This window comes from Azospirillum ramasamyi (assembly GCF_003233655.1).
Lineage (GTDB): Bacteria > Pseudomonadota > Alphaproteobacteria > Azospirillales > Azospirillaceae > Azospirillum > Azospirillum ramasamyi.
This window is the reverse complement of sequence record NZ_CP029829.1, coordinates 215,001-664,611: the sequence shown is the minus strand read 5'-3', so window position 1 is coordinate 664,611 and position 449,611 is coordinate 215,001. Positions and strand designations below refer to the sequence as shown.

Genomic DNA, 449,611 nt, shown 5'->3' with positions numbered 1-449,611 from the left:
ACGCCCCGCGTGATGTCGATGCGCAACTCGGCGCGCGCCTCCTGCGGAGCGGCAACGCCGAGGGAGAGGAGAAGCGCGCCGGTGGCCCCGGCCAGCTTCAGCAGAAGCCTCGTCTTCGTCGTCATGGTCAGAACATGTCCCTCGGGTCGAAATTGAACACGATGTAGCGCCAGCTTTCATAAGTATCCGGCGTGAACTCGCTGGACAGCAGTTCCAGTGGGCTCGACCGCTTGACCGCGCGCACGGCGGCGTCCGCCGACGCGCGGAAGGCGGCGTCCGACTGATAGCGCGACTTGTACTTGTCGTCGATCCAGGCGCGGACCACGCTGTGGTCGCGGCCGACCTCGACGTGGATCTCGATCTGCATCGACGCGGCGTCCTTGCGGCCGCTGTCGAAGTTCCAGTTCTTGCTCAGCTGCCCGCGGATGGCGTCCAGCGCGCGGCCCGACGGCTTGAACGGCCGGTCCGGGCCGGTCGTCGCCTTCGCCGCCCCGGCCGGAGCCGCGGATGCGGTCTTCTGGCTGGGCTTGGCGTCGCTGCTTGCGCTGGCCGATGCCTTGCCGTCCGCCTTCGGGTTGTCCGACGGCTTGATCTTCCCGACGTTCGACAGCAGGTCGGACAGCGGGTCGGTCTTGGCGGACGGCTTCTCCGGCTGCTTGGCCGGAGCTTCCGTCTTCTTCGGATCGGCCTTCGCGACCTCCTTGGGCGGTTCCTTCGGCGGCTCCTGCTTTTTCGGCTCGGCCTTCAGCGGCTCCTGCTTTTTCGGCTCGGCCTTCGGCGGCTCCGGTTTGGACGGCTCCGGCTTCGGGGGCTCGGGCTTCTTCGGCTCCGGCTTCGGGGGCTCAGGCTTCTTCGGTTCGGGCTTGGGAGGTTCGGGCTTGGGCGGCTCGGGCTTCGGCGGCTCGGGCCGCTTGGGAGTCGGCGAGGGAGCCGGATCCGGGGGCGGAGGCGGCGGGGGTGGCGGCGGAGGAGGAGGGGGCGTCGGGGCCGGCTTGGGCGGCGTCGGCTCGCGCGGGGGCGGCGTTACCTGGGCGACCTTCGGCGGCTCCGGCGTCCTGGCGGGCGGCGGGGCGGGCGGCGGGGGCGGCGGAGGGGGTTCGTCCGCCTCGTCCGGCGGCTCGGGCGCCGGCGGCGCCGGCTTGGCGTCGGGCACGGGCGGACGCGGCGCGGCGTTGGCGGCCGGCTGCGGTTCGCCCTTCTCGACGCGGGCGGCCTCGGTGATCTCGCCGATGTCGACGATCTCGATCGGGATCGAGGAGGCGATCTCCAGCTTGCGATCGCTGGGCGGCATGCCGAGCACCATCAGCGCGACCAGCGCGACGTGCAGCACCGCCGAGGCGATCAGGGGCTTGCGCATGGGAGTTCCGCCCGCCTCAACGCGAAGGACCGGAGGCGCCGACCCGCGCGCCGGAGGCGGTCGGGCCGTTCGGCATCTCGGCGACCAGACCGACCTTCTTGAAGCCGGCGGCGCTCATGGTGCCCATCACCTCCAGCATCCTGCCATAGGCGATCTTGGCGTCGCCGCGGACCAGGATGCGGGCTTCGGGGTTGTTGTTCGTCACCGCGATCAGCAGCGGCACCATGTTGGTCAGCTCGACCGCCGTCTCCTGCACGAAGACGCGGCCGTCGGTCTGCACGGTGACGAACAGCGGATCCTTCTGCTGCTCCAGCGGAGCCGCGTTGGTCTTGGGCAGGTCGACCGGCACCCCGACGGTCAGCATCGGGGCGGCCACCATGAAGACGATCAGCAGGACCAGCATGACGTCGATGAAGGGCGTCATGTTGATCTCGGCCATCGCGCGATAGCCCCGGCGCTTGCCGCGCCCGTGGGATTTGCCTGCGAGTTGTCCGGCCATGGTTCAGGCGGCTCCCCGCTCCTCGAGGTGGCGGGACAGGATCGCCGAGAACTCGCCCGAGAAGGTGTCCAGCCGGTCGGCATAGCGGCCGAGGTCGGTGGAGAACTTGTTGTAGGACAGCACCGCCGGGATGGCGGCCAGCAGGCCCATTGCGGTGGCGAACAGCGCCTCGGCGATGCCGGGCGCCACCACGGCGAGGCTGGTGTTGCCCGAACCGGCGATGGAGGTGAAGGAGTTCATGATGCCCCACACCGTGCCGAACAGGCCGATGAAGGGGGCCGTCGACCCGACCGAGGCCAGGAAGGTCATGTAGCGCTCGGCCCGCGCCATCTCACGGCCGATGGTCACCGCCATCACCCGCTCCACCCGCTGCTGCAGCGAGCCCTTCATGGTGCCGGCGATGCCGCGGTCGGCGGCGTGGCGCCACTCGCGCATGCCGGCGGCGAAGGTCGCGGCCATCGGGTCGGCCGGCGACTGGCCGATGCGGTCGTACAGCGCATCCAGCGAGCCGCCGGACCAGAACGCCTCCTCGAAGGCGTCGGCCTGGGCGTTCAGGCGGCGGATGCGCATCAGCTTCTCGATGATGATCGCCCAGCACCAGACCGAGGCGACGATGAGCATCAGCATCACGATCTTGACGACCGCATCGGCCTGCCAGAACAGGCCGAGCATGGTGATCTCATGTGCCGTCGAGGCTGCGGCGTTGCCGGCCAGTTGGGCGGTTTGCAGGGCGTCCATCGCAGTCAGTCTCGCGTTTGCGCTGTTGGCACGGGGAGGTGGAAGAGGTAGGGGGCGACAGGGTCAGGCAGGCGTCGATGAGCTTTGCTTCGCATGCAGCGACTCCATCGCCGCTTTGACCGGATCCGGCAGGCGCACGGCCCGCCCGGCCCGGTTGATCGTCACCAGCTGCAGGTCGGCGCGCGCCAGCACGCGACCGTCGCGGCGGATGACTTGTGCAACTGCGAAGGAGGCCCCGCGGATATCGATGATTCGGGTTTCCACTTCAAGGGTGTCCTCCAGCTTGGCCGGCGCGTCAAAATCGATGGTCAGGCGCCGTACCGCAAATGACACACCTGTGACAACGCTCGAACCCTCCGCCATCTCCCTCTGACGGAAGCCCATCAGGTACAGCATCTCCGTCCGCGCCCGCTCCGCGAAGCGCAGGTAGTTGGCGTGGTAGACGATGCCGCCGGCGTCGGTATCCTCGTAATAGACCCGCAGCGGATAGCGGTGCGTGCCGTCCTCCGCGAACCAACCGGAAAGGGAGGGGCCGGAAAGGGAGGGGCCGGAAAGGGAGGGGCCGAACAGGGAAGGCACGGCGTCACTCATCTCCGTCCTCATCCATCTGGCCTTCCGTCGCGTCCGGGATGCGGTCCAGCAGATCGAGCTGCCGGATCGGCGCATTCGGCGGGTTGAGCCCGAGATAGCGGAACCCCTGGTCGGTCAGCATGCGCCCGCGCGGCGTGCGCTGCAGGAAGCCCTGCTGGATCAGGTAGGGTTCCACCACCTCCTCCAGCACGTCGCGCTGCTCGCCCAGCGCCGCGCCCAGCGTCTCCACGCCCACCGGCCCGCCGCCGTAATTGTTGGCGACCAGCCCCAGGTAACGGCGATCCATGCTGTCCAGCCCCAGCCGGTCGACCTCCAGCCGGGTCAGCGCGGCGTCGGCGACGCGCTTGTCGACCTCCTCCACGCCGGCCACCGCGGCGAAATCACGGACCCGGCGCAGCAACCGGCCCGACACGCGCGGGGTGCCGCGCGCCCGGTTGGCGATCTCGCGCGCGCCCTCAGGCGTGATGCCCATGCCGAGCACCCCGGCGGCGCGGCGCACGATCAGCTCCAGCTCGTCCGGCTCGTAGAACTGCAGGCGCACGGGAATGCCGAAGCGCTCGCGCAACGGGCGGGTGATCAGGCCGCTGCGCGTCGTGGCGCCGACGAGGGTGAAGGGCGGCAGGTCGATCCGGATGGACCGCGCCGACGGGCCTTCGCCGATGATGAGGTCGAGCTGGAAATCCTCCATGGCGGGATAGAGCACCTCTTCCACGGCGGGATTAAGGCGATGAATCTCGTCGATGAAGAGAACGTCGTGCGGTTGCAGGTTGGTCAGCAGCGCCGCCAGATCGCCGGCCCGCGCGATGACCGGCCCGGAGGTGGCGCGGAAGCCGACTCCCAGCTCGCGCGCAACGATCTGCGCCAGCGTGGTCTTGCCCAGTCCAGGCGGGCCGAACAGCAGCACATGGTCCAGCGCCTCGTTGCGGGAGCGGGCGGCCTGGATGAAGATCGACAGGTTCTCGCGCGCCTGGCGCTGGCCGATGAACTCGGCGAGCGACAGCGGCCGGATCGACGCCTCGGCCGAATCGCCGTGGCCCTGGCCCGGCTGGACCAGACGATCGTTGTGGGGGTCGCTCATTGGCTCAGTTCCTTGAGGCCCTGGCGGATCAGATCGGACACGCCGGCGTCATCGCCCAGCACCCGCCCGGCGGCGACGACCGCGCCGAAGGCCTCCGACCGGCCATAGCCGAGATTGACCAGCGCCGACACCGCGTCGGCCAGCGCCGGGGTGGCGCCCGGCACGGCGGCGGGGGCGCCCTTGCCGGCCGGCGCGCCCGCGGTCGCCGCGGGGCCGAGCGCCAGATTGCCGACCTTGTCCTTGAGTTCGTTGAGGATGCGCGCCGCCACCTTCGGCCCGACGCCGTCGGCGCGCACCAGCGCGGTCTTGTCCTGCGAGGCGATGGCGCGGGTCAGCTGGTCGGGGTCGAGCACGCCCAGGATCGACAGCGCCAGCCGGGCGCCGACGCCCTGGATGGTGGTCAGCAGCTTGAACCACTCCCGCTCCGCCTGATCGCCGAAGCCATGCAGGACGATGCGCTCCTCGCGGATGAAGGTCTCCACCACCAGCGACGCCCGTTCCCCCACCGCCATGCGCGACAGCGTGCGGTTGGAGCAGGACAGCAGGTAGCCGACGCCGTTCACGTCGAGCACGACCCAATCGGTGCCGGTGGAATCGACGATGCCGGTCAGCTTGGCGATCATGGATCAGGACTCCGAATCCCTCTCCCGCCCCGGGAGAGGGTGGCCCGCAGGGCCGGGTGAGGGGTTCGCCGCGGCGACCGGCCGCCGCAAGACGGAGGTTTCGTCCAGGCGCGCCTTGATCGTCGTCAGGACACCGTCGAGGTTGTCGCCAACATCCGTATTCCAGAACCGCATGATGCGAAAACCGGCCTGCTCCAGCATCCGGGTGCGCCGTTCGTCATTGACTGCGCGCTGATCGGCATGCTGGCCGCCATCCAACTCGATGATCAACCGGTGGTCGTGCGAAACGAAATCGACGGTGAAGCCGAATATAGGTTCCTGCCGCTGGAACTTCGCCCCCAGCTGGCCGTTCCGCAGCTTCTGCCACAGCATTTTCTCCACCTCGGTGGAATCGCGGCGAAGCACGCGGGCGCGTTCGGTTTCCTGTGGAGTCGGGAGGCGCTTGGCTTGTTTGGCAGGGGGCGAAATGGAAAGCCCCTCACCCTCCCCGACTGCGGCGGGGCCCCTCACCCTCCCGGGGCGGGAGAGGGCGCTTTGCGCCGACGACGAATTGCCCGCCCCCCGCCGCCACATCGTCCAGCTCGCCCGGTGATGCGCGTGGCAGATCGCCACGGCCAGCGCGTCGGCGGCGTCCGGCGTGCCGATCTCGCAGCCCGGCAGCAGCAGGCGCACCATCATCTGGACCTGCGCCTTCTCGGCGCGGCCCTGGCCGACGACCGCCTTCTTGACCATGTTGTTGGCGTATTCCGCCACCGCCAGCCCGGCCTGGGCCGGCACCAGCAGGGCCACGGCGCGGGCCTGCCCCAGCTTCAGCGTCGAGACGGCGTTGCTGTTGACGAAGGTCTCCTCCACCGCCGCCTCGTCGGGGCGGTAGCGCTCCACCACCGCCGACAGGGCGTCATGGAGCTGCAACAGCCGCTCCGCCAGCGGGCAGGAGTCGTCGGAATGCACCGCGCCGTCGGCGACGTGGCTCAGGCGGTTGCCCGCCACGTCGATGATGCCCCAGCCGGTATGGCGCAGGCCGGGGTCGATCCCCAGCAGCCGCACCGGCGAAGGCGCCGTCGCATCCGTTCCCCCTGCCCGTCCTGCCCGCGCAAACACGGCACCCGCACTCCGCCTGCAAGACCAGCGTTCAGCTTACGCGGTCAGCTTCTGCATCAGCTCGTCGGAGATGTCGAAGTTGCCTTCGACCACCTGGACGTCGTCGTTGTCCTCCAGCACGTCCAGCAGCTTCAGCAGGCTGGCCGCGGCCTCTTCGCTGGGGGCGACGGTGTTCAGCGGACGCCAGGTCAGGCGCGCGCTCTCCGCACCGCCGAACTTGGCTTCCAGCGCGTCGCGCACGGCGCCGAAACTCTCGACCGTGCTCGTCACCTCGTGGCCGTTCTCGTCGGACTCGACATTGTCCGCACCGGCCTCCAGAGCCACCTCGAACATGGTGTCGGCATCCGCCGCCGAGGCCGGGTAGTAGATGGCGCCGACGCGGTTGAACATGAAGCTGACCGAATTGGTCTCGCCCAGGCTGCCGCCGTACTTGGTGAAGCTGGAGCGCACTTCCGAAGCGGTGCGGTTGCGGTTGTCGGTCAGCGCCTCGACGATCAGGGCGACGCCGCCGGGGCCGTAGCCCTCGTACCGCACCTCCTCGTAGTTCGCGTCGTCGCCGCCGCCGGGCGTGCCCTGCTTGACGGCGCGGTCGATGCGGTCGCGCGGCATGTTCTGGGCGCGGGCGGCGAGGATCGCGGCGCGCAGGCGCGGATTGGCCGCCGGGTCCGGCAGGCCGCTCTTCGCGGCGACGGTGATCTCGCGGGCGAGCTTGTTGAAGATCTTGGACCGCTTGGCGTCCTGCGCGCCTTTGCGGTGCATGATGTTCTTGAACTGGGAATGACCGGCCATGGGTCGAACGAGCCTCGAAGCGGGATATGGTCAATCGGACGGGGTGAGCGCACGACACATGTAACAGGTCTGCCGCCCCACCGCACCTTTTCGGCGCGGGAGACGACACCCACCGGATTAGAAAGTCAATATGGCGAGATTGCGGCGGCCCGGGTCGGGCGCTGAACGCCCTACTGCATTCGCTCCGGCAAAGTCTGGCTCAGCCGCCCGCCGATGCGCACCGGTTCGATCCGCACCGCCAGCCCGCTGCGGTCGTCGGTCTCGACGTAGCAGCCGCAGACGGTGCCTTCCCCTTCGGCCGGCGACAGCCGCTCGGTCGGCAGCTTGCGCACCATCTTGGCCAACGCCACCTCCTTCTTCATGCCGATGGCGCTGTCGTAATCGCCGCACATGCCGGCGTCCGACTGATAGGCGGTGCCCTTCGGCAGGACCATATGGTCGGCGGTCGGCACATGGCTGTGGGTGCCCACCACCAGCGAGGCGCGGCCGTCGCAGAAGTGGCCCATGATCATCTTCTCGCTGGTCGCCTCGCCATGCATGTCGATCAGCACGGCGTCGACGCCGCCCGGCCCGAGGCGATGCGCCTTCAGCACCCGGTCCACCGCGGCGAAGGGATCGTCCATCGGCTCCATGAACAGGCGGAGCAGCACGTTCACCACCAGCACCTTGCGCCCGCCGCGCGCCTGCAGCAGGACGAAGCCGCGGCCGGGCGTGCCCTCCGGGTAGTTCAGCGGGCGGATGATGCGCGGCTGCTGCTCGATGGTGCCGACCAGTTCCTTCTGGTCCCAGGTATGGTTGCCCAGCGTCACCACGTCGATGCCGGCGGCGAAGAAATCCTCGGCGATCTTGACCGTGACGCCGTAGCCGCCGGCGGAGTTCTCGCCGTTCACCACGGTCAGGTCGGGGTCCAGCCTTTCGCGCAGCATCGGCATGTGCGCCAGCACCGCATCGCGCCCGGCCCGGCCCACCACATCGCCGAAGAACAGAATCCGCATCGCCCCAACCTTCCCGATAATCTCACTTAAGAATGCGGAGCGTTTCCCGCTCCGTCACGATCCAGTCCAGCCGCTCGTCGTGGCCGTCCACCGGCACCGCCGGCATTTCCTGCGCCGCGAAGGCCACGCCGACCGCCAGAACCGCCCCGTCCGCCCGCAGGCCGTCCAGCGTCCGGTCGTAATAGCCGGCGCCATAGCCCAGGCGGTGCCCGCCGCGGTCGAAGGCCAGCAGCGGCACCAGCAGCAGCGACGGGCGCAGGACCGCGCGCCCCTCCCCCGGCTCGTGGATGCCATAGCGGCCAACGGCCATCGGCGCTTCCGGATCCCAGTCGCGGAAGACCAGCGCGGTGCCGCGCGGCCCCGACACCGGCAGGGAAACCGGACGGCCAAGCTGCCTAAGATGGATCAAAGCAGGCCGCGCGTCGAGTTCGGAGCCGAGCGGCCAATACCCGCCGACGGCCCCAGGCGGCAGATGCCCGTCCGCCGCCAGTTCGGCGATGCGGCGGCACACGGCGGCGGAGGCTGCGGGGCGGTCGGAGCCGGCGATGGCGTCGCGCCGGGCGCGCGCCTCGCGTCGGGCGGCGTCCTTGGCTTGCGGGTCGGTCATCGCGGACTGCGTGCGGAGGAAAGAGAAAGGTGGAAGGCGCCGCCTCGGCCGGTGGCCATGTGCCTATCCTCCATGGCCTGCATGAGCAGGTGGGCGCCGTGTACCCGGCCCGATGGGCCGGACAGGGACAGCTCCCTAGAGATCAAGGTTATCGGCCCTGGGGATTATTGCAGCCTGTCGAACCAGGCAGCGGTCCTTCCGTGTACCAATCTAGGCGCGTTCGAGCCGCGCGGCAACCTCTTCGATGCGTTTTGCGACACGATCGAGTTCGCCGACCACCGCGGTCTCGTCCACCGCCGGGGCGATGCCCTTGCCGGACATCACGTCCTGCAGTTCGTCGGCCAGCACCAGGCAGGTCATCAGCATCATCTGCGCCTCCGACCCGCTGCGCCCGCCGCCGGTCAGCCGGCGCAGCCGGTCGTCGACGTAGGCCGCCAGTTCCTGCAGCCGCGCCTCCTGCCCGTCCTCGCACAGCATGCGATAGAACCGGCCGTTCACTTCGATGTCGACCTGGGCCATGGCGTCAGCTCTCCAGCACTTGTTGCAGCCGGGCGATGGCGACCTCCAGCCGCTGGGATACCGCCTCGGCGGTGGCCTGGGCGGTCGCGCGCTCGGCCCGCGCGGTTTCAAGCGCCTGCGACAGGTCATGCTCGCGCCGGACGACCCGCTCCTCGCGCGCCGCGGCGGCATGTTCCAGCCGGTCCACGGCCCGGCCGAGACGGTCGAGGGTGGCTTTCAGGGAATCCATGGACGTCAACCTCGACCTGTGGGCACGTCATGTTCGTGGGGCGGCGAAACCCGGCCAGGGACTGCGCCAAGCCAAGCCGCTGCCATTCGGAGCGCTTAGAGTTGGGCGGGCACTGGGACGGCGTCAACCGTCACGACGGAATGTTTCACCGAAAGTCCTTACGGGATCCCGAAACGTGACGGAAAGCCGCAGCGGATGGGAGCGGCGGCGAATCGGAGACGAACAAGGGCTTACCCCTTCGACCGGGGCCCCTGCCATACCAATTCGCACTCTATTCCCATGTTGACCTGCGGACGGCGGTTCTGCATGGTGCGCCCGTTTCGCGGCGTCTGGAAGGACGACCGCGCAACCATCGTTGCCGACGCCTCACCGCGCCCGATTCCGCAGGAAACGCCAGATGTCCGCTGCCTCCGCCCAGCCCTCCCTCCACACGATGGCCAGCGCGATCCGCGCGCTCTCCATGGACGCGGTCGAGGCCGCGAAGTCCGGCCACCCCGGCATGCCGATGGGCATGGCCGATGTCGCCACGGTCCTGTTCACGCAGTTCCTGAAGTTCGATCCGAAGAACCCGAACTGGCCCGACCGCGACCGCTTCGTGCTGTCGGCCGGCCACGGCTCGATGCTGATCTACTCGCTGGCCTACCTGACCGGCTACGAGCGGATGACCATCGACGAGATCAAGCGCTTCCGCCAGCTGCACAGCCTGACCCCCGGCCACCCGGAAGTCGATCCCAGCCTGGGCATCGAGATGACCACCGGCCCGCTGGGCCAGGGCGTCTCCACCGCCGTCGGCATGGCCCTGGCGGAGCGGATCACCAACGCCCGCTTCGGCGACGAGCTGATCGACCACTACACCTACGTCATCGCCTCGGACGGCGACCTGATGGAGGGCGTCAGCCACGAGGCCTGCTCGCTGGCCGGCCATCTCGGGCTGAACCGCCTGATCGTGCTGTGGGACGACAACCACATCTCCATCGACGGCTCGACCGACCTCAGCTTCACCGACGACACCCAGGCGCGCTTCCGCTCCTACGGCTGGAACACCATCGCCGTCGACGGCCACGACACCGACGCGGTGTCGAAGGCGATCGCCCAGGCCCGGACCTCCACCGACAAGCCGACGCTGATCGCCTGCCGCACCATCATCGGCAAGGGCGCGCCGAACAAGGCCAACACCCACGGCTGCCACGGCTCGCCGCTGGGCGCCGACGAGGTCGCCGCGACCCGCGAGGCCATCGGCTGGACCCATGAGGCCTTCGTCGTTCCCGACGAGGTGCTGGCCGCCTGGCGCGCCGCGGGCACCCGCAGCGCCGACGCCTACGCCGCCTGGACCGGCCGCCGCGCCGGCCTGACCGAGGCAGCCGGCAAGGCCTTCGACGAGGCCTTCGGCCGCGGCGTTCCCTCCGCCCTGACCGACGCCATCGTCGCCTTCAAGGAGAAGGTCAGCGCCGACAAGCCGAGCTGGGCGACCCGCGTCGCCTCCGGCAACACGCTGGAGGTGCTGGTCCCGGCGATCCCGGAGATGATCGGCGGTTCCGCCGACCTGACCCCGTCGAACAACACCAAGGTCAAGAACACCGCCGACGTGAAGGGCAAGGGCGACTTCGCCGGCCGTTACGTCCGCTACGGCGTGCGCGAGCACGGCATGGCGACGCTGATGAACGGCATGGCGCTGCATGGCGGCGTCATCCCCTACGGCGGCACCTTCATGCAGTTCGCCGACTACTGCCGCCCGTCGATCCGTCTGGCCGCGCTGATGAAGCAGCGCTCGATCTTCGTGATGACCCACGATTCGATCGGCCTCGGCGAGGACGGCCCGACGCACCAGCCGGTGGAGCATCTGGCGGCGCTGCGCGCCATTCCGAACCTGCTGGTCCTGCGCCCGGCCGACGCGGTGGAGACCGCCGAATGCTGGCAGATCGCGCTTGAGGCCACCGGCAGCCCGTCGGTCCTGGCGCTGACCCGCCAGAACGTGCCGACTCTGCGCACCGAGCACACGGCCGAGAACCTGTCCGCCCGCGGCGCCTATGTCCTGGCCGAGGCCGAGGGCGAGCGCAAGGCGACGATCCTCGCCACCGGCTCGGAAGTCTCTCTGGCCATGGAAGCCCGCAAGGCCCTGCAGGCCCAGGGCGTCGGCACCGCCGTTGTGTCTATGCCGAGTTGGGAACTGTTCGAGCGCCAGGACGATGCGTACAAGGCGTCGGTGCTCGGCACCGGCGTGCGCGTCGGCGTCGAGGCGGCGATCCGCATGGGCTGGGACCGCTGGCTGGGCGACAAGGGCGCCTTCGTCGGCATGAAGGGTTTCGGCGAATCGGCGCCCTACCAGGAACTGTACAAGCACTTCGGCATCACCGCCGAAGCGGTCGTGGACGCCGTCAAGGCGCGTCTCTGAGAGAAGCCGAAGGGGCGTCCAGCCGAATTCGGGCGCCCCATATCCAACTGGAGGAAGTCATGGCTGTACGGGTAGCGATCAACGGTTTTGGCCGCATCGGCCGTCTGGTTCTGCGCGCCATCTACGAGAGCGGCCGCAAGGACGTGGAGGTCGTGGCGATCAACGACCTGGCCGATCTGAAGGCCAACGCGCACCTGCTGAAGTACGACAGCGTCCACGGCCGCTTCCCCGGCACCATCGAAACCGGCGACGGCGTGCTGATCGTCAACGGCCACTCCATCAAGGTCGTGCAGGAGCGTGACCCGGCCAAGCTGCCGTGGAAGGATCTGGGCGTCCAGATCGCCATGGAATGCTCGGGCATCTTCACCAAGCGCGCCGACGCCGCCAAGCATCTGGAAGCCGGCGCCGAGAAGGTGCTGATCTCCGCCCCGGCCACCGACGAGGACATCACCGTCGTCTACGGCGTCAACCACGACAAGCTGACGGCCGAGCACAGGATCGTCTCGAACGCCTCCTGCACCACCAACTGCCTGGCGCCGGTCGCCCATGTCCTCCACAACCTGGTGGGCATCGAGAAGGGCTTCATGACCACGATCCACTCCTACACGGGTGACCAGCGGATCGTCGACACCAACCACAAGGACCTGCACCGCGCCCGCGCGGCGGCCCTGAACATGATCCCGACCTCCACCGGCGCGGCCAAGGCGGTCGGCAAGGTGCTGCCGGAACTGAAGGGCAAGCTGGACGGCACCGCCATGCGCGTCCCGACCCCGAACGTGTCGGTCGTCGACTTCAAGTTCACGTCCAAGCGCGCCACCTCGGTCGAGGAGATCACCAAGGCGATCTCCGACGCCGCCAACGGCCCGCTGAAGGGCGTGCTGGCCGCCTACACCGAGGATCTGGTTTCGACCGACTTCAACCACGACCCGAACAGCTCGATCTTCGCGCTGAACGAGACGAAGGTCATCGACGGCAACTTCGTCCGCATCATGACCTGGTACGACAACGAGTGGGGCTTCTCCAACCGCATGAGCGACACCGCCGTCGCCATGGCGAACGCCAAGTAAGCCTCGCTTCGACAGGAAAAAGGCGCCTTCCGGAAGGAAGGCGCCTTTTTTGTTGTGCGGGGCCCGAGGCCTCCATCCCGCCTCAAGCCGTCCCCTCAGGCCGTCCTTACCGTCGCCAGGAAGGATCCGACCTGGGCGTTCAGCCCGGCGGCCTCGTCGGACAGCTTGCCCAGCGCCTCCACCAGTTCGCGGGCGGTGCGGCCGCTCTCGTCCGATGCGGCGGTGACGCCGGAAATGCTCGACGACACCTCGCCGGTGCCGGCGGCGGCCTGCTGGACCGAGCGTGATATCTCCGCGGTGGCGGCGTTCTGCTGGTCCACCGCGGCGGAAATCGTCGTGGCGATGGCGCTCAGCCGCTCGATGACCGCAGCCACCTTCTGGATCTCCGTCACCGCCAGGCCGGTCACCGACTGGATGCCGTTCATCTGGCCGCCGATCTCGTCCGTTGCCTTCGCCGTCTGGTTGGCCAGCGCCTTCACCTCGCTGGCGACCACCGCGAAGCCCTTCCCCGCCTCCCCCGCCCGCGCCGCCTCGATGGTGGCGTTGAGCGCCAGCAGGTTGGTCTGGCCGGCGATGGAGTTGATCAGCCCGACCACGGCGCCGATCCGGTCCACCGCCTCGGCCAGGCTGCCGATGCGGCTGGTCGCCTCCTGAGCCATGCCGACGGCCTCGTTGGCGACGCGGCTGGCCTCCGACACCTGCCGGCCGATCTCGACGATGGAGCTGGACAGCTGTTCCGACGCGGCGGCCACGGTCTGCACGTTGGCGGCGGTGCCGTCGCTGGCGCTGGCCACGATCCCGGCGAGCTGGCTGGTCTGCTCGGCCGCCTGCGACATCGCCCGCACCTTCTGCCCCAGGGCATCGGTGGTGGTGGAGACCGAGCGGATCATGCCGCCGACCGTCCCTTCGAATCGGGCCGCCAGCCGGTCCATCGCCTGCCGCTTGTCCTCCTCCGCCCGGCGGGCGGTTTCCGCCTGTTCGGCTTCCAGGCGCCGGCTCGCCTCGGCGTTCAGCTTGAACACCTCCACGGCGCGGCCCATGTCGCCCAGCTCGTCGCTGCTGCCGGTTTCAGGAACCACGGCCGACAGGTTGCCGTCGGCGAGGCTGCGCATGCTGTCGGACAGGCGGCGGATGCGGCGGCTGACCGAATTGCCGACCAGCGCGATCAGCGCCACCACCGGAAGCGCCAGACCGCCGACGATGGCCGCCATGGTCCACAGGCTGCGCATGAAGCGGGCGTCCAGGTCGTCGATGTAGACGCCGGTGCCGATGATCACCTGCCACGGCTCGAACATCTTGACGTAGCTGAGCTTCGGCAGGGCCACGTCGCTGCCGGCCTTGGGATAGCTGTAGGCGACGAAGCCCTCGCCCTTGTTGCGGGCGGTGTCGACCATCTCGCGGGAGAAGAAGACCCCGTTGGCGTCCGTCATGTCGCGCTGGTCCTTGCCGATCACGTCGGGGCGGACCGGGTGGATGACCGCCTGATAGCCGGTGCCGAGGACGAAGATGTAATCCTTGCCGTTGTAGAACATCGTGTGGATGTTCGCCCGAAGCCGCTCGAACGCCTGCTCGCGGGTCAGGCGGCCGGCTATCACCTCGGCGTCGTAGCCGGCGGCGAGTCCGTGGACGGTCTGCACGACGGAGCGCAACGTCTCCTTGCGGTCCTCCAGCATGCTGCGCTGGTTCAGCCACAGCGCCGAGGCGGCGAGCGCGATGCAGATGGCGCCGGCCAGGGCCACCAGAGCCCAGAGCTTCGCCCGCAGGGTCAGTTTCAGTCCGCTCATGGCAAATCCCCCCTTTCGCCTTGGGGAGATATCAGCAAGAGCAATGCCCGCTAGGCAAGAGAAACATACCAGGTAACTTCAACGCGGGCGGGCAATCTCCGCCCCAGTCCTCGCCCTGCCGCCCCGATGCCGGAATGCCGGACGGCCGCACCGGCGCAGACGGCCGGCATCGCACTTCGTGTAACTCAGCCCGCCTTCACCTTGGTCACCCCGGCCGCCCGGCCCAGGCACTCGGCGATCCAGGCGGAAAGGCTCTTGCCCTCTCGCGCGGCGCAGTCGGCGATGGCCCGGTGCAGGATGGGGTTGATACGGATGGCGAGGCGGCCGGAATAGGGCTGCTCCCCCTCCCCGCCCATATCGCAGGACAGATCGAGGTAATCATCCACCGCACGGCGGAAGGACTCGCGCAACTCATCCACAGACCGGCCGGAAAAGCTGATGCCGTCGTGGGTGTTGATGACCTCGCCGACGAAGACGCCCGCGTCGTTGTCGAAGTCGATCTGGGCCTTGTAACCCTTGTATTCCATCATATCGGCATTCCCGGGGATCGAGCTCCATGAAACGGACCCGGCGCGCTGGTGCCCTGTCCCCAGAGATTGGGTCCGTTGTGACCGACCATACTCCGGGACCGCGATCATAGGGTTTGACCTGCCTCAATTCTCTCAACCGCCGGATCACGCCCCGGCCGCGTCTCCGATTCGCCCGTTCCGGCCGCCGCCGGCCGCGGTTAGAGTGCGCCGCCATCCCCTGCCGCCGCGACCTGCCGATGCCCCTGCCTCCGCCCCTCCGCCCCATCCTGATCCGCGGCCTGGACGACGCCCTGGCCGCCGCCGCAGCGGCCGACCCGACCGGGGCGCCTCTCGTGCTGATGGCCCCTGCGGCGGCCGGCGCCCTGTGGCTGCGCGGGGTGGTGGAGCGGGTCCGCAAGGCCCATCCGGGGCTGGAGGTCGCCGGCCTGATCGATTGCGGCGACCGTGCCGGCGAGGCGCAGGGGGCGCTGGCGGCCGGCCTGCCGCTGGTCCTGTTTACCGGCCGGCCCGACATGGCGGACCGGCTGGCCGCAATCGCCGCCGCCCGCGGCGCGGCGCTGCTGACCGATTGCCCGCCCGTTCTCGATCTTGCCGCCCGGATCTCCGCCGCCCAAATCTCCGCAGAAGGACCGGGCCGGCCCCGCGGCCCTTCGCCGGAGGCGCTATGCCGCGACTGGCTGGCCCGCGACCAAGGTTAGAGCGGGACTACCGCTTTTTCGCACATCCTCCCCGCGCGAAGGTGGTGTACGGTCGCGTAAGGATATTTTTGTGACACGCCGCCCTCCCACCGATGCCGGATGACCCGCCCATGAGCATCACCTCGCTGACCACACCGGACTCGACCATCGCGCCACCCCGCCGTCCGGGGCACGCCGCAAGCGACCGGCCGGCGGGCCGAGGCGGTCTGGGAACCGCCGGTCCCGGCGCCGGGCCGGAGAAGATGCGCGGCATCCGCCTGCTGGCGGTGTGGATCGGGCTGACGGCGGGCGCATGGGCGGTGCTGGGCAGTGCCGGCTATGGGTTGTACATCGCGCTGCATACCCTTCTGCCTTAACTCCTTGGTTGGGTGCCGCACCAGCCCTGCGGATTCGGCCCCTCCGCATGCCCTAGGCCATTCAGACGCGGATAATGGCCGCTTTATGCCCCTCCCGCCGTTGCAAAACGGCCGAATACGGGCTAATACGGCGCCATTCCAAGAATGCCCCAGGGAAGAGCCACAATGAAGCTCACGCGCCGCGTCAAAGACATTCTCGCCAACTACGAGAGCGACAACCCCGGCACCAAGGCGAACCTCGCCCGCATCCTGATGGAAGGCAAGCTCGGCGGCACCGGCAAGCTGGTGATCCTGCCGGTCGACCAGGGTTTCGAGCATGGTCCGGCCCGCAGCTTCGGCCCGAACGAGGCCGGCTATGACCCGCACTACCACTACCAGCTGGCCATCGACGCCGGCTGCAACGCATACGCCGCCCCCCTGGGCTCGCTGGAAGCCGGCGCCGGCACCTTCGCCGGTTCGATCCCGCTGATCCTGAAGATGAACAGCGCCAACTCGCTGTCCACCCAGAAGGAAAACGCCGACCAGGCCGTCACCGCCTCGGTCCAGGACGCCCTGCGTCTCGGCTGCTCGGCCATCGGCTTCACCATCTATCCCGGCTCCGACTCCATGTACAACCAGTACGAGGAGTTCCGTGAGCTGTCGAAGGAGGCGAAGTCCTACGGCCTCGCCACCGTCCTGTGGTCCTACCCGCGCGGCGGCGCCATCACCAAGGACGGCGAACTGGCCATCGACGTGATCGGCTATGCCGCCCACATGGCCGCTCTGCTGGGCGCCCACATCATCAAGGTGAAGCTGCCGTCGGCCCATCTGGAGCAGGCGGAAGCCAAGAAGGTCTACGAGTCCAAGAACATCCCGATCGCCACCCAGGCGGAGCGGGTGAAGCACATCATGCAGTGCACCTTCAACGGTCGCCGCATCGTGGTCTTCTCCGGCGGCGCCACCAAGGGCGAGGACGCGGTGTTCGAGGATGCCCGCGCCATCCGTGACGGCGGCGGCAACGGCTCGATCATCGGCCGCAACGCCTTCCAGCGCCCCCGCGAGGATGCGCTGAAGCTGCTCGACCGGATCATGAAGATCTACCAGGGCCGGGAGTAACACTTGGCCAAGGGAAAGCCGGCGCAGGCGGAGCCTTCCGCCTGCCGCCTGTACCTCGTGACGCCGCCGGCCCTGGAGCCGGCGGCGTTCGCGCCGCTTCTGAGGGAAGCATTGGATGCCGGCGACGTCGCCTGCGTTCAGTTGCGCCTCAAGGACTGTTCCGAGGACGACATCCGTCGCGCCTGCGACCTGCTGCGCCCGATCGCGCAGGAACGGGACGTCGCCTTCATCCTGAACGACCATCCGCGCCTCGCGCGGGAGACCGGCTGCGACGGCGTCCATGTCGGGCAGCAGGACACTCCCTATCGCGACGCCCGCAAGATTCTGGGCAACGACGCCATCGTCGGAGTCACCTGCCATGACAGCCGCCATCTCGCCATGATCGCCGGCGAGGAGGGGGCCGACTATGTCGCCTTCGGTGCCTTCTTCCCCACCACCACCAAGACGGCCGAGTTCAAGGCGGAGCCGGAACTACTGAGCTGGTGGTCGGAGATGATGGAGGTGCCTTGCGTGGCGATCGGCGGCATCACCGCCGAGAATTGCGCGCCGCTGGTCACGGCCGGCGCCGATTTCCTGGCGGTCGTCAACGCCGTCTGGGCCCACCCCCAGGGTCCGGGCGCGGGAGTCCGGGCACTGAACGCCGCCATCGAGGCCGCACTCGCCGGCTAAAGCGGATTGCAATCCGCTTTGGACCGCGACGGCGGTCCCGGCCGCTCATGCGGCCGAGGCCCGACCGGCGAATGAGGTCATATGAATCCAGAGCGAATGCAAATTCGCTTTAAGCCGGCCGATTACCCGGCCGGACGCTCGGCCGATCACCTGGACTTCCCCAATATCATGGATCTTCTGACGCCCGAGGCTCTGGGCATCCTGTTCGCCGTCGGCCTGCTGGCCGGCTTCGTCGATTCCATCGCCGGCGGCGGCGGCCTGCTGACCATTCCGGCCCTGCTGGCCGCCGGTCTGTCCCCCGCCGAGGCGCTGGCCACCGGCAAGCTGCAATCCAGCTTCGGTTCGCTGTCCGCCACCATCAAGTTCGTCCGACGCGGCGAGGTCAATCCGGCGTCGATGCGGACGATGATCCTCTGCACCTTCGTCGGCGCCGGCGCCGGCGCCACGCTGGTGCAGATGCTGGATCCCAGCTTCCTGCGCGACGTCATCCCGATCCTGCTGATCGGCATCGCCCTCTACCTGCTGCTGTCGCCCAAGGCCGGCGATGTCGACGCCCAGCAGCGCATCGGCGAGCATGCCTTCGCGCTCAGCATCGGCACCGGTATCGGCTTCTACGACGGTTTCTTCGGGCCGGGCACCGGCACCTTCTTCGCCATCGCCTTCGTCTCGCTGCTCGGCTACAACCTGCGCAAGGCGACCGCCCACACCAAGGTGCTGAACCTGACCAGCAACGTGGCGTCGCTGCTGTTCTTCATCGTTGGCGGCCATGTGCTTTGGACGGTGGGGCTGCTGATGGGGGTCGGCCAATACATCGGCGCCCAGCTCGGCGCCCATATGGTGATCCGCAACGGCGCCCGAGTCGTGCGTCCGATGCTGGTTGTCGCTTCCATCGTCATCACCGTCAAACTGGTGTGGAGCGACGAGAACAACATCCTGCGCGAGATCTTCGCCGCCGCGGTCGCCTTGGCCGCCTGACGCGCCGGGCTTCGCCGGCGCTTTCTACTCACTGAAATCACGGAATAAATTCAACCGCATGCCTGCACCATGGCCGGAGTTCCCACTCCCGCCGGTGGTGCAGCCTTGCGGCTGTTTCCCCTTTCCGGCTTACAGCGCCGATGCAGGGCCGCAACACTGCTTGTGCGTCCAACAAAAAGTGGTGGCCGGCTCTTTACGTAAGCGTCACTTTGTGTATCAATGCGTCAACAACACAATTTGGGGAAGGAACTATGTCTCCGATGACGCTCAGGACACGCCTGATGACCGCCGCTGCCGCCCTTGCGGTGACCGCACCGATCGCGACCGCCTCCACAGCGTTCGCCGCCGGTTTTGCGCTGAAGGAGCAGAGCGTTTCGGGCCAGGGCACCGCCTATGCCGGCGTGACCGCCGGCGGCAACGGCGATGCCAGCTCCATGTATTACAATCCGGCGACGATGGGTCTGGTCTCCGGGATCGAGGCGGTGCAGACCGCCACCGGCATCATCGTGAAGTCCAAGGTCGAAAGCGCCAGCGCCACCCGCGCCCGGCAGCTGGGCGGCACCGCGATCAGCGGCAACGCCTCACCCGGCGACATCGCGCAGGACGCCATCGTCCCGGCCGGCTATTTCGTCTATTCCATCAACGACGACCTGAAGGTCGGCCTGTCCGCCAACGGTCCCTGGGGTCTCGTCACCGATTACGGCGACAGTTGGATCGGCCGCTATCACGGCATCCGTTCCGACCTGCGCACCTATAATTTCGTGCCGACGGTGTCGTACCGGATCAACCCGATGATCACCATCGGCGGCGGCGTGCAGATCCAGTACGCCAAGGCCAAGCTGTCGCAGTCGTCGGACTTCGGCGCCAGCCGTCTCGGCCGTCCGGGCGCGCTCGACGTCAAGAGCGACGTGACCGGCGACGATTGGGGCTGGGGCGTCTCGCTGGGCGCCCTGATCGAGCCGATGAAGGGAACGCGCATCGGCGTCGGCTACCGCTCGGCGGTCAAGCACACGCTGAAAGGCAACATCTCCTTCACCGGGCTGCCGCCGGCGCTGGCCGGCGCCCTGCCCTCGCAGAGCGCCAACGCCGACCTGATCACGCCGGAAATCGCCTCCCTCGGCCTGTACCACGAGGTGAACGACCGCTGGGCGGTGATGGCCGACGTGCAGTGGACCAACTGGTCGCGCTTCAAGGAGCTTCGCGTCAACATCGCCAATCCGGCGCTCACCTCCGTGACCGAGGAGCACTGGAAGGACACCTGGTATTACGCGCTCGGCACATCCTACAAGGTGACCGACAAGCTGACGCTGCGCGGCGGCATCGCCTTCGACAAGGGTGCGGTCGACGTCGAGTTCCGCACGCCCCGTATCCCGGAGCAGAACCGTTACTGGGTGTCGGTCGGCGCCGGCTATCAGGTGACCGACAGCCTGCGGGTCGACGCCGCCTACTCCCACGTCTTCGTGCCGAAGGCCTCGGTCAACCTGACCGACGACCTGACCGGCCCCGAGGCCGGCCGCGGCAACCTGACCGCCGAGTACAAGAACAGCATCGACCTGATCGGCCTGCAGGCGAAGTTCACGTTCTAAGAAACCTCACCCTCTCCCGTCCATTGCGGAAGCCCCTCTCCCCTTGCGGGAGAGGGGTTGGGGTGAGGGGAAGCATACCTATAATTTCCAAAGGCTTTCAGCCGTCTGCACCCCTCAAACCCCCGCCACCGGCAGCCACAGCACCTGTTCGATGCTCTCGGCGCCGCTGCACAGCATCGCCAGCCGGTCGAAGCCCATGGCGATTCCGCTGCTCTGCGGCATGCCATGCTCCAGCGCAGCCAGGAAATCCTCGTCCACCGGGAAGCGCTCGCCGTACAGCCGTTGCTTCAGTTCCATGTCGGCCTCGAAGCGGGCGCGCTGCACCGCCGGGTCGGTCAGCTCGCCGAAGGCGTTCGCCAGTTCCAGGCCGCAGGCATACAGCTCGAACCGTTCGGCCAGCCGCGGATCCTCCGGCTTCGGCCGCGACAGCGCCGCCATGCACAGCGGATAGTCGGTCAGCACGCAGGGCACGCCGTCGCCCAGATGCGGCTCGATCCGGTCGAACATGATGCGGAAGACGATGTCCTCCCAGCGGTCGCCGTGATGCGGCGCGATGCCGATGCGCGTGGCTTCCGCCGCCAGGGCAGCCGGATCGGGGTCGTGGCTGCCGTCATAGGTCGCCATCAGGTCGATGCCGGCATAGTCCCGAAACGCATCCGGTACGGTCAGCACCCGCCACGCTCCAAAGGGATCGCAGGTCATGCCGCGGAACGAGAAGCTCCGCCGCCCGCCCGCTTCCGCCCCGGCGCGCAGCAGGTCCTGGCAATCCTGGATCAGGGTCCGGTAGCCGTCGCCCGCGCGATACCATTCCAGCATCGAGAATTCCGGCGCGTGGGTACCCGACCTTTCGCCGTTGCGGTAGACATGCGCCAACTGCCACAGCCGCGGCACGCCCGCGACCAGCAGCTTCTTCATGGCGAATTCCGGGCTGGTGTGCAGGTAGAGAGGCCGGCGGTCGTCCGGATGGGGGCCCCGCAACTCGGTGGCGAAGGCCTGGAGATGCGGCTCCATGCCCGGCGATACCTGCAGGGCCGGCGTGTCCACCTCGACGAAGGCAAGCTCCTCGAACACGCGGCGGACGGCGTTCAGCACCCGGCCGCGCGCCGCCAGATAGGGCCGGCGCCGGGCCAGCGCCTCGGGATGCCAGGGGGGAAGCTCTGTGGATCGGTTGGCGGGCATGCGGCGCGCTCTTCTGTAAAGTCGAAAGGGGTGCCCGCCCATCAGAACACCCACGGGCGGCGTACTCAAGCCGGCTGGCCATTGGTCACAGCCGACCCTCCCTGCCCGCGGTTTTGCCGGCCCCGCTTACCGCCGGCCGCCGCGCCGTGGTAAGCTCGGCCCGTCGCCGGCCGAAAGGGGCGCGGCCGAGGCGACCAGGGCGATTGGAACAGTGAACAGGGCCGGCGAAAGCGTTTCAAACGTCGCGTTGCTAGAGCTATTCTAAACTGACCGCGCCGATTCGCCGAAGAATCGTCCGTCAATCGCCCGGATCGCGCGCCATTACCGTTCCGCGCCGTTGCCTATGGGCGGTCAAGCTGGTAGGGTCCGCGCCGCCCCGATTCTGGAATTCACGAGTACGCCATGAAGGTCAACGCCAACACGATGCGCCCCGGCCATGTGCTGGAGCACAACGGTAAGCTCTGGGTCATCACCAAAACCGCCATCGTGCAGCCCGGCAAGGGCGGCGCCTTCATCCAGCTGGAAATGAAGGACGTTCGCACCGGCAACAAGTCGACCGAGCGGTTCCGCACCCAGGAGACCGTTGAGCGCGCACGCCTGGACGAGCATGAGATGACCTTCCTCTTCGCCGAAGGTGACAGCTTCACCTTCATGGACAAGGAAAGCTTCGAGCAGGTCACCATCCCGCGCGACATCATCGGCGACCCGGCCGTCTTCCTGCAGGACGGCATGGAAGTCACCGTGCAGAGCCATGAAGGCTCGCCGCTGGGCGTCGAGATCCCCGGCAAGGTCACGCTGACGATCACCGAATCCGACCCGGTGGTGAAGGGGCAGACCGCCTCCTCCTCCTACAAGCCGGCCAAGCTGGAGAACGGCGTGTCGATCCTGGTTCCGCCGCACATCGAGGCCGGGACCCGCGTGGTCGTCGATACCGCCACCGGCGAGTATGTCGAGCGCGCGAAGGACTGATCCTTCCCAGCTGCGTTCTGCCATCACCGGTCTTCGCCAAGCGCGGAGGCCGGTGTATTGTTTTCTGGTTCCTGCATCAAACGGTACACCAACACCCATGGCCACCCGCTCCGCTCTCATCAACGTCATGGTCCGCGCCGCCGAAAAGGCCGCCCGGGGTCTCGTCCGCGACTTCGGCGAGGTCGAACACCTCCAGGTGTCGCGCAAGGGACCGTCCGACTTCGTGTCCGCCGCCGACCTGAAGGCCGAACGCACCCTGCGCGAGGAACTGCAGAAGGCACGTCCCGAATTCGGCTTCCTGATGGAGGAGAGCGGCGCGTCCAAGGGCAGCGACGCCGAGGCGCGCTGGATCGTCGATCCGCTCGACGGCACCACCAACTTCCTGCACGGCCTGCCGCACTGGGCGATCTCCATCGCCGCCGAGCGCAACGGCGAGATCGTCGCCGGCGTCATCTACGCCCCCATCGGCGACCAGCTGTTCTGGGCCGAGAAGGGCGCCGGCGCCTTCGTCAACCACACCCGCCTGCGCGTCTCCGAACGCCGCCGGCTCGAGGACTGCGTCCTGGCCACCGGCATCCCCTTCAAGGGCCGCGGCGACCACGCCACCTTCCTGAAGGAACAGGAAGCGGTGATGAAGGAGGTCGCGGGCATCCGCCGATTCGGCGCCGCCTCGCTCGACCTCGCCTACACCGCCGCCGGCCGATTCGACGCCTATTGGGAACGCGGGCTGGCTCCGTGGGACTGTGCGGCCGGCGTGCTGATGGTCACCGAGGCCGGCGGCTTCGTCGGCGAGATCGAGGGCGGGCGCAACCCGGTCTTCACCGGCAACGTGCTGGCCGCCAACAGCCACCTGCAGGTTCCGGTCGCCCGCCTGCTGAAGTCCGCCAAGGGCTGAGCCCCGCGCCCGCACCGGCCGGGCCGCCCCCCTCCCGCCCCGCACCGGGGCGGGACGGAAGAGCGGTTGTCGCTGGTGCGATCGATGGGCTATGGTTTGCCTGACAAGGGTTTAACGGGACGCATCGTTTTGGGCTGCTGGGTAAACGCCGACCGCAAGCACCGTGCCGTCGCCGCCGCGCTGTGCGCGGCCTGGGCACTGCACCCTGCCGCCCTGTCGGCGGCGGCTCCGGCGGATGCGGCTCCGGCGAACGCGGTGGTCGCCGCCGGACTGACGCTGGAAAACGCGGTTCCGCTGTCCGTGCCGCCGCGCCCCAACCTGCGCACCCCGCCGGCCGTCAAGGCGCCACCGCGCCTCGTCCTGCCGCAGCCGCTCGAAGCGCCTCCCCCGCCTGAACTGACCGAAGGTCCGGCCCAGCCGCCTGCCGGCCAGCCGGCAGAGCCGTCCGCCCCGGCCGTCGCCACCGCGCCGACGCCGGAAACCGAGCCGGCCTCGCCACGGACCGACACCGCGGCCCTGCCCCCTCCCCCGGAAGCGGCACCTCCTGCGGCGGCACTGCCACCTTCGAGCGTTTTGAGCCTTGTGTTCCCGGCCGACGCCACCAATCTGCCGGATAACGCGGAGGCCACGGTCGACCGGATCGTCGAGCGGCTGCGCGCTAGCGACACCGCCCGTCTGCAGCTGCGCTCCTACGCCAGCGGCACCGCGGACACGGCGCGCGAGGCGCGGCAGCGCTCGCTCGCCCGGGCGCTGGCCCTGCGGGAGCGGCTGACCGCCTTCGGCATCCGCAGCAGCCGCGTCGATGTCCGCGCGCTCGGACTCGACGAGGCAGGCGGAACGCCCGACCGGATCGATGTAGTCTTCTTGAACGAGTAGCGCTCCACCCGTGGCCCCATCCCTGGGCAAGGTCTGATCGGAACACCCCTTCGGAGCATCATGACCGCCACAACCCCGACGACCCGACCGCTGGAGGTATCCTCCCTCATGACACGCCCGGAGCGGTTCCTGACCCGGATGATCCTGTTCCTGGTGGTGGTCGGTGCCGTGTGCGGACTGCTGTTCCCGGCCTTGCGCGCCGCCTTTCTCAACAACGCCCCGCTCAACGGCGTCATCCTGGCGACGCTGCTGGCCGGCATCGCCTTCATCTTCCGCCAGGTTCTGATGCTGCGCCCCGAAGTGGCGTGGCTGGAGCAGTACCAGAGCGGCGTCCCCGCCGCCTCGTTGCAGGAGCCGGTGCTGCTGGCGCCGATGGCCCGCATGCTGGGCGAGCGGCGCGGCCGGCTGACCCTGTCGGCGCTGTCGATGCGCTCGCTGCTTGACGGCATCGCCTCGCGCCTGGACGAATCGCGGGAGCTGTCACGCTACCTGATCGGGCTGCTGATCTTCCTCGGCCTGCTCGGCACCTTCTGGGGCCTGCTGCACACCGTGCAGTCGGTGGGCGGCGTCATCGGCAGCCTGTCGGTGCAGGGCGGCGACGTCGGCACCATGTTCTCCCATCTGCAGCAGGGGCTGGAAGCGCCGCTGGTGGGCATGGGAACGGCCTTCTCCTCCTCGCTGTTCGGCCTCGCCGGTTCGCTGGTGCTGGGCTTCCTGGAACTCCAGGCCAGCCAGGCCCACAACCGCTTCTTCCAGGATCTGGAGGACTGGCTGTCCAGCGCCACGCGGCTGTCGAGCGGCGCGGCCGGCGGGCTCGAGTCGGGCGACCACGCGGCCTCGGCCTATCTGACCGCCCTGCTGGAGCAGACCGCGGAGAACCTCGACGCGCTGCAGCGCACCGTCGCTACGGCCGAGGAAGGCCGGCGCGCCGCCAACGCCAACCTGATGGCGCTGACCGAGCGGCTGTCGAGCCTCACCGACCATATGCGGGCCGAGCAGCAACTTCTACTGCGGCTGGGCGAGAACCAACTGGAGGTGAAGAGCCTGCTCGACCGGCTGGCGGAATCCGCGGGCGGCGGCTTCGATGATGCCTCGCGCCAGCATCTGCGCAACATGGACATCTATCTCGCCCGCATCGTCGAGGAATCCTCCAACGGCCGCGTCCAGGCGGTGCAGGAGATCCGCAGCGAGATCAAGCTGCTGGCCCGCACCATCGCCGCTTTGGCCGAAGAAGCCGACCAGCAGCAGCGCTGATACCCGGAACACCCAAGGCCCAACGCCCGGAGCACCCATGGCCAGCATCAGCCGCCGCAACGGCCATCGCGACGCCAGCGCCTGGCCCGGCTGGGTCGACGCCCTGTCTTCCCTGGTGATGGTCGTCATCTTCCTGCTGATGGTCTTCATCGTCACCCAGTTCTACCTCGCCACCGCGCTGACCGGCCGTGACGAGCAGCTGACGACCCTCAACCGCAAGATCGCGGAGATGAACGACCTGCTGGCGATGGAGCGGGAGGCGAATGCCGATCTCCGGGTCAACATCACCCAGCTGTCGACCGAGCTGCAGACTTCCGTCGCCGCCCGCGACGACATGACCCTGTCGCTGAGCCAGTTGCAGGAGGAGCGCGACCGCACCGTCCGCACGCTGGAGGAATTGCAGCGCAGCGTCCGGGTCGACCGCGAGGCGCTGGATCTGAAGCTGAAGGAAATCCTCAGCCTGCAGGCCGATATCAAGGCCCTGCGCGACGCCCGGCAGAAATTGGAAGGCGAACTGGCCGCCGCCGTGGCTGCGACCGAGTTGACAGAGCGGCAGCGTCAGGCCCTGCTGGCCGAGCTCGGCACCACCCGCGACCGGACGAAGGAGCTGGAGACGGAACTGGCCTCGGCCGCCGAGAAGACGATGCTGGCGCAGAAGGAGATCGATCAGCGCGACATCCGTCTGAAATCGCTCGAATCGCAGCTGACCGACAGCCGGACCCAGGCGGAGAAGGATCTGGCGCAGCGCGATCTGCGCATCCGCGACCTCATGGCCTCGCTGACCGGCGAACAGGCCGAGGGCAGCCGAAGCAAGCAGCAGATCGACCTGCTGAACCAGCAGCTTCTGGCCTTGCGCGACCAGCTTGCCCGCATCGGGGCGGCGCTGGAGGCGTCGGAGAAGGCATCGGCCGAGCAGAAGGTGCAGATCGCGGAACTGGGCGCCCGGCTCAATCAGGCGCTCGCCGCCAAGGTCCAGGACCTCGCCCGCTACCGGTCGGAGTTCTTCGGCCGGGTCCGCGAGGCGCTGGGCAGCCGGCCGGACGTGCGGATCGTCGGCGACCGCTTCGTCTTCCAGTCGGAACTGCTGTTCCCGTCGGGCTCGGCGACGCTGGAGGAAGCCGGCAAGCAGCGTCTGGCCGAGCTTGCCCGCACGCTGATCGAGATCGGCAAGGCGATCCCGCCCGACATCAATTGGGTGCTGCGGGTGGACGGCCACACCGACATCAAGCCGGTGCGCTTCCAGTTCGCCTCCAACTGGGAATTGTCGTCGGCGCGTGCGCTGTCGGTGGTGAGATTCCTGATCGACCAGGGCATCCCGGCGGAACGGCTCGCCGCGGCGGCCTTCGGCGAGTTCCAGCCCATCGACTCCGGCACTTCGGACGAGGCGCTGGCGAAGAACCGCCGGATCGAGATCAAGCTGGACCAGCGATAAGGACCCGAGGGCGATAAGGACCGGAGGGGTCAGCCCTTCCATTCCTCGCGCAGGATGGCGTAGAGGACATGGTCGCGCCATGCGCCGTCGATGCGCAGATAGCCGCGGGCATAGCCTTCGTGGGTGAAGCCGACCTTTTCCAGCAGCCCGCGGCTCGGCAGGTTGGTCGGCAGGCAGGCAGCCTCGATCCGGTGCAGGCCGAGCTGACCGAACGCGAATTCCAGAACCAGCCGGGTGGCGGCGGACACATAGCCGTTGCGGGCATAGGGCTGGCCGGCCCAATAGCCGAGCGTCCCCATCTGGGCCACGCCGCGCCGGATGTTGGTGAGGCCGAGCCCGCCGACCAGGGCGTCGGTTCCCCGGTCGAAGATCAGGAAGCTGTAGCCGAGATCGTCCCGCCATTCCTGCGCCTGCCGCCGCAGCCGGCGTGAAAAGGCGGCCCGCGTCAGGGCGTCGGTCGGCCAGGTGGGTTCCCACGGGGTGAGGAAGTCGCGCGAGGCGGCACGGAGATCCGCCCATTCCCGCCAGTCGCGCGGCAGCGGCGGCCGGACATAGCATCGCGGACCGTCGAGCCGGACCGCGGGGGGGCTGATGAGACCGCTGCCGAGAAGGCGGATCATGATTGCGGCCCCTTCCCTCTTCCATCCAAGCGAAGGGGCATTGGCATCCCGGACCATCCACGCGATGCATCCCCCCCGCCCCGACCCTCTCCCCGCGAGGGAGAGGGGGAAAGCTGTGGGGGAAAGGGGGATGCGGCCACCGTCTTCATCGTCAGGCGAGACGCTCCGCGATGCGGTCGTAGCTTTCCAGCTTGGCGATGGGCCCGAGGGCCGCAACGGTCGGACGGCTGGCGCGCAGGCGGCTCGCCGCCTTGACCACGGCGTCGCGGTCCACGCCGTCGATCTTCGCCACGATCTCCTCCACCGGAACCGGGCGGTCGTAGATCAGGATCTGCTGACCCAACTGCTCGCAGCGCGACATGGTGCTTTCCAGCGCCATCAGGGTCCCGGCCTTCAACTGGGCGCGGGCGCGGGCGACCTCGTCCTCGGTGACGTCGGCGCCGACTTTGGCGATCTCGTCGCAGACGACGGGGACCAGTTCCGCCACCTCGTCCTCGCCGGTGCCGGCATAGACGCCGAACAGCCCGCCGTCATGGTAGCCGCCGGTGAAGGTGTAGATGGAGTAGACCAGACCGCGCTTCTCCCGCACCTCCTGGAACAGGCGGGACGACATGCCGCCGCCCAGCAGTGTGGAGAGCACCGAATGGGCGAAGAAGTCGGGATCGTGAACCCCCACCCCGTCGAAGCCGAGCACGAGGTGCATCTGCTCCAGGTCGCGTTCCTCGCGGTAGTCGCCGCCGGCGTAGCGGGCCGGCTCCGGCTTGGCCGGGGCGCCGCTCGGCAGGTCGCCGAACGCCTCGAATGCGAGATCGACCATGCGGTCGTGCTCGATCCGGCCGGCGGCGCTCAGCACCATGCCCGGGGCGCCGTAATGGCCGGCGATGTAGTCGACCAGCGCCTCGCGCGGCAGCGCGCCGACGATCTCGGCCGAGCCCAGCACCGGACGGCCGATGGCCTGGCCCGGATAGGCGGTGGACTGGAAATGGTCGAAGATGATGTCGTCGGGCGTGTCGGCGCTCTGGCCGATCTCCTGCAGAACCACCGTGCGCTCGCGCACCAGCTCCTCGGCGTCCAGCGTGGAGTGCTGGATCATGTCGGACAGGATGTCGAGCGCCAGCGGCGCATCCTCGTGCAGGACCTTGGCGTAATAGGCGGTCTGCTCGCGGGTGGTGTAGGCGTTCAGCTGCCCGCCGACATTCTCGATCTCTTCGGAGATGCGGAAGGCGGACCGGCGGCGGGTGCCCTTGAACAGCATATGCTCGACGAGGTGGGCGACGCCGTTGACGCTCGCCGCCTCGTTGCGGGTGCCAACCCCGACCCAGCAGCCGAGCGAAACGGACTGCACGTCGGGCATTGTGTCGGTCGCGACGCGAAGCCCGTTGGGCAACGTCGTCACACGAATGGAACTCATGCGGCCTCCTGGGCGGCGCGGGCGCGCGCGGTGACGAAGTCCTGGACCGCCGCCAGATCGTTCGGCAGTTCGGACAGGCGCTCCTCGCGTACATAAAGATCGGACAGGCGCGGCGGCAGCTCCGGCCGGCGGCCGGTCGCCTTTTCCACCGCGTCGGGGAACTTGGCGGGATGGGCGGTGGCGAGAACCACCATCGGAACGGACGGATCGACCCGGCCGGCCGCGACCGCCGCCTTGGCCGCGCCGATGCCGACCGCCGTATGCGGATCGAGCAGATAGAGGCTGTCCTTCCAGACCTCGGCGATGGTCGCCATGGTCGCGGCCTCGTCCACCCGGTGGCCGGAGAAGATGGCCAGCGCACGGGCGAGCTGGGCGTCGGTCACCGCGAATTTGCCCTCGGCGCGGAAGCGGTTCAGCGCCTCCGTCACCGCGGCGCCGTCGCGGTCGAGCAGGTCGAACAGCAGCCGTTCGAAGTTGGAGGAGATCTGGATGTCCATGCTGGGAGACAAGGTAGGCACGACCGGCGCCGCGACCATGCTCCCACTGGCGAAAAAGCGCGCCAAAATGTCGTTGCTGTTGGAGCCGACCACCAGCGTCTCCACCGGCAGCCCCATGGCGCGGGCGCCGTAGGCGGCATAGACGTTGCCGAAATTGCCGGTGGGCACGGTGAAGGCGAGCTTGCGGTCGGGAGCGCCCAGCGCCACCGCGGCGGTGAAGTAATAGACGATCTGGGCCATGATGCGCGCCCAGTTGATCGAGTTCACCGCCGACAGCCCCATCCGGTCGCGGAAGTCGCCGTCGTTGAACATCGCCTTCACCAGATCCTGGCAATCGTCGAAGGTGCCGTCCAGCGCGATGTTGTGGACGTTGGACGACAGCACGCTGGTCATCTGCCGGCGCTGCACCTCGGAGGTGCGGCCCTTCGGGTGCAGGATGAAGATGTCGACGTTCTGGCGGTCGCGGCAGGCCTCGATGGCGGCCGAGCCGGTGTCGCCGGAGGTCGCGCCGACGATGGTCACCCGCTGCCCGCGCTTGGCCAGCACATGGTCGAACAGGCGGCCGAGCAGCTGCAGCGCCACGTCCTTGAAGGCCAGCGTCGGGCCGTGGAACAGTTCCAGCACCCAGGTGGTCGGATCGACCTGGACCAGCGGCGTGACCGCGGCATGGTCGAAGCCGACATAGGCGTCGCGGACGATGGCGCGGAACTCGTCCTCGGCGATGGAGCCGCCCAGGAAGGGCAGCATCACGCGGACGGCGATCTCGCTGTAGGGCAGCCCGCGCATCGCGCGGATGTCGTCGGCCGTGAACTGCGGCCAGGTCTCCGGCACATAGAGGCCGCCGTCGCGCGCCAGCCCTGCAAGAAGGACGTCCTCGAAACCCAAGACCGGGGCCGCGCCCCGCGTGCTGACGTACCGCACCGCTTAAACTCCGTCCGATGAAGTGGGCATAGTTAGCGAGGACCCCGCCCGCACGCAAGCGGTGCGGGACGCACGGCGCATATTCCCTTCCGACAGGCCGTCCGGTGAATACGGATGGAACGTTTGGAACAGCATGAAACGGTTTTCCGGGGGGCGTTCAGTGTTCCATTCCGGCCCGGAGCCTCTCAATTCATCGAGCGTAAAGCCTGACCCATCAGGCTTTACGCCCGCCCTCAGACGGCGGGCGCGACCGTCCGGCCGCTTGCCTCCGCAGGCATGGCCCTGCGGGGCCGCAGTCGCGGCCCTTCTTACCGCCGGGCGCAAGTCAGAACTTACGCCCGGCGGTATCACGCCGCCTCTTCCACGTCATCGTCGGCCCCGCGCCGGCGCACCAGGGAGGCCGCGCGTTCCAGCACCTCCGGGCCGGCGCCGGGGCGGTGGGCGTTCTCGGCGATGTGACGGCGGTAGGCACGGGCGCCGGGCAGTCCCTGGAACAGACCCAGCATGTGACGGGTGATGGCCGACAGCGGCGTGCCCAGCGTCCTGCGCGCCTCGATGTAGGGCAGCATGGCCTCGATCACCGCATGGCGGTCGGGGCCGGGCTCTCCCCCCATCAGGCGGCGGTCGGCATCGGCCAGCAGATAGGGCGTCTCGTAGGCGGCGCGGCCGATCATCACGCTGTCGACCTTGGCCAGATGCTCCTCGGCCTCGTCCAGCGTGCGGATGCCGCCGTTGATGGCGATGGTCAGCTGCGGGTATTCAGCCTTCAGCCGGTGGACGAGATCGTAGCGCAGCGGCGGGATGTCCCGGTTCTCCTTGGGGCTGAGACCCTTCAGCCAGGCCTTGCGGGCATGGACGATGAAGTGGCCGCAGCCGGCGGCGGAGACGGTGCGGATGAAATGGTCCAGCGTCGGCCATTCCTCCATCTCGTCGATGGCGATGCGCGACTTGACTGTGACGGGGATCGAGACGGCATCCCGCATGGCGCCGACCAGCCGCGCCACCAGATCGGGCTCCGCCATCAGGCAGGCGCCGAAGCGGCCGGACTGCACGCGGTTGCTGGGGCAGCCGACGTTCAGGTTCACCTCGTCATAGCCCCATTCCTCGGCGATGCGGGCGCAGGCGGCGAGGTCCGCCGGGTCGGAGCCTCCGAGCTGAAGCGCCACCGGATGTTCCGCCGCGTCGAAGCCCAGCAGCCGCTCGCGGTCGCCATGCAGCACGGCGCCGGTGGTCACCATCTCGGTGTAGAGCAGGGTCGAGCGCGACAGCAGACGGTGGAAGTACCGGCAATGCCGGTCGGTCCAGTCCATCATCGGGGCGACGCTGAGGGGGATGGTGGCGGAACTGGTCATGTCAGTTGCGGGCCGGTGCAGATGAACGGAAGGTCGGAAGGCGGCGAACAACCCATCATGGGCTGACAGTCAGGCGAAGTCCGAGGGACTTGATAACTTTCAGGACGGTCGCGAATTCCGGGTTTCCTTCCGATGACAGAGCCTTGTAGAGGCTTTGCCGACCGAGTCCTGCGTTGCGGGCGACCTCCGTCATCCCCTTGGCGCGGGCGATATCACCGAGCGCCGCCAGGATGAGCTGCGGATCGCCGTCCTCCAGCGCCGCGTCCAGATAGGCGGCGATGCGCTCGTCGCTGTTCAGGCTGTCGACGATGTCCCAGGAACGGGTTTCGGTTCTAGCCATGCTCCCCTCCTTCACCAGGGTGTGCGCTCAAAGATCCCGCGCCAGCGCGATGGCGGCGGCGATGTCCCGATCCTGCGACCGCTTGTCTCCGCCGGCCAACAGCACAATCAGCGTGTCGCCACGCTGGATGAAGTAGACGCGGTATCCGGGGCCGTACCGATGTGCAGCTCACTGACGTCCTCGCCCACCGGCTTCGTGTCACCAGGATTGCCAAGCTGAAGGCGACGGATGCGCACTTCGATCCGCATCCGCGCTCGATCGTCCCGCAAGCTCTCTATCCAGGCGGCGAAGCGGTCGGTCTGGCGGAATTCAATCATGAGAGAATGTCTTCCACGGGAGACATCTTGTCAAGACATCGACCTAAAACGACTAAGCCCCGCACAAGGCGGGGCTTAAGTCATCGAACCGAGAGAGTGGCGTCCCCGACGGGAGTCGAACCCGTGTCGCCGCCGTGAAAGGGCGGTGTCCTAGGCCTCTAGACGACGGGGACGTCGTTCGCGGTGACGCGGTTTCTAAAGATCGGAGGCCGTGAGCGCAAGCGCTTTTTTGCATCCTCCGATACTTTTTGCGCCCTTCCCCGCCAACTCTCCGCAAGCCGTTACGCCGAGCGCGCGGGCGCGGCGTCGTCGATCAGCAGTTGGACGCCTTCCGAACCGTTCCAGCGGTCGATGCGCAGCACCCCGGCGAGGTGGAAGGGCGTGCCGCGGCCGGTCAGCAAAGCCTGCCCCATGTCGCTGTCGAGCGCGCGGAAGGCGATGGCCTTCAGCCGGGCGCCGTCGTTGCCCTGCAGGATGCAGCGGACATGGTTTGCCCCCACCACGTCGGCGCGCACCACGCGGGCGTCGGCGATGGCGAAACGGGGCTCCGAATTGCCGGTGCCGTAGGGGCCGAGCTTGTCGAGCATCGTCACCAGCCCGACGCTGGCGCCGCCGACCGACAGGGCGCCGTCCAGTTCCAGCGTCGGCACCAGCGGCGCGGCGGCGACCTGTTCGGAGATGCGGCTGTGCAGGAAATCGCGCAGGGCGTCGATCTTGTCGCCGGCCACGGTGAAGCCCGCCGCCATGCGGTGGCCGCCGCCGGCCAGCAGCAGCCCCTCCTGCCGGGCGGCGATCACCGCCGACCCCAGATCGACGCCGCGGACGGAGCGGCCGGACGCCTTGCCGATGACGGTGCCGTCGGCGGTTTCCTCCAGGGCGACGACACAGGCCGGGCGGCTGTAGCGCTCCTTCAGGCGGGCGGCGACGATGCCGATGACGCCGGGATGCCAGCCGACGCCGGTGACGAAGACCAGATCGGTCTCCCGCCCGGCCTCGGCGGCGACGCGCTCCAGCGCCTCCTCCAGCACGGCCTGCTCGACGGCGCGGCGCTCGGCATTATGGCCCTCCAGGCGCTGGGCGAGTTCCATCGCCTCGACCGGATCGTCGGTGGAGAGCAGGCGGGCGCCGAGGTCGGACGCCCCCACCCGGCCGCCGGCGTTGACGCGGGGGCCGAGGACGTAGCCGGCATGGTAGGCGTCGGGCTTCTCCTTCACCCCCGCCACGTCGGACAGGGCGGCGAGGCCGGGATTGGCGCGCCGCGCCATCACCTTCAGCCCCTGCGCCACCAGCGCGCGGTTCAGCCCGGTCAGCGGCACCACGTCGCACACGGTGCCGAGCGCCACGAGGTCGAGCCATTCCATCAGGTTGGGTTCCGGCCGGTCGCGGTAGAAGCCGGACTGGCGCAGGGCGCGGTTGACGGCGACGATGGCGATGAAGGTGACGCCGGCGGCGCAGAGCGTGCGGTAGGCGCCGTCCTCGTCCAGCCGGTTGGGGTTGACCAGGGCGACGGCGGGCGGCAGGCGCGGCTCGGCGGCGTGGTGGTCGAGGACGACGACCTCCAGACCGGCGTCGGCGGCGGCCTCCAGCGCGGCGAAGGCGGAGATGCCGCAATCGACCGTCACCACCAGACTCACCCCCTCCCCTTTCAGGCGGAGCAGCGCGGCGGCGTTCGGGCCGTAGCCCTCCTTGATGCGGTCGGGGACATAGACGCGGATGTCGGCGCCGAGCGCGCGGAAGAACCGGCGCAGCAGGGCGGAGGAGGTGGCGCCGTCGACGTCGTAGTCGCCGAAGACCGCCACCGGCTCGCCGTCGCGGATGGCGCGGGCGATGCGCTCCGCCGCCGGGTCCATGTCGCGGAAGCGCGACGGGTCCGGCAGCAGCGCCTTCAGCGTGGGGTTGAGGAAGGTTTCGCAGGTTTCGTCGGTGACGCCGCGGGCGGCCAGCACCCGGCCGACGATCTCCGGCAGGCCCCGCCCCTGGGTGAGAGCCTGAGCCTGCCGCTCGTCGCAGGGCCGCGCCTGCCAGCGCTTGCCGGACAGGGAGTTGGCGACGTTGAGGAAGGCGGTAGGCTCGGTCATGGCGGTGCTGCACGGTCGCTGTGGTGGAGGCACAGCCATAGCAGAGATGGACGCGCGGCGCACGGCGGGCGTGGGCAGGGGTGGGATGTGGGGATGGGGAGTTGTCGGTCCGGCTGCCCCCCACCCGAGCCTACGCCGCCCGCATCCACACCGCCGTGTCGTGGAACGCCGCCCCGCCTGCCGGCGGGATCGGTTCGGGCGAGGTCAGGCTGTTGATGCCCATGCCTTCTACGAAGGCGCTGTTGGGCCAGATGCCCTCGACGATCACCACGCCGCGCGGAACGCCGGCGAAGGGCTTGGCATGGACCACCACGCTGCCCTGCGGGTTGCCCAGCCGCACGGCGTCGCCGTCGGCCAGATCCAGCCCGGCCGCGTCGTCGGGGTGGATCAGCGCGGTGGGCCAGCCCTCGCGGCGCTGGGCGGTCAGCGTCTCGGTGAAGGAGGTGTTGAGGAACTGGCGGGCCGGGGCGGTGACGAGGCGGAACGGGTGTTCGGTGTCGGCATCGCGGCCGGGGGGCATGTGGTCGGGCAGCTCCGGCATGCCGCCATAGGGGCCGAGCGCCGCCCAGTCGGGGGCGAAGCGGAACCTTTCGTCGGGATGGGCGAAGCCGTTGAGGAAATGCGAGGTCTCGAAATCCGGCTGGGCGTCGATCCAGCGCCGTCCGGTCAGCGTCGCCGCGTCGCCCAGGCCGGACGTCTTCAGCATGGCGTCGACGATCTCCAGCGCGGTCATGCCGAATCCCGGATGCTCGGCGCCGACGCGGCGGGCGAGTTCGCTGATGACCCAATGGTTCTCGCGCGCCTCGAACTGCGGCTCGATCACCTTGCGGCCGATCAGGATGTGCATCTGGCCGCCGCCGCGGTAGATGTCGTCATGCTCCAGGAAGGTGGTGGCGGGAATGACCAGATCGGCGAGCCTGGCCGTGTCGGTCATGAACTGCTCATGCACCGCGACGAACAGATCCTCGCGCAGGAAGCCCTGGCGGACGCGGTTCGAATCCGGGCAGATCGTCACCGGGTTGGTGTTCTGGATCAGCATCGCCGTCACCGGCGGGCCGCTGGTCAGGTCGCGCGGGTCGCCGGTCAGCACCGCGCCGATGCGCGACTGGTCGAAGCTGCGCACCGACGGGTCCAGCCGGTCCAGCCCTTCCGACAGCGTCTTGTCCAGCTTGTAGATGCCGGACGAGCAGTAGAGCGCGCCGCCGCCCTTGTGCTGCCATGCCCCGGTGACCACCGGCAGGCAGGACACCGCATGGACCTGCGCCGCGCCGTTGTGGGCGCGCGACAGGCCGTAGCCGATGCGCAGGTAGGAGCGCTTCGTCGTGCCGTAGAGCCGGGCGAACTCCTCGATCTCCGCCACGGTCAGGCCGGTGATGGACGAGGCCCATTCCGGGGTGCGGGCGGCGAGATGCGCCTCCAGGCGGTCGGTGCCGGCGGCGAAGCGGGACAGATAGGAGCGGTCGGCGTGACCGTCGCGGAACAGCACATGCATCACCGCGCAGGCCAGCGCCCCGTCTGTGCCCGGCCGCAGCATCAGGTGCAGGTCGGAGACCTCGGCCGTGCCGGTGCGGTAGGGGTCGATGGTGACGAGCTTGGCGCCGCGGCCTTTGCGGGCACGGCTGACATGGGTCATCACGTTGACCTGGGTCGCCACCGGGTTGCCGCCCCAGTTGACGATCAGGTCGCTCTCCGCCATCTCGCGCGGGTCGGCGCCGCGGATGTCGCCATGGCCGGCGAGCCAGCCCATGTTGGCCGGCGTGTCGCACACCGTGCTGGTCTGTCGCGAATAGCCCTTGGCATGGCGCAGGCGCTGGATGCTGCCGCGCTGCACCAGGCCCATGGTGCCGGCGTAGAAATAGGGCCAGACCGCTTCCGGGCCATGGGTGCGCTCGGCGGTCAGGAAGGCGTCGGCGATGCGGTCCAGCGCCTCGTCCCAGCCGATCGGCTTCCACTGGCCGGAGCCCTTGGGGCCGGTGCGCAGAAGCGGGGTCTTCAGCCGGTCGGGCGAATGCACCCGCTCGGCATAGCGGCTGACCTTCGCGCAGATGACGCCGGCGGTGTAGCTGTTCTCCGCCGCGCCGCGCACCTTGCCGATGCGGTCGGGGGCGAGGCGTTCCACCTCCAGCGCGCAGGTGCTGGGGCAGTCGTGCGGACAGGCGGTGGGCAGGAACTGGGCCGACAAGGCTAACCTCTGGTCTGGCTGGCGGCGGGAATGCCGCAAGTTTAGGCCCGGCCGCGCGACCGCTTCAATGCGCAACAATGTATGGGTACAATAAAGAAGGGCCGCGAAGCCCCGTTCCGGACTTCGCGGCCCCAACCGCTCGGGCGAGATGATTCCCGGACGACTTGCGGCTTTACATCACGCCGATCATGCGCGGGAACCACAGCGAGATCGCCGGCACATAGGTGACCAGGCCGAGGAAGAGCAGCATCGTCAGCAGCCACGGCCAAACCGCGACCGTCAGCTCTGTGATGCCCATCTTCGTGATGCCCGATGCCACGTAGAGGTTCAGGCCCACCGGCGGGTGGCACATGCCGACCTCCATGTTCACGATGATCAGGATGCCGAAATGCACCGGGTCGATGCCCAGCGACATCGCCACCGGGAACAGGATCGGCGCCATGATCAGGACGATGGACGACGGCTCCATGAAGTTGCCGGCCATCAGCAGGATGATGTTCACCACCAGCAGGAAGACCCAGACGCTCAGGTTCTGGCCCTGGATCCAGGCCGCCATGTTCTGCGGGATCTGCTCCGACGTCATGACGAAGGAGAAGAGGACCGCGTTGGTGATGATGTAGAGCAGCATCGCCGACATGCTGGCGCTGTCCAGCAGCACCTTCGGCACGCGGCTGAGCGGCATGTCGCGGTAGATGAACACCGCCACGATGAAGGCGTAGACCGCCGCCATCGCCGCCGCCTCGGTCGGGGTGAAGATGCCGGTGTAGATGCCGCCCATCACCACGACGATCAGCAGCAGGCCCCAGAAGCTCTCGCGGAACGCCTGCCAGCGCTGGAGGGCCGACGCCTTGGGCAGGCGGGGATAGCCGAACTTGCGGGCGCGGAACCAGGTGGTGAAGGCGAGGAAGCCCGCCAGCATCAGGCCCGGCACCACGCCGGCCAGGAACATCTGGCCGATGGAGGGCGCCTGCGGATGGCCGGTGGTGGCGACGCAGTACATCACCATCACGATCGACGGCGGGATCAGGATGCCGAGCGCGCCCGAGGTGGTGACGATGCCGGCGCCGAAATTCCGCGGGAAGCCCTGGGCGATCATCGCCGGCAGGATGATGGAGCCGATGGCGACCACCGTCGCCGGGCTGGAGCCCGACACCGCCGCGAACAGGGCGCAGGCAAGAACGCCGGCCATGCCGAGGCCGCCGTGCCAATGCCCGACCATCGAGGTGGCGAAGTTGATCATGCGCCGGGCGACGCCGCCATGGGTCAGGAAGTTGCCGGCCAGGATGAAGAACGGGATCGCCATGATCTCGAACTTCTCGATGCCCGTGAACAGCTTCAGCGCCACCGCGGCGACCGGCACGTCGGTCATCAGGAACAGGAAGGACAGAACCGTCAGGCCGAGCGAGATCGAGATCGGCATGCCGGTGAGCATGAGGGCAATCAGCAGCCCGAAGATAATGAGCGCGTTCACGCCGGGCCTCCCTCTTTGGCGGCTTCGACCGGGTCGATGCCGTCGACCTGGGCATGATCGTGGTGGGGCAGTTCGCCGGTGCGGATGAAGTTCCAGGCGACCTGCAGGAAGCGGAAGCACATCAGGAAGGAACCGAGCGGAACGGCCAGATAGACCAGCCACATCGGCATTTCCAGGTCGGCCGACACCTGTTCGGTCTCGGCGATGTGATAGACGAAATTGGCGCCGAGAGCGCCGACGACGCCGGTGAACAGGGCGCCGGCCATCAGGCCGAAGATGACGAAGCGGCCGCGGATGTCGGGGCGCAGGCGGTTGATCACCACGTCCACGCCCACATGGATGCCGGTGCGCACGCCATAGGCGGCGCCGAACTTGGCCATCCACACGAACATGTAGATGCAGACCTCCTGGGCCCAGGCGAGGTTCCAGTGGATCACGTAGTCCTGAATGGCCGGCACGCCGGACAGGTAGCGGTGCATGACCGCCACGAAGATGACGAGCGTCGCCGCCGCCATGAGGAAGGCGATCAACGTCTCCTCCAGGCGGTCGAGTATTTTCATAAGCATATCGCGGGGATCTCCCGGTCGGCGGAGATGGTGTCGGGTACGCTGGCTTGCCGCGGACAGGCCGCAGCAAGCCGTTCGCCCGTCATCCCCGCGAAAACGGGGTTCCGGACGGCTACCGTATGGAAGGCAGTGGGAAAGCTGGATTCCCGCCTGCGCGGGAATGACGGGCCAACCGAATGGCCGCCGGCTTGTGGAAGCCGGCATGGAGCGGGCGCGTCCCCCAACGGGAAGACGCTGCCCGCCCCCGGTCCGTTACATCTTGAAGCCGGCGGCGGCGGCTTCCTTGTAGATCGCTTCGATCAGGTCCTTGCCGACGCGGGACTCGGCGTCCTTGTGGACCGGCTTCAGGGCCTTGATCCAGGCTTCGCGCTCTTCGTTGGTCTGGGTGTGGAAGGTGGTCTTGCCCGACGCCTTCATCTGGGCCAGCGAGACGTCGTTCTCGTGCTGGGCGATGTCGTTGGCGTAGGCGGTCGCCTCCTTCATCGCACCCTCAAGCCCGGTGCGGACGTCGGCGGGCAGGCCTTCCCAGAACTTCTTGTTCACGATGACCGCATAGCCGAGATAGCCGTGGTCGGTCAGCGTGGCGTGCTTCTGCACCTCGTGCATCTTCTGGGTGTACATGTTGGACGGCGGGTTTTCCGTGCCGTCGACGACGCCGGTCTGCAGCGCCTGGTACACTTCGGAGAAGGCCATCACCTGCGGCAGGGAGCCCAGGGCGCGCATCTGGGCGTCCAGCACCTTGGACGACTGGATGCGCATCTTCAGACCCTTCACGTCCTCCGGCTTGATGACCGGCTTGTTGGCGCTCATGATCTTGAAGCCGTTGTCCCAATAGGCCAGGCCGATGATGCCCTTCGACTCCAGCTTCTGGAACAGCTGCTTGCCGATCTGACCCTCGGTCACGCGGCGCAGCACGTCCTTGTTCGGGAAGATGTAGGGCAGGTCGAAGACCTCGAATTCCTTGGCGCCCAGCGGGCCGAACTTCGCCAGCGACGGGGCGAGCATCTGCACGGCGCCCAGCTGCAGGGCCTCCAGCTCCTCCTTGTCCTTGTAGAGCTGGCTGTTCGGATAGACCTCGACCTTGACCTTGCCGTTGGTCGCCTTCTCGGCGAGCTCCTTGAACTTCTCGGCACCCTTGCCCTTGGGCGTCTCCGGCGCGACGACGTGGCTGAACTTGATGACGATCTGGTCCTGGGCCCAGGCGGTGGACAGGGCCAGCGGCGCCGACATCATGCAGCCGACCGCAGCCGCGCACAGGAGCTTCACGAGTTTCATAGGTGCGTTCCCCTCTGGTGTCGATTATCAGTTGAACGGAATGTTCCGTTATGAACTTATCCCGCATTGTTCATGATCCGGGGAATTGCGGCTATTGTGGATATCCGCAGAGTCGGCCTATCCCACTTTCGTCAGGTTCCACTCTTCCCGGCTCCCACACTTTCGTGTCCATCCCCATGCCGCAGCCCAACCCCACTCCCGGCTCCACCGCCCTGCCCGCCTCCCGGTCGCTCCGGGCGGTGCCGCATGCCATGCCGCTGGTGGCGATGGCGCTGGTCGTCGTCCTGCTGGGCGCCTTCCTGTGGCTGCTGCAGCGCAACGAGCGGGACGAGGAGGCGCTGGCCCTGATCAAGGACGCGCTGTGGATGGAGCAGAACCTGCATTTCCAGCTGGCATCCGACGAGGACAAGCTGGAGAGGCTGGCGGAGACGCTGGGCCGGACGGAGGTGGACCTGCGACAGTTCGCCGCGATGGCCCGGATGATCGTGAACACCAACCCGGCGATCGAACGGGTGCTGTGGCTGGATGCCGATGGGCGCACCCTGCTGGCCGAGCCGCCGCTGCCGCAGGACGGAACGCCGGGCGCCGACGGCCCGCCCGACGACAGCCTGACCCGCAACGACGCGATGCGCATCGCCCGCTCCACCGGCCTCAGGGCCTATGGTCCGCCCTACCGGATCGACCTCAGCGACCGCGGCTTCGACGTCGCCTTCCCGCTGTTCCGCGACGGTGCCTTCGTCGGCGCCCTGATCGGCGTCTTCTCCTTTGAGGCGATGCTGACCCACCATGTCCCCTGGTGGTTCGCCCAGCGCTACCAGCTGGAGGTGATCGACGTCGCCGGGACCGTGCTGGGGGCGAAATCGCGCATGGTGGTGCCGGGCTCCATGGCGGGCGCGGCCCCCGACCCGGCGCGGAGCCACGTCATCCCCTTCGATCCGCCCGGCCATGGGCTGGCCCTGGTCGCCACCGCCTATCCCAGCGAGTCAAACGTCACACGCACCGTCCTGGTGGCGGCGATCTTCGCGCTGACCGGATCGGCGCTTTGGAGCCTGTGGTCGCTGCGCCGCCACATCGCCGGCCGCCTGCGCGCCGAACAGGCCCTGCGCGAGGAGCATGCCTTCCGCAAGGCGATGGAGGACAGCCTGACAGTGGGCATGCGCGCCCGCGATCTGGAAGGCCGCATCACCTACGTCAACCCGGCCTTCTGCCGGATGGTGGGTCTGGAGGCGGAGGATCTGGTCGGCTGCGGTCCGCCGATGCCCTACTGGCTGCCGGAGGAGCTCGAACGGGCGGAGGCCGCGCTGCAGGACGTGCTGGCCGGCCGCGCGCCGGAATCCGGGCTGGAGATGCGGTTCCGGCGGGCGAACGGCGAGCGGTTCGACGCGCTGATCTACGAGGCGCCGCTGATCGACGCCAACGGGCGCCAGACCGGCTGGATGGGCTCCGTCCTCGACATCACCGAACGCAAGCATGCCGAGGAACTGGCCCGCCAGCAGCAGGAACGGCTGCAGCAGACCTCCCGCCTGATCACGATGGGCGAGATGGCCTCCACCCTGGCGCATGAGCTGAACCAGCCGCTGTCGGCCATCGCCAGCTATTGCACCGGCTGCCTGAACCGCCTGCGCTCCGGCCGGTTCGACACCGACGAGGTCGCCGCCGCGCTGGAGAAGCTGGCGGCGCAGTCCAAGCGCGCCGGGCAGGTGGTGCGGCGGATCCACGACTTCGTGCGCAAGCGCGACCCGAACGTCGCCCCATGCTCGCTCGCCCGCGTGCTGGAGGACTGCATCGGGCTGACCGGCGCCGACGCCGCCCGGCTGGGCGTGCGGGTGGAGCTGGATGCCCCGGCCGACCTGCCGCCGGTCACCGGCGACCGTATCCTGCTGCAGCAGGTGGTGCTGAACCTGATGCGCAACGGGATCGAGGCGATGGCCCGCACCCCGCGCGACGACCGCCGCCTGACCGTCACCGTCCGCCGGGAGGCCGCGGCGGCGGACGGGGCCGGCAACGGCGTGCTGCTGACGGAGATCCGCGACCGCGGATGCGGCATCGCGCCCGAGGTGGCGGAGCGCCTGTTTTCCCCTTTCTTCACCACTAAGCGCGAAGGTATGGGGATGGGCCTGAACATCTGCCGCTCCATCGTCGAGCACCACCGCGGCCGGCTGTGGTTCGAACCGGTGGCGGCGGAGGGCGGGACGGACGAGAAATCGGCCGGAACCCGCTTCCTGTTCACCCTGCCGGTGCATGCCCAACCATCGGGCCGAGTTTCAGATCAAAGCGCAGAGGCCGCAGAATGACCACGCTCCACATCGTCGACGATGACGAGGCGATCCGCGACGCTCTCGGCTGGCTGTTCCAGTCGCGCAACGTGCCGGTGGCCGGCTGGCCCTCCGCGGAAGCCTTCCTGGAGGGGTGGAAACCGGACATGGCCGGCTGCCTTCTGCTGGACATCCGCATGGAGGGGATGAGCGGGCTGGAGCTGTTCGACCGCCTGCTGTCCAAGGGATGCCGGATGCCGGTGATCTTCCTGACCGGCCATGGCGACGTCCCCATCGCCGTCGGCGCCCTGAAGAAGGGAGCCCGCGACTTCGTGGAAAAGCCGTTCAACGACAACGAGCTTGTCGACCGGGTGATCGACGCCCTGGCCTTCGACGCCGAACAGCGCGAGCGCGAGGCGGGACAGGCCGGGCTGGCCGCGCGGCTGGCCACCCTGACCCAGCGCGAACGGCAGGTGATGGAGCTGGTCGTCGCCGGCCGCCTCAACAAGGTCATCGCCGACGAGCTGGGCATCAGCATGCGCACGGTGGAGGTCCATCGCAGCCATGTCTTCGAGAAGATGCGCGTCAAGACGGCGGTGGAGCTGACCCGCCTGCTGACCGGCGCGTCCTGATCCGGAGGGTGACCGGGGGCGGCCCCCGCCTGCCCCGCCGACCACGTCCCCATCCATTCCCTGCCACTCCCGTGGCGCCCAAGCAGTGGAGAAACGACGGTTGCGCCTGCGGTTGCCCGGTTCCCTGCTCGCCATCGTTCTGGGGGTGACCACGCCCCTGCTCCTGTTCGGCGCCGTGCTGGTCTGGCAGTTCGACGCCCGCGAGCGCGGGAAGATCGAGGGCGAGATGCAGTCGGTGGCGCAGTCGCTGTCGCTGGCGGTCGACCGTGAACTGGCGAGCCAGCTGCGCCCGCTGGAACTGCTGTCCGCCCTGGCCCAGCCCAATGCCGGCGATCTGCGCGCGCTGTATGACGAAACCACCGCCGCCGCCCATGCCCAGGCCGGCTGGCTGGCGATGGGGCTGATCGACACCGGCACCGGGCGCTTCGCCTTCCACACCCATTACCCGTTGGGCGTCCAGCCGCTGCCGCCGCCGCGGCTGGACGAGGTCACCCGCCGCGTGATCGAAAACCGCCGCGCGGCCATCGGCGGCGTGCTGCCGCCGGGCGGGCCGCCGGGCCGGCCGGCGCTGATCCTGCGCGCGCCGGTCCTGCAATACGATCCGGCCGCCGCTGGCGACCGGGTGCGTTACGTGCTGTCGCTCGCCCTGGGGCTGGAAGGACTCGGCAGCGCCCTGCAGGCCCGCAACACCCCGCCCGAATGGACGGTCACGGTCATCGATCCGACCATGCTGATCGCCGCCCGGTCCCGCGATGCCGCAGCCTATCTGGGCCGGCGCGCCGATACCGCGCTGGAGTCACGCATCCGGTCCGGCAGCAGCGGCATGTTCGCCGGCACGACCAGGGACGGCATCGATGTCCATACCGTCATCCACCGCTCCGCCGAGACCGGATGGTCGGTGGTGCTGGGCGTGCCGTCGGCAATCGTGCAGCAGAGGCTGAACGCCCTGCGCATGACGGTGACCGGCGGCGCCGCCGTGGCCTGCGCCGCGACGCTGGCGCTGGCCCTGCTGGTGTCCCGCGCCTATCGCCGCCGCCGCAGCGCCGAGGAGGAGGTGCGCCGCGCCCGCGAAGCCTTTCTGATCGAGCAGCGCCGGCGGCTGCAATCCGAGAAGGAGCATGCCGAGGCCGCCAACCGGGCCAAGAGCGAGTTCCTGGCCAACATGAGCCACGAGCTGCGCACGCCGCTGAACGCCATCATCGGCTTCGCCGAGGCGCTGACGGCCGGCATCTTCGGCCCGGTTCCGCCCAAGCATGCCGAATACATCTCGGCGATCCACCAGTCCGGCCGGCACCTGCTGGACCTCGTCAACGAATTGCTCGACATGGCGAAGATCGAGGCCGGGCGGCTGGAGCTGTTCCCGGCCCGCGTGGCGGTGGGCGAACTGCTGGACGACTGCATGGGGCTGGTGGAGGCGCTGGCCCTGCGCAAGGGCGTGGCGCTGACCGGCGACGGCATCGACCGGACCCTGCTGGTCACGGCCGACGGGGTCCGCATGCGGCAGGCGGTGCTGAACGTGCTGTCGAACGCCATCAAGTTCACCCCCGCCGGCGGCTCCGTGCGGGTGGAGGCGGCCGCCGGGCCGGACGGCAAGGGGGCGGTCATCGTCATCGCCGACACCGGCGTCGGCATGACGGCCGACGAATTGCAGATCGCGATGGAGCCCTTCCGGCAGGTCCACAATTATCTGACCAAGGCCGAGGCGGGGACCGGGCTGGGCCTGCCGCTGGCCCGCCGCTTCATCGAGGCCCATGGCGGCACGCTGACCCTGGACAGCACCCCCGGCGTCGGAACCACGGTGACGATCCGGTTGCCGTGAGGGGCCGGCTTCCGTGATGGAGCCTGGTGCCTACCCGCGCCGGGGCGGACGGCCCGGAAGCATGGCGCGCTGCAGCTTGGCGCCGGCAAGGTCGGCGCCGTCCAGATCGGCGCTGTCGAGGTTGGCGTCGGACAGGTTGGCCTGGACCAGACAGGTTCCGACCAGCAGGGCGCCGCGCATGTCGGCCCCCATCAGGTTGGCGGCCCAGGAACGGCCGGTCGGGCGCCCCGACGGATCCTTGATCGCCGCGGGGCCCAGCCGCACCCGCGTCAGGTCGGCGTTGGTGAGCACGGCAAAGCTGAGATTGGCGCCGGACAGGTCGGCGCCCATCAGGTTGGCGCCCTCCAGATTGGCGCCGGACAGGTCGGTCATCATCAGTCGGGCGCCGGTCAGCGCCGCCGCCGACAGGTTCGCCCCGCGCAGGGATGCGGCGCTGAGGTTGACGTTGCGCAGATCGGCGCGGCTGAGGTCGGCGCCGTCCAGGTCGGCGCGCTGGCCGCGCTGGCCGACGCTGTCGATCCAGCGTTCATGGTCGAAGATGGCGCGCTGGATCTCCGACCCCATGCTGTCGATCGGCCGGGTCATCTGCGCGGCGGCGATCCGGGTGGAGGACAGGTCGCAGTCGGCCATCCGGGTGCCGACCATGTCGGCCTTGTCGAAGCGGGTGCCGTCGAGCGACGCGCCCGACAGGTTGGCGCCGTTCAGCCGCGCACCGGTCAAATCCGCGCCGTTCAGGACCGCACCCGACAGGTCGGCGTTCTGCAGCACGGCACCGGTCAGCTCGGCATCGGACAGGTTGGCGCCGCGCAGCACCGCGCCGGTCAGGTCGGTGGGAATCCCGCCCTCCGCCGTCGTGCCGTTCTGCAGCCGGGCGAGCGCCGCCTTGTGGAGCTGGCGGGCGCTTTCGGCGTCCTGGCCGTTGGGCGCATCAGGACCGGAGCCGCGTCTGGCGCTGCCACCCGGCTCCAGCGTGCCGGCGCGCAGGTCCGCCCCCCTCAGGTTGGCGTTGGAGAAATCGGCCGCGCGCAGGCGGGCGCCGCGCAGATCGGTCTGCATCAGGTTGGCGCGGCTGATGTCGGCATCGCGCAGGTCGACGCCGAACAGGTCGGCGCCGGCCAGATTGGCGCCGTTCAGCCGGCCGCGCGCCAGCCGCGCGCCGACCAGACGGGCGCCGCGCAGGTCGCGCTGCGACAGGTCCACACCTTCCAGGTCGGCCATCGCGAGGTTGGCGCGGGCACCGCCCGGCTGGCCCTTGATCCAGCGGGCATGCCGGTCCAGCACCTCGGCCAATTGATCGGGCCGAAAGAAGGACACGGTGGAAGCGTTAGGGGCGGATACTTTGGGCACGGGCAGATTGACGCCGTGAAAATGGTTACATCGCAACAATCATGCGATCCATTCCTTACCGAAGGCTGAATGAATCCCCTTTTGCGCTCAATCTTTCGGAGGATGAAAATCGGGAGTGCGCCGCTATGGCGTCCGGCCAGGCGGAGAGGCGCCGGTCGATGTCCGTTATGAAAAACAGAAGCTTGGCCATACGGATGGCTATCCCTTCCTTCCGGTCCGACAAGGCCATTCTACGGTGAAGCTTCCGAGTCGCGCACGTTACGGTTCTGTAATCGAACAGCCGCGAACGGGTCGCGAACGGCGGCGGCCCAGCGTCCGCCCCGGCCCGCGCGGCGTCCGGCGGAAACCCTGGACTCGGCCAGATTCCAGGAACGGTTAAGCAATGGTTTCTTGACAGCAAAGGCCACAGACATCCTAAAAGTGTCCCACCATTCGGACTAACGCACCGCAGCATGCCCTGACCTTGGCCGGGGTGTGGCTTTGGCCGTAACCGGGATGGCGGGCTCCGAAGGACGGGACGTCGCCCCAGAGCGGAAAAACGGGATATGAAGGAAGAATGATGAAGGATGCGGACGCCCGGTCGACCACGACCGCACGCCCGAGCGCTGGCGAGAGCCACGCCACCGAACGCCGTCATCTCGATCGCCGCTCCCTCCTGCGCGCCGGCCTGGGTCTGGCCGCCGCCGCCTCCGCCGGGGGAACCCTGTTCGCCAGCGAGGAGGCGGAGGCCGCGGCGCTCCGCGCCCCGCCCCGGGTGCTGTCCCTGGTGAACCTGCACACCGGCGAGAGGGTCAGCGCCGAATACTGGGCCAAGGGCCGCTATGTGCGCGATGCCGTTCGGGCGATCAACCACCTGCTGCGCGACCACCGCAACAACGCGGTCCATCCCATCGACCCGAAGCTGCTGGATCTGGTCCACAACCTGAGCCGCAAGATCGGCCGCAAGGGTGCGATCGAGATCGTGTCCGGCTACCGGTCGCCGGAATCCAACGCGATGCTGCGCGAGGCCGACCAGCGCGGCGTCGCCCAGAACAGCTATCACACGCGCGGCATGGCCATCGACCTGCGGGTGCCGAAGATGTCCACCCGCCAGCTGCAGCGCGCGGCGCTGAGCCTGCGCGGCGGCGGCGTCGGCTATTACCCCGACAGCAACTTCGTCCACGTCGACGTGGGACCGCTCCGCCACTGGTGAGCGCTTTCCGACACGGAGATCCACGTCAAAGGCCCCGAACACTCATCTGGGGCCTTTGACTTTTCGGGCTCCCCGTCCTGGATCAGGCGACGCGGAAGCCGATCGGCGTGTGGTCGATGACGTCCCAGTCCGTCCAGTCATCGGTCGCGGACGCGGAACGTGCGGAACCGCCGACGCCAGCGAACCAAGCGTAATCGATCACGCGCCCCAGTTTATGGGTTTGAGGCAATGGCTTCGCCGGGTTAAGGGCGCTGCAGGGAGCGCAACGGCTCCATCCCTCAGTATAGACGTTGTCGAATTTGGTCCATTTCTCGATGGCATAATTCATGTCGCCCAACAGAACAGCGCCGCTGCGCTTGTTAGACACCGCCGTTTCACCCAAGTGGTACAGCATGTCCAGGATCTCCTCTTTGGAAGGCTCTCCCTGGGTTGCGATGGCATGACAGGCGCCAATCAGGATCTTGCCGGTGTCAATGAAGATCAACGGCCGCTTGCCGTCGCCGACCGTTTCGGCCTGCACCTTGACGCCCTTGGACAGAACCATGAAAGAACAGGGACTGACGCCGCCGTTCTTGTTGGCAACGGGTACGAAATTGCACCACATTTTCGTGGTCTTCAGCTTCTCCACCAGTGCCGGACCATTCTGTGTCACTTCAGCAAGGACGATGAGATCAAAGCGCGTTGCCATTTCAGCAACCCAGGTGGCCATCAGGCCATAGCGGTCGGCCGCCTTGGGCGTGCTCCAGGAAGACGCACGCTGAATGTTCCAGAACCCGATATCCATGAAACCTTCGCTCTCCCTTGTTTCCCGCCCGCCCCGGGCCGACGCCACGCCGGCGAAACGCGCGAAAGTCATGCGCAACATATGAACTTATCGGGATAACAACGGCAACGCCAACGCGATAATTGCGCAGATTTCTCCCGCAATGCGATGAGAGTCGACAGAAGGACAGGCACGAAAAAAGGCGCCGTCCCCGTGGAGACGGCGCCCTTCCTATTCGTTATGAGCGGAAGAATCCCGCCCTACCCCACCTTCAGCTTGCGGCGCAGCAGCGACAGCGGCGCGCTGTCGTCCAGGCTGGGCTGGAAGGCGACGGTGATCTCCTTCAGCGCGTTGTCCCAGCTCTCCTGGTTGGTGCCTTCCGGCGCCTCGACCGAGGTGAAGCCCGTGCGGACCAGGAACAGGTACTGGTCGGGGATGACATGGCCGACCGCGCGGATCTCGCCGGTGAAGCCGTAGCGCTCCCGCAGTTCGCGCGCGGTGGAGAAGCCGCGGCCGTCGCGGAACTTCGGAAATTCCACGGCCACCAGGGAGAAGCGGTCGAGGTCGGCGGCGATCGCGCCCGCCAGCGTGCCGCTCTTCAGCCGCACGCCCAGCCGGGCATTGCGGCCGTCGAAGCTGTCGCGCTCCGCCTGCCAGCGCTCGAAGCTGATGATGACCGGACGGTCGTTGGGGACCGGCTCGCCGTCGGGGATGAAGCTCCAGGCGTCCTCGCCGATGCGCCCATTCTCAATCAGCGGCATAGATTCTCTCCTTGAACGGGGCATGGCCGACGCGCTTGAGGGTGTCGATGAACCGCTCGCCCTCGTCCGACCGGTTGGCGAGGTAGACGTCGACGATGGCCTCGATGGCGTCCACCGCTTCGGTTTCCGTCACCGCCGGGCCCAGGATGTCGCCGATGGCCGTGGTCAGCGTCGGGTCGCCGCCCACCGTGATCTGGTAGTATTCGGTGCCCTTCTTGTCGACGCCCAGGATGCCGATGGCGGCGACATGGTGGTGGCCGCAGGCGTTGATGCAGCCGCTGATCTTGATCCCCAGCTCGCCGATGGTGCGCTGGCGGACCGGATCGGCGAAGCGGGCAGAGATCGCCTGCGCCAGTGGGATCGAGCGGGCGTTGGCCAGCGCGCAGTAATCCAGCCCCGGACAGGCGATGATGTCGCCGATCAGCCCGGCATTGGCGCTGCCCAGCTCCGCCGCGTCCAGCCGCTTCCACAGGTCGTAGAGGTCGTCCTTCTTCACATGGGCCAGGACGAGGTTCTGGACATGGGTGACGCGCAGCTCGCCGAAGCTGTAACGCTCGGCCAGATCGGCGACGAGGTCCATCTGGTCGCAGGTGGCGTCGCCGGGGATGCCGCCGGCCGGCTTCAGCGAGACGGTGGCGATGGCATAGCCCGGCGCCTTGTGCTCTGCGACATTGACCGCCAGCCAGTTGGCGAAGGCCGGATCGGCGGCCTTCGCCTTCTCCAGCGCGTCGGAATGGTCGGGCAGATCCTCGAAGGGCGGCGGGGCGAAATGCTGGCGGATCGCCTCGACCACCTCCGGGTCCAACCTGTATTTGGGCCCGCGCAGCCGCGCGAACTCCTCCTCGACCTCCTGGGTGAACTTCTCCAACCCCAGCTCGTGGACCAGGATCTTGATGCGGGCCTTGTAGATGTTGTCGCGGCGGCCGTACTGGTTGTAGACGCGCAGGATGGCTTCCAGGTAGGCGACGAAATCCTCCTGCGCCACCCACTCGCGCACCAGCTTGCCGACGAAGGGCGAGCGGCCGAGGCCGCCGCCGACATAGAAGGAGAAGCCGGGCTCGCCCTTGTCGTTGCGCCGCGCCAGCAGGCCGACGTCGTGGATGCGCACCGCCGCGCGGTCGCTCTCGGCGCCGGAGATGGCGATCTTGAACTTGCGCGGCAGATAGGTGAACTCGGGGTGCATCGTCGTCCACTGCCGCAGGATCTCGGCATAGACGCGGCCGTCCACCACCTCGTCCCTGGCGGCGCCGACGAAGGGGTCGGTCGTGACGTTGCGCACGCAATTGCCGCTGGTCTGCAGCGCGTGCATGTCCACCTCGGCCAGCTCATGCAGGATGGCCGGGGTGTCCTCCAGCTTGATCCAGTTGTATTGCAGGTTCTGGCGGGTGGTGAAATGGCCGTAGCCGCGGTCGTACCTGCGCCCGATCTCCGCCAGCTTGCGCAGCTGGGTGGCGGACATCACGCCATAGGGCACGGCGATGCGCAGCATGTAGGCGTGAAGCTGGAGATAGAGGCCGTTCATCAGCCGGATCGGCTTGAACTCCTCCTCCGTCAGCTCGCCGGACAGGCGGCGGTCGACCTGCTTGCGGAACTGCTCGACGCGCTCGGCGACGAACTGCCGGTCGATCTCGTCGTAGTGGTAGATGCCGGCACGGGCGCCGGGCGCGATGTGGTTCATGTCGATAAGCCCTCAGGGCCGCCGGAACGGCCAGCGATCGTTAACTCAGGCGGCCTGTTTTCCAAGATCGAGGCGCACGGTCGGGCCGGCGGTGCGGATGCGCTCGCGCATCGTCGCCGGGACCGGAACGCCGTCCTGCTCCACCACCTCGAAGGCGTAGATGTCGACGCCGAACTGCTCGCGCTCCGCCTTCTCCTTGGCGGCGGCCAGCACCCCGTCGGCCTCGGCGCGCGGGAACAGCGCGGCCTCGGCGAAGGACTCGACCCACACGCCGCCCTCGCCCAGGAACACGACTTCCCCGTCGCGCAGGCGGTTGGCGGTGATGGCTTTCATCGATCCTTCCTTCGATCGATCCTTGGCCGACATCTGGCTCTCCTGGCTGGTCGTTCTCAAACGCTTTTGGTGTCTTACCCGAACCGGTGACGGTCCGGCAGTGAATTCGGCATGGCGGCTTGGGAGGTTCTCACGGCAGCCATCGTTCCCGGTCGATCAGCGCGCGGGTTTCCTGCGCGACCTCGGCCATCGACGCCCCCTCCGCCCGGCGGCGGTTGCGAAAATCGGCGATGCTCCGCAGCCGCTCCGCCCACTCATCCGGGAACAGCGCCTCCAGCCGCTGGCGCAACAGGCTGGCGAGCGTGGGGCTGCGGCCGCCGGTGGAAACCGTCATCACCAGATCTCCGCGCCGCACCACGGAGGGCGAGTGGAAATCGCACAAGGGGATGACGTCCTCGACATTGACCAGAACGCGGCGCGACCGCGCCAGTTCCGCCAGCGCCGTCTCGGCCGCCGCCCCCAGCCCCATGACATACAACACGCCGACCCTGTCCAAATCCCCGGCCGCCGGCAGCGCCCGCACCAGACGGTCGCCGGCCAGCGCGGCCAATTCCCCATCCGGTTCCGGTGAAAACACCGCCGGATCGGCCCCGCCCTCGCGCAGCTGCGTCAGACGGCGGAGCGCGAGCGGGCCGTTGCCGGCCAGTGCGATCGCCACCCGCGACGGGTCGAGCGCCAGCGGAATCATGGCCGTACCGCCGAAGCGGACGACACGGGGCGGCGGAGACCTGTCCCTATGATGGAACTCATGTGCATGGCGGCATTTAGCCCGGACCCGGCGACACAATCAACATATTTCACACAAAGCGCTGCAGCGCAGCACAAACCTATTAAACAAGTAGAGAATGTATTTACGTTGCACGGGTTTTCCGCCGGTGATAATGTGCAAACACGAGACGATTACCCATCAAATGACTAGACTTTATAGGCCACCGCGAAAGGCAGCCGATGATGGACGCGGAATCACGGGTGAATGACCTGACCGAGCGCTACGGCACGCTGGAAGGCGCTCCGCTGCTGGCCGCCATGCATGGGGTGTTCGGCGGGCGCATCGCGCTGCTGTCCTCCTTCGGCGCCGAATCCGCGGTGCTGCTGGCGCTGGCCGCCGAAGCGGCGCCCGATTTCCCGGTTCTGTTTGTGAATACCGGCAAGCTGTTCGGCGAGACCCTGCGCTACCGCGACCAGTTGGTGAAGCTGCTCGGCCTGACCGATGTGCGGGAGATCGGGCCGACCGCCGACGACCTCGCCGCCGGCGACAGGGACGGCCTGCTGTTCAACCGCGATTACGATGCCTGCTGCCGCCTGCGCAAGGCGGTGCCGCTGGACCGCGCGCTGGTCACCGCCGGGCTTGAGGCCTGGGTGACGGGGCGCAAGCGCTTCCAGTCCGCGACCCGCGCCACCCTGCCCCTGTTCGAGGCGGAGGGGGGCCGCGTGAAGGTCAACCCGCTGGCCAACTGGGACAAGGACCGGCTGGAGGAGGAGTTCACCCGGCGCGGACTGCCGCGCCACCCGCTGGAAGCCGACGGGTTCCTGTCGATCGGCTGTTACACCTGCACCGAGCGAGTGGCGCCCGGTGCCGACCCGCGTTCCGGCCGCTGGGCCGGCAGCGCCAAGACCGAATGCGGCATACACACCATGATTGGAACCGCCCGATGAGCGCCGATCTCGACCAGCTCGAAAACCAGAGCATCTATATTCTGCGCGAAGCCTACAACCGCATCGACAAGCTGGCGATGCTCTGGTCGATCGGCAAGGACAGCAACGCGCTGCTCTGGCTCTGCCGCAAGGCGTTCTTCGGCCGCATCCCCTTCCCCGTCGTGCAGCTCGACACCGCCATGGAGCTGCCGGAGGTCTACGAGTTCCGCGACCGCATCACCAGGGAATGGGACCTCGACCTGAAGGTGGAGCAGTGCCCGCCCGAGGAGGAGATGGACCAGACCCTGCCGCCGCTGACGCGCGCCGCCGCCCGCAAGACGGAGGGTCTGAAGAACCTGCTGCGCGACCACGCCTACCAGGGCGTCATGGTCGGCATCCGCCGCGACGAGCAGGCAACCCGCGCCAAGGAGCGCGTCTTCTCGCCGCGCTCGCTGGAAGGCGACTGGGACGTCAAGGACCAGCCGGCGGAGTTCTGGGACCATTACAAGACCCGCTTCCCCGAAGGCGTCCATGTCCGCATCCACCCGCTGCTGGCCTGGACCGAGCTGGACATCTGGCGCTATTCGCAGCGCGAGGGAATTCCCATCGTCCCGCTGTACTTCGCCAGGGACGGCAAGCGCTACCGCTCGCTGGGCGAGAAGAACATCACCTTCCCGGTCGACAGCACCGCGTCCACCATCGACGAGATCATCGCCGAGCTTCAGGTGACCCGCATCCCGGAGCGCGCCGGCCGCGCGATGGACAACGAATCCGAAGACAGCTTCGAGCGCCTGCGCAGCGTGGGGTACATGTAAGATGCCGCATTCTCAACTCCGCATCGTCATCGTCGGCCATGTCGACCATGGCAAGTCCACGCTGATCGGCCGCCTGCTGAACGACACCGGCAGCCTGCCCGACGGCAAGGTGGAGCAGGTCCGCGAGATGAGCCGCAAGCGCGGCATGCCGTTCGAATGGGCCTTCGTCATGGACGCCCTCCAGGCCGAGCGCGACCAGGGCATCACCATCGACACCACGCAGATCCACTTCAAGACCCGGCAGCGCCCCTACGTCATCATCGACGCGCCCGGCCACACCGAGTTCCTGAAGAACATGGTGACGGGCGCCTCCCAGGCCGACGCCGCCCTGCTGGTGATCGACGCCGACGAGGGCGCGCTGGAACAGTCGCGCCGCCACGCCTTCCTGCTGCATCTGCTGGGCGTGCGCCAGGTCGCGGTCGTCGTCAACAAGATGGACAAGGTCGAGTTCTCCAGCCGCCGCTACGAGGCGGTGGCGCAGGAGATCAAGGACTATCTGGCCGAGCTGGGCCTGCAGCCCAGGGCGGTGATCCCGGTGTCCGCCCGCAACGGCGACAACATCGTCACCCGCAGCGAACTGTCGGACTGGTATCTCGGCCCCACGGTGATCGAGCAGCTCGACGCCTTCCGTCCGCAGCAGACCTCGCCGGACCAGCCGCTGCGCCTGCCCCTGCAGGACGTCTACAAGCCGGACGACCGCCGCATCCTGGCCGGCCGCATCGAGAGCGGGCGCCTGCGCGTCGGCGACACCCTGCACTTCTCGCCCACCGGGGCCAGCGCCAAGGTGGTCAGCATCGAGGCGTGGAACCATCCGGAGACGGTGCTGTCGGCCCAGGCCGGGCAGAGCATCGGCATCACGCTGGACAAGCGCATCTTCGCCGAACGCGGCCACATCGCCCACCATCAGGCCGACGCCCCGACCCTGGCCCACCGGCTGAGCGTGCGGCTGTTCTGGCTGGTGTCGGACCCGCTGGTGGTGGGAAAGACCTATACCCTGAAGATCGCCACCGCAGAGCACCGGGTGACGGTGGAGCAGGTGACGGCGGTCATCGACGTGGAGGATCTGTCCAGCACCCCCGGCAAGGCGGTCCGCCGCAACGAGGTGGCGGAGGTGGTGCTGCGCTCCCGCTCGCCGATCGCCCTGGATCTGGCGTCGGACCTGCCGCGCACCGGCCGCGGCGCGCTGATCGACGGCAACGACGTGGTCGGCGGCTGCCTGGTGGTGGAGATCGAGGACGCCGCGGCGGCCAACATCACGGAGGTGTCGCACACCGTCTCGCAGGAGGAGCGCGCCCAGGCCAACGGCCACAAGGGCGGCATCGTCTGGCTGACCGGGCTCTCGGGCGCCGGCAAATCGACGCTGGCGATGGCGCTGGAACGCGCGCTGTTCGACCGCGGCTGGCAGACCTTCGTACTGGACGGCGACAATGTCCGCAACGGCCTGAACGCCGGGCTGGGCTTCTCCGCCGACGACCGGGCGGAGAACATCCGCCGGGTGGCCGAGGCGGCGAAGCTGTTCGCCGACGCCGGCATGGTGGTGATCGCCTCGCTGATCTCGCCGCTGAAGTCCGACCGGGCGCGGGCGCGGGTGATCGGCGGCGAGCGCTTCCACGAGGTGTATGTCGCCGCCGACCTCGCCACCTGCGAGGAGCGCGATCCCAAGGGCTTGTACAAGAAGGCGCGCGCCGGCGAGATCGCCGAGTTCACCGGCATCTCGGCTCCCTACGAGGCGCCGGACCAGCCCGAACTGGTGATCGACACCGCCTCGCTCGGCCGCAGCGAGGCGCTGGCCCGACTGCTCGACTATGTCGACGAAGCCTTGGGCAAGAACAGCCTGAAGTCGGAGAAGGAACTGACCTACGTGATCTGAGGGTCGCGTTTGACAGGGTAATGCCGCCACCCGAAGCCTTTGATCCTGCCCCGTCAGGATCAAAGGCCGGTGGTATAAGACTTCGGGCGCGGGGGAAAGACCGCGCCCGCAGCCGTTTTCACATCGCAGCCCTGGCGGGGCGGTAGAACGCCGGCGCGGCCAGCGCCGCGACCGCCACCGCGAGCGGCAGGAACGAGAGCCACAGCACGCTTTCCCACCCATAGCTGGTCAGCAACCCGCCCGAGGCGAAGGAGCCGAAGGCCATCGTGCCGAAGACGATGAAGTCGTTCAGCGACTGTACCCGCGTCCTCTCCTCCGGCCGGTGGCACTCCAGCACCAGGGCCGAGGCGCCGAGAAAGCCGAAGTTCCAGCCCAACCCCAGCAGGATCAGGCTCACCCAGAAATGGGCGACCTCCAGCCCCATCAGCCCCACGGCGGCGGATGCGGCGATCAGCGCCATGCCGGTGGCCACAAGGCGGGGAGCGCCGAAGCGGGTGATGAGACGGCCGGTGAAGAAGCTGGGGGCGTACATCGCGATCACATGCCATTGCAGGCCGAGATTCGCCGATTCCTGCGACAGGCCGCACAGCCGCATCGCCAGCGGGGCAGCCGTCATGATGAAGTTCATCAGCAGGTAGGACACCACCCCGCAGATCACCGCGGTGATGAAGCGGGGCTGGCGCAGGATGAGGGAAACCGGCCGGCCGCCGGCAACCTCCGCCGCCGTCGGCTTCGGCAGACGGACGCCGAGCAGGACGAGCGCCGACAGGGCGGCCACGGCGGCCTGGGCCAGATAGGTCGCCGCGAACAGATAGGGCGGCCACAGGTCCATCGTGTGGGTGACAAGCTGCGGTCCGACGACGCCGGCGGCCACGCCCCCCACCATGACGGCGGACATGGCCCGCGGACGCCGCTCGGCAGAGGTGCAGTCGGCGGCGGCGAAGCGGAAGGAGAGCACCACCGCGGCATAGGCGCCGCCGGGGATCATCGCCGCGCAGAACAGCCAGAAACTGCCCAGCAGGATGGCGAGCCAGGACAGCAGGCCGACGAGGACGCCGCATCCGGTGCCCGCCAGGAAGGCGGCGCGCCGGCCATACAGGCGGGCGATGGTTCCGGCCGGCAAGGTGCACACCGCCATGCCGACCACGAAGATGGAGAGCGGCAGCGTCGCCAGGGCCGCGCTGGGCGCCAGCGTGTTGCCGACGACGGCGCCGGTGGCATAGACGACCACCGCGTTGGCCCCGGCAAGCGCCTGCGCGATGACCAGCCGCGTGACGTTTCCGAACTCGTGCCGACCGACGGATGCGGAGGCGGGTTCGGTGTCGGCGGCGTGCGTGGCTTCGGCTTGCGGCATGACGGTCCTTTTGGGGGGTGCTCGGGCGGTGAGTCCGACTGTTGCCGGCGCGAACGGTTGAACCAGAAGTAACGGCCGTTCATCGTGAACGGAAATGGTTTGTTCTCATAAATGGATGAGCAGAAGACATGGACGATCTGCCGGGATGATCGACCGGCAGTTGCCTGCGATCCTGCGGAAGGTCAACCGTCCGGGCAGCGCCACCGCCGGGCGGCTGAATGTCAGCCAGTCGGCGCTGAGATGGATCAACAAAGACCATGACCGGAGGAATCCTCCCTTCACCCGGAGTGAACGGCGCCTTCAGAACAAGTCATTGGTCGTGAAGGCCGCCGGGGCGTAGCATCGCCACCGTTGTCGAAGCGATGGAGACGGACATGCCCTCCCACACGGTGTCCCTTGAGCGGCTCGGGCTGCGCTCGCCGGTGATCCAGGCGCCGATGGCGGGGGGCGGCGACACGGCGGCGCTGGTGGCGGCGGTCAACGAGGCCGGCGGTCTCGGCTTCGTCGGATCGGCCTATCTGACCGACACGCAGATCGCCGAACGGGCGCTCGATATCCGCAGCCGCACCGCCCTGCCCTTCGGCATCAACCTGTTCGCGCCGACGCCGCCCCCCGGCCCCGCGCCGATGACGGCCGAGGCGCTGGCCCGGCTCGCCCCCTTCCACGCCGAGCTCGGGCTGGCGGCACCGGAGAGGCCGTCCTATGCCGGCGACGGGTTCGACCGGCAGTTCGCGGCGCTGCTCGACAGCGGGGCGGCCTACTACAGCGTCACCTTCGGTCTGCCGCCGGCCGACAGCGTGGCGGCGGCCAAGGCGCGCGGCATGCGGGTGCTGGGCACCGCGACCACGGTGGCGGAGGCTGTGGCGCTGGAGCGGGCCGGCGTCGATGCGGTGATCGCCCAGGGCAGCGAGGCCGGCGGGCATCGCGGCAGCTTCATCGGCGATCCGGCGGCAAATCTGGTCGGCACCATGGCGCTGGTGCCGCAGGTGGCCGATGCGGTGACCGTGCCGGTGATCGCGTCGGGCGGCATCATGGATGGGCGCGGCATCGCCGCGGCGTTGGCGCTGGGCGCCGCCGCGGTGCAGATGGGCACTGTCTTCCTGACCAGCGACGAGGCCGGCATCCCCGAGGCGCACAAGGCCGCCATCCTGTCGGCGCGCGAGGACCAGACCCGGCTGACCCGCGCCTTTTCCGGCCGGCCCGCGCGCGGCATCGTCAACCGCTTCATGGAGGTGGTGGAGTCCCCGCAGGCGCCCGACGCGGTGCTGCCCTTTCCCTTGCAGAACACGCTGACCCGGCCGCTGCGCACCGCCGCCGGCAAGGCCGGCCGGGCGGAGTTCCTGTCGCTGTGGGCCGGCCAGGGATTGCGGCTGGCGCAACGCCGGCCGGCGGGTGAGCTGGTGGCGGAACTGCTGCTGCGAACCGAGGCGGTGCGGAGGGCGCTGGCCTGAAGCGGATTTGCATTCGCTTTAGAATTACATGACCTCATTCGCCGGTCGGGCTTTGGCCGCGCGGCTCACTCGGTCGCGGCCATCACCCGGTTGCGCCCGCCGCGCTTGGCGGCGTAGAGCGCCTGATCGGCGCGGCGGACCAGCGCCATCGCCTGCTCGCCGGGGCGGAACTGGGTGACGCCGACCGACAGGGCGACGGTGCCGTAATTGGCGTTGCGCGCCTTGTTCACGATCTGCCGGGCGCCGACGAAGGTGCGCACCTGCTCGGCCAGCTTGGTGGCGTTCTCCAGGCTGGTGCGCGGCAGGATGATCGCGAACTCCTCCCCGCCATAGCGGACGGCGGTGTCGCGGCCCTTGATGCATTCGGTCAGCATGCGGGCGACCAGCTTCAGCACATGGTCACCGACCAGATGGCCGTGGGTGTCGTTGAAGGCCTTGAAATGGTCGATGTCGATCATCAGCAGCGACAAGGGCTGCTCGTCGCGCAGCGAGGCCTCCATCGCCTCCTGCAGCATCAGGTCGAAGGCCTTGCGGTTGCCGATGCCGGTCAGCCCGTCGGTCAGCGCCTCGCGCCGCGCGCTGTCCAGGCTGACCCGCATCTCCGCCAGTTGCTGGCTCGATTCCTGAAGCTGGAACTGGAGCGCGGCCTGACGGTCGACGATCTCCTTGGTCTCCGCCGCGATGGCGGCGACCATCGCACGCAACTCCGCCAGGCTGAGCGGCTGGTCCAGTTCGTCCCGGAAGCCGGTCAGGGTGTTGCCGTAACGCTCCGTCTCCGACCCGACATTGCCCAGCTGCTCCAGGATGCGACCAAGCGCGTAGCGAGCCTTGTCGGAGGTCTCCCGGATCGCCTGAGCTTCGGCGTCGAGCGTGAAGAAGCGCTTGTACAGCTCGTCGCACAGCGTCTGCGATGTGGCCAGCCCGTCGCGGCGCGCCAGATCGACGGCGCGGGTCAGGTCCGGCTTTTGGCCGCTGAAGTAGACGTACCAGAGGGTGAAGTTCTCCGGGGTCGGCGGCAGCCGGTCGGACAGCATCCGCTCCATCGCCTTCGCAGCGAGGTCGCCGGAACGCTCGAAATCCTCCGTGATGGCCACGACCGCCGTCCGTAAAAAATCATTAGGTTTCGAACGGTACGCGGCGCAAGCCCCTACCGCAAGCGGGTTTCCGCGATGCGGCGCGTTGCTGCAGCCGCATCAGTTGCATTGCCCGATCGAGCTTTCCGCACAGATATGCTTGCCGTCGGTCCAGCGGGCCCCCGACAGATCGGCATTGCGGAGATCGGTGCCGGAAAGCCTGGCTCCGGTGAAATCGGCCTTCACCAGCGAAGCCCCCACCAACTTGGCGTTGCGCAGGTCGGCCTCGCGGAAACTGGCGCCGGCCAGATCGGCGCGGGTGAAATCGGCCTCGATCAGCCGCGCCCTGTCGAAGACCGCGCCCGGCGCGGTGGAGCTGACGAAGCGGGCGCGGTAGCCGTCGGCATCGGCCAGCTTCGCCTGCTTCAGCGAGGCGCGCTGAAAGGTCGCATCGCGCAGCATGGCGCCGGTGAGATCGACGCCGTTCAGCGACTGCCCGTCCTGCGAGCATCGCCGCCAATTGACGTTCGGCTGCGCCGCCTCGGTACAGTCGGCGAGCGCCGCCCCGACGGGAAAGACGATGAATACCGCGGCGGCGGCCAGTAAGGTTGCGGAGCGGGGCCGTCTGGCGAATGCGTTCTTCATTCCTCGATAGATGGGGGCATCCCCCGCGAACTCAACCTCGGCCCATGCCTGATTGGACAGGATTCAGCCGCGCCACCGCCCGTCCCGCCTGCGGCGGCCAGGGGCCTGCCGCATGGAGCGCCGCCTGTCCGGCCAGAGCCGCCGCGACCGCCGCCGGAAAAGGACAGGTCTTGCGGGTGGCGAGGTCGACATGCAGCAGCATGAACTCCGCCGTCGCCGCCAGCCATCCTTCCTCCGCATGGCGCATCTCGTGGAACAGATGGAGCCGCTTGGCATCGGCGCCGAGCAGCAGCGAGCCGAAGCGCAGCGGCGTCCCCTCCGTCACCTCGCGGGCATAGGTCAGGTGCGCATCGACCACGAAAACCGAGCGGTCCTGCGCCGCGACATAGGCCTTGCCGATGCCGAACCGGTCCAGCACGGCGTCCGTCGCATGGTCGAAGGCCAACAGGTAATAGGCGACGTTCATGTGGCCGTTGTAGTCGATCCACTCCGGACGGACGGTCTCGCGGTGGAGGTCGAGGGGGGTGGCGGAAGTCATGAAGGGGATCCATTCGTGAGGGAGATGGCCGCCGCTATGCTGTCCCGCACGGCTTCGATCTCGTCCAGCCAGCCGCGAACCTCCTCTGCCCGTCGGTTCGTCGGAAACCTCGCCCGACTCGCCTGGATAGCGGTACAGGATGGCATAGGCGGTGAAGCGGCCAAGAGGCAGCAAGCGCTCGCGTATCGGCAGATCACCGGGAACACGGATAACGAGAGCGTCGATATCGCGGGAGCGCGGCACGTCTTGCCCGAGCCAAGCCAACACCGCCTTGACCAGCTTTTCGGCCGCCTGTCGACAGTGGTAAGCAGCAGCGGTGACGATCGGCTCCGGAACGGGCAAGCAGGCGGGACCGGCGCGCAAATCCAGCGATGCCGTCGCCAGCCATGCCTCCGGCCCGACCCCAAGCCCCATAGACCCGCACCCCTTCATGCGAGGCCTTGTAGCTCAGAGTGCCGACCTGATCCTTGTTCGCCTCGAAGAAGGAGCGCCTGCACGGCACGATGTCCGCCGAAATGCCGGTCCCGGCCTTGGCCGCATGGGCGAAGACGGCTGACCGCCGCTCCTTCGGGGCGTCGTCCGGGATGATCACCAGCAGGTCGTAATCGCTGTCCTCGTCGAAATCGCCGCGCGCCCGGCTGCCGAACAGGTAGACGGCTTCCGGCTCCAGGGCCGGAACGATCCGGTCCAGCAGGATTTGCAGCTTCTCGTCGTTCCGTGCGTCGACCGCAGCCATGAGAGTCCTCCGCCGCCCATTCTAACATGGAACGGGCGGCGGAGGGTCAAATCACACCGAGAAGTACTTGGCCCGCGGGTGGTGCAGGACGATGGCCGAAGTGCTCTGCTCGGGATGGAGCTGGTCCTCGTCCGACATCTCGATGCCGATGCGCCCGGCGTCCAGAAGCTTCAGAAGCTGTTCCTGGTCCTTCAGGTTCGGGCAGGCCGGATAGCCGAAGCTGTAGCGGCTGCCGCGATAGGCCTGCTGCAGCAGCTTCTCCTTGTCGCGGCTGTCCTCGGCGCCATAGCCCAGCTCCGCGCGGATGCGGGCGTGGACATATTCCGCCATCGCCTCGGTCATCTCCACCGACAGGCCGTGCAGGTAGAGATAGTCCTGGTAACGGTTCTCGGCGAACCATTCGCGGGCCACCTCGGCGCAATGCTGGCCCATGGTGACGACCTGGAGGCCGATCACGTCACGCTCGGGATCGGTCACGTCGCGCAGGAAATCGGCGATGCACTCGCCATTCTCCTTGGCCTGACGCGGCATGGTGAAGCGGGCGGCCTCGGTGGTGCCGTCCTCCTCGAACAGGATCACGTCGTTGCCGTCGGCCGCCGCCTTCCAATAGCCGTAGACCGCGGTGGGACGCAGGATTTCCTCCTGGGCCGCGATCCGGAGGATGCGGTCGAGCACCGGCCGCAGCTCCTTCTTCGCCCACTCCTTGAACTCCTCGAAGGACTTGCCGTCCTTCCGGTAGCCCCATTGCAGCTGATAGAGCATCCGCTCGTTAAGATAGGTCACCAGCGTCTTCAGCGGCACATGGTCGATCAGCTTCGGCCCCCAGAAGGGCGGGGTCGGCACCGGCACGCCTTCGGCCAGACGGCGGCGGCGGGCGCGGACGGCGTCCTTGTCCACCGGGCCGGTGGCGGCGCTGGTCGCCTGCCCCAGCACACGGCGGCGGTTGGTCGCCTTGCCGGCGCGCTTGGCCTGCTGGATGGCGAGCTGCTGGTCGAAGCTGCCCTCCACCACCTTGTCCATCAGGGTCAGGCCGTCGAAGGCGTCGCCGGCATAGGCGACGCGGCCAGAGCCGTAGGACGCCACGCAGTCGCCCTCGACATAGGCGCGGGTCAGGGCGGCGCCGCCGAGCAGCACCGGCACCTCCAGCCCCTCGCGGGTCATCTCCTCCAGGTTCTCGCGCATCACCACGGTGGACTTCACCAGCAGGCCGGACATGCCGACGGCATCGGCCTTGTGCTCCTTGGCGGCCTGGATGATCGAGGTCACCGGCTGCTTGATGCCGAGGTTGATGACCTTGTAGCCGTTGTTGGTCAGGATGATGTCGACGAGGTTCTTGCCGATGTCGTGGACGTCGCCCTTCACGGTGGCGAGAACCAGCGTGCCCTTCTGCTGGCCCTCGATCTTCTCCATGTGCGGCTCCAGCCACGCCACCGCGGCCTTCATCGTCTCGGCCGACTGGAGGACGAAGGGAAGCTGCATCTTGCCGGCGCCGAACAGTTCGCCGACCACCTTCATGCCGTCGAGCAGATAGGTGTTGATGATCTCCAGCGGCGGATGGGTCTTCATAGCCTCGGCCAGATCGTCCTCCAGCCCGGTGCGGTCGCCGTCGACGATGCGCTCCTTCAGGCGCTCCTCGACGGCTTCGGCGCGGGCCTTCTTCTTGGCGTCCGCCGCCTTGCGGCCCTCGAACAAAGCGATGAACGCCTGGAGCGGGTCATAGCCCTCGGCGCGGCGGTCGAAGATCAGATCCTCGGCGGTCTTGACCTCCTTCTCCGGGATCTGGTGCAGCGGCAGGATCTTGGAGACGTGGACGATGGCGCCCGTCATCCCCTTCTTCACCGCATGGTCGAGGAAGACCGAGTTCAGCACATGGCGCGCCGCGGCGTTCAGGCCGAAGGAGACGTTGGACAGGCCCAGGATGATCTGGCAGCCGGGCATCTCGCGGGCGATCGCCTCGATGCCCTCCAGCGTCCAGATGGCGAGCTTGCGGTCGTCCTCGTTGCCGGTGGCGATGGTGAAGGTCAGCGGGTCGAACAGCAGGTCGGACGGGGCGAGGCCGTATTCGTTCACCGCCAGATCATAGAGCCGCTTGGCGATGGCCAGCTTGCGGTCGGGCGTCTTCGCCATGCCCTCTTCGTCGATGGTCAGGGCGATGACGGCGGCGCCGAACTTCTTGGCCAGTTCCAGACGCTTGCGCGCCGGCTCCTCGCCGTCCTCGAAGTTGATGGAGTTGAGGATCGCCTTGCCGCCATAGAGCGCCAGCGCCTGCTCCAGCACCTTGTACTCGGTGGAATCGATCACCAGCGGGGCGGTGACGGAGCCGGCGAAGCGGGAGATCACCGCGTTCATCTCCGCCACCTCGTCACGGCCGACGAAGGCGGTGCAGACGTCCAGCGAATGGCTGCCTTCCTTCACCTGCTCGCGCGCCATCTCGACGCAGCCGTCCCAGTCGTGCTTCTCCTGCAGTTCGCGCCACTTCTTGGAGCCGTTGGCGTTGCAGCGCTCGCCGATGGCGAAGAAGGCGTTCTCCTGGCGCAGCGTGACCTGGCTGTAGAGCGAGGCCACCGCCGGCACCCAATGGACGGTGCGGCCCTTCGGCGCCGGGCGGTGCGAGCCGGCGGGCGCCAGCTTGCGCAGCATCTCGTTCGCCGCCGCGATGTGCGGGACATTGGTGCCGCAGCAGCCGCCGACGAGGTTCACCCCGTCCTCGGTCACGAAGCGCTCCAGCCAATGGGCGAAATCGTTGGCCAGCAGCGGGTAGTGCGTCTTGCCGTCGACCAGTTCCGGCAGGCCGGCATTGGGCTGGACCGAGATCAGTCCCTGCCAGTTCTGCGACAGCCAGCGCACATGCTCGCTCATCTCCAGCGGGCCGGTGGCGCAGTTCAGGCCCATCAGCGGCACGTCGAGCGCCTGGATGACGGTCGCCGCGGCGGCGATGTCGGTGCCGACCAGCAGCGTGCCGGTGGTCTCCACCGTCACCTGGACGAAGACCGGGGTGTCGGACTTGGCCTCCAGCCGGGCGCGCTTGATGCCGTTGACGGCGGCCTTGATCTGCAGCGGATCCTGGCAGGTCTCGACCAGGATGGCGTCGGCCCCGCCGGCGATCAGCCCGGCGGCCTGGACATAGAAGCTGTCCTCCGCCGGCTGATAGGCGATGTGGCCCAGGCTGGGCAGCTTGGTGCCCGGCCCGATGGAGCCGATGACGAAGCGCGGCAGCCCGTCCTTGAAGCTTTCCGCCGCCTCGCGCGCCAGTTCGACCGCGCGCTGGTTGATCTCGAAGGCCTTTTCGGAGATGCCGAACTCGCCCAGCGTCACCGGCGAGGCGCCGAAGGTGTCGGTTTCCACCATGTCCGCCCCGGCTTCGAAATAGCCGCGGTGGATGTCGCGGACGATGTCGGGGCGCGACAGGGGCAGGATGTCGGTGCAGTTCTCGTGCCCCCAGTAATCCTTCTCGACGTCGAGGTCGAGCGCCTGGATGCGGCTGCCGAACCCGCCGTCGCAAAGCAGAACGCGGTCACGCAGGGTGTCGAGGATGTGGGGCATGGGAATGCGTCTTGTCCGTTATTTTGGCAGGTTCGGGGCAGATTGGCGGGATCAGGCGAGGCCGTGGCGGCTGGCGGGCCACCAGTCGGCATCGAGAAGCTGTTCCAGCGAATAGGGGCGGTCGGCCGGAAGGCCGTTCGGGCGGATGCCGTCACGTTCCAAGCCGAGCGCTGCGATCTTCCGGCCGGTCCTGTAGAGGTCCGCGGTGTCGATCCGGCCGCGGAGGCTGGGACCAGCCGACAGGTCGCGAGCAACGCGGTCGCGATGTTCGAGAACGGAGACCTTCCAATCACCGCGCGGATCGGCCGCCGGGGAGTATTCCAGTTTCAGCAGATGCTGGATCACACGGACCAGCGCGCTTTCGACCGCGCGCAATTCCGACCGGCCCATGCTTTCGATCTCCTCCGCGACATTCTCCCAGTCGATGGGCGTGTCGATGCGCTCGCGCGACGCCTCGCGGAGCAGGCGGGCCTGCTCCTCGGTCCAGGCAAGGAAATCGGTGTCATACCCGATCCGGCTGTCCATGGCGTCAGTCCTCCCGTGACGTTCGCCGCACCAGCGTAGCACGGGGCGGCGTCCGGCGCCCTACCCCGCCACCGGCCCGGCAGCGGGCGCCTTCGCCTTCACGCCCAGCATGCGGCAGATGGCGGTGGTCAGGTCGGAGCGGTTCAGGGTGTAGAAATGGAAATCATGCACGCCCCGCGCCTGCAGTTCCTGGCACTGCTCGGCGGCCACGGTGGCGGCGACGAGATGGCGGGTTTCCGGGTCGTCGTCCAGGCCCTCGAAGGTTTCGGCCAGCTTCGCCGGCATGGAGGCGCCGCATTTTCCGGCGAACTCCACCGCACGGGCGAAGTTGGTGATCGGCAGGATGCCGGGGACGATCGGCACATGGATGCCGGCCGCGGCGCAGCGGTCGAGGAAGCGGAAATAGACGTCGTTGTCGAAGAAGAACTGGGTGATGGCGCGGGTGGCGCCGGCATCGACCTTGCGCTTCAGGTTGTCCAGGTCGAACTGGGCGCTCGGCGCCTCCGGGTGGGATTCCGGATAGGCCGCCACCGAGATCTCGAAGTCGGCGATGCGCTTCATCCCCGCCACCAGATCGGAGGCATAGGCGTAGCCGCCGGGATGCGGCTCGTAGCGGCCGCCGACGCCGCCGGCGGTCTCCGGCGGGTCGCCGCGCAGCGCCACCAGATGGCGGATGCCGGCGTCCCAATAGGTGCGGGCGATGGCGTCGATCTCGTCGCGGGTGGCGCCGACGCAGGTGAAATGGGCGGCGGCCGGGATCCCCGTCTCGGCCTGGATGCGGCAGACGGTGGCGTGGGTGCGCTCGCGGGTCGAGCCGCCGGCGCCGTAGGTCACCGACACGAAGCCGGGCGACAGCGGAGCCAGCCGCCGGATCGACTGCCACAGGCTCTGCTCCATCTTCTCCGACTTGGGCGGGAAGAACTCGAAGCTGACGGACGGCTGGGCAGAGGTGGGCGCGGTCATGACGGGACTCCGCTGAGCGAGTGGGCAGGCTTTTGGGATTGGGCTTGCGGGGAAGAACTGTGGGCGCCGGCCGGAAGACGGGTGGCCGGCCAGATGGAGACGGTGAGCGGATCGCCCGGCAGATGCACCACCGGGCCGCAATCCAGGCCCGACTGGCGGCACCAGCCGGCGACCTCGGCGTCCGCGAAGCCCAGGCGGCGGTGCGCATGCTCCTCGCGCAGGGCTTCCAGATGGTGGGGAGCGAAATCGACGACCAGCAGCAGCCCGCCGGGGCGCAGAACCCGTGCCGCCTCGGCCAGGACGCCGGCCGGCGATTCGGTGTAGTGCAGCACCTGATGGATCACCGCGGCGTCGAAGGAGCCGGAAGGAAAAGGCAGCTGGTACATGTCGGCCTGACGGACATGGCAATGGCGCAGGCCCGCCTCCTCCAGCCGGTTGCGGGCGACGGCCAGCATCTCGCGCGACTGGTCTACCCCGATCGCACGGTGGACGCGCCGGGCGAGCACCTCCAGCATCCGTCCGGTGCCGGTGCCGATATCAAGCAGTTCCTCCACCCCTTCTTTCGGGAAAAGGCGCAGCAGAGCGGCCTCGACCTCGCCTTCCGCAACGTGAAGGGAGCGGATTTCGTGCCAGCGCGCGGCATTCTCGCGGAAATAGGCGGCGGCGGTCTCAGAGCGGGAACGCTTGATCGCCTCCAGCCGCTCCAGATCCAGCGTCAGGGTCGGATCCTCGTCGGGGATGGCGTCGACCAGCACCCGCGCCAACTCGGCCGACCGCCCCTTTTCGGCGAGGCGGTAGAAGGCGAAGGTGCCCTCGCGGAAGCGGTCGAGCAGCCCGGCATCGCACAGAAGCTTCAGGTGGCGCGAAACGCGCGGCTGGCTCTGGCCCAGGATCTGGGTCAGTTCGGTCACCGTCAGCTCGCCATGCGCGCAGAGCGCCAACAGCCTCAGCCGCGTGGTCTCGGCCGCCGCCTTCAGCGTCGCCAGCAGTTCGTCCATCGCCTCATGTCCGATTCGGGCCAGGGAGGGGTGCGGCCGGCCGGTGCACCACGCCCCGACAGCCCGAATACAGATATAAAGATATCTTTATGCGTCGTAAACCGCTTTTCGTGGGTCACCGCCAACGCTGCCGTCACGGCTGAGGCCCGGCCCATGCCCGACCGCCAAGTCCGAGGTCGAAAGCGGCGGCGCGCAAGCTTTCCGGCGCGGCTGCGGCAAAGCCGTCACAATCGCCGCGCCGCCGCGCAGGACGCGGCGGCCCATGCTGGTCAAACCGCAAAGCCTGTGTTAGGTCAGGAAACGGTGGAAATTCTGAGATATCTCACACAATCTTCCGCCCGACCGCGTATCCGACTTGCCAGGGTTGAGGACTTCCGCCATCGGAGTCTTCGGTTGTGGACAGGGCATGCGGCGTTCCGCACCGAGTCGAGCCCACTGATAAAGAGCCGTCGCAAATGAAGCTGGCCAGCCTTTCCCGCTCCCTCCTCCGCACGGCCACCGTCGTGGCCTTCGCCCTGACGGCGACGGCCTGCGCGACCAATCCCGGCGACTCGGGCGCGGCGGACGCCGCCTATCAGGTCAACGACCCGCTGGAAATCCCCAACCGCTTCGTCTTCGCCGCCAACGAGGCGGCCGACGTCCTGGTGATCCGTCCGGCGGCGGAGGTTTATGTCGGTATCGTGCCCGATCCGGTGCGCGACGCGATCCACAACTTCATCGACAACCTGATGTCGCCGATCTACATCGCCAACAACCTGCTGCAGGGCAATGTGGAGGGGGCGTCCCACGCCACCGGGCGCTTCCTGACCAACACCATCCTGGGCGTGGGCGGTCTCGCCGACGTCGCCACCCAGGCCGGCATCCCGAACGCGCCGGAGGATTTCGGCCAGACGCTGGCCGTCTGGGGTGTTGGCGACGGCCCGTACATCGTGCTGCCGCTGCTGGGTCCGTCGAACCTGCGCGACACCGCCGGCTATGCCGTCGACACCGTTGGCGACCCGGTCCGCATTTGGGCCTACGGTACCGACAACAAGGGCTTGCTGGTCGCCCGCTCCACCACCAACGCCGTTGACCGCCGGTCGCAGATCCTCAACGAGGTCGACGACCTGCGCCGCAACTCGCTGGACTTCTACGCCACCGTGCGCAGCTTGCACCAGCAGCAGCGCCGGGCGGAGATCAACAACAACAAGGCGGCGGCCGAGCCGGAATTCCCGGACTATTCGACCCCGCCGAAGCCCTGATCCGAAGCGCATGGCTTCGCCGCCGCCTGCCGGCGCCTTTCCCCGACCGGGAAGCGCACCGGCAGGCCGGCCCGGTGCATATGGATTTCGGATCCCCGAGGTCACAGGACTCCCAAAGGCCAAATGACCGTTGACAATGCCGCGGCAACCGCCACCTTTCGCCCTACCATGCTGACACGCCGCAAGTTTGTCGCGTCCGCTGCCCTGCTCGCGGTGAGCGGTTGGGCCGGGCACCTCCTCATCTCCCCCGCCGCCGCGCAAAGCGCGGACCGGGGAGCCGCTGAGTTCATCCAGAAACTGGGGAACGAAGCAATTGCAACCTTCTCGGACAAGAGCCTGTCGCGCGATCAGGCGATCCAGCGCTTCCGCAAGCTTCTGTACGCCGGCTTCGACGTGCCGTACATCGGCCGCTGGGTGCTGGGCCGCTACTGGAACAGCGCCACCGAAGCGCAGCGGGCCGAGTACCAGAAACTGTTCGAGCAGCTGATCGTCAACACCTATGCCGAGCGTTTCGTCGAGTATTCCGGCGAAACCTTCAAGATCATCGGCACCTCCCCCGCCGGTGAGTCGGATACCATGGTGACGACCCAGATCGTCCGCCCCAACGGTCCTCCGGTGAACGTCAGCTGGCGCGTCCGCAAGGTCGGCTCCGATTTCAAGATCATCGACGTGGTGGTGGAGAATGTCAGCATGGGCGTGACCCAGCGGCAGGAATTCGCCTCCGTCATCGAGCAGAACGGTGGCCGCGTCGAAGGCCTGATCCAGGCCCTGCGCCAGAAGGTCGGCGCGCGCGCCGGCTGATCGTCCGCCCGCCGATCGTCAAAGGCAGCCCGGATTTTCAGGAAGCCCGGCCCCATCGCGGAGCCGGGCTTCGCCGTTTCAGGCCCGGCTTTCGGCCGGGGGATTCAGCTCAGGGCGTTCAGGCCTCCGAAGATGCCTTCGCGACGTTGGCCGGCGCAGCTTCGCTCTCCCCGGCCTCCGCCACGGCGACGCCGCGGGTATCCGGCAGCAGAAGGGCCGCAAGCATCAGGGCAACCCCGGCTGCGGCGGCCAGCATCAGGAAGGCGGCGCTGTACCCCTCCCGCACCACCATCTGGCCGGCGGCGGCGGTGCTGAGCGAAGCGCCGAGCCCCTGGAGAGTGGCGATGGCGCCCTGGCTGACGTTGAAGCGTCCGGTGCCCTCGGTCAGATCGGCGACCACAAGCGGAAAGAGGGCGCCGAGCAGCCCGGCCCCCACCCCGTCCAGCAGTTGCACGCCGACCAGCCAGGCCGAGCTGTCGGACAGGGTGTAGAGAAAGCCGCGCAGCGGCAACACCAGGAAGGCCGCCAGCAGCAGCGGCTTGCGCCCCCAGCGATCCGCCCTGCCCCCCACCAGCATCGCCATCGGCACCATGACCAACTGGGCCGCGACGATGCAGAAGGACATCAGGCTGGTGCCCAGCGCCGGATCCTTCAGCGCCAGCTTCTGGCCGACCAGCGGCAGCATCGCCGCATTGGCGAAGTGGAACAGCGCAACGCAGCCCCCGAACACCAGCAGCGGGCGGCAGCCCAGGATGGCGCGCAGGCCGGAGGGCGCCTCCTCGCGGCTCCCCTCCCGGCTGGAGGCGTGCAGGCCACGGGCGACGGCATGGTCGATGGCATTGGCCGGAATGCCGGCGGTCGCGGCGATGCTGCACAGCGCCATCGCGGTCATCAGCCAGAACACCGCCACCGGCCCGAAAGCGTAGGCCGCCAACCCGGCCAGCGTGGCCGCCACCGCATTGCCGGCATGGTTGAAGGATTCATTGCGTCCGATCCGGCGGACGAAGGCGCGCGGTCCCAGCATCCCCAACGTGATCGCCGCGATGGCCGGGGGAAAGACCGCCCCGGCGGCGCCGACCCCCGATTGCAGGACGGCGACGATGGTGAAATCGTTCAGCCAGGGCAGAGACAGCGACCCGACAGTGACCAGAAGCGCCGCGACGACGACGACCGCGCGTTTGTAGCGCGTGCCGTCCACCAGCGCGCCGGCCGGGATCTGGGCCGCGAGGCCGGCCAGCCCGGCCAGCGTCATGACCAGCCCGATATCCGCTTCGTTCCAATGCTGAACGGAGAGCAGATAGATCGCCAGGTAAGGCCCCAATCCGTCGCGGACGTCGGCCAGAAAGAAATTGAGCAGATCGAGAGAACGGCTCGGTCCCGCCGCGTCGGTCGTCATAAAGGAAATCCTGATCGAGGGAAGCTGCGACGAGAACGGCTGCCGGGCCGATTTGACCCGGCAGTTTCAGAATCAGTGACGGGCAATACCGAACGGGCTATCGTTGCGCCGACGCTCCTGTCTTTCGTCATACGGTGGATCCGGGAAACCCACACCATGGCCGAACGCGATCCCAAAGAGATCGACGAACTCCGGACGATCATCCAGGCGCATCAGACGTGGCTGAAGCGGCCGTCCAGCGGCCGCCGCGCCGACCTCAGCTTCCGCGACCTGTCGCGGCTGAACCTGGAGCGCGTGTCGCTGGCCGGGGCCAAGCTGGCCGGGGCGAATCTCTGCAACACCCGCATGGTGAAGGCCGACCTGTCGCAGGCCGACCTGTTCGGCGCCGACATGGAGGCGGTGAACCTGTCGGGCGCCATCCTGACCGGCGCCGACCTGCGCGGGGCCAACCTGCACCGCGCCGTGCTGACCGACGCCAACCTGCGCGGCGCCGATTTCCGCGCCGGTGAACTGGTGGACAGCGGCGGCCAGGACGGCGGCAGCCCGACGGCCCGCGGCACCGGCACCACCCGGCTGACCGAAGCCAAGATGGAACGCTCGATCCTGGCCGGCGCCAATTTCAGCGGCTGCGACCTGACCGGCGCCGACCTGAACGACGCCGACCTGACGGGGGCGGAACTGACCTCGGCCGTGCTGATGGGCACCGATTTCTGCGGGGCCAACCTCGATGGGGCGGTGTTCGGCAACACGGTGATGGACCATGCCACCCTGACCCGCACCTTCATCCCCTTCGCCCTGCCGCCCGACGCCATCGTCCAGCCCAACTACACCGCGATGCCGGTGGCCGAATTCCTGGAACTGGTGGAACGGCACGAGCGCTGGGTCGACAGCGGCGGGGCCGAGGGGTCGCGGCTCGACCTCGACCTCGTGTCGGTGGCGGGGGCGGACCTGCACGGGCGCACGCTGGCGGCCGCCCGGCTGCGCCGCTGCCGGCTGCCGGGCGCCCGGCTGACCAGGGCCAGCCTGGAAATGGCGGAGTGGTCCTACATCGATCTCGATGAGGCCGACCTGCGCGACGCCGTGCTGCGCGGCGCCACCCTGCGTCGCGCCTATCTGGCGCACACGCTGATGAACGGGGTGGACGCCCGCCCGGTGCCGCTGGCCGGCGGCCGCGACTGGCCCGCCAATTTCGAGGGCGCCGACTTTTCCGACGCCGACCTGCGCGAGTCCGGCATGGGAACGGCCGTGGTCCGCGGCGCGAATTTCCAGAATGCGCTGACCGACGGGTCGGGTATCGACGTGCCCAGCGCCTCCAGCCCCTTCCCCCCGCCGCCGCCGGAGGAACGCCGGCGCCAGAAGCGGTTCGTGCGTCCGGGCATGGTCGTCCACACCGAACATGGCAGCTTCCCCGCCCGCAACTGGTCGGTGGGCGGCCTGTGCCTGCTGGCGGTCAACCAGCCCTATCAGCGCGGCCAGACCTTCCAGGCCCGCGTGGTGCTGGCCGACCGTCAGGAAGTGGCCGCCGTCGCCAACCTCGTGGTGCTGCATCGCGACGAGGAGCGCGGCCAGCTGTCCGTCCGCTTCCACCAGTACGGCGACGATCTGAAGGCGTTGCTGAAGACCGCCTTTCTGGAGCACCAGAAGATGGCCGGTTAAGCCGGCGCTTCGACTTTGCCGGCCACTTTCGTTTGATTTGAAGGATCGTTGATTCCCCGTAACGAATGGCGGAACGATCCAGGAGAGGCCCTGTTTGATGGGAGCATGCCGGATGGGGGCATAACCCGCCGGTCCATCCCCGAAAGGAGGCTCCCATGGCAGACGAACAGAAGCCCAAGAAAGTTGGTGTGTATGACGACTCCGACGGCGGGGCCGCCAGTTCGGGCATGAACTGGATGTGGATCATCATCGGCCTGATCGTGGTCGCGATCGTCCTCTATCTCCTGTTCCGCTGACGAGCGGCACCCGCCACAATGACGGCCGACACCGAATCCCCGCGCGATCCGCCTCGCGAAGAAGGCGACGCGGTCATTCCCCTGCTCGCCGAATCGGTGGCCGTCGGCAAGCAGCGGGTGGAACGAAGCCGCGTCCGCGTGACCACGCGCGTGTCCGAACGCGAAGCGATGGTCCGCGAGGCGCTGGAGCAAGAAGAGGCCACCGTCACCCGCGTTCCCATCGACCGCGAAATCGACGCCCATCCCGGCATCCGCCAGGAAGGCGACGTGACGGTGATCCCGCTGGTCGAGGAGGTTCTGGTGGTGGAACGCCGCCTGATGCTCCGCGAAGAACTGCACATCCGCAAGAACCGGCGAACCGTCGAAGTCGAGCAGCCTGTCACCCTGCGTGCCGAAGAAGCGGTGGTGGAGCGTGTGACGACCCCGCCCTCCCCCGTCCGTTCCCCCAACCAGAATCCGTCTGAGGAGTAAAGTCGATGACCAAAACCATCGTCGCCCTCTACGACCACCGATCCGAGGCCGAAGCCGCATCCCGCGATCTGCAGGCTGCCGGCTTCGACACCGACGCCGTCGAAATCCTGTTCCATGCCGATCTGACCGGCAGCGGAGTCGGCACCGCCACCGGCGATGTCGGCACCACCACCGGCGATGCGTCGATCGGCGCCGCCCGCGGCATGGCCCGCACCGACATGTCCACCGGCTATGTCGCGTCGCCCAACACAGTGCCGGGCAGCGGAATGAGCAGCGGAATGGGGGCGACCACCGGCACGACGGCCGGCGGCATCCTTACCCGCCTGGCGGGCTGGGGCATTCCCAACCAGGATGCGCAGGTCTATGCCGAGGGCGTGCGCCGCGGCAGCTCGCTGCTGAAGCTGCGGCTGGACGAGGAGGACGTCGACCGCGCCATGGAGGTGCTGGAACGCGGCAATGTCGTGGATGTCGAGGAACGCGGCACCGCCTACCGCAAATCCGGCTGGACCGGCTTCGACGAGAGCGCCGCCTATTACGACAAGGCTTCGGCCGAGGAGGAGCGCCTGCGCTATTCGCCCGGCCGCACTCCGATCGACACCACGGCCACAGCCACGGACAAGGCCACGGCGACGGGTACGGGTACGGCCACTGCGACGGGTGCGGCCACGAGTACGGCCACGGGCAGCAGTTCCGGCTTGAGCAGCGCCGCCGCCGCCATGCGCGACGTCAACGCCGAAGGCACGCGCACCTCCACCTCCGAACAGGAGGTGCAGATCCCGGTCGTCGAGGAGCAGATCAACATCGGCAAGCGCAAAGTCGAGCACGGCGGCGTCCGCGTCCGCAGCTATGTGGTCGAGACACCCGTGGACGAACAGGTGCGCCTGCGTGATGAAACCATCATCGTTGAGCACCGCCCCGGCGGTCCGCCCGAAGGCATCGCCGAGGTGCCGGCCGACGCCTTCCGCGAGCGGACCATCGAGGTGACGGAGACCGGTGAGGAAGCGGTGGTCAGCAAGACCGCCCATGTCCGGGAAACGGTGGTGGTCCGCAAGGAAGTGGAGGAGCACGCCGAGAAAATCCACGACACCGTCCGCCACACCGAGGTCGAGATCGAGGACACGCGCGACGAGACGATGCGAGACCATCACACCGACCGGCCCGACGACCTGAAACGTTGAACCGCTGGAAATCGGCGGCGGGACAGGTGAGGAGAATGCGCCTATTGGCCGCATTTTGCTCAACGCACGCAACCAAACTCGGGGTTAAGTGAGCTGTCGGTCAAGCGCAGCAACTGAACCCGCCAATGAAAAGGGCCGCCGATCTGAAAGACCGGCGGCCCTTTTTCTCAGTCGGGAGGGTTTCCCCTCTCTCCGTTAACCGCGCACCAGCGGCTTGTACTTGATGCGGTGCGGCTGGTCGGCGTCGGCGCCCAGGCGGCGCTTCTTGTCGGCCTCGTAATCCTGGAAGTTGCCTTCGAACCATTCGACGTGGCTGTCGCCCTCGAAGGCCAGGATGTGGGTGGCGATGCGGTCGAGGAACCAGCGATCGTGGCTGATGACCACGGCGCAGCCGGCGAAGCTCTGCAGCGCGTCTTCCAGCGCCCGCAGGGTATCGACGTCCAGGTCGTTGGTCGGTTCGTCGAGCAGCAGGACGTTGGCGCCGGACTTCAGCATCTTGGCGAGGTGGACGCGGTTGCGCTCACCGCCCGACAGTTGGCCGACCTTCTTCTGCTGGTCGGGACCGCGGAAGTTGAAGCTGGAGACATAGGCGCGGCTGGGCATGGTCTTCTTGCCGAGCTCCACCAGATCCAGCCCGTCGGAGATTTCCTCCCACACCGTCTTCTTGGCGTCCAGGCTGTCGCGGCTCTGGTCGACATAGCCGAGCTTCACCGTGTCGCCGACGCGGAAGGTGCCGGCATCCGGCCCGTCCTGCCCGGTGATCATGCGGAACAGGGTGGTCTTGCCGGCGCCGTTCGGGCCGATGACGCCGACGATGCCGCCCGGCGGCAGGCGGAAGGACAGGCCGTCGATCAGCAGGCGGTCGCCGAAGCCCTTGGAGATGTTCTCCGCCTCGATGACGACGTTGCCCAGGCGCGGCGGCACCGGGATGACGATCCGGGTCTCGCCGCCCTGCTCCTTGGCGCTTTCGGCCAGCAGCGTCTCGTAGGCGGTGATGCGCGCCTTGCTCTTGGCCTGACGGGCGCGCGGCGACTGCCGGATCCACTCCAGCTCGGTGGCCAGCTGCTTCTGGCGGGCTTCCTCCTGGCGGCCTTCCTGCTCCAGGCGCTTCTGCTTCTGCTCCAGCCAGGACGAGTAGTTGCCTTCCCACGGAATGCCCGACCCGCGGTCGAGTTCGAGGATCCAGCCGGTGACGCTGTCCAGGAAGTAACGGTCGTGGGTGACCAGCACGACGGTGCCCTTGTAGTCCTCCAGGTGCTTCTGCAGCCAGGCGACCGATTCGGCGTCGAGGTGGTTGGTCGGCTCGTCGAGCAGCAGCAGGTCGGGCTTCTCCAGCAGCAGCTTGCACAGCGCGACGCGGCGGCGCTCACCGCCCGACAGCTTGGTCACGTCGGCGTCGCCCGGCGGGCAGCGCAGAGCGTCCATGGCGATCTCGACCGTGCGGTCGATGTCCCAGGCGTCGGCGGCGTCGATCTTCTCCTGCAGCTCGCCCTGTTCGGCCAGCAGCGCGTCGAAATCGGCGTCGGGATCGGCCATCAGGTTCGACACTTCGTTGAAGCGGTCGAGCAGCGCCTTCGTCTCCTTCAGCGCCTCCATGACGTTTTCCTGGACGTTCTTGGTCGGATCCAGCTGCGGCTCCTGCGAGAGGTAGCCGACCTTGGCGCCTTCGGCAGCCCAGGCCTCGCCGGAGTAGTCCTTGTCCAGACCGGCCATGATCTTCATCAAGGTCGACTTACCGGCGCCGTTGACGCCGAGCACGCCGATCTTCACACCCGGCAGGAACGACAGCCAGATGTTGTCGAGAACCTTCTTGCCGCCAGGATAGACCTTGCTCAGGCCCTTCATGACATAGACATACTGGTAGGACGCCATGCGCCGCTCCGACCTTCCGAAAAGATGTGAGAATTGGCGCCGCCCCAGCCTTGCGGTTCCACGGCACCCTGTCGCTAGGGTCCGGTTTTAGCGCATAAGGGCCTTGCATGAAACCTTGTTGAGCCGGCGGGCCGGTATCTGGAGGAAATGGATTGGTCAGTTCCAAAGTCGAGATCTACGTCGATGCCGACGCCTGCCCGGTCAAGGCAGAGATTTACAAGGTCGCCGGCCGCACCGGCTGCAAGGTCTGGCTGGTCGCCAACGCGCCCTTGCGCCTGCCGACGGAGTGCATGGCGGAGCTGGTGGTGGTCAGCGACGGGTTCGACGCCGCCGACAACTGGATCGCCGAACACGCCGGCCCGACCGACGTGGTGGTGACGGCCGATATCCAACTGGCCGACCGCTGCGTGAAGCGGCACGCGGTGGTGATCGGCCCGACCGGACGGCCCTTCACGCCGGACAGCGTCGGCTCGGCGCTCGCCACCCGCGCGCTGATGCAGGATTTGCGCGACATGGGCGTGGTCAGCGGCGGCAACGCCCCGATGAGCCAGCGCGACAAGTCCCAATTCCTGCAGGCGCTGGATCAGGCGGTGCAGGCGCTGAAGGCGGGGCGGCGGCCGAAGTTCCGCTGACGCTGCCTTCAGTCCGTGCCCGGCGCCGCTTTTCCGCTGCCGCAACGCTCATTCGCGTGCCAATGACCCAGCCTTCCCTTATAATAGCATTCCAGATGACATGTTCGCCCGGCATTGCGACGCATGGAGGGCCCGCAAGGAACGACGGGCCACCGCCGTCACGACATTATCAGGGAGTGCTAAACGATGACCTTGCCGACCGTATCCTTTCTCCAAGAATTGAAACGCAAGTGCGACGAGGCCGTCGAAGCGGCCGGCGGCGAACGGCCGACGCTGACCACCATGGACAAGGTTCTCAACTTCTGCAGCCGGAACGGCGGCGAAGTCCTGCAGACCGCTATCGGCAGCGGACTTAAGTCCGGCGTGACCCACATGGCGACGGCGGCGGGGGTATCCAGCGGCGTTGCGATTCCCGGCACTTCGGTCCCGCTGGTGATGACCGGGGGGGTCGTCTTCATGCCGCTGGGGGCGGTGCTGGCGCCCTGGATCGGGGCCGCCACCATCGCCTACAAGGCCGATTCCATCTTCCAACTGCACGACCTGAACGACATGGCCAAGGGCCGGCGCCAGGGACTGTCCTGCACCTGCGGCAATTGCTCGGCCAACATCGAGTATGCCGTGGGCAAGAAGGAAACCGTGGTCGCCCGCACCGCCATCGGCATCTTCACCGCCGGCATCAGCGAACTGGGCTTCCGCACCGCCAGCATCGTGAAGTCCTTCGAGAAGAACCGCCCGAAGGAACGCCATGCCCGCTCGCTCACCGAATCGGGGCGGAATGGCTGCAATGTCGCGTTGGCGACGATCCTCAATCTGGTCGGCGGCGAGGGCAAGAAGGCGATCCGCCAGGCCACCACCGTCCTGGTCTGCGAGGACGGCTGGAGCCGCCTCAAGAAGTACATGTGAAGGCCGACCGGACCGCGATCCTGTCGTGAGGGCGTCTCCGGGAAACGTCCGGGCCTTACGTCATCGAGCATAAAGCCTGATGTCTCAGGCTTTATGCTCGCCCTCAAACGGCGGGCGCGGCCGGCCGCCCGCTTGGCCTCCGCAGGCATGGGCCTGCGGGGCCGCAGTCGCGGCCCTTACCGCCGAGCGTAAGCCGGAACTTACGCTCTGCGCGATTACACCCGCACCACCTTGCCCGGATTCAGCAGGTTGTTGGGATCGAAGGCGCGCTTCAGGTCGCCCATGACGTTGAAGGCTTCGCCGGTCTCCTGCTCCAGGAACGCCATCTTGCCATAGCCGATGCCGTGCTCGCCGGTGCAGGTGCCGCCCATCTCCAGGGCACGGGACACCATCTTGTCGGCAAGGCGCTGGGCCTCGGCCAGTTCCGCCGGGTTTTCGGGATCGAGGACATAGACGAGGTGGAAGTTGCCGTCGCCGACATGGCCGACCATCGGGGCCAGCATGTCGGACTCCGCCAGATCCTTCTTTGTCTCCAGGATGCAGTCGGCCAGCCGCGAGATCGGCACGCAGACGTCGGTCGGCCAGCCCTTCGACCCCGGACGCAGGGCGAGCGCGGCGTAATAGGCGTCATGCCGGGCCTGCCACAGCTTGGACCGGTCCTCCGGCCGGGTCGCCCAGGCGAATTCCATCCCGCCATGTTCCTGGGCGATGGCCGCAACCATCTCCGCCTGCTCCTTCACCCCGGCCTCGGTGCCATGGAACTCGAAGAACAGGGTCGGGGCGACCGCGTAGTCGAGCTTGGAGTACTTGTTCACGGCGTCGATCTGCACCTCGTCCAGCAACTCGATGCGGGCGACGGGAACGCCGACCTGGATGGTCTGGATCACGGTGTCGACCGCGCCCTTGATGGTCGGGAAGGCGCAGACCGCGGACGAAATCGCCTCCGGGATGCCGTAGAGCTTCAGCGTCACCTCGGTGATGATGCCGAGCGTGCCTTCGGAGCCGACGAACAGCCGGGTCAGGTCATAGCCGGCCGCCGACTTGCGCGCCCGCCCGCCGGTCCTGATGACGCGGCCGTCGGCCAGCACCACGGTCAGGCCCAGGACGTTCTCGCGCATGGTGCCGTAGCGCACGGCGTTGGTGCCGCTGGCCCGCGTCGCCGCCATGCCGCCGAGCGAGGCGTTGGCGCCGGGGTCGATGGGGAAGAACAGGCCGGTGTCGCGCAGATGCTCGTTCAGCTGCTTGCGGGTCACGCCGGCCTGGACGGTGACATCCAGATCCTCCGGGCTGACGCGCAGGATCCGCTGCATGCCCGACAGGTCGATGGTGATGCCGCCGGCCAGCGCCGCGATGCCGCCCTCCAGCGAGGTGCCGGTGCCGAAGGGGATGATCGGCAGCTTGTGCTTCGCGCAGATCTTCACGATCGCGCTGACTTCCTCGGTCGAGTTGGCGAAGGCGACGCCGTCCGGCGGGAAGGGCGTGTGGTAGGACTCATCCTTGCCGTGATGCTCGCGCACCGGCAGGGAGGTGGTGAACCGGTCGCCCAGCAGAGCCGACAGCTCGGCCCGAGCCTCCTCGGTCAGGGCCGCGCGCGGCTGGGTGGTGGCGATGACGGTCATGGGTGTTGTCCTCCCGGTCGATGTTTCATTCGTATGACCAAACGAAGCTAAAGCGCCGGGTAAAGACTTGGCAAGACGGGCGATGCGCAGAGGTGGAATGCCGGGGGCGCCACGGGTTGGCTCCGATTCCGTCTGAACCGCCACACCTGTTGCACCGGCGGCGCAACAGTCCATGCAACACCTGTTGCAACGCCCCACCCCGCCGCATCGCTTCAATCGTTGAAAACAAAGAAAATCCGCTGAACTGACCATCTGGCACGGCGGTTGCTCTTACCCCCCTCGAACCGCGCGCCGACCGACTTCGGTCAACGGCGCGCCGCAACGAGGGGAGGCGCAATCTTGGCTCCGGTCGTCGGCATCGTCGCCAATCCGGTTTCCGCCCGCGATATCCGCCGGGTCGTCGCCAACGCCACCAGCCTGCAGATCGCCGACCGGGCGAACATCCTGCTGCGGGTGCTGGCGGCGCTGCATGCCTGCGGTGTCCGCGACGTGCTGATGATGCCGGAGAATGGCGGCATCCGCGCCCATGTCGAACGCGGCATGATGCGCGCCCGGTCGCGCGGCGAGGACATCTACCCTGCCCTCCACCCCGTCTCCATGGCGGTCAGCGGCACCGTCGCCGATACCCACCGCGCCACCGCCGAGATGCGGAGGGCCGGGGTCGCGGCTCTGGTCGTGCTGGGCGGCGACGGCACCCACCGGGCGGTGGCGGCGGAATGCGGGACGGTGCCGATCGCCGGCATCTCCACCGGCACCAACAACGCCTTCCCCGAGCACCGCGAGCCGACCATCACCGGGCTCGCCACCGGGCTGGCGGTGACCGGCCGGGTGCCGCCGCATGTCGCCTTCTCCGCCAACAAGCGCATCGACGTATCGCTGAACCACGGGGCGAACGGCGGCGCCGTCACCGAGATGGCGCTGGTCGACGTGGCGCTGGTGACGGAGCGCTACATCGGCGCCCGCGCCCTGTGGCGGACCGAGAATTTCCGCGAGCTCTACGTCACCTTCGCCGACCCGGAGGTGATCGGCATGTCGGCCATCGCCGGCCTGCTGGAACCCGTCGGCCGCGATGAGAGCGGCGGACTGATGGTGCGCCTGTCGCCCGACGGCGCCGGCCGCAAGGGCGCGACGTCGCTCCACGCTCCCATCGCGCCCGGAATGATGGCGGAGGTCGGCGTCACCGACTGGCGCCGCATGCCCGCCGACGTCGCCTTCGTGCCGGAGGTGACCGCCGGATCGGTCGCGCTGGATGGCGAGCGCGAACTGTCCTTCACCGAGCGCGACCGCCTGTCCCTGACGCTGAGGGACGACGCCTTCCGCACGGTCAACGTCGCCGCGGTCATGCGGCACGCCGGCCAGAACCGGCTGCTGACCGGCACGCCCGTGCCCGTCACCGCCGCCTTCTGAACCTCAAAACACCAACCAGGGAGAAAACACCCCATGGCCCAGAATCCCTTCCCCCTCGGCAAGGACGAGCTGCTGAAGGCCTACCGCACCATGCGGACGATCCGCGAGTTCGAGGAGCGGCTGCACGTCGATTTCGCCAAGGGCGACATCCCCGGCTTCGTCCACCTCTATGCCGGCGAGGAGGCCTGCGCCACCGGCATCATGATGCACCTGAACGACAACGACCGCATCGCCTCCACCCACCGCGGCCACGGCCACTGCATCGCCAAGGGCGTCGATGTCCACGAGATGATGGCGGAGATCTACGGCCGCAGCACCGGCGCCTGCCGGGGCAAGGGCGGGTCGATGCACATCGCCGACCTGTCCAAGGGCATGATGGGCGCCAACGGCATCCTCGGCGCCGGCGCTCCGCTGATCTGCGGCGCGGCGCTGGCGGCCAAGGTGCGCGGCGACCGCGGCGTCGGCATCACCTTCGTCGGCGACGGCGCGTCCAACCAGGGCACCTTCCTGGAAAGCCTGAACCTCGCCGCCGTGTGGAACCTGCCGGTGGTCTTCGTGGTGGAGAACAACGGCTATGCCGAATCCACCGCGATGGAATGGGCGGTGTCCTGCGACAGCTATGTCGACCGCGCCACCGGCTTCGGCATGCCGGGCGTCACGGTGGACGGCACCGACTTCTTCGCGGTGTACGAGGCGGCCGGCGAGATCATCCGCCGTGCCCGCGACGGCGGCGGCCCGGCCCTGCTGGAATGCAACATGGTCCGCTTCTACGGCCATTTCGAAGGCGACGCCCAGACCTACCGCGCCAAGGGCGAGCTTGAGGCGATCCGCACCTCGCGCGACTGCCTGACCATCCTGTCGGAACGGGTGATCGAGGCCGGGGTGATCTCCCGCGACGAACTGCAGGCCATCGACCGCGAGGTCGGCGCGCTGATCGAGGACGCCGTGCGCGCCGCCAGGGCCGCCCCGCTGCCGGCGGCGGAAGACCTGCTGACCGACGTCTACGTCGCCTACTGAGCCCCTTCAAGAAACGCCAAACGCGCGGAGGAAACACATGTCCCGCAAGATCAGCATGAAGCAGGCGATCAACGAGGCCCTGGACCTGGAGATGCGCCGCGACCCGACCGTCATCGTCATGGGCGAGGACATCGTCGGCGGAACCGGCGCCCATGGCGAGGACGACGCCTGGGGCGGCGTGCTGGGCGTCACCAAGGGGCTGTACGCCAAGCATGGCGACCGGCTGATGGACACGCCGCTGTCGGAATCCGCCTATATCGGCGCTGCCGTCGGCGCCGCCGCCTGCGGCCTGCGGCCGGTGGCGGAACTGATGTTCATGGACTTCATGGGCGTCTGCTTCGACCAGATCTTCAACCAGGCCGCCAAGTTCCGCTACATGTTCGGCGGCAAGGCCGAGACGCCGGTGGTGATCCGCGGCATGGTCGGCGCCGGCTTCCGCGCCGCCGCCCAGCATTCGCAGATGCTGACCCCGCTGTTCACCCATATTCCGGGGCTGAAGGTGGTCTGCCCCAGCAACGCCTATGACGCCAAGGGCCTGCTGATCCAGTCGATCCGCGACAACGATCCCGTCATCTTCTGCGAGCACAAGAACCTCTACGGCCTGGAATGCGAGGTTCCGGCGGAGAGCTACGCCATTCCCTTCGGCGAGGCGAATGTCCTGCGCGACGGCGAAGACGTGACCATCGTCAGCTACGGCCTGACCGTCCACCGCGCCATGGAGGCGGCGGCGGCCTTGGCGAAGGACGGCACCGAGGCGGAGGTGATCGACCTGCGCACACTGTCGCCGATCGACTGGGACACCATCGTCGAGAGCGTCGAGCGCACCGGCCGGCTGGTGGTGGTGGACGAGGCGCATCCGCGCTGCAACCTCGCCACCGACATCGCGGCCTTCGTCGGCCAGAACGCCTTCGCTGCGCTGAAGGCCGGCGTGCAGATGGTGACGGCGCCGCACACGCCGGTGCCCTTCGCGCCGTCGCTGGAGGATCTGTACGTCCCCAGCGCCGACAGCATCGCCAGCGCCGTCCGCCGCACCCTGTCGCCCACAGGCGCGTCGCCGCGGATCGCGGCGTGAGGTAAGCGCCGGCTTTTTCCCCCTCCCCGACTCTCCCCCGCCTCGCGGGAGAGGGTTAGGGAGGGGTACCCGCTGCCAATCAAAAAAAATGCATTCCCCAGGAGACCGAGTTCCATGCTGAATGAGCGCATCAAGCCCATCGTCATGCCGAAATGGGGCCTGTCCATGTCGGAGGGCAAGGTCACCGGCTGGCTGAAGCGGCCGGGGTCCACCATCTCCATCGGCGATGAACTGCTGGAGGTCGAGACCGACAAGATCACCAATGTGGTCGAGGCCGGCGAGACAGGCGTGCTGCGCCGGGTGCTGGGCGAACCCGGCACCGTCTATCCGGTCAAGGCGCTGATCGCCGTGCTGGCCGAACCCGACGTGCCGGACGACGACATCGACGCCTTCATCAGCGCCTACGCCGTCCCCATCGGCGAAGGCGACGCCGAGGCGGATGCCGGCCCGCAATACCACACCGCCGACACGCCCGCCGGCACCATCCGCTATGCCAGGCGCGGCGAGGGCGGGCCGGCCGTCCTGCTGATCCACGGCTTCGGCGGCGATCTCGACAACTGGCTGTTCACCATCGACGCGCTGGCGGAGAGCGCCACCGTCTACGCGCTCGACCTGCCCGGCCACGGCCAGTCCACCAAGCAGCTCGCGGAGGCCAGCCTGTCCGGCCTGTCGCAGGCGGTTCTCGGCTTCCTCGACACGGTCGGGGTGGAGCGCGCCCATTTCGTCGGCCATTCGATGGGCGGGGCGGTGTCGATGCGCACCGCGCTCGACGCGCCGGAGCGGGTGGCGTCGCTGTCGCTGATCGCGTCGGCCGGGTTGGGCGAGCAGATCGACCACGGCTACATCCGGGGCTTCGTCGGTGCGACATCGCGCCGCGACCTGAAACCGGTGCTGGAGACGCTGTTCGCCGATCGCGGCCTTGTCAGCCGGCAGATGGTTGACGACCTCTTGAAGTACAAGCGGCTGGACGGCGTCGACGAGGCCCTGCGGGCGCTGTCGGCGTCGCTGTTCGGCGACGGCCGGCAGGCCAGCGTGCTCGCCGCCGGCATCGCCGATGCGAAGGCGCCCCCCCTTCCCACCCTGGTCGTCTGGGGCGAGGAGGACCGCGTCATCCCCGCCGCTCATGCCCAGGCGCTGGCGGACATGGCGCAGGTCGCCGTGATCCCCGGCGCCGGCCACATGGTGCAGATGGAGGCGGCCGGCAAAGTGAACGCGCTGCTGAAGGACCACATCGCCAAGGCAGGCTGAGGCCCGACCGGCCTCCCCTGTCTTCCATCCCGATCCTCTCGCCACCGGCGCGCAGGCTATCCGCCAGCGCGCCGGCAGGAGACCGCTCATGCCTGACCTCATGGACAAGAGCATCGTCGTCACCGGCGCCGGCCGCGGCATCGGCGCCGCCATGGCCAAGGCGCTCGCCGCCGACGGCGCCAAGCTCACCATCGCCGACCGCACCGAGGCCGACGCCCGGCAGGTGGCGGACGCCATCCGCGCGGCCGGCGGCACCGCCATCGCCGTCACCGTCGACGTCCGCGACCGCGCCGCCGTCCGCCGCATGATCGACGAAGCGGTGAAGGCCCATGGCCGGCTCGACGTCATCTTCAACAATGCCGGCATCGCCCAGACCAAGCCCTTCCTCGACATCACCGAGGACGATTGGCACACGGTCCTCGACGTCAATGCGATGGGCGTGCTGATCGGCATGCAGGAGGCGATCAAGACCTTCCGCGCGCAGGGCGGCGGCGGCAAGATCATCAACACCGCCTCAATCGCCGGCAAACAGGGCTACGAGCCGCTGGCCCATTACTCCGCCAGCAAGTTCGCCGTCGTGGCCCTGACCCAGGCCGCCGCCCGCGGCTTCGGCAAGGAGGGCATCACCGCCAACGCCATCTGCCCCGGCGTGGTGGCGACCGAGATGTGGAAGATCATCGACCAGGGATTCCGCGACACCGGCATCACCAAGTCGGAGAACGAAGCCTTCAACATGTTCGCCGCCGGCGCCGTGCTGGGCCGGCCGTCACAAGCGGAGGATCTGATCGGCGTCGCCCGCTTCCTCGCCTCGTCCGACAGCGATTTCATGACCGGCCAGTCCCTGCTGGTCGATGGCGGGATGGTGTTCGCCTGACCGCCCCCGCCGCCCGGCCGACAACGGGAGAACCGGAGGAAACGCCCATGAAGCCCGCCCGCCCGGAGCATCGGGCCGAGAAGCCGGCCTGGCTCCGCGCCCGTGCCCCCGGCGGCGCGGCGTTCGAGGAGACGCAGTCGCTCGTCCGCCGCCACGGCCTGAACACGGTCTGCGAGGAGGCCGCCTGTCCCAACATCGGCGAATGCTGGAGCAAGCGGCATGCGACGGTGATGATCCTGGGCAGCGTGTGCACGCGGGCCTGCGCCTTCTGCAACGTCGCCACCGGCCGGCCGGACGCGCTCGACCCCCACGAGCCGGAGCGGCTGGCCGAGGCGGTGGGCGAACTGGGCCTTGCCCATGTCGTCATCACCTCGGTCGACCGCGACGACCTGCCGGACGGCGGCGCCGCTCATTTCGCCCGCTGCATCGCCCGCATCCGCGACACCTCCCCCGGCACGACGGTGGAGGTGCTGACCCCCGATTTCCGCAACAAGCGGGGTGCGGTGGAGACGGTGGTGGACGCCCGGCCCGACGTCTACAACCACAATCTCGAAACCGTGCCGCGGCTCTATGCCGATGTGCGGCCGGGGGCGCGCTATTACGGCTCGCTGCGGCTGCTGGATCGGGTGAAGGAGCGCGACCCGGGCATCTTCACCAAGTCCGGCATCATGGTCGGCCTGGGCGAGGAGCCGGCGGAGGTGTTGCAGGTGATGGACGACCTGCGGGGGGCGGGCGTCGATTTCCTGACCATCGGCCAGTATCTCCGCCCCACCCCTCGGCACCACCCGGTCGCCCGCCACGTCACGCCCGAGGAGTTCGAGCGATACGGCATCATCGCGCGGGCGAAGGGCTTTCTGATGGTGTCCGCCACCCCGCTGACCCGCTCCTCCCATCACGCCGGCAGCGACTTCGCAGAGCTGCGGCGGCGGGCCGGGGAGAAGACCGGGGAAAAGACTGCGGAGCGGGTGTGAGCGGGGAGATCAGTTCTGTTCGTTCGTGTCCTGCCCGGACGGGAACAGGGCGGAGGTCATGTCGCCGATCAGCGTCCGGAAGGCAGGATCGTCCGGCCCCGTGGGGTGGTTGAGCCAGCCGCTGGCCGTGGTCAGGGCGCCGCCCCCGAGAATGCCGAGGAAACCCTGCTGGCCGATCAGGCCGAGGAAACCGGTGCCGCGGCAGAAGGCTCCCTGCACCGTGATCGGCCCGCCCGGAGGCGCCCCCGGCGGCATGGTCGGGATCGGCTGCCCGGCGCAGAGGGCGCCACTGAGCGTCGTCTCCGCCGGGTTGAAGGCGAACACCACGCTGTAGTCCGGCCGGGCCGACTGGTTCGGCGTGGTGGTGAAATGGGTCCGCACGCCCAAGATCCGGCCCTGCATGTTGTCCGTCACCAGCCGGCCGAAGGCCTGCGGCTCCATGCCGAACGGGTTGCCGAGGACGACCACGCGCATGTCGCGGTCGGACGCGGCGTACACGACCTCGGACGGCGTGTACATGGACGACGGGTTGCCGGCCGTCACGCCCTCGTTCACGCAGCCGGCCAGGACAGCCGAACCCAGAACCGCCAAGACCGTCGGGACCGCGGGACGAAGGCCAATCATCGGGGGCCGCATTTCAGTTTGTCGCCACAGCGGAAAATGGAGCGAAACCGCACCCGCGGCAAGGGCACCGGCCAAGGGCACTGGCCAAGGGCACTGGCAAGGCTGGCTTTCGCCGCCCATCGGGACCGTTGCGCGCACTCCTTTTGCGGCGCATTCCGCGCTCCAGCTCAAGCTTCATGAATCTATAGCAAAGCCAACACGTTACCGACACGCAATCATTGCCATAAGGAGCTCCCGCAACGTCTGATACCCGCAAGTGGAGCCCATACGATGTTTCGTGCGTCCCCCTGGATGGGCGCTGCCCTGATCGCCCTGTCGCTGGCCCCCGCCGCCGCTCAGGCGCAGGAGGCCTTTCCGGCGACTTTGTCCGGCCATGCGATCCTGCCGGCCAAGAGCTTCATCGATGCCCCGGCCGACGCCCCCGCCGACCTGAAGGTGTCCGGCAAGTTCACCACCGGCCGCCGCGTGGACGCCATCGGTACGGTCGAGGGCAAGTCGGCCGACCGCCCGACCGGCGTCTCCGTTCCCTTCGACGGACAGCCGGTGCAAGGTCATTCGGGGATCAAGCGCATGCCCGACGGCAGCTTCTGGCTCCTGACCGACAACGGCTTCGGGGCCAAGGCGAATTCCCCGGACAGCATGCTGTACCTGAACCGCTACAAGGTGGATTTCGCCGGCGGGGCGATGGAGCGGCTGGAAACCATCTTCCTGCACGATCCGGACAAGAAGGTGCCCTTCCGCATCGTCCATGAAGGGACGGAGACGCGCTACCTCACCGGTTCGGACTTCGACACGGAAAGCCTGCAGATCATCGGCGACGCGCTGTGGATCGGCGACGAGTTCGGCCCCTTCCTCATCAAGGCCGATCTGAAGGGCCGCGTTCTGGCCGTGTTCGACACGAAGGTGGACGGCAAGGTCGTGCGCTCGCCCGACAACCCCGCCGTCACCACCCCGGCCAGCCCGGGCGGGGCCGTGGCCTTCCAGGTCCGGCGCTCCAAGGGGTTCGAGGGCATGGCCGCGTCGAAGGATGGCCGGTTCCTCTATGCCCTGCTGGAAGGGCCGCTGTGGAACGCCGATGCGAAGTCTTTCGAGACGACCGCCGAGGGGAAGGAAGCCCTGCGCATCCTCGAGTTCGACGTGGCGAAGGAGGCGTGGACCGGCCGGTCCTGGCAGTACGCGCTGGAGCAGGCCGGCAACGCCATCGGCGACTTCAACATGATCGACGGCACGACCGGCCTGATCATCGAGCGCGACAACGGCGAGGGCACCGCCGACAAGGCCTGCGCCCAGGGCCAGCCGACGACCGGCTGCTTCTCCAGCGTCGCCGCCTTCAAACGGGTCTACAAGGTCGAACTGACCGACGCCAACGCCGGCGGCCCGGTGCGCAAGATCGGCTACATCGACCTGATGCGCATCGCCGACCCGGACAAGAAGGCGCGCAAGCCGCTGAACGGCGGCGTCCTGACCTTCCCGTTCTTCACCATCGAGAATGTGGACGTGGTGGACGACCGCCACATCGTGGTCGGCAACGACAACAACCTTCCCTTCTCCAGCAGCCGCGACCCCAACGTGGCGGACGACAACGAACTCGTCCTGCTGAACGTCGAGGCGCTCCTGAAGGCCCGATAAGGGAAAGCCGGGTCAGGACGTGCCAACGGCGGGGACGTGCGACGCGCCCCCGCCGTTTTCATGAGGTCCGCCCCAGGTATCGGGCGAACGGCGTGTGGGAGGCGAAGGCGCGGCGTCGGCGGGAGGCCCCTCCTTCCGCCGTCACACGGCTGTGACACCGCGCGCCCAGATGCGCCCCGGCCCTAAGTCAAATGCTGCCTTTGCAGGTAGTCCTCGCTCTGCATCTCCATCAGCCGGCTCACCGTCCGCTCGAACTCGAAGGCGTGGGTGCCTTCGGGGTAGAGGCGTTCCGGCGGGCCTTCGGCGGCGATGACGACGTTCACCTTGTGCTCGTACAGTGCGTCGATCAGCGTCATGAAGCGCTTGGCCTCGTTGCGCAGTTCATCCTTCATGGTGGGCACATGGTCGATCAGGACCGTGTGGAAATGGGTGGCGATCGCCAGATAATCGGCGGCCCCCAGCGGCTTGCCGCACAGGTTCCAGAAATCGACCCAGGCCACGCATTTGGCGGCACGGTCGATCTCGACCCGGCGGCCCTGCACCGTCAGGCTGCAGGGCTCGGCCGCCGCGCCGCCGGTCAGGTCGGAGAAGGCCTTGGCGAGCGCCGCGTCCGACGCCGGACCCAGCGGGTGGTGGTAGATCGGCACGCCCTTCAGCCGGTCCAGCCGGTAGTCGGTCGGGCCGTCCAGCGACAGGATGTCCAGCTTCTCCTTCAGCAGCGCGATGAAGGGCAGGAACAGCTCGCGCTGGAGCCCGTCCTTGTACAGCATGTCCGGCGGCCAGTTGGAGGTCGCCACCACCACAACGCCCAGGTCGAACAGGTTGGTGAACAGCCGCCCCAGGATCATCGCGTCGACGATGTTGGTGACGTGGAATTCGTCGAAGCAGAGCAGCCAAGCCTCGTCCGCCAGGGCGCGGGCCAGTTCCGGCAGCGCCTCGTCCGGGCCGTCGCCTTTTCCCCTGCCGGACCGGCGGTGGTCATGGATGCGCTGGTGGATCTCCAGCATGAATTCGTGGAAGTGGACGCGCCGTTTCTTGTCGACCGGAGCCGTCTCGAAGAACAGGTCCATCAGCATCGACTTGCCGCGCCCGACGCTGCCGTAGATGTACAGCCCCTGCGGCGCGGTGGAGGCAATGTCGGGCGGCGGCGGCGCGGCACGGCGGCGGCCAAGCCCGAACCGTTCCAGCCACCCGCCCCCGGCCGGCTTGCCGTCTCCGGCGGGCTGCGGCTGATAGCCCTTCAGCGCCTGATACAGGCTTTGGAACTTCTCCGCCGCCAGTTCCTGGTCGGGATCGGGGCGAAGAGTGCCGCTGCCGCGGCGGGCGCGGTAGAGCGAAAGCGGTCCGTCGGTCATGGGGATATGCGCGATCCGGCTGCCAAGATGCCCCTTACCTAACGGATGGAACCGCTCCCGGCAACCGCCGACCGGCCTGGAGCGTGACCGGCGGCGGCAATGGCAGGGCGGCGCGTGCGGAGGTTGGACGCAGCGGTCCGGCGGACGCCGGCGGCGCGGCATCTAAGCGCAGTGTGGTTGCCACGGTTTCGGTGCGGTTACACTTTCTTTAGGATGTTCGTCCATTCAATGATCCGGCGCGGACCAACCGCCGGCCAGACAGGAAACCGCCGCACCGATGCCTGCCTCCGGGACCGCTTTCCCGATCGATCGTTCCGGCGCCGGTCTGGCGCGGGCGTTGCGCGGCCGTCTGGGATCGGTGCGCTTCCTGATGACCGCCTCCGGCATGGCCTTCATCCTGGTGGTGAACGCGCTGATCGGCTACGGCATCCTCCAGAGCCGGCGGGAAGCCCTGGATGCGGGGGAACGCGCGACCCGCGACCTCGCCCGCATGCTGGAGGCGCAGACCCTGCGCACCGCCTTCTCGGTCGACCGGCTGTTGAGCGATCTGGCCTTCGCGCTCGACACCCATGCCGACGGCGTCCGGCGCGGCAGTGCCGCCATTCACGACCATCTGCGCCGGAGCCGCGATTCCTTCGGCGAACTGGCGGACCTCGTGGTGGTCGGCGCCGACGGCCTTGCCCTGCATCATTCGGCCGACGCGCCGCTGCCGCCCTTCCCGCTGTCCGACCGCACCTATTTCACCAATGCGCGCGACCGCGCCAGCCCCGGCCTGCTGGTGGGCGCCCCCATCGTCAGCCGGGTGAAGCCCGGCACCCGCGCCATTCCATTGAGCCGGCGCTGGACCGACGCGGACGGCCGCTTCCGCGGGGTGCTTGTGGCGCTGGTCGATCCGACTCGGCTGGCGGCGACGCTGGAATCGCAGCGCATCGACCGCAAGGGCAGCGTGATCCTGGCGCTGGAGGACGGGACCGTTCTGCTGGAACGGCCACAGGACCGCATCGGCCTGACCCGGCTGGCGGACTGGCCGGCGGTGCAGCGCGCCCTGGCGGCCCAGGACGAGGCCACGATCCGCGACAGCGCTCCAATGACCGCGCCGGCGGCAGGCTCGGGAGCGGCCACACACGGCAACGGTGCGGGCGACAGCCTGATCAGCGTGCGGCGGGTGCAGGGCTATCCGTTCGTCATCGTGGCGACCCTGCCGGTGCGTGCGGTTTTGGACGACTGGCAGCGCGACACCGCGGCCTGGACCGCCATCGGCACGGTGATGACCCTCGCCATCGCCTTGCTGACCGCCTTCGTCGTCCGGCAGCATGCCCGCCGGGAGAAGGATCAGGCACGGCTCGCGCGGGCCTCCCGCCGCATCCGCGGCATCCTCGATTCCATGCTGGACGCTGTGGTGACCTTCGACGCGGCGGGGCGCATCGTCACCTTCAACCGGTCCGCCGAGGTCATGTTCGGCGTGCCGGAGCGGGAGATGGTCGGACAGCCGATCGAGACGCTGATCCCCGACGCCCGCGGGGGCGCCAACGACCGCGACCTGACCGCTCTGCGCCGCGACGGCAGCGCCTTTCCGGTGGGCTTCACCGTGAGCGACCTGCGGCTGGCCTCAACTCCGGCCCCAACTCCGGCCCCGAGTCCGGCCCCAAGCCCGGCCCCAGGTGCGGCCCCAAGCCCGGCCCCAGGTGCGGCCCCAGGTGCGGCCCCAGGTGCGGAGGAGCCGCGCATCTATGTCGGCGTCATCCGCGACATGACGCGCCGTAAACAGCAGGAGGCGGAGCTGCTCGCCTCCAAGACGCAGGCGGAACTGGCAAACCGCGCCAAGAGCGAGTTCCTGGCCAACATGAGCCATGAGCTGCGCACGCCGCTGAACGCCATCATCGGCTTCGCCGAGGTGCTGGACAGCGAGTTCTTCGGCGCCGTCAACGAGCGGCAGAAATCCTGCATCGCAGACATCCACGACAGCGGCCGGCACCTGCTGGACATCGTCAATGCCGTGCTGGACATGTCGAAGCTGGAATCGGGCCAGTTCGAACTGTGCGAGGAGCCGGTCGAGGTCCACGAGGCGGTGGGCCATTGCCTGATGATGGTGCGCGACCGCGCGGCCTCCGGCGGCGTGGAGTTGAACAACCTCGCGACGGGGTCGGTCGCCACGCTCTGGGTCGATCCGCGCGCGTTCAAGCAGGTGATCCTGAACCTGCTGTCCAACGCGGTGAAGTTCACGCCCGGCGGCGGCAGCGTCACCATCACCGCCGGCCTGGACGAGGAGGGGAACGGGGATGGCGGGTTCCTGCTGTCGGTCGCCGATACCGGCATCGGCATCCCGCCCGAATTCATGGCCGACCTGTTCGAGCCCTTCCGACAGGCCGACAACGCGGCCAACCGCCGGTACGAGGGAACCGGGCTGGGCCTGTCGATCTCGAAGAACTTCATCGACCTGCATGGCGGCAGGCTGACCTGCGACAGCACGCCCGGCGCCGGGACCACCATGACGATCTGGCTGCCGCCCTCGCGGGTTGCGGATCATCCGTCCAAGGTGGCCGAGCAGACCGTCGGCGTGGCCTGACGGCCGGAAAAGGGCCGCCGGTCTTCAGCGCGGGCGGACTACAGGCGAAGCGGACCTCAGCGCAGGCGGGTTGCGGCGAAGCGGCGGGGCGGATCGACGAAATCGTCCTGGGCGGCAACCAGCTGAAGCTCGCGCGTGCCCAGACGCTTGGTCGTCTCGAAGATGGCGAAGATCGCCGCAGCCGCCTTCTCCAGCGCGTCGGCGGGATCGAAGGCCGTCAGATAATGGGCGAGGAACAGCGCCGCCACCGCGTCGCCCGACCCGTTGGGCGGCGGATCGAAGGTCAGGCGAGGCGTCGCCACCAGCCAGGCGCCGTCCGCACCGTCCACCAGCATCTCGATGCTCTCGGGATCGGCGTCGCTGCGGGTCAGGCTGGTGACAAGCACCAGCCGCGGCCCGCGGGCGCGCAACGCCGCGGTCGCCGCCAGCGCGTCGCCCAGCGTCGCTACCTTGCGGTCGGTCAGGTATTCCAGTTCGAACTGGTTGGGCGTCATCAGGTCGGCGGCGGGGACCGCATGGTCGCGGATGAACTCCGGCAGGCCGGGCCGCACGAAAAAGCCGCGGCCGACGTCGCCCATCACCGGATCGCAGCAATAGACCGCCCCCGGATTGGCCGCCTTCACCCGCGCCGCGGTTTCGACGATCACCTGCCCCAGTTCGACGGCGCCCATATAGCCGGACAGCACCGCATCCTGTGCCGGCAGCACGCCGCGGGCGGCGATGCCGTCCACGATGTCGGCGATATGCTCCGCCGTGAAGACCTGCCCGGTCCAGGCGCCATAGCCGGTGTGGTTGGAGAACTGGACGGTGTTCACCGCCGTGGCGTCGATCCCCAGCCGCTGCAGCGGGAACACCGCGGCCCGGTTGCCGACATAGCCATAGGCGACGTGCGATTGGATGGTGAGGACGCTTTTCATGGAGACGAGCGTAAGCGACGGTCCAGCGGGCGTAAAGCCGCCGACTCCGTCGCGATGGCCGGGGGGTGCGGCATGGCTGCCATGCATATGCCCGTTGGCGGCGACGAGTGGGGAGGCATGGCCCATGGACAGGTCGGGAATGGGCGGCTAAAGCTGCCTGCTCCAACCATCCGCAGTACCGGGAAATCGCCATGGCCACGACCGTCCGCCCCCGCCGCAGCGTGCTCTACATGCCGGGCTCGAACGCCCGCGCCCTGGAGAAGGGGCGCAGCCTGCCCGCCGACGGGCTGATCCTGGACCTGGAGGATGCGGTCGCCCCCGACGCCAAGGCCACGGCGCGCGACACCATCGCCCAGGCGCTCGCCACCGGCGGCTATGGCGGACGGGAGCTGATCGTCCGCGTAAATGGGCTGAACACCCCCTGGGGCTATGACGACCTGCGCATGGCGGCGGCCAGCGGTGCGGACGCGGTGCTGCTGCCGAAGGTGGAGAGCGCCGACGCGGTGCGGCAGGCCGAAGCGGTCCTGCGCAGCGCCGGGGCACCGGCCGGCCAGACGATCTGGTGCATGATGGAGACGCCGCTCGGCATCCTGAACGTCAAGGAGATCGCCGGAGCCTCCCCCGCCGTCGGGGCGCTGGTTCTCGGCACGTCGGACCTCGCCAAGGATCTGCATGCCGCCCATACGGCACAGCGGCTGCCGATGATCACCAGTCTGGGGCTCTGCCTGCTGGCGGCGCGCGCCTATGGGCTGGCGGTGCTGGACGGCGTGCATCTGGACCTGAACGACGACGAGGGCTTCGCCGCCTCCTGCCGGCAGGGGCGCGAGCTGGGCTTCGACGGCAAGACGCTGATCCATCCCAAGACGATCGCCGCCTGCAACGCCGCCTTCGCCCCCGATGCCGACGAGATCGCCCAGGCCCACCGCATCATCGCCGCCCATGCGGAGGCCGCGGCGGCCGGCAAGGGCGTGGTGCTGGTCGACGGCAAGCTGGTGGAGAGCCTCCATGTCGAGAACGCCCGGCGGCTGGTGGCGCTGGCCGAGGCGATCGGAAGGCTGGAAACGGCAGGGTGAGTCGGAGCGTTCGGGCGCGTTCGGGCGCGTTCCGGGTTCGGTTCCCCGCCCCCGCCCTGCATTGCTGGCCGCACCGACAGTTCCGGTTGCAGAATTTGTCCGTTATCTGGAACCAACCCACGGCTGTCCGGTTTTCGACTCAGCAATGCACAGTCGGAGGTTGGTTATGGCCTCGAAAGAGAGCAATCGTACGTCGGGCCGCGGCTTCGCGTCGATGGACCCTGATAGGCAACGTCAGATCGCCAGCAAGGGTGGCGAAAGCGTGCCGGCCGACAAACGCAGCTTTTCGAAGAACCCGGAACTCGCCGCCGAAGCCGGGCGCAAGGGTGGGCGTAGCGTGCCCGCGTCCTCGCGCAGCTTTTCCAAGAACCCCTCGCTGGCGGCGGAAGCCGGCCGCAAGGGCGGACAGGCGAGCCATGGCGGACGGTCGTCGGCCGACCGACCTGCCGGGGGCGATTGAAACGCCGCGGTCCGTGCAGACGAAAAAGGCCCCCGTCCTCGCGGACGGGGGCCTTTTTCTTGAAGACCTGACGGTTCCCGAAGGCCAGCCGGCCGATCAGGAGGCCAGCTTGTCCAGCTCGCGCAGGATCGAGTCGCCCATGACGGTGGTCGAGCAGCGCGCCATGCCCGGGGCCATGATGTCAGCCGTGCGCATGCCGCCGCCCAGCACGTTCTGGATGGCCCGCTCGATCAGCTTGGCGTCCTCGTCCAGGTCGAACGAGTAGCGCAGGCACATCGCGAAGGACAGCATGGTGGCGCAGGGGTTGGCCAGATCGCGGCCGGCGATGTCCGGGGCGGAGCCGTGCACCGGCTCGTACAGGGCCTTGCGGTTGCCGTTGGCATCCGGGGCGCCCAGCGAGGCCGACGGCAGCATGCCGAGCGAGCCGGTCATCATCGCCGCCTCGTCCGACAGGATGTCGCCGAACAGGTTGTCGGTGACGATCACGTCGAACTGCTTCGGGTTCTTCAGCAGCTGCATGGCGCCGTTGTCGGCGTACATGTGGCTCAGCTCGACGTCCTGGAATTCCTCCTGGTGCAGCTTGGTCACTTCCTGCCGCCACAGCAGGCCGGATTCCATGACGTTCGCCTTTTCCATCGAGCAGAGCTTGTTGCCGCGCTTGCGGGCCAGCTCGAACGCGACGCGGGCGACGCGGCGGATTTCCGGCGTGGTGTAGACCTGGGTGTTGACGCCGCGGCGCTCGCCGTTGCCGATTTCGGTGATGCCGCGCGGCTCACCGAAATAGACGCCGCCGGTCAGCTCGCGGACGATCAGGATGTCCAGGCCGCGGATGACGTCGGCCTTCAGGGTCGAGGCGTCGACCAGCGCGTCGAACACCACCGCCGGGCGCAGGTTGGCGAACAGGCCCAGTTCCTTGCGCAGGGTCAGCAGGCCGGCTTCCGGGCGCTTGGTGTAGTCGCTGGGGTTGTCCCACTTCGGGCCCCCGACGGCGCCCAGCATCACCGCGTCCACCGCCAGCGCCTCGGCCAGCGTGGCGTCGGACAGCGGAACGCCGTGGGCGTCGATGGCCGCGCCGCCGACCAGGCCTTCGGACACGTCGAAGGTGATCTTGCGCTTGCGGTCCATCCAGTCGATGACCCGGCGAACCTGGCGCATCACCTCCGGGCCGATACCGTCACCGGGGAGGAACAGAAGCTTCTTATTGGCGGCCATGGCGGGCGCACTCCCAAATGTCAGACGTCAAGAAGACAGAAGTTGAAGGGGATCGGGGGAGGACGGGGGCGGTCAGCCCCACATCCACGGCTGGCCGGCGCGCTGCTTGCCCTCGTACCCGTCGATGTGGGCCGATTGCTGCAGCGTCAGGCCGATGTCGTCCAGACCGTTCAGCAGGCAGTGCTTGCGGAACGGGTCCAGTTCGAAGGAGATGGTGCCGCCGTCCGGGCCGGTGATGGTCTGCTTCTCAAGGTCGACCGTGATGACGGCGTTCGACCCGCGCGACGCGTCGTCGAGCAGCAGGTCGACCTGCTCCTTCGGCAACTTGATCGGCAGGATGCCGTTCTTGAAACAGTTGTTGTAGAAGATGTCGGCGAAGCTGGGGGCGATGATGCAGCGGATGCCGAAATCGGCCAGCGCCCACGGCGCATGCTCGCGCGAGGAGCCGCAGCCGAAATTGTCGCCGGACACCAGGATGCTGGCCTTGCGGTAGGCCGGCTTGTTGAGGACGAAGTCCGGGATCTCCTGCCCGTCCGGGGTGTAACGCATCTCGTCGAACAGATGCTTGCCCAGCCCCGTCCGCTTGATGGTCTTCAGGAACTGCTTCGGGATGATCATGTCGGTATCGACGTTGATCATCGGCAGCGGCGCCGCAACGCCGGTGAGAACCGTGAACTTTTCCATCGCCAGAAATCCTGTCGCGCAAGAAGGCGCAAGCGTGCGCATGCAGAGCGTGGTGAATAGCAGACCAAACAAGCCATTGCCAGAGGAAGCTTGCCCTTTTCCCGGCACGCAATGAGCGAACAGGCATGCGCGAATGCACCGGCGCGCATTTTTATTGCGTGATTGCACTCTGTTCGACCCGGTCAGGCCCGGTTGCGGGTGCCGAAACGCAGCGCCAGAACCAGCGCCGCCACCAGCGCGCCCGCCGCCAGAAGGAAGGACAGCCACAGCGCCGCCGCGTCGCCGAACCGCTCGATCACCAGCGCGTAGACCAGCGGGGCGAGGGCCGAGACGAAGAATCCGGGGGTGATCAGGCGCCCGACGGTCTGGCCGTAGCGGGCGGGATCGAACAGGACCAGCGGCAGGGCGCCGCGCACGATGGTGACCAGTCCGTTTCCCGCCCCGAACAGCAGGGCGAAGGCGATGCCGGCGGCGGGGGCCGCGCCGAAGGCCACCGGGAACAGGAAACAGGGCACGGTCAGCCCGGTCGCCAGGATGGCGAGGCCGAAGGCGGACAGCCGCCTGCCGAACCGGATCTCCGCCAGCCGCGCCGCCGACTGTCCGACGCCGCGCAGGGTGGACACCCACACCGCCAGCGCCGGCGCCATTCCCAGCCCCGCCAGCATGCCGATCATATGGGCCGAAAGGCCGGAGTTCAGCATCCCCGTCAGCGCAATGATCAACGCGTAGAGAACCACCGCCAGGGCCGACGGCGGCGGGGCGGCCGGCGCGGCGGACGCCTGAACTGCGGACGCCTGAACTGCGGGAACGGGCTCCGGCACCGGCTCCACGAAGCGGTCGGACGGGATCAGCAGATGCAGCGGCACCGTCGCGAGCGCCAGCAGCGCATAGATGAGGAGCGCGCCGCGCCAGCCCAGCCCCTCCGCCACGGACTGCCCGACCAGCCACATCACGCTGGAGGCAAGCCCGCCGAGCAGCGTGATCTGCGAGATCGGCCTGCGCGCCGCCCGTCCGCCGATGCGGGCCAGCGCGGCGAAGGCCGCGTCGTACAGCGCCATCCGCATGGCGAGGCCGAGCAGCACCCAGGAGGCGTAATAGACGACCAGCCCGTGCGCCAGCGCCAGCCCGACGCAGCCGGCCGCCATCAGGAGGGAGCCGGCGACCATCACCACCCGGCCGCCCCGCCGGTCGATGGCGCGGCCGACGGCGGAGGACACCAGCCCCATCACCACCAGCGCCAGGGTGAAGCCGCCATAGATCGCCGGCAATCCCTGCCCAAGATCGGCGGCCATGGCCTCTCCGAACAGGCCGACGAGGTAGTAGGACACACCCCAGCAGACCAGCTGCGACATGCCCAGCGCCCACACCACCCGCGCCGGCACCGCCGGTCCGCTCTTTCCGTCCACGCCCCGCCACCCCGTTCCCCACATCGGCCGGTACCAGGGTAGCGGCCGGACGGCGCCGGGAAAAATGATTTGTTCGGCGATGATTGTTGAGACAAGTCAACGGATGCCCGTGAGAAAAGTCAACGGCTGCGCAACCGCGCTGAACGTCGATCACACCTCTGTCGCCATCCAGGCGGCGGAGGACGGGCTGGGAATAGCCCTGGTGCCGCTGCTGTTCATCGAACGGCAACTGGCCGAACGTCAGCTGGCCGACCGGCTGCGGCGGCTGGAATTCCCGGCGCAGGCACCCTCGCAGGACTCCTCGAACTTGGCAGGCTGATCCGCCGCGCCCCTTGCGGCGGGCTTGGCGACCGCCTACCAAATCGTTTGGCCCAAATCGTTTGGCCCAAATCGTTTGACCAAGCCGCCATGCTCCGGCCGGATGCCCCCAGCCAGTTGATCGAGATCGAAGAAGGCCGCCCGACCCGATGCCGACCATTGACGACGACCGCCGTGCCCGCCTGACCGGCCGTGCCTTCCTGCTGCTGGCTCCGGTCGCCTACGGGCTGCTGACGCTGGCCTTCGGCATGGACGCAAACTGGGATCTGCGGAACTACCATTGGTACAACGCCTATGCGCTGCTGAACGGGCGGATCGGACGCGACCTGCTGCCGGCGCAGATGCCGACCTTCTACAGCCCCTTCCTGGACGTGCCCTTCTATTGGCTGGCGACCCATCTGCCGGCGCGGGCGGCGGGATTCCTGTGGGGAACGCTGCAGGGGCTCAACCTGTCTCTGCTGTATCTGGTGGCATCGTCCTGCTTCCGGAACGGTCCGGCACTGCAACGAAGCCTGATCGCCATGGCGCTTGCGGTGATGGGGGGGCTGGGCGGCGGGGCGCTGGGGCTGATCGGCACCACCTTCCAGGACAATGTGCTCAGCCTGGGCGTGCTGGGTGCGCTCGCCGTCATCGCCGGCGGCCTGCCCGGCATCCTGGACGGACGGCCGCTGCCGAGCTTCGCACGGGTGGCGGCGGCCGGCCTGCTGGCCGGGGTGGCGATGGGGCTGAAGAACCCGACGGTGATCTATGCGGTCGGGCTGTGCCTGGCTTTCCTCGCCCTGCCCGCCCGGCCGTGGCGGCGCCTGTGGCTTGCCTTCTTCTTCGGCATCGGGGTGCTTGTGGGATTGGTCCTGGGCGGCGGCGTGTGGATGGCCCATCTGTGGCACGATTACGGGAACCCGGTCTTCCCGCACATGAACCACATCTTCAAATCGCCCTTCGCCGCGATATCCGACTACGTCAATGTCAGCTTCTTCCCGCCAGAACCGTGGCAGCGGCTGTTCTTCCCCTTCGTCTTCACCTTCTCCCCCCTGACGGTGGGCGAAGTTCCCTTCTTCGACATGCGGGTTCTGGCGCTGTTCGTTCTGGTGCCGGCGGGAGCCGTCGGCGCGCTGATCGGATGGTCGTTGCACCGGCGCAACGAGTGGCTGACCGAGCGGCCGGTGACGCTCTTCCTGCTGACCGCGTTGAGCGTCACCTATGTTCTGTGGGTGGTGATGTTCTGCATCTACCGCTATCTGGTGCCGCTGGAGATGCTGGCCCCGCTGGGGCTGGTGATGGCGGTCGGCCTGCTGCCGCTGTCCCGCCGCCTGCGCATCGGGCTGGCCGCGGCCCTGCTGGCGCTGGTGCAGCTGACGGTGCAGCCGGCCGACTGGGGGCGCGTCGCCTGGGCCGACAAGTGGGTGACGGCGGAAGTGCCGCCCATCGAGGATCCCGACGGCACCATGGTGCTGATGGCGGGGTATTGGGCCATCTCGCACGTCATTCCGTCCTTCCCGCCCCGCCTCACCTTCGTGCGCATCCAGTCCAACTTCCTGCAGCCGGATTCGGTCGGCAACGGCCATCTCGCCATCCTGAAGGACAAGGTGGCGTCCCACCGCGGCCCCTTCCTGATGCTGAGCACGATCCCCGACACGCCCGGCGCGGCGAAGGCCGCAGCGCTGCTCGGCCTGCGGCTGGACCCGCAGCGCTGCCGGACGGTTCCCAACAATCTCGGCGAGACCCTGAACCTCTGCGCAGTGGACAGGACGCCCTGAATTCGGGAGATAGTGGAATAATCGGCGGGTTTGTGCTGTTTATCGCCAGTAACCGCCCATCCGCCCTTTTCGAGCCATAAAGCCAGCGCCATGACCGTATCAACCATCGACCGCGCCGCTTCCACCGCCGGCACCGCCGGCACCGCCCCTTTGGGAACGGCGCGGGCCGACACGGACGCCGCTCCGGCTCCGACCATCGCGGTGCTGATCCCCTGCTATAACGAAGAGGCGGCGATCGGCAAGGTGGTGCAGGATTTCCGCGCCGCCTTGCCGGAGGCGACGGTCTATGTCTACGACAACAACTCCCAGGACCGGACGGTCGAGGTCGCGCGTGCGGCGGGGGCGGTGGTCCGGCACGAGCCGCTGCAGGGCAAGGGCAACGTCATGCGCCGCATGTTCGCCGACATCGAAGCGGACGTGTATGTGCTGGTCGACGGCGACGACACCTATCACGCCGCCAGCGCGCCGCAGCTGGTCAAGCGACTGTGGGACGACCAGCTGGACATGGTCAACGGCGCGCGGGTGACCGACATCGTCGCCGCCTACCGCCCCGGCCACCGATTCGGCAACCTCGTGCTGACCGGCATGGTCGCCAAGATCTTCGGCAGCCGCATCGGCGACATGCTGTCGGGCTACCGGGTGTTCTCCCGCCGCTTCGTGAAGTCCTTCCCGGCGCTGGCCAGCGGTTTCGAGACCGAAACGGAGCTGACCGTCCATGCGCTGGAGCTGCGCATGCCGATCGCCGAGGTGAAGACCCCCTACAAGGACCGGCCGCCCGGGTCGCACAGCAAGCTGAACACCATCCGCGACGGCATCCGCATCCTGCGCGCCATCATCATGCTGGTGAAGGAGGAGCGGCCGCTGCCCTTCTTCTCCGGGCTGTTCGGCTTGCTGGCCCTGCTGTCGGTGATCCTCGGCGTACCGGTGATCATGACCTATTTCGCGACCGGACTGGTTCCGCGCGTCCCCACCGCGGTGCTGGCGACCGGGCTGATGCTGATGGCCTTCCTCAGCCTGGCCTGCGGGCTGATCCTGGACACCGTCACCCATGGCCGCCGCGAGGCCAAGCGCATGCATTACCTGTCTCTGCGCGCGCCGGGCAACCACCCGCCGCTGGCCGTCGACCGGGCGGAAAGCCGCCGGTGAGCGGGCCGGTCGCCACTCTGCTGGACAACCGGCTGGGACGGCTGGGGGTGCAGTTCGCCAAGTTCGGCGCGGTCGGCGTCATCGGCCTGCTGGTGGACACCGCCGTGCTCTATGGCGGGCTGGCGCTGGGGCTGGAGTTCTTCGCCGCCCGCATTCCGTCCTTCTTCGCCGCGGCGACGGCGACCTGGGCGCTCAACCGCGCCTTCACCTTCCGCGGCGCGGCGGACGAGCCGCTGCATCGCCAATGGGCCAAGTTCATCGCCGCCAACGCCTTCGGCGGCGTGGTGAATTACGCCATGTCGGTCGGGCTGGAATCGGGCGTGCAGACGGTCGCCGAGCTTCCGTTCCTGGCGGTGGCCGCCGGTTCCATCGCCGGCATGTTCTTCAACTTCGCGGCGTCGAAGCATCTGGTGTTCAAGGGGGCGTGACGGGAGGCCCGGCCATTCGACCGAGCCCGCGAATCTGCCTTGCGCGGCGCCTTATGGACTTATTCGCACGGGTCGCCATATAACGGCGGCCATGACCCGCGAATTCCTGAAGATGCACGGCCTCGGCAACGACTTCGTCGTGATCGACGCCCGTTCCGAACCCTACCGCCCCTCGGGCGCGGAGGTGCGCGCCATCGCCGACCGCAAGACCGGCGTGGGCTGCGACCAGTTCATCATCCTGGAGCGGACCGAGGCGCCGGGGGCCGACGCCTTCATGCGGATCCACAACGCCGACGGCAGCGAGGCCGCGGCCTGCGGCAATGCATCGCGCTGCGTCGGCTGGCTGCTGATGGAGGAGAGCGGGCGCGACCGCGCCAGCTTCCAGACCGCCGCCGGGCTGCTGCACGCCTCCCGCGCCGACAACGGCCGCATCACCGTGGACATGGGTCCGCCCCGGCTGGACTGGAGCGCCATTCCGCTGGCCGCCCCCACCGACACGCTGCGGGTCGAATCGGTGGAGCATGGCGGCTTCGCGGGACCGGTCGCGGTCAACATGGGCAACCCGCACGCCGTCTTCTTCGTCGACGATGCCGAAGCGGTGCCGCTGGCCGAGGTCGGTCCGGTGTTCGAGAACCACCCGAGCTTTCCCGAGCGCTCCAACATCGAGTTCGCGCAGGTCCTGTCGCCCACCGCCATCCGCATGCGGGTGTGGGAACGCGGCGCCGGCATCACCCAGGCCTGCGGCACCGGCGCCTGCGCCACGCTGGTGGCGGCGGCCCGCCGCGGCCTGACCGGGCGCAAGGCCGACATCCTGCTGGACGGCGGCACCCTGACCATCGAATGGACCGGGGACGACCGCGTTCTGATGACCGGCCCGGTGGCGGTCGCCTTCAGCGGCCGGCTGACGGCCGAACTGGTTTCGGTATGAGCGATACGACCGACAGCACGACGCAGACCGGCCCCGAGATCGTCACCTTCGGCTGCCGCCTGAACACCTACGAGTCCGAGGTGATGCGCAACCATGTGCGCAGCGCCGGGCTGGACGACGTGGTGATCGTCAACACCTGCGCCGTGACGTCGGAAGCCGAGCGGCAGGCGCGGCAGACCATCCGCAAGCTGCGGCGCGAGAGGCCGGACGCCCGCATCGTCGTCACCGGCTGCGCCGCCCAGATCGACCCGCAGCGCTTCGCCGCGATGCCGGAGGTCGATCAGGTTCTGGGCAACCAGGAAAAGCTGCAGCCGGAAAGCTGGGGCCTGCCGCCGGCCGAGAAGGTGCTGGTCAACGACATCATGTCGGTGAAGGAGACCGCCGGTCATCTGATCGGCGGGTTCGAAGACCGTGCCCGCGCCTTCGTCCAGGTCCAGCAGGGCTGCGACCACCGCTGCACCTTCTGCATCATCCCCTATGGCCGCGGGCCGTCGCGCTCCGTCCCCATCGGCGGCATCGTCGAGCAGGTCCAGGCGCTGGTGAAGGCCGGCTACAACGAGGTGGTGCTGTCCGGCGTCGACATCACCAGCTACGGCCCCGACCTGCCGGGCTCGCCGTCGCTGGGGCAGATGGTGCGCCGGCTGCTGGCACTGGTGCCGGAACTGCCGCGGCTGCGCCTGTCCTCCATCGACTGCATCGAGATGGACGACGACCTCTGGCGCCTGCTCGAAAACGAGCCGCGCCTGATGCCGCACCTGCACCTGTCCCTGCAGGCCGGCGACGACATGGTGCTGAAGCGGATGAAGCGCCGCCATGGCCGCGCCGATTCCATCGCCTTCTGCGAGCGGGTGCGCTCGATCCGGCCCGACGTGGTGTTCGGCGCCGATTTCATCGCCGGTTTCCCGACGGAGACCGAGGAGATGTTCCAGAACACCATGCGGCTGGTGGAGGAATGCGGCCTGACCTGGCTGCATGTCTTCCCCTACAGCCCGCGTCCCGGCACGCCGGCCGCCCGCATGCCGCAGGTCGACGGCGCCGTCCGCAAGGAGCGCGCCGCCCGCCTGCGCGCCGTCGGCGAGGCGGCGGAAGCCCGCACCCTGGCGGGACTCGTCGGCCGCACCGTCACCGTGCTGGTGGAAAAGGACGACCTGGGCCGCACCGAGCATTTCGCCGCGATCCGCCTGGGCCGGCCCTTTCCGCCCGGCTCGCTGGTGCCCGCCGCCGTCACCGGCATCAAGGACGGCGTGCTGACCGGCACCCCGCTCTGACCCCTCTCATAGTGGACACTCCATGATCTTCCGCTGGTTCGGCCGCAAGAAGCCCGAAGAGACCGCGCCCAAGGACGAGGCGGCGAAGGACCAATCGGTCACACAGGAGTCCGCCACCCCCGCGCCGGAACCCGAACCGGAAAGGACGCCGGAGCCGCCGGCCGCTCCGCCGCCTCCCAAGCCGGAGGTCGAGCCGGTGCCCGAACTGGCGCCCGCCCCCCCGAGCGCCGAACCGCCGGGTGCCGAGCCGCAGCCTGCGCCGCCGGCACCCGTCGCGCAGCCTCCCATCGAGCCGGCCCCGGTTCAGCCGGCCCCGGTCGAGCCGCCCCCCGTCACGCCGCCCCCCGTCACGCCGCCCCCGGTCACGCCGCCTGCCCCTGCCGCGCCGGTCGAGCCGCCGGCCCCGGCTTCGGTGGCGCCCGCCCCGGTGGCCCCTGCCCCGATGCCGGAGCCGGAACCCGTTCCGGAACTGCCGACGCCCCCGGCGCCCATGCCGGCTCCCGTCGCTGCGGCGGCGGAAGAGGCGCCGCCGACCAAGAAGGGCTGGTTCGCCAAGCTTAAGGAAGGGCTGTCCAAGTCCTCGTCCAAGCTGACCGACGGCATCACCAGCATCTTCACCAAGCGCAAGCTGGACGACGACGCGCTGGAGGAGTTGGAAGAACTGCTGATCACCGCCGATCTCGGTCCGGCCACCGCGGCGAAGGTGACGGCGGAACTCGCGCGCACCCGCTTCGGCAAGGAGGTCTCGCCGGAGGAGGTCAGGGCGACGCTGGCCGCCGAGGTGTCGAAGATCGTCACCCCCGTCGCCAGGCCCCTGGTTCTCAACCCGGCGCTGAAGCCGCATGTCATCCTGGTCGTCGGCGTCAACGGCACCGGCAAGACCACGACCATCGGCAAGCTGGCCCGCCAGTTCAAGGCGGAGGGCAAGAGCGTGATGCTCGCCGCCGGCGACACCTTCCGTGCCGCCGCGGTCAGCCAGCTGAAGATCTGGGGCGAGCGCACCGGCTGCCCGGTCGTCGCCCGCGACACCGGGGCGGACGCCGCCGGCCTCGCCTTCGACGCGCTGGAGCGGGCGAAGGCCGAGGGTGTCGACGTGCTGCTGATCGACACCGCCGGGCGGCTGCAGAACAAGACCGGCCTGATGGACGAGTTGCGCAAGATCGTCCGCGTCATCAAGAAGCTGGACGAGACGGCGCCGCACACCACCCTGCTGACGCTGGACGCCACCACCGGCCAGAACGCGCACAGCCAGGTGGAGATCTTCCGCGACATGGTCAACGTCAACGGCCTGATCCTGACCAAGCTGGACGGCTCCGCCCGCGGCGGCGTTCTGGTCTCGCTGGCGGAGAAGTTCAAGATTCCGGTCCACGCCATTGGCGTCGGCGAGGGCGTCTACGACCTGCGCCCCTTCGATGCGGATGCCTTCGCCAAGTCGCTGATAGGGCTGAACGCCGACTGACCGGAGGGGGCATATCGTCATCCCCCGAAGGGATAAGTGCTGGGGATTGGCCGAAATTCGGCCTTCCCAGCCGGTCATTCGTACCCCATCTTCGACGACATGACCGATAAAGCCCCGCTCCAGCCCGGGTCGGCCGGGCGCTTCACCGATGCCAAAGCCGCGCTGGCCTGCGTGCGCGACATTTACGAGCGCAACACCGCCTTCCTGCGCGACCGCTTCGCCGCCTACACCCAGGGCGAGGAGGAAGGCGGGCGGAACCGGGCCTGCTACCCCTATGTGCGGATGACCGCCGTATCCGGCGCCGGGGTCGATACCCGGCTGTCCTACGGCTTCGTCGAGGGGGTGGGCGTCCATTCCACCACGGTGACGCGGCCGGACCTGTTCGAACGCTATCTGCTGGAACAGTTCACGCTGCTGCTGCGCAACCACGGCGTTCCGCTGGAGGTCGGCGTCAGCGAGGAACCGATCCCGATCCATTTCGCCTTCCCCCACGGCATGTATGTCGAGGGCGACCTGCCGCCCGACCGGCTGACCAAGCTGCCGGACCTGTTCGACCTGCCCGATCTGGCGCGGATGGACGACACCATCGTCAACGGCACCTTCGACGGCGGGCCGGACGCGGTGAAGCCGCTGGCGCTGTTCACGGCGCCGCGGGTGGATTTCTCGCTGCACCGGCTGCGCCACTATACCGCGACCGCGCCGGAGCATTTCCAGAACTTCGTCCTGTTCACCAACTACCAGTTCTATGTGGACGAGTTCATCCGGCTGTCGCGCGAGATCATGGAGCCGGCCGGCGACGCCGATCTGGCCGCCTACCGCAGCCAGTACGACAGCTTCGTCGAGCCGGGCGACATCGTCACCACCAACCAGAATCTGGGCGGTATCGCTGACGTCCCCGCCCCGCGGCTGATGCGCATGCCGCAGATGCCGGCCTATCACCTGAAGCGGCCGGACGGCAACGGCATCACCCTGGTCAACATCGGCGTCGGGCCGTCGAACGCCAAGACCATCACCGACCACATCGCGGTGCTGCGCCCGCATGCGTGGCTGATGCTGGGCCACTGCGCCGGGCTGCGGCAGACCCAGCGGCTGGGCGACTATGTGCTGGCCCACGGCTATGTCCGCGAGGACCATGTGCTGGACGCCGATTTGCCGCTGTGGGTGCCGGTGCCGGCATTGGCCGAGGTGCAGCGCGCGCTGGAGACGGCGGTGGAGCGGGTGACCGGGCTGTCGGGTTTCGACCTGAAAAGCATCATGCGCACCGGCACGGTCGCCACCATCGACAACCGGAACTGGGAACTGCGCGACCACCGCGAGCCGCTGATGCGCTTCAGCCAGAGCCGCGCCATCGCGCTGGACATGGAAAGCGCGACGATCGCCGCCAACGGCTTCCGCTTCCGCGTGCCGTACGGGACGTTGCTGTGCGTGTCGGACAAGCCGATGCACGGGCAGTTGAAACTGCCGGGCATGGCCGACCGCTTCTACCGCGAGCGGGTCGACCAGCATCTGAAGATCGGCGTGCTGGCGATGGAGTTGCTGCGCGAGCACGGGATGGAAACGCTGCACTCCCGCAAGCTGCGCAGCCTGGCGGAGGTGGCGTTCCAGTAGGAAATGGGGCGGGTGTGGCACCCGCCCCGTCAACCTCAGGCGGCCACCAGCAGCCCTTCGATCTCCTTCGCGGCGCCCGCCAGCGCCTTGTCCTTGGCCTCCGGCCCCATGCTGACACCCTCGGCGCGGATGAAGGTCACGTCGGTGATGCCGAAGAAGCCGAACACCGTGCGCAGGTAGGCTTCCTGGTGGTCGAGGCCGGCCAGCGCCGGGTTGCTCGAATAGACGCCGCCGCGGCCGGACGCCACGATCACGCGCTTGCCGCCGGCCAGACCCTCGGGCCCCTTCTCGGTGTAGCGGAAGGTGCGGCCGGCCTGGGCGAGGCGGTCGATCCAGGCCTTCAGCTGGGTCGGGATGGCAAAGTTGTACATCGGCGCGCCGATCACGACGACGTCGGCAGCCAGGAACTCGTCGAGCAGGGTGTTGGTCAGGGCCAGCTCTTCGCTCTGACGCGGGCTCAGCCCCTCGACGGCGCCGAGCTTGACGACCTGCAGCAACTCGCCGTCCAGATGGGCCGGCGGGTTGGCGGCGACGTCGCGGGTGACGACGGTGGCCGCCGGCTCGGCCTTCACCAGCGCCTCGACAATGGAGGCGGTCAGCTGGCGGGTGACGGAGGCGGTGCCGAGCGGGCTGGAGTCGACGTGCAGGATCGTGGTCATGACGGAAGGAGCCTCTTGGTTGTTGCGGCCGTATGAGACCGGCCGGTTTCTGAGGCCCAAGATGCTCCTTTGTTATCCGGCGGTTAAGCCGGACTCTGCGCGAAAGATCGTCTCCGGGAAAGCAACAATCGGCCCGGATGCGCCCGGCTCAGCGCGTCACCAGCGCCCCGCCGCGGAAGACCGCCATCTGCCCCGGCTGCATCACCGTCCAGGCCTCGTCCCTGGTCAGCGGCCGGGTGGCGATGACGGTGACGACGTCGTTGGGCGTCGTCTCCTTGGAGAAATCGACGCTCATGTCGGCATCGACCAGCGTGGCGGCGCCGAACGGCGCCTTGCGGGTCAGCCAGGCGAGGTTGGTGGCGCAGTGGCACCACAGATACCGCCCGTCGCTGAGCAGCATGTTGAACACGCCCAGCGTGCCCAGATCGGCGGCGAGATGGCGGATCAGCCTCATCAGGCCGGCGGTGGTCTTCGGCGGCTCGGGATACTGCATGCGGATCTGGTCGAGCAGCCAGCAGAAGGCATGTTCGCTGTCGGTGCTGCCGACCGGCTCGTAGAAGGTCAACACACGGTCCTTGATGCCCTTCAGCTGGCCATTGTGGGCGAAGGTCCACACCCGGCCCCAAAGTTCGCGGGTGAAGGGATGGGTGTTCTCCAGCGACACCCGGCCGCGGTTGGCCCGGCGGATGTGGGAGATCACCGTACAGGACTTGATCGAATATTGGCTGACCAGCCGGGCGATCTCCGATTCGGCACTGGGGGCCGGATCGTGGAAGGTGCGGCAGCCCTTGCCTTCGTAGAAGGCGATGCCCCAGCCGTCGCGGTGCGGCCCGGTCTGTCCGCCGCGGCGCATCAGCCCGGCGAAGCTGAAGCAGATGTCCGTGGGCACGTTGGCGCTCATGCCCAGGAGTTCGCACATGATGTCCTCGTCTGCCGCTGGTCGTCGCCTTGGGGGCGACAAGCTACGACAGGAGGCGGGCGAGGTCACGCGTTGACATGGCCCGCGCCCTTCATGCACGTCAGGGTTTGACGGCTCACGGCTTCGGACAGGGCGGCATGTCCGGCCGCAGGCAGCCCTCCATCTTCCCTTCGGTCCCGGCTTCGCCCAGCCCGATCCAGGCATCGACCCGGCCGGTCTCGAATCCGCAGTCGCGGCGGTCGCCGACCTGCATCAGCGGGCGGCGGATCAGCAGCGGCCGTTCGACCATCGCGGCCAACGCAGCGGCCTCGTCCAGCGCCTCCGGCACCACCTCGCCGCTCTTGACCGCGGAGGCGGCACGGTTGAACCAGTCCGCCACCGGGCGGTCGCCGAAGAAGGGACGGAGCGTCTCGGGCGTCCAGGGCTCGCTCAACAGGTCACGGGCGAACACGCGGTGGCCGGCCTGCTCCAGCAGTACCTTCTGGCGGGCGTTGCCGCCGCAGCCGGGTTTTTCGTAGAACACCACATCAGCCATCGCTCATCTCCCCTGGAACAGCGGCGCACGGGCCAGCAGCGCGTCGGTTTGCTGACAAATCTCGTCGTGGACCTTGCGGTCCAGCTTGCGCAGCCAGCGCGGCGGTATCGATTCGACGCCATAGGTCGCGCCGGCCAGCATGCCGGCGATGGCGCCGGTCGTGTCGGCGTCGCCGCCCTGGTTCACCGTCTCCACCACGCAGGATTCGACCGAATCGGTTTGGAAGTAATAGTGGAAGACGGTCTGCACCGTATCGACCACGAACGCCGTCGACAGCCCGCGGTAGGGTTGGAACTTGAACTGCCGGTGCCTGGCGATCAGGGCGTTCGCCTCCTCCCGCGCGGCGAGGACGCCGCCGCCCAGCACCAGCCGCCGCACCATCCGGCCCAGAGCGATCACCGCGGAATCGGACAGCCCGTTGCAATGGGTGATGTGCGACTGTTCCACCGACCAGCGCTCGAACGCCGCGTCGTCGCCCAGCGTCGCCAGCGCCACCGGCAGGTTGCGCATCGCAGCGCCGTTGCCGGCGTGGTACTCCGATTCCGGCTCATCCAGCGTGCCGCGCATGATGAAGCGGCGGATGCCGCGGCGGGTCGTGTCGCCGACATCGACCGGCACCGATTTCAGCCAGAGCGCGAACTCCTCCGCGGCGCGGTGGGCCTCCCACTCCGGGCCCGACAGGATGGCGCGGCCGAGATGCAGCGACATCTCCGTGTCGTCGGTCACCTGCCCGGCCGTCAGCTTCAGCCAGCCGCCGCCCTTGATGTGCTTGTGGACACCATACTGGTGGGCGATCTCGCCCTTGGTCAGGAACTCCACCGTCGCCCCCAGCGCATCGCCGCAGGCGAGGCCGAGATAGGCGCCGAGCGCCCTGGACCGTATTTCGGCCGTCAGAGTCGTAGGATCCGTCATGCCATGGGGCGAAATGCCCGCCCTTTCCTGGTGCGCCCGGTGAACCGGCCGTCAGGCCGCCGCCGGACGTGAGGTTGTCAGAGAAGCGACACACCCACCCGGTAATCCCCGCCGATCACCAGATACTCCCCTTCGCCCTGGAAAGGGTAGCGCGGCAGGATGTCGCGGAAGAAGACGACCTTGGGCAGCGGCACCCAGGCGTCGAGGATGTAGTCGCCGAACTGGCCGGCGATGTCGCGGTCGATGGAAAAGGAACACAGGTTGTTCAGCCGCAGCACCGCCGTGCGCCGGTCCGGCCGCGCGACGATGTGGTGTTCCTCGAAATCGTTGACGCCGCGGTACAGCCGGATGTGCGAAGCCCAGTTGGGCATCGGCGCATCGGGCCAGCCGCGACGGATGGTCCATTGGCAGAACTCGTACAGAAGGTCGAGCTGCAGGTGGATGTTGTTGTTGTGGAAGCGGGTCGACTGCTTCTGCTCGCCATAGGCGGCCCAGGCATCGGAGGTGAAGCGGTGGATCGGTTCGCCGTGGAAGGTCGGCAGCAGACCGAACCGGCTCTCCACCCATCCCTTCATCACCGCGCCTACCGCCCGGTTGCTGTCGAACATCCAGCCCTTCAGCAGGCGCAGGTAGCTGGCACGGAAACGGCGCTTGCCGTCCGGCCCCTCCGCCCCGGAGAAGTCGGGATTCACCCCGAACACCTCGGCCATATGGCGCTGGAAGACGTCCGACGCGGTCAGCGCGTCGGGGCTTTCGTCCAGCGCCTCGAACAATGCCGCGTGCTCGCTGCGGGTGGCGCCGATGCGCAGGCGCCGCGGCTCGTCGTTGTAGGCTTCGCCGCACAGCGTGGCGGCCGGGATGTTGACGAGGTTGGTGCGGTGGACGCGAAGGGCCAGCGGGGAATCGGGGGGCGAATCGGGCTCCGTCTTCCGGCCGGATTCATCCTGTGTCGTCACCCCATCCACCACGCCGGTCCGCCCCATCCGAATATCATTAATTCAAGTATGGATATTGTATAAACGCGCGCGTGCCAAGCCTTGAGCAACGCAACCGCCAGGAGGCCGGCAGAGAGGCGCGGAGGGCTCAACGCCCCATGTCGCAAGATTGTCCGTTTGAAGCCGGACGCTCCGTCCCCATACTCAGTACAGCGACGCTCATGATCCGGCGGCACCCGAATGGCCTTCTGGCCGACCAAGTACGACGACAGTCGGCGCCGGCGCACCCCGCCGGTGGCCACGCCGACGCCTGTCCGGACGCCGCCCTCCCCTCCCCAGCCCGCAGCCGCCGCCCCGGCGGAACCCGACGGTCTCCCGCCGCGCGGCATCGGCGAGGCGCGGACGGTCCTGCGCCTCGCCCAGCTTCTGCGCGGCAACATCACCCCCCTGCGCGGCGACGCGGTGCTGGAGTTGCTGGAGCCGCACCGGCCAAGGCTGGTGCCCAAGCCGATCAATCCGCTGCCGGGACTGGCCGGTCAGCCGCCGGGCCGGCTTCTGGAGGCGCTGCTGCGGCCGATCGGGCAGATCGTCACCGACGTGCTGCTGCCGGGGGTGCGCGACCATCTGATCGACCGGCTGGTGACCGGCCGCACCGCCCATGAGGAAAGCCTGCCCAGCGCCATCGACCTTGCCGAGGCGATGCGGGGGCTGGTCAGCCGGATGCGCGGCGGCGGCAAGGGGCATCTCCAGGCGGTGATCGGCGCCATCGAGAGCGACGCCCGCGCCACCGCCGACGTGCTGACCAGGGACCGCCGCCCCATCGACGTCGGCGGCATCGACCGGCTGGCCCGCGCCCTGCTGCGCTTCGAGGTGCGGCGGATGATGCTGGAGGCGCTGGGCGGCGGCAGTGCGTTGCAGGATGTCGTCTATCAGTCGCGCCGGCTTGCCCGCTACTCCCTGTACCGCGCCACCGAGGCGATCGAAGGGTTCGTCGCCGACCGAGGGCTGAAGGCGCTTCATGCCAGCCTCGCCACCCTTGCCCAGGCCGATGGGCTGATCGTCATCGCGCTTCGCAACCTGGACGACCAGGAGGAGACGAAGGAGGAGTCCGGCCCCTTCGTCGAGCCGGCCGACCGCAAGGCGATGAACGACTGGCTGTCGGCGGCATGGCGGCTTTCCGACACATTGTTCGATCTTGTCGGCAAGGCCGCGGCCGGCGGCGATCTGGACGACCTTCTGTTCGCCGCCCTGCTGCGCCAGCTGCGCAGCCTGCACCATTTCTGCGCCGACCTGACCCATGCCGGCCGCCCTGCCGCCGTGGACACGCTGAAGCAGCGGCTGGTCGACCGCTGCGACGCCCTGGCCCGCCTGACCGGCGAACGGCTGGTCGAGGCGCTGCTGGCCAAGCCCGCCGATCCGGCTTTGGCCCGCCGCCTGATGGCGCGCGGCCGGCTGCTGGCGCAGTTGCTCTACGACATGGACCGCGACGAGGCGGTGGAAGAGCTGGCGCTGCGCATCGTCGTCGCGACGGAGGCTCTGGGCGAACGGCGGTAGGCTTCGGCCTTGGGAAGTGGGAAATCCGCTGTCCGCACCCCGCCGCGCACCCCGCCGCCATAAAGACCTGACAAAATGTCGGGCTTTGTCGTGTGTGTCGGGACCACGACAAAGGACGGCGCGGCGCCCTCCCGGCATTTTATCATTATAAAACAGTAACTTACCTATTCCCTTCGCTCTGGCACGGGTCGTGCACTCCATGAAATCCGAAGCGGCCACGAACCGGCCGCACCGGATCGAAGCAAAGTCCCCACGACCCAAGCACAGGAGCGACCCACATGGCCAAAGCGCCTCTGCGTCAGATCGCCTTTTACGGCAAGGGCGGTATCGGTAAGTCCACCACCTCTCAGAACACGCTGGCCGCGCTGGTCGAGCTCGGTCAGAAGATCCTGATCGTCGGCTGCGACCCGAAGGCCGACTCGACCCGCCTGATCCTGCACGCAAAGGCCCAGGACACCGTGCTGCACCTGGCCGCCGAGGCCGGTTCGGTCGAGGACCTGGAGCTCGAAGACGTCGTCAAGATCGGCTACAAGGGCATCAAGTGCGTCGAGTCCGGCGGCCCGGAGCCGGGGGTCGGCTGCGCCGGCCGCGGCGTCATCACCTCGATCAACTTCCTGGAAGAGAACGGCGCCTATGACGACGTGGACTATGTGTCCTACGACGTGCTGGGCGACGTGGTCTGCGGCGGCTTCGCCATGCCGATCCGCGAGAACAAGGCCCAGGAAATCTACATCGTCATGTCGGGCGAGATGATGGCGCTCTACGCCGCCAACAACATCGCCAAGGGCATCCTGAAATACGCCCACAGCGGCGGCGTGCGCCTCGGCGGCCTGATCTGCAACGAGCGTCAGACCGACAAGGAGATCGATCTGGCCGAAGCCCTGGCCAAGCGCCTGGGCTCCAAGCTGATCCACTTCGTGCCGCGCGACAACATCGTGCAGCATGCCGAGCTGCGCCGCATGACCGTCATCGAGTACGCGCCGGAAAGCAAGCAGGCGGAAGAGTACCGCCAGCTCGCCAGCAAGGTGCACAACAACTCCGGCCAGGGTTGCATCCCGACCCCCATCACCATGGAAGAGCTGGAAGAGATGCTGATGGACTTCGGCATCATGAAGACCGAGGAGCAGCAGCTCGCCGAGCTGGCTGCCAAGGAAGCGGCGAAGGCCGGCGCCTGATCCCAGGCGTAGCGACGGTTGCCTACCGGCCCCCCTGCCCCATCGGCGCGGGGGGGACCGCCTGAACACTGGCCCTTTTCCCCAGCCCCGCACGACGTCGACCCAACGACTGCCCACCGGTTCCGGCCGGGCGACGTCGGCGTGGGAGGGAGGGGCTCGGTCACGCGCTGAAGCGGCGCGGAATATTCAAGCAGGAGGCCGGCTATGAGCCTGTCCGAGAACACCACGGTCGACGTCAAGAACCTCGTCAACGAAGTCCTCGAAGCCTATCCCGAAAAATCCCGCAAGCGCCGCGCCAAGCACCTGAACGTGCTGGAGGCCGAGGCCAAGGACTGCGGCGTCAAGTCGAACGTCAAGTCCATCCCCGGCGTCATGACGATCCGCGGCTGCGCCTATGCCGGTTCCAAGGGCGTGGTGTGGGGTCCGATCAAGGACATGATCCACATCTCCCACGGGCCCGTGGGCTGCGGCTACTACTCCTGGTCCGGCCGCCGCAACTACTACATCGGCGACACCGGCGTGGACAGCTGGGGCACGATGCACTTCACCTCCGACTTCCAGGAGAAGGACATCGTCTTCGGCGGCGACAAGAAGCTGCACAAGGTCATCGAGGAAATCAACGAGCTGTTCCCGCTGGTGAACGGCATCTCGATCCAGTCGGAATGCCCGATCGGCCTGATCGGCGACGACATCGAGGCGGTCGCCCGCGCCAAGTCGGCGGAAATCGGCAAGCCGGTCATCCCCGTGCGCTGCGAAGGCTTCCGCGGCGTGTCCCAGTCGCTGGGCCACCACATCGCCAACGACGCCATCCGCGACTGGGTGTTCGAGAAGACGGAACCCAAGGCCGACTTCGTCTCCACCCCCTATGACGTCACCATCATCGGCGACTACAACATCGGCGGCGACGCCTGGTCCTCGCGCATCCTGCTGGAGGAGATCGGCCTGCGCGTGATCGCCCAGTGGTCGGGCGACGGCACCATGGCCGAGCTGGAGAACACGCCGAAGGCCAAGGTCAACCTGATCCACTGCTACCGCTCGATGAACTACATCGCGCGCCACATGGAAGAGAAGTACAATATTCCTTGGATGGAATACAACTTCTTCGGCCCGAGCCAGATCGCCGAATCCCTGCGCAAGATCGCCGCTCTCTTCGACGACAAGATCAAGGAGAACGCGGAGAAGGTCATCGCCCGCTACCAGCCGATGGTCGATGCGGTCATCGCCAAGTACAAGCCGCGGCTGGACGGCAAGAAGGTCATGATCTATGTCGGCGGCCTGCGTCCCCGCCACGTCGTCGATGCCTACCATGACCTGGGCATGGAGATCATCGGCACCGGTTACGAGTTCGCCCACAACGACGACTATCAGCGCACGCCGCACTACGTGAAGGAAGGCACGCTGATCTACGACGACGTCACCGCGTTCGAACTGGAGAAGTTCGTCGAGGCGATGCGTCCCGACCTCGTCGCGTCGGGCATCAAGGAAAAGTACGTGTTCCAGAAGATGGGCCTGCCGTTCCGCCAGATGCACAGCTGGGATTATTCCGGCCCGTACCACGGCTATGACGGCTTCGCGATCTTCGCCCGCGACATGGACCTGGCCATCAACAACCCCGTCTGGGGCGTGATGAAGGCCCCGTTCTGACCATCGGCCTCTGGAACAGGAGAATTTGAGAATGACCGACAAGCTTTCGCAGAGCGCCGACAAGGTCCTCGACCACTACACCCTCTTCCGGCAGCCCGAATACGCGGCGATGTTCGAGAAGAAGAAGGCCGAGTTCGAATACGGCCATTCGGACGAGGAGGTCGCCCGCGTCTCCGAATGGACCAAGTCCGAGGAATACAAGGCGAAGAACTTCGCCCGTGAAGCGGTCGTCATCAACCCGACCAAGGCCTGCCAGCCGATCGGTGCGATGTTCGCCGCCCAGGGCTTCGAGGGCACCCTGCCCTTCGTCCACGGCAGCCAAGGCTGCGTCGCCTATTACCGCACCCATCTGACCCGCCACTTCAAGGAGCCGAACAGCGCGGTCTCCTCGTCGATGACGGAAGACGCGGCGGTGTTCGGCGGCCTGAACAACATGATCGACGGCCTGGCGAACGCCTATGCGCTCTACAAGCCGAAGATGATCGCGGTGATGACCACCTGCATGGCCGAAGTCATCGGCGACGACCTGCAGGGCTTCATCGCCAACGCGAAGAACAAGGAAAGCGTGCCGGCCGACTTCCCGGTGCCGTTCGCCCACACCCCGGCCTTCGTCGGCAGCCACATCGTCGGCTACGACAACATGATGAAGGGGATCCTGAGCAGCTTCTGGGGCAATTCGGAGAATTTCGACACCCCGAAGACCGAGCAGATCAACCTGATCCCGGGTTTCGACGGTTTCGCCGTCGGCAACAACCGCGAACTGAAGCGCATCGCCGGCGAGTTCGGCCTGAAGCTGCAGATCCTGTCCGACGTGTCCGACAACTTCGACACGCCGATGGATGGCGAGTACCGCATGTATGACGGCGGCACCACCATCGAGGAGACCAAGGCGGCCCTGCACGCCAAGGCCACCCTCTCCATGCAGGAGTACAACACCACCCAGACCCTGCAGTTCTGCAAGGAAAAGGGCCAGGACGTCGCCAAGTTCAACTACCCGATGGGCGTCACCGCCACCGACGAACTGCTGCTGAAGCTGGCGGAACTGTCGGGCAAGCCGGTGCCGGCCAGCCTGAAGCTGGAGCGCGGCCGTCTGGTCGACGCCATCGCCGACAGCCACACCCACCTGCACGGCAAGCGCTTCGCCGTCTACGGCGACCCGGACTTCTGCCTGGGCATGACCAAGTTCCTGCTGGAGCTGGGTGCGGAGCCGGTGCACATCCTGTCCACCTCCGGCTCCAAGAAGTGGGAGAAGCAGGTCCAGAAGGTGCTGGACGGCTCGCCCTTCGGCGCCTCGGGTGCGGCCTATGGCGGCAAGGACCTGTGGCACCTGCGCTCGCTGATCTTCACCGACAAGGTGGACTACATCATCGGCAACAGCTACGGCAAGTATCTGGAACGCGACACCAAGGTTCCGCTGATCCGCCTGACCTACCCGATCTTCGACCGCCACCACCACCACCGCTACCCGACCTGGGGCTACCAGGGCGCGCTGAACGTGCTGGTGCGAATCCTCGACCGGATCTTCGAGGACATCGACGCCAACACCAACATCGTCGGCCAGACCGACTACTCGTTCGACCTGATCCGCTGACCGGCACGCCGGCGGCAACCCAGGCATCGCAACCCAGGCATCGGTTCCAGCCCACCCGTCGGGCCGGGGTCTCCATCCCCCCGCCCCGGCGGCAACCTTCCCAGCCCGGAGAGCGTCGGCGACGGCGCGCTCCGGGCTTTCCTTTTGTGCATCCGGGGCCGTCCCCGCACTGCACGCCGACCTTCCCAAGCCGGCCGATGCGATGTGAGACACCCGACAAGCCCTCCGCCAAGCCGGCCGATTGTCAGCTATCGGACAGGGCAGGAAAACCGGACAATCCTTTCCAATCAACGCCTTATCCTCTGGCACGCCGCCTGCATTTCATCTCCGCAGAGCCATTTCCGGCGCCAGGATGGGAGAGCGGGCATGCTCCAGGACAAGATCCAGGACGTCTTCAACGAACCGGGCTGCGCGACCAACCAAGCCAAGTCGGCCAAGGAGAAGAAGAAGGGCTGCACCAAGTCCCTGAAGCCCGGGGCGGCGGCCGGCGGCTGCGCCTATGACGGCGCGATGATCGTGCTGCAGCCGATCGCCGACGCCGCCCATCTGGTCCATGGCCCCATCGCGTGCCTGGGCAACAGCTGGGACAATCGCGGCACGCAATCCTCGGGTCCGCAGCTCTACCGCACCGGATTCACCACCGACCTGTCGGAACTGGACGTCATCGGCGGCGGCGAGAAGAAGCTCTACCGCGCCATCAAAGAGATCGTTCAGCAATACGATCCGCCGGCCGTCTTCGTCTATCAGACCTGCGTGCCCGCCATGACCGGCGACGACATCGCCGCGGTTTGCAAGTTCGCCACCAGGAAGCTGGGCAAGCCGGTGATCCCGGTGGATGCGCCGGGCTTCGTCGGGTCGAAGAATCTCGGCAACAAGCTGGCCGGCGAAGCCCTGCTGGAGCATGTCATCGGCACGGTGGAGCCGGAATACACCACCCCCACCGATGTCTGCATCATCGGTGAATACAACCTCGCCGGGGAGCTGTGGCTGGTCAAGCCGCTGCTCGACGAGATCGGCATCCGCCTGCTGTCCTGCATTTCCGGCGACGGCCGCTACAAGGAGGTCGCCCAGGCCCACCGCGCCCGCGTCACCATGATGGTGTGCAGCCAGGCGCTGGTGAATGTCGGCCGCAAGATGCAGGAGCGCTACGGCATCCCCTATTTCGAGGGCTCCTTCTACGGCGTCTCCGACATGTCGGACACCCTGCGCACCATGACCCGCATGCTGGTGGAGCGCGGCGCCGACAAGGGCCTGATCGACCGGGCGGAGGGCGTCATCGCCCGCGAGGAAAGCCGCGTCTGGCGCCGGCTGGAGCCTTACAAGCCACGCTTCGAGGGCAAGCGCGTCCTCCTGTTCACCGGCGGGGTCAAGAGCTGGTCGATGGTCAGCGCGCTGGAAGGCGCCGGGCTGACCATCCTCGGCACCTCCACCAAGAAGTCGACCAAGGAGGACAAGGAGCGCATCAGGAAGATGAAGGGCGAGGAGTTCCACCAGTGGGACGACCTGAAGCCGCGCGACATCTACAAGATGCTGACCGACAACCAGGCCGACATCATAATGTCCGGCGGCCGGTCGCAGTTCATCTCGCTGAAGGCCAAGGTTCCCTGGCTCGACATCAACCAGGAACGCCACCACGCCTATGCCGGCTATGACGGCATCGTCAATCTCTGCGAGGAGATCGACAAGACGCTGTCCAATCCGATCTGGGGCCAGGTCCGCCAGCCGGCGCCCTGGGAGTCCGGCCCGTCCTCCACCCTTCTGGCGGCGGAGTAAGGCCGATGTCGCACATCCAGCGCTTCCCCTCCGCCGCCAAGGCCGCCTCGACCAACCCGCTGAAGATGAGCCAGCCGCTGGGCGCCGCCCTGGCCTATCTCGGGGTCGACCGCTGCCTGCCGCTGTTCCACGGGTCGCAGGGCTGCACCGCCTTCGGGCTGGTCCTGCTGGTCCGCCATTTCCGCGAGGCGATCCCGCTGCAGACCACGGCGATGGATCAGGTCTCCACCATCCTCGGCGGCTACGACAATCTGGAACAGGCGATCCGCACCATCGTCGAGCGCAACCAGCCCGCCATGATCGGCGTCGCCACCACCGGCGTCACCGAAACCAAGGGCGAGGACATGGGCGGCCAGTACACGCTGTTCCGCCAGCGCAACCCCGACATGGCCGGCACCGCCCTGGTCTTCGCCAACACCCCCGACTTCGCCGGCGGCTTCGAGGACGGCTTCGCCGCCGCGGTCACCGCGATGGTGGAGAGGCTGGTCGAACCCTCGCCGGTGCGCATCCCGGCCCAGGTCAATGTGCTGGCCGGCAGCCACCTGTCGCCCGGCGACGTCGAGGAGCTGCGCGACATCATCGAGGGCTTCGGCCTGTCGCCGATCCTCCTGCCCGACCTGTCGCTGTCGATGGCGGGGCGCCAGCCGACCGACTTCACCGCCACCTCGCTGGGCGGCGTGACGGTGGAACAGATCCGCGCCATGGGCGCCTCGGCCGCCACCATCGTGGTCGGCGAGCATATGCGGGTCGCCGGCAACGCGCTGGAACTGAAGACCGACGTTCCCAGCCATTTCTTCAGCCGGCTGACCGGGCTGGAGGCGACGGACAAGCTGGTCCGCCTGCTGATGGAACTGTCGGGCAAGCCGGCGCCGGCCCGTCTGCGGCGCCAGCGCGAACCCCTGGTCGACGCCATGCTGGACGGGCATTTCTTCTTCAGCCGCAAGCGCATCGCCGTCGCTCTGGAGCCCGACCTGCTCTACGCCGTCACCGGCTTCCTGGGCGAAATGGGGGCGGAGGTCGTCGCCGCGGTATCGCCGACGCAAAGCCCGGTGCTGGAGCGGCTGAAGGCCGCCACCATCATGGTCGGCGACCACTCCGATGTGGAGACGCTGGCCCGCGACGCCGACCTGATCATCTCCAATTCGCACGGGCGGCAGGGGGCGGCGCGGATCGGCGTGCCGCTGCACCGCATGGGCCTGCCGCTGTTCGATCGGCTGGGGGCGGGGCTGCGCGTCCAAGTCGGCTACCGGGGCACGCGCGAGATGCTGTGCGAGATCGGCAACCTGTTCCTCGCCCGCGAGATGGACCACGAGAATCACGGGAGCGGCCATCACGAAGCGGGCGAACCGCAAGGCTGCGGAGGCGGATCATGCGGATGCAACGCCGCCTGAGCGTGGTGCAGGAGCCACGCCCGACACAAGGAGGATCGATGAAGGTCGCTTTCTGCACCCAGGACATGCTGCACGTCGATGCGCATTTCGGCTGGGCCAAGAACATCGCCGTCTATCAGGTCGACCGTCAGGGCCATGCCTTTCTGGAGACCTTCCAGTTCGGCGGCTCGATGTTCGAGGACGGCAACGAGGACAAGCTGGTGCCCAAGCTGGAGGCGCTGGCCGATGTCGCCATCATCTATCTGTCGGCCATCGGCGCCTCGGCCGCCGCCCGCGTGGTGGCGAAGAAGATCCATCCGGTGAAGGTCGAGGCCACCGAAACCATCCCGGCCCTGCTCGACAAGCTGGTCCAGACGCTGAACGGCAACCCGCCGCCCTGGCTGCGCAAGGCGATGGGCGAGACGCCGCAATTCAATTTCGATGATGAGGAGGTCTGAGCATGGCTGATGTGGCTGAACTGTCGGTCGCCGACCAGTTCGTGAAGACGCTGGTCCTGCTGTTCCGTGCCGAGGACAGCTATGGCGCCTGGGAAGGCAAGCCGGACGAGGCTCTGCTCGCCCCCTTCATCCTCGACAAGGAGGCGCGCGCCGCCATCCCGATCATCGGCGACCCCGACCCCGATACGCTGTGGCGGCTGGAGCTGTTCTACAAGGCGGTCGGCGTCACGGTCGAAAAGCAGACCGGCATGATGGCCTCGCCGATGATGAAGATGAGCCATGAGGGCTTCGGCCGCATGATCCTCACCACCGGCCGGCTGGTGGTGGTGTCGAAGACCCTGCGCGATGTCCACCGCTTCGGCTTCCCCAGCATCGAGAAGATGGCCGCCGACGGCGCCAAGCTGGTCGAGGATGCCGTCGCGCTGATCAGGAAATACCCCGAGGTCGCGAACCTCTGAGAAACGGAAGTGCGACCATGAGCGACATCGACGCCCTCAAGGACGAAATCAGGAAGCTGAACGCCCGCGCCACCCAGAAGAAGATGGACCTGCACGATCTGTCGGAAGAGCTTCCGCAGAACTGGCAGAGCATCCTGACGGTGGCGCAGGAAACCTATGACGCCTTCAAGACCCTGACCGAGAAACGGGCGGCGCTGAAGGCGCTGGAGAAGGCGTGACCTCCACCATTTCCCTAGAAAAGCTTAGGCGCGGCCTTTTCCGAGAGGAGCATTCCCATGGCTGAGTTCCTGACCGGCACCACCCGGGGTGGTCAGAGCTGGACCCCGAAATTCGTCGAGTCCATCGACCAGAAGCAGTGCATCGGCTGCGGCCGCTGCTTCAAGGTCTGCGGGCGCGGCGTGCTGAACATGATCGGCCTGACCGAGGACGGCGATTTCGTCGACGCCTTCGACGACGAGGCCGAGAAGAAGGTGATGACGGTGGAGACGGCGGCCAATTGCATCGGCTGCGAAAGCTGCTCGAAGGTGTGCTCGAAGAGCTGCATCACCCATGTGCCGGTGGCGGCGTGAGCAAAGGCCGTTAGCCCTCCACCCTGCCTCCACCCTGTTAGCCCCCTGCCCCCTCCCCCGCCCAGCGGGGGAGGATCGAGGTGGGGGGCCAACGCCGGCGCAGGAGCGACCGCTCCCCTCAGTACGCATACTCCTTGAACACGGGATCGACGCTGCCGCCCCAGGGGCCGTTGAACTTCTCCAGAAGCTCGTCGGCGGGGCTGCGGCCGGTTTCGGCGATGACCTGCAGGGTGTCGAGGAAATGGGTCTCGTCGTCGCCCCAATTGTCGTTGCGGGCGCGCCGCGCCAGACCGTCGCGGGCGATCGCCACCACCTCCAGAGCCACCTCGCGCACGCTGCGGTCGCGGAAACCGGTACGCAGGCCTGACCGAGGCACCTCGGCGCGCAGATGCGCGCGCTCCTCCGTCGTCCAGTCCTTCACCAGATCCCAGGCCGCATCCAGCGCCGCCTGATCGTAGAGCAGTCCGACCCACAGGGCCGGCAGGGCGCACAGGCTGCGCCACGGGCCGCCATCGGCGCCGCGCATCTCCAGATACTTCTTCAGCCGCACTTCCGGGAAGGCCGTGGTGGTGTGGTCGGCCCAGTCGGTGATCAGCGGCACCTCGCCCGGCAGCGCCGGCAACTTGCCGTCCATGAAGTCGCGGAAGGACTGGCCGGCCGCGTCGATATAGGCGCCGTCGCGGTAGACGAAGTACATCGGCGTGTCGAGCAGATAGTCGACATAGCGCTCGAAACCGAAGCCGTCCTCGAACACGAAGGGGATGTCGCCGGTGCGGTCCGGGTCGGTGTCGGTCCAGATGTGGCTGCGGTAGCTCTGGAAGCCGTTCGGCTTGCCCTCGGTGAAGGGCGAGTTGGCGAACAGCGCGGTCGCGATCGGCTGCAGGGCCAGCGACACCCGGAACTTCTTCACCATGTCGGCTTCGGACGCGAAGTCCAGGTTCACCTGCACGGTACAGGTCCGCGTCATCATGTCGAGGCCGAGAGAGCCGACCTTCGGCATGTAGTCGCGCATGATCTTGTAGCGGCCCTTGGGCATCCAGGGGATGTCGTCGCGCGTCCATTTCGGCTGGAAGCCCAGCCCCATCATGGCGATGCCGAGTTCCGCCCCGACCTCCTTCACCTGGCGCAGGTGGCGGTGCACCTCGGCGCAGGTCTGGTGCAGGGTCTCCAGCGGCGCTCCCGACAGCTCGACCTGCCCGCCCGGCTCCAGCGTGATGTTGGCCATGTCCTGGACCAGGGCGATGATGTTGCCCTTCTCCTCCACCGGCTGCCAGCCGAAGCGGGTCATGCGGGTCAGCAGCTCGCGGATGCCGTCCGGCCCGTCATAGGGCAGCGGCCGCAGGTCGGAGGTGCGGTAGGCGAACTTCTCGTGCTCGGTCCCGATGCGCCAGTCCGGCGCCGGCTTGCTGCCGGATTCGAGATAGGCCACCAGTTGGCGGCGGTCGGTGATGGGTTCGCCGCGCGTGGTCGGGGGTGCGGACATGAAGTCTCTCGCGGGAAGTGGTCGGAGGAACGGCCGGATGGCGGCCGGTTAAGGGGTCGGCGCGCGGAAAGGCGGACGTCGGTCGCTTCCCCCGGCAGTCCAGTCCCCGGCCAAGGACTGCCAGCAGGCCAACGCCGCCACCACAGCCGTATCGGCCCGCAGGATGCGCGGACCCAGTCCCACCGGAACAACAAAGGGGAGTTTGACGAGTTCGTCAAGTTCCGACTGGTCGAAGCCGCCCTCCGGCCCGACCAGCAAGGCCGCGGGTCCGGGCGGCGCGTCGCGCAGCACATCGGCGATGGGACGGGCGGAACCGGCCTCCGCACACAGATAGAGCGCGCGGCCGGCCGGCCAGCCGGCCAGCGCGCGGTCCAGCGGCAGCGCCTCGCCCACCTCCGGCACGCTGAGGCGCTCGCACTGCTCGGCCGCCTCCACCGCATTGGCGCGCAGGCGGTCGATGTTGACGCGGTTGGGATCGGTGCGGCGGGTGAAGACCGGCCAGAGGCGGGAAACCCCCATCTCCGTCGCCTTCTCGGCGACGAAGTCGATGCGGCCCTTCTTCAGCGGGGCGAAGAGCAGCCACAGGTCGGGAGTCGTATCCTGTTCCCGGCGGCGGGTCGCCACGGTCAGCGAGCACCAGCCCTTGCCGAAGCCGTCGATCATCGCCCGCCATTCGCCGTCGCGGCCGTTGAACACCGCGACCGGATCGCCGCGGTCCAGCCGCAGGACATGGCGCAGGAAATGGGCGCGCTCGTGGTCCAGCCCGACCGACTGGCCTTCGGCCAGCGGGCTGTCCACATAGAGGCGGGTCTTGATCTGGTCGGCCATGGTCGTCGTCTCCGCGGGGCGGCGCCGACTATAGCCGGCTGCGGGCGTGCAAGTCAGCACATCAGAGACGACGGAAACGCGCAGGTGCGGTGCGCGGAAAACGGATGGCGGGAATGGGGCGCGGCGTCAGGCCAGCGCGATCAGCGCTTCGATCTGGCGGCGCAGGTCGTTCGGCTGGACGGGCTTGTGCAGGATGCGCAGCTGTTCGGTCTTGGCGGCGGCCATCAGTTCGGCGCCGGTGTCGCCGGTCAGGATGATGGCGGGAACGGCAACACCGCAGGCCTCCCGCACCGCACGCACGGCGGTGATGCCCGACCAGCCGTCGCGCAGCCGGTAATCGGACAGGATCACGTCCGGTGCCGGATGGCCCGGCAGCTTCGCCAGGACGGTTTCAACATCCTCGGCGGCCAGCACCTGATAGCCCCAGGTGTCCAGCATGATCTCCATCCCGGCCAGAATGATCGACTCGTCGTCGATGACGATGGCGAAACGGTCCGGCGTTGCGTTCATATCCATTTAAGATTGCAAACCGCTGAGGTTACGACGAAGAAACAGTATTGGCACGATTTTGGCGCGTACAAGACCCAGACCTTCTATTTGCCACAGCGCCGGCCGGAGCCTTTTGCCGCACCCACCCCGCACCCGGACGAGGCAGCGCACTTGCCGCTGGGGCGGCAGCCCGATACCTTCGCGCTGATTGCCTGTTCAGACATCTCCATAGCACAGCGGAAACGCCGCCGTCATGCCCACCGCCTCCACCGGCCCCACTCTACCCGACTCCGGCTTCACCGACATCCGCCAGGACGGGTGGTTAGCCCGCCGGGTGCCGGCACCCCTGCGCCCATATGTCACGCTGGCGCGGCTGGACCGTCCGATCGGGACATGGCTGCTGCTGTTCCCCTGCTGGTGGAGCGTGGCGCTGGCGATGCCGCAGCCCTTCCGCGACTGGCCGTCGCTGCTCTGGATGATGGCGCTGTTCGGGATCGGCGCCGTTCTGATGCGCGGCGCCGGCTGCACCGTCAACGACATCCTTGACCGCAAGTTCGACGCGATGGTGGAGCGCACCCGCTCACGCCCGATTCCGTCGGGTCAGGTGTCGGTGCGTCAGGCGTTGGTGTTCCTGGTGCTTCAGCTGCTGGTGTCGCTGCTGGTCCTGCTGCAGCTGGGGATGACGGCCATCGGGCTGGGCGTGCTGTCGCTGGCGCTGGTCTTCACCTATCCGCTGATGAAGCGCATCACCTGGTGGCCGCAGGCCTTCCTGGGGTTGACCTTCAACTGGGGCGCCCTGATGGGCTGGGCCGCGGTGCAGAACGACGTCGGCTGGCCGGCGGTGGCGCTCTATGTCACCGGCATCGCCTGGACGCTGGGGTACGACACGATCTACGCCCACCAGGACAAGGAGGACGACGCCCGGATCGGCGTGAAGTCCACAGCGCTGCGCCTGGGCGACCAGAGCAAGATCTGGATCTACGGCTTCTACACCCTGACCTATGTCGGAATCGGCATCGCCGGCCGTCTCGCCGGTTTGGGCGGCCTGTTCCTGCCGGTTCTGTCGCTGGCGGCGCTGCAACTGGCCTGGCAGGTGGCGACATGGTGGCCGGACGATCAGGGCGACTGCCTGGACAAGTTCAAGTCCAACCGCTGGTTCGGCTGGCTGGTTCTGGCCGCGATTCTGGCGGGGAAGATTTAGGGGCGCATTGGTGGGCGGTGTCGGCTGACGATGGCACCTCCCCGATCCTCTCCCTCAAAGGGAGAGAGCGCCTATCGCGGTAGCGGCGGCAGGACGCTCAAACACCCACACAAAGAAAAAGAGCGGAGCAAAGCCCCGCCCTTCCCGAAAACTTGAAAGTCCGAAAGCCCGAACCCGCTCAACGCCCGTTGGTATCCGCCAGCTGGGCGACGGCGTTTCCGGAGCCGGGCTTGCGGCTGGGGGCGACGGTGCGGCGGCTGCCGGGAGTCGCGGCCTCGGCGACGGTGACCGGGGCCGGCGCGGCATTCGAGGCGCCCGGCTTACGGACCGGGAGCACCGCGACATCGCTGCGCTGCGGCTTGGCGTGAGAGGCGACGGCGGTGGCCGGCAGGCTCTGCGGCTTGCGGCCGGGGACCGAGACGCTGTTGCCCTTCTGCGGGGGCAGCGACGCTTCCATCATGCGCGGACCGTTGGCCTTGCTGCGGCCGCGCGGGCTGCTGCTGAAGCCCTGGTCCATGCCGCGGTCGCCGGCATCCAGCATCCGGCCGCCGCGCGGGGAAGCCTCCTCCCCTTCCGGCATGATGAAGCCGTAGGCGGCGTAGACGCGCAGGCCCAGCTGATCGGTCGGCTCGTGCCAGACGCGGACGGCGGACCAGTCGTTGTTGCGGGACACGTCGACCACCCGCATGCCGCGGCGCAGCCCGTCGCCATTGATCCAGCTGTGGTCGACCTCGATGGTGCGGCGGTCGATCACCGCGCTGACCAGCGAGACATGGCCGCGGCGCATATGGCCGGTGCGCTTGAAGACGAGAACGGAGCCGATGGCGGGGCGGTTGTCGCGCTCATACTGGCCGGCGGCGGTGTCCCACCAGGTCCAGGCGTCGCCGCGGATCGTGAAATCGGAGATGGAGCGGACGGTGCGGACGCAATCACCGACTTGTGCGGCAGCCGTCGACACGGTAAGGGGGCTGAGCGCGATCAAAGCCGCAAACGAAAGGCCGATGGCGGTTCCCCTCTGCCGCATGACTCCCCCAGATCCCTCTGTTTTCCCCTGGAGGAAACGGGTAACACGGGTTCGCAGCTGTGTCTACACCGTTTGAAATGTGTAACATTCAAAAGCCATCGACCAGCATACCCCCAACAGCGGAGTCCCTTGGGAAACCCCGTATGAACAACGTCTCTCCGCAAGATTTCGTCAGCGACAACACGACGCTGACGACCACCCCGCTGTTGCCGGAAATCCAGCTTCATCTTGCCACCGAGGTCACGCCCCTCTGGCAGGCGACCGAGGAGACCTTGGCCGCCACGAATTTGCCACCGCCATACTGGGCCTTCGCTTGGCCGGGCGGGCAAGCGGTGGCGCGGCTTGTGCTCGACCGGCCGGAACTGGTGGCCGGCAGGTCGGTGCTCGATTTCGCCGCAGGCACCGGTCTGGTCGGCATCGCCGCGATGAAGGCCGGGGCGGCGCGGGTCCAGTGCTGCGACATCGACCGCTTCTCGCTCGCCGCCATCGCGCTGAACGCCGAGGCCAACGGGGTGGATCTCAAGGCGGTCAGCGCCGATCTGGTCGACCGGCCGCTGCCGGGCATCGACGTCGTGCTGGCCGGCGACGTCTGCTACGAGAAGCCGATGGCCGACCGGGTGACGGCATGGCTGCGCGAGATCGCGGCAACCGGAACGCTGGTCCTGCTGGGCGATCCCGGCCGCGCCTATTTCCCGGCCGGCGGTGTCGAGAGGCTGGCGACCTACACCGTCCCGACCTCGCTGGAACTGGAGGACCGGGAGGCCCGCGAAACGACGATCTGGCGCCTGCTGCCTAACGGTTGAGGCGCGACACGGCCAGCCGCAGGTCGGCCAGGAAGGTCGGCTGCTCCACCAGCTGGCCGCGCAGCAGATAGCTGGGGTGGAAGGTCGGCACCACCTCCACCCCCTCCAGCAGCCGGCAGGGCAGCAGCTTGCCGCGCAGCTGCAGGATGCCGTTCTCCCCGGTCAGCGCCCAGGTCGGCGTGCGGCCGAGCGCCACGATCACCGACGGGCGGTATTCGGCCAGGGCGGCGCGCAGATGCCCGATCTCGCCGGCGAACTCGGCCAGCAGCCGGTCCGACGTGCCAAAGGCGCCCCAGCTCTCGTCGATCTCCCGCCCCTCCTTGCGGGCGCGGGCGCGCGAGGCAAAGAAATGCCCGACCTTGTTGCCCGGCGGCTGATAGCGGAAGACGTTGGCGACCAGGCATTCCGCCCGCTCGATCCCCACGGCGGCCAGCGATTCGTCCAGCAGCTTGCCGCTGCGACCGACGAAGGGGGTGCCCTGCCGGGCCTCCTCCGCCCCCGGCGCCTCGCCGACGATGGCGAGCCGCGGCCCTTCGACCGGCTTGGTCGGGTACTGGTAATCGGCGAAGGGCATATCGGTGCGCAGGTCGGTCATCGGATCGCTTCCAGAAATCTTGCCAAATGGGCGCAGTCGGGGCGCCGGGCTTGCCGAAGCGCAGGCCGGAACCCAAGCTTGTAAGCGGTAAGCTTCTAGCCCAGACCGCCCAAGCTGCAAAACAAGCCAACCCGCCAACAAGCCAATCTTCAAGCAAGCCAATCTTCAAGCAAGGGAGAAACCGGGATGACACCGCAAGCACCGGCGACACAGGAACTGTCCGGCAAGACCTGCGAACCCTGCCGGGGCGGAATACCGCCGATGGACCGCGCGATGGCCGCCTCCTATCTGGTGCAGGTGCCGGGCTGGGTCCTGAAGGAGGATCCCGACCGCATCGAGCGCGACTTCGAATTCCCCGACTTCGCCCAGGCCCAGGCCTTCGCCAATCAGGTGGGCACCCTGTGCGAAACCGAAGGCCACCACGCCGACATCCATTTCGGCTGGGGCCACTGCTGGGTCGCCTTCTGGACCCACAAGATCAAGGGCCTGCACGAAAACGACTTCATCATGGCCGCCAAGGTCAACGGGCTGGCCGACGCGCCCTATGTGCCGGCTTCCATGGGGACTCCGCCGCCGCCCTATGTGCAGAAGGTGTGAGGGATTCGCTTCCGGGTCGGTGAAGGCAGCCTCCACCCCAACGCCCTACCCCCACAACTCCGCCGCCGGCGGCTGCACCACCGCGCCGTCATAGTGCAGCCCCGGCTCGCGGTCGCGGGCCAGCAGCAGCGGGCCGTCGAGATCGACATAGCGCGCGCCCTGCCCGACCAGGACCGCCGGCGCCATGGCCAGCGACGTCGCGACCATGCAGCCGACCATCACCCCGAAGCCCATGGCATGGGCGGCGCGGGTCATCGCCAGCGCCTCGGTCAGGCCGCCGGTCTTGTCCAGCTTGACGTTCACCACCTGATAGAGCCCGCGCAGACGGTCCAGCGACTCCAGCCCGTGGCAGGATTCGTCGGCGCCCAGCGGCACCGGGCAGTCGACGCCGCGCAGGACGTCGTCCTGGCCGGCGGGCAGCGGCTGCTCGATCATCTCGACGCCGAGACCGGCCAGCACCGGGGCGAAGCGGTGCAGCTGGTCCAGCGTCCAGCCCTCGTTGGCGTCCACCACCAGCCGGGCGCCGGGCGCGGCGGCGCGGACGGCACGGACCCGGTCGAGGTCGCCCTCCCCCGTCAGCTTCATCTTCAGCAGCGGATGGCGCGGCGCCCGTTCCCGCGCCGCGGCGGCCATCGCCTCGGGCTCGTCGACGCTCAGCGTGTAGCAGGTGACCAGCGGCCGCGGCGGCTCGGCCAGCCCGGCGAGCTTCCAGGCCGGCACGCCGCTGCGCTTGGCCTGCAGATCCCACAGGGCGCAGTCCAGCGCGTTGCGGGCCGCCCCCGGCGGCATCAGCCGGGACAGCCTGTCGCGGTCGAGCCCGTCGGCGACCGCACCCGCCATCGCCTCCAGCGCGGCGGCGACTCCGTCCACGCTCTCGCCGTAGCGGGCATAAGGCACGCATTCGCCGCGGCCGCGGTGCGGACCGTCGCTCACCTCCGCCACCACCACCGCGGCTTCGGTCTTGGCCCCGCGCGAGATGCGGAAGGATCCCCGGATCGGAAAGCTTTCCCGGCGGACGGTCAGCAGTTGGGCGGACATGAGTGCGAATCCCGAAACGGAACAGGGCCGGGAGTGTATCCCGGCCTCGCCCCAGTCCGCGATAGTGAAGACGACCGGCCCGAAGCGGCCGGCTCACTGCTTCCGGTTCACCGCTCCTGAATGATCACGCCGTACCAGCCGAGCCCCTTGTAGGTCTCATAGCCGGGCGTCAGCGCATAACCGACGATGCGGTTCTTGTTGTCCATGTAGTGGCCCATGGAGCCGGCATTGCGGCGCAGCGGCACCGTCTCGGTCAGCAGGCCACGGCCGTCGGACGAGGCGATCACCCGGTGACGGGCGTCGAGCAGCAGGCAACGCGACCTCTCGCGCTCTCCGGCGTCCAGCCGCACGCCCTCGACCACGGCGGCGGCCTGCGGCTCCCAGTCGAAGAAGATGCCGAGCACGCCGATGGCGTCGCCGTCCGACTCGCCGTCGCGGCGGATGGCGGTGGCATAGGTGGCGACGACGCGGTCGTCCAGGCTGCGGTTGCGGGCAACGTCGCCGACCGTGAACTCGCCGCCGTTGCGGGTGGCCAGCGCCTGGCGGAACCAGGGCTCGTCCGACACGTTGGCGCCGCGGGCGCCGGGATAGCGGTCGGGCCGGCCGTTGGCGATGACCTTGCCGTTGCGGTCGGCGATCCAGAGGTCGAGATAGACGGTGTAGGATTCCAGGATCACGCCCAGCCGGCGCGAGGCATGGCGGCGCGTCTCATCGCTCGGGTCGGCGGCGCAGTCGACCACCGCGCTGTCGGTCGCCCACCAGCGCACATCGCAGGAGCGTTCGTACAGGTTGCGGTCGATGATCTCGATCATGTTCAGCGACAGATCGGCCAGCCGCTTGCCGTGCATCTCCTGCACCATGGCGCTGCCGGTGGTGGTCAGGTGATCGACGCGGGCGACGATCTCCGACCGCAGTTCCTTGGTGATGCTGTTCACCTGTGTCGAGATCTCCGACACCTCGTTGGCGACGACGGCGAAGCCGCGCCCGGCGTCGCCGGCGCGCGCCGCTTCGATAAGGGCGTTCATCGCCAGCATCTTGGTGCGCCGGGTGATGTCCTCGATCAAGGACACCTTCTTCGAGGCAACATCCAGCACGCCCCGCGACAGCTCGAACAGATCGGTGCCCGCCATGCTCATCGTCTTGTCCCCCGTCATGACCGTCCCTGCTTCCCCATCATCAAAAGCCGTGCCAACCGTCGCCGGGTCTTCGCGGGCCGCCCAGCCTCCCCGATTTCCGCGGCACTTGGCCGCGGATGACACGACAGGTCCGGATGTTTCAGGACTGTCGTTCGGTTAAGATGCTGAAACAAAAGGCAGGCTGGCGTGAGGTTGCTCAACCGGCCGTGGCGGCGGCAGTCATATGCCAGCCATGGCGTCGCCAAGTAGCACGATTTCTCGCTAAATCCGCAATAAAAAGTCCGAGCAGCCAGGAAAGAGGCCGGATCAATTCCGCATTGCGGGATTCCATGCATATGCCGTGCACATTCCACGGGCAGTTGATGCGGCGCACACCACCACGCCGCATGAACGCCGTCAGGCGACGCGATGCATCTCGTCGAGGAAGAGTTGCACCTCGCGGGTCAGCCGGTCGGCTTCGGCCGCCATGCGTTCGGACGCAGCGAACACCTCGTGCGCGGTGCCGCTGGTGCGGCCGGCGGCATCGGTGACCTCGCGGATGTCGTCGGACACCGCGCGGGTGCCGGCGGCGGCCTGTTCCATGTTGACGAGGATCTCGCGCACGGCGGAGCCCTGCTGGTCGATCCCGGCGCTGATGCCGCCGGCGATCTCGTTGATCGAGGTGATGGTGCGGCCGATGCCGAGGATGGCGCCCACCGCCTCGTCGGTGGAGGACTGGATGCCGGCGATCTGGGCCGCGATATCGCCGGTGGCCTTGGCGGTCTGGTCGGCCAGCCGCTTCACCTCCTGCGCCACGACGGCGAAGCCCTTGCCGGCCTCCCCCGCCCGTGCCGCCTCGATCGTGGCGTTCAGGGCCAGGAGGTTGGTCTGGCGGGCGATGTCGTTGATCAGGGTGATGACGTCGCCGACCGTGCGCGCCGCCTCGGACAACGTGGCGACCAGCGCGTTCGACCGCTCGGCCTCGCCGGCCGCGGTTTCGGCGACGCGGGCCACCTCGCCGATCTGGCGGGCGATCTCGGCGATGGAGGCGGACAGTTCCTCCGTCGCGGCGGCGACGCTGCCGACATTGCTGCCGGTCTGCGCCGCGGAGGCCGCGACCGACGAGGCCTTGCCACTCGCCTGGGTCGCGTCGGTCTCCATGGTGCGGGCGGAGACCTCCAGCCGGTGGGCGGTGTCGGCCACCTCGCTGCAGACGCTCTGGATCTGCCCCTCGAAGCGCTGGGTGACCCCGGCGAAACCGGCGACCTTCTGCGAAATGCTCTCGGTCGCCGCATTGATGGTGCGGCTGGCGTGCAGGAAGCCGCCCTGCATGCCGCGCAGCACGATCCGGCGGAAATACTTGTGTTCCGACACCGCATGCATGGAGGCCGTCGCCTCGCGCACGAAGGCGTCGGTGCGGTCGATGGCGTCGTTGGTGGCGTGCATCAGCTCGCCCAGCGCTCCACCCTCGCGGATGCCGATGACCCGCGCCTCGAAATCGCCGGCGGCGACGGCTCGGTTGACCTCGGTCAGCTGCCGCACCGCGGCGGCGGTACGGCGCAGGTGCAGGCCGGCCCCGCCCAGCGCGGCGAGCCCGGCCAGCGCCAGGCCGGCGCGCAAGACGGTATCGCCGGCATCCAGCAGCTCGACGACCAGCAGGGCCGCCAGCGCGGCGAAGCCAAGCGCGACCAGCCAGCCGACCCGGGTCAGGGACGAGGCGTTAGAGGGAGAAGACGAATTCGTCATACCCGATTCCCTTTTCGGCCAGCAGGGCGAGGACGGCGGCGAATCCGGCCTCCATTCCCTGCTTGCGGTCGGCATGGCTGTCCTCGATGTCGAGGAGCTGGCGGTAGAGCGGAATAACCTTGTCCAGCGCCGACCGCTCCGGCACCCGGCGGGAGGAATGGTAGCCGATCACCCGACCGTCCGCGTCGAAACTGGGTGTGACATGGGCGAATACCCAATAATGATCACCGTTGCGGGCGCGGTTGACCACATAGGCGAAGATCTCCTGCTCCGCCTCCAGCGTGTCCCACAGCAGCTTGAACACGCAGCGCGGCATGTCGGGATGGCGCACGATGGAATGGGGGGCGCCCATCAGTTCCGCTTCGCTGTAACCGGCGACCTGCTGGAACACCCGGTTCGCGTAGGTGATCCGCCCCTTCAGGTCCGTCTTGGAAACGATGACTTCATCCGGGTCGAAAAAGCGTTCCACCCCCGTCAGGAGAACGTCGCGTCGTGCCATGTGCCTTCCGGTCCCCCGCATATCCGACCCGCCCGGATCACACCGGTAGCGGCATGCTCCTTCATCGCGGCGAAAACCGGCGGCAAGGACGGATTATGTCCGAATCGGAACGCCGCGCGATGCCCCGCACCGCGGGCGCCGCAACGATCCGCACTGTAGTGTGACGGAAGCTTGCAGAAAAGACTCTACCTATTGCGGTGCTGAAATATTTGGCTACGGACGATAGGCCGGAACAGCCGCCTCATTCCGGCGGATAGGGTATGGTCAGCAGCCGGTCGGCCGGCGGGTTGTCCACCGTCACCACGGTGCCGTCGGGCCAGCGCACCTCCACCTGCTCCACCGCATGGAGCGGCCCCAGGCCGAAATGGGCGACCGGTTCGCCCTGGCAGAGATAGCCGGAGCCGGCGCACACCGCCCGGCGCTGGCGGCGTCCGCCGGCGGTCAGGCTGACCACCGCGCCGCGGGCCGGCGCGCCGAAGGGGGTCAGCGGCTGCACGCGCAGCCAGCCATGGTTGTTCGCCTCCGGCCGGAAGACCGACAGCGGCTGCGCACTCACCTCTGCGCCATGGGAGCCGCCATGGGAGGCGCCATGCGCCAGGATCAGTTCCAGACGCCCGTCCCCGTCGATGTCAACAGCGACGGCGCCGGTGCCGAGCCCCTTCGGCTCGGCGGCGTCGCCAAGCTCCAGCTCCTGCCACTGGTCGTCGCGCCAGCCGAACAGGCGGTTCGGCTCGCCATGGGCATGGAAGAACAGCTCCTCATAGCCGTCATTGTCGAAATCGGCGGCGACGACGGTGAAGATGCGGCCGGGCATCGAAAAATCGGCCCCGGCCGTTTCGACGAAGCCGCCGCCCATGCGCTGCTGGAAATAGCGCTGCGCGCCGTCCCAGGTGCCGACCACGAGATCGAACAGCCCATCGCCGTCGGCGTCCAGCGCCACCACCGCGCGGCCGGACGGACGCGAATCGGCGATGCCGCGTTCTTCCGCGATCTCCTCGAAATTGCCGTCGCCGAGGTTGCGGAACAGCTCGTTGGGACCGCCGTCGTTGACCGTCACCACATCCATATGGTCGGAGACGATCGACAGGGCGGTGACGCCGCGTGCCGCGCCGATGGAGTCCAGCCCGGCCTCCTCCGCCCCATCCTCCAGCCGGCCGCGGCGGGTCAGCTCATAGAGGCGCAGGGGACCGCCATCCGTCGCCACCAGGAAGCCGTAGCGGCCATGGCCCCAGCGGTCCATCGCCGCGACAGCGCCGGCCGCGGTGTGGTTGGCGACGCCGGCATTCTCCGCCTGGGCGAACAGGTCGAGCCAATGCTTGCCGAAGCAGGCGAACAGCCGGTCGGCCATGTCCTTGGAACCGGTGGCGCGGTCGCTGTTGACGACGTAAAGCTCCTCCCGCCCGTCGCCGTCGATGTCGGCGGCGGCCAGCCCCAGGGCGGGGCCGGCGGGATCGGCGAGCAGCGGACCCGCGATGTCGACCAGCCGGCCGTCCACCCATTTCAGGGCGAGGTTGGCGGTACGGTAGCCGGCCACGACCAACTCGAAGGCCCCATCGCCGTCGATGTCCGTGACCGCAATTCCGTTCGATGGCCGCGGCGGGTTCTCGGCGATCAGCGACGAGCAATCGACGAACATCGGCACCCTCTTGTCCCGTGGTCGGTCCGCCGCCTCCAGCCCCGGTTCCTGGACCCGTCATAGGCAGGCCTTTGGAGCCATTGGCCTTTCGTGCGGCGTATCCCTGTTGATACCCCGTCCCCGCCCGCCCGTAAACCCGGACGGATGATCAGGGGCGGCCTATGTCCGATGCCGAAGCCCAAGCCAGAGGCTCCGAAAGCAGAATCCCCCCGGCGCGGCTGCACCGGAGGGATCCTTGACATTCGGACGAAACTCCGGCGGCGGCGGAAACAGGTGCCGCCCCCCGGGTCAGATGCGCTTCTTCGCACCGGCATTGCCGGCGGTTGCGCGCTTGGCCGCGGCATCGTCGTTGCCGGCCGGCTTCTCGGCCGCCTTGGCCGCGGCGGCGGCCTTGGCCTGCTCGCGGGCCGGCAGTTCGATGTTGACCTCCAGGGTCGAGCAGTCACCGCCGCGGTCGAGCTTCACCTCGACCTTGTTCTCGTCGATGTTGACGTATTTGGCGATGACCGCCAGCAGTTCCTGCTGGAGCATCGGCAGATAGTCAGGGCCGCTGCGGCCGGCGCGCTCATGCGCCATGACGATCTGCAGACGCTCCTTGGCCTGAACGGCCGACGCGCGCGGTGTCGTGCGGAAGAAGTTGAAGATGCTCATGCGCTCCTCCGCAGGAGCCGGCTGAACAGGCCCTTCTTCTGGGGGGTGACGAAGCGATGCTCGATGTCCTCGCCCAGGAAGCGGCCGACCGCGTCCGAATAGGCCAGCCCGGCATTGGAAACCTCATCGAGGATCACCGGCATGCCGACGTTGGAGGCGCGCAGCACCGCCTGGCTTTCCGGAATGACGCCGAGCAGCGGGATCGCCAGGATCTCCAGCACGTCGTCGACCTTCAGCATCTCGCCCTTCTCGACCCGCTCCGGGTCGTAGCGGGTCAGCAGAAGCTGCTGGGTCACCGGCTCCAGCCCCTGTTCCGCCCGGCGGGAACGCGAGTTCAGCACGCCCAGGATGCGGTCGCTGTCGCGCACCGACGAGACTTCGGGATTGGTGACGATGATCGCGTGGTCGGCGAAATAGAGCGACATCAGAGCGCCGCGCTCGATGCCGGCCGGGCTGTCGCACAGGATGTAGTCGAATTCCTTCGACAGTTCGTTCAGAACCTTCTCCACCCCCTCGCGGGTCAGCGCGTCCTTGTCGCGCGTCTGCGACGTGGGGAGGATGTAGAGGTTGTCGATCCGCTTGTCCTTGATCAGCGCCTGGTTGAGCTTCGCTTCGCCATTGATGACGTTGATGAAGTCGAAGACCACCCGGCGTTCGCAACCCATCACCAGATCCAGGTTGCGCAGGCCGACGTCGAAGTCGATGACGACCGTCTTGAAACCGCGAAGCGCCAGTCCGGTTGCGAAGGCCGCGGACGAGGTCGTCTTGCCGACACCGCCCTTGCCGGAGGTCATGACGATGATCTTGCTCAACGGAGCCTCTCCCATAATCCCAAAGTTGCCGTCACCGATACCATAGTCGATCCGAAGATATCAGCCTTCGGAACAGACCCTATCCTATCGCGTCTCAGCCCGTCTTCAGAAGGTCCATGCTGAGTACGCCGTCGCGCAGGAAAACCTGCACGGCTTTCTTGTAAAAGTCACTGCCGATGTCTTCGCTGATACGATAATTGCCTGCGACCGAAAGAACCTCCGCCTCCAGGCTGTGGCAGAAGATGCGGGCGTTGGTGTCGCCGGAGAAACCGGCCAGCGCCCGGCCGCGCAGCGCGCCGTAGACATGGATGTTGCCGTCGGCCAGCAACTCCGCCCCCGGAGAAACGGAGCTGGTGACGATCAGGTCGGTCTTCTCGGCATAGACCCGCATGCCGGAGCGCACCGGTTCGGTCACCACCACGGTCGGGCGGTGGACGACCTCGATCAGCACCTGCGGAGCGGCGACCGGCGCCTGCTGATCCGGCTGGCGGGGATCGGGGGCCTTCACCACCTCTTCCAGCTTGGCGGCGCGGCCCGACGGCATCGGCGTCAGGCCGACATTCATCGCCGCCTCGCGCACCGCCTGCGGCCCGCCCTGGAATCCGACCGGCAGCAGGTTCAGCGCCTGCACCTGCGCCACGAAGGCGCCCAGGTCGAAGACGATGGACTCCGGCAGGTCGTCGAAATCCAGCACGACCGGCGCGTTGTGGAAGAAGTTGGGCGCCTGGCGCACCTTGACGTTCAGTTGGGTGAAGAAATTCGGCGATGTCGGAGCAAATACCTTCAGCACCATCATGGTGAAGGAATTGCCTCGCAACTGGAACGGCACATCCCGTTCGGCGACCTGACTGGCGCTGCTCACCGTAGCCTTCCCGTTCGTTCCTGCCGTCCCGTGCCGTGCGTCCGGTCCGCCCTGCGTCTGGTTCCGCCCTGCGTCCGGTCCGGAGCCGACCGCCATCGCGCCCGGCACCGGCATCGAGCCGGCCAATCCGCGCCTTCTAGCCGTCCGCAGCGGTCGGATTCAAGAGTTTCCCCGCCCCCACGAGTGACAATCGAATGCCGCGCCCGAGTGCCGGGCCAGCGCCCGGCGGCGGACAAGCCCAAACACCCCCTGGCCATCGCAGACCGCGGCGACCTGGGCGAGAGCTTGGGCCGTGACCGTCCACCTGAGCGGACAGGCCAGGGTTGCGGCATGTCGTTCGATTTCCCCCGTGGCCGCACAGTGTAATGAAAGCGTCCGGCAGCGGCAAAGCCTTTCGGCCGCATCAGCCGGAAGGCCAAGCGGCGGAGGATACGGCTCGGCAGAAAGGATTACCAACCCTGCCCTGCCCCAGCTTTCCCGCGGCACCCACACCATATCTAGTATGAATATTTCGCGTCGACCGCAATTTCTCCTGACGCCATGCGTTTAGACCGGTACAGTCAGGTTGCGTGGCTTCCAACGACGACGAGGTTCTCTTGCACCTTGTTCCGCTCATAGAGCACCTCCCCCGTCGGCCCGCACCGGCATGTCCGGATCCGGCACGACGCCCGGCCGCAACCCCCGGCGAAGCATTCAACAGCGAGCATCCATGCATCCGGTCGAGCCTCCCCCTGCGGGAGGCTTTTTTGTGCCCGGATGCCGTCATGCCCGGCTCCGGCGCCACCCCCACCTATCGAGGAGATGCGACATGGCCAAGCGTTCCAGCAAAGGCATCGCCGCGGCGGACGATTCCACCGTCCACCCGCTTTTCCCCAGCATGAGCAGCCCCGCCGCCACCGGCTGGGATCCGCTCGGTGGGCGCGACGACCGCCGCGACCAGAGCTATCTCCGCAAGGTCAAGCCGCAGAACCCCAACCAGAAGCTCCTGATGGAGGCGATCAAGACCCATAACCTGGTGGTGGCGCTCGGACCGGCGGGCACCGGCAAGACCTACATCGCCATCTCATCGGCGGTGGAGGCCCTGGAATCGGGAAGCGTCGACCGCATCGTCCTGTCCCGCCCGGCGATCGAGGCCGGCGAGAGCATCGGCTATCTCCCCGGCGACATGCACGAGAAGATGGCCCCCTTCCTGCGCCCGCTCTACGACGCGCTGACCGACCGGCTGGGCTCCAAGCGGCTGCGGATGATGATGGCCGACGGCACAATCGAGATCGCGCCGGTGGGCTTCATGCGGGGCCGCACCCTGAACAACGCCTTCGTGGTGATCGACGAGGCGCAGAACTGCACCTACGCCCAGATCAAGATGCTGCTGACACGGCTGGGCTGGCACTCCACCATGGTGCTGACCGGCGATCCCGACCAGACAGACCTGCTGGACAACCTGTCCGGGCTGGCCGACATCGCCCGCCGGCTGGAAGCGGTGGAGGGCATCGCCGTCGCCCGCCTGACCGAGAAGGACATCGTCCGCCATCCGCTGGTCGCCAGCATGCTGACGGTGCTCTGACCGCGGCCGTTCGCCGCAACGTTGTCCGGGAGGCGTCGATACGGCGCCTCCCGCCCCCCTGGTGCCGGCGCCCTCGCCTCTCACACCCCGCTATGGTTGCGTTTATGACATTCAGCTGACCGAAACGTGGGATATACGAGCAATTAGGCTTGACGGCCGAGCCGGCCCCGGCAAATGTCCCCAAAATTTCACAGGACATCGCCAGGGGGCCGCAGCCATGACCGTTGCCGTGTTCGAACGCATCAGCATCCGTGGCAAGATCGCAGCGATCCTGGCGGCGTCCGGTGTCGGGCTGGTTCTGATCGCCGTGGTCAGCCTCATCGGTCTGCGTGCCGAGATGATGACCGATCGCCGCGACAAGACCCGCAGCGTGGTGGAGATCGCCCACGGCCTGATCGCCCATTTCGAGGCGCGCGAGCGGACCGGCGCCCTCTCCCGCGCCGAGGCGCAGGAAGCGGCCAAGGCCGCGCTGAAGGCGCTGCGCCATGACGGTGACGAGTATTTCTTCGTCACCGACCTCCACCCGCGCATGGTCATGCACCCGATCAGGCCGGAACTCGACGGCACCGACGTGTCGCGCAACGCCGACCCCAACGGCAAGCTGCTGTTCCAGGATTTCGTGCGCGTGGTGAAGGCCGAGGGCGCCGGATTCGTCGATTACCTCTGGCCGCAGCCCGGCTCGGCGGAACCGGTGGCGAAGCTGTCCTACGTCAAGGGATTCGCCCCGTGGGGCTGGCTGGTCGGGTCGGGCATCTACATCGACGACGTCGACGACGCCTTCAGCCGCGCCGCGTGGCGGCTGGCCGGCACCGGGCTGCTGATCGCGCTGACCGCCGGGCTTCTGGCGCTGCTGGTCAGCCGGGCCATCGTCCGGCCGCTCGGCGACCTGGGCAGGGTCATGCAGGAGCTGGCCGGCGGCAACAGCGCGGTCGCCGTACCCGGCCTCGGCCGCGGCGACGAGATCGGCGCCATGGCCCGCACGGTCGAGGTCTTCCGCGTCCAGCAGATCGATCTTGCCGGCCATTGGGAGCGGCAGAAGATCGAGCATCGCGTGGGCGAGCAGCGCGCCCAGGCGCTGAAGCGGCTGACCGACCGCTTCGACGCCACCATCGCGGAAACCATCCGCACCGTCGGCGCCGCCGTCGGCACGCTGGAGACCACCGCCCGCGCCCTGTCCGCCACCGCGGACCGCAACCGGCGCGAGGCGACCTCCGTCGCCGGCGCCTCGCAGCAGGCCTCCTCCAGCGTGCAGACCGTCGCCTCGGCGGCGGAGCAGCTGACCGGCTCCATCGCGGCGATCGGGCATCAGGTGGTGACCTCGTCGGCCATCTCCACCCAGGCGGTGGAGGCCTCGCACAAGGCGGGCGAGCGGATCGACGGGCTGGGCCAGGCCGCCCGGAAGATCGGCGAGGTCGCCGACATGATCGCCGGAATCGCGAGCCAGACCAATCTCCTGGCTCTGAACGCCACCATCGAGGCGGCGCGGGCCGGCGAGATGGGCAAGGGCTTCGCCGTGGTGGCCGGCGAGGTGAAGACCCTGGCCAACCAGACCGCCAATGCCACCGAGGAGATCGCCCGGCACATCGCCGAGGTGCAGGAGGCCACGCGGACCGCCGTCGCCGCCATCCGCGAGATCGGCACCATCGTCGCCCGCAGCGACGAGATCGGCACCTCCATCGCCGCCGCCGTCCAGCAACAGGGTGCGGCGACCGGCGAGATCGCCCGCAGCGCCGGAGAGGCGGCGGAGGGCACCCGGCAGGTCTCCACCAGCGTCGACGCCGTGTCGGACGCGGCGCTGGAGACCGAACGGTCGGCCGGCGCGCTGCTGGACGCCGCCGGCGGGCTGTCGCGGCAGGCGGAGGGGCTGCGCGCGATGGTCGACGCCTTCCTGGTCAATGTCGAGGCGATCAACGCGGCGCCGCTCGCAGCGCTCCACGACACCCCGCCGGCCGGGTCGGAAGCCTTCATGCCCTGGACCGACAGCCTGGCGGTCGGCGAGGAGGAAATCGACACCGACCACATGATCCTGATCGCGCTGATGAACGAGGCGGCCTCCCTCGCGCGCCGGGCGAAGGCCTCCACGGGAGGCGGCGAGCGCCGGGCCCTGGGCGAGGCGATCGGCCGCCTGCTGGCCTACACCGTCCTGCATTTCGAGCAGGAGGAGCGGCTGATGGACCGGTGCGGCTATCCCGACGCCAAGGCCCACAAGGCCCAGCACGAAGCGCTGCTCACCCGGGCCGGCGATCTGCGCCGCCGCCTGAATGCCGGCGACTCCGTGGCCGACGAATTGCTGGCCCTCATCCGCGAATGGCTGTTCGAACACATCCAGCGCGCCGACAAGCGGATCGGCGAGCATCTCGCCGCCGAAACAGCCGCCCGATCCGGGGGCAGACGGGCGGCGTAACGGGCATATGGCCGAAGAACCGACACCCCCCGCCTCTTGACCTGGGCGGCAAGCGGCCCCATTCCTGACGTACCATGAAGGCACGATTCATCCGCATAGCCGCCGCATCCGTCCTCGCCATCGCCGTGTCCGCCGGCATCGCGTGGTGGCAGGTGCGCAACGCAGAAACCACCGTGGAAAGCGGGGTGAAGACCGCCGTGCCGATCGGCGGCCCCTTCACGCTGACCGACAACCACGGCCGCACCGTCACCGACGCCGATTTCCGCGGCAAATACATGCTGATTTACTTCGGCTATACTTATTGCCCGGATGTCTGCCCGACCGAGTTGGGGGTGATGACCCAGGTGGTGGACCAGCTGGGTCCGAAGGCGGAACGGATCCAGCCGGTCTTCATCACGGTCGATCCGGACCGCGACACTGTGGCGCACATCAACGATTATGTCGGGCTGTTCCATCCCCGGCTCGTCGGGCTGACCGGCACGGAGGAACAGGTGCGCGAGGCCGCCCGCGCCTACCGCGTCTATTACGCCAAGGCGCCGATGAAGGACGGGAAGCCCGAGGATTACCTGATGGACCATTCGAGCTTCATCTACCTGATGGGGCCGGACGGAAAATTCGTCGGCGTGTATCCCGGCGGCACCGCGGCCGACAAGATCGTGCAGGATCTGTCCGGCCGGATCGACGGCTGATCCGGGCGGCGGGGGTGAAAAGCCCCCGAAACCCCGGAAAGCCGGTCATACCACCGGGTTTTTTCGCATGCTGGAGCGGGACAACGCGCCGCAGCGCGGCAAAATCCGTGATATTTCCTTTCTTTCCCAATCATTTCAAAGACTTAGACCGCAGGTTTTGCGACTTGACAGGGTAGCGCCCCGCCCGTATGGTCTCGCCGCTTTCGCATGGCTGCGAGCCAACGAGTGCCAAGGGTGATTGAGAGGCGGTATGGACAACAAAACGCCCCCCGATCCTTTGGGTGACCTCGAGGCCCGGTTGCGTAAGGCGCGCGAGGGACAACGCGGCTGGTCTGGCGGACCCGGTAGCAAATACCACCGTCCGCCGCAGGGCGCCCTCGCCACCGCCTGGCGTATCGGGACGGAGCTTGTTGCTGCCATGATCGTCGGCGTCGGCGGCGGGCTTCTGCTCGACCGTTGGCTCGGCACCGCGCCCTGGGGACTGATCGTCATGTTCTTCCTGGGGGCCGCGGCGGGAGTCCTGAACGTCTACCGGGCCGTCAACGGCTTAGGCATCGCCGCCGGCTACCGCCGGCCCACTGGGGACGACAACGAGCGCCAAGACGGCGACGCACACTGAGCGAGGACGACCTTGGATCCGCTGCACCAGTTCCAAATCAACCCGTTGTTCCAGATCGTGCTCGGCGGCTACGACGTGTCCTTCACGAACTCGGCCTTCTTCATGGTCGTGGCCGTGGCGGCGATCTACGCCCTGCTGGTCATGGGCATGGCGAACAAGTCGATGGTTCCCGGCCGCCTGCAGGCGCTGGCCGAGATGTTCTACGAGTTCGTCGCGAACCTGGTGCGCGACAACGCCGGCCACGACGCCAAGCCCTATTTCCCGTTCGTGTTCTCGATCTTCATGTTCGTGCTGTTCGGCAACATGCTCGGCATGATCCCCTACACCTTCACCTTCACCAGCCACATCATCGTCACCTTCGCCCTGGCTGCCACGGTGTTCGTGTTCGTGACGCTGCTGGCGCTGATGAAGCACGGCCTGCATTTCTTCACGTTCTTCATGCCGCACGGCGCTCCCAAGGCCCTCGCCCCGATCCTGATCCCGATCGAGGTGATCTCCTTCGTGATGCGCCCCGTCAGCCTCTCGATCCGACTGTTCGCCAACATGATGGCCGGTCACACGATGCTGAAGGTCTTTGCCGGCTTCACGGTCATGATGATCAGCGGCTTCGGCGCGCTGGGCTTCGTCACCGGCCTCGTCCCGCTGGCGATCAACGTCGCGCTGATCGGTTTCGAGTTCCTGGTGGCGTTCCTGCAAGCCTACGTCTTCTCGGTCCTGACCTGCCTCTACATCCGCGACGCGCTGGAACTGCACTAAGCTCCGGCGTCGACACGGAACACAGTTCGTCCTTTTCAACCAGTTCACCCTTACCTAGAGGAATGAGTAACATGGAAGCTGAAGCCGCCAAGTACGTCGGAGCCGGTCTGGCCGTCACATTCGCCCTCGCTGGTGTCGGCCTGGGTATCGGCAACATCTTCTCGACCCTGATCGGCTCGATCGCCCGCAACCCGGCCGTTCAGCCCAAGGTCTTCCCGATCGGCATTCTGGGCTTCGCGCTGACGGAAGCCGTCGCGCTGTTCGCTCTGCTGATCGCCTTCCTGATCCTGTTCGCCTAAGGCCAGAGCGGCTTCTCAGAAAATCAGCTCTGACGCGGCGCCGGGCTTCTTAAGCGAAGTTTCGGCGCCGCTCCTTTGCCTAGGGGGACCGATCATGCCGAACCTGTTGGCCAAAGGCCGGCTGGCCCGCTGGTCGGGAGTGGCGGGCGCCTCGCTCGTCACCCTCACCACGATGGCCAGCACCGTCCTGGCGGCCGCGGCGGAGCACGCTCCGAACGCGGCGCAAGGCGGCGAGCACGCTTCCGGCGGCCTGCCGCAGCTCAATCCCGCCAATTTCCCGACCCAGATCTTCTGGCTGGCTCTGACCTTCGGCGTTCTCTATTACCTCATGTCCAAGAAGGCGCTTCCGCGCGTGGCAGAGGTTATTGAAGCGCGGCAGGAGCGCATCTCGCGCGATCTCGCCAAGGCGGCCCAGTTGAAGGAAGAGGCCGAGGCCATTCTGGCCCAGGTCGAGAAGTCCCTCGCCGGCGCCCGCAGCGAGGCCCAGGGCGTCATCGCCCAGGCCAGCGCCGATATCGAGGCGAACAACCAGGCCCGCCAGGCCCAGCTGACCGCCGACATCGCGGAGCGTCTGCACAGCGCCGAGGCGGCCATCGCCACGGCGAAGGACCAGGCTCTGGCCAACATCCGCGCCGAATCCACCGGGATCGTCCGCGATATCGCCGACCGTCTGGCCGGTGTCGATGTCGATCAGGCCCAGGCGGACGCCGCTGTCGCGGCCGTGCTTGAGGAGCGCCGGGGATGAACACAGCTGAATTTTGGGTCCTGGCTGCCTTCGTCATCTTCGTGGCCCTGGTCTGGAAGAAGGCGTCGGCTGCCATCGGCACCGCTCTCGACGGCCGCGCCGAGCGTGTCCGTGCCGAACTGGACGAAGCCGAGCGTCTGCACAAGGACGCCCAGGCTCTGCTGAACGGCTACCAGCGCCGTCTGGCCGACGCCCAGAAGGAAGCGGAGGCCGTTCTGGCCTACGCCCGCGAGGAGGCCGCCCGCCTGCGGGCCCAGGCCGGCACCGAGCTGGAAGCGTCGCTGAAGCGTCGCGAGGCCCAGGCCATGGACCGCATCGCCCAGGCGGAAGCCTCGGCGCTGGCCGAGGTCCGCAACCTGACGGTCGACATCGCCATCGGCGCCAGCAAGCGCGTCCTGTCCGGCGGCCTGCCGCCGATGCAGGCCGACAAGCTGATCGAGCAGTCGATCAGCGAGTTGCCGAAGCACCTGCACTGATCGGTCCCCACCGATTGGAGTAACCGGGTTCCGCAGCGGCAAGGGTTTTCCTGACCATTGTTGCGGTGTGAACAACGGAGTTTCGAAAAACCCCGGCCTAGGCGCCGGGGTTTTTCTTTGCTGGAATGGGACCGTCGCCGCCCTCCCCCATTGCCCGGCCGGAGTTCCGTTCGTCCATGCCCTCTCTCGCCCAGTCCTCCCTTGCCCAGTCCTCCTTTGCCCAACCCTCCGCCGCCCTGTTCCCGTCGGTCTTCGTCTCCCACGGCGCCCCCACGCTGATCCTGGAGACCAGCGCCGGCCGCGACTTCCTGGCCGGGCTCGGTCGCAGGCTCGGCCGGCCGAGCGCCATCCTCGCGGTTTCCGCCCACTGGACGACCCGCGACGCCGCGGTCAGCGGCGCCGAGGCGCCGGAAACCATCCACGACTTCCAAGGCTTTCCCGACGCGCTTTACCGCATGCGCTATCCCGCCCCCGGCGCTCCGGCGCTGGCGGAGCGGGTCGCCGAATTGACCGGCGCGGCCATCGACCCGGCGCAAGGCCTGGACCATGGCGCCTGGGTGCCGCTGATGCTGATGTATCCGAAGGCCGATATCCCGGTGGCCCAGCTGTCGGTGATGCCCCGCCGCAGCGCCGCCGACCACATCGCGCTGGGGCGGCGGCTGGAATCGCTGCGGCGGGACGGGGTGCTGATCCTGGCCAGCGGCGGCGCGGTCCACAATCTGCGGGAATTCCGTTTCGGCGGGACCAGCACCGCGGCCTGGGCGACCGGCTTCGCCGGCTGGTTGGACCGGACGCTGGAGGCCGGGGACAGCCAGGCCCTCGGCGATTGGTTGACCGCAAGCCCGGATTCCCGCCACGCCCATCCCAGCGACGAGCATTTCCTGCCGCTGCCGGTGGCGTTCGGCGCCGCCGGCCCAAAGCCGCGGACCGAGCGGCTGCATGCCGGATTCGAGCATGGCAGCCTGGGCATGCACGCCTATGCCTTCACCTCCGGAGATATTTCCTGATCATTGGCGGTACTCCGTCGCGCACTTGTCTGTTTGCCTGCGGGGATCACCAAGCTACAATCCGCGCCGCGCGGGAGCCGGCCGACAGGGTGTGGCCGCCCCTGCGAATCGTCAGGCACAGCGCAAGCGGGAGTCGGTGTGAAGCGGAACGGCATTCTGTCCCGGAGCGGCCGCCGGACCCGATTCCGCGACATGACCGTGTCGGCCCGGGTCAGCACGGGCTTCGGTATCGCGCTCGGGCTCGTGGTCCTGCTGGCGCTGGTCGGCTTCGGCTGGTTTTATGCGGCCCAGCGCGACATCGGCGCCTTCTCCGGCCGCGCCGACCTGTCTCAGGCGGCGGCGGACGCCGATGTCAGCCTGCGCGACCTTGAGGTCGCCGTGCGCGACCATCTGACCTACGGCGACGACCAGAGCCTGCTCGACGCCTCCTGGCGGCACGATACGCTGCGCGAGCGGCTCGACACCTTGTCCAAGGGTGCGGTGGAGATCGCGGACCGGCAGGGCGTCGACAAGGCCAAGTCGGCGTTCGACGATTATTGGGCCGCAGTGCAGACGGTGATCGCCCTGCGCGGCGAGCGCAGCGACCAGATCGCCGGCGTGCTTGAACCGATGGTCGCCCAGACCCGCCGGAAGCTGGACCAGCTCAAGGGTGCGGGCGGCGTCGATTCGACCGCTTTGGCCAGCGACGCCGCCATCGCCGTGCTGCTGATGCAGGACCACCTGACCCGCTACATCGACCGCCGCGATCCGCAGGATGCGGAGGCGATGCGCGCCCAACTCGCCGTCGCCCGCGACCGGCTGGCCGAGATGAACCGCTACCTGTGGGTTCCCGGCACCAAGCAGGCGATCGACGAGGTTACGGCGTTGCTGTCCAAGGCCGGCGGCGTGCTGACCGCGATCGAAACGGCCGTCGCCGAAGAGGACACCCTGCGCGCCGAGGCGATGGCCGCCAACGCCGCCGGCATCGCCGCCAATCTGGGCGAGATCCGCCGCCGGGCGGAGGCGCGGACCCAGGCCCTGCGCGGCACGCTGGCCGACGGGCTGTCGGGCTACACCACAGTCGCGCTGTGGATCGGCGGTGCGATCCTGCTGGCCGGGCTGCTGGCGCTCTGGCTGGTCCAGCGCAGCGTGGCCGCGCCGATGAAGACCATGGCGACGGCGGTAACGGCGCTGGCCGCCGGCCGCACCGACGTGACGCTGCCGGCGCTGTCCGGTCAGGACGAGATCGCTGCCATGGCCCGCGCGGTCGAAACGCTGCGCGCCACCGCCGAGGAAACCGAACGCGAACGCCGGGAGGCGGAGGTGGAGCACACCCGCCTTCAGCGCGAGAAGGCGATGGCCGAGGCCGCAAGCCAGGCCAAGAGCGATTTCCTGGTCAATATGGGACAGGAACTGCATGGACCGCTGACCGAGATCGTCAACGCCAGCCAGTCGCTGATGACCGACCTGCACCGGCTGGGCGTCGACGAACTGGCGACCGACGTCGAGCATATCCAATGGACCGGGGAACAGCTGACCACCCTGGTCGATGCGCTGCTGGACTACGCGAAGATCGAAGCCGGGGCGATGGACGTCTGCCTGCAGGACTTCGACATCAACCGGCTGCTGACCGAAGCGCGCGAGCGGTCGATGCCCGCCGCCGACCTCTACGGCAACGCGCTGGAACTGTCCGCCCCCGCCGGGCTCGGGCAGATGCATTCCGACTTCACCAAGGTGCGGCAGACCCTGCTGAACCTGCTCGACAACGCGTGCAAGTTCACGCAGGAGGGCACCGTCACCCTGTCGGCGGAGAAGGTGGAGCGCAACGGCGCCAGCTGGTATCGCTTCATCGTGGCGGATACCGGCCGCGGATTTCCCAGCGCGCAGACCGGCCGGCTGTTCCAGCCCTTCGTCCAGGCGACCGGCACCGGCGCGGTGGCCACCCGTGGGCAGGGCAAGCCGCGCGGCGCCGGGCTCGGCCTGACCCTGGTCGGCCATTACACCGCGATGCTGGGCGGGGACATCGAAGTGGCGAGCGAGCCCGGCCAGGGAACCCGCATCACCATCGCCCTCCCCGCCGTCTATGAGGCTCCGGCCGAAGAACGTGCGCTGCAGGTCGAGGCGGTCGGAAACGCCAAGCCCCTGCTGCGGGTCGCGTCGCTGAAGCCGGCGGGACATCTCGCCGGCACCTCCCTGATGACCCAGATCGGGCCGTAACCCGACGCCCGACCGTCAGCGGCGCGGGCGCGCGGTATCCTCCGGTGCATCGTTGTCGTCGACCGGTTGGCCGTACTTCATCCGCCGCATCTTCTCCGCCACCCGCGCGATCTCGTCGGGCGGCAGGATCCTGGGCTCGCCCAGTTGCTGGGCATAGAGATACTGCCGGGCCAGAGTCTCGATCTCCACGCCCAGGGACAGGGCGGCCTGAACGCTCGCCCCCAGCACGATCATGCCGTGGTTGGCGAGAAGACAGGCGAGCCGTCCCTCCAGCGCCGTCAGCGCGTGGTCCGACAACTCCTGTGTGCCGAAGGTGGCGTAAGGGGCGCAGCGGACCGAATCGCCGCCGGCCAGCGCCACCATGTAATGGAAGGACGGGATGCCGCGGCCATGCACCGCCAGCGCGGTGGCGAAGGTCGGATGGGCATGCAGCACGACCATCACGTCCGGCCGCGCCCGCAGGATGTCGCGATGGATCCGCCATTCCGACGATGGGCGGCGATTGCCCAGATAGGTGCCGTCGAAGCCCATCTCGACGATGTCGTCCGGGGTCATGGCGTCGTAGGCCATGCTGGTCGGCGTGACCAGGAATCCGCCTTCGACCCGATGCGACAGGTTGCCCGACATCCCCTGGTTGATGCCCAGCCGGTTCATGGCGAGGCAGCCGTCGATCACGGACCGGCGTTCGGGGAGATGGGAAATCATGGCGGGCGCGTCCGAGATTGGGGAGCGCCAAAGGGGCCATGGAGTCCGGTGGAGGTCAAGGGGGTTGACCTTGCAACGCATTGCCCCCGCCCCAACCCTCCCCCGCAAAGCGGGAGAGGATCAAGGCGGGGGCATTCGTTGTCGCCTAAACCTTACTCAGCCGGCCTGCCGTGGTGGTGACCGTGGTGCACCTTCTCGCCGGTCACTTCCTCGACCCACAGCGAATGGTGCTCGCGCGCCCATTGCAGTTCGACTTGACCGTCGCCCATGGCGTCGAAGGCGCCTTCCATGCCGACGGAGCCGATGTAGATGTGCGCCAGGATGATGGCGATCATGATGATCGCGATGGCGGCGTGGAGCAGCTGATAGAGCTGCAGTTCCTCGAGCGTTGCGAAGCTGAAGGGGAAGATCAGCTGCACGCCGGTGAAGCCCAGCGCCGCACCGCCGACCACGGTGGACCAGAAGATGATCTTCTGACCGCCGTTGAACTTGTGCGCCGGCGGGTGGACGCCCTTGGAGAACAGGCCGCCCGCCTTCAGGAACCAGGTCAGGTCATGACGGGACGGGATGTTGTGCCGGGCCCACATGACAAGGATCAGCGCCACGCCCAGGATGAAGGCGAAGCCCAGGAAATTGTGCGCCAGCTTGCCGTAATGGGTGATGGCGGCGAAAGGCTCCGGCCCGATCAGCGGCAGCAGCGTGTAGCGGCCGTACAGCACGTTCAGGCCGGAAATGGCGAGCACGACGAAGCTGCTGGCGGTCAGCCAGTGGACGCCGCGCTCGAAGGCATTGAAGCGCTCGATGGTGCGGCCGGTCTTCTCACCGTCGATGCGGATGCGCCCGCGGACCAGGAAGAACAGAACCAGCAGGGCGACGATGCCGGCGAGCACCCAGGTGCCGTACTCGGTAAGCGGTCCGTTGCGCACCGCGCGCCAGGCCTCGCCTTCCGACTGGATCAGAACGCCGGCCTGCTTGTTGGGGATCGAGACGGTGCCCTGCTCGCCCAGGCGGATGCCGTGCCAGGTTTCCGCTATGCTCTTCCCCGGAACCTGGGACGGCACCGGCGGCGCATCGCGGTCGATCTGCTGGCTGTTGACCGGCTGATCGACCGGACCGCCGACACGGACGCTGGACTGCGCCGCGACGGGCGATGCCGCGCCGCAGGCAAGGCCGAACCCGAGCAGCAGAGCGGCGGCAGCCGCCTTCATGCGATGACCTTCCATCGGACGCTCCCTATCGCACACCCTGATATGCGGCGCGCTCTTGCAGCGCCCGCACCTCGTCCGCGGTGCGCGGCGTGTCGGCCGTGCCCCGGTAGACACCCTTGTCCAGATGGATCGGACGCGGTGCCGCGTCCTCCTGGCACCCGGCCAGAAGGAGCGCGGCGCCGAACGCCAACAGGACGGTGCGCGTCCCCACCATCGTCACTGTCACAGCCCCTGCTTCTGCACAGGAGTCCCGCCGGCCGCACCGCCGGTGCCCTGGAACAGCGAGCCGCCGGGCTGGCCGCGCTCCTGACCGGACTTGGTCTCGTAGGCGGTGCCCCAGCCCCAGGCGCCGGAACCGAAGCCGCGGGCGGTGACGCGCTCGCGGTAGATGTCCGACACCTTGTCGGCGTCACCGGCCAGCAGCGCCTTGGTCGAGCACATCTCGGCACAGAGCGGCAGCTTGCCTTCGGCCAGACGGTTGCGGCCGTACTTCTTGTACTCCGCCTCCGAATTGTCGGCCTCGGGACCACCCGAGCAGAAGGTGCACTTGTCCATCTTGCCGCGGGTGCCGAAGTTGCCGGCCTGCGGGTACTGCGGCGCACCGAACGGGCAGGCGTAGAAGCAGTAGCCGCAGCCGATGCACAGATCCTTGTTGTGCAGGACCACGCCTTCGGCGGTCTGGTAGAAGCAGTCGACCGGGCAGACCGCCATGCAGGGCGCGTCGGAGCAATGCATGCAGGCGACCGAGATCGTCCGCTCCCCCGGCTTGCCGTCGTTGATGGTGACGACACGGCGGCGGTTGATGCCCCAAGGCACCTCATGCTCGTTCTTGCAGGCGGTGACGCAGGCGTTGCACTCGATGCAGCGCTCGGCGTCGCACAGGAATTTCATCCGGGCCATGGTTCAAACTCCCGCGCGTCAGGCCGCCTGGATGCGGCAAAGGGTGGTCTTGGTTTCCTGCATCTGGGTCACCGAATCGTAGCCGTAGGTGGTCGCCGTGTTGGCGGCCTCGCCCAGCACGATCGGGTCGGCCCCGGCCGGGTACTTGGAGCGCAGATCCTGCCCCTGGAACACGCCGCCGAAATGGAAAGGCATGAAGGCGACGCCGCGGCCGACACGCTCGGTGATCATGGCCTTGACCTTCACCTTGCCCTTTTCCGGGCCTTCCACCCAGACCAGCTGGCCGTTCTTGATGCCGGCGTTGTTGGCGTCGAACGGGTTGATCTCGACGAACATGTCCTGCTGCAGCTCGGCCAGCCAGGGGTTGGAACGGGTCTCGTCGCCGCCGCCCTCATACTCGACCAGACGGCCAGAGGTGAGGATGATCGGGTATTCCTTCGAGACGTCGCGGTCCTGGATGGACTTGTACAGGGTCGGCACGCGCCAGGACTTGGTGTCCGCGTAGGTCGGATAGCTGGCGACCAGATCACGGCGCGGCGTGTAGAGCGGCTCGCGGTGGATCGGAACCGGGTCCGGGAAGTTCCAGGCGATGCAGCGCGCCTTGGCGTTGCCCGGCGGATTCAGGCCGTGCTTGATCGCCACGCGCTGGATGCCGCCCGACAGGTCGGTGGTCCAGGACACGGCGCCGATCTTGTCTCCGCCGATCTTCTGGATGACCGCCAGTTCCTCCGGCGTCAGATCCTTGTCGAAGCCCAGCTTCTGGAGCATCGCCATGGTGACTTCCGGATAGCCGTCCTTGATCTCCGACCCTACCGGATAGGAGCCCTCGGCCAGCAGCGTCACGCCGTTGCGCTCCACGCCGAAGCGGGCGCGGAAGGCGCCGCCGCCCTCGGCCACCGGCAGCGAGGTGTCGTACAGGTTGGCCGTGCCCGGATGCTTCATCTCCGGCGTGCCCCAGCAGGGCCACGGCAGGCCGAAGTAATCGCCGTCGCACGGGCCGCCGACGGCGCGCAGCGTCGTCTTGTCGAAGGTGTGCTGATTTTCCATGTGCAGCTTCAGCCGCTCCGGCGACTGACCGGTGTAGCCGACCGACCACATGCCGCGGTTCCATTCCCGGGTGATGTCCTCGATCACCGGGATGGTGCCCTCGACCTTGATGTTCTTGAACAGCGGCTCGGCGAAACCGAACTTCTTCGCGAACAGGTACATGATCTCATGGTCCACCTTCGATTCGAAGAGCGGCTCCATGATCTTGTCGGACCACTGGACGGAACGGTTGGACGCGGTGCGCGACCCGACGGTCTCGAACTGGGTGGCGGCCGGCAGCAGGTAGAAGTTGTCCTTGCGGTCGGGCAGAACGGCGGTCATCGTCGGGAACGGATCGACGACGACCAGCAGTTCCAGCTTCTCCATCGCCTTCTTCATGTCGGGCAGACGGACCTGGCTGTTCGGCGCGTGGCCCCAGAAGACCATGCCCTTGACCGGGTTCGGCTGGTCCAGGTTCTCCTTGGCTTCCAGGACGCCGTCGAACCAACGGGACACCGGGATGCCGGTGGCCTCCATCAGCTTCTTGTCCTTGAAGCGGGCCAGCACGTCGTCGTACGGCACGTCCCAGACGCGCGCCCAGTGGCGCCACGCGCCCTCGGCCAAGCCGTAGTAGCCGGGCAGGCTGTCGGAGGTCACGCCGAAATCGGTCGCGCCCTGCACGTTGTCGTGGCCGCGGAAGATGTTGGTGCCGCCGCCGGCCACGCCGACATTGCCCAGCGCCAGCTGCAGCACGCAATAGGCGCGGGTGTTGTTGTTGCCGATGTGGTGCTGGGTGCCGCCCATGCACCAGACCAGGGTGCCCGGACGGTTGAAGGCCAGCGTGCGGGCCACGCGCTGAAGCTGCGAACCCGGAACGCCGGCGACGCGCTCGACCTCTTCCGGCGTCCACTTGGCGACTTCGGCGCGGATGTCGTCGAAGCCGTAGACGCGCTTGGCGATGTAGTCCTTGTCCTCCCAGCCGTTCTGCAGAATGTGCCAGAGGATGCCCCAGACCAGCGCCACGTCGGTGCCCGGACGGAAGCGGATATACTCGTCGGCCTTGGCGGCGGTACGGGTGAAGCGCGGATCGGCGACGATCAGCGGCGCGTTGTTCTGCTCCTTCGCCTTCAGCACATGCAGCATGGAGACGGGGTGCGCCTCGGCGGCGTTGGAGCCGATGAAGAACAGCGCGCGCGACTTCTGGATGTCGTTGTAGCTGTTCGTCATGGCGCCGTAGCCCCAGACGTTCGCCACGCCGGCGACGGTGGTGGAGTGGCAGATGCGCGCCTGGTGGTCGACGTTGTTGGTGCCCCAGAACGCCGCGAACTTGCGGAACAGATAGGCCTGCTCGTTGCTGTGCTTGGCGGAACCGAGCCAGAACACCGAATCCGGGCCGGACTGCTCGCGGATCGACAGCAGCTTGGAGCCGACCTCCTCGATCGCCTGGTCCCAGCTGATCCGGGTCCACTTGCCGTCGACCAACTTCATCGGATAGCGCAGGCGGCGGTCGCCGTGGGCGTGCTCGCGCACGGACGCGCCCTTGGCGCAGTGCGCGCCGAGATTGATCGGGCTGTCGAAGCCGGGCTCCTGCCCGATCCAGACGCCGTTCTGCACTTCGGCCACCACGGTGCAGCCGACCGAGCAGTGGGTGCAGACCGACTTGACCTGCTTGACGGGCGCGCCGGCGACGGCCGCCGCAGTGGCGGCGTCGGCCTTCTTCACCATGCCGAACGGCATCGTGGAGGCGAGCGCGGCGCCGCCGGCGGCGATGCCGGAGGTGCGCAGGAAGGCGCGGCGGTCGACGGTGACGCCGGTGGCGGACGCCAGCGTCTGGGTCAGCGTGCGGGCAAGGTGACGGCCGCCCGAGGTGGCCGAGCTTTTCTTGATGAGCATCGGGGCGTTCCTCTTAGAAGCGGCTCAGTTCGTAGACCCGCCGGACATGGTCGGTCTCACGGTAGCCGGTGGAGACGGTTTCCGCCGGGGCGGCTTCCGCGGTCCCGCTGGTCGCGGTCACCCCGGCGGCGACGGCGCCCAGCGCACCGACACCCAGGCCGGCGACGCGGAACAGGTCGCGACGGGCCAGCGTCTTGTCCGTGTTCTGCATGTTCCTGTTCTGCTTTGCAGCTTCTTCTTTGGCTTTGACCGCTTCCCGCGTCATGGCTTCGCTCCTCACCTTTACGCCGCAAGGTCGAAGGCACGCGCCTCGACCGCCAGAAAACCACGTCCGACCGCACCGACCGCCCGGTAGAAACGGGCCGACGGCGAGGTCTCCAAATCCGCGAAGAACCGCCCGGCCCAGGAGCCGACATGGCGGTCGAAGAATGCCCGCTGCGCTTCGAGATCGACCGTGCCGCCGTCCTCCGGCGCGAATTCGCCGCCGATCAGGCCGGCCATCATCTCGCACAGCGCTGCGATGTGATCCTCGGGTTCCGTCACGCCGTCCGCGCGGGCGATGCCCAGCCGCGCCATGTCGACGCGCAGCTCCGCCAGCGGCTTCTCGTTCAGGAATCCGGTCAGGTAGTAGGAGCCATAGGGAGTGCGCTCGCTGCCGCCGACGCCGATGAAGAGGGTCGTGAACTCCTCCTCGACCGCCGCGGGATCGCTGTCGCGCGCCGCTTCGGCCAACTGGTTCAGCGCCGCGCCGAATTCGCCGCCCTCCCCCGCCACGCCGGACAGCGCGCTCAGGAAGTCCGCGTCGGGTGCGCGCGACAGCAGGCGCGCCAGCAGGGTGTAGACCTGCGCGCGCAGCAGCTCCTCCTCCGCGACCGCGGGGGGAACGGTATGATCGACGGCCCTGGACACGTGCCGCAAACTCCTCCCGGACACACAGACGGGGGTGCCGGCGTCCGCGGCCGTGCCGCGCGCCGTTCGATGACCCCGTCACCAACCTCTTTTGATGCACTTGCGAAAAGCCGTTGCCTTACAACGGCTTAGCATTGCGCAGCCAGATAATAGAAGGACTGAACCTATCCATTTGTCAACCAAGGACGCGCCCGGAAGAGGGGACAAATGAATCTTTGTCGCGGCGCTATGCCCACACGAGCAGAGCGCCCCGCGGTTTTGAAGGGGTCCAATCTGGTGCGTCAATCGGTCGCAATTCGGGAAGGAAATTGCGAGGGAGGCGCGCAGTGTGTGGAGGAGACATTCTGGGTAGCGCGCGGGGTGATGAAGGTCCGCCGCGCGCTCCCTCCCCTACCCCTCTCCCCGCTGCCGGGGGACCGAAGCTTTGTCTGCCGCGTCGGTGCAAACCTCGTTTGCGTGTGGACCGGGCGGCGAGGGGATCGCAGGTTGAGAGGTGGGAGTGTCGTCCCCGGCAACGGCCTCGGCATCCGCCGACGGCAAGGCGTCGGGACCGCCCTCCGCCTTCTCGTCCAGCATGTTCAGGAACCCTTCACCGACGCGGTAGAGGGTCTTCACCGGGACATTGCCGGTGAACAGGCTGGCATAATCGTCGGCATAGTCCTTCAATCCGTCGTCATTGGCGTAGATCGGATCGGAGGTCCACAGCTTACGCAATGCCTGACGGTGCACATCCTCCGGCACCTCGGCGCGCAGGAAGGGGGTGTAGTCGGACTCGCCGGTCAACTCCTCGACCGGCGGCAGATCCTTCAGCGGGTCGTCGGTTTCGCCATCCGCGTCCTCCGTGGCGCTGGTCAAAGCGTCCGGCAGGGCGGAATCGGCCGGCACTTCCTCGGCGACCGCGACCGGATGCGGCACCGCCTCGACGGGCGGCGCAACGTCGACGGCCTCCGGTTCCGGCTTGACGGCGGTGCGTTTCAGGCGCGACCAGCGCGACAGGAAGGCTTCATCGCTCATCGCCGCCGCTCCTCCTTCTCGAAGTGGCGCTTGCGTTCGCGCTTGTGGAAGGGGACGTCGACATGGTGCTGCTCGACGAAATCGCGGACCAGCGCGATCACTTCCGCCGGCATCGGCACGGTTTCCACCACGTCGCTGCCGACCTGATAGCCCTCCCCTTCATGGGCCGACGCGGTGACGATGAAGGGCACCAGCTCCTCGCCATCCGCACCGGGGCGCATCACCACCCACAGGCGCGGCGGGTCCTGCGACAGGTTCAGGCGGTAGCCCTCGGTGTCGGTGCGGAACAGCTCCAGCGTCAGGGTGACGGCATGGCTTTGGCTCCAGCCCTCGCCCTCCATCAGGAGGCGGCCGGGCGGATCGACCGGGCCGGCGCCGGGGATGACCGACACCGGGCGCCAGCTCCAGTCGGCCCAGGCGGTGACGCCGCGGCGGCGCTCCACCACGATGCCCAGCGGCATGGTCTCGATGCGCTCAAGCGATTGGGGAGCAAGCTGTTCAGTCATCACACATGTCCCGACGCCAGCAGGCGTTCCGCCTCGGCCAGATCCTCCGGCCGGTTGGTGTTGAAGAAGGGATCGACCGGCCCGACGTCGAAGTCGGCGACGGCCAGCCGGTAGCGGGCGGTCCAGGCATCGACCTTGCGGATGCCCTCATCCACCATCGCCCGGCGCAGATCGCCGGCCAGGCGGATCGGCCACAGACCGAAGACGGGATGCTCCTGACCGGCGGACCGGGCGCAGGCGAGATCGGCGCCCTCGCGCTCCAGCGCCGCCGCCATGCGGGAAACGAGGTCGCGCGGGATGAAGGGCGCGTCGGTGGCGAAGCTGGCGACCCAGGCGACGCCGGGGGCGGTGCCGCGCATCCACTCCATGCCGGTCAGCACGCCGGCGAGCGGGCCGGCATAGCCCTCCACCACATCCGCCGCGACCGGCAGATGGAGATGGGCGAAGCGGGCCGGGTCGCCGTTGGCGTTCAGCACCAGCGGGCCGACCTGCGGCCGGACGGTGGCGACGATCCGCTCCAGGATGGTCCGGCCGCCCAGTGGACGCAGGCACTTGTCGCCGCCGCCCATCCGGCGCGACAGGCCCCCGGCCAGCAGGACGCCGCCAATATCCCGGTGTGCTGTCTCAGTCATCATCGCGGCTTCCCTTGCGTGCATGCCGGCGGTCCTCGTCGGCTGCACCGGAGGCATCGGCCAGGGCTCCATCGGTGTCGAAGACCAGCCGGTCGGTGCCGGCCAGCGCGATGAAGCGCTTGCCCTTGGCCCGGCCGACCAGCGTCAGGTTGGCCTGCCGCGCCAGCTGCACGCCCCAGGCGGTGAAGCCGGAGCGCGAGATCAGGATCGGAATGCCCATCTGCACCGTCTTGATGACCATCTCAGAGGTCAGGCGCCCGGTGGTGTAGAAAATCTTGTCCCCGGCCGGAATGCCGTTCAGATGCATGTAGCCGGCGACCTTGTCCACCGCATTGTGGCGGCCGACGTCCTCCATGTAGACCAGCGGCCGGTCCTCCTGACACAGCACGCAACCATGGATGGCGCCAGCCTCCAGATACAGGCTGGGCTGCAGGTTGATCTGCCTGGACAGCGCGTAGATCCACGAGGTGCGGAGCCGCACGTCGGCGGGCAGGCTGACGGACTCGAAGGTTTCCATCACGTCGCCGAAGGCGGTGCCCTGGGCGCAGCCGGAGGTCAGCGTCTTCTTCTTCAGCTTGGCTTCATAGTCGGTCGCGCGCTCGGTGCGGACGACGACGGTGTCGGTTTCCTCGTCCACGTCAATGCCGGTGATGCGGTCGTCGCGCCGCAGCATGTTCTGGTTCAGCAGATAGCCGACGGCCAGACAATCGGGATAGTCGCCGATCGTCATCATCGTGACGATTTCCTGCCCGTTCAGGTACAGGGTCAGCGGCCTTTCCACCGTGACGGCGGTTTCGATCTCGCGGCCGTCCTGATCCAGACCGCGCACGCGCTCCGTCAACTTGGGGTCCGCCGGGTCCGGCGCTATGGTGAAGGTCTTAAGACTCATGATAGGGCTCATGCGCACGAGTGTGGGCGAGGGCCGGTCTTGGGACAAGCCCCCGGCCCATGCAATTCCATTTTTTGATCTGGACACCATGCAAGATTTTTCCCAGGCCATGACGTTGGCCATATCCATGATCACAACGCTGGACGAGGCGCTGCTGCAGATCGTCGGACTGTCGTTGCGGGTCAGCCTGACCGCCGTCGCCGCCGCCACGCTGATCGGGCTGCCGCTCGGCGCCGCGGTCGCCGCGCTGAAATTTCCCGGGCGGCGCGCCGTCGCCGTCGTGCTGAACACGATGATGGGGCTGCCGCCGGTGGTGGTCGGGCTGCTGGTCTACCTGCTGCTGTCGCGCTCCGGCCCGTTCGGCGTGCTGGGGCTGCTGTTCACGCCCACGGCCATGATCGTCGCCCAGACGGTGATGATCGTGCCGATCATCGCCTCCCTCTCCCGCCAGACGGTGGAGGATCTGCTGTTCGAGTATGACGACGTTCTGCGCGTGACCGGCGCCGGGCCGTTCCGGCGGATGGCGACCCTGCTGGCGGAGGCGCGCTGGAGCCTCGTCACCACCGTGCTCGCCGGGTTCGGCCGCGCGTCGGCGGAGGTCGGGGCGGTGATGATCGTCGGCGGCAACATCGAGCATGTCACCCGCGTCATGACCACGGCCATCGCGCTGGAAACCAGCAAGGGCGACCTGCCGATGGCGCTGGCGCTCGGCCTCGTCCTGATGACCCTGTCGCTGGCCGTCAACCTCACCGCGTCCATGCTGAAGGAAACGGGAGCGCGGGTCTGATCCGGGCCGGTTATTCCGGCAGGCGGTAAAAATGACGGAAGCTTGGCAAGCCTTTGCATCGGCGGCCGGTCTGCGCTATGCCTTCCCGGCAACAACGCCAGTCGGAGGAGTTAAGTGATGCTGCGCCGTTCGTTCGTGCTGGGAGCCGCCGCCGCCGCGGCCATGACCGGCCTGATCCAGGCTGCCGCCCCGTCGGCCGCGTCGGCCGCGTCGGCCGCCGACCGTTTCATCACGGTGGCCTCCACCACCTCGACCGAGGATTCCGGCCTGTTCGGCTCCATCCTGCCGAAATTCACCGCCAAGACGGGCATCGAGGTGCGGGTCGTCGCCAAGGGCACCGGCCAGGCCATCGACCTCGCCAAGCGCGGCGATGCCGACGTGCTGTTCGTCCACCACAAGCCGTCGGAAGAGAAGTTCGTCGCCGAAGGCTTCTCCACCGAGCGCAAGCCGGTGATGTACAACGACTTCGTCATCGTCGGCCCGGCCGCCGACCCGGCCGGCATCAAGGGCGGCAAGGACGTCTCCGCCGCCCTGGCGAAGATCGCCGCCGCCAAGGCCCCCTTCGTGTCGCGCGGCGACGACAGCGGCACGCACAAGGCCGAACTCGCGCTGTGGAAGACCGCCAACCTCGACCCGGCCAAGGCGGAGCCCAAGGAGAGCTGGTACCGCTCCATCGGCCAGGGCATGGGTCCGACGCTGAACACCGCCGCCGCGATGAACGGCTATGCCCTGGCCGACCGCGGCACCTGGCTGAACTTCAAGAACCGCGGCCCGCTGACGGTGCTGGTGGAGGGCGACAAGCGCCTGTTCAACCAGTATGGCGCGATGGTGGTCAACCCGGCCAAGTTCGCCCACGTCAAGGCGGCCGACGGGCAGGCCTTCGTCGACTGGCTGGTCTCGCCCGAGGGCCAGAAGGCCATCGCCGAATACGCCATCAACGGCGAACAGCTGTTCTTCCCCAACGCCAACGAGCCGGGGGCGTAAGGAAGACGGGTTTCCTGCGGCCCTGCCGATCCGGGAGGGCCGCAGGAACGCGCCGGTCAACGCGCCGGTCAACGCGCCAGTCAGTGTTCATCCGGATCGATCACGATAAGATTCCCGTTCCCATCGCGAGGCATTCCCCCATATGAGTGTCGGAAGGCCAGGGGCGTCAGCCCCAAGCGACAGGAGTTTTTGGGACGATGAAGATCGGCGATCGGACGGTGCTCGTCTGCGACTGCGCGCACAGCATCGCGCTGGACGGGACGGCTCTGGGCAAGGCATGCGGCGACGGCAGCGCCGTCACCGTGCATACCCAGCTGTGCCGGGCGCAGCTCGACCGCTTCGAGAAGGCGGTTGCCAACGGCCAGCCGCTGCTGGTCGCCTGCACGCAGGAAGCACCGCTTTTCAGTGAAATCGCGGAGGAAGTGGCGCCGGACACGTCGGTGACCTTCACCAACATCCGCGAGCGCGCCGGCTGGTCGGACGAGGGCGCCCAGGCGCTGCCGAAGATCGCGGCGCTGCTGGCCGAGGCCGCCCTGCCGATCCCGCCCACCGGCGCCCTGACCCTGACCTCCCAGGGCACCTGCCTGGTCTACGGCGCCGACGAGCGCGCCATCGAGGCCGGGCGCCAGCTGGCGAAGCATCTGGACGTCACCGTCCTGCTGACCAACCCCAAGGACATCGCGCCGCCGCAGGTGATGGACGTCGCGATCTTCCGCGGGCGCATCCGCAGCGGACGCGGCTGGGTCGGCGCCTTCGAGATCGTGGTGGACGACTATGCCCCGGCATTGCCCTCCTCGCGCGGGACGCTGGGGTTCGAGCCGGTGCGGCAAGGGGCGTCGGCCCGCTGCGACCTGATCCTCGACCTGACCGGCGGCACGCCGCTGTTCCCCGACCACAAGCGCCGCGACGGCTACCTCCGCCCCGACCCCGACAGCCCGGTCGAGGTGGCGAAGGCCCTGATGGAGATGGCCGATCTGGTCGGCGAGTTCGAGAAGCCGCGCTTCGTCGACTTCAAGGCCGATCTCTGCGCCCATTCCCGCAGCCGCAAGACCGGCTGCACCCGCTGCCTCGACGTCTGCCCGACCGGCGCGGTCACGCCCAACGGCGACCATGTGGCCATCGACCCGCATGTCTGCGCCGGCTGCGGATCCTGCGCCGCGGTCTGCCCGACCGGCGCCGCCACCTATGCCCTGCCGCCCGCCGCCACGGTGTATGAGCGGCTGCGCACGCTGCTGACCACCTACCGCAAGGCCGGCGGCGCCGCCCCCGCCCTGCTGATCCACGATCCGCGCCACGGCGACGAACTGGTCGGCATGATGTCCCGGCACGGCCGCGGCCTGCCGGCCCGCGTGCTGCCCTTCGCCCTGCACGAGGTGACGCAGGTCGGCTTCGACCTGTTCGCGCTGGCGCTCGCCTATGGCTGCACCCATGTCCGCGTGCTGACCGGGCCGGAGAACGAGGGGGAGACCGCCGGGCTGGCCTCGCAGGTCGGGCTGGCGGAGGCCGCCTTCAGCGGGCTCGGCTACGGGTCCGGCCGGGTGGCGGTGATCGACGCCGCCGATCCCGACGCGGTGGCGGACGAGCTGTGGGCGCTCCCCGCCGACACGGTGGAGGCCGGCATGTTCCTGCCGATGGGGCCGAAGCGCACCGTCACCATGCTGGCCCTGCGCCACCTGCACAAGGCCGCCCCCGCCCCCGTGGATGTCCTGCCGCTGCCGCCGGGCGCCCCCTTCGGCCGGGTGTCGGTGGATGTGGCGGGCTGCACGCTCTGCCTGTCCTGCGTCGGCGCCTGCCCCACGGGCGCGCTGCTCGACAATCCCGACAAGCCGATGCTGTCCTTCTCCCAGGATGCCTGCGTGCAGTGCGGCCTGTGCAAGACCACCTGCCCCGAGAAGGTCATCTCGCTGGTGCCGGAGATCGATTTCCGTGACCAGGCGCGCGGCGCGACGGTTATCAAGGAGGAGGAGCCCTTCTGCTGCGTGTCCTGCGGCAAGCCCTTCGCTGCCAAGTCGGCGATCGAGAAGATCGTGACGACGCTGGCGGGCAAGCACGCGATGTTCGCGACGCCGGAGGCCGCCAACCGCATCCGCATGTGCGAGGATTGCCGCGTCCGCGACCAGTTCGAGCGCGGCAACGATCCCTTCGCCATGGGCCGCCCGCCGCTGCCCCGCACCACCGAAGACGACCTGCGCGAACGCGAGGAGGCCCAGAGGGAAGCACAACTGGCGGCGGTGCGGCAGAAGCTGATATGAAGCGACGAACTCTTGATCGCCGTCAAAGCCGGCATACCGTGATGTGGAATACGCTCCCGCGATCGTTGCACATCGTATGTGTAGCGAACATATACTGTGGCGGCCCGCCAGCGGCCGCCCGTGGAGTCCACCGATGACCGATTCAGTGTCCGAAGCCAAATCGCCAGCCGCCACCGCTCCGCTGATCGACCCGTTCGGCCGGAAGGTGGAGTATCTGCGCGTGTCGGTGACCGACCGCTGCGACCTTCGCTGCGTCTACTGCATGGCGGAGGACATGAGCTTCCTGCCCAAGGCGGAGGTTCTGACGCTGGAGGAGCTGGACCGGCTGTGCAGCGCCTTCGTGAAGCTGGGCACCCGCAAGCTGCGCCTGACCGGCGGCGAGCCGCTGGTGCGGCGCGACGTGATGCGGCTGATCCGCTCGCTCGGCCGCCACATCGAATCGGGCGACCTGGACGAGCTGACGCTGACCACCAACGGCACCATGCTGTTCAAGCATGCGGCCGGGCTCTACGAGGCCGGGGTGCGGCGGATCAACGTCTCGCTCGACACGCTGGACCCGCACAAGTTCCAGGCCATCACCCGCTGGGGCAAGCTGGACAAGATCCTGGGCGGCATCCAGGCGGCCAAGGACGCCGGGCTGAAGATCAAGATCAACACGGTGGCGCTGAAGGGCGTCAACGACGATGAAGTCCACCGCATGGTGGCGTGGTGCGGCGAGCAGGGCTTCGACCTGACCTTCATCGAGGTCATGCCGATGGGCGACATCGGCGAGGGCGCCCGCATGGACCAGTATTGGCCGCTGACCATGCTGAAGGCCGAGCTGCAGAAGCGCTGGACCCTGACCGAGAGCGACCACCGCACCGGCGGCCCCGCCCGCTATGTGCGGGTGGAGGAGACCGGCCAGCGCGTCGGCTTCATCACGCCGCTGACCCACAATTTCTGCGAAAGCTGCAACCGCGTGCGGCTGACCTGCACCGGCACGCTGTACATGTGCCTGGGCCAGGAGGACGCCGCCGACCTGCGCACGCCGCTGCGCGTCAGCGACGAGGACGGCCCGCTGATCGACGCGGTGCGCGAAGCCATCACCCGCAAGCCCAAGGGCCACGACTTCATCATCGACCGCCGGCACCAGGGCCCGGCCGTCGGGCGGCACATGAGCGTTACGGGTGGGTGAGATTTCTTAGACTGCGTCACCCCCCGGAACGCCAGCCGAAGGTCAAGCAACCAAGAGCGAGCACCGCCATGCCCCTGCCCTTCCTGACCGGACTGCGCGTCATCGACCTCGGCCAGTACCTGCCGGGACCGCATGCGGCCCAGTTGCTGGGCGATCTGGGCGCCACGGTGGTGAAGGTGGAGCCTCCGGCGGGCGATCCGCTGCGCCGGCTGGGCCCCGCCGACAGCGACGGCACCACCGCCGCCTACAAGCTGCTGAACGCCGGCAAGACCGTCATCCGCCTCGACCTGAAGTCGGCGGAGGGGCGCAAGGCTCTGGAAGACCTGTTGGCGAAGGCCGATGCGCTGATCGAGAGCTACCGGCCGGGCGTGATGGACAAGCTGGGGCTGGGGCGCGAGCGGCTGCGGCAGATCAATCCGCGGCTGGTGCATGCCAGCCTGTCGGGCTGGGGCTATGACGGCCCCTACGCCACGCGGGCCGGGCACGACCTGAACTACATGGCGGTCGGCGGCGGGCTCGACGCCTCCGGGCTGCCGGACCGCCCGGTCATCAGCTATCTGCCGGTGGCGGATTTCGCCTCGGCCCAGCAGACGGCGCTGGCGGTGGCCGGCGCGCTGTTCGGGCGGGAACGGTCGGGACAAGGCTGTTTCCTCGATCTGTCGATCATGGAATCGGTGTTGGGCTGGCAGGGCTTGAACCTGACGGCGGCGGCGCGCGGCACCATGCCGAAGCGCGCCGAGGCGCTGCTGTCGGGCGGCGCCGCCTGCTATCGCATCTATCGCACCGCCGATGGCCGCTTCGCCACCCTGTCGGCGCTGGAGGCCAAGTTCTGGCAAGGCTTCTGCGAAGCGGTCGGCCGCCCCGACTGGATCGCCCGGCAGGACGACCCGCTGCCCCAGACCGCCCTGACCGCGGAGTTGGAGGCGCTGTTCGCGACGCGGACGCTGGCGGAGTGGAAGGCCCTGCTCGATCCCGTCGACTGCTGTTTCGAGGCGTTGCCCGAACTGGCCGAGGTGCCCACCCACCCGCATGTCGCCGCGCGCGGCCAGATCCGCGTCACGGCCGGGCCGGAACCGCTGGTGGAAACGCTGATGGGCCTGCGCGTCGACGGCGCCCCGCCGCCGGAACGCGCGCCCTTGCGGGAAAGCGATGCCGCCGCGGTGCTGGCCGGCTGGGTTTAAAGCGGATTGCAATCCGCTGTGGACCGCGACGGCGGTTCCGGCCGCTCACGCGGCCGAAGCCCGACCGGCGAATGAGGTCATGTGAATCCAAAGCGAATGCAAATTCGCTTTGGCCCTAGCCCTCCCGCCGGTAGGGCGACAGTTCGTCGCCCAGCGCCTCGATCTCCGCCGCCACCGCCGGGCGTTCCTGCGCCAGATAGCGGTCCACTGCGCGGCGGAAACCGGGGTCGGCGATCCAATGGGCGCTGTAGGTCGGCACCGGCATGTAGCCGCGCTGGATCTTGTGTTCGCCCTGCGCGCCCGCTTCGACGCGCGCCAGCCCGCGTTCAATGGCGAAATCCAGCGCGCGGTAATAGCAGGCCTCGAAATGCAGAAAGCGGTAGCTCCCATCCGAGCCCCAGTTGCGGCCGTACAGCGCATCGTCGCCCAGCAGGTTCAGCGCCCCCGCCACCCACTCCCCGCCATCCTCGCACATCACCAGAACCACCCGGTCGGCCATCGTCTCGCCCAGCAGGTCGAAGAAGCGGCGGTTGAGATAGCCGCCGCCCCATTTGCGGTCGGCCGTGTCCAGGTAGAAGCGGTGGAAGGCGTCCCAATGCTGCGGCTTCAGTTCGTCGCCGGTCAGGGTGTGCAGGCGGACGCTGCTGTCGGCGACTTCGCGCCTTTCCTTGCGGATCGCCTTGCGCTTGCGGGAGTTCAGCGCCTCCAGGAATTCGTCGAAGCTGCCATAGCCGCGGTTGTGCCAATGATACTGCACGCCGGTCCGCTGCAGCCAGCCGGCCTGCCCCAGCCGGTCCCAGTCCGCACGCTCCGGGAAGGTGACATGGGCGGAAGAGACGCCGTAGCGTTCCGCGACCTGCTCCAGCGCCGAAATCAAAGCATCGGCGACGGCATCCGCCCGCGGTCCCGGCGCCGCCAGCAGGCGCGGCCCAGGCACCGGCGTGAAGGGCACCGCTACCTGCAGCTTGGGGTAATAGCTGCCGCCCGCCCGCTCATAGGCGTTGGCCCAGGCATGGTCGAAGACATATTCGCCGTAGGAATGGCTTTTCAGATAGGCGGGCACCGCGCCCACCATCCGGCCGGAACCGTCATAGGCGGCGAGATGGCTGGGACGCCAGCCCGACTTGCGGTTCGCCGAGCCCGACTCCTCCAGCGCCAGGAGAAAGGCGTGGGACAGGAACGGGTTGCCGGGACCGGCGCAGGCGTCCCAGCCCTGCTGGTCCGCCTCGCCGATCCCGGTCAGAACTTTGACGGTGATCGCGTCGTTGCCGTCGGGCATGCATGCGTCTCCTTGAACGATGGCAAGGAGGTAAGCCTCATGCCGCTTTGCGGCAAGACGCCCGCACCGCCGTGACGCGGGTCAGGCCACTTCCAGGATGGCGTCGACCTCGACCGCGACGTTGCCGGGCAGCGATGGGGCGCCGACCGCGGCGCGGGCATGCTGGCCGGCTTCGCCGAATACGTCGCGCATCAGTTCCGACGCGCCGTTGATCACCAGCGGATGATCGTGGAAGTCCGGGCCGGAGTTGACGAAGCCGCCCAGCCGCAGCACGCGGGTGACGCGGTCCAGGTCGCCGCCCAGTGCGGCCTTGGCCTGGGCCAGGATGTTCAGCGCGCAAAGGCGCGCCGCTTCCTTGCCCTGCTCCACCGTGAAGTCCTGGCCGACCTTGCCGACGAACTTGCGCTCGCCGTTCCAGACCGTGACCTGGCCCGAGATGTAAAGGGTGTTGCCCGAACGGGTGTAGGGCACATAGGCCGCCACCGGGGCCGCGGCCTGCGGCAGCTCGATTCCCAGTTCCGCCAGGCGCGCGTCGATCCGACCGGTCATGATGCTTCTCCCTTCCCTGGTGCGGCCCGCGTCGGGGCCATGCGTTCGATACTCATGCGTTCGATACTTGGGACGCGGTTTGGAGGCAGACCATAGCCGCGCCGGCAAGGCGGTGGGAAGATTCTTACCGCCGGCCACCTCGGCAGAACCGTCCGTCACCGGCAAAAGATTCCGGGAAACTTTTTCGGACCGCCCGCCGGCCGGGGCCGCCCCAACCCTGCCCTTTTTGCCGACCCTTTTTTATTCCATAGGAAAATCAGCGCCTTATGGCACATCAGCGCAGTTGGCACGGCGCTTGAAACAGTGGTGTCAGGAAAACGCACGTTGCCTCGCCGGTCAAATGACCAAGCGCGGGGACAGCCTCAGAAGGAGACTAGGACCATGGCCGGTAATGTGACCCTGACCGCCTCGATGCGCACGAACCTGCTGCAGCTGCAGAGCACGCAGTCGCAAATCGACAAGAAGCAGAACATCCTGTCGACGGGCAACAAGATCAACTCGGCTCTGGATGGTCCCACCTCCTTCTTCGCCGCCAAGGGCCTGAACCAGCGTGCCGGCGACCTGTCCTCGCTGAAGGACGCGATGGGCCAGTCGATCAGCACCATCCAGGCCGCCGACAAGGGCCTGACCTCGATCGACTCGCTGGTCGACCAGGCCAAGGGCCTGACCACCGCCGCCTACGCCGCGCTGGGCACCGACGCCGCCTCCGTGGCCACCCGCAAGTCGCTGGCCGCCCAGTTCAACACGCTGAAGGACCAGATCGACAAGCTGGCCGCCGACAGCGGTTATCAGGGCAAGAACCTGATCAACGGCAACGGCATGAGCATGGACAGCACCAGCGAGTCCCGCGCCGCCGTCAACACCATCACCGGCGTCGACAACGCCCGCGTCACCAACGTCATCTCCCCCGACACCTATTCGATCCGCATCAAGGGCGACGGTTCGGTTGAGGGCAAGACCGCCGACATCTCCAAGGCCGAGAACAAGCACGGCCTCGTCGGCCTGAAGCTGTCGGGCACGATGTCCAGCACGCTGGGCAGCTTCTCCGACGTCCAGATCGAAGTCCGCGGCGCCAACGGCCGCACCCGCGACTTCATCGTGTCGGACGGCAACGAAAGCCGCACGATCTCCTACTTCGACAACACGCAGACGATGACGACCAATCTGGCGCAGGCCGCCACGGCCGGCAACGCGCAGCAGTCGGGCGTGAACGTCAGCGGCACCATCGAAGAAGGCGACATCTTCAGCATCACCGTCGAAGGCCAGACCTTCAGCTACACCGCCACCTCCGGCGACGTCGCCGTGGGCATGAGCGGAAGCGGCAACGTCGCCGCCCAGCTGGTGGCATCGATCAGCAACGCCATCACCAGCGGCCGCCTGCAGGGCAAGGACGTCGCCACCGCTTCGCTGGGCTCCGGCAACACGATCGTCCTGACCGGTGCGACCACCGCCGGCGTGGTCCGCGACTTCACCGTGACGGCCAGCACGACCAACGCGCTGACCAAGAAGATCTCGGAAAGCTTCGCGTCGGGCACGGTGGTGTCCTTCACCGTCGACCGCAAGCTGCTGGAAGCGGCGAACAACCAGGGCAACGGCATCTCGACCATCGAGAAGAAGGTCGACCTGCAGATCCAGGTGACCAACTCCAGCGGCGCCCAGGTCACCCGCGACGGCATGAACGAACGCGGCGACGGCAAGCTGTCCGGCGGCGAACAGTCCTTCACCTTCGACACCGGCACGGTGCGGCTGGGCATCGACGCCTCGACCATCCAGCAGGCGGCGACGGCCAACTGCTCGGCCAACATCGTCACCAAGCAGATTTCCGACGCCACCACGTCGAACGACATCACGGTTCAGCTGAACGAGCGCAACACCAACTCGATCACCGTGAACGCCGTGAACCTGTCGACCAGCGGCCAGGGCCTGCGGATGGATGGCGCGCAGAACGACTGGATGGACCGCGCCGACATCGACAAGGCGGTGGCCGGCCTGGACAACGCCAAGGCGACGATCCGTTCCGCGTCGCAGTCGCTGTCGACCAACCTGAACATCATCACGACCCGCGAGAGCTTCACCAAGGAGTTCAGCGACGTGCTGACGGAAGGCGCCAGCAAGCTGACGCTGGCCGACCAGAACGAGGAAGGCGCCAGCCTGCTGATGCTGCAGACCCGTCAGCAGCTCGGCACCATCGCCCTCTCGCTGGCCAACCAGTCGCAGCAGTCGATCCTGCGTCTGTTCTAAGCCGGACCAGGGCCGGACCAGGGCCGGATACACGAAAAGGGGGCGCTCCGACCGGGGCGCCCCCTTTTCGATTCCTCTCTCCGGCCTGTTCAGGACGCCATCTCAGGACGGCTTGTGCCCGCCTTCAACCGGCGGGCGCGGCCGGCCGGCGTCGTCAGCGGTTGCGCAGGGCCTCCTCGACCAGGGCGCGGGCATCGGCGGCCAGCGCGGCGCGGCCCTCCGGCCGCGTGTACATCATGTGCCCGCCGGGATGCACCGTCACCGCCACCCGGTCGCGCTCGCCCTCCGGCAACTCCAGCCTGGACGCCACCCAGCGCGAGGCCATGTAGGGGGTGATCAGGTCGGTAAGGCCATGGACGATCCGCACCCGCAGCGCCGGCTGCAGGGTCAGCGCCGTCTGCAGCGCGTCGACGGCGCTCGGCACCGACATCCGCGGCCATTCCCAGTTCCGGTTCACCCGGTTGCTCAGCAGCCGGTAGGGCGCGTCGGTCCGCACCCCCAGAGCATCATGGGCGTATGCGGCGAAGGCTGTCGTGTAGGTCGGCACCGTCCCCTTCAGGAAGGGATCGAATGGAATGCGGGCCGCGCCCGGATCGGGATCGGCCGCGGTGAAGGTGCCGTCATAGATGCTGAGGATGCGCCCCTGGTCGCGCAGAAGCTCGCGCGTGAAGGCGCCCATCGGCACCCGCCCGCGCTGGCGGCGCACGATCTCCACCGGCAGGCCGGTGATGCGCGCGACCTCGGCGAAGAGGTCCTGCGCGGCGTCGAGCCGCCCATAGTCCATCCCGGCAAGTCCGGTCAGGTAGGGGCCGAGCGCGAACCGCTCCGCCGCCTCTGCCGCCTGTTCAGGGGTGCCGGTCCTGCGTCCCAGCGCGGCGGCGGAGGCGGCCATGGACGGCAGCTTCCACGCGGGGCCGAGGATGCCGTCCTCGTCGATGGCGGCGAAATCGACGACGGGCGAGACCAGGATCAGCCCGCTCACCGCAAGCCCGGCCTGATCGATCAGTTCCTCGGCCATCTTGGCGATGCGGAAGCCGCCATAGCTTTCCCCGGCGAGGAAAACAGGAGACGACCAGCGCCCATGGCGGGTCAGCCAGAGCCGGACGACCTCGGCCATCGCCCGCGCGTCGCCGTCCACCGACCAGAAGCGCTTCTCCGTCTCGTCGGGCTTCACGGCCCGGCTGAAGCCCGTCCCGACCGGATCGACGAAGACCAGGTCGGTGAAGGCCAGCCAGCTGTCGGGATTGTCGACGAGCGCGGCGGGCGGCGGCGGCAGGGTGCCGTCGGGCCCGAAGGCGACCACCTTGGGTCCGGCCGCTCCAAGATGCATGTAGGCCGACGCGGCGCCCGGCCCGCCGTTGAAGACGAAGGTGACGGGCCGCGGCCCATCGGCCGGGTTCTTCGGCTCGGCGATGTAGGACACCGTGAAGATGCGGGCCGCCAATTCCTCCTTGGCGCCGTCGCGCAGCGGCAGGAATTCCGCCGTCGCTTCATAGGCCAGCGCCCCGCCGGGAAGCGGCAGGCTGTGCCGGGTCACGCTGCGCTGCGGGTCGAATCCCTGGAGATCGTCACCCCTGCGGTCCTCCCGCCTCCGGTCCTCCGCCCCCGCGCCGGGCTTGGCGGCCTCCGCCCTACCTTGCGCAGCATCCTGCCCAGAGTCCTGAGCGGCCTCCTGTTCAGTGTCCTGGGCGAAAGCGGAACCGGGGGAAAGCGGCGCCAGAAGGGCCGGCAGCAACGCCAGCGCCAGGATGCCGGATGGGAGGCGGAGCCGTCGCGGCGGCCGGGCGGATGGGGGCTGAGGCGGCATCGACGGTCCCAAGGCGCGAACTCCCGGAAAGTTGCAGGCCCGACGCATATTGCGGCACCGCCACCGATCCGCAACCCGCCTTCCTTGCGGCCGCCGCTCCGGTCCCCCTTCCCCCCTGGAACATGTTTTCCCGGCAGGCTTGCCAAGCGCACGCGATGTCACATTTCGATATCACCGAAAGAGCAGAATCTTTCGTATAGGATGAACTCCCCTGCCATCGTCATTATCGACGGGATGCGCCGCAATGTTCCTTTCCCGGCACGCCACCATACGCACGCGGCTGTTTCTCGGCTTCGGCGTGGTGCTTCTTCTCCTGCTGAGCCTGACCGTCACCGGCGTCCGCGAGGTGCGGAAGATCGACTCCGACCTCACCCGGATCAACGAGGTGAACAGCGTCAAGCAGCGCTACGCCATCAACTTCCGTGGCAGCGTGCATGACCGCGCCATCGCGCTGCGCGACGTGGTGCTGGCCACCGATCCGGCGACCCTGTCCGCGGCGCTCGCCGACATCGACCGGTTGGCCGCCTTCTACGAGCAATCCGCCAAGCCTCTCGACGCCATGTTCGCGGGCATGGCCGATGTCGAGCCGGAAGAGCGGTCCCTGCTCGCCGGCATCAAGGAGATCGAGACGAAGGCCCTGCCGACGCTCACGGCGGTCATCGCCGCCCGCAAGGCCAACGACATGGCCGGCGCCCAGAAGGCGCTGATGCAGGACGCCCGTCCGGCCTTCACCGAATGGCTGAAGCGCATCAACGCCTTCATCGACCTGCAGGAGCGCAAGAACCAGCAGATCGCCGCCCGTGCGCGCGCAGTGGCCAGCGGCTTCCAGACGCTGATGCTGTCGCTGTGCGGCGCCGCCCTGCTGCTGGCCGCCGGTTTCGGGCTGTGGACGGTGGCGGCCCTGCGTCCGCTGCGCCGGCTGACCGACGCGATGCTGACGCTGGCGAGAGGCGATCTGACCGTGGCCGTGCCAGCCTCCGGCTCGCGGGACGAGATCGGGCAGATCACCGGCGCCGTCGAGGTGTTCAAGGCCAACGCGGTGGAGGCCGACGCCTTCCGCCGCCGCCAGGCCGAGGCCGAGCACGCCGCCGAGGAGCGCAAGCGTGCCGAGATGGCGGCGCTGGCCAGCCGGTTCGAGCGCGAGGTGAAGGGCGTGGTCGACAGCGTTTCCACCTCCTCGACCGAGGTGCGGGCGCTGGCGCAGTCGCTGACGACCACCGCCGACCATACCGAGACCCAGGCGACCACCGTCGCCGCCGCGTCCGAACAGGCCTCGGTCAATGTCCAGACCGTCGCCGCCGCCGCGGAGGAACTGGCGGCCTCCATCGCCGAGATCGGACGCCAGATCGGCGAGAGCAGCCGCAAGGCCAGACACGCGGCCGATCAGGCGGACGGCACCAACCGCATCGTCGACGGCCTGTCCGCCAAGGCGAACCAGATCGGCGACGTGGTGAACCTGATCAGCTCCATCGCCGGGCAGACCAACCTGCTGGCGCTGAACGCGACCATCGAGGCGGCCCGCGCCGGCGAGGCGGGCAAGGGCTTCGCCGTGGTGGCCAGCGAGGTGAAGAGCCTCGCCAACCAGACCGCCAAGGCCACCGGCGACATCTCGCAGCAGATCCAGGAAATCCAGACGGCGACCGCCGACGCCGTGCAGGCGATCCAGAACATCGCCGCGACGATCGGCGAGGTGAACGCCATCGTCGGCACCATCGCGCAAGCGGTCGACGGCCAGAACGCCGCGACCATGGAGATCGCCCGCAACGTCCAGCAGGCGGCGGCCGGCACCAACGAGGTGTCCTCGTCCATCGGCGGCGTCCTTCAGGCGGCGTCGGAGACCGGAAGCGGGGCCTCGCGCCTTCTCTCCTCCTCCGGCGAGCTGTCGAAGCAGGCGGAGCTGCTGCGCAGTCAGGTGGACCGCTTCCTGGGCAGCGTCCGCGGCGCCGTCTGATACCGGCGGTCATGAAGCGGGGACGCGGCAATAGGTAGCATCGCCGACGCTTGCGGTCGGCGGCCGGGAAGATTTAGGAGACTCCGGCCGCCGCACGTCCTGCGCGCGCCATCCGACGGATGCACCTACCGACCAGCACGGGTTCCGCCATGATCGACAGCTCCATGAGCGACAGCGAAAGCGCCGACACCGTCGATTACGGCCGCCTCGTGTGGAGCGACGACCTGATCCTGGGCATCGCGTCGATCGACGAGCAGCATCGCGAGTGGATCGCCCTGGTCCAGGCCTTCGAGCGCGCCGTCACCGAAGGTCATCCGGCCGAGGAGATGCGCAGGACCCTGGCCGCCGCCGTCGCCTACACCGAGTCGCATTTCACCGACGAACAGCAGGTGATGGAGGAGGCGGGCTATCCCTTCCTCGACGACCACCTCGCCCAGCACCAGCTCGCCCGGGACCGCGTCCATGCTTTCGCCTCCGGCGAGGTGGCGGATGAGGAGGTTCGCAACAGCCTGGCGGAATTCCTGCCGCAATGGCTGATGCTGCACATCAACACCGCCGACCGCCAGTTCGCACGCTGGCTGAAGGGCGCCGCCGACGCCGGCGCTCCGGCGGAACCGGCGGGCCGGGTGTTCGGCGACATCCCGGTCTGAAGCACCAGTCAGAAGCAGGGCTCTGAAACTCTCGTCAGACAGGCCGGCGACGCCCCCCGCCGTTGCGAATCCGCGATCACGCCGCTACACAGGGGGCAACGCGCGAGCCATCCCGTTTTCCGGAGCCTTCCGTCATGTCTACCCTGCCCGATCAGGCCACCATCGCCGCCACCGCGGCCAAGATCCTGCTGGAGATCAAGGCGCTGCATTTCAACGCCGAGACGCCCTTCATCTTCACCTCGGGCTGGGCCAGCCCGGTCTATACCGATTGCCGCCGCATCGTGTCCTTCCCGCGCGCCCGCAAGGCGCTGATGGATTTCGCGGTCGCCACGATCGAGCGCGAGATCGGCTATGAGGCCATCGATGCGGTGGCGGGCGGCGAGACCGCCGGCATTCCCTTCGCCGCCTGGATCGCCGACCGGCTGGAACTGCCGATGCAGTACGTGCGCAAGAAGCCGAAGGGCTTCGGCCGCAACGCCCAGATCGAAGGCCTGCTGACCGAGGGGCAGCGCGTCCTGCTGGTCGAGGATCTGGCGACCGACGGCAAGAGCAAGGAGAACTTCGTCACCGCGCTGCGCAACGGCGGCGCCCAGGTGACCGACACCTTCGTGATCTTCCACTACGGCATCTTCCCGCAGTCGCAGGTCAACATGGACGCCATCGGCGTGCGCCTGCACGCGCTGTGCACCTGGTGGGACGTTCTGAAGGTCGCCCGCGACAACCGCTATTTCGACGAGAACACCCTGTCGGAAGTCGAGAAGTTCCTGAACGACCCGGTCGGCTGGTCGTCCTCCCACGGCGGCAAAGCGAGCATGTGACGCGGGCGGGGAGGCGGCGCCGCGCCGCCTCCCCGCCGGCATCTTCAAAGGTTTCGGCATCTTCAAAGATCCGGTGCCGGCCTCAGCCGTTGCGGGAATCCCGGTGCGCAGCGACGGCCGCTTCCTGGTCCGGGCGCGGATTGTGGTTGAACCGGACGCGGACGATTTCCCACCGTCCCTGCGCTCCTGCGGCGCCTCCGCCGTCGCAGGGGCGCCGGTCCAGCACGTCGAAGGACAGCGTGGACAGCCCGTCGCCGGCCGGGATCTTTCCGCCGGACCAAAGCGTCTGAAACAGACGGCGGTTGACCAGGGAGATGGGCGACGGCGTCGCATCCGGCGTGAAGCCGTCGTTGTCATGGTCGAGCGGCTGGAAGCGCCCCTTGCGCCGGCCGGTGGGAATGCGGCGTGCCCGGATCCGCAGCGAGAAATCGAAATCCTCGTAGCCCCAGCCCCAAAAGACGTTGGAGTAGCCGTCGACCTGCCGCATGACCGTATTCGGCATCAGCAGCACGCCGCCCATCGTGCTTTCCAGGTTGGTCGTTACCGTACGGTCCGACCGTCCCGGCGCGACCGGCCGCTGCTCCGCCCCGTACCACAGGATCGGCGTGGGACAATCGGCCGATGAATAGTCGGCATCGACCGGCAGGTAATCGATGTCGTGCAGGCAGGTGTAGCCGCTCCGTTCCTCACCCAGCAGGAATCCGGCATTCATCAGAGCCCCCCGGTTGAAGGGAAGCCCGGCCTCCTGCTCCACGATGGTGACGCGATAGTCGATCCGCGGCACCAGCCGGTCGAAATAGGCGCTCACCCAGGGGACGAACTGCCGGAGATGGCTTTCGCGGTCCCGGTAAGGGACGACGATGTGGAGCCGCGCCCCTGCGTTGTCGGCGGTCGTCATGTGGCCTCCCCTTCTCCCTGCAAGGCGGATATCGGACCGCCGGTGTCGTCGGCCGCAATCGTGATCGGCCGCGGCGCACCGCCGGCCCGGTGAATTTCCCACATCTCCCGGTATGCCGCCTCGAGATGCCGGGCAAAACGGGGCGTGTCGAACAGGGCACAGACCGGCCGGTTGCGCGCCAGCCGATCCCGCAGGTCGCGAAGCCGTCCGGGCGAGCGGGCGAGCGTCACCGCCGCGGCCTCATAGGCCTCCTGCCCGTCGACGATCAGTTCGGGCAGTCCGGCCGCCCGCAGCAGGCTGGCCGCCACGCGCCCGGCGAATGTCGTCCCGCGCCGTGTCAGCACCGGCAGCCCCGCCCACAGGGCATCGCTGGCCGTGGTGTGGGCGTTGTAGGGAAGTGTGTCGAGGAACAGATCCGCCAGCCGGTGCCGCGCCAGATGCTCGGCATGGGGCATGGGCCTGGCGAAGACGAGCCGGCCGGGGTTCACGCCGCGGGCCTCGCCCTCGCGGCGCAGGTTCGCCGCCACCTGGGGATCCCCGGCATAGAGCCACAACACACTGCCCGGCACCGCCGCCAGGATGCGCGCCCAGCCGTCGAACAGGGCGGGCGTCAGCTTGTAGGGGCTGTTGAAGCAGCAGAATACGAAACCGTCGCCCGGCAACCCGCAGTCCGCACGCGTCGGCGTGGCCTCGGCGATGACGCGCCGGCGGTCGTTGGGCTGATAGCAATCCGGCAGCCGCACCACCTGCTCGGTAAAGAACCCCTCCTCGCCCGGCGCGATCACGATGGGGTCGGCGACGATGTAGTCGACATACTCCGCCCCCAGCGTTCCCGGATAGCCCAGCCAGTTGACCTGCACCGGGGCCGGGCGAGCCGCCAGGATCGAGCTGCGCGAGAAGGTGGTGAAGCCGGTCAGATCGACCAGGATGTCGATGCCGTCCGCCGCGATCGCCCGCGCGGCATCGGCGTCGGTGTGGCGGCGCAGGTCGACGAAGCGCTCGATCCCCCGCTCGAGCCGCCGGCGCAGCGCACTGCCGTCGTCGATGCCTGTCGAATAGGCGGTGACGGCGAAGCGGGAGCGGTCATGCGTTTCCAGCGCATCGACCATCAGGTGGCCCATGGCATGTTCGCGGAAATCCGACGAGAGGTAGCCGATCCGCAGGCGCGCGTCGCGCGCCGCCACAGCCGCCGCCACAGCCTGCGGCCGGGCCGTCGGCACGGCGGCGCGGGCCTTCGCCGCCGCCCAGCGGGCCGCGGCCGCCTGCTGGTCGGCCAGGGTCGAGGCGCAGGACAGGACGTCGAAGGGCGACACGCCCTCCGCCCCCTCCCGCACCCGCCGGAGGAGCCGCGCTTCCAGCCCATCGAGATCGCGCCAGTCGCACAGAAGCCTCTGCCGATGGACGAGCTGGCCCAAGGCCGCGGCATGGTCCGGAACCAGCCGCAGCACCCGCCGGCAGGCGGTCACCGACACCGCGCTCCAGCCGGCCATCGCGGCGGCCATCGCCAGATCGACATGGGCTTCGGGTTCGCCGGGATCGATGGCGACGGCATTGCGCAGGACGGCGACGGCGGCATCGGGGCGCGCGGCCTCCGCCAGCACGCGGCCCAGCCGTCGCCAGGCATCGCCGTTCGCCGGCTGCCGGGCCAGCAGGCCCCTGAGAACCGCCAGCGCGCCGGCCGCATCGCGCAGGCTCGACAGGAGCAGGGCCAGATTGATCTCGGCCAAAGCGAAATCGGGCTGCAGGTCGAGCGCCGCGCGGTACTGGGCCACGGCGTCCTGCGGACGGCCGAGTTCCCGCAAGGCGTTGCCGAGGTTGTTGCGCGCCGCCGGGTCGGACGGCTCCAGCCGGACCGCGGCCGAGGCGGCACGCCATGCCTCCCTCCAGCGCCGCGCCGCATGGGCGGCATTACCGAGCGCCAGCCAGTTCCGCCCGCTGGCCGGATCGAGCGCCACCGCGACACGGCTGGCGGCGAGCGCCTCCGCGGGGCGGCCGGTCGCGTCGAGCAGGCAGGTCAGGTTGTGCCAGTTCTCCGCATCCCCGGGCGCGAAGCCGACCGCCTTGCGGAAGACGGCCTCCGCCTCCGTGCCATGGCCCATGCGATGGAGCGCCACGCCCAGCTTGGACCACGCCCCGGCGTCGGCGGGATCGAGCCGCGCCGCCTCGCGATGAGCGGCGGCGGCCTCCGCGAATCGACCAAGTTCCTGCAGGGCGACGCCGAGATTGTTGTGGACCTCCCCCAGGTGGGAATGGGTCGCCAGCACCTTGCGGTAATGGGGTTCGGCATCCTGCGCGCGGCCTTGCCGGTGCAGGGCCAGCGCAAGCCCGTAATGCGCATCGACCGAAGCGGGAGCGACCCGCAGCGCAGCCGCATAGACCGCCGCCGCCGCATCCCAGCGGGCCATGGCGGCCATCGCGGAACCGAAATCGAGATAGACCTCCAGGTCCTTGGCGATGGCCAGCGACTGCTGGAACAGGATCACCGCCTCACGCGGGCGGCCCAGCCGCAGTTCCACCACGCCCAGCCGGTGCAGGGCGGACGGGTTCTGCGGCTCGGCCTGCAGGACTTCGAGGTAGCGGGCCCTCGCCTCCTCCAGATTGCCGCTGTTTTCCGCCGCCACGGCGCGGGTGAAGCTGGTCATGCGCTGCCGATCGCTGCTGACGGTTGACGGGGACGGGTCCGGCGCTTGTCTGCCATAGCCGACCTCAGCCGCGCCAGCGCGTGTGTTCCAGGATGCGCGGAATCCCGGCCGGACGGCGGCCGTCCCCCCATTGCGAGATGTCGGGAATGGCGGTCACGCCGTGGCGGCGGCCGAGCAGGCTGAGGATGCTCTGGTCGTGGCGATGGTCGCGGAACTCCGGATAGTTCGGCAGGCCGCATTCGTTCGGGGCGTCGGTGATCAGCCGGGCATCCTGGGCATAGCGCAGCCATTGCGAAACGAAGTCCATGCTTTCCGGCCCGCGCTCGCAGACGATGAAACTGGCGAGGATCTGCGGCGCATCTGTGAAGGCCGGCTGGTCCTGCCCCATGAAATGGAAGCAGTCGCGCTTGGTCCAGACGCGGTTGCTGTGCTGGTCCTCCAGCGTGAACAGCAGGACCGGCAGGTCGCGCCGCTGGCGGCAGAGTTCGATCACCGGGTCGACGCTGTGGACGAAATGGGCCCCGCTGTCGCTGTAGAAAAGGATGTCGCCGTCCTGCAGATGCTTGCGCAGCATCAGGTCGATGAAATAGGGCTTCCACAGCCAATAGCCGGCCCCGCGCGGCTGCTCCAGGATATGCCGGTTGCGGGCGGCGAAGGCGGCATCGATGTGGTGCCGCCCCATCATCGCCACCCCGTCGAAGCCGCCGACCTCCAACCCGGTCCTGCCGTTGTGTTTCTGCGCCGTCGTGAAGGCCCCGTCGGCATAGTTCAGCAGCACCCGCTTCATCGCCCACCCTTCCGCCGCGGCAAGGCGGCTCTCTCACCAGCGCCGCTCACAGGCGGCTTTCGATCCATTCGGCCAGGCGGAAGGCATCGAAGTAGAAATCCTCCGTGCCGATGAAGGGCGGCGTGCTGCGGTAGCGGCGATAGGTGTCGTAATCGTCGTCGGCGGCCAGGATGGCGTCGATCGCCTCCTCGTCGGAGGAATAGCGCGACACGTCGATGAAGCTGCCGGCGGCGACGTCCCGCAACACGCCGGCGTCGCCCCAATAGAGCGGCACGGCGCCGGCCTGGAAGGCATCGAGGATCTTCTCGGTCAGATAGCCGGGATACGAGGCATTCTCGAACGCGAAGGCGAAGCGATAGCGCGAGAAGACCCGGATCTTGGGCAGCCAGCCCATCTTCACCACGCTGCCGGTGTTGTTCAGCAGCCAGCCCACCGATTCCACATGGCGGCGGGCGCAGAGCATCTGGAAGAAGTCGTTCCGGCGGGCGCAGTTGGGGTTCTTGTAGAGGAAGGCGCAGAATTTCCGCTTCGCCGCCTCTTCCCGCGTCGGCGGCACCGGCGGCAGGACGGAGTGGCAGAAATGCGGCGTCGCCCCTTCGCGCCTGTGGTCCCAGGCATGCATGACGTAGAGCGGCAGGCGGTAATGCCGGGGGTGGTCGATGCGGTCGAACGACACCGACATGTCGACGCCGTCGAGCGGGGGCCGCACATTCTCGCCGGTGAAGAACAGCGCGCGGGCGGTGCGGGCCTCGCGGTGTCGGGTGCCGAACACCGACACGACGGCGAGGTCGCAGTCGTTCTCGACGACGGAAACGTCGAAGCGGCTCGACAGAATATCCACGAAGAAGTTGTCGGCCGGATTGAACTCCGGCCAGAAGTCGAAAAAGGCGATCTTCAGGCGCGGCCGGGCGCCGCGGCCGCCGCGCTCGGGCCCATACAGGAGGAAACGGTCGAGAACCGCCGGGTCCTTGTTGGCTGAAGCGAGGAATTCGGCCAGGAAGTCTTTTGTCCGTCGATCGATCATGCCCGCCGATGCCCTTTCGCGTGCCGCCTGCCGCGAACACTTCCTGTGCCGACATCCCGGCGGCAACACCCTAGATTTGCAACACTCGCATGACCAGAGGATTTTTCGGACCCTGCCGCGCTCCGGACCGGCATGAGCCGTCCTTGACCGCACCGCACACGCCGCTAATATCCCGCGCCATGGACGTCTCACTGCGGATCCCGACGATGTGCGCCCCGGCGCATCACGCGCGAATTACCGGCCCGGCTCTCTGAGGAGGGCCGGGATAGAGACCTGCTGTGTTCCGGGCGGCGCCACGGCCAGTCCTGCCGGCCGCCGCCCGACGGTGATGCTTTCCCCCAGGGATCCGATATGACCCGCGATTACAAATCGACCGTCTTCCTGCCCCGCACCGATTTCCCCATGCGCGGCGGCCTGCCGACCAAGGAGCCCGAGCTGCTGAAGCGCTGGGCCGAGATGGACCTGTTCGGCAAGCTGCGCGCCGGCGCCAAGGGCCGGAAGAAGTTCGTGCTGCACGACGGCCCTCCCTACGCCAACGGCAACATCCACATCGGCCATGCCGTCAACAAGATCCTGAAGGACGTGATCGTCCGCTTCCGCCAGATGCAGGGCTTCGACGCCGATTACGTCCCCGGCTGGGACTGCCACGGCCTGCCCATCGAGTGGAAGATCGAGGAGAAGTACCGCAAGGCCGGCAAGAACAAGGATGACGTGCCGCTCATCCAGTTCCGCGCCGAGTGCCGCCAGTTCGCCGAGGAGTGGGTGGGCATCCAGGCCGCCGAGTTCCGCCGGCTGGGCGTCGAAGGCGACTGGAAGCACCCCTACGCCACCATGACCTTCCCGGCCGAGGCGCAGATCGTCCGCGAAATCCACAAGTTCGCGCTGAACGGCGGCCTCTACAAGGGCTCCAAGCCGGTGATGTGGTCGGTGGTCGAGAAGACCGCGCTGGCCGACGCCGAGGTGGAATACCACGACCACACCTCCACCACCGTCTTCGCCCGCTTCCCCGTCTGGGGGTCGTCGGCGCCGGAGGTGGACGAGGCCAGCATCGTCATCTGGACGACCACCCCCTGGACCCTGCCGGGCAACCGCGCCATCGCCTATGGCGACGAGATCGAATACGCCACCTTCAAGGTCACGGCGGTCGCCGAGGACAGTAAGGCGGTGGTCGGCGAGCGCCTCGTGCTCGCCACCGCGCTGGCCGAAAGCGTCCTGAAGGAGGCCGGCATCACCGAGTGGAAGCAGCTGCACCGCTTCCCCGGCTCGCGCCTCGCCGGCACCTATTGCCGCCACCCGCTGAACGGCAAGGGCTACGACTTCAAGGTGCCGCTGCTGGCCGGCGATTTCGTGACGACCGACGCCGGCTCGGGCTTCGTCCACATCGCCCCCGGCCATGGCGAGGACGACTTCCGGCTGGGCCAGGCCAACGGCATCGAGGTGCCGCAGACGGTGGGCGAGGACGGGCGCTACTACGCCCACGTTCCGCTCTTCGCCGGCCTGACGGTCTACACCGACCAGGGCAAGCCCGGCCCCGCCAACAAGGCGGTGCTGGAGGCGTTCGGGGAAGCCGGGTCGCTGCTGGCCAGCAACCGCATCAAGCACAGCTATCCGCACAGCTGGCGGTCCAAGGCGCCGCTGATCTTCCGCACCACGCCGCAGTGGTTCATCTCGATGGAGACGAACGACCTGCGCAAGGTGGCGCTGCAGGCGATCTCCGACACCCGCTGGATCCCGTCCCAGGGCGAGAACCGCATCCGCTCGATGATCGAGAGCCGCCCGGACTGGTGCATCAGCCGCCAGCGCGCCTGGGGCGTGCCGATCGCCCTGTTCGTGCGCAAGGCGACCGGCGAGATCCTGCGCGACGAGGCGGTGTTCGCCCGCATCGCCGACATCTTCCAGCAGGAGGGCGCCGACGCCTGGTTCGCCCGCGATCCGCAGGATTTCCTCGGCAACGGCTATGCCGCCGGGGAGTTCGAGCAGGTCCGGGACATCGTCGACGTCTGGTTCGAGTCCGGCTCCTCCCACGCCTTCGTGCTGGAGCAGCGACTGGAGGAGCTGGCATGGCCGGCCGACCTCTATCTGGAAGGCTCCGACCAGCATCGCGGCTGGTTCCATTCCTCGCTGCTGGAAAGCTGCGGCACGCGCGGCCGGGCGCCCTACAACGCGGTGCTGACCCACGGCTTCGTGCTGGACGAGCAGGGCCGCAAGATGTCCAAGTCGCTGGGCAACGTGGTGGCCCCGCAGGAGGTCTGCGACCAGTACGGCGCCGACATCCTGCGCCTGTGGATCATCAACTCCGACTATTCGGAGGATCTCCGCATCGGCAAGGAGATCATCAAGACCCAGGCCGACCTGTACCGCCGCCTGCGCAACACGCTGCGCTACCTGCTGGGCGCGCTGGCCGACTACACCCCGGCCGAGCGGATCGACGCCGCCCAGATGCCGGAGCTGGAGCGCTGGGTCCTGCACCGCCTGTCGGAACTGGACGCCCTGGTGCGCGAGAAGGTCGAGGCCTACGACTTCCACGCCCTGTTCGTGGCCCTGCACAACTTCTGCGCAGTGGAGCTGTCGGCCTTCTACTTCGACGTCCGCAAGGACAGCCTCTATTGCGACGCGGTCGATTCGGTGCGCCGCCGGTCGGTGCGGACGGTGATGGAGCATCTGTTCTCCACCCTGACCGCCTGGCTCGCGCCGATCCTCTGCTTCACCGCGGAAGAGGCGTGGCTGGCCCGGCCGGAAGGCCTGACCGGCGGCCAGGGCTGGACCGACGAGAGCGTGCATCTGCGCGGCTTCCCGGAGGTTCCGGCCGAGTGGCGCGACGACGCCCTCGCCGCCAAGTGGGAGGCGGTGCGCAACGTCCGCCGCGTCGTCACCGGCGCGCTGGAGCTTGAGCGCGCCAACAAGGCCATCGGCTCGTCGCTGCAGGCCGATCCCACCGTCCATGTCGACGCCGCCACCAAGGCGCTGCTGGCCGACGTGGACTTCCAGGACGTCTGCATCACCTCGGCCATCGAGGTGACGGAGGCTGCGGCGCCCGACGGGGCCTTCACCCTGCCCGACGTCCCCGGCATCGCCGTCGCCCCGGGGCTGGCCGAAGGCGAGAAGTGCGAGCGCTGCTGGAAGGTCCTGCCGGAGGTCGGCACCGTCCACGACCATCCGACGCTCTGCGTCCGCTGCTCCGACGCGGTGGCATGAGGCCGGCCGGAACCCGATACCCTCACTCTAACCCTCCCCCGCCGGCCGGGGGAGGGAACTCCGCCGCCCGACGACCAATCCCCCTTCCCCGTTCAACGGGGGAGGGTCGGGGTGGGGGCAGGGGGCGGCAGCTTCCGGAGTTCACATGAACACCTTCGTCGCCAACCAATCCCGCTCCTACTGGCTGTTCGGGCTGATCGTCGCCGCGGTGGTGGCCGTGCTCGACCAGGGCAGCAAATGGTGGATCCTCGAACATGTCATGCAGCCGGTGCCGCATGTCATCGAGGTGACGCCCTTCTTCAACCTCGTGCTGGTGTGGAACTACGGCGTCAGCTTCGGCACCTTCGCCAGCGGCGGGGCGATGATGCCCTATATCCTGAGCGCCATCGCCGCGGTGATCGCCGTCTGCCTCGTCCTCTGGATGCGGCAGGCCGAGAGCCGGCTGGCGGCGCTGGCGCTGGGCTTGATCATCGGCGGCGCGGTGGGCAACGTCGCCGACCGGCTTCTGCATGGCGCGGTGGTCGACTTCCTCGACTTCCATTATGCCGGCTGGCATTTCTGGGCCTTCAACGTGGCCGACAGCGGAATCAGCATCGGCGTGGTCCTGCTGCTGATCGACGGACTGTTCGCGGACCGCGAAAAGTCGTAAGAGTTCCGTCGCCGGTGGCGTTATAACCACCGGCGAGCGCTGACCATGCGGCCTGGACCTTCGGCCCGGGTCGCTACGACGTGACAGACGACGGGATCCTCCGAACGTGACCAGCATCTCCTCCTCCCTCTCCCGGACCCGGCTTCCTCTGCTTGGGCTGGCGCTTGCGGCGTTGACGCTCGCCGGCTGCTCGGATGTTCGCCGCTCCATCGGTCTCGACCGCCAGAGCCCCGACGAGTTCGCCGTCGTTTCCCGCGCTCCGCTGACCCTGCCGCCCAGCATGCAGGATCTGCCCCGGCCGCGCCCCGGCGCCGCCCGTCCGCAGGACAGCACGTCGACCCAGATGGCCGCCGGCGCCGTGTTCGGCGGCTCCTCGCGCGGTAACGCCACGGCGGCGGCCGGCTCCACCGCCGGCGAGAGGTCGCTGATCGCCCAGGCCTCGGCGCGCGACGGCATCGACCCCAATATCCGCGCCAAGGTCGATCAGGAAACCACCCAGCTGATCATCGCCGACAAGAGCTGGATCGATTCGCTGCTGTTCTGGCAGAAGCAGGAGCAGCCCTACTCGCTCGTCGACCCCGCCAAGGAGCAGCAGCGCCTGCGCGAGGCCCAGGCCCAGGGCAAGTCGGTGGACGGCGCCGCCACTCCGGTCATCGAGCGCAAGCGCAAGGCGCCGCTGGAAGGCCTGTTCTAAAGCGAATTTGCATTCGCTTTGGATTTATATGACCTCATTCGCCGGTCGGGCTTCGGCCGCATGGGCGGCCGGCCCCGCCGTCGCGGTCCAAAGCGGATGGCAATCCGCTTTAAGCGGACCCTGTCCGCACCCAGCCCGGCAGCATCCGCATGGCTCAAACCTTGTTCCGGGCACGACATCACACCAACTTCCGGGGGCGCCCTTCACAGCGAAGGGCGCCCTTTCGATTCGGACCTCCTGATCCGGGAGCCCTCATGCTTGCCTACCTTCCAGCCCGCCGCCTCGCCGCGGCCGGTTTCCTGGCCTTGACGATGACGGCCGCCGCCCCCTTCCTGCCGGGGCCGATCGCCGCGCCACCCGCATCCGCCGCGGAAAAGGGGGTGTTCTTCCCCGAGAGCTTCACCCTGTCGAACGGCATGCAGGTGGTGGTCATCCCCAACCACCGCGTTCCCGTCGTGACCCACATGGTCTGGTACAAGGTGGGCGCGGCCGACGAGGACCGCGGCCAGTCCGGCATCGCCCATTTCCTGGAACACCTGATGTTCAAGGGGACGGAACAGATCCCGCCCGGCGAGTTCAGCCGCACCGTCGCCAAGAACGGCGGGCGCGACAACGCCTTCACCAGCTACGACTACACCGCCTATTACCAGAACGTCGCCCGCGACCGCCTGGAGTTGGTGATGCGGATGGAGGCCGACCGCATGGCCAACCTGAAGCTGACCGACGCGCAGGTCTATCCCGAGCGCGACGTCATCGTCGAGGAGCGCCGCCAGCGCGTCGAGAACGAACCGGCCGACCGCATCGGCGAGCAGATCAACGCCACGATGTTCGTCCACCATCCGTACGGCACCCCGGTGATCGGCTGGCCGCAGGAGATTTCGTCGCTGACGCGGGAGATGGCGGAGGACTTCTACAAGACCTGGTACGCCCCCAACAACGCCATCCTGGTGGTCTCCGGCGACATCACCGCGGAAGAGCTTAAGCCGTTGGCCGAACGCTATTACGGCTCCATCCCCGCGCGTCCGGTGCCGGAGCGCAAGCGGGTGAGCGAACCGCCGATGAGTGCCGCAAGACAGGTGGTCCTGCGCGACGAAGAGGTCCGGCAGCCGTCGGTGCGCCGCACCTGGACCGCGCCGTCCTACCGCCTCGATCCCCAGGGCCAGGCCTATGCGCTGCAGGTGCTGGCCGAGATCATGAGCGGCGGCACCACCTCCCGCCTCTACCGCAGCCTGGTGGTGGATCAGAAGCTCGCGACCTCCGCCTGGCTCGGCTACGGCCCCACCGCCTGGGACATGGGCACGCTCAGCGTCGGCGCCAGCCCGGCCGCCGGAGTGCCGATGGAAAAGCTGGAGACGGCCTTGTGGGCCGAGATCGACAAGCTTCTGGAATCCGGCGTGACCGAGGAGGAGGTCGCCACCGCCCGCAAGCGCATGCTCGCCTCCGCCGCCTATGCCCGCGACAGCCTGACCGGCCCGGCCCAGACACTGGGCGCCGCACTGGCGACCGGCCAGAGCATCGACGACGTGGAAAGCTGGCCGGTGCGCATCGACGCCGTAACCGCCGATCAGGTCAACGCCGCCGCCCGCGCCGTTCTGGGTCAGACCAACCATGTCACCGGCCTGCTGCTGCCCCCGACCGGAAAGGACAGTTGAGGATGAGCGTGCGTCACTTTTCCCTGCGGACGGGCGTCGCCGCGTTCCTGTTCACCGTCGTCGCCTTCGTCCTGCCCGCCCAGGCCATGGACATCAAGCGCGTGGTCAGCCCAGGCGGGATCGAGGCCTGGCTGGTCGAAGACCACAAGGTTCCGGTGCTGGCGCTGGAATGGACCTTCGATGGGGCCGGTGGCATCGACCCCAAGGGCAAGGAGGGGTTGGCCAATCTCGCCTCCACCATGCTCGACGAGGGGGCCGGTCCCTATGACTCGCAGGCCTTCCAGGCGCGGCTGCAGGACAAGGCCATCGCTCTCGGCTTCGATGCCGGGCGCGACGGGTTCAGCGGCTCGCTGCGCACCCTGACCGAGAACCGCGACGAGGCGCTGGACCTGACCCGGCTCGCCCTGACCGAACCGCATTTCGCACCCGATGCGCTGGACCGCATGCGTGGCTCGATCATGGCGAGCCTGCGGCGGGATCTGGCCGACCCCAACTATGTCGCGCGCCGCCAGTTCTACGCCACCGCCTTCCCCGACCACCCCTATGGCGGCGAAATGCGCGGCACGCTGGAAACCCTGCCGACCATCACGCCCGACGACCTGCGCCGCTTCGTGAAGGGCCAGTTCGGCCGCGACCGGCTGGTGGTTGCCGCCGCCGGCGACATCACCCCGGAGGAACTCGGCAAGGCGCTGGACCGGGTGTTCGGCACGCTGCCGGCCAAGTCCGAGGCGCCGGGCATCCCCGACGTGACGATGGCCGGGACGGGCGAGACCATCCTGCTGCCGCGCCCGACGGCGCAGACCGTCATGCTGATGGGGCAGCCGGGCGTGAAGCGCGACGATCCCGACTGGTACGCCGCCACGGTGATGAACTATGTGCTGGGCGGCGGCGGCTTCGGTTCCCGTCTGATGGAGGAGGTGCGGGAGAAGCGCGGGCTGAGCTACGGCGTCTACAGCTATCTGATTCCGATGGACCATGCCGCCGTGGTGATGGCCGGCGGTTCCACCGTCAATGCCAAGGCCGGACAGGCGCTGGACATCATCCGCCAGGAATGGGCGCGCATGGCCAAGGACGGGCTGACCGACCAGGAACTGGCCGACGCCAAGACCTATCTGACCGGCTCCTTCCCGCTGCAGCTGGGCTCGACCCAGGCGATCGCCCGCGTCCTGCTGCAGGTGAAGCGGGACAATCTGGGCATCGACTATCTGAACGAGCGCGACCGCTACATCAATGCTGTGACCCAGGAGGACATCAAGCGCGTCGCCCAGCGCCTGCTCGATCCCTCCAAGCTGCTGACCGTGCTGGTGGGCAAGCCGGAAGGCGTGACCTCGACCCGGACGGTCGAAGCGGGCAATTGAAGGGATAGCTGACCGCTTGGTCGGCTCCGAATGCCTTCCCTGCCCCTCCCCCGCTCCAGCGGATCTGCGCTCCGCCGGGAGCGGGGGAGGTCGGGTGGGCGTCCTGCTCTCCCCGGGAAATCACGCCAAATCCGGCTGACTCCCCGGAAAGCGCGGATCGCTCGGATCGACCGGGCTGCCGGGCACCTTGCCCGGGATGATCCCGACCTGATCCGGCCGCGCGGCGTCGTCGCGGTCGCGTTGCTCCTCGCGCTCCTCCAATGGAGGGGTAACGGGCTTGTCCGGCATCGGCTCCTCCGGCATGGCGTCCTCCTGTAGCGGGTCCTGCGATCCTCAACACCCCGGAACCCCACCCGGTTGCACCCCTGGCCGGCACGCATAGGCCGTAAAGCCGCGTCGGATGCCGCGTTTTGGCCCGTGGCCGTTGCCGATCGTCGGTGTTAGGCTCCGCACGCCCCGCAGATGGGCCGCGTCAAAGGACCGCTGACGTCAAGGAGTCCAAAGCATCATGACCGCGCTGACCCGTTCGCCCGCCTGGACCGCTCTCGCCCGGCACCGCCAGGACATGGCCGGCACGCACATGCGTGACCTGTTCGCCGCCGATCCCGGCCGGTTCAAGGCCTTCTCGCTGGAGGCCGCGGGGCTGTTCCTCGATTATTCGAAGAACCGCGTCACGCGGGACACGGTCGGCCTGCTGCTCGACCTCGCCCGCCAGCAGGATGTCGAGGGTGCCCGCGCCCGCATGTTCGGCGGCGAGCCGATCAACCTGACCGAAAAGCGCGCCGTGCTGCACACCGCGCTGCGCAACCGTTCCGACCGCGCCGTGACGGTCGATGGCCGCGACGTGATGCCGGCCGTCCGCGCCGTGCTGGAGCGGATGGACGCCTTCGCCAATTCGGTGCGCGACGGCGAATGGCGCGGCTATACCGGCCAGCCGATCACCGACGTGGTGAACATCGGCATCGGCGGTTCCGACCTCGGGCCGGTGATGGCGACGGAGGCGCTGAAGCCCTTCGCCCATTCCCATGTCGCCCTGCATTTCGTCTCCAACGTCGACGGCACCCACTTGGCCGAACAGCTGAAGTGGCTGGACCCGGAGACCACCCTGTTCATCATCGCGTCCAAGACCTTCACGACGCAGGAGACGCTGACCAACGCCCATTCCGCCCGCCGCTGGTTCCTGGAGACCGCGAAGGACGAGGCGCATGTCGCCAAGCATTTCGTCGCCGTCTCCACCAACGAGGCGGAGGTGCGGAAGTTCGGCATCGACCCGGCCAACATGTTCGGCTTCTGGGACTGGGTCGGCGGCCGCTATTCGCTGTGGTCGGCCATCGGCCTGCCGATCATGATCGCCATCGGGCCGGAACGCTTCGCCGAACTGCTGGCCGGCGCCCACGCGATGGACGAGCATTTCCGCACCGCCCCGCTGGAACGCAACATGCCGGTGCTGATGGGCCTGCTGGGGGTGTGGTACCGCAATTTCTGGGACGCCTCGTCCTACGCGGTGCTGCCCTATGACCAGTACCTGCACCGTTTCCCGGCCTATCTCCAGCAGTTGGACATGGAGAGCAACGGCAAGTCGGTGACCCGCGGCGGCGAGCCGGTGGACTACCAGACCGGCCCGGTGCTGTTCGGCGAGCCCGGCACCAACGGGCAGCACGCCTTCTACCAGCTGATCCACCAGGGCACCTCGCTGATCCCCTGCGACTTCATCGCCGCGGCCACCACCCACAACCCGATCGGGGTTGAGCCCGGCGCCCATCACCGCATCCTGCTGTCCAACGTCTTCGCCCAGGCCGAAGCGCTGATGCGCGGCAAGACCGCCGACGAGGTGCGGGCGGAGATGACCAAGGCAGGAAAGCCGGCGGCGGAGGTGGAGGCCCTGGTCCCCCACCGCGTCTTCCCCGGCAATCGCCCGTCCAACACCATCCTGATCCAAAGCCTGACCCCGGCGACACTGGGCGCCCTGATCGCGCTGTACGAGCACAAGGTCTTCGTCCAGGGCATCGTCTGGGACATCAACAGCTTCGACCAATGGGGCGTGGAGCTTGGCAAGCAGTTGGCCAGCACCATCCTGCCGGAGCTTGAGAACGGCCCGGTCGAGGGGGCGCATGACTGCTCCACCGCCGGACTGATCGCGTGGTGGCGGGCGCACCGGTAAGGATCGCCCCGCTGGCTCGGACCAGGCAATTGTTTGAATACGAACGCTATCGGACCGATGGAACCCGGTCAGATGGCGTTCGGAACATTGCGACTGCGTTCTGGTTGAAGAGGGAAGCGGTCTTTGCACCAACCCACTTCAGCGGAGCAGCCCCATGTCCATGCGCTTACGCCTCGCCATCCTGATCTACGGCATGATCCAGGGTGTGGTCTTCGGCATCGGCACCGTTCTGGTCCTGGCAATCCCCAGCTTTTCCGAGCAGGCGATGACACTGATGCCGACGGTGGTCATCCTCAGCGTCATCCTTGCGGCTCCCATCGCCTGGTTCGTGGCACCGCGGCTGCGCCTGCGCTTCTGGCAGCGGCGGGAGGAACGGCAGCAGGCGCCGCGCCGGGTCACGCTGTCCTGACCGGTCAGCCTGCCGCGTCTTCCGCGACCATGGCGAACAGCCAGTCGCGGAAGGCGCGCATGGTCGGCGTCTCCGGCCGCGATTTCAGCGAGGTCAGCCAATAGGCGCCCTTGCAGACGGTAACGGCGAAGGGCTGCTCGATCAGTCCCAGCGCCAGCGGCCGGCGGAACATCGCCACCGGGGCCAGCGCCACGCCGGCCCCCTGGATCGCCGCCTCCACCATCAGGGAGGAGGAGTCGAAGACCGGACCCTTGATCGAAGGCATCGCCGCCGGCTCCAGCCCGGCGGCGGCGAACCAGCCCGGCCATTCGTCGGACCGGTAGGAGCGCAGCAGGGTCTCCCGCCCGACGTCGGCAGGGTCGCGCAGCCGTCCAGCGATCTCCGGCGCGCACAGCACCGACAGCGGCGCGTCGAACAGCCGGTCCGCGTCGGTGCCGTGCCACGCCCCGTCACCGAAGCGGATGGCGTAGTCCAGCCCCTCCGCCGCGATATCGACGCGGTTGTTGTTGGTGGACAGGCGCAGATCGACGAAGGGATGCGCTTCGCGGAAGCGGCCGAGCCGCGGCAGCAGCCAGCCGACGGCGAAGGTGCCGACGGCGCCCACCGTCAGAACCTCGCGGAACCGTCCGCCCTCGAACTGGTCGAGCAGCCCGCCGATGCGGTCGAACGCCTCCTCCAGCGTCGGCAGCAGCGCCCGCCCCTCGTCCGTCAGGGCAAGGCCGCGCGGCAGCCGGTGGAACAGGCTGACGCCCAGCCGCGCCTCCAACAGCTTGACCTGATGGCTGACGGCGGCCTGGGTCACGCACAGCTCGATGGCGGCGCGGGTGAAGCTGAGATGCCGGGCCGACGCCTCGAAGGCACGCAAGGCGTTCAGCGGCAGATAGGGGCGGACCACGGGTTCCCCGGTCGATGCTTGATGCCGGAGAGGGTGCTAGCACCGAATGGGGGTGGCCTCCAAGGGGATGTGGGCCAAGGGGATGTGGGCCAGGGGGATGTGGGCCAGGGGGATGTGGGGAGGAGCGCATCGTCAGCCGCCCCTCCCCCAAACCCTCACCGCCCCGTCAGCACCCTGCGGGTGTGCAGCGCGATCATCCGTTCCTCGTCGGTCGGGATGACATAGACCGGCAGGCGGCTTCCCGGCGTGGAGATTTTCGTCGCGTTCGCCAGGTTGGCGGCGGCATCGATTTCCACACCCAGCCAAGCCAGCTTGTCGCCGACGCGAGTCCGCACCGGGGCGGAGCGCTCGCCGATGCCGGCGGTGAAGACCAGCGCATCCACCCCGCCCATCGAGGCGGTGAGCGCACCGGTCTCCTTGGCGATACGGAAGCAGAACAGCTCCACCGCCTCCTGCGCATGCGGGTCGCTGCTGTCGAGCAGGGTGCGCATGTCGTTGGAAATGCCGGAGACGCCGAGCAGGCCGGACTTGTTGTACAGCATCTTCTCGATGGCGCCGGCGTCCATGCCCTTGCGCATCAGATAGATCAGCACGCCAGGATCGATGGTGCCGCAACGTGTGCCCATCGGCAGGCCGTCGAGCGCGGTGAAGCCCATGGTGCTGTCGACGCTGCGCCCGCCATGGATGGCGCACATGCTGGCGCCGCTGCCGAGATGGGCGACCACCACCCGCGAGTCGCCCAGTTCCGGGGCGATTTCCGGCAGGCGGCGGGCGATGTACTCGTAGGACAGGCCATGGAAGCCGTAGCGGCGGACGCCCTCCTCCGTCAGCTCCCGCGGGATGGCGAAGGTCTGCGCCTGCCAGGGCTGGTTGCGGTGGAAGGCGGTGTCGAAGCAGGCGACCTGCGGCAGCTCGGGATGCGCCTCGGCCAGCGCGCGGATGGCGGCGAGGTTGTGCGGCTGGTGCAGCGGAGCGAGCGGGACGAGAGCGTCCAGCTCGTCCATCAGGGCCGGCGTCAGCAGCACCGGGGCGGCGTGGCTGACGCCGCCATGGACCACCCGGTGGCCGGCGGCGATCAGCGTCGCCCCCTCCAGCCGCTCCTCGATCCAGTCGAGCAGGTAGGACAGCAGCGCCGTGCGGTCGCCGGCCTCCCCCGCCCCCCAGCTCTTGTCGGCGAGCGGGCGGCGCTGGGCGTCCTTGGCCTCGAACACCGGCTGGGTGCCGATGCCCGAGATCTGGCCGTTGACGGTGACCACCGGATCCCCGTCGCCGTGATCCCGGAACACCGAGAATTTCAGGCTGGAAGAGCCGGCATTGATGACGAGGATCGCGTTGGACATGTCCCCTGCCCTCCTCACTCGGCCGCGGCGGCGGCGCCGCGGCGGCGGGCGGCGGCCGACAGGACGGCCACGGCACAGGACGCCAGACGGGTGCGCACATTGTCGGCGCGGCTGGTCAGGATGATCGGCACGCGGGCGCCCAGAACGATGCCGGCGGCATCGGCATGGGCCAGGAAGGACAGCTGCTTGGCCAGCATGTTGCCGGCCTCGAGGTCGGGGACCAGCAGGATGTCGGCCTGACCGGCCACCTCGGACTTGATGCCCTTGGTGATGGCGGCCTCGCGGCTGATTGCGTTGTCGAAGGCCAGCGGGCCGTCCAGGATGCCGCCGGTGATCTGGCCGCGGTCGGCCATCTTGCACAGCGCGGCGGCCTCCAGCGTCGAGGCGATCTTGGTGTTGATGGTTTCAACCGCCGACAGGATGGCGACGCGCGGAACCTCGGTGCCCAGGACCTTGGCGAGGTCGATCGCGTTCTGCACGATGCTGACCTTGTCCTCCAGCGTCGGATAGATGTTGATCGCCGCATCGGTGATCAGCAGCGGACGCGGGTAGGTCGGGACGTTCATCACGAAGACGTGGCTCAGGCGGCGTCCGGTGCGCAGGCCGGTTTCCTTCCTCACCACCTCGCCCATCAGCTCGTCGGTGTGCAGGCTGCCCTTCATCACCGCCTCGCATTCGCCGGTGCGGGCCAGCCGCACGCCGGTTTCGGCGGAGGCATGGCTGTGGGCGACGTCGACGATGCGGTAACGGGAGATATCCAGACCATGGGCATCGGCGACGGAACGGATCTTGGATTCCGGGCCGACCAGAACCGGGTCGATCAGGTTGGCCTCGGCCGCCTCGACGGCGCCGCGCAGCGAGCTTTCGTCGCAGGGATGGACGACGGCGGTCGGCACCGGCGGCAGCGACTCGCACTTCTTCAGCATCAGCTCGTGGCCGTCATGACGGATCACCTGCACCTGCGGCAGTTCCGCGGCGGCACGGCAGAACTTCTCCGTCGGGGCGATCACCTCGGCGACGCCGGTGGCGACGGTCTTGCCGTCCTGGTTGGCGGCGAGGCAGTCGAAGACAACCGTCTTGCGCGCGGCGTCCTTGGACTTGGCGGTGACCGTCACGGTGACGATGTCGCCCAGCAGGACCGGACGCTCGAACCGCAGATCCTGGCCGACATAGACGGTGCCGGGGCCGGGCAGCAGCGTGCCGAGAACCGCGGAGATCAGCGAGCCGGACCACATGCCGTGCCCGACCACCTTATGGTCGGCGGCATAGGTCTCGTCGACGTGGGACGGGTTGAGGTCGCCCGACACGGTCGCGAACAGTTCGATGTCGGCCATGGTCAGCCGGCGGGACAGGCTGGCCTGCTGGCCGATGCGGATTTCCTCGAACGTGACGTTTTCGATCATGGGGCTGCCGTTCTTACCGGTCGGAACGATGCCGCTGCGACCCGCCGGAACGGCGGAGAGGGCGGCGGTGGCGGTGTCCATCTCAAAGCTCCTCAAAAGGATCGCGGCGCCCGGCCGACGGGCCGCCGGACGGACCAAAGCCCGTCGGCAGGCGAACCCGCAGGCCGAAGACCGCAGCGGATGCCTCTCGAAAGAGGCACCCGTGGCCGCGGAAGGCCGTATCCTCCCGATTCCGGTTCCCGTGCCGCGGCGCCCGCTAGGGGGCGGACCGACGGCGGCGGGCCGGAACCCGTCTTGTTGGATTCCACCGAAGCGGAACCTTCACTCTCCAAGGATTTTCCAAGGAGTGTGCTTGTGCGAAAGAAATAGCCCCCATGGCCAGGGCTCCCAATGACCTACATCAATAAGGTTGCCAAGCTATTGTTGCAGTTGGGTTACTGGGTTCGTTTCGGTGCAGTGTGCGACCGCAGCATAACCGAAACTTGCGCAAGCTCGGACGGGAAATGCGGACATGCTGGAAAAACCGCCGCATTTGCGCATTGCGGCACGACATTACGGTACAAAGGAACGGCTTGCGGGAGCGGGGCGTGGACGTCCGTTCAGTCCGCGGCGACCGCGCAAGGGCAATGCTCCACGACGCGCGGGACGCTGACGGCGAAGACGGTGCCGCGCCCCACCCGCGACCGCACGGTGACGGGATGGTCCAGCATCTCGGCCATGCGGCGGACGATCGACAGCCCCAACCCCAACCCGCGCCCGCTGTCGCGCTGGTCGGTGCCGCAGCGGTAGAAATCCTCGAAGATCGCCGTCATCTCGGCTTCGGCGATGCCGGGGCCGGTGTCCCAGACCTCGATGGACAGGCGGTCGCCGTCCGCGCCGCCGCAGCGGCGGCGGCAGCCCAGCAGGATCCGCCCCTCGGTGGTGTAGCGCAGGGCATTGACCATCAGGTTGCGCACCATCCGCTCCAGCAGGATCGGGTCGCTGCGCACGCGGACCGAACAGGGAACCACCCGCAACTCCAGCCCGCGTTCGGCAGCCTGATCGCCGATCTCGACGGACAGGCGGCCAAGGATATCCTGCACGTCGAAATCGACGATCCGCGGCTTCACGTTGCCGACCTCCAGCGCGGAGGTGTCGAGGAGGGTGGACAGCAGCGTATTACCGGCGCTCAGCGCCTCTCCCAGCTTGTGCGCCACCTCCAGCTGCTGGGGATCGTCCAGCTTGCTCAACAGGATGTGGTGGAACAGGCTCATCGCCTGGAAAGGCTGGCGCAGGTCATGGCTGGCGGCGGCCAGGAAACGGCTCTTTGCCTGGTTGGCGCGCTCCGCCTCGGCATGGGCGTGGGCGAGAGCCTCGCGGATTTCGACGGATTCCGTCATGTCGACCGCGGCGCAGATGATGCCGCAGACCGCCCCGGTGTCGTCGCGCATCGGCTCCACCGACAGGTCCAGCGCGTGGCGGATGCCGTTATAGGTCAGCTCCACTTCGCAGCGGGCGCCGACCCCGCGCTCCATCACCGCCCGCTTCACCGGAGCCAGCCGCTCGGCATCCTGGGGGAACAGTTCGGCATCGGTACGGCCGATCATGCGTTCCGGGCGGAAGTCCGGCTGCGGACAATAAACCCACTGATGCCGCAGGTCGCGGTCCTGGGTGAACAGCGTCACCTTGGAATGGCGCAGGGCCATGCGGAACCGCTCCTCGCTTTCGCGCAGCGCGCGGGCCATGGCGGAGCGGGCGCGCGCCTCGGTGCGCAGCAGACGCTTTGTCCGCGCCTCGCGCAGCACATAGACGACGGCGCCGGCGGTCAGAAGGAGTCCGCCGATCAGCATGGTCCAGGCCAGCCGGTCGTCGGCGCCGAACAGCGGCACAGGGCCCGGCACCACATACAGCCGCCACACCCGCCCGCCATAGGCGATGTCGCGGACGATGGTCCGCGTCGGCGCATCCCCGGTCAGCTGCTCCGCCGTCAGCGGCCGGACCGGAGGATGCGGAAGCTCGCCGGGACGGCTGAGCGCCCCTTCGGCGGCAAGCAGCCGCGGCGCTCCCGCCTTGGGGTCCAGCAGATAGGCGTCGCCGACGGTCAGCCCCACCCGCAGAACGGCATCGCGCAGCAACTGGCCGACGTCGAAGCTTGTCCACAGGAAGCCGGTCAGGACATCGCAGAGCGTACGGGCGGCGGGCCCATCCTCCCCGGCATCGACCTCGCGCGAATAGACCGGCAGGTAGATCAGCGCGGTATCCGGGCCGAACTCCGCCCGCAGCGGCTCGCCCTCGGCCGCGACCACGCGATTGGCGGCACAGGACCGGACCAGCACGTCGCGCTGACCGGGCAGGCTGGCCATGTCCAGACCGATCAGGTTGGCCGCCGATTTTGGTTCGGCCAGCATATTCACGAAGCGGTCGGCGCCGGGTTCAAGTGCCGCGTCCTCGGCGGCATAGCGGACGGCGAAGGTAGTGTGGCCGACCGACCGCATCGTCCGCTCCAACAGCGGCAGGTCGCGTTCGGCCATCCGCCGCGACCAGACGACGGCGCGGAGATTGGAGTAGAGCGGAAGCAGGGGTTCGGCCGCCGAGGAAAAGCTGGCCTCCGTCACCGGCTCCGGCCCGGCCATGGGGCCGCTCAGCGCGCGCAGAAGGACGCTCTGATGGTCGAAGCGGGTCTTGAGTTCATCGTGGAGTTGGATGGCCTGGCGGTCTGCCAATGCCTGTTCGGCATTGCTGGTCGCGGCACGGATCAGAAGGAAAGCGCTGAGGGATAGGAAGAAGCCGGCGAAGACGATGGCTGGAATCGTCGTGCCCGCCCGCGCGTCCCCTCGATATCGCCGGTTCATCCAATCGCCCTCCATCCCGCCATACCCGATCATAGCGAAAGGAAGACATAAAAGGGTATGTGAAAGATCATCCTTAAACGAAAGAGGGATGATTCTCTAACCATCCGGGGTGACGAAACGTTTCTGGAAGGGATCGGCGCAATATATCTGTCGCATTTTGCCGCATTCTTGCGGCCTATGTTTCAGGAAATTCATTGCGATACAGAAACGATTAACATTCCTTTCATCACCCCTTTTCAACCCATGCCGAATCCGCCACAGATTTAGAGTCAATACTATCAGATCGAGTCGTGCCCAAGCAGGCGGATGACGGCGGCACGCAAGGCGAGCGGCGCCACCGGCTTGTGGAGCAGCGTATAGCCGGACAGCCGCGCCTCGCGCAGACGCTTCGGGTCGGTGTCGCCGGTCAGGATCATGCCGGGCACCGGACGGCCGAACAGCTTGGCGATCTGACGGATGGCGACGATGCCATTCGCCGCTCCCTTCAGCCGCAGGTCGGAAATGATGAGGTCGAACCGGTCGGGCGTCGGGCCGATCCGTTCGACGGCGGCGTCATAGGAGTCCGCGCCCACCACGCTGCACCCCCATTGGCTCAGCAGCGCCTCCAATGCCGCCAGCACCATCGGATCGTCCTCGATCACCAGGATGCGGGTCCGGCTGATGTCCGCCGCACCGCTGTCTGGCACGGCCGCCTCAGGCTGCTCCTCTCCGCCGGTGCTTTCCGACGCCTCGACGGAGCGTGGAACGATCACCGCGAAGACGCTGCCGCGCCCCTCCGCCGAACACAGCTCCAGCCCGAAGCCGAGCTTGCGTGCCAGGCCGCGGACCAGCGTCAGGTCCAGCCCCAGCGTGCCGGAGCCCTCCCCGACAGGACGCGCCAGTTCCGACCGCAGCGCCTCCAGCCGCTGCGGGGACAGGCCGCGGCCATTGTCCCACACCTCGATCCGCAGGCAGTCGCCGCGGGTACGGCAACCGACCAGAACCCGGCCATGCCCCGTAACCCGCAGGGCATTGGCGACCAGCCCGTGCAGCAGGCGCTCCAGCAGGGCGGAGTCGGTCTTCACCATGGCCGAACAGGGCATCACGCTGAAGCGCAGCCCGCGGTCGGCGAAGCGCGGCGCCACATCCAGCGCCAGCCGCATCAGAACCCCGTTGACGGCGTGGGTGCGGATGTCGGGCTCGACCAGACCGCTTTCCAGGCGGACCAGATCGAAATGACCGTCGACCATGCTGCGCATGGACTCCACCGCCTGGGCCATCGAGTGCAGCAGGTCGCGCCCCGACCGCTCCACCCCACCCGTGCGGCCCTCCGCCAACCGGCTGTCCAAGGTGCCGATCAGCAGGGACAGGGCCGCCAGGGGCTGGCGCAGGTCATGACTCGCCGCCGCGAACAGGCGCCCCGCCGGGTCGCGCATCGGCTGAACCGTCGGGACCGGGGCCGGGGCCGGGGCGGTGACAGGACTGTCCATGGATGCGACGGACGGGACGGCCTGGGTGGCCGGGGACGTGGAGTTGGCGAGCCGCCACACCGCCCCGCCGCCGGCCAGCGGGACGATCGTGCGCCGCGGCCCGGCCAGTTCCTCCAGCTCAGCGGACGGCATCCCGTCCGCAAGGCGGTCCGCCAGACCCGGCAAGGCTGCGGCCTCAGGAGACCAGTCGGCCAGCCGTTCGTCCGCGCCGAACACCAGTATCGGCGGCGCCGAGCCGTCGGCATCGTCTTGGCTGCCGTTCATGGCCACACCTGCTTCCAAACCATAATGCCCCGGCATTGGTAACGCTGTGCAGCTACCAGAGTATGAAAGCAATCGCCCCCTGCAAAGCCCGCCATTGGGCAGAGCACACGCGAAGATTATAACGCGCTGCACAACCAAACCTTTCGTTGCTTTTTCGGTAAATTCAACGGACATCATATGCAAATGAGGATTTCTGTTGCAATTCGACAAATAATCGCCGTGGCCTCAGGCGCTGCCTTCAGCGTTTATTAGGAATGAACCGCAATGATGATCGGATGGAATGCAACGCGCAGTCTTGTGACGATGCGGAATACGGCCGGACAACGGCCGGAAAAGCCCTGCCCGATGATCTTGTCCTGTCGGCAGTGATGCGGCTGCCGGTCGCGGTCGCCCGTCTCAAGGCCCACCGCGACTGCAGCGGCGCGCTGACCGATCTGGATTGGTGGTCGGCCAACCCGGCGGCGGAACGGCTGCTGGGTGCCGCACCGCTGGCCGGACGCCGGCTGCGCGGCGATGCGACCCATGCCAACTGCCCCGGACTCTTCGCGGTGCTGGCAGACGCCCTGCATGAACCGGTGGAACGGACGGTCGCGGCGCGGCGCGGCGGCATTCCCGTACGCTGGCGGGTGGCGGCGGCCCCGGCGCCCGGCGGCCTCAGCGCGATCCTGACCGACCTGGGCCCGGAGGCACCCTCCGTGGCCGAGGCGCTTGCCGAAAGCCTGGCCGCGGCGCTGGAGCACAGCGGCGAGAGCTTCGCCCTGTTCGACCATGACGACCGCCTCGTCCACGCCAACGGCCGATTGAAGAACGACCTGCCCGCCTTGGCCGACCGGCTGGTCCCCGGCGTGCCCTTCGAGGAGCTGGCCCGCAGCTTCGCCCTGTCCGACCCTCGCCTGACCACGGAGGATGAGCGCGCGAACTGGCTGAGGGTGCGGCTGGAGCGGCATCGCCGGCTGGAGCCGCCGGTGGTCGTGCCGCTGCCCGACGGGCGCTGGCTGCTCAGCCGCGAGCATGCGGTGCCCGGCGGCGTGCTGGTTCACTACACCGACGTCACCACGCTGAAGCTGAACGAGGAACGGATGCGCGTCCGCGAAACGGAGGCGCGTGCCGCCCGCGGCGAGGCGGAAAGCGCCAGCCGCGCCAAGAGCGCCTTCCTGGCGCAGATGAGCCACGAGCTGCGGACACCTCTGAACGCCGTGCTGGGCTTTTCCGAGATGCTGCTGTCGGAGCCGTTCGGGCCGCTGGGCAATCCGCGCTACCGCAGCTATGTCGGCGACATCCGCGATGCCGGGAGCCATCTGCTGGCACTGATCGACGATATCCTGGAGTTGTCGCGCCTGGACGGCACCATGACGATGGCCGAAGAGGGGGTGGATCTGGACCTCCTGTCGCTCAAGATCGCCGCGGCGCTGCAGGAGGTCGCGGCCGAGGGCGAGGTCCGCCTGCGCCGCGACGTGCCGGCCGACCTTCCGCTTCTGCAGGGCGACGCCCAGGCGCTGACCCGGATGCTGACCAATCTGCTGTCCAACGCCGTCACCCACACCCGGCCGGGCGGCGAGGTGGTGCTGACGGCGCAGCTGATGCCGGACGGCGGGATCGGGCTGATGGTGGCCGACACCGGCATCGGCATCCCGACCGCCGAGCTTCCGCGCATCCTTCACCCCTTCGAATTGCAGGATTCCACCATTGCCCGCAACTCCCGCGGGACCGGGCTGGGTCTGCCGATCGTCAAACGGCTGGCCGAAATGCATGGCGGCCGTCTGGAACTGACCAGCGAGCCGGGCGTCGGCACCGCCGCCGTTCTGGTGTTTCCCGCCGGCCGCAGCCTGCCGCGCGACCGTTGCCGGCCCGCTCCCCTGCCCCCGGTCATCATTCCGGGCTGACGCGGCCCAGCTGAGTCGCCCGTGCCGGTTCGGGTCGGAACCGGACCCAGCCCGCCATACTCTTTTTGCCCCTTGGCGCCGCGGGAGTGACGCGGCATTGTGTCCGCATCGTTCCCGAACCGTTCTGTTTTCCAGTGGTGGCGCAGCGCCGATGAGCGACGATCTAGCCGTACCCGTTTCCGATGCCGACTCCGCCCTGTCCGCCGGCGGAGCGCTGCCCATCTTCCGCGGCGTGCGGCGGGCGCTGGCGATGCGCGGCTTTGCCACCCTGACCGAATTCCGGCTGGCGAGCGGGCGAAGGGCCGACGTGCTGGCCATCGACGAGGCCGGCTGCATCCTGATCGTCGAGGTGAAGAGCGGCGTTGCCGATTTCCGCTCCGACCAGAAATGGCAGGAGTATCGCGAATGGTGCGATGCCTTCTATTTCGCCGTCGATGACGGATTCCCGACCGAACTGATCCCGGAGGATTGCGGGCTGATGGTCGCGGACGCCTACGGCGCCGAGATCCTGCGCGAGGCGCCGGTCGACAAGCTGGCCGCCGCCCGCCGCAAGACCCTGCTGCTGCGCGCGGCGATGACCGGCGCCGGGCGCCTGCACCGGATCGAGGATCCGATGTTCACCCAGGCCTCTCCGACCGTGTGACGCCGCCCCAATCCGATGCTGTCTTACGGTGTGGGTGCGCCCTGCCGGGGAACCGGCTAGACTGCGCTCCTCTCATCAACCGGGAAGAGCGGACCGGCATGCCACCCTTGCACATCCTGCTGGCGGAAGACGAGACGGTCACCCGCCTTGCCGCCCGCGCCCTGCTGGAACGTGCCGGCCATCGGGTGGTGGCGGTGGAGGATGGCCCGGCCGCCGTCGCCGCCGCCGCGCAGATCGCCTTCGACCTGATCCTGATGGATTTGGGGCTGCCCGGCCTGCCCGGCGACGAGGCCGTCCGCGCCATCCGCAGCCGGCCGGGCGGCGGCACCGCGCGGATCCTGATGCTGACGGCCAGCTTCACCGCCGATGGCCGCGACCGCTGCGCCGGCTGCGGCGCCGACGGCATGCTGGCGAAACCCCTGCAGCTGGACGCCATGGCCGCCGCGCTGGCCGGCGCGCCGCAAGCGGCCCCGCCGGTGAACGAGCCCGATTTCGACGAGGGCGCCATCGCGACGATGCGGGACCTGCTGCCGCCCGACCGCACCGCCGAATTGATCGGCAAGACGGCGGCGGTGCTGCGCCAGCACGATCGGACGCTCGGCGAAGCCTTGCGGAATGGGGATCCGGCGACGGCCGGGGCGATGGCGCACAAGATCGCCGGCGTGTCCGGCCAGTATGGCTGCCTGGCCCTGCGCCGCGCCGCCCGCGCATTGGAGGCGGCGTTGGAGGACGGCAGCGCCGCCGACCTGCCGCGGCGGCTGGCCGATCTGACCGGTGCAATGGCGCCGGCGCTGGCTTTCCTGGAACGGAGCGCCGCGGCGCGGGGGTGATCCCCCGCCGCGTTCCGCGATGGGTGCCGGTCAGCCGCGCTCGGCGGGCGACACGGCAACGCAATGGTGGCCGTGCTTCGTCAGCACCGCACAGGCCTTGCGCGCATCCTTCTCGTCGAGACCGGTCAGACGGGCGCGATAGATGGTGTCCTTGCCGGCCTTCGCCTCCACCACGCTGGGCTTGGCCGCGCGCAGGATGAAGGGAGCCTGCTTGACCGCCTGGGTGACCGCCTTGTTGCCGGCCGCACGGCTGGAGAAGGCGCCGACCTGGACCCCCCAATGCGAACCGGTTTCGCGGGCGGGCTTGCTCTCACGCGCCGGGGCGGCGGGAATCGCTGCCATCTGCACGGCGGCGCGCACCGGCTTGGCCTTCACGTCGCCCACCTCGCCGGCGACGGCGTCGGAGCGCGTGTCGAGGCTGGCCATCACCGGCCCTTCGTCGCGGCCCTGGCTGGCGCGGCTGAAGGCCTGGTCGAGCAGCGCCGCCATCTTGTTGTCGCGCGATCCCGCGGACTTGCCGCCCATCACCACGCCGACCAGCCGGCGCCCGTCCCGCACCGCCGACGCGGCGAGGTTGAAGCCCGATGCGATGGTGTAGCCGGTCTTGATGCCGTCCATGCCCTCGTAGCGGGACATGAGATTGTTGTGGTTGGCCATCGTGCGACCGCCATAGACGAAATTGCGGCGGCTGAAATAGGGGTAGTATTTGGCGTGGTCGCGCATCAGGGCGCGGGACAGCACGGCATAGTCGCGGGCGGTCGTCACCTGTTCCATGTTCGGCAGGCCCGACGCGTTGCGGTAGACGGTGCGGCGCATGCCCAGTTCGCGCGCCTTGCGCGTCATCATCTCGGCAAAGCGGGCCTCGGTGCCGCCGAGCGCCTCCGCCAGGACGACCGCGGCGTCGTTGGCCGATTTGGTGACGAGGCCGAGGATCGCGGTTTCGACCTTCAGCGTCTGGCCGGCGCGCAGGCCGAGCTTGGTCGGCGACATGCTCTGCGCGAAGGCGGAAACCGGCAACTGCTGGCCGAGGGACAGGCGGCCGTCCTCCAGCGCGTCGAAGGCGAGATACAGCGTCATCATCTTGGTCAGCGACGCCGGATGGACGATGGCGTCGGCGTCCTGGTCGATCAGCACCTGCCCGGTACGGGCATCGACCACGATGGCCGCCGCCTTGGCCGCCAGCGCTTCGGCCGCCGAGAGGCCGGAGCCTACCGCCGCCATGCCAAGCAGCGCGGCCGCCGCGAGCAGATGGCGCCCCACACCCGCCGAACTCCGCCCGCCGGCCGTCTCCGTTGCGCGAAAGGCGAACGGAAACAATCCGTTACGAACGGTGTTGCGCGTTACACTCATGATGGCCCCGCCAACCGCTAGATTCTGGTGCTTGGTTCAATGGTAAATTCGTGAGAAATCAGTGTCTAGCAGGAATTCGTTAATTTCTTGCTTTGGCTTTCGCCGGTGCTTGTGACCAAAATGGCGGGTCCTGGCTGACTGAGGATGACGGGAAGGACTGCGGAGGACGGCACGCAAGCGGAGGGGTTACGGCATGGGGGCAGACGGATTACCGGCGCCCTCCGATCGGCCGGAACCCGGTGATCGGGCTTGCCGCCGCGACCTGCGCTTTCCACCTACCAGGGGCCGCTGACGCGAGGCAAGCGACAATGAGCCGTGGTCATCAAAGAAGCTTCCCGGGCACAAGCGCACCGGGAAAAACCGTTCCGGCCGACGCCCCTCCACCCGGCCGCCTTCGCCGCGCCCTCATCCGCCGCGTACCCTCGGCCCGACTGGCGGCTTCCTTGGCGGCATCCCTGCTGGCGCTCGCCGGCTGCACCTCCGCCGGGCCGACCGACAATCCGGCGGCGCGCAAGCTGACCTGGTTCAGCTATCTCAACGGCGACGACCTGAGGACGAGCTGCGGCAAGGACGGGACCGACCGCTTTCGCCTGATCTTCAACGCCGATTACAACCGTCATGTGCGGACATACGACGTCGTCGGCGACCCCGAGCGCGGCGGTGCGGCGGTCGAGGCGCATGTGATCGAGGCGACGGACCTCGCCCGCATCACCCCGGCCGATCCATTCTCCGCCGCCCGCGGCCGCAAGGCGACGCTGCAGCTGAGCGCCGCGCAGTATGACAGCTTCATCGGCCGCCTGCGCGAGGACGGGGCCTTCGACCCGCCGCCGCACGGGCTGCGGTTGCGGTCGAACGGCTTCTATTGGCTGATCAGCGGGTGCCGGTCCGGGCAGTGGTTCTTCACCGCCTTCCCCTACCCGTCCAACCGCTTCATCGATGCCGGTTTCCCAGACCTGCTGCGCGGAATCGACCCGACGGGCGCCGCCTTCGCCGCCCCGCCGGAGCCGGAGGAGGCGCCGCGCGACCTGCCCTCTTCCGGCCAATCGGCGGATGGCGGCGTGGTCTTCGAGCTCCAGGCCGGACCCCATGGCCTGGCGGGTCGGACCGGCCCCTTCGGGGCGCTTCTGCTGAGCACCCTCCCGGAGAACTGAGCGGAGGTCAGACGGCCTCTTCGGCGGGCCGGAGCGGACGCATCCCTTCCGGCACCAGCGTCTCGACCCACGGGCCGTCCGGCATGCGGCGCGCCAGTTCCGTCAGGTTGCGGTTCCACCACTGGCGCTGTTCGCTGAGGTCGTCGTAGTCGAAGTTCGACTGGCGCCAGCTCCGCGATTCCGCGTGGTAGGACACCATGTCGATGGGAAAGCCGACGTCATTGCTGGAAAAGCGGGTGCTGTCGAAGGACAGGTAGGCCAGCTTCAGCGCCGTCTGCATGTCGGTGCCGTAGGTCAGCGCCCGGTCCAGGATCGGCTTGCCGTAGGCGGTGGCGCCGATCGACAGGTAGGGCGTGCGCTCGTCCACCTCGATCCAGTTGCCTTCCGGATAGACCAGGAACATGTAGGGTTCCCGGTCCTCGGCCAGCTGGCCGCCGATGATGGCGTGCAGGTTGAAGTGGAGCTTCGACGCCTCCAGCGACTCCTTATCCTCCGCGGCGACTTGCCGCAGGCAGGCGGTGAAGGCCGACACGGCGTCCAGCATGGTCGAATAGGATTCACCCCGGCGCTTCTGCATGTCGCGGCGGAGATAGGCCAGCGTCTTGTCCCGCACGCTGCGCAGGCCGGAATTCATGATGAAGAAGCGGTCGCCGCCGCTGCCGATCATCGTCACCTTGCGGGCCGACGAAAGCTGCGACCCGCTGGTGATGCGACCGTCCGACAGACCGATCAGGCCGTCGCGTGTCTTGATGCCAAGGCAATAGGTCATGATCGAAAACGTCCCGAAGATGCGGCCTGGAGTGCGGACGGCCTGGAGTGCGGGGGCCGGGAGCGCCGCGTCCAAGCGCCGCACCTGACCAATGGCCGAGGCGATTCACGCCCACGGCCACGCTACACTTGTCCCATCGCCGGTAAATCCTTCGTTAAGGAGTTGCTTCATCGAGGGGTTGCCGCCGGTTCGGCGACAACGAAACCCGCCGGCAACGTCCGCGATACCGCGCTCATCGGAATTTCGCGCGGTCGGAGCATGATGCGGCGCAACAGCCCATATGGGTACCTACCGAACGGACTGTTGACAGCGCCCCCTGCGTAGCCCATAAAATCCTCATATTGCAGTGCAGCATTTCCGGGGCCGTATCGCGGTTCCGGGGACCGGCCGGGCCGGATGCACAACGTATAAACGCAACGCAAACCGCTGCCGGCAAGCTTCGCGCCCCCGCACCGCGGCGGCAGGGCCCTTCGCCCAAACGTCGGCATCAGCCAGGAAGGAACGCGCGTCATGAACCAGTTCACGCCGAAGTCGCTCGAAACCGTCGCCGCCCAGGCCAAGGAGCAGTATGAGGGTCTGGTGAAGGCCGGCCAGGAGCAGACGGTCAAGCAGTTCGAACAGACCGCGACCGTCGCCAAGGAGCAGTTCGAGAAGACCGCCGCCCAGCTGCTGAAGAGCTACGAGGACCTGCAGGCCACCGGCAAGGCCAATGTCGAGGCGCTGATCGCCAGCAGCACCATCGCCGCCAAGGGCGCCGAGGATCTGGGCCGGGAGGTCGTCGCCTACGGCCAGTCGGCGCTGGACAAGTCGATCACCACCGGCAAGGCCCTGCTGGCCGCCAAGACCCTGCAGGAAGTCGTCGAGCTGCAGAACGATTTCCTGAAGTCGAGCTTCGACGCGATGCTGGCCGAGACCAGCCGGCTGCAGGAGCTGACCACCAAGGTCACCAACGAGGCGCTGGCCCCGCTGAACGCCCGCGTCACCGCGACGGTGGAAACCCTCTCCAAGCCGATCGCCGCCTGATCGGCCCGATCCGACGGCACATGACGGCCGGGGTTCGGCATGGACCCCGGCTTCGCAAAAGGCCCGGCAACCTCCACGCGGTTGCCGGGCCTTTTGCGTATGAAGGGGCCCGGTTTGCACGCCAGGATTTTTGTGCGGTGCACAATAACCATTGACACCACCCCCGGGCTCCCTTACATTCCGCTCATGTTGCAGTGCAGCATATCTCGGGCGCCCGCCCTGACGGGGTCCGAGGGTTTCAACCCACTCCGCACCCGGTCGCCGCATCGTCGGGGCCGCGCGGTTGACCCCTGAGAAAGCGCGAGGAGCATAGCCATGTCCGACCAGATCGCCGCCGTCACCAAGTCCGTCGAAGACGCCATCGCCACCGCCAAGCAGAACCTGGAAGGCCTCGTGAAGGCCCAGCAGGAGCAGATCGAAAAGGCCTCGGCCCAGGTGCTGAAGGGCTATGACGATCTGACCGTGCTGACCAAGCAGAACGTCGATGCCTTCGTGAAGTCCGGCACCGTCGTCGCCAAGGGCGCGGAAGAGGCCGGCAAGCAGGTCACCGCCTTCACCCAGTCCTCGCTGGAGAAGAGCGTGTCGAACGCCAAGGCCCTGCTGGCGGTGAAGACGATCCAGGAACTGGTCGAACTGCAGAACGCCTACGCCAAGGCGAGCATCGACGCGCTGGTGTCGGAAAGCACCAAGATGCAGGAGCTGACCGTCAAGATCGCCAACGAGGCGCTGGCTCCGCTGAGCGCCCGCGTCAACGCCACGGTCGAGGTCCTGTCGAAGAAGCAGGTCGCCGCCTGACCGGCTTGATCGGTGGGCAGCCCCCGCGGGCAGCCCATGCCCACCTGATCGCCCGCATCGCAGCGGCCCGGCACCCCGGACAGGGGTGCCGGGCCGTTTTGCGTTCGCGGCCCACCCCATCCCCGCGGTTCCGGGGTACGCCTCCGGTGAGCGCCGCCTTGGCAAAGCAGGGGGCGACGTCTGAGATTTGCGTGGCGCGTCATTGCGCGGACGCAAACGAGTTGCAAACGTCATGGCTTACCAGCGGGTCGAGGTTCTGACGGGAACGGAGCGGCGGCGGAATTACACGCCGGCGGAGAAGGTCCGAATGGTCGAGGAGGCGTTCCGCCCCGGCGTGGTGGTGACGGAAGCGGCCCGCCGGCTGGGCGTGCACGAAAGTCTGCTATACCGCTGGCGAGGGCTGATGCAGGCGAGCGGGAGCGCGGTGGCCGAACCGTCCAGCTTCGTCGCAGTGACCATCACGCCGGAGCCGACCGTAACAGAACCGCCGGTCTTGGAGCCCCCTGAACCATTGCCGCCTCCAGCGGGTCCGACCACGAGCCCGGCGATCCTCGAGGTCATCCTGCCCGGCGGGGCACGCCTGCGTCTGGAAGGGCCGGTCGATCCGGCTCTGGCGGCGGCCGTCGTCGGTGCCCTGGCATGATCCCGGTGCCGAGTGGCGTGCGGGTGTGGCTGGCCAGCGGACACACCGACATGCGCAAAGGCTGGGCGAGTTTGGCGCTGCTGGTGCAGGAACGCTTCGCCCAAGACCCGCACAGCGGCCATCTCTTCATCTTCCGCGGGCGCCGCGGCGATCTGGTGAAGATCATCTGGTATGACGGCCAGGGCAGTTGCCTGTTCATGAAGAGGCTGGAGCGGGGCCGCTTCATCTGGCCCACGCCGGCGGACGGCGCGGTGTCGATCTCGGTTGGGCAGATGGGCTATCTGCTCGAGGGCATCGACTGGCGCAACCCGCAGAAGACTTGGCGCCCCGAGGCCGCGGGGTGACTGCGACACGGTGAATCGACGCACCGGTTCAGGGGTGATTGTGGCGGCTCAACGGCGCGTTCCCAGGTAAACTGGCGCCATGACCGCCGCCCCGCTCCCCTCCACCTCGGCCGACGACGTCGCCAACTTGCGCGCTGCCTTGGCGCAGGCCGAGGCGCGGGCGGACGCCGCGGAAGCCGACGCGGCCCAGGCCAGGGCAATGGCCTCCAACACCGAGGCGCTGATCGCCGGCCTGAAGCTGGAAATCGAGAAACTCCGGCGCGAGCTCTACGGCACGCGCTCCGAGCGCAAGGCGCGTCTGCTGGACCAGTTGGAGTTCCAGCTCGAAGAGCTGGAAGCGACGGCCAGCGAGGACGAACTGGCGGCCGAGCAGGCCGCTGCCAAAACCACCGCGGTGGCGGCCTTTACCCGCAAACGGCCATCACGCCAACCCTTCCCCGACCACCTGCCGCGCGAGCGCGTCGTTGTGCCGGCACCGGCGAGCTGCCCGTGCTGCGGCTCGGACAAGCTGTGCAAGCTGGGCGAGACGATCACCGAGACGCTGGAGGTGATCCCGCGCCAGTGGAAGGTGATCCAGACGGTGCGGGAACGGTTCTCCTGCCGGGCCTGCGAGACGATCAGCCAGCCGCCGGCGCCGTTCCACGCCACCCCACGGGGCTGGGCCGGCCCCAACCTGCTGGCCACCCTCCTGTTCGAGAAGTTCGGCCAGCATCAGCCGCTGAACCGGCAGGCCGAACGCTTTGCGCGCGAGGGCGTGCCGCTCAGCCTGTCCACCCTGGCCGACCAGGTGGGCGCCGCCGCCGCGGTGCTGAAGCCGCTGCACGACCTGATCGCTTCGCATGTGATGGCGGCGGATCGGCTGCATGGAGACGACACGCCCGTGCCCGTGCTGGCCAAAGGCAAGACCGACACCGGGCGGCTGTGGGTGTATGTGCGTGATGACCGGCCGTTTGCCGGCCAAGCCCCACCGGCAGCGCTGTTCCACTATTCGCGAGACCGCAAGGGCGAGCATCCCGAACGGCACCTGGCCGGCTTCACGGGCTGGCTGCAGGCCGATGCGTTCGCCGGCTATAACCGGCTGTACGAACCTGAGCGCCGACCGGGGCCGATCAGCGCCGCACTGTGCTGGGCGCATGCCCGGCGCGGCTTCTTCAAGCTGGCCGACATCGCCGCGAACACCAGACGCGGCAAGGATGCCCCGCCGATCTCACCGCTGGCGCTGGAGGCCGTGACCCACATCGACGCCCTCTTCGATCTCGAGCGCGCCCTGAACGGCAAGCCCGCGGCCGAGCGGCTGGCGGCCCGCCAGGAGCACGGCGTCGCCCTGGTGGCCACGCTGGAGAACTGGATGCGGACGGAGCGCGCCCGGCTCTCCCGCCATGCCCCCGTGGCCAAGGCGATGGACTACATGCTGACGCGCTGGGACGGCTTCACGCGCTTCCTCGGCGACGGCCGGCTGTGTCTCACGAACAACGCCGCCGAACGCGGCCTGCGCGGGATCGCCCTGGGCAGAAAGGCGTGGCTGTTCTGCGGCTCCGATCGCGGCGGGCAGCGGGCGGCGATCATGTACGGCCTGATCACCACCGCCAAGCTCAACGAAGTTGACCCGCAGGCGTGGCTGGCCGACGTGCTGGCCCGCATCGCCGACCTGCCGCAGAACCGCCTGCCCGAACTGCTGCCCTGGAACTGGAAGGCAATCTGACTGCGGCACTCACCGGATGCGTACGGTCCGGGGACAGGGGGCTAGGGTTTTCCGCCGATTGCGGCCCGGCCGAAAGCGATGTCTCCTATTATGGGGTAGCGCGAGGGCCGGCGGACCAAAGGAGGGTCTGCCAAATGGAGGGTTACTGAAAACGGCCCCTTCCCACCGCGACCGAAATGACCATATCATTCACATAGACAGTGCATCGCGATGACATTCGACTGGGACCATGGCCGACTCTGACAAGCAGGGCAACGACGGCACGAACAGCGGCGTGGTCGTAAAGGCCAAGCCAAAGACCAAAAAGCCGTCGATGTACAAGGTCTTGATGCTGAACGACGATTACACTCCCATGGAGTTCGTCGTTCTCGTTCTCGAACGCTTCTTCAGCAAATCGCGGGAGGAAGCGACACAGATCATGCTGCATGTGCACCGGCGGGGTGTGGGGTTGTGCGGCGTGTTCACCTACGAGGTGGCGGAGACGAAAGTCACGCAGGTGATGGACTTTGCGCGCCAGCACCAGCATCCGCTGCAATGCACGTTAGAAAAGGATTAGACCCACACATGCTGTCGCGTAACCTGGAACAGACGCTGCACCGAGCCCTGGCCCACGCGAACGAGCGCAGGCATGAATACGCGACGCTCGAACATTTGCTTCTCGCGTTGACCGAAGACTCCGATGCTACCGCCGTCTTGCGCGCTTGCGGGATCGACCTCGACCGACTGCGCGCGGAACTGTCGGATTACCTCGACAACGAACTTGCGAACCTTATCACGAACAGGCCCGATGACGCCAAGCCGACGGCTGGATTCCAACGGGTTCTGCAGCGTGCGGCCATCCACGTCCAGTCGTCGGGACGTGAGGAGGTGACGGGAGCAAATGTGCTCGTCGCCTTGTTCTCTGAACGCGAGAGCCACGCGGTCTACTTCCTGCAGGAGCAGGAGATGACCCGGTTCGACGCGGTCAACTACATCTCTCACGGAATCGCGAAGGCTCCGGGCCGCTCGGAAATAAAGCGTGTCTCGGGCGCTGACGACGAGGCGGCGGCGGAGAAGGTCGTGAAAAAAGGCAGCGAAGCGCTCGAGGCTTACTGTGTCAACCTGAACAAGAAGGCGTCCGGCGGGAAGATCGATCCGCTGATCGGCCGGGAGCAGGAGGTCGAACGGACCATCCAGATCCTGTGCCGGCGGTCGAAGAACAATCCGCTGTATGTCGGCGACCCCGGTGTCGGCAAGACCGCCATCGCCGAGGGCCTGGCCCGGCGCATCGTCCAGCAGGAAGTGCCGGAGGTGCTGCGCAACGCCACCATCTTCGCGCTCGACATGGGCTCGCTGCTGGCCGGCACGCGCTACCGCGGCGACTTCGAGGAGCGGCTGAAGGCCGTCGTGTCCGAACTCGAGGCGACGGAGGGGGCCATCCTCTTCATCGACGAGATCCACACGGTGATCGGCGCCGGCGCCACCTCGGGCGGCGCGATGGATGCCTCGAACCTGCTGAAGCCGGCGCTGGCCTCCGGTTCGCTGCGCTGCATCGGCTCGACCACCTACAAGGAATACCGCAGCTACTTCGAGAAGGACCGGGCGCTGGTGCGCCGCTTCCAGAAGATCGACGTCAACGAGCCGTCGGTCGAGGATGCGATCAAGATCCTGCAGGGCCTGAAGCCCTATTACGAGAAGCACCACAAGGTCACCTACACCAACGACGCCATCCGCGTCGCGGTGGAGCTGTCGGCCAAGTACATCGGCGACCGCAAGCTGCCCGACAAAGCCATCGACATCATCGACGAGGTCGGTGCGGCGCAGATGCTGCTGCCGGAGAACAAGCGCCGCAAGAAGATCGGCGTGAAGGACGTGGAGGCGGTGGTCGCCAAGATCGCCCGCATCCCGCCGAAGTCGGTCAGCCGCGACGACAAGGAAACGCTGCTGAACCTGGAGCGCGACCTGAAGACCATGGTCTTCGGCCAGAACAAGGCGATCGACGCGCTGGTCTCCGCCATCAAGCTGGCCCGTGCCGGCCTGCGCGAGCCGGAGAAGCCCATCGGCAACTACCTGTTCACCGGCCCGACCGGTGTCGGCAAGACCGAGGTGGCCCGCCAGCTCGCCATGACGCTGGGCATCGAGCTGACCCGCTTCGACATGTCGGAGTATATGGAGCGGCACACGGTGTCGCGCCTGATCGGCGCCCCTCCGGGCTATGTCGGCTTCGACCAGGGCGGCATGCTGACCGACGCCATCGACCAGCACCCGCACTGCGTCCTGCTGCTGGACGAGATCGAGAAGGCCCACCCGGATCTGTTCAACATCCTGTTGCAGATCATGGACCACGGCAAGCTGACCGACCACAACGGCAAGATCGTCGATTTCCGCAACGTCATCCTGATCATGACCTCGAACGCCGGTGCCGCCGACATGGCCAAGCCCGCCATCGGCTTCGAGCGCGACCGCCGGGTCGGCGAGGATGTCGAGGCGGTGGAACGCACCTTCACGCCGGAGTTCCGCAACCGTCTCGACGCGATCATCCCGTTCGCGCCGCTGACGCAGGAGGTCATCAACCGCGTCGTCGACAAGTTCATCATGCAGATGGAAGCGCAGCTGGAAGACCGCGGCGTGTCCATCGAGCTGAACGAAGAGGCGCGCGAGTGGCTGGGCAAGAAGGGTTATGACCCGCTCTACGGCGCCCGTCCGCTTGGCCGCGTGATCCAGGAGTACATCAAGAAGCCGCTGGCGGAAGAGTTGCTGTTCGGCAAGCTCAGCAAGGGCGGTCTGGTCAAGGTCACCGTGCAGGACGACAAGCCGGCCTTCGAATATGCCGAGGGCAACCGGCCGAAGCGCACCTCCGGCGACGACGACGAGGAAATGGTTTCGGAGATGGTCGAGTAACCCGGCCAATCCGTTCCATATCGTGAAAAAGGGGGGCCGTCCGCGGCCCCCCTTTCCGTTTTTCCCCGGCGGATGCGCTCTTTTGCATCGCCCCGTCTCCGCGCGATACTTTTGCGCGAAGGCCGGACTGCGCTATGGTCGGCGCCATGACCGATCCCGCCGCCATGCAGCCCGCCCTCTTGCAGTCCGCAGATGCGCAGGCGCCCTTGCTGCCCGCGCCCGACGCGCTGCGCATCGCCTTCGCATGCGCCGACACGGAGGAGGCGCGCGCCGCCCGCACGCGGCTGGTTCACCGCTACGGCAACGCGACCTTGGACGAGGCGGACGTGATCGTGGCGCTGGGCGGCGACGGCTTCCTGCTGGAAACGCTGCACCGGGCGCTGACCCGCCATCGCGAACGGCCGACGCCGGTCTATGGCATGAACCGCGGGTCGGTCGGCTTCCTGCTGAACGCCTACCGCGAGGAGGATCTGGCGGAACGCATCGTGGCCTCCCAGCATGTCCGCCTGCACCCGCTTCGCATGACCGCCACCAGGGTGAACGGCGAACGGGTGGAGGCGCTCGGCATCAACGAGGTGTCGCTCCTGCGCGAGACGCGGCAGGCGGCCAAGCTGCGCATCACCATCGACGGTGTGGTCCGGCTGCCGGAACTGATCTGCGACGGCGCCCTGGTGGCGACGCCGGCCGGCAGTACCGCCTATAACCTGTCGGCCCATGGCCCCATCGTGCCGCTGAACGCCGGGGTTCTGGCTCTGACCCCGATCAGCGCCTTCCGCCCGCGGCGCTGGCGCGGCGCCCTGCTGCCCCACGCCGCCCGGATCACCTTCGACGTTCTGGAGGAGTCGAAGCGTCCGGTCAGCGCCGTCGCCGACTTCACCGAGGTGCGCGAGGTTCTGCAGGTGGAGGTTCAGGAATGCCGCGAGATCGGCCTGACCCTGCTGTTCGACCCCGAGCTGAATTTCGAGGAACGCATCCTGAAGGAGCAGTTCGCACCCTGACCCCTGCCCGCCGCCCCTTTCAAGCCCGCCCCATTCATGCCCGTCTCGCGACCCAGACGGCGGTCAGGTCGTCGCGCAGGGGCAGGCGGGCCCGGGCATAGAAGCTGTCCATCATCGGGCCGAGCGGGTGTAGCCGATCCTTGGCCAGCGCGTCGCGGACGAAGTCGGGCACGGCGTCCTGACCCAGCGGACCAAGTTCGTCGCCGCCGCATTCGATCAGCGCATCGCTGTAGAGAAACAGGAAGCCGCCGCGCGGCAGGCGAAAGCTGTGGTCGACATACTGCGCCCGCCGCGAGGCGCCCAGCACGAGCCCGGCCGAATCGAGCAGCCGGATCTCCGGCCCATCGCCCTTCGTGCCGGCCGGGGTGCCCAGAACCGGGTTGGGCGATCCCGCCGCGGCGAAGGTCAGCGTGTCGATGGCAAGGTCGAGGATGCCGAAGAAGGCGGTGGCGAACTGTCCCGTCGGCAGCACGTCCTTCAACGCGGCGTTCAGTTGCGCCAGCCATTGCGACGGCGCCACATGGTGCATGGGAAAGCGGTCGATCAGCGTGTGCAGGCGAAAAGTGTTGATAGCCGCGGTGATGCCGTGCCCGGCGAAATCGACCATCAGAACCCCGAGCCGGCGGTCGCCCAGCGGGTAGAGCCCCCAGAAATCGCCGCCCAGCTCCGAGGATGTCTCGAAATGGGCGTCCAATGTCAGGCCGTAGCGGGCGGCCACATCCGCCAACCGGCGCTTTTCCGGCAGAAGCGAGGTCTGCATGGCGCGGGCGTGCGACAGCTCGCGCTGGACCCGCTCGCGGAAGGCGGCGAGATCGCCGAACAGCTTGCGCTTTTCCAACTGGTGCCGGACGCGGGCGACGCATTCGCCGGGCTTGATCGGCTTGGAGATGAAATCGCTGCCGCCGGCCTCGAAACAGCGCACCTGCTCCTCGTCGCTGTCCAGCGCGGTCTGGAACAGGACCGGCAACTCCTCATGCGTCGCGTTGCGACGCAACGCCTCGCACATCTCCCAGCCGTTCATCACCGGCATGTCGACGTCGAGCAGGACGAGGTCGGGGCGGAAGCGGTCGACGGCCGCCAACCCTTCACGGCCATTCTCGGCGAAGGCGATGTCGGTGATGCCGGCGCGGCGGATCACCAGGGCCAGGGATTTGCGGTTGAACTCGTTGTCGTCGACAATCAGGACACGGCAATCCGACAGCGGCAGGGCGGGAAGCGGCATGAAGGCTCCGTCAGCGGTCGAACTGCAGGACGGTGCAGCGCCCGCCGTCGGTCACCGTCACGCGGGAGGCCAGACTGCGCATGAAGACGAAGCCGCGTCCCGACAGCGCCCTGCTGCCGGCGGTCGTCGGCGCCAGTTCGGTGTCGAAGCCGCCGCCCTGATCCACCACGGCGATGGCGATGCTGCGCTCGTTCCAGCGGCAGAAGATGTCCAGCCGCCGCCGGACCACCGCCGGGTCGCCCAGCCGGTCGCGCATCATTTCGCTGAAGCGGCGATAGCCGCCGGACTCGCCCTTGACCGCGCTCGACAGGCCGAGATTGCCGTGGACGATGGCGTTGGCGACCGCCTCGTGCAGGCAAAGCTCCACATTGGACCGGCGCTGCGGGTCCAGCGCCCCGCGCCGCACCAGCTCGTCGCAGACCAGGACCGGGCATTGCAGGCCATAGGCGCTGCCGGTGGTCAGCGACAGGTAGAATCCCGGCAGTCGCGGATGCTCCGCCGCCGGCGCGCCCGACCAGTCGTCCAGGAGCACGGCGCACTCGTCGGTTCCCTCCCCCAGCTCGACCGTCAGGAAGGGGCTGCGGTCGAAGGCCGCGCGCAGCCGGTCGCGGTCCGCCCGCTCCAGCAACTGGGCCTCCACCGCCGGATGGACGGCCTCCGCGGTGTCGGACAGCCCGTCCGTACCGACGCCGGTGCCGTCGAAGCGGGACAGGATCCGGGCGGCCATGTCCGCCGGCACACAGTCGCGCAGCACGCTGAAGCTACGGAGCGCCGGTTCGGCCGGACCGTCGGAAAGGGCGGCGTCCATGGCGGCAATCTCCCCAGTGAAAGGGACCTGTGCTGCCGGCCGCGGAAGGCCGGCCGCCGGGTGTTCAATATTCGATGGTGATGATCTCGGACAGGCGGGCAAGCTCGATCGACCGCTTCACGTCGCCGCCCGCCCCACGCACGATCAGCTTCTTGTTCAGGGACTCCGCCTCCTCCTGCAGGATCAGCAGCATGCCGAGACCGGCGGAGTCGATGAACTGAAGCTCCGACAGGTCGAGCACGACCCGGCTGTCCGGCAATTGCTCCAACTCGGTCACGATTCTGGGCAAACGGTCATGGTCGGTGAACTCCATCCGTCCCGACAGCCGGATCTCGGCAACCCCATTGGCTCTGATCGTCTTGAATTCCATACTTCCCTCACCCATCCATCGTCGGCCGGCCATGCGCTCCAGACGATCCTCATGCGGATTTGTGCGAAACATCCGGCATTCCCTTACCGACAGTAGCGCAAGCAGTGGACAAGCCTCAAGACAGGACGCCACAACGAAACCAACAATCACCTCTGCGAGACATTTTTCTCCGATCGCCGCCCCGGAATCGGCCCCATGGACGCGCCGTCCGCAACCGGGTAGAACCTCCTTACGGGTGCACGCGCACCGCGTGCCGCACCAACGAACGTCCGGAACGGCAGTGCATGACCAGGATCGCTGAGGCGTGGCGACGCGTGCCGGCGGTATCGGCAAAATTCCTGCTGATCCTGGTCCCAAGCCTGGTGGTCACCGTCTCGCTGTTCTCCGCCCTGTTCTTCCACGACCGCTACCAGGAACTGCAGGCGGCCCTGCGGGACAAGGTGGCGACCATCGCCGACATCAATGCGGCGGTGCTGTCCAACAACCTGTGGACCTTCGACGCCCCGGCGATCCGCAACGTGATCCAGGCCATCGGCGCCAACCGCGAGCTGGTCTGCGTCGAGGTCACCGACGCTCTGGCAGGCGGGCTGTTCGCCTGGCCGGGGCCGGTCTGCCCCCCGGGCGGCGTGAGCGGCGACGCCAGCACCGAACGGCGCGCCATCCGGGTGCAGAACCTGCAGGTCGGCACCATCACCCTGCATTACGACCACAAGGTCGCGCGTGAACAGTTGCGGCAGGAGGTGGTGAACACCGCGGTCCTGCTTCTGCTGATGCTGGCCGGCACCATCGCCGCGGCGCTGGCGGCGCTTCGGCTGACGGTGGGAAGGCCGCTGCGGCGGCTGATCGCCTCCATCCTGGAATCGGAACACGGCGGCGGGCTCCAGCCGGTGGATTGGCGCGCCTCCGACGAACTCGGCCGGGTGATCCAGGCCCACAACGCCATGCTCGCCCGGCTGGGGCAGGAGAAGGCCGCCCTGCGCAAGAGCGAGCAGCGGCTGGCGCTGGCCATCACCGCCACCCGCTCCTCGGTGTGGGATTACGACCTGCGGACCGGGCAGTATTGGTGGTCGAAGGAGTTCCCCGCCCTGCTCGGCTATGGGCCGAACGAGCTGGCGATGACGGCGGAGACCTGGGCCTCGCTGCTGCACCCGGACGAAGCGGACCGGGTGATGGCCGAGTCGCGGCGGCGGCTGCGCGACCGGGCCATGGCCTACACCGCGGTCTACCGCATGCGCCGCCGCGATGGCCGCTGGGCCTGGATCGAGGATCGCGCCACCGCCCAGCGCGACCCCGACGGCCGCGCCCGGCGGCTGACCGGCACCATGTCCGACGTCACCGAACGGGTGCGGGCTGAACTGGATCTGGCGCATGAGCGCAACGTGCTGCAGGTCACGCTGGACAACACCGACCAGGGCATCATCAAGGTCGACGGCGACGGCCGCGTGGTGATGGCGAACAGGCGTGCGGCGGAACTGCTGAACATCCCGCCGGACATGCTGGCCCGCGGCCCGCGCTTCGCCGACATGGTCGCCCTTCAGCGCCGCCGGGGCGAGTTCGGCGAGATGGGCGACGACCCCGACCTGTATCTGAGCTACGGGATCGGCGGGATTGGCGATAGGCTGGGGGACGGACTGGGCAGTGGAATGGGCGGCGGGCTTGGGGAGCCGGCCGGCACCATCGACCAGCCCTTCACCTTCAAGCGCCGCCGCCCCGACGGCCGCATCGTGGAGGTGCGCACTAACCCGCTGCCGGAGGGCGGTTTCGTCCGCACCCTGACCGACGTGACGGTGGAGGCGCGGTCGGCCGAGGAAATCTTCAACGCGATGCAGGAGTTGGAGCGGGCTTATGCCGATTTGAAGGAAACCCAGGCCAATCTGATCCAGGCGGAGAAGATGGCCTCGCTCGCCCTGCTGGTCGCCGGCGTGGCGCACGAGATCAACACGCCCATCGGCATCGCCTTCGGCTGCGCCACCCATTTGTCGGGCCGCACCGGCGCCCTGGCCGAAGCGTTCGAGCGCGGGACGATGAAGAAGTCCGAGCTTGCCGCGTATGTCGCCGCCGCCGGCGAATCCTCGCGCCTGATCGAACAGAACCTGACCCGCGCCGCCGAGCTGATCCAGAGCTTCAAGCGCGTCGCCGTCGACCAGACCAGCGAGGAGCGGCGCCGCTTCGACCTGCTGGCCTATCTGGACGAGGTGGTGACCTCGCTCGGCCCCACCCTGCGCAAGAGCCGCCACCGCGTCGCCATCGCCTGTTCGCCCGGCATCGTGATGGACAGCTTTCCCGGCGCGCTCAGCCAGGTGGTGACCAATCTGGTGATGAATGCGCTGACCCATGCCTTCCCGCCCGACAGCAAGGGGCACATGGTGATCGACGTGGACGAGATGCCGGACGACGAGGTGAGGATCCGCTTCGCCGACGACGGCGTCGGCATTCCGGCGGAAAATCTGCCCAAGGTGTTCGAACCCTTCTTCACCACCCGGCGCGGGGCGGGCGGCAGCGGGCTGGGGCTGCACATCGTCTTCAACCTGGTCACCCAGTCGCTGGGCGGGCGGATCTCGGTTGACAGCGTTGCCGGCGATGGAACTACCTTCACCCTGCGCATCCCACGGACCGCCGCCAACCCGCAGACGGCCCCGCAACCCCTGTCGCAGACGCAACCGCAGCCGCTTCATCTTCCGACGCCCGTCCCGCTGGAGACCGACCCCGCATGAGCACCGGCGCCGCCTTTGACGACGACGAGATCCTGTTCGCCGACGAGGAGGCGGAAGGCGCGGCGGACCGCACCGGCGCCACGGCGGTCCAGCGGGTGCCCGCGCATGACCCGGCCGCCCCGCCCTGGACCATCCTGGTGGTGGACGATGAAGCGGACGTCCATGCCATGACCGGACTGCTGCTGGCCGACGTCGCCTTCCAGCGGCGCCGGCTGGAACTCGTCAGCTGCCTCACCGCGGCGGACGCCCGCGCGGTGCTGGAACTCCGCCGCGACATCGCCGTGATCCTGCTCGACGTGGTGATGGAGGAGGATGACTCCGGCCTGAAGCTGGTCCGCTGGATCAGGGACGATCTGGGGAACCGCGACGTCCGCATCATCCTGCGCACCGGCCAGCCGGGACAGGCGCCGCAGCGCGACGTGATCGTCGATTACGACATCAACGACTACAAGCCGAAGGCCGACCTGTCGGCGGAAAGCCTGTTCACCGCCGTGATCGCGGCGTTGCGCGCCTTCGACCAGATCCAGTCGATCGAGACCCGCGTGGCGGAACGCACGCGCGAACTGCGCGAAAGCCGCGAGCAGGCGGAGGAGGCGACCAGGGCCAAGTCGGCCTTCCTCGCCACCATGAGCCACGAGATCCGCACGCCGATGAACGGGGTGTTGGGCATGCTCGGCCTGCTGGAACGGACCGAGCTGGACGAACACCAGCGCGACACCGTCGCCACCATGCGCGAATCGGCCGGCGCGCTGTTGCGGATCATCGACGACATCCTGGATTTCTCCAAGATCGAAGCCGGGAAGATGGATCTGGAACGGGTGCCGCTGTCGGTCCCGGCATTGGTCGAAGGGGTGGCGGAAACGCTGGCCCCCGCCGCCGGGGCGAAGGGGCTGGTGCTGCTGACCTATGTGGACCCCGCGATTCCGCCGGCCCTGCTGGGCGATCCGGTGCGGCTGCGCCAGATCCTGTTCAACCTCGCCGGCAACGCCATCAAATTCACCGAGGCCGGCCGCGTCGTCCTGCGCGCGGAGTTCGAGCCCGCAGCCGCAAGTGACAATGGGGCGGCTGACAATGAGGATGATGGCGCGGAGCCGCTGCTGCGCATCGCCGTCTGCGACACCGGGATCGGCATCGCCGAATCCACCTGCCGGCGCCTGTTCCAGCCCTTCACCCAGGCGGAAAGCTCGACCACCCGCCGGTTCGGCGGCACCGGGCTGGGATTGTCGATCAGCCGGCGGCTTGCCGCGCTGATGGGGGGAGAGATCGGGGTGGAAAGCCGGCCCGGCGCCGGCTCCACCTTCTGGCTTCGCCTGCCGCTGGACCGCACGGCGGCAGCCGCCCCGGCGAGGGACGGCGGCGACGCCATCGGCCTGGACGGTCTGACGGTGCTGCTGGGCGTGCCCGACGATACCGAGCGCGGGTTCCTCGCCCGCTATCTGGAACAGGCCGGCGCCCGCGTGCTGCCAGCCGCCTCCCCGCCCGAGCTGGCGACCCAGGCCCGCGTCGCGCGGGAGGCCGGATGCGTCGTCGCCGTCGTCACCATCGACGAGGCGCTGCATGTTCCCGCCGCGGCCCGTGCGCCCGACGAGTTCGGCCGCCGCAGCGGCGAGCCCCGGCCGCCGGTGGTCCTGCTCTGCCACGAGACGGGGGGAGAGGCGTCCGCCACCTCCCGTCCCGGCACGCGGGGCGCGGAGCCCGGCACCGTGGTGCTATGCCGCCCGATACGCCGGCAGGTGCTGCTGCGCGCGGTGGCGGTCGCCGCGGGGCGGCTGGTTCCACCGCCCGCCGCCCATGCCTGTCCCCATGCCTTCCCTCATGCCTGCGTCCATGACGCCGCTCTGGACAGCGCTTCCTGCATGCCCGCCGCCGACCGTACCGCCGGCACCACGCAACCGTCCGCGCCCGCCGCGCCCGGCATGGAGGAGGCGATGGCGCAGGGGCGCCTGATCCTGGTGGCGGAAGACAATCCGGTGAACCGCAAGGTTCTGCTGATGCAGTTGCAGGCGCTGGGCTATGCCGCGGAGATGGCCGCGGGCGGGGCGGAGGCACTGTCCGCATTGGATGCCATGCGCCGGGGCGGGCGCCGCTACGCCCTGCTGCTGACCGACGTCCAGATGCCGGAGATCGACGGCTTCGAGCTGACCCGCCGCATCCGCGCCGCCGAATCGGGTAGCGGCGAGCCGGGCATCGGCAGCCGCCTGCCGATCGTCGCGATCACCGCCAACGCCGCCCCCGCCGACATCGAGAGCTACCGCGCCGCCGGCATGGACGATGTGCTGAGCAAGCCGCTGGAGCTGTCGCAACTGGCCGTCGCCCTCGCCCGCTGGATGCCGCCGGCTTCGGCCGATGTGCCGGAGTGCGCTCCGCGGCCATCCGCCCCGCCGGCCGGCGGCGATGCGCTGATCGAACTCGGCAACCTGCGCGCGCTGTGCGGCGGCGATGCGGCGATGGTGGCGGAACTGCTCGACGATTTCGTCACCATCGGCCGTGGGATCGTCGCCGATCTCGACACGGCGCTCGGCAACGGCGACCGCGACTGGATGCGGGCCTGCGCCCATAACCTGAAAGGCTCCTCTCGCAATGCCGGCGCCAAGCCGCTGGCGGAGGCGGCCCGCGTGCTGGAACTGGCCGCCACCGAGGGGGCGCCGCTTTCCCGGCTCGCGGAAGCGGCCGACCGGCTGCGCGGCAGCTTCGCGGCGACCTGCGAGGCCATCGGCACGGAGTTGGCCGAAGCGGAAAGGCCGGCAGGATGAGCGGTCCGTCGATCCACCCCCCCAACCGGCGGGAGGCGCTGGGCCTTCTGCTGGGCGCCGCCGTGGCGACGACGGCATCGCCGTTGCCGGCCCAGAACGCGCCGCCCCCGGATGAATCCGAGGTCGGCGTGCCGCGGCTCGGCGAGGAACTGACGCCCTTCGGGGCGGTGCGCGCCGACAACCGCACGCGGGCGATCCCCGCCTGGACCGGCGGGCTGACGCGGGCGCCGCGCGGCTATGTACCCGGCCGCCCCTCCCCCGATCCCTACATCGAGGATGTCCGCTGGTTCACCGTCGGCGCCGCGGATGTGGAGCGCTACAGGGTGCGGCTGACCGCCGGGCAACAGGCGCTGCTGGAGAAACACCCGGAGAGCTTCGAACTGGCGCTGTTCCCCTGCCGGCGCAGCGCCGCCGCCCCGCAGCGCATCTATGACGCGTCGATGGCGAATGCCGATCGGGCGGCGCTGGGAGCGAACGGACTGATCCTGCGCGACGCCGCGGTCGGCGTGCCCTTCCCCATCCCGGCCAACGGGCTGCAGGCGATGTGGAACCACAAGCTGCGCTGGCGCGGCGAGCGGATGTCGCGCACCAGCCTGACCATCGTCCAGTCCGGCGACGGGTCGCGGTCCCAGACCCGCCTGCGCGAGGATTTCCTCTCTCCCTACGCCGCCGGGGACACGGCGGCCCCGCCGCTGCTCTACCGCCGCGCAATTCTCGAACCGCGGGAACAGGCGGGCAGCAGCCTTGTGGTCCAGTCGACGCTCGACCCCATCGCCGCGCGGACCCGCGCCTGGGCGCGGGAGGGCGAACGCGGCCGGGTGGTGCCGGCGCCCGACTTCTCCTATGACACGCCGGACCCGGTGACGGGCGGCATCTGCACCGCCGATATGCTGGACATGTTCAGCGGCGCGCTCGACCGCTTCGACTTCACGCTGGTGACGCGGCGCGAGATGTACATGCCCTACAACGCCCACCGGCTGACCAACCCCGGCCTGACGGTGCGGGACATCCTGTGGCCGGGGCATCCCAACCCGCAGTTCCTGCGCTACGAGATGCACCGGGTCTGGGTGGTGGATGCCCGGTTGAAGTCGAACTTCCGGCACGCCCTGCCCGACCGCACCTATTATCTGGACGAGGACAGCTGGCAGATCCTGGCGTCGGAGCATTACGACGGCAAGGGCGAGCTGCTGCGCTACGCCGAGGCGCATCCGATCCCGCACTGGCAGGTTCCCGCCCTGGTCCCGACGGTGGAGTTCGCCTTCGACCTGACCGCCGACCGCTATGTCGCCCGCGGCGTGGACAACGGCCTGCCGCCGCCGCAGTTCGACGCGCCGCTCAAGCCGGCGGACTTCACCCCCGAGGCCCTGGTCCGCCGGGGCCGGCGGTAAGGGCCGCGACCGCGGCCCCGCAGGCCCGTGCCTGCGAGGGCAAGCGGCCGGACGGCCGCGCCCGCCGTTCGAGGGCGAGCGTAAAGCCTGATGTGTCAGACTTTACGCTCGATGATATGAGACGCTCCGCCGCCTACATCGACCCGGTCTGCCGCACGTCGTGGACCTCGGCCGGCTGGGTGGCGTGGCGGTTCAGCACCTCCAGCGCGATGCTTTCGCGGGCGGCGTCCCCGACATTGACCCACAGCAGGATGCCGCCCTTGTCGAGATGCTGCAGCATCGGCTCGTTGCGCTTGTCGGTGATCCATTGCGACAGGAAGGAACCGGCGGCCCCGCTGCCCACACCGGCTGCCGCGGCGGCGGCGGCGGCGGCGAGCGCCGTCCCGCCGGTGGCCAGCACGGCGCCGGTGGCGATGATGGCGCCGACATAGGCGGGGAAGCCGACGGCGGCGCCCTGGCCGCTGCCGATGTCCTCCGGCGAGATGTAGGACTGCCGCGGGGCGTCGGGATCGTGGGCGAGGCTGCCGACATCGCCGGGCACGCTGCCCAGCCGGTCGCGGATCGTCTCGTCGTTCGCCAGCAGGCTCAGCTCATGGCGCTGGAAACCGGCCAGCGTCAAATCGTCGATGGCGTTCTGCAGGGATTCGCGGCTGTCGAAGATCGCCACCGCCTCGCGCACCGTGGCGTCCGCGGATCCTCCGGTGTCTCCGGTCCAGGCGCTGGAATCGATTGTGGTCGGGTTCTGGTCGCGGCTCTCGATCATGCCTCCACCCCTTCGCTTCGCAGGATGTCCGTACAATCCGGATCCAACCGCAAAGCGGGGCCAAGGTTCCGCCCATGCTTTTGCCGAGACTTCCGATTAGGCGCCCGCTCAGGTGCGGGCAGCCGCCGCGGGCGGGGGCAGGACGCCGCGCGGTTCCGGCATGGCGCCCAGGAACCACCAGAGGCCGAACCCGATCAGCACGGCCTTCACCAGCAGGAACAGGGCGATGTGGCGGGCGAGCGGGTTGCTCAGCGCGGTACGAAGCAAGGCGGCCCCCTGGACGAATGCGGCGCGCGCACCGAACCGGCAAGGCCGATCTGGCAAAGGCGCCCAACTTTTGGCTAGTATCCGGCACCTCTGCTGTCAAGGAAGGATACCCGCCATGAAGCGGCTCCTGCTCGCCACCCTCCTCGCCGCCGGCCTGTCGGCCGGCTCCGCCGCCCCGGCCCTCGCCCAGATCAGCCTGTTCCAGGACACCGGGCTGATGCAGGCGATCAACGAAGGCGACGTCGCCAAGGTGAAGGGCGCCCTGTTGCGGGGTGAGAATCCGAATCAGGCCGACATCCACGGCAAGACCGCCCTGTTGGCGGCGGTGGACCGGGCCAACCCGGCGATGGCCGGCCTGCTGCTGGACAGCGGCGCCAACGTCAACCGCGCCGACAAGTCCGGCAACACCCCGCTGCTGGCCGCCGCCGAGAACGGCAACCCGGATCTGATCGACCTGCTGCTGAAGAAGGGCGCCAAGGTCGACATGGAGAACCGCGAGGGCATGACCCCGCTGATGGTCGCCGCCCGCGCCGGCCGCGCCGACGTGGTGGAGCGGCTGCTGAAGGCCGGCGCCAAGGTCGACCGCTCCGACTTCACCGGCCGTACCGCGCTGCACTGGGCGCAGGAAAGCCGCAACGCCCGCGTCGGCACCCTGCTGCGCCAGGCCGGCGCCCGCTGACCGGCCCCCGCTGATGCATATCCTCTAGTTGCGGAGACGCCATGTTCGGTTCGGCCTTCGGCGGTCCCGGCCCGCTGCTGCTTCTGCTGCTGGCGCTGGGGATCGACGCGCTGTTCGGCGACTGGCTGGACCGTATCCTCCCCGATCCCGCCGGGCTGGCGCGGCGTTTCTGCAACGCTGCCGACGCCCGGCTGAACCGGGCGGAACGCGGCGCCACGGCGCAGGTGTTCCGAGGGGCGCTGGTGGTGCTGGCGCTGCTGGTGATCGCCGTGGCGGCCGGGCTGGCGGTCGAATGGGTCGGCTCCATCGGGCGCGGCTGGATGCTGGAGTTGCTGGCCCTGCTCTGCGGCCTGCGCGGGCGGGCGGCCTGGACCCGCGTGCGGGCGGTGCGCCGCGCGCTGGAGAGCGGCGGCGTGGTACCCGGCCAGGAGGCGATCCAGTCGCTGACCCGCCGCCACGTCTATGGGCTGGACGAGCACGGCATCGCCCGCGCGGCGGTGGAGGCCGCGGCCCGCGCCTTCGACCGCAAGCTGGTGGCGCCGGTCTTCGGCTATGCCCTGCTCGGCGTGCCGGGCCTGTTCGTCTGGACCGTCATGGACGGCGCCGACGCCGCGCTGGGCAGCCCCGGCGTCCGCCATGGCCGCTTCGGATCGACCGCGGCAACCTTGGACGACGCGCTGAACGCCCTGCCCGCCCGGCTGGCCGGCCTGCTGCTGGCGCTCGCCGCCCCCTTCATCGGCACCGCCAATGCCGGCAGCGCCTTCCGCACGTTGCGGAGCGACGCGCGCAAGCACCCGTCGCTGAACATGGGCTGGCCGATCGCGGCGATGGCCGGCGCGCTGGGCCTCGCGCTGGGCGGTCCGCACCGCGACGGCGGCGTGGTCATCAGCGAAAGCTGGATCGGCGACGGCCGCGCCCGCGTCACCTCCGCCGACATAGGGCGAGCGCTCGCTCTCTCCGCCGTCGCCGCCCTTCTGCTGGTCGGGCTGGTGGCGCTGCTGCTGTGGGGAATGGTGGGGATTTAAACCATGGATAGCTCCTCCCCTGTCGTTTCAAAGCCAGAAGGATGCATGAACGAGATCACGACCCTCTAGCGTGGAAGGGTTGATGTGATATTCTCTATGTGATAAAATTTAAAGGTTGGCGGTGCTTTTTGAACCTTTGTGAGAAACCTCAGCGCATGGATTAGAGCATCGCGCCTGAAATCTGAATCGACAGTTGCGCTTGGGCCGTTGACGTGATTCACCGTTGTTGGAGGTGGATCATGGGGCGCAGCTATTCGTCGGACCTTCGGGTTCGGATTTACGGAGAGGTCGAGAAAGGCGGTTCGCGTCGGGCGGCGGCGCGCCGGTTCGATGTGAGCGCGAGCACGGGCGTGCGGCTTGCTCAGCGCATGGCGGCAACGGGCTCGCTGGACCCGGCCCGGCAGGGGCGCCCACCGGGCGGTGGCAAGCTGGCCCCGCATGCCGAACTTCTGATCGGCTGGGTGGAGAAGCAAGGCGACATCACCATGCCCGAACTGGCGGCCAAGCTGAAGGCCGAGCGCGGGGTCACGGTCCACCCCGCCTCGCTGTCGCGCTTCCTGCTCGCCCGCGGCTTCACTGTCAAAAAAAACGGTGCTGGCGAGCGAGGCCGGTCGCGCTGACGTTGCTGAGGACCGCCGGAGTTGGCGCAGCCACCGTCAGCCCCGGATGCGCGAGGAGCCGGATCGGCTGGTGTTTCTCGACGAGACCGCAACCACCACGAAGATGACCCGACTGCGCGGACGGGCCAAGCGCGGCCAGCGGTTCAAGGCCACGGCGCCGTTTGGCCATTGGGGCACCCAGACCTTCATCGCTGCCCTGCGCTGCGACGGGCTGACCGCCCCGTGGATCATCAAGGGCGCGATGAACCGGACGCTCTTCGAGACCTATGTCGAGACACAACTCGCCCCGACCCTGCGGCCGGGCGATGTCGTCATCCTCGACAACCTATCCAGCCATAAGAGTGAAAAGGCCAAGGCCATCCTCAAGGAACGTGGCGCTTGGTTCCTCTTCCTGCCGCCCTACAGTCCCGACCTCAACCCTATCGAAATGGCGTTCGCCAAGCTCAAAGCTCATCTCCGCCGCATCGGCGCCCGTACCATCGAGGAGTTGTGGAGGGCTGTCGGCTCTATCTGCGACCTCTACACACCAGACGAATGCTGGAACTACCTCAAACATGCAGGATATGCGTCAGATTAAACGCTCGAAACTCTAGTAGAATGACGCATGCACCTTTTACGATTTTACTCGTTGGTCTTGACGCCAATCTAGCCGAGATCGTTTCTTCTTCTTCCAAACTATCAGTTCGGACCCTCGAAGAAAAACTAGCACAATACTCGCAGAATATTAAAGAAATTACTCAGTTCGCAAGCTATAATGATATTAAAATAGAAAAATACATGGATTATATTAGCTCTATAATGAGAAATTATTCAAAACTTGAAGCGTCAATTCTAGAGAGAAGGAATACCACTCTTAACCGCGCCCTCGATATCTTTACCGCAGCTATAAAAACATTCTTCGAAATTGTGAAGAACTACACAAGGCCGCCTGGACCTCCATCGCTCCCCGGCTGGGATCATATATTTAGAATATCTGACCACACAAAAAATGATAAGAAGTAGAGCTCGCTAAATATCTATCGAACTTCAGAACATTAATAGTAAATCAACATCTCCCTCCACGGCCCGACATCCTCCACCATGTAGAACGGCCCGCGCCGGTCGCGCACGACCCGCAGGATGAAGCGGCTGATCCCGCCGGCCTTTATGGTCCACAGGTCGCCGCCGTCATCCAGCGGCCGAAGCTCCAGCTCGTCCGGCACCGGGGCCTCGCCCAGCCGCTTCAGGATGCGGTCGGCACGGGTGCGGTCGATGGCGGGCAGGCTTTCGGCGGCGCGGATGTCGAAACGGTCGCTCTTCACATAGCGGGTGCCGGAGCCCTGGATCGGGCTGGAGGGCCGGCCCGGCTGCAGCCGCGCCCGCGCCGCCATCAGTCGCCAGCGCGCCGTGCCGCAGGCCTCCACCGCCGCGGCATGGATGACGGCGACCCGTTCGATCAGGTCGGGGAACAGCGGCATCAACTCCCGCCGCTTGTAGGCGACGCGGCTCATCAGGTCGTGGATGGAGCGTTCGGCCGTCGCCGCGGCCTCCGGCAACTCCAACGTCTCGGCCGCCAGCAGCCCCGGGATGGCGTCGAGCGCCGCCCCCGTCACCAGCGCGTCGATGCGGGCCAGCGCCGCCGCTCCGGCGGCATCGGTGCGGGCGATGGCGTCGGCCACCACCGGGCGGGCGCGGTCGAGCGCCTCGGCCCGCGGCACCTCGTCTGACAGGGCGGACAGCCAGCCGGCGTCGAACAGGGCGTCGTCGGGGAAAAGAGGAAGTCCGCTCAATCGCTTGAAACCCGCGCTGGAAACCGCTTGGTTGAGGTCAGCCGTCCGCCCGCATACGGGCGACGATGGCCTCCAGCACCTCTTCCGCCCGGTCGTTGTCGACCTGGCAGGTGCCGGCCGCCTGATGGCCGCCGCCGCCATATTGCAGCATCAGCGGGCCGATGTCCGTCTTCGAACTGCGGTTCAGGATCGATTTGCCGCAGGCCAGCACGGTGTTCTGCTGCTTCAGGCCCCACAGCACATGGATCGACACGTTGGTGTCGGGGAACAGCGCGTAGATCATGAAGCGGTTGCCGGCATAGATCGTCTCCTCCCGGCGGAGGTCGAGCACGACGACGTTGCCGCGCACAGTGGCGCAGCGCTTCAACTGGTCGACGAACAGTTCGGCATGCTGGGTGTAGAGATCCACCCGCTCCTTCACGTCGGGCAGTTCCAGGATCTGCTCGATGGAATGGCTGCGGCAGTAATCGATCAGGTCCATCATCAGCTGGTAGTTCGACACCCGGAACTCGCGGAAGCGGCCGAGGCCGGTGCGCGCGTCCATGATGAAGTTCAGCAGGGTCCAGCCGGTGGGGTTGAGGATGTCCTCGCGCTGGTATTGGGCCGAGTCGGCCTGATCGACCGCCGCCATCATCTCCTCGGAGATGGTCGGGAAGCGCTCCTTGCCGCCGTAATAATCATAGACGACGCGGGCGGCGGAGGGCGCCTTGGGATCGATGATGTGGTTCGCCTTCCCGCCGACGCGCATGGTCTCCGACAGGTGATGGTCGAACACCAGATGGGCGCCCTCGACGTAAGGCAGGTTGGTGGTGATGTCGCGGCCGGTGATCTCGATCTTGCCGTCCTGCATGTCCTTGGGATGGACGAACTTGATCTCGTCGAGGATGCCCAGATCCTTCAGCAGGACGGCGCAGACGAGCCCATCGAAATCGGAGCGGGTGACGAGGCGGTATTTCGCGACTTCGGACATGCAAGCTTCCCCTGGCGGCCGTCTTGGTTGAGCGCTGGCCGGAAGGGTAGTCATGCACCCGTCCGGCGCGCAATCCTTTAGCAGCGGCCGCTTCGGAGATCAGCCCCAGGGACCGCGGCGGTTCTGCGGCATGAAGCCGCCCTGGCCGCCCTGCGGCGGTGCGCCCCAGGGCGAGCGGCCGTCGCGCGGCGGGGTCTGGTTGCCCCGGAAGCCGCCACCAAAACCGTTGCCAAAGCCGCCTCCAAACCCAGTGCCGAAGCCGCCGCTCTGGGCCGCCATCGCGCGCAGCCGCGCCACCCGCTCGCCCATGTCGGGGTGGGTGGAGAACAGGCTGGCCATGCTGGCGCCGCTGAGGGGGTTGGCGATGAACAGGTGGGCGGTCGCCGGATGCGCCTCCGCCTGATGGTTGGGAATGTGGCTGGCGCTGTTGTGGATGTTGGTCAGCGCGTCAGCCAGCCAGTTGGGACGGCCGCAGATCTCGGCGCCGATGCGGTCGGCCTCGAACTCGCGGGTGCGGCTGATCGCCATCTGCACCAGCGTGGCGGCGATGGGGGCGAGGATGGCGGCCAGGATGGCTCCGACCATGCCCAGCGGGTTGCCGCCGCGCTCGTCGCTGCTGGAGGCGCCGAAGAACAGGCCGAAATTGGCGAGCATCGACACCGCACCGGCGATGGTCGCGGTGATCGTCATGATCAGCGTGTCGCGGTTCTTCACATGGGCCAGCTCATGCGCCATCACGCCGGCGATCTGCTCCGGCGTCAGGCGGTACAGCAGGCCGGTGGTGGCGGCGACCGCCGCATGTTCCGGATCGCGGCCGGTGGCGAAGGCGTTGGGCTGGTCGTTCTCGATGATGTAGACGCGCGGCATCGGCAGGCCGGCGCGCTCCGCCAGCCGGGCGACGATGCCGTAGAACTCCGGCGCCGAATAGGCGTCGACCTCGCGGGCGCCGTACATCGACAGCACCATGTCGCCGGAATTCCAATAGCTGAACAGGTTCATGCCCAGCGCGACGACGAAGGCGATGATCAGGCCGGTCTTGCCGCCCAGCAGGAAGCCGACCGCCATGAAGATCGCCGTCAGGCCGGCAAGGAGAATGGTGGTCTTCAGATAGCTGGTCATGATCGCCATATCGGTTCAGGATGGGCAGGAGCGGGTCGGCGGGTTGAAACGCCGCGCTCCCGGAATGACCAGGATATGGGTTTTGTCCGGACCCTCGTTCAAGATGCCCGCCGGAATACCCGCATTATCGCGATGGATATGATGACCGAACCGACCAAGCCGCAGAAGGACGCCGCCGAGGCGATCGCCGACACCACCGGCGCGATTGCCGACAACGCCGAGGCCACGGAAACCAAGGGCCCCGAGCAGAAGCCGGGCGAGATCGGCGGCCCGAAGGGGCCGGAGCCGACCCGCTATGGCGACTGGGAATTCAAGGGGCGCTGTTCCGATTTCTGATCGCCGGTTTCCGAGCGCCGGAGTCAGTCGATCCGGCGCCCGGTCACCGCGTCGAACAGGTGCAGGGCGTCGGCCGGCGGGGCGACGGTCAGCCGGTCGCCGATGTGGCAGCTCGGCAGACCGGCCATGCGGACCAGCAGCGTCTCGCCGCCCGGCAATCGGCCATAGACCACCGTGTCGGCCCCCAGCGCCTCGACCAGTTCCACCTCGATGGAGAAGCCTTCCGCCGCGGCGGCCAGATGCTCCGGCCGGATGCCCAGCTTCACCGGCCGGCCGGCGTCGGTCGGGCGCGGCAGCGGCAGCGGAAGACGCAGGGTGCCGGGTTGGCCGCCCCGCAGCAGCACCGCCTCGCCACGGTCGTCGATGCGGCCGTCCAGAACATTCATCGGCGGCGAGCCGATGAAGCCGGCGACGAACAGGCTCGCCGGGCGCTGATAGACCTCCAGCGGCGTGCCGATCTGCTCGGCGACGCCATGGTTCATCACCAGGATGCGGTCGGCCAGCGTCATCGCCTCCACCTGGTCGTGGGTGACGTAGAGGCTGGTGATGCGCAGCCGGTCCTGCAGCCGCTTGATCTCCACCCGCATCTGGGTGCGCAGCTTGGCGTCCAGGTTGGACAGCGGCTCGTCGAACAGGAAGGCGGCGGGCTCGCGCACGATGGCGCGGCCCATGGCGACGCGCTGGCGCTGGCCGCCCGACAGCTGGCTCGGCCGGCGGTCGAGGAAGCGCTCCAGTTCCAGGATCTCCGCCGCCTTGTCGACCCGCGCCCGGATCTCCGCCTGGGGAATGCCGCGGATCTTCAGGCCATAGGCCATGTTGTCGAAGACCGTCATGTGCGGGTAGAGCGCGTAGTTCTGGAACACCATAGCGATGTCGCGGTCCTTGGGTTCCAGATGGTTGACCACGCGCCCGCCGATGGCGATCTCGCCGCCGGTGATGCCCTCCAGCCCGGCGACCATGCGCAGCAGGGTGGACTTGCCGCAGCCGGACGGCCCCAGCAGGACGAGGAACTCGCCGTCCCGGATCGCGATGTCGATGCCCTTGATCGCTTCGACCGGCCCGTAGGATTTGCGGACGTCGCGGATTTCAACGGTTGCCATTGTTCTTCTTTCCTTCGTCCGCGTCTTACTTTTCGCTGTCCACCAGGCCCTTGACGAACCAGCGCTGCATCAGCACCACTACCGCCACCGGCGGCAGCATCGCCAGCACCGTGGTCGCCATGATGAGGTTCCAGTCGTTGGCCGATTCACCGGTGCCGATCATCTTGGTGATGCCGGTCACGATGGTTTCCATGTCGCCGCTGCTGGTGACCAGAAGCGGCCAGAGATACTGGTTCCAGCCATAGATGAAGAGGATGACGAAGAGCGCGGCGATGTTGGTGCGCGACAGCGGCAGGACCACGTCGATGAAGAAGCGCACCGGCCCGGCGCCGTCGATCTTGGCGGCCTCCAGCAACTCGTCCGGAATGGTCAGGAAGAACTGGCGGAACAGAAGCGTCGCCGTGGCCGACGCGATCAGCGGGATGGCCAGACCGGCATAGGTGTTGATCAGGCCGAGATCGGCGACGACCTTGTAGGTCGGGATGATGCGCACCTCGACCGGCAGCATCAGGGTGATGAAGATCAGCCAGAAGAAGGCCATGCGCAGCGGGAAGCGGAAGAAGGCCACCGCATAGGCCGACAGGATCGAGATGGCGATCTTCCCCAGCGCGATGGCCAGCGCCATGACGAGGCTGTTCAGCATCATGGTGCGGACGGGCGTGTATGTGGCGCGTGCGCCCGCCTCGCCGGCCCAGGCCTGGGCGTAGTTGTCCACTCCCTGCCCGCCCGGCCACAGCGGCAGCCCGCCGCGGCCGATGGTGCCGGAATCCCAGGTGGAGCCGATCAGCGTCACATAGATCGGATAGGCGAAGATGAGGACGCCGGCGATCAGGACGATGTGCGGCACGAGGTCGATGAATCGCGTCGGCTTCATGCGTAATGGACCTTGCGCTCGATGTACCGGAACTGCACCGCGGTCAGGGCGATGACGATCACCATCAGGATCACCGACTGGGCCGACGATCCGCCGAGGTCGTTGTTGACCACGCCGTCATGGTAGACGCGGAAGATCAGCGTCTCCGTCGCCTTGCCGGGCCCGCCCTGGGTCAGGGCATGGATGGTGCCGAAGGTCTCGAAGAAGGCGTAGACCATGTCGACCACCAGCAGGAAGAAGGTGGTCGGCGACAGCAGCGGGAAGGTGATGGTCCAGAAACGCCGGACCGGGCCGGCGCCGTCGATGCTGGCCGCCTCGATCACCGAGCGCGGGATCGCCTGCAGGCCGGCCAGGAAGAAGATGAAGTTGTAGGCCACCTGTTTCCAACTGGCGGCCATGATGACCATCCACAGCGCCTGCCCGCCGTTCAGCCGGTAGTCCCAATCATAGCCGAGCGCCCTCAGCGCCCGGCCGAACGACCCGATGTCGGGGTTGAAGATGAACATCCACAGCACCGCCGCGACCGCCGGCGCCAGGGCATAGGGCCAGATCAGCAGCGTCTTGTAGGCGTGCGCCCCCTTGATCCTGGAATCGGCGAGCACAGCCAGCAGCAGCGCCGTGCCCATCGACAGCACGGTGACCGCGACGCTGAAGATCACCGTGACTTTCAGCGTGTCGAGATAGTTCGGATCGGTCAGCACATGCTCGAAATTCTCGAACCAGACGAACTCGCTGCGGATGCCGAAGGCGTCCTGCAGATGCACCGACTGCCAGACGGCCTGGGCCGCCGGCCAGATGAAGAACACCAGCGTCACCACCACCTGAGGCGCAAGCAGCAGGTAGGGCAGCAGCCGGTTGTCGAATGTCACGCGACGCTGCAAAGCTTGGTCTTTCGTGGATTGTGCGGAGCGCTTGGAGGATTTCCCCCTCTCCCCCGGAGGGCGGGAAGAGGGGATCCCGGCGAGGTTACAACCTGCCTCAGCCCTTGTTGGCGCGCTCGAAGTTGCGCAGCACGGCGTTGCCGCGCTTCACCGCGGAGTCCAGCGCCTGGCGGGCGTCCTGCTGGCCCTGGAAGGCCTTCTCCAGCTCTTCCTGGATGATGTTGCGGATTTCCGGCAGGTTGCCCAGCCGCAGGCCCATGCTGTTCTCGGTGGTGGGCGTGCGGGTCAGCTGGGTGGCCGGCACGTCGGCGCCGGGGTTCTTCTCGTAATAGCCCTGGGCCTTGGCCAGTTCGAAGCCCTTCATCGTCACCGGGACATAGCCGGTGTCCATGTGCCACTTCGCATCGACCTCCGGCCGGGCGAGATAGCTGAAGAACTCCGACACCGCCTTGTACTCGGCCGGCGTGCGCTTGGGCGAGGTCATGACCCAGAAGGCGGCGCCGCCGATGATGCTGTTCTTCGGGCCGTCCTTGGCGAATTCCGGCCAATAGGGCAGCGGGGCGGCGCCCCAGGCGAAATTCGCCTCCTTGCTGGTGCGGCTGCGCAGGCCGGACGAGCCGTGGATCATCGCGCATTCGCCCGACGGGAACAGGGCGTCCGGCTTGTTGTCGCGGCCGCCATACTTGAACAGCCCCTCCTTCTGCATGTCGATCAGCGTCTGCACATGCTTGACGAAGAGCGGGGCGTCGATCTTCAGCTCGGCGTTCAGCCCGCCGAAGCCGTTGGACTGGCTGGCGAAGGGGGTGTTGTGGATGGCGCCCAGCTGTTCGAACTGCGCCCACACCGGCCATGAGGTGGTCATCGGGCAGGTGGAGCCCGACGCCTTCAGCTTCTTCGCCGCCTCGATCATCTCCGGCCAGGTCGCCGGCGGCTTGTTCGGGTCGAGGCCGGCCTTCTGGAAGGCGTCCTTGTTGTAGAACATGATGGTGCTGGAGCTGTTGAACGGCAGCGCCATCATCTTGCCGTCCTTGGACGAGTAATAGCCCTTCACCGCCGGGATGTAGGCGTCGGCGTCGAAGGACGCCCCCGTCTCCTGCATCAGCTGGTAGACCGGCTTGATCGCCGGGCCGGCGGCCATCATCGTTGCCGTTCCGACCTCGAACATCTGGACGACATGCGGCGCGTTGCCGGCGCGGAAGGCGGCGATGGCCGCCTGCATCGTCTCGGGATAGGCCCCCTTGTAGGAGGGGTTGACCTGGACCGCCTGCTGGCTGTCGTTGAAGTCCTTGACGACCTGCTCCAACTGGCCGCCCAGCGGCTGCGGCAGGCCGTGCCAGAAATCGATCACCGTCTTCGATTGCGCCAGCGCGGACCCCGGAAGGGCGGCGAGCAGCAGTGCGGTGGTGGTGGCGGCGCCCGTCAGGAGGGCAAGCTTGCGGCGGGTCAACATGCAGTGGGTCTCCCTGTCCCGGTAAGGTGCGCGGTTGTCATGAGGGCAATGGGTTGCCGTCCCGCGACGCTTTCGTGAAGTTTTGGTGGCAGACGCATGCGGCCTTCTGTCCGGCCATCCGTTTGCGCTTTCGAAAAGTGCCGATAACCTGATGATCGCTTTCGAAATTGTTTGGTTGCTCTAAGCGTCACACTGCCCACGCAGGGCTGGCTCTGTCAAGACGCGGCATTACAGTCTTGTGACGTGGAATGGCCGCCGGCCGGGATGTTGCGGAGCGAAAACGCCCAGGCGCGTAAAGGCTAACGCGAACAGGGGATGCCCGACCGCCATGCACCCGCCGGAAGAGCAGCCGCCCCCGCCTGCAGACTGTGACTGAGCAGGCGGCGCAGGGCCACGGGGTCGCAGGGCTTGTGGACCAGCGACAGGCCGCTGCGGTCGACGCTGCGCAGGCGGTCGGGGTCGGTGTCGCCGGTCACGATCACGCCCGGCACGCGCCGGCCGCAACGGGCGCGCACCGCGTGGATGGCGTCGATGCCGGTCTCCAGCCCCGACAGGCGCAGGTCGGACAACACGAGATCCGGGGCGGCGGCGGCGCTGTCCAGCTCGGCGCAGGCCTCGACGATGCCGCGGGCGGGGATGACGGCATAGCCCCAACCGCGCAGCAGCATGCCGATACCCTCCAACTGCATGGCGTCGTCCTCGATCACCAGCACCGTGCCGGCCTTCGCCGGAGCGGCGGAAGCGGGCGTTCCGACCGCCGGCTCGGGTTCGCTGTCGGCGGAATCCTCGCCCGACCGGTCGCCGTCCGGGCCGGCCAGCGGCACCTCCACCGCGAAGACCGAACCCTTGCCGAGCCTGGAGCGCACCGTCACCGGATGCCCCAGCACCTGCCCCAGCCGGCGCACGATGGCCAGCCCCAGCCCCAGCCCCTGCTTGCGGTCGCGGCCGGGATTGCCGAGCTGGTGGAAGTCCTCGAAGATCACGGCATGGTTGGCCGGGTCGATGCCGACGCCGGTGTCCCATACCTCGATGCGCAGGCTGTCGCCGCGCCGCCGCGCCGCCAGCAGGATGCCGCCCTTCAGGGTGTAGCGCAGGGCGTTCGCCAGGATCGGCCGCAGCAGCCGCTCCATCAGCGCAGGGTCGCTGGTGACCTGGGCGTCGAGCGGACGGACGTTGAAGCGCAGCCCCTTGGCCTCCGCCTCCGGCCCGAACTCCTCCAGCATCTTGGCGAGCAGTTCATCGACCGGGAAGGTCTGCGGATTGGCGGTGACCAGCCCGGCCTCCAGCGCCGACACCTCCAGCAGGGCGCGCAGCAGGGTCTCGCCGCCGACGATCGCCTGCTCCAGCTTGTTCGCCAGTTCGATGGAGGCCGGATCGGTGAGCTGGCCCATCAGCAGATGGTGGAACAGGTGCATCGCCTGGAAGGGCTGGCGCAGATCATGGCTCGCCGCCGACAGGAACTTGCCCTTCGCGGTGCGGGCGCGCTCCGCGTCGGCCCGCGCCTGCGCAGCCTCCGCCCGCGCCTCGGCCAGGGCGGCGGCACCGGCATCGGCGATCAGCGCCACCGCGCGGACGGCGCCGCCGGCATCCCGCACCGGGTTCAGCGCCACGGCCTGCCCCGGTCCGGGAAACAGTCCGGTACCGCTCACCGGCATGCCCGTCGCCATCACTTGGCGCCGCAGCCCGTCGATCGCCTCGGCCACCTCCGCCGCCAGCCCGCCCTCCGCCAGGGTCCGCCCCTCCACCGCATCCCGGGCGAGGCCGAGCGCCTCGGCGAAGGCACGGTTCGCCACCAGCACGCGCCCGTCTTCGCCAAGCAACGCATGGGGGGCGTCGTTGGTTGAAATAAGCGCGTCGAACCAGTCCGCGCGGGTCGGCGTCTGTACTTGGATGAGAGGCATCGGCATGTACTCGGCGAATCTGCGGGGAAGACTGACGATACGGGAAACAGGCGCTTTGAAGTCCGGGCGAACGGGAGTCTTGGGACCACCGCGTTACCTCTGCTTTATCTTGTGCTCCGATCGATCGTGTCAAATGCGACCTCAGTCGATTCCATATCCTATGGTTCGTTCAAAGGCACTAATGCTTTAAGCCGAGGCTGCGCCGTAGCCCCTTCGCCGTCAAGGCGGGAGGACGCTTTCGCATGCAGCCGAAGCCGCGCTATAAGACGGCATGGTGCAGCGCCGCCCTTCCCTCCCCGCCCTCTTGCGCAAGCGCAAGCGACCCGCCGCCCGGCCGCCCCAGCCGCCGCGTGCGCTGGAGATTTCCGGCCTGCCGATTCCGCTGGAGCTGCGGGAGAGCGCGCGGGCCACCCGCATGACCCTGCGCGTCGATGCCGGGCGCGGACTGGTGCAGGTTGTCGTGCCGGTCGGCGTGTCGGAAACCGACGCCCGCCAGTTCGTCGGCCGGCATGACGGCTGGCTGCGGGCGCGGCTCGCCGCCATGCCGCCGTCCCTGCCCTTCGCCGACGGCGCCAGCGTGCCTTACCTCGGCGTCGAGCATGTCATCCGCCACGACCCCGCCCTGCGCGGCCCGACCCGGATCGAGGAGGGCGCCCTGCTGGTCGGCGGCCAGCCGGAACATGTGGCCCGCCGCGTCCGCGATTTCCTGACCGCCGAGGCGAAGCGCGAACTGGCGACCCGCGCCCGCGTCAAGGCCGCGTCCATCGGCGCCCGCGTCGCCGCCGTCACCATCCGGGACACCAGGAGCCGCTGGGGCAGTTGCTCGTCCACCGGCCGGCTGTCCTTCTCCTGGCGGCTGATCCTCACGCCGGAACCGGTGCTGGACTATGTCGTCGGGCATGAGGTGGCGCACCTGCGCGAGATGAACCACTCGCCGCGCTTCTGGGCGCTGTGCGCCAGCCTGACCGCCGGGCAGAACGTCGAACTGCCTCGGGCCTGGCTGAAGGCCAACGGAACGCGGCTGCTGCGCTACGGATAATACCGCCGGGCGAAAGTTCCGGCTTGCGCGCGGCGGTAAGGGCCGCGACTGCGGCCCCGCAGGCCCGTGCCTGCGACGGCAAGCGGCCCGCGCCCCCTACTTCACCGTCTCCGCCATCTGCGCCCGCGCGGCTTCGGCATCGCGCCGGACGAAGTCCAGGAAGTCCTCGAAGGGCATGGGACGGCCCAGCAGATAGCCCTGGCACTGGTCGCAGCCCATGGCGGCGAGGCAGTGATACTGCTCCTCCGTCTCCACCCCCTCGGCCAGCGTCTGCATGCGCAGGGACCGCGCCATGCCGATGATCGCCTCCGCAATCGCGCCGCTGTCCGGGTTGCCGGCGCGCAGGCCGCTGACGAAGCTGCGGTCGATCTTCAGCTTGTCCACACGGAAGCGCTTCAGATAGGCCAGCGAGGAATAGCCGGTGCCGAAATCGTCGATGGCGAGCGGCACCCCCATCTCGCGCAGCTGCGAGAAGGTTTCCGACACCACGTCGGAATCGTCCATCAGGACGCTTTCCGTCACCTCAAGTTCCAGTGCCGAGGGCGGAATGCCGTAGGCCGACAGCCAGCCGGCCACCCGCTCCGCCAGCCCGGGGCGGCGCACCTGCACCGCCGACAGGTTGATGGCGATCAGCAGATCCCGGTGCCGCAGCAGTTCCGCCGCGCGGCGGCAGGCCTCCCCCAGCACCCAGTCGCCCAGCGGCAGGATCAGGCCGGTATCCTCGGCCACCGGAATGAACTGGCCGGGCATGATCAGCGTGCCGTCGGGCTGGCGCCAGCGCACCAGCGCCTCCGCCCCGACAAGCCGACGGCCGTCCAGCGAGAACTGCGGTTGGAAATGCAGCTCCAGCTCGTTGTTGGCCAGCGCGCGGCGCAGGTTGTTTTCCGTCCACATCCGGTCCGAGGCGCGCTGGTTCAGTTCCGGCGTGAAGAACTGGTAGGTGGCGCGCCCGGCCTCCTTGGCGGCGTACATCGCCATGTCGGCGCTCTTCAGCAACCCGTCGATGCCGGTGCCGTCGTCTGGATAGACGGCGATGCCGATGGAGGGCGTGACCTGCAGTTCGTGCCCGTCGATCAGATAGGGCTCGGACAGGGCGTGCAGCACCTTGCGCGCCACGATGCCGGCCGCATCGGGGTTGTCCATGTCACTGATCAGGATGATGAACTCGTCGCCGCCCTGGCGGCTGACCGTGTCGCTGGCCCGCACGGTGCCGAGCAGCCGCACCGCCACCTCGCGCAGCAGCCCGTCGCCGACCTGATGGCCCAGGCTGTCGTTGATGGTCTTGAAACGGTCGAGATCGACGAACAGCAGCCCCACCCTGGTGCCGTGCCGCCCGGCGGCCAGCAGGGCGCGCTCCAGCCGGTCGCGCAGCAGGAAGCGGTTGGGCAGGTCGGTCAGGAAATCGAACTGAGCCAGATGGCGGATGCGCTCCTCCTGCGCCCTGGTCGCGGTGATGTCGGTGAAGGCGGCGATGTAATTGACGACCACCCCATTCTCGTTCCGCACCAGCTTGACGCTCAGCCATTCCGGGAACGCCTCGCCGTTCTTGCGGGTGCTCCAGATCTCGCCGGCCCAATGGCCGTTCTCGCGCAGTTGCGTCCACAGCTCCTCGTAGAAGCCCGGCGGGTTGTGGTCGGAGCGCAGGAATTCGGGACCGCGGCCCAGTACCTCCTCCCGGTCATAGCCGGTGATGCGGGAGAAGGCGTCGTTGGCGGCGACGATCTGCTTGTCCTCGTTGGCGACGAACATCCCCTCCGCCGCGTTGTCGAACACCTTGGCCGACAGCCGCAGCTGCCATTCCGACCGCTTGCGCTCGGTGATGTCGCGGGCGATGGCGGAGTAGTAGACGTCGCCTTCATAGGTGATGCGGCTGGCCGTGACCTCCAGGTCCAGCCTGCGGCCGTCCGGGGCGTGGTAGACCGTCTCGTAATGGCTGGCCGCGTCCTCGCCCTCCGCGGCGAAGCGTTTCAGCAGATCGGCCTGCCCCATCGCCAGATCTTCCGGCGTCCCGCCCAGCGCCTTGCAGCCGAAGGGGTTTATGTAGGCGATGCGCAGATCGGCATCGGCCAGGACGACGATCTCCGATACATGGTCGACGAAGAAGTTGGCGAGGTAGAGCTGCCGCGCCCGTTCGCGCAGCATGCTGTCGCTGTGCCGGACCCGCAGCTGGTAGCTGCCGACGATGCGCCGGATCCAGCCGGTGACCAGCCAGGACACGCCGACCGACGCGGCCAGCGCCACGCCCAGCACCGCGACCGTGGTCCAGACCCGCTGGTTGACGCCGCGGCTGATTTCCGCCCGGCGGATCTCCATCTCCTTGCCGACATCATCGATGTAGAAGCCGGCGACCAGGATCCAGCCCCACACCGTGGGGGCGGAGACATAGGCCATCTTCGGCGTCGGCCGCGCGGTAACCGGATGGACCCAGTCGTAACGCACCTCCCCGCCGCCCTGGCGTCCCTGCTCCAGCAGTCGGGTGACGAGATCGCGTTCGGTCTTCCACGGCAGGTCGCGCGCGTTCATTCCCTCCGATGCAGGCGCGGTGGGCGACAGCAGAACCTGCCCGTCCTGGCGCAGCACGCCGATGTAGCCGGTCTCTCCGAAGCGGAAGGCCCGCAGCCGTTCCAGAGATTCGCGCTGAAGCTGCGCCTCCGCCGCCTCCAGCGAATCGCTGGCGCCGATCAGCCAGTCGAAGGGTTCGAAGCGGCGGACGAAGGCCAGCTTCTCCACCATCCGCTCCGGGTCGTCGGGCATGCGCCAGCGGTAGCGGGCGAAACCGCGCAGGTTGGGATCCTGGACCGCCCGCATCAACTCGCGCACCGCCACGGCACCCTGGGGATCGGTGGCCGCGAGGGGCAACGTTCCCTCCCGCGCCGGTTCGATCGGCATCAGCACCGACCGGCCGTCCAGGTCGTTGATGAAGTAGTAGCCGCGCCCGCCGGAGAAGCGCAGCGGCCGCAGCGTCTCCTTGATGGATTCCTTCACCGCCGCGTCGGGCAGGATGTCCTTTTCCCGGTCGTGGATGCTGCGGGCGATGGCATGGGCCTCGGACACCTGGGCGCGCAGATGCTCCCTCAGAAGCGGTTCGACGCGCGAGCGCATGTAGGCCAGATAGGATCGGGCGTTCTCGACCTCCTGCACCAGAGCCTGATGCTGTTCCTGGACATAGCGCGCCTCGCTCTGCTGCAGATCGTGCTCGAGATCGGCCCAATGCTGCCAGACGAAATAGAAGCCGAGCCCGAGGACGAGCGCCGACACCAGCGCCATCGACGCCAGGAATTGCAGGCGGTAGAGCCGGGCCTCGTCCGACGAGCGCGACGGCGCACGGACCAGCTCGGCGACGGGGTCGGACAAGAAGGGCTCCTTTCGGATGGCCTGATCTGATGAAACTCCCGGAAACCGGCTGGGCCCGGCCCCGATGCGCTGTGCAAGTGTTGCTTAATGCTCGCACGGATTCAACCGCAAGCGAAGCGCGCCCACCGGGGCGCGACTCTTTGACTGTTTTCCTCTCCTCCTGATCGCCGTCGCGGCGCAGCGGCAAGTCCATAGGGAAACAGCGGAAACTTCGCCGGCCGGGCCTTAGGCGCGGATTCCCTTAGGCCGGCAACGGTTCGACCGCTAACATTAATGCACCCGAGGACGGCCCGGCCCGGACGGGCACGGCCCGGGGCATCGCGAGGCTTTAAAACGCACCCGGGCACCGCTATGGTCGCGCGCGCGTGCTATGAGACCCGCAAGCCACCCTCAATCCAGCGCCCGCATCCTCCGGAGAGTGCCGATGATCCCCCGCTATACCCGCCCCGAAATGGCCCGCATCTGGGAGCCGGAAAACCGCTTCCGCATCTGGTTCGAGATCGAGGCGCACGCCTGCGACGCGCAGGCCGAGCTGGGCGTGATCCCGAAGGAGGCCGCCAAGGCGGTGTGGGAGCGCGGCAAGTGGGAGATCGACCGCATCGACGAGATCGAGCGGGAGACCCGCCACGACGTCATCGCCTTCCTGACCAACCTCGCCGAATATGTCGGCCCCGAGGCCCGCTTCGTCCACCAGGGCATGACCTCGTCGGACGTGCTCGACACCTGCCTCGCCGTCCAGCTGACCCAGGCCGCCGACCTGCTGCTGGCCGACATGGACGCGCTGCTGGCGGCGCTGAAGCGCCGGGCCTACGAGTACAAGGACACCGTCACCATCGGCCGCAGCCACGGCATCCATGCCGAGCCGACGACCTTCGGCCTGAAGCTGGCCGGCCATTACGCCGCCTTCGCCCGCGGGCGCGAGCGTCTGGTCCAGGCGCGCCACGACATCGCCACCTGCGCCATCTCCGGCGCCGTCGGCACCTTCGCCAACATCGACCCGCGGGTGGAGGAGCATGTCGCCGCCAAGCTGGGCCTGTCGGTGGAGCCGGTGTCGACCCAGGTCATCCCGCGCGACCGCCACGCCTTCTACTTCTCCGTCCTGGGCGTGATCGCGTCGAGCATCGAGAACCTGGCGACGGAAATCCGCCATCTGCAGCGCACCGAAGTGCGCGAGGCCGAGGAGTATTTCCACCCCGGCCAGAAGGGCTCGTCGGCGATGCCGCACAAGCGCAACCCGGTCCTGTCGGAGAACCTGACCGGTCTTGCCCGCATCGTGCGCTCCGCCGTGGTCCCGGCGCTGGAGAACGTGGCGCTTTGGCACGAGCGCGACATCTCCCACAGCTCGGTCGAGCGCATGATCGGCCCCGACGCCACCGTCACGCTGGACTTCGCCCTGGCGCGCCTGACCGGCATGATGGAAAAGCTGGTGGTCTATCCGGAGCGCATGCAGAAGAACCTGGACGATCTGGGCGGTCTGGTCTTCTCGCAGCGCGTCCTGCTGGCGCTGACCCAGGCCGGGATGAGCCGCGAGGACAGCTACAAGGCGGTGCAGCGCAACGCCATGCAGGTGTGGGAGAAGGGCGGCAACTATCTGGATCTGCTGTCGGCCGACCCCGACATCGCCAAGCACATCAGCCGCGACCAGCTGGAGCCGATGTTCGACATGTCCTATCACACCAAGCATGTCGACACGGTGTTCAAGCGCGTTTTCGGCGAGTGACCTTCTGATGGCGCGGGCCGTCCCGGCGTCTTCCGCATTCCGGCAAATATTTGCCGGTGGATGACAAACGGCGCGCCCGCGCCTACTCTATCTTGAAAAGCATGTGCCCGGGCGGGGCAATCCTGAACAGAGCCCTGAACAGAACGAGGATTGGACCCATGGCGATGGAAGCCGCCACGATCGAAAAGCTCATCAAGGAGGGCATCCCGGACGCGGTCGTCGAGATCGCGGATCTGCGGGGCGACGGCGACCACTATGCCGCCCTCGTAACCTCCGCCGCCTTCAAGGGCAAGAGCCGGGTGCAGCAGCACCAGATGGTCTACGCGTCCCTGCAGGGCAAGATGGGCGGCGAACTGCACGCCCTGGCGCTGACCACCGCGGTGCCGGAAGGCGCCTGAGGACGGATGCCGGAAGGCGCCTGAAAGTCAAAGCCGCCCGAAGGCGCCTGAAGACAAGTCGTAACGGACATGGTTCCGGCACAGCCGGACCGAATCGGAAGGGTTATCGAGTCATGGTCGATCAGAACGTCGTCGAGCGCATCGAGCAGGACATCAAGAACAACGATGTCGTGCTGTACATGAAGGGCACCCCGGTGTTCCCGCAGTGCGGCTTCTCCGCCGCCGTCGTCCAGGTGCTGAGCCACACCGGCGTCAAGTTCAAGGGCGTCAACATCCTGGAGGATCCGGGCCTGCGCCAGGGACTGAAGGAATACTCGAACTGGCCGACCTTCCCGCAGCTCTACGTCAAGGGCGAGCTGGTCGGCGGCTGCGACATCGTCCGCGAAATGTACGAGTCGGGCGAACTGCAGACCCTGATGGCCGACAAGGGCGTCGCCACCGCCGCCTGATACGGCCGGGTTCTTCAGGGACCACAGCGAAAAGCCCCGCTTCGGCGGGGTTTTTTGTTGGGGGAAGAGGGCGCGGGGCGGGAGTGATGCCGGTTGCGCAGCCCGGCCATGTTCGTCCGCCCGCTGCCGGACTGCGCAAACAATGTGCTAAACGGACGGTATGGTTCAGACCCCGCCCCCCGCCAAGGCCCCGACCTCCACAACCGCGGCGTTCGTCGCGGCGCTGGCCTCCTACCTGATCTGGGGGCTGGTCAACCCGGTCTTCTTCAAATCGCTGGGCGATGTCGGCGCGGTGGAGATCGTGGCGCACCGCGTGGTGTGGACTGTGGTGCTGGTCGGCATCGGCGTGCTGGCCACCCGCGGGCCGGCGGCGATCGTGGCGGCGGTGGGAAGCTGGCGCCGGCTGGGCGTGTTCCTGGTCACCACGCTGCTGGTGACCACCAACTGGACCGTCTTCATCTGGGCGGTGGTCAACAGCCGCCTGGTCGAGGCCAGCCTGGGATACTTCATCAACCCGCTGGTCAATGTGCTGCTGGGCGTGCTGTTCCTGAACGAACGGCTCAGCCGCGGGCGGATGCTGGCGGTCGTCATCGCCGCGGCCGGTGTCGGCAGCCTCGTCGTCAGCTACGGCGCCGTGCCCTGGGTCGCCCTGTCGCTGGCGCTGTCCTTCGGTTTCTATGCGCTGGTGCGCAAGAAGGCGGCTGTCGATCCGGTGGCCGGCCTGCTCGTGGAAACCGCGCTGCTGCTGCCGGCCGCTCTCGGCTATCTGCTGTGGCTGGGCGAAAGCGGGGCCTTCGGCCATGAATGGGGCGAGAGCGCCCTGCTGGTGCTGGCCGGGCCGATGACCGCGGTGCCGCTGGTGCTGTTCATGATCGGCGCGACCCGGTTGACCATGACCACGCTCGGCCTGCTGCAATATGTCGGGCCGACCGGACAGCTTCTGCTGGGCGTGCTGGTCTATGGCGAGGCCTTCACCCGCAGCCATGCCATCACCTTCGCCTGCATCTGGGTGGCGCTGGCCGTCTTCACCGCCGACGCGGTGTACAGCCACCGAACCGCCGCCCGTACCGCGACCGTCGCGGAGTGACCGTTACCGCGGCGTCAGGCCGTGGGCGATGGTGTGGGCCAGCGTGCCGACCATGGCGCAGATGCCGGCGTCGTCGCGGCCGAACACCACCTGATCGAGGAAGCCCAGCCCGAAGCTGAGCGTCGCGATGCCGGCCGCCACATTGCCGAGGTCGGCGTCGGCGGCGATGGCGCCGCGGTCGCGAAACCCTTCCAGTCGCTTCAGCAGGCAGGGAATGCGGCTCTGCGACAGGGTGCGGGCCATCTCGTCCGCCACCGCCTGGTCGACCAGGGCGCGGGCCAGCACGACGCGGGTGAAGTCACGGCATTCCCAGCTGTGCTTCAACTGCGCGTGCAGGAAGCGGGCAAGGTCGGTCTCCAGATCCTCGTCCGGCGGCGGCAGCTGGCAGCCGCCCGATTCCTCGCGCCAATAGCGTTCCACCACCGCCAGCAGCAGCCCGCTCTTGCCCGAGAAATAGCGCTGGATCAGCTGTTCGTTGACCCCGGCCCGCCCGGCGATCTCGCGCGTCGTCGCCGCGTCGAAGCCGCGTTCGGCGAAAACCAGCTTGGCGGCGTCGAGCAGCGCGCCTTCCGTCGCGGCACGGTCGCGCTTGCGCACCCCGCCCTCGCATGCTGCGTCGGTGGCGCCGTTGCCGGGGCAACAGCCCTCCGCGTCCCTGCTTGCGTCCAAAACCCGTCCCTCTCACCTGCTGCCGTCGGCCCGATAATAAGTATGCGGATACATACTTGACAAGCGGCGGGCTCCGGTTCAAGTATGTACTCACATACATACAAGCCGATTTGCCCAACAGGGGGTAGTCCCGCCATGACGCAAAGCACTGCAAAGCCTGACCTGTTCACCCCGCTCCGCCTCGGCGCGATCGAACTGCCGAACCGCGTCGTCATGGCGCCGATGACCCGCAGCCGCGCCGGCGAGGGCAACTGCCCGACCGCGCTCACCGCCGAATACTATGCGCAGCGCGCCTCCGCCGGGCTGATCATCACCGAGGCGACCCAGGTCTGCGACACCGGCCAGGGCTATCCCAACACGCCGGGCATCCATACCGACGCGCAGACGCTGGGCTGGCGCGCGGTGGCCGAGGCCGTGCACGGCGCCGGCGGGCGGATCGTTGCCCAGCTCTGGCATGTCGGCCGCATCTCCCACCCGCGCTTCCAGCCGAACGGCGCCGCGCCGGTCGCCCCGTCGGCCATCGCGGCGAAGGGCCAGCTCTACACCGGCGCGGGCATGGAGCCCTTCCCGGTGCCGCGCGCCCTGGACACGTCCGAGATCCCCGGCCTGGTCCGCCATTTCGCCGATGCCGCCAAGCGCGCGGTGTTCGATGCCGGCCTGGACGGCGTCGAGATCCATGCGGCCAACGGCTATCTGATCGACCAGTTCCTGCGCGACAGCACCAACACCCGCACCGACCAGTATGGCGGGACGGTGGAGAACCGCTGCCGCTTCCTGCTGGAGATTCTGGAGGCCACGGCCCATGCCGTCGGTGCCGGACGCATCGGTGTCCGCCTGTCGCCGACCGGCGTGTTCAACGACATGAGCGACAGTGACCCGCTGCCGCATTTCCTGGCGATCACCAAGGCGCTGAACCCCTTCAACCTCGCCTATCTGCATGTGATCGAGGGCCGGCCCGGCCACCACATGGCCCCGCCGGACGGGGCGCCGCATGTGGCGTCCGTCCTGCGCGCGGCCTTCAAAGGTCCGTTCATCCTGAATGGCGGCTACAGCCGCAGCGACGCGGACGCCGCGCTCGCCAAGGGCGAGGCCGACGCGGTCAGCTTCGGCGAGGCCTTCATCTCCAACCCGGACCTGCCCGTGCGCTTCCGTGCGGATGCGCCGCTGGCCGAGCCGGACCGCGCCACCTATTACGGCGGCGACGCCAAGGGCTACACCGACTATCCGGCCCTGGAATCCGTCGCGGCCTGACAGGTTTGCGGCCCCGAATTCCCCAAAGGGGCCGCAATTCCTCCCGACGTGAGAGCACGTCGTGAGAGCGTCGCGAGACGCAAATCCCCGCTGCCCCCGGCCCGGTTCCCCCCTGGGCCGGGGGATTTTTTTTGGGGGATGCCGTTACGCCGCCCCGCCCTCTCCGTCCAGCCCGCGGGCGAGGGCCGCGATGGTGCCGTAGCCGACCTGATCGGCCGGGTCGATCTCCGCCATCCTGGCGAGGATCGCCAGCGCCTTGTCCCGGTTGTGGCGGCGCAGTTCGATGAAGGCCAACGCCTTCATGGTGAACAGGAAGAAGCGCGCCGGCCCGGCCGCCGTCCAGTCGGTGGAAACCGCCGTCAGCTGCGACCAGTCGGCGGGAAAGCCGCCCTGGAGTGCGGCGGCATCAAGCCCGATGCGGGCGACCCGCTCCGCCTCACCCAGCTTCTTGCGGTTGAAGTAGAATTTGTAGAGCGCATAGAAGACCGGCAGCACCCGGGGCCCCATGCGATGGGCCTCCCACAACAGCGCCTCGCAGCTGTCCGGCATGTCGCGGGCCTTCACCGCCTCCTGCAACAGTTCGTCGATCCGTTCCGGCACATCACCGAAGGCCATGCGGCCGTTCGACATCCTGAGTTCGATCGGTTCGTCGCCCATCGCTTCCCTCGCCTTTCCGCTGCCTGGATTTTCCGTTGAGAAAATCAACCATCCGACGCACCGACGACACCACATGGTACGCGCGCAGGAGCGGGGAAAGACCATAATATTTTTGTGCGGCGAAGTGTCGCGGCTGTCGCAAAGGCGACACGCGCCAAACCCGACAAAATGGTTCGCTTGCGGAACTTTGTCGGACTTTCGCCACGCCCGCCCAGCCTGACAATCCTTTCATATCAATGCTTTGCCCCATTGGCACACCGCTTGCTTTATTCCCCGTCAGATCGGCCGGCATCCCCGGCAACGCGGCTTGAGGAGGCGGGACATGGTGACTCTGACAGATGCGGCGGTTTCCACCCTGGAACGGGTCCTGGCGAAGTCGGGCGGCGGCGCCGCCGGTTTGCGGATCGCGGTGACCGACGGCGGCTGCGCCGGCCTGAAATACCAGATGGGCCTCGAGGCGGCGGCCGGCGACGACGACGCGGTGCTCAGCTTCGGCCCGGTCACCATCTTCGTCGACGCCAACAGCCAGCCCTTCCTGTCCGGCGTCGTCGTCGATTTCGTCGAGGGCATCGAAGGCTCCGGCTTCAAGTTCGACAACCCGAACGCGACCAGCAACTGCGGCTGCGGCAAGTCCTTCTCGGCCGGTGAAGGCGGAAGCTCCTGTTCCACCTCCTCGTCCGACTGCGGCTCGTCGGCCCCCTATTCGACGCACTGATCCCGCCCCCGGACAGCTCTTCCCCTAGGCGCGCACCCACGGAAAGGCAGCAGCGACATGTGGAACTACACCGACAAGGTCAAGGAACACTTCTTCAACCCGAAGAACTCCGGTGTCCTGGACAGCGCCAACGCGGTCGGCGAGGTCGGCTCCATCACCTGCGGCGACGCGCTGCGTCTGATGCTGAAGGTCGATCCCGACACCCAGATCATCCAGGACGCTAAGTTCCAGACCTTCGGCTGCGGCTCGGCCATCGCCTCCTCCTCGGCGCTGACCGAGATGATCATCGGCAAGACGGTGGACGAGGCGCTGACCCTGACCAACCGCGACATCGCCGAGTATCTCGGCGGCCTGCCGCCGGAGAAGATGCACTGTTCCGTCATGGGCGCCGAGGCGCTGCGCGCCGCCATCGCCAACTACAAGGGCGAAGCGTGGGAAGACGACCACGAGGAAGGCGAACTGGTCTGCAAATGCTTCGGCATCGACGCCGCGATGATCGAGCGCGCGGTGAGCGTCAACGGCCTGACCACGCTTGAGGAAGTCACCCACTACACCAAGGCCGGCGGCTCCTGCCAGACCTGCCACGAGAAGATCGAGGAGGTGCTGGAAGAGGTGCTGGCGAAGACCGGCGCCCTGACGCCCGCCAAGAAGCATGCCCCCGGCACCGTCGGCCTCGACGCCATCAAGCCGCTGGAGCCCAAGGCGGAAACGGCCGCGGCGCCCAAGCTGACGAATGTCCAGCGCATGCAGGCCATCATGAGCGCCATCGAGGAGATGCGCCCGCAAATCCAGCGCGACGGCGGCGACGTGGAACTGGTCGACATCGACGGCAAGGACATCTATGTGCGGCTCTCCGGCGCCTGCTCCGGCTGTTCGCAGTCGGCCGGCACGATGATGGGCGTGCAGATGAAGCTGGTCGAGAGGCTCGGCGAGTTCGTGCGGGTCAAGCCCGCGTCCCTCATGCCGGCCCATGCGGGCTAAGGGGAGCGCCAAGCCATGAGCCGCCAAACCATGAGTCGCCAAACCATGAGTCGCCAAACCATGAGTCAGGGCATCTATCTCGACAACAACGCCACCACCCGCGTCGACCCGGAAGTGCTGCAGGAGATGCTGCCGCTCTTCACCGACCATTTCGGCAACCCGTCCTCGATGCACGGCTTCGGCGCCGCGGTGGGCGGCAAGATCGAATGGGCGCGCTGCCAAGTCCAGGCCCTGCTGGGGGCCGCCCATGACAGCGAGATCGTCTTCACCTCCGGCGGGACGGAAAGCGACAACACCGCCATCCTGTCGGCGCTGGAAGCCTATCCGAAGAAGCGCGAGATCGTCACCAGCGTGGTCGAGCACCCCGGCGTGCTGGCGCTCTGCGAATATCTGGAGAAGAAGCGCGGTTTCACGGTCCACCGCATCCCGGTGGACGGCAAGGGCAACCTCGACATGGAGGCCTACCGCGCCGCCCTGTCCGACCGGGTCGCCATCGTCTCCATGATGTGGGCCAACAACGAGACCGGGACGATCTTCCCGGTGGAGGAACTGGCGCGCATGGCCAAGGAGGTCGGCGCCCTCTTCCACACCGACGCGGTGCAGTCGGTCGGCAAGATCCCGATGAAGCTGGCCGACAGCGCCATCGACATGCTGTCGCTGTCCGGCCACAAGCTGCACGCCCCCAAGGGCATCGGCGCGCTCTACGTCAAGCGCGGCCTGCGCTACCGCCCGATGCTGCGCGGCGGCCATCAGGAACGCTCGCGCCGCGCCGGCACCGAGAACGCGCCCGGCATCGTCGGGCTGGGCGCCGCCGCCCAGCTGGCGCTCCTCCATATGGGCGACGAGAACACGCGGGTGAAGGCGCTGCGCGACAAGCTGGAACAGGCGATCCTGGCCGCGGTGCCGAGCTGCTTCGTCACCGGCAACCCCGACAACCGCCTGCCCAACACCTGCAACATCGCCTTCGAGTATATCGAGGGCGAGGCGATCCTCCTCCTGCTGAACGAGGCGGGAATCGCGGCCTCCTCCGGCTCCGCCTGCACCTCGGGCTCGCTGGAGCCCAGCCACGTCATGCGCGCCATGGGCGTGCCCTACACCGCGGCCCATGGCGCCACCCGCTTCTCGCTGTCACGCGACACGACGGAGGAGGAGATCGACCGGGTCATCGCCGTGGTGCCGGGCATCATCGCCAAGCTGCGCAGCCTGTCGCCCTACTGGCAGCAGGAAGCCGGCAAGCCCAAGGAATTCGCGCCCGTTTATTCGTAACGGCTCAGTTCGTTACACCGGAATCGCAGGCCGGGTCGATGGCCCGTCCCGGCACCCCGCCCGACGACACCCCGTCGGGGCGGATCCCCGGCCCGGCCTGCGACACTTACTTGGGGGGCAATCGCCGCCCCCGCGTGCGAGGTGCCTCCATGCCCACCACCTTCGCCACCATCAACGACACCACGCTGCGCGACGGCGAGCAGACCGCCGGCGTCGCCTTCACGCTCGATGAGAAGATCGCCATCGCCAAGGCGCTCGACGCCGCCGGCGTGCCGGAGCAGGAGATCGGCATCCCCGCCATGGGCGAGGAGGAGCGCGAGGGCATCCGCGCCGTGGCGGCGCTGGGGCTGAAGGGCCGGCTGATGGTGTGGTGCCGCATGCACGACGCCGACCTGAAGGCGGCGCTGTCCTGCAATGTCGGCTTCGTCAACCTGTCGATGCCGGTGTCCGACATCCACATCACGCGGAAGCTGAAGCGCAGCCGCCCCTGGGCGCTGGCCGAGATCGAGCGCCGGGTGAAACAGGCGCGCGACCATGGGCTGGAGGTCAGCGTCGGCGGCGAGGATTCCTCCCGCGCCGACATGGATTTCCTGATCGCCGCCGCCACGGTGGCGCAGGCCGCCGGCGCCCGCCGCTTCCGCTTCGCCGACACGCTGGGCGTGCTCGACCCCTTCCAGACGCGCGCCTGCATCGAACGGCTGCGCCGGGCGACCGACCTAGAGATCGAAATCCACGCCCATGACGACCTCGGCCTCGCCAACGCCAATTCGCTGGCCGCGGTGCTGGGCGGCGCCACCCATGTCAACACCACGGTGAACGGCCTGGGCGAGCGCGCCGGCAACGCCCCGCTGGAGGAGGTGGTGGTGTCGCTCAAGCACCTCTACCACATCGGCACCGGCGTGGAGACGCGGTCGCTCGGCGTCATCAGCGATCTGGTGGAGCGGGCGTCCAACCGGCCGGTGGCGGTCAACAAGTCGATCGTCGGCGCCGCCGTCTTCACCCACGAGGCCGGCATCCATGTCGACGGGCTGCTGCGCGACCGCGCCACCTACCAGAATTTCGACCCGGCCGAGGTCGGGCGCGAGCACCGCATCGTGCTGGGCAAGCATTCGGGAACCGCGGCGGTGAAGCTCGCCTATGAACGGCTCGGCATCGCCTGCGACGACGCCACGGCGCAGGCGGTGCTGCCGCGCGTCCGCGCGCTGGCCACCCGCGCCAAGCGGCCGCCGACCGCCGAGGAACTGCATGCCTTCCTGGAGGCGGCGACATGACCGGGCCAGCAAGCTCTCCGGGCATTCTGGCCCTGCTGCGCGAGGACGTCGCCTGCGTGTTCGACCGCGATCCGGCGGCGCGCAACGTCTTCGACGTGCTGACCTGCTACCCCGGCATCCATGCGCTGGTGATCTACCGCTTCGCCAACGCGGCCTGGCGGCGGGGGCTGCGCTGGCCGGCGCGTTTCCTGTCCTATGTGGCGCGCGCGGTGACCAACATCGACATCCATCCCGGCGCCGCCATCGGCCGCCGCTTCTTCATCGATCACGGCGCCGGCGTGGTGATCGGCGAGACCGCGGAGGTCGGCGACGACGTGACGCTCTATCACGGGGTGACGCTGGGCGGCACCTCCTGGACCAAGGGCAAGCGGCACCCGACGCTGGCGGACGGCGTGCTGATCGGTGCCGGCGCCAAGATCCTGGGGCCGATCACCGTCGGCGCCAACGCGCGGGTCGGCGCCAATTCCGTTGTGACCAAGCCGGTACCGCCGGGAATGACCGTGGTCGGCATCCCCGGCCGGGTGGTGCGGCCGGAAACTCAACGCCATCCGTCCGGCAGCCAGATCCCGGATCACGGCATCGACCTGGAGCATCACCTGATGCCGGACCCGGTCGGCAAAGCCATCGCCTGCCTGATCGACCACATCAACCGCATCGAAGCCCGGCTGGAAGCCCACACCGCAACCGAAACGTCTGAGCTTTCCGCCAGGAATATCCGTCTTTCGGAATTTCGGCTTAGCGATATACGTTTGGACGGTGTGGCCTGCAGCTCTTGTGGCAACATCTGCGACCAAGAGGGGTGCGGCCCCTCCCCTTCCACCCAGCAGCACGCGTGAGGAGCCTTCGACGATGAGCGATTTCACCGACGAACTCGACGATCTGGAAACCGCGGAAGACTTCCTGCGCTTCTTCCACGTCACCTACGACCAGCGCGTGGTCAACGTGAACCGCCTGCATATCCTGCAGCGCTTTCACGACTACCTGTCGGCGGACCATGGGATGGAGGGGCTGGACGACGACGGCATGTCGGCGCGCTACCGCTTCCATCTGGAACGCGCCTACCAGGATTTCCTGGTGTCCAACGCCATCGCGGAGAAGACCTTCAAGGTCCACAAGGAAGAGGCGCGCAAGATGGCCGACCGCTTCGTCCCGCTGGACAGCCTGCTGGGGTCGCCGGCCGGCTGAACCGCCGGCAGCAGCCCGATGATGTGATACCCCCGAGCGTAAGCACTGACTTACGCTCGGGGGCAAGGGCCGCGACTGCGGCTCCGCAGGCCCGTGCCTGCGAAGGCAAGCGGCCGGACGGCCGCGCCCGCCGCTTGAGGGCGAGCCTAAAGTCTGATGCGTCAGACGTTAGGCCCGATAATATGAAACGAGGCGGAATGAAAGGGGGGCGCCGGTCGCGCTCCCTTTGCCGTCAGTGGATCTTGCTCTCGTTGGGGCCGTCATCGCGCCGATAGACATGGACGTGATAGGCGGCCATCGGGTTTTCGTCGATGTAGCGCAGCAGCTCCTGCTCCGTCCGCGGCGTGGCGTCGCGGATCAGGACCTGCCAGGCGGGCTCCATCGTCGCACGCATGGTCTCGTCATGGGGCAGCATGATGAAGCCGGCCCATTCCGGGTCGAAATCCGCCAGATAGCTCTTGGCGTAGTGCTTCATCATCGCCGCGTCGTTGACGTTGACGCTCTCCATGTTCTCGAAACAGACACGCAGGTCCATCGCCGTTCTCCTCATGGAATAATGCGCGGCCCCGCCAATGATCCGCAAGGGACGCGCGCAGGGCCGCGATGTTCGGTCCTGAAAACAGCCATAAGATAGAGATGGTACGCCGACGGGGTGAAAAACAGGGGCATACGGTCCTTCCCCAATCAGCCGCGCCCGAGCTGCGGCCATACCTGTCCATTGCGCCATGCATCGGGCGCAGACCGCACCATTGGTCATAACCCTGCGATTTTTGGGTTCGCCGACTGCGCGGCTCCTGTAGAATTCTTGTGACAGCACCTGCGCGAGCACGATGACAGATCTTACGCCTGCCTCCGACCTTCCCCTCCGCATCCTCGTCGTCGAGGACGAAAGCCTTGCCGCCATGGCTCTGGAAGAGATCCTGGGCATGCTGGGCTTCACCGTCATCGGTATGGAGGACAATGCCGACGCCGCGATCGACGCGGCCGACCGGCTGCGCCCCGACATCGTGATGATGGACATCCGCCTGCTCGGCCCCCGCGATGGGATCGAAGCCGCCACGGCCATTCGCGCCCGCACCGGCATCCGCTGCATCTTCACCTCCGCTTTCGCCGATGCGGAGACCCGGCACCGCGCCGCCGATTGCGAGCCCTTCGGATTCGTCCGCAAGCCCTATTTCCCGGCGGAACTGCAGCGGGCGCTGGACCACGCGGCGGGGGTGTTGCGGGGTACCGTTTAGAACAGTGCCGGCGGGAGATCCCCCGGCAACCGCTCCCCGCCAAAGAAACCGGCCCCCGCACGTCGCCGCGCGGGGGCCATTCGACTTCGGGGGAAGACAGCGGACGCGGGCCGGTCAGCCGAACTTGTAGCTGATGCCGTAACCGCCGCGCGGATAGTCCCAGGCAATGTTGCCCTTGTCCTGGCAGACGACGCGGCAGGTGCCGCATTCCAGGCAGCCGTCGGTCACCAGCGTCACGCCGCCGGTCTCGTTCTTGCTGTAGCAGGCGGCCGGGCAGCAGAAGGTGCAGGCCTGCTTTTCGCAGCTCTTGCAGGCTTCCTCGCTCTTGATCTGGATATGCGGCCGGCTCTCGTCGACGATATAGCGGTTCTGATAGAGCTTCTCTTCGACCTTGACCATCATGTTCATCGCACGGCCCTCACCAGCTTGATTGCGTCACCGACCAGTCCCATCACCGAGCGGCGCTTGATGAAGGACTTCATGATCTGCTTTTCCTTCGACTTCTTGTCGACGCTGTCCACGGTGAACCAGCTGTGGGCCGCCGCGGTGATTTCGTCGGGATAGGCGCCGAAGAACTGCTTGTTGCCATGCATGATGCCGGGCAGATCGCGATACTTCTTCAGGTCCTTCATGATGAAGCTGTCGTCCAGCTTCTTCTTGTAGGCGGCCAGGTTCGACGCGGAATAACCCTTGCCGGCGGCCTTCAGCTCGATCACCGTCTCCGCCGCCATCCGGCCCGAAGCCATGGCGAGGTTGGAGCCCTCGCGGTGGGCGGCGTTGTTGAAGTGGGCGGCGTCGCCGACCACCATCCAGCCGTCCCCGTAGAGCTGCGGAACCGCCTTGTAGCCGCCCTCGGGGATCATGTGGGCGGCATATTCCTTCATCTCCGCCCCTTCGATCAGCGGCTTGATGACGGGGTGGTTCTTCAGGTCCTCCAGCATCCGGTAAGGCGGGCAATCGCCGTTCTTGAAGTCGGAGATCAGGCAGCCGATGCCGATCGTCAGCGATTCCTTGTTGGTGTAGAGGAAGGCGGTGCCGACCATCCCCTTGGTCACCTTGCCCATGATCTCGATGACGACGCCTTCATCCTCCTTGACGCCGAAGCGCTGCTGGATCAGTTCGGGATCGATGAAGAGGATCTCCTTCACCGCCAGCGCCACATTCTCCGGTGCCGCTTCGGTCTGAAGCCCGGCACGCTTGGCCAGAAGGGCATTCACGCCGTCGGCCAGGATGACGACATCGGCATGGATCTCCCCGCCCTCGCGGTCGGTGCGCACGCCGATCACCTTGCCGGACGCATCGCGGATCAGCTCCGTCACCGTCGTCTCGCAGATCTGCAGGCCGCCGACCTTGCGGATCTGCTCGCCCCACCATTTGTCGATGTTGGCGCGGATGATGGTGTAGCGGTTCGGCTTGTCGCTGTTGAAGGACTCCGACCGGTAGTTGGTGCCGAGATAGCTGTCGTCGCCCAGCAGCCAGACGCGCTGTTCGATGATGTGGCGCTCCGTCGGGCAATCGTCCCGGAAGTCCGGGATGATCCTCTCAAGCTCATGGGCGTACATGATGCCGCCCTGGACGTTCTTGGCGCCGGGATATTCGCCGCGCTCGAGCTGGAGCACCTTCAGCCCCTGCTTGGCCAGCGTGTAGGTGGCGGCGTTGCCGGACGGGCCGGCACCGATGACGATGGCGTCGAACTTTTCGACCATGTCGACAGGCTCCTTTCTCGTCCGGCGGTCAGCCGGCCATGCGGTTGACGGACAGGCGGCGGCCGAAGGCATCGGTCAGCGCCGGCAGGATCTTCAGCGCGTCGCCGACCAGCCCCAGATGGGCGAAGTCGAAGATCGTCGCGTTGGGATCGGTGTTGATCGCCAGGATCAGGTCCGACTTCTCCATGCCGACCCGATGCTGGATGGCGCCGGAGATGCCGGCGGCGATGTAGAGCTTCGGCCGCACCGTCTTGCCGGTCTGCCCGACCTGACGGTCATTGCCGGCCCAGCCGGCCTGGACCAGCGGCCGGGTCACGCCGACCTCGGCGCCCAGCACCCGGGCGAGATCGAAGGCCAGCTTCATGTTCTCGACCTTGCCCAACCCCTTGCCGGCCGACACGATGATGTCGGCGAAAGCCAGCTGCGCCTCGTTCTGCTCGCGGTCGGCGATGAAGTTCAGAACCTTGGTGACGATGTCCTCTTCCCGCAGATCGGGCCGGATTTCGACGACGCGGCCGGTGCGGGCATCGTCGCATTCCGGCATCGCCATGACGCGCGGGCGGACGGTGGCCATCTGCGGCCGGTAGGCCAGCGTCTGGATGGTGCAGAGCAGCGTGCCGCCGAAGGTGGGCCGGGTGGCGGCCAGCGAGCGGTTGTCGGCGTAGATGTCCAGCTCGGTGCAGTCGGCGGTCAGGCCGGTCGCCAGCGTGGTGGCGATGGCGCCGGCCAGATCGCGGCCCAGCGTGGTGGCGCCCAGCAGCACGATCTCCGGCTTGTGGGCGTTCACCACGTCGGTCATCACGCGGCAATAGGGATCGGTGCGGTAGTCGGCCAGCGCCGGGTCGGTCACCTTGTAGACGATGTCGGCGCCATAGCTGATGGCTTCGCCGCAGATGCGGTTCAGGTCGGGGCTTTCGGCACCCAGGACCACGGCACCGACCTCCACCCCCAGCTTGTCGGCCAGCTTGCGTGCCTCGCCCAGCAGTTCCAGCGACACGGAATGGACGATGCCGCGCTCCTGCTCCACGATCACCCAGACGTTCTTGTAAACCTTCAGGTGTTCGGGAAGCTGGAACTTGCGGCCCTGGGGCTTGCTCGGTTCGCTCATCGTCGGGTCTCCCGCGGATTGATCGTCAGAGCCCGGCCGCGGCGCGGGCGAGCAGGTCGTCGGCCAGCTTGGGCTGGGCGGCGAAAATGGCGTCGATGGCGGCGGCGGCCATCGCGTCGGGCGTATCGGATGCGGCCTCGATCATCTTGGCCTTCTCGGCGCGCGGCTTCGGCACGAACACCTTCGACACCACGGTCGGCGAGCCCTTCAGGCCGACGCGGCCCTCTTCGGCGCCGGTGTAGTCGCGGCTCCAGGTCTTCAGGTCGTAGCGGGCGGCGCGGAACAGATCGTCCATCTTGCCGAAGCGGATGGTGTTGGTGCCTTCCAGCATGGTGATCATGCAGGGAAGCTTGGTCTTCAGCACCTGCACGCCGCCTTCGGAGCGGCGCTGCACCACGATCTCCTTGGAGGCGATGTTCAGGTCTTCGATCTTGGTGATGTAGGTCAGCTGCTCGAAGCCGAGCCGGGTGGCGATGCCGGGGCCGACCTGGGCGGTGTCGCCGTCGACGGTCTGCTTGCCGCAGAAGACGATGTCGACCGGCTCCTCCTCCGCCAGCTTCTGGATGGCGGAGGTCAGGGCGTAGGAGGTCGCCAGCGTGTCGGAGCCCGCGAATTTGCGGTCGGTCAGCAGCACCGCGTCGTCGGCGCCCAGGGACAGGGCCTTGCGCAGCGAGGTTTCCGCCATCGGCGGCCCCATGGTCAGCACGGTGACGCGGGCGCCCACCTTGTCCTTCAGCCGCAGCGCCTCTTCCAGCGAGAACAGGTCGAAGGGGTTGATGATGGCGGGCACGCCCTGCCGCATGATGGTGTTGGTGACGGGATGGATGCGGATCTGGGCGCTGTCGGGCACCTGTTTGATACAGACGACGATGTGCATCCCGTTCTCCTTGGCTTCCGCTCTCGCTGTGACGCGCATGTGGGTTTTGGGGCCGGCACGGGGCCGGGATACCCCCATGACAGCAAGCGGCGTGCCAGCCGGAGGATACCGGCCAAGCCACGGGAAATGTTCAGAGTTTTCCGAAGCTGCGATGCAACATGACCTTGTCGCAAAGGCGACAAGGGGGCTGCCATGTCGGGTTCGTTACAGCCGGCGCGGTTGGACGATCAGACCGCTTCGATATGGCCGACGACGCGGTCCAGCTCGATGCCGACGCGGGCGACCATGGCGGCGATGCCGTCCAGCCGGCGGTCGATCACCGCCATCTCCACCGCGTCGGCGGCGGCGGCGAGATCGCGGGCGCCGACGGTGCGCGAGGATCCCGCCAGCTTGTGCGCGGCCTGCCGCACCTCGTCCCAGATCTCGCCCGCCAGCGCATCGATGAGCCAACGGTGGGAACTGCGGTTGGAGGTGACGAACTCGCCCAGCAGATGGCGGACGAAGTCGACGTCACCTTCGAACAGCGCGGTCAGCGCCCCCATGTCGAGCGGCGGCAGCAGGTCGGCCGCCTGCTGCGGCGAATCCTCCACGGCCTCCGGCGAAGCTTCGACGGCCTCCGGCGAAGCTTCGACGGCCTCCGGCGGCTGGGCGGACGGCTCGGCGGGCTCCTCCTCCGCCCAGCCTTCCGCGTGACCGTCCGGCGGCAGGAAGCGGTCGAGCACGCGGCGCAGGTCGGCGAGGCTGACCGGTTTGGCCAGCGTGTCGTCCATGCCCGCGAGCAGGCAGAGCTGGGCCTCGTTCTCCGTCGCGTTGGCGGTGATGGCTACGATGGGCAGGCGGGGGCCTCCCCCGGCCGCTTCCGCCGCCCGGATGCTGCGGGCCAGCTCCATGCCGTCCAACTCCGGCATCTGACAGTCGGTCAGCAGCAGGCCATAGCCGCCGGTCCGCCACAATGCGAGCGCCTGGGCGCCGTCCTCCGCGGTTTCCATGACATGGCCCAGCAGGGTCAGCTGACGCTGGATGACCTGCCGGTTGGTCGGGTGATCCTCGGCCACCAGGATCAGGCGGCCCTGCGCCCGCGCCTCCTCCACCGAGGGCAGCCGGCGCCGGCCGGCGGCGGGAGCGGCGGGCTCCGGTTCCGGCTGCAGATCGGCCCGGCCGCCCTCCCCGGCCGGCATGCGTCCGGCGGCGGCCAGGACGGCGCGGATCAGGCTGGTCCGCCGCACCGGCCGGCCGAGCACGACGGTCCCGGCGCCGGCCCCACCCCCCGATGAGGCGAGCGCGGCCGTATCGCCGGCGGTCAGCGCGTCGCCGCCGATCAATACGTGGCCACGCACCCGGCCACGCGGGTCGCCGTCCAGTGCCGCGCCGTCTGTGCCCAAGGTGGAGACCAGCACGTCGCAGGCGGCGGTGGGCAGCAGGCTGCGCAACGCCGCGCCGGCATCGGCGGCCTCAACCACCTGGGCGCCGTCGGCGTTCAGGTAGCGGGCGAGAAAACCGCGCTCCTCCGCATCCGCCGCCAGCAGCAGCACCGTCACGCCCTGCAGCGGCGCCCGCTGAGGGCAGGCGTCATCCTCCGCCGGGACCAGATCGGCCGCGAAAGTGAACCAGAAGATGGAGCCGACATTCGGTTCGCTGGCGACGCCGATGTCGCCGCCCATCAGTTCGGCCAGGCGCCGGCAGATCGACAGCCCAAGCCCGGTGCCGCCGAAGCGGCGGGTGGTCGAAACCTCCGCCTGGGTGAAGGGGCGGAACAGGAGGAGCTGGTTTTCCGGCGAGATGCCGATGCCGGTATCGGTCACCGCCACCCGGATGATGACGCGGTCGCCGTCGAAATGGGCCAGTTCCACCCGCACCGTCACCGAACCGGACTGGGTGAACTTCACCGCGTTGCCGGCGATGTTGAACAGCACCTGCCGGATGCGCACCGGATCGCCCAGCACCGCGGCCGGCAGGTCGGGATCGACATAGGTGATCAACGACAGGCCCTTCGCCCGCGCGCCGGGGGCCAGCGTGTCGGCCACCCCCTCCACCACGCCGGCCAGCGCGACCGGCACCCGCTCCAGGTCCAGCCGCCCGGCCTCGATCTTCGAAAAGTCCAGGATGTCGTTGATGATGGTCAGCAGGGCGCCGGCCGATTCCCGCACCACGGTGACCAGCTCGCGCTGATCGCCGGTCAGGCTGGTGTGCTCCAGCAGTTCCAGCATGCCCTGGATGCCGTTCATCGGCGTGCGGATCTCGTGGCTCATGGTCGCCAGGAACAGCGACTTCGCCTGGTTGGCCGCCTCCGCCTCCGACCGCGCCGCCTCCGCCGCCTCGCGCGCCGCCACGAGGTCGCGCGTGCGCTCGGCCACCTGGCCTTCCAGGCTGCGGTTCAACTCGGTCAGTTCCTCATAGAGGTGGACGTTGTCGAAGCCGATGGCGACCTTGGCGCAGAACACCTCCAGCAGCCGCCGTTCGTCCGCCGTCAGCGCCCGGCCATGGCCGAGATAGACCGCCGTGTCGTGCCGCCCGGTGGCGGAGCGGAAGACCACGACGCTGTGCCCGCGCTCGAACCGGTTGCGGCCGTCGGCCAGCGCCGCCGTCACCGCCTGCACCGCCTCGTTCGGCAGGGCCAGGAACAGCGGCGTTCCCTCCATCCCGACATGGCGGCCGGCGCCGCCCAGCACCAGCGGTTCCGACGTCCGCGGCCCGCCGGACATGCCGTCGCACCGGCGGCTGACCAGCGCCACACCGTCGGCGGGCGGACAGACGCCGACGATCTGCGCCACGGCATGGCGCACGAATTCCGCCATCGTCCGCTTGCCCAGCAGCGTGGAGGAGGCGTCGAGGATGCGCTCCAGCCCCTCGCGGTGGTCCTCGATCGCGGTGATGTCCTGATACCCGCGCAAGGCCGCGACGACGGAGGTGAACAGCTTCTGCGCCGTCAGTTCCGTCTTCGATTTGTAATCGTTGATGTCATAGCTGAGGATGACGTCGCGTTCCGGCGCCTGTCCCGGCTGGCCGGTGCGCAGGATGATGCGGACCCGGCGGTTGCTCAACTCGCTGCGGATGTAGCGGACCAGCCGCAGGCCGGCGTCGTCGGATTCCATCACCACGTCGAGCAGGATCACCGCGATGGCCGGGTTGTCCCGCAGCACCCCGCGGGCCTCCGCCGCGGTGGCGGCCGACAGGAACTGCGCCGGGCGCCCTTCGAAGCTGAAGCCGCGCAGCACCATCTTGGTGGTGGCGTGGATGGCGGGGTCGTCGTCGACGATCAGGATCAGCCAGGGCTCGACCGGTTCGGCGGCCTCGGCCGTCACCTCGACGGCGGGCTCCTCCTCCGCGAACAGGAATTCGTCGCTCATCACGGTCCCCCGGCGAACTTGCCGCGCATTTTCCACCCCGGCGCGCGGGCGACCTTACCATAGCTGCGGGAATAGTCGCCAGTTCGGCCCCGGCCGGCGCCGCGAGGCGGTGCCGTCGGGCGGAAAGGGTGGATTTGGCCGGCCGCAGCCGCCATGGTGGCGCCGTTTTCCATCGCGCATGTGCCGTCATGAACCTGCTTGCCTGCATCCACGACAAGGCCCCGCTGATCGAGGCGCGGGATCCCGACCTGGGCGACCTGTTCCCGCCGGGCTTCCTCGACCTGTACGAGGTGCACAGCTACCGCAACGCGGCCCGCATCCTGGCCTATGCCTGCACGCCCGAGTTCCGCGAGATCACCGAGCGGCTGATGGAGTTCCGCATCCGCACCGAGGACATCGTGGCGTCCGGCGGCAACAAGTCGCAGATCGCCAAGACGATGGAGCGGATGCTGAACCCGCTGGGCTGGAACGAGACGCGCATCCGCGGCGACCTGTTCATCACCAAGATGATCGTGACGCACGAGGAAAAGCGCCGCGTCGCCGGCAAGAACCGCGGCCAGACCGTGACCGAGCAGCGCCAGCGCGAGGAGCTGTACAAGGTCAACGGCTTCATCGACGGTCACAAGATCGACTTCGTGAAGGGGCGGGTATCGTTCGATCTGGAATGGAACAGCAAGGACCAGACCTTCGACCGCGATCTCTACGCCGCCCGCACCTTTTACGAATGCGGCATCATCAACGCCGGCGTGCTGCTGACCCGCAGCGCCGAGCTGATCCCGCTGTTCACCGAGGTGGCGCGGCGCGTGGAGATGAAGAATTTCCAGAACAAGTACGGCGCCAGCACCACCTGGATGAAGAAGCTGCTCTACCGGCTGGACGCCGGCCGCGGCGGCGGCTGCCCGGTGCTGGCTCTCGGCATCCGCCCGGCGGTGGTGTCGGATTTCGAGGAATGGAAGGACAGCCACCCCGTCGTCCGCCAGGCGGCGACCTTCGATGTCGATACCGGGGCGGAGGACGAGGACGATCTTTGGTAAGCGGGGCGGCGAGAGGGACAGCGTGAGGGGCGGCTGCCGCGCCCCTCACGCGAACTTCCGGTCCGTCAGCAGCAGGCGCAGCGCGAAGCCCAGGAACAGCACCCCGGCGATGCCGTCCAGCGCCGCGCGCACCCGCGGGCTGGACAGCACGCGGCGGGCGGCGCCGGCGCTGAGCGCGGCGATGCCGGCCAGATAGATGCCGCCCAGCACCGAGATGATGCTGCCGAGGATGAAGGTCTGCAGCGCCACATGGCCCAGGGCGGGGGCGATGAATTGCGGGACGAAGGCCAGCTGGAACAGGATGACCTTCGGGTTCAGCAGGTTCGTCAGCAGCGCCTGGACGAACACACGGCCGGCGCGGGCGGAGGCCGGCGTCTCCACCGCGGGGGCGGGCTCGGCGCCCCGGCTGGTCCAGACGTTCCACAGCGACCGCAGGCCGATCCACGCCAGATAGGCGCCGCCGGCATAGCGCAGCATGTCGAACAGCGTGGTCGAGGCCGCGATCAGGGCGGAGATGCCGGCGGCGGCCAGCAGCGCATGCACCATGTTGCCGACACAGATGCCCAGCGTCGCCACCACCCCGGCCTGACGGCCGTCGGCGATGCTGCGGGTCAGCACCAGCAGCGAATCCGGCCCCGGCGCCAGGACCAGGACACAGACGGCGATCATGTAGAGTTGCAGCAGATGGGGGTCGAGCGGCAGGGTCATGGCGGCGGGCCTTGGCACGGTAGGGGAGCGGTCAGTCGGGCCAGCGGCGGTGGATCCACAGCCATTGCGCCGGCTTGTCGCGGATCCAATCCTCCAACAGCCGGTTCAGCCGTTCCATCAGAATTCGCGCATCCGCATTGCGGTCGCCGCTGGTCGGGTATTCCTCCGGCGGCAGGACGGTGATGCGGAAATGCGCGCCCTCCAGCCGCTCGGTCCGCGCCGGGCAAAGCGGCAGCTTCATTTTCATGCCGAGGACGGCGGCGGCCGGCGCGGTCATGGCGTCGCGGCCGAAGAAGGGAACCGGGATGCCGTCGTTCATCTTCTGATCGATCAGCATGCCGGCATGGCCGCCTCTGGTCAGGTGGCGCAGCAGAATCCGCGCACCGTCCGGCCCCTTGGGGATCTGCATGCCGGTCGCCGCGCCGCGCAGCTTCACCAGCAACTCGCCGACGATCGGGTTGTTGGGCGCGCGATAGACCAGCCCCAACTCCAGCCCGCGCATCCGGGCGACGACCGACTGCACCTCCCAGTTCGCGAGATGACCGGAGACCATGAGGCCGGCCTTGCCGTCGTCGCGCAGGGCGTCGACATGCTCGACGCCCACCACCTCCACCCGTTCGCGGCCGATCTGCTCCAGATGCGGAAACTCGGCGATGGTGCGGCCAAGATTGTCCCACATATCCCGCAGGATCGCGTCGATCTCCGCCCTGCTCTTCTCGGGGAAGGCGCGGGTCAGGTTGCGGCGGGCGCGGGCATTCTTGGGCAGCAACGGCCCGGCCGTCCGTCCGATCCAGCCGCCGAGCGCCGACGCGCGGTCGAGCGGCAGCGCCCGGAACAATGCGCAGACGCCATGGACCAGCGCCGCCTCCAGCTTGTAGCCGACATTGCGCGTCAGCCATTGCTGCAGCGGGCTACGCGGCTTGGCCATCGGGGCTTCCTTTCAACAGCATAGGGTACAGCAGCGCGGCGAGCGCCCCTTCATCCTCCCAGCGCACCGCGACGGGCAGCACCTCCACCCTGCCCCGAAGCTCCGGCGGCAGGCGCACGGCGTCCTTGGCGGTGGTGACGGGCAAGGCGCCCATCGCCGCGGCGCGTCCGATCAGGGCCGCGACCTCGGCGGGGCGGTAGGGATGGTGGTCGGCGAAGGGCGCACGCTCCATCACGCGGGCGCCGAGCGCCTCCAGCGTGGCGAAGAACTTCTCCGGGCGGCCGATGCCGGCGAAGGCCAGGACGTCGCGGCCGGCGAGCCGGGCGGCGGCATCGGGATCGGGCTCCAGCCACGCCTTCAGCACGGGGCGCCGGCCGGCCAGCGCCGCGACGCCATGGCGGTCCTCCCCCAGGATCACCAGCGCATCGGCACGGGCGAGGCCGTCGGCCACCCGTTCGCGCAGCGGCCCCGCCGGCACCAGCCGCCCGTTGCCGAAGCCGACCGCGCCGTCGGCGACGATCAGCGCCAGATCCTTGTGAAGGGCCGGGTTCTGGAACCCGTCATCCATGACGATGGCCCCTGCCCCGGCGGCGACCGCGCGCTGCGCCCCCGCCACCCGGTCGCGCGCCACCCAGCAGGGAGCGGCGCCGGCCAGCAGCAGCGCCTCGTCACCGACATCGGCCGCGCTGTGGCGGGCGGGATCGACCCGCAGCGGCCCGGCCTCCCGTCCGCCATGGCCGCGGGTCAGCGCATGGGCGGAAATGCCGTGGCCGCGCAAGGCGGCAATCAGCGCCAGCCCGACCGGCGTCTTGCCGGCGCCGCCCGCCACCAGATTGCCGACGCAGACCACCGGCGCCGCGACCCGGCGCGGAACGGTCCCGGCGATGCGCCGCCGTCCGGCCAGCCCATAGAGCGCGCCCAGCGGCGCCAGCAGAGTGGAGGCCAGGCCGGGCGGCCTGTACCAGAAGGCGGGGGTCTTCACGGGCCGATCATCCCCTCAAGCTCATCCCTCAGGCGGCGGTCGGGATGCCGGCGGTGCCCAGCAGCGGGGACAGCGCCGCCATCGCGCGGTCGATGATCCGCCGGTTGTCCGCCGTCACGCGCGCGGCACCCGCGACGATGCGGTCGCGCGCGCGGCCGTCGGTCAGCAGCCGCCGGATCTCGCGGGTCAGCGCCTCGCCGTCCGCGACCGGCAGGGCGCCGCCGGCGGCCTCAAGCATGTGGGTGATCTCGGCGAAATTGAACATGTGCGGGCCATAGAGCACCGCGCATCCCAGCTGCGCCGGCTCCACCGGGTTCTGTCCGCCATGGGGGATGAAGGAGCCGCCCATGCACACCACCGGCGCCGCGCGGTAGAACAGCCCCAGCTCGCCCATCGTGTCCGCGACATAGACGGCATGCTCCGGCCCCGGCAGCAGATGGCGGTCCGTCCGCCGCAGAACCGGCAGCCCGCGCGCCCGCATCAGCTCGGCAACCGCCTCGCCGCGATGGGCATGGCGGGGGACGATGATTGTCAGCAGGCCGGGAAGAGCCGGAGCCAGCGCCGCGTGGACCGCCGCCGCGATCTCCTCCTCCCCCGGATGGGAGCTGGCGAGCAGCCAGACCGGCCGCCCGTCCAGTGCGGCGCGCAGCGGCTCCATCGCATCGGCGGCGGCGGGCGGCGGCTCGGCGGAGAATTTCAGGTTGCCGACGCTGGCGACGCCCGCGGCGCCCAGCCGGCGCAGCCGCTCCGCATCGCCCTCGGTCTGGGCCAGCGTGATCTGGAAGGTCGACAGCAGGCCGCCGACGAAGCCCGGCACGTTGCGCCAGCGGGCGAAGCTGCGCTCCGACATGCGGGCGTTGACCAGGGCGGCGGGGATGGAACGGGCGCGGATGCCGGCCAGCAGGTTCGGCCAGATCTCCGATTCCGTCCACAGCACCGCGTCGGGGCGCCAATGGTCGAGAAAACGGTCGACGGCGCCCGGCAGATCGACCGGCACATACTGGTGGATCGCCCGCTCGGGCAGCCGCCGCGCCATCAGTTCGGCCGAGGTGACGGTGCCGGTGGTCATCAGCACGGTCAGGTCGGGCGCGTCGTCCAGAAGCCGGCCGATCAGGACCAGGACCGAATTCGCCTCGCCCACGCTGGCCGCATGGATCCACACCAGCGGTCCGTCGGGCCGCGGGCGCGAGGGCATGCCGAAGCGCTCCGCCTGACGCACGGGGTCTTCCTTGCCCGCGGCGCGGCGGCGGTCGAGATAGAGGCGCACCGCCGGCCCGGCAACGGTCGTCAGGCCACGGTAAAGAGATTGCAGCATCAAGGCCCGGAACAGGAGGCGGACGACAACGGGCGCGTTGCCGGCCCCCCTGATACGGAATACCGGCAGCGCGCCCGGCGGCACCTTAGCACGCGGTACGCATTCCGTAACAGTGGCCGGTGCGACGGGCGGGCGCGGCGCATCGGTCAGGGCTCGGCGGAACCGTCGGCCGTCAAGGCGAAAGCGTTTCGACACCCAGCGCGAGCCCCGCCTCCGCCTGCGCGACCAGATCGCCGAGATGGGCCTTGGCATCGGCACGCGGGATCATGTTCATGCCTGAACATCCTGACCAGAGGAATGGTCAGATATAGTCCAGCCCGTCAAACTCTCCAATTCCCGTCTCACCGCTCCGCCAGCGCCAGCTTGGCACCCAGCGCGGCGAAGGCGGCGGCGAAGCTGCGGCGCATCCAGGCCATCACCCGCGGGCGGGAGACCACCTGATCGCGCACCGCGGCGGCGAACAGGCCGTAGACGACGAAGATCGCGAAGGTCAGCGCCATGAACACGCCGCTGAGTTCCAGCATGCGGGCGAGCGGCTGCGGATCGGCGTCGCTGACGAATTGCGGCAGGAAGGCCAGGAAGAAGATCGACAGCTTCGGGTTCAGCACATTGACCAGCACCGCCCGCAGGATCATCCGCCCGGCCGGGAGCCGCGCCGTCTCCGCCTGGACGCCGAGCGCCCCCTGCTCCTTCAGCGTCGCCCAGGCCATGTAGAGCAGATAGAGCACGCCCAGGATTTTCAGCCCCTGGAACGCCACGGCGCTGGTGTGCAGCAGTGCCGCCAGCCCAAGCACGGCCGCCGCCATGTGCGGCACGATCCCCAGCGCGCAGCCGAACGCCGTGACCGCACTGGCCCGCGCGCCCTGCGACAGTCCAGCCGCCAGCGTGAGCAGCACCCCGGTGCCGGGCGAAGCGACGACGATCAGGGAGGTGATGAGGAATTCGGGGCTCATGAGCGGAAGCCTCACGCCGATGAAGAGCAGAATGGAAGCATGGAACGGGTCCGCCGCCAAGGGGAAGGTCTCGCAAGACGAAAAGGCGCATCCCGTCGCATTGTCCTGCGCACCGTCCCTCCGCTATCCTGTTCCAAATCCTTCGCCCCGCGGTGCCGCATGCCGGTCTCCTATCTGCGCAAGCTTTCCGAGAACAAGAGAACCAGACGCGCCAACGTCCATCTCGGCGTGTCGCTGGCCTTCGTCGCCGGAGCGATCAACGCGGGCGGGCTTCTGGCGGTGCTGCAATACACCTCGCACATGACCGGCATCATCTCGTCCGTCGCCGACAATCTGGTGCTGGGGCAGCTCGTGGCGGTGGCGGCGGGGATGGCGTCGGTGGCGGCCTTCGTGTCCGGGGCGGCCTATTCGACCATCCTCGTCAGTTGGGGGCGGCACAACCGGATGCACAGCGCCTATGCCTACCCGCTGTTCTGGGAGGCGCTGCTGCTGCTCGGCTTCGGGCTGCTGGGCAACAGCCTGGACGATCACCGGGCGCTGTTCGTGCCGGTGACGGTGCTGCTGCTGTGCTTCATCATGGGGCTGCAGAACGCCATCATCACCAAGATCTCCAATGCGGAGATCCGCACCACCCACATGACCGGCATCGTCACCGACATCGGGATCGAGCTGGGCAAGCTGGTCTACATCAACCTCGGCACCGAATCGGCGCGCTACAAGCCGGTGCGCACCGACTGGCCCCGCCTGGGTCTGCTGGTGTCCCTGCTCGGCGCCTTCTGCCTGGGCGGGGTGGTCGGGGCCGCCGGGTTCAAATATGCGGGCTACGTCACGACGGTGCCGCTGGCCGCATTCCTGGTTCTGTTGGCGATCGTGCCGATGGTGGACGACGCGCGGACGCGGACGCGGCTGCTTCAGCAGCGGCACCGCGGCAGGACCAACGGCGGGGGACGGCACCGGGAAGCGCCGCCCCCGCTGACCTGACGCCTCTACGCGAACGGCCGCAGGTTGGACAGGAACTGTCCGGCCGAGCGGCGCCAGGAATAGCCCAGCGCATGGTCCCGGCACTTTTCTCCGGAATGCAGATTCGCTTTAGCGGGGGAGGGTTAGCGAGGGAGCAAGCCCTTGCCGACCCTTGCCGCCCTCGCCTGCTCCTGCAGCGCCACGTAATGGTGCCAGACCAGACGCGCCGCCAGCGAGCGGTAGGGCCGCCAGGGCTCCGCCACCTCGATCAGCTGTTTCGCCGTCGGCTTGTCGGCCCAGCCTTTCAGACGCTGGACGCCCAGCTGGATCGCCAGATCGCCGACGGGCCAGATGTCCGGCCGGTCGAGCGTGGTCATCAGATAGACCTCGGCGCTCCAGCGGCCGATGCCCTTCAGCGCGACGAGTTGGGCAATCGCCTCCTCGTCCGGCAGGTCGTGAATGATGTCGAAATCGAGCCGTCCGCTCGCCACCGCCTCGGCAAGCCCGCGGGCGTAGCCGATCTTCTGGCGGGAAAATCCGCAGGCGCGCAGGGTTTCATCGTCCAGCGCCAGGATGGCGCCGGGAGTGACCTCGCCGCCCAGCCGGTCCTGCAGCTTGGCCCACAGCGCCAGCGCGACCTTGGTGGAGAGCTGCTGCTCCATCACCATGCGCAGAAGGCCGACGAAGCCGGTCGGCCGGGTGAAGTCGCGGATCACCGGGCCGCCGATGCGCAGGCATTCGGCGAAGATGGGGTCGAGCGCGGCCAGATGTTCAGCGTTCATGATCGACGCCCATCGGCCGCGCTCCGCATCCCGCGAACCGTGGCTCAGGCCACCAGCTCGATGGCGTAGTCCTCGATCACGGTGTTGGCGAGCAGCTTGCCGCACATCGCCTCGACCTCCTTGCGGGCGGTCGCCTCGTCGGTGCTCTTGAGCTGCAGCTCGATCACCTTGCCGGCGCGGACGTCCTCGACGCCGTCGAAGCCCAGCGTGTGCAGCGCGTGCGCAATGGCCTTGCCCTGGGGGTCGAGAACGCCGCGCTTGAGGGTGACGTGAACCTTGGCCTTCATCGGATGTCCGCTCGCTTTACGGTGTTGGTGGAGGGGGGGGTTACTGGAAGCCGGTCATTGGATGCCGGTCACTGGATGGTCTTGGGGCCCTTGACGTCGCTCGGCCCGCCCTCCGGCAGGATGCCGAGGCGCCGCGCGACCTCCTGATAGGCTTCCTCGACACGGCCCAGATCCTGGCGGAACCGGTCCTTGTCCAGTTTCTCGTTGGTCTTGACGTCCCACAGGCGGCAGTTGTCGGGGCTGATCTCGTCCGCCAGGACGATCCGCATCTCCTCGTTCTCCCACAGCCGGCCGAACTCCAGCTTGAAGTCCACCAGCTTGAGCCCGATGCCGAGGAAGAGGCCGGACAGATAGTCGTTCACGCGCAAGGACAGCGCGACCATGTCGTCGAGATCCTGCGGGCCGGCCCAGCCGAAGGCGGTGATGTGCTCTTCCGAGACCATCGGGTCGCCCAGCTCGTCCGACTTGTAATAGTATTCGATGATGGAACGCGGCAGCGGCGTGCCTTCGGGAATCCCGAAGCGGCGCGACAGGCTGCCGGCGGCGACGTTGCGCACCACGACCTCGATCGGGATGATCTCCACCTCGCGCACCAGCTGCTCGCGCATGTTCAGGCGGCGCATGAAGTGCGTGGGCACGCCGATCTCGGACAGACGGCTCATCAGATACTCGGAGATGCGGTTGTTCAGCACCCCCTTGCCGGTGATGATGCCCTTCTTCTGGTTGTTGAAGGCGGTGGCGTCGTCCTTGAAGTACTGCACCAGGGTGCCCGGCTCCGGCCCTTCGAAGAGTACCTTGGCCTTGCCTTCGTAGATGCGCCGGCGTCGTGTCATAGCGTCTTCGTCCAAATACGTAAGGACCGGTCAAGCGAGCTTGCCGGTCCAGGAATGTGCCCCAGTGATATAGCAAGCCGGGTGCACGAACACAACGACGGGGGCCGGAGGGCAGGCTGGAGGAGGGAATTCTGCGGTATCCGGCCGTCCCTCACAGCTCCACCGGCGCATAAGGCACCGCGTGCGGGCGGCCGGGGGCGAAGTGCCAGATGGGATTCAGATCCGGCCGCTCCACCCTGGGCATCGCCAGCAGCGAGCTGGACGAGGTGCCGAAGCCGCTGGGCAGCAGGAAGTCCATGGCGCCGCGCTCGTCCGGCGTGCCCTCCCAGATACGGCTGCCCATCAACTCCGGCCAGCCGCCCCAGGCGAAGGACTCCGCGTCGGGCGCGTCCACTGACGGCGGCGCGGCATGCTCGAACAGCGGACGGTAGAAGGCGATGCGCGGATCCTGCGGATCGTCCAGTTCGAAGGCGGTCAGCATATGAACGCCGGCGGGGATCGACGACACCTCCGGCCGGTGGCGCGGGTTGGCGCCGCGATGCACCACCAGAAAGGCGTCGCGGTTGTCGGCGATCACCAGGTTGAACGGGCGGTAGGCGCGGATGTCGAGATGGGCGAAGCTGCGCGCCGCATCGGCGGCGTCGGCATGGTCGAGCGCATCCAGCACCAGTTCGCCGCGCGACCGCTTGCCGGCCTCCGGACCCAGCGTGCCGAAGCGGTTGAGGATGACCGCCACCACCCCTTCGTCGTTCAGCCCCATCCAGGAACCGCCGGCCAACTCGTCCAGCCCGGCGACCACGTTGGGCCGGTCGGGCCAATGGCGGGCCGGAGGCAGCCACGGCCGCCCCGTCATCTCGTCACGGTTCCCGGCGACGACCAACGGCCAGGTTGCGTCGGGTCGCCGCAGGAGAATCACGCTGCACATGCCTTGCCCTGTCTGCTGTTGCGTCTTGTCGTGGAAGTCCGGGGGGAGTCCGGGGAGTGTCCCGCCGCTCGGCCGCCGCTCGGCCGCCGCTTGTAAGAACCTCTACAAAATATCCGGGGCTGCGGCGCGGGGGAACGGTGACGGGAACAGTTTCCCAGATATATAATCGGTCATCGCCAATGCGGGCGAAACGAATAAAGGAGCGCATGTCATCATGACGACCTTCGACGACCGCGAACAGGCATTCGAGAACAAGTTCCAACACGACGAGGCCCTGCTCTTCCGCATCCGCGCACGGCGCGGCCGGCTGGCCGGTGAATGGGCCGCCGACCTGATGGGCCTGACCGGGGCGGAGGCGACCGCCTATGCCCGCGAGATCGTGGACACCGACATCGCCACCCTTGGACCGCACGATATCCGCAACAGGCTGTGCACCGACCTGCACGCCTGCGGAGTCGACATCTCCGACCACCGGATGGACAAGCAGATGGCCCAGCTCATGGATCTGGCCCGCCAACAGGAAATGCGCGCCTGACCGGGGACCGTCCTCCTGCGCAACCGCCGCCCGAACGGGGAGGACGGCGGGCCGTTTATTCCGCCGCGCGGCGCAGGATGCGCTGGCCGGCATAATCGGCGATTCGGCCGATCAGCAGGTCGATGTCGCCCTTCAGCCGGGTGAAGCCGTCGTGGCGCTCCAGCGTCTCCTCGTTCATGTAGAGGCGCCGGTTGATTTCCAGCTGGATCGAATGTCGGCCGCGTGACGGATCGCCGTAACGCGCCAGCAGTTCCACCCCTTTGTAGGGGTCGTTGATCGCCACGCGGTAGCCGAGACCGCGCAGGGTCTGCGCCACCAGCTGGACGAATCCCGCCTCGCTGGTGGTGCCGTCGCGGTCGCCGATCACGAAATCCACCGCCAGCGGGTCGCGCCCGTCGGGACGCAGCGACGACGGCATGGAATGGCAGTTGACGTGCCAGACCGTGCCGAACCGCTCCGCCAGCCCGTCCAGCGCCTGCCGCATCTGGGCATGGTAGGGACGGTAATAGCGGTCGATGCGGTCGGCCACCGCCGCGGCCGGCAGCTTCCCGTCATAGAGCGGCACGCCCGGCCGCAGCATGCTGCGGATCAGCCCCATGCCCAGCGTGCTGCGCGGGGTCGGGCGGAGCGGCTCCGGCCAGTCGCCGTCGATCAGCCCCGGGTCGATGTCGTCCACCGCGCGGTTCAGATCGATGAAGGTGCGGGGGAACAAGGCGCACAACAGGGTGGCGCCATGGTCGGGAGCCGCCGCGAACAGCTCCTCCACATGGGTGTCCTCGCCCTGGCGCAGCAGGGGAAGCGGGCAGACCACCTGGAAATCGGCGGGGTAGACGCTGCCGCTGTGCGGCGAATCGAACAGGATCGGCAGGCGGTGGCCCACCGGGTCGTTGCGGACAAGAACGTCATCGATCACGAAGCTCATCGACCCGCCCCGACCGGACGCCAGCACAGTGATAACCGCAAGCTCGACCGCCGATTTCATTGATCAGGAGAATCCGATGAAACGGACCCGGCGGATCCTATAACCCATGCGTCAAGCGGCAGTCGACGGCAATCTGTCACGATCCTGCCATGCCGCCGCAGCATCCCGCCATCAGCATCGCGCCACCGGCATCAGCCGAAAAATCCGCGCCTCCGCCCCGCCCCGGACTGGCGCGGAGTCGCATGCTTCGCCATACTGAATGAAGCGCTCCACCGCTGGCGAGCCTGTCGCTTGACCGATCCCCTCTTCGCTCCCGTCGAACTCTCGCCGCCGGACATCGCGCCCTACCGGCGCGGCAACACCGGCATCGACCACGTCACCAGCCTGTCGGCGGAAGAGCCGGGGCCGCATGTGGTGCTGAACGCGCTCGTCCACGGCAACGAGCTGTGCGGCGCCATCGCGCTGGATGCGCTGCTGCGCATGGGCCTGCGGCCACGGCGCGGACGGCTGAGCTTCGTCTTCGCCAACACCGCGGCCTATGCCACCTTCGACCGCCAGAACCCCTACGCTTCGCGTTATCTGGACGAGGATTTCAACCGGCTGTGGTCGCCGGAGCATCTCGACGGCCGGCGCGACAGCGTGGAACTGCGGCGCGCCCGCGTGCTGCGCCCGGTCTACGAGTCGGCGGACCTGCTGCTCGACCTCCATTCCATGACCGCCGACACGGCGCCGCTGACCCTGTGCGGCCGGACCACGCGCGGGCGCGACTTGGCGCTCGGCCTCGGCTATCCGGCCTGGGTGGTGGCGGACGGCGGGCATGCCGAGGGGAAGCGGCTGATCGATTACGGCGGTTTCGCCGAGCCGGAGGGGGCGCGCACCGCGATCCTGGTCGAATGCGGCCAGCACTGGCGGACCGAGACCGCGACGGTCGCGCTGGAAAGCTGCCTGCGCCTGCTGCTCGGCCTGGAGATGATCGATTTGCCGGCGAACGGCCCGCGCCTGCGTCCGCGCACCGACCCGCAGCGGGTGGTCGAGGTCACCGAGGCGATCACCGCGGCCAGCGAGCGCTTCCGCTTCACCGCCCCTTTCCTGGGCATGGAGGTGATCGGCCGCGCCGGCACGGTCATCGGCTGGGACGACGACCGTCCCATCCCGACCCCCTACGACGACTGCGTCCTGATCATGCCAGCCCGCCGGGTGAAGTCCGGCCAGACCGCGGTGCGTCTGGGCCGGATCGTGGGGTGATCCCGGACGGGATTCCTCACTTCGCCGGCGGCTTGCCCTTCGTCCAGGTGGCGTTGGCGCTGAACAGCGGCACGGTCGAGATCGACATCTTGGCGGATGCGTCCTTCACTTGCCGGCTGTACACCACATAAACCAGCGTGTCGTTCGGCCGGTCGTAGATGCGACGGATGGCGATCGACTTGAAAACCAGGCTTTTCCGTTCGGAGAAGACCTCCTCCCCCTTTTGCGACAGATCGATGTCGCCGACGGTGATCGGCCCTGTCTGGCGGCAGGAGATGGAGGCGTTGGACGGATCCTCGAACCAGTTGCCCTTGCTCAGCCGGTCGAGCAGGCTGCGGTCGAAATCGACCAGATGGCAGGTGACGCCCTTCACGCCGGGATCCTCGATCGCCTGCACCTGCAGCCCGTTGCCGGTCCAGTCGTTGGAGAAGCGGCCGACCACCTCGTCCGCCGCCGCGGAGCGGAGCGTGAGCCCTGCTGTCAGCAGGCCCAGAACCAAAAGGCCGGCGGAAACGTTCATAAGGGGAAGCGGGCTGCGCATCGCGACTGGGTCTCCGGCAAGGACGGGGGGACCGCAGGAGGTGCGGCCCGGCAAAACACTCCCCTAGATCGGAGGGTCCGGCGCCGCCGTCAAGCGCCGTCCTCCGGAGGTCCGGCCACCGCGATGACAGACCGCAGCCCGCTCGCCTCGGCTCCCCCTTCGTTTCCCCCCGCGCCCGAGGCGCCGCTTGCCGGAACGCCGGAACCGGTGACGGAGCCCCTGCCGCCGCCCGGCAACCGTCGCGACCCGATGACCATCGCCACCGTCGGCCTGTTCGTGATCGCCGTGCTGTTCGCGCTGTATTTCGGACGCGAAGTCCTGCTGCCGATCATGCTGGCGCTGATCCTCAGCTTCCTGCTGCGGCCGCTGGTCCGCGCGCTCTACCGCATCGGCATTCCCGAAGGGATCGGCGCCGCCATCATGGTCATCTCGCTGTTCGGCAGCGTGCTGCTGGCGGTCTACACCCTGTCGGCCCCGGCGGCCGAATGGGTCAACCGCATGCCGCGCGTCCTGCACGAGCTGGAATTCAAGCTGGGCGACATCCGCGCCGGCATCGAACGGGCCCGCGAGGCCTCCCGCCAGATCGAGCAGATCGCCAAGGAGACCGGCGACGAGGCCGGCCCGGTGCGCGAGGTGGTTCTGCGCGGCCCGTCGCTGATGGAACAGGCGATCAGCCAGGTCGAATCGGTGATCGTCAATGTCGTGATCCTGCAGGTCCTGCTCTATTTCTTCCTGGCGAGAGGCCGCCATTCGCTGGAGGCGCTGATCGGCACCATGCGCAATGTCGACGACCGCGTGCATTACGCCATGGTCGCGGCGACGCTGCAGCAGAACATCGCCGCCTATCTGCTGACCATCACCGTGATCAACGTGGTGCTCGGGGTCGCCACCGGCCTGGTCATGTGGCTGTGGGGGCTGCCCAACCCGGCCCTGTGGGGGGTGCTGGTGGCGGTGGCCAACTACATCCCCTTCATCGGCCCGGCGGTGATGACCGGCGTCCTGTTCCTGGTGTCGGTCCTGACCTTCGACGGACTCGGCAACATCATCCTGCCGCCTCTGTCCTTCGTGGCGCTGACCACCATCGAGGGCAATTTCCTGACGCCGATGATCGTCGGCCGCCGGCTGTCGCTCAACCCCATCGCGGTGTTCGTGTCGATCCTGTTCTGGGGCTGGCTGTGGGGCATCCCCGGCGCGCTGCTGGCGGTGCCGATCCTGGCGATCCTGAAGATCCTGTTCGACGCGCACGAACCGCTGAAGCCGGTGGGAGCGCTGCTGGGGGGCTGAGGGAGCGTTCGCCCCCTCCCTCCCCCCGGCGATGCCCTCAAGCCACCGAGGCCAGCGGCAGGTTCACCAGCAGATTCTGCGGCTTCAGCTTCAGCCGCCGCCCTTCCGTCATCGCCAGCCCGAGATAGACCGGCCGGCCGGCGAGGTCGGGACGCATGGCGGCGGGATCGGCGAAGTCCAGGCGGAACAGGGCGAGGATGCGGGCCAGCCTGTCCTCTCCCACCTCCACCCCGTTGTAGAGGTCGTTGAGGATCGCCGTGGCGGAGCTGTCGAGCCCGACATGCCAGACCCAGCGGTCGTCGCGGATGTTCTGCACCGGCTGGATGCCGACCGTCACGCCCAGGAAATGCGCCACCCAGGCCTCCAGAACGCGGGCCAGCGCGTCCAGCCCGGCGGCGGCGAAGGTGATGTCCAGCACGGTGTCGTGCCGGGCGTCGCGGCCCCAATAGAGCGGGTGGTTCGTCTCGTCCAGGATGTCCAGATCGACGCTGCGGGGGGCGGTTCCGGCCTCCACCACCAGCCGGCCCAGCGAGCCGAAGCCGCCGGACGCCGCCATGGTCTCCACCGTCTCGGCATCGGCGACGCGGACGCGGCCGTCGTCGACCGACACCGTCTGCTCGCGGAAGAACAGTTCGCCGGCACGGGCGCGCAGGCCCGACGGGGTTCCGTCCAGGATGCCGCGCAGGATGGCATGGGCCATCTGGTCGATGAACAGGCCGGGCACGCCGCGCGCGCCCTCGCGGAACAGGCGGATGTAGCAGCCCTCCAGCGTCCCGGCGGCCAGCAGCCGGTCGCGGAAGGCCAGCCAGACCTGGAAATTCTCCCGCGCGTCCGGGTCGGCGATGGCGTCGAGCAGCGGGGCGGGCACCGTCCGCGCCGGATCGTCCAGCAAGGCGGCGTGCAGCGTGCGCTCGGCGTCGCAGGCCTCCTCCGGCGGGCGCATCTCGGGCCGCAGCAGATAGGCGCGGAGGAAATCGGGCGTCACCGCCAGATGGTTGTCGGCGTCGCGGGTCAACAGATGGAAGCCGGACGCCGTCCAGAAATCGGTCATGCTGAGGGGCACCTCTGGTCCTGAAGGCGCCTATCCGACGACAGAGCCGCCGGACGACGCAAGTGTCTTGTGAACGGTCTCGTCATCGAGCGTCCTGTCGAGGAAGTCGTCGATGTCCGCCCACACCCGGTCGCGGATGGCGTCGCATTCCATCAGCAGTTCGTGCTTCGCCCCGGGATACTCGACAAGATGGGCGTTGCCGAGCCGGTCGGCCACCTCGCGGTGAAGCCCCGCCCGGACCACCCGGTCGCCGGGCGCGCTCAGCAGCAGGACCGGCGTGCGCACCCGCTCCAGCGGCAGACCGCCATGGCAGAGCGCATCCTCCGCGTCCAACGCCGCCGCCACCCAGGCGAAGCTGACGCCGCCGACGCGCAGCTCCGGCCGCTCGGCATAGGGGGTGTGGAAGGCGGCATAGCGCCGGGGATCCGCGGTGATCTTGTTGTCCGGCCGGAAGACGCCCTCCGCCGGGTCGTAATCTCCCTGCCACGGCGCATAGCGGGCGCCCCATCCGCGGGCCAGCCCCAGGGAGGCCAGCGCCCGGGCCAGCCGGCGCGGCAGCGGTCCGGTGTGGATGGCGTACATCGGCGCCGACAGCAGCACGGCGGCATAGCGGCCGGGATCGTCGCCGGCATGGCGGACCAGCGCCAGCGTCGCCACGAGGCCGCCCATGGAATGCGCCAGCAGGATCAGCGGCCCGCCGGTTTCCGCCGCGACCGGCGCCGCCACCTGCCGGTACACGCAGTCGAGATCGTCGACCAGCAGCGCGAAATCGGTCAGGTGGTGGATCTGCCGGTTGGTCAGCGGCCGGTCCGACAGGCCCTGGTTGCGCCAGTCGACCGCCACCACGCGGAAGCCGCGGTCCGCCAGCGCGCTCGCGGTTTCCGCATATTTCTCGATGAACTCGGCGCGGCCGGTCAGCACCAGCGCCGTGCCGCGCACCCGCTCCGGCTTCGGCTTCGGCTTCGGCCAGACGGCGACCCGCAGCCGCGCGCCATCGGCCATCGCGACGGACCGCATCTCCACATGGCTCAGGTCCGGCATCGCTCCCGTTACAGTCCAAGCGGAATCGTCGGCCATGTTTTCTCTCCTGAACGTTGCGCAGGCAACCTGAAGAAGGCCCCTGCCGACGTATTATCCGAATTCACCAAGATACTCGAAACCGGAAATAGCAACGATATCTTGATCATGATTCACGGCGGAACTCTTTTCCTTGGATGGTGTTGGTCCGCCGTTGGAGGTGTACCGATGAAGACAATGCGAAACATCGTCCTTGCGCTTGCCGTCACGGCCGTCAGCGGAACCGCCGTCCCGGCGCTTGCGAACGAAAAGGCCAAGGTTCCGCCCGTGCGTGTCGAACAACATGAGGATGGAGAGGGGGTTCTCGTCCACAAGGGAGAGGCCTCCTTCTACAGCCAGAAATTCCACGGCCGCACCACCGCCAGCGGCGAGACGATGAACCAGAACAAGCCGACGGCGGCCTCGCGGGCGCTGCCGCTCGGCACCAAGGCCACGGTCACGAACGAGGAGAACGGCAAGAGCGTCGACGTCATCGTCAACGACCGCGGCCCCTATGTCGACGGCCGGGTGATCGACCTGTCGCGCTCCGCCGCCAGGAAGCTGGACATGATCGAGGACGGAACCGCCCCGGTGAAGGTGGAGGTCAAACCGTCCGAACAGCCGACCGACACCGCCCGCGACAAGGTTGAGGCGAAGGTCGAGCAGCTCACCCCCGACCAGCAGGTCGCGGACCGTGAGAACCGCCGCGGCGGGGGCAGCGGCGATAGCGGCGGCAATAATGGCGGCACCGGCAGCGACACGGTGTCGCACTCCGGATCGGGCAAGTAATGTTGCGGCGCGGCGAAGACGCTTCCCGATTCGCCGCGCCCGCGCCACGCGCTTTCACCGCGCCGCCGAACCGACAGTCACCTGCCGTTCAACCGGTTGAAATGAAATGGACTTCTCCACCAGGGCCCGGCACGGCGCCCGACAGTCTCGCCAAAGCTGGCGCCAAGGGGCGGAAGCCGGCGGGATTTTCCGTTAAGCTGTTGATCGGACGCCGCTTCCGCCGCTTTACCTCAATTGCGAAGTAATCCAGCCGCGCCCTGCGTCCTTCGATTTCCGTGCCGTCTGCCACGGGAGGCGGCCGTTCTGTCCGCGGTCTTGTGCGGAACGTTAGAGATTTTTTTGCATTTTTGGAGGAGACGTGGTGCCATTCCCATCGCTGCGGCGCACATGACGCATCGCAGCGAACGGCGCGGCGCCCCGCGTCAGACGCCGGAACAGGCACCGAGAGAAAGAGGAACTGCTGCGATGGACGACGTTCGTCAGGTCCGCAAGGATACCGAAGGCTACTGCATCGAAGACCTGTCCGTCGGCATGACAGCGAGCTTCGCCAAGACGGTGACGGAAGCCGACATCGTCCTGTTCGCGGGCATTTCCGGCGATACCAACCCGGTCCACATCAACCAGGAATATGCCGCCACCACCATGTTCCAGGGCCGCATCGCCCACGGCATGCTGACGGTCGGCTTCATCTCGGCCGTGCTGGGCACCAAGCTGCCGGGGCCGGGCTGCATCTACATGAGCCAGACGCTGAAGTTCAAGGCGCCGGTCCGCGCCGGCGACACCGTCACCGCCCGCGCCACCATCACCGAACTGATCCCGGAAAAGCGCCGCTGCGTCATCAAGACCGTCTGCACCGTCGGCGAAACCGTGGTCGTGGAAGGCGAGGCGCTGCTGATGGTCCCGTCGCGCGGCTGATTTTTCGACGCCCGACCGTTGTCTCCGGGCGTCAGGACAGCGCCGGCGCGTTTACCCCGCGTCGGCGTCGGTCTATATAGACGCCCGAGCAAGCGGGCCCGCCGGGGTCCGCCCACAGCACCGGGGCGCGCATGCGACTGTACAGACACACCGCCGACCTGCCGGCCGAAGCGCGGGGCGCCGTCGTGGCGCTCGGCAATTTCGACGGCGTTCACCGCGGACATCAGACGGTCATCGGCACCGCCCAGCGCCTGGCGGCCGAGATGGGCGCGCCGTCCGCCGTGGTCACCTTCGAACCGCATCCGCGCAGCGTCTTCCGTCCCGACGACCCGCCCTTCCGCCTGACACCCTTCCGGGTCAAGACCCGGCATATCGAGGCGTTGGGCGTCGATCAGCTGATCGTCTGCCATTTCGACGACAGTTTCCGCCACAAGACCGCGCAGGCCTTCGTCGACGAAATCCTGATCGACGGCCTGGGCGTGCGGCATGTCGTCTGCGGTTATGATTTCCTGTTCGGCCACAAGCGGTCGGGCGACCCGGCCTTCCTGCTGCGCGCCGGCCGCGCCCAGGGCTTCGGCGTGACGGAGGTCGGTCCGGTCTCCGACGCGGAGGGCGGGGTATTCTCCTCCACCCGCGTGCGCGACGCGCTGGTGGCCGGCCGGGCGCGCGAGGCGGCCTATGTGCTGGGCCATCCCTGGGAGATCGAGGGGCGCGTCGCCCATGGCGACCAGCGCGGCCGCACCATCGGCTTTCCCACCGCCAACATCGAACTGGGCGAGTATCTGCGCCCGGCCTTCGGCGTCTATGCGGTGCGCGCCGGCATCGACCGCGGCGGCGAGACCGTCTGGCTGCCCGGCGTCGCCAATCTCGGTGCCCGGCCCACCGTGGACGGCACCGTGGCCCGGCTGGAGGCCCATCTGTTCGACGTCGACCTCGACCTGTACGACCTGCATCTCCGGGTGCAGATGATCGACTTCCTGCGGCCGGAGATGAAGTTCCCCAGCTTCGACGCGCTGAAGGACCAGATCGTCCAGGATGCCGCCGCCGCCCGCGCGGTGCTGGCCGCCGGCTGACGGGAGCGAGCGGGCATGGAGCGGGTGCTGATGCTGCTGTTCATCCTGAACCAGGGCGGCCCGACCACCCTGGAGTTCGCCAGCATGGAACAGTGCAAGGCCGCCGAGCCGGTCATCATCCAGAATTACCGCGAGATGACCGGCAACACGGTGCTGTCCCGCTGCATCCGCATGGAGTTGCCGGCGAAGTGATGCCGCAACCGCTGGCCGGTCGGACTGCGGGTCTGCTGAGCAGCGATGGCGCTGGCGGGGATGGTTTCGTCTGATACAGTGCGGCCCCGTCCTCGCTTCCCCGCCGCGGTGCCCAACTCTGCCATGCCCCGTTCCGATTCCCTGCCGATCCGAATCCTGCTGACCGCCCTGGTCGCCTTCGGCCCGCTGTCCACCGACCTCTATCTGCCGTCGCTGCCGACGCTGGTCCGGGTGTTCGACACCGACGTCGTCACCGTGCAGATGACGCTGTCGATCTTCCTGGTCGGCTTCGCCGTGTCGCAGCTGGTCTATGGCCCGATGTCCGACCGGTTCGGCCGGCGCCCCACCCTGCTGGTCGGGGTGGCCATCTATCTGGCGGCCAGCGCCGTCTGCGCCATGACCACCAGCATCGAGGGGCTGATCGTCGCCCGATTCTTCCAGGCGCTGGGCGCCTGCTGCGGGCCGGTGGTGGCGCGGGCGGTGGTACGCGACGTCTTCGGCCGCGACCGGGCGGTCACGGTGCTGGCCTATATGTCGATGGCGATGGCCTTGGCCCCCGCGGTGGGGCCGATGCTGGGCGGCGTGCTGACGGAGTGGTTCGGCTGGCGCGCCAACTTCGTTCTGCTGACCGTCTTCGCCTGCTGCATCCTGGGGGCGGTGTGGTCGATGCTCGGCGAAACCAACGCCCACCGCGACGAGGAGGCGCTGCGGCCCGGCAGGCTGGCCGCCAATTACCTGCTTCTGATGCGCAGCCGCGGCTTCGTCGGCTATGTGCTGGTGGTCGCCTTTTCCTACAGCGGCATCTTCTCCTTCATCTCCGGCTCGTCCTTCGTGCTGATCGACCGGCTGCACCTGACGCCGGCGCAGTACGGCGCCAGTTTCGGCGCCGTGGTGATGGGCTACATGGTGGGAACCTTCCTGGCCGGACGGCTGACGCCGCGGCTGGGCGGCGCCCGCATGATCCGTATCGGCACGCTGGTGTCGCTCGGCGGCGGGGCGTTGGGCGCGCTGCTGGCGCTGGCCGGGGTGCTGCACCTGCTGGCCATCCTCGTGCCGGTGTTCCTGTTCATCCTGGGCAGCGGGCTGACCCTGCCCAACGCCACCGCCAATGCGGTCGGCCCCTACGCCACCATGGCCGGGCTCGCCTCGTCCCTGCTGGGCTTCACGCAGATGGCGATCGCGGCCGTCGTCGGCATCGTCGTCGGCCATCTGAACGACGGCAGCGCCCTGCCGATGATGGGGGCGATCGGGCTGGGCGCGCTGGGCGCGCTGCTGGCGCACCGGCTTCTGGTCGTCACCGCGACGCAGGACGGGCGATCCGCCTGATCCGGCCCGGCGGACGGGCGGCGCGGCGCCGCTCCCGCGCCTTGCGGTCGTCGTCGGCACCGCGGCCGTCGTCATCCTCCTTGCCGAACTGCGGGAAGCGGTCCATCAGGACGGTGAACAGAATCGTCACCATCAGGCACAGGCCCAGCGCCATCCCCGCCAGCAGGTAGTATCCGGCGCCGCAGGCGATGCCCAGCCCGCCCGCCACCCAGATCACCGCCGCGGTGGTCGCCCCGCGCACGCTGTCGCCGGAACGGAACATCACGCCGGCGCTGATGAAGCCGACCGCCTGGGCCACGCCCTGGATGACGCGCACCGGGTCGCTCGGCCGCTCGTCGCCGCTGGCATGCAGCCCGACATAGAACTCCAGCGCCACCAGAGTCGTCAGGGCGCAGCTGATGGATATCAGCGTATGCGTGCGCAAACCCGCCGCTTTGCCGCGCATTTCGCGGTCAAGCCCAAGCAGCGCGCCGCAAAGGGCTGCGGCCAGCAGCCGCAACCCGATCTCCTCTACCGTCAGAACCGTAGTCAAGCCCATGAAATCGCTCCGGTTTTTTGGCTCCTAAAAAGGTCTGCCACTTTTTTGGGGCACGCGGCATTTTTCACTTTGCAATCGAACGCGTTGGATCTATGTAACGCGAACTCGCAAGCGCACGTGCCGCTGGCCCGCCCCTCGGCGTCTCCGAGATGTGGTTATGCAACGACGTAACGCGTGATCCCCGACCGTCCCTTAAACAAGGCGGCGACTTGGAGGTTACGATGGTTGATGTTGTTGTGGGTGGGCGCGCGCTCACCCGTCTCCGAAAATTGCCGCTCCTGGACCATACGGACAGAACAGGGTTCTGTACGGGGCAATCCAGTATTGGCGGCCTGAGCGCCTGATCAGCTTTTTGAGTTGCTGATCGGCCCGCCCGGCCGCTCCGTTCCCCCCGACTTCACCCATTCCGTTCCATCATCTTGCGTCCCAGGAGACTGAGATGACCCAGAAGATTGCGCGCTTTTTCGAAGAGCAGCGCCCGCAGACCCCTTGCCTCGTCATCGATCTGGATGTGGTCGAGCAGAACTACAACGATCTGCACGACGCCCTGCCCGACGCCCGCATCTTCTATGCGGTGAAGGCGAACCCGGCCGCGGAAATCCTCAGCCTGCTGGCCCGTCTCGGCTCCGCCTTCGACTGCGCCTCGGTTCCGGAAATCCAGATGGCGCTGGCCGCCGGCGCCACCCCGGACCGCATTTCCTTCGGCAACACCATCAAGAAGGAAAGCGACATCCGCCGCGCCTTCGAACTGGGCGTCCGCCTGTTCGCCTTCGACAGCGAGCCGGAACTGGAGAAGATCGAGCGCGCCGCCCCCGGCGCCCGCGTCTTCTGCCGCATCCTGACCTCGGGCGAAGGCGCCGAATGGCCGCTGTCGCGCAAGTTCGGCTGCGACCTGACGATGGCGCGCGAGCTGCTGCTGAAGGCCCGCGACATGGACGTGCAGCCCTATGGCGTGTCCTTCCATGTCGGGTCGCAGCAGAAGGACCTGATGCAGTGGGACCACGCCATCTTCCAGGTGGCGCAGCTGTTCCGTGAGCTCGAGGTTCTCGGCGTCGACCTCGGCATGATCAACCTCGGCGGCGGCTTCCCCACCCGCTACCGCACCGACGTGCCGGAATGCACCGCCTACGGTCAGGCGATCTTCGACTCGCTGCGCAATCACTTCGGCAACCACCTGCCGGAAACCATCGTGGAGCCGGGCCGCGGCATGGTCGGCAGCGCCGGCATCATCGAGAGCGAAGTGGTCCTGGTGTCGCGCAAGTCGGCCGAGGATCCCAAGCGCTGGGTCTATCTGGACATCGGCAAGTTCGGCGGTCTGGCCGAGACGATGGACGAGGCGATCCAGTATCCGATCGAGGTGCTGGGCGATGAGCAGGACCAGCACCGCGAGGCGGTGATCCTGGCCGGTCCGACCTGCGACAGCGCCGACGTGCTGTATGAGCGTGCCGACTACAAGATGCCGATGGGTCTGAAGGCCGGCGACCGCGTGCGCATCCATGCCACCGGCGCCTACACCACGACCTACTCGGCCGTCTGCTTCAACGGCTTCGCGCCGCTGCAGCACTACTGCATCTGAGAAGGAGGCGGGGCGCCGCCCTGCCCTTCCCGGAGTTGCTCCAAGAAAAAGCCCGCCCGCCGGATCATTCCGGTGGCGGGCTTTTCTTTTCCTGCCGGCTGTGGCCCAACCGATCCTGTCGTTGATACAGGCGTTTGTTTGCGAGCAGCCAAGGGCATCCGTGTTCGCCGATCTTGCGGATGCGCGCCTGAACCCCGTCGCGTAAACAGAGCCGGCGGCAGGCCGTGCGTCGAGACCACCACGTGATGCTTGGTACCGGGCTTGCCGCGATCGGGCGGGTTCGGTCCGGTCAACTCACCGCCGTTCCTGGCCCGCATCGAGCAACCATCGATCACGACATCCCATACGGCGGCGCCGGGGCACGAGTGGCCGATCCTCGATCCGGTCGATGATCCCCGCCACCCGCTTCGCGACTGTCGGTTCCATCCTCGCCCCCCTGCGCCAAAGGCCGTAGAAACCGGCGGCGGATCAGCAGGTTTCGGCCCATAGTCATGAGGTGCACATAATTGTAGTGGCAAAGTGATGCCACCCGCAGTCTGTCAGAACATTGAACTTCAAACTTCCAGCACCCCTCCATAATATTCCATTTACATGCAGAATAGATAATGGTAAACGTTGATTATTACCCGCAAAGTTTTTCCGGGCGCGGGTAGCTGGGAGACTTGTGCTCTTGCCTGCTTTAGACAGGAGAGCACATCATGCTCTTGGATAATTCGGAACATATCGAAAAACTGCAACGCCATCAGGAAAGCCTGAATGACTTTGCCCGTGCTGCGTCCGAAACCAACCGGCTCGGGCAACACCTTCATTCGGCGTGTTCGCTCGCAGGGCGCGGCTTGGGCGTCAAGTACACCAAGGTGATGCGGTACCGCCCGACCAAGGGTGATCTGCTGGTGGAAGCCGGGATCGGCTGGGGACCGGGGGTGGTCGGGCAAGCCACTTTGGGGAGCGACGTCGCATCAGGTCCAGGGCGCGTCCTGCAGGCCCGTCAGGCCATGCGCATCGACGACCTGCGCGACAATCCTTGGTTCCGGTATCCGTCCCCACTGCGCGAGCACGGCATCATCTCGACGCTCAACGTGCCGGTTGCGGTTGACGGTGTCGTGTGGGGCGTGCTGGCGGCGGACAGCGAGGTGCAACGCGACTTTACCAACGACGAAGTCGTCTTTCTCAGCGCCATGGCGAACATTTTGGGATTGGCCCTCCAGGGCATGGTGCAACAGAGGCGCACCAAGAAATCCGCTGAGCGGGCACTGCGCGCTGTCGACCGGCAGAAGATGCTGAGGCATGAACTGGGGCACCGGGCCAAGAACGACTTCCAGATGGTCATCGCGATCCTGCTCATCCAGATGGACAAGCAGCAGGACGCGCAACTGGCGACCGTCTTCAAGCACGTCATTGCTCAAATTTCCGCCATCAGCGTGGCGTACGACCAGTTGTTCATGCAGGACGACCAAGCAAACCTCGAGATTGCGACCTACCTGGAAGCCCTGTGCGGGAATTTGCGGCATCGGTGCGAGGGCATTGAAATCGAAACTCATCTGGAGAGCACCGAACTCACGCATGATTGCGCCGTGTCGCTGGGCCTGATCACCAACGAATTGGTGACCAATGCCATCAAGCACGCGTTCCCGGAGGGCAAAGGGACGGTACATGTGGAATTCACAACCGATCGAGACCGTGGTCGAAGCTGCCTGACTGTAACCGACAATGGCATTGGAATGAGTACGCCGCGACCGGGCAGTGCCGGCTTGCGGTTGATCCAGCAGTTTGCTCAGCAGATCGGTGGCTCGGTTGATCACGAACCGGTCGAGCGAGGGACGAGATTCTGCATCTCCTTTTTCCCCAAGCGCAGACCTGTCCATTGAACCGGATTTCGGCACCTGGAAAGCATCCGAACGGCCTGACACAACTATGGGCAGTATGGAAACTGCCGTGTGAGGGCATGCGTAAAGCCTGATGTGCCGGCTTTACGCTCGATGGCATAGCTTTTTGGGCAGGCCATTTCTTGGGCGGGCCGGAATGCGGACAAAGAAAAAGGCCGCTTCCGATCAACGGAAGCGGCCTTTTCCAATGCGTTCGCCGGCCGGCGTGCAGGCGCTCATTCGCGCCAGAACGGCTTCGACATCTCGCGCTCGGCATCCAGGCGGCTGAAGCCGATGTCCTGAAGCATACGCTCGTCCAGATAGCCCAGCTCGCGGCGGGTCACAACGCGCTGGCGCCACAGGCTCAGCATGTTCGAGGCCATTTCGAAGACATGGGCGAAGGCGGAGGAGCTGCGGCCGGTCTCGGCCGAATGCAGAAGAGTTGCCATGATGGAGATTCCTGAGATGTCTTATTATGGAGGGTCCGCCGGTCGGCGATCACGTCCTCCTTGTGTAGAAATATAATTACGCTCTTTTTAGCCATGTTGCCACCCCCGACGGCAACATGCCCGCTTTGCAGGCAGCGAAGAACTCGCCATACAATGTCACCGATCTGTGGCAAAAGCGTCATTGTGGATACTTACGGTTTGGATGGCGGACAATAATGGAACCCTGCACCTTCCCGCCCTGGACAAGGCGACCTGACTTGGACCAAGCTTTGTTTTACTTACGGATCAATCGATCGAACCGGCGGAAAGTCCCATGAGCGGCATCCATACCCCCGGCGGCTGGACCTTCGACACCATCGGGTTCGATGGCGACGACACGCTGTGGCACAACGAATCGCTCTTTTCGATGACGCAGGACCGTTTCCGCGCCCTGCTGGCCCATGCCGCCGACCCGACCGATCTCGACCGCCGCCTGCTGGAGGCGGAGCGGGCGAACCTCCGGGTCTATGGCTACGGCATCAAGGGCTTCGTCCTGTCGATGATCGAGACGGCGATCGCGGTCACCGACGGCAAGGTCGCCGCCCGCGACCTGCAGAGCCTGATCGACTTCGGCAAGGCGATGCTCGACCACCCGGTTGAACTGCTGCCCGGCGTGGCGGAGGTGGTGGAGGCGCTGGCGAACCGCTACCGGCTGGTCCTGATCACCAAGGGCGACCTGTTCGACCAGGAAAGCAAGATCGCCCGCTCCGGCCTGTCGGAGCTGTTCCATGCGGTGGAAATCGTCAGCGAGAAGGATCCGGCGACCTACCGGCGGGTGATGGACCGCCACGGCATCGACCCGGCGCGCTTCCTGATGGTCGGCAATTCGGTGCGGTCGGACATCCTGCCGGTGCTGGCGACCGGCGCCCATGCCGTTCATATCCCCTACGCCATCACCTGGGCCCATGAAGAGGCCGCGGTGCCCGACGACCATTACCGCCGCCTCGACTCGGTCCGCGACCTGCCGGCACTGTTGGCGGCCTGGTGAGGAGCCTTATCGATGACCCTGATTCCGCTGCCCGGCCTGGACGGCATCACCCCCGAAACCGGCGGCCCGGCCGCGGACCGCGTCCTGTCCGGCGCCCCCGGATTCACGACCTGGAACGGCTACGAATCGGCCGACGGCAAGCGGTTCGCCGGCATCTGGCGAACGACTCCGGGTTCCTGGCGCATCATCTATGACGAGTGGGAATATTGCGAAATCCTGGAGGGTGAAAGCGTCGTCGCCCATGACGACGGACGGTCCTGGACCCTGAAGGCCGGCGACCATTTCGTCATTGAGCCCGGATTCCAAGGCAGCTGGACCGTGGTTACGACCACGACCAAGCGTTATGTGGTGATCCTGCCCTGAATCGGCCGGTCAGACGCCTCCGGTCACCCGGTAAGCTCGACCGAGTTCTGTGCGGCGCCGTGGCTGATGATGGTGACCGCCTTGCGCCCGATCTCCACCGCCAGCACGCCGAGCACGAGGACGGAGGCGACAAGCATCAGGCGGGCGACGTCACGGGTCAGCGCGCGTTTGCGGGCGTTGGCCCGGCGATGCTCGCGGAGCACCGTCCGCATGGCGCCATCGGTCAGTCGACGCCCGAACCAGGCATTGGCGGCCATGATGCGCTCCCATCATCCCGATCAGACACAACGGCATTTATATAAAATTTTATCTTATTGGGCAAGAACCGAATCCGGCGGCGTGATGCCGCGGGATTCGGCTGCGGGAAAGGCCAGTCCTGTTCCCGGACCTATTCCTTGAAGGCCGTCTCGCGCTGGCGACGGAAGGACGGCAGCAGGATGAGAGCCAACAGGCCGACAGCCACGGCCATCAGGCCGGCGCTGATCGGGCGGGTGACGAAGACGGTCAGGTCGCCCTGGGACAGCAGCATGGCGCGGCTGAGGTTCTCCTCCAGCAGGGGGCCGAGGACGAAGCCGAGCAGCAGCGGCGCCGGTTCGCAATCCAGCTTCTTCAGCACATAGCCGAACACGCCGAATCCGGCCATCAGCAGCACGTCGAACACGTCGTTCTTCAGGCTGTAGGTACCGATGCAGCAGAAGACCAGGATGGCCGGGAACAGATAGGCATAGGGCACGCGCAGAAGCCGCACCCACAGGCCGATCAGCGGCAGGTTCAGCACCACCAGCATGACGTTGCCGACCAGCATGCTGGCGATCATGCCCCAGAACAGGTCCGGCTGCTTGGTCATGACCTGCGGTCCCGGCGTGATGCCGTGGATCATCATGGCGCCGACCATCAGCGCCATCACCGCGTTCGACGGGATGCCGAGGCTCAGCATCGGAATGAAGCTGGCCTGGGCGCCGGCATTGTTCGCGGCCTCCGGCCCGGCGACGCCCTGGATGGCCCCCTTGCCGAAGGCGGAGGGATCGCGGGCAACCTTCTTTTCCAGCGCGTAGGAGGAAAAGGCGCTGAGCGTCGCCCCGCCGCCCGGCAGGATGCCCAGGAAGGCGCCCAGCGCCGTGCCGCGCACCGCCGCCGGCCAGGCCTCCTTGAAGTCCTGCAGCGACGGCCAGAGCCGGTGGACCGGTGACGGGTTTATGCCACGCCCTTCCGTCTCCTCCAGGTTGATGATGATGTCCGCAAGGCCGAACAGCCCCATCGCCAGCGGCACGAAGTCCAGCCCGTCATAGAGCTGCGGAATGTCGAAGGTGAAGCGCATCTGGCCGGAATTGACGTCGGTCCCGACCATCGACAGCAGCAGCCCGACCAGGATCATCGCCACCGCCTTCACCACCGACCCATGGGCCAGCGTCACCGCGCCGATCAGGCCGACCAGCATCAGCGCCACATATTCCGACGGACCGAAGGCCAGAGCCATCCCGGCCAGCGGCGGACCGGCCAGCGCGATGACCAGGGTGGTGACACAGCCCGCGAACAGCGACGACAGCGCCGCCGTGGCCAGCGCGACGCCGCCGCGGCCCTGGCGCGCCATGGCGTTGCCGTCCAGGCAGGTCATGACGGAGGAGGATTCGCCCGGCAGCTTAACCAGGATGGCCGTGGTCGATCCGCCATACTGGGCGCCGTAGAAGATGCCGGCCAGCATGATCAGCGCCCCCACCGGCGGCAGGTAGAAGGTGATCGGCAGCAGCAGGGCCACCGTCGCCGTCGGTCCCAGCCCGGGCAGCACGCCGATCAGCGTGCCGATCAAGGCGCCGAGGAAGCAATAGACCAGGTTCATCGGCTCGACCGATACGCCCAGCCCGAGCCAGAGATTGGCGAGGATGTCCATCATGGCCAGATCTGGAGCGGCAGGCCCAGTCCCCAGGAAAAGATGGCGATGCAGCTGGTGGCCAGCGTGGCCCACAGGGCGGTGAAGGGGCCGGGGCGCAGCGGGCGCCCGGCCAGACCGCCGATGCCGGTCAGCGCCAGGATGGCGAGCACCAGACCCAGCCTGTCGAGCAGGGCGGCGAAGGCGATCACGGCGACGGTGATGGCGACCGACGGCCGCCACGCCCATCCCAGCGTCGCCGGTCCTTCCGCCGTCAATCCGCGCAGTAGGGTCGCCAGCCCCGCCGCGAGCAGGAGATAGCAGATCAGGCGCGGGAAAAAGCCGGCCTGCATCATGGCCAGCGACCCCGCCTCCCATCCGCGCGCCAGCCACAGCCCGCCAAGGGCGATGGCGCCGAGCAGCAGTCCGGCCGCGAGATCCTGGGGCGATCTCCGCCGGGATGCGGCCGGCCGGGGCGATCTCAGGGTATGTGTCATTGGATGGATGTGTCCGCTTTCTCAGCCATGCGACGGCGGAAAGGCCGGGTGCCGCGCCCGTTCCTTCGGGTCATGCAGCCCGCGTTTCAGGAGATATCGTCCCGGATGCTGGCGGTCCGGCAGCCGGCGTCCCTTCCTGCCGGTTGTATTATCACCGACATATAACTCCCAGTCGAGCGCCTTATCGCCGCAACCTCAAGCAATCGGGATGATCGCCGCCAAGAATTCAAGGTGTTGTTGATCCGATTTGCGGCATGACACCCGCTATGGTATAGCAGTTTCATTAAAAATGCACGCCATGCAAGCGCGTGACTCCGGCGTGACCGCGACCGGAGTCCGAGGGATCGGACAACGAACGATGACAGCAGCGATTCACACCCTGCGAATGGCAGGCGGCCGTGCCGCGTCCTTCCTGACTGCGGCCCTGGCTGCCCTGATGCTCTGGCAGGCGGCCTCTTCCGCGACGGTACAGGCCGCCTATCCCGAGAAGCCGATCACCATGGTGGTCGCTTATGGCGCCGGCGGTTCCACCGACATCACGGCGCGGATGCTGGCCCCCTTCATCGAGCGCTATCTGGGCGGCGCGCGCATCGTCATCCTGAACCGGCCGGGGGCCGGCGGCGAGATCGGCTTCGCCGCCATCGCCGATGCGGCGCCGGACGGCTACACCATCGGCTTCATCAATACGCCCAACCTGATCACCATCCCGATCGAACGGCAGGCGCGCTATGCGCTGGACCGGTTGGACCCCCTGGTGAACATCGTCGACGATCCGGGCGTGATGACCGTGCGTGCCGACAGCCCGTTCCGGTCGGTCGCCGATGTGGTGGAATTCGCGAAGGGGAATCCGGGCGCACTCACCGTCGGCACCACCGGCATCGGCTCCGACGACCATCTCGCCATGCTGTTGCTGGAACGGCAGGCCGGGGTGAAGATGACCCATGTGCCCTTCGCCGGCAGCGCCGAGAATTACCGGGCGATGCTGGGCTCCCACACCAGGATCTGCGACCAGAATCTGGGCGAGGGGCTGCGCGGCGTCACCGGCGGCGATCCCGTGCGCATGCTGGGGGTGATGAGCCTTACGCGCTGGGACATGGCGCCGGACCTGCCGACCTTCCGCGAACAGGGCTATGCCATCGACATGGTGTCCATGCGCGGAATCGGCGCCCCGAAGGGCTTGCCGCCGGACATCCGCAATGCCCTGATCGAGGCGATCACCAAGGCGGCGATGGACCCGGAATTCCAGGCCAAGGCACGCGAGACCTTCCAGCCGCTCCGCATCGTCGGCCCCGAGGGCTTCGCCGCCGAGCTGAAGCAGCTGGACGGCGAGTTCCGCGCCTTGTGGACCGAAATGCCCTGGAAGTAACGCCGAGGAAACGATAGCCGCTTGCGAAACGACCTTACCGGCTACGATGCCGTTCCGGTGGCGTAACGGATCGGATCGGTCGTTCCGGCTTCGGAAAAGCCCTTCAGCCGCAACAGGCAGCTGTCGCAAGCGCCGCAGGACAATCCTTCCGGCGTCGGATCGTAGCAGGAGTGGGTGAGGCTGTAGTCCACGCCAAGCTCCAGCCCGCGGCGGACGATCGCGGCCTTGTCCAGCGTCATCAGCGGTGCGTGGATCCTGAACCGGCTCATTCCCTCCACACCGGCCTTGGTCGCCAGATTGGCCAGGGTTTCGAAGGCCGCGATGTATTCCGGGCGGCAGTCGGGATAGCCGGAATAATCCAGCGCGTTGACGCCGATGAACAGGTCGGAGGCCCCCAGCGTTTCCGCCCAGGCCAGCGCGAAGGACAGGAAGACGGTGTTCCGTGCCGGCACATAGGTGACGGGAATGCCCTGCCCCAGATCGGCCTGCAGATCCGCGGCGCTGCCGTGCTTGGGCACGTCGATGCTGTCGGTGAGAGCGGAGCCGCCGAAGGCGCGCAGATCGATGTCGGCGATCACATGCCGCTCGACCCCCATCGCCGCGACGACGCGCCGGGCCGCCTCCAGCTCCACCGAATGGCGCTGGCCGTAACGGAAGCTGAGGGCGTTGACGCGATAGCCCTCGGCCTTGGCGATGGCGAGCACCGTCGTCGAATCGAGACCGCCGCTGACCAGCACCACGGCCTCCTTCGGCACATCCCTCGTCGTGTCCGTTCCCGCCATCGCACGCCTTCCTTTGCAAAGTCGCCCGTCATCGCGGGCAAGGATGGCGACAGCTTTTGGCACATCCCGGCGCATCGGGCCAGAACGGGCATCACTGTGTGAGGATTCCGCCCCGGTCACCTCATCTTCGCCAGCAACTCCTCGATGGTCATGATGCGCGACGGAGGCAGTCGGACGGTTGCGGTGCAGCCCTGGCCGGGCGCGCTGTCCAGCGCCAGCGTGCCGCCATGCGCCTCCACCAGCCGCAGGGCGAGCGGCAGGCCGAGGCCGACTCCCTCATACTGGCGGGTGATGCTCTGTTCGATCTGAGCGAAGGGCGTCAGGGCGGTCACGATATCGTCGGTCCGCATGCCGATGCCGCGGTCGCATACCGCCAATTCCACCCAGCCGTCCGCGGCCTTCCCCATGGTCAGGGTGACGATGCCCTGGGGATGGCTGAACTTGATGGCGTTGGACAACAGATTGCCCAGCGCCTGGCGCAGACGCCGCGTGTCGCCCCGCATCGGCGGCAGATCGCCGTCGCCGGCCACCTCCACCGTCACGCCCCGGCGGCCGGCCTGGAACTCCATGTCGGCAACCAGTTGCGCGGCGAGCGCCGACAGATCGACAGGCTCCTCGACCAGCGACAGCCCGCCGGCCTCGACCCGCGCCATGTCGAGGATATCGTCGATGATGGCCAGCAGCTGCCCGCCGGCCTGCCCGATGGCGGCGACGCAATCGCGCAGCTGCCCCTGCCCGTCCGTCAGCACCTCCAGCAACTGGGAAAAGCCGATCACCGCGTTCAGCGGGGTGCGCAGTTCATGGTTCATGGTGGCGATGAAGGTCGATTTGGCACGGTCGGCCGCCTCCGCCGCCTCCTTGGCCGCCAGCAATTCGGCCTCCGCCCGGCGCCGTTCGGTCACGTCGCGCAGGATCGCGGTGTAGATCCGGCGCCCCTCCACCTCGTTGGCGCTGACCGACAGCTCCACCGGGAAGCGGGTTCCGTCGGCGCGCTCCGCCTCGGCGGTGCGGTCGCGGGCTACCAAAGCGGTGGTCTGGCCGGGAGCGAACTCCAGCCGGACGCCGCCCTCCTCCCGCAGATGGGCCAGCGGGATCAGCCGGTCGAGGGGCCGCCACAGCAGATCCCCGGCCGGAATGCCGAACATCGCTTCCGCCGCCCGGTTGAAGCCGAGCAGGATGCCGGCCTCGTCCACGGTGAGGATGGCTTCGGCGACCGTGTCGAGGATCGCCTCGTTGCGCGCTTCCGACAGGCGCAAGGCGTTGGCGGTGTGCAGGTATTCGCTGACGTCGGTGATGGTGGCGATGGTGCCGCCGTCCTCCATCGGGATGCGCTGGCACAGCACCCGGCGGTCGGGGCCGGCCCCCTGCGGATCGTGGAAGCGGAAATCGGTCGGCTGCGAATTCCGGCCCGGCTCGCTCCGCCACTCCGCGGCAACCCGCGCCCGGTCGTCGGGATGGACGGCGCCGAGCCAGCCGTCGCCGAGCATTCGCTCGGGCCCGACCCCGGTGATGGCGGCAAGGCGGGTGTTGGCGAAGACCACCTGACCGGCCGCATCGGCCTGAAGAATGCCGATCGGTGCCGCTTCCGCCAGGGTGCGATAGCGCGCCTCGCTGGCGCGCAGCCGTTCCGACAGCGCGATGGCGGCGCTGACATCGCGGACGGTCAGGACCAATCCGCCGATTTGCGGATCGGTCAGTTCGTTGCGAGCGGTCACCTCCAGCCAGCGCCAGCCGCCATCGGCATGGCGGAAGCGGAAGACCGCGCGGCCGCTGCTGCCGGCCGGGGCGGCGGCCCTGATCCGAAGCCGCTGCCGCGCCTCCTCCAGATCCTCGGGATGGATGTGCCGGTCCAACGGGAGGCCGGTGAGCGCCCGGGCAGGGTGGCCCAGCACCTCCGCCGCCGCCTGGTTGATCCGCAGAACGCGGCCGTCCATCGACAGCACCGCGACCGCTCCGTCCGACATGCGGCACGGGGCATCGACCGACCGTTCGCCTGCCTGCAAGATGGCACCTCTGAACCGGCAATGATTGGTTGGGCCGGATCGCCGTCCCTCACGATGCGGGGCGGCGATCCGATCCTGCCGGTCAGAGTAGGCAGTCGACCATTAACCGGTGATGTCAGGGAAACCCAGGTTGAACCCTGATGATTTCCCCGCTGAAACCATCACCCCCGCCGCAAGGACAGGAAAGAGGTCAGCGCGTCCAGCACCGCGTCCGGTGCTTCGGTCATCACCATATGCCCGGTTTGGGGCAGGACGACGACCTGCGAGGACTTCATGCGTGCGGCCAGTGCGCGCCCTGCTTTGGCCGGAGTCATCTTGTCCAGCGCGCCCAGCAGGAACAGGGCGGGACAGGCCGCCGAGGCCGCGGCATCCGCACCCTGCCCGTATTCGTTGCAGGCCGCGAGATCGACCCCCAGCACGCCCGGCCGGACCGATGCCATCAGCCGGCGTCCGCCGGGGATCAACGCGAGGCCGGGCGTCGGACAGCTGCCGCCCCGGGCGCCGCCATGGCCCCGCGGCCCGTGGCCCCAGCCGATCACCATCTCGATGGCGGATTGTTCGCCGGCATGGGCGGCGGACAGCAGGGCCGGATGCACCGGCATGCGTTCCGCCACGCCCAGCAGCGCCACCGCCTCCACCCGCGCGGAATGCCGGGCGGCGGCGTCCAGCGCCACCAGCGCGCCCATCGAATGGCCGATCAGCGCCGCCCTCTCCAGCCCGGCGGCATCCAACAGGGCGATCACCCAGTCGGCGATGGCGGAGATGCTGCCCAGCGGTTCCCCGCCGGAACGGCCATGGCCCGGCAGATCGACCGCCAGGACCGAGCGGCCGTGATGGGCGAGATAGCGGCTTTGCAGGCTCCACACGCTGTGGTCCATGCCGGCGCCGTGGATCAGCACGACGGCGGGGCGCGCGGGGTCGATCTCCCGGCCGCCGGTGTGGACGAAGACGGAGGTTCCGTTGACGGTCAGCTGCATGGCGCGGCCCTCAGCCCTTGGTGGCGGCGCGCAGCGCCTGCTTCAGATCGTCGATCAGGTCTTCGCAATCCTCCAGCCCGATGGACAGGCGGATCATGTCCTCCCCCACCCCGGCGGCGGCGAGCGCCTCCGCATCCAACTGGGCATGGGTGGTGCTGGCGGGATGGATGACCAGCGACTTGGCGTCGCCGACATTGGCGAGGTGCGAGAACAGGGTCAGCGACTCGATGAAGCGGCGTCCCGCCTCGCGGCTGCCGCCCTCCCCGCCGCCGCGGATGCCGAAGGAAATGATGGAGCCGGCACCGTGCGGCAGCAGCCGGGAGGCCAGCGCATGGTCGGGATGGTCGACCAGCTCCGGGTAGGAAATCCAGGCGACGGCACCCTTCTCGGCGTTCAGCTCCCCTTCCAGGAAGCAGACGACCTTGCGGGCGTTGTGGATGTGGCACTTCATCCGCAGCGGCAGCGTTTCCACCCCCTGCAGGATCTGGAAGGCGTTCATCGGGCTCATGCAGGCGCCGAAATCGCGCAGGCCCTCGGCGCGGGCTCGGGCGATGAAGGCGGCCGGGCCGTATTCCTCGGCGAAATCGATGCCGTGATAGCCGGCATAGGGCTCGGTCAGGGTCGGGAACTTGCCCGAGGCCTCCCAATCGAACCGGCCGCCGTCGATCACCACGCCGCCGATGGCTGTGCCGTGCCCGCTCAGCCACTTGGTGCAGGAATGCATGACGATGTCGGCGCCATGCTCGAACGGACGGCAGAGATAGGGGGTGGTGAAGGTCGAATCGATCATCAGCGGGATGCCGGCCTGATGCGCGATGGCCGCGACCTTCGGCACGTCCAGCACCTCCAGTCCCGGATTGCCCAGCACCTCGCCGAAGACCAGCCGGGTTTCCGGACGGATCGCCGCGCGGATGCCGTCGAGATCGCGCGGATGGACGAATGTGGTGGTGATGCCGAATCGCGGCAGCGTGTAGGCCAGCAGGTTGCGGCTGCCGCCATAGATGGAGGAGGAGGCGACGATGTGCCCGTCCGCCCCCATCAGCGTCATGATCGCCAGCGTCATGGCGGCCTGCCCGCTGGCGGTGCAGACGGCGCCCACCCCGCCTTCCAGCGTCGCCAGCCGTTCTTCCAGAACCGCGACGGTGGGGTTGGAGATGCGCGAATAGATGTGGCCCGGCCGTTCCAGGTTGAACAGGGCGGCCGCCTGATCGACGTCGTTGAAGACGTAGGAGGAGGTCAGGTGGATCGGAACCGCCCGCGCCCCGGTCGCCGGATCGGGCCGCTGCCCCGCATGAAGACTCTGCGTATCGAACTTCAGGAACTTGGCGCCCGCCATGCCCCTCCCTCCCCTTGGATTGGAAAGAGGGCCGCCTATGGTTGAGCGGCCCTCTCTGTTTGTCAGCTTTTTATTTGCCAGCCCTGTTCAACCCGCATAGCAGCGGCATCGACAGTGCGGAAGCGTATGGAGACATGACGCGCGCGTCAAGGTGGTTGGAACGAACCGTGCGCCGGGAACGTCTCAAGCGGCCCGTTCGTCCGCCGCGACTCCCACCATGGTTTCCTCCACCAGCCAGTCCACCACCCGGCGCAGCGCCTCGTCCTCGTCGGCGCCGTCGGCGAGCGCCGCCTGGAAGATTTCGATCTGCCGATGGGCGCTGGTGCCGCGGGCCACGATCTCGCGCGCCCGCTCGACCTCGGCGGTGCAGCCGAAATGCTCGGCATCCTCGCGGGTCAGCTCGATGATCTCGTCCAGCAGGTCGGCATAGGGCACGATGCGGCCCTGGCCGAAATCGACCAGCCCGCTGTCCAGGCCATAGCGCTGGGCGCGCCAGCGGTTCTCCTCGATCAGCAGGTTCTTGTAGGGACGCCAGGTGACGTTGCGCAGCTTCAGCCGCCACAGCATGCGCAGCAGGCAGCGGTAGAGCGCCGCCACCGTGACGGCATCGTCCAGCCGGGTGCAGATGTCGGTGATGCGCATCTCCAGCGTCGGAAAGCGCGAGGACGGGCGGATGTCCCACCACAGCTTGCTGGCATCCTCGATCACCCCGGCATTCACCAGGACCGCGACATGGCTCTGGTACTCGCCGTAGCTCTGGAAGCCGGCGGGCATGCCGGTGCGCGGCAGTTCGTGCCACACGCTCAGCCGGTAGGACCGGCGCTCCATGTCGCGTCCGCGCCAGAAGGGCGATGAGGTCGACAGCGCCAGCAGATGCGGCAGGAAATAGCGGACCTGGTTCATCAGGTCGATGCGCAGGTCGTCGTCCTCGACCCCGATATGGACATGCATGCCGCAGATCATCAGCCGCCGGGCCGGCGCGCCCAGGTCGCGCGCCAGCATGTTGTAGCGGTCGCGGTTGGTGTGCTTCTGCGGCTCCCACGCGGCGAATGGATGGGTGGAGGCGGCGATCGGCGCCAGCCCGTAGCGTCCGGCCACCCCGGCCACCGTGGCGCGCAGGGTCGCCAGTTCGGCCCGCGCCTCGGCCAGCGTCTCGCAGACCGGGGTGCCGACCTCGATCTGGCAGCGCAGGAATTCCGGATGGATGCGGCCGGGCGCCTGCTCCTGGCAGGCTTCCAGCATCTCGTCCGGCGGGCTCTGCACGATGTCGCGCGTGCCACGGTCCACCAGCAGGTATTCTTCTTCCAGGCCCAGGGTGAAGGACGGTTCGGTCACGGCGGCTTCCATCTCGTGTTCAGGCCCGCGGATAATGCCGGATGACGGCCAGCGACGGCAGGGCCAGCAGCGGCTCCAGCGCGTCGCCGATCACCTGCGCCCACAAATCGGCCCCCTCCGGCGTCGCGATCAGATCCTGCCGCACCTCCAGCAGGACGTTGGGATAGCCGGCGGGCGTCGCGTGGGTCTCCACCGTGCCGCCCAGGGTGCCGCGACCGGAATAGGGCTGGTTGTCGCCGACGCACCAGCGCCCGTCGGACGTCAGCGCCTCGATCAGCGGCACCGGAAGGCGCGGGTCGTTGTCCCATAGCACGCCGATGTGCCAGGGCCGCGCCACACCGCGCATGGCGGGGGTGAAGCTGTGGACCGACACCATCACCGGCACCTGCCCGCGCCGGCGGATCGCCGACAGCGCCGCCGCCACCGCCGCATGGTAGGGATGGAACAGCGCCTCCACCCGCCTCGCCTGCTCGTCGGCATCCAGGGCGCGGTTGCCGGGGATCACCACGTCGTCGCTGACCACCGGGATGGCGGTCGGATCCTCCAGCGCACGATTCGGGTCGATCACCAGCCGGGAGAAGCCGGACAGCACCGCCGTGGCGCCGAACCGCGCGGCCAGCCGCCGCGTCACCTCCGCCGCGCCGATGTCGTAGGCGATGTGACGGCAAAGCTGCTCCTCCGGCAGGCCCAGGTCGCCCAGCGCCTTGGGGATCGCCCGGGAGGCATGGTCGCAAACCAGCAGCAGCGGCCCGTCCGCATCCGGGTTCAGCGTGGTCGCCGGCGGCGGATCGTCCGGCCCCAGCAGCGGAACGGCGATTCGCGGGGCGGGCGTCGGCGCGGTGACCGGCTGCCGGTGTTCGGACGGACCGTCCTGGGATTGGCCGGCGGGGTGCGGGGTGTCTTGCGGGGTGGAGGCAACCATGCGCCACACTAACGCAACCGCCGCGCCGTGCGGAAGCGCGGCCGATGGTGGTAGCCCGATCGGCAAGCTGTTACGCTGCTCTTCCCTTTCCGCGCGAACCCACCCGGAAGACAGCCCGCATGCTTCGCCTGCTCACCCTCTGCCTTGCCGTGATGGCGCTGCTCAGCGCCTGCGGCCCCGTCTATGAGACCCAGTACAGCCTGATACCGCCCGGTTCGGCAGAGGGGCGGCTGTGCGTCAACCAGTGCCAGCAGAACCGCAACTTCTGTCGCCAGAACTGCAGCCTGACCCAACAGGCCTGCGTGAACGAGGCGAGGTCGCGGGCACTCTACGAGTATCAGGCTTATGTCAACCGGCAGCAGGCGGAAAAGAAGCCGATCAAGAAAACGGTCAGCAACTTCGACCGCTCCTATTCCTGCGGCAACAGCAGCTGCGAGCCGCGGTGCGAGGCCGATTACCGCGACTGCTTCGGCGGAAGCTGCGGCGGCCAGGTGATTGCCCGGAGCGTCTGCACCGCCTTCTGCGACCAGGAGAAACCCGCGCCGGTCGCCGCAGCCGCGCCGCGGCTGAGCCCGATGCCGCCGGGCACGGCCCAATCTCCGGTCCAATCCATGGTCCAGGCCCAACCCCCGGCGGCAGCCATCACCACCGGGCGCTACCCGGCCGGCGCCTCGCTGTGCCAGCCCGGCATGCGGGTGGAAGTGGAATGGAAGGGCGACTGGTATGCCGCCACGGTGAAGGACAAGCCGCGCAAGGACGGCCGCTGCCCGATCCACTATGATGATTTCGGATCGGAAGACGACGAATCGGTGTCGCTGCGCCGCATCCGCCCGCGCTGACCGACACCCCCCCGTGCCGACACCGTAAAGGCGAAAGCAGGACGCGCACGGCAGCCATGCCGCGCATCCTGCTGGCCTGCCAAATCATCGGCGGATATAAGCGATCCCATGCCAGACGCCAGTGCCCTCCCGCTCGACCAAGCATCCCGGACGCAACGCATCGCTCTGATCGCCTTGCTGCTGGGGGCACTCGGCATTGCCTTCGCCCCGATTTTCGTCCGCCTGTCCGATGTCGGTCCGGTCGCCACCGGCTTCTGGCGTATGGCGCTGGCGACCCCGGTGCTGGCGCTGTGGATGATCGGCGAATCGCGTCAGCGCAGCGGCCGAGCCAGCCGGCGCCCGTCCTCGCTCGCCGATTACGGCCGGCTGTCCCTGGCCGGGCTCTTCTTTGCCGGTGATCTGGCGGTCTGGCACACCTCCATCCGCTACACCTCGGTCGCCAACGCCACGCTGCTGGCCAATTTCGCACCGCTGTTCGTGGCGCCGGCCGCCTGGTTCCTGTTCAAGGAGCGCATCACCGGCCGCTTCGTTCTGGGCATGCTGCTGGCACTGGCCGGTGCGATCGTGCTGATGGGGCAGAGCTTCCAACTCAGCGCCGACCACCTGTTCGGCGACGCGCTGGGCCTGCTGACCGCCGTCTTCTATGCCGGCTACATCCTGTCGGTCGGGCATCTGCGTTCCGAGTTCTCCACCGCGACCATCATGACCTGGAGCGGCGTCATCACCGCAGCCGTGCTGCTGCCGCTCGGCCTTTACGACGGCGAGGCGATGCTGCCGGCGACCGCCGCCGGATGGCTGGTGCTGGCCGGGCTGGCCTTGTTCAGCCATGCGGGCGGACAGAGCCTGATCGCCTACGCGCTGGCCCATCTCCCGGCCTCCTTCTCGTCCGTCAGCCTGCTGCTGCAGCCGGCCGCCGCCGCGATCCTCGCCTGGATCCTGCTGGACGAACCGCTGGGAACGCTGCAGGCGGTCGGCGCCGCGGTCATCCTGATGGGCATCCTGATGGCCCGGCGCGGCAGCCGCTGACCCCTGGCGCACAGCCTGAACCGTCATAGGCTTCATCCCACGGCCATGGAGCCGCAGCCGCCTGTCGGCCATTGACCCCGCCCGCCCGGACCGCTACCGGTATTACCAAATGCCGATGAACCGATTTTTGATCAAAGGGGAACCTCCCGTGCCCGGCACCGACGACAGCGCTCACGTCCCCTCCTCCTCACAGCGCATCTCGGAGTGGGTGGCTGAACAGCTTCTCGACCGCATCGCGCGCGGCGAGTTGGTGCCGGGAGAGCGTCTGCCGGGCGAACGCCAGCTTGCCGAACAGTTGCATGTCAGCCGGGTCTCGGTCCGGGCGGCCCTGCAGAAGCTGAAGACCCAGGGATTCCTGACCGCTGTCCAGGGCGGCGGCACCCGCGTGGTGTCCTCCGCCGGGGTGATGGACGGCGCGCTGACCACCATGGTGCGCAGCACCCACCAGAACCTGTGCGACCTCGTCGAGATCCGCATGGCACTGGAAAGCTGGGCGGCGCGCCGTGCCGCCGAACGGGCGACTCAGGAACAGATCGACACCATCGGCCACATCCTGGCCGCGATGAGTGAAACCAACCGCGATGGCGGCCGCGCCGCCGACGACATGGATTTCCATGTCGCCGTCGCCCAGGCATCCGGCAGCCCGGTCTATCTGCACCTGCTCTCCACCATCCGCGACATCCTCGGCAACATGGTCGAGATGAAGCACACCGAGCCCTTCATGGAGAATCACGAGGCGCTGATGATCGAGCATCACCGCGCCATCCATCAAGCCATCGCCCGCCGCGATCCCGATGCCGCCGCCAACGCAGTCACCGCCCATCTCGGCTGGATCCTGGCCCGCTACCGCACCATGACCGAAGACTCCGGCACCCCGGCCGAGGGCGCCCCCTCCGCCGCCGATACGCCTGAACAATAACGGCCCGGCGTCGCCGCGCTGGACCGCCCGAAACGAAAAGGCCGCAGTTCCAACCGGAGACTGCGGCCTCTTCTATTGGACCCGATTCAACCCTCAACCCGCGAGGATCGCCTCGATCTCCTTCGTCACATCGTCGATGTCGGCCATGCCGTCCACCGTCTTCAGCACCCCCCGACCCTGGTAATAGGGCAGAATCGGCGCGGTCTGCTGGTGATACTGGGCCAGGCGGGTCGTCACCGTCTCGGCGTTGTCGTCGGCGCGCCGCTTGAACTCGGTGCTGCCGCAGACGTCGCAGACGCCCTCCACCTTCGGCTTCTCAAAGACGTCGTGATAGCCCTTGCCGCATTTCGCACAGGTGTAGCGGCCGGTGACGCGCTCGACCAGGGCATCGTCGACAACCCGCATCTCGATCACGTGATCGAGCTTGAGGCCCTTCTCCTCCAGCATCTTGTCCAGCGCCTCGGCCTGGGCAACGGTGCGCGGGAAGCCGTCGAGGATGAAGCCGTTCTTGACGTCGGACTTGGAAATGCGTTCGGCGATCATGTCGACCATCAACTCGTCCGGCATCAGCTTGCCGGCGGCCATGATCTCCTTCGCCTGCTGCCCGAGCGGCCCGCCTTCCGCCACCATGGCGCGGAGCATGTCGCCCGTGGACAACTGCACCAGGCCACGCGTGTCTTCCAGACGGCGCGCCTGGGTCCCCTTCCCGGCGCCCGGCGGACCGAGCAGTATGAGGTTCATTACTTTCTCCCCCGAAGCTTCGATTTCTTGATCAATCCCTCATACTGGTGTGCCAGCAGGTGGGAATGAATCTGCGCAACCGTGTCCATCGTGACGGTGACCACGATCAGCAGGCTGGTGCCGCCAAAATAAAACGGAACCGAGTGCTGGGATATCAGGATTTCGGGGAGGAGACAAACCGCCACAAGGTAGGCGGAACCGACGACCGTCAACCGGGTCAGCACATAGTCGATGTGATCGGCGGTGTTCTTGCCGGGACGGATGCCGGGGATGAATCCGCCATACTTCCGCAGATTCTCCGCCGTCTCCGCCGGATTGAAGACGATCGCCGTGTAGAAGAAGCAGAAGAACACGATGAGCGCGGCATAGAGCAGCATGTAGAGCAGCGTGCCGTGCGCCAGATAGCTCGACACCGCCTGCAGCCACTCCGGCCCCCCGCCGCCGGCGAAGCCAACCGCGGTCAGCGGCAGAAGCAGCAGCGACGACGCGAAGATCGGTGGAATGACGCCGGCCGTGTTCAGCTTCAGCGGCAGGTGCGACGCTTCGCCGCCGAACACGCGGTTGCCGACCTGGCGCTTGGGGTACTGCACCAGCAGGCGGCGCTGGGCGCGCTCCATGAAGACGATGAAGAACACCACACCGACGGCCATCACCAGCATCAGGATGATGAAGAGCGTCGACAGAGCGCCCTGGCGGCCGAGTTCCAGCGTATTGACCAGCGCGCGCGGCAATTCGGCGACGATGCCGGCGAAGATGATCAGCGAGATGCCGTTGCCGATGCCGCGGGCGGTGATCTGCTCGCCCAGCCACATCAGGAACATGGTGCCGCCGACAAGCGTGATGACCGTGGCGATGCGGAAGAACAGCCCCGGATCGATCACCGCCGACCCGCTGGCGCCGCTCATCGCCTCAAGGCCGACCGCGAGGCCGTAGGCCTGCACCGTGGCGAGCGCCACCGTGCCGAACCGCGTGTACTGGTTCAGCTTCTTGCGCCCGGACTCGCCTTCCTTCTTCATGGCCTCCATCTGCGGCGACACGGCGGTCAGCAACTGCACGATGATGGACGCCGAGATGTACGGCATGATGTTGAGCGCGAAGATGGTCATGCGGCTGAGCGCGCCACCGGCCAGCATGTCGAACATGCCGAGGATGCCGCCGCCCTGCTGCTTGAAGACGTCGCTGAGAATTGTCGGGTCGATGCCCGGCAGCGGGATGTAGGTGCCCAGCCGGTAGACGATCAGGGCCGCCAAGGTGAACCAAATCCGCTTTTTCAGCTCGGTCGCCTTGGAGAAAGCCCCGAAATTGATGTTGGCGGCAAGCTGCTCGGCCGCTGATGCCATGGTCCAATCCCTGTCCCGTAAGCGCGAACGGGGCGGCACTGCATGACGCAGGCCGCCCCTCGCGACTTCGCTTTTTGTAGTGCCCCGAAAGCCCGCGCGCAAGCACGGGCTTCACGCGGAACCTTACTCGGCGGCTTCGGCGGCGGGCGCGGTCAGCGTAACGCTGCCACCCGCCTTTTCGACGGCCTCGATCGCCGACTTGGACGCGCCGGCGACCGTGAAGGAAACCTTCGAGGTCAGCTCGCCCTTGGCCAGCAGACGGACACCGTCCTTCTTCACCTTGCCGGTGACGCCGGCGGCGTTGAGCGCCGCGGCATCGATGGTCTCGGAGGCATTCAGCTTGCCCAGGTCGATGGCCTTCTGGACCATGCCCAGGTTAACCACCGAATACTCCTTGGCGAAGATGTTCCGGAAACCGCGCTTCGGCAGACGGCGGTGCAGAGGCATCTGCCCGCCTTCGAAGCCGTTGATCGCCACGCCGGTGCGCGAGGTCTGACCCTTCACGCCGCGGCCAGCGGTCTTGCCCTTGCCCGAACCGATACCGCGGCCGACGCGCATGCGCGCCTTCCGGGCACCGGCGTTGTCACGCAGGTCATTAAGCTTGGTCATGATCTCAGCCCTCGTTCTCGACGCGGACCAGGTGCGCGACCTTGGCGATCATGCCCCGCACGGCCGGAGTGTCCTCCAGCTCGCGGGTCCGGTGCAGCTTGTTGAGACCCAGACCGACCAGCGTCTCCCGCTGGTCGTGCTTACGGCCGATCGGGCTGGCGATCTGGGTCACGACGACGGTCTTCTTCTCCGCCATGATCAGGCCTCCTGTCCGGCGCCGGCCTCGCGACGGCCGAGGATGTCGCTGACGCGACGACCGCGACGCGCCGCGACGGAACGCGGGCTGGTGACCTGGGTCAGGGCGTCGAAGGTCGCCTTGATCATGTTGTGCGGGTTCGACGTGCCGATCGACTTGGTCACGACGTCAGCGACGCCGAGAGCCTCGAAGATCGCGCGCATCGGACCACCGGCGATGATGCCGGTACCGGCCGGAGCAGCGCGCAGCACGACCTTGCCGGCACCGAAGTGGCCGTTGGTGTCGTGATGCAGCGTGCGGCCTTCGCGCAGCGGGACCCGGATCATGCCGCGCTTGGCCTGATCGGTTGCCTTGCGAATGGCCTCCGGCACCTCACGGGCCTTGCCCGAACCGACGCCGACGCGGCCCTTGCCGTCGCCGACGACGACCAGAGCGGCGAAGCCGAAGCGACGACCACCCTTGACCACCTTGGCGACGCGGTTGATACCGACGAGCTTTTCGATCAGCTCGCTTTCTTCCCGCTCGCGCGGCTGCCGGTCGCGGTTATCCCGCTCCCCACGTTCACGTGCCATATCCGGGCCTCCTTAGAACGACAGCCCGCCCTCGCGGGCGGCGTCGGCCAGGGCCTTGACCCGGCCATGGTAAATGTACCCACCGCGATCGAAGACGACCTCGGTAATCCCAGCGGCCTTGGCGCGCTCGGCGATCAGACCGCCGATGCGCTTGGCAGCATCGACGTTGCCGCCGTGCTTGAGCTGCTCGCGCAGCTCCTTCTCCAGCGACGAGGCCGACGCGAGCGTCTTGCCGTTTTCGTCGTCGATGATCTGGGCGTAGATGTGCAGATTCGACCGGAAGACCGAGAGGCGAACGCGCCCGCCGGCCTTCTTGGCAATCTGCGCGCGCACGCGCTGCTTGCGGCGCTCGTGGAGTTGCTTTGGCTTCAGCATGGCGGTTACTTCTTCTTACCTTCCTTGCGCAGGACGGTTTCGGTCTCGTACTTGATGCCCTTGCCCTTATAGGGCTCCGGCTTCTTCCAGCCGCGGATCTCGGCAGCCACCTGGCCGACCTTGTGCTTGTCATAGCCGCTGACCGAAATGGCCGTCGGCTTGTCGCACTTGATCGTGATGCCTTCCGGGATCGGGTACTTCACGTCGTGCGAGAAGCCGAGCTGCATGACCAGCTCCTTGCCCTGCACGGCCGCGCGGTAACCGACGCCGTTGATCTCGAGGTTGATCGTGTAGCCCTGGCTGACACCGGTGACCATGTTGTTGATCAGGGTGCGCGAGGTCGCCCACATGGTGCGGGCGCGCTTGCTGTCGTTTGCCGGCTTCACCACCACCTTGCCGTCTTCCAGCGTGGCGATGATGTCGTCGATCAGGGTCAGGCTGAGTTGCCCCAGCTTGCCCTTGGCCGTCACCTGCTGACCGTCGACCTTCACGTCGACGCCAGCCGGGACCGGCACGGGATGCTTGCCAATGCGCGACATCTGCCAATCCCCCTTAGAACACGCGGCAGAGGACTTCACCGCCGACGTTGGCGGCGCGGGCCTCGTTGTCCGACATCACGCCGCGCGGGGTCGAAAGGATCGACAGACCGAGCCCGTTGTAGACACGGGGCAGGTCGGCGATCTTCGAGTAGACGCGACGGCCGGGCTTCGACACACGGGCGATCTGCTTAATGACAGGCTCGCCTTCGTGGTACTTCAGCTCGATCTTCAGGTTCTTGACGCCCGGACGCAGTTCTTCCTCGGACCAGCCGCGGATGAAGCCTTCACGCTTCAGAACTTCCAGGACGTTGACGCGCAGCTTAGACGCCGGGGAAACCACAACGGACATGCGGGCGTGCTGACCGTTACGGATGCGGGTCAGCATATCGCCGAGCGGATCGCTCAAAGACATTCTCGGACCCTCCTTACCAGCTCGACTTCGTCATGCCCGGAATCTGGCCGGTCGAGGCCAGTTCGCGGAGCGTGACGCGGGACAGCTTGAACTTGCGATAGAACGCGCGCGGACGCCCGGTCATTTCGCAGCGGTTCCGGATGCGCACCTTCGAGGAGTTGCGCGGCAGTTCGGCCAGCTTGAGGCGGGCGGCGAATTGCTCTTCCGGCGGGAGGGCCTTGTCGTTCGCGATTGCCTTCAGGCGCGCACGCTTGTTCGCGTACTGCTTGGCCAGCTTGGCGCGACGCTTGTTCTTTTCGATGGCACTGGTCTTAGCCATGGTCGTGCTCCAGCCTCAGCTCACGAACGGCATGTCGAAGCCCTTCAGGAGAGCCTTGGCTTCCTGGTCGGTCTTCGCCGAAGTGACGATGATGATGTCCATGCCGCGGATCTGATCGATCTTGTCGTAATCGATCTCCGGGAAAATGATCTGTTCCTTGACGCCCATGGCGTAGTTGCCACGGCCGTCGAAGCTGTCACCCGGGATGCCACGGAAGTCACGGACGCGCGGCAACGCAATCGTCACCAGGCGATCCAGGAACTCGTACATGCGGTCGCGGCGGAGCGTGACCTTGCAGCCGATCGCCATGCCTTCGCGCAGCTTGAACTGAGCGATCGACTTGCGCGACTTGGTCACCACCGGCTTCTGGCCGGTGATGGCGGCCATCTCGGCCACGGCGAGCTGGATCTTCTTGGAGTCGGCGACAGCCTCGCCGACACCCATGTTGACCACGATCTTCTCGATCCGCGGAACTTCCAGGTCGTTCTTGTAGCCGAATTCCGACTTAAGAGCGGCGCGGATCTTGGAGTCGTAAACTTCTTTCAAACGTGCGGTCATGCCCGGGCCCTCACAGGTCAATGACTTCGCCGGACCGCTTGGCGACACGCACCTTGCGGCCATCCTCAAGGACCTTGAAGCCGACGCGGGTCGGCTTGCCATCCTTGGGGTCGACGTGAGCGAGGTTGGAGACGTTGATCGGCGCCTCCATCTCGATGATGCCACCCTGCGAGCGGGCGCTGGCACGCTGGTGCTTCTTCACCACGTTCACGCCCTGCACAACGGCACGGTTCTCCTTCGGGAAAACCTTCAACACCTCGCCGGTCTTGCCCTTGTCACGGCCGGTCAGGACAATGACCTTGTCCTTGGTCTTGATCTTGGCGGCCATTACAGCACCTCCGGCGCCAGCGAGATGATCTTCATGAACTTCTTGCCGCGAAGCTCACGAGTGACCGGCCCGAAAATACGGGTGCCGATCGGCTCGCCCTGCTTGTTGATCAGCACGGCGGCGTTGCGGTCGAAACGGATCGCCGACCCGTCCTCCCGACGCAGTTCCTTCGCGGTGCGGACGATGACGGCGCGATGCACGTCGCCCTTCTTGACGCGGCCCTTCGGAATGGCCTCCTTGACCGAGACGACGATGACGTCGCCCACGGTCGCGACCTTCCGCTTGGACCCGCCAAGCACCTTGATGCACTGCACCCGGCGCGCCCCGCTGTTATCGGCGACTTCCAGGTTGGTTTGCATCTGGATCATTGTTTACGACCTTTCGTTATCACGCGGCGCCGCTGTCGGCGGCGGACTCCGTCACGACCGTCCAACGCTTGGACTTCGAGATCGGGCGGCACTCGATGATCGAAACGGTATCGCCGACCTTGAACTGGTTGCCCTCGTCGTGGGCGGCGTACTTCTTCGACTGACGAATGAACTTCTTGTACACGGGGTGCATGACACGGCGCTCGACAAGAACCGTAACGGTCTTGTCGCACTTGTCGCTGACCACCGTGCCCTGCAGAACGCGGCGAGGCATGGATGATCCCCCTTACTTGCCGGCGTCGGCGGAGCGGGCACGCTCGCCGATGATGGTCTTGATGCGGGCGATGTCGCGACGCACCGTGTTCACCCGCGCAGTGTTCTCCAGCTGGCCGGAGGCCTTCTGGAAACGCAGGTTGAACTGTTCCTTCTTGAGCTGGAGGAGCTGATCGTTCAGCTCATCCGCGCTCTTCGTACGAATGTCTACGGCCTTCATGCCGCGGTCTCCTCGACACCGCCCAGGCGGGTCACCAGCTTCACCTTGATCGGCAGCTTCGCGGCCGCCAGAGCGAAGGCGGTTTTTGCCACATCTGCCGGCACGCCGTCCAGTTCAAACAGGATGCGGCCGGGCTTCACGCGAGCCGCCCAGTACTCCGGCGAACCCTTACCGGAACCCATGCGGACTTCGGCGGGCTTGGTGGAGACGGGGAGGTCCGGGAAAATGCGGATCCAGACGCGGCCCTGACGCTTCATCGCACGGGTGATCGCGCGGCGGGCCGCTTCGATCTGACGGGCGGTGATGCGCTCCGGCTCCAGGGCCTTCAGGCCGAAGGAGCCGAAATTCAGGGCGGTGCCGCCCTTGGCGTTGCCGTGAATGCGGCCCTTGTGGGCCTTACGGAATTTCGTGCGCTTGGGAGAAAGCATCGCTCGGCCCCTTTACTCGCGTTCGGAGCGCTCGGAGCGCTCGCGACGGTCGCGGCGATCGTGACGATCGCGGCGCGGCTCGCCGTCGGTCGACACCGGCTCGGAACCCATGCGCTTGTCCTGCGCCATCGGGTCGTGAGCCATGACCTCGCCCTTGAACACCCACACCTTGACACCGCAGGTGCCGTAGGTGGTCTTGGCGGTGCCGACACCGTAATCGATGTCGGCGCGCAGGGTGTGCAGCGGAACGCGGCCTTCGCGGTACCACTCCATGCGGGCGATTTCCGCACCGCCGAGACGGCCGGAGCAGTTGATCCGGATGCCCTGGGCGCCCAGACGCATGGCGGACTGCACGGCACGCTTCATGGCGCGACGAAATGCCACGCGGCGCTCGAGCTGGCTGGCGATGTTCTCGGCGATGAGGCGAGCGTCGATTTCCGGCTTGCGGATCTCAACGATGTTCAGGCTCACCTCGCTGCCGGTCATCTTCGACAGCTCCTGACGCAGCTTCTCGATGTCCGCGCCCTTCTTGCCGATCACCACACCCGGACGAGCCGAGTGGATGGTGATGCGGGCCTTCTTGGCCGGACGTTCGATGACCACGCGGGAGCAGCCGGCCTGCTGCAGGCGGCCCTGCAGATAGCCACGCAGCTTCAGGTCCTGGTGCAGCAGATTGGCGTAGTCGCGCTTGGCGAACCAACGGCTGTCCCAAGTCCGGTTGATGCCGAGGCGCAGCCCGATCGGATTGATTTTCTGACCCATTACTCGGCCCCCTCGGCAACGGCGGCGTCACGCTCGCGAACGATGATCGTCAGGTTGCTGAACAGCTTCTCGACCCGGGCGCCGCGACCGCGGGCACGGGCGTGGAAGCGCTTCATCACCAGAGCGCGACCGACCGTCGCCGACGACACGTACAGACGGTCGACGTCGAGCTGGTGGTTGTTCTCTGCGTTCGCGATCGCGGCCTGCAGCACCTTCTTCACCTCGCCGGCGACGCGGCGCTTGGAGAAGGTCAGCTCCGCCACGGCGCGGCTGGCATCCATGTTCCGGATCAGCTGGGCGACGAGGTTGAGCTTCCGCGGGCTGGTGCGGATCATCGGATTGCGGGCCAGAGCCTCGTTCTCCGCGATCCGGCTGGGATTGGCAGACTTGCCCATGGCTTACTTCCTCTTCGCCTTCTTGTCCGCCGCGTGGCCATAGAAGGTCCGCGTCGGAGCGAACTCGCCGAACTTGTGACCGATCATGTGCTCGGTAACCAGAACCGGCAGGAACTTGTGGCCGTTGTAGACGCCGAACGTCAGACCGACGAACTGCGGCAGGATGGTCGAACGACGCGACCAGATCTTGATGATCTCGTTGCGACCCGAAGCCCGGCTCTTGTCCGCCTTCTTCAGCAGATAGCCGTCGACGAACGGGCCCTTCCAAACGGAGCGTGCCATCGTTCGACCTCCTTACTTCGAATGACGGCGGCGCAGGATCAGGCCATCCGTCTTCTTGTTGCTACGAGTCTTCTTGCCCTTGGTCGGCTTGCCCCACGGCGTGACCGGATGACGGCCGCCCGAGGTACGACCCTCACCACCACCGTGCGGGTGATCGATCGGGTTCATGGCGACGCCGCGGACCGACGGACGCTTGCCGAGCCAGCGCTTGCGACCGGCCTTGCCGAGGTTGGTGTTCATCTGGTCCGGGTTGGACACGGCACCGAGGGTGGCCATGCACTCGCCGCGAACCATGCGCAGCTCGCCGGACGGCAGCTTCAGCTGGGCGTAGCCGCCGTCGCGGCCGACCAGCTGCAGGTAGGTGCCGGCGGAACGAGCCACCTGACCACCCTTGCCGGCCTTCAGCTCGACGTTGTGCACGATCGAACCGACGGGGATGTTCTTCAGCGGCATGGCGTTGCCGGGCTTCACGTCGACGCGCTCGCCCGAGATCACCGTGTCGCCCACCTTCAGGCGCTGCGGCGCCAGGATGTAGGACAGAGTCCCATCCTGGTACTTGATCAGCGCGATGAAGGCCGTGCGGTTCGGATCATACTCGAGCCGCTCGACGGTGGCCGGAACGTCGAACTTGCGACGCTTGAAGTCCACCAGACGATAGGTCCGCTTGTGACCGCCACCAATGCGGCGCGCAGTGATGCGGCCGGTGTTGTTGCGGCCACCAGACTTGGTCAGGCCCTCGGTGAGGGTCTTGACCGGCTTGCCCTTCCACAGCTCCGAGCGGTCGACGATGACCAGCTGGCGGAGCGACGGCGTAATCGGGCGGTATTGCTTCAGAGCCATCGGATCACACTCCCGCTCAGATGCCCGTGGTCACGTCGATCTTGTTACCCTCGGCGAGGGTGACGACGGCCTTCTTGAAGTCCGAGCGACGACCGATGATGCCGCGGAACCGCTTGGTCTTGCCCTTGGAAACCAGGGTGTTGACCGCGGTCACCTTGACGTTGAAGAGACCTTCAACGGCGGCCTTGATCTCCGGCTTGGAGGCCGTGAGCGGCACGCGGAACGTGACCTGGTTGTGCTCCGACACCAACGTCGACTTCTCGGTGATGACGGGAGCGAGGATCAGGTCGTACATCCGCTCCTGGCTCACCGCAGGTTTCGACTGCTTGCTCATTTCAGGCGAGCCTCCAGTTGCTCGACCGCGTTGCGGGTCAGGACCAGCGTGTCGCGGCGGAGAATGTCGTAGACGTTGGCGCCCTGCTCCGGCAGCACGTCGATCAGCGGGATGTTGCGCGAAGCCTTGGCGAAGTTCTCGTCCAGGTTCGAGCCATCGATGATCAGCGCGGACGTCAGGCCGAGGGTGGCCAGACGGGCGGCCAGTTCCTTGGTCTTGTGCGTCTCGGCAGCGGCAGCCTCGAGAACGATCAGCTTGCCCTCGGCGGCCTTGGCCGACAGGGCAGTCTTGAGCGCCAGCTTGCGGACCTTCTTGGTCAGGTCGTGGGCGTGCGAACGCACCACCGGCCCGAAGATGGTCGCACCGCCGCGGAACTGCGGCGAACGGATGGAGCCCTGGCGAGCGCGACCGGTGCCCTTCTGCGAGTAGGGCTTCTTGGTCGTGCCGCTGATCTCGCTGATGCCCTTGGTCTTATGGTTGCCGGAGCGGCGCTTGGCCAGCTGCCAGTTCACCATGCGGGCCAGCAGGTCGGTGCGGGTCGGCAGGCCGAACACGGCTTCCGACAGCTCGATCTCGCCGACGGCTTCGTTGTTCAGGTTCTTGATCGTGGCCTTCATGGCGCTCACTCCTGCGTCTCGGCCGGGGCTTCCGCCGCCGGAGCAGACTTGATGCCGGCCGGGAAGGGCAGGCCTTCCGGAGCCTTCTTCTTGACGGCGTCACGGATGCGCAGCCAACCGCCCTCGGCGCCGGGGACGGCACCCTTGAGCATGATCAGACCACGAGCTTCGTCGACGGCGACGACCTGAAGGTTCAGGACCGTAACCCTCTCATCACCGAGATGACCGGCCATCTTCTTGTTCTTGAAGACCTTGCCGGGATCCTGACGGTTACCCGTCGAACCGTGCGAGCGGTGCGACACCGACACGCCGTGCGTGGCGCGCAGACCACCGAAGTTCCAGCGCTTCATCGCACCGGCAAAGCCCTTGCCGATGGAGGTGCCGGTGACGTCGACGTACTGGCCGGCGACGAAGTGGGCGGCCGACAGCTCGGCGCCAACCTCGATCAGGGCATCGGCATCGACGCGGAACTCGACCAGCTTGCGCTTCGGTTCCACACGCGCCTTGGCGAAATGCCCACGCTCAGGCTTGTTGACGTTCTTCACCTTGATGGCGCCCGCGCCGAGCTGGACGGCGGTGTAGCCATCCTTCTCCTCGGTGCGAACGGCGACGACCTGGCAGCTGTCGACTTTCAGCACAGTGACCGGAACATGCTGGCCGTCGTCCGTAAAGACGCGGGTCATGCCGACCTTCTGCGCGATCAAACCGGATCGCATTGTTCTTTATCTCCTGACCAGGGACGTCCGTGAATGGAGAGGTCCCTTACCAACCAAAATCAGAGCTTGATCTCGACGTCGACGCCGGCGGCGAGGTCGAGCTTCATCAGCGCATCCACGGTCTGCGGCGTCGGATCGACGATGTCGAGCAGGCGCTTGTGGGTGCGGATCTCGAACTGCTCACGCGACTTCTTGTCGATGTGCGGCGAGCGGTTCACGGTAAACTTTTCGATGTGCGTCGGCAGGGGGATCGGGCCCCGCACGCGCGCGCCGGTCCGCTTGGCGGTGTTGACGATCTCGCTGGTCGACTGGTCGAGCACGCGATGATCGAACGCCTTCAGACGGATGCGGATGTTCTGGCTGTCCATGTCCAAACGTCCCTTGCACCTTCTAGCGATGACGCGGACGCGTCACCGGAACTCCACGAGCTGCTTTGGGGCTTCGCCGACAGCGCAAGGCCGCGCGCCGAACCACCGAAGCGGGGCCGACGGGCGACACAGTGACCAATGCGACGGGCCGATACGAAAAAGAACATCCCCCGCGGCGGATGCCCGAAGGGGATGTTCCGTTCAGCAGATGGCGCGCCCCGATGAGGCGCGCCGTGCCGTTCGTCTCGGGCTGCGTCTAGGCCGAAGCTGCCTACCACCAACCCAAAATCCAGAGGGCGTAATCTCTAGGCCTTCAGCGCCCGCGTGTCAATCCTGAATCTCCCCCGTTAGGGAGGAAGCCGGATCGACAGGCGGACGGACCCGAATGCCGACGCCCGATGGCTAGAACCGGGCGGGCCGTCCTTCCCGCTTGCGCGGGGAGGACGGCCCGTCTCTTGCAACCGGCAGCGGGTTCGCTCCCGCCGCCCTACCCTTCCCTCCGGCGGACGCCTTACGGCGACTGCCGGACGGTCATCACTCGACGATCTTGGCAACGACGCCGGCGCCGACGGTGCGGCCGCCCTCGCGGATGGCGAAGCGCAGGCCCTCGTCCATGGCGATCGGGGCGATCAGAGCGACGTCCATGGCGACGTTGTCGCCCGGCATCACCATCTCGACGCCTTCCGGCAGCGAGACCATGCCCGTCACGTCCGTCGTACGGAAGTAGAACTGCGGACGGTAGTTGGTGAAGAACGGGGTGTGACGGCCGCCCTCTTCCTTCGTCAGGATGTAGGCTTCGGCCTTGAACTTGGTGTGCGGGGTGATCGAACCCGGCTTGGCCAGAACCTGGCCGCGCTCGACGTCCTCGCGCTTGGTGCCGCGCAGCAGCGCGCCGATGTTGTCGCCGGCCTCACCCGAGTCGAGCAGCTTGCGGAACATCTCGACGCCGGTCACCGTCGTCTTCACCGTGTCCTTCAGCCCGACGATCTCGACTTCGTCACCGACCTTCACGATGCCGCGCTCGACACGGCCGGTCACCACGGTGCCGCGGCCCGAGATCGAGAACACGTCTTCGATCGGCATCAGGAACGGACGGTCCTTCGGACGCTCCGGCTGCGGGATGTACTCGTCCACCGTCTTCATCAGAGCCAGAACGGCGTCGCGGCCGATCTCCGGCTGACGGTCTTCCAGCGCGCACAGGGCCGAACCCTTGGTGATCGGAATGTCGTCGCCCGGGAACTGGTAGGAGGACAGCAGCTCGCGAACTTCCAGCTCGACCAGCTCCAGCAGCTCCGGATCGTCGACCATGTCGACCTTGTTCAGGAACACCACCAGAGCCGGAACGCCGACCTGGCGCGCCAGCAGGATGTGCTCGCGGGTCTGCGGCATCGGGCCGTCGGCGGCCGACACGACCAGGATCGCGCCGTCCATCTGGGCGGCGCCCGTGATCATGTTCTTCACGTAGTCGGCGTGGCCCGGGCAGTCGACGTGCGCGTAGTGGCGGTTGGTCGTCTCGTACTCCACGTGGGCGGTCGAGATCGTGATGCCGCGCGCCTTCTCTTCCGGCGCCTTGTCGATCTGGTCGTAAGCGGTGAAGGTGGCGCCGCCGGACTCCGCCAGCACCTTCGTGATCGCCGCCGTCAGCGACGTCTTGCCGTGGTCGACGTGGCCGATCGTGCCAACGTTGCAGTGCGGCTTGTTCCGCTCGAACTTTGCCTTGGCCATGGGTTGGTCTCTCCGTTTCTCAATCGTTCCAGCGGTCTTCAGGCCACCTTGGCGCGGACGCCGTCCGCGATGGCCTGTGGCACCGGCTCATAATGGTCGAACTGCATGCTGTACTGCGCGCGGCCCTGACTCATGGAGCGCAGGGAGTTCACATAGCCGAACATGGCCGCCAAGGGAACCAGTCCCGTGACGATTCGCGCGTTGCCGCGCTGGTCCATGCCGGTGATCTGTCCACGGCGACCGTTCAGGTCGCCGATGACGTCGCCCATATAGTCGTCCGGCGTGATGATTTCGACCCGCATCAGCGGTTCCAACAAGGCCGGAGCGGCTTTTGTCATCGCCTCTCGGAAGGCGGCCCGCGCCGCCAACTCGAAGGCCAGCGGCGACGAATCGACGTCATGGGTTTCGCCGCCGACAAGGGTCACCTTGACGTCGACGACCGGGTAACCGGCGACGACGCCGCTGCCCTTGGCGGCTTCCAGCCCCCGCTGCACACCGGCGACATAGTCGCGCGGCAGCGCGGCTGCGCGGTTCTCGAAAACGAAGCCGGCGCCGCGGCCCAGGGGCTCCACCTTGAGCGTGACCCACGCGAACTGCGCACGGTCTCCGGTCTGGCGGGCGTGGGTGTGGTCCACCTCGGCCGGACGCAGCACCGTCTCGCGGTAGGCCACCTTGGGCGTGCCGACCGCGGCGTCGACGCGGAATTCACGCCTCATCCGGTCGACGATGATGTCGAGGTGCAGTTCGCCCATGCCGCGGATGACGGTCTGCCCGCTCTCGCGGTCGACGGAAACGCGCATCGACGGGTCTTCATGGCCCAGCCGGTTCAACGCCGCCGCCATCTTCTCCTGGTCGGCCTCTGTCCGCGGCTCGATGACGATCTCGATGACCGGTTCGGGGACGTCCAGGCGTTCCAGCACGATAGGCTTGGCAGGATCGCACAGCGTATCGCCGGTCGCGGTGTGCTCCAGCCCGGCGAAGGCCACGATGTCGCCGGTATGGGCGCGTTCGATGTCTTCGCGGCTGTTGGCGTGCATCAGCAGCATGCGGCCGATCTTCTCGCGCTCCCCCTTCACGGGATTGAGCATCCAATCGCCGACGGTGACTGTGCCGGAATAGATGCGGCAGAAGGTGAGCGTCCCGACATAGGGGTCGTTCATCACCTTGAACGCCAGGCCGGAGAAGGGCGCGCTGTCGTTGGCCGGCCGCTCCTCGTCACGCCCGCCGCCGACCGCGTGGCCCTTGACCGCGCCGATGTCGTTGGGCGCCGGCAGATAATCGACAACGGCGTCCAGCATCGGCTGGATGCCCTTGTTGCGGAAGGCGGAGCCGCAGAGCACCGGCACCACGGCGCCGGCGATCGTGCCCTTGCGGATCAGCTTGCGCAGGGCTTCGGGCGAAGGCTCCTCGCCGCGCTCGAGATAGGCGGCCATCGCCGCCTCATCGAGGTCGAGCACAGCCTCCAGCAGCGCCTGACGGGCGCTAGCTGCCGCTTCTGCCAGATCCTCGGGAATGTCCGTGTGTTCGAATTCCGCGCCGAGCGTCTCGGCCTTCCAGATCGTGGCGCGCATCGCGACCAGATCGACGATCCCGGAAAAGCCGGCTTCAACGCCGACGGGAAGCTGCAGGACCAGCGGCCTTACGCCCAGCCGGTCGGCCATCATGGCGACGCAGTTGGGGAAATCTGCCCCGACGCGGTCCATCTTGTTGACGAAGGCCATGCGCGGCACGCCGTACTTGTCGGCCTGCCGCCACACGGTTTCCGTCTGGGGCTCGACCCCCGCCACCGCGTCGAAGATGGCGACAGCGCCATCCAGGACACGCAAGGACCGCTCGACCTCGATGGTGAAATCCACGTGGCCGGGCGTGTCGATGATGTTGATGCGGTGATCGCGCCAGAAACAGGTCGTCGCCGCCGAAGTAATGGTGATGCCCCGCTCCTGCTCCTGCTCCATCCAGTCCATGACGGCGGTGCCGTCATTGACGTCGCCCATGCGATAGGACTTGCCGGTATAGAACAGGATGCGCTCGGTCGTCGTCGTCTTCCCGGCATCGATGTGAGCCATGATGCCGATGTTGCGGTAACGGTCGAGGGCGTGCGAACGGGGCATGCAAAATCACCAGGACAGGCGTGAACCTTACCAGCGGTAGTGCGAGAACGCCTTGTTGGCTTCCGCCATGCGGTGCGTATCTTCGCGCTTCTTCACGGCGGTGCCGCGCTGGCTGGCGGCGTCGAGCAGCTCACCCGACAGACGCTCGGTCATGGTGTTTTCCGAACGGGCGCGGGCGGCGCTGATCAGCCAACGGATGGCCAGGGCCTGGGCGCGGTCCGAACGGACCTCGACCGGAACCTGATAGGTCGCACCGCCGACGCGGCGGCTGCGCACTTCCAGGTGCGGCTTCACGTTGGCGAGCGCATCATGGAAGACCTGAACGGGATCGTTCTTGGTCTTGACCTCGATACGGCCCAGGGCGCCGTAGACGATACCTTCGGCGGCCGACTTCTTGCCGTCCAGCATCAGGCAGTTCATGAACTTCGTCAGGACGCGGTCGCCATACTTGGCGTCCGGCAGGACTTCACGCTTCTCGGCGCGATGACGACGGGACATCGTGAGTTCTCCTTACTTCGGACGCTTCGCGCCGTACTTCGAACGGCGCTGCTTACGATCCTTGACGCCCTGGGTATCCAGCGTGCCGCGAATGATGTGATAGCGAACGCCGGGAAGATCCTTCACACGACCGCCGCGGATCATGACCACCGAGTGTTCCTGGAGGTTGTGGCCCTCACCAGGGATGTAGCTCGTCACCTCGAAGCCGTTCGTCAGACGAACGCGGGCGACCTTACGGAGCGCCGAGTTCGGCTTCTTCGGGGTGGTGGTGTAGACGCGAGTGCAGACGCCACGCTTCTGCGGGCAAGCCTCCATCGCGGGAACCTTGTTGCGCGCGGCCAACGGCTCGCGCGGCTTACGGATCAACTGGTTGATCGTCGGCATATCTGCCCTTCATCCCTTCAAGATCACTCGGCCGGACGAGCCGGACGAAGCAAAAGCCCGCCTGCGAAACGTTGCCGTTCCGAGCGGGCCGAATGAGCGAAAGCCGATCGGATGGCTCCGACCGGCGGGATCGGTGGATTCAAGCGGACGCACGGAGAGCCCCGGCGTCCTTTGAAGTTCGCGGACTGTAGGGAAAGGCTGCGGGAGAGTCAAGGTCGGTATTTCCGTCCGGCGACGCCGCGCCGGTGCCTTTGCGAGGCCGAAAGAAAAAGGGCGCGTCCCTTGCGGAACGCGCCCCCTCCCCTACTCGATCGGTTCGACAGATCAGGCCGCGGAGCTTTCCTCGCCCGGGGTCGGCAGCGCCGGAGTTTCCTCCGGAGCGCCGGCTTCCAGGGCCGCTTCGCGGTCACGCTCGGCGGCGATCAGCTTCAGGCGGTTCACCACGGAGCCCGTGCCGGCCGGGATCAGACGGCCGACGATGACGTTCTCCTTCAGGCCTTCCAGGTTGTCGACCTTGCCGCCGACGGCCGCTTCCGTAAGGACGCGGGTGGTTTCCTGGAACGACGCGGCCGAGATGAAGGAGCGCGTCTGCAGGCTGGCCTTGGTGATGCCCTGGAGAACCGGATGGCCGTGGGCCGGCTGCAGCCCCTCCGCCACCGTCTTCTCGTTCTCCTCGTCGAACTCCTGACGGTCGACCTGTTCGCCCACCAGGAAGGTGGTCTCGCCGGCGTCGGTGATCTCGACCTTCTGCAGCATCTGGCGAACGATCACCTCGATGTGCTTGTCGTTGATCTTCACGCCCTGCAGTCGATAGACGTCCTGGATTTCGTTGATGAGGTAGTCGGCCAAGGCCTCCACACCCATCACCGCCAGGATGTCGTGCGGCACCGGGTTGCCGTCCATCAGCAGATCGCCGCGCTCGACGTAATCGCCTTCCTGCACGGAGATGTGCTTGCCCTTCGGGATCAGATACTCCTTCTCGTCGCCGGTCTCGTCATTGCGGACGACGATGCGGCGCTTGGTCTTGTAGTCCTTACCGAATTCGACGCGGCCGCTCATCTCCGAGATGATGGCGAAGTCCTTCGGACGACGCGCCTCGAACAGCTCGGCCACGCGCGGCAGACCGCCGGTGATGTCGCGGGTCTTCGACGACTCGCGCGGGATACGCGCCAGCACGTCGCCGGCCCGGACCTCGGCACCGTTCTCCACCGACAGGATGGCGTCCACCGACATGAAGTAGCGGGCCTCCAGGCCGTTCGGCAGTGTGATCAGGTCGCCCCGCTCGTCCACCAGCGCGATGCGCGGCTTCAGATCGGCACCACGCGGCTGCTGGCGCCAGTCGACCACCACCTTAGAGCTGATGCCCGTCGCCTCGTCCATCACCTCGCGCATGGAGATACCTTCCACGAGGTCGATGTAGCGGGCGGTACCGGCGCGCTCCGTGATGATCGGCAGGGTGTACGGATCCCACTCGGCCAGCTTGGCGCCGCGCTCGACCTTCACGCCGTCGTCGGCCAGCAGCTTCGCACCGTAGGGAACGCGGTGACGCGCCCGTTCGCGGCCCTGCTCGTCGAGCAGGATCACTTCGGTGCTGCGGCCCATGACCACCGGGATACCGGACGAGTTCATGACGACGTTGCGGTTGTTGATCCGCACCGTCGCATCGAACGCCGCCTCGATCTGGCTCTGCTCCGCACCGCGCTGGGCCGCGCCGCCGATGTGGAAGGTACGCATCGTCAGCTGGGTGCCCGGCTCGCCGATCGACTGCGCCGCGATGACGCCGACCGCCTCGCCGGTGTTGACCAGCGTGCCGCGGGCCAGATCGCGGCCGTAGCACTTGGCGCAGACGCCGTCACGGGTCTCGCAGGTCAGGACCGAGCGGATCTTGACCGAGTCGATGCCCGACCGCTCGATGCGGTCGACCGTCGGCTCGTCGATCAGGCCGCCGTCCTCGACGATCAACTCGCCGTTCAGCGGATCGATCACCGCGCCGACCACGGTGCGGCCGAGGATGCGGTCGCCCAGCGGAGAGATGACCTCGCCACCATCGATCACCGCCTTGACGGTGATGCCGCGCTCGGTGCCGCAATCATGCTCGACGATGATGGCGTCCTGCGCCACGTCGACCAGGCGGCGGGTGAGGTAACCGGAGTTCGCCGTCTTCAAGGCGGTGTCGGCCAGACCCTTGCGGGCGCCGTGGGTGGAGTTGAAGTACTCCAGCACGGTCAGGCCTTCCTTGAAGTTCGAGATGATCGGCGTCTCGATGATCTCGCCCGACGGCTTGGCCATCAGGCCGCGCATGCCGGCCAGCTGACGGATCTGCGCGGCGGAACCGCGGGCGCCGGAGTGGGCCATCATGTACACCGAGTTGACCGGCTTGCCGGCTTCGGTGGTCGAGATCGCCTTCATCATCTCGGAAGCGACCTTCTCGGTGCATTCCGACCAGACGTCGACGACCTTGTTGTACTTCTCGCCCTGGGTGATGAGGCCGTCGAGATACTGCTGCTCGAACTCCTTCACCCGCTCCTTCGACTCGTTGACCAGCTTCTCCTTGGCGGCGGGGATGACCATGTCGTCCTTGCCGAAGGAGATGCCGGCGCGGCAGGCGTGGCCGAAGCCGAGCTTCATCAGGCGATCGGCGAAGATCACCGTCTCCTTCTGACCGCAATGGCGGTAGACGGCGTCGATGACGTTGCCGACGTCCTTCTTGGTGAGGACGCGGTTGATCAGCGAGAAGGGCACCTTCGGGTGACGCGGCAGCAGCTCCGACAGGAGCATGCGGCCCGGCGTCGTCTCGACGATGCTGGTCTGCTCGTTGCCGTCCTCGTCCACGCCGACGTAGCGCGCCTTGATCTTCGCATGGATCGACAGGACCTTGGCGTTCAGCGCCTGCTCGATCTCCGAGACGTTGGCGAACACCATGCCCTCGCCCTTCTCACCCGGGCGATCCATGGAGATGTAGTAGATGCCGAGGACGATGTCCTGCGACGGCACGATGATCGGCTTGCCGTTGGCGGGCGACAGGATGTTGTTGGTCGACATCATCAGGACGCGCGCTTCCAGCTGGGCCTCGAGGCTCAGCGGGACGTGCACGGCCATCTGGTCGCCGTCGAAGTCGGCGTTGAAGGCGGTGCAGACCAGCGGGTGCAGCTGGATCGCCTTGCCTTCGATCAGCGTCGGCTCGAACGCCTGGATGCCGAGACGGTGCAGTGTCGGCGCACGGTTCAGCATCACCGGATGCTCGCGGATGACCTCTTCCAGGATGTCCCACACCTCGGGACGCTCCTTTTCCACCATCCGCTTGGCCGCCTTGATGGTGGAGGCGAGGCCGTACAGCTCCAGCTTGGCGTAGATGAAGGGCTTGAACAGCTCCAGCGCCATCTTCTTCGGCAGGCCGCACTGGTGCAGCTTCAGCTCCGGGCCGACGACGATGACCGAACGGCCCGAGTAGTCGACGCGCTTGCCGAGCAGGTTCTGACGGAAGCGGCCCTGCTTGCCCTTCAGCATGTCGGACAGCGACTTCAGCGGACGCTTGTTGGCGCCGGTGATGACGCGGCCGCGGCGGCCGTTGTCGAACAGAGCGTCGACGGCCTCCTGCAACATGCGCTTCTCGTTGCGGACGATGATGTCCGGCGCCTTCAGCTCGATCAGCCGCTTCAGACGGTTGTTGCGGTTGATGACGCGGCGGTACAGGTCGTTCAGGTCGGACGTGGCGAAGCGGCCGCCGTCCAGCGGGACCAGCGGACGCAGTTCGGGCGGGATCACCGGAATGACTTCCAGGATCATCCACTCCGGACGCGACTGCGATGCCAGGAAGGCGTCGATCAGCTTCAGGCGCTTGACCAGCTTCTTGCGCTTGGCTTCGGAGTTGGTGTCGCGCAGATCCTCACGGCAACGCTTCTTCTCCTCGTCGAGGTCGAGCGCGGACAGCATGATGCGCAGCGCTTCGGCACCGATCGACGCGGTGAAGGCGTCCTCGCCGTACTCGTCCTGGGCGTTCAGGTACTCTTCCTCGTTCAGCAGCGAATGCAGCTTCAGCGGGGTGAGGCCCGGCTCGATGACGACGTAGTTCTCGAAATAGAGGATGCGCTCCAGATCCTTGAGCGTCATGTCGAGCAGCAGGCCGATGCGGCTCGGCAGCGACTTCAGGAACCAGATATGCGCGACCGGGGACGCCAGCTCGATATGGCCCATGCGCTCGCGCCGGACCTTCGACAGCGTGACCTCGACGCCGCATTTCTCGCAGATGATGCCGCGATACTTCATGCGCTTGTACTTGCCGCACAAGCACTCGTAGTCCTTGATCGGGCCGAAGATGCGGGCGCAGAACAGGCCGTCGCGCTCCGGCTTGAAGGTGCGGTAGTTGATGGTTTCCGGCTTCTTGATCTCGCCGTAGGACCAGGACCGGATCCGCTCGGGGCTCGCGATCTGGATGCGGATCTGATCGAAGCTCTGCGGCCCCTGGACCTGGCCGAAAATGTTCATCAACTCATTCATGACCGTCTCCCGCTGGCATCGCCGCGTTGTCGGTTAAGGGCAGTGCATGACCCCGGATCGGCGCTTGCGCCGTTCCGGGGTTTGGTCACGTCAAATCGGCTCAGTAGGACCGCTGGTTCAATTCGACGTTCAGGCCGAGCGAGCGCAGCTCCTTGACCAGCACGTTGAACGACTCCGGAATGCCGGCCTCGAAGTTGTCGTCGCCGCGGACGATGGCCTCGTAGACCTTGGTGCGGCCGGACACGTCGTCCGACTTCACCGTCAGCATTTCCTGCAGCGTGTAGGCGGCGCCGTAGGCTTCCAGCGCCCAGACCTCCATCTCACCGAAGCGCTGACCGCCGAACTGGGCCTTGCCGCCCAGCGGCTGCTGCGTGACCAGCGAGTAGGGGCCGATCGACCGGGCGTGGATCTTGTCGTCCACGAGGTGGTGCAGCTTCAGCATGTAGATGTAGCCGACGGTGACCTTGCGATCAAACGTCTCGCCGGTGCGGCCGTCGATCAGCGTCGACTGGCCCGACCGGTCGAAGCCGGCGCGTTCCAGATGGACGCAGATGTCCTCCTCGCGGGCGCCGTCGAAGACCGGCGTCGCGAAGGGCACGCCCTTGCGAAGGTTGCCGCCCAGCTCCAGCAGCTCGGCGTCGTTCATGTCGGCGATGTCCTCGTTGTAGGTCACTTCGCCATACGCCGACTTCAGCGTGCTGCGCAGCGCCTCCAGCTGGGGAGCGCCTTCGGCCTTCTGGCGGATCGCCAGACGGTATTGGTCGACCGCACGGCCGATCTGCTTGCCGAGACCCGACGCCGCCCAACCGAGGTGGGTTTCCAGGATCTGACCGACGTTCATGCGCGAAGGCACGCCCAGCGGGTTCAGCACCAGATCGACGGGGGTGCCGTCCTCCAGGTAGGGCATGTCCTCCTGCGGGATGATGCGCGAGACGACACCCTTGTTGCCGTGACGGCCGGCCATCTTGTCGCCCGGCTGCAGCTTGCGCTTCACCGCGACGAAGACCTTGACCATCTTCATGACGCCCGGCGGCAGCTCGTCACCGCGCTGCAGCTTGTCGACCTTGTTCTCGAAGCGGTCCTGCAGGGCCTTGATCGAGTCGTCGAACACCTTGCCCAGGTTCTCGACCGTCTCCATCACCTGCTCGTCGGCGATGGCGATCTGGCGCCACAGGCCCTTCGACAGGCCGGCCAGCACCTCGTCGGTCAGGACCGTGCCGCCCTTCATGCCCTTCGGGCCGGACTGGGCGGTCTGGCCGATCAGCACTTCCTTCAGGCGGGTGTAGAAGCTGCGCTCCAGGATGCCGCGCTCGTCGTCGCGGTCCTTGGCCAGCTTCTCGATCTCGGCACGCTCGATCGCCAGGGCGCGCTCGTCCTTGTCGACGCCGCGGCGGCTGAACACGCGCACCTCGACGATCGTGCCGACCACGCCCGGCGGCAGGCGCAGCGAGGTGTCGCGGACGTCGGAGGCCTTTTCGCCGAAGATGGCGCGCAGCAGCTTCTCTTCCGGCGTCATCGGGCTTTCGCCCTTCGGCGTCACCTTGCCGACCAGAATGTCGCCCGGACGGACTTCGGCGCCGATGTAGACGATGCCGGCCTCGTCGAGGTTCTTCAGAGCTTCCTCACCCACGTTCGGAATGTCGCGGGTGATTTCCTCCTGGCCCAGCTTGGTGTCGCGGGCCATGACCTCGAATTCCTCGATGTGGATCGAGGTGAAGACGTCGTCCTTGACGATGCGCTCGTTGATGAGGATCGAATCCTCGAAGTTGTAGCCGTTCCACGGCATGAACGCGACGAGCACGTTCCGGCCGAGCGCCAGCTCGCCGAGATCGGTCGACGGGCCGTCGGCAACGATGTCGCCGGCCTTCACCCGGTCGCCCACCTTCACCAGCGGGCGCTGGGTGATGCAGGTGTTCTGGTTGGAACGCTGGAACTTCAGCAGGTTGTAGATGTCGACGCCCGGCGCCGTGCTGTCGGAGCTGTCGGTGGCGCGCACGACGATGCGGGTGGCGTCGACCTGGTCGACGATGCCCGAGCGTTTGGCGACGATGGTCACGCCGCTGTCGCGGGCGACGGTCGCCTCCATGCCCGTACCGACCAGCGGCGCGTCCGCCTTCACCAGCGGCACCGCCTGACGCTGCATGTTGGAACCCATCAGCGCGCGGTTCGCGTCGTCGTTCTCCAGGAACGGGATCAGCGCCGCGGCGACGGACACCAGCTGCTTCGGCGACACGTCGATGAGGTCGATCGCCTCGGGCCGGAACATCAGGTACTCGCCGCCCTGGCGGCAGGACACCAGATCGGCGGCGAAGCTGTTGTCGGGGTTCAGCTCGGCGTTCGCCTGGGCGACGACGTAGCGGCCCTCCTCCATCGCCGACAGGTAGACCACCTCGTTGGTGACCTTGCCGTCGATGACCTTGCGGTAGGGGCTCTCGATGAAGCCGTACTGGTTCACGCGGGCATAGGTCGCCAGCGAGTTGATCAGACCGATGTTCGGACCTTCGGGGGTCTCAATCGGGCAGATGCGGCCGTAATGCGTCGGGTGCACGTCGCGCACCTCGAAGCCGGCGCGCTCGCGGGTCAGACCGCCCGGGCCGAGCGCCGAGAGACGACGCTTGTGCGTGATCTCGGACAGCGGGTTGGTCTGGTCCATGAACTGCGACAGCTGCGACGAGCCGAAGAACTCGCGCACTGCGGCGGCCGCCGGCTTGGCGTTGATCAGGTCGTGCGGCATCACCGTGTCGATCTCGACCGAGCTCATGCGCTCGCGGATCGCACGCTCCATGCGCAGCAGGCCGACGCGGTACTGGTTCTCCATCAGCTCGCCGACCGAGCGGACGCGGCGGTTGCCGAGATGGTCGATGTCGTCGATCTCGCCGCGGCCGTCCTTCAGGTTCACCAGAACCTTCAGGATCTCCAGGATGTCCTCCTTGCGGAGAACGCGCATCTGGTCGTCCGTCTGGAAGTTCAGGCGGGCGTTCATCTTGACGCGGCCGACGGCCGACAGGTCGTAGCGCTCGCTGTCGAAGAACAGGCCCGAGAACAGCGCCTCGGCCGATTCCAGGGTCGGCGGCTCGCCCGGACGCATGACGCGGTAGATGTCGATCAGCGCGTCTTCACGGCTGGCGTTGCGGTCGGCCGACATGGTGTTGCGGATGTAGGCGCCGACGTTCAGATGGTCGATCGCCAGCACCGGCAGCTCGTCGACGCCGGTCTTCTCCAGCTTCTCCAGGTCGCTCGCCGACAGCTCGTCACCGGCCTCGAACAGGACCTCGCCCGTGCGCTCGTTGATGATGTCGACGGCGAGATAGCGGCCGGTCAACTCCTCGGTGGAGACCTGCTGCTCGGTCAGGCCGGCCTCGACCAGCTTCTTGATGACGCGCGGGGTCATCTTGGTGCCCGCCTCGGCGACGATGGCGCCGGTGGCGGCATCGACCAGGTCGGACGCCAGCTTGACGCCCTTCATGCGCTCGGCGCTGAACGGGGTCTTCCAGCCGCCGGCGGAGCGGCTGTAGGTGATGGTGTCGTAGAAGTAGTTGAGGATCTCTTCCTTCGACATGCCCTGCGCCTCGTAGGGCAGCAGGTCCTTGCGGTTCGCCTTGCGCTCGGCGCGCAGAGCCACGGTCTCCGCGCTGTCCAGGGCGAACAGCAGCGTGGTGGCCGGCAGCTTGCGGCGGCGGTCGATGCGCACGTAGACGAGATCCTTGGCGTCGAACTCGAAGTCGAGCCAGGAACCGCGGTAGGGGATGACGCGCGCGGCGAACAGATACTTGCCCGACGCGTGGGTCTTGCCCTTGTCATGGTCGAAGAAGACGCCCGGGCTGCGGTGCATCTGGGAGACGATGACGCGCTCGGTGCCGTTGATGATGAAGGTGCCGTTGGCCGTCATCAGGGGCATGTCGCCCATGTAGACGTCCTGCTCCTTGATGTCGCGGATCGAACGGAGGCCGGTGTCCTCCTCGACGTCGAACACGGACAGGCGCAGGGTAACCTTCAGCGGAGCCGCGAAGGTCATGCCGCGCTGCTGGCACTCCTCGACGTCGTATTTCGGCTGCTCAAGCTCGTACTTGACGAAATCCAGCACCGCGCGGTCGGAGAAGTCCTTGATCGGGAAGACCGACTTGAAGACTTCCTGCAGGCCCAGGTTCGCCCGCTTTTCCGGGGCGACGTCCATTTGCAGGAAGTGGTCGTAGGAGCTGCGCTGCACCTCGATGAGGTTGGGCATCTGGGTGACTTCCGGGATGCGCCCGAAGCTCTTCCGAACACGTTTACGACCCGTAAAGGATTTGGCCATGGATGTCCCCAAACGTCTGTACGTGATGCGCGTTATACCGACCGTTCAACCGACCGTAGGATCAAGCCGACTGGTGTCGACCGGTCCCGAGGGCGCCCGCGCGGGCCATCCCCATGATGGGGACGGAAAGAGCCGGGCCGGGCGAGCCCGGTCCGGCGGAAGGCAGAAAACGCCGTGCGGCGGCCGGTCCCCGAGGGGACCGACCGCCGTCCGGCGTGGTACTTTATGATCCGTACGCAACAAGGTCTTACTTAATATCGACCTTGGCGCCGGCTTCTTCAAGCTGCTTCTTGATCTTGGCGGCCTCGTCCTTCGTGGCGCCTTCCTTGACCGGCTTCGGAGCGCCCTCGACCAGGTCCTTGGCTTCCTTCAGGCCCAGGCCGGTGATCGCACGGACTTCCTTAATCACGTTGATCTTCTTGTCGCCGGCATCGGCGAGGATCACGTTGAACTCGGTCTGCTCTTCGGCCGGAGCGGCAGCGGCAGCGGCCGGGCCGGCGGCGGCGACGGCCACCGGAGCGGCGGCGGAGACGCCCCACTTCTCTTCGAGGAGCTTGGACAGCTCGGCGGCTTCCAGGACGGTCAGGGCCGACAGATCGTCGACGAGCTTCTGCAGATCAGCCATTTTACTACTCCAACGACTTGTATTCTGGGTTCAGATAAAACTGTGACAGAGCGGCTCAGGCCGCCTCGTCCTTCTTCGCGTAGGCCGCCAGAACGCGGGCGACCTGGCCGCCCGGAGCCTGGAGGACACCGGCGATACGGGTCGCCGGGGTCTGGATCATGCCCACGAGCTTGGCGCGCAGTTCGTCCAGCGACGGCAGGGTCGCCAGGGCCTTGACGCCTTCGGCGTCGAGAACCTGGTTGCCGAGGCCGGCGCCGATGATCTGGAGCTTGTCGTTCGCCTTCGAGAACTCGGCGACGACCTTGGCGGCCGCAACCGGATCCTTCGAATAGGCGATCGCCGTCGGGCCCTTGAAGAGACCGTCCAGACCCTCGAACTGCGTGCCCTGAAGGGCGCGGCGGGCGAGCCGGTTCTTCGTCACCTTGAAGCCGGCACCCGCGGCCCGCACCTTCGCACGCAGATCGGTGACTTCCTTCACCGTCAGACCCAGGTGATGAGTGACCACCACCAGGCCCGTCTCCGCGAGCTTCGACTGCAGGTCCGCGATCGTCGCTTCTTTTTGTGTACGATCCACGGATCGCCTCCTTGCACAGAGGTGTACATGGACCCCCATCCCCGAAGGGCCGGAGGTCCGGCGAACCTGTCCCAGAAGTTCAAGCCGTTCCTGAACCGGATCGACCGCGGGAACGCGGCGGGCCGGAGGGGTAAACGGTTCAACTCCCGTCTGCGCGGGTGGATTTTAAGCCCTCCCCTTCCCTTGCGGTCGGGTTCGGACACCAGCGGTCTCGGACAGGGGTGGGTGGGTGCCCTCGAGGAAACTTCCCTTTGGGCGGTCCACCCGGTCACCGCCGCTGCCCGAGGGCAGACGGCGGCGAATAGGGTCGTCAGGCGGCGGCCGGAGCCGACACGCTGGCGAGGTCGAGCTTCAGGCCCGGGCCCATGGTCGACGACAGCGACACCTTGAGCACGTACTGGCCCTTGGCACCGGTCGGCTTGGCGCGGGTGATGGCATCGACGAAGGCGCGGATGTTCTGGACCAGCGCCTCTTCCGAGAAGCTGACCTTGCCGACGCCGGCGTGGACGATACCGGTCTTCTCCGCACGGAACTCCACCGCGCCGGCCTTGGCGGCCTTGACGGCGCCGGCCACGTCGGGGGTCACGGTGCCCAGCTTCGGGTTCGGCATCAGGCCGCGCGGGCCGAGAACCTTACCGAGCTTGCCGACCACGCCCATCATGTCGGGCGAGGCGATGCAGCGATCGAAGTTGATGTTGCCGGCCAGGATCTGTTCGGCCAGATCGTCGCCGCCGACCACGTCGGCGCCGGCGGCCAGAGCCTCATCGACCTTGGCGCCACGGGCGAACACCGCCACGCGGACGGTCTTGCCGGTGCCGTTCGGCAGGTTCACGACACCGCGGACCATCTGGTCGGCGTGGCGCGGATCGATGCCGAGGTTCATCGCGATCTCGATGGTCTCGTCGAACTTGGCCTTGGCGGCACCCTTCACCAGGGTGACGGCCTGTTCCAGCGAGTAGAAGGAGTCGCGGTCGACGTTCTTGTAGGCGTCGGTCAGACGCTTGCCCAGCTTCGCCATAGGATCAGCCCTCCACCACTTCGAGGCCCATCGAGCGGGCGGAACCGGCGATCATCGTCGCGGCGGCGTCGACGTCGTGCGCGTTCAGGTCGACCATCTTCTTCTCGGCGATCTCACGGATCTGCGAGGTCGTGACCTGGCCGACGAAACCGCCCTTGCCGGGGGTCGTCGAACCCTTGTCCTTGCCCGACGCCTTCTTGAGGAAGTAGCTAACCGGCGGGGTCTTGGTCACGAAGGTGAAGGTGCGGTCGCCGTAGGCGGTGATGACCACGGGAATCGGCATGCCGACTTCCAGGTCCGCCGTCTTGGCGTTGAACGCCTTGCAGAACTCCATGATGTTCAGGCCGCGCTGACCGAGCGCCGGACCGATCGGCGGCGACGGGTTGGCCTTTCCGGCCGGAACCTGAAGCTTGATGTAACCGACGATTTTCTTCGCCATCTCACAACCTCCTGGGACGACGCGTCACGCTCTCGACCGGATGGTCCGGCGCGGCGTCGCGGGGTTTTGCGGTGCGGCCATGGCGAGCCTCCCGCAACAGAATGGAGCCACCGATGCGAACACCGGCAGCTCCGACACGAAACACTTTGGAACCCTGCGCTTAGATCTTTTCGACCTGCGTGTATTCCAACTCGACCGGCGTGGAGCGACCGAAGATCGAAACCGCCACCTTGAGGCGGGACTTCTCTTCGTCGACTTCCTCGACGACGCCATTGAACGAGGTGAAGGGGCCGTCGCTCACTCGAACCTGCTCGCCCACCTCGAAGGTGATCGAGGGCTTGGGGCGCTCAAAGCCTTCCTGCACCTGATGGATGATCCGCTCGGCCTCGCGCTGGGAGATCGGCTGCGGCTTGCCGCCGCCACCCAGGAAGTCCGTAACCTTCGGCGTGTTCTTCACCAGCGACCAGGATTCGTCGGTCAGGTCCATCTTGACGAGGACATAGCCGGGGAAGAACTTGCGTTCCGTGTTGATCTTGGAACCCCGGCGCACTTCGACCACTTCTTCGGTCGGGACCAGGATTTCCTCGAACTTGTCTTCCAGACCCTTCTGAGCCGCCTTTTCGCGGATGGCCTGGGCGACCTTCTTTTCGAAACCGGAATAGACGTGAACGACGTACCAGCGCGCGGCCATGCCTCAGCCTCCCAGCCCAAGGATCAAGCGGATGGCGAAGGCCAGCACCTGATCGACGACGAGGAAGAACAGGGCGGCCAGAACGACCATGATGAAGACCATGGCGGTGGTGACGCCGGTTTCCTTGCGGGTGGGCCAAGTAACCCTGGCTACCTCGCGGCGGACCTCGCGTGCGAATTCTGCGGGATTGACTTTAGCCATCGTGCGAACCGTGCGAGCTCCGAAGCGACTGTGGAGGGGCGCCGCTTTTTACCCTAACCGTCGCCGAGACGGCCTTTATTGGGACGGGATGGCAGGAGTGGAGGGGCTCGAACCCCCAACCCCCGGTTTTGGAGACCGGTGCTCTACCAATTGAGCTACACTCCTATCTCCGTCCGGCCACACCCTTCGGCGTGGGAGGCCGCTTAAAGCATTCTTTCGGCGGCGGTGTCAAGGCCTTTTGGCCCGACTTTCGAAAGAACTTTCCAGAACGGCTTCACCGAAGCCCAACCTTACTCTTTACGCAGATAAAACTCCCCCGCCGAACCGGAACTCGGCGGGGGAGGCAGGCTTATAGCATCACTCGACGATCTTGGCAACGACGCCGGCGCCGACGGTGCGGCCGCCCTCGCGGATGGCGAAGCGCAGGCCCTCGTCCATGGCGATCGGGGCGATCAGAGCGACGTCCATGGCGACGTTGTCGCCCGGCATCACCATCTCGACGCCTTCCGGCAGCGAGACCATGCCCGTCACGTCCGTCGTACGGAAGTAGAACTGCGGACGGTAGTTGGTGAAGAACGGGGTGTGACGGCCGCCCTCTTCCTTCGTCAGGATGTAGGCTTCGGCCTTGAACTTGGTGTGCGGGGTGATCGAACCCGGCTTGGCCAGAACCTGGCCGCGCTCGACGTCCTCGCGCTTGGTGCCGCGCAGCAGCGCGCCGATGTTGTCGCCGGCCTCACCCGAGTCGAGCAGCTTGCGGAACATCTCGACGCCGGTCACCGTCGTCTTCACCGTGTCCTTCAGCCCGACGATCTCGACTTCGTCACCGACCTTCACGATGCCGCGCTCGACACGGCCGGTCACCACGGTGCCGCGGCCCGAGATCGAGAACACGTCTTCGATCGGCATCAGGAACGGACGGTCCTTCGGACGCTCCGGCTGCGGGATGTACTCGTCCACCGTCTTCATCAGAGCCAGAACGGCGTCGCGGCCGATCTCCGGCTGACGGTCTTCCAGCGCGCACAGGGCCGAACCCTTGGTGATCGGAATGTCGTCGCCCGGGAACTGGTAGGAGGACAGCAGCTCGCGAACTTCCAGCTCGACCAGCTCCAGCAGCTCCGGATCGTCGACCATGTCGACCTTGTTCAGGAACACCACCAGAGCCGGAACGCCGACCTGGCGCGCCAGCAGGATGTGCTCGCGGGTCTGCGGCATCGGGCCGTCGGCGGCCGACACGACCAGGATCGCGCCGTCCATCTGGGCGGCGCCCGTGATCATGTTCTTCACGTAGTCGGCGTGGCCCGGGCAGTCGACGTGCGCGTAGTGGCGGTTGGTCGTCTCGTACTCCACGTGGGCGGTCGAGATCGTGATGCCGCGCGCCTTCTCTTCCGGCGCCTTGTCGATCTGGTCGTAAGCGGTGAAGGTGGCGCCGCCGGACTCCGCCAGCACCTTCGTGATCGCCGCCGTCAGCGACGTCTTGCCGTGGTCGACGTGGCCGATCGTGCCAACGTTGCAGTGCGGCTTGTTCCGCTCAAACTTTGCCTTCGCCATCGCTTTGGTCTTTCGTTCCCGACGTTCCGGACGCACACAATGGCCCGGCCGAGATCGGTTGTCCGTGGCGCACGCGGGATTGGAGCGGGTGAGGGGAATCGAACCCCCGTCGTAAGCTTGGAAGGCTTCTGCTCTACCATTGAGCTACACCCGCCTAAGCATCCCGCCGGCGCGACCGTCCGGGGCAAACGCGATCACGGACAAGCCGTGGAAAGTAATGGTGGAAGGGGCTGGATTCGAACCAGCGTACGCTATGCGGGCAGATTTACAGTCTGCTGCCTTTAACCACTCGGCCACCCTTCCAATCCGCAGCCTGGCAGTGCCCGCCGCGGAGTTCGGCAATATGCGAATTTTTCAGACCTTGTCAACAAGGGTTAAGCGGTTCACACCAGAAAAAAATTCCGCCGCCGTTTCAGGCGGCCCCCTCCCCTCCTTCGTGGATACCATGACGCGCTCAAAACATCCCGGCTCCGGCCGCCCGTCCGACAAGCATTCCGTCCACGCCGCGGGCAACCCGCGGGCAGCCGCGCCGCGGCAGGATCAGGCGGACGAGGGCACGCGCACCCGCCGCGGCGGGCCTAAGGGCAACCGTCCGCCGCCGGCACGCGGAGTTCTTCTGTACGGCCTGCATCCGGTTGCCGCAGCCTGGTCCAACCCCGAGCGGCGCATTCACCGGCTTCTGGCGACCGAATCCGGCCGCTCCGCTCTGGAGCCCGCCTTCGCCGCGGCGCGCGCCCAGGGGCTGCAGCGGCCCGAGGCGTCGATCGTCGACCGGACGGAGCTGGAGCGCATGCTGCCGGCCGGCGCCGTCCACCAGGGCATGGTGATCGACGCCTCCCCGTTGCCGGAGCTGGGGATCGAGGATCTGTGCAACGAGTTGGCGGAAGTCCCTTCGGCGGTGATCGTCGCGCTGGATCAGGTGACCGACCCGCACAATGTCGGTGCCATCCTGCGGTCCGCCGCCGCATTTGGCGCCCGCGCGGTGGTGGTGACCGAACGCCACGCGCCGGAGACCACGGGCGTGCTGGCGAAAAGCGCGTCGGGCGCGCTGGAGGCGGTACCGCTCGTCCGCGTCACCAACCTGGCCCGCGCGCTGACCGATCTGCAGCAGAACGGCTTTTGGGCCGTGGGTCTCGCCGAGTCGGGCGAGTCGACGCTGGCGAAGCTGGACCTCACCGGCAAGACGGTGCTGGTGATGGGGGCGGAGGGCAGCGGACTGCGCCGCCTGACCATGGACCGCTGCGACACCATCGCCCGGCTGCCCACGGGCGGCCCGGTCGGCAGCCTGAACGTGTCCAACGCCGCCGCTGTGGCGCTGTATGAGGTCGTCCGCCTGCGCGAGTGACCGGCCTCGCGATCGCCGGCATGGGCAAGTGCTTGTTAACGCGGAAAAGGGACGCTAAGGTGTGCGTCCCGCAAGCATCGGGCGCGCCGGATTAGCTCAGCTGGTAGAGCAGCTGATTTGTAATCAGAAGGTCACGGGTTCGATTCCTGTATCCGGCACCAGTTTTTTCATCGACTCGGCGGCATAGGCGCCTGGGTCCGTTGACATTCAAGGGACGATAAGGGGACTCGCACCGTTCCCGCGAGCCCCTTCAAGGTCGCCGCAGTGGAGGCGGCCTTGTATCGGATGAAGCCGGTCGGCGGGTTCCGCCTCCCACTGCGACTCCCGCCCGCTCAGGGGTTCCATCAAGCTGGATGAAACCCATACCCGGTGGCGGGTTTCAGTCCGGTTGCCGCATCTCCAGAGATGCTGACATTTTTTGTCAGCATCAGGCTGCTTGCAGAGATCCCTGACCGGATGGGGCCGCGTTCCTGCTGCGTGGCCTGACCTGCACTCCTCCTCATAAACACCTGAAATGTCGCAATTTTCTGTTTTGCCAGGGTATGGCATACGGTTTGGTGGACCACCAGGCGGCGATCCTTTTGAGATGATTGAGCGTTTTGACAACGTCATCATGCACGCTTAGCACGACAATCGTGCTGCACTTAGACACGCACAAATCTTATGCATAGTGAATATCGCCGATAACTTGACGGTTAGAGGCTCCCCCCACGCCTGTAGGGATGGCCCCGGTCAAGCGGACCGCGCGCGTTGCCCGCGAGTGCCTCCCCTACACCCGCAGGGATGCTGGCGGCCGCTCCCGTGAGGCCGGTTGCGGGGTGGGGATCGCGGCACCGAGGAACCTCGGCCGATCGCAGCGGTTTGTGTGGGCATCCGACCCACCTCACAGCAGCTTGTGTGAAAGGCCGATCATGACAAAGCCCCAGCGTCCCGAGTCGGGCCGTGACACGCCCACCACTCCCAGCGCGGAGGCCAACCGGATGCGCGCGGACATCGACCGCGGGCTGACCGGCGACAAGGTTCCGGCCACCGATCCTGCGGCGGCACCGCTCGGCACCGACGACGAGGCCGCCGGTACCACCCCGCCGCATGGCATCTCCCGCGATCGGGTGGTTCCGCCGAACCAGCGCATGCCGCCGGGACAAAAGAAGGGCGGCGATACGCTGGACACCTGATCGCCGCCGCCGGCACTCACCCCATGACGAAAAGCCCGGCCGGGACATTCTCCCGGCCGGGCTTTCCGCTGCTGGCTTCGGCGATGCCCGCCCGGGCTCCGAAAACCTTCCCGACCGCTCCGGGCTCAGAAATAGCGTTCCGGCACGCGGACCACGTCATCCGGCATCACCGAGGTGGTGATCGGCGCCCGGCGGATTTCCTTCTTGGGATCGGCGCCGCGGGTGATGAGGACGTAATCCTCCTTGGCGCGATAGGTGTAGCCGCCGGCCATCGCCACCGCCGACAGGGCGGTCATGCCGTTGACATACTGGTACTGGCCGGGATTGCGCACTTCACCCAGGATGAAGAAGGGACGGTGGTTCAGCACCTCCACGCTGACCTTGGGATCCTTCACATAGCCGGCGGCCAGACGGGTGGAGATCTCCTTCTCCAGATCGCGGGTGCTGCGATCCTTGGCCGAAACCTCGCCGATCAGCGGCATGGCGACCTTGCCGGTGCCGTCGACGCGGAACTCGCCGGACAGTTGCTCCTCACCGAAGACGATCACGCGCAGCGCATCGCCGGCACCCAGACGGTATTCGCTGATCTGGGTGGCGTTGGCGGTTTCCAACGGAGCGTCGTTGCCGGCGCAGCCGACCATGGCGACGGCCAGCGCGGTCAATCCGATCCCCTGGCCCAGCGCACGGATCACATGACGTCGATTCATCCCTAAACCCTTTCCCTGGCTGGTGGATGCCTGCCGCTGCGCCCGGTTCGGCCCGATGGAGCGGCTGTGGGGGCCCGCTCCATTCACCGGTCGTTTCTGCGGCGGCGCCCCTTGGTCACGCACCTTGAATTCGGGTGGAGACTAGCAACTCGCAAGCGCTTGGGAAAAAGTGGAGAGGAATTACCGCCTTCGGATCTCTCCAGTACATCGCCCCGGATAGTAAAAATTGGCATAAGAAAAGGGCGCCCGTCATAGAACGGACGCCCTGCACTGTTCAGCGGAACCTTTAGGCCCTTTGGCTGGACTTCCCCGATCGGCGGAGCCAGGGCCGCCGGATTACATCTGTGCGCCGACCCGCAGGAAGATCAGGTTGTCGCTGTATTCGACGGCGCTGACGTTGGAATTGCGCTTCTCGTAGGTGTAGCCGCCGGTCAAGAACAGGTAGCGGTTCATCTGGTAGGTGCCGCCGACGCCGGCCGTATAGACCTTGTCGTCGCGGTTGATGCCGTTGAACTTGTCCTGGCGGTACTGCAGCCGCCCGTTCAGGACCAGGGTGCGCAGCAGTTCGTGATCGACGCCGAGGGCGAAGACGGTGCGGGTATAGCTGGACGCGGTGCCGAAGCCCGGGCTGGCCGTGGTTTCACGCACCTGCCGGCTGCTGGTGGCGGTGATGGAGGTCAGCTGCGTGACCGCCCAGTTCAGGCGTCCGCCGAAGGACAGGCCGCTGAAGTCCGACAGCTGCGAATCCTTGTAGTTGCGGACCAGATAGCCGGCGAAGACCTCGCCGGTGATCAGGCCGGTCAGATCGGTGGCGAGGCCGCCGACCACCTCGTAGCCGTTCGAATCGCGGTCGATGCCGAAGGTGTCGCGGTCGTTCTTGTGGCGGGTCCAGGAATAGGTGCCCTGGACGAAGGCCTCGTAGCCCTCGATGAACTCGTAGCCGACACGGCCGACCGTGGCGTATTCCCAGCGGTCGCGGTCCTCCTGGTTGGCGATCCCGCCGCCGGTCAGGTCGACGTCGTTATAGGAGTTGTACTGGGCGGAACCCGACAGGCGGGCGCGCAGGCGGTTGAAGCGCTGGTTGTAACCGACCTCGCCGCCGCTGGTGTAGTAGACCACCGGCTCCGCATAGCCCGACAGGGTGTTGATGTCGCCGCGGCCTTCATGGTTGCGGCGGTGGAACAGCTGGCCGTCGAGCGCGCCGCCCTTGTTCACGTCGTAGCGGCCGGACGCCAGCAGGGCATAGTCGGTGTAGTTCTCGCTGGAATATTCCTGGTAGCGGCCGGCGTCGGCCGAAGCCGAGAAGTTCAGGGCATGGGTCGCGAAGTCGGACCGGATGTCGACCCGCGGGCGGACGGTCCAGATGACGTCGTCCTTGTGGTCGTCGCGGGTGGCGAAGACGTTGGTGTCGTAGGTGGCGCCCGCTTCCACCCGCGGCAGGAACAGGAAGGAGCCCGCGCGCAGGCCGAGCTGCTCGACCTCCGGCCGGCGGCGCTCCAGCACGGTTTCCCCACGCTGCAGGTCATCCTGGGCGGCGGCGGGAAGCGACGTCAGCCCGGTCGACGCGAGAGCGAGGGCGAGAATGGAAAAGGTGCTGGTCTTCATGGAGTCACCGCGCTTGGCTGGGTTCGGTCGGCTCACTGGGCCGGGATTCCGGCTCCTTGGTGGGAATGCCCGCCGGCCCCCGTCGGGACCGGATGCGGACACATCCTCGGCAAAGACACAACAAGGCGTGCTTGCCATGCAACAGTGAAGCCCGCGTCGCCCCGCTTTTGCGCCGTCCTGTGGTGTGGCCGCAACAAAAGCCCGCAGTCGACAGAGAACAATCACTGCAAAGACCCGATTGATTCCGCCGCTTTTTCAAATGGTTCTAAGATAAAGGTCATAGATCGCGGCGGCTGGACTGACCATACCCTGATGTGCCGTTTGGAACCGGCCGGCCGGCACCGGGTTGTTCATGGCGATTCCTGATCAGGAAAGGTGCCTCATGACACGCCGACTCGATACCCCGCCGCCGCCGCGCTCCACCAAGCGCCCGCCAGACGCCACCACCCCGCCCTACACGCCGGGCGGCGTGACGCCCCCGACGGGCGAGGGCGCGGAAAGCCCCGACGAGAAGACCGCTCCGCCCGACAGCTATCCGCCCAAGCGGAAACCCTGAGAAAGAGAAACCTCACGAAGACGAGCGCCCGACAAGGACAGCCCGCCGGCACGGACGGCCCCGGCGACGATCTGTTCCGGCATCGCAATCACCGTTCCTTGGGGCGTCATCAAGGCATGGCGTCCTTACCGGACCCTTTGGGCCTTCTTTTGCTGCCCGCAGCATGGCGGGGGCATCGCTGTGGCTCTATGACGCATCTGCGAATGTTGCCCTGTGGCCATTGCCTTCCCTACGCTTTCCATGAGGAACGCATAATGGACGCATCGGATGGCGACAGGCGGCAAACGCCGCGCCATCCCTGCCCACGCAGCCGGGAGCGGCGGTCCGTGCCCGCCCCAGCCTTCGCCCCGGATCGAAGGCGGGCGCGAACCACGGGCCCGCTGCCATGGACGACTTCGGACGACCGCCTCCCGACGACTACCAGTTGGCCGGCCAGGTTCACCACCGCCTCCGACGTGCGTACCAACGCGCCTCGGCCATCTTCATCGACCTGATCGGCGATTCGCTGCTGACCCCCACCCAATGGGCTGCGCTGGCCACCCTGTATGCCGAAGGCGCGCTGTCGCAGAACCAGCTCGGCCGGCTGACCTACATGGATCCGGCGACCACCCAGGGCGTGATCCTGCGGCTGGTGGAGCGCAATCTGGTCGAACGCCACCCCGACCCGCAGGACCGCCGCCGCACCAGCGTCAGCCTGACGCGGATCGGGCAGGCGCTGGTCATCGACCTGATGGCGAATGCCGCCGCCGCCCATGAACGGACGCTGGAACCCCTGTCGGAGGCGGAACGGGCGCAGTTCCTGGCGCTGCTGGCCCGGCTGATGTGACACGGGGCGGCGTCCGCCGGAACGCAAATCGGGCATGGACGCGGGAAAACACCCGATCAGGCGGTGACTTTTGCGCGGGGTTTGCTATGAACGCGGTGTGTTGCGTCGCACCGCGACCCGGACACGCCGCTGGTCTCTCAATGAACCGGGGTCCCCGCAGGATGAAGCACCGCCGCCCGACCGCCTCGCCGCTGGCGAAGCCCCTCTTCCCGGCCGCTCTGTTCGCCGCCGTGTCATTCGCAACCGTCACCGCCACGCTGGCGGGCATCGGCATGACGGCCGCCCCCGCGGCGGCGCAGTCGGCGAAAGAGCCGGCGACCTTCTCCGGCGCACCGGTGCGGGTGGGCGAGATCAACAGCTATACCGGCCTGCCCGCCTTCACCGTCCCCTACCGCCAGGGCTGGCAGCTGGCGCTGGAGGAGATCAACGCCCAAGGCGGCGTGATCGGCTGCTGCGAATTGCAGGTCGTCTCCCGCGACGACGCCGGCAAGCCCGACGATGCGGTGCGCGTCGCCCAGGAACTGGTGACGAACGAGGCGGTCGATGTACTGGCCGGCACCTATTTCTCGCATATCGGGCTGGCCGTCGCCGATTTCGCCGCGCGCAACAAGATGCCCTTCGTCGCGGCGGAGCCGCTGACCGACGCCATCACCTGGTCGAAGGGCAACCGCTACACCTTCCGCCTGCGCCCCAGCACCCACATGCAGGCGGCGATGCTGGTGGAGGAGGCCGCGAAGCTGCCGGCCAAGCGCTGGGCCACCGTCGCGCCCAACTACGAATACGGCCAGTCGGCGGTGGCGGTGTTCAAGCAGCTGCTGAAGGAGAAGCGCCCGGACGTGGAGTTCGTGGCGGAGCAGTGGCCGGCCCAGGGCAAGCTGGAGGCCGGGCCGACCGTCCAGGCGCTGGCCGCCGCCAACCCGGAGGCGATCTTCAACGTCACCTTCGGCGCCGATCTCGCCAAGCTGGTGCGCGAGGGCGAAGGGCGCGGCCTGTTCCGCAACCGCCAGGTCGTCAGCCTGCTGACCGGCGAACCGGAATATCTGGAGCCGATGAAGGACGAGGCGCCGGAGGGCTGGATCGTCACCGGCTATCCCTGGGACCAGATCGACACCCCCGCCCACAACGCCTTCGTCGCCGCCTACACCGCCCGGTTCAAGGATTCGCCCAAGCTGGGCTCCGTCGTCGGCTACACCACGATGAAGGCGATCGGCGCCGCGATCACCAAGGCCAAGTCCGCCGATGCCGAACCGATCGTCGATGCGCTGGCCGGCCTGACCATCGACAGTCCCTTCGGGCCGGTGACCTTCCGCGCCTCCGACCATCAGGCGACGATGGGCGCCTATGTCGGCGTCACGACCGTGAAGGACGGCCGCGGCACCATGAAGGACTGGCGCTATGCCGACGGCGCCAACTACCTGCCGCCGGACGACGTGGTGCGCAAGATGCGGCCGGCGGAGTAACGCCGCAGGCTTCGACCGCCCCCTCCTATCCTCCCCCGCTGGGCGGGAGAGGGACTGCCGCAGAAGGCCGACAAAGCTCCAATCCCCTCCCCCGCCCAGCGGGGGAGGGTTAGGGTGGGGGCAAGAGTCCGCACCGAAACGACGAATCCATGTCCTTCCTCATCGTCCAGGCCCTCAGCGGGCTCGCGACCGCGGCGACGCTGTTCCTGGTGTCGTCGGGGCTGACCATCGTGTTCGGCGTGACGCGGATCGTGAATTTCGCGCATGGCTCCTTCTACATGGTCGGCGCCTATGCCGGCTGGTCGCTGATCGAGCGGTTCGGCGGCACGCCCGCCGGCTTCTGGGGCTCGGTCGCCGCCGCGGCGCTGTTGATGGGCGTTCTCGGCGCCGCGATGGAGATCGGGCTGCTGCGCCGGCTCTACCGCTCGCCCGAACTGTTCCAGCTGCTGGGCACCTTCGGCGTGGTGCTGGTGGTGCAGGACCTGACCGCCTGGGCATGGGGGCCGGAGGATCTGCTGGGCCGCCGCGCGCCGGGGCTCAGGGGTTCCGTGGATATACTGGGACAACCCTTCCCGCTCTACGACCTCGTGCTGATCGGTCTCGGGCCGCTGGTGCTGGGGCTGTTGTGGCTGCTGTTCAACCGCACCCGCTGGGGCACGCTGGTGCGCGCGGCGACGCAGGACCGCGAGATGACCAGCGCCCTGGGCGTCGATCCGGCGCGGCTGTTCACCGGCGTGCTGTTCCTCGGCTGCGCCCTGGCCGGGCTGGGCGGCGCGCTGCAGGTTCCGCGAGAGGCGGTGAACCTGCACATGGACATGTCGATCGTGGTGGAGGCCTTCGTCGTCGTCGTGGTCGGCGGCATGGGCAGCCTGACCGGCGCCTTCCTCGCCTCGCTGCTGATCGGGCTGTTGCAGGCCTTCGGCATCCTGGTCTTTCCGCAGATCACGCTGGTGCTGGTCTTCCTGTTCATGGCGGTGGTGCTGGTGCTGCGCCCGCACGGCCTGCTCGGCCGGGCCGAGGAGGCGCCGCCGACGGCACCCGCCGCCGTCACCGTTCCGCTGTCCGCCCGCCGCCATGCCGGGGTTTGGGCGCTCGCTCTGCTGGCGGTCATGGCCTCGGCACCGCTGGTCGCCGGCGACTATGCGCTGATCCTGCTGACCGAGGTGGTGATCCTCGCCCTGTTCGCCGCCAGCCTGCACCTGCTGATCGGGCTGGGCGGGCTGGTGTCCTTCGGTCATGCGGCATGGTTCGGGCTGGGCGCCTACGGCTCGGCCCTGCTGGTCAAGCATCTGGGTGCGCCGATGCCGCTGGCATTGGCCGGCGCGCCGGTCCTGGCCGGGGTGGGGGCGCTGGTGGCGGGCTGGTTCTGCGTGCGGCGCTCGGGGCTCTATTTCGCCATGCTGACGCTGGCTTTCGCGCAGATCGTCTGGTCGATCGCCTTCCAATGGTATGCCGTGACCGGCGGCGACAACGGCATCCTCGGCGTCTGGCCCTCGGCCTGGGCGGCGGGCAAGGCCGCCTATTACTGGCTGACGCTGGCGCTGTGCGGCGGGGCGCTGTGGCTGCTGCGCCAGGCGGCCTTCGCCCCCTTCGGCTATGCGCTGCGGGCCGGCCGCGACTCGGGGTTGCGCGCCGAATCGGTGGGCATCGACGTGCGCCGCTTCCAATGGATGGCCTTCGTGCTGGCGGGCACCGCGGCGGGACTGGCCGGCGGGCTCTACGCCTTCGCCAAGGGCAGCGTCTTTCCCACCCTGCTGGCGGTGCCGCAGTCGGTCGATGCGCTGGTGATGGTGCTGATGGGCGGCATCCAGACCGTCGCCGGGCCGCTGGCCGGCGCGGTGGCCTTCCACCTGCTGGAAGCCGAGGTGATGAGCATGACCGACTGGTGGCGGCTGGCGTTGGGCCTGATCATCATCGCGCTGGTGCTGGTCTTCCCCAAGGGGATAGTCGGCTTCCTGTCCGGCTTCAGGAGGCGGGCATGAGCGAGCTGCCCATGAGCGAATTGGTGGTGCACGACCTGCAACGCTCCTTCGGCGGGGTGCAGGCGGTCGGCGGCGTGTCCTTCACCCTGCGCTCCGGCGACCTGCTGGCGCTGATCGGCCCCAACGGTGCCGGCAAGAGCACCTGCTTCAACCTGCTGAACGGCCAGCTGCGCCCCGATTCGGGATCGGTCAGGCTGGACGGCACCGAACTGGTCGGGCTGCCACCCCGGCGCATCTGGGCGCTGGGGGTCGGGCGCACCTTCCAGATCACCGCGACCTTCGCCTCGATGACGGTGGCGGAGAATGTGCAGATGGTGCTGCTGTCGCGCGCGCGCCGGCTGTTCGGCCTGTGGCGCCCGGCCGCCGCCCAGTTCCGCGAACCGGCGCTGGCCCTGCTGGATCGCGTCGGCATGGCCGCCCAGGCGGATCGGCCCTGCGGCGTGCTGGCCTATGGCGACGTGAAGCGGGTCGAGCTGGCGATGGCGCTGGCGAGCGAGCCGACGGTGCTGCTGATGGACGAGCCGACCGCCGGCATGGCCCCGGCCGAACGCCTCGCCCTGATGGCGCTGACGGCGGAGCTGGTGCGCGAGCGCGGCCTCGCCGTGCTGTTCACCGAACATGACATGGACGCCGTGTTCGGCCACGCCACCCGCGTGATGGTGCTCGACCGCGGCCGGCTGATCGCGGAGGGCCCGCCGGATCAGGTGCGCGCGAACCCTCGCGTGCAATCCGTCTATCTGGGAGGCGAGGCGTGAACGAACCCCTGCTGACGGTGGACGGCCTGCAGGCCTGGTACGGCCGCGCCCACATCCTCGACGGCATCGCCCTGACCGTCGGGCGTGGCGAGGTGGTGGCGCTGATGGGCCGCAACGGCGCCGGCAAGACCACCACGCTGAAGGCGATCATGGGGCTGGTGGAGCGGCGCGCCGCCGCCCTGCGCTTCGACGGGCGCGACCTGTCCGCCCTGCCGGCCCACCGCATCGCCCGGCTCGGCGTCGGCTATGTGCCGGAGGACCGCCACATCTTCGCCGACCTGACGGTGGAGGAGAACCTGGAGGTCGGCCGCCAGCCGCCCCGCCCCGGCGCGCCCGCCTGGACGCCGGAGAAGCTGTTCGCGCTGTTCCCCAACCTCGCGGAGATGCGCGGGCGGCGCGGCACGCGGATGAGCGGCGGCGAGCAGCAGATGCTGACGCTCGCCCGCACGCTGATGGGCAACCCGTCGCTGCTGCTGCTGGACGAGCCGTCGGAAGGGCTGGCGCCGCTGATCGTGAAGCAGATGGCCGACGCGGTGCGGCGCCTGAAGGCGGAAGGGCTGTCGGTGCTGCTGTCCGAACAGAGCCTGTCCTTCGCCTCGGCGGTCGCCGACCGCGTCTGCGTCATCGAGACCGGCCGCCTGCGCTGGACCGGCGCGATGGCGGAGTTGATGGCGGAGGATGGGGTGAGGGCGGCCTATCTGGCGGTGTGATGCCGGCGGCGGTCAATGATGACAACCGCGCTGACGACCGCCCCCTCCCCGGCTTTTCACTGCCCGGCGACGCTGAGGTCCATCACCGACTTCGGGTCCAGCGCCTTGTCGACCTGGCCTTCGGACTGCCAGAACTTCACCTGGTTGACGATGTCGTCCACCAGCAGGCGGGCCTGCGGATCGACATAGGGCAAGCCGGCGGCGACGATGTCCGGCTTCTGCTTGGTGGCGTCGGCGATGATGCTCAGCAGTTCGTCATAGCCGGGGCCCTTCACCGGAGCGCCCGAGGCGTCCTTGCCGTTGAAGGCGGCGTGGTATTCGACCAGCGCGGTCTTGTAGGCGCGCATGAACTTTTCCACCAGCGGGCGGCGGTCCTTCATCGTCTTCGGCGACGTGAACAGGGCGCCGAGCTGCCACGGCGTCTCGTCGCCGACCCAGCCCAGGATCTTGCCGGCGCCGTCGGCCACCAGCTGCCGCGAGACGGTGGACGGCGCGATGACGGCGTCGACCTGCCCGCCCTTGAAGGCGGCGACCATCTTCGGCACGTCCTGCAGCGGCACCATGGTCACGTCCTTGACCGTGAAGCCATGCTTCTGCGCCAGCAGCCCGATCATGTAGTGGAAGGTCGAGCCGACCGTGGTGATGGCGATGCGCTTGCCCTTCAGGTCGGCCGGCGCCTTCAGCCCGGCGTCATAGGCCGCATTCGTCGCCACATAGGCGCTGAGCGGGAAGCCCGGCTCGTCGCGGCTCTGCGCGGCGATGATTGTGACGGCGCCCTTCGAGGCGAGGTTGTAGAAGCCGGCGGTCAGGCCGGTGACGCCGAAATCGGCATCGCCCGAGGTCACGGCGACCGGCACCTGCTGGGCCGAGGTGAACATCTTCAGCTCGACGTCCAGCCCTTCCTTCTCGAAATAGCCCTTGGCCTTGGCGATGAAGATCGGCCCGGAGGAGGACAGCGCCAGCACGCCGACCGTCGCCTTGTCCAGCGGCTGCGCCAGCGCGGCGGACATCAGGGTACCGGCGGCGAAGGCCGCGCCGGTGGTGGCGATCAGGGCGCGCCGGGTGAGACGGGCGAGGGTCATGGACGGAAATCCTCCCGATGGATGGTTCAGGTTTCTTGGCATGAAACGGTCAGCGCCAGTTCAGCAGACGCCGTTCGAGCTGCGACAGCACGATGCCGATGGCAAGCCCCAGCAGCGACAGCACCAGCACGCCGGCCAGCAGCGTGTCGGTCAGCATCAGGTTGCCGGCCGTCAGCACGAAGGCGCCGATGCCGTATTCGGCCCCGATCATCTCCGCCGCCACCACCAGGATCAGCGCGATGGAGGCGGTGATGCGGAACCCCGCCAGGATGCCGGGCAAGGCGCCGGGCAGGACGATGGAGCGCAGGATCGAGCGCCAGGGCAGGCCGAAGCTCTGCGCCATGCGGATCAGGTTGCGCGGCACCGAATCGATGGCGCTGTAGGTGGCGATGACGGTGGGGAAGAAGACGCCGAAGCCGATGGTGGCGAATTTCGACGGCTCGCCGATGCCGAACCAAAGGATGAACAGCGGCAGCAGCGCGATCTTGGGGATCGGGAAGAAGGCCGACACCAGCGGCACGCCCACCGCGCGGGTGGTGGAGAAGATGCCCATGGCGAAGCCGACCAGCATGCCGCCCGCCGTGCCCAGCACCCAGCCGACGGCGATGCGCGCCAGCGACGCCTCCAGGTTCAGCCACAGCGATCCGTCCGCCACCATGCCGGCCAGCGCGCGGCCGACCGCGCTCGGCGGCGGCAGGAACAGCGGGCTGGCGAGGCCGAGGCGGCTCGCCCCCTCCCATACCGCGATCAGCACGGCGAAGGCCGCCAGCGCCGCCCAGGGATGGCGCCTGACGGTGAAGCCGCCGCCGCGGAAGCGGACGGGCTGGCCCTGGGACGAAGCGGTCGAAGCCGCGGTCGGGTTCACGCTGTCAGGCACGGGCGATCTCCCGGTCGGCCATCTGGGCTTCGGCCTTCATCAGGTGCCACAGGCGCTCGCGCACTTCGGCCAGATGCGCCTGGGCCGAAACCTCCTGCCGGCACTCCCGCGGCTCCTCGATGGTGACCAGTTCACGGATGCGGCCGGGGCGGCGGCTCAGCACGCAGACACGGTCGGCCAGCCGCAACGCCTCGTCCAGATTGTGGGTGACGTAGAGGGCGGTGGTCTTCTCCCGCCGCCAAAGTTCCAGGAAATCGTCCATCAGCAGTTCGCGCGTCTGGGCGTCGAGCGCCGACAGCGGTTCGTCCAGCAACAGCATCGCCGGACGCACCGCCAGCGCGCGGGCGATGCCGACCCGCTGGCGCATGCCGCCGGACAGCTGCTTGGGCAGGGCCTTGCGGAACTCCAGCAGCCCCATGCGGCGCAGGCCGCTGTCGATGCGCTCCTGCCGCTCGGCGGTGGAGAGCGGGTGATGTTCCAGCACAAGGGCGATATTGTCCTCCACCGTGCGCCAGGGCAGCAGGGCGAAGTCCTGGAAGATGAAGGTGATGGGGTTCAGGCAGCCGTCCGGCACCTCCCCCTCCACCCGGATGGAACCGGAGGTCGGGGCGACGATGCCGCCGGCAATGCCAAGCAAAGTGGATTTGCCGCAGCCGCTGGGGCCGATCACGGCCAGGATTTCACCCTCCGCCAGCGTCAGATCGATGCCGTCAAGGACGGTCAGATCGTCATAGCGGTGGGTCAGATCGGAAACGAGAAGCCTCATCGGCGCCCTTTTTTCTTGCTTGAACATTCCGTCGGCCGGGGCCGGCTGTCCGTTTGGACTGCCACTATAGCGTGGCGATCCTGTGGCGGAGAGGGGAAAGCCATCCCGCATCCCAGCCATACGGCGGCATGACAATAGGCGGATGTCGTCAAGAGATTGTCGGCTTCGCGACAGGGGCGGCGGTCAGGCGATGCCGGTCAGCGATCCGCCCCCGCCCGGCAATTCCAGAACCTGCAGCGCGGCGGCACAGCGGCGGACGGCGGCCTCCGCCAGCGCATGGCGCTCGCCGAGACCCGCCTCCTCCACCTCGTCCGGGGTCATCGCCTGCAGCAGAACCCGCAATGTGCGGACATAGGTGCGCAGGAGCGTGGCTTCCTCCGCATGGTCGCCCAACAGCCCGGCTTGGCCGACCGTGCGCAATGCCGCCAGCTCGTTGTCCAGCGATGCCGCGGCCGTCTCGATGGCCAGCAGCGCCCGCGTCAGGCGGACATGCTTGAGTACGACGATGTCGGCCATGCCCACCTCCCCTGCCAACCGGAACGGCGAGAAGAAAGCAATGGCCGTGCCAGCGCCGTCCGGGACCGGTCAGCGCCGCCGCAACGACGGGTGCCAGGCCGTCGTCGCCCGTTCCAGCAACGCCAGGCCGCCGTAGAAGACGGAGCCGGTCAGCGCCGCAACAGCGATGGTGGCCCAGACGATGTCCAGGTTCATCCGCGCCACCTCGGTGGAGATGCGGAACCCCATGCCGACCACCGGCGTGCCGAAGAACTCCGCCACGATCGCGCCGATCAGCGCCAGGGTGGAGTTGATCTTCAACCCGTTGAACAGGAACGGCAATGCGTTCGGCAGCCGCAGCTTGACCAGCGTACGGCCATAGCCGGCGCCGTAGGAGCGCATCAGGTCGAGCTGGATGCGCTCCGAGCTGCCGAGGCCGGCCAGCGTGTTGATCAGCATCGGGAAGAAGGTCATGACGACGATGACCGCCGCCTTCGACTGCCAGTCGAACCCGAACCACATGACCATGATCGGCGCGATGCCGATCACCGGAATGGCGCTGGCGAGATTGCCGAGCGGCAGAAGCCCGCGGGCAAGAAACGGCACGCGGTCGGCAAGGATTGCCACCAGGAAGCCGGCGCCACAGCCCATGACATAGCCGCGCAGGACGGAGGTCAGCACGGTCTGGCGGAAATCGTCCCACAGCACCGGCCCATGGACGGCCAGCGCCGAGGCGATGCGGCTGGGCGGCGGCAGCAGGATGGCAGGCACCTGGAAACCGCGCACCAGCACCTCCCACCCCACCAGCAGGCCGAGGCCGAACAGGCCGGGCACGACGACCGAGCCGGTCAAGCCCGGCACCCCGGCCAGCACCCCCATCACCCGCCACAGCAGCAGCGTCGCCGCCAGCAGGAACAGCCACAGCCCCCAGCCGGCGGACAGATCCACGCCCTCGTTCAGCAGATGCAGCGGCAGCAGCCAGGCCAGCGCCACGCCGGCCAACTCCACCCAGGCGCCCCAGACCCGTTTCGGCGCGGACCGGCCGGCAACGACCGCCAGCACCACCCCGATCAGAAACAGCGGCGCCGGCGTCCCGCCGAACCAGCCGGCGGGGTCGCCGCCCAGCGCGCCCACCGGCAGGGCCAACGCGGTCAGTGTCAACACGGCCAGGACGACCAGTCCCCAGTCCGCGGCCGTGCGCAGGCTGGTGCGGTAGGGATCGGCGGGGAGAGTGCTCATCGCCCGCCCGCCCGGCCCAGCAGGACCAGTTCCAACCCGCGCACCACGGCGATCAGCGCCACCGACAGCAGCGAGGCCATGATCAGCGCCGCCCAGATCTGCACGGTCTGGCCGTAATAGGATCCCGACAACAGCCGCGCCCCCAACCCGGCCTGCCCGCCGGTCGGCAGCTCGCCGACGATGGCGCCGACCACGCTGATGGCAACCGACACCTTGAGGCTGGCGAACAGGAAGGGCATGGAGGCCGGCAGCCGCAGCGACCAGAAGGCCCGCACCCCGCCGGCCGAATAGGTCCGCATCAGGTCGATCCACAGCGGATCGGCGGAGCGCAGCCCCTTCACCATGCCGACCGTGATCGGGAAGAAGCACAGATACATGCAGATCACCGCCTTCGGCAGCAGCCCGGTCAGCCCGATGTTGCCGAGGATGACGACGATCATCGGCGCGATGGCCAGGATCGGGATGGTCTGCGACGCGATCACCCAGGGCAGCAGGCTGGCCTCCAGCGTCCGGGTATAGACGATGCCGGCGGCCAGCAGCATGCCCAGCAGCAGCCCCATCGCCAGCCCGGCCAGCGCCGCTTCCGCCGTCACCCAGGTGTGGAACAGCAGATTGCGCGGGCTGGTCGGCGCGTAGCCGGTCAGGGAAGTCCACAGCTCCGCCGCCACCTGATCGGGGGTGGGCAGGATCGGCCGCTTCATCGCATAGGCCTGGGCCAGCACATCGCCGAATCCGGTCGGCTTGCCGGCGCGGGCCAGCGTCTCCGCCGCCTGCGGCCAGTTGAGCCACGCCGCGCCGGCATACCACGCCGCCAGCAGGAGCAGGGTCATCACGGCGACGGGCAACGCACGATCAGTCATCGTAGCTGTGCCCTTCCTTCAGCCCCTCCCGCACGCGGTGGGCGATGGCGGCGAATTCCGGCGATTCGCGGATGTCCAGCCTGCGCTCGCGCGGCAGGGAGCCGCAGTCGATCACGTCCAGAATGCGGCCCGGCCGCGGGCTCATCACCACGATGCGGGTGGACAGGAACACCGCCTCGGCGATCGAATGGGTGACGAAGACGCAGGTCTTGCCGGTCGCGCGCCACAGCTGGGTCAGGTGCAGGTTCAGATGGTCGCGGGTGATCTCGTCCAGCGCGCCGAACGGCTCGTCCATCAGCAGCAGGTCGGGCTGCAGCGCCAGGGCACGGGCGATGGAGACGCGCTGCTGCATGCCGCCCGACAGCTGCCAGGGAAACTTGCGCTCGAACCCCGACAGACCGACGCGCTCCAACTGCTCGCGGGCGCGCCGCTGCCGGTCGGCCCTGGGCACCCCCATGATCTCCAGCGGCAGCATCACGTTTCGCTCCACACTGCGCCAGGGATAGAGCGCCGGGGCCTGGAAGACATAGCCGTAGAGCCGTTTCAGCCGCGCCTGTTCCGGCGTCATGCCTTCGATGGCGATATGGCCGGCGGTCGGGCGCTCCAGATCGGCGATGACACGCAGCAGCGTGGTCTTGCCGCAGCCGCTGGGGCCGATCAGCGAGACGAAATCGCCCCGGGCGATGGTCAGGTCGACCTCGCTCAATGCCGTGACCGGCTTGTCCGCCGTGGGATAGACCAGCGAGAGCTTGCGCGCCTCCACCACCACGGGCGCGACGGATTGTTCCGAGCCTTGCCGGGGAACGGTGGTTTCCCGGACATCGAGCGGATCTGGGGAGGTCACGGGCGACGGTCCTTCGCGGCAGGTCGGGCTGAGCGGGTCGGTCTGGAAACGCCTGCTTGCACGCTATCACCGCCCCGGTTGCGGCGCCAGGGGCGCGGAACCGGGTACAGCCGGGACAACAGCGCCGGATTGCACCCTGCCGGACCGTTCTTCAAGGAGCCGCAATTGGAATGCGAATGTTCTCCCTATTTTCTCACTCGGACGGACGTGTGACATGCGAGGCCGGCAACCGAGACGAGGTGACGCGAGCGAGAGAACCCCTGAAGTGGCTCGGCCGTTTCCGGTTCAAGCTGAAGTTCGAGTTCGAAGCCGGCCTCAACAGGGACCAGGATCGGTAAAGCCGGACGTGGCGGGGCCGGGAAACCGGTCCCGCCATTCAGGAAAGCGGCTCGCGTCACCTCCTGCCCCTGAGAGCACCATGCCTTCCGCCGTTTTCAAGGCGGCGGCGAACAGCAACCCCGTCCTCGGCACGCTCCGCGGGTGCGCAGCCTTTCCGGTCGAAAGACGAAAGAACTGGACGGCCAAGGTGCCGCCGGAACAGGATCACGCCCCGCCCTAGCCCCGCCCCTGCCCCTGTACCGAACCCGCCGATATGCCAACCGCCAAGCCGCCGCCCAGTCTGGAGATCACCCGCGAAGACGGTGTCGCCGGCGCCGTCTTCGTGGCGAGGCCGGTGCTGACGCCGGTGATCCGCACCCGCTACCTGCTGATCGCCGGGCTGCTGGCGACCGGCTTCATCGCCGGAGCCGGGCTGGCGCCGGAGCAACTGTCCGACATGCTGCAATGGATCGCCATCTTCTGCGCGGTGCCGGTGCTGCTGCTGTGGGTGGTGACGCTGACGGAGACGGTGCAGCGCCGGGCGGTGCGGCTGGGCGTGACGGCGCGTGGACTGACGGTGGACGGTGCCCGCATCCATCCGCACGAGACGATCCGGGATCTGGCGCTCTACCCCATGGTCGGCGGCAAGCCGCTGTTCGTCGCCTGGATCGATCCGGCGCACGATTACGGACACAAGGCGGAGTTGAAGCTGGTCGCCGGAGACGTGCCGCCCAACGAAGCGGTCAAGGCGGAGCTGAGGGCAGCCGGCAGCCGCAACGTGCGGCTGGTCATGCACCGGCGCGGCGGGCACAAGGCGATCGTGCTGGTGCGCGGGCTGACCCTGTCGGGCGGTCAGACCCTGCTGGCCGCCCTGGCGGCGGAGCTTCGCGCTCACAGCCGCTAGGGCGTCAGGAGAAGGTCGGGGAAGAGACCGGAATCAGCGGCGCGGGATGGCCGGCGGCTCCGGCAGATCCTCTTCCAGGATGACGACGTTCAGGGCGTAGGAGATCTCGCCCTCGTCCTCGTCACGGTTCAGCGTGCCGAAGAACTCGCCATCCACCGTCACCTCGGCCGACTGGCCGGCCTTGGCCGGCGGCTCGATCACGATCTTCTGATTGCCCAGCGTCTTGCGCAGATACATCTGCACGCGGGCGATTTCGGTGTCGGACATCCGGACGGCGGACGGCTTTGCGGGCGGCATGGCGAACCTCGTTGTCTGCGAAGGAGCGTCATATAGGCGGGTTCGCCGCGAAGGGAAAGCGATACCTCGCGCCTTCGGCGAGCTTGTTCGGCGGGTTGAACCGCGGCACGCGGCGCCGGTGCGGCATTGGGCCCTTGTCCGCGCGGGGTAATGCCCGCATCGCCCGCCCCCCCAAAGAGCGGGGTTCCGCAAGGGCGGAAAAGGCTATGCTCCCGGCGGCGGCACGCAGCCCGGCGGGCGGCGGCACGATGGGTCGCGCCCTATGGGAAGCTGCCGCGAAGACGGAGGACCGAACGCCTTGACCATGATCGCCCGACCGCGCAGCGCCGCGTTTCCCACCTCCCGGCCATGGAGGCGGCTCCTTGCGGGGACCGCGCTCACCGCGGCGCTTCTGGCCGTCCTGCCTTTAGGCGCCATCGCGGCCGACGGCGGCAAACGTGTGGCGCTGGTCATCGACAATGGACGCTACAGCGGGCTCGACAGCCGGTCGGACCATGCCGCCGCCAATGCCGGCGCGATGGTGTCGGCGCTGCGCAAGGCCGGATTCTCGGTGACGCGGGCCGACAATGTCGGGCGGGTTGCGATGGAGTCGGCGCTGGAGCGCTTCCGTGAATCCCTGTCCGGCGCCGATCTGGGTTTCGTCTACTACACCGGCCTCGCCGTCGGGCTCGGGGAACGGGAGTATCTGCTGCCCGCCGACGCCGCGCCTGCGGGGGCGGAGGATCTGCCGCGCGCGGCGCTGGACCTCGACACCGTGCTGGGCGACCTGCGGGACAGCGGGCGCAAGACGGTGGTGGTGATCGATCCGGGCACGGCCGACGCCCTGGCCCAGCGGGTCGGCGGCGGCGCGCTGGGAACGCCGATGGAGGCGGACGGCCTGTTCGTCGTCTATGCCCACCGTCCCGGAGTGCCGCCGGTGCCGGCGCAATCGGCCACGGGCGCCGCCCCCTTCACCGCCGCGCTGGCCCGCGAGATGGTCAAGCCGGGCGTCACCTTCCGCGATTCGCTGGCCGAGGTGGCGCGCACCGTCGCCGAACGCAGCGGAGGGCGCCAGTTGCCGTGGCTGCAGGACCGGCTGGGCACCACGCTGGTCCTGGTGCCGGCCGTCGCCGCAGCGCCGAAACCGCCGCCCGCCCCGTCTCCCGCCACCTCCTCCCCCCCGTCTCCTGACGCGCAATCGCAGGACCAGGCCAGCCAGGCGACTAAGGAAGCGCCGCCGAAGGAGCCGCCGCCGGTGGTGACCAGCCCCAGCCTGCCGCCGGGCGAGTATGAGATGGCAAGGTCCGGCGTGCTGTTCGACCGGCCGGCGGTGGGCGCCCGCGGCATCGCGCAGCTGCCGGCCGGCGCCGTGGTGACGGTGCTGGAGGCGGTGCCGGAAGGAAGCTGGCTGCGCGTGCGGGATGAGGCCGGGCGGAACGGCTATGTCACCGCCGGGACTCTCGCCGCCCGCTTGGCCGCCCCGCCGCCGCTGGCCGCCCGTTCCCGCGGGACCGTGGAGGCCGGCCCCTCCTTCGGCGATCCGGCCGCCGAGCCGCCGTCCACCGGCAGTTCCGATCCGGTCGGGATGGAGGAGCAGCGCAGCTTCCCCGCTCCACCCCCCGGCACCGCATCCACGGAGCCCGAAGGCCCTGCGGTGGCGGCGGAGCGGCAGGCGATGCGGGCGCTCGGCGACGCCCGCACCGCGGCGGAACGGGCGCGCAGCCGGCCCGACAGCCGCTTCTGGACTCATGGCTTCGCGGCCGGCGACCGCTATGAAGGCACATGGGCGCAGCCGTCTTCGGGCTCCGGCCTGGGGCGGCCGATCCGCCAGGGGGCGGGCGTCTACCGCTTCGCCAACGGGCAGACCTACGAGGGCGAATGGTCCGGCGACCTGATGTCTGGCTATGGCGTGATGACCTTCACGGACGGCAGCCGCTTCGCCGGGCGTTTCAGCAACGGCCAGCCGGACGGGCCCGGCGTGTTCCATTACGCGAATGGCGCACAGAGCGCCGGGATGTGGCGCGGCTCCGTCCGCCTCGACCAGTGACCGGTTCGCAGGAGCCTCGCTGACCGGTACGGCCGGCCGAATGGGGCCGGTCAGCGAGGCTTCAGGGCTTCCACCACCTGGACATGCCCATGCAGCGCGCCCAGCGTCAGGGCGGAATTGCCGTTGGCATCCATGCGGTATGGGTTGGCGCCATGGTCGAGCAGCAGCTTGGCCACCGCCTCGTGCCCGTTGTTGGCGGCATACATCAGCGCCGACCAGCCATAGGCGGTGGTGCGGTCCACCATCACCCCGCGCTGGATCAGCGTGCGCGCCACCTCCTGATGACCGCGGGCGGCGGCGGCCATCAGCGCCGTCTTGCCGTCGCTGTTGGTGGTGTCGAGATCCGCCCCGCCGTCGGCCAGCGCCCGGACGACCGCGTCATGTCCGCCCCAGGCGGCGTACATCGCGGCGGTGGCCCCGTCGGAGGTGCGAAGGTCGCTGCGCGCGCGCCGGTCCAGCAGAACGCGCACCGCGTCGGTCAACCCCTGTTCGGCGGCGACCATCAGCAGGGTCTTGCCGTTGTCGAGCCGGCTGTCGGGGCTGGCGCCGCCCTGCAGCGTGCGCGCCAGTTCCGCCGGGTTGCGCAGCAGGGCCAGCACCGATTCGCGATCCTGCAGGCCCGGCGCCGCCTGCACCGGCGCCGCCGTGCTTCCGCCCGCCGTACCGGAACCGCCCGGGGCCGGACCGGTATAGGCGCGCTGCTCGCTCGCCGCGCGGATCCGCTCCGCGAGGTCCGGGCTGTTGGGCGAAACCACCTGCGCCCGTTCATAGAAGCGCTTGGTTTCCGACCAGTCGCCGTCACGCTCGGCCAGCATCGCCCAGCGGCGATAGGTCTCCTCCATGCTGGTCAGCAGTTCGGCCGCCTCGGGTGCCGCGGGCGCGATCTGGCGGATGCGCTGCACCGTCTCGTAGGCGTTGTCGCCGGGCGGCGTGGTCAGGCGTTTGCCGGCGATCTGGCGGCGGGCCTGATCGACCATCATGCGCACGCGCTGCGCGACCTCCGCGTCGGGCACGGCGGACTGCGGAACCGACGGGATCGGCGTGGCGGAGGGCTCCTCCAGCGGCGGCAGCGAGGCGGCACCCGGCGCCGCTTCCGCATTGCCCGCAGCCGGCGGGGCGGCGGCGGGAACGGCGGTCGCCGTCTGGGATAGTGCCGGCGATTGGGCCGGCGGCAATGCCGCCGTCTGCACCGGAGCGGTTTGAGCGGCGGCGGTTTGGGCCGGAGCGGTCGGCGAAGGCTGGGTTGCGGCCTGCTTCGTAACGGTCAGGGTACCGGCCGGCGGCGTGGCCGGCGGGGGCGCTGCCGGGAGCGCGGCATTGCCTTGTCCGGCCTGGACGCCGGGCGTGGCGGGCGGCTGGGCGGCAGGCGGAGTTGCGGGGGCAGCCTGCGGCGGCTCCGCGGCGGCATGCAGCCCGGCGGCGGCCGGCCCATCGGTGCCGATCAGCCCCTGCACCGTGCGCTCCACCGCATCGCGCGCCCGGCTCCAGCTCTCTTCGATCATGGCCAGGGCGCGGTCGGGGGAGGCGCCGGGCAAGGCAGTGGCGATCGCCGCACCGGCGGCACCCAGCAGCACCAGCGTGGTCAGCGCCGCACCGGCATAAAGCCCGGTCCGGCGCGGCGCCCGCATGGCGCCGATGGGCATGGCGTCCGCCGGCATGGCTCCGGGCTGCATTCCCCTTGCGGCCATCGCGTCGGGACCGCGGTCGCTCCAGTCATAGCCTTCCGACTGCTGATCCCCCGCCCAGCGGTCCACCACCCAGTCATTGGCCGGCGGCGTGGCGGCGCTCTGAGTGTGGGGCTGGGTTTGGGGCTGGGTGTGAGGCTGAGTCTGGGGCTGCGTCTGGGCCTGCTGCGGGCCGCGGCGATCCTCCCGGGCGGGGTCGGCCTCCGGCGCCGGGGGCGGAGCCGCCAGCATCGGCGCCGGCCGCGGCGCGGTCTGCGCGGTGGACATGGACGGCAACTCGTCGGGCTGGCCGCCGCCCGGCGCCATCCGGTAGATCACGCCCATGTCGCGCAGCGCATCGGTCAGCCCGGCGCGCGCCAGCGTCCCTTCCAACTCCGGCGTGCCGCAGAGAAGAACCTGGAGGAAGCGGCCGGCCGGCGTCTCCGCACGCGTCATGTCGACCAGATCGGCCAGCACCGGCGGAGCGAGCACGGTGGCGTTGTCGACCGCGAGCAGGCCGGACCCGGCCAGTTCCAGCCGGTCCTCCAGCGCGGCGATCAGCGCGTCGAAATCGTCCTCGCTCTCCCCGCCCGGCGCCAGATCGGGCAGCGCCCCGGCACCGGCGGCAGCGACAAGGTCCTCCACCTCGGCACCGACCGAGGCCGTGACCGGCAGCGCCATGGCGCCATCGGCCTCCACATGCTCCACCAGCTGCCGGAACAGGGCGGGACGGCCCGACCCGGCATCGCCGACCAGCACCAGAAGCCTCTTGCGGGCGAGGAAGGCCAGGACAAGTCCATCACGGATTTCGGCGGCCGACGGTGCGGCACCGGCGGAATCGTGAACGGGATCGTGGTGGCCCGGAGCGGCGCGCCGGGCGCGCGAGGTGTGTTTCGGGGCAGAACGGTCCATGGACATCTCGAAACGCCGATCAGTGAAGGAAGCGCTGGTGTGACTCTAGTGATGCGACTCCCAAGGCCCGACAGTGCAAAGGGCGGTAGCCCCCTCTCTTCCGGGGAGGGCGGACTGACCCTTCCGGCATGAACGCGCCGCTGGTCCGCCGGACGGGGGAGCGGTATAGGGTTGCCCCCGAAATCCTCGGCTGAACCCCATCTGGACGGCGACAGGCATGCGAGTCGGAATCGATCTGGGCGGCACCAAGATCGCGGCCGTGGCGCTCGGCGGCGACGGGACGGAACTGGCCCGCCACCGCCGGCCCACCCCCCGCGATTACGACGCCACGCTGAACGCCCTGGCGGAGACGGTGGCGGCGCTCGACCCGCAAGGCAGCGGCGGCATCGGCATCAGCCTGCCCGGCATCGTCGATCCCGCCGCCGGCCGCGTGCGCGCCGTGAACCTGCCCTGGCTCGCCGGCCGCCCCTTCGCCGAAGACCTGACGCGGCGGATCGGCCGGGCCGTGCGGATCGCCAACGACGCCAACTGCTTCACCCTGTCGGAGGCGACGGACGGCGCCGCGGTAGGGTCGGCGGTGGTGTTCGGGATCATCCTGGGCACCGGCGTCGGCGGCGGCATCGTGGTGGACGGGCGCATCCTGCCGGGGGCCAACGGGCTTGCCGGCGAATGGGGCCATGCCCCGCTGCCCTGGCGCGAGGAGGCCGACGGCCCGCCGGTGCCCTGCGGCTGCGGCAAGACCGGCTGCCTTGAAACCGTGCTGTGCGGCGCCGGGCTGTCGCGCCTGCACCGGCATCTGACCGTGGACGGCGGCACCGGCGGCACCGGCGATGCGGCGGACCCGCGGGAGATCGCCGCCCGCGCCCTGGCGGGCGATCCGGCCGCAGCCGCGACGCTGTCGCGCCATGCCGATGCGCTGGCCCGCGCGCTGGCCCCGGTGCTGAACCTGCTGGACCCCGACATGGTTGTGGTCGGCGGCGGCCTGTCCGCCTTGCCCGGACTGTGCGAATCGGTGACGCGGCGCTGGGGAGCCTGGGCACTGGCGGCCGCGCCGCGGACACGGATCGCCGTCGCCCGCCATGGCGGGGAAAGCGGGATGCGCGGCGCAGCCCGCCTGTGGCCGGAATAAGCCTCACTATTTTTGCGAGGGTGTCCGCAACCAACGGTCACAGAGTGGCACGGGACTTGCGCATTCTCCGTTCAGACCGAACGGGAATATGCCCATGATGCGGAAGAAATTGGGGACGCGGGCCACGGGGAACGGCGTCCATTTGCATTTTGCAAACCGAAACGCGACGCGGGCCGGAAAACCGGCGGCGCGTTTGCATTTTGCAAATGACTCCGGCGTCGGCCAGGGCACCGGCCGCCACCTGGAACATGCCTGCGCCAGCCTGCAGGATGCGGCGGTGGAGTTGGAGGCGGTGCTTGCCACGCTGCCCGGCGACGAGCAGGCCGATCTGCATGAGGCCATCGGCTCGATCATGGAGACGCTGCAACTGATCGCCTCGGCCCATTCCCGGCTGGAGCCGCCCATCGCCGCCGACTGAGACGGCGGTCTGGTTCGAGCATTTTCATCTGAGCCACATGGAAAAAGGCGGCCCACCGGGACCGCCCTTTTTCGATTGGCGACTTCTCGCTTGCCGCGCGGCAAAGCCGGCCGCGTCGAAGCCGACTCAGTCGGAGATGGTCTGCCAGAAGAAGAAGGCGACGGCGAGGACCATGATGGCGATGTCCATGGGAACGGCTCCTGTGGATTGCGGCGGATAGGCGTGTCGTTGAAATCTATACGACAGTTCGCGACGCCGGTGCAGTGCTTCCGTGCGCCTGCGGCGGTTTTTCACCCCCCGGACCGCAGCAAAGTCGGCAGCCGGCAAAAAAATGCAGGAAAATTTCTCAGGCCCGGCAATCTCCTGAGGCGCCGCCTCGACCGCTCTCCCAAGCCGGCGCGCCATTGGACGCCGGCGTGCCCATCATCGCATGCACGGGTGCTGAATCCTGTAATTCATTGTATTCAAATGGTTTTCTGGAGCCTGGCGATCACCTGCCCGATGCCGTGGCAGGATGCCGGCCTTCCCCCCAAGCGTCGAAAGCGTCCATGCCCCCGTCACTCCCCGGTAGATTTCCCAAGAAAAACACGGCGCTATGACTTTTGTAAGGGGTTGCCTTCCCAGGGAACTTTCTGGCAAGAAAAAGGCCGCTGAACACAGCGGCCTTGAGTTTAGGGAGGAAACGCCCAAGAAGGGCGAAGCAGCAATCGCTTGCTGCACTGCAACACTATCAGAACCCGGGGGCACCGCAACCCCCAAAGCCGGCCCCTGTTCGGGGCCGAAGCTTTTAGGGGGATCTGTTGCAGATCGGCAACGCTCAGCCGATCCTTTTTGCCGGAGCGCAAGCCGCCCGCCTGTCCCGGCCGTTACCACTCCAGTGGCGCGCCGGCCCCGGTCAGCCGCCGCATCCCTCAAGCAGCGGCGCGAGGTTTTTCCTTGACCCACTTCCCCCCCTCCGCATTGTCGGAATTCGACGCCTTCACCGCGGCCATCGCCGACCGCACCCCTGCCCTGTTCCTCGACTATGACGGCACGCTCGCCGCCATCGCGCCGCGGCCGGAACTGGCGGTGATGCCGGAGGAGGCGCGCGCGGTGGTGCGGCGGCTGTCGGCCCTTTGCCCGGTCGCCTTCGTCAGCGGCCGCGACCTCGACGATCTGGCGGCGATGGTGGCGCTGGACGATCTGGTCTATGCGGGCAGCCATGGTTTCGACCTGCGCGGGCCGGCTCTGCGCCGGCAGGTTGGTGTCGAATATGTCCCCGACCTCGACGACGCCGAACGGAGTCTGCACGACCGCCTGGACGGGATCGCCGGTGCGCTGGTGGAGCGCAAGCGCTTCGCCATCGCCATCCACACCCGTCAGGTCGCTCCGCCCGAAAAGCCCATGGTGGCGGACGCCGTGCGCGCGGTGGCGCAGGCTCAAGCCCGGCTGCGCGTGACCGGCGGCAAGGAGTTGTTCGAGCTTCGCCCCAACCTTCCCTGGGACAAGGGCCGCGCCGTCCTTGCCCTGCTGGAGACGCTGGGGCTGGAGGGGGACGGCACCGTGCCGATCTATCTCGGCGACGACGAGACCGACGAGGACGCCTTCCGCGCGCTGTCGGGGCGTGGGATCGGCATCCGGGTGATGGACGCTCCGGCGGAGACGGCGGCGGCCTGGAGCCTGCGCGATCCGGCCGAGGCGGCGGCTTTTCTCGGGCGCCTGGCGGACTGGCTGGCGGAGGGGTGATTCCGCTTCCGCGGCTGCCCCCTGCCATTCACCAACCCTAAACCCCCATGCCGCTATCCTGCCCGTTCAACCAGTTGGACAGCCTGCCATGGATATCGGACCGGCCAGTTCCGCCACGCCGTTCCGGCCGCAGGCCGGCGCGCTCGACGGCCTGCAGAATGCCCAGGCCCGCACCGAAGCGGCGTCGGCGGAGATCGCCGCGGGCAACCTCGACCCGGCGGTGGTCCTCGACCTGACCGCCGCCCGGGTGGATTTCGCCGCCAATGCCAAGAGCCTGCAGGCGACGCAGGAGAACAGCCGGCGACTGCTCGACATGCTGGCCTGAGGTCAGCGGGGCCTGTTCGGGCCGTAGACCTTCGGCTGGCTGAAGTTCAGATGGTCGAGCAGCCCCTGTGTGGCGCAGCCGTCCACCGGCAGCTTCGCCGCGCGCTGATAGGCGCGAATCGCGGAGCGGGTGCGCGGTCCCATCTGGCCGTCCACCGTTCCGGCGTTGAACCCGTGCTCGTTCAAAGCCTCCTGCGCGCCGGAAATATAGGCCCGGCGCATCTCGTCCGGCAGATTGTCCGTTTCGCAGGCGGCAAAGGCCGGGCTCGCCAGCAGCAGGGTGCCGCACAGCATGGCGCCGCTCAGGGCGGGGAGAAGACGTCTGTTCATGGATCGGTTGCTCCTGATCGTTGGAGTGGCTGCGTGTTGAAACAGCCGAGCCCAGCCTTCCATTCCGGACCGGCGCTTCCGAAAAGGCGCCGAATCGAAAAGGGCGGCCGCAAGCGACCGCCCTTTCCCATCTTCCGACCCGTCAGCCGCCGGCGGCGTGGGCGTCGTCGCTCTGCCCCTTGATCCGGGAGGCCAATGCCGCCTCCAGGAAGGGATCGAGCGCACCGTCCAGCACGGCCTGGCTCTGCGAGGTTTCCACGTCGGTCCGCAGATCCTTCACCATCTGGTAGGGGTGCAGGACATAGGAACGGATCTGGTGACCCCAGCCGATGTCGGTCTTGGTCGCCTCCAGCGCGGCCGCGGCATCCTCGCGGATTTTCAGCTCCCGCTCGTACAGGCGGGCACGCAGCATGTCCCACGCCTTGGCGCGGTTCTTGTGCTGCGACCGCTCCTGCTGGCAGCTCACCACGATGTTCGTCGGGATGTGCGTGATGCGCACCGCCGAGTCGGTCTTGTTGATGTGCTGGCCGCCGGCGCCCGACGCGCGGTAGGTGTCGATGCGGCAGTCCTTTTCGTTGATCTCGATGTCGATCTTGTCGTCGATCACCGGAGACACCGAAACGGCGGCGAAGCTGGTCTGGCGCCGCGCCTGGCTGTCGAACGGGCTGATGCGCACCAGCCGATGCACGCCCGCCTCGGTCTTCAGCCAGCCATAGGCGTTGTGGCCCTTGATCTGCACGGTGGCGGACTTGATCCCGGCCTCTTCGCCCGGCGTCTCGTCCAGCCATTCGGCCTTGTAGCCGTGCTGCTCCGCCCAGCGGGTGTACATGCGCATCAGCATCAGCGCCCAGTCCTGGGCCTCCGTGCCGCCGGCGCCGGCATTCACCTCGACGAAGCAGTCATTGGCATCGGCCTCGCCCGACAGCAGGCTTTCGATCTGCAGCTTGTTGGCGCGGTCGCGCAGGCTGTAGAGCTGGGCCTCGGCATCGGCGACGACGGTGGCGTCACCCTCCGCCTCGCCCATCTCGATCAGCTCCAGGCTGTCGGACAGGTCGCGCTCCAGCGCGCGGTAACCGGACACGGAGGCGTCCAGCTGGGTGCGCTCGCGCATGATGGTCTGGGCCCGCGAAGGATCGTCCCAAAGCTTGGGATCCTCGGCGAGGTTGTTCAGTTCGTCGAGACGTCGCAGTGCGTTGTCCCAGTCAAAGATGCCTCCTCAGCAGCGCCAGCGATTCTCTGATCTCGCCGGCGGCCGCTTCGATCTCGGCCCGCATGGCGGTGCCTCCTCGTCAGCCAGAGTTGAAGGGTTTGTCGGCTGCATATGTAGCGGCTCGCTCCCCCGCTTGCACCCCCTTAATGACCGGAAGCGGCCGGGTTCACGCCCGACCGTGCGCCGCAGCCGGCCGGGGCTTGCCACTTTCGTGTACGGCACAGTCCCGGCTTGGCGGGTTTAACCGTTTGGAATCATCGGCCCGGCTCATTTCAGAGTACGCCCCATATCCGGGGGGACAACCCTACCGCGGCAGCGGGAAACCTCCGAAATCGTGGTTATCTTCGCCTCCGAACTTCGCCTTTCTTGCGCGGTTGCGCGGACGCGCGAGCATCTCTGCCGGGGGCATGATGAGCTTCACCAGCCTGAACTTCCTGCTGTTCATCACCGTGTTCAGCGCAGGATTCATGGCGCTGGCGCGCACGCGCGCCTTCACGCCCTTCCTGCTCGTCGCCAGCTATGTCTTCTACGGTTACTGGGACTACCGGTTCTGCGCATTGCTGGCGCTCAGCACCTTCATCGATTTCTACTGCGGTTTGAAGATTGCCGACGCATCCGACCGGCAGACCAGGAAGCTGTACCTGTTCCTCAGCATCGGCACCAACCTGGGGATGCTGTTCTTCTTCAAATACTACAACTTCTTCGCCGACAGCGCGGAGATCGCCCTCGCCTCCCTCGGCATCGACGTCGGACGGCGGACCCTGGATATCCTGCTTCCGGTCGGCATCTCCTTCTACACCTTCCAGAATCTCAGCTACGGCATCGACCTCTACACCGGCGAGGTGAAGCAGCCGGAACGGTCGCTGATGCGCTACGCCACCTTCGTCGCCTTCTTCCCGCAGCTGGTGGCCGGCCCGATCGTGCGGGCGCGCGACCTGCTGCCGCAAATCCAGCAAGGCCCGCGCGACATCCCGTTCGAGCAGCGCTTCGCCGGGCTGGAAAAGGTGATCTGGGGCTATTTCCTGAAGATCGGGCTGGCCGACAACGCCGCGGTGGTGGTCGACGCCCGCTTCAACCAGCCGGAGTTCTTCAACGCGCTCCAGCATGTGATCGGCCTGTTCTGCTTCTCATTGCAGATCTACGGCGACTTCGCCGGCTATTCGCTGATCGCCATCGGGCTGGCCCAGATCTTCGGCTACACCATGTGCCAGAATTTCGCCCGCCCCTACTTCGCCACCGGCATGAGCGATTTCTGGCGGCGCTGGCACATCTCGCTGTCCACCTGGTTCCGCGACTACGTCTATGTGCCGATGGGCGGCAGCCGGACGCGCTGGCTGCGCATCCGCAACGTCGTCATCACCATGCTGATCTCCGGCCTGTGGCATGGCGCCAACTGGACCTTTGTCCTGTGGGGGGCGCTGCATGGCGGGCTGATGCTGGTGGAGGACGGCTTGCGCCGCCTGGCCGCCCTCAGCCCGGTGCGTCTCAGCGGCCCGATGCTGGCCGCCGGCCGTCTGGTGATGATCGGGGTGGTCTTCATCGTGGTGACACTGACCTGGCTGCCCTTCCGCGCCGACAGCCTGCAGACGGTATGGACCATCCTGGGAATCATCGCCCACGGCGATTTCGGGCTGCAGCAGGGCAACCTGCAGGCCAGCTCGCTGCTGCGCGTCGCCGTCGCCGGGCTGATCGTGCTGATGGTCGATGCGCTGACCGAACGCGGCGCGGGCCAACGCTATGCCGGTACCAACGTGGTGGCGCGGTCGATGGTCTGCTCCGCCTTGATCCTGGTGATGCTGCTGTTCGGCAGCTTCGCCAACCATGCCTTCATTTACTTCCAGTTCTGAAGACCGGACGGAGTTCCTCCCATGTACCGCCTTCTGGCTTGCATCGCGTTGATCCTCGCCACCGTCACGGCGATGGACCGGATCCTGGCTTCGGCGCTGGGCGACCTGCTTCTGCGCTCCAACGACCGCTTCATGGCGATCTACCGCCCGGTCGAGCCGGAGGACGTGCCGGCGGCCAAGCCCGGCACGCAGCCGCACGAACAGCCGGCCCCCCTGATGGTCAAGGCGGCCCTCGCCCCCGCTCCCGCCGCCCGCCCCACCCGCGGGCCGGCGGACGTGCTGGTGCTGGGCAACTCGCGGGCGGACAACCACTTCCCGGTTTCCGCCCTGCGGGACATGACCTGCGGCCGGGCGCTGAACCTCGGCATGGGCGGCGCGCCGACCGTGCTGTCGGCCCTGCTGTGGGAGGATTACGTCGAGCGGCACGGCGCCCCGCGCCTGCTGATCCTGGAGCCGACCGGTCTGGTGGACAACCCGCACGACCTCGCCGACCTGCCGCTGCTGGCCTATTACTCGCCGCGAATCGACGCCTTCGTCCGGCAGGAGAACCGGGAACTGTGGATGGCCAACCACGCCTTCCACCTGATGACCTTCAACAACAACCAGACCATGCGGCTGGTCGCCGGGCTGCTGAAGCCGGCGGACGACCGCACGCTGGTCGGCGTCATCCCGGAGCCGCTGAAGGCCCAGCTCGCCGCCGCCCCGGAAGAGACGATGACCGCCGCCGACGCCAACTGGCAGGCGATGGACCGCATCATCCGCAGTGCCCAGGCGCAGGGCACCCGGGTCGCCGTGGTGATCACCCCCTATTTCCCGACCTATGCCGGCAAGCTGAAGAACTTCGATGCCTTCTTCGCCGAACTGAAGAGCCGCCTGCCCGCCGGCGTGACCGTGATCGACGCCCGCCGCGCGGTTGACAAGGATGAACTGTTCATGGACGCCCTGCACATCAACGAGGACGGCGTGCGCGCGATGTTCACGGCGCTGGAACCGCAGCTGCGCCCGCTCGGCAACTGCCCGGTGGAGGCGATCGCCTCGCTGACGGCGGCGAAGGGGACCGGAACGGCAGCCGGGATGGCGACCGGATTGGCTGCGGACTTCGCCCGTGGAAAAGGGGGCGCCCGCGAGGACGCCCCCTTTCGTTTTCACCCATTTCATTGAGCGCAAAGTCTGACACATCAGACTTTGCGCTCACCCTCATACGGCGGGCGCGGCCGTCCGGCCGCTTGCCTTCGCAGGCCCGAGCCTGCGGGGCCGCGGTCGCGGCCCTTACCGCCGGTCATTGATGATGACCGGCGGCATCAGTAAAGCCCGCCGGTCCCCAAAGTCGCCGCAGCCGGCGGCGGCGGGACGCCCGGCTGGGCGGGGTCGAATCCTGCGGCGTTCGGGTCGCCCATCATGGCGCCGGCCCCCTGGACCGACCCGTCCAGCACCATCTGCGGCTGATCCGGGTTGGGTTCGGTGCCGGGGAGGAAGGCCTCCCAGATGGCGCGGCTTTCGCCCGGCTGTGCCAGCTGGCCGTTTGCCGGGTTCACGCGGACGAGGCGCAGGCCGGGAGGAACGCGGAACGGCGTCGCCGGCTGGTCCTTCAACGCCACCTGCATGACGTCCTTGAACACCGGCACCGCGGCGGAACCGCCGGTCTCGCGGCTTCCCAGCGAACGCGGCTGGTCGAAGCCGATATAGGTGCCGACCACCACATCGGGCGAGAAGCCGACGAACCATGCGTCATGGCTGTCGTTGGTGGTGCCGGTCTTGCCGGCCAGCGGCTTGCCCAGCGACTTCAGCGACGCGGCCGTGCCGCGCTGGACCACGCCCTCCAGCATCGAGACGATCTGGTAGGTGGTGCGCGGGTCGTTCACCTGCTCGCGGGTATCGGGCACCGCCGGCACCGCCATCCCGTCCCTCCAGGCGACGTTGCCGCAGCCCTCGCAGGGGCGGTCGTCGTGGCGGAAGATGGTCTTGCCGTTGCGGTCCTGAACACGGTCGATGAAGGTCGGCACCACCCGCTTGCCGCCATTGTCCAGCATGGCGTAGGCGGTGGCGAGCCGCAGGACCGTCGTCTCGCCGGCGCCGAGCGACATCGGCAGGTAGGGTTGCAGGTTGTCGACGATGCCGAACTTCTCGGTCAGCGCCTTGACCTTGTCCATGCCGACCTGCTGGGCGAGGCGGACGGTCATGACGTTGCGCGACTTCTCGATGCCGACGCGCAGCGGGGTCGGGCCGTAGAATTCACGGCTGTAGTTCTCCGGCCGCCAGATCGGCTGCCCGCCGCCCGGATCATAGGCGAAGGGGGCGTCCATCACCAGAGACGACGGGGTGAAGCCCTCGTTCAGCGCGGTCAGATAGACGAAGGGCTTGAACGACGAACCGGGCTGGCGCAACGCCTGGGTGGCCCGGTTGAACACGCTCATGGCGGGAGAGAAGCCGCCGACCATCGCCAGCACGCGGCCGGTGTGGGGATCGAGCGCCACGAGGCCGCCCTGCACCTGCGGGATCTGGCGCAGTGCGTAGCTGCCCGGCGGCAGCTCCTTCGCCGCCTGGGCGCCCTTCCTGGCCGGCTTCTCGTCCTCGTCCTTGGCCGCCGGACCGCTGATCGCCTCGACCAGAACGATATCGCCCAGCTTGGCGACGTCCGACGGCTTGCGGATCGCCGGCCCCACCGCCTCGCCGTCCTTCGCCGCGCGGGCCCAGCGCAGTTCCGACAGCGGGATGCGGCCGCGGCTGCCGTCGGCCAGACCGATGTCCAGCCCGTCCGCCTGATCGTCCTTCAGCACGACGGCCAGCTTCCAGCCCTCGGAGCCCGCGGGCGCAGGCATGGCTGCCAGCTTCTTGGACCAGTTGTCGAAACTCTCCAGCTTGCCGACCGGTCCGCGCCAGCCATGGCGGCGGTCGTAGGCCACCAGCCCGTCGCGCAACGCCTTGGTCGCCGCCGCCTGCAGCTGCGGGTTCATCGAGGCGCGCACCGACAGGCCTCCCTCGTACAGCGCCTGCTCGCCATAGAGCTTCACCAGTTCGCGCCGGATCTCCTCGGCGAAATACTCGGCGGTCACCACCTCCTGCTCGTCGCGCTTGCGGGTCAGCAGCGGCCGGGACTGCGCCGCCTTCGCCTCGTCCGGCGTGACGTAGCCGTCCTCCGACATGCGGCCGATCACCCAGTTGCGGCGGGCGATGGCGGCATCGTACTGGCGGTCGGGGTTGTAGTTGGAGGGTGCCTTGGGCAAGGCCGCCAGGAAGGCGACCTCCTCGATGCTCAGCTCGTCCAGCGCCTTGTTGAAATAGTTCAGCGACGCCGCCGCCACGCCGTAGGAGCGGTTCCCCAGGAAGATCTCGTTGAGGTACAGCTCCATGATGCGGTCCTTGGTGAAGGCCCGCTCGATGCGGACCGCCAGGATCGCCTCCTTGATCTTGCGGGCGAAGGACACCTCGTTGGTCAGCAGCATGTTCTTGGCGACCTGCTGCGTGATCGTGCTGGCGCCGACCGGGCGACGGTCGCGGCCGAGATTCTCGATGTTGGTCAGGATCGCGCGCAGGATGCCGAGCGGGTCGACGCCCTGGTGGGCGTAGAAATTCTTGTCCTCGGCCGCCATGAAGGCGTTGATGACCTGCCGCGGCATGGCGTCGATCGGGACGAAGATGCGGCGTTCCGACGCGAATTCCGCCATCAGCCGCCCGTCGCCCGCATAGATGCGCGTGGTCACCGGCGGCTCGTAGTTGGCCAGCTTGGTGTAGTCGGGCAGATCCTGGTCGTAATGGTCCAACAGGAAGACCAGCCCCCCGGCTCCGGCAAGAGCCAGCATCACGAAGGCCATCAGCAAGGACAGAAGAAGGCGCATGACCGATCCCGCAAGAAACGACGAAGAACGCGCCCCCTATCCGTCCCGTTTCGGGGTGCGGAGCGCCAGACGCGCCTGACTGTGTGGCGCATCCTACACCGCCGCGATGCGAAGCGCCGCCCCCGTTCCCGTCATGTCAGGAAAATGTGACGCGCAGAGGGCGTATACGAAAAAGCGCCCGCGCGGAGTGGGTAAGCCTGCCGTTCCGCCTCAGCTCCGCTGGGACTCGTGCAGCCAGCGGAAATAGGCGTCGATGGTGCGGGCCAGCCCGCGGCCCAACCGTGCACGGTGCGCGGCGGAGGCCAGCAGCCCGGCATCCTTGCGGTTCGACAGGTACCCCAACTCGATCAGCACCGACGGCACGTCGGGCGCCGTCAGCACGGCAAAGCCGGCCTGCCGGTGCGGCTTGCTGGGGATCAGCGGCACCTCGCGCCCCAGATTCTGCAGGGCCAACGTCGCGAAACGCTTGGAATGGTTCTTCGTGTCGCGTTGGGCCAGGTCGATCAGGATGTTGGCGACCAGCGGGTTCTCGCCCGACAGGTCGAGCCCGACCAGGGCGTCCGCCCGGTTTTCCTTGGCGGCCAGCATCTCCGCCTCGCGGTCCGACGCCTTGTCCGACAGGGTGTAGATCGACAGGCCGCGCATGTCGCCGCTGCTGATGCTGTCGGCATGCAGCGAGATGAACAGGTCCGCCCCCGCTTCCCGCCCGATGGCGACGCGGTCGCGCAGGCGGATGAACACGTCGCTGTTGCGGGTCAGCCTGACACGGTAGCGGCCGGTCGCCTCCAGTTGGCGCTTCACCTCCCTCGCGGCGGCGAGCGTGATGTCCTTCTCATAGATGCCGCCGACGCCGATGGCCCCGGGATCCTGGCCGCCATGGCCGGGGTCGAGCACGATCAGCGGCTTTTCCGCCACGGTGGACGGCTTGCTGTCCGGCAGCGGCGGGGCGGACGGCAGCGCGGCCGGAATGAGCTGCGCCGGCGGGACCGGCGGCAGCGGCGCGAAGGGCGGCGGGGCCGAGACGATCCCGCTGGCGGGCGGATCGTCCTGCGGGGATGGCGCCGGAGCGGGAACGGGCATCGGCACGGCCATCGCCGACGCCACCACCGCGCTCATCGTCAACTGGCCCGTGCCCGACGCCGCGGCAATGGCCGTCCCGGCACCGGATGCCGCCGCGAGCCGCCGGAACTCCGCCGCCGTCGTCTTTTCCAGGTCGAGGACGAGCCGCGGCTGGCGGCCGTCGCGCGGCGGGATCATGTAGCCTTCCCGCAGCTTGGCCGGGCCGACGGTTTCGAAAGTCAGCCGCGTGCCTCGTGGGCCGCCCGCCGCATGGTGGTAGCGCGCGACCAACCCCTTGCCCTCCACCGGCAGCGATCCGCCGGGCCAGGCCAGATCGGGCAGGTCGACGATGATGCGGTAGGGGTTGGCGGCCAGCGTCACGCTGAAGGAGACCGGGTCGCTCACCTCCAGCACGAAGCGGGTCTTGTCGGGATGGATGCCCAGCCGGGCATCGACCACCGCGGTGCGCGGCGGCGGGGACGGCAGCGCCGCCGTGGTCTGGGCGGCGGCGGGAAGGCCGGCGAGGAGCACCAGCAGCAGCAGGACCGGCAGCACCGCGCCCAGCGCACGCGCAAACCCGCGCGTCACGGCCCCGCTCCCGCGCCCGCATGTGGGATGGGCGGCGGCCGGCAGGCGGCCTGACATGGCGGAGGTCGAGGCGGAGGTCGGCAGGCTGGGCGGCCGTTGCATCGTGTCTCCCCGGTGGCGGACGGCGGGCGGACGAACAGCTATAGCCCAGCCAATTCAATGCCCTCAACGCGGAACGCCACAGCCGGTCCCAATTCCCGGCCGGGGTGCCGTTCCTGCAACAGTGCCCGGCCGGAAACTGCGGGAGAAAGTCGCGCTTACGCTTCCCCGGGACGAACTTGTTCGCCGAATCGGCGCATTTCCGCGTTGTGCAAGAGAGAGCGCTTGTCTATGGTATCTTTGCGACAGACCGCAATTCGCCAGACTCGGGTCGGACTCCCAAGGTGAGCGCCGATTCGCTGATCCCCGGGACTCGATTCCATCGATCCAGGGGTCAGCCGATCGCCGGGCACAGGGCCGGCCAAGGGGCTGCGGCGTCGCCTCCGACACCGCCTGTCCGGCCATCCGCGCCGGAGGGACGTCGCGGGGTGGCGCGTTCGGATTGGCGGTGAGAGGACGAAACCTCGAAGCTGGCTGTGGCCGCAAGGCGGCAGCCCGGCGCGTGTCGACCGGGCCGTCCTGGCTGCTCTCGTCAGCGCCGTTCGGCGGTTCCGGTCCGTCGCGCCGTATGCTTCGCCCACAACAGACGCTGCGTCCAGGCGGCCCGACCGGTCGCGCGGGTTCCCTGGGTCGCGCCGTTGAGGACCGTATATGGCCAAGCGCATGCTGGTGGACGCCACGCACCCGGAGGAAACCCGGGTCGCCGTGGTCAATGGTAACCGGCTGGAAGAACTCGACTTCGAGATCGCCAGCCGCAAGCAGCTGAAGGGCAATATCTACCTCGCGAAAGTGACGCGGGTCGAGCCTTCGCTCCAGGCGGCCTTCGTGGAATATGGCGGAAACCGCCACGGCTTCCTCGCCTTCTCCGAAATCCACCCCGACTATTACCGCATCCCCGTCGCCGACCGCGAAGCCCTGCTGGCCGAAGAGCGCCGGTTGGAGGAGCAGGCGGAAGCCCGCGCCGAGGCCGCCGCCGACGGCGCCGTGATGGGCGAGCCGATCCGCCCCGAGCAGGTGGTCGAGGAATGGTCGCCGATGCCCTCCCCCATCGCGCCGGAGGCGTCCGACGAGGATGCCGGCGACGAGGACGACGAGGAAGAGAACGGCGTAGACGAGAACGGTGCCGGCGAGCACTCCGCCCCGTCCGAAGGCGCCGTCCCCTCCGCGGACGCCCCCGACATGCTGGGCGGCGACGAGGATGAAGAGGTCGAGACCCAGCGCCGCCGCTCGCGCCCGCTGCGCTCCTACAAGATTCAGGAAGTGGTGAAGCGCCGGCAGGTCATGCTGGTGCAGGTGACGAAGGAGGAGCGCGGCAACAAGGGCGCCGCCCTGACCACCTACCTGTCGCTGCCCGGCCGCTACTGCGTCCTGATGCCCAACACCGGCCGCGGCGGCGGGATTTCCCGCAAGATCACCAACCCGGCCGATCGCAAGCGCCTGAAGGAAATCCTGTCGGATCTCGACATTCCCGACGGCATGGCGGTCATCCTGCGCACCGCCGGCCTGGAGCGTTCCAAGCCCGAGATCAAGCGCGACCTGGAATATCTGCTGCGCCTGTGGGACGACATCCGCGAACAGACGCTGAAGTCTTCCGCGCCCTGCCTCATCTATGAAGAGGCGAACCTGATCAAGCGGTCGATCCGCGATCTGTACTCCAACGACATCGACGAGATCTGGGTCGAGGGCGAGGCCGGCTTCCGCACGGCGCGCGAGTTCATGGACATGCTGATGCCGGGCCATTCCCAGCGCGTCCAGCTGTACCGCGACAGCCAGATCCCGCTGTTCCACCGCTATCAGGTGGAAACGCAGATCGACGCCATCCACAGCCCGGTGGTGCAGCTGCGCTCCGGCGGCTACATCGTCATCAACCCGACCGAGGCGCTGGTTTCCATCGACGTCAACTCCGGCAAGTCGACCCGCGAGCGCAACATCGAGGAAACCGCCTACAAGACCAACCTGGAGGCCGCCGACGAGGTGGCGCGCCAGCTGCGTCTTCGCGATCTGGCCGGCCTGATCGTCATCGACTTCATCGACATGGAGGAGCCGCGTAACAACGCCGCCGTCGAGCGCCGCATGAAGGAGGCGATGAAGAACGACCGGGCGCGCATCCAGCTCGGCCGCATCTCCGCCTTCGGCCTCCTGGAGCTGTCGCGTCAGCGTCTGCGCCCGTCGCTGCTGGAGACCAACTTCGAGCGCTGCCCGCACTGCTCCGGCACCGGCGTCGTCCGTTCGGTCGAGTCCGCCTCGCTGCACGTCCTGCGCGCCATCGAGGAAGAGGGTATCCGCAAGCGGTCGTCGGAGATCACCATCTACGTCCCGACCTCCATCGCGCTCTACATCCTCAACCAGAAGCGCGGTGAGCTGGCCAAGATCGAGGAACGTCACAACTTCCACGTCATGGTCCAGGCCGACGACGGCCTGATCGCCCCCGACCACCGTCTGGAGCGCAACAAGGCCCGCCTGCCCGACGAGGACGGTCCGCTGGTCAGCGCCGACCGCGCTATGGCCGAGACCGACCGTGCGCTCGCCGCCGAGCCGGTCGTCGCGCCGGTCGAGGAGGAGACCGACGTCGAGACCGCCCAGGCCGAGGAAGCCGGCGAGCGCGCCGAGGCCAATGGCGCCAATGGCGAAGGCAATGGCGAGGATCGCCGTCGCCGCCGTCGTCGCCGCCGTGGCCGTGGCCGTGACCGCGAGGAAGGCCGCGTCGAAGGCGATACCGCCGGTGTTGGCGAGGACGCCGAGGAAACCGAGGAGACGGGCGACGAGACTGTCGGAACCGCCCTGCCGGTTGCCGCCGAGGCGATCCCCGGCGCGGCCATCTCCGAGCCGGCCGAAGACGACGACTCGGACGAGGACGACAACGAGGGCGAGGGCGAGGGCGAGGGCGACGAGGAAACCGGCGCCGACGCCGACGATCGCAACGGCGACGGCCGCAAGAAGCGCCGCCGCGGCAAGCGCGGTGGTCGCCGCCGGTCCCGCCGCGAGGGTATGGAAGGGCTGGAGGGCGGCGAGGAAACCGCTGCCGAACAGTCGCCCGCCGCTCCGGCCGAAGCCGCTCCCGTCCAGACTCCGGCCGAGACGTCCGACCTCGACTGGATCCTGGCCGGCGAGAGCGCTCCGGCACCCGTCGAGGAGGAGGCCCCGGTTCCGGTGCCTGCGACCGAGCCGCCGGTCACCGCCACGGCCCCGGCCGAAGCCGCCGAACCCGTCGCCGAGAAGGCTCCGGCCAAGAAGGCGTCGCGCAAGCGCAAGGCCGCTGCCGAGGCTCCGGTCGAGGCCGCTCCGGCCGTCGCCGAAGCGCCGGCAAAGGGCCGCAAGCGCAAGGCCGCCGCTCCGGTCGAAGCCCCGGCGCAAGCTGCGGCCGAACCGGTGACGGAGAAGGCCCCGGCCAAGAAGGCGTCGCGCAAGCGCAAGGCCGCTGCCGAGGCTCCGGTCGAGGCCGCTCCGGCCGTCATCGAAGCGCCGGCGAAGAGCCGTAAGCGCAAGGCCGCCGCCGCGGAAGCCCCGGCCGAGGTCGCGACCGACGCGGCTCCGGCCAAGAAGGCGTCGCGCAAGCGCAAGGCCGCCGCCGAAGCTCCGGCCGAAGCCGCTCCCGCCGCCGCCCCGGCAGCGCCCGAGCCGGCTCCGGCAGCCGCTTCGGAACCTGCCGCGACTCCTGCTGCGGCCGGCGATGACGGCGATGCCTCCGCCAAGCCGCGCCGCGGTTGGTGGAAGCGGTAAGCCCAACGGCCCGTTTGAAGCTCTGGAACGGGAAAAGGCGCCGCGAGGCGCCTTTTCCTTTTCCCGGACGTTATCTCCCTGCCACAGGACAGGTCGGACCATGAGCAAGGCCTTCACCCGCGAGAACGATACGCCGGACGACGATGAACTCGACGATCCGGCACCGCTTCCGCAAGGGTTCAAGAACTACATGACCCCGCCCGGCTTCCAGCGCATGCAGGAGGAGTTGCGCCACCTGCTGCGGGTGGAGCGGCCGAAGGTGGTGGAGGTGGTTTCCTGGGCCGCCGGCAATGGCGACCGGTCGGAGAACGGCGATTACCTCTATGGCAAGAAGCGCCTGCGCGAGATCGACCGTCGCATCCGCTTCCTGAACAAGCGGTTGGAATCGGCGGTGGTGGTCAATCCGCAGGACCAGAAGAACCGGGAACAGGTCTTCTTCGGCGCCACCGTCACCTATGCCCGCGAGGACGGTTCCGAGAACACCGTCACCATTGTCGGCGCCGACGAGGTCGACCCCGACCGCGGCCATGTCAGCTGGATTTCCCCCATCGCCCGCGCGCTGCTGAAGGCGCGGGAGGGAGATCTGGTGGACGTGCACACGCCGGCGGGGATGGAGCAGGTGGAGGTTCTGGCGATCAGCTACGCGGATTAAGCGGGGGCGTTAGACCCCCCATCCTAAGCCTCCCCCGCTCTCGGCCGACCGAAGGTCGATCCGATCACGGAAGAGGTCGGGTGGGGGGTCAACACCCCAAACTCACTCATCCCGCCGGCTGGTAGATCTCACCGCCCGACTCGCGGAACTTCTGCGACATCTCGGCCATGCCGGACTCCGCGGCATCGCGGATTTCCTGCGTGATCTTCATCGAACAGAATTTCGGCCCGCACATCGAACAGAAATGCGCGGTCTTGGCCCCTTCGGCCGGCAGGGTCTCGTCGTGATAGGCCATCGCCGTGTCGGGGTCGAGCGACAGGGCGAACTGGTCGCGCCAGCGGAAGGAGAAACGGGCGCGCGACATGGCATCGTCGCGCAGCCGCACCGCCGGATGGCCCTTGGCGAGGTCGGCGGCATGGGCGGCTATCCTGTAGGCGATGACGCCGGCCTTCACGTCGTCGCGGTCAGGCAGGCCCAGATGCTCCTTCGGCGTGACGTAGCAGAGCATCGCCGTGCCGAACCAGCCGATCATCGCCGCCCCGATGGCGCTGGTGATGTGGTCGTAACCCGGCGCGATGTCCGTCACCAGCGGCCCCAAGGTGTAGAAGGGCGCCTCGCCGCACAGGGCCAGCTGCTTTTCGACATTGTGCTTGATCTTGTGCATGGGCACATGGCCCGGCCCCTCGATCATCACCTGCACGTCGCGCGCCCAGGCGATCTTCGTCAGCTCGCCCAGGGTTTCCAGCTCGGCGAACTGGGCGGCGTCGTTGGCGTCGGCCTGGCTGCCCGGCCGCAAGCCGTCGCCCATCGACAGCGCCACGTCATAGGCACGGCAGATTTCGACGATGTCGGCGAAATGGTCGTAGAGGAAGTTCTCGCGGTGATGCGCCAGGCACCATTTGGCGATGATCGAGCCGCCGCGCGAGACGATGCCCGTCACCCGCTTGGCCGTCAGCGGGATATGGGCCAGCCGCAGGCCGGCATGGATGGTGAAGTAATCGACGCCCTGCTCCGCCTGTTCGATCAGCGTGTCGCGGAACAGCTCCCAGGTCAGATCCTCGGCCCTGCCCTTCACCTTCTCCAGCGCCTGATAGATCGGAACCGTGCCGATCGGCACCGGGGAGTTGCGCAGGATCCATTCGCGGGTCTGATGGATGTCGGCGCCGGTGGACAGGTCCATCACCGTGTCGGCGCCCCAGCGGATCGCCCAGACCATCTTCTCCACCTCCTCCTCGATGGAGGAGGTCACGGCGGAATTGCCGATGTTGGCGTTGATCTTGGTCAGGAAGTTGCGGCCGATGATCATCGGCTCCGACTCGGGATGGTTGACGTTGGACGGGATGATCGCCCGCCCGCGCGCCACCTCGTCGCGGACGAATTCCGGCGTGATGAGGTCGGGAATCCCGGCCCCGAAATCCTCGCCGTCGCGTGCTGCGTCCAGCGCGGCGGCACGGCCCAGATTCTCGCGGACGGCGATGTACTCCATCTCCGCGGTGACGATGCCGGCGCGGGCATAAGCCATCTGCGTAACGGCCGCGCCGCCCTTGGCGCGCAGCACGCCGCCGTGTGTGGCCTCCACATCGCCACGGGCCAGGATCCAGCCGCGGCGATGCCTGGCCAGACCGGCCCGCACATCGATCGCCACGCTCTCGTCGGTGTAGGGTCCGGAGGCGTCATAGACGGTCAGCGGCGTCTCGCCGCCCGACAGCAGGATTTCGCGCATGGCAACCCGCAGGTCGGGGAAGCGCGTGCCCGGCACATGGATTTTCCGCGACGACGGCAGCGGGCCGGTCGAAATGCGGATCGCGGTTTCGTTGAAGTCCTTAGGCATTGGGTTTCTCCGTCGGAGTTGGGCGGACAAACCCGGGACTGCGGACGGAGGTGCGGTGTCTTCGTGCGGGCCGTTCCCTGACTTGGGCGTTGCCCGCTGCGGTCATCGCCCACAGCGGGTGTCGATACGGCCGGACGCGGCCGATATGCGGCCCGTCACGAGGTCCCTCCCTTCGCCGGTATGACCCGGATCAGGTTCGAAGGGTCACCACGCTGCCGCAGACGCTTGGCGCCGTCCGGCCGTTGGTATCTCAGCCCCCTGTCGGGACCCCCCTGGAATGCGCCCATCCTGCCGGGACGGACACCCCCTGTCAAAAGGAAAGGACCGCGGACGATCCGTAGACCGTACGGCATGGGTGCCGCGTCACATCCATCGTTTCAGACGGACATAGATCATCGGCAGCAGTGCCGACAGCAGCATCAGCCCCAAGGCGCCGGGATAGCCGAAAAGCGAGCCGGTCCCCGGCATCTGCTGGAAATTCATGCCGCCGATGCTGGCGACAAGGGTCGGCGGAAACAGCAGGACGGTCAGGACCGAGACGATCTTGACGATCTCGTTCTGCTCCACGTTGATCTGGCCCAGCGCGGTGTCCAGCGCCAACGCGACCTTGCCGGCCTGGAAACGGGCATACTGGTCGAGTCCGCGCAGATCCTGCAGCGTCGTCTTGGCCCAGCGCCGCGTCGCCTTGCCGGGGTTCCAGCCATCGCCGCGCGCCAGGAAATCGGTCATGCGCGACAGGCTGGCCAGGCTGATGCGGGCCTTGCCGATCAGATGGCCGGCATGGCCGATGCGCTTCAGCGTCTGGGCGTCGTCCAGGGTTTCGCCGCGCGAGCGCAGCTTGCGCCCGCGGAAAAACCGGCGGTTCAGCGCGTCCAGCTCCACCCCGGTCCGCCGCAGCACGGCAGAGGTGCGGTCGACCATCCCGTCCACCAGCGCCGCCAGAACCAGCTCGCCGCGCGAGGCGGGCAGCTGCCCATGGATTGCGCGGCGGCGGAAGGCCAGCAGTGCCTGCGGATCGATGTCGTGGATGGTGACCAGCCGGCGCCCTGCCAGCACGAAGCTGACGGTGGCGATGCGCGGCTCGTCGGTGTCGGCCCAGACCAGGGCGGTGACGGTCATGGTCAGGACGCCGCCGGCCACGCGCAGGCGGCTCGATTCCTCGATCTCCGCCATCTGCTCGCGGGTGGGCAGGCTGGTGCCGATCAGCGCCTCCGCCCGTGCCAGATCCTCGGCGGTCGGGTTGATCAGATCCAGCCAGACGGTGGCCTCGGGCAGCGGCCCCGCGTCGTCCGCGGCCTCCCTGGCCCAACGCAGCAGACCGCCGTCATTGACGAAAACATGCAGCAAGGCAGTGCTCCTTGCGTGGTTCGAGGCGCCGGTATGCTGTGCTCCCTCCCCAACCCTCCGCCGCTGAAAACGGGGAAGGGTTGGAGGCGGAGCGGTACTTCTACGTCATCCTGCCGCCGCGTCTTGGCTTCGCAGGAGGTTTCGCGGCCGGGGGCCACTCGCCGCCGTCGAGGTCGAGCGGCGTGCCCTCCGCCTTCAGCGCCTGTTCCAGCTTGCGGCGGAAGGCGCCGCCATCCCGCTTGGCGTCCAGGAAATGGCCGACCGCCTCCTTCGCCGAGTCGCTGTCGTAGGGAACCTTGCCCAACGCCGCCAGCTTGGCGCGCTCCACGAGCTTCGGGTCCATCCGGTCGCGGATGGCCTTCATCTGGCGGAGCAGGTCCTTGCGCAGGTCGGACATCGGGTTCCCTCGTTGCGGCGTCAGGCCTTGCCGATCAGGGTGCCGGCACCGCCTTCGGTGAAGATCTCCAGCAGCAGCGCATGCGGCACGCGGCCATCCAGGATAACAGCGGCGTCGACGCCCTGCTCCACGGCACCGATGCAGGTTTCGATCTTCGGGATCATGCCGCCGGACGCGGTGCCGTCGGCGATGGCCTTGTGGGCATCCTCCAGCGACATCTTCTCGATCAGCTTCTTGTCCTTGTCGAGGACGCCGGCGACGTCGGTCAGCAGGAAGAAGCGCGCCGCCTTCACCGCCGCCGCGACCGCGCCGGCCGCCGTGTCGGCGTTGATGTTGTAGGTGTCGCCGTTCACGTCGAAACCGACCGGCGCGATCACCGGGATGATGTCCGACTGGGCAAGCGCGTGCAGGATCTCCGGGTTGACCTTGTAAGGCTCGCCGACGAAGCCGAGGTCCAGCACCTTCTCGATGTTGCTGTCGGGGTCGCGCTGCACGCGCTCCAGCCGGCGGGCGGTGATCAGGTTGCTGTCCTTGCCCGACAGGCCGACGGCACGGCCGCCGGCGCTGTTGATGGCGGCGACGATCTGCTTGTTGATGGAGCCGGCCAGCACCATCTCGACCACCTCGACCGTCTCCTTGTCGGTGACGCGCAGGCCGTCGATGAAGCTGGACTTGATCTTCAGACGCTCCAGCATCTGGCCGATCTGCGGGCCGCCGCCATGGACGACCACCGGGTTGATGCCGACCTGCTTCAGCAGGACGATGTCGCGCGCGAACAGCTCCGCAAGGCTGGCGTCGCCCATGGCGTGGCCGCCGTACTTGATGACGAAGGTGCTCCCGGCATAGCGGCGCATGTAAGGCAGCGCTTCGGACAGGGTACGGGCCTTGGCGAGCCACTCGTCACGGGTGGGAGTCTGCACGGGAGATTGCCCTTTGTCGGGATGGACGGTTGGGCTTCTTTAACGGAAAGGCCGGGCGGTTGCCTAGGGGGCAATTTAACCGTCACATACCCCCGTGCCGCCCGCCCGCCGACGCGGCCGACGCGGCGCCGGCCGGGCGCCGCCATCCGGCCAGCCGGGTCATCGGCTGGGTCAGCGCGGTCACCGCCACCGCCATCAGCACCATGGCCGAGAAACAGGCGCCGGACAGCACCCCAGCCTCCAGCAGGACGGTCAGCACGATCACCTCCATCAGCCCCTTGCAGGGCATCAGCGTGCCCAGCCGAAGGGCGTCCGGCCAGCTCTCGCCGGTCAGGCGCGCGGGCAGCGTCGTTCCGGCCATCTTGCCGGCGAGCGTCGCCAGGGTGGCGAGCGCGAAGACCGTCCACTGCGCCGGGTCGTCCAGCGTCAGGTTCACCTTCAGCCCGGTCAGCGTGAAGAAGAAGGGCAGCAGGATCAGGGTGGAGAAATGCTCCAGCCGGTCGAGGATGGCGGCGGCGAAGCGGCGCGGCATGGCGGTGCCGGCGACGAAGGCGCCCAGGATGTAATGCAGGCCGATCAGTTCGGTCACCGCGGCCGACGACAGGAGGGTCACGCACGTCACCACCACCGCGGTGTCGCCCATCCGCCCGTCGGGCGCCACCCGCTCCAGCAGGCGGTCCAGCAGCGGGCGCACGGCCAGCACCGTCACCCCGACATAGGCGAAGCCCAGCAGCCCGACCTGGACGACCGCCCAGCCGCCCCCACCCCCGGCCTGCCCACCCACTGGGCCGCCCGCCAGGCCCTCCGCCGAGGCCCAGGCCAGCACCCCGGTGATCAGCAGCCACAGCAGCGCATCGTTCACCGCGGCATAGCCCAACGCCAGCCGCCCGACCCGATCGCCCAGCAACCCCATCTCGCGCAGAATGGCGCCCAGCACCGGCAGGGCGGTAACGCCGACGCAGATGCCGAAAGCGGCGGCGAACAGGCCCGGCGTGGCGTGCGTCCCGGTCATTTCGGGATAGGCGCCGGCCAGCCACCAGCCCAGCGCTCCGCCCAGCAGCGTCGGCACGATCATGCTGGACAGCGCCACCGTGGCGAAGGCGCTTCCCCGCCCGCGGAAATCGGCGGGGTCGAGATGGAGCCCGGTCAGGAAGGCGAAGAAGACGACGGCCATCAGCGCGAGGCCCGACAGCGGCGCCAGGGCGGCCGGCGCGAACAGCACCCCCCAGAGATCCGGAGCCAGCCGGCCGAACAGCGACGGCCCCAGCGCCACCCCGAACAGGATCTGGATGACGACCATCGGGGCGATGTGGCGTCCGCCGCCCAGCCGCCACAGCAGGAACGGCCCGGCGATCAGCAGCAGTGCCTGAATCAGGAACAGCAGCGCGGGGGAGATCTCACCCATCGCCGTCGTTCCGTGCTATTCGGCGGCCAGGGCGAGCGCGGCGAGGCTGGCGCGCAGTTCCGCGATGCCGGTGCCCTTCTCCGAACTGGTGACATGGATGTCCGGGAAGGCGGCGGGATGCTTCTTCAGCCCCAGCTCGGTGTCGCGGCGCACCTTGTCCAGGTCTGCGGCCTTCACCTTGTCCGCCTTGGTCAGCACGACGACGTAGGGCACGGCGGTGCGGTCCAGCATCTCCATGATCTCATGGTCGTTGGGCTTCAGGCCATGGCGCGAATCGATCAGCACCAGCGCCCGGCGCAACGTCACCCGCCCGCGCAGGAAGCGGCGGACCATGTCGTTCCACGCCTCCACCTTCTCCTTCGATTCCTTGGCATAGCCGTAGCCGGGCATGTCCACCAGCTTCAGCCGGTTGCCCAGGTTGAAGAAGTTGAGCTGCTGCGTGCGCCCCGGCGTGTTGGAGGTGCGCGCCAGCGTCTTGCGGCCGGTCAGCGCGTTCACCAGGCTCGACTTGCCGACATTCGACCGCCCGGCGAAGGCGACCTCCGGCAGATCGGCCTCGGGAAGCTGGTTCAGCGCATTGGCGCCCCAGACGAAATCGCACTCCTTGGCGAACAGCAGGCGCCCGGCCTCCAGCGCGGCCTCGTCGAAGCCGGCAACGATGCTGGGGGTGTTGGGGGTCGGCGTGTCGGGGGTGGTCATGACGGGCGCTTTCGTTGATGCGAGCTAAAAAACATACCGCCGGCAAAGTCCCGTCAAGGGTCTTTGCCGGCGGCAGGTCTCAGACGATGGGCAGAGGGATCGCTGGCCGAGGGGCCGGAGATCCGAGGATCAGACCTTCACGCCCATGCGGCGCATGATGGACCACTGCTGGGCGACCGACAGCAGGTTGTTCCAGGCCCAGTAGATCACCAGACCGGCCGGGAAGCCGGCGAGCATGAAGGTGAAGACGATGGGCAGGAACTGGAACACCTTCTGCTGGATCGGGTCCGGCGGGGCCGGGTTCATCTTCTGCTGCAGCCACATGGTGACGCCCATGATCAGCGGCCAGGCGCCGAGATGCAGCAGGGAGGGAGGATCCCAGGGGATCAGGCCGAACAGGTTGAAGATGGTCGTCGGATCGGGCGCGGACAGGTCGTGGATCCAGCCGAAGAAGGGCGCGTGCCGCATCTCGAGGGTCACGAACAGCACCTTGTAGAGCGCGAAGAACACCGGGATCTGGATCAGGATCGGCAGGCAGCCGGACACCGGGGAGACCTTCTCGCGCTTGTACAGCGCCATCAGCTCCTGGTTCATGCGCGCCTGATCGTCGCTGAACTTCTCGCGCAGCTCCTGCATCTTCGGCTGCAGGGCCTTCATCTTGCTCATCGCCTGATAGGACTTGTTGGCGAGAGGATAGAAGACGGCCTTGACGCAGACGGTCAGCAGCAGGATGGCGAGGCCGAAGTTGCCGAGCACCCGCGCGAAGAAGTCCAGCGCGTAGAAGAAGGGCTTGGTCAGGAAGTAGAACCAGCCGAAATCGATCGCGAGGTCGAAGTTCTTGATGTCCAGCTTGTCCGAATAGGCATCCAGCAGCTTCACCTGCTTGGCGCCGGCGAACAGGCGATCGGTGTTCTGGGCAGAGGCGCCCGGCTCCACGGTGATCGGATTGCCGATGAAGTCCGCCTGATAGCGGTCGGCGTTGCCGACGGCGCTGTAGACGAAGCGCGCGTCGACCTTCTCCGTCGGCTCTGGAATGACCGCCACCAGCCAGTACTTGTCGGTGATGCCGAGCCAGCCGCCGGTGGTCTCGATCGACTCGGTGCCCTTCTTGCGCAGATCCTCGTAGGACCGCTCGGTCAGCGTGCCGTTGAAGACGCCGAGCGGGCCCTCATGCAGGATGTAATAGCCCGAGGTGTGCGGCGTGCCGGTGCGCGACACCAGGCTGTATGGCAGCAGGGTGACGGGATTGGCGCCGGTGTTGCGAACCGTCTGCGTCACCGTGAACATGAAGTCCGGATCGACGGCGATCGTGCGCTCGAACACCAGGCCCTGGCCGTTGTCCCAGGTCAGGGTCAGCGGCTTTTCCGGGGTCAGCACGGCGCCGTCGGCGGTCCAGCGGGTCGTCGCGTTCGGGACGGCGATGCCGGCGCCCTGCGGAACCCAGCCGAATTCGGCGTAATAGGAGGCGAGCGTGCCGGCCGGGGCCAGCAGCACGATCTCCGGGCTGTTGGGGTCCGGCGTCTCACGGTATTGGGCCAGCGTCAGATCGTCGATGCGGCCGCCGATGAGGTTGACGGAGCCGTGCAGGGCCGGCGTGTCGATCTTCACCCGGGTGCCGGCCGCCAGCTGCTCCGCGAGCATGACGGAGCGCTCCTTCGCGACCTCTGCCGTGCCAGGGGGCTGCTGCGCGGGCACGCCGGGGGCCGGCACCGGCACCGACTGCTCCGTCTGGGCAGCTTGCTGGGCGGCGAGCTGCTTCTGCTGTTCCACCCGCGGCTTCTCGTAGAAATACTGGAAGCCCAGAAGGATGGCGATCGACAGGGCAATCGCGATGATGAGGTTGCGTTGGTCGGTCATGGCGTCCCGGTTGCCGTGGGGCCTTTGCAAGAAGGGCGGCGTGTGCGCGGCCTTGTTACGGGTTTTCGCCGGGCTGGGCAACCGCCGCATGCCCATTTTCCCGCAGGCCGCAGCGATGGGGCGGCGGCGCCCCCGGCGGCCGGGGATCGGGCACGGGATCCCAGCCCGACCCGCCCCAGGGATGGCAACGCCCGAGCCGGCGCAAGGTCAGCCATCCCCCCCGGATGGCGCCGTGCTTTTCCAGCGATTCGATGGCGTAGCAGGAGCAGGTCGGCTGGAAACGGCAATGCCAGCCCACGAAGGGCGACAAGGTCCAGCGATAGAGATAGACAAGCGCGCGGAGAAGATGCGCGAGTGGGCTGAGGCCGGCGATGCGAAACATGACGTCGCGGCCCCCCTATCCTTCCGCGTCGCGCCACAGGCCAAGGCGTTTCAGCCCGGCCTTCAGGTCGCCGAGCAGGTCGGTCCACGGCCGCTCGGCCGTGTCGCCGCGCGCGACCAGAACGAAGTCGTGGCCCGGTGCGGCGTGGATGGGCAGTATCTGCCGCGCGGCCTCACGCAAACGGCGGCGGGCGCGATTGCGCACCACCGCGTTGCCGACCTTGCGGCTCGCCGTCAGTCCGAGACGGATCGGCGGACCGCCATCGGCGGGCCGCTGCTTGTCGTCGTGCCGGCGCACCTGGAGGATCAGGCCGGGAGCCACATGCTTGCGCCGTGTCCCGGCCACGGCCAGAAACTCCGGCCGCCGCATCAGGCGCCCGACCTCTTGGTCCGGCGCCGCCATCGCGGGGATCAGGCGCTCAGAACCTTGCGGCCGCGGGCGCGGCGGCGGGCGATCACCTTGCGGCCGCCGACGGTGGCCATACGGGCGCGGAAGCCATGACGACGCTTACGCACGATGTTGGAAGGCTGGAACGTGCGCTTCATGGCGCCTACTCCTTAAGCTTTGCTAATGGTGATGGGACGAAGACGCCCAGCCTGACGGCCGGGCGCCGAGCCTATGAACCTGGAAACGACCGGAAGGCGCCTTACTCGGCGGCCTTGCGACCGTTGACCATGCCGCGGCCGGTGGTGCGCTCGGCGATGCGGGCGGCCTTGCCGCGCAGATCGCGCAGATAGTACAGCTTGGCGCGGCGGACGGCGCCACGACGGACCAGCTCGATCGAGTCGATGCGCGGGGAGTACAGCGGGAACACGCGCTCCACGCCCTCGCCGTAGCTGATCTTGCGGACGGTGAAGGAGCTGTTCAGGCCGGCGTTCTTGCGGGCGATGACGACACCCTCATAGGCCTGGACACGCTCGCGCGTGCCTTCGACGACCTTCACGTTCACGCGGACGGTGTCGCCCGACGAGAACTCCGGGATCGTCTTGCCGCCGAGGGCCTTCTCGATCTGCTCCTGCTCGAGCTGCTGCAACAGGTTCATAGCACTACCCCTTTTCTATCGGCGCGCCTCGCGGCGGACCGTCACTCCGGTTTCGGGTCGCGCCGGCGAGCCTGCCGCCGACCCTTGTTCGTAACAGTTACTGCCGGCCGGCTCGCCTGGTAGAGCGACCACAGGTCGGGCCGTCGGGCCTCCGTGATCCTCTCCGCCTCGGCCAGCCGCCAGGCCTTGACCTTTCCGTGGTGACCGGACAGCAGAACCTCCGGCACCGCGCGCTCCACACCCTGCCCGTCGGTCCAGACCGCCGGCCGGGTGTAGTGGGGGTATTCGAGCAACCCCCGTTCGAAACTCTCTTCACCCGCCGTCTCCACGTTGCCCATGACGCCGGGGAGCAAGCGCACCACGGCATCCATCAGGCTGAGCGCGGCGAGTTCCCCGCCGGACAGCACGAAATCCCCGAGGCTGACCTCTTCGAGGCCGTGCGCATCGAGGACCCGCTGGTCCACCCCTTCGTACCGGCCGCAGAGCAGCGTCACCACCGGAGTGGCGGCCAACTCCTTGACCAGATCCTGGTTCAGCACCCGTCCGCGAGGCGAGAGATAGATCGCCCGGCCGCGTCCCGGTGCCCCCACAGGCCCCGCCGTCGCGGTCAGAGCCGCGTCCAGCACGTCGGGCCGCATGACCATGCCGGCCCCTCCGCCGAAGGGGGTGTCGTCGACGGAGCGGTGTTTATCGCGCGCGAACGAGCGAATGTCCACCGATTCCAGCGCCCAGACTCCATTTTCCAACGCCTTGCCGGCCAGCGAGTGGCCGAGCGGCCCCGGAAACATTTCCGGGAACAGCGTCAGAACCTTGGCGGTCCAGACCCGCGGTCCTTCGGCGCCGTGGTTCACGGCCCCTCGCTCCCGCGTCCGTCCTCACCCCCGTCTTCCGCCCCGTCCTCGGAGCCCTCGCGGGCTTCGATCACGGCCGGAAGATCGACGACGATGCGTCCGCCCCGGACATCCACCACCGGCACGCAGGCCTTGGAGAAGGGAAGCATCTCCAGCGGCCCGCCGGCGGTCCTGATTTCGAGCACGTCGCCGCCCCCGAAATCGTAGATCGCCTTCACCGTGCCGTAGAGGCTTCCGTCGGCGAGTTCCGCACGCAGGCCGATCAGGTCGGCGTGGTAGAACTCGTCCTCGTCCTCCGTCGCCGGCAGGGCGTCGCGCTCCACGTAGAGCCGCACGCCCGCCAGCGCCTGCGCCTGTTCCCGGCTCGTCACCCCGTCGACCTTGGCCAGGAAGTTGTCCTTGACCATGCCCTGGAGCGTCACCGTGAAGCGGCGGGCGCCGGCTTCGTCCGACAGCGGGCCGTAGGTCATGATGTCGGCGGGCTCGGCGGTGAAGCTGCGCAGCTTCACCAGCCCCCGCACGCCATGCGATCCCGCGAACTGGCCGACACAGATCTTGGCGGTCATCGTAGGAGCACCCGGCACGTCGTCACGACCTCAACCCTGCGGGCCGTCAGGCCCACCCTCGCCCTCATCAGCCCTCGGCGGCAGCCGCGGCGGCGGCGGCCTCGGCCTTCAGACGCTCCTGCGCCTTGGCCTTCGGAGCCGACTTCTTCGGGGTCTCGCGGACGGCGGGCTTCTCGACCAGGCCGGCATTGGCCAGGAAGAGGACCACGCGGTCCGTCGGCTGCGCGCCGACCGACAGCCAATGCTTGGCGCGCTCGGCGTCCAGGATGATGCGCTGCTCGTGCTCGCGCGGCAGCATCGGGTTGTAGGTGCCGATCTTCTCGATGAAGCGGCCGTCACGCGGGCTGCGGGCGTCCGCGATGACGATCGAGTAGAACGGACGCTTCTTCGCACCACCGCGAGCCAGACGAATCTTCAGAGCCATTGGTCGAAACTTTCTCTTCTCAAGTCAAACAGGTATCAGGTGATTTCCAGAGGCGGTCAGGTCAGCCGAAAGGCCCCTTCCCGCCGAAGCCGCCGAATCCCTTCGGCAGCAGATTGCCCAGGCCGCCGCGCATCATCCCCTTCTTCCCAAGCTTCTGCACCTGCTTCATCATTCCGCGCATGGTCTCGAACTGCTTCAGCAGCTTGTTGACCTCCTGCACCGAGGTGCCGGATCCGGCGGCGATGCGCTTGCGGCGCGAAGCCTTGATGATTTCGGGGTTCTTGCGCTCCGCCTTGGTCATCGAGGAGATGATCGCCTCCTGGCGCTTGATCATCCCGTCGTCGACGTTGGCGTCCTTCAGCTGGTTCTTGATCTTGCCGATGCCCGGCAGCATCCCCATCAGGCCGGACATGCCGCCCATCTTGCGGAGCTGCTTCAGCTGCATCGCCATGTCGTCGAGGTCGAAGCCCTGGCCCTTCTCCATCTTGCGGGCGAGCTTTTCGGCCTCGTCCTTGTCGATGGTCTCGACGGCCTTCTCCACCAGCGACACCACGTCGCCCATGCCGAGGATGCGGCCGGCGATGCGGTCTGGGTGGAAGGGCTCCAGCGCGTCGATCTTTTCGCCGACGCCCAGCAGCTTGATCGGCTTGCCGGTGATCTGGCGCATCGACAGGGCGGCACCGCCGCGCGCGTCGCCGTCGATGCGGGTCAGCACGATGCCGGTGATGCCGACCTTGTCGTTGAAGTTGGTGGCGACGGTGACGGCGTCCTGGCCGGTCATCGCGTCGGCGACCAGCAGCGTTTCCGCCGGCTTGGTCGCGTCGCGGACGGCCGCGACCTCCGCCATCAGCTCCTCGTCGATGGCGAGGCGGCCGGCGGTGTCGAGCATGACGACGTCGTAGCCTTCGAGACGGCCGGTCTCGATGGCGCGGCGCGCGATGGCGACCGGGTCCTGGCCCGGCACGATCGGCAGCGTGGCGACGCCGGTCTGCTCGCCGAGAACCTTCAGCTGCTCCTGGGCGGCCGGACGGCGAACGTCCAGCGAGGCCATCAGGACCTTCTTGCGGTCCTTCGTCTTCAGGCGGAGCGCGATCTTGGCGGTGCTGGTGGTCTTGCCCGAGCCCTGCAGGCCGACCATCAGGATCGGCACCGGCGCGGCGGCGTTCAGGTTGATGTCGGCGCCCTCGCCGAGCATCTCCACGAGGTTGTCGTGGACGACCTTGATGACCTGCTGGCCGGGGGTGACGGACTTCAGCACCTCCTGGCCGACGGCGCGTTCCTTCACCTGGGCGACGAACTGCTTGACGACGGGCAGCGCGACGTCGGCCTCCAGCAACGCCACGCGAACTTCGCGCAGCGCGGCGGAGACGTCCTCCTCGGTCAGCGCGCCACGGCGGCGCAGCTTGTCGAAGATGTCGCCCAGGCGTCCGGTCAGGCCTTCGAACATGCGATACTCGTTCCCCAGTTCCGGGTCCAGCGTCAGAACCGCCACCCGCACAAGCACGAAAGCGCCAGTGCGCGATACTCGCGGACTGGCGGAGATACCCGGCATGTGGCCGGGGTACCCGGTCTATCGGCTTTGCGGAAGACAGGTCGGCGGAACATAGGGAAGCCTGCTTGCCGAGTCAACCGTCAGAAGCGCCTTTGCGGCTTCGGACGAAGGTACCCCTTGCCGGCGGCTGGTTATCCGTCCGACACTTGTCACAAATCGTCGAACTTTAACGAATTTTTGGCGAAGCTTTCTGATTATGAGTAACCAGAAACAGAAGGTATCCCGGCGATGTCGTCCGCCCAGGGCTTTGGGTCCAACAGCCCGCGAACCAAGCTGACCCAGAGCCAGCTCAACGCGATCCTGTTGCGGCATCAGGCTTTCCGCAAAAGCCAGCCGGGCGGTGTGCGCGCCAATCTGAAGATGCGCGACCTGTCTCATCTCGACCTTTCCGGCATCGACCTTTCGGACGCCGACCTGTCGGGCGCCAAGCTGTTCAGCGCGCGGCTGACCGGCGCCAACCTCGTGAACGCCAACCTCTACGCCGCGGACCTGCGGCTCGCCAACTTGGAGAAGGCCGACCTGCGCCGGGCCGACCTGCGCGGCGCCTGTCTTCGCGGCGCCGTGCTGAGCGAGGCCACCCTGGTGGAGGTCGACCTGCGCGACGGCACCCTGCTGCATTACGATTCCAGCGGCGAGATGTTCGCCCACGAGTTTGAGGACAGCGTCCTGACGTCGGAACTGACGGCGGCGACCATCCGCGGCGCCGACCTGTCGCGGGCGAAGGTCGCCAACGCCTTCGTCATGCAGACAGACCTGACCGACGCCATCCTGCGCGGCACGAAGTTCATGCGGGCCAATCTGACCGGGTCCAACCTGACCGGCTGCGACCTGACCGACGCCGACCTGACGGAGGCGAATCTGTCGGGCGCCCGGCTGTCGGGGGCGGTGATGACCGGCTGCGCCATCAACCGCACCAATTTCAGCGGCGCCACCCTGATCGGCGCCATTCTCGACGCGGCCCAGCTGCGCTCGCCCAACATCCAGGCGGCGATCCTGGCGAAGACGCTGGAGAACCCGGAAGACGACCTGCGCGAGATGCTGCTGGAACATCTGGCCTGGATCGACAGCGGCGGCAAGGCCGGCAAGCGCGCCGACCTGTCGGCGCTCGACCTGTCGGGGCGGAGGCTGGACGGCATCAACCTGTCCGCGGCCATCCTGCAATGTATCGCCCTGCGCGGCGCCACGCTGACCGGTGCGGCGATGGCGATAGCCGACCTGTCGCTGGCCGACATGCGCAAGGCCGACCTGTCCAATGCCGATCTGCGCGGCGTGAATTTCGAGCGGGCGACCCTGACCGGCGCCAACCTGACCGGCGCCCAGCTCGGCCCCGTCCATATCCAGACCATGAGCGGCCACATCTGGCGCGCCAACCTGCAGCGCGCCCGGCTTGGCCTTGCGCTGCTCTGCAAGGCCGACCTGCGCAAGGCGAACCTCGCCGGCGCCAATCTGGCGGGCGCCGACCTGACCGGAGCCAACCTGAGCGAAGCCGACCTGACCGGGGCCGACCTGACCGGCGCTGTCCTTGACGGCGCCACGCTGGACCAGGCGATCATCGAGGAGGCGATCGGGCTGGAGGGCGGGCTGGAAAGCGGGCTGGAGGCGACCGGGCTGAAAGGCTGAGGTCAGGTCACGCCGAAGGCCCGCCGCGCTTCGCGATCCAGTCGCCCGAGCCGTAGGCGCTGCGGACATGGTGGACCAGCAGGTTTCGGGCGTCGATCAACTGGCCCATCCGCTCGCGGCAGGCGACGATTCCGGTATCCGGGTGATAGACCGGCGCCAGTTCGCGGAAACGCCGCCGCACCTGATCCTCGTCGAAACACCATTCATTGACGAAACCGAACAGCTGGACCGCGTCGCGCAGTTCGGTGATGCGGCCGTCGAGCGGCTGGAAGGACAGGCGCTGCAGTGCATGGGCCAGCGTCTTGTTGCGGTATCCCAGCGTCTCGACCGCAGCTTCCAGCCGGCGGACATCCTCGCCCGGCAGGATGCGGGTGCCGGGATCGGCCAGCGCCAGCGCCGCGGCCAGCGCCTTGCGGATCGCGGCGTCGGAAACGGTATCGGACGGGGTGGCGCTCCCCACCTCCAGCACCGCCTCCCCGCCGGCATCGCGCGTGCCGGGATCGGCGGCGCTCGCCGGTGCCAGCAGCAGGGCGGCGGCGGCCAGGGCCGACACCCCGACACCGCGCATGGCCGCCAGTTCCAGAACGGCGGCACGGAAACGGACGCCGCAGGGCACGGTGCGCCCGGAGGCGGCGGAAGGGCGGGTGTCTTCCTGTCCGGTCATCGCCGGTGCGGTCATCGTCAGCGCCAACACAAGGTGGAAGCGGGCGCGAGTCTACGCAACGGCCGGGAATCCCGCAATCGCGCGGATGTACGCAGCGGTACGAAGCGGCTCCTTTTCCACCTCAGCGGAGCGTCGTGGCCCCCGACTTGGCCGGCATCCTGTTCAGCAGATCGTCGATATAGGCAGCCTCGTCCTTGCCGGACATGGCGGCGAACCCCTTCAGCATCTGGCTGCCGAAATTGAAGACGCTGGTGATGTCGATCTTCCACGCCCCGCCTTCGCGCACGAAGTCGGCGGGGACCAGCGCCGGACGGTTGTCGACCATCAGCAGGCCGGAGGCCCGGTCGCCCTTCACCCGCACCGGCCCCAGCGAACTGCGGGAGATGACGTTGGGTCCGAGCCAGCCGGCCTTCAGCGCATGGTTGGCGATGTCGCCAACCGACATGCGGCGCAGCTCCGACGGGCCGAGATAGCGGCGCAGCCCCATGGCGGCAAACCGCTCCGCCGGCTCCAGCCGTTGCAGCGGCGCCTCGCCGGGCTGGCGGGCGGCGTCGCGCACCGACTCCAAGGTCCTGACCGAATTGCGGGTGAGCAGCGGAATCACCGCCGCCCCCCGCTTTTCGGTCAGCGCCGTTCGGGCGGCATCGAAGGTCGCGGCGACCGCCCGCTCCTCCGGCGTCTCGCGCGGCGGGGCGGCGAAGCTGGTGGCGGCGGCGATCAGGATGATGAAAAAGGCGAGGAAAGCGACACGCATACTTGGGAGAACCGTAGATGGAACGGAACGTCACGCCTTCGCCTCGACGCCGAAAAATTCGAGCTGCCAACGCATCTCGTCATCGGTCATCGGATAATGCGTGCCGTCGCGAGCATTAAGAGCCGTTTTCGGCGGAATTTGGGCGAGCCGCAACTGGACCTGCCGTGCGAAGCGCATGGTGAGACCGGCGCGCCACACCAGGGCGGTGACGGCGCGCGGCGCATGGGTGGCGACGATGCGGTCCACCACCGCCAACTCGATCTGCGACAGTTCCGCCAGCGCCGCCATGACGAAAGCGCGGTCGCCCTCCACCATCGATCCTTCGATCAGCTTCTCGGTCAGCTTACCCTCCTTGTTCAGGCGAGCCGCCTTGTCGCTGGGGCGCTCCACCGGCTTTTCCGGCCCTGCGGCGGCTCCGCCGACCGCCTCCTCGCCGAAATCGACCGGACCGAGCGGCAGGCCGGGCGCGGCGCCGGCCGCCTGCCCCACCCGCTGGCGCACCGCCTCCACCAGACCGCGCGCCGCGGCGGGGTCGAGGTCGTCGCGGTCCTGCAGCACCTTCAGCAGATTGTCGGCGACGAAGCTGGCCAGCCGCGCCACCGCGCGCGCCGGCAGGCGCGGACGGCGGACCAGCGGCGAATGCCAGGGCTCGTGCTGCGGCGCCTGGTCGAGGATGCGGTCGAGCGTCTCCTCCCGGATCTGGGCCGACGGGTTGCCGAGCAGGGCCGTCACCGCCGCCTCGTCGTCCGAGCGCGCGATGGCGTCGGCGACCGAGGCGGTGACGTTCTGCCGGCTGGCGATGGCGGTCATCGCGCCCCGCACCGGCCCCTTCATGATGATGTCGGTCAGATCCTCTTCGGTGAGGATCGGCGAATACTGCAGGACGGGGCCGCAGACCGACAGCTCCACGTCGCGGGCCAGCCGGTTGATCACGCCGTGCGGGGCGTCGGGCAGGTCCTTCAGCGCTTCGGCCAGGATGCCGCGCACCTCCGTCGCCTGATCGCGGGCCAGCGTCTCCAGGCATTCCACCGTCAGCCGCTCGATCTGGATCGCCTGATCGGCCGACAGTTCGGGCAACAGGCGGGCGATCTTCTGCGCCACCGCCTGACGCACCATGACCTCGCGGTCCTTGGCCAGCAGCAAATCGGCCTGACGCGGGGTGCCGGCGTTGGTCGCGATGGCCCGCCGCACCTCCGCCGCGGCGTCGGCGGCAAGGAAGTACAAAAGCTCCGGGCGGGTCTTGGGATGCTCGGCGACCTTGCGGCGGACCGCCGGATCCTCGCTCTGCACCATCCGCTTGGCGGATTCGTAGTCGGCGGGGTCGAGCGTTTCGGGTCGCTGGCTGGCAGGCGGGGTCACGATGCGGGCTCCGCGGCGGAATGGTCGGAGGATGACTCTGACGATGCCTCGGCGGAAGCGGACGCCTCATAGGCCGGGGCCAGGGCATAATGGCCCTTGCCGCTCTTCTTGGCGGCGTACATGGCGGCGTCGGCACGGTCGGTCAACTCCCGCACCGTTTCGCCGCGGCCGGGGGCGTGGGCAGCGATGCCGATCGACAGGCCCAGCGGCTTCTCGTCGCTGACCGACAGGTGGGCAAGCTCGCGCATGCCCCGCAACAGCCGTTCGGCGACGACGCGGGCCTTGACCTCGTCGGTGCGGCCCAGCCACAGGACGAACTCGTCGCCACCCAGCCGGCCCGGCAGGTCGCCCGGCCGCACCCCGGTGGTCAGCAGCGTGCCGACGGCCTTCAGCACCGTATCGCCCTGCTGGTGGCCATGCAGGTCGTTGACCGCCTTGAAGTTGTCGAGGTCGACATAGAGCAGGGCCGAGGGGCCGCTGTCCGGCCGCGAGATAGACTCCTCCAGCCGTTCGAAGAAGGTGCGGCGGTTGAACAGGCCGGTCAGCCCATCGCGCTCCGACAGGCGCCGCAGCCGCTCCTGATAGGCGAGATGGGCATGCGCGATGCCGATATGGTCGGCCACGCCCGACATCAGCTGGCGGTCGTCGTCGTCCCACGGCTCCGAATCGCCGGCGCGCCAGACCAGCAGCGCACCGTTCACCGCCTGCCGGTGCTCCGTCCGCTCGCCGATCAGCTGAATGTCGCCCAGCCGGTCGGCCACCAGCCCCTCGCCGTTGGCGATGCGGTCGAGCAACGCGGTGCCGACCTCCGGCAGTTCCGCCCCGAATTCCGCCACCAGCGACAGGGCGACGCGGCCGCCCTCCCCGCTGCCCTCGTCCGCCCGGTAGATGCGGCAGCCGTCGGCGCTGAGCGCCCGCGCCGTCTCGGTCGCGGCCACGGCCAGCGCCTCCGCGGCGTCCAGACGGTCGCGCAGGGTGTGGACGATGTGGCCGAGCAGCCTTTCGCGGTTCCGAATGCGCGCCAGTTCGTTGGAGCGCAGCACCTGTTCCGTCACGTCGCGGCAGACGCCGCGGGCGCCGATCCAATCGCCCTGCGGCCCGAACAGCGGCAGGGCGGAGGCGACGATGCAGGACGGCGTGCCGTCGGCACCCTTCAGCCAAAGCTCCGTCTGGTCGACCGGGCGGCGGCAGTCGAAGGGCATCGGCAGGTCTTCCGTCCCCTCCAGCGCCAAGCTGCGCGGATCGCGGCCGATCAGCACGTCGGCCGGATATCCCAGAGCGCCCTTGTGGCTGACGAAGACGAAGGCGCCGTCGGGCCCCGTCTCCCACGCGAAGTCGGAAGAGACCTCCACCAGATCCTTGTAGCGCCGGCGCGACTCAGTCAGCGTGTGGCGCAGCTGCCGTTCCAGCGTGTCGTCGCGTCCCAGCAGGAGGAAGCCGCCGTCCGGGAGCGGCACGCCGGCCCATTCGACGATCATGATCCCGCGCAGCGACTCCACCGGCACAGACCGCAGGCCCGGCGCCACGCTGGACGCCGACAGCCAGCCGCGGAGATCGGGCAGCCAGCGCGGGTCGCTGTCCATCATGTCCTCCGCCTCCGCATTGGCTTCGGCGACGGCAAGGGTCGCATCCAGCCGCAGGGCGGGGCCGGGATACAGCGCGACCAGCGTCACGGGGCCGGTCTGGCCGACGGGGGTGGCGGAGTCGGGGGCGGAGGTACCGGTGGTCAGGAGAAGGTCCACGGCGATCCCAGATGGGCAGTACACAAGGTGGGCGAGCGGAAAACCTTAGGCTGCAAAGGCTGCAGACTTACGCACATACTACCTCTTTAGGGGTTAATCTTCAATCAACCAACGAGGCGGGGAACTCCGCATGGCACAAGGCGAAAGGGAGCGGCATGGGGCTGCGACCTTGTGAAGCGGCTTGCGGCCGGCCCGCGTCGGCCCCATTCTTCGGGGATGACCCCTCCGACCTCTCCCGGCGCACCGGCGCCCGCCCCCGCCACCAAGCTCCCCTCCGCGCTGCGGGACCGCGCGGTGTGGATCTTCGATCTCGACAACACCCTCTACCCGGCGTCCTGCAACCTGTTCGCCCAGGTAGACCTGCGCATCAACGAGTTCATCGCCACTCATTTCAACATCGGCATGGACGAGGCCAGGGTGCGGCAGAAGCAGTTCTTCCGCGATTACGGCACCACGCTGCGCGGCCTGATGAGCGAGCACGACGTCGATCCGGTGGCCTACATGGACTATGTCCACGACATCGACGTCACCGGCGTCCAGCCTTCCGCCCAGCTCGCCGACGCGCTCGACCGGCTTCCAGGCCGCAAGATCATCTACACCAACGGCTCGGTCCGCCATGCGGAGAACATCGCCGGCCGCCTCGGCATCATCGACCGGTTCGAGGCGGTGTTCGACATCACCGCGGCCGGCTATGTGCCGAAGCCCGACCCCCGGCCCTACGCCACCCTGGTGGAGCGCCACGGCATCGACCCCGCCGACACCTGCATGGTGGAGGACATCGCCCGCAACCTCGCTCCCGCGCATGCGCTGGGCATGACCACGGTCTGGGTCCGCGGCGAGCAGGAGTACGAGAAGGCCGGCGTCGGCGCCGGGGTCCACATCGACCACACCGTGGACGACCTGCCCTCCTGGCTGGCCGCCGTCGCTGGTCCCTAAAGCGAATTTGCATTCGCTTTAGATTTCTATGACCTCATTCCCCGGCCGGGCTTCGGCCGCATGAGCGGCCGGGGCCGCCGTCGCGGTCCAATGCGGATAGCAATCCGCTTTAAGGGCTTTGCCGCAAACCGGCTATTTCCGGCCGCGGGTATGGTTGACAGCGGGCGCGATGCCGCTCCATGGTGCCGTCCCTTGGACAATCGACAGCAGAACGACAGCGCCATGAGCCACGCCAGCCTGCAGGCCACCATCGACGCCGCCTGGGAAAACCGGGCCGATCTCACCACCGCCACCACCGGTCCCGTCCGCGACGCCGTGAACGCGGCGCTCGACGCGCTGGATGCCGGCGACCTGCGCGTCGCGGAGAAGACCGCCGACGGCTGGAAGGTCAACCAGTGGCTGAAGAAGGCGGTGCTTCTGTCCTTCCGCCTGAACGCCAACGAGATGATCCCCGGCGGTCCCGGCGGCTCCTCGTGGTACGACAAGGTGCCGCCGAAGTTCGAGAACTGGACCGAAGGCCAGTTCCAGAACGCCGGCTTCCGCGCCCTTCCCGGCGCCATCGCCCGCAAGTCGTCCTACGTCGCCCCCGGCGTCATCCTGATGCCGAGCTTCGTCAATGTCGGCGCCTATGTCGACAGCGGCACCATGGTCGACACCTGGGTCACGGTCGGCTCCTGCGCCCAGATCGGCAAGAACGTCCACCTGTCGGGCGGCGTCGGCATCGGCGGCGTGCTGGAGCCGCTGCAGGCCGATCCGGTCATCATCGAGGACAACTGCTTCATCGGCGCGCGGTCGGAGATCGTCGAGGGCGTGATCGTCGAGGAAGGCGCGGTCATCTCCATGGGCTGCTACATCGGCGCCTCGACCAAGATCATCGACCGCCACACCGGCGAGGTCTTCATGGGCCGCGTCCCGGCCTATTCGGTCGTCGTCCCCGGCTCGCTGCCCGGCAAGCCGCTGCCCGACGGCACCCCCGGCCCGAGCCTGTACTGCTGCGTCATCATCAAGCGCGTCGACGAGAAGACCCGCTCGAAGACCGCGATCAACGACCTGCTGCGGGATTGATCCGGCAGCAATTCCACCGTCACCCCCGCGCAGGCGGGGGTGCAGGCTTCACAGCACTCCGGCCCGCGGCGCCCGGATCCCCACCTTTACGGGGATGACGGCCGGCGGATGCCGGGCCGGTTGGAAAAGAGCAGCATGACCATCGACCCCGTCGCCCTCGCCCAGGATCTGATCCGCTGCCCCAGCGTCACGCCCCATGACGGCGGCGCGCTGGGCGTTCTGGAGGCGGCGCTGGCGCCGATGGGTTTCACCTGCCACCGCCTGCGCTTCCAGCAGGAGGGGACGGAGCCGGTGGAGAACCTCTACGCCCGGCTCGGCACCGAGGGGCCCAATTTCTGCTTTGCCGGCCACACCGACGTGGTCCCGCCGGGGGACAGGGGCTGGACGGTCGATCCCTTCGCCGGCGAGGTGATGGGCGGACGCCTGTTCGGCCGCGGCGCGGTCGACATGAAGGGCGCCATCGCCGCCTTCGTCGCCGCCGTGTCGCGCCGGCTGCAGGACGGCCCGCCCGCCGGTTCGATCAGCCTGCTGATCACCGGCGACGAGGAAGGGGTGGCGATCAACGGCACCCGCAAGGTGCTGGACTGGATGGCCGGGCGCGGCGAGCGCATCGACGCCTGCGTGGTGGGGGAGCCGACCAATCCCAAGGCGCTGGGCGACATGATCAAGATCGGCCGGCGCGGCAGCCTGACCGGCTTCCTGACCGTGTTCGGCGCGCAGGGCCACGTCGCCTACCCGCATCTGGCCGACAACCCGCTGCCGCGGCTGGTCCGCATGCTGGCCGCCATCACCGAACACCCGATGGACGGGGGCACGGCGCATTTCCAGCCCTCCACCCTGGCGCTGACCACCATCGACGTCGACAACACGGCGACCAACGTCATCCCGGCCCAGGGCAAGGCGACCTTCAACATCCGCTTCAACGACGCCCACACCCCGGCCGGCATCGAGGCGTGGCTGCGCCGCACCTTCGACGCCGTCGGCGGCGCCTATGAGCTGGAGGTCTACTGCTCAGGCGACAGCTTCGTCACCCCGCCCGGCCCGCTGACCGAGCTGGTGGCCGAGGCGGTGGAGGGCGTGACCGGGCGCCGGCCGGAATACTCGACCACCGGCGGCACGTCGGACGCCCGCTTCATCAAGAATGTCTGCCCGGTGGTGGAGTTCGGGCTGGTCGGCCAGACCATGCACAAGGTCGACGAATATTGTCCGGTGGAGGATCTCCGCCGGCTGACGGACATCTACGAGGCCATCCTGAAGGGCGTGTTCGCGCGCCTTGCCGGGTGAGGCCGCCAACCGGGAAACCGCGATGCCGCTGACCACCCCCGCCATCCTGTCCGCGCTGACCGGCGCCTGGCGGCTGGCCCGCTTCGACCGGACGGGGATGGAGTTCTTCGACCGCACGCCCGAGGGGGCGCTGAACTCCTTCTACGCGGCGCTGGTGGTGCTGCCCGCCTATGCGCTGCTGCTGGCGATCCGCCTGTGGGACCAGCTGGACGCCACCCCGGTGCTGCAGCTGGTGACGGTGGAGGGCATCGCCTATGTCGTCAGCTGGACCGCCTTCCCGCTCGCCCTGTTCCGCATATCGTCCCTGATGGGCAAGGAGCAGCTCTATCCCGGCGCGCTGACCGCCTACAACTGGTCGGCGGTGGTGCAGATGGCGATCTACCTGCCGGCCATCGTCCTGTCGGCCAGCGGCCTGCTGCCATCCGGGATGGCCGAAGCGCTGGTCTTCGGCGTCATCATGGCGATGCTGACCTACCAGTGGTTCGTCCTGCGCACCGCCCTGTCGCTGTCCGGGCTGGCCGCCGCGGGGCTGGTGATGCTGGACCTGTTCCTGTCGGCGGCAATCAGCGATCTGGCTGACGGGATGCTGTGAGGGCGAAAGCCGCCCCCACGGCATCCCTCTCTCCCGATCACCCCTGCGTGCTGACGCCCGCGTCGGCGAAGGTCGCCATGCCGGCGTGGCAGACGACGGCCGACTTCACGATGTTGATCGCCAGCGCCGCGCCGGAGCCCTCGCCCAGCCGCATGCCCAGATCGAGCAGCGGCTCCTTGCCGATGGCCTGCATCAGGCGGGCGTGCCCCGGCTCGACCGAACGGTGGGCGACCATGCAGTGGTCGAGCGCGCGGCGGTCGGCCTTGAACAGCACGGCGGCGGCGGCGGTGCAGGCGAAGCCGTCGAGCAGAACCGGCACGCGGGCGACGCGGGCGGCAAGAATGGCGCCGGCGATGGCGGCGAACTCGTAGCCGCCCAGGCAGCGCAGCGCCTCGAACGGATCGTCCTTGGCCTGCGGGTTGGCGGCGACGCCGGCCTCCACCGCGGCGATCTTGCGGGCCAGCCCGGCGTCGTCGATGCCGGTGCCGCGGCCGGTCCAGTCGGCCGCCTCGCCGCCGAACATGGCGAGGCACATCGCCGCCGCCGCGGTCGAGTTGGCGATGCCCATCTCGCCCAGCGCCAGCAGCTGGACGCCCATCTCCACCGCCATCATGCCGTAGGCCATGGTCCGGCAGCATTCCTCCTCGCCCATGGCCGGGCCCTGGGTGAAGTCGGCGGTCGGGTTCTCCAGGTCCAGCTCGTAGACGCGCAGGTCGGCGTCGGCCACCTCGCAGAGCTGGTTGACCGCGGCGCCGCCGTTCTGGAAGTTGGCGACCATCTGCGCCGTCACCTCGGCCGGATAGGCCGAGACGCCGCGGGCGGCCACGCCGTGGTTGCCGGCGAAGACGGCGACGCGCGGGCGGCGAACCTCGGCCGGGTGCTGGCCCTGCCAGGTCGCCATCCACTGCGCGATCTCCTCCAGCCGGCCGAGCGAACCCGCCGGCTTGGTCAGCTGCCGTTCGCGCTGGAGGGCCGCGGTGCCGGCCTCCAGGTCGGGGCCGGGCAGGTTGCGCACGAGCGCGCGGATTTCCTCGAAGGTGACGGCGGGCTGCTGGTTGCTCATGATCGGTCCTGAGGGGTGAGCGCCAAAAAACGGCGCGACCTTGCACCCATCCGGCCCTCAAGTCAAAGCGCCAGCGTAGGGCAATTCGCCCCGCCGGCCACCCGGCAGCCCGGCTCAAGCCGCCTTGGCGGCCGCATCCTTGCCGGCGGCGCCCGCGGTTGCGGTGGCGACCGGCGTCGCCGATTCAGACCCGACGATCCGGCCGAGCCCCAGGCCGAAGCCCATGGCGACGCCGTTGCCCGCCGTCTGGTCGGTCCGCACCGGCTCATCGCGCATGCGGCGGTTCTCCTTGTCGCGCAGGCGGGCCGGGCGGCCGCCGACGCTGTCGACCTCGTCCGGCGTCTCCAGCGCGTTCAGCGCCAGCACCTGATAGATCGACAGCGGCGTGCCGTTCAGCGACTTGGCCGGGGCCATCGGCACCTGGGTGGTGAAGCCGTCCGGCATGTCCTGCCTGCGCACCGCGTCGGTCGCCGCCTGGGCCGGGGCGAAGCTGGCCAGCGGGTTCTCCGAGAACTTGTTGGCGAAGCGGTCGTAGATCTCCTTCAGCGACTTCGGCTTTCCGGTGGCCTTGTCGTAGAAGACGTTCTTGTTGGCCGCCGCCGCGTCGGGGAAGACGTCGCGCGCGGTGCGGCCGGGATTCTCCTGCATCGCGTTCAGGAACTTCGACGCCCCGCCGGCTCCCAGGAAATGCGCCATGTACAGCTCGGTCGAGCCGATCCTGCCGCCGACCGTCTCCTCCAGATGCTCCTTGTTGCCGCGGGTGAATTCCGCCGCCATCAGGGCCGAGGCGGTCGGATCCTTGCGCAGCTCCAGGATCTCCTTCTTCATCGCCGGATCGGCGACATAGGGTCGGCCGTCGCCGCGGGTCTGGATGGCGTTGGCGTATCTGGCATAGCCGTGGTCGGCGCCATGCTGCTTCATCGTCTGCAGCCATGTGCTGTCGATGAACTGGTAGAGTCCGGTCGCCGAGGAGGAGGAGGACTTTATGTCCGTGCGGTACCCGCTCTCCACGGCAGCTTTTTCCATGAGGTAGGAAAAATCGACCCCCGTCCTGGCGCTGGCATTGCGCACGGCGGCCTCCACATTTGCCGGGCCGCGGGATGCGCGGGCCTGCTGGGCGGCGGTGTCGCTGGGATTGCCGAGGGCGGAAGCGTAGGTCATGGGTCGATCCCCGAGTGATGGCCCCGGTGGGGGGCGCCTACCCTCATGCAGCCACCGTGCCAACCGGCTGAAGGCTTGATGCGGCACCACGGCGGGCCTAGCCTGCTCCCCCATGGCATCCCGCCCTCTCGTCAGGCGACATTCGATGCTGTATGTTAACCTATAGGTAAATCAAACAATCCTTCCCGAGGGAGAATCGCCCCGCCATGACCTACACCGCACCGGTCGACGATCTGCGCTTCGTCCTGAACGAGGTGGTGGGCCTCGACGCCATCGCCGCCCTGCCCCATTGCGACAGCGCCGCCCCCGATCTGGTCGATGCCATTCTGGAGGAAGCCGGCAAATTCGCCTCCGGCGTGCTCGCCCCGCTGAACCGGGTGGGCGACAAGGAGGGGGCGAAGCTGGAGAACGGCGTCGTCCGCACCGCCACCGGCTGGAAGGAGGCCTATGGCCAGTTCATCGAAGCCGGCTGGAACAGCCTGCCCTTCGAGCCGGAATACGGCGGGCAGGGCCTGCCCTGGACCGTCGCCTTCGCGGTGAACGAGATGTGGCAGGCCGCCAACCTGTCCTTCGGCCTGTGCCCGCTGCTGACCCAGGGCGCGGTGGATCTGCTGACCGAGCATGCGAGCGACGAGCAGAAGGCGGTCTACCTGTCGCGGATGATCTCCGGCGAATGGACCGGGACGATGAACCTGACCGAACCGCAGGCGGGCAGCGACCTCGCCGCGGTGCGGACCAAGGCGGTGCGGGCGGAGGACGGCAGCTACCGCATCACCGGCCAGAAGATCTTCATCACCTATGGCGAGCATGACCTGACGGAGAACATCGTCCATCTGGTGCTGGCCCGCCTGCCCGACGCCCCGGCCGGCATCAAGGGCATCAGCCTGTTCATCGTGCCGAAGTTCCTGCCCAAGCCCGACGGCACGCCGGGCGAGCGCAACGACCTGCGCTGCGCCAGCCTGGAGCACAAGCTGGGCATCATGGCCAGCCCGACCGCGGTGATGGCCTTTGGCGACGACGGCGGGGCCATCGGCTACCTCGTCGGCGAGGAGAACCGCGGCATCGAATACATGTTCACCATGATGAACAACGCCCGGCTCGGCGTCGGCATCCAGGGCGTGGCGATCGCCGAGCGCGCCTACCAGCAGGCCCGCGACTACGCCAGGACCCGCGTGCAGAGCAAGGATCTGGCCGATCCCAAGGGTTCCGGCGTCGCCATCATCAAGCACCCGGACGTGCGCCGCATGCTGCTGGACATGCGCGCCAAGACCGAGGCCGCCCGCGCGCTGGCGCTCTACGCCGGCACGCAGCTGGACATCTCCCGCCACCACGAGGACCCGGCGGTGCGCGCCGCCGCGGCCGCGCGGGTCGACGTGCTGACCCCGATCGTCAAGGCGTGGTCGACCGACATCGGCTGCGAGGTGGCGTCCACCGGCGTGCAGATCCATGGCGGCATGGGCTTTATCGAGGAGACGGGTGCGGCCCAGCATTACCGCGACGCCCGCATCACCCCGATCTACGAGGGCACCAACGGCATCCACGGCAACGACCTGACCTTCCGCAAGACCGGCCGCGACAAGGGCGCGGCGGCCAAGGCCTTCGTCGCCGACATGCGGGCGACGGTGGAGGAGCTGGGCTCCGCCCCCGGCGACGACCTGGCGGTGATCCGCAGAGAGCTGTCGGCCGGGCTGGATGCGCTGGACCAGGCCATCGACTGGATGGTCGCCACCCAGGCGGAGGGCGACCTGCAGGGCGCTGCGGCCGGCGCGGTGGCGTATCTGAAGCTGTGGGGTACGGTGGCCGGCGGCTGGATGCTGGCCCGGTCGGCGATGAAGGCGATGGAGGGCATGCGCCAGCCCGGCGCCAACGCCTCCTTCCTGGAAAGCAAGCTGATCGTCGCGCGCTTCTACGCCGAGCAGGTTCTGGCGACCGCCCCCGCCCTGCTGCCGACCATCGCCAGCGCCCGCAACACGGTGATGGCGCTGAGCGAGGATCAGTTCTGAGCTTTGCGCCTGCGCCCCTCTTTCCTGTGGAGAGAGGGGCCGGGCATCTGAACTGATGGAACGTTTGAAACGGCGTGAAACGGTTTTCCGGCCCCTGTTCACCGGTTCAACGCCGCTCGCGTCATGGCGGAGGAGAGCGGTGAACGGGGCGGAGAACCGGCAAACGGGGGACATGGGAACCCCGTGCAGATATAGGCTATTATTCCTATCTCGGCATGGCGTTCCGGGCAATGCTTCGTAAAAAATGCGGCTTCCCCCCGCCCCCGCCCCCGCCCCCGCCCCGGGAAAGGGAAGGATGGGGGGTTGATTTTGTCCTGGCAGAAAGGACACCGGCAAACCGTGCCGGCTGCCGGCGGTGTGCCCATCCGCCCGAAGGGCGGCGTGAAGGCGCGGAACCAGCGCCGCGCTCCTATGAATTCGATGCCTCGACTACAACGCTTTTCACCAGCATTGGGGAAAGGACCGCCCACCACGTCATCTCCTCACCTTGACCGGCACATTGCTTGGTTCGAGGGGGCGGTCGGGGGCCGGATCATCGGGTATTGCCGCAACGGCACCCGGTGCGGGCGCTCCACAAGAAACCCCGCATGCCGTCCGCGTCAGGCTGCTCCATCCGCGCAAAACGCCCTGTATGCTTCGTAATTTAAGCACCCATCGGCCTTAATTGTTTTTAAAAACCCATATAAACACTTATCGTTTGAACAGTTGATATTGATCTTTTTTGTTTTCTATTATTTAGTGGCATTTCACCAACCGCATATGAATATCGTTTTCTGATAAACCCAAAGACTAATGCCGCATTCATTAAATACAGGTATAAGAATTATCCCATGATTGGAAAAGTTTGTGTGCGACCTGTCCGCTGTTATCAATGCTATTATCTTCACAGTTCGGCAGGCCGGGCGATGGCATGCTAGCCAACCTCTTATTGAATGGCGGACAAGGAGGCTGCTTATGCACTTCACCCCACGGGAAATTGATAAGCTCCTTATCTACATGCTGGCTCAGGTTGCGCAGAAGCGGAAGGATCAGGGGCTGAAGCTCAACCATCCGGAGACGGTGTCGCTCATTGCCGCCGCCGCGCTTGACGGCGCGCGTGCGGGAAAGACCGTCGAGGAAGTCATGGAGCTCGCCAGCAAGGTGATCACCCGCAACGACATCATGGAAGGCGTCGCGGACATGATCCCCTATGTGCAGGTGGAGGCGGTGTTTACGGACGGCAGTCGTCTCGTCACCGTCCATAGTCCAATCAAGTAAAAGTTTCTGAAAGGCAACATCATGAGCAACAACTCCATGAAGGCTCCGGTTGGAGGACTCGTGCTTGCCAAGGACGATATCGAAATCAACGCGGGTTATCCGACCACCTCGCTGAAGGTCCGCAATACCGGGGATCGCCCGATCCAGGTGGGGTCGCACTTCCATTTCTTCGAGGTGAACGCCTCGCTCGAATTCGACCGGGAAAGGGCTTTCGGCAAGCGGCTCAACATTCCCGCCACCACCGCCGTACGCTTCGAACCGGGCGACGAGAAGGAGGTCGTGCTCGTTCCCTATCAGGGCAAGCAGCGGGTGGTCGGTTTCAACGGCCTCGTCGATGGCTGGGCCGGCGACGAGAGCTACGACGATTACCGCCCACGCCTCACGGACGCTCTCGAACGCGCCAAACGCTATGGATTCAAGAACAAGCCGTGACGCGCTGCAGAAATCAATGAATGGAGTTCTGGGATGGCCAAGATCTCGAGGCAGCAATATGCGGACCTCTACGGGCCGACGACCGGCGACAAGATCCGGCTGAGCGACACCGATCTCTACATCGAGATCGAGAAGGATCTTCGCGTCTATGGCGAAGAGGCGGTCTATGGCGGCGGCAAGACGTTGCGCGACGGCATGGGGTATGACAACGCGCTCACCAGCGAGGCCGGCTGTCCCGATCTGGTCATCACCAACGTCACCATCGTCGATGCCATCCAGGGCGTCGTCAAGGCGGATGTCGGCATCAAGAACGGGCTGATCTGCGGCATCGGCAAGGCCGGCAATCCGTCGACCATGCCGGGCGTCACGCCGGGCCTCGCGCTCGGGGCGGGCACGGATGCGATCTCGGGCGAGCACCTCATCCTGACGGCCGGCGGCATCGACGCTCACGTCCACTTCATCTCGCCGCAGCAGGCCACGGCGGCGCTGTCAAACGGCATCACCACGCTGTTCGGCGGGGGGGTCGGTCCGACCGACGGCACCAACGGCACCACCATCACGCCGGGCACCTGGAACATCGAAATGATGCTCCGGTCCTTCGATGCCTGGCCGGTGAACGCGGGCGTTCTGGGCAAGGGCAACGTATCCACCGCGCTGCCGGTGGAGGAACAGATCCGCGCCGGCGCGATGGGGCTGAAGATCCACGAGGATTGGGGCAGCACGCCGGCGGCGATCCGATCGACCCTGTCGGTCGCCGACAGATACGACGTGCAGGTCTGCATCCACACCGACACGCTGAACGAATCCGGTTTCGTCGAGAACACGATCGCCGCCTTCGAAGGGCGCACGATCCACACCTACCATACGGAAGGTGCGGGCGGCGGCCATGCCCCGGACATCATCCGCGTGGCGGGACTGTCGAACGTCCTGCCGAGCTCGACCAATCCGACGCTGCCCTTCGGCATCAACTCGCAGGCCGAGTTGTTCGACATGACGATGATCTGCCACAATCTCAGCCCGAAGATCCCGACCGACGTCGCCTTCGCCGAAAGCCGCGTGCGCGTCGAGACGATCGCCGCCGAGAATGTGCTGCACGATCTGGGCGCGATCTCGATCATCTCCAGCGACAGCCAGGCGATGGGCCGCGTCGGCGAATGCTGGGCGCGCGCCATCCAGACCGCCGACCTGATGAAGCAGCGCCGCGGCGCCTATAGCGGCGACAGTTCCGACAACGACAACCAGCGTGTCCTGCGCTTCGTCGCCAAGGTCACCATCAATCCCGCCATCGCGCAGGGCGTTTCCCAGGTCATCGGCTCGGTCGAAGTCGGCAAGATGGCCGATCTCGTGCTCTGGTCGCCGGACTTCTTCGGCGCCAAGCCGAAGATGGTCATCAAGGGCGGCATGATCTCCTGGGCGCTGATGGGCGATCCCAACGCCTCGCTGCCGACGCCGCAGCCGGTGGTCTACCGGCCGATGTTCGGCGGTATGGGCTCGGCCCTTCCCAAAACCCGTGTGACCTTCACCTCGCGGGCCGGCTACGAGGACGGGATCGTGGACCGCTACCAGCTGCAGTCGCAGGTCATTCCGGTCTGCGGCACGCGCACGATCACGAAGGGCTCGATGGTGCGCAACACCGCCCTGCCGACGATCGAGGTCAACCCGGAAACCTTCGCCGTGACCGTCGACGGCACGCACGCGACGATCGAGCCGGCACAGCGCATCGCCCTGGCCCAACTCCATTTCTTCAGCTGACGGCCCCGCCAAGGCACCGCTTTCCCTCACCGCCAGCCCAGGGTGCGCCGCCGATGGATGCAGTCGACATACTGTGGGTTGGCCTGGGCGGCGGGATCGGCTCCCTGCTGCGCTGGCAGATCGGCCGGATCATCGACGGGTGGGCCGCCGGCTCCTCCTTCAAGGTCGGCACCTTCGTCATCAACGTCACGGGTGCCTTCCTGATCGCCTACATCTCCGCGTTGCTCGCGCTGGGCTGGGAGCATCGCTACGGCGACGTCATCTCGTCCCTCGTGCTGACGGGTGTCCTGGGTGGCTACACCACCTTCAGCACGATGCAACTGGATGCGGTGAAGATGGCGGGGGCCGGGCGGCATGGGCTTGCGGTCGTCTATCTCGTCGTCACGGTCGTTGCGGGCCTTCTGGCCGTCGTCACCGGCGTGGCGCTGGCGAGAGCATAGGAGGCATCGATGTGGTTGCCGACGGTCCTCGTCTTCGTGGGTGGCGGTTGCGGTGCGATCGTCCGCGAACTCTTCATGCTCATGCTGGGCCGCTACAGCGCGGCCTTTCCCGTGGACATCTTCGCGGCGAACGTCCTCGCCTGCTTCCTGCTCGGTCTCGTCACCGGCCTGCATCAGGAAAACCGCGCATCGGCCAACGCGATGTTCCTGATCTCGACGGGATTCTGCGGAGGAACCTCCACCTTCTCGTCCTTCATCTTCGGCGCTTATTCGGAGGCGATGAAGCCTGAGAATCTGCTGCTTTCGATCCTCTACGTCATCGCCAGCCTTGTCATCGGTTACGCCGCCGCATGGCTCGGCCTTCGCGCCACGCTGCGGTCGCGCCGCGCCTGATGTCCAGCCCCTTGGAGGCAAACATGATTCTTGTCGAGAAGACGCTCGGCAATCTCCGCGATCCGGTTTGGCAGGAGCGGGCCCGGCTCGCCCAGGTCGATCCGCTGGTGCTCGAACAATGGGAAGCGCCCAAGAACCGTCTGCGCAAGGCGAGCGAGGGGGGCGTGGAACTCGCCATCGCCCTGCCGCGCTCGGAGCATCTGCACAATGGCGACGTGCTGTATTACGACGAGACCGCCAAGCTCATCGTCGCCGCCCGGATCGGGCTGAGGGACGTGCTCGTTATCGAGCTGGAGGGCCTGGAGACGCTGACGCCGACCGAGATCCTGCGCGCCTGCTTCGAGCTCGGCCACGGCATCGGCAACCAGCATTGGCCGGCGGTGATCAAGGGCTCCACCGTCTATATCCCGCTTTCCGTGGATCGCAAGGTGATGGACTCCGTCATGCGGACCCACGCCTTCGCCCATGTGAAGACCCATTTCGCGCCGGGCGAGGAGATCGCGGCCAAGCTGGACGCCCGCGACGTCCGCATGCTGTTCGCCGGGGCCGACGCAACGCCGCATCACCACCACGGCGGCCCAACCGTCGAGGACGAGCATGGTCATGACCACCCGCATGAGCATGAGCATGAGCATGAGCACGGCCAGGAGCAGGGGCACGAGCACCAGCATCACGACCATGGGCATACCCATTCCCACCGCCATGTCCATGCCCCGGTGAAATGATGGCGGACGGCGGCATGGGAAAGCTCGGCAGCCCCTCGGGTATGGTGCATCTCGCGCGTCTGCTGCAATTCTCGGATTCCGCCCTGCCGATCGGATCCTTCGCCTTTTCCAACGGGCTGGAATCCGCTTTGCAGACCGGCGTCGTGTCCGGCCCGGAAACCCTGCTGGACTATGTCGATCTCATCCTGCGCCAGACGGCGCGCATGGACGGCATCGCGCTGCTGCACGCCCATCGCGCGGCGCTTGCCGGCGATTACGCTGCGATCCTCGAGGCCGACCGGGAGCTGTACTGCCGGCGCGTGGGCGAGGAGCAGCAGCAGATGCTGACGCGCGTCGGCAGGAAGTTCTCCGAGCTGGCGCTGACCATCATGCCGTCGCCCGAACTGGCGCGCTGGCTCGACGACATCAAGGCGGAGGCGACGCCGGGATGCCTCCCGATCAGCCAGGCCGTCGTACTGGCCCGAATGGGCGTCGACGAGGTCGAAGCCTTCGTCATGCACCAGTACGGCATCGCCACGATGATCCTGAGCGCGGCGCTGCGGCTGATGCGGATCGACCATCTCGACACGCAGCGCATCCTGTTCACGGCGCAGGGGCAGGTCGAACGCGACTACCTCGCCGTCCGCGACCTTTCGCTCGACGAAATGGCGTCCTTCGCTCCCGTCTTCGACGTCCTCGTCGCCCATCACACGACCACGCATGTCCGCCTCTTCATGAACTGAACGCGGCATGGCCAAAGGATGCGAACCATGAAGAAGATCACGCGCATCGGCATCGGCGGCCCGGTCGGCTCCGGCAAGACCGCCATCATCGAAGCCATCACCCCGCGCCTCATCGAGCTCGGGATCAAGCCGCTGATCATCACCAACGACGTGGTGACGACCGAGGATGCCAAGCATGTCCGCCGCACGCTGCAGGGCATCCTGGTCGAGGAGAAGATCGTCGGCGTGGAGACGGGAACCTGCCCGCACACCGCGGTCCGGGAAGACCCGACGATGAACATCGCCGCCGTCGAGGAGCTTGAGGCGAAGTATCCCGACAGCGACGTGATCATGATCGAATCCGGCGGCGACAACCTGACGCTGACCTTCAGCCCGGCACTGGCGGATTTCTACATCTACGTCATCGACGTCGCGGCGGGCGACAAGATCCCCCGCAAGAACGGCGCGGGCGTCTGCCAGTCCGACATCCTGGTGATCAACAAGAAGGATCTCGCCCCCTATGTCGGGGCAAGCCTGGAGGTGATGGAGCGCGACTCCAAGCTAATGCGGGGCAAGAAGCCGTTCATCTTCACCAATTGCAAGACCGGCGAGGGCATCGACGAGCTGATCCGTCTCATCCTCGACATGGCGCTGTTCGACTTGCGGATCACGGTTCCCGAGAAGGCCAATGCCTGACGCCATCGAACTCAGCGATGAACTCCACCGGCTGAACGCGGCGCGGGAACTGAGCGGCTTCAAATCCGAACCGGCGCAGATGCGCGCCGCCGCACCGGGAAAGATCGGGGAGCTTCGCCTCGGTTTCTCCCTGCGCGACGGGCGGTCGATCCTGCACGACCTCTACCGCGTGGCGCCGCTACTGGTTCAGCAGGCGCTCTACTGGGACGAGGCGATGCCGGAGCTGCCGATCTGTTCGATCATCTCGGTCGGCGGCGGCATCCTCCAGGGCGATCGGTACAAGATCGACATCACGGTCGGCGAGGGGGCCTGCGCCCATGTCACCTCGCAAGGCGCCAACCGCGTCCACCGGATGGACGCGAACTATGCGTCGCAGCACCAGACCGTGACGCTCGAAAGCGGGGCCTATCTGGAGTATCTGCCCGAAGTCACCATCCTCTACCGCGACGCCCGCTTCATCAGCCGGACCGACATCGTCGTCGCGGAAGACGCGACGCTGCTCTATGGCGAGATGACGCTGGCGGGGCGAAAACATCACCATGCGGACGAGCGGTTCGGCTTCGATCTGCTGTCGACCGCCGTCGCGGTGAGGCGGCCCAGCGGCCGCAAGCTGTTTACCGAGAAGATCCTGGTCGGGAAAGGCGATCCGACGGTCGACTATCCGGCCGTCATGCGAGGCTACGACGTCTTCGCCAACGTCCTGTGCCTGACGCCGCCGCCGGTCGCCGCCCGCATCAAGGAACGCTTCGAAACCAATTTTTCAGGTGAGGCGCCAAGGGCGATCTCGGGAGTCTGCCGCCTGCCGAACGACGCCGGCCTCATGCTGCGCGCGGTGGGCGTGGAAACCTATGACGTGCGCCGGGAGGTGCGCCGGTTCTGGCGCATCGTTCGCGAGGAGGCGCGCGGCCGCACCTTGCCGGAAGAATTCCTGTGGCGCTGACCGGTGGGAGATCCGAATGGCCGAAGAAAATTCGAACTTCGCGTTCCAGGCGTTGCGTGGCGCCAGCCAGGTCTTCTTCATGGAGAACGCCCTGACGGGTGTGCTGTTCTTCGTGGCGATGGCCTACGCCTCCTATGATTCCGGCAATTGGGCGACGACCATCGGCGCGGCCATCGGCGTGGTGGTGGCGACGCTCACGGCAAGGGTGATGGGCTGTGACCCTAAATCGGTTACGTCCGGGCTCTATGGGTTCAACGGCGCGCTCGTCGGCGCGGCGTTGCCGACATTCATCGCCGCATCGCCGCAGCTGTGGGTTCTTGTCTTCTTCGGCTCCGCCGCCAGCACGGTCATCACCGCAGCGTTCAGCGCGACGCTGACCGACAAGTGGGACATTCCCGGCTCGACCGGGCCGTTCGTTCTCACCGGCTGGCTGCTGGTGGCCTGCGCCTATTCATTCGGCGGATTGAAGGTCACCGGCTCCCCGCCCCAGCTTCCGACCGATTATCTGCAGGGCGCCGCGGCGATTCCCGCACCGATGGAGCTCGTGCAGATCTTTTTCCGCAACATCGGACAGGTCTATCTGCTCGGCAGTTGGATCAGCGGCCTCATCATTCTCATCGGCATCTTCATCGCCTCGGTGCCGGCCGGCATCGCCGCCATGGCCGGGTCGGTGATCGCCCTGATCGTGTCCATCGGGATGGGCGCCAACCCGGCCTCCGTCAGCCAGGGACTCTACGGCTTCAGCCCGGTTCTGACCGCGATGGCGATCGGCGTGATCTTCCTCACACCGTCGGCGAAGGTCGTCGTCTATGCGCTGCTGGCGACGATTCTGACCGTGTTCGTCGATGGCGCGTTCGACGTCCTCATGGCGCCGGACGGCATTCCGTCGTTCACCGCCCCCTATGTGCTGACGATGTACATGTTCACCGCCCCGAGGAAGAACCTGGTGCCGCATCCTCACAAGCCGGTCACCGGCGACGTTCTGTGGATCGGCAACACAAACCCCGGGGAACCAGGACATATCAAGCCGCCGCATCCCGTCGCCAATCCGTGATGGGCCGCCAATCCGCGATGGGCCATTGCCGTCCCGCAACATCCGGATTCCCCGCTCGGGATCGCGCGCCGCACCGGAACGGTCGGCCAAGCATCCCCCGAGCGGCACCCGCCTCCGTTCGTCACGCTCCGGTCACCCACCCCCGGGTCACTCGGCACCAATCGAGGGAACTGCCATGCAAGGTGTAAACGCGGGAAACACGACCTTCATACTCTTGTGCACCGCACTCGTGTGCCTGATGACCCCGGCGCTCGCGCTGTTCTACGGTGGCCTGGTCAAGCAGCGCGACGTCCTGTCGATCATGATCCAGAACTTCGTCTGCATGGGCGTGGTGGGGCTGATCTGGGTGTTCGGCGGCTTCAGCCTTGCCTTCGGTCCCGACATCGGCGGGACCATCGGCAACTTCGGGACTTATTTCGGCATGTATCAGGTGGGCATAACCCCCAACCCGAACTATGGGCCGGACATCCCCTTCATCATGGTTTTCGTCTATCAGATGATGTTCGCCATCATCACGCCGGCGCTGATGACAGGGGCTTTCGTCGGGCGGTTCCGCTTCGGGGCCTATCTGTCCTTCGTCGCCCTCTGGACCATCCTGATCTATCTGCCGGTCGCCCATTGGGTCTGGGGGGGAGGCTTCCTCGACCAGCTCGGGGTCGCCGACTTCGCCGGCGGCATCGCCATCCACACCACCGCGGGCTGTTCCGCGCTGGTGACGGCCGCGTATCTCGGAAAACGCAAGGTCGCCCCCGGCGAGGAGGACACCGGGCCGGCCAGCCTGCCGCTGGTGGCGCTCGGCGCGGGGCTGCTGTGGTTCGGATGGTTCGGGTTCAATGCCGGCGACGCCTATGCGGCCGATGCGCTGTCCGCCTACGCATTCACCAACACGATGCTGGCCGGCTCCATCGCCATGCTCGTCTGGATGTTCTGGGAGTGGAGGGAGAACGGCCATCCAACCTTCTCCGGCGTGCTGGTGGGCGCGGTGGCGGGGCTTGCCACCATCACTCCGGCCTCGGGCTATGTCGAACCGATGTCCGCGCTTCTCATCGGCGCCATCGGCGCCACCGCCTGCTATTTCGCCAAATACGTCCAGAGGTGGCTGAAGGTCGACGATACGCTCGAGGTCTGGCGGGCGCATGGCGTCGGCGGCATGACGGGAGCCCTGCTGATCGGCATTCTCGCCAGCCCGCACATCAACAAGGTGGTGGCGGGCGTCCCGCAGTTCGGCGTCCAGCTGCTCGCCGTCGTGGTCGTCGCCGGCTACTCCGCCCTCATCACCTACGGCATCCTGAGGGTGCTGGACGGGCTGGGCGTGCTCCGGGTGCCGGACGAGATCCAGCAGCGGGGGCTCGACACCGCCATGTATGGCGAACGCGCCTTCAATCTGTGGGACATGGATCGCGGAAACCCGAAGTGATCCCGGTACGGGGGAGGACGCACCATGGATCTGACCATCACGATCTTTCTTCTCGTCTATGTCGCCATGGCGCTGGGCCATCTGCCGGGCTTCCTGCTCGACCGGACCGCCGCGGCGCTGGTCGGCGCGCTGCTGCTGATCGTGCTGGGCCGGATCACCCCGGCGGCGGCGTGGCAGGCGATCGACTACAGAACGATCGGCCTGCTGTTCGGCCTCATGGTGATCGCCTCGTCCTTCGCCGTCGCCGGATTCTATGGCTGGGTGGCTCGGGCCGCCGGCGCCGCGCGGGTCGGGCCACAGGCGCTGCTCGCCATCCTGATCGCGGTGGCGGCCGTGATGTCTGCGCTGCTCACCAAGGATGTGGTGGCGGCCGCGATGACGCCGGTCCTTGCCGGGATCTGCGTCGCGCGGCGGCTCAATCCCGTCCCGTTCCTGCTGGGCTTCTGCTTCGCGGTCAATGTCGGATCGTCGGCGACGCTCATCGGAAGTCCGCAGAACATGATCACCGCCGAGACGCTGGGTTTCTCCTTCACCGGCTTCATGGCCATGGCCGCGCTTCCGGCGCTCGTCGGCCTGCCGATCATCTGGCTGGTGGTGACCGTGCTCTATCGCCGCCGCTGGGCGCTCGCCGCCCCGAAGGCCGCCCCGAAGGCCGACAACGACGCGCCGGTCGCGCTCGATCGCGGTGAGACGGCGAAGGCGGCCATCGTCACCGCCGCCGTGATCGTCGCCTTCGTGGCGACGGACTGGCCTCACATGCTGATCGCGCTTTGCGGCGCCAGCGTCCTGCTCATCAGCCGCCGCGTCGATTCCGAACGGCTGCTCGGCAAGGTCGACGGCAACCTCCTGGTCCTGCTCTTCGGTCTGTTCATCGTCAACGCGGCGTTCGTCGCCACCGACCTGCCGCAGCGCCTGATCACGCATTTGAGCACAGCCGGGTTCGATCTGCAGAACCCCATGTCCTTGCTCCTCGTCATGGCGGTGCTGTCCAACATCGTCGGAAACAATCCCGCAGTGATGCTGGTGACCCCGTTCCTGAAGGGCGCCACCCACCCCGACGCGCTCGGCGCCGCCTTAGTGCTGGGAACGAACTTCTCGTCGAACGCCGTGCTCTTCGGCAGCCTCGCCGGCATCATCGTCACCGAGGAGGGGAGCCGGCGCGGGATCACAATCGACTTCGCCGAATTCGCCAAGGCGGGCGTGCCGACATCGATCCTGTGCCTGCTGCTCGCCGCCGGCTGGATATTCCATCTGACCTGAGGCCGTCTTCGCGGCGGACCGGCCCGGAACCGGTGCCCGCCGCAAGGCGGAGCGCAAGCCCATTTCAGGAACTCGGTTTGGTGTGGACATGCGGACGGTCGGTCACAGGGTGATCGTGATGACCATGACGGAGGCCGCCGGCTCCATGGATGCCGGCCATGACCGTCACCTCCACCGGAATGAGCTTGACCTGGCTGTGCCTGACGCCGGTTTCGGCGGCAATGGCATCGGCGACGTCACGCACCACCCTGGTCGGCCCTTCGAGCAGTGACACCTCCAGGCAATTTTCGTGGTCGAGGTGAACGTGGACGGTCGCGCGGAACAGGTCGTGGTGCGCGTGCTGGATGTTGGCAAGGCGCCGGGACAATTCCCGTTCATGGTGATTGTAGACGTAGCTCATGCTGGCGACGCAGTGCGGCGCCTCGTCGGTGGACAGGCGATCCTCCTGCAGGAGATCGCGCAGGATGTCGCGAACCGCCTCGGAACGGTTCGTGTAGCCCTTTCGACGGATGAAGCCGTCGAATTGATTGAGCAGGTCATCATCGAGGGAAACCGTGATCCGTTCCATGTGCGCCGCCCGCCGGGTAGGGTCAGATCGTCCCATCCTACTCCGGCCGCCAAGCCCGGACACGCCCGATGTCATTCGCACCATCCCGAATTTCCGTGGAATCGGCAGTATCCGGCAAAATGGTCAGGGCAGCGCTTCGGGTACGATCAATGCCGTCTATCAAAACAAGCCTTATCCCTGAAGCACATATGATCGAAAATACGCGGCTTCTTTTGCTATAATTAATTTCTTATGACAGCCTCTAGCCTTTTTTGTTGCGGGCAACCTTTGCAAATAACTTGAACTTCCGTGCGGTGTGACAAATTATTATTTTCTCATACTGAGCACGGGGGCGGACATGCTCGATCGTTCGAGGGGATGGATTGCCGCAAGCCTTCTGGCAACGTTCACTTTCGCCGCGGGCGGCGCCGATGCCCATTTCCAGGAAATCCTGCCCTCCACCGATATCGTGCCGGAGGAAGGGGACCGGACCGTCGCTCTCGATCTGGTCTTCACCCATCCCATGGAGGGAGGGCCAACCATGGACATGGGCAAGCCGGCGCAATTCGGTGTCCTCGCCAACGGTGAGAAGGCCGATCTGCTGGCCAGCCTGACCCCCCGGACGATCGACGGGAAAACCGCCTATTCCTCCGCCTACACGGTCAAGGAACCCGGCGACTATGTGTTCTTCCTCGAACCGGCTTCGTACTGGGAACCGGCGGAACGCAAACAGATCCTGCATTACGCCAAGGTCGTCGTCGGATTCGGCGGCGGCGAGGACTGGGACGCGATGGTCGGCTTTCCCATCGAGATCCAGCCGCTCACCCGCCCTTACGGAATCTGGACCGGCAACCTGTTCCGCGGCGTCGTCATGAAGGACGGCAAGCCGCTTCCCGATGCCGAAGTCGAGATCGAGTGGAAGAACGACGGTTCCGTCCACCCGCCGGCCGATCCCTTCATCACGCAGGTCGTCAAGACCGATGGCGCGGGCACCTTCGCCTACGCCATGCCGCGGGCCGGCTGGTGGGCGTTCAACGCTGTGAGCGAGGCCGACACGACGAAAGCCGCTCCCGACGGCAAGCCGGCCCCGCTCGAAATCGGCGGGACGATCTGGGTCAAGGCCGTCGACATGAAATAGACCGGGCCGAGAGGCAGGAAGGTTGGCGTCATGGCCCACATCCCGGACGGCGTGCTGTCGCTTCCCGTTCTGGCCGTCGGCGCGACGGTGACGGTGGCGGGCTGCGCCTATGGCCTGAAGCGGATGGAGCCCGAACGCATCCCCCAGGTGGCGGTGCTCTCCTCGGTGTTCTTCGTCGCTTCGCTGGTTCATTTCCCGGTCGGGCCGACGAGCGTCCACCTGATCCTCAACGGCCTGACCGGGATCGCGCTGGGCTGGGCCGCCTTTCCCGCCATCCTGGTGGCGCTGCTGCTCCAGGCCGTTCTCTTCGGTTTCGGCGGATTGGTCGTGCTGGGGGTCAACGCCATGAACATGGCGGTGCCGGCGGTCCTGTGCGGCCTGCTGTTCGATGCGGTGCGGCGGCGTGCCGGGCCGGACAGCCGCTGGACGGTGGCCGCCGCGGGCCTGGCCGGCGGGCTCGGCGTCCTGCTGACGGCGGTCGGGGTGGCTCTGGTCCTGGCGCTGAGCGGGCAGGAGTTCGTTCCGGCCGCCAAGCTGGTCCTCTTCGCCTATGCGCCGGTGATGGTGATCGAAACATTCTTCACCGCGGCGGCGATCAGTCTGGTCCTGCGCGTGAAACCCGAACTTCTTGACCGCAAGCCGCTTCGTCTTGCCGAGGAGACCGCCGAATGAAGCCGTCCTGGTTGCCGGCCCTGCTGGCCTTGCCAATGATCGCGCTCAGCCAGCCGGCGCTGGCCCACAAGATGAAGGTGTTCGCTGCGGCCGAAGGGCCGGTGGTCTCGGGTTATGTCTATTTCAGCCCCGGCGGCCGGGCGCAGGACGCCGCCGTCGCCGCCACCGCCCCGGACGGAAAGGTGGTTTTCCAAGGACGGACCGACCCGGAAGGCGGCTTCCGCTTCGAGGCGGGACAGCGTGCCGATCTTCGGATCACCGCCAATGGCGGGGATGGGCATGAAGCGGGATTCACCCTGAAGGCCGCCGAGTTGCCGGAAACCCTGCCGTCCATGCCGTCCGCCGGACCGGCGGCGACGGCTCCGGCAACGGTTCCGGCCGCCGTCGGACCGTCGGCCGCGCAGCCGCCGGCCGAACTGGCGGCGCTGGTCGAGCAAAGCGTGGCGCGGCAGGTCAGGCCGCTGCGCGAACAACTGGATGCCTTCGAGGAGTCCGTGAGGTGGCATGACGTGCTGGGCGGCATCGGTTACATCGTCGGGCTCGGTGGTCTGGCCTATGGCCTCTCCATGCGTCCGAGAAAGCGGCTGAAGACGGGCGCGCCCGTCACAGGGAGCGAGGGCGCAAGATGAGTTCGATCCCCACGCGGCTTCACCTTTCCTCTGCGCCCCATGGCGGCGGCCATGCCGGCACGTCCGGTTCGGGCGAGGGACCGCAAGGCGGCGGGCCGATCGGAACCCTCGATCCGCGATCGCGCCTGCTCGCGCTTGCCGGCTTCGCGCTGCTGGTGGTGGTCGGCCTCGACGGAACGGCCGCCGTAGCCCTGGCGTCCGGCTTCGCGGTGATGCTGGCCGCCGCGGCCCGGCTGCCCGTCGTTGCGACATTGCGCAAGGTGGCCGCGCTCGACGGGTTCATGCTGATGGCGCTGGTCTCCCTTCCCTTCACCGTGCCCGGCCCGGCCTGGGTCACCGTCGCCGGCCTGCCGGTGAGCCTGGAGGGCATGGAACGCGCATTGGTCATCCTGCTGAAGGGCAATGCGGTGGCCTTGGCCATTCTGGCCCTGGCCGGCACCATGGATACGGTGACGCTCGGCCGCGCGCTGTCGCGGCTGGGCGCGCCGGACAAGTTCGTCCACCTCTACTTCTTCACCATCCGCTACCTCGACGTCCTGGGCGAGGAGTACCGGCGCCTGCGCACCGCCATGAAGGCGCGCGCCTTTCGCCTGACCGCCGGGCGCCATGGCTGGCGGAGCCTGGGCTGGCTGTTCGGCATGCTGATGGTGCGCTCGGTCGAGCGCGCCGAACGCATCACCGAAGCCATGCGCTGCCGCGGCTTCGACGGCCGGTTGCGGTCGTTGCGCGACGATGGCCCCTTCCGCCGGCAGGACGGGGTCTTCGCCCTCGTCTCGACCGCCGGGCTGGTCCTGCTGATCGCGGTGGCGGGGCTGTGAGCGCGCCGCTCTTCCGGCTGGAGGGAATCGGCTTCGCGTATGACGCGGAGCGGCCGGTGCTGCGCGACGCCGGATTCGAGTTGTTCGCCGGTGAACGGGTGGCCCTGGTCGGCCCGAACGGTTCCGGCAAGACGACGCTGTTCCTTATCATGGTCGGCCTCCGCCGCCCCTCGGCGGGCATCGTCGAGGCTTTCGGACGGTCGCGGCGAACCGAAAAGGACTTTCACGAGGTGCGCGCCCGCGCCGGGCTGCTGTTCCAGGACGCCGACGACCAGCTTTTCTGTCCGACGGTGCTGGAGGACGTGTCCTTCGGGCCGCTCAACCTTGGCAAGACCTCCGCCGAAGCGCGCGAGATCGCGCAGGAAACGCTGGCCCTTCTCGGTCTCGCCGGCTTCGGCGACCGCGTGACGCACAAGCTGTCCGGCGGCCAGAAGCGGCTGGTCGCCCTGGCGACGGTCCTGGCCATGCGGCCCGATGTCCTGCTGCTCGATGAGCCGACCAATGCGCTCGATCACGCGACGGAGGAGCGGTTGACCGACATCCTCCAGGCGCTGCCTCAGGCCATGGTGATCATCTCGCACGACGACGGCTTCCTGAAGCGCTTGGCGACCCGCCGGGTGCGCATGGAGAATGGCGCCCTGGTCGACGACGGCAAAACGCTTACTCCGGCCATGGCGCGACGATGAAAGCGGCTGTGATGACGGCGGCTGTTCGGGCGCATGGGAATCGGGACGCCCCAGCTCACCGCGCCTTGGAGAAGCCCCTGACCCGGTCGGAAAGGTCGTTGATGTCGCGGTGCAACTGCTCAAGGGCAAAGCCGGTGCCCGCCAGCCACCAGAGATTTTCGGTCGTAAGGTTCTGGGTCTGTGTCGATCGTTTCATTGCGTCTATGGCAGCGTGATAGGCGCCGATGGCCTGGATCATGGCCTCGGACTGCTCCTCGGGCGGCTGTCTGTTCTCCAGGGAGTCGGCGAGCGCCCTCAGATGCGCGGCGGCGGTCCTCGCGACCGATCTCCACTCCTTCGCCGCCAGATCTTCGAAGGCTTCCTGTCCCGGCTTTCCAACGTCCTGCCTGATCGATGCAACGTCATGCCGCAGCCGCATCAGCGTCCACAGCAGCGGTTCCGGATCGGGCAGATCGGTGAGGCGGCTGCGACGCTCGCGCGCCGCCTCACCCACACTGGTTTCCAAGCCGTGCAGGCCTTGGAGCGTTTGCGTGACCAGCGCGCTCAGCCGTTCTTGCGGTATGTCGTCGGAATCCGCCAGTGTTTCCAACTGTTCGGCAAGAAGCCGCGTCACCTTGCTCGCCGTTTCCAGAACCGAGCGCGCCGCACGGACCGGCACCACCAGCATCGAGACCAGCAGGCCGACGGTGCAGCCGAGCCCGACCTCCAGCACCCGCCGCTCCGCGAAGCCAAGTGGACCCAGGGACGCGCCGATGTTGCCGAGCAGCACGATGATGGCGGTCATCGGCGCGATGCGGAAGCCGGCGTTGATGGCGGCCAGATAGGAGAGTGGGGCGACGGCCAGGATCAGTGCGCCCGCCCTCGTCCATTCGTCGGAATGCGGAATGAAATGGACGATGGCACTGCCGTACAAAGCGCCGAGCAGCGAGCCGATGAAGCGTTCCAGCGCCGCCTTGAGCGTCCCGCCGACGTTGCTCTGCATCACCATCAATGCCGTTATGGTGGCCCAGAATGCCTCCGGCAGCCCCAGCGCCTCCGCGCAGGCGTAGGCCGCCAAGCACGCCACCGTCATCCGCAAGGCATGCTCCAGCTTGGAGCGATTTCGGGAAAGCCACTGCGACATCGTCTTCCGTCCCCTTCCCTAGCCGACGAGGGTGTCGCCGCGGCGTAGAGCCGGTTAAAATAAAACTAGGGAAATTGCGAGCTAATGGGGAATTTGACTAATCGATTTTCACGGCTGGGAAGAAAACGGGGCGCGGACAAATGCGCGCGGCGTGTTTATCCCTTTGGCGGCCATATCGGCAACAGTCTGGAAACACCCTCTCCCGGCGGGTTTCTGAGCAACTTGATTGGCGAACCGGACAGGGGTGCATGAAACGTATCATGCGGTTCGATTATTTCCATTCTCCATTCGGCGCCCCTTCGGCGCAGCGGCCATCACGCCCCCCGGAGCGCGCCCCCCTATTGCATCACCGTTGCGACCGATAGCCTCGCCATCGCCCGCGCCGCCTTCGCCAAGCTCGAAAGCGGCGCGGCCCCGGTTCCTCACCAGTAGCGCATCGCATCCGCATAGAGCCCGCGCAGGTCGTCCTCCGACACCGGGCGCGGGGCGATGGTCAGCAGGCGTTGCTGGGCGGCGGCTCCCCTGACCAGACCCGGAATGTCGGCCTCGCCGTAGCCAAGCGCCGACAGGCCGTTGGGCAGGCCGGTGGCGCGCATCATCGAGATCAGCCGGGTCGCCAGCAACTCGCCGCCATCCTCCGGCGAGGCGCCGCGCACGTCCGCCCCCAGCGCCTCGGCGGCGCGCAGATGGGCCTCGGGCGCCGCCGGGCCGGTGAAGCGGAAGGCGGCGGGGGCGTTCAGCACCACGGAGATGCCGTGCGGCACCATCGGGTCCACCGTCTCGTAGCCCGTCGCGGTGAAGCTGTGGTTCATCCCCGCCACCGAATAGGACATGGCGTGCGGGATGTGGACGCCGGCATTGCCGAAGGCCAGACCGGCCAGCGTCGCCGCGAACATCAGGGCGTCGCGCGCCTCCGCGCAATCCGGGTCGTTGACCGCCTGTTCCAGCCATTGCCCGCCCAGCCGGATCGCCTGGAGGCTGCCGATGTCCGACCACGGGTTGGCGCCCTGGTAGGGCGGACGCGCCGTCGGCTGCTCGGGGCGCGGGCGCGAGCGGAAGGGCCGCGCGGTGTGGCTCTCGATGGCATGGGTCAGCACGTCGAAGCCGGTGGCGGCGATGGCGCCGGGCGGCAGGCTGTCGATGGTGCGGGGATCGACGACGGCAAGGCTCGGCCGCAGGAAGCGCGACGAGATGCCGGTCTTCACCTGCTTTTCCACATGGTCGAAGATGGCGACGCCGGTGGTTTCGCTGCCGGTGCCGCAGGTGGTCGGGCAGGCGATGTGCGGCTTGACCGGGCCGGGGACCGGGATGCCCTCCCCCAGCGGCTTGTTGACGTAGGCGAGAAAATCGGCCGGATGGGTGGCGTAGAGGTTCGCCGCCTTGGCGGTGTCGATCACCGATCCGCCGCCGATGGAGACATAGCCGTCGAAGCCGCCGTCCCGCGCGAAATCGGCGGCGTCTAGGAAGGAGGCGCTGGTCGGCTCCACCCGGCAGCGGTCGTAGACCACCGGATCCATGCCGGCCCGCTTCAGCGAGTCGAGCGCCATGGCGAAGGGCGCCGTCGCGGCGACGCGCGGATCGGTGAACAGCGCCACCCGCGTCATGCCGAGCGACACCGCGTCGCCGCCCAGCTCGGCCAGCATGCCGGGGCCGAACTTCATCCGCGCCGCCTCGACGGTGAAGCCCTCCTCGCCGTCGGGCAGGATGGGATAGGCGTTGCCGTGCGTTTCGCTTGCCATGAGCGCTGCTCCTCCGGTGATGCCGGGCCGGGTTCATCCCTGGCCCATCCTTCACCGTATGGGAGCGTTCCCGGCGCGGCCTGTCAATGAATCCGTTGGTCCAACGGATTGTCGGCGGGCGGGCGCAGAAGGCGCTGGTACAGCCAGCCGATGCCGACCAGCGAGACGCCGAGGCCGAGGAAGGAGGCGACGCGGTACATCCCCTCCAGGTCCGACATGTCGCTGAGGAACACCTTGGCGACCACCGCCAGCACCAGAACCAGCCCGGCATGACGCATCCAGCCCCAGCCGAAGCGGATGCCCGCCACCAGCATCGCCACCGCGAACAGCAGGAAGCCGACGGAATAGCTGTACCATTCGGCATCCGACATGCCGTAGCCGCTCAGCACCGGCCCCTGGAAGGCGCGGCGGATCTCCAGCGCGAGGTTGGCGGCGATCAGCAGCATCGGCAGGACCGGCGCGGCGCTCCGCAGCACGCGCGACGGCGGCGGATCGTACCACAGGTAGAGCAGCAGCAGCACGGCCGGCGCGCCATAGGCCAGCAGCAGCCGGTTGACCACCGGCCAGCTGCCGACCCATTCGAAATTCCACAGCGGGTTCAGCCCCAGCAGTTGCAGGAAGAAGGCGGTGGCCGCGGCCAGCAGGACCAGCAGGCGCCGGCCCCACACCGCCACGGGCCGCGCGCTCCACCGCCGGTCCGCCGCCAGCAGAAGGGCGAGCCCCAGCCAGGACAGGGTGTGCAGCGCCACCTCGGTCAGGCCGGACGGCGCCGCCTCCAGGCTGCCGGCCATCCAGCGATGGATGCCCAGCGACAGCATCAGGGTGGTGAAGATCAGGGCGCCGGCCTCCAGCACCATCACCACCAGATCGTCGCCGCTTCCAATGTTTCCCTGGGCATCCGGCGCCGTCCTCATCAGGCGCGCCGCCACCAGGAAGCCCAGCGCCGGCAGGCCATAGCCGTAGGCGATCCAGGCATAGCCTTGGTAATCCAGCACATAGGGGTTGATCGCCAGGCGCACCAGCACGGCGGCCGCCACCAGCAGCGCGACCCCGCGCAGTTCGCGCAGGTTCATCCGCCGCTCCAGCCAGGCCAGCACCGGCACCTGCGCCGCAAGCGCCACGGTCAGCCACGCCTCCTGCAGGGTCATGGTGGCGCCCAGCGCGATGGCGCCGCTCGCCCCGGCGGCGAAGGCGGCCAGCCCGAGCGCGGCCCCAGGCCGGTGGCGGTGGCGGGCCAGCGGTGTGGTGCCGGCGACCAGCAGGGCCGCCAGCGCGAGGGCCGCGGCCGGCCAGCCGATGGCGGTCTCCGGCGGCGTCACCTGGGCATAGGCCAGCGTCAGCAGGGCGAGCGGCGCCAGGGCCGACAGCGACGCCCACAGCGCCGCCCGGCGGGCGCCCCACAGCGCGGCGAAACCGCCGATGCCGAACAGCGCCGCGAAGCCGCCCGCCACCCACAGGAAGCGAGCGACCTCCGCCGGGTAGCCGGCCGGATCGGCAACGATCAGCGGCTGGCCCTCCGCAGTCAGCGGCGGCGGGCCGGACGGGACATAGGGCAGGCTCCAGGGCGCCAGCGACAGCAGCACCGTCAGCGCCGCGATCCAGGCGGCCCCGGCGATCCGCTCGGTGCGCCGGCCGGCGGCCATGGCGAGGAGCGCGAACAGGGTGAGGACGGCCAGCGACACGGCGTCGTGACCGTCGCTCCAGGTCACGGCGGCGACCAGCACCCCGAACGCCTGCATCGCCGTCATCGCCAGCCGGTCGGCGGGGTGGCGCCGCTTGCGCCGGATCCAGTCGGGCAGCGCCCGGCGCCAGCCGGTGGCGGGGGCCGGCTCCGCCAGCCGGTCCTCCGCGGTGCCCGCGACCACGCCCAGCATGGCCGGAACAAGGAAGAGGGCCGAGGTCAGCAGCAGGTAGATGCCGGTCGGCAGCGCGTCGCCGCTGCGCCACGGGTCGATCATCCACACCAGCGGCCAGAGCGCCGCGCCGGCCAGCGCTCCCCAGCCGAGCCAGTGCCAGCGGCGATACAGCACCACCGCCATGCCGGCGCCGTTCAGCGCCAGCAGATAGGCGAACAGGCCCCAGGCGTCGGGGTTGTCGGACGGTATCAGCAGCGGCGTGACATAGCCGGCCAGCAGCCCCAACGCGGCGATGAACGGCCCCTGCAGCAGCGACAGCCCGATGCCGACCAGCGACAGCGCCGCCAGCAGAGCGAAGGCGACCAGCGGAGCGAACAGGTCGAACAGGGCGAAGCCGCCATAGACGCTGGCGAAGGCGGTGAACAGGCCGGCGGCGGTCAGGGCCGGCGGCACGTAATCGGGGCGGAGCGCCGCGACGGCGCGCTGGGCCGGCCGGCGGCGCAGCCATTCGCCGCCCACCATCAGCCCGAAACCGGCGAGCAGCCCCAGCGCCACCCGCACGCCCGGCCCGAGCCAGCCATGCTCCACCGACAGCTTGATGAAGAAGGCCGCGGCCAGCGCCATGGTGCCGCCGCCGAGCCAGATCAGCCAGCGCGAGGCCAGCGATTCCTCCAGTTCGCGCCAGCCCGCCCGCGCCGGCGCGGCGGGCGGTGTCGCGGCGGGTTCCGGCGACCCCGGCTGCACAGCCTCTTCCGGCGGGGGAGCCGCTTCGGCGGCGAGGACGGGTTCGGGGATTTGCTCGGTCGTGGCTTCGTCAATCGCCCCGGCCTCGGCGGATCGGGATGCCTGCAGGGGGGCGGCGCCGGCCAATGCCCTGTCCAACCGGTCGCGCAACGCGGCGATTTCCGCCTCCTGCACCTTCAGCCGCCGGTCCAGCCGGTGGAAGATGATGCCGGCGATCAGAACGAGGACGACGAACTCCATAACCATACCACCTGCACGCGGTTGCCCCGCCTATTGGGGGCGTTTTGCGGCAAGATAGCCTTGCAACGATGCACTGTCTCGGGCGTGCGGGGGGATTCTCCAATAATAAATGGGCCTATGACGGGGCGCGCAACCGCTCCATCGTCGCCAGCGCGTCGTCCAGGGCGTGGAATTCGGCGGTGTTGTCGAAAACGCACCAGACCGGCCGCGACGCCGCCTCGGCCCGGAGCCGGTCGGTCAGCGCGTCCAACGCCGCCGGCTCGTAGGCGGAGCGGTAGATGACCGGCGATCCGTGCAGCCGCCAGTAGCGCAGGCCGTCCCAGCCGCCGGGCTCGCCGGCCCCCGGCACCGGAGCGGGATCGGCCGCGACACGGGCGACGCGGTGGGCGGCCAGCAGGGAGTCGGCCCCATCGGCGAACCAGGAGGCATGGCGCGGCTCGCACACCACGTCGCCGTCGAAGCGGGCGCGCAGCAGCGCGAAGAAATCCTCGGCCACCGCGCGGTCGAAGCGCAGGCTGGGCGGAAGCTGGACCAGCAGCGGGCCGAAGCGGTCGCCCAGCATCCCCGCTTCGGACAGGAAGCGGTCGAGCGCCGCGTCGGCGCCGGCCAGCCGGGCCTCGTGGCTGATCGCCTTGGGCAGTTTGACCGCGAAGCGGAAATCGGGCGGGGTGGAGGCGGCCCAGCGCGCCCAGGTCTCGGGCTTGTGCGGACGGTAGAAGCTGCTGTTCACCTCGGTCATCGCCATGACGCGGGCGGTGCGCTCCAGATGGGTGCCGTCGGCGGGAAAGGCCGGGGCGGACGGCTTGGGGATGCTCCAGCCGGCGGTGCCGATCCGGATCGGATGAGCCGTGGCCAAGGCGGAATCCTCTCTGCTGCGCCGGGTGTGCCGTTGGACTTGCCGTCCAGGCAACGCCCGTCACGCAAAGCTGTTCCCCAACCCGGGAATTCCGCGGATCAGGGGCCGCGCAGGCTCCGCCAGGCGCAGACGGCGGCGTAATAGACCGAGGTCGCCAGCCACAGGCCGAACAGCCAGCCCGGACGCGCCGGCTCCAGCACCACGAGCGCGATGCAGCAGAGCAGCCAGACCGAGGTCACCGCGATGTTCAGCGGCATCAGCGCCTTGACCCGGAAGGGATGGAGGAACTTGACCGTGGTGAAGGTCAGCACCCCCAGCACCACCACCACCGCCGCGTTGAACCAGGGATTGAGGTCGAGCAGCCAGAGATAGAGGGCGACGACGTTCCAGATCGCCGGGAAGCCGACGAAGTAATTGTCGCCGCTCTTCATCCCGACATTGGCGAAGCAGTAGAGCGAGGTCAGCAGGATCCAGGCGGCCAGCCCGATGCTGATCAGCCCGTCCGGCAGCAGGCCGAAGCGGTGCATGAACACCGCCGGCACCACGACATAGGTCAGGTAGTCGATGACGAGGTCCAGCGCCGAGCCGTCGATACCCGGCAGCACCTGCTTGACCGAGACGCGGCGGGCCAGCGTGCCGTCGACGCCGTCGACGACCAGCGCGATGCCCAGCCACATCAGGCACAGCTTCGCATCGCCCGCCGCCGCCGCCAGCAGGCCGAGCAGCCCGAGAACGGCGCCGCTGGCCGTGAAGATGTGGACGCCCCAGGCCGACAGGCGGTGAGTGATTCCGTAGCCGGCGCTCATGCCGATGTTTTCCGTGGGTGGCGAGGAGGGCGGTGGCAAGGACAAGGCGATGACCTGAACGGAATGGGGCTGGGACGGAAGGCGGTGAAGCGGGCGGATCTTCTGACACAGATGAACGCAGATAAACACAGAATTGTGGGGGTATGAAACCCCCCGGCTCCGCCCGCGCCGGCCGGCCCCTCCGCCGTCCCTTCCTTATCCCAGGGCGGATGTCAGGCCGCCCGCGCGCCGTCCTGCCGGAAGGCCGCCCGCCCGGCCAGCGCGTCCGGCATCGGGCCGCCGGTCGCCCAGTCCAGCAACTCCACCGTGTGGACCACCGGAAGGCCGGTGCCGGACGCGATCTGGGTGATGCAGCCGAGATTGCCGGCCGCCACCGCCTGCGCCTGGGTGCTTTCGATCGCCGCGACCTTGCGGTCGCGCAGTTCCCCCGCCAGCTCGGGCTGCAGCATGTTGTAGGTGCCCGCCGATCCGCAGCAGAGATGCGCGTCGGGGATCTCCTTCACCAGGAAGCCGGCGGCGCGCAGCAGGGCGCGCGGCGGCTCCTTGATGCGCTGGCCGTGCTGCATGGAACAGGCGGAGTGGTAGGCGACCGCCTGCCCGGTCTCCACCACCGGGCGCGCCAGCCCGATTTCGTCCATCAGTTCGGTCACGTCCTTGGCGAGAGCCGCCACCCGCGCCGCCTTGTCGGCATAGGCGGAGTCCTCGCGGAACATGTGGCCGTAATCCTTCACGCTGGTGCCGCAGCCCGACGCGTTGATGACGATGGCGTCCAGCCCCTCCCCTTCGATCTCCCGGGTCCAGGCGTCGATGGTCTTCTTCGCGGCGGCGTGGGCGAGATCCTCCTTGCCCATATGGTGCGTCAGGGCGCCGCAGCAGTCGGCGCCCTTGGACACCACCACCTCGACGCCGTGGCGGGTCAGCAGGCGGATGGTCGCCTCGTTGATCTGCGGGGCCAGCACCTGCTGGGCGCAGCCGATCAGCAGGGCGACGCGCCGCTTGCGCGGCCCCTGCGCCGGGTGAACGCCGGGCCGGTCGCTGTAGCTCGGCGCCGGAACGCTGGCCGGGGTCAGCGCCAGCATGGCCGATAGCCGCTTGGGCAGCATGGCGCGGAACGGCCGGCCGACGGACGCCCCCAGCAGGGCCAGCCGGAACAGCCGCGGGTTGGGCAGCACCCGCGCGATCACGTGGCGCACCGCCCGGTCGGCGGGCGGGCGGGTGTGGGTCGCCTCGATATGGGCGCGGGCGTGATCGACCAGATGCATGTAATGGACGCCCGACGGGCAGGTCGTCATGCAGGACAGGCAGGACAGGCAGCGGTCGATGTGCTTGACCGTGCTGTCGGGCGGCGGCCCGCCCTTCTCCAGCATGTCCTTGATCTGGTAGATGCGGCCGCGCGGGCTGTCCAGCTCGTCGCCGAGAATGGTGTAGGTCGGACAGGTCGCGGTGCAGAAGCCGCAATGCACGCATTTGCGCAGGATCTGCTCCGAGTCGCGGATCGCGGCATCGGCAAGCTGGGCCAGCGAGAAGTTCGTTTGCATCGAGTTCGGTCTTCCCGTTACAGCCCCGCATACATGCGGCCGGGGTTGAGGATGCCCTTGGGGTCGAAGCTTTCCTTGACGCGGCGGCTGAGCGCCATCAGCGGCTCGGGCAAGGGCTGGAACACCTCCGTCGCGGCGCGCACCGCCTCCGGCGCCCGCACCAGCGTGGCGTGGCCGCCGGCGGAAAGGGCGCTGCGGATGGTCGCTTCCGAATCGGGCGGCGCGCTCAGCCAGACCAGGCCGCCGCCCCAGTCGTAGAAGACCTCGACGTCGAGCGTGCGGCGGATGGCCTCGACGGTGGACGGGCCGGCGGAGGGGGGGACCGAGAGTTTCCAGAGATGGGGGCCGTCGGCGGCCGCCTCCCCCAACCCCGCCCCGTCCCTCACCTCGCGCCAGAGCGCCAGCGACCCGTCGCGGCCCAGCATCTCATCGGCCCGCAGTTCCTCGCGCAGCATGGTCACGCGCGCGGCGACCGACGGGCCGAAGCCCTCCAGCCGCACCAGCGTCACCGCCCCGCCCGCCCCGGCCACGGCGGACACCCCCGACCGCGCGGCGACCGCCGCCGGCAGATGGGCGGCGCCCGACACCTCGTAGGGGCTGCGCAGCGCGCGGTCGAGCATCGCCACCGCCGCCGCGTCGTCCAGCCCGAACAGCAGCAAGGTCGCGGTGTCCTCCGGCGCCGGCAGCACCTTCACCGTGATCTCGGTCAGCGCAGTCAGCGTGCCGAAGGAACCCGCCATCAGCTTGGGCACATCATAGCCGGTGACGTTCTTCACCACCTTGCCGCCGCCCTTGTAGGCCTCGGCCCGGCCGCTGATGCCGGCGATGCCCAGCGTGTGGTCGCGGGCTGAACCGGCGGAGATGCGCCGCGGCCCGGCCAGCCCGCTGGCGACCAGCCCGCCCAGGGTTCCCCCCTCCGGCGGCTCGAAGGCCAGATGCTGCCCGCGTTCGGCCAGCATGGCGCGGATCAGCTCCATCGGCGTGCCGGCCAGCGCCGTCAGCACCAGCTCCTCCGGCTCATAGGCGATGACGCCCGACAGGCCGGACAGGTCGAGCGCGTGGCCGGCCCGCACCGGGCGGCCCAGTCCGCGGCGGCTGCCGCTGCCGAGAATTTCCAGCGGTTCGCCGGCCGACAGCGCCCAGCGCACCGCGTCGGCCGCCTGCGCGGCATTTTCCGGCTTCATGGTGGTGATGGTCATGGCGAGCGGCGGCCCTTCAGAAGCGCGGGATGTCGGGGAAGCGCAGTTCCCCCTGGTGGACATGCAGCCGGCCGAGCTCGGCGCAGCGGTGCAGCGTGGGGAAGACCTTGCCGGGGTTCAGCAGACCGTCGGGGTCGAAGGCGCATTTCAGCCGCTGCTGCTGCTGCAGGTCGGCCTCGTCGAACTGGTCGGTCATCAGGTCGCGCTTCTCGACGCCCACCCCATGCTCGCCGGTCAGTACGCCGCCGACCTCGACGCACAGGCGCAGGATGTCGTTGCCGAACGCCTCCGCCGCCTCCAGTTCGCCCGGCTTGTTGGCGTCGTAGAGGATCAGCGGGTGCAGGTTGCCGTCGCCGGCATGGAAGACGTTGGCGACGCGCAGGCCGCAGCGGTCCGACATCTCCTGCATCCGCTGGAGCACCAGCGGCAGCGCCTTGCGCGGGATGGTGCCGTCCATGCAGTAGTAATCGGGGCTGATCCGCCCCACCGCCGGGAAGGCGGCCTTGCGCCCGGCCCAGAAGGCCAGCCGCTCCTCCTCGCTCTTCGACACGCGGGCATAGCAGGCGCCCTTGTCGCGGGCGATGGCCTCCACCCGGTCGATCAGGTGGTCGACCTCCGCCGCCGGGCCGTCCAGCTCGACGATCAGCAGAGCCTCGACATCCAGCGGGTAGCCGGCATGGACGAAGGCCTCCGCCGCGTGGATGGCCGGGCGGTCCATCATCTCCATGCCGCCGGGGATGATGCCGGCGGCGATGATCGCCGCCACGCAGTCGCCGCCCTGCTCGCTGCTGGGAAAGCCGAGCAGCACCGCGCGGGCGGTCGCCGGCTTCTTCAGGATGCGCACCGTGACCTCGGTCACCACGCCCAGCAGCCCTTCCGACCCGGTGACGATGCCCATCAGGTCGTAGCCGCCGGCGTCCAGATGCTTGCCGCCCAGCCGCAGGATGGTGCCGTCCATCAGCACCATCTCCAGCCCCAGCACGTTGTTGGTGGTCAGCCCGTATTTCAGGCAGTGAACGCCGCCGGAATTCTCGGCGATGTTGCCGCCGATGGTGCAGGCGATCTGGCTGGACGGATCGGGGGCGTAATAGAAGCCCTCATGGGCGACCGCGTTGGAGATGCCGAGGTTGGTCACCCCCGGCTGCACGGTGACGCAGCGATTCGCGTAGTCGATGTCGAGGATGCGCTTGAACTTGCCCATGCCGAGCAGCACGCCGTCGGCCAGCGGCAGCGCGCCGCCCGACAGCGAGGTGCCGGCGCCGCGCGGCACCACCTTCACCCCCATCGCCTTGCAGGTCTGCAGGATCCGGGACACCTGCTCCACCGTGCTGGGCAGCACGGCGACCATCGGCAATTGGCGGTAGGCGGTCAGGCCGTCGCATTCATAGGCGCGCAGTTCGTTCTCGTCGACGATCACGCCTTCGCCGGGAACGATGGCGCGCAGCGCCTCCACGATCTCCCGGCGGCGGGCGATCACCCCGCTGTCCGGCACCGGCATCTTCATTGCGGACGGTCCTTATCCCGTTGCGGCGAACTTGTCCGCCACACGTACCATCCGCCGCGATCCCAATACAAGACGGCGCCGCTTCCTATGAGGGCGGCCTGAAAACGCAAGAGCCGCACCCGAAGGCGCGGCTCTTGCGTAAACACCCGATGACGGAGAGGCTGGGCGCGATGCCCGGCCTCGCAGTCGATCGATCCTTACGGATCGATCAGCCCTGGCGGGCCTTGAAACGGGGGTTCTGCTTGTTGATGACGTAGACGCGGCCCTTGCGGCGGATCACGCGGCAGGCCTTGTGGCGCGTCTTCATCGACTTCAGGGAGTTGACGATTTTCATGATGCTGTTCCTGAACGCTCGGCGGCTCGATTGAAGGCGCGCACCATAGTGCGGTGCCCACCGACTGTCAACGCCTGGGAATGCCCCGGATCGATGGCTATCGACGACCGCCTTTTTGCGCCGCGTCCGCATCAGCGGAACGAGAAGCGCGGGAGGTGGAGAATGTGGTGCGTATCATAAAGACGTAATACCATTATATGTTCTCCAATAAAGAGAAATTTTATAGACGCTCCGGCAAATCGTATGGAAGATATACAACTTCGCGTTAGACGCCGCCGACGGGTGGCGAGCGCAAGACGACTATCCGTCAGCGATTCTCGACTTGCCTTGCGCAAACAGAATCCAACAAAATTTGCGCGTTACCCGAACCAATACGCAGTATTTATTTAATGAACCACATTACATTCACCAATCCTCCCCAATATTCTGCGGTGTATTGACGCGACGCCGCGAAATCGTATGCTGCGCCATTGAAGGTCTGTTCTTGCTGATGTAGGAACATCCTCAGATATTCAGCGGCGTTAAGGCCGGCATCCCTCGCGATTACAGCCGAACCTGTCGGAATGGCTGCCGATCCGCGCCGTGCCGGGCCGGCGCAGCCCTAGTTCCGCGCGTGGCGGGCCGACTCCGGTCCGCCCCCGCGTGGCGCATCATCACAAGGGGGGATCATGAAGTTCTGGAAGTCTCTGACCCTGGCGGCTGCGGCCGGCGCGATGTTCATGTCGGCCACGAACGCCGAGGCGGCCTATCCGGAGAAGCCGGTCACGGTGATCGTGGCCTTCGGCGCCGGCGGCGGCACCGACCTGCTGATTCGCGCCCTGGCGCCCTTCCTTGAGAAGCAGCTGGGCGACGGCGCCCGGGTCGAGGTGGTGAACAAGCCGGGCGCCGGCGGCGAGATCGGTTTCGCCGCCATCGCCGACTCGGCCCCCGACGGCTACACCATCGGCGCCATCAACTCGCCCAACGTCAACGCCATCCCGATCGAACGCCAGGCCCGCTACTCGCTGGACCGGCTCGACCCGCTCTACAACCTGGTCGACGATCCCAGCTCCTTCGCGGTCCACAACGAAGGGCAGTTCAAGACGCTGGCCGACGTGGTGACCTTCGCCAAGGCCAACCCCAACGGCGTGACGGTCGGCACCACCGGCATCGGATCGGACGACCATCTGGCGATGCTGGTGTTCCAGCGCCAGGCCGGCGTGACCTTCACCCATGTGCCGTTCCAGGGCTCCGCCGCCAACGAGGCGGCGCTGGCCAACAAGAAGATCATGCTGAGCGCCGTGAACATCGGCGAGGCGATGCAGTACAAGCAGAAGGATCCCATCGCCGTCCTGGGCGTGATGGCCGAGAAGAAGGTGGAGCAGGCTCCCGACGTCGCGACCTTCAAGGAGCAGGGCTTCAACGCGCTGATGTCGTCGCTGCGCGGCATCGCCGCTCCGAAGGGGCTGCCGCCGGACGTCCGCACCAAGCTGGTCGACGCGCTGGACAAGGCCGCCAACGATCCGGGCTTCCAGGCCAAGGCGAAGGAGCTGTACCAGCCGATCCGCCTGCTGCCGCCGGAGAAGTATGCCGCCGAACTGGCCGACTCGACCAAGGAACTGCGCGAGCTGTGGGCCACGAACCCCTGGCTGAAGTAAGCCTTTGCACCGACGGAAAGGGCGCCGGCCAATGGCCGGCGCCCTTTTTCATGTCCGCATGACCGTCTCGCCGACCCGTGCGGCGATCGTCATTTCAGCCAGGGCGTTTCCTTCCACATGGCGCGGAAGGTCGCCTCCTGGGTCTTCAACTCCTCCGCATACTGATCGGGGGGCAGCAGGCGCAGCGGCTGATAGGCCTTGCGGGCGATCTCCTGGAACTCCGGGTGCAGCACGGCCTTGCCGATGGCATCCACCAGCTTGGCGCGGATGTCCGGCGGCAGCCCGACCGGTGCGGCAAGACCGCGCAGCGACGCCATCTTCACGTCGAACCCCTGTTCCTTGAAGGACGGCACGTCGGCGGCCTGGACCGACCGCTCCTCGGTCATCACGCCCAGGATGCGGATGGGATCGCCTTCGCGCGCCCGCGCCGATTCGCCGATGTTCATCGAGGTCACCTGGATGTGCCGCCCCAGAAGCGCGCGGTGGGCGTCGGCGCTGCCCGGAAAGGGCACATGGGTCAGGCGGGTCTGGGTCAGGCGCTGGAACATCAGCATCGCCAGATGGTCGTCCGATCCGATGCCGGTGGTGCCGACCGTCACGCTGTTGGGGTTGGCCTTGGCGAAGGCGGCGACGTCGGCCAGCGTCTGATGGGGGCTGTCCTTGTGGACGACGAAGGAGCCGGGATCGTCGACCAGGTTGTAGAGCGGGTCGAGCCGGTCCAGCGAAAAGCGGGCCTGGCGTTCGATCGGGATCGTCACGACGTTGGGCGAGTTGATCAGCCCGATGGTGTAGCCGTCCGGTGCGGCGTCGGCGATGGCGGCGAAGCCGATCTCGCCGCCGGCACCGGGACGGTTCATCACGATGACGCGGGTGGTGCCGCCCAATTCCTTCTCGATGAAGGGGGCGAGCGAGCGGACGATGAAGTCGGAGCCGCCGCCGGCCGCATAGCCGACGATCAGGGTGATCGGCTTCTCAGGATAGGCCGCCCAGGCCGCGCCCGGCCCCGCCAGCCCGAAGGCCGCGGCCAGCGCGGAGGCGGCGATCCCGGCGGCGCCGGCCAGGCGGGCGGCCAGCCGGGCGGCACGCCGCCGCAGCACGCGCGACAGGCCCCCGAACCGTCCGGCTCCGGCCGGACCGGCGGCCGCTCCTGTCGATCCAGCCCGCATGGCGGGACGCGCGTTCATATTCATACATGGCCTCCTTCGGTTCGCATCCGCTGTACAGCCGGGACCGTCCCGGAACCGCCGCCAGCCGGACGCCACATCTTTAAATTGCTTTTTATCTATCTTGAGACGCCAACCGGGCGCCTTCTTTCGGCCACCCCATCGTAAAGGCGATTTTTTGTCGATCAACCACCGTTTGGATATTTTCAGCTACGTGTAAATATTCTAATACTTGTTTATCTATCATGGTTCACCCGCCTTGCGGGGAGTTCGGCACAGCGCCGGCCCTGGGGCGATAATTTTCGGAAGGGTGCTCCCGGCATGACCGTTCACAAGGATTTCGTCCGCCCCGACGCCGCGACGGTGGAGGCTCTGCGCGCCCAATCCCCCGCCACCCTGCACGAGGCTATGGGCAAGAAGGGCGCCATGGGCCACCCGATCAAGCCGCTGTTTCCCGGAATGCGGCTGTGCGGGCCGGCGCTGACCGTGTCCTGCGGGCCGACCGACAACCTGATGATCCACATCGCGGTGGCTCTGGCGAAGCCGGGCGACATCCTGGTCGTCGATTTCAAGGCCATGACCGACGCCGGCCCCTGGGGCGACGTGCTGACCGCGTCGGCCATCGCCCGCGGCCTGGGCGGGCTGGTCATCGACGGCTGCGTGCGCGATGCGTCCGCCATCCGCGACATGGGTTTCCCCGTCTTCTGCCGCGGTACCAACATGAAGGGCACCAACAAGACCGACGCCAAGGGCGACGTCAACACGACCATCGTCTGCGGCGGCGTGATGGTGACGGCCGGCGACATCGTGGTCGCCGACGACGACGGCGTGGTGGTGGTGCCCCGCGATCTGGCCGCCGACACGCTGGAGAAGGCCGCCGCCCGCGAGGCCGCGGAAGAGGCCTACCGCCACAAGCTGGAAGCCGGCGAAACGACCATCGAGCTGCTGAACCTGAAGCCCTATCTGGACGCCGCCGGCATCACGCTCTGACTCATCCCTCTTGATCGAGCCTTCCGCCATGCCCGACATCATCATTTCCGAATTCATGCAGCCGAGCGCCGTCGACGATCTGCGCCGCGACTTCGACGTCCATTACGACGAAACGCTCTACAAGCGCCTGGACGAGTTGTATGCGATGGGCGGCACCGCCCGCGCCATCTGCATCCGCAACGAGACGGAGATCCGCGGCGCCTTCTTCGAAGCCTTTCCCAACCTGAAGGCGGTCGGCCGGCTGGGCGTCGGGCTGGACAACATCGACGTGCAGGCCTGCCGGGAACGCGGCATCGCCGTCCTGCCGGCCACCGGCGCCAACGAGGTGTCGGTGGCGGAACTGGCCATCGCCGGCCTGATGATGCTGGTGCGCGGCACCACCTATTTCGCCACGCCCGACGTCGTCGCCGGCAAATGGCCGCGCAGCCGGCTGATCGGGCGCGAGGTATCGGGCAAGACGCTGGGCATTGTCGGCTTCGGCCGCATCGGCCGCCATGTCGCCCGCCGCGCCCAGGGATTGGACATGACGGTGATCGCCGCCGATCCGCACGTGCCGGCCGAGGATCCGGTCTGGGCCCGCATGGGGGTGGAGAAGGTGTCGTTCGACCGCATCTGGGACACCGCCGACGCGCTGTCGCTCCACCTGCCCTACACGCCGGAGACCCACAATCTGGTCAGCGCCGAGGTGATCGCCCGGCTGAAGCCCGGCACCATCCTGGTCAATGTCGCCCGCGGCGGCATCGTCGACGAGGCGGCGCTGGCGGCGGCGCTGAAGGACGGTCATCTCGGCGGCGCCCTGCTGGACGTCTTCGCGACGGAACCGCTGCCGGCCGGCAACCCGTTCCAGGGCGTGCCCAACCTGATCCTGACCCCGCACATCGGCGCCACCACCGACGAGGCGCGCGTCCGCACCGGCCACATGATCGCCGACAATGTCCGCGCCGTGCTGACCGGCACCATCCCGGACACCGCGATCGTCTGATACCGGCAGGCCAATGAATTGACCTTCCGTATTGCGTTCAAACGCCACGCAGGCTTTACCGCGCCAAGGGGCGCGCCGCCGCCGCAGCGGCCGGCGAACGCTTGAAAGGTCAGTGCGAGCCTTCGCCGGAATAACCGCGTCCCGACGACGGAAACGGCCCTTTCCCATCCGTGGGGAAAGGGCCGTTTCCTTGCCCCGGCTTGCGGTGGCGGCGCAAAAGGCGGAGAGTCGCGGCACGCCACCCCGCCTCCCCACCGGTTCTGGAAGGCCACCGCCTTGCGGCTGCTGCTGATCGAAGACAACCGCCGGCTCGCGGCCCTGACCGCGGAAGGGCTGCGCAAGGCCGGCTTCGCCGTCGACTCCGTCCACAGCGCGGAGGAGGCGTCGGCCGCCCTGGCGGTGGCCGGCTTCGACGCCGTGCTGCTCGACCTGGGTCTGCCCGATGCCGATGGGCTGAGCTTGCTGTCCGCCCTGCGGGCGAAGGCCGACACCACCCCGGTGCTGATCCTGACCGCCCGCGACGCGGTGGACGACCGGGTGCGGGGCCTCAACCTGGGGGCCGACGACTACCTGCTGAAGCCCTTCGCATTGGAAGAGCTGGTGGCGCGCATCCGCGCCCTGCTGCGCCGGCCGGGCGCGGCGCTGGGAATGGTGCTGCAACTCGGGAACATCGCCCTCGATTCGGCCGGCCGGGTGGCGGCCGTCGGCGGCCAGCCGCTCGACCTCAGCCGGCGGGAACTGGACGCGCTGGAACTGCTGTTGCGCCGAGCCGGCCGCGTGGTGTCGAAGGCGGCGCTGGAGAACGACCTCTACGGCTTCGGCAAGGAGGTCGGCTCCAACGCGGTGGAGGTGCTGATCCACCGGCTGCGCAAGCGCCTGCAGGCGGCGGGCGCCAGCGCCGGCGTCCAGACCCTGCGCGGCATCGGCTACATCCTGATCGAGGAGCAGCCCGGAACCGGCCCGGAGAACGGCGCGGTGAGCGGCCCGGAGAATGGCGGATGACCGGCAAGCCGCCGCCCTCCCTGATGGCCGCCATCGCGCGCTGGCTCGTGCTGGTGACTCTGCTGGCGGTCGCGGTCACGGCGCTGCTGCTCTATGTCGAATTCAAGGACACCCACGACCGGATGCGCCAGCGCACCCTGTCCGGCGTCGCCCGCGTGATCGAAAAGGCGGTGCGCGGGCCCGACGACCGGCTGGTCGCCGTCCTGCCGGAGCCGGTCCGTGCGATGCTGCGGGTGAATGCCGCCTCCTTCGCCATCGTCGACGGTGACGGACGGCTGCTGCTCGGCTCCGACGGGGTGGCGGGTCCGCTCGACCCGACCGGGTCCGGGCGGTCGCACAGCGTCTTCCGGGTGCCGGCGCGCGACGGCGAACCGGCGCTCTACGGATTGAGCCGCCGCATCGAGATCGGCGAGCGCCGCCTGTGGATCCAGGTGGTCTCCGGCGAGGAGGAACTGCACATCGAGTGGCTGCTGGAGGAGTTCGTCGAGCATTTCGGCTGGATCTGGCTGCCCTTCGCCCTGGTTCTGATCCTCGTCAACCTCGTCATCATCCATCGCGGCCTGCGGCCCCTGCGCCGTGCCTCCGCCCGTGCCGCCGCGATCGGGCCGGACAGCGTGTCGGAACGCCTGCCGGAAGACGGCATGCCGCGCGAGGTCCTGCCGCTGGTCCGCGCGGTGAACCAGGCGCTGGACCGTCTGGAAGCCGGCTACCGGGCCCAGCGCAGCTTCATCGCCGACGCCGCGCACGAGCTGCGCACGCCGCTCGCGGTGCTGGATGCCCATCTGGCGCTGATCGGCGCACCGGGTGCCCCGATCCGCGCGGATGTCGCCGGGATGACCCGGCTGGTGGACCAGCTGCTCGACCTCGCCCGGCTGGACGCCTTGCGGATCGCGCCGGGCGACAGCGTCGACCTGAGCGCGCTTGCGGTGGAGGTCGCGGCCCACATCGCCCCGCTGGCCTTGGGCAGGCGCCGCGGGATCGAGGTTGTCGGACGGGAGGCTCCCCTGCCGGTGCGCGGCGCCCACGACCCGCTGTTCCGCGCCCTGCGCAACCTCGTGGAGAATGCCGTTTGCCATGCCCCCGCCGACAGCACGGTCAGCATCGAGGTGGCGGTCTCCGCCACGGGCGAACCGCTGTTGCGGGTGATCGACCGCGGCCCCGGAATCCCGCCCGCCCTCCGCTCCCAGGTCTTCGAACGCTTCTGGCAGGGCTGCCGCGACCGGGACACGGCGCGCGCGGAGTCCGGCGGCGCGGGGCTCGGGCTTTCCATCGTCGCGCGCACCATGGCCGCGCATGGCGGCAGCGTCTCCATCGGCGACACGCCGGGTGGCGGCACCACCTTCACCCTGCGCTTTCCCCTCCAGCTGCGGCGGACTGACGCATCGCCGGCGGAGGCCGCCACGGCCGGCGGCTTGTAAGCAGCGCGTAAGCTGGGCGGTCTAGACCGGGCGGCGACCCTCCCCTCCATCCGGAGAATCGCCATGACCGTAACCACCTACAGCCCGGCCCAGAAATCCCTGCACTGGCTGATCGCCCTTCTCATCGTCGGCCTCTATCTGCTGACCTTCGGCGAGGAGTTCTACGAGCGCGGCCACCCGATGCGCGCCACGATCTGGTGGCTGCACATCTCCTTCGGCCTGCTTCTGCTCGGGCTGGTCCTGGCGCGGCTCGGGCTGCGCCTCACCCGCGGCATCCCGGCGCTGCCGCCCACCATGACGCCGGCCGAACGCGGTGCGTCCCATCTGGTTCACCTGGGGCTCTATGCCCTGATGCTGGCGGTCCCGCTGGTCGGGGTGGTGCTGACCTGGCTGCGCGGCGACGCACTGACCTTCTTCGACCTCTTCACCATTCCCTCCCCGGTCGCGGCCGACCGCAATTTGGGCCGTTCGGTGAAGGAGATTCACGAGCTCGCGGCCAATCTGATTCTCGCCCTGGCCGCGCTGCATATGGCCGCCGCGCTGTGGCACCATCTCGTCCGCCGCGACGGCGTGCTCGGCCGCATGCTGCCCGGCCGGCAGGCGGATCGGGAAACCGGCCTCGCCGACTGACCCGGATCGCGCCTCTCCGAATGCGCGAGCAGCACCCCTGTGCGCTCGTGCGACGAGAGGCTATAGTCATCGCCGTACAGATGCATGGCGACGATCGATGGCAGAACGCAAGACGACGGGACGCAGCCGGAAGGCCGGCAACACGCGGGGCGGAACGGAACTGGACGATGCCGGCATGACCGCCGGTCTCCTTCCCCTTCCCGAGCTGCTGTCCTCGACCGCCGTTGCGGGCGTGGAGGTGAAGGGAGCCGGCCCTCCCCTCTCCCCTGACGATGCGGCCGGCGGGACCGCCTCCGAAACCGCGGGCGAAACCAGCGACGAGGATGGCGGCGGCGACGCTCACTACATCGACCACCGCGAGCGGCTTCGCCGCCGCTTCCTCGACCGCGGACCCGACGCGCTGGACGATTACGAGTTGCTGGAGATGGTGCTGTTCGCGGTGAACCCGCGGCGCGACGTGAAGCCGCTGGCCAAGCTGCTGATCCGAACCTTCGGCGACCTGTGGGGCGTGGTCAACGCTCCGCCGGAGCGGCTGCGCGGGCTGAAGGCGGAAGGCGTGGCGCTCGGCACCGACAACGCCGTCGCCGCCGTCCGCATCGTCGGCGCCGCCGCCCTGCGCGCCCTGCAGCAGCGGGTGATCGACCGGCCGGTGCTGGCCTCCTGGCAGGCGCTGATCGACTATTGCTCCGCAGCCATGGCGCATGAGCCGACGGAGCAGTTCCGCCTGCTGTTCCTCGACCGCAAGAACACGCTGATCGCCGACGAGGTGCAGCAGCGCGGCACCGTCGACCACACCCCCGTCTACCCGCGCGAGGTGGTGAAGCGGGCGCTGGAGCTGTCGGCCAGTGCGGTGATCCTGGTCCACAATCACCCGTCCGGCGATCCCACCCCCAGCCGGGCCGACATCGAGATGACCAAGGAGATCGTGCGCGCCGCCAACGCCGTCGGGTTGATCGTGCACGACCATCTGGTGATCGGCAAGGGCGGGCGCCACACCAGCTTCAAGGCCCAGCGCCTGCTGTGAGCGGGGGCGGCTCCTGCTTTCCGTGCAGCCGGACCATGCTCCGCCACTTTGCAATTGCGAATCGCCCTCCATTTTGTTGACGTGACGCCGCCCCGTTGAAAGACCTGCCCCCCTCCATGTCCTCCTCGCCCCTCTCCCTGAAGCGCCGCAGCCTGCTGATCGGCTGTGGAGCGCTCGTCCTGATGTCGGACCGCGCGCTGGCCGCCCCCGCGGCGCCCCGCCGCCTCAGCCTCAGGAACCAGCACACCGGCGAGACGTTCGAGGGGCCCTACCGCGACGCCTCCGGTCCGCTGCCCGACGCGATGGCCGATCTCTCCAAGCTTCTGCGCGACCATCGCGCCAACAAGGAGGGGCCGGTCGACGTCGGCACGCTCGATTTCCTGGCCGACGTCTTGGAGGCGGTCGGGCAGAGCAAGGCGACCATCCTGTCGGCCTTCCGCACGCCGGAAACCAACGCCATGCTGGCCTCTCGCAGCCTGGGCGTGGCGGAGCACAGCCAGCATCTGCTGGGCCGCGCGCTGGACATCACCCTCCCCTCCCGCCTGCCGGAGGCGCATCGCAGCGCGCTGGCGCTCAAGCGCGGCGGGGTCGGCTGGTATCCGCGCTCCCATTTCCTGCACATCGACACCGGGCCGTTGCGCAACTGGGAGATGTTGGGGGAGAACCTGGACGGGCTGTTCGCTCCCGGCGTCCGCGGCGCCCGCCCCCGCACCGTTTCCCAGCGCATGAAGCTTCACCGCGCGCTCGCCCGCCGCCAGATGCTCGGCAGGCGCTGAGGGGTTGGCAGCAATGTTCTGTCGGAAGTGGACCTTTCCGGCATACCGGTGTATGGAAGGCGCCATGACCGACCGCATCGCCCCCACCGCTCCGATGTATTATCCGCCGCTCTCATAGCGCGGCGTCGATCGGTCATACCCGAAACCATGCCGTTGCAAGTCCGGCGGCCATGGTTCTCTCCCCGATAGAGACAGTCTCCGGACGGCAACGGCCCATCCGCAAGAGACCTGTCCCATGTCCTCCAAATCCAGCGCCGCCGAGTTCCTCCGCATCCTGCGCGAGCGCGGCTTCCTCCATCAGTGCAGCGACCCGGCCGACGACCTGTCGGGCCTTGCCGGCGCGGCGCCGGGCGGCGTGCTGACCGCCTATGTCGGCTTCGACGCCACGGCGGCCAGCCTGCATGTCGGGCATCTGCTGTCGATCATGGCGCTGCGCTGGCTGCAACGCACCGGCAACCGCCCGATCGTGCTGATCGGCGGCGGCACCACCAAGATCGGCGACCCCAGCTTCCGCGACACCACGCGGCCGATGCTGGACGATGCGCAGATCGCCGCCAACGCCGCCGGGCTGCGCCGCGTCTTCGGCCAGTACATGACCTTCGGGGATGGGGCGACGGACGCCATGATGGTGGACAATGCCGACTGGCTGGACGGGTTGGATTACGTGCCCTTCCTGCGTGACGTCGGCCGCCATTTCACCATCAACCGCATGCTGAGCTTCGACTCCGTGCGCCAGCGGATGGAGCGCGAGCAGCCGCTGACCTTCCTGGAGTTCAACTACATGATCCTCCAGGCCTATGATTTCCTGGAGCTGTCGCGGCGGCACGGCTGCCTGCTGCAGATGGGCGGGTCGGACCAGTGGGGCAACATCGTCAACGGCATCGAGCTGGCCCGCCGGGTGGAGCGGCGCGAGCTGTTCGGCCTGACCACGCCGCTGCTGACCACCGCGTCGGGCACCAAGATGGGCAAGACCGCCGGCGGCGCGGTGTGGCTGAACGCCGATGCCCGCAGCCCCTTCGACTTCTGGCAGTTCTGGCGCAATACGGAGGATGCCGATGTCGGCCGCTTCCTGCGCCTGTTCACCGAACTGCCGCTGGACGAGATCGCCCGGCTGGAACGCCTGCAGGGGGCCGAGATCAACGAGGCGAAGATCGTGCTGGCGACCGAGGCCACCCGCCTCTGCCACGGGACGGCGGAAGCCGAAAAGGCGGCGGCGGCGGCCGGGTCGCCCTTCGCGGCGGACGGTGACGGCCTGCCGGAAGTCACCCTGCCGCGCGAGGGGGCCGGCGGCGTGCCGCTGGTCGATGCGCTGGTGGCGGCCGGCCTGTGCGCCTCGAAAAGCGCGGCGCGGCGCCTGATCCGCGAGGGCGGCGCCCGGCTGGACGGCGAGCCGGTGACCGACGAGGCGGCGGCGCTCACCGCCACCGCCGTCCTGTCGGCCGGCCGCAAGCGCCATGTCCGCCTGGTTCTGGCCCCCTGATGAGGGCCGGTGGCGTCAGCCTTCCAGTTGGCGCCACATCTCCAGATCGCGCTCGGCGGTCCAGATGCGGGGGTCGGGATACTGCGTCGCCTCGTCATAGGCGCGGGTGACGTTGAAGGGCATGCAGTGGTCGAAGATCACCCAATGGCCGAATTTCGGCTTCAGCGCGGCGTAGGTGTCCTTGTAGATCGCCCGCAGATCCTTGCCGGCGGCGACGCCCTCCTTCACCAGCTCGAACAGTTCGCTGGTGAAGGCGCGGGTGCCGCGCAGCCCCTCCTCCACCTGTTCCGGCGTGGTCAGGGCGGCGCCGCGGCCGGGCACCAGCTTTTCCGGCTTCAGCGCGGCGATGGCGTCGAGCGTCGCCGGCCAATGGGTGAAATAGGCATCGCCGCAATAGGGGGTGGCGCCGTATTCGACGAGGTCGCCCGAGAACAGGATCTTCTGCTGCGGCAGCCACACCACCGTGTCGCCCTTGCTGTGGCCACGGCCGAGTTGCAGCAACTGCACCTCCAGCGAGCCGAGCCACATCGTCATGTGGCCGCGGAAGGTGATGGTCGGCCAGGTGAGGCCGGGGACCGATTCGACGGCGCGGAACAGGCGGGGGAAGCGCCCGATCTCGCTCGCCATGTCGGCTTCGCCGCGCTCGACGATCAGGTCGCGGGTGTCCTCGCTGGCGATGATCTGCTCCGGCGCATAGCCGGATGCGCCCAGCACGCGCACCGCATGGTAATGCGACAGCACGACATGGCGGATCGGCTTGTCGGTGACCTCGCGGATGCGGCGGATGACGTCCTGCGCCATCACCGGCGTCGCCTGGGTGTCGATCACCATCACCGCGTCGTCGCCGATGACGATGCCGGTGTTGGGATCGCCCTCCGCCGTATAGGCGTAGGCATTGTCGGACAGCCGGTCGAAGCTGACCGCCTTTTCCTCCAGGTCGGCATGCGAGGCAAAATTCTTGGACATCCCGTTTCTCTCCCCAGGCGCGGCCTCGACCGAAGCACCATTCGACAGGGCCGCAATTGATCGGTTGGCCCAACCATATCGTTTCACTTGAAACCATGCAACGCGTTTGCATCCCGCGGCCGGGAGGGGCCTTTGCCGATCCGCCACGCCGACCCGACCCGTTCATCCGACCCGTTCATCCGCGGTACTCGTCGTCGGTGACCTTCTCCATCCAGTCGACCGTCTTGCCGTCGAGCTGCTCCTGGATGGCGATGTGCGTCATGAAGGTGGTGGGCGAGGCGCCGTGCCAGTGCTTCTCGCCGGGAGGGAACCAGATCACGTCGCCGGGACGGATCTCCTCGACCGGGCCTCCCTCCCGCTGCACCCTGCCGACGCCGGCCGTGACGACCAGGGTCTGCCCCAACGGGTGGGTGTGCCAGGCCGTGCGGGCGCCGGGTTCGAAGGTGACGCTGGCGGCCATCGCGCGTGCGGGGGCGTTCGCCTGGAAGAGCGGGTCGATGCGGACGGTGCCGGTGAACCACTCTTCCGGTCCCTTGGTGGACGGCTGCGAGCCGACGCGCGTGATGTTCATGCCTTCGATCCTCCGGTCGCCGCGCCCGCCGGGGCGCTGTCGAACGGGTATCTGGTCGGTGCGGGCGCCGGCGATTAGGCGCCGGATCGCGCATGGGCCTATCGATACCGCTCATGAATGATGTGCGGGAGGCCGATAACGGGGCCGCCCCGGTTTCCGGTACAGTGCCGGAACTCGGCCGATCCGATGGAGGGGCCTCATCGATGCCGCGCGAAAACGTCAACGATCTCATCGCCTTCCTGGCCGTCGCGCGGGAGCGGAGCTTCACCAGGGCGGCCGCCAGGCTCGGCGTCTCGCAATCGGCGCTCAGCCATACCATCCGCCAGCTCGAGGAGCGGCTCGGCATTCGGCTGCTGACCCGCACCACCCGCAGCGTCTCCCCGACGGAGGCCGGCGAGCGCCTGCTGCTGACCATCGGCCCCCGCCTCGACGAGATCACGGCCGAGCTCGACGCCCTGAGCGAGTTCCGGGACACGCCGGCCGGCTCCATCCGGATCACCGCCACCGATTACGCCATCGACGGCCTTCTCTGGCCGAAGCTGCAGCCGTTCCTGCGCGCGTACCCGGACATCAAGGTCGAGCTCATCAACGACTACGGCCTGTCCGATATCGTCGCCGAGCGGTACGACGCCGGCGTGCGCCTCGGCGAGCAGGTGGCCAAGGACATGATCTCGGCGCGGATCGGGCCCGACATCCGCTTCGCGGTGGTTGGATCGCCCTCCTATCTCGCCGGGCGCCCGGTGCCGGCGACGCCGCAGGACCTGATCGGCCACGCCTGCGTCACGTTGCGGCTTCCCACGCATGGCGGGATCCATGCGTGGGAGTTCGAGAAGGACGGCTACAAACTGCGGGTGCGGGTGGACGGCCAACTCGTCTTCAACAGCATCTTTCACATCCTCGACGCGGCGGTGGCCGGCTTCGGGCTGGCCCATGTGCCCGAGGATCTGGCAAGGCCGCATCTCGGGGAAGGACGCCTCCGGCGCGTGCTGGAGGACTGGTGCCCCCGCTGGTCCGGCTACCACCTCTACTACCCGAGCCAGCGGCAATCCTCGCCGGCCTTCGCCCTGCTCGTCGACGCGCTGCGCCACCGGGGCGCATGAGGGCCGGACGGGCGGCATGGGCCGTTGCGATCAGCCGGCCAGGGAGGCGGAGTCGATCACGAACCGGTACTTCACGTCGCCCTTGAGCATCCGGTCATAGGCCTCGTTGATCGCGCCGACGCGGATCATCTCGATGTCGGCGACGATGCCGTGCTCCGCGCAGAAATCGAGCATCTCCTGCGTCTCGGGGATACCGCCGATCATCGAACCGGCCAGCGACCGGCGCTTCATGATCAGGTTGAACACGTTGGGCGAGGGGTGCGGCGTGGCCGGCGCGCCCACAAGCGTCATCGTCCCGTCACGCTTCAACAGCACGAGGAACGCGTCGAGGTCATGCGGGGCGGCGACGGTGTTCAGGATGAAGTCGAAGCTCTTGGCATGGGCGGCCATCGCGTCGGGATCGCGTGAGACCACGACCTCGTCCGCGCCGAGCGCCCGCGCCGCCTCGCGCTTGGAGTCCGAGGTGGTGAACGCGACCACATGCGCGCCCATGGCGTGGGCGAGCTTGATGCCCATATGGCCGAGACCGCCGATGCCGACCACGCCCACCTTCTTCCCCGGACCGGTCTTCCAATGCCTCAGCGGCGAATAGGTGGTGATGCCGGCGCACAGCAGCGGCGCCACCGCGGCGAGCTGGCTTTCCGGATGCCGGATCCGCAGCACATAGCGCTCGTGCACCACGATGCGCTGCGAATAGCCGCCCAGCGTATGGCCGGGCTCGTCCGGCGTCGGGGAATTGTAGGTGCCGACCATCCCGTCGCAATAGTTCTCCAGCCCCTCCTCGCAGTCCGGGCAGTGCCTGCAACTGTCGACGATGCAGCCGATGCCGACGAGATCGCCCACCTTGAAGCCCGACACATGCGCGCCGACCGCCGACACGCGCCCCACGATCTCGTGGCCGGGGACGCACGGCCATTGCGTGCCCGCCCATTCCGCGCGCGCCTGATGCAGGTCCGAATGGCAGACGCCGCAAAAGGCGATCTCGATCCGGACATCATGCGGACCGGGTTCCCGGCGCGTGATCTCCAGCGGCACGAGGGGCTTGTCGGCGGCGTAGGTGCCATAGGCCTTGACGGTCATCGCGGTGCTCCTTGGTTCCCATGTCATGGATGAGGCGTTCCCGTCACGCCGGCTGAAGCCGGACACGGAGCGGCGGACCTCGCCGGCCAGGGCCGGGGCGATCCGGTGGAGCATAGATAGTCCGGTGGCTCCTCGGCCATTAGCGGCTGATGACCGCATGCGGTTATGAGTTGGATTCATCAATGGCGCGATGCCCCTGCCGGCCCAACACCCCGGCCAACAGCTGCGGCACCGTCAACTCGCCAAGGATCGCCTCAAGCGCCACCTTGGCCTTGAACCCCGCCGAATACCGCCTTCCCGTCGGCCGGGTCCGTCCTTCTTCCTGGACGAACCAAGCTTACCCGGCTTCCGGGAAATTAGGGACAAACTCAATCACTACGAAAGAAATGGGGAGCATACATACCAATCACGCTGATTCTATAGCCCCTTGTCTATTGAATGCCGCCTTCTGCGGTTTAAGATTGAAGTGATGAGGAAATATCGGCGCCTGGAAATTCAACACTCCATCCCTGCTGGTTTATCTTCAAAACGAGCCGTGGAGATTTCCCATGCTCAAGATAACAATGAAGGCTGCAGCCGTACGCAAATTCACAAAACCTCTGCTGATATGGAGCACGCCGGTTATTTCTTCTGGTGCCGGCAACCTCTTCACACAGGCCAAATCTTTCGGTGTAGGTCACACCGACCTGCACGCGGTGGGCATCGTGGCTGCGCCGGGCGTTTGGACTGCTGAACGGCAGCTTGACGCCGATCTTCGACGTCGTGCTGAAACGCACCGCGGCGTGACCGCCTTTGCGGCATCGGCCAAGCGCCGCCGCCAGAACACCTGCCGCCAGAACACCTGAGGCCCAGAACACCTGAGGCCCAGAACACCTGAGGCGAGGCTGGAATACATCAGCGACATCTTTGATAGGCTCGAACACGGCAAGATCGAAGATCGAATGGTTCTGAACTTCGCTTGACTGTCGAGCATAGCCGCCGACCGCCGTGTTCCCGGCGCCGTGTTCCCGGCATCGCCGCGCCGGGACCAGCATGTGAAGTTCAACCATGGAGATTGTCATGACCGATGCGAACCAGTTGGCGCAAGGGCTCATCGACCCGTTGTTCGGCAGCGCCGCTTTGAAGGAGATTGCGGCGAAGAGGAACTTTCCCGCCCACGAAACGGTGGCGAATTCGGTCTACCAGATCATCTACGACGAGTTGTTTCTGGACGGCAACGCCCGCCAGAATCTCGCGACCTTCTGCCAGACGTGGGATGACCAACTGGTCCATAAGTTGATGGATCTTTCGATCAACAAGAACTGGATCGACAAGGAGGAATATCCGCAATCGGCGGCCATCGACATGCGCTGCGTCAACATGATCGCCGACCTGTGGAATGCGCCGAAGCCTGCCGCGGGCAACGCCACCGGCACCAACACGATCGGCTCGAGCGAGGCCTGCATGCTCGGCGGCATGGCCATGAAATGGCGCTGGCGCAAGAAGATGCAGGCGATGGGCAAGCCGACCGACAAGCCCAATTTCGTGTGCGGTCCCGTGCAGGTGTGCTGGCAAAAATTCGCCCGCTACTGGGATGTCGAGATCCGCGAAATCCCGATGGAACCCGGCCGCTTGCTGATGACTCCCAAGGAAATGCTCGAAGCGGTGGACGAGAACACCATCGGCGTGGTGCCGACCTTCGGCGTCACCTACACCGGCGGTTACGAATTTCCTGAACCCTTCCAGGACGCGCTGGACAAATTGCAGAAGGACAAGGGGCTGGACATCGACATTCATGTCGACGCCGCCAGCGGCGGCTTCCTCGCACCGTTCTGCGCCCCGGACATCGTATGGGATTTTCGTCTGCCGCGCGTCAAGTCGATCAGCGCCTCCGGCCACAAATACGGCCTCGCACCGCTTGGCTGCGGCTGGGTGGTTTGGCGTGATGCCGAGGCGCTGCCCGAAGACCTGGTGTTCAAGGTCGATTATCTCGGCGGACAGGTCGGCACCTTCGCGATCAACTTCTCGCGGCCCGCCGGCCAGGTCATTTCGCAATATTACGAGTTTCTGCGGCTCGGACGCGAGGGCTACACCAAGGTCCAGTCGGCGGCGTACAGCGTCGCCCAGTTTCTCGCCAAGGAGATCGCCCCGCTCGGTCCATACGAGTTCATCCACGACGGCACACCGGAAAAGGGGCTTCCGGCCATTTGCTTCCGTCTCCAGGAAGGCGCCAACCCCGGCTACACGCTCTACGACCTGTCGGACCGCCTGCGTCGGGACGGCTGGCAGGTGCCGGCCTTCGCGCTCAACGGCAAGGCCTCCGACATCGTCGTCATGCGCATCATGTGCCGGCGCGGTTTCGAAATGGACATGGCCGACCTGCTGATGCGCGATTTCAAAAGCGCGCTCCGCTTCTTCGACGACCATCCTCCCCCCGCCATCAAGCCGTCGGAAGGAACCGGGTACCACCACACGTGATCGAGCCCGCCCCGATCGATACGGCCCGCTGTGCCCCGAAGGCGGATTGCGATCCGCTTTCGGGCGCGGGCTCTGCACTTGGTATCTCTGGAGGATGTCATGCCAACCGCGGACACGCCGGCTTCCCATGCTTCCCCTCGCAGCACGCGAACGGTACAGAAGGCCACGCTTAGCGTCATGACGCTCGCGGTGATGAACATCACCGCGGTCGTCAGCCTGCGCGGTCTGCCGGCGGAAGCAACCTATGGGCTGACGTCGGCCTTTTACTACATCTTCGCCGCCGTCTTCTTCCTCATTCCGGTTTCGATTGTCGCGGCCGAACTTGCCACCGGATGGCCGCAAAAGGGCGGCGTGTTCCGCTGGGTCGGCGAATCCTTCGGACCCCGCATGGGGTTTCTCGCGATTTTTCTCGTTTGGGTGGAATCGACGATCTGGTTCCCGACCGTCCTGACCTTCGGCGCGGTCGCGCTCGCCTTCATCGGGCCGGATCACAAATGGGATTCAGCGCTCGCCGCCAACAAGTTCTATACGATCATCATCGTCCTGGCGGTGTACTGGGTGGCCACCTTCGTGGCGTTGCGGGGCCTGAAATCGGCGGCGACCATCGCGAAATGGGGCGGCATCGTCGGCACGATCATTCCCGCCGCGATCCTGATCGTCCTGGGATTCGTGTATTTCTTCTCCGGCAAGCCGCTGCAAGTCACGATGGCCTGGAGCGATCTTATCCCCGACTTCAGCAACTTCAACAATCTGGTCCTGGCCGCCGGCATCTTCCTCTTCTACGCCGGCATGGAGATGAATGCGATCCACGTCAAGGAGATCGACAACCCATCCCGGAATTATCCGTTGGCGATCCTGATTTCGTCGGTCGCCACCGTGGCGATCTTCGTCCTGGGCACACTGGCCATCGCCTTCATCATCCCGAGCAGCCAGATCAATCTGGTCCAGAGCCTGCTGATCTCCTACAACGATTTCTTCTCGTTTCTCGGCCTGAACTGGCTGTCGCCGATCATCGCCATAGCCCTGGCCTTCGGTGTGCTGGGCAGCGTCACGGTGTGGGTCGCCGGCCCGTCGAGCGCTCTCGTGGTCGTCGGCCGGGCCGGCTATCTGCCGCCCTTCTTCCAGAAGCTCAACGAGCACGGTGCGCCCAGCCACATCCTGATCGTCCAGGGGCTCATCGTCACCTTCCTGTCGGTCATGTTCGTCGTCCTGCCTTCGGTCCAGGCCGCCTATCAGATCCTGAGCCAGCTGACCGTGACCCTCTACCTCATCATGTATCTGCTGATGTTTGCGGCCGCGATCCGCCTGCGCTACAGCGAACCGGAGACGCCGCGCCCCTACCGGGTGCCGTTCGGCGGGTTCGGCATGTGGCTGTTCGCCGGCGTGGGCTTCCTCGGCTCGCTCATCGCATTCGTGCTGAGCTTCGTTCCGCCGTCGCAGATCGCCGTCGGCAGCCCGAGCACCTATGTCTGGATCCTGATCGCAGGCAACATCGTCTTCGTTGCCATCCCCCTGATCATCTACGCGCTGCGCAAACCGCATTGGCAGACGAGGGAGGGCACGGCGGATTTCGAACCCTTCAATTGGCAGAGGGACGGCCGCGCGCCGGGCGTGCGGACGGCGATGCAAGGCACGCATCCCGAACATTGACCCCGAACATTGACGGTATGGCCGGCGGTGCGGCCCGAGGGCCGGCGCCGGGCACCTTACTTGGAGGCAATGGACATGCCCTTCACCCGGGATACCATCGAAAAGGCGCTGCAGGCGGGGTATGCCGCCGGGACCGCCGCGAAGGGTGGCAAGAACGCCGACTACATTCCGTTCCTGGCCTCGGTGCCCTCCGGGCTGTTCGGGTTGGCCGTGGTCACCGCCGATGGTCAACTGTTCAAGACCGGTGACGCCGATTTCGCCTTCGCCATCGAATCCATTTCGAAGGTCTTCACCCTGGCGCTCGTCATGGAGGCGATCGGCATCGACGGCGTCCATGACAAGGTCGGCGCCGACCCCACCGGCCTGCCCTTCAATTCGGTCATCGCGCTCGAACTGCACAGGGGCAGGCCGCTTTCGCCGCTCGTCAACGCCGGGGCCATCGCGACGGTCAGCCTCGTGCCCGGCGACAGCGCCGATGCCCGCTGGGCCGCCATCCTCGATTGCCAGAGCCGCTTCGCCGGCCGCGGGATCGCGCTCAGCGACGAGGTGAACCGTTCCGAGCAAACGACAAACTTCCACAACAGGGCCATCGCGTGGCTGCTGTGCAGCGCCGGCACCTGCTACAGCGACCCGATGATGGCCGTCGACATCTACACACGCCAGTGCTCGACGCTGGTGACGGCGGCCGATCTGGCGACGATGGGGGCGACGCTCGCCGCCGGCGGCGTCAATCCGGTCACCGGGCAGCGGGTGATCGACGCCCGGAACACGGCGCCCATCCTCGCGGAAATGGCCATGGAGGGGCTCTACACGGCGTCCGGCGATTGGGCTTACGACGTCGGCCTGCCGGGCAAGAGCGGCGTCGGCGGCGGTGTGCTCGCGGTCGTTCCCGGAGAGTTGGCGATCGCGGCCTTTTCGCCGCCCCTGAATCCCGCTGGCAACAGCGTCCGCGGTCTGGTCGCCGTTGCCGCCGTGGCAAAGGAACTCGGCTGCAACCTCTTCCAGCCGCGAAAAGCCTGACCCGGCCCGAAGCTCTTGTGCAGGACCACGCCAAGGGAGGTCTGCCATTGCACGACCGCGTCTCTGGAAGGCATATCGGCAGACGGCGGCAGCGGCCGGAGCCAAGGCGCAACGGATGCCGCCGCAGATGCCGCCGGTGATGAGCATGTGGGGCGTGGTGGCGCTGGGCATCGGATCGATGATCGGCGCCGGCATTTTCGCCCTGCTCGGACAGGCGACGCTGATCGCCGGCAAGGATGTCCTTCTGAGCTTCCTGGTGGGGGGCGTCATCGCGCTGCTCTCAGGCGGCTCGTTCGCACGGCTGGCGGCGCGCTATCCCAGGCGGGGAGGGCTGATCGACTATCTGGCCGAGGCATTTCCCGGAAGTCTGTTCGCACGGAGCGTGTCGCTCGTCTACCTCGTGACGCTGATCGTTTCGGTCGCGGTGGTGGGCAAGAGCTTCGGTGCCTACGCAGCCCAGTTGGTCTTCGGCATGCCGCCCGGCTCCCTGGCCGCCAACGTCCTGACGGTGCTCATGGTGCTCGCCGTCGCCGGCATCAACCTGGCGGGGGCCGGCACGGTCGGGCGCATCGAAATCGCGCTCGTCGCCACCAAGCTCGGCGTGCTCGTGCTGCTCATCGGCGCGAGCCTGGGCAGGTTCGATCCGCAGCTTCTGATGAAGACGCCGGATGTCGGTTGGGCGACGCTGATGTCGAGCATCGGGCTGACCTTCTTTGCCTATGCCGGATTCGGCATGATGGCGAATGCATCGGCAAGCGTGGCGGAGCCGCAGAAGACCATGCCACGGGCCATCTTCATCGCGATCGCCCTGGTGACCTTCTTCTATCTGGCGCTCGCTGCGGTAGTTCTCGGCAATGTATCGATGGATCAGCTCAGGCGTTATACCGACTCGGCCGTTGCCGTGGCGGCCCGCCCGGCATTGGGACAGGCCGGCTACATCATCGTGACCTTCGGGGGATTGCTCGCGACGGCGTCGGCCACCAACGCGACCCTGTTCAGCATTCTCAACCTGAATGCCGAGCTTGGCCGGCAGGGCACGCTTCCCCGCGCCTTCGGCCGTATAATCCTGCACGCGCCGCTCGGCTTTTCCTGCTCGGTCGCCGCGGCCCTGATCCTTGTCGTCGCCTTTCCGTTGAGCGCGATCGCCAGCCTTGCCGGAATGTTCTTCCTGATGGCCTATATTGCCGTGTTCGCGGCGCATTGGCGCCTCCGCCGCGAGGCGGGCGGGCGACGCCTGTTCATCATCCTCGGAGCGGCCTCAATGGGCTGCGTGCTGCTCGGCTCCGCCATCAGCCTCGGCCGCGAGCAACCCAGCGCGCTCGCCCTCGGCGCCGTCATACTCGTGGCCTGCGCCGCCGGAGAATGGTTGATCATGCGCCGACGCTGACCGATGCGGTCCGCACCGTCCGATCGATGCCGGACATCGCGGAGCGCTGCCGGGTTGCTGACTGCCGGGACCAGGTTGGACGCCGACCTGCACGGCGAGTTGGCCGTACGCATCCGGTGAGTGCCGCAGTCAGATTGCCTTCCAGTTCCAGGGCAGCAGTTCGGGCAGGCGGTTCTGCGGCAGGTCGGCGATGCGGGCCAGCACGTCGGCCAGCCACGCCTGCGGGTCAACTTCGTTGAGCTTGGCGGTGGTGATCAGGCCGTACATGATCGCCGCCCGCTGCCCGCCGCGATCGGAGCCGCAGAACAGCCACGCCTTTCTGCCCAGGGCGATCCCGCGCAGGCCGCGTTCGGCGGCGTTGTTCGTGAGACACAGCCGGCCGTCGCCGAGGAAGCGCGTGAAGCCGTCCCAGCGCGTCAGCATGTAGTCCATCGCCTTGGCCACGGGGGCATGGCGGGAGAGCCGGGCGCGCTCCGTCCGCATCCAGTTCTCCAGCGTGGCCACCAGGGCGACGCCGTGCTCCTGGCGGGCCGCCAGCCGCTCGGCCGCGGGCTTGCCGTTCAGGGCGCGCTCGAGATCGAAGAGGGCGTCGATGTGGGTCACGGCCTCCAGCGCCAGCGGTGAGATCGGCGGGGCATCCTTGCCGCGTCTGGTGTTCGCGGCGATGTCGGCCAGCTTGAAGAAGCCGCGCCGGGCATGCGCCCAGCACAGTGCGGCGCTGATCGGCCCCGGTCGGCGCTCAGGTTCGTACAGCCGGTTATAGCCGGCGAACGCATCGGCCTGCAGCCAGCCCGTGAAGCCGGCCAGGTGCCGTTCGGGATGCTCGCCCTTGCGGTCTCGCGAATAGTGGAACAGCGCTGCCGGTGGGGCTTGGCCGGCAAACGGCCGGTCATCACGCACATACACCCACAGCCGCCCGGTGTCGGTCTTGCCTTTGGCCAGCACGGGCACGGGCGTGTCGTCTCCATGCAGCCGATCCGCCGCCATCACATGCGAAGCGATCAGGTCGTGCAGCGGCTTCAGCACCGCGGCGGCGGCGCCCACCTGGTCGGCCAGGGTGGACAGGCTGAGCGGCACGCCCTCGCGCGCAAAGCGTTCGGCCTGCCGGTTCAGCGGCTGATGCTGGCCGAACTTCTCGAACAGGAGGGTGGCCAGCAGGTTGGGGCCGGCCCAGCCCCGTGGGGTGGCGTGGAACGGCGCCGGCGGCTGGCTGATCGTCTCGCAGGCCCGGCAGGAGAACCGTTCCCGCACCGTCTGGATCACCTTCCACTGGCGCGGGATCACCTCCAGCGTCTCGGTGATCGTCTCGCCCAGCTTGCACAGCTTGTCCGAGCCGCAGCACGGGCAGCTCGCCGGTGCCGGCACAACGACGCGCTCGCGCGGCAGGTGGTCGGGGAAGGGTTGGCGTGATGGCCGTTTGCGGGTAAAGGCCGCCACCGCGGTGGTTTTGGCAGCGGCCTGCTCGGCCGCCAGTTCGTCCTCGCTGGCCGTCGCTTCCAGCTCTTCGAGCTGGAACTCCAACTGGTCCAGCAGACGCGCCTTGCGCTCGGAGCGCGTGCCGTAGAGCTCGCGCCGGAGTTTCTCGATTTCCAGCTTCAGGCCGGCGATCAGCGCCTCGGTGTTGGAGGCCATTGCCCTGGCCTGGGCCGCGTCGGCTTCCGCGGCGTCCGCCCGCGCCTCGGCCTGCGCCAAGGCAGCGCGCAAGTTGGCGACGTCGTCGGCCGAGGTGGAGGGGAGCGGGGCGGCGGTCATGGCGCCAGTTTACCTGGGAACGCGCCGTTGAGCCGCCACAATCACCCCTGAACCGGTGCGTCGATTCACCGTGTCGCAGTCACCCCGCGGCCTCGGGGCGCCAAGTCTTCTGCGGGTTGCGCCAGTCGATGCCCTCGAGCAGATAGCCCATCTGCCCAACCGAGATCGACACCGCGCCGTCCGCCGGCGTGGGCCAGATGAAGCGGCCCCGCTCCAGCCTCTTCATGAACAGGCAACTGCCCTGGCCGTCATACCAGATGATCTTCACCAGATCGCCGCGGCGCCCGCGGAAGATGAAGAGATGGCCGCTGTGCGGGTCTTGGGCGAAGCGTTCCTGCACCAGCAGCGCCAAACTCGCCCAGCCTTTGCGCATGTCGGTGTGTCCGCTGGCCAGCCACACCCGCACGCCACTCGGCACCGGGATCATGCCAGGGCACCGACGACGGCCGCCGCCAGAGCCGGATCGACCGGCCCTTCCAGACGCAGGCGTGCCCCGCCGGGCAGGATGACCTCGAGGATCGCCGGGCTCGTGGTCGGACCCGCTGGAGGCGGCAATGGTTCAGGGGGCTCCAAGACCGGCGGTTCTGTTACGGTCGGCTCCGGCGTGATGGTCACTGCGACGAAGCTGGACGGTTCGGCCACCGCGCTCCCGCTCGCCTGCATCAGCCCTCGCCAGCGGTATAGCAGACTTTCGTGCACGCCCAGCCGGCGGGCCGCTTCCGTCACCACCACGCCGGGGCGGAACGCCTCCTCGACCATTCGGACCTTCTCCGCCGGCGTGTAATTCCGCCGCCGCTCCGTCCCCGTCAGAACCTCGACCCGCTGGTAAGCCATGACGTTTGCAACTCGTTTGCGTCCGCGCAATGACGCGCCACGCAAATCTCAGACGTCGCCCCCTGCTTTGCCAAGGCGGCGCTCACCGGAGGCGTACCGCAAATCTCAGACGTCGCCCCCTGCTTTGCCAAGGCGGCGCTCACCGGAGGCGTACAGTTGGCCGGCGTGCTGGCGGTCTGCGAAGGCGCCGCTCAGATGGGCAAGGCCCAAACGCACGAACGCCCCGGCTCTTTCGAACCGGGGCGTCTGGTGTCGTTGGTTGCGGGGGCAGGATTTGAACCTGCGGCCTTCAGGTTATGAGCCTGACGAGCTACCGGGCTGCTCCACCCCGCGGATGTCTCGATATGGGGTGATGGATGTCGTGCCGATGCCTGCGGATTTGCTTTGGTTATGGCGTCTCTTGAGCCTGAGTGACCTGGCGGCGACCTACTCTCCCACGTCTTAAGACGCAGTACCATTGGCGCGGAGGCTTTTCACGGCCGAGTTCGGGATGGGATCGGGTGTTTGACACCTCGCCATGACCACCAGGTCACCAAGGCTCAAGACCGACGCTTTTCCCAAAGCATATCGCGGGTTCAGTGCAAGTGAGGGCGAGGATGTATCGAACTGCGGTGCGTGCGTCAAGCAGGCTTGCTGCTGCGCATGGCGCGGTTTGTGTGGGGTCGAGATCAAGCCGATCGAGCGATTAGTAAGGCTTAGCTTCAGGCGTTGCCGCCCGTCCACATGCCTCCTATCGACGTGATGGTCTGTCACGGCTCTCAAGGGAGCTCTGGTTTAGAGGTGGGTTTCCCGCTTAGATGCTTTCAGCGGTTATCCCGTCCATACTTAGCTACCCGGCCATGCCACTGGCGTGACAACCGGTGCACCAGAGGTATGTCCATCCCGGTCCTCTCGTACTAGGGACAGATCCTCGCAAAACTCCGACACCCACGGCAGATAGGGACCGAACTGTCTCACGACGTTCTAAACCCAGCTCACGTACCACTTTAATCGGCGAACAGCCGAACCCTTGGGACCTGCTCCAGCCCCAGGATGTGATGAGCCGACATCGAGGTGCCAAACGACTCCGTCGATATGGACTCTTGGGAGTCATCAGCCTGTTATCCCCGGCGTACCTTTTATCCGTTGAGCGATGGCCCGTCCACGTGGAGCCACCGGATCACTATGGCCGACTTTCGTCTCTGCTCGACTTGTCAGTCTTGCAGTCAGGCGGGCTTATGCCATTGCACTCGACGAGCGATTTCCGACCGCTCTGAGCCCACCATCGCGCGCCTCCGTTACACTTTGGGAGGCGACCGCCCCAGTCAAACTACCCGCCATGCAGGGTCCCGGACCCGGATCACGGGCCACGGTTAGATGCCAGAGACTTCAAGGGTGGTATTTCAAGGTTGGCTCCACCCGGGCTGGCGCCCGGGCTTCCAAGCCTCCCACCTATCC

At 67.9% G+C, this 449,611-nt stretch carries 423 protein-coding genes, 6 tRNA genes, 2 rRNA genes, 1 other RNA gene, 4 pseudogenes and 1 riboswitch (2 of these 437 only partly in view); of the genes and pseudogenes, 194 read left to right on the top strand and 242 right to left on the bottom strand.

Features of this window, described 5'->3' with window-relative positions; all coding sequences use genetic code 11:
* From tolB to DM194_RS03025, 15 genes and pseudogenes are all read right to left on the bottom strand, one after another.
* Positions 1 to 125, bottom strand: partial view of a Tol-Pal system beta propeller repeat protein TolB gene (gene tolB, locus DM194_RS03090; protein ID WP_111065872.1) — the 5' portion only. 1,228 nt of this gene lie to the left of the window's left edge; only the first 125 of its 1,353 coding nucleotides appear in the window; it begins with the start codon at positions 123 to 125; its stop codon lies off the left edge, out of view.
* 2 nt (positions 126 to 127) lie between these two features.
* Positions 128 to 1,357, bottom strand: coding sequence for a hypothetical protein (locus tag DM194_RS03085; protein WP_111065871.1), 1,230 nt, complete (start codon positions 1,355 to 1,357; stop codon positions 128 to 130).
* Positions 1,358 to 1,373: 16 nt separating this feature from the next.
* Entirely contained in the window at positions 1,374 to 1,856 is a 483-nt protein-coding gene (tolR, locus tag DM194_RS03080) for a protein TolR (protein ID WP_111065870.1), read from the bottom strand.
* Positions 1,857 to 1,859: 3 nt separating this feature from the next.
* Entirely contained in the window at positions 1,860 to 2,594 is a 735-nt protein-coding gene (tolQ, locus tag DM194_RS03075) for a protein TolQ (protein WP_111065869.1), read from the bottom strand.
* A 63-nt stretch (positions 2,595 to 2,657) separates the two neighbouring features.
* Entirely contained in the window at positions 2,658 to 3,185 is a 528-nt protein-coding gene (locus tag DM194_RS03070) for a YbgC/FadM family acyl-CoA thioesterase (protein WP_246024262.1), read from the bottom strand.
* A complete protein-coding gene (ruvB, locus tag DM194_RS03065; RefSeq protein ID WP_111065868.1) occupies positions 3,178 to 4,263 on the bottom strand; it encodes a Holliday junction branch migration DNA helicase RuvB in 1,086 nt (361 codons plus the stop codon). The genes DM194_RS03070 and ruvB overlap by 8 nt, the downstream gene beginning before the upstream one ends.
* On the bottom strand, positions 4,260 to 4,886 hold the full coding sequence (ruvA, locus tag DM194_RS03060) for a Holliday junction branch migration protein RuvA (RefSeq protein ID WP_111065867.1): 627 nt from the start codon (positions 4,884 to 4,886) through the stop codon (positions 4,260 to 4,262). Before ruvA ends, ruvB begins: the two co-directional genes overlap by 4 nt.
* A 3-nt stretch (positions 4,887 to 4,889) precedes the next feature.
* A complete protein-coding gene (locus DM194_RS28600; protein WP_246024314.1) occupies positions 4,890 to 5,258 on the bottom strand; it encodes an endonuclease domain-containing protein in 369 nt (122 codons plus the stop codon).
* 180 nt (positions 5,259 to 5,438) lie between these two features.
* A pseudogene (gene ruvC, locus DM194_RS28595) lies at positions 5,439 to 5,933 on the bottom strand (crossover junction endodeoxyribonuclease RuvC); the annotation flags it as partial.
* 90 nt (positions 5,934 to 6,023) lie between these two features.
* Positions 6,024 to 6,776 (bottom strand): YebC/PmpR family DNA-binding transcriptional regulator, encoded by a 753-nt coding sequence (locus DM194_RS03050; RefSeq protein ID WP_111065865.1) that lies wholly within the window; start codon positions 6,774 to 6,776, stop codon positions 6,024 to 6,026.
* Positions 6,777 to 6,946: 170 nt separating this feature from the next.
* Positions 6,947 to 7,771, bottom strand: a complete 825-nt coding sequence (locus DM194_RS03045) for a TIGR00282 family metallophosphoesterase (protein ID WP_111065864.1) — start codon at positions 7,769 to 7,771, stop codon at positions 6,947 to 6,949.
* A gap of 22 nt (positions 7,772 to 7,793) precedes the next feature.
* Positions 7,794 to 8,378: a 5-formyltetrahydrofolate cyclo-ligase gene (locus DM194_RS03040; protein WP_111065863.1), complete on the bottom strand. Its 585-nt coding sequence runs from the start codon at positions 8,376 to 8,378 to the stop codon at positions 7,794 to 7,796.
* A 32-nt stretch (positions 8,379 to 8,410) separates the two neighbouring features.
* Positions 8,411 to 8,574: non-coding RNA, 6S RNA (gene ssrS, locus DM194_RS03035), on the bottom strand.
* A gap of 14 nt (positions 8,575 to 8,588) precedes the next feature.
* A complete protein-coding gene (locus DM194_RS03030; RefSeq protein ID WP_111065862.1) occupies positions 8,589 to 8,897 on the bottom strand; it encodes a cell division protein ZapA in 309 nt (102 codons plus the stop codon).
* A gap of 4 nt (positions 8,898 to 8,901) precedes the next feature.
* Positions 8,902 to 9,126: a hypothetical protein gene (locus tag DM194_RS03025; protein WP_111065861.1), complete on the bottom strand. Its 225-nt coding sequence runs from the start codon at positions 9,124 to 9,126 to the stop codon at positions 8,902 to 8,904.
* A gap of 397 nt (positions 9,127 to 9,523) precedes the next feature.
* On the opposite strand from DM194_RS03025, the gene tkt reads away from it, so the two are divergent.
* Both tkt and gap read left to right on the top strand, forming a co-directional pair.
* On the top strand, positions 9,524 to 11,518 hold the full coding sequence (gene tkt / locus DM194_RS03020; protein WP_111065860.1) for a transketolase: 1,995 nt from the start codon (positions 9,524 to 9,526) through the stop codon (positions 11,516 to 11,518).
* Between the two features lie 59 nt (positions 11,519 to 11,577).
* Positions 11,578 to 12,585, top strand: coding sequence for a type I glyceraldehyde-3-phosphate dehydrogenase (gene gap / locus DM194_RS03015; RefSeq protein ID WP_111065859.1), 1,008 nt, complete (start codon positions 11,578 to 11,580; stop codon positions 12,583 to 12,585).
* A 95-nt stretch (positions 12,586 to 12,680) separates the two neighbouring features.
* Here gap and DM194_RS03010 read toward each other — a convergent pair whose 3' ends face one another.
* Both DM194_RS03010 and DM194_RS03005 read right to left on the bottom strand, forming a co-directional pair.
* Entirely contained in the window at positions 12,681 to 14,369 is a 1,689-nt protein-coding gene (locus DM194_RS03010) for a methyl-accepting chemotaxis protein (protein ID WP_111065858.1), read from the bottom strand.
* A gap of 185 nt (positions 14,370 to 14,554) precedes the next feature.
* The gene (locus tag DM194_RS03005; RefSeq protein ID WP_111065857.1) at positions 14,555 to 14,899 is read right to left on the bottom strand and encodes a type II toxin-antitoxin system HicB family antitoxin; all 345 of its coding nucleotides are present in this window, start codon (positions 14,897 to 14,899) and stop codon (positions 14,555 to 14,557) included.
* A 236-nt stretch (positions 14,900 to 15,135) separates the two neighbouring features.
* Here DM194_RS03005 and DM194_RS03000 point away from each other — a divergent pair, with 236 nt between their 5' ends.
* From DM194_RS03000 to DM194_RS02975, 6 genes are all read left to right on the top strand, one after another.
* Positions 15,136 to 15,597 carry a hypothetical protein gene (locus DM194_RS03000; RefSeq protein ID WP_111065856.1) on the top strand — a complete coding sequence of 154 codons (462 nt, stop codon included), beginning with the start codon at positions 15,136 to 15,138 and terminating at the stop codon, positions 15,595 to 15,597.
* A gap of 110 nt (positions 15,598 to 15,707) precedes the next feature.
* The gene (locus DM194_RS02995) at positions 15,708 to 15,953 is read left to right on the top strand and encodes a hypothetical protein (protein WP_111065855.1); all 246 of its coding nucleotides are present in this window, start codon (positions 15,708 to 15,710) and stop codon (positions 15,951 to 15,953) included.
* A 165-nt stretch (positions 15,954 to 16,118) separates the two neighbouring features.
* Positions 16,119 to 17,048 (top strand): class I fructose-bisphosphate aldolase, encoded by a 930-nt coding sequence (locus tag DM194_RS02990; protein WP_111065854.1) that lies wholly within the window; start codon positions 16,119 to 16,121, stop codon positions 17,046 to 17,048.
* A 3-nt stretch (positions 17,049 to 17,051) separates the two neighbouring features.
* Entirely contained in the window at positions 17,052 to 17,717 is a 666-nt protein-coding gene (gene thiE, locus DM194_RS02985) for a thiamine phosphate synthase (protein WP_111065853.1), read from the top strand.
* 168 nt (positions 17,718 to 17,885) lie between these two features.
* Positions 17,886 to 18,692, top strand: coding sequence for a TSUP family transporter (locus tag DM194_RS02980; RefSeq protein ID WP_111067703.1), 807 nt, complete (start codon positions 17,886 to 17,888; stop codon positions 18,690 to 18,692).
* A gap of 260 nt (positions 18,693 to 18,952) precedes the next feature.
* Complete coding sequence (locus DM194_RS02975; protein WP_111065852.1) at positions 18,953 to 20,278, top strand: OmpP1/FadL family transporter; 1,326 nt, start codon at positions 18,953 to 18,955, stop codon at positions 20,276 to 20,278.
* 114 nt (positions 20,279 to 20,392) lie between these two features.
* On the opposite strand, the gene epmA is transcribed toward DM194_RS02975, so the two are convergent.
* Entirely contained in the window at positions 20,393 to 21,457 is a 1,065-nt protein-coding gene (epmA, locus tag DM194_RS02970; protein WP_111065851.1) for an EF-P lysine aminoacylase EpmA, read from the bottom strand.
* A gap of 402 nt (positions 21,458 to 21,859) precedes the next feature.
* Here epmA and efp point away from each other — a divergent pair, with 402 nt between their 5' ends.
* The 5 genes from efp to DM194_RS02945 all read left to right on the top strand — a co-directional run bounded on the left by efp (position 21,860) and on the right by DM194_RS02945 (position 26,883).
* Positions 21,860 to 22,426: an elongation factor P gene (efp, locus tag DM194_RS02965; RefSeq protein WP_111065850.1), complete on the top strand. Its 567-nt coding sequence runs from the start codon at positions 21,860 to 21,862 to the stop codon at positions 22,424 to 22,426.
* A 97-nt stretch (positions 22,427 to 22,523) separates the two neighbouring features.
* Positions 22,524 to 23,321: an inositol monophosphatase family protein gene (locus tag DM194_RS02960; RefSeq protein ID WP_111065849.1), complete on the top strand. Its 798-nt coding sequence runs from the start codon at positions 22,524 to 22,526 to the stop codon at positions 23,319 to 23,321.
* 75 nt (positions 23,322 to 23,396) lie between these two features.
* Positions 23,397 to 24,197, top strand: a complete 801-nt coding sequence (locus tag DM194_RS02955; protein WP_246024313.1) for an OmpA family protein — start codon at positions 23,397 to 23,399, stop codon at positions 24,195 to 24,197.
* 108 nt (positions 24,198 to 24,305) lie between these two features.
* Positions 24,306 to 25,451: a DNA repair protein RecN gene (locus DM194_RS02950; RefSeq protein WP_425457264.1), complete on the top strand. Its 1,146-nt coding sequence runs from the start codon at positions 24,306 to 24,308 to the stop codon at positions 25,449 to 25,451.
* A gap of 37 nt (positions 25,452 to 25,488) precedes the next feature.
* Positions 25,489 to 26,883: a peptidoglycan -binding protein gene (locus DM194_RS02945; RefSeq protein WP_111065846.1), complete on the top strand. Its 1,395-nt coding sequence runs from the start codon at positions 25,489 to 25,491 to the stop codon at positions 26,881 to 26,883.
* 29 nt (positions 26,884 to 26,912) lie between these two features.
* On the opposite strand, the gene DM194_RS02940 is transcribed toward DM194_RS02945, so the two are convergent.
* The 12 genes from DM194_RS02940 to DM194_RS02885 form a co-directional block, all read right to left on the bottom strand.
* Positions 26,913 to 27,503, bottom strand: coding sequence for a GNAT family N-acetyltransferase (locus tag DM194_RS02940; protein ID WP_111065845.1), 591 nt, complete (start codon positions 27,501 to 27,503; stop codon positions 26,913 to 26,915).
* A 151-nt stretch (positions 27,504 to 27,654) separates the two neighbouring features.
* Positions 27,655 to 28,914, bottom strand: coding sequence for a M16 family metallopeptidase (locus DM194_RS02935; protein ID WP_111065844.1), 1,260 nt, complete (start codon positions 28,912 to 28,914; stop codon positions 27,655 to 27,657).
* Complete coding sequence (thrC, locus tag DM194_RS02930) at positions 28,911 to 30,332, bottom strand: threonine synthase (RefSeq protein ID WP_111065843.1); 1,422 nt, start codon at positions 30,330 to 30,332, stop codon at positions 28,911 to 28,913. The genes DM194_RS02935 and thrC overlap by 4 nt, the downstream gene beginning before the upstream one ends.
* A gap of 347 nt (positions 30,333 to 30,679) precedes the next feature.
* A complete protein-coding gene (dusA, locus tag DM194_RS02925; protein ID WP_111065842.1) occupies positions 30,680 to 31,684 on the bottom strand; it encodes a tRNA dihydrouridine(20/20a) synthase DusA in 1,005 nt (334 codons plus the stop codon).
* Positions 31,685 to 31,739: 55 nt separating this feature from the next.
* Positions 31,740 to 32,024: an addiction module antidote protein gene (locus DM194_RS02920; protein WP_111065841.1), complete on the bottom strand. Its 285-nt coding sequence runs from the start codon at positions 32,022 to 32,024 to the stop codon at positions 31,740 to 31,742.
* A gap of 107 nt (positions 32,025 to 32,131) precedes the next feature.
* Positions 32,132 to 32,341: a type II toxin-antitoxin system RelE/ParE family toxin gene (locus DM194_RS02915; RefSeq protein ID WP_425457263.1), complete on the bottom strand. Its 210-nt coding sequence runs from the start codon at positions 32,339 to 32,341 to the stop codon at positions 32,132 to 32,134.
* A gap of 97 nt (positions 32,342 to 32,438) precedes the next feature.
* Positions 32,439 to 32,514: transfer RNA gene (locus tag DM194_RS02910), tRNA-Glu, on the bottom strand.
* 108 nt (positions 32,515 to 32,622) lie between these two features.
* A complete protein-coding gene (gene recJ, locus DM194_RS02905; protein WP_111065840.1) occupies positions 32,623 to 34,419 on the bottom strand; it encodes a single-stranded-DNA-specific exonuclease RecJ in 1,797 nt (598 codons plus the stop codon).
* A 130-nt stretch (positions 34,420 to 34,549) separates the two neighbouring features.
* Positions 34,550 to 36,601, bottom strand: a complete 2,052-nt coding sequence (locus tag DM194_RS02900; RefSeq protein ID WP_111065839.1) for a molybdopterin oxidoreductase family protein — start codon at positions 36,599 to 36,601, stop codon at positions 34,550 to 34,552.
* A 172-nt stretch (positions 36,602 to 36,773) separates the two neighbouring features.
* A complete protein-coding gene (locus DM194_RS02895) occupies positions 36,774 to 38,072 on the bottom strand; it encodes a TRAP transporter large permease (protein WP_111065838.1) in 1,299 nt (432 codons plus the stop codon).
* Positions 38,069 to 38,638, bottom strand: coding sequence for a TRAP transporter small permease (locus tag DM194_RS02890; protein ID WP_211110603.1), 570 nt, complete (start codon positions 38,636 to 38,638; stop codon positions 38,069 to 38,071). The genes DM194_RS02895 and DM194_RS02890 overlap by 4 nt, the downstream gene beginning before the upstream one ends.
* A gap of 252 nt (positions 38,639 to 38,890) precedes the next feature.
* Positions 38,891 to 39,913 carry a TRAP transporter substrate-binding protein gene (locus tag DM194_RS02885; protein ID WP_111065836.1) on the bottom strand — a complete coding sequence of 341 codons (1,023 nt, stop codon included), beginning with the start codon at positions 39,911 to 39,913 and terminating at the stop codon, positions 38,891 to 38,893.
* A gap of 176 nt (positions 39,914 to 40,089) precedes the next feature.
* Here DM194_RS02885 and DM194_RS02880 point away from each other — a divergent pair, with 176 nt between their 5' ends.
* The 3 genes from DM194_RS02880 to DM194_RS02870 all read left to right on the top strand — a co-directional run bounded on the left by DM194_RS02880 (position 40,090) and on the right by DM194_RS02870 (position 44,619).
* Complete coding sequence (locus DM194_RS02880) at positions 40,090 to 42,207, top strand: PAS domain S-box protein (RefSeq protein ID WP_111065835.1); 2,118 nt, start codon at positions 40,090 to 40,092, stop codon at positions 42,205 to 42,207.
* Entirely contained in the window at positions 42,204 to 42,800 is a 597-nt protein-coding gene (locus DM194_RS02875; protein ID WP_111065834.1) for a response regulator transcription factor, read from the top strand. Before DM194_RS02880 ends, DM194_RS02875 begins: the two co-directional genes overlap by 4 nt.
* A gap of 100 nt (positions 42,801 to 42,900) precedes the next feature.
* Entirely contained in the window at positions 42,901 to 44,619 is a 1,719-nt protein-coding gene (locus DM194_RS02870; protein ID WP_111065833.1) for an ATP-binding protein, read from the top strand.
* Between the two features lie 30 nt (positions 44,620 to 44,649).
* Here the strand turns inward: DM194_RS02870 and DM194_RS02865 are convergent, their stop codons facing one another.
* Positions 44,650 to 45,933: a pentapeptide repeat-containing protein gene (locus DM194_RS02865; RefSeq protein WP_246024261.1), complete on the bottom strand. Its 1,284-nt coding sequence runs from the start codon at positions 45,931 to 45,933 to the stop codon at positions 44,650 to 44,652.
* A 589-nt stretch (positions 45,934 to 46,522) separates the two neighbouring features.
* On the opposite strand from DM194_RS02865, the gene mepK reads away from it, so the two are divergent.
* Positions 46,523 to 47,158, top strand: a complete 636-nt coding sequence (gene mepK / locus DM194_RS02860; protein ID WP_246024260.1) for a peptidoglycan L,D-endopeptidase MepK — start codon at positions 46,523 to 46,525, stop codon at positions 47,156 to 47,158.
* A gap of 82 nt (positions 47,159 to 47,240) precedes the next feature.
* Here mepK and DM194_RS02855 read toward each other — a convergent pair whose 3' ends face one another.
* The 5 genes from DM194_RS02855 to DM194_RS02835 all read right to left on the bottom strand — a co-directional run bounded on the left by DM194_RS02855 (position 47,241) and on the right by DM194_RS02835 (position 51,381).
* Positions 47,241 to 48,023 (bottom strand): endonuclease/exonuclease/phosphatase family protein, encoded by a 783-nt coding sequence (locus tag DM194_RS02855; protein WP_111065831.1) that lies wholly within the window; start codon positions 48,021 to 48,023, stop codon positions 47,241 to 47,243.
* Between the two features lie 158 nt (positions 48,024 to 48,181).
* A complete protein-coding gene (locus DM194_RS02850; RefSeq protein ID WP_111067699.1) occupies positions 48,182 to 48,682 on the bottom strand; it encodes a DUF934 domain-containing protein in 501 nt (166 codons plus the stop codon).
* On the bottom strand, positions 48,669 to 50,360 hold the full coding sequence (locus DM194_RS02845) for a nitrite/sulfite reductase (protein ID WP_111065830.1): 1,692 nt from the start codon (positions 50,358 to 50,360) through the stop codon (positions 48,669 to 48,671). Before DM194_RS02845 ends, DM194_RS02850 begins: the two co-directional genes overlap by 14 nt.
* Positions 50,361 to 50,405: 45 nt before the next feature.
* Positions 50,406 to 50,693, bottom strand: coding sequence for a DUF2849 domain-containing protein (locus DM194_RS02840; protein ID WP_111067698.1), 288 nt, complete (start codon positions 50,691 to 50,693; stop codon positions 50,406 to 50,408).
* 130 nt (positions 50,694 to 50,823) lie between these two features.
* Entirely contained in the window at positions 50,824 to 51,381 is a 558-nt protein-coding gene (locus DM194_RS02835; RefSeq protein WP_111065829.1) for a precorrin-2 dehydrogenase/sirohydrochlorin ferrochelatase family protein, read from the bottom strand.
* Between the two features lie 263 nt (positions 51,382 to 51,644).
* Between DM194_RS02835 and DM194_RS02830 the strand changes: the two genes are divergently transcribed.
* The 3 genes from DM194_RS02830 to cysC are packed head-to-tail and all read left to right on the top strand — an operon-like array spanning position 51,645 to position 55,013.
* Entirely contained in the window at positions 51,645 to 52,349 is a 705-nt protein-coding gene (locus DM194_RS02830; protein ID WP_111067696.1) for a phosphoadenylyl-sulfate reductase, read from the top strand.
* Positions 52,346 to 53,143, top strand: coding sequence for a sulfate adenylyltransferase subunit CysD (cysD, locus tag DM194_RS02825; protein ID WP_111065828.1), 798 nt, complete (start codon positions 52,346 to 52,348; stop codon positions 53,141 to 53,143). The genes DM194_RS02830 and cysD overlap by 4 nt, the downstream gene beginning before the upstream one ends.
* A 1-nt stretch (position 53,144) precedes the next feature.
* On the top strand, positions 53,145 to 55,013 hold the full coding sequence (gene cysC, locus DM194_RS02820) for an adenylyl-sulfate kinase (protein WP_111065827.1): 1,869 nt from the start codon (positions 53,145 to 53,147) through the stop codon (positions 55,011 to 55,013).
* Positions 55,014 to 55,131: 118 nt separating this feature from the next.
* Here cysC and DM194_RS02815 read toward each other — a convergent pair whose 3' ends face one another.
* On the bottom strand, positions 55,132 to 56,367 hold the full coding sequence (locus tag DM194_RS02815) for an MFS transporter (RefSeq protein ID WP_111065826.1): 1,236 nt from the start codon (positions 56,365 to 56,367) through the stop codon (positions 55,132 to 55,134).
* Between the two features lie 145 nt (positions 56,368 to 56,512).
* Here DM194_RS02815 and DM194_RS02810 point away from each other — a divergent pair, with 145 nt between their 5' ends.
* Both DM194_RS02810 and DM194_RS02805 read left to right on the top strand, forming a co-directional pair.
* Entirely contained in the window at positions 56,513 to 56,707 is a 195-nt protein-coding gene (locus tag DM194_RS02810; RefSeq protein ID WP_111065825.1) for a hypothetical protein, read from the top strand.
* A 34-nt stretch (positions 56,708 to 56,741) separates the two neighbouring features.
* The gene (locus tag DM194_RS02805; RefSeq protein WP_111067694.1) at positions 56,742 to 57,818 is read left to right on the top strand and encodes an NAD(P)H-dependent flavin oxidoreductase; all 1,077 of its coding nucleotides are present in this window, start codon (positions 56,742 to 56,744) and stop codon (positions 57,816 to 57,818) included.
* 65 nt (positions 57,819 to 57,883) lie between these two features.
* Here DM194_RS02805 and DM194_RS02800 read toward each other — a convergent pair whose 3' ends face one another.
* The 9 genes and pseudogenes from DM194_RS02800 to DM194_RS02765 form a co-directional block, all read right to left on the bottom strand.
* Positions 57,884 to 58,912, bottom strand: a complete 1,029-nt coding sequence (locus tag DM194_RS02800; protein WP_111065824.1) for a GGDEF domain-containing protein — start codon at positions 58,910 to 58,912, stop codon at positions 57,884 to 57,886.
* A 99-nt stretch (positions 58,913 to 59,011) separates the two neighbouring features.
* Positions 59,012 to 59,536: a pentapeptide repeat-containing protein gene (locus DM194_RS02795; RefSeq protein ID WP_111065823.1), complete on the bottom strand. Its 525-nt coding sequence runs from the start codon at positions 59,534 to 59,536 to the stop codon at positions 59,012 to 59,014.
* 31 nt (positions 59,537 to 59,567) lie between these two features.
* On the bottom strand, positions 59,568 to 60,074 hold the full coding sequence (locus DM194_RS28590; protein ID WP_246024259.1) for a thioesterase family protein: 507 nt from the start codon (positions 60,072 to 60,074) through the stop codon (positions 59,568 to 59,570).
* 171 nt (positions 60,075 to 60,245) lie between these two features.
* Positions 60,246 to 60,488 (bottom strand): annotated as a pseudogene (locus tag DM194_RS29100) (HEPN domain-containing protein); the annotation flags it as partial.
* 139 nt (positions 60,489 to 60,627) lie between these two features.
* Positions 60,628 to 60,810 (bottom strand): annotated as a pseudogene (locus tag DM194_RS29095) (nucleotidyltransferase domain-containing protein); the annotation flags it as partial.
* A gap of 51 nt (positions 60,811 to 60,861) precedes the next feature.
* Positions 60,862 to 64,353 carry a methionine synthase gene (gene metH, locus DM194_RS02780; RefSeq protein ID WP_111065821.1) on the bottom strand — a complete coding sequence of 1,164 codons (3,492 nt, stop codon included), beginning with the start codon at positions 64,351 to 64,353 and terminating at the stop codon, positions 60,862 to 60,864.
* 51 nt (positions 64,354 to 64,404) lie between these two features.
* On the bottom strand, positions 64,405 to 64,878 hold the full coding sequence (locus tag DM194_RS02775) for a DUF29 domain-containing protein (RefSeq protein ID WP_111065820.1): 474 nt from the start codon (positions 64,876 to 64,878) through the stop codon (positions 64,405 to 64,407).
* A gap of 60 nt (positions 64,879 to 64,938) precedes the next feature.
* Entirely contained in the window at positions 64,939 to 65,841 is a 903-nt protein-coding gene (gene metF / locus DM194_RS02770; protein ID WP_111065819.1) for a methylenetetrahydrofolate reductase [NAD(P)H], read from the bottom strand.
* Positions 65,838 to 66,839, bottom strand: a complete 1,002-nt coding sequence (locus DM194_RS02765; RefSeq protein WP_111065818.1) for an ArsR/SmtB family transcription factor — start codon at positions 66,837 to 66,839, stop codon at positions 65,838 to 65,840. The genes metF and DM194_RS02765 overlap by 4 nt, the downstream gene beginning before the upstream one ends.
* Positions 66,840 to 67,294: 455 nt before the next feature.
* On the opposite strand from DM194_RS02765, the gene DM194_RS02760 reads away from it, so the two are divergent.
* Positions 67,295 to 68,080: an MlaA family lipoprotein gene (locus DM194_RS02760; RefSeq protein ID WP_111065817.1), complete on the top strand. Its 786-nt coding sequence runs from the start codon at positions 67,295 to 67,297 to the stop codon at positions 68,078 to 68,080.
* 123 nt (positions 68,081 to 68,203) lie between these two features.
* On the top strand, positions 68,204 to 68,881 hold the full coding sequence (locus DM194_RS02755) for an MlaC/ttg2D family ABC transporter substrate-binding protein (RefSeq protein WP_246024257.1): 678 nt from the start codon (positions 68,204 to 68,206) through the stop codon (positions 68,879 to 68,881).
* Between the two features lie 118 nt (positions 68,882 to 68,999).
* On the opposite strand, the gene DM194_RS02750 is transcribed toward DM194_RS02755, so the two are convergent.
* Positions 69,000 to 70,277, bottom strand: coding sequence for an MFS transporter (locus tag DM194_RS02750; protein WP_111065815.1), 1,278 nt, complete (start codon positions 70,275 to 70,277; stop codon positions 69,000 to 69,002).
* A 156-nt stretch (positions 70,278 to 70,433) separates the two neighbouring features.
* On the opposite strand from DM194_RS02750, the gene DM194_RS02745 reads away from it, so the two are divergent.
* The 4 genes from DM194_RS02745 to DM194_RS28535 all read left to right on the top strand — a co-directional run bounded on the left by DM194_RS02745 (position 70,434) and on the right by DM194_RS28535 (position 73,878).
* The gene (locus DM194_RS02745) at positions 70,434 to 71,933 is read left to right on the top strand and encodes a pentapeptide repeat-containing protein (RefSeq protein ID WP_111065814.1); all 1,500 of its coding nucleotides are present in this window, start codon (positions 70,434 to 70,436) and stop codon (positions 71,931 to 71,933) included.
* A gap of 155 nt (positions 71,934 to 72,088) precedes the next feature.
* Positions 72,089 to 72,229: a hypothetical protein gene (locus DM194_RS27980; RefSeq protein ID WP_162629950.1), complete on the top strand. Its 141-nt coding sequence runs from the start codon at positions 72,089 to 72,091 to the stop codon at positions 72,227 to 72,229.
* A gap of 18 nt (positions 72,230 to 72,247) precedes the next feature.
* Complete coding sequence (locus DM194_RS02740; RefSeq protein WP_111065813.1) at positions 72,248 to 72,700, top strand: YsnF/AvaK domain-containing protein; 453 nt, start codon at positions 72,248 to 72,250, stop codon at positions 72,698 to 72,700.
* A 5-nt stretch (positions 72,701 to 72,705) separates the two neighbouring features.
* The gene (locus DM194_RS28535) at positions 72,706 to 73,878 is read left to right on the top strand and encodes a YsnF/AvaK domain-containing protein (RefSeq protein WP_211110601.1); all 1,173 of its coding nucleotides are present in this window, start codon (positions 72,706 to 72,708) and stop codon (positions 73,876 to 73,878) included.
* Positions 73,879 to 74,073: 195 nt separating this feature from the next.
* On the opposite strand, the gene ettA is transcribed toward DM194_RS28535, so the two are convergent.
* Positions 74,074 to 75,750, bottom strand: a complete 1,677-nt coding sequence (ettA, locus tag DM194_RS02730; RefSeq protein ID WP_111065812.1) for an energy-dependent translational throttle protein EttA — start codon at positions 75,748 to 75,750, stop codon at positions 74,074 to 74,076.
* A 152-nt stretch (positions 75,751 to 75,902) separates the two neighbouring features.
* On the opposite strand from ettA, the gene DM194_RS02725 reads away from it, so the two are divergent.
* Both DM194_RS02725 and DM194_RS02720 read left to right on the top strand, forming a co-directional pair.
* The gene (locus DM194_RS02725; RefSeq protein WP_111065811.1) at positions 75,903 to 76,382 is read left to right on the top strand and encodes a YaiI/YqxD family protein; all 480 of its coding nucleotides are present in this window, start codon (positions 75,903 to 75,905) and stop codon (positions 76,380 to 76,382) included.
* A gap of 186 nt (positions 76,383 to 76,568) precedes the next feature.
* Positions 76,569 to 77,285 carry a hypothetical protein gene (locus DM194_RS02720; protein WP_111065810.1) on the top strand — a complete coding sequence of 239 codons (717 nt, stop codon included), beginning with the start codon at positions 76,569 to 76,571 and terminating at the stop codon, positions 77,283 to 77,285.
* 215 nt (positions 77,286 to 77,500) lie between these two features.
* Here the strand turns inward: DM194_RS02720 and DM194_RS02715 are convergent, their stop codons facing one another.
* Positions 77,501 to 78,904 carry an FAD-linked oxidase C-terminal domain-containing protein gene (locus DM194_RS02715; RefSeq protein ID WP_111065809.1) on the bottom strand — a complete coding sequence of 468 codons (1,404 nt, stop codon included), beginning with the start codon at positions 78,902 to 78,904 and terminating at the stop codon, positions 77,501 to 77,503.
* Between the two features lie 339 nt (positions 78,905 to 79,243).
* On the opposite strand from DM194_RS02715, the gene DM194_RS02710 reads away from it, so the two are divergent.
* The 6 genes from DM194_RS02710 (at position 79,244) to lipA (ending at position 85,493) form a co-directional block, all read left to right on the top strand.
* Positions 79,244 to 80,311, top strand: a complete 1,068-nt coding sequence (locus DM194_RS02710; RefSeq protein ID WP_111065808.1) for an ATP-NAD kinase family protein — start codon at positions 79,244 to 79,246, stop codon at positions 80,309 to 80,311.
* A gap of 33 nt (positions 80,312 to 80,344) precedes the next feature.
* A complete protein-coding gene (locus tag DM194_RS02705) occupies positions 80,345 to 81,328 on the top strand; it encodes a thiamine pyrophosphate-dependent dehydrogenase E1 component subunit alpha (RefSeq protein WP_111065807.1) in 984 nt (327 codons plus the stop codon).
* A gap of 37 nt (positions 81,329 to 81,365) precedes the next feature.
* Entirely contained in the window at positions 81,366 to 82,400 is a 1,035-nt protein-coding gene (locus DM194_RS02700) for an alpha-ketoacid dehydrogenase subunit beta (RefSeq protein WP_111065806.1), read from the top strand.
* 114 nt (positions 82,401 to 82,514) lie between these two features.
* Positions 82,515 to 83,648 (top strand): acetoin dehydrogenase dihydrolipoyllysine-residue acetyltransferase subunit, encoded by a 1,134-nt coding sequence (locus DM194_RS02695; RefSeq protein ID WP_176581364.1) that lies wholly within the window; start codon positions 82,515 to 82,517, stop codon positions 83,646 to 83,648.
* Between the two features lie 88 nt (positions 83,649 to 83,736).
* Positions 83,737 to 84,522, top strand: coding sequence for a glucose 1-dehydrogenase (locus DM194_RS02690; protein WP_111065805.1), 786 nt, complete (start codon positions 83,737 to 83,739; stop codon positions 84,520 to 84,522).
* A gap of 47 nt (positions 84,523 to 84,569) precedes the next feature.
* Positions 84,570 to 85,493, top strand: a complete 924-nt coding sequence (gene lipA, locus DM194_RS02685; RefSeq protein WP_111065804.1) for a lipoyl synthase — start codon at positions 84,570 to 84,572, stop codon at positions 85,491 to 85,493.
* 9 nt (positions 85,494 to 85,502) lie between these two features.
* On the opposite strand, the gene DM194_RS02680 is transcribed toward lipA, so the two are convergent.
* On the bottom strand, positions 85,503 to 86,084 hold the full coding sequence (locus DM194_RS02680) for a hypothetical protein (RefSeq protein WP_246024256.1): 582 nt from the start codon (positions 86,082 to 86,084) through the stop codon (positions 85,503 to 85,505).
* A 303-nt stretch (positions 86,085 to 86,387) separates the two neighbouring features.
* Between DM194_RS02680 and DM194_RS02675 the strand changes: the two genes are divergently transcribed.
* The gene (locus tag DM194_RS02675) at positions 86,388 to 87,746 is read left to right on the top strand and encodes an esterase-like activity of phytase family protein (protein ID WP_111065802.1); all 1,359 of its coding nucleotides are present in this window, start codon (positions 86,388 to 86,390) and stop codon (positions 87,744 to 87,746) included.
* Between the two features lie 182 nt (positions 87,747 to 87,928).
* On the opposite strand, the gene zapE is transcribed toward DM194_RS02675, so the two are convergent.
* The gene (gene zapE, locus DM194_RS02670; protein WP_111065801.1) at positions 87,929 to 89,101 is read right to left on the bottom strand and encodes a cell division protein ZapE; all 1,173 of its coding nucleotides are present in this window, start codon (positions 89,099 to 89,101) and stop codon (positions 87,929 to 87,931) included.
* A 277-nt stretch (positions 89,102 to 89,378) separates the two neighbouring features.
* Between zapE and DM194_RS02665 the strand changes: the two genes are divergently transcribed.
* Positions 89,379 to 91,667, top strand: a complete 2,289-nt coding sequence (locus DM194_RS02665) for a sensor histidine kinase (RefSeq protein ID WP_111065800.1) — start codon at positions 89,379 to 89,381, stop codon at positions 91,665 to 91,667.
* A 56-nt stretch (positions 91,668 to 91,723) separates the two neighbouring features.
* Here the strand turns inward: DM194_RS02665 and pdxY are convergent, their stop codons facing one another.
* Positions 91,724 to 92,584 carry a pyridoxal kinase PdxY gene (pdxY, locus tag DM194_RS02660; RefSeq protein ID WP_111065799.1) on the bottom strand — a complete coding sequence of 287 codons (861 nt, stop codon included), beginning with the start codon at positions 92,582 to 92,584 and terminating at the stop codon, positions 91,724 to 91,726.
* A gap of 191 nt (positions 92,585 to 92,775) precedes the next feature.
* Between pdxY and DM194_RS02655 the strand changes: the two genes are divergently transcribed.
* Together DM194_RS02655 and DM194_RS02650 are read left to right on the top strand one after the other, a co-directional pair.
* Complete coding sequence (locus DM194_RS02655) at positions 92,776 to 93,657, top strand: HpcH/HpaI aldolase/citrate lyase family protein (protein WP_111065798.1); 882 nt, start codon at positions 92,776 to 92,778, stop codon at positions 93,655 to 93,657.
* A 166-nt stretch (positions 93,658 to 93,823) separates the two neighbouring features.
* Positions 93,824 to 94,117: a con-10 family general stress protein gene (locus DM194_RS02650; RefSeq protein ID WP_111065797.1), complete on the top strand. Its 294-nt coding sequence runs from the start codon at positions 93,824 to 93,826 to the stop codon at positions 94,115 to 94,117.
* Positions 94,118 to 94,213: 96 nt separating this feature from the next.
* On the opposite strand, the gene leuB is transcribed toward DM194_RS02650, so the two are convergent.
* The 3 genes from leuB to DM194_RS02635 all read right to left on the bottom strand — a co-directional run bounded on the left by leuB (position 94,214) and on the right by DM194_RS02635 (position 97,419).
* Entirely contained in the window at positions 94,214 to 95,329 is a 1,116-nt protein-coding gene (leuB, locus tag DM194_RS02645) for a 3-isopropylmalate dehydrogenase (protein ID WP_111065796.1), read from the bottom strand.
* A 72-nt stretch (positions 95,330 to 95,401) separates the two neighbouring features.
* The gene (gene leuD, locus DM194_RS02640; RefSeq protein ID WP_111065795.1) at positions 95,402 to 96,013 is read right to left on the bottom strand and encodes a 3-isopropylmalate dehydratase small subunit; all 612 of its coding nucleotides are present in this window, start codon (positions 96,011 to 96,013) and stop codon (positions 95,402 to 95,404) included.
* Positions 96,014 to 96,195: 182 nt separating this feature from the next.
* A complete protein-coding gene (locus tag DM194_RS02635) occupies positions 96,196 to 97,419 on the bottom strand; it encodes an MFS transporter (RefSeq protein ID WP_246024255.1) in 1,224 nt (407 codons plus the stop codon).
* 103 nt (positions 97,420 to 97,522) lie between these two features.
* On the opposite strand from DM194_RS02635, the gene DM194_RS02630 reads away from it, so the two are divergent.
* The 8 genes from DM194_RS02630 to DM194_RS02595 all read left to right on the top strand — a co-directional run bounded on the left by DM194_RS02630 (position 97,523) and on the right by DM194_RS02595 (position 106,331).
* Entirely contained in the window at positions 97,523 to 97,738 is a 216-nt protein-coding gene (locus DM194_RS02630; protein ID WP_111065794.1) for a type 2 periplasmic-binding domain-containing protein, read from the top strand.
* Positions 97,739 to 97,886: 148 nt separating this feature from the next.
* A complete protein-coding gene (locus DM194_RS02625) occupies positions 97,887 to 99,494 on the top strand; it encodes a hypothetical protein (protein WP_111065793.1) in 1,608 nt (535 codons plus the stop codon).
* Between the two features lie 90 nt (positions 99,495 to 99,584).
* A complete protein-coding gene (locus DM194_RS02620; protein WP_111065792.1) occupies positions 99,585 to 100,640 on the top strand; it encodes a glycosyltransferase family 2 protein in 1,056 nt (351 codons plus the stop codon).
* Positions 100,637 to 101,068 (top strand): GtrA family protein, encoded by a 432-nt coding sequence (locus tag DM194_RS02615; RefSeq protein ID WP_176581363.1) that lies wholly within the window; start codon positions 100,637 to 100,639, stop codon positions 101,066 to 101,068. The genes DM194_RS02620 and DM194_RS02615 overlap by 4 nt, the downstream gene beginning before the upstream one ends.
* Before the next feature lie 91 nt (positions 101,069 to 101,159).
* A complete protein-coding gene (dapF, locus tag DM194_RS02610) occupies positions 101,160 to 101,996 on the top strand; it encodes a diaminopimelate epimerase (RefSeq protein WP_111065791.1) in 837 nt (278 codons plus the stop codon).
* Positions 101,993 to 103,264, top strand: coding sequence for a tRNA (N(6)-L-threonylcarbamoyladenosine(37)-C(2))-methylthiotransferase MtaB (mtaB, locus tag DM194_RS02605; RefSeq protein WP_111065790.1), 1,272 nt, complete (start codon positions 101,993 to 101,995; stop codon positions 103,262 to 103,264). The genes dapF and mtaB overlap by 4 nt, the downstream gene beginning before the upstream one ends.
* Before the next feature lie 22 nt (positions 103,265 to 103,286).
* The gene (gene ftsY / locus DM194_RS02600; protein ID WP_111065789.1) at positions 103,287 to 104,723 is read left to right on the top strand and encodes a signal recognition particle-docking protein FtsY; all 1,437 of its coding nucleotides are present in this window, start codon (positions 103,287 to 103,289) and stop codon (positions 104,721 to 104,723) included.
* 99 nt (positions 104,724 to 104,822) lie between these two features.
* A complete protein-coding gene (locus DM194_RS02595; protein WP_111065788.1) occupies positions 104,823 to 106,331 on the top strand; it encodes an AMP nucleosidase in 1,509 nt (502 codons plus the stop codon).
* A gap of 35 nt (positions 106,332 to 106,366) precedes the next feature.
* Here the strand turns inward: DM194_RS02595 and DM194_RS02590 are convergent, their stop codons facing one another.
* The 5 genes from DM194_RS02590 to DM194_RS02570 all read right to left on the bottom strand — a co-directional run bounded on the left by DM194_RS02590 (position 106,367) and on the right by DM194_RS02570 (position 110,324).
* Positions 106,367 to 106,990 (bottom strand): FMN-dependent NADH-azoreductase, encoded by a 624-nt coding sequence (locus DM194_RS02590; RefSeq protein ID WP_111065787.1) that lies wholly within the window; start codon positions 106,988 to 106,990, stop codon positions 106,367 to 106,369.
* A 148-nt stretch (positions 106,991 to 107,138) separates the two neighbouring features.
* Entirely contained in the window at positions 107,139 to 107,909 is a 771-nt protein-coding gene (locus tag DM194_RS02585) for a class II glutamine amidotransferase (protein WP_111065786.1), read from the bottom strand.
* A gap of 115 nt (positions 107,910 to 108,024) precedes the next feature.
* Positions 108,025 to 108,444, bottom strand: a complete 420-nt coding sequence (locus DM194_RS02580; RefSeq protein WP_111065785.1) for an ArsC/Spx/MgsR family protein — start codon at positions 108,442 to 108,444, stop codon at positions 108,025 to 108,027.
* 3 nt (positions 108,445 to 108,447) lie between these two features.
* Entirely contained in the window at positions 108,448 to 109,356 is a 909-nt protein-coding gene (draG, locus tag DM194_RS02575; RefSeq protein ID WP_111065784.1) for an ADP-ribosyl-[dinitrogen reductase] hydrolase, read from the bottom strand.
* Between the two features lie 77 nt (positions 109,357 to 109,433).
* Positions 109,434 to 110,324 (bottom strand): NAD(+)--dinitrogen-reductase ADP-D-ribosyltransferase, encoded by an 891-nt coding sequence (locus DM194_RS02570; protein ID WP_111067684.1) that lies wholly within the window; start codon positions 110,322 to 110,324, stop codon positions 109,434 to 109,436.
* Between the two features lie 207 nt (positions 110,325 to 110,531).
* Here DM194_RS02570 and DM194_RS02565 point away from each other — a divergent pair, with 207 nt between their 5' ends.
* The 10 genes from DM194_RS02565 (at position 110,532) to fdxB (ending at position 120,883) form a co-directional block, all read left to right on the top strand.
* Entirely contained in the window at positions 110,532 to 111,845 is a 1,314-nt protein-coding gene (locus tag DM194_RS02565; protein ID WP_111065783.1) for a hypothetical protein, read from the top strand.
* Between the two features lie 278 nt (positions 111,846 to 112,123).
* Positions 112,124 to 113,020, top strand: coding sequence for a nitrogenase iron protein (gene nifH / locus DM194_RS02560; RefSeq protein WP_085088510.1), 897 nt, complete (start codon positions 112,124 to 112,126; stop codon positions 113,018 to 113,020).
* Between the two features lie 204 nt (positions 113,021 to 113,224).
* The gene (nifD, locus tag DM194_RS02555; protein WP_111065782.1) at positions 113,225 to 114,664 is read left to right on the top strand and encodes a nitrogenase molybdenum-iron protein alpha chain; all 1,440 of its coding nucleotides are present in this window, start codon (positions 113,225 to 113,227) and stop codon (positions 114,662 to 114,664) included.
* Between the two features lie 31 nt (positions 114,665 to 114,695).
* The gene (nifK, locus tag DM194_RS02550; RefSeq protein ID WP_111065781.1) at positions 114,696 to 116,255 is read left to right on the top strand and encodes a nitrogenase molybdenum-iron protein subunit beta; all 1,560 of its coding nucleotides are present in this window, start codon (positions 114,696 to 114,698) and stop codon (positions 116,253 to 116,255) included.
* Between the two features lie 366 nt (positions 116,256 to 116,621).
* Complete coding sequence (gene nifE, locus DM194_RS02545) at positions 116,622 to 118,028, top strand: nitrogenase iron-molybdenum cofactor biosynthesis protein NifE (RefSeq protein WP_111065780.1); 1,407 nt, start codon at positions 116,622 to 116,624, stop codon at positions 118,026 to 118,028.
* 5 nt (positions 118,029 to 118,033) lie between these two features.
* On the top strand, positions 118,034 to 119,419 hold the full coding sequence (gene nifN, locus DM194_RS02540) for a nitrogenase iron-molybdenum cofactor biosynthesis protein NifN (protein WP_111065779.1): 1,386 nt from the start codon (positions 118,034 to 118,036) through the stop codon (positions 119,417 to 119,419).
* Between the two features lie 38 nt (positions 119,420 to 119,457).
* Positions 119,458 to 119,856 carry a nitrogen fixation protein NifX gene (nifX, locus tag DM194_RS02535; RefSeq protein ID WP_111065778.1) on the top strand — a complete coding sequence of 133 codons (399 nt, stop codon included), beginning with the start codon at positions 119,458 to 119,460 and terminating at the stop codon, positions 119,854 to 119,856.
* 2 nt (positions 119,857 to 119,858) lie between these two features.
* The gene (locus tag DM194_RS02530) at positions 119,859 to 120,314 is read left to right on the top strand and encodes a NifX-associated nitrogen fixation protein (RefSeq protein ID WP_111065777.1); all 456 of its coding nucleotides are present in this window, start codon (positions 119,859 to 119,861) and stop codon (positions 120,312 to 120,314) included.
* Positions 120,315 to 120,331: 17 nt separating this feature from the next.
* Positions 120,332 to 120,532, top strand: a complete 201-nt coding sequence (locus DM194_RS02525) for a CCE_0567 family metalloprotein (RefSeq protein WP_111065776.1) — start codon at positions 120,332 to 120,334, stop codon at positions 120,530 to 120,532.
* Between the two features lie 57 nt (positions 120,533 to 120,589).
* Positions 120,590 to 120,883 carry a ferredoxin III, nif-specific gene (gene fdxB, locus DM194_RS02520; RefSeq protein ID WP_111065775.1) on the top strand — a complete coding sequence of 98 codons (294 nt, stop codon included), beginning with the start codon at positions 120,590 to 120,592 and terminating at the stop codon, positions 120,881 to 120,883.
* Positions 120,884 to 121,001: 118 nt separating this feature from the next.
* Here the strand turns inward: fdxB and DM194_RS02515 are convergent, their stop codons facing one another.
* The 3 genes from DM194_RS02515 to DM194_RS02505 all read right to left on the bottom strand — a co-directional run bounded on the left by DM194_RS02515 (position 121,002) and on the right by DM194_RS02505 (position 123,710).
* A complete protein-coding gene (locus DM194_RS02515; RefSeq protein ID WP_111065774.1) occupies positions 121,002 to 122,366 on the bottom strand; it encodes a glutamate--cysteine ligase in 1,365 nt (454 codons plus the stop codon).
* A gap of 48 nt (positions 122,367 to 122,414) precedes the next feature.
* On the bottom strand, positions 122,415 to 123,194 hold the full coding sequence (locus tag DM194_RS02510) for a 16S rRNA (uracil(1498)-N(3))-methyltransferase (protein WP_111065773.1): 780 nt from the start codon (positions 123,192 to 123,194) through the stop codon (positions 122,415 to 122,417).
* A gap of 126 nt (positions 123,195 to 123,320) precedes the next feature.
* Positions 123,321 to 123,710 carry a response regulator gene (locus DM194_RS02505; RefSeq protein WP_111065772.1) on the bottom strand — a complete coding sequence of 130 codons (390 nt, stop codon included), beginning with the start codon at positions 123,708 to 123,710 and terminating at the stop codon, positions 123,321 to 123,323.
* Positions 123,711 to 123,936: 226 nt separating this feature from the next.
* Here DM194_RS02505 and ubiA point away from each other — a divergent pair, with 226 nt between their 5' ends.
* A complete protein-coding gene (gene ubiA / locus DM194_RS02500; protein WP_111065771.1) occupies positions 123,937 to 124,884 on the top strand; it encodes a 4-hydroxybenzoate octaprenyltransferase in 948 nt (315 codons plus the stop codon).
* A gap of 178 nt (positions 124,885 to 125,062) precedes the next feature.
* Here the strand turns inward: ubiA and DM194_RS02495 are convergent, their stop codons facing one another.
* Entirely contained in the window at positions 125,063 to 125,842 is a 780-nt protein-coding gene (locus DM194_RS02495) for a CHAP domain-containing protein (RefSeq protein WP_246024253.1), read from the bottom strand.
* Positions 125,843 to 126,051: 209 nt separating this feature from the next.
* On the opposite strand from DM194_RS02495, the gene DM194_RS02490 reads away from it, so the two are divergent.
* A complete protein-coding gene (locus DM194_RS02490) occupies positions 126,052 to 126,711 on the top strand; it encodes a class I SAM-dependent methyltransferase (RefSeq protein WP_111065769.1) in 660 nt (219 codons plus the stop codon).
* Here DM194_RS02490 and DM194_RS02485 read toward each other — a convergent pair.
* Positions 126,701 to 127,306: a uracil-DNA glycosylase gene (locus DM194_RS02485; RefSeq protein WP_111065768.1), complete on the bottom strand. Its 606-nt coding sequence runs from the start codon at positions 127,304 to 127,306 to the stop codon at positions 126,701 to 126,703. The genes DM194_RS02490 and DM194_RS02485 overlap by 11 nt on opposite strands.
* A gap of 186 nt (positions 127,307 to 127,492) precedes the next feature.
* On the opposite strand from DM194_RS02485, the gene DM194_RS02480 reads away from it, so the two are divergent.
* The gene (locus tag DM194_RS02480; RefSeq protein ID WP_111065767.1) at positions 127,493 to 127,903 is read left to right on the top strand and encodes a 4a-hydroxytetrahydrobiopterin dehydratase; all 411 of its coding nucleotides are present in this window, start codon (positions 127,493 to 127,495) and stop codon (positions 127,901 to 127,903) included.
* Between the two features lie 45 nt (positions 127,904 to 127,948).
* Here the strand turns inward: DM194_RS02480 and dgcA are convergent, their stop codons facing one another.
* From dgcA to minC, 8 genes are all read right to left on the bottom strand, one after another.
* Entirely contained in the window at positions 127,949 to 128,941 is a 993-nt protein-coding gene (dgcA, locus tag DM194_RS02475; RefSeq protein ID WP_111065766.1) for an N-acetyl-D-Glu racemase DgcA, read from the bottom strand.
* A gap of 107 nt (positions 128,942 to 129,048) precedes the next feature.
* Positions 129,049 to 130,095: a methyl-accepting chemotaxis protein gene (locus DM194_RS02470; RefSeq protein WP_111065765.1), complete on the bottom strand. Its 1,047-nt coding sequence runs from the start codon at positions 130,093 to 130,095 to the stop codon at positions 129,049 to 129,051.
* A gap of 378 nt (positions 130,096 to 130,473) precedes the next feature.
* The gene (locus DM194_RS02465) at positions 130,474 to 131,802 is read right to left on the bottom strand and encodes a methyl-accepting chemotaxis protein (RefSeq protein WP_111065764.1); all 1,329 of its coding nucleotides are present in this window, start codon (positions 131,800 to 131,802) and stop codon (positions 130,474 to 130,476) included.
* On the bottom strand, positions 131,777 to 132,301 hold the full coding sequence (locus DM194_RS02460; protein ID WP_111065763.1) for a PAS domain-containing protein: 525 nt from the start codon (positions 132,299 to 132,301) through the stop codon (positions 131,777 to 131,779). Before DM194_RS02460 ends, DM194_RS02465 begins: the two co-directional genes overlap by 26 nt.
* A 241-nt stretch (positions 132,302 to 132,542) precedes the next feature.
* Complete coding sequence (locus DM194_RS02455) at positions 132,543 to 133,937, bottom strand: CRTAC1 family protein (protein WP_111065762.1); 1,395 nt, start codon at positions 133,935 to 133,937, stop codon at positions 132,543 to 132,545.
* Between the two features lie 288 nt (positions 133,938 to 134,225).
* Positions 134,226 to 134,588 carry a cell division topological specificity factor MinE gene (minE, locus tag DM194_RS02450; protein ID WP_111065761.1) on the bottom strand — a complete coding sequence of 121 codons (363 nt, stop codon included), beginning with the start codon at positions 134,586 to 134,588 and terminating at the stop codon, positions 134,226 to 134,228.
* Positions 134,585 to 135,400 (bottom strand): septum site-determining protein MinD, encoded by an 816-nt coding sequence (gene minD / locus DM194_RS02445; protein WP_111065760.1) that lies wholly within the window; start codon positions 135,398 to 135,400, stop codon positions 134,585 to 134,587. Before minD ends, minE begins: the two co-directional genes overlap by 4 nt.
* Before the next feature lie 94 nt (positions 135,401 to 135,494).
* Positions 135,495 to 136,262, bottom strand: a complete 768-nt coding sequence (gene minC, locus DM194_RS02440) for a septum site-determining protein MinC (RefSeq protein ID WP_246024252.1) — start codon at positions 136,260 to 136,262, stop codon at positions 135,495 to 135,497.
* An 808-nt stretch (positions 136,263 to 137,070) separates the two neighbouring features.
* Here minC and DM194_RS02435 point away from each other — a divergent pair.
* The 10 genes from DM194_RS02435 to DM194_RS02385 all read left to right on the top strand — a co-directional run bounded on the left by DM194_RS02435 (position 137,071) and on the right by DM194_RS02385 (position 147,017).
* Positions 137,071 to 137,826: a PhoH family protein gene (locus DM194_RS02435; RefSeq protein ID WP_111065758.1), complete on the top strand. Its 756-nt coding sequence runs from the start codon at positions 137,071 to 137,073 to the stop codon at positions 137,824 to 137,826.
* Between the two features lie 217 nt (positions 137,827 to 138,043).
* Positions 138,044 to 140,230 (top strand): bacteriohemerythrin, encoded by a 2,187-nt coding sequence (locus DM194_RS02430; RefSeq protein WP_111065757.1) that lies wholly within the window; start codon positions 138,044 to 138,046, stop codon positions 140,228 to 140,230.
* A 74-nt stretch (positions 140,231 to 140,304) separates the two neighbouring features.
* Positions 140,305 to 140,919, top strand: coding sequence for an SCO family protein (locus DM194_RS02425; RefSeq protein ID WP_111065756.1), 615 nt, complete (start codon positions 140,305 to 140,307; stop codon positions 140,917 to 140,919).
* Positions 140,920 to 141,169: 250 nt separating this feature from the next.
* Positions 141,170 to 141,538, top strand: coding sequence for an AtpZ/AtpI family protein (locus tag DM194_RS02420; protein ID WP_111065755.1), 369 nt, complete (start codon positions 141,170 to 141,172; stop codon positions 141,536 to 141,538).
* Positions 141,539 to 141,550: 12 nt separating this feature from the next.
* The gene (locus DM194_RS02415; protein ID WP_111065754.1) at positions 141,551 to 142,294 is read left to right on the top strand and encodes a F0F1 ATP synthase subunit A; all 744 of its coding nucleotides are present in this window, start codon (positions 141,551 to 141,553) and stop codon (positions 142,292 to 142,294) included.
* A 71-nt stretch (positions 142,295 to 142,365) separates the two neighbouring features.
* Positions 142,366 to 142,593 (top strand): ATP synthase subunit C family protein, encoded by a 228-nt coding sequence (locus DM194_RS02410; protein ID WP_111065753.1) that lies wholly within the window; start codon positions 142,366 to 142,368, stop codon positions 142,591 to 142,593.
* Positions 142,594 to 142,687: 94 nt separating this feature from the next.
* A complete protein-coding gene (locus tag DM194_RS02405; RefSeq protein ID WP_111065752.1) occupies positions 142,688 to 143,338 on the top strand; it encodes a F0F1 ATP synthase subunit B family protein in 651 nt (216 codons plus the stop codon).
* Entirely contained in the window at positions 143,335 to 143,814 is a 480-nt protein-coding gene (locus DM194_RS02400; RefSeq protein WP_111065751.1) for a F0F1 ATP synthase subunit B family protein, read from the top strand. The genes DM194_RS02405 and DM194_RS02400 overlap by 4 nt, the downstream gene beginning before the upstream one ends.
* Positions 143,815 to 143,990: 176 nt before the next feature.
* Entirely contained in the window at positions 143,991 to 144,821 is an 831-nt protein-coding gene (locus DM194_RS02390; protein WP_246024251.1) for a DODA-type extradiol aromatic ring-opening family dioxygenase, read from the top strand.
* 192 nt (positions 144,822 to 145,013) lie between these two features.
* Positions 145,014 to 147,017 (top strand): sensor histidine kinase, encoded by a 2,004-nt coding sequence (locus DM194_RS02385; RefSeq protein ID WP_246024250.1) that lies wholly within the window; start codon positions 145,014 to 145,016, stop codon positions 147,015 to 147,017.
* 15 nt (positions 147,018 to 147,032) lie between these two features.
* Here the strand turns inward: DM194_RS02385 and DM194_RS02380 are convergent, their stop codons facing one another.
* The 10 genes from DM194_RS02380 to fdhD all read right to left on the bottom strand — a co-directional run bounded on the left by DM194_RS02380 (position 147,033) and on the right by fdhD (position 156,699).
* A complete protein-coding gene (locus DM194_RS02380) occupies positions 147,033 to 147,722 on the bottom strand; it encodes a class II aldolase/adducin family protein (protein ID WP_111065749.1) in 690 nt (229 codons plus the stop codon).
* A 152-nt stretch (positions 147,723 to 147,874) separates the two neighbouring features.
* Positions 147,875 to 148,930, bottom strand: a complete 1,056-nt coding sequence (locus tag DM194_RS02375) for a formate dehydrogenase subunit gamma (protein WP_111065748.1) — start codon at positions 148,928 to 148,930, stop codon at positions 147,875 to 147,877.
* Between the two features lie 222 nt (positions 148,931 to 149,152).
* On the bottom strand, positions 149,153 to 149,830 hold the full coding sequence (fdh3B, locus tag DM194_RS02365; protein WP_111065746.1) for a formate dehydrogenase FDH3 subunit beta: 678 nt from the start codon (positions 149,828 to 149,830) through the stop codon (positions 149,153 to 149,155).
* A gap of 18 nt (positions 149,831 to 149,848) precedes the next feature.
* A complete protein-coding gene (locus DM194_RS02360; RefSeq protein WP_111065745.1) occupies positions 149,849 to 152,749 on the bottom strand; it encodes a formate dehydrogenase subunit alpha in 2,901 nt (966 codons plus the stop codon).
* Between the two features lie 13 nt (positions 152,750 to 152,762).
* Positions 152,763 to 152,960: a formate dehydrogenase gene (locus tag DM194_RS02355; protein ID WP_111065744.1), complete on the bottom strand. Its 198-nt coding sequence runs from the start codon at positions 152,958 to 152,960 to the stop codon at positions 152,763 to 152,765.
* A 71-nt stretch (positions 152,961 to 153,031) separates the two neighbouring features.
* The gene (locus DM194_RS02350) at positions 153,032 to 153,658 is read right to left on the bottom strand and encodes a TorD/DmsD family molecular chaperone (protein ID WP_111065743.1); all 627 of its coding nucleotides are present in this window, start codon (positions 153,656 to 153,658) and stop codon (positions 153,032 to 153,034) included.
* A 390-nt stretch (positions 153,659 to 154,048) separates the two neighbouring features.
* A complete protein-coding gene (locus DM194_RS02345; protein ID WP_111065742.1) occupies positions 154,049 to 154,672 on the bottom strand; it encodes a DUF3306 domain-containing protein in 624 nt (207 codons plus the stop codon).
* The gene (locus DM194_RS02340) at positions 154,669 to 155,178 is read right to left on the bottom strand and encodes a DUF3305 domain-containing protein (RefSeq protein ID WP_111065741.1); all 510 of its coding nucleotides are present in this window, start codon (positions 155,176 to 155,178) and stop codon (positions 154,669 to 154,671) included. Before DM194_RS02340 ends, DM194_RS02345 begins: the two co-directional genes overlap by 4 nt.
* The gene (gene mobA, locus DM194_RS02335) at positions 155,178 to 155,813 is read right to left on the bottom strand and encodes a molybdenum cofactor guanylyltransferase MobA (protein ID WP_111065740.1); all 636 of its coding nucleotides are present in this window, start codon (positions 155,811 to 155,813) and stop codon (positions 155,178 to 155,180) included. Before mobA ends, DM194_RS02340 begins: the two co-directional genes overlap by 1 nt.
* Positions 155,803 to 156,699 carry a formate dehydrogenase accessory sulfurtransferase FdhD gene (fdhD, locus tag DM194_RS02330; protein ID WP_111065739.1) on the bottom strand — a complete coding sequence of 299 codons (897 nt, stop codon included), beginning with the start codon at positions 156,697 to 156,699 and terminating at the stop codon, positions 155,803 to 155,805. The genes mobA and fdhD overlap by 11 nt, the downstream gene beginning before the upstream one ends.
* A 127-nt stretch (positions 156,700 to 156,826) precedes the next feature.
* On the opposite strand from fdhD, the gene DM194_RS02325 reads away from it, so the two are divergent.
* From DM194_RS02325 to DM194_RS02305, 5 genes are all read left to right on the top strand, one after another.
* Positions 156,827 to 157,486, top strand: coding sequence for an ABC transporter permease (locus DM194_RS02325; RefSeq protein WP_425457262.1), 660 nt, complete (start codon positions 156,827 to 156,829; stop codon positions 157,484 to 157,486).
* A gap of 117 nt (positions 157,487 to 157,603) precedes the next feature.
* Entirely contained in the window at positions 157,604 to 158,470 is an 867-nt protein-coding gene (locus DM194_RS02320; RefSeq protein ID WP_176581362.1) for an ABC transporter substrate-binding protein, read from the top strand.
* Between the two features lie 197 nt (positions 158,471 to 158,667).
* Positions 158,668 to 160,722 (top strand): 4Fe-4S dicluster domain-containing protein, encoded by a 2,055-nt coding sequence (locus DM194_RS02315; RefSeq protein ID WP_111065737.1) that lies wholly within the window; start codon positions 158,668 to 158,670, stop codon positions 160,720 to 160,722.
* Between the two features lie 133 nt (positions 160,723 to 160,855).
* Positions 160,856 to 161,896, top strand: coding sequence for a GTP 3',8-cyclase MoaA (gene moaA / locus DM194_RS02310; RefSeq protein ID WP_111065736.1), 1,041 nt, complete (start codon positions 160,856 to 160,858; stop codon positions 161,894 to 161,896).
* A gap of 68 nt (positions 161,897 to 161,964) precedes the next feature.
* Positions 161,965 to 163,077, top strand: coding sequence for a CaiB/BaiF CoA transferase family protein (locus DM194_RS02305; RefSeq protein WP_111065735.1), 1,113 nt, complete (start codon positions 161,965 to 161,967; stop codon positions 163,075 to 163,077).
* Positions 163,078 to 163,192: 115 nt separating this feature from the next.
* On the opposite strand, the gene DM194_RS02300 is transcribed toward DM194_RS02305, so the two are convergent.
* Positions 163,193 to 164,356 (bottom strand): GNAT family N-acetyltransferase, encoded by a 1,164-nt coding sequence (locus DM194_RS02300; protein WP_111065734.1) that lies wholly within the window; start codon positions 164,354 to 164,356, stop codon positions 163,193 to 163,195.
* Between the two features lie 81 nt (positions 164,357 to 164,437).
* Positions 164,438 to 164,905 carry a RidA family protein gene (locus tag DM194_RS02295; protein ID WP_111065733.1) on the bottom strand — a complete coding sequence of 156 codons (468 nt, stop codon included), beginning with the start codon at positions 164,903 to 164,905 and terminating at the stop codon, positions 164,438 to 164,440.
* Positions 164,906 to 165,286: 381 nt separating this feature from the next.
* On the opposite strand from DM194_RS02295, the gene DM194_RS02290 reads away from it, so the two are divergent.
* Entirely contained in the window at positions 165,287 to 167,146 is a 1,860-nt protein-coding gene (locus tag DM194_RS02290; protein ID WP_111065732.1) for a flagellin N-terminal helical domain-containing protein, read from the top strand.
* A 154-nt stretch (positions 167,147 to 167,300) separates the two neighbouring features.
* Here the strand turns inward: DM194_RS02290 and DM194_RS02285 are convergent, their stop codons facing one another.
* Positions 167,301 to 168,953 carry a S10 family peptidase gene (locus tag DM194_RS02285; RefSeq protein WP_246024249.1) on the bottom strand — a complete coding sequence of 551 codons (1,653 nt, stop codon included), beginning with the start codon at positions 168,951 to 168,953 and terminating at the stop codon, positions 167,301 to 167,303.
* 244 nt (positions 168,954 to 169,197) lie between these two features.
* On the opposite strand from DM194_RS02285, the gene DM194_RS02280 reads away from it, so the two are divergent.
* The 3 genes from DM194_RS02280 (at position 169,198) to DM194_RS02270 (ending at position 172,372) form a co-directional block, all read left to right on the top strand.
* The gene (locus tag DM194_RS02280; protein ID WP_111065730.1) at positions 169,198 to 170,904 is read left to right on the top strand and encodes a methyl-accepting chemotaxis protein; all 1,707 of its coding nucleotides are present in this window, start codon (positions 169,198 to 169,200) and stop codon (positions 170,902 to 170,904) included.
* A gap of 149 nt (positions 170,905 to 171,053) precedes the next feature.
* Positions 171,054 to 171,554 carry a bacteriohemerythrin gene (locus tag DM194_RS02275; protein WP_111065729.1) on the top strand — a complete coding sequence of 167 codons (501 nt, stop codon included), beginning with the start codon at positions 171,054 to 171,056 and terminating at the stop codon, positions 171,552 to 171,554.
* Positions 171,555 to 171,688: 134 nt separating this feature from the next.
* On the top strand, positions 171,689 to 172,372 hold the full coding sequence (locus tag DM194_RS02270) for an orotate phosphoribosyltransferase (protein ID WP_111065728.1): 684 nt from the start codon (positions 171,689 to 171,691) through the stop codon (positions 172,370 to 172,372).
* An 82-nt stretch (positions 172,373 to 172,454) separates the two neighbouring features.
* Here DM194_RS02270 and DM194_RS02265 read toward each other — a convergent pair whose 3' ends face one another.
* From DM194_RS02265 to DM194_RS02250, 4 genes are all read right to left on the bottom strand, one after another.
* On the bottom strand, positions 172,455 to 173,270 hold the full coding sequence (locus tag DM194_RS02265) for a galactosyltransferase-related protein (RefSeq protein ID WP_111065727.1): 816 nt from the start codon (positions 173,268 to 173,270) through the stop codon (positions 172,455 to 172,457).
* Positions 173,267 to 175,912 (bottom strand): tetratricopeptide repeat protein, encoded by a 2,646-nt coding sequence (locus tag DM194_RS02260; protein ID WP_111065726.1) that lies wholly within the window; start codon positions 175,910 to 175,912, stop codon positions 173,267 to 173,269. Before DM194_RS02260 ends, DM194_RS02265 begins: the two co-directional genes overlap by 4 nt.
* A 64-nt stretch (positions 175,913 to 175,976) precedes the next feature.
* The gene (locus DM194_RS02255) at positions 175,977 to 176,699 is read right to left on the bottom strand and encodes a hypothetical protein (protein WP_111065725.1); all 723 of its coding nucleotides are present in this window, start codon (positions 176,697 to 176,699) and stop codon (positions 175,977 to 175,979) included.
* 46 nt (positions 176,700 to 176,745) lie between these two features.
* A complete protein-coding gene (locus DM194_RS02250) occupies positions 176,746 to 177,723 on the bottom strand; it encodes a glycosyltransferase family 10 domain-containing protein (protein WP_111065724.1) in 978 nt (325 codons plus the stop codon).
* Positions 177,724 to 178,074: 351 nt separating this feature from the next.
* Between DM194_RS02250 and ileS the strand changes: the two genes are divergently transcribed.
* From ileS to DM194_RS02225, 5 genes are all read left to right on the top strand, one after another.
* Positions 178,075 to 180,918: an isoleucine--tRNA ligase gene (ileS, locus tag DM194_RS02245; RefSeq protein ID WP_111065723.1), complete on the top strand. Its 2,844-nt coding sequence runs from the start codon at positions 178,075 to 178,077 to the stop codon at positions 180,916 to 180,918.
* A gap of 145 nt (positions 180,919 to 181,063) precedes the next feature.
* Entirely contained in the window at positions 181,064 to 181,567 is a 504-nt protein-coding gene (lspA, locus tag DM194_RS02240) for a signal peptidase II (protein WP_111065722.1), read from the top strand.
* 106 nt (positions 181,568 to 181,673) lie between these two features.
* Positions 181,674 to 182,261 carry a DUF3035 domain-containing protein gene (locus DM194_RS02235; protein ID WP_111065721.1) on the top strand — a complete coding sequence of 196 codons (588 nt, stop codon included), beginning with the start codon at positions 181,674 to 181,676 and terminating at the stop codon, positions 182,259 to 182,261.
* 254 nt (positions 182,262 to 182,515) lie between these two features.
* Positions 182,516 to 183,913, top strand: a complete 1,398-nt coding sequence (locus DM194_RS02230; protein ID WP_111065720.1) for a M16 family metallopeptidase — start codon at positions 182,516 to 182,518, stop codon at positions 183,911 to 183,913.
* A 2-nt stretch (positions 183,914 to 183,915) separates the two neighbouring features.
* Entirely contained in the window at positions 183,916 to 185,271 is a 1,356-nt protein-coding gene (locus tag DM194_RS02225) for a M16 family metallopeptidase (RefSeq protein ID WP_111065719.1), read from the top strand.
* Positions 185,272 to 185,391: 120 nt separating this feature from the next.
* Here the strand turns inward: DM194_RS02225 and DM194_RS02220 are convergent, their stop codons facing one another.
* Positions 185,392 to 185,574: a hypothetical protein gene (locus DM194_RS02220; RefSeq protein ID WP_111065718.1), complete on the bottom strand. Its 183-nt coding sequence runs from the start codon at positions 185,572 to 185,574 to the stop codon at positions 185,392 to 185,394.
* A 205-nt stretch (positions 185,575 to 185,779) separates the two neighbouring features.
* On the opposite strand from DM194_RS02220, the gene pgi reads away from it, so the two are divergent.
* Together pgi and DM194_RS02210 are read left to right on the top strand one after the other, a co-directional pair.
* Complete coding sequence (pgi, locus tag DM194_RS02215; RefSeq protein ID WP_111065717.1) at positions 185,780 to 187,432, top strand: glucose-6-phosphate isomerase; 1,653 nt, start codon at positions 185,780 to 185,782, stop codon at positions 187,430 to 187,432.
* Positions 187,433 to 187,586: 154 nt separating this feature from the next.
* Positions 187,587 to 187,841, top strand: coding sequence for a hypothetical protein (locus DM194_RS02210; protein ID WP_111065716.1), 255 nt, complete (start codon positions 187,587 to 187,589; stop codon positions 187,839 to 187,841).
* 4 nt (positions 187,842 to 187,845) lie between these two features.
* Here DM194_RS02210 and DM194_RS02205 read toward each other — a convergent pair whose 3' ends face one another.
* From DM194_RS02205 to DM194_RS02185, 5 genes are all read right to left on the bottom strand, one after another.
* Entirely contained in the window at positions 187,846 to 188,736 is an 891-nt protein-coding gene (locus DM194_RS02205; protein ID WP_111065715.1) for a LysR family transcriptional regulator, read from the bottom strand.
* 155 nt (positions 188,737 to 188,891) lie between these two features.
* Positions 188,892 to 190,076, bottom strand: coding sequence for an acetate/propionate family kinase (locus DM194_RS02200; RefSeq protein ID WP_111065714.1), 1,185 nt, complete (start codon positions 190,074 to 190,076; stop codon positions 188,892 to 188,894).
* A 14-nt stretch (positions 190,077 to 190,090) separates the two neighbouring features.
* Positions 190,091 to 191,479 (bottom strand): bifunctional enoyl-CoA hydratase/phosphate acetyltransferase, encoded by a 1,389-nt coding sequence (locus DM194_RS02195; RefSeq protein WP_111067678.1) that lies wholly within the window; start codon positions 191,477 to 191,479, stop codon positions 190,091 to 190,093.
* Positions 191,480 to 192,078: 599 nt separating this feature from the next.
* Positions 192,079 to 194,310: a sensor histidine kinase gene (locus DM194_RS02190; protein WP_111067676.1), complete on the bottom strand. Its 2,232-nt coding sequence runs from the start codon at positions 194,308 to 194,310 to the stop codon at positions 192,079 to 192,081.
* A 278-nt stretch (positions 194,311 to 194,588) separates the two neighbouring features.
* Positions 194,589 to 196,043, bottom strand: a complete 1,455-nt coding sequence (locus tag DM194_RS02185) for an ATP-binding response regulator (RefSeq protein WP_111065713.1) — start codon at positions 196,041 to 196,043, stop codon at positions 194,589 to 194,591.
* Positions 196,044 to 196,318: 275 nt separating this feature from the next.
* On the opposite strand from DM194_RS02185, the gene DM194_RS02180 reads away from it, so the two are divergent.
* The 3 genes from DM194_RS02180 (at position 196,319) to DM194_RS02170 (ending at position 199,399) form a co-directional block, all read left to right on the top strand.
* Positions 196,319 to 197,926 carry a sensor histidine kinase gene (locus DM194_RS02180; protein ID WP_246024248.1) on the top strand — a complete coding sequence of 536 codons (1,608 nt, stop codon included), beginning with the start codon at positions 196,319 to 196,321 and terminating at the stop codon, positions 197,924 to 197,926.
* Positions 197,927 to 198,077: 151 nt separating this feature from the next.
* A complete protein-coding gene (locus DM194_RS02175) occupies positions 198,078 to 198,569 on the top strand; it encodes an MmcB family DNA repair protein (protein ID WP_111065711.1) in 492 nt (163 codons plus the stop codon).
* A gap of 98 nt (positions 198,570 to 198,667) precedes the next feature.
* Complete coding sequence (locus DM194_RS02170) at positions 198,668 to 199,399, top strand: response regulator (RefSeq protein WP_246024247.1); 732 nt, start codon at positions 198,668 to 198,670, stop codon at positions 199,397 to 199,399.
* Positions 199,400 to 199,429: 30 nt separating this feature from the next.
* Here DM194_RS02170 and DM194_RS02165 read toward each other — a convergent pair whose 3' ends face one another.
* Positions 199,430 to 200,659, bottom strand: coding sequence for a D-alanyl-D-alanine carboxypeptidase family protein (locus DM194_RS02165; RefSeq protein ID WP_111065709.1), 1,230 nt, complete (start codon positions 200,657 to 200,659; stop codon positions 199,430 to 199,432).
* Positions 200,660 to 201,192: 533 nt separating this feature from the next.
* On the opposite strand from DM194_RS02165, the gene DM194_RS02160 reads away from it, so the two are divergent.
* Positions 201,193 to 201,900 carry a hypothetical protein gene (locus tag DM194_RS02160; protein ID WP_111065708.1) on the top strand — a complete coding sequence of 236 codons (708 nt, stop codon included), beginning with the start codon at positions 201,193 to 201,195 and terminating at the stop codon, positions 201,898 to 201,900.
* Between the two features lie 7 nt (positions 201,901 to 201,907).
* Here DM194_RS02160 and DM194_RS02155 read toward each other — a convergent pair whose 3' ends face one another.
* On the bottom strand, positions 201,908 to 202,669 hold the full coding sequence (locus DM194_RS02155) for a proteasome-type protease (protein WP_111065707.1): 762 nt from the start codon (positions 202,667 to 202,669) through the stop codon (positions 201,908 to 201,910).
* A gap of 510 nt (positions 202,670 to 203,179) precedes the next feature.
* Here DM194_RS02155 and DM194_RS02150 point away from each other — a divergent pair.
* From DM194_RS02150 to DM194_RS02115, 8 genes are all read left to right on the top strand, one after another.
* The gene (locus tag DM194_RS02150) at positions 203,180 to 203,692 is read left to right on the top strand and encodes a phasin family protein (RefSeq protein ID WP_111065706.1); all 513 of its coding nucleotides are present in this window, start codon (positions 203,180 to 203,182) and stop codon (positions 203,690 to 203,692) included.
* 315 nt (positions 203,693 to 204,007) lie between these two features.
* Positions 204,008 to 204,487, top strand: a complete 480-nt coding sequence (locus DM194_RS02145; RefSeq protein WP_111065705.1) for a phasin family protein — start codon at positions 204,008 to 204,010, stop codon at positions 204,485 to 204,487.
* Positions 204,488 to 204,719: 232 nt separating this feature from the next.
* Positions 204,720 to 205,130, top strand: a complete 411-nt coding sequence (gene tnpA / locus DM194_RS02140) for an IS66-like element accessory protein TnpA (RefSeq protein ID WP_111065521.1) — start codon at positions 204,720 to 204,722, stop codon at positions 205,128 to 205,130.
* Entirely contained in the window at positions 205,127 to 205,474 is a 348-nt protein-coding gene (gene tnpB / locus DM194_RS02135; protein ID WP_111065522.1) for an IS66 family insertion sequence element accessory protein TnpB, read from the top strand. The genes tnpA (DM194_RS02140) and tnpB (DM194_RS02135) overlap by 4 nt, the downstream gene beginning before the upstream one ends.
* 79 nt (positions 205,475 to 205,553) lie before the next feature.
* On the top strand, positions 205,554 to 207,176 hold the full coding sequence (tnpC, locus tag DM194_RS02130; protein WP_111065523.1) for an IS66 family transposase: 1,623 nt from the start codon (positions 205,554 to 205,556) through the stop codon (positions 207,174 to 207,176).
* 229 nt (positions 207,177 to 207,405) lie between these two features.
* Positions 207,406 to 207,732, top strand: coding sequence for an ATP-dependent Clp protease adapter ClpS (clpS, locus tag DM194_RS02125; RefSeq protein WP_063633957.1), 327 nt, complete (start codon positions 207,406 to 207,408; stop codon positions 207,730 to 207,732).
* An 8-nt stretch (positions 207,733 to 207,740) separates the two neighbouring features.
* Positions 207,741 to 210,056 (top strand): ATP-dependent Clp protease ATP-binding subunit ClpA, encoded by a 2,316-nt coding sequence (gene clpA / locus DM194_RS02120; protein WP_111065704.1) that lies wholly within the window; start codon positions 207,741 to 207,743, stop codon positions 210,054 to 210,056.
* A gap of 146 nt (positions 210,057 to 210,202) precedes the next feature.
* Positions 210,203 to 211,054, top strand: a complete 852-nt coding sequence (locus tag DM194_RS02115) for an NAD kinase (RefSeq protein WP_246024246.1) — start codon at positions 210,203 to 210,205, stop codon at positions 211,052 to 211,054.
* A gap of 34 nt (positions 211,055 to 211,088) precedes the next feature.
* Here DM194_RS02115 and DM194_RS02110 read toward each other — a convergent pair whose 3' ends face one another.
* From DM194_RS02110 to DM194_RS02100, 3 genes are all read right to left on the bottom strand, one after another.
* Positions 211,089 to 212,276 (bottom strand): PP2C family protein-serine/threonine phosphatase, encoded by a 1,188-nt coding sequence (locus tag DM194_RS02110; RefSeq protein ID WP_111065703.1) that lies wholly within the window; start codon positions 212,274 to 212,276, stop codon positions 211,089 to 211,091.
* 10 nt (positions 212,277 to 212,286) lie between these two features.
* Positions 212,287 to 213,084, bottom strand: a complete 798-nt coding sequence (locus DM194_RS02105; protein ID WP_111065702.1) for an ATP-binding protein — start codon at positions 213,082 to 213,084, stop codon at positions 212,287 to 212,289.
* Positions 213,085 to 213,148: 64 nt separating this feature from the next.
* Entirely contained in the window at positions 213,149 to 213,526 is a 378-nt protein-coding gene (locus tag DM194_RS02100) for an STAS domain-containing protein (RefSeq protein ID WP_246024245.1), read from the bottom strand.
* A gap of 212 nt (positions 213,527 to 213,738) precedes the next feature.
* Here DM194_RS02100 and DM194_RS02095 point away from each other — a divergent pair, with 212 nt between their 5' ends.
* From DM194_RS02095 to DM194_RS02085, 3 genes are read left to right on the top strand one after another with little or no spacing between them, the layout of a single operon-like run.
* On the top strand, positions 213,739 to 216,168 hold the full coding sequence (locus DM194_RS02095) for an ATP-binding protein (RefSeq protein WP_111065700.1): 2,430 nt from the start codon (positions 213,739 to 213,741) through the stop codon (positions 216,166 to 216,168).
* Positions 216,165 to 218,921: a response regulator gene (locus tag DM194_RS02090; protein WP_111065699.1), complete on the top strand. Its 2,757-nt coding sequence runs from the start codon at positions 216,165 to 216,167 to the stop codon at positions 218,919 to 218,921. The genes DM194_RS02095 and DM194_RS02090 overlap by 4 nt, the downstream gene beginning before the upstream one ends.
* Positions 218,918 to 220,309, top strand: coding sequence for a DUF1329 domain-containing protein (locus DM194_RS02085; RefSeq protein WP_111065698.1), 1,392 nt, complete (start codon positions 218,918 to 218,920; stop codon positions 220,307 to 220,309). Before DM194_RS02090 ends, DM194_RS02085 begins: the two co-directional genes overlap by 4 nt.
* 133 nt (positions 220,310 to 220,442) lie before the next feature.
* Here the strand turns inward: DM194_RS02085 and DM194_RS02080 are convergent, their stop codons facing one another.
* On the bottom strand, positions 220,443 to 221,072 hold the full coding sequence (locus DM194_RS02080; RefSeq protein ID WP_111065697.1) for a hypothetical protein: 630 nt from the start codon (positions 221,070 to 221,072) through the stop codon (positions 220,443 to 220,445).
* 108 nt (positions 221,073 to 221,180) lie between these two features.
* Entirely contained in the window at positions 221,181 to 221,339 is a 159-nt protein-coding gene (locus tag DM194_RS27975) for a hypothetical protein (RefSeq protein WP_162629937.1), read from the bottom strand.
* A gap of 115 nt (positions 221,340 to 221,454) precedes the next feature.
* Here DM194_RS27975 and DM194_RS02075 point away from each other — a divergent pair, with 115 nt between their 5' ends.
* From DM194_RS02075 to DM194_RS27970, 4 genes are all read left to right on the top strand, one after another.
* Positions 221,455 to 222,018: an ankyrin repeat domain-containing protein gene (locus tag DM194_RS02075; protein ID WP_111065696.1), complete on the top strand. Its 564-nt coding sequence runs from the start codon at positions 221,455 to 221,457 to the stop codon at positions 222,016 to 222,018.
* A 41-nt stretch (positions 222,019 to 222,059) separates the two neighbouring features.
* The gene (locus tag DM194_RS02070) at positions 222,060 to 223,043 is read left to right on the top strand and encodes a cobalamin biosynthesis protein (RefSeq protein WP_111065695.1); all 984 of its coding nucleotides are present in this window, start codon (positions 222,060 to 222,062) and stop codon (positions 223,041 to 223,043) included.
* A gap of 239 nt (positions 223,044 to 223,282) precedes the next feature.
* Positions 223,283 to 224,240, top strand: a protein-coding gene (locus DM194_RS02065; RefSeq protein WP_246024207.1) for an IS630 family transposase whose coding sequence is annotated in 2 segments (ribosomal slippage) — positions 223,283 to 223,624 and positions 223,626 to 224,240 — 957 coding nt in all. Because the reading frame shifts where the segments join, the coding sequence is not laid out codon by codon here.
* A gap of 20 nt (positions 224,241 to 224,260) precedes the next feature.
* The gene (locus DM194_RS27970; protein ID WP_162629949.1) at positions 224,261 to 224,665 is read left to right on the top strand and encodes a hypothetical protein; all 405 of its coding nucleotides are present in this window, start codon (positions 224,261 to 224,263) and stop codon (positions 224,663 to 224,665) included.
* Positions 224,666 to 224,697: 32 nt separating this feature from the next.
* Here DM194_RS27970 and DM194_RS02060 read toward each other — a convergent pair whose 3' ends face one another.
* The 3 genes from DM194_RS02060 to htpX all read right to left on the bottom strand — a co-directional run bounded on the left by DM194_RS02060 (position 224,698) and on the right by htpX (position 227,530).
* Complete coding sequence (locus DM194_RS02060; RefSeq protein ID WP_111065694.1) at positions 224,698 to 225,432, bottom strand: hypothetical protein; 735 nt, start codon at positions 225,430 to 225,432, stop codon at positions 224,698 to 224,700.
* Positions 225,433 to 225,469: 37 nt separating this feature from the next.
* Positions 225,470 to 226,402 carry a DHH family phosphoesterase gene (locus DM194_RS02055; RefSeq protein ID WP_111065693.1) on the bottom strand — a complete coding sequence of 311 codons (933 nt, stop codon included), beginning with the start codon at positions 226,400 to 226,402 and terminating at the stop codon, positions 225,470 to 225,472.
* Positions 226,403 to 226,501: 99 nt separating this feature from the next.
* Positions 226,502 to 227,530 carry a zinc metalloprotease HtpX gene (gene htpX / locus DM194_RS02050; protein WP_111065692.1) on the bottom strand — a complete coding sequence of 343 codons (1,029 nt, stop codon included), beginning with the start codon at positions 227,528 to 227,530 and terminating at the stop codon, positions 226,502 to 226,504.
* A 123-nt stretch (positions 227,531 to 227,653) separates the two neighbouring features.
* Here htpX and DM194_RS02045 point away from each other — a divergent pair, with 123 nt between their 5' ends.
* A complete protein-coding gene (locus DM194_RS02045; protein ID WP_111065691.1) occupies positions 227,654 to 227,857 on the top strand; it encodes a succinate dehydrogenase assembly factor 4 in 204 nt (67 codons plus the stop codon).
* A gap of 23 nt (positions 227,858 to 227,880) precedes the next feature.
* Here DM194_RS02045 and DM194_RS02040 read toward each other — a convergent pair whose 3' ends face one another.
* From DM194_RS02040 to DM194_RS02020, 5 genes are all read right to left on the bottom strand, one after another.
* The gene (locus tag DM194_RS02040; RefSeq protein WP_111065690.1) at positions 227,881 to 228,957 is read right to left on the bottom strand and encodes a sn-glycerol-3-phosphate import ATP-binding protein UgpC; all 1,077 of its coding nucleotides are present in this window, start codon (positions 228,955 to 228,957) and stop codon (positions 227,881 to 227,883) included.
* A 25-nt stretch (positions 228,958 to 228,982) separates the two neighbouring features.
* Positions 228,983 to 229,831: a sn-glycerol-3-phosphate ABC transporter permease UgpE gene (gene ugpE, locus DM194_RS02035; RefSeq protein WP_111065689.1), complete on the bottom strand. Its 849-nt coding sequence runs from the start codon at positions 229,829 to 229,831 to the stop codon at positions 228,983 to 228,985.
* Complete coding sequence (gene ugpA, locus DM194_RS02030; RefSeq protein ID WP_111065688.1) at positions 229,828 to 230,712, bottom strand: sn-glycerol-3-phosphate ABC transporter permease UgpA; 885 nt, start codon at positions 230,710 to 230,712, stop codon at positions 229,828 to 229,830. The genes ugpE and ugpA overlap by 4 nt, the downstream gene beginning before the upstream one ends.
* A gap of 97 nt (positions 230,713 to 230,809) precedes the next feature.
* Entirely contained in the window at positions 230,810 to 232,162 is a 1,353-nt protein-coding gene (gene ugpB, locus DM194_RS02025) for a sn-glycerol-3-phosphate ABC transporter substrate-binding protein UgpB (RefSeq protein ID WP_111065687.1), read from the bottom strand.
* Between the two features lie 299 nt (positions 232,163 to 232,461).
* Positions 232,462 to 234,063, bottom strand: coding sequence for a hybrid sensor histidine kinase/response regulator (locus tag DM194_RS02020; protein WP_246024244.1), 1,602 nt, complete (start codon positions 234,061 to 234,063; stop codon positions 232,462 to 232,464).
* A 271-nt stretch (positions 234,064 to 234,334) separates the two neighbouring features.
* On the opposite strand from DM194_RS02020, the gene DM194_RS02015 reads away from it, so the two are divergent.
* Entirely contained in the window at positions 234,335 to 235,102 is a 768-nt protein-coding gene (locus tag DM194_RS02015; protein WP_111065686.1) for a M48 family metallopeptidase, read from the top strand.
* A gap of 96 nt (positions 235,103 to 235,198) precedes the next feature.
* On the opposite strand, the gene DM194_RS28920 is transcribed toward DM194_RS02015, so the two are convergent.
* The gene (locus DM194_RS28920; protein ID WP_111065685.1) at positions 235,199 to 238,456 is read right to left on the bottom strand and encodes a bifunctional diguanylate cyclase/phosphodiesterase; all 3,258 of its coding nucleotides are present in this window, start codon (positions 238,454 to 238,456) and stop codon (positions 235,199 to 235,201) included.
* Positions 238,457 to 238,880: 424 nt separating this feature from the next.
* Here DM194_RS28920 and purB point away from each other — a divergent pair, with 424 nt between their 5' ends.
* From purB to rarD, 4 genes are all read left to right on the top strand, one after another.
* Positions 238,881 to 240,176: an adenylosuccinate lyase gene (gene purB, locus DM194_RS02005; protein WP_111065684.1), complete on the top strand. Its 1,296-nt coding sequence runs from the start codon at positions 238,881 to 238,883 to the stop codon at positions 240,174 to 240,176.
* 158 nt (positions 240,177 to 240,334) lie between these two features.
* Positions 240,335 to 240,574 (top strand): BolA family protein, encoded by a 240-nt coding sequence (locus DM194_RS02000; protein ID WP_012973287.1) that lies wholly within the window; start codon positions 240,335 to 240,337, stop codon positions 240,572 to 240,574.
* Between the two features lie 113 nt (positions 240,575 to 240,687).
* The gene (gene grxD, locus DM194_RS01995; protein ID WP_085088255.1) at positions 240,688 to 241,023 is read left to right on the top strand and encodes a Grx4 family monothiol glutaredoxin; all 336 of its coding nucleotides are present in this window, start codon (positions 240,688 to 240,690) and stop codon (positions 241,021 to 241,023) included.
* Positions 241,024 to 241,183: 160 nt separating this feature from the next.
* On the top strand, positions 241,184 to 242,110 hold the full coding sequence (rarD, locus tag DM194_RS01990) for an EamA family transporter RarD (RefSeq protein WP_111065683.1): 927 nt from the start codon (positions 241,184 to 241,186) through the stop codon (positions 242,108 to 242,110).
* A gap of 3 nt (positions 242,111 to 242,113) precedes the next feature.
* Here rarD and DM194_RS01985 read toward each other — a convergent pair whose 3' ends face one another.
* Entirely contained in the window at positions 242,114 to 242,779 is a 666-nt protein-coding gene (locus DM194_RS01985; RefSeq protein WP_111065682.1) for a TetR/AcrR family transcriptional regulator, read from the bottom strand.
* 135 nt (positions 242,780 to 242,914) lie between these two features.
* Between DM194_RS01985 and DM194_RS01980 the strand changes: the two genes are divergently transcribed.
* Positions 242,915 to 244,030 carry an alkene reductase gene (locus tag DM194_RS01980; protein WP_111065681.1) on the top strand — a complete coding sequence of 372 codons (1,116 nt, stop codon included), beginning with the start codon at positions 242,915 to 242,917 and terminating at the stop codon, positions 244,028 to 244,030.
* Between the two features lie 144 nt (positions 244,031 to 244,174).
* On the opposite strand, the gene DM194_RS01975 is transcribed toward DM194_RS01980, so the two are convergent.
* Positions 244,175 to 244,687, bottom strand: a complete 513-nt coding sequence (locus DM194_RS01975) for a hypothetical protein (RefSeq protein ID WP_111065680.1) — start codon at positions 244,685 to 244,687, stop codon at positions 244,175 to 244,177.
* A 322-nt stretch (positions 244,688 to 245,009) separates the two neighbouring features.
* On the opposite strand from DM194_RS01975, the gene DM194_RS01970 reads away from it, so the two are divergent.
* From DM194_RS01970 to nifW, 6 genes are all read left to right on the top strand, one after another.
* Positions 245,010 to 245,402 (top strand): HesB/IscA family protein, encoded by a 393-nt coding sequence (locus DM194_RS01970; RefSeq protein ID WP_111065679.1) that lies wholly within the window; start codon positions 245,010 to 245,012, stop codon positions 245,400 to 245,402.
* A gap of 57 nt (positions 245,403 to 245,459) precedes the next feature.
* Positions 245,460 to 246,383 carry a Fe-S cluster assembly protein NifU gene (nifU, locus tag DM194_RS01965; protein WP_111065678.1) on the top strand — a complete coding sequence of 308 codons (924 nt, stop codon included), beginning with the start codon at positions 245,460 to 245,462 and terminating at the stop codon, positions 246,381 to 246,383.
* 45 nt (positions 246,384 to 246,428) lie between these two features.
* Positions 246,429 to 247,649: a cysteine desulfurase NifS gene (gene nifS / locus DM194_RS01960; protein ID WP_246024243.1), complete on the top strand. Its 1,221-nt coding sequence runs from the start codon at positions 246,429 to 246,431 to the stop codon at positions 247,647 to 247,649.
* A 149-nt stretch (positions 247,650 to 247,798) separates the two neighbouring features.
* The gene (nifV, locus tag DM194_RS01955) at positions 247,799 to 248,920 is read left to right on the top strand and encodes a homocitrate synthase (RefSeq protein WP_111065676.1); all 1,122 of its coding nucleotides are present in this window, start codon (positions 247,799 to 247,801) and stop codon (positions 248,918 to 248,920) included.
* On the top strand, positions 248,917 to 249,756 hold the full coding sequence (gene cysE / locus DM194_RS01950) for a serine O-acetyltransferase (protein WP_111065675.1): 840 nt from the start codon (positions 248,917 to 248,919) through the stop codon (positions 249,754 to 249,756). The genes nifV and cysE overlap by 4 nt, the downstream gene beginning before the upstream one ends.
* 13 nt (positions 249,757 to 249,769) lie before the next feature.
* On the top strand, positions 249,770 to 250,105 hold the full coding sequence (gene nifW / locus DM194_RS01945; protein WP_111065674.1) for a nitrogenase-stabilizing/protective protein NifW: 336 nt from the start codon (positions 249,770 to 249,772) through the stop codon (positions 250,103 to 250,105).
* Positions 250,106 to 250,337: 232 nt separating this feature from the next.
* Here nifW and DM194_RS01940 read toward each other — a convergent pair whose 3' ends face one another.
* On the bottom strand, positions 250,338 to 250,640 hold the full coding sequence (locus DM194_RS01940) for a hypothetical protein (protein ID WP_111065673.1): 303 nt from the start codon (positions 250,638 to 250,640) through the stop codon (positions 250,338 to 250,340).
* Between the two features lie 295 nt (positions 250,641 to 250,935).
* On the opposite strand from DM194_RS01940, the gene DM194_RS01935 reads away from it, so the two are divergent.
* Positions 250,936 to 251,343, top strand: coding sequence for a response regulator (locus DM194_RS01935; RefSeq protein WP_111065672.1), 408 nt, complete (start codon positions 250,936 to 250,938; stop codon positions 251,341 to 251,343).
* A gap of 114 nt (positions 251,344 to 251,457) precedes the next feature.
* On the opposite strand, the gene DM194_RS01930 is transcribed toward DM194_RS01935, so the two are convergent.
* From DM194_RS01930 to DM194_RS01910, 5 genes are all read right to left on the bottom strand, one after another.
* Complete coding sequence (locus DM194_RS01930) at positions 251,458 to 251,751, bottom strand: ferredoxin family protein (RefSeq protein ID WP_111065671.1); 294 nt, start codon at positions 251,749 to 251,751, stop codon at positions 251,458 to 251,460.
* Positions 251,748 to 253,049: an FAD-dependent monooxygenase gene (locus DM194_RS01925; RefSeq protein ID WP_111065670.1), complete on the bottom strand. Its 1,302-nt coding sequence runs from the start codon at positions 253,047 to 253,049 to the stop codon at positions 251,748 to 251,750. Before DM194_RS01925 ends, DM194_RS01930 begins: the two co-directional genes overlap by 4 nt.
* Before the next feature lie 28 nt (positions 253,050 to 253,077).
* Entirely contained in the window at positions 253,078 to 254,157 is a 1,080-nt protein-coding gene (locus DM194_RS01920) for an electron transfer flavoprotein subunit alpha/FixB family protein (protein ID WP_111065669.1), read from the bottom strand.
* Positions 254,158 to 254,182: 25 nt separating this feature from the next.
* A complete protein-coding gene (locus tag DM194_RS01915; protein WP_111065668.1) occupies positions 254,183 to 255,034 on the bottom strand; it encodes an electron transfer flavoprotein subunit beta/FixA family protein in 852 nt (283 codons plus the stop codon).
* Positions 255,035 to 255,261: 227 nt separating this feature from the next.
* Entirely contained in the window at positions 255,262 to 258,381 is a 3,120-nt protein-coding gene (locus DM194_RS01910) for a response regulator (RefSeq protein ID WP_111065667.1), read from the bottom strand.
* A 188-nt stretch (positions 258,382 to 258,569) separates the two neighbouring features.
* Between DM194_RS01910 and DM194_RS01905 the strand changes: the two genes are divergently transcribed.
* Entirely contained in the window at positions 258,570 to 259,415 is an 846-nt protein-coding gene (locus DM194_RS01905) for a BglII/BstYI family type II restriction endonuclease (protein WP_111067672.1), read from the top strand.
* Between the two features lie 45 nt (positions 259,416 to 259,460).
* On the opposite strand, the gene DM194_RS01900 is transcribed toward DM194_RS01905, so the two are convergent.
* The 5 genes from DM194_RS01900 to DM194_RS01875 all read right to left on the bottom strand — a co-directional run bounded on the left by DM194_RS01900 (position 259,461) and on the right by DM194_RS01875 (position 264,301).
* Positions 259,461 to 260,123 (bottom strand): LysE family translocator, encoded by a 663-nt coding sequence (locus tag DM194_RS01900; protein WP_111065666.1) that lies wholly within the window; start codon positions 260,121 to 260,123, stop codon positions 259,461 to 259,463.
* Positions 260,124 to 260,154: 31 nt separating this feature from the next.
* Positions 260,155 to 261,051, bottom strand: coding sequence for an LpxL/LpxP family acyltransferase (locus DM194_RS01895; RefSeq protein ID WP_111065665.1), 897 nt, complete (start codon positions 261,049 to 261,051; stop codon positions 260,155 to 260,157).
* Positions 261,035 to 262,033, bottom strand: a complete 999-nt coding sequence (lpxK, locus tag DM194_RS01890; RefSeq protein WP_111065664.1) for a tetraacyldisaccharide 4'-kinase — start codon at positions 262,031 to 262,033, stop codon at positions 261,035 to 261,037. The genes DM194_RS01895 and lpxK overlap by 17 nt, the downstream gene beginning before the upstream one ends.
* 28 nt (positions 262,034 to 262,061) lie before the next feature.
* Complete coding sequence (locus DM194_RS01885; RefSeq protein WP_111067670.1) at positions 262,062 to 263,348, bottom strand: 3-deoxy-D-manno-octulosonic acid transferase; 1,287 nt, start codon at positions 263,346 to 263,348, stop codon at positions 262,062 to 262,064.
* Positions 263,349 to 263,689: 341 nt separating this feature from the next.
* Positions 263,690 to 264,301, bottom strand: coding sequence for a LysE family translocator (locus tag DM194_RS01875; protein WP_111067668.1), 612 nt, complete (start codon positions 264,299 to 264,301; stop codon positions 263,690 to 263,692).
* Between the two features lie 159 nt (positions 264,302 to 264,460).
* Here DM194_RS01875 and DM194_RS01870 point away from each other — a divergent pair, with 159 nt between their 5' ends.
* Positions 264,461 to 265,282, top strand: coding sequence for a YoaK family protein (locus DM194_RS01870; protein ID WP_111065663.1), 822 nt, complete (start codon positions 264,461 to 264,463; stop codon positions 265,280 to 265,282).
* 122 nt (positions 265,283 to 265,404) lie between these two features.
* On the opposite strand, the gene DM194_RS01865 is transcribed toward DM194_RS01870, so the two are convergent.
* From DM194_RS01865 to DM194_RS01850, 4 genes are all read right to left on the bottom strand, one after another.
* Complete coding sequence (locus DM194_RS01865) at positions 265,405 to 266,043, bottom strand: DNA-3-methyladenine glycosylase family protein (RefSeq protein WP_111065662.1); 639 nt, start codon at positions 266,041 to 266,043, stop codon at positions 265,405 to 265,407.
* 44 nt (positions 266,044 to 266,087) lie between these two features.
* Positions 266,088 to 266,330: a phosphoribosylformylglycinamidine synthase subunit PurS gene (gene purS / locus DM194_RS01860; RefSeq protein WP_012973259.1), complete on the bottom strand. Its 243-nt coding sequence runs from the start codon at positions 266,328 to 266,330 to the stop codon at positions 266,088 to 266,090.
* Between the two features lie 68 nt (positions 266,331 to 266,398).
* Positions 266,399 to 267,163 carry a phosphoribosylaminoimidazolesuccinocarboxamide synthase gene (gene purC, locus DM194_RS01855; protein WP_111065661.1) on the bottom strand — a complete coding sequence of 255 codons (765 nt, stop codon included), beginning with the start codon at positions 267,161 to 267,163 and terminating at the stop codon, positions 266,399 to 266,401.
* Positions 267,164 to 267,314: 151 nt separating this feature from the next.
* A complete protein-coding gene (locus tag DM194_RS01850; protein ID WP_111065660.1) occupies positions 267,315 to 268,088 on the bottom strand; it encodes an NRDE family protein in 774 nt (257 codons plus the stop codon).
* A 214-nt stretch (positions 268,089 to 268,302) separates the two neighbouring features.
* Between DM194_RS01850 and DM194_RS01845 the strand changes: the two genes are divergently transcribed.
* A complete protein-coding gene (locus tag DM194_RS01845; protein ID WP_111065659.1) occupies positions 268,303 to 268,623 on the top strand; it encodes a DUF1476 domain-containing protein in 321 nt (106 codons plus the stop codon).
* 55 nt (positions 268,624 to 268,678) lie between these two features.
* Here the strand turns inward: DM194_RS01845 and DM194_RS01840 are convergent, their stop codons facing one another.
* Entirely contained in the window at positions 268,679 to 269,545 is an 867-nt protein-coding gene (locus tag DM194_RS01840; RefSeq protein ID WP_111067666.1) for an N-formylglutamate amidohydrolase, read from the bottom strand.
* A 291-nt stretch (positions 269,546 to 269,836) separates the two neighbouring features.
* Between DM194_RS01840 and DM194_RS01835 the strand changes: the two genes are divergently transcribed.
* Positions 269,837 to 270,790: a M14 family metallopeptidase gene (locus DM194_RS01835; protein ID WP_111065658.1), complete on the top strand. Its 954-nt coding sequence runs from the start codon at positions 269,837 to 269,839 to the stop codon at positions 270,788 to 270,790.
* Positions 270,791 to 270,806: 16 nt separating this feature from the next.
* On the opposite strand, the gene DM194_RS01830 is transcribed toward DM194_RS01835, so the two are convergent.
* Entirely contained in the window at positions 270,807 to 271,331 is a 525-nt protein-coding gene (locus tag DM194_RS01830; protein ID WP_111065657.1) for a CreA family protein, read from the bottom strand.
* A 123-nt stretch (positions 271,332 to 271,454) separates the two neighbouring features.
* On the opposite strand from DM194_RS01830, the gene DM194_RS01825 reads away from it, so the two are divergent.
* Positions 271,455 to 272,615, top strand: coding sequence for an AI-2E family transporter (locus DM194_RS01825; protein ID WP_111065656.1), 1,161 nt, complete (start codon positions 271,455 to 271,457; stop codon positions 272,613 to 272,615).
* Positions 272,616 to 272,652: 37 nt separating this feature from the next.
* On the opposite strand, the gene DM194_RS01820 is transcribed toward DM194_RS01825, so the two are convergent.
* Positions 272,653 to 273,666 (bottom strand): DUF6352 family protein, encoded by a 1,014-nt coding sequence (locus tag DM194_RS01820; RefSeq protein WP_111065655.1) that lies wholly within the window; start codon positions 273,664 to 273,666, stop codon positions 272,653 to 272,655.
* Positions 273,667 to 273,696: 30 nt separating this feature from the next.
* Positions 273,697 to 274,743 carry an alpha/beta hydrolase gene (locus DM194_RS01815; RefSeq protein WP_111065654.1) on the bottom strand — a complete coding sequence of 349 codons (1,047 nt, stop codon included), beginning with the start codon at positions 274,741 to 274,743 and terminating at the stop codon, positions 273,697 to 273,699.
* A 168-nt stretch (positions 274,744 to 274,911) separates the two neighbouring features.
* On the opposite strand from DM194_RS01815, the gene DM194_RS01810 reads away from it, so the two are divergent.
* The 5 genes from DM194_RS01810 to DM194_RS01795 all read left to right on the top strand — a co-directional run bounded on the left by DM194_RS01810 (position 274,912) and on the right by DM194_RS01795 (position 279,017).
* Positions 274,912 to 275,511 carry a septal ring lytic transglycosylase RlpA family protein gene (locus DM194_RS01810; RefSeq protein ID WP_111065653.1) on the top strand — a complete coding sequence of 200 codons (600 nt, stop codon included), beginning with the start codon at positions 274,912 to 274,914 and terminating at the stop codon, positions 275,509 to 275,511.
* 465 nt (positions 275,512 to 275,976) lie between these two features.
* Positions 275,977 to 276,426 carry a MaoC family dehydratase gene (locus DM194_RS01805; RefSeq protein WP_012973248.1) on the top strand — a complete coding sequence of 150 codons (450 nt, stop codon included), beginning with the start codon at positions 275,977 to 275,979 and terminating at the stop codon, positions 276,424 to 276,426.
* 131 nt (positions 276,427 to 276,557) lie between these two features.
* Positions 276,558 to 277,499 (top strand): bifunctional riboflavin kinase/FAD synthetase, encoded by a 942-nt coding sequence (locus DM194_RS01800; RefSeq protein ID WP_111065652.1) that lies wholly within the window; start codon positions 276,558 to 276,560, stop codon positions 277,497 to 277,499.
* 15 nt (positions 277,500 to 277,514) lie between these two features.
* On the top strand, positions 277,515 to 277,691 hold the full coding sequence (locus DM194_RS28405; protein ID WP_176581360.1) for a hypothetical protein: 177 nt from the start codon (positions 277,515 to 277,517) through the stop codon (positions 277,689 to 277,691).
* Between the two features lie 123 nt (positions 277,692 to 277,814).
* Positions 277,815 to 279,017, top strand: coding sequence for a multidrug effflux MFS transporter (locus DM194_RS01795; protein WP_111065651.1), 1,203 nt, complete (start codon positions 277,815 to 277,817; stop codon positions 279,015 to 279,017).
* Here DM194_RS01795 and DM194_RS01790 read toward each other — a convergent pair.
* Positions 278,986 to 279,555 carry an MgtC/SapB family protein gene (locus DM194_RS01790; protein WP_111065650.1) on the bottom strand — a complete coding sequence of 190 codons (570 nt, stop codon included), beginning with the start codon at positions 279,553 to 279,555 and terminating at the stop codon, positions 278,986 to 278,988. The two genes, DM194_RS01795 and DM194_RS01790, sit on opposite strands and share 32 nt — an antisense overlap.
* A gap of 439 nt (positions 279,556 to 279,994) precedes the next feature.
* On the opposite strand from DM194_RS01790, the gene DM194_RS01785 reads away from it, so the two are divergent.
* Positions 279,995 to 281,131, top strand: a complete 1,137-nt coding sequence (locus DM194_RS01785; protein WP_111065649.1) for a type III PLP-dependent enzyme — start codon at positions 279,995 to 279,997, stop codon at positions 281,129 to 281,131.
* A 215-nt stretch (positions 281,132 to 281,346) separates the two neighbouring features.
* On the opposite strand, the pseudogene DM194_RS28565 reads toward DM194_RS01785, so the two are convergent.
* Positions 281,347 to 281,454 (bottom strand): annotated as a pseudogene (locus DM194_RS28565) (IS5/IS1182 family transposase); the annotation flags it as partial.
* Positions 281,455 to 281,829: 375 nt separating this feature from the next.
* On the opposite strand from DM194_RS28565, the gene DM194_RS01780 reads away from it, so the two are divergent.
* Entirely contained in the window at positions 281,830 to 282,999 is a 1,170-nt protein-coding gene (locus DM194_RS01780; RefSeq protein WP_111065648.1) for a sensor histidine kinase, read from the top strand.
* A gap of 233 nt (positions 283,000 to 283,232) precedes the next feature.
* On the opposite strand, the gene DM194_RS01775 is transcribed toward DM194_RS01780, so the two are convergent.
* Positions 283,233 to 283,445 (bottom strand): DUF1127 domain-containing protein, encoded by a 213-nt coding sequence (locus tag DM194_RS01775; protein WP_111065647.1) that lies wholly within the window; start codon positions 283,443 to 283,445, stop codon positions 283,233 to 283,235.
* A 313-nt stretch (positions 283,446 to 283,758) separates the two neighbouring features.
* Here DM194_RS01775 and DM194_RS01770 point away from each other — a divergent pair, with 313 nt between their 5' ends.
* A complete protein-coding gene (locus DM194_RS01770; protein WP_111065646.1) occupies positions 283,759 to 284,472 on the top strand; it encodes an HAD family hydrolase in 714 nt (237 codons plus the stop codon).
* A gap of 12 nt (positions 284,473 to 284,484) precedes the next feature.
* A complete protein-coding gene (locus DM194_RS01765; protein WP_111065645.1) occupies positions 284,485 to 284,835 on the top strand; it encodes a cupin domain-containing protein in 351 nt (116 codons plus the stop codon).
* Between the two features lie 23 nt (positions 284,836 to 284,858).
* On the opposite strand, the gene DM194_RS01760 is transcribed toward DM194_RS01765, so the two are convergent.
* The 3 genes from DM194_RS01760 to DM194_RS01750 form a co-directional block, all read right to left on the bottom strand.
* The gene (locus DM194_RS01760; protein ID WP_111065644.1) at positions 284,859 to 285,092 is read right to left on the bottom strand and encodes a hypothetical protein; all 234 of its coding nucleotides are present in this window, start codon (positions 285,090 to 285,092) and stop codon (positions 284,859 to 284,861) included.
* A 131-nt stretch (positions 285,093 to 285,223) separates the two neighbouring features.
* Positions 285,224 to 286,726, bottom strand: coding sequence for a tripartite tricarboxylate transporter permease (locus DM194_RS01755; protein ID WP_211110599.1), 1,503 nt, complete (start codon positions 286,724 to 286,726; stop codon positions 285,224 to 285,226).
* A complete protein-coding gene (locus DM194_RS01750; protein ID WP_111065643.1) occupies positions 286,723 to 287,199 on the bottom strand; it encodes a tripartite tricarboxylate transporter TctB family protein in 477 nt (158 codons plus the stop codon). Before DM194_RS01750 ends, DM194_RS01755 begins: the two co-directional genes overlap by 4 nt.
* 358 nt (positions 287,200 to 287,557) lie before the next feature.
* Here DM194_RS01750 and DM194_RS01745 point away from each other — a divergent pair, with 358 nt between their 5' ends.
* Positions 287,558 to 288,565 carry a tripartite tricarboxylate transporter substrate binding protein gene (locus DM194_RS01745; RefSeq protein ID WP_246024242.1) on the top strand — a complete coding sequence of 336 codons (1,008 nt, stop codon included), beginning with the start codon at positions 287,558 to 287,560 and terminating at the stop codon, positions 288,563 to 288,565.
* Between the two features lie 41 nt (positions 288,566 to 288,606).
* On the opposite strand, the gene queC is transcribed toward DM194_RS01745, so the two are convergent.
* From queC to DM194_RS01715, 6 genes are all read right to left on the bottom strand, one after another.
* Positions 288,607 to 289,347 carry a 7-cyano-7-deazaguanine synthase QueC gene (gene queC / locus DM194_RS01740; protein WP_111065641.1) on the bottom strand — a complete coding sequence of 247 codons (741 nt, stop codon included), beginning with the start codon at positions 289,345 to 289,347 and terminating at the stop codon, positions 288,607 to 288,609.
* 116 nt (positions 289,348 to 289,463) lie between these two features.
* Positions 289,464 to 291,311, bottom strand: a complete 1,848-nt coding sequence (locus DM194_RS01735) for a sensor histidine kinase (RefSeq protein WP_246024241.1) — start codon at positions 291,309 to 291,311, stop codon at positions 289,464 to 289,466.
* Between the two features lie 200 nt (positions 291,312 to 291,511).
* A complete protein-coding gene (locus DM194_RS01730) occupies positions 291,512 to 292,327 on the bottom strand; it encodes an alpha/beta fold hydrolase (RefSeq protein WP_111065639.1) in 816 nt (271 codons plus the stop codon).
* 10 nt (positions 292,328 to 292,337) lie between these two features.
* A complete protein-coding gene (locus DM194_RS01725; protein WP_111065638.1) occupies positions 292,338 to 293,663 on the bottom strand; it encodes an O-acetylhomoserine aminocarboxypropyltransferase in 1,326 nt (441 codons plus the stop codon).
* 183 nt (positions 293,664 to 293,846) lie between these two features.
* Complete coding sequence (locus DM194_RS01720) at positions 293,847 to 294,998, bottom strand: carboxylate-amine ligase (RefSeq protein ID WP_162629948.1); 1,152 nt, start codon at positions 294,996 to 294,998, stop codon at positions 293,847 to 293,849.
* A gap of 19 nt (positions 294,999 to 295,017) precedes the next feature.
* Positions 295,018 to 295,920 carry an N-formylglutamate amidohydrolase gene (locus DM194_RS01715; RefSeq protein WP_111065636.1) on the bottom strand — a complete coding sequence of 301 codons (903 nt, stop codon included), beginning with the start codon at positions 295,918 to 295,920 and terminating at the stop codon, positions 295,018 to 295,020.
* Positions 295,921 to 296,039: 119 nt separating this feature from the next.
* On the opposite strand from DM194_RS01715, the gene DM194_RS01710 reads away from it, so the two are divergent.
* The 3 genes from DM194_RS01710 to DM194_RS01700 all read left to right on the top strand — a co-directional run bounded on the left by DM194_RS01710 (position 296,040) and on the right by DM194_RS01700 (position 298,704).
* The gene (locus DM194_RS01710; RefSeq protein WP_111065635.1) at positions 296,040 to 296,759 is read left to right on the top strand and encodes an MBT domain-containing protein; all 720 of its coding nucleotides are present in this window, start codon (positions 296,040 to 296,042) and stop codon (positions 296,757 to 296,759) included.
* A 108-nt stretch (positions 296,760 to 296,867) separates the two neighbouring features.
* The gene (locus DM194_RS01705) at positions 296,868 to 297,785 is read left to right on the top strand and encodes a DMT family transporter (RefSeq protein ID WP_111065634.1); all 918 of its coding nucleotides are present in this window, start codon (positions 296,868 to 296,870) and stop codon (positions 297,783 to 297,785) included.
* Positions 297,786 to 297,933: 148 nt separating this feature from the next.
* Positions 297,934 to 298,704 carry a FadR/GntR family transcriptional regulator gene (locus DM194_RS01700; protein ID WP_111065633.1) on the top strand — a complete coding sequence of 257 codons (771 nt, stop codon included), beginning with the start codon at positions 297,934 to 297,936 and terminating at the stop codon, positions 298,702 to 298,704.
* Between the two features lie 93 nt (positions 298,705 to 298,797).
* Here the strand turns inward: DM194_RS01700 and DM194_RS01695 are convergent, their stop codons facing one another.
* The 39 genes from DM194_RS01695 to DM194_RS01505 form a co-directional block, all read right to left on the bottom strand.
* Complete coding sequence (locus DM194_RS01695) at positions 298,798 to 299,445, bottom strand: adenylate kinase (protein WP_111065632.1); 648 nt, start codon at positions 299,443 to 299,445, stop codon at positions 298,798 to 298,800.
* Positions 299,445 to 300,785, bottom strand: coding sequence for a preprotein translocase subunit SecY (secY, locus tag DM194_RS01690; protein ID WP_111065631.1), 1,341 nt, complete (start codon positions 300,783 to 300,785; stop codon positions 299,445 to 299,447). The genes DM194_RS01695 and secY overlap by 1 nt, the downstream gene beginning before the upstream one ends.
* Positions 300,786 to 300,908: 123 nt before the next feature.
* The gene (gene rplO / locus DM194_RS01685; protein ID WP_111065630.1) at positions 300,909 to 301,394 is read right to left on the bottom strand and encodes a 50S ribosomal protein L15; all 486 of its coding nucleotides are present in this window, start codon (positions 301,392 to 301,394) and stop codon (positions 300,909 to 300,911) included.
* Positions 301,395 to 301,398: 4 nt separating this feature from the next.
* Positions 301,399 to 301,590, bottom strand: coding sequence for a 50S ribosomal protein L30 (gene rpmD / locus DM194_RS01680; protein ID WP_111065629.1), 192 nt, complete (start codon positions 301,588 to 301,590; stop codon positions 301,399 to 301,401).
* A gap of 2 nt (positions 301,591 to 301,592) precedes the next feature.
* A complete protein-coding gene (gene rpsE / locus DM194_RS01675; protein WP_014246902.1) occupies positions 301,593 to 302,162 on the bottom strand; it encodes a 30S ribosomal protein S5 in 570 nt (189 codons plus the stop codon).
* Between the two features lie 12 nt (positions 302,163 to 302,174).
* Positions 302,175 to 302,537: a 50S ribosomal protein L18 gene (gene rplR, locus DM194_RS01670; protein ID WP_063633870.1), complete on the bottom strand. Its 363-nt coding sequence runs from the start codon at positions 302,535 to 302,537 to the stop codon at positions 302,175 to 302,177.
* Positions 302,538 to 302,542: 5 nt separating this feature from the next.
* Positions 302,543 to 303,076: a 50S ribosomal protein L6 gene (gene rplF / locus DM194_RS01665; protein WP_111065628.1), complete on the bottom strand. Its 534-nt coding sequence runs from the start codon at positions 303,074 to 303,076 to the stop codon at positions 302,543 to 302,545.
* Between the two features lie 13 nt (positions 303,077 to 303,089).
* On the bottom strand, positions 303,090 to 303,488 hold the full coding sequence (gene rpsH, locus DM194_RS01660; RefSeq protein ID WP_042694090.1) for a 30S ribosomal protein S8: 399 nt from the start codon (positions 303,486 to 303,488) through the stop codon (positions 303,090 to 303,092).
* A gap of 13 nt (positions 303,489 to 303,501) precedes the next feature.
* Complete coding sequence (rpsN, locus tag DM194_RS01655) at positions 303,502 to 303,807, bottom strand: 30S ribosomal protein S14 (protein WP_098740488.1); 306 nt, start codon at positions 303,805 to 303,807, stop codon at positions 303,502 to 303,504.
* Positions 303,808 to 303,822: 15 nt separating this feature from the next.
* Complete coding sequence (rplE, locus tag DM194_RS01650) at positions 303,823 to 304,365, bottom strand: 50S ribosomal protein L5 (protein ID WP_012973217.1); 543 nt, start codon at positions 304,363 to 304,365, stop codon at positions 303,823 to 303,825.
* Positions 304,366 to 304,375: 10 nt separating this feature from the next.
* Positions 304,376 to 304,693 carry a 50S ribosomal protein L24 gene (gene rplX, locus DM194_RS01645; RefSeq protein WP_111065627.1) on the bottom strand — a complete coding sequence of 106 codons (318 nt, stop codon included), beginning with the start codon at positions 304,691 to 304,693 and terminating at the stop codon, positions 304,376 to 304,378.
* Positions 304,693 to 305,061, bottom strand: a complete 369-nt coding sequence (rplN, locus tag DM194_RS01640; protein WP_012973215.1) for a 50S ribosomal protein L14 — start codon at positions 305,059 to 305,061, stop codon at positions 304,693 to 304,695. Before rplN ends, rplX begins: the two co-directional genes overlap by 1 nt.
* A 19-nt stretch (positions 305,062 to 305,080) precedes the next feature.
* Positions 305,081 to 305,335: a 30S ribosomal protein S17 gene (gene rpsQ / locus DM194_RS01635; protein ID WP_042694099.1), complete on the bottom strand. Its 255-nt coding sequence runs from the start codon at positions 305,333 to 305,335 to the stop codon at positions 305,081 to 305,083.
* A 12-nt stretch (positions 305,336 to 305,347) separates the two neighbouring features.
* The gene (gene rpmC, locus DM194_RS01630) at positions 305,348 to 305,554 is read right to left on the bottom strand and encodes a 50S ribosomal protein L29 (protein ID WP_111065626.1); all 207 of its coding nucleotides are present in this window, start codon (positions 305,552 to 305,554) and stop codon (positions 305,348 to 305,350) included.
* Positions 305,551 to 305,982, bottom strand: coding sequence for a 50S ribosomal protein L16 (gene rplP, locus DM194_RS01625; RefSeq protein WP_014246894.1), 432 nt, complete (start codon positions 305,980 to 305,982; stop codon positions 305,551 to 305,553). The genes rpmC and rplP overlap by 4 nt, the downstream gene beginning before the upstream one ends.
* Before the next feature lie 12 nt (positions 305,983 to 305,994).
* Positions 305,995 to 306,744, bottom strand: coding sequence for a 30S ribosomal protein S3 (rpsC, locus tag DM194_RS01620; RefSeq protein WP_014246893.1), 750 nt, complete (start codon positions 306,742 to 306,744; stop codon positions 305,995 to 305,997).
* The gene (gene rplV / locus DM194_RS01615) at positions 306,744 to 307,139 is read right to left on the bottom strand and encodes a 50S ribosomal protein L22 (protein ID WP_109110121.1); all 396 of its coding nucleotides are present in this window, start codon (positions 307,137 to 307,139) and stop codon (positions 306,744 to 306,746) included. The genes rpsC and rplV overlap by 1 nt, the downstream gene beginning before the upstream one ends.
* Positions 307,140 to 307,142: 3 nt before the next feature.
* Positions 307,143 to 307,421 (bottom strand): 30S ribosomal protein S19, encoded by a 279-nt coding sequence (gene rpsS, locus DM194_RS01610; RefSeq protein WP_012973209.1) that lies wholly within the window; start codon positions 307,419 to 307,421, stop codon positions 307,143 to 307,145.
* A gap of 12 nt (positions 307,422 to 307,433) precedes the next feature.
* Complete coding sequence (gene rplB, locus DM194_RS01605) at positions 307,434 to 308,261, bottom strand: 50S ribosomal protein L2 (protein ID WP_111065625.1); 828 nt, start codon at positions 308,259 to 308,261, stop codon at positions 307,434 to 307,436.
* Between the two features lie 16 nt (positions 308,262 to 308,277).
* Positions 308,278 to 308,595, bottom strand: a complete 318-nt coding sequence (locus tag DM194_RS01600) for a 50S ribosomal protein L23 (RefSeq protein WP_111065624.1) — start codon at positions 308,593 to 308,595, stop codon at positions 308,278 to 308,280.
* Positions 308,592 to 309,212, bottom strand: coding sequence for a 50S ribosomal protein L4 (gene rplD / locus DM194_RS01595; RefSeq protein ID WP_111065623.1), 621 nt, complete (start codon positions 309,210 to 309,212; stop codon positions 308,592 to 308,594). Before rplD ends, DM194_RS01600 begins: the two co-directional genes overlap by 4 nt.
* 5 nt (positions 309,213 to 309,217) lie before the next feature.
* On the bottom strand, positions 309,218 to 309,928 hold the full coding sequence (gene rplC / locus DM194_RS01590; RefSeq protein WP_044549480.1) for a 50S ribosomal protein L3: 711 nt from the start codon (positions 309,926 to 309,928) through the stop codon (positions 309,218 to 309,220).
* A gap of 59 nt (positions 309,929 to 309,987) precedes the next feature.
* Positions 309,988 to 310,296, bottom strand: coding sequence for a 30S ribosomal protein S10 (rpsJ, locus tag DM194_RS01585; RefSeq protein ID WP_012973204.1), 309 nt, complete (start codon positions 310,294 to 310,296; stop codon positions 309,988 to 309,990).
* A 534-nt stretch (positions 310,297 to 310,830) separates the two neighbouring features.
* Positions 310,831 to 312,021, bottom strand: coding sequence for an elongation factor Tu (tuf, locus tag DM194_RS01580; protein ID WP_111065615.1), 1,191 nt, complete (start codon positions 312,019 to 312,021; stop codon positions 310,831 to 310,833).
* Between the two features lie 38 nt (positions 312,022 to 312,059).
* On the bottom strand, positions 312,060 to 314,132 hold the full coding sequence (gene fusA / locus DM194_RS01575; RefSeq protein WP_111065622.1) for an elongation factor G: 2,073 nt from the start codon (positions 314,130 to 314,132) through the stop codon (positions 312,060 to 312,062).
* Between the two features lie 27 nt (positions 314,133 to 314,159).
* The gene (rpsG, locus tag DM194_RS01570; protein ID WP_012973202.1) at positions 314,160 to 314,630 is read right to left on the bottom strand and encodes a 30S ribosomal protein S7; all 471 of its coding nucleotides are present in this window, start codon (positions 314,628 to 314,630) and stop codon (positions 314,160 to 314,162) included.
* Positions 314,631 to 314,642: 12 nt separating this feature from the next.
* Positions 314,643 to 315,014, bottom strand: a complete 372-nt coding sequence (gene rpsL, locus DM194_RS01565) for a 30S ribosomal protein S12 (protein ID WP_012973201.1) — start codon at positions 315,012 to 315,014, stop codon at positions 314,643 to 314,645.
* Positions 315,015 to 315,338: 324 nt separating this feature from the next.
* Complete coding sequence (rpoC, locus tag DM194_RS01560; RefSeq protein ID WP_111065621.1) at positions 315,339 to 319,511, bottom strand: DNA-directed RNA polymerase subunit beta'; 4,173 nt, start codon at positions 319,509 to 319,511, stop codon at positions 315,339 to 315,341.
* Between the two features lie 100 nt (positions 319,512 to 319,611).
* A complete protein-coding gene (gene rpoB / locus DM194_RS01555) occupies positions 319,612 to 323,805 on the bottom strand; it encodes a DNA-directed RNA polymerase subunit beta (RefSeq protein WP_111065620.1) in 4,194 nt (1,397 codons plus the stop codon).
* A gap of 247 nt (positions 323,806 to 324,052) precedes the next feature.
* Positions 324,053 to 324,430 carry a 50S ribosomal protein L7/L12 gene (gene rplL, locus DM194_RS01550; protein ID WP_111065619.1) on the bottom strand — a complete coding sequence of 126 codons (378 nt, stop codon included), beginning with the start codon at positions 324,428 to 324,430 and terminating at the stop codon, positions 324,053 to 324,055.
* Between the two features lie 55 nt (positions 324,431 to 324,485).
* Complete coding sequence (rplJ, locus tag DM194_RS01545) at positions 324,486 to 325,004, bottom strand: 50S ribosomal protein L10 (RefSeq protein ID WP_085088107.1); 519 nt, start codon at positions 325,002 to 325,004, stop codon at positions 324,486 to 324,488.
* Between the two features lie 310 nt (positions 325,005 to 325,314).
* Positions 325,315 to 326,022 carry a 50S ribosomal protein L1 gene (gene rplA / locus DM194_RS01540; protein WP_111065618.1) on the bottom strand — a complete coding sequence of 236 codons (708 nt, stop codon included), beginning with the start codon at positions 326,020 to 326,022 and terminating at the stop codon, positions 325,315 to 325,317.
* 4 nt (positions 326,023 to 326,026) lie between these two features.
* Entirely contained in the window at positions 326,027 to 326,461 is a 435-nt protein-coding gene (gene rplK, locus DM194_RS01535; RefSeq protein ID WP_111065617.1) for a 50S ribosomal protein L11, read from the bottom strand.
* 160 nt (positions 326,462 to 326,621) lie between these two features.
* A complete protein-coding gene (gene nusG / locus DM194_RS01530) occupies positions 326,622 to 327,152 on the bottom strand; it encodes a transcription termination/antitermination protein NusG (RefSeq protein WP_014246877.1) in 531 nt (176 codons plus the stop codon).
* Between the two features lie 3 nt (positions 327,153 to 327,155).
* A complete protein-coding gene (gene secE / locus DM194_RS01525; RefSeq protein WP_111065616.1) occupies positions 327,156 to 327,353 on the bottom strand; it encodes a preprotein translocase subunit SecE in 198 nt (65 codons plus the stop codon).
* An 89-nt stretch (positions 327,354 to 327,442) separates the two neighbouring features.
* A tRNA-Trp gene (locus tag DM194_RS01520) sits at positions 327,443 to 327,518 on the bottom strand.
* Positions 327,519 to 327,710: 192 nt separating this feature from the next.
* A complete protein-coding gene (gene tuf, locus DM194_RS01515; protein ID WP_111065615.1) occupies positions 327,711 to 328,901 on the bottom strand; it encodes an elongation factor Tu in 1,191 nt (396 codons plus the stop codon).
* 80 nt (positions 328,902 to 328,981) lie between these two features.
* Positions 328,982 to 329,055: transfer RNA gene (locus DM194_RS01510), tRNA-Gly, on the bottom strand.
* A gap of 64 nt (positions 329,056 to 329,119) precedes the next feature.
* Positions 329,120 to 329,204: transfer RNA gene (locus DM194_RS01505), tRNA-Tyr, on the bottom strand.
* 142 nt (positions 329,205 to 329,346) lie between these two features.
* On the opposite strand from DM194_RS01505, the gene rlmB reads away from it, so the two are divergent.
* The 3 genes from rlmB (at position 329,347) to DM194_RS27965 (ending at position 331,421) form a co-directional block, all read left to right on the top strand.
* Entirely contained in the window at positions 329,347 to 330,246 is a 900-nt protein-coding gene (rlmB, locus tag DM194_RS01500) for a 23S rRNA (guanosine(2251)-2'-O)-methyltransferase RlmB (RefSeq protein ID WP_162629947.1), read from the top strand.
* Between the two features lie 85 nt (positions 330,247 to 330,331).
* Positions 330,332 to 330,407, top strand: a tRNA-Thr gene (locus tag DM194_RS01495).
* A gap of 750 nt (positions 330,408 to 331,157) precedes the next feature.
* Positions 331,158 to 331,421: a hypothetical protein gene (locus DM194_RS27965; RefSeq protein WP_162629936.1), complete on the top strand. Its 264-nt coding sequence runs from the start codon at positions 331,158 to 331,160 to the stop codon at positions 331,419 to 331,421.
* Between the two features lie 125 nt (positions 331,422 to 331,546).
* Here DM194_RS27965 and DM194_RS01490 read toward each other — a convergent pair whose 3' ends face one another.
* Both DM194_RS01490 and DM194_RS01485 read right to left on the bottom strand, forming a co-directional pair.
* Positions 331,547 to 332,128, bottom strand: a complete 582-nt coding sequence (locus DM194_RS01490; protein ID WP_111065613.1) for a polysaccharide biosynthesis/export family protein — start codon at positions 332,126 to 332,128, stop codon at positions 331,547 to 331,549.
* 336 nt (positions 332,129 to 332,464) lie between these two features.
* Positions 332,465 to 333,733 carry an outer membrane beta-barrel protein gene (locus DM194_RS01485; protein WP_111065612.1) on the bottom strand — a complete coding sequence of 423 codons (1,269 nt, stop codon included), beginning with the start codon at positions 333,731 to 333,733 and terminating at the stop codon, positions 332,465 to 332,467.
* 382 nt (positions 333,734 to 334,115) lie between these two features.
* Here DM194_RS01485 and DM194_RS27960 point away from each other — a divergent pair, with 382 nt between their 5' ends.
* The 6 genes from DM194_RS27960 (at position 334,116) to DM194_RS01460 (ending at position 340,022) form a co-directional block, all read left to right on the top strand.
* A complete protein-coding gene (locus tag DM194_RS27960) occupies positions 334,116 to 334,289 on the top strand; it encodes a hypothetical protein (RefSeq protein WP_162629946.1) in 174 nt (57 codons plus the stop codon).
* A gap of 385 nt (positions 334,290 to 334,674) precedes the next feature.
* Positions 334,675 to 335,115 carry a MarR family winged helix-turn-helix transcriptional regulator gene (locus DM194_RS01480; RefSeq protein WP_111065611.1) on the top strand — a complete coding sequence of 147 codons (441 nt, stop codon included), beginning with the start codon at positions 334,675 to 334,677 and terminating at the stop codon, positions 335,113 to 335,115.
* A 161-nt stretch (positions 335,116 to 335,276) separates the two neighbouring features.
* On the top strand, positions 335,277 to 336,575 hold the full coding sequence (locus DM194_RS01475) for an ABC transporter substrate-binding protein (protein WP_111065610.1): 1,299 nt from the start codon (positions 335,277 to 335,279) through the stop codon (positions 336,573 to 336,575).
* A gap of 149 nt (positions 336,576 to 336,724) precedes the next feature.
* Positions 336,725 to 338,557, top strand: a complete 1,833-nt coding sequence (locus DM194_RS01470) for an ABC transporter permease (RefSeq protein ID WP_111065609.1) — start codon at positions 336,725 to 336,727, stop codon at positions 338,555 to 338,557.
* Positions 338,554 to 339,312 carry an ABC transporter ATP-binding protein gene (locus DM194_RS01465; protein WP_425457261.1) on the top strand — a complete coding sequence of 253 codons (759 nt, stop codon included), beginning with the start codon at positions 338,554 to 338,556 and terminating at the stop codon, positions 339,310 to 339,312. Before DM194_RS01470 ends, DM194_RS01465 begins: the two co-directional genes overlap by 4 nt.
* Entirely contained in the window at positions 339,309 to 340,022 is a 714-nt protein-coding gene (locus DM194_RS01460) for an ABC transporter ATP-binding protein (protein WP_111065608.1), read from the top strand. Before DM194_RS01465 ends, DM194_RS01460 begins: the two co-directional genes overlap by 4 nt.
* 56 nt (positions 340,023 to 340,078) lie before the next feature.
* Here the strand turns inward: DM194_RS01460 and DM194_RS01455 are convergent, their stop codons facing one another.
* From DM194_RS01455 to DM194_RS01425, 7 genes are all read right to left on the bottom strand, one after another.
* The gene (locus DM194_RS01455) at positions 340,079 to 341,104 is read right to left on the bottom strand and encodes an ABC transporter substrate-binding protein (RefSeq protein ID WP_111065607.1); all 1,026 of its coding nucleotides are present in this window, start codon (positions 341,102 to 341,104) and stop codon (positions 340,079 to 340,081) included.
* Positions 341,105 to 341,153: 49 nt separating this feature from the next.
* The gene (locus tag DM194_RS01450; protein WP_111065606.1) at positions 341,154 to 341,981 is read right to left on the bottom strand and encodes an ABC transporter permease; all 828 of its coding nucleotides are present in this window, start codon (positions 341,979 to 341,981) and stop codon (positions 341,154 to 341,156) included.
* Positions 341,974 to 342,747 (bottom strand): ABC transporter ATP-binding protein, encoded by a 774-nt coding sequence (locus tag DM194_RS01445; RefSeq protein ID WP_111065605.1) that lies wholly within the window; start codon positions 342,745 to 342,747, stop codon positions 341,974 to 341,976. Before DM194_RS01445 ends, DM194_RS01450 begins: the two co-directional genes overlap by 8 nt.
* Positions 342,748 to 342,930: 183 nt before the next feature.
* On the bottom strand, positions 342,931 to 343,263 hold the full coding sequence (locus DM194_RS01440; protein ID WP_111065604.1) for a hypothetical protein: 333 nt from the start codon (positions 343,261 to 343,263) through the stop codon (positions 342,931 to 342,933).
* A gap of 69 nt (positions 343,264 to 343,332) precedes the next feature.
* The gene (locus DM194_RS01435) at positions 343,333 to 344,481 is read right to left on the bottom strand and encodes an ABC transporter permease (RefSeq protein WP_111065603.1); all 1,149 of its coding nucleotides are present in this window, start codon (positions 344,479 to 344,481) and stop codon (positions 343,333 to 343,335) included.
* Positions 344,478 to 345,341 (bottom strand): ABC transporter permease, encoded by an 864-nt coding sequence (locus DM194_RS01430; protein WP_111065602.1) that lies wholly within the window; start codon positions 345,339 to 345,341, stop codon positions 344,478 to 344,480. The genes DM194_RS01435 and DM194_RS01430 overlap by 4 nt, the downstream gene beginning before the upstream one ends.
* Positions 345,334 to 346,185: an ABC transporter ATP-binding protein gene (locus DM194_RS01425; RefSeq protein ID WP_111065601.1), complete on the bottom strand. Its 852-nt coding sequence runs from the start codon at positions 346,183 to 346,185 to the stop codon at positions 345,334 to 345,336. Before DM194_RS01425 ends, DM194_RS01430 begins: the two co-directional genes overlap by 8 nt.
* A gap of 592 nt (positions 346,186 to 346,777) precedes the next feature.
* Here DM194_RS01425 and DM194_RS01420 point away from each other — a divergent pair.
* Positions 346,778 to 347,407 (top strand): hypothetical protein, encoded by a 630-nt coding sequence (locus DM194_RS01420; RefSeq protein ID WP_111065600.1) that lies wholly within the window; start codon positions 346,778 to 346,780, stop codon positions 347,405 to 347,407.
* 33 nt (positions 347,408 to 347,440) lie between these two features.
* On the opposite strand, the gene DM194_RS01415 is transcribed toward DM194_RS01420, so the two are convergent.
* Positions 347,441 to 347,704: a DUF3126 family protein gene (locus DM194_RS01415; protein ID WP_014246850.1), complete on the bottom strand. Its 264-nt coding sequence runs from the start codon at positions 347,702 to 347,704 to the stop codon at positions 347,441 to 347,443.
* Positions 347,705 to 348,008: 304 nt separating this feature from the next.
* Between DM194_RS01415 and DM194_RS01410 the strand changes: the two genes are divergently transcribed.
* A complete protein-coding gene (locus DM194_RS01410; protein ID WP_246024311.1) occupies positions 348,009 to 349,730 on the top strand; it encodes a caspase family protein in 1,722 nt (573 codons plus the stop codon).
* Positions 349,731 to 349,780: 50 nt separating this feature from the next.
* Here the strand turns inward: DM194_RS01410 and DM194_RS01405 are convergent, their stop codons facing one another.
* Positions 349,781 to 352,306, bottom strand: coding sequence for an ankyrin repeat domain-containing protein (locus DM194_RS01405; protein ID WP_111067660.1), 2,526 nt, complete (start codon positions 352,304 to 352,306; stop codon positions 349,781 to 349,783).
* 217 nt (positions 352,307 to 352,523) lie between these two features.
* Here DM194_RS01405 and DM194_RS01400 point away from each other — a divergent pair, with 217 nt between their 5' ends.
* Both DM194_RS01400 and DM194_RS01395 read left to right on the top strand, forming a co-directional pair.
* Positions 352,524 to 353,435 (top strand): ROK family protein, encoded by a 912-nt coding sequence (locus tag DM194_RS01400; RefSeq protein ID WP_111065598.1) that lies wholly within the window; start codon positions 352,524 to 352,526, stop codon positions 353,433 to 353,435.
* Between the two features lie 193 nt (positions 353,436 to 353,628).
* Positions 353,629 to 353,853: a hypothetical protein gene (locus tag DM194_RS01395; RefSeq protein ID WP_246024240.1), complete on the top strand. Its 225-nt coding sequence runs from the start codon at positions 353,629 to 353,631 to the stop codon at positions 353,851 to 353,853.
* A gap of 126 nt (positions 353,854 to 353,979) precedes the next feature.
* Here the strand turns inward: DM194_RS01395 and DM194_RS01390 are convergent, their stop codons facing one another.
* On the bottom strand, positions 353,980 to 354,258 hold the full coding sequence (locus DM194_RS01390; protein WP_111065596.1) for a hypothetical protein: 279 nt from the start codon (positions 354,256 to 354,258) through the stop codon (positions 353,980 to 353,982).
* Positions 354,259 to 354,789: 531 nt separating this feature from the next.
* On the opposite strand from DM194_RS01390, the gene otsB reads away from it, so the two are divergent.
* Positions 354,790 to 355,578 (top strand): trehalose-phosphatase, encoded by a 789-nt coding sequence (otsB, locus tag DM194_RS01385; protein ID WP_111065595.1) that lies wholly within the window; start codon positions 354,790 to 354,792, stop codon positions 355,576 to 355,578.
* A gap of 88 nt (positions 355,579 to 355,666) precedes the next feature.
* The gene (locus DM194_RS01380; protein ID WP_111065594.1) at positions 355,667 to 355,903 is read left to right on the top strand and encodes a hypothetical protein; all 237 of its coding nucleotides are present in this window, start codon (positions 355,667 to 355,669) and stop codon (positions 355,901 to 355,903) included.
* 2 nt (positions 355,904 to 355,905) lie between these two features.
* Here DM194_RS01380 and DM194_RS01375 read toward each other — a convergent pair whose 3' ends face one another.
* Positions 355,906 to 356,232 (bottom strand): peptidoglycan-binding domain-containing protein, encoded by a 327-nt coding sequence (locus tag DM194_RS01375; protein ID WP_211110598.1) that lies wholly within the window; start codon positions 356,230 to 356,232, stop codon positions 355,906 to 355,908.
* 142 nt (positions 356,233 to 356,374) lie between these two features.
* Positions 356,375 to 357,506 (bottom strand): peptide chain release factor 2 gene (prfB, locus tag DM194_RS01370; protein ID WP_111065592.1). Its coding sequence is split into 2 segments (ribosomal slippage): positions 356,375 to 357,436 and positions 357,438 to 357,506, totalling 1,131 coding nucleotides; the frame shifts between segments, so codons are not numbered across the junction.
* Positions 357,507 to 357,849: 343 nt separating this feature from the next.
* On the opposite strand from prfB, the gene DM194_RS01365 reads away from it, so the two are divergent.
* Entirely contained in the window at positions 357,850 to 359,289 is a 1,440-nt protein-coding gene (locus DM194_RS01365) for an MBOAT family O-acyltransferase (protein WP_246024239.1), read from the top strand.
* A gap of 21 nt (positions 359,290 to 359,310) precedes the next feature.
* Positions 359,311 to 360,450: an SGNH/GDSL hydrolase family protein gene (locus DM194_RS01360; RefSeq protein ID WP_246024238.1), complete on the top strand. Its 1,140-nt coding sequence runs from the start codon at positions 359,311 to 359,313 to the stop codon at positions 360,448 to 360,450.
* Between the two features lie 140 nt (positions 360,451 to 360,590).
* On the opposite strand, the gene DM194_RS01355 is transcribed toward DM194_RS01360, so the two are convergent.
* Together DM194_RS01355 and DM194_RS01350 are read right to left on the bottom strand one after the other, a co-directional pair.
* Positions 360,591 to 363,125: a penicillin-binding protein 1A gene (locus tag DM194_RS01355; RefSeq protein ID WP_111065591.1), complete on the bottom strand. Its 2,535-nt coding sequence runs from the start codon at positions 363,123 to 363,125 to the stop codon at positions 360,591 to 360,593.
* A gap of 210 nt (positions 363,126 to 363,335) precedes the next feature.
* Positions 363,336 to 364,772, bottom strand: coding sequence for an N-acetylmuramoyl-L-alanine amidase (locus DM194_RS01350; protein ID WP_246024237.1), 1,437 nt, complete (start codon positions 364,770 to 364,772; stop codon positions 363,336 to 363,338).
* 750 nt (positions 364,773 to 365,522) lie between these two features.
* Between DM194_RS01350 and DM194_RS01345 the strand changes: the two genes are divergently transcribed.
* Positions 365,523 to 368,591, top strand: a complete 3,069-nt coding sequence (locus DM194_RS01345) for an Rne/Rng family ribonuclease (protein ID WP_111065589.1) — start codon at positions 365,523 to 365,525, stop codon at positions 368,589 to 368,591.
* A gap of 100 nt (positions 368,592 to 368,691) precedes the next feature.
* Positions 368,692 to 369,243: a transcription elongation factor GreB gene (gene greB / locus DM194_RS01340; protein ID WP_111065588.1), complete on the top strand. Its 552-nt coding sequence runs from the start codon at positions 368,692 to 368,694 to the stop codon at positions 369,241 to 369,243.
* Positions 369,244 to 369,349: 106 nt separating this feature from the next.
* Here greB and thiC read toward each other — a convergent pair whose 3' ends face one another.
* The 15 genes from thiC to ffh form a co-directional block, all read right to left on the bottom strand.
* Complete coding sequence (gene thiC, locus DM194_RS01335) at positions 369,350 to 371,074, bottom strand: phosphomethylpyrimidine synthase ThiC (RefSeq protein ID WP_111065587.1); 1,725 nt, start codon at positions 371,072 to 371,074, stop codon at positions 369,350 to 369,352.
* A 150-nt stretch (positions 371,075 to 371,224) separates the two neighbouring features.
* A riboswitch (TPP riboswitch) is annotated at positions 371,225 to 371,358 on the bottom strand.
* A gap of 79 nt (positions 371,359 to 371,437) precedes the next feature.
* A complete protein-coding gene (locus DM194_RS01330; RefSeq protein WP_111065586.1) occupies positions 371,438 to 372,421 on the bottom strand; it encodes a magnesium transporter CorA family protein in 984 nt (327 codons plus the stop codon).
* 100 nt (positions 372,422 to 372,521) lie between these two features.
* Positions 372,522 to 372,818: a hypothetical protein gene (locus DM194_RS01325; RefSeq protein ID WP_111065585.1), complete on the bottom strand. Its 297-nt coding sequence runs from the start codon at positions 372,816 to 372,818 to the stop codon at positions 372,522 to 372,524.
* A gap of 20 nt (positions 372,819 to 372,838) precedes the next feature.
* Positions 372,839 to 373,738, bottom strand: coding sequence for an acetylglutamate kinase (argB, locus tag DM194_RS01320; protein WP_111065584.1), 900 nt, complete (start codon positions 373,736 to 373,738; stop codon positions 372,839 to 372,841).
* A gap of 82 nt (positions 373,739 to 373,820) precedes the next feature.
* A complete protein-coding gene (locus tag DM194_RS01315; protein ID WP_111065583.1) occupies positions 373,821 to 375,143 on the bottom strand; it encodes a cation:proton antiporter domain-containing protein in 1,323 nt (440 codons plus the stop codon).
* Positions 375,144 to 375,158: 15 nt separating this feature from the next.
* Positions 375,159 to 375,842 (bottom strand): ribosome biogenesis GTP-binding protein YihA/YsxC, encoded by a 684-nt coding sequence (yihA, locus tag DM194_RS01310; RefSeq protein WP_111065582.1) that lies wholly within the window; start codon positions 375,840 to 375,842, stop codon positions 375,159 to 375,161.
* Between the two features lie 129 nt (positions 375,843 to 375,971).
* Positions 375,972 to 377,699, bottom strand: a complete 1,728-nt coding sequence (yidC, locus tag DM194_RS01305; protein WP_111065581.1) for a membrane protein insertase YidC — start codon at positions 377,697 to 377,699, stop codon at positions 375,972 to 375,974.
* Between the two features lie 55 nt (positions 377,700 to 377,754).
* A complete protein-coding gene (yidD, locus tag DM194_RS01300; RefSeq protein WP_111065580.1) occupies positions 377,755 to 378,081 on the bottom strand; it encodes a membrane protein insertion efficiency factor YidD in 327 nt (108 codons plus the stop codon).
* Positions 378,082 to 378,096: 15 nt separating this feature from the next.
* Positions 378,097 to 378,483 (bottom strand): ribonuclease P protein component, encoded by a 387-nt coding sequence (gene rnpA, locus DM194_RS01295; RefSeq protein WP_111065579.1) that lies wholly within the window; start codon positions 378,481 to 378,483, stop codon positions 378,097 to 378,099.
* A gap of 8 nt (positions 378,484 to 378,491) precedes the next feature.
* Positions 378,492 to 378,626 (bottom strand): 50S ribosomal protein L34, encoded by a 135-nt coding sequence (gene rpmH, locus DM194_RS01290; protein ID WP_111065578.1) that lies wholly within the window; start codon positions 378,624 to 378,626, stop codon positions 378,492 to 378,494.
* 101 nt (positions 378,627 to 378,727) lie between these two features.
* A complete protein-coding gene (rplS, locus tag DM194_RS01285) occupies positions 378,728 to 379,123 on the bottom strand; it encodes a 50S ribosomal protein L19 (RefSeq protein ID WP_111065577.1) in 396 nt (131 codons plus the stop codon).
* 41 nt (positions 379,124 to 379,164) lie between these two features.
* Entirely contained in the window at positions 379,165 to 379,911 is a 747-nt protein-coding gene (trmD, locus tag DM194_RS01280) for a tRNA (guanosine(37)-N1)-methyltransferase TrmD (RefSeq protein ID WP_246024310.1), read from the bottom strand.
* Between the two features lie 59 nt (positions 379,912 to 379,970).
* Complete coding sequence (gene rimM, locus DM194_RS01275; RefSeq protein WP_111065575.1) at positions 379,971 to 380,540, bottom strand: ribosome maturation factor RimM; 570 nt, start codon at positions 380,538 to 380,540, stop codon at positions 379,971 to 379,973.
* 67 nt (positions 380,541 to 380,607) lie between these two features.
* Positions 380,608 to 380,964 carry a 30S ribosomal protein S16 gene (rpsP, locus tag DM194_RS01270; RefSeq protein ID WP_111065574.1) on the bottom strand — a complete coding sequence of 119 codons (357 nt, stop codon included), beginning with the start codon at positions 380,962 to 380,964 and terminating at the stop codon, positions 380,608 to 380,610.
* Positions 380,965 to 381,025: 61 nt separating this feature from the next.
* Positions 381,026 to 382,411, bottom strand: a complete 1,386-nt coding sequence (ffh, locus tag DM194_RS01265; RefSeq protein ID WP_111067656.1) for a signal recognition particle protein — start codon at positions 382,409 to 382,411, stop codon at positions 381,026 to 381,028.
* 333 nt (positions 382,412 to 382,744) lie between these two features.
* Between ffh and DM194_RS01260 the strand changes: the two genes are divergently transcribed.
* Entirely contained in the window at positions 382,745 to 384,136 is a 1,392-nt protein-coding gene (locus DM194_RS01260; protein WP_111065573.1) for a pentapeptide repeat-containing protein, read from the top strand.
* Between the two features lie 7 nt (positions 384,137 to 384,143).
* On the opposite strand, the gene DM194_RS01255 is transcribed toward DM194_RS01260, so the two are convergent.
* The 4 genes from DM194_RS01255 to DM194_RS01240 form a co-directional block, all read right to left on the bottom strand.
* Complete coding sequence (locus DM194_RS01255) at positions 384,144 to 384,815, bottom strand: hypothetical protein (RefSeq protein WP_246024236.1); 672 nt, start codon at positions 384,813 to 384,815, stop codon at positions 384,144 to 384,146.
* Between the two features lie 106 nt (positions 384,816 to 384,921).
* Positions 384,922 to 385,554 (bottom strand): hypothetical protein, encoded by a 633-nt coding sequence (locus DM194_RS01250; RefSeq protein WP_111065571.1) that lies wholly within the window; start codon positions 385,552 to 385,554, stop codon positions 384,922 to 384,924.
* Positions 385,555 to 385,584: 30 nt separating this feature from the next.
* Positions 385,585 to 386,913 (bottom strand): DUF2336 domain-containing protein, encoded by a 1,329-nt coding sequence (locus DM194_RS01245; protein WP_111065570.1) that lies wholly within the window; start codon positions 386,911 to 386,913, stop codon positions 385,585 to 385,587.
* On the bottom strand, positions 386,910 to 388,655 hold the full coding sequence (locus DM194_RS01240) for a sensor domain-containing diguanylate cyclase (protein ID WP_246024235.1): 1,746 nt from the start codon (positions 388,653 to 388,655) through the stop codon (positions 386,910 to 386,912). The genes DM194_RS01245 and DM194_RS01240 overlap by 4 nt, the downstream gene beginning before the upstream one ends.
* A gap of 216 nt (positions 388,656 to 388,871) precedes the next feature.
* Here DM194_RS01240 and DM194_RS01235 point away from each other — a divergent pair, with 216 nt between their 5' ends.
* The 4 genes from DM194_RS01235 (at position 388,872) to DM194_RS01220 (ending at position 392,532) form a co-directional block, all read left to right on the top strand.
* On the top strand, positions 388,872 to 389,591 hold the full coding sequence (locus DM194_RS01235) for a pyrimidine 5'-nucleotidase (RefSeq protein ID WP_111065569.1): 720 nt from the start codon (positions 388,872 to 388,874) through the stop codon (positions 389,589 to 389,591).
* A 222-nt stretch (positions 389,592 to 389,813) separates the two neighbouring features.
* Positions 389,814 to 390,656, top strand: a complete 843-nt coding sequence (gene dapD / locus DM194_RS01230) for a 2,3,4,5-tetrahydropyridine-2,6-dicarboxylate N-succinyltransferase (RefSeq protein ID WP_111065568.1) — start codon at positions 389,814 to 389,816, stop codon at positions 390,654 to 390,656.
* Between the two features lie 135 nt (positions 390,657 to 390,791).
* Positions 390,792 to 391,940, top strand: a complete 1,149-nt coding sequence (dapE, locus tag DM194_RS01225; RefSeq protein ID WP_111065567.1) for a succinyl-diaminopimelate desuccinylase — start codon at positions 390,792 to 390,794, stop codon at positions 391,938 to 391,940.
* Between the two features lie 22 nt (positions 391,941 to 391,962).
* On the top strand, positions 391,963 to 392,532 hold the full coding sequence (locus tag DM194_RS01220; RefSeq protein ID WP_111065566.1) for a hypothetical protein: 570 nt from the start codon (positions 391,963 to 391,965) through the stop codon (positions 392,530 to 392,532).
* A 37-nt stretch (positions 392,533 to 392,569) separates the two neighbouring features.
* Here DM194_RS01220 and cobT read toward each other — a convergent pair whose 3' ends face one another.
* Together cobT and DM194_RS01210 are read right to left on the bottom strand one after the other, a co-directional pair.
* Positions 392,570 to 393,595 carry a nicotinate-nucleotide--dimethylbenzimidazole phosphoribosyltransferase gene (cobT, locus tag DM194_RS01215; protein ID WP_111065565.1) on the bottom strand — a complete coding sequence of 342 codons (1,026 nt, stop codon included), beginning with the start codon at positions 393,593 to 393,595 and terminating at the stop codon, positions 392,570 to 392,572.
* Between the two features lie 114 nt (positions 393,596 to 393,709).
* Positions 393,710 to 394,756 (bottom strand): lysozyme family protein, encoded by a 1,047-nt coding sequence (locus DM194_RS01210; protein WP_111065564.1) that lies wholly within the window; start codon positions 394,754 to 394,756, stop codon positions 393,710 to 393,712.
* 206 nt (positions 394,757 to 394,962) lie between these two features.
* On the opposite strand from DM194_RS01210, the gene DM194_RS01205 reads away from it, so the two are divergent.
* The 13 genes from DM194_RS01205 (at position 394,963) to DM194_RS01145 (ending at position 407,826) form a co-directional block, all read left to right on the top strand.
* Complete coding sequence (locus DM194_RS01205) at positions 394,963 to 396,759, top strand: acyl-CoA dehydrogenase (protein WP_111065563.1); 1,797 nt, start codon at positions 394,963 to 394,965, stop codon at positions 396,757 to 396,759.
* A gap of 954 nt (positions 396,760 to 397,713) precedes the next feature.
* Entirely contained in the window at positions 397,714 to 398,016 is a 303-nt protein-coding gene (locus DM194_RS01200) for an urease subunit gamma (protein WP_111065562.1), read from the top strand.
* A gap of 21 nt (positions 398,017 to 398,037) precedes the next feature.
* Positions 398,038 to 398,448, top strand: a complete 411-nt coding sequence (ureB, locus tag DM194_RS01195; RefSeq protein WP_111065561.1) for an urease subunit beta — start codon at positions 398,038 to 398,040, stop codon at positions 398,446 to 398,448.
* A gap of 33 nt (positions 398,449 to 398,481) precedes the next feature.
* Entirely contained in the window at positions 398,482 to 400,200 is a 1,719-nt protein-coding gene (locus DM194_RS01190; RefSeq protein ID WP_111065560.1) for an urease subunit alpha, read from the top strand.
* A gap of 53 nt (positions 400,201 to 400,253) precedes the next feature.
* A complete protein-coding gene (locus tag DM194_RS01185; protein ID WP_111065559.1) occupies positions 400,254 to 400,640 on the top strand; it encodes a fluoride efflux transporter FluC in 387 nt (128 codons plus the stop codon).
* A gap of 9 nt (positions 400,641 to 400,649) precedes the next feature.
* Positions 400,650 to 401,033, top strand: a complete 384-nt coding sequence (locus DM194_RS01180; protein ID WP_111065558.1) for a CrcB family protein — start codon at positions 400,650 to 400,652, stop codon at positions 401,031 to 401,033.
* Positions 401,034 to 401,056: 23 nt separating this feature from the next.
* Positions 401,057 to 401,758, top strand: coding sequence for an urease accessory protein UreE (locus DM194_RS01175; protein WP_111065557.1), 702 nt, complete (start codon positions 401,057 to 401,059; stop codon positions 401,756 to 401,758).
* 14 nt (positions 401,759 to 401,772) lie between these two features.
* Positions 401,773 to 402,480, top strand: a complete 708-nt coding sequence (locus tag DM194_RS01170; RefSeq protein WP_211110597.1) for an urease accessory protein UreF — start codon at positions 401,773 to 401,775, stop codon at positions 402,478 to 402,480.
* 27 nt (positions 402,481 to 402,507) lie between these two features.
* Entirely contained in the window at positions 402,508 to 403,155 is a 648-nt protein-coding gene (gene ureG, locus DM194_RS01165; protein WP_111065555.1) for an urease accessory protein UreG, read from the top strand.
* The gene (locus tag DM194_RS01160) at positions 403,148 to 404,095 is read left to right on the top strand and encodes an urease accessory protein UreD (RefSeq protein WP_176581359.1); all 948 of its coding nucleotides are present in this window, start codon (positions 403,148 to 403,150) and stop codon (positions 404,093 to 404,095) included. Before ureG ends, DM194_RS01160 begins: the two co-directional genes overlap by 8 nt.
* A 16-nt stretch (positions 404,096 to 404,111) precedes the next feature.
* Positions 404,112 to 405,149 (top strand): urea transporter, encoded by a 1,038-nt coding sequence (yut, locus tag DM194_RS01155; RefSeq protein WP_111065554.1) that lies wholly within the window; start codon positions 404,112 to 404,114, stop codon positions 405,147 to 405,149.
* 175 nt (positions 405,150 to 405,324) lie between these two features.
* Positions 405,325 to 406,566: an ammonium transporter gene (locus tag DM194_RS01150; RefSeq protein WP_111065553.1), complete on the top strand. Its 1,242-nt coding sequence runs from the start codon at positions 405,325 to 405,327 to the stop codon at positions 406,564 to 406,566.
* A gap of 24 nt (positions 406,567 to 406,590) precedes the next feature.
* A complete protein-coding gene (locus DM194_RS01145) occupies positions 406,591 to 407,826 on the top strand; it encodes an ArsB/NhaD family transporter (RefSeq protein WP_111065552.1) in 1,236 nt (411 codons plus the stop codon).
* A gap of 64 nt (positions 407,827 to 407,890) precedes the next feature.
* Here DM194_RS01145 and nikR read toward each other — a convergent pair whose 3' ends face one another.
* Entirely contained in the window at positions 407,891 to 408,394 is a 504-nt protein-coding gene (gene nikR, locus DM194_RS01140; protein ID WP_111065551.1) for a nickel-responsive transcriptional regulator NikR, read from the bottom strand.
* A gap of 337 nt (positions 408,395 to 408,731) precedes the next feature.
* Here nikR and DM194_RS01135 point away from each other — a divergent pair, with 337 nt between their 5' ends.
* The 5 genes from DM194_RS01135 to DM194_RS01115 are packed head-to-tail and all read left to right on the top strand — an operon-like array spanning position 408,732 to position 412,316.
* The gene (locus DM194_RS01135; RefSeq protein ID WP_111065550.1) at positions 408,732 to 409,511 is read left to right on the top strand and encodes a DUF4198 domain-containing protein; all 780 of its coding nucleotides are present in this window, start codon (positions 408,732 to 408,734) and stop codon (positions 409,509 to 409,511) included.
* Positions 409,512 to 409,541: 30 nt separating this feature from the next.
* A complete protein-coding gene (cbiM, locus tag DM194_RS01130) occupies positions 409,542 to 410,183 on the top strand; it encodes a cobalt transporter CbiM (RefSeq protein ID WP_111065549.1) in 642 nt (213 codons plus the stop codon).
* Positions 410,180 to 410,812: a carboxypeptidase regulatory-like domain-containing protein gene (locus DM194_RS01125; RefSeq protein WP_176581358.1), complete on the top strand. Its 633-nt coding sequence runs from the start codon at positions 410,180 to 410,182 to the stop codon at positions 410,810 to 410,812. Before cbiM ends, DM194_RS01125 begins: the two co-directional genes overlap by 4 nt.
* Positions 410,809 to 411,630 (top strand): cobalt ECF transporter T component CbiQ, encoded by an 822-nt coding sequence (cbiQ, locus tag DM194_RS01120; protein WP_111065548.1) that lies wholly within the window; start codon positions 410,809 to 410,811, stop codon positions 411,628 to 411,630. The genes DM194_RS01125 and cbiQ overlap by 4 nt, the downstream gene beginning before the upstream one ends.
* Entirely contained in the window at positions 411,627 to 412,316 is a 690-nt protein-coding gene (locus tag DM194_RS01115; protein ID WP_111065547.1) for an energy-coupling factor ABC transporter ATP-binding protein, read from the top strand. The genes cbiQ and DM194_RS01115 overlap by 4 nt, the downstream gene beginning before the upstream one ends.
* Before the next feature lie 55 nt (positions 412,317 to 412,371).
* On the opposite strand, the gene DM194_RS01110 is transcribed toward DM194_RS01115, so the two are convergent.
* The 9 genes from DM194_RS01110 to ykgO form a co-directional block, all read right to left on the bottom strand.
* Positions 412,372 to 413,439 (bottom strand): FUSC family protein, encoded by a 1,068-nt coding sequence (locus tag DM194_RS01110; RefSeq protein WP_111065546.1) that lies wholly within the window; start codon positions 413,437 to 413,439, stop codon positions 412,372 to 412,374.
* A gap of 422 nt (positions 413,440 to 413,861) precedes the next feature.
* Positions 413,862 to 415,178, bottom strand: a complete 1,317-nt coding sequence (locus DM194_RS01105; protein ID WP_111065545.1) for a hydroxyacid-oxoacid transhydrogenase — start codon at positions 415,176 to 415,178, stop codon at positions 413,862 to 413,864.
* A gap of 83 nt (positions 415,179 to 415,261) precedes the next feature.
* The gene (locus DM194_RS01100) at positions 415,262 to 418,018 is read right to left on the bottom strand and encodes a DUF2339 domain-containing protein (protein WP_111065544.1); all 2,757 of its coding nucleotides are present in this window, start codon (positions 418,016 to 418,018) and stop codon (positions 415,262 to 415,264) included.
* Positions 418,019 to 418,133: 115 nt separating this feature from the next.
* Positions 418,134 to 418,874, bottom strand: a complete 741-nt coding sequence (locus DM194_RS01095; protein WP_111065543.1) for a DUF72 domain-containing protein — start codon at positions 418,872 to 418,874, stop codon at positions 418,134 to 418,136.
* Positions 418,875 to 418,972: 98 nt separating this feature from the next.
* On the bottom strand, positions 418,973 to 419,680 hold the full coding sequence (gene pcsA, locus DM194_RS01090; RefSeq protein WP_111065542.1) for a phosphatidylcholine synthase: 708 nt from the start codon (positions 419,678 to 419,680) through the stop codon (positions 418,973 to 418,975).
* 212 nt (positions 419,681 to 419,892) lie between these two features.
* Positions 419,893 to 421,218 (bottom strand): glycolate oxidase subunit GlcF, encoded by a 1,326-nt coding sequence (glcF, locus tag DM194_RS01085; protein WP_111065541.1) that lies wholly within the window; start codon positions 421,216 to 421,218, stop codon positions 419,893 to 419,895.
* A 17-nt stretch (positions 421,219 to 421,235) separates the two neighbouring features.
* A complete protein-coding gene (gene glcE, locus DM194_RS01080) occupies positions 421,236 to 422,417 on the bottom strand; it encodes a glycolate oxidase subunit GlcE (protein ID WP_111065540.1) in 1,182 nt (393 codons plus the stop codon).
* 16 nt (positions 422,418 to 422,433) lie between these two features.
* On the bottom strand, positions 422,434 to 423,921 hold the full coding sequence (locus DM194_RS01075; RefSeq protein ID WP_111065539.1) for an FAD-linked oxidase C-terminal domain-containing protein: 1,488 nt from the start codon (positions 423,919 to 423,921) through the stop codon (positions 422,434 to 422,436).
* Between the two features lie 208 nt (positions 423,922 to 424,129).
* Positions 424,130 to 424,255, bottom strand: coding sequence for a type B 50S ribosomal protein L36 (gene ykgO / locus DM194_RS01070; RefSeq protein ID WP_012973122.1), 126 nt, complete (start codon positions 424,253 to 424,255; stop codon positions 424,130 to 424,132).
* A gap of 668 nt (positions 424,256 to 424,923) precedes the next feature.
* Between ykgO and DM194_RS01065 the strand changes: the two genes are divergently transcribed.
* Positions 424,924 to 425,892 (top strand): tripartite tricarboxylate transporter substrate binding protein, encoded by a 969-nt coding sequence (locus DM194_RS01065; RefSeq protein WP_111065538.1) that lies wholly within the window; start codon positions 424,924 to 424,926, stop codon positions 425,890 to 425,892.
* An 89-nt stretch (positions 425,893 to 425,981) separates the two neighbouring features.
* On the opposite strand, the gene DM194_RS01060 is transcribed toward DM194_RS01065, so the two are convergent.
* Positions 425,982 to 427,076 (bottom strand): tripartite tricarboxylate transporter substrate binding protein, encoded by a 1,095-nt coding sequence (locus DM194_RS01060; protein ID WP_342792444.1) that lies wholly within the window; start codon positions 427,074 to 427,076, stop codon positions 425,982 to 425,984.
* Positions 427,077 to 427,376: 300 nt separating this feature from the next.
* Between DM194_RS01060 and DM194_RS01055 the strand changes: the two genes are divergently transcribed.
* The 8 genes from DM194_RS01055 to tyrS all read left to right on the top strand — a co-directional run bounded on the left by DM194_RS01055 (position 427,377) and on the right by tyrS (position 435,357).
* Positions 427,377 to 428,045, top strand: coding sequence for a 4-carboxy-4-hydroxy-2-oxoadipate aldolase/oxaloacetate decarboxylase (locus DM194_RS01055; RefSeq protein ID WP_111065536.1), 669 nt, complete (start codon positions 427,377 to 427,379; stop codon positions 428,043 to 428,045).
* Positions 428,046 to 428,073: 28 nt separating this feature from the next.
* Complete coding sequence (locus DM194_RS01050) at positions 428,074 to 429,027, top strand: hydroxyacid dehydrogenase (protein WP_111065535.1); 954 nt, start codon at positions 428,074 to 428,076, stop codon at positions 429,025 to 429,027.
* Between the two features lie 276 nt (positions 429,028 to 429,303).
* A complete protein-coding gene (locus DM194_RS01045; protein ID WP_111065534.1) occupies positions 429,304 to 430,029 on the top strand; it encodes a response regulator in 726 nt (241 codons plus the stop codon).
* Positions 430,026 to 431,447 (top strand): sensor histidine kinase, encoded by a 1,422-nt coding sequence (locus DM194_RS01040; protein ID WP_111065533.1) that lies wholly within the window; start codon positions 430,026 to 430,028, stop codon positions 431,445 to 431,447. The genes DM194_RS01045 and DM194_RS01040 overlap by 4 nt, the downstream gene beginning before the upstream one ends.
* 63 nt (positions 431,448 to 431,510) lie before the next feature.
* Positions 431,511 to 432,077 (top strand): cytochrome b, encoded by a 567-nt coding sequence (locus tag DM194_RS01035; protein WP_111065532.1) that lies wholly within the window; start codon positions 431,511 to 431,513, stop codon positions 432,075 to 432,077.
* Between the two features lie 97 nt (positions 432,078 to 432,174).
* Entirely contained in the window at positions 432,175 to 433,101 is a 927-nt protein-coding gene (radC, locus tag DM194_RS01030; RefSeq protein ID WP_111065531.1) for a RadC family protein, read from the top strand.
* A gap of 116 nt (positions 433,102 to 433,217) precedes the next feature.
* Complete coding sequence (locus tag DM194_RS01025; protein ID WP_111065530.1) at positions 433,218 to 433,877, top strand: YcbK family protein; 660 nt, start codon at positions 433,218 to 433,220, stop codon at positions 433,875 to 433,877.
* 235 nt (positions 433,878 to 434,112) lie between these two features.
* Positions 434,113 to 435,357: a tyrosine--tRNA ligase gene (tyrS, locus tag DM194_RS01020; protein ID WP_111065529.1), complete on the top strand. Its 1,245-nt coding sequence runs from the start codon at positions 434,113 to 434,115 to the stop codon at positions 435,355 to 435,357.
* Between the two features lie 15 nt (positions 435,358 to 435,372).
* On the opposite strand, the gene DM194_RS01015 is transcribed toward tyrS, so the two are convergent.
* A complete protein-coding gene (locus DM194_RS01015) occupies positions 435,373 to 436,323 on the bottom strand; it encodes an MBL fold metallo-hydrolase (protein ID WP_111065528.1) in 951 nt (316 codons plus the stop codon).
* A 175-nt stretch (positions 436,324 to 436,498) separates the two neighbouring features.
* Complete coding sequence (locus tag DM194_RS01010; protein WP_111065527.1) at positions 436,499 to 436,894, bottom strand: (R)-mandelonitrile lyase; 396 nt, start codon at positions 436,892 to 436,894, stop codon at positions 436,499 to 436,501.
* A 203-nt stretch (positions 436,895 to 437,097) separates the two neighbouring features.
* On the opposite strand from DM194_RS01010, the gene DM194_RS01005 reads away from it, so the two are divergent.
* On the top strand, positions 437,098 to 437,994 hold the full coding sequence (locus DM194_RS01005) for a LysR family transcriptional regulator (protein WP_111065526.1): 897 nt from the start codon (positions 437,098 to 437,100) through the stop codon (positions 437,992 to 437,994).
* A gap of 30 nt (positions 437,995 to 438,024) precedes the next feature.
* Here the strand turns inward: DM194_RS01005 and DM194_RS01000 are convergent, their stop codons facing one another.
* On the bottom strand, positions 438,025 to 439,074 hold the full coding sequence (locus DM194_RS01000) for an NAD(P)-dependent alcohol dehydrogenase (RefSeq protein ID WP_111067650.1): 1,050 nt from the start codon (positions 439,072 to 439,074) through the stop codon (positions 438,025 to 438,027).
* A 455-nt stretch (positions 439,075 to 439,529) separates the two neighbouring features.
* Complete coding sequence (locus DM194_RS27955) at positions 439,530 to 440,123, bottom strand: hypothetical protein (protein WP_162629945.1); 594 nt, start codon at positions 440,121 to 440,123, stop codon at positions 439,530 to 439,532.
* A gap of 10 nt (positions 440,124 to 440,133) precedes the next feature.
* Here DM194_RS27955 and gad point away from each other — a divergent pair, with 10 nt between their 5' ends.
* From gad to DM194_RS00980, 4 genes are all read left to right on the top strand, one after another.
* Positions 440,134 to 441,531, top strand: coding sequence for a glutamate decarboxylase (gad, locus tag DM194_RS00995; protein WP_111067648.1), 1,398 nt, complete (start codon positions 440,134 to 440,136; stop codon positions 441,529 to 441,531).
* Between the two features lie 78 nt (positions 441,532 to 441,609).
* Positions 441,610 to 443,181 carry a glutamine/gamma-aminobutyrate antiporter GadC gene (gadC, locus tag DM194_RS00990; RefSeq protein WP_211110595.1) on the top strand — a complete coding sequence of 524 codons (1,572 nt, stop codon included), beginning with the start codon at positions 441,610 to 441,612 and terminating at the stop codon, positions 443,179 to 443,181.
* A gap of 75 nt (positions 443,182 to 443,256) precedes the next feature.
* A complete protein-coding gene (gene glsA / locus DM194_RS00985; protein WP_111067646.1) occupies positions 443,257 to 444,201 on the top strand; it encodes a glutaminase A in 945 nt (314 codons plus the stop codon).
* Between the two features lie 127 nt (positions 444,202 to 444,328).
* Positions 444,329 to 445,588, top strand: coding sequence for an APC family permease (locus DM194_RS00980; protein WP_162629944.1), 1,260 nt, complete (start codon positions 444,329 to 444,331; stop codon positions 445,586 to 445,588).
* Between the two features lie 129 nt (positions 445,589 to 445,717).
* On the opposite strand, the gene tnpC (DM194_RS00975) is transcribed toward DM194_RS00980, so the two are convergent.
* The 6 genes from tnpC (DM194_RS00975) to DM194_RS00950 all read right to left on the bottom strand — a co-directional run.
* A complete protein-coding gene (tnpC, locus tag DM194_RS00975; protein WP_111065523.1) occupies positions 445,718 to 447,340 on the bottom strand; it encodes an IS66 family transposase in 1,623 nt (540 codons plus the stop codon).
* 79 nt (positions 447,341 to 447,419) lie between these two features.
* The gene (tnpB, locus tag DM194_RS00970; protein WP_111065522.1) at positions 447,420 to 447,767 is read right to left on the bottom strand and encodes an IS66 family insertion sequence element accessory protein TnpB; all 348 of its coding nucleotides are present in this window, start codon (positions 447,765 to 447,767) and stop codon (positions 447,420 to 447,422) included.
* A complete protein-coding gene (tnpA, locus tag DM194_RS00965) occupies positions 447,764 to 448,174 on the bottom strand; it encodes an IS66-like element accessory protein TnpA (RefSeq protein WP_111065521.1) in 411 nt (136 codons plus the stop codon). The genes tnpB (DM194_RS00970) and tnpA (DM194_RS00965) overlap by 4 nt, the downstream gene beginning before the upstream one ends.
* Positions 448,175 to 448,430: 256 nt before the next feature.
* A tRNA-Met gene (locus DM194_RS00960) sits at positions 448,431 to 448,507 on the bottom strand.
* An 80-nt stretch (positions 448,508 to 448,587) separates the two neighbouring features.
* Positions 448,588 to 448,703 (bottom strand): 5S ribosomal RNA (rrf, locus tag DM194_RS00955).
* A gap of 135 nt (positions 448,704 to 448,838) precedes the next feature.
* Positions 448,839 to 449,611: ribosomal RNA gene (locus DM194_RS00950) — 23S ribosomal RNA — on the bottom strand (it continues 1,974 nt past the right edge of the window).

Bases quoted from the DNA above. Each gene is read 5' to 3' on its own strand.
- DM194_RS02690 (WP_111065805.1), top strand. From the start codon at position 83,737: ATGCCTGACCTCATGGACAAGAGCATCGTCGTCACCGGCGCCGGCCGC.
- DM194_RS01035 (WP_111065532.1), top strand. From the start codon at position 431,511: ATGACCGTAACCACCTACAGCCCGGCCCAGAAATCCCTGCACTGGCTG.
- DM194_RS02665 (WP_111065800.1), top strand. From the start codon at position 89,379: ATGCCTGCCTCCGGGACCGCTTTCCCGATCGATCGTTCCGGCGCCGGT.
- DM194_RS02380 (WP_111065749.1), bottom strand. From the start codon at position 147,722: ATGATTTCCCATCTCCCCGAACGCCGGTCCGTGATCGACGGCTGCCTC.
- DM194_RS01870 (WP_111065663.1), top strand. From the start codon at position 264,461: ATGCCGGTCTCCTATCTGCGCAAGCTTTCCGAGAACAAGAGAACCAGA.
- DM194_RS01145 (WP_111065552.1), top strand. From the start codon at position 406,591: ATGGATCTGACCATCACGATCTTTCTTCTCGTCTATGTCGCCATGGCG.
- ettA (WP_111065812.1), bottom strand. From the start codon at position 75,750: ATGGCGTCCTACCAGTATGTCTATGTCATGAAGGGCCTGAGCAAGGTC.
- DM194_RS02190 (WP_111067676.1), bottom strand. From the start codon at position 194,310: ATGAACCGGCGATATCGAGGGGACGCGCGGGCGGGCACGACGATTCCA.
- yut (WP_111065554.1), top strand. From the start codon at position 404,112: ATGGCCGAAGAAAATTCGAACTTCGCGTTCCAGGCGTTGCGTGGCGCC.
- DM194_RS02655 (WP_111065798.1), top strand. From the start codon at position 92,776: ATGGCCACGACCGTCCGCCCCCGCCGCAGCGTGCTCTACATGCCGGGC.
- DM194_RS01400 (WP_111065598.1), top strand. From the start codon at position 352,524: ATGCGAGTCGGAATCGATCTGGGCGGCACCAAGATCGCGGCCGTGGCG.
- DM194_RS01360 (WP_246024238.1), top strand. From the start codon at position 359,311: ATGTACCGCCTTCTGGCTTGCATCGCGTTGATCCTCGCCACCGTCACG.
- DM194_RS02410 (WP_111065753.1), top strand. From the start codon at position 142,366: ATGGAAGCTGAAGCCGCCAAGTACGTCGGAGCCGGTCTGGCCGTCACA.
- gap (WP_111065859.1), top strand. From the start codon at position 11,578: ATGGCTGTACGGGTAGCGATCAACGGTTTTGGCCGCATCGGCCGTCTG.
- DM194_RS01850 (WP_111065660.1), bottom strand. From the start codon at position 268,088: ATGTGCAGCGTGATTCTCCTGCGGCGACCCGACGCAACCTGGCCGTTG.
- DM194_RS02810 (WP_111065825.1), top strand. From the start codon at position 56,513: ATGATCGACCGGCAGTTGCCTGCGATCCTGCGGAAGGTCAACCGTCCG.
- DM194_RS02345 (WP_111065742.1), bottom strand. From the start codon at position 154,672: ATGAGCGATGAAGCCTTCCTGTCGCGCTGGTCGCGCCTGAAACGCACC.
- DM194_RS01980 (WP_111065681.1), top strand. From the start codon at position 242,915: ATGACGCAAAGCACTGCAAAGCCTGACCTGTTCACCCCGCTCCGCCTC.
- DM194_RS02920 (WP_111065841.1), bottom strand. From the start codon at position 32,024: ATGGCTAGAACCGAAACCCGTTCCTGGGACATCGTCGACAGCCTGAAC.
- DM194_RS01445 (WP_111065605.1), bottom strand. From the start codon at position 342,747: ATGAGGCTTCTCGTTTCCGATCTGACCCACCGCTATGACGATCTGACC.
- DM194_RS01795 (WP_111065651.1), top strand. From the start codon at position 277,815: ATGCCCCGTTCCGATTCCCTGCCGATCCGAATCCTGCTGACCGCCCTG.
- DM194_RS00980 (WP_162629944.1), top strand. From the start codon at position 444,329: ATGCCGCCGGTGATGAGCATGTGGGGCGTGGTGGCGCTGGGCATCGGA.
- DM194_RS01440 (WP_111065604.1), bottom strand. From the start codon at position 343,263: ATGGCCGACATCGTCGTACTCAAGCATGTCCGCCTGACGCGGGCGCTG.
- DM194_RS02110 (WP_111065703.1), bottom strand. From the start codon at position 212,276: ATGCCGCTTCCCGCCCTGCCGCTGTCGGATTGCCGTGTCCTGATTGTC.
- DM194_RS02720 (WP_111065810.1), top strand. From the start codon at position 76,569: ATGACCTTGCCGACCGTATCCTTTCTCCAAGAATTGAAACGCAAGTGC.
- DM194_RS01380 (WP_111065594.1), top strand. From the start codon at position 355,667: ATGGATATCGGACCGGCCAGTTCCGCCACGCCGTTCCGGCCGCAGGCC.
- DM194_RS01250 (WP_111065571.1), bottom strand. From the start codon at position 385,554: ATGCGTGTCGCTTTCCTCGCCTTTTTCATCATCCTGATCGCCGCCGCC.
- DM194_RS02150 (WP_111065706.1), top strand. From the start codon at position 203,180: ATGAACCAGTTCACGCCGAAGTCGCTCGAAACCGTCGCCGCCCAGGCC.
- DM194_RS02835 (WP_111065829.1), bottom strand. From the start codon at position 51,381: ATGATTCCGCTGGCGCTCGACCCGTCGCGGGTGGCGATCGCACTGGCC.
- purB (WP_111065684.1), top strand. From the start codon at position 238,881: ATGATCCCCCGCTATACCCGCCCCGAAATGGCCCGCATCTGGGAGCCG.
- DM194_RS01390 (WP_111065596.1), bottom strand. From the start codon at position 354,258: ATGGCGCGCCGGCTTGGGAGAGCGGTCGAGGCGGCGCCTCAGGAGATT.
- DM194_RS01915 (WP_111065668.1), bottom strand. From the start codon at position 255,034: ATGCACATCGTCGTCTGTATCAAACAGGTGCCCGACAGCGCCCAGATC.
- DM194_RS01745 (WP_246024242.1), top strand. From the start codon at position 287,558: ATGACAGCAGCGATTCACACCCTGCGAATGGCAGGCGGCCGTGCCGCG.
- queC (WP_111065641.1), bottom strand. From the start codon at position 289,347: ATGGCGGGAACGGACACGACGAGGGATGTGCCGAAGGAGGCCGTGGTG.
- DM194_RS01735 (WP_246024241.1), bottom strand. From the start codon at position 291,311: ATGTCGGACGGAGCGGTCGCGGTGCTGTCGATGGACGGCCGCGTTCTG.
- DM194_RS02305 (WP_111065735.1), top strand. From the start codon at position 161,965: ATGCCCCTGCCCTTCCTGACCGGACTGCGCGTCATCGACCTCGGCCAG.
- DM194_RS02915 (WP_425457263.1), bottom strand. From the start codon at position 32,341: ATGATTGAATTCCGCCAGACCGACCGCTTCGCCGCCTGGATAGAGAGC.
- rpsL (WP_012973201.1), bottom strand. From the start codon at position 315,014: ATGCCGACGATCAACCAGTTGATCCGTAAGCCGCGCGAGCCGTTGGCC.
- DM194_RS01210 (WP_111065564.1), bottom strand. From the start codon at position 394,756: ATGACCTACGCTTCCGCCCTCGGCAATCCCAGCGACACCGCCGCCCAG.
- DM194_RS27970 (WP_162629949.1), top strand. From the start codon at position 224,261: ATGACGCATGCACCTTTTACGATTTTACTCGTTGGTCTTGACGCCAAT.
- cbiM (WP_111065549.1), top strand. From the start codon at position 409,542: ATGGCCCACATCCCGGACGGCGTGCTGTCGCTTCCCGTTCTGGCCGTC.
- tkt (WP_111065860.1), top strand. From the start codon at position 9,524: ATGTCCGCTGCCTCCGCCCAGCCCTCCCTCCACACGATGGCCAGCGCG.
- DM194_RS02020 (WP_246024244.1), bottom strand. From the start codon at position 234,063: ATGCCTCTCATCCAAGTACAGACGCCGACCCGCGCGGACTGGTTCGAC.
- DM194_RS02175 (WP_111065711.1), top strand. From the start codon at position 198,078: ATGAGCGACGATCTAGCCGTACCCGTTTCCGATGCCGACTCCGCCCTG.
- grxD (WP_085088255.1), top strand. From the start codon at position 240,688: ATGGTCGATCAGAACGTCGTCGAGCGCATCGAGCAGGACATCAAGAAC.
- fdhD (WP_111065739.1), bottom strand. From the start codon at position 156,699: ATGAGTCTTAAGACCTTCACCATAGCGCCGGACCCGGCGGACCCCAAG.
- DM194_RS02250 (WP_111065724.1), bottom strand. From the start codon at position 177,723: ATGATCGATCGACGGACAAAAGACTTCCTGGCCGAATTCCTCGCTTCA.
- nifH (WP_085088510.1), top strand. From the start codon at position 112,124: ATGGCCAAAGCGCCTCTGCGTCAGATCGCCTTTTACGGCAAGGGCGGT.
- greB (WP_111065588.1), top strand. From the start codon at position 368,692: ATGAGCAAGGCCTTCACCCGCGAGAACGATACGCCGGACGACGATGAA.
- DM194_RS02425 (WP_111065756.1), top strand. From the start codon at position 140,305: ATGAAGGCACGATTCATCCGCATAGCCGCCGCATCCGTCCTCGCCATC.
- DM194_RS01255 (WP_246024236.1), bottom strand. From the start codon at position 384,815: ATGACCGCACCGGCGATGACCGGACAGGAAGACACCCGCCCTTCCGCC.
- DM194_RS02960 (WP_111065849.1), top strand. From the start codon at position 22,524: ATGGCCACCCGCTCCGCTCTCATCAACGTCATGGTCCGCGCCGCCGAA.
- tuf (WP_111065615.1), bottom strand. From the start codon at position 312,021: ATGGCCAAGGCAAAGTTCGAGCGGAACAAGCCGCACTGCAACGTTGGC.
- DM194_RS02695 (WP_176581364.1), top strand. From the start codon at position 82,515: ATGCTGAATGAGCGCATCAAGCCCATCGTCATGCCGAAATGGGGCCTG.
- DM194_RS02115 (WP_246024246.1), top strand. From the start codon at position 210,203: ATGACCGATCCCGCCGCCATGCAGCCCGCCCTCTTGCAGTCCGCAGAT.
- DM194_RS02515 (WP_111065774.1), bottom strand. From the start codon at position 122,366: ATGTCCGCACCCCCGACCACGCGCGGCGAACCCATCACCGACCGCCGC.
- DM194_RS01000 (WP_111067650.1), bottom strand. From the start codon at position 439,074: ATGACCGTCAAGGCCTATGGCACCTACGCCGCCGACAAGCCCCTCGTG.
- DM194_RS02435 (WP_111065758.1), top strand. From the start codon at position 137,071: ATGGCCAAGCGTTCCAGCAAAGGCATCGCCGCGGCGGACGATTCCACC.
- rnpA (WP_111065579.1), bottom strand. From the start codon at position 378,483: ATGGCGGCGCCGGACCAAGAGGTCGGGCGCCTGATGCGGCGGCCGGAG.
- DM194_RS02285 (WP_246024249.1), bottom strand. From the start codon at position 168,953: ATGCCGCCTCAGCCCCCATCCGCCCGGCCGCCGCGACGGCTCCGCCTC.
- DM194_RS01785 (WP_111065649.1), top strand. From the start codon at position 279,995: ATGACCCAGAAGATTGCGCGCTTTTTCGAAGAGCAGCGCCCGCAGACC.
- DM194_RS02180 (WP_246024248.1), top strand. From the start codon at position 196,319: ATGGAATGCAACGCGCAGTCTTGTGACGATGCGGAATACGGCCGGACA.
- DM194_RS02420 (WP_111065755.1), top strand. From the start codon at position 141,170: ATGGACAACAAAACGCCCCCCGATCCTTTGGGTGACCTCGAGGCCCGG.
- DM194_RS01160 (WP_176581359.1), top strand. From the start codon at position 403,148: ATGCCTGACGCCATCGAACTCAGCGATGAACTCCACCGGCTGAACGCG.
- ykgO (WP_012973122.1), bottom strand. From the start codon at position 424,255: ATGAAAATCGTCAACTCCCTGAAGTCGATGAAGACGCGCCACAAGGCC.
- tolR (WP_111065870.1), bottom strand. From the start codon at position 1,856: ATGGCCGGACAACTCGCAGGCAAATCCCACGGGCGCGGCAAGCGCCGG.
- DM194_RS01260 (WP_111065573.1), top strand. From the start codon at position 382,745: ATGTCGTCCGCCCAGGGCTTTGGGTCCAACAGCCCGCGAACCAAGCTG.
- rplP (WP_014246894.1), bottom strand. From the start codon at position 305,982: ATGCTTTCTCCCAAGCGCACGAAATTCCGTAAGGCCCACAAGGGCCGC.
- DM194_RS01015 (WP_111065528.1), bottom strand. From the start codon at position 436,323: ATGTCCAAGAATTTTGCCTCGCATGCCGACCTGGAGGAAAAGGCGGTC.
- ffh (WP_111067656.1), bottom strand. From the start codon at position 382,411: ATGTTCGAAGGCCTGACCGGACGCCTGGGCGACATCTTCGACAAGCTG.
- rpsQ (WP_042694099.1), bottom strand. From the start codon at position 305,335: ATGCCTCGCCGCGTTCTGCAGGGCACGGTGGTCAGCGACAAGTGCGAC.
- DM194_RS02090 (WP_111065699.1), top strand. From the start codon at position 216,165: ATGAGCACCGGCGCCGCCTTTGACGACGACGAGATCCTGTTCGCCGAC.
- DM194_RS02070 (WP_111065695.1), top strand. From the start codon at position 222,060: ATGTTCGGTTCGGCCTTCGGCGGTCCCGGCCCGCTGCTGCTTCTGCTG.
- DM194_RS01725 (WP_111065638.1), bottom strand. From the start codon at position 293,663: ATGGCGGGCGCCAAGTTCCTGAAGTTCGATACGCAGAGTCTTCATGCG.
- DM194_RS01355 (WP_111065591.1), bottom strand. From the start codon at position 363,125: ATGCGCCTTCTTCTGTCCTTGCTGATGGCCTTCGTGATGCTGGCTCTT.
- DM194_RS02990 (WP_111065854.1), top strand. From the start codon at position 16,119: ATGAAGCTCACGCGCCGCGTCAAAGACATTCTCGCCAACTACGAGAGC.
- rpsN (WP_098740488.1), bottom strand. From the start codon at position 303,807: ATGGCTAAGACCAGTGCCATCGAAAAGAACAAGCGTCGCGCCAAGCTG.
- DM194_RS02625 (WP_111065793.1), top strand. From the start codon at position 97,887: ATGCCGACCATTGACGACGACCGCCGTGCCCGCCTGACCGGCCGTGCC.
- rplK (WP_111065617.1), bottom strand. From the start codon at position 326,461: ATGGCGAAGAAAATCGTCGGTTACATCAAGCTTCAGGTTCCGGCCGGA.
- lipA (WP_111065804.1), top strand. From the start codon at position 84,570: ATGAAGCCCGCCCGCCCGGAGCATCGGGCCGAGAAGCCGGCCTGGCTC.
- rpmC (WP_111065626.1), bottom strand. From the start codon at position 305,554: ATGAAGGCCGTAGACATTCGTACGAAGAGCGCGGATGAGCTGAACGAT.
- DM194_RS03085 (WP_111065871.1), bottom strand. From the start codon at position 1,357: ATGCGCAAGCCCCTGATCGCCTCGGCGGTGCTGCACGTCGCGCTGGTC.
- rplB (WP_111065625.1), bottom strand. From the start codon at position 308,261: ATGGCTCTGAAGCAATACCGCCCGATTACGCCGTCGCTCCGCCAGCTG.
- DM194_RS02375 (WP_111065748.1), bottom strand. From the start codon at position 148,930: ATGAAGGCGGCTGCCGCCGCTCTGCTGCTCGGGTTCGGCCTTGCCTGC.
- glcF (WP_111065541.1), bottom strand. From the start codon at position 421,218: ATGCAAACGAACTTCTCGCTGGCCCAGCTTGCCGATGCCGCGATCCGC.
- metF (WP_111065819.1), bottom strand. From the start codon at position 65,841: ATGACCGCGCCCACCTCTGCCCAGCCGTCCGTCAGCTTCGAGTTCTTC.
- DM194_RS01900 (WP_111065666.1), bottom strand. From the start codon at position 260,123: ATGACCCTGCCGCTCGACCCCCATCTGCTGCAACTCTACATGATCGCC.
- DM194_RS01365 (WP_246024239.1), top strand. From the start codon at position 357,850: ATGATGAGCTTCACCAGCCTGAACTTCCTGCTGTTCATCACCGTGTTC.
- nikR (WP_111065551.1), bottom strand. From the start codon at position 408,394: ATGGAACGGATCACGGTTTCCCTCGATGATGACCTGCTCAATCAATTC.
- nifN (WP_111065779.1), top strand. From the start codon at position 118,034: ATGTCGCACATCCAGCGCTTCCCCTCCGCCGCCAAGGCCGCCTCGACC.
- dapD (WP_111065568.1), top strand. From the start codon at position 389,814: ATGAGCCACGCCAGCCTGCAGGCCACCATCGACGCCGCCTGGGAAAAC.
- tnpB (WP_111065522.1), bottom strand. From the start codon at position 447,767: ATGATCCCGGTGCCGAGTGGCGTGCGGGTGTGGCTGGCCAGCGGACAC.
- DM194_RS01475 (WP_111065610.1), top strand. From the start codon at position 335,277: ATGAAGCACCGCCGCCCGACCGCCTCGCCGCTGGCGAAGCCCCTCTTC.
- DM194_RS01775 (WP_111065647.1), bottom strand. From the start codon at position 283,445: ATGGCAACTCTTCTGCATTCGGCCGAGACCGGCCGCAGCTCCTCCGCC.
- DM194_RS01760 (WP_111065644.1), bottom strand. From the start codon at position 285,092: ATGGCCGCCAATGCCTGGTTCGGGCGTCGACTGACCGATGGCGCCATG.
- DM194_RS02840 (WP_111067698.1), bottom strand. From the start codon at position 50,693: ATGAAAGCCATCACCGCCAACCGCCTGCGCGACGGGGAAGTCGTGTTC.
- tnpC (WP_111065523.1), bottom strand. From the start codon at position 447,340: ATGACCGCCGCCCCGCTCCCCTCCACCTCGGCCGACGACGTCGCCAAC.
- rarD (WP_111065683.1), top strand. From the start codon at position 241,184: ATGGTTCAGACCCCGCCCCCCGCCAAGGCCCCGACCTCCACAACCGCG.
- tuf (WP_111065615.1), bottom strand. From the start codon at position 328,901: ATGGCGAAGGCAAAGTTTGAGCGGAACAAGCCGCACTGCAACGTTGGC.
- DM194_RS02000 (WP_012973287.1), top strand. From the start codon at position 240,335: ATGGCGATGGAAGCCGCCACGATCGAAAAGCTCATCAAGGAGGGCATC.
- rpoC (WP_111065621.1), bottom strand. From the start codon at position 319,511: ATGAATGAGTTGATGAACATTTTCGGCCAGGTCCAGGGGCCGCAGAGC.
- ftsY (WP_111065789.1), top strand. From the start codon at position 103,287: ATGATCTTCCGCTGGTTCGGCCGCAAGAAGCCCGAAGAGACCGCGCCC.
- DM194_RS27955 (WP_162629945.1), bottom strand. From the start codon at position 440,123: ATGGTTGAACTTCACATGCTGGTCCCGGCGCGGCGATGCCGGGAACAC.
- DM194_RS01815 (WP_111065654.1), bottom strand. From the start codon at position 274,743: ATGGCCGACGATTCCGCTTGGACTGTAACGGGAGCGATGCCGGACCTG.
- dapE (WP_111065567.1), top strand. From the start codon at position 390,792: ATGACCATCGACCCCGTCGCCCTCGCCCAGGATCTGATCCGCTGCCCC.
- DM194_RS01345 (WP_111065589.1), top strand. From the start codon at position 365,523: ATGGCCAAGCGCATGCTGGTGGACGCCACGCACCCGGAGGAAACCCGG.
- DM194_RS01845 (WP_111065659.1), top strand. From the start codon at position 268,303: ATGACGACCTTCGACGACCGCGAACAGGCATTCGAGAACAAGTTCCAA.
- rplN (WP_012973215.1), bottom strand. From the start codon at position 305,061: ATGATCCAGATGCAAACCAACCTGGAAGTCGCCGATAACAGCGGGGCG.
- DM194_RS02485 (WP_111065768.1), bottom strand. From the start codon at position 127,306: ATGACCGACCTGCGCACCGATATGCCCTTCGCCGATTACCAGTACCCG.
- DM194_RS02765 (WP_111065818.1), bottom strand. From the start codon at position 66,839: ATGGACGAACTGCTGGCGACGCTGAAGGCGGCGGCCGAGACCACGCGG.
- DM194_RS02775 (WP_111065820.1), bottom strand. From the start codon at position 64,878: ATGGACAGCCGGATCGGGTATGACACCGATTTCCTTGCCTGGACCGAG.
- DM194_RS02935 (WP_111065844.1), bottom strand. From the start codon at position 28,914: ATGAGTTCCATTCGTGTGACGACGTTGCCCAACGGGCTTCGCGTCGCG.
- DM194_RS02185 (WP_111065713.1), bottom strand. From the start codon at position 196,043: ATGAACGGCAGCCAAGACGATGCCGACGGCTCGGCGCCGCCGATACTG.
- rpsS (WP_012973209.1), bottom strand. From the start codon at position 307,421: ATGGCACGCTCCGTTTGGAAGGGCCCGTTCGTCGACGGCTATCTGCTG.
- DM194_RS28600 (WP_246024314.1), bottom strand. From the start codon at position 5,258: ATGCTGTGGCAGAAGCTGCGGAACGGCCAGCTGGGGGCGAAGTTCCAG.
- moaA (WP_111065736.1), top strand. From the start codon at position 160,856: ATGACCGATTCAGTGTCCGAAGCCAAATCGCCAGCCGCCACCGCTCCG.
- epmA (WP_111065851.1), bottom strand. From the start codon at position 21,457: ATGCCCGCCAACCGATCCACAGAGCTTCCCCCCTGGCATCCCGAGGCG.
- DM194_RS01135 (WP_111065550.1), top strand. From the start codon at position 408,732: ATGCTCGATCGTTCGAGGGGATGGATTGCCGCAAGCCTTCTGGCAACG.
- rpsH (WP_042694090.1), bottom strand. From the start codon at position 303,488: ATGTCTTTGAGCGATCCGCTCGGCGATATGCTGACCCGCATCCGTAAC.
- DM194_RS01935 (WP_111065672.1), top strand. From the start codon at position 250,936: ATGACAGATCTTACGCCTGCCTCCGACCTTCCCCTCCGCATCCTCGTC.
- DM194_RS28535 (WP_211110601.1), top strand. From the start codon at position 72,706: ATGACCAAAACCATCGTCGCCCTCTACGACCACCGATCCGAGGCCGAA.
- cysE (WP_111065675.1), top strand. From the start codon at position 248,917: ATGACCGGGCCAGCAAGCTCTCCGGGCATTCTGGCCCTGCTGCGCGAG.
- DM194_RS02470 (WP_111065765.1), bottom strand. From the start codon at position 130,095: ATGACGGGGGACAAGACGATGAGCATGGCGGGCACCGATCTGTTCGAG.
- DM194_RS02230 (WP_111065720.1), top strand. From the start codon at position 182,516: ATGCTTGCCTACCTTCCAGCCCGCCGCCTCGCCGCGGCCGGTTTCCTG.
- efp (WP_111065850.1), top strand. From the start codon at position 21,860: ATGAAGGTCAACGCCAACACGATGCGCCCCGGCCATGTGCTGGAGCAC.
- rplE (WP_012973217.1), bottom strand. From the start codon at position 304,365: ATGACCGCACGTTTGAAAGAAGTTTACGACTCCAAGATCCGCGCCGCT.
- DM194_RS01820 (WP_111065655.1), bottom strand. From the start codon at position 273,666: ATGACCGATTTCTGGACGGCGTCCGGCTTCCATCTGTTGACCCGCGAC.
- pdxY (WP_111065799.1), bottom strand. From the start codon at position 92,584: ATGAAAAGCGTCCTCACCATCCAATCGCACGTCGCCTATGGCTATGTC.
- DM194_RS02295 (WP_111065733.1), bottom strand. From the start codon at position 164,905: ATGACCGGTCGGATCGACGCGCGCCTGGCGGAACTGGGAATCGAGCTG.
- nifW (WP_111065674.1), top strand. From the start codon at position 249,770: ATGAGCGATTTCACCGACGAACTCGACGATCTGGAAACCGCGGAAGAC.
- DM194_RS27960 (WP_162629946.1), top strand. From the start codon at position 334,116: ATGACACGCCGACTCGATACCCCGCCGCCGCCGCGCTCCACCAAGCGC.
- DM194_RS02465 (WP_111065764.1), bottom strand. From the start codon at position 131,802: ATGACGAATTCGTCTTCTCCCTCTAACGCCTCGTCCCTGACCCGGGTC.
- DM194_RS03050 (WP_111065865.1), bottom strand. From the start codon at position 6,776: ATGGCCGGTCATTCCCAGTTCAAGAACATCATGCACCGCAAAGGCGCG.
- DM194_RS01780 (WP_111065648.1), top strand. From the start codon at position 281,830: ATGCTCTTGGATAATTCGGAACATATCGAAAAACTGCAACGCCATCAG.
- DM194_RS02580 (WP_111065785.1), bottom strand. From the start codon at position 108,444: ATGGCTGATGTGGTGTTCTACGAAAAACCCGGCTGCGGCGGCAACGCC.
- DM194_RS02195 (WP_111067678.1), bottom strand. From the start codon at position 191,479: ATGATCGAAAACGTCACGTTCGAGGAAATCCGCATCGGCCAGCAGGCC.
- zapE (WP_111065801.1), bottom strand. From the start codon at position 89,101: ATGACCGACGGACCGCTTTCGCTCTACCGCGCCCGCCGCGGCAGCGGC.
- DM194_RS01410 (WP_246024311.1), top strand. From the start codon at position 348,009: ATGATCGCCCGACCGCGCAGCGCCGCGTTTCCCACCTCCCGGCCATGG.
- rplD (WP_111065623.1), bottom strand. From the start codon at position 309,212: ATGAAGGCCACGATCAAGAACCTGAACAACGAAGCCGTCGGCGAGATC.
- DM194_RS03045 (WP_111065864.1), bottom strand. From the start codon at position 7,771: ATGCGGATTCTGTTCTTCGGCGATGTGGTGGGCCGGGCCGGGCGCGAT.
- DM194_RS02875 (WP_111065834.1), top strand. From the start codon at position 42,204: ATGACCACGCTCCACATCGTCGACGATGACGAGGCGATCCGCGACGCT.
- clpA (WP_111065704.1), top strand. From the start codon at position 207,741: ATGCTGTCGCGTAACCTGGAACAGACGCTGCACCGAGCCCTGGCCCAC.
- DM194_RS01005 (WP_111065526.1), top strand. From the start codon at position 437,098: ATGCCGCGCGAAAACGTCAACGATCTCATCGCCTTCCTGGCCGTCGCG.
- DM194_RS02815 (WP_111065826.1), bottom strand. From the start codon at position 56,367: ATGCCGCAAGCCGAAGCCACGCACGCCGCCGACACCGAACCCGCCTCC.
- radC (WP_111065531.1), top strand. From the start codon at position 432,175: ATGGCAGAACGCAAGACGACGGGACGCAGCCGGAAGGCCGGCAACACG.
- DM194_RS02355 (WP_111065744.1), bottom strand. From the start codon at position 152,960: ATGCAGAACACGGACAAGACGCTGGCCCGTCGCGACCTGTTCCGCGTC.
- DM194_RS01190 (WP_111065560.1), top strand. From the start codon at position 398,482: ATGGCCAAGATCTCGAGGCAGCAATATGCGGACCTCTACGGGCCGACG.
- DM194_RS02590 (WP_111065787.1), bottom strand. From the start codon at position 106,990: ATGACCACGATCCTGCACGTCGACTCCAGCCCGCTCGGCACCGCCTCC.
- fdxB (WP_111065775.1), top strand. From the start codon at position 120,590: ATGGCTGAGTTCCTGACCGGCACCACCCGGGGTGGTCAGAGCTGGACC.
- DM194_RS01920 (WP_111065669.1), bottom strand. From the start codon at position 254,157: ATGAGCGAACCGAGCAAGCCCCAGGGCCGCAAGTTCCAGCTTCCCGAA.
- DM194_RS01805 (WP_012973248.1), top strand. From the start codon at position 275,977: ATGGACGACGTTCGTCAGGTCCGCAAGGATACCGAAGGCTACTGCATC.
- DM194_RS02620 (WP_111065792.1), top strand. From the start codon at position 99,585: ATGACCGTATCAACCATCGACCGCGCCGCTTCCACCGCCGGCACCGCC.
- DM194_RS01840 (WP_111067666.1), bottom strand. From the start codon at position 269,545: ATGAGCTTCGTGATCGATGACGTTCTTGTCCGCAACGACCCGGTGGGC.
- rlmB (WP_162629947.1), top strand. From the start codon at position 329,347: ATGACGCGCTCAAAACATCCCGGCTCCGGCCGCCCGTCCGACAAGCAT.
- DM194_RS01150 (WP_111065553.1), top strand. From the start codon at position 405,325: ATGCAAGGTGTAAACGCGGGAAACACGACCTTCATACTCTTGTGCACC.
- DM194_RS01055 (WP_111065536.1), top strand. From the start codon at position 427,377: ATGACCGTTCACAAGGATTTCGTCCGCCCCGACGCCGCGACGGTGGAG.
- DM194_RS02885 (WP_111065836.1), bottom strand. From the start codon at position 39,913: ATGAAACTCGTGAAGCTCCTGTGCGCGGCTGCGGTCGGCTGCATGATG.
- DM194_RS01705 (WP_111065634.1), top strand. From the start codon at position 296,868: ATGCCAGACGCCAGTGCCCTCCCGCTCGACCAAGCATCCCGGACGCAA.
- DM194_RS02320 (WP_176581362.1), top strand. From the start codon at position 157,604: ATGCTGCGCCGTTCGTTCGTGCTGGGAGCCGCCGCCGCCGCGGCCATG.
- DM194_RS02045 (WP_111065691.1), top strand. From the start codon at position 227,654: ATGGATATGATGACCGAACCGACCAAGCCGCAGAAGGACGCCGCCGAG.
- DM194_RS01040 (WP_111065533.1), top strand. From the start codon at position 430,026: ATGACCGGCAAGCCGCCGCCCTCCCTGATGGCCGCCATCGCGCGCTGG.
- dapF (WP_111065791.1), top strand. From the start codon at position 101,160: ATGACCCGCGAATTCCTGAAGATGCACGGCCTCGGCAACGACTTCGTC.
- DM194_RS02700 (WP_111065806.1), top strand. From the start codon at position 81,366: ATGTCCCGCAAGATCAGCATGAAGCAGGCGATCAACGAGGCCCTGGAC.
- DM194_RS02530 (WP_111065777.1), top strand. From the start codon at position 119,859: ATGGCTGATGTGGCTGAACTGTCGGTCGCCGACCAGTTCGTGAAGACG.
- rimM (WP_111065575.1), bottom strand. From the start codon at position 380,540: ATGACCGCCAAGATCTGTGTCGGCCAGTTCGCGGGATCGCATGGCGTG.
- nifS (WP_246024243.1), top strand. From the start codon at position 246,429: ATGAGTCGCCAAACCATGAGTCAGGGCATCTATCTCGACAACAACGCC.
- ureG (WP_111065555.1), top strand. From the start codon at position 402,508: ATGAAGAAGATCACGCGCATCGGCATCGGCGGCCCGGTCGGCTCCGGC.
- rpmH (WP_111065578.1), bottom strand. From the start codon at position 378,626: ATGAAGCGCACGTTCCAGCCTTCCAACATCGTGCGTAAGCGTCGTCAT.
- DM194_RS02755 (WP_246024257.1), top strand. From the start codon at position 68,204: ATGACCGTTGACAATGCCGCGGCAACCGCCACCTTTCGCCCTACCATG.
- DM194_RS02360 (WP_111065745.1), bottom strand. From the start codon at position 152,749: ATGCTCATCAAGAAAAGCTCGGCCACCTCGGGCGGCCGTCACCTTGCC.
- DM194_RS01435 (WP_111065603.1), bottom strand. From the start codon at position 344,481: ATGAGCACTCTCCCCGCCGATCCCTACCGCACCAGCCTGCGCACGGCC.
- DM194_RS01180 (WP_111065558.1), top strand. From the start codon at position 400,650: ATGTGGTTGCCGACGGTCCTCGTCTTCGTGGGTGGCGGTTGCGGTGCG.
- DM194_RS02280 (WP_111065730.1), top strand. From the start codon at position 169,198: ATGTTCCTTTCCCGGCACGCCACCATACGCACGCGGCTGTTTCTCGGC.
- ugpB (WP_111065687.1), bottom strand. From the start codon at position 232,162: ATGTTGACCCGCCGCAAGCTTGCCCTCCTGACGGGCGCCGCCACCACC.
- DM194_RS02290 (WP_111065732.1), top strand. From the start codon at position 165,287: ATGGCCGGTAATGTGACCCTGACCGCCTCGATGCGCACGAACCTGCTG.
- nusG (WP_014246877.1), bottom strand. From the start codon at position 327,152: ATGGCCGCGCGCTGGTACGTCGTTCACGTCTATTCCGGTTTCGAAAAG.
- DM194_RS01910 (WP_111065667.1), bottom strand. From the start codon at position 258,381: ATGAGCGACGAATTCCTGTTCGCGGAGGAGGAGCCCGCCGTCGAGGTG.
- DM194_RS01105 (WP_111065545.1), bottom strand. From the start codon at position 415,178: ATGGCAAGCGAAACGCACGGCAACGCCTATCCCATCCTGCCCGACGGC.
- draG (WP_111065784.1), bottom strand. From the start codon at position 109,356: ATGACGGATCCTACGACTCTGACGGCCGAAATACGGTCCAGGGCGCTC.
- DM194_RS03010 (WP_111065858.1), bottom strand. From the start codon at position 14,369: ATGAGCGGACTGAAACTGACCCTGCGGGCGAAGCTCTGGGCTCTGGTG.
- rpsE (WP_014246902.1), bottom strand. From the start codon at position 302,162: ATGGCACGTGAACGTGGGGAGCGGGATAACCGCGACCGGCAGCCGCGC.
- DM194_RS01325 (WP_111065585.1), bottom strand. From the start codon at position 372,818: ATGTCCGACCTGCGCAAGGACCTGCTCCGCCAGATGAAGGCCATCCGC.
- DM194_RS01420 (WP_111065600.1), top strand. From the start codon at position 346,778: ATGCCAACCGCCAAGCCGCCGCCCAGTCTGGAGATCACCCGCGAAGAC.
- DM194_RS02040 (WP_111065690.1), bottom strand. From the start codon at position 228,957: ATGGCAACCGTTGAAATCCGCGACGTCCGCAAATCCTACGGGCCGGTC.
- DM194_RS02260 (WP_111065726.1), bottom strand. From the start codon at position 175,912: ATGACCAGCTTCACCCGCGCCGTGGCGGCGGAAAACAGCGGCAATCTG.
- DM194_RS01730 (WP_111065639.1), bottom strand. From the start codon at position 292,327: ATGCAGCTGACCGTCAACGGAACCTCCGTCTTCGTCCACACCGGCGGC.
- rpsG (WP_012973202.1), bottom strand. From the start codon at position 314,630: ATGTCCCGTCGTCATCGCGCCGAGAAGCGTGAAGTCCTGCCGGACGCC.
- fdh3B (WP_111065746.1), bottom strand. From the start codon at position 149,830: ATGGCCCGGATGAAATTCCTGTGCGACGCCGAGCGCTGCATCGAGTGC.
- glsA (WP_111067646.1), top strand. From the start codon at position 443,257: ATGCCCTTCACCCGGGATACCATCGAAAAGGCGCTGCAGGCGGGGTAT.
- DM194_RS03005 (WP_111065857.1), bottom strand. From the start codon at position 14,899: ATGATGGAATACAAGGGTTACAAGGCCCAGATCGACTTCGACAACGAC.
- rplS (WP_111065577.1), bottom strand. From the start codon at position 379,123: ATGAACCTGTTGCAGCAGCTCGAGCAGGAGCAGATCGAGAAGGCCCTC.
- DM194_RS01375 (WP_211110598.1), bottom strand. From the start codon at position 356,232: ATGAACAGACGTCTTCTCCCCGCCCTGAGCGGCGCCATGCTGTGCGGC.
- rpsJ (WP_012973204.1), bottom strand. From the start codon at position 310,296: ATGGACAGCCAGAACATCCGCATCCGTCTGAAGGCGTTCGATCATCGC.
- DM194_RS01930 (WP_111065671.1), bottom strand. From the start codon at position 251,751: ATGAACATGATGGTCAAGGTCGAAGAGAAGCTCTATCAGAACCGCTAT.
- DM194_RS02255 (WP_111065725.1), bottom strand. From the start codon at position 176,699: ATGAAGCGGGTGCTGCTGAACTATGCCGACGGGGCCTTCACGACGGCG.
- DM194_RS02855 (WP_111065831.1), bottom strand. From the start codon at position 48,023: ATGTTGCGCATGACTTTCGCGCGTTTCGCCGGCGTGGCGTCGGCCCGG.
- DM194_RS01755 (WP_211110599.1), bottom strand. From the start codon at position 286,726: ATGATGGACATCCTCGCCAATCTCTGGCTCGGGCTGGGCGTATCGGTC.
- DM194_RS02340 (WP_111065741.1), bottom strand. From the start codon at position 155,178: ATGACTGAACAGCTTGCTCCCCAATCGCTTGAGCGCATCGAGACCATG.
- DM194_RS02950 (WP_425457264.1), top strand. From the start codon at position 24,306: ATGACACGCCCGGAGCGGTTCCTGACCCGGATGATCCTGTTCCTGGTG.
- mtaB (WP_111065790.1), top strand. From the start codon at position 101,993: ATGAGCGATACGACCGACAGCACGACGCAGACCGGCCCCGAGATCGTC.
- DM194_RS01810 (WP_111065653.1), top strand. From the start codon at position 274,912: ATGAAGACAATGCGAAACATCGTCCTTGCGCTTGCCGTCACGGCCGTC.
- DM194_RS01480 (WP_111065611.1), top strand. From the start codon at position 334,675: ATGGACGACTTCGGACGACCGCCTCCCGACGACTACCAGTTGGCCGGC.
- rplL (WP_111065619.1), bottom strand. From the start codon at position 324,430: ATGGCTGATCTGCAGAAGCTCGTCGACGATCTGTCGGCCCTGACCGTC.
- DM194_RS02210 (WP_111065716.1), top strand. From the start codon at position 187,587: ATGTCCATGCGCTTACGCCTCGCCATCCTGATCTACGGCATGATCCAG.
- DM194_RS02510 (WP_111065773.1), bottom strand. From the start codon at position 123,194: ATGGCCGACCAGATCAAGACCCGCCTCTATGTGGACAGCCCGCTGGCC.
- trmD (WP_246024310.1), bottom strand. From the start codon at position 379,911: ATGTTTCCGGGGCCGCTCGGCCACTCGCTGGCCGGCAAGGCGTTGGAA.
- nifX (WP_111065778.1), top strand. From the start codon at position 119,458: ATGAAGGTCGCTTTCTGCACCCAGGACATGCTGCACGTCGATGCGCAT.
- DM194_RS01490 (WP_111065613.1), bottom strand. From the start codon at position 332,128: ATGAATCGACGTCATGTGATCCGTGCGCTGGGCCAGGGGATCGGATTG.
- DM194_RS01975 (WP_111065680.1), bottom strand. From the start codon at position 244,687: ATGGGCGACGAACCGATCGAACTCAGGATGTCGAACGGCCGCATGGCC.
- DM194_RS01185 (WP_111065559.1), top strand. From the start codon at position 400,254: ATGGATGCAGTCGACATACTGTGGGTTGGCCTGGGCGGCGGGATCGGC.
- mobA (WP_111065740.1), bottom strand. From the start codon at position 155,813: ATGATGACTGAGACAGCACACCGGGATATTGGCGGCGTCCTGCTGGCC.
- DM194_RS28590 (WP_246024259.1), bottom strand. From the start codon at position 60,074: ATGACTTCCGCCACCCCCCTCGACCTCCACCGCGAGACCGTCCGTCCG.
- DM194_RS02200 (WP_111065714.1), bottom strand. From the start codon at position 190,076: ATGTCCAACGCGATCCTCGTCATCAATGCCGGCTCTTCCAGCCTGAAA.
- DM194_RS02075 (WP_111065696.1), top strand. From the start codon at position 221,455: ATGAAGCGGCTCCTGCTCGCCACCCTCCTCGCCGCCGGCCTGTCGGCC.
- DM194_RS02405 (WP_111065752.1), top strand. From the start codon at position 142,688: ATGCCGAACCTGTTGGCCAAAGGCCGGCTGGCCCGCTGGTCGGGAGTG.
- DM194_RS02270 (WP_111065728.1), top strand. From the start codon at position 171,689: ATGTCTACCCTGCCCGATCAGGCCACCATCGCCGCCACCGCGGCCAAG.
- nifV (WP_111065676.1), top strand. From the start codon at position 247,799: ATGCCCACCACCTTCGCCACCATCAACGACACCACGCTGCGCGACGGC.
- DM194_RS02595 (WP_111065788.1), top strand. From the start codon at position 104,823: ATGACCGATAAAGCCCCGCTCCAGCCCGGGTCGGCCGGGCGCTTCACC.
- tnpA (WP_111065521.1), top strand. From the start codon at position 204,720: ATGGCTTACCAGCGGGTCGAGGTTCTGACGGGAACGGAGCGGCGGCGG.
- DM194_RS01895 (WP_111065665.1), bottom strand. From the start codon at position 261,051: ATGGCCAAGCCGCGTAGCCCGCTGCAGCAATGGCTGACGCGCAATGTC.
- DM194_RS02315 (WP_111065737.1), top strand. From the start codon at position 158,668: ATGAAGATCGGCGATCGGACGGTGCTCGTCTGCGACTGCGCGCACAGC.
- yidD (WP_111065580.1), bottom strand. From the start codon at position 378,081: ATGTTTCGCATCGCCGGCCTCAGCCCACTCGCGCATCTTCTCCGCGCG.
- DM194_RS02080 (WP_111065697.1), bottom strand. From the start codon at position 221,072: ATGATCGAGAGCCGCGACCAGAACCCGACCACAATCGATTCCAGCGCC.
- DM194_RS02220 (WP_111065718.1), bottom strand. From the start codon at position 185,574: ATGCCGGAGGAGCCGATGCCGGACAAGCCCGTTACCCCTCCATTGGAG.
- dgcA (WP_111065766.1), bottom strand. From the start codon at position 128,941: ATGTCCGCCCAACTGCTGACCGTCCGCCGGGAAAGCTTTCCGATCCGG.
- dusA (WP_111065842.1), bottom strand. From the start codon at position 31,684: ATGACCAGTTCCGCCACCATCCCCCTCAGCGTCGCCCCGATGATGGAC.
- DM194_RS02105 (WP_111065702.1), bottom strand. From the start codon at position 213,084: ATGGACGCCGCCCTTTCCGACGGTCCGGCCGAACCGGCGCTCCGTAGC.
- tnpA (WP_111065521.1), bottom strand. From the start codon at position 448,174: ATGGCTTACCAGCGGGTCGAGGTTCTGACGGGGACGGAGCGGCGGCGG.
- ureB (WP_111065561.1), top strand. From the start codon at position 398,038: ATGAGCAACAACTCCATGAAGGCTCCGGTTGGAGGACTCGTGCTTGCC.
- DM194_RS02225 (WP_111065719.1), top strand. From the start codon at position 183,916: ATGAGCGTGCGTCACTTTTCCCTGCGGACGGGCGTCGCCGCGTTCCTG.
- cysD (WP_111065828.1), top strand. From the start codon at position 52,346: ATGAGCGCCGATCTCGACCAGCTCGAAAACCAGAGCATCTATATTCTG.
- DM194_RS01455 (WP_111065607.1), bottom strand. From the start codon at position 341,104: ATGACCCTCGCCCGTCTCACCCGGCGCGCCCTGATCGCCACCACCGGC.
- recJ (WP_111065840.1), bottom strand. From the start codon at position 34,419: ATGACCGAGCCTACCGCCTTCCTCAACGTCGCCAACTCCCTGTCCGGC.
- clpS (WP_063633957.1), top strand. From the start codon at position 207,406: ATGGCCGACTCTGACAAGCAGGGCAACGACGGCACGAACAGCGGCGTG.
- DM194_RS02325 (WP_425457262.1), top strand. From the start codon at position 156,827: ATGATCACAACGCTGGACGAGGCGCTGCTGCAGATCGTCGGACTGTCG.
- DM194_RS02430 (WP_111065757.1), top strand. From the start codon at position 138,044: ATGACCGTTGCCGTGTTCGAACGCATCAGCATCCGTGGCAAGATCGCA.
- nifU (WP_111065678.1), top strand. From the start codon at position 245,460: ATGTGGAACTACACCGACAAGGTCAAGGAACACTTCTTCAACCCGAAG.
- rpoB (WP_111065620.1), bottom strand. From the start codon at position 323,805: ATGGCCAAATCCTTTACGGGTCGTAAACGTGTTCGGAAGAGCTTCGGG.
- cobT (WP_111065565.1), bottom strand. From the start codon at position 393,595: ATGAGCAACCAGCAGCCCGCCGTCACCTTCGAGGAAATCCGCGCGCTC.
- DM194_RS01235 (WP_111065569.1), top strand. From the start codon at position 388,872: ATGACCCCTCCGACCTCTCCCGGCGCACCGGCGCCCGCCCCCGCCACC.
- DM194_RS01830 (WP_111065657.1), bottom strand. From the start codon at position 271,331: ATGCGCAGCCCGCTTCCCCTTATGAACGTTTCCGCCGGCCTTTTGGTT.
- DM194_RS01170 (WP_211110597.1), top strand. From the start codon at position 401,773: ATGGGAAAGCTCGGCAGCCCCTCGGGTATGGTGCATCTCGCGCGTCTG.
- DM194_RS02715 (WP_111065809.1), bottom strand. From the start codon at position 78,904: ATGACCGTCATCGCCACCACCCAGCCGCGCGCGGCCCTGACCGAGGAG.
- DM194_RS01800 (WP_111065652.1), top strand. From the start codon at position 276,558: ATGCGACTGTACAGACACACCGCCGACCTGCCGGCCGAAGCGCGGGGC.
- fusA (WP_111065622.1), bottom strand. From the start codon at position 314,132: ATGCCCCGTTCGCACGCCCTCGACCGTTACCGCAACATCGGCATCATG.
- DM194_RS01060 (WP_342792444.1), bottom strand. From the start codon at position 427,076: ATGAACGCGCGTCCCGCCATGCGGGCTGGATCGACAGGAGCGGCCGCC.
- DM194_RS02155 (WP_111065707.1), bottom strand. From the start codon at position 202,669: ATGACCTATTGCCTTGGCATCAAGACACGCGACGGCCTGATCGGTCTG.
- DM194_RS03070 (WP_246024262.1), bottom strand. From the start codon at position 3,185: ATGAGTGACGCCGTGCCTTCCCTGTTCGGCCCCTCCCTTTCCGGCCCC.
- DM194_RS01010 (WP_111065527.1), bottom strand. From the start codon at position 436,894: ATGAACATCACGCGCGTCGGCTCGCAGCCGTCCACCAAGGGACCGGAA.
- DM194_RS01100 (WP_111065544.1), bottom strand. From the start codon at position 418,018: ATGGAGTTCGTCGTCCTCGTTCTGATCGCCGGCATCATCTTCCACCGG.
- metH (WP_111065821.1), bottom strand. From the start codon at position 64,353: ATGCCCCACATCCTCGACACCCTGCGTGACCGCGTTCTGCTTTGCGAC.
- lspA (WP_111065722.1), top strand. From the start codon at position 181,064: ATGAACACCTTCGTCGCCAACCAATCCCGCTCCTACTGGCTGTTCGGG.
- DM194_RS02095 (WP_111065700.1), top strand. From the start codon at position 213,739: ATGACCAGGATCGCTGAGGCGTGGCGACGCGTGCCGGCGGTATCGGCA.
- DM194_RS01790 (WP_111065650.1), bottom strand. From the start codon at position 279,555: ATGGGCTTGACTACGGTTCTGACGGTAGAGGAGATCGGGTTGCGGCTG.
- DM194_RS01470 (WP_111065609.1), top strand. From the start codon at position 336,725: ATGTCCTTCCTCATCGTCCAGGCCCTCAGCGGGCTCGCGACCGCGGCG.
- nifD (WP_111065782.1), top strand. From the start codon at position 113,225: ATGAGCCTGTCCGAGAACACCACGGTCGACGTCAAGAACCTCGTCAAC.
- cbiQ (WP_111065548.1), top strand. From the start codon at position 410,809: ATGAGTTCGATCCCCACGCGGCTTCACCTTTCCTCTGCGCCCCATGGC.
- purS (WP_012973259.1), bottom strand. From the start codon at position 266,330: ATGAAGGCCAAGGTTCACGTCACCCTCAAGCGCGGCGTTCTCGACCCC.
- DM194_RS02740 (WP_111065813.1), top strand. From the start codon at position 72,248: ATGACGGCCGACACCGAATCCCCGCGCGATCCGCCTCGCGAAGAAGGC.
- DM194_RS01710 (WP_111065635.1), top strand. From the start codon at position 296,040: ATGCTTCGCCTGCTCACCCTCTGCCTTGCCGTGATGGCGCTGCTCAGC.
- DM194_RS03040 (WP_111065863.1), bottom strand. From the start codon at position 8,378: ATGACCGACCCGCAAGCCAAGGACGCCGCCCGACGCGAGGCGCGCGCC.
- DM194_RS01770 (WP_111065646.1), top strand. From the start codon at position 283,759: ATGAGCGGCATCCATACCCCCGGCGGCTGGACCTTCGACACCATCGGG.
- nifK (WP_111065781.1), top strand. From the start codon at position 114,696: ATGACCGACAAGCTTTCGCAGAGCGCCGACAAGGTCCTCGACCACTAC.
- DM194_RS02795 (WP_111065823.1), bottom strand. From the start codon at position 59,536: ATGAAGAACGCATTCGCCAGACGGCCCCGCTCCGCAACCTTACTGGCC.
- leuB (WP_111065796.1), bottom strand. From the start codon at position 95,329: ATGGCCGCCAATAAGAAGCTTCTGTTCCTCCCCGGTGACGGTATCGGC.
- DM194_RS02055 (WP_111065693.1), bottom strand. From the start codon at position 226,402: ATGTCCGAAGTCGCGAAATACCGCCTCGTCACCCGCTCCGATTTCGAT.
- DM194_RS03025 (WP_111065861.1), bottom strand. From the start codon at position 9,126: ATGGATTCCCTGAAAGCCACCCTCGACCGTCTCGGCCGGGCCGTGGAC.
- ruvA (WP_111065867.1), bottom strand. From the start codon at position 4,886: ATGATCGCCAAGCTGACCGGCATCGTCGATTCCACCGGCACCGATTGG.
- DM194_RS02525 (WP_111065776.1), top strand. From the start codon at position 120,332: ATGAGCGACATCGACGCCCTCAAGGACGAAATCAGGAAGCTGAACGCC.
- DM194_RS02940 (WP_111065845.1), bottom strand. From the start codon at position 27,503: ATGATCCGCCTTCTCGGCAGCGGTCTCATCAGCCCCCCCGCGGTCCGG.
- DM194_RS01875 (WP_111067668.1), bottom strand. From the start codon at position 264,301: ATGAGCCCCGAATTCCTCATCACCTCCCTGATCGTCGTCGCTTCGCCC.
- htpX (WP_111065692.1), bottom strand. From the start codon at position 227,530: ATGGCGATCATGACCAGCTATCTGAAGACCACCATTCTCCTTGCCGGC.
- rplX (WP_111065627.1), bottom strand. From the start codon at position 304,693: ATGGCCGCCAAGATCAAGACCAAGGACAAGGTCATTGTCCTGACCGGC.
- glcE (WP_111065540.1), bottom strand. From the start codon at position 422,417: ATGACCATCACCACCATGAAGCCGGAAAATGCCGCGCAGGCGGCCGAC.
- DM194_RS02460 (WP_111065763.1), bottom strand. From the start codon at position 132,301: ATGGCACGACGCGACGTTCTCCTGACGGGGGTGGAACGCTTTTTCGAC.
- DM194_RS01405 (WP_111067660.1), bottom strand. From the start codon at position 352,306: ATGGACCGTTCTGCCCCGAAACACACCTCGCGCGCCCGGCGCGCCGCT.
- DM194_RS02170 (WP_246024247.1), top strand. From the start codon at position 198,668: ATGCCACCCTTGCACATCCTGCTGGCGGAAGACGAGACGGTCACCCGC.
- DM194_RS01465 (WP_425457261.1), top strand. From the start codon at position 338,554: ATGAGCGAGCTGCCCATGAGCGAATTGGTGGTGCACGACCTGCAACGC.
- rplV (WP_109110121.1), bottom strand. From the start codon at position 307,139: ATGGGCAAGTCTGCCAATCCCAGCCGGATCGCGGAGAACGAGGCTCTG.
- rpsC (WP_014246893.1), bottom strand. From the start codon at position 306,744: ATGGGTCAGAAAATCAATCCGATCGGGCTGCGCCTCGGCATCAACCGG.
- DM194_RS01025 (WP_111065530.1), top strand. From the start codon at position 433,218: ATGTCCTCCTCGCCCCTCTCCCTGAAGCGCCGCAGCCTGCTGATCGGC.
- pgi (WP_111065717.1), top strand. From the start codon at position 185,780: ATGACCGCGCTGACCCGTTCGCCCGCCTGGACCGCTCTCGCCCGGCAC.
- DM194_RS01940 (WP_111065673.1), bottom strand. From the start codon at position 250,640: ATGGACCTGCGTGTCTGTTTCGAGAACATGGAGAGCGTCAACGTCAAC.
- secY (WP_111065631.1), bottom strand. From the start codon at position 300,785: ATGGCATCAGCGGCCGAGCAGCTTGCCGCCAACATCAATTTCGGGGCT.
- tolQ (WP_111065869.1), bottom strand. From the start codon at position 2,594: ATGGACGCCCTGCAAACCGCCCAACTGGCCGGCAACGCCGCAGCCTCG.
- DM194_RS01885 (WP_111067670.1), bottom strand. From the start codon at position 263,348: ATGCTGCAATCTCTTTACCGTGGCCTGACGACCGTTGCCGGGCCGGCG.
- DM194_RS01865 (WP_111065662.1), bottom strand. From the start codon at position 266,043: ATGAACGCTGAACATCTGGCCGCGCTCGACCCCATCTTCGCCGAATGC.
- DM194_RS02275 (WP_111065729.1), top strand. From the start codon at position 171,054: ATGATCGACAGCTCCATGAGCGACAGCGAAAGCGCCGACACCGTCGAT.
- secE (WP_111065616.1), bottom strand. From the start codon at position 327,353: ATGGCTAAAGTCAATCCCGCAGAATTCGCACGCGAGGTCCGCCGCGAG.
- DM194_RS02745 (WP_111065814.1), top strand. From the start codon at position 70,434: ATGGCCGAACGCGATCCCAAAGAGATCGACGAACTCCGGACGATCATC.
- DM194_RS01485 (WP_111065612.1), bottom strand. From the start codon at position 333,733: ATGAAGACCAGCACCTTTTCCATTCTCGCCCTCGCTCTCGCGTCGACC.
- DM194_RS02455 (WP_111065762.1), bottom strand. From the start codon at position 133,937: ATGTTCGTCGATTGCTCGTCGCTGATCGCCGAGAACCCGCCGCGGCCA.
- DM194_RS01905 (WP_111067672.1), top strand. From the start codon at position 258,570: ATGAACCTGCTTGCCTGCATCCACGACAAGGCCCCGCTGATCGAGGCG.
- DM194_RS01205 (WP_111065563.1), top strand. From the start codon at position 394,963: ATGACCTACACCGCACCGGTCGACGATCTGCGCTTCGTCCTGAACGAG.
- DM194_RS01050 (WP_111065535.1), top strand. From the start codon at position 428,074: ATGCCCGACATCATCATTTCCGAATTCATGCAGCCGAGCGCCGTCGAC.
- DM194_RS02850 (WP_111067699.1), bottom strand. From the start codon at position 48,682: ATGCCGCTGATTGAGAATGGGCGCATCGGCGAGGACGCCTGGAGCTTC.
- DM194_RS27965 (WP_162629936.1), top strand. From the start codon at position 331,158: ATGACAAAGCCCCAGCGTCCCGAGTCGGGCCGTGACACGCCCACCACT.
- DM194_RS02390 (WP_246024251.1), top strand. From the start codon at position 143,991: ATGCCCTCTCTCGCCCAGTCCTCCCTTGCCCAGTCCTCCTTTGCCCAA.
- rplC (WP_044549480.1), bottom strand. From the start codon at position 309,928: ATGCGATCCGGTTTGATCGCGCAGAAGGTCGGCATGACCCGCGTCTTT.
- minE (WP_111065761.1), bottom strand. From the start codon at position 134,588: ATGAGCATCTTCAACTTCTTCCGCACGACACCGCGCGCGTCGGCCGTT.
- nifE (WP_111065780.1), top strand. From the start codon at position 116,622: ATGCTCCAGGACAAGATCCAGGACGTCTTCAACGAACCGGGCTGCGCG.
- DM194_RS28405 (WP_176581360.1), top strand. From the start codon at position 277,515: ATGGAGCGGGTGCTGATGCTGCTGTTCATCCTGAACCAGGGCGGCCCG.
- DM194_RS02300 (WP_111065734.1), bottom strand. From the start codon at position 164,356: ATGCCCGACGGCAACGACGCGATCACCGTCAAAGTTCTGACCGGGATC.
- DM194_RS02830 (WP_111067696.1), top strand. From the start codon at position 51,645: ATGGACGCGGAATCACGGGTGAATGACCTGACCGAGCGCTACGGCACG.
- DM194_RS02980 (WP_111067703.1), top strand. From the start codon at position 17,886: ATGGATCTTCTGACGCCCGAGGCTCTGGGCATCCTGTTCGCCGTCGGC.
- DM194_RS01715 (WP_111065636.1), bottom strand. From the start codon at position 295,920: ATGGTTGCCTCCACCCCGCAAGACACCCCGCACCCCGCCGGCCAATCC.
- cysC (WP_111065827.1), top strand. From the start codon at position 53,145: ATGCCGCATTCTCAACTCCGCATCGTCATCGTCGGCCATGTCGACCAT.
- DM194_RS02480 (WP_111065767.1), top strand. From the start codon at position 127,493: ATGACACCGCAAGCACCGGCGACACAGGAACTGTCCGGCAAGACCTGC.
- DM194_RS02995 (WP_111065855.1), top strand. From the start codon at position 15,708: ATGAGCATCACCTCGCTGACCACACCGGACTCGACCATCGCGCCACCC.
- DM194_RS01750 (WP_111065643.1), bottom strand. From the start codon at position 287,199: ATGACACATACCCTGAGATCGCCCCGGCCGGCCGCATCCCGGCGGAGA.
- DM194_RS02385 (WP_246024250.1), top strand. From the start codon at position 145,014: ATGACCGTGTCGGCCCGGGTCAGCACGGGCTTCGGTATCGCGCTCGGG.
- DM194_RS02880 (WP_111065835.1), top strand. From the start codon at position 40,090: ATGCCGCAGCCCAACCCCACTCCCGGCTCCACCGCCCTGCCCGCCTCC.
- rplO (WP_111065630.1), bottom strand. From the start codon at position 301,394: ATGACCAAGCTTAATGACCTGCGTGACAACGCCGGTGCCCGGAAGGCG.
- DM194_RS02565 (WP_111065783.1), top strand. From the start codon at position 110,532: ATGGCCTTCTGGCCGACCAAGTACGACGACAGTCGGCGCCGGCGCACC.
- rplA (WP_111065618.1), bottom strand. From the start codon at position 326,022: ATGGCGAAGCTGGGCAAGCGTCTGACCGACGCCTACAAGAACGTCGAC.
- DM194_RS01175 (WP_111065557.1), top strand. From the start codon at position 401,057: ATGATTCTTGTCGAGAAGACGCTCGGCAATCTCCGCGATCCGGTTTGG.
- DM194_RS02145 (WP_111065705.1), top strand. From the start codon at position 204,008: ATGTCCGACCAGATCGCCGCCGTCACCAAGTCCGTCGAAGACGCCATC.
- DM194_RS01970 (WP_111065679.1), top strand. From the start codon at position 245,010: ATGGTGACTCTGACAGATGCGGCGGTTTCCACCCTGGAACGGGTCCTG.
- tnpB (WP_111065522.1), top strand. From the start codon at position 205,127: ATGATCCCGGTGCCGAGTGGCGTGCGGGTGTGGCTGGCCAGCGGACAC.
- DM194_RS03030 (WP_111065862.1), bottom strand. From the start codon at position 8,897: ATGGCCCAGGTCGACATCGAAGTGAACGGCCGGTTCTATCGCATGCTG.
- tnpC (WP_111065523.1), top strand. From the start codon at position 205,554: ATGACCGCCGCCCCGCTCCCCTCCACCTCGGCCGACGACGTCGCCAAC.
- DM194_RS01315 (WP_111065583.1), bottom strand. From the start codon at position 375,143: ATGGGTGAGATCTCCCCCGCGCTGCTGTTCCTGATTCAGGCACTGCTG.
- rplR (WP_063633870.1), bottom strand. From the start codon at position 302,537: ATGCTGAAGCCAAAGCAACTCCACGAGCGCCGCAAGCAGCGCGTGCGC.
- tyrS (WP_111065529.1), top strand. From the start codon at position 434,113: ATGTCCTCCAAATCCAGCGCCGCCGAGTTCCTCCGCATCCTGCGCGAG.
- DM194_RS02400 (WP_111065751.1), top strand. From the start codon at position 143,335: ATGAACACAGCTGAATTTTGGGTCCTGGCTGCCTTCGTCATCTTCGTG.
- DM194_RS01125 (WP_176581358.1), top strand. From the start codon at position 410,180: ATGAAGCCGTCCTGGTTGCCGGCCCTGCTGGCCTTGCCAATGATCGCG.
- DM194_RS01200 (WP_111065562.1), top strand. From the start codon at position 397,714: ATGCACTTCACCCCACGGGAAATTGATAAGCTCCTTATCTACATGCTG.
- rpmD (WP_111065629.1), bottom strand. From the start codon at position 301,590: ATGGCGGAGAAGAAGACCGTCGTCGTGACCCAGATCGCCAGCCCGATC.
- DM194_RS01765 (WP_111065645.1), top strand. From the start codon at position 284,485: ATGACCCTGATTCCGCTGCCCGGCCTGGACGGCATCACCCCCGAAACC.
- DM194_RS02100 (WP_246024245.1), bottom strand. From the start codon at position 213,526: ATGTTTCGCACAAATCCGCATGAGGATCGTCTGGAGCGCATGGCCGGC.
- DM194_RS01415 (WP_014246850.1), bottom strand. From the start codon at position 347,704: ATGCCGCCCGCAAAGCCGTCCGCCGTCCGGATGTCCGACACCGAAATC.
- DM194_RS01220 (WP_111065566.1), top strand. From the start codon at position 391,963: ATGCCGCTGACCACCCCCGCCATCCTGTCCGCGCTGACCGGCGCCTGG.
- ruvB (WP_111065868.1), bottom strand. From the start codon at position 4,263: ATGAGCGACCCCCACAACGATCGTCTGGTCCAGCCGGGCCAGGGCCAC.
- DM194_RS02505 (WP_111065772.1), bottom strand. From the start codon at position 123,710: ATGGATATGAACGCAACGCCGGACCGTTTCGCCATCGTCATCGACGAC.
- DM194_RS01600 (WP_111065624.1), bottom strand. From the start codon at position 308,595: ATGAGCAAGCAGTCGAAACCTGCGGTGAGCCAGGAGCGGATGTACGAC.
- DM194_RS03000 (WP_111065856.1), top strand. From the start codon at position 15,136: ATGCCCCTGCCTCCGCCCCTCCGCCCCATCCTGATCCGCGGCCTGGAC.
- DM194_RS02015 (WP_111065686.1), top strand. From the start codon at position 234,335: ATGGTGCAGCGCCGCCCTTCCCTCCCCGCCCTCTTGCGCAAGCGCAAG.
- DM194_RS01430 (WP_111065602.1), bottom strand. From the start codon at position 345,341: ATGACTGATCGTGCGTTGCCCGTCGCCGTGATGACCCTGCTCCTGCTG.
- ileS (WP_111065723.1), top strand. From the start codon at position 178,075: ATGACCCGCGATTACAAATCGACCGTCTTCCTGCCCCGCACCGATTTC.
- ugpE (WP_111065689.1), bottom strand. From the start codon at position 229,831: ATGAAGCCGACGCGATTCATCGACCTCGTGCCGCACATCGTCCTGATC.
- DM194_RS02490 (WP_111065769.1), top strand. From the start codon at position 126,052: ATGAACAACGTCTCTCCGCAAGATTTCGTCAGCGACAACACGACGCTG.
- DM194_RS01075 (WP_111065539.1), bottom strand. From the start codon at position 423,921: ATGAAGATGCCGGTGCCGGACAGCGGGGTGATCGCCCGCCGCCGGGAG.
- DM194_RS01110 (WP_111065546.1), bottom strand. From the start codon at position 413,439: ATGTCGCAGTGGCTTTCCCGAAATCGCTCCAAGCTGGAGCATGCCTTG.
- DM194_RS02750 (WP_111065815.1), bottom strand. From the start codon at position 70,277: ATGACGACCGACGCGGCGGGACCGAGCCGTTCTCTCGATCTGCTCAAT.
- DM194_RS27980 (WP_162629950.1), top strand. From the start codon at position 72,089: ATGGCAGACGAACAGAAGCCCAAGAAAGTTGGTGTGTATGACGACTCC.
- DM194_RS01925 (WP_111065670.1), bottom strand. From the start codon at position 253,049: ATGGTCGAAAAGTTCGACGCCATCGTCATCGGTGCCGGCCCGTCCGGC.
- DM194_RS01065 (WP_111065538.1), top strand. From the start codon at position 424,924: ATGAAGTTCTGGAAGTCTCTGACCCTGGCGGCTGCGGCCGGCGCGATG.
- DM194_RS02675 (WP_111065802.1), top strand. From the start codon at position 86,388: ATGTTTCGTGCGTCCCCCTGGATGGGCGCTGCCCTGATCGCCCTGTCG.
- DM194_RS02630 (WP_111065794.1), top strand. From the start codon at position 97,523: ATGCCCGTGAGAAAAGTCAACGGCTGCGCAACCGCGCTGAACGTCGAT.
- leuD (WP_111065795.1), bottom strand. From the start codon at position 96,013: ATGGAAAAGTTCACGGTTCTCACCGGCGTTGCGGCGCCGCTGCCGATG.
- DM194_RS02705 (WP_111065807.1), top strand. From the start codon at position 80,345: ATGGCCCAGAATCCCTTCCCCCTCGGCAAGGACGAGCTGCTGAAGGCC.
- DM194_RS02890 (WP_211110603.1), bottom strand. From the start codon at position 38,638: ATGCTTATGAAAATACTCGACCGCCTGGAGGAGACGTTGATCGCCTTC.
- rpsP (WP_111065574.1), bottom strand. From the start codon at position 380,964: ATGGCTCTGAAGATTCGTCTGGCTCGCGGTGGTGCGAAGAAGCGTCCG.
- thiC (WP_111065587.1), bottom strand. From the start codon at position 371,074: ATGCCTAAGGACTTCAACGAAACCGCGATCCGCATTTCGACCGGCCCG.
- DM194_RS02085 (WP_111065698.1), top strand. From the start codon at position 218,918: ATGAGCGGTCCGTCGATCCACCCCCCCAACCGGCGGGAGGCGCTGGGC.
- DM194_RS02945 (WP_111065846.1), top strand. From the start codon at position 25,489: ATGGCCAGCATCAGCCGCCGCAACGGCCATCGCGACGCCAGCGCCTGG.
- DM194_RS02265 (WP_111065727.1), bottom strand. From the start codon at position 173,270: ATGACGACCGCCGACAACGCAGGGGCGCGGCTCCACATCGTCGTCCCT.
- ubiA (WP_111065771.1), top strand. From the start codon at position 123,937: ATGCCCACCGCCTCCACCGGCCCCACTCTACCCGACTCCGGCTTCACC.
- rplF (WP_111065628.1), bottom strand. From the start codon at position 303,076: ATGTCGCGCATTGGCAAGCATCCCGTGCCGGTCCCGGCTGGCGTCGAC.
- DM194_RS02975 (WP_111065852.1), top strand. From the start codon at position 18,953: ATGACGCTCAGGACACGCCTGATGACCGCCGCTGCCGCCCTTGCGGTG.
- pcsA (WP_111065542.1), bottom strand. From the start codon at position 419,680: ATGAGCGCCGGCTACGGAATCACTCACCGCCTGTCGGCCTGGGGCGTC.
- DM194_RS01825 (WP_111065656.1), top strand. From the start codon at position 271,455: ATGACAGACCGCAGCCCGCTCGCCTCGGCTCCCCCTTCGTTTCCCCCC.
- DM194_RS02760 (WP_111065817.1), top strand. From the start codon at position 67,295: ATGAAGCTGGCCAGCCTTTCCCGCTCCCTCCTCCGCACGGCCACCGTC.
- gad (WP_111067648.1), top strand. From the start codon at position 440,134: ATGACCGATGCGAACCAGTTGGCGCAAGGGCTCATCGACCCGTTGTTC.
- DM194_RS02585 (WP_111065786.1), bottom strand. From the start codon at position 107,909: ATGTGCGAACTCCTGGGCATGAGCGCCAACGTGCCCACGGACATCTGC.
- yidC (WP_111065581.1), bottom strand. From the start codon at position 377,699: ATGACCGACCAACGCAACCTCATCATCGCGATTGCCCTGTCGATCGCC.
- mepK (WP_246024260.1), top strand. From the start codon at position 46,523: ATGATGAAGGATGCGGACGCCCGGTCGACCACGACCGCACGCCCGAGC.
- DM194_RS02845 (WP_111065830.1), bottom strand. From the start codon at position 50,360: ATGAACCACATCGCGCCCGGCGCCCGTGCCGGCATCTACCACTACGAC.
- DM194_RS01695 (WP_111065632.1), bottom strand. From the start codon at position 299,445: ATGAACCTCATACTGCTCGGTCCGCCGGGCGCCGGGAAGGGGACCCAG.
- yihA (WP_111065582.1), bottom strand. From the start codon at position 375,842: ATGACCACCCCCGACACGCCGACCCCCAACACCCCCAGCATCGTTGCC.
- purC (WP_111065661.1), bottom strand. From the start codon at position 267,163: ATGACACGACGCCGGCGCATCTACGAAGGCAAGGCCAAGGTACTCTTC.
- DM194_RS02805 (WP_111067694.1), top strand. From the start codon at position 56,742: ATGCCCTCCCACACGGTGTCCCTTGAGCGGCTCGGGCTGCGCTCGCCG.
- DM194_RS02650 (WP_111065797.1), top strand. From the start codon at position 93,824: ATGGCCTCGAAAGAGAGCAATCGTACGTCGGGCCGCGGCTTCGCGTCG.